At 63.3% G+C, this 453,709-nt stretch carries 399 protein-coding genes, 12 tRNA genes, 2 pseudogenes and 1 riboswitch (1 of these 414 cut by a window edge); of the genes and pseudogenes, 238 read left to right on the forward strand and 175 right to left on the reverse strand.

Annotated features, from left to right (window positions below):
• Window positions 1-26 precede the first annotated feature (26 nt).
• From ACEOAC_RS09015 to ACEOAC_RS09030, 4 genes are all read left to right on the forward strand, one after another.
• A tRNA-Leu gene (locus ACEOAC_RS09015) sits at window positions 27-93 on the forward strand.
• Window positions 94-742: 649 nt separating this feature from the next.
• A complete protein-coding gene (locus ACEOAC_RS09020) occupies window positions 743-991 on the forward strand; it encodes a DUF1272 domain-containing protein (RefSeq protein ID WP_413443808.1) in 249 nt (82 codons plus the stop codon).
• 1,092 nt (window positions 992-2,083) lie between these two features.
• Window positions 2,084-3,070: an acyltransferase family protein gene (locus ACEOAC_RS09025; RefSeq protein ID WP_413443807.1), complete on the forward strand. Its 987-nt coding sequence runs from the start codon at window positions 2,084-2,086 to the stop codon at window positions 3,068-3,070.
• 63 nt (window positions 3,071-3,133) lie between these two features.
• A complete protein-coding gene (locus ACEOAC_RS09030) occupies window positions 3,134-3,376 on the forward strand; it encodes a hypothetical protein (protein WP_006464211.1) in 243 nt (80 codons plus the stop codon).
• A gap of 78 nt (window positions 3,377-3,454) precedes the next feature.
• On the opposite strand, the gene ACEOAC_RS09035 is transcribed toward ACEOAC_RS09030, so the two are convergent.
• On the reverse strand, window positions 3,455-3,925 hold the full coding sequence (locus ACEOAC_RS09035; protein WP_241812724.1) for a response regulator: 471 nt from the start codon (window positions 3,923-3,925) through the stop codon (window positions 3,455-3,457).
• A 483-nt stretch (window positions 3,926-4,408) separates the two neighbouring features.
• On the opposite strand from ACEOAC_RS09035, the gene argE reads away from it, so the two are divergent.
• A complete protein-coding gene (gene argE / locus ACEOAC_RS09040; RefSeq protein ID WP_413443806.1) occupies window positions 4,409-5,611 on the forward strand; it encodes an acetylornithine deacetylase in 1,203 nt (400 codons plus the stop codon).
• A 71-nt stretch (window positions 5,612-5,682) separates the two neighbouring features.
• Here argE and ACEOAC_RS09045 read toward each other — a convergent pair whose 3' ends face one another.
• The gene (locus ACEOAC_RS09045; RefSeq protein ID WP_077236398.1) at window positions 5,683-6,840 is read right to left on the reverse strand and encodes an MFS transporter; all 1,158 of its coding nucleotides are present in this window, start codon (window positions 6,838-6,840) and stop codon (window positions 5,683-5,685) included.
• A 92-nt stretch (window positions 6,841-6,932) separates the two neighbouring features.
• Window positions 6,933-7,589 (reverse strand): 7-cyano-7-deazaguanine/7-aminomethyl-7-deazaguanine transporter, encoded by a 657-nt coding sequence (locus ACEOAC_RS09050; protein WP_182992485.1) that lies wholly within the window; start codon window positions 7,587-7,589, stop codon window positions 6,933-6,935.
• A 179-nt stretch (window positions 7,590-7,768) separates the two neighbouring features.
• On the opposite strand from ACEOAC_RS09050, the gene yddG reads away from it, so the two are divergent.
• Entirely contained in the window at window positions 7,769-8,665 is an 897-nt protein-coding gene (gene yddG, locus ACEOAC_RS09055; RefSeq protein WP_077236400.1) for an aromatic amino acid DMT transporter YddG, read from the forward strand.
• A 7-nt stretch (window positions 8,666-8,672) separates the two neighbouring features.
• Here the strand turns inward: yddG and ACEOAC_RS09060 are convergent, their stop codons facing one another.
• Both ACEOAC_RS09060 and ACEOAC_RS09065 read right to left on the reverse strand, forming a co-directional pair.
• The gene (locus tag ACEOAC_RS09060) at window positions 8,673-9,353 is read right to left on the reverse strand and encodes a hypothetical protein (protein ID WP_233207630.1); all 681 of its coding nucleotides are present in this window, start codon (window positions 9,351-9,353) and stop codon (window positions 8,673-8,675) included.
• Window positions 9,354-9,548: 195 nt separating this feature from the next.
• Entirely contained in the window at window positions 9,549-10,517 is a 969-nt protein-coding gene (locus ACEOAC_RS09065) for an SMP-30/gluconolactonase/LRE family protein (protein WP_413443805.1), read from the reverse strand.
• 268 nt (window positions 10,518-10,785) lie between these two features.
• Between ACEOAC_RS09065 and hemN the strand changes: the two genes are divergently transcribed.
• The 11 genes from hemN (at window position 10,786) to ACEOAC_RS09120 (ending at window position 21,708) form a co-directional block, all read left to right on the forward strand.
• Entirely contained in the window at window positions 10,786-12,237 is a 1,452-nt protein-coding gene (gene hemN, locus ACEOAC_RS09070; RefSeq protein ID WP_006464219.1) for an oxygen-independent coproporphyrinogen III oxidase, read from the forward strand.
• Window positions 12,238-12,248: 11 nt separating this feature from the next.
• On the forward strand, window positions 12,249-13,109 hold the full coding sequence (locus ACEOAC_RS09075) for a sulfite exporter TauE/SafE family protein (RefSeq protein WP_413628797.1): 861 nt from the start codon (window positions 12,249-12,251) through the stop codon (window positions 13,107-13,109).
• A 2-nt stretch (window positions 13,110-13,111) separates the two neighbouring features.
• Window positions 13,112-15,652, forward strand: a complete 2,541-nt coding sequence (locus ACEOAC_RS09080) for a heavy metal translocating P-type ATPase (protein ID WP_413628798.1) — start codon at window positions 13,112-13,114, stop codon at window positions 15,650-15,652.
• On the forward strand, window positions 15,652-15,825 hold the full coding sequence (gene ccoS, locus ACEOAC_RS09085) for a cbb3-type cytochrome oxidase assembly protein CcoS (protein ID WP_006464222.1): 174 nt from the start codon (window positions 15,652-15,654) through the stop codon (window positions 15,823-15,825). Before ACEOAC_RS09080 ends, ccoS begins: the two co-directional genes overlap by 1 nt.
• Window positions 15,826-16,000: 175 nt before the next feature.
• Entirely contained in the window at window positions 16,001-17,428 is a 1,428-nt protein-coding gene (ccoN, locus tag ACEOAC_RS09090; RefSeq protein ID WP_006464223.1) for a cytochrome-c oxidase, cbb3-type subunit I, read from the forward strand.
• Between the two features lie 12 nt (window positions 17,429-17,440).
• Complete coding sequence (gene ccoO, locus ACEOAC_RS09095; RefSeq protein WP_006464224.1) at window positions 17,441-18,055, forward strand: cytochrome-c oxidase, cbb3-type subunit II; 615 nt, start codon at window positions 17,441-17,443, stop codon at window positions 18,053-18,055.
• A 4-nt stretch (window positions 18,056-18,059) separates the two neighbouring features.
• Entirely contained in the window at window positions 18,060-18,254 is a 195-nt protein-coding gene (locus ACEOAC_RS09100; protein WP_006464225.1) for a cbb3-type cytochrome oxidase subunit 3, read from the forward strand.
• Window positions 18,247-19,179 carry a cytochrome-c oxidase, cbb3-type subunit III gene (gene ccoP / locus ACEOAC_RS09105; RefSeq protein ID WP_006464226.1) on the forward strand — a complete coding sequence of 311 codons (933 nt, stop codon included), beginning with the start codon at window positions 18,247-18,249 and terminating at the stop codon, window positions 19,177-19,179. The genes ACEOAC_RS09100 and ccoP overlap by 8 nt, the downstream gene beginning before the upstream one ends.
• A 138-nt stretch (window positions 19,180-19,317) precedes the next feature.
• Window positions 19,318-20,790, forward strand: a complete 1,473-nt coding sequence (gene ccoG / locus ACEOAC_RS09110) for a cytochrome c oxidase accessory protein CcoG (RefSeq protein WP_413445034.1) — start codon at window positions 19,318-19,320, stop codon at window positions 20,788-20,790.
• 43 nt (window positions 20,791-20,833) lie between these two features.
• Entirely contained in the window at window positions 20,834-21,379 is a 546-nt protein-coding gene (locus tag ACEOAC_RS09115; protein ID WP_413445033.1) for a FixH family protein, read from the forward strand.
• A gap of 71 nt (window positions 21,380-21,450) precedes the next feature.
• Window positions 21,451-21,708, forward strand: a complete 258-nt coding sequence (locus ACEOAC_RS09120) for a hypothetical protein (RefSeq protein WP_006464229.1) — start codon at window positions 21,451-21,453, stop codon at window positions 21,706-21,708.
• A gap of 29 nt (window positions 21,709-21,737) precedes the next feature.
• Here ACEOAC_RS09120 and fnr read toward each other — a convergent pair whose 3' ends face one another.
• From fnr to ACEOAC_RS09140, 4 genes are all read right to left on the reverse strand, one after another.
• Window positions 21,738-22,583: a fumarate/nitrate reduction transcriptional regulator Fnr gene (fnr, locus tag ACEOAC_RS09125; protein WP_241812715.1), complete on the reverse strand. Its 846-nt coding sequence runs from the start codon at window positions 22,581-22,583 to the stop codon at window positions 21,738-21,740.
• A 638-nt stretch (window positions 22,584-23,221) separates the two neighbouring features.
• The gene (locus ACEOAC_RS09130) at window positions 23,222-24,340 is read right to left on the reverse strand and encodes a fatty acid desaturase (RefSeq protein ID WP_413444477.1); all 1,119 of its coding nucleotides are present in this window, start codon (window positions 24,338-24,340) and stop codon (window positions 23,222-23,224) included.
• 212 nt (window positions 24,341-24,552) lie between these two features.
• On the reverse strand, window positions 24,553-25,176 hold the full coding sequence (locus tag ACEOAC_RS09135; RefSeq protein WP_006464232.1) for an OmpW/AlkL family protein: 624 nt from the start codon (window positions 25,174-25,176) through the stop codon (window positions 24,553-24,555).
• 268 nt (window positions 25,177-25,444) lie between these two features.
• Window positions 25,445-26,512: a 1-aminocyclopropane-1-carboxylate deaminase gene (locus ACEOAC_RS09140; protein WP_006464234.1), complete on the reverse strand. Its 1,068-nt coding sequence runs from the start codon at window positions 26,510-26,512 to the stop codon at window positions 25,445-25,447.
• 189 nt (window positions 26,513-26,701) lie between these two features.
• Here ACEOAC_RS09140 and ACEOAC_RS09145 point away from each other — a divergent pair, with 189 nt between their 5' ends.
• Together ACEOAC_RS09145 and pip are read left to right on the forward strand one after the other, a co-directional pair.
• The gene (locus tag ACEOAC_RS09145) at window positions 26,702-27,163 is read left to right on the forward strand and encodes an Lrp/AsnC family transcriptional regulator (protein WP_039875916.1); all 462 of its coding nucleotides are present in this window, start codon (window positions 26,702-26,704) and stop codon (window positions 27,161-27,163) included.
• 97 nt (window positions 27,164-27,260) lie between these two features.
• Complete coding sequence (gene pip / locus ACEOAC_RS09150) at window positions 27,261-28,238, forward strand: prolyl aminopeptidase (protein ID WP_413444476.1); 978 nt, start codon at window positions 27,261-27,263, stop codon at window positions 28,236-28,238.
• 82 nt (window positions 28,239-28,320) lie between these two features.
• Here the strand turns inward: pip and ACEOAC_RS09155 are convergent, their stop codons facing one another.
• The gene (locus ACEOAC_RS09155; protein ID WP_241812712.1) at window positions 28,321-28,851 is read right to left on the reverse strand and encodes a MarR family winged helix-turn-helix transcriptional regulator; all 531 of its coding nucleotides are present in this window, start codon (window positions 28,849-28,851) and stop codon (window positions 28,321-28,323) included.
• A gap of 166 nt (window positions 28,852-29,017) precedes the next feature.
• Between ACEOAC_RS09155 and ACEOAC_RS09160 the strand changes: the two genes are divergently transcribed.
• The 4 genes from ACEOAC_RS09160 to ACEOAC_RS09175 all read left to right on the forward strand — a co-directional run bounded on the left by ACEOAC_RS09160 (window position 29,018) and on the right by ACEOAC_RS09175 (window position 37,150).
• Entirely contained in the window at window positions 29,018-30,253 is a 1,236-nt protein-coding gene (locus ACEOAC_RS09160; RefSeq protein WP_413628799.1) for an HlyD family secretion protein, read from the forward strand.
• On the forward strand, window positions 30,250-31,821 hold the full coding sequence (locus tag ACEOAC_RS09165; RefSeq protein ID WP_413628800.1) for an MDR family MFS transporter: 1,572 nt from the start codon (window positions 30,250-30,252) through the stop codon (window positions 31,819-31,821). The genes ACEOAC_RS09160 and ACEOAC_RS09165 overlap by 4 nt, the downstream gene beginning before the upstream one ends.
• On the forward strand, window positions 31,821-33,296 hold the full coding sequence (locus tag ACEOAC_RS09170) for an efflux transporter outer membrane subunit (protein WP_413628801.1): 1,476 nt from the start codon (window positions 31,821-31,823) through the stop codon (window positions 33,294-33,296). The genes ACEOAC_RS09165 and ACEOAC_RS09170 overlap by 1 nt, the downstream gene beginning before the upstream one ends.
• Before the next feature lie 524 nt (window positions 33,297-33,820).
• Window positions 33,821-37,150, forward strand: a complete 3,330-nt coding sequence (locus ACEOAC_RS09175) for a S8 family serine peptidase (protein ID WP_413445409.1) — start codon at window positions 33,821-33,823, stop codon at window positions 37,148-37,150.
• Between the two features lie 435 nt (window positions 37,151-37,585).
• On the opposite strand, the gene ACEOAC_RS09180 is transcribed toward ACEOAC_RS09175, so the two are convergent.
• Window positions 37,586-39,607 carry a hypothetical protein gene (locus tag ACEOAC_RS09180; protein WP_413628802.1) on the reverse strand — a complete coding sequence of 674 codons (2,022 nt, stop codon included), beginning with the start codon at window positions 39,605-39,607 and terminating at the stop codon, window positions 37,586-37,588.
• A 304-nt stretch (window positions 39,608-39,911) separates the two neighbouring features.
• Here ACEOAC_RS09180 and ACEOAC_RS09185 point away from each other — a divergent pair, with 304 nt between their 5' ends.
• On the forward strand, window positions 39,912-40,994 hold the full coding sequence (locus tag ACEOAC_RS09185; protein ID WP_413444354.1) for an autotransporter domain-containing protein: 1,083 nt from the start codon (window positions 39,912-39,914) through the stop codon (window positions 40,992-40,994).
• A gap of 139 nt (window positions 40,995-41,133) precedes the next feature.
• On the opposite strand, the gene ACEOAC_RS09190 is transcribed toward ACEOAC_RS09185, so the two are convergent.
• The gene (locus ACEOAC_RS09190) at window positions 41,134-42,045 is read right to left on the reverse strand and encodes a LysR family transcriptional regulator (RefSeq protein WP_006464243.1); all 912 of its coding nucleotides are present in this window, start codon (window positions 42,043-42,045) and stop codon (window positions 41,134-41,136) included.
• Between the two features lie 361 nt (window positions 42,046-42,406).
• On the opposite strand from ACEOAC_RS09190, the gene ACEOAC_RS09195 reads away from it, so the two are divergent.
• The 9 genes from ACEOAC_RS09195 to ACEOAC_RS09235 all read left to right on the forward strand — a co-directional run bounded on the left by ACEOAC_RS09195 (window position 42,407) and on the right by ACEOAC_RS09235 (window position 52,484).
• Entirely contained in the window at window positions 42,407-43,945 is a 1,539-nt protein-coding gene (locus ACEOAC_RS09195) for an ABC transporter substrate-binding protein (protein ID WP_413444353.1), read from the forward strand.
• A 126-nt stretch (window positions 43,946-44,071) separates the two neighbouring features.
• Window positions 44,072-44,989 (forward strand): ABC transporter permease, encoded by a 918-nt coding sequence (locus ACEOAC_RS09200; protein ID WP_006464245.1) that lies wholly within the window; start codon window positions 44,072-44,074, stop codon window positions 44,987-44,989.
• A gap of 16 nt (window positions 44,990-45,005) precedes the next feature.
• The gene (locus ACEOAC_RS09205; RefSeq protein ID WP_233207626.1) at window positions 45,006-45,950 is read left to right on the forward strand and encodes an ABC transporter permease; all 945 of its coding nucleotides are present in this window, start codon (window positions 45,006-45,008) and stop codon (window positions 45,948-45,950) included.
• A gap of 19 nt (window positions 45,951-45,969) precedes the next feature.
• The gene (locus tag ACEOAC_RS09210; protein ID WP_413444352.1) at window positions 45,970-46,983 is read left to right on the forward strand and encodes an ABC transporter ATP-binding protein; all 1,014 of its coding nucleotides are present in this window, start codon (window positions 45,970-45,972) and stop codon (window positions 46,981-46,983) included.
• Window positions 46,980-47,828, forward strand: coding sequence for an ATP-binding cassette domain-containing protein (locus ACEOAC_RS09215; protein ID WP_413444351.1), 849 nt, complete (start codon window positions 46,980-46,982; stop codon window positions 47,826-47,828). The genes ACEOAC_RS09210 and ACEOAC_RS09215 overlap by 4 nt, the downstream gene beginning before the upstream one ends.
• A gap of 91 nt (window positions 47,829-47,919) precedes the next feature.
• Window positions 47,920-49,341, forward strand: a complete 1,422-nt coding sequence (locus tag ACEOAC_RS09220; RefSeq protein ID WP_413444350.1) for a M20 family metallopeptidase — start codon at window positions 47,920-47,922, stop codon at window positions 49,339-49,341.
• The gene (locus ACEOAC_RS09225; RefSeq protein WP_413444349.1) at window positions 49,338-50,537 is read left to right on the forward strand and encodes a M20 aminoacylase family protein; all 1,200 of its coding nucleotides are present in this window, start codon (window positions 49,338-49,340) and stop codon (window positions 50,535-50,537) included. The genes ACEOAC_RS09220 and ACEOAC_RS09225 overlap by 4 nt, the downstream gene beginning before the upstream one ends.
• A gap of 504 nt (window positions 50,538-51,041) precedes the next feature.
• The gene (locus ACEOAC_RS09230) at window positions 51,042-51,350 is read left to right on the forward strand and encodes a hypothetical protein (protein WP_006464251.1); all 309 of its coding nucleotides are present in this window, start codon (window positions 51,042-51,044) and stop codon (window positions 51,348-51,350) included.
• Between the two features lie 465 nt (window positions 51,351-51,815).
• Window positions 51,816-52,484, forward strand: a complete 669-nt coding sequence (locus ACEOAC_RS09235; RefSeq protein ID WP_006464252.1) for a DUF2026 family protein — start codon at window positions 51,816-51,818, stop codon at window positions 52,482-52,484.
• Between the two features lie 1,487 nt (window positions 52,485-53,971).
• Here ACEOAC_RS09235 and ACEOAC_RS09240 read toward each other — a convergent pair.
• The 4 genes from ACEOAC_RS09240 to ACEOAC_RS09255 form a co-directional block, all read right to left on the reverse strand.
• Window positions 53,972-54,751, reverse strand: a complete 780-nt coding sequence (locus ACEOAC_RS09240; RefSeq protein WP_413628803.1) for a DUF3299 domain-containing protein — start codon at window positions 54,749-54,751, stop codon at window positions 53,972-53,974.
• 15 nt (window positions 54,752-54,766) lie between these two features.
• Window positions 54,767-56,044: an ABC transporter permease gene (locus ACEOAC_RS09245; RefSeq protein ID WP_413628804.1), complete on the reverse strand. Its 1,278-nt coding sequence runs from the start codon at window positions 56,042-56,044 to the stop codon at window positions 54,767-54,769.
• Window positions 56,041-56,775: an ABC transporter ATP-binding protein gene (locus ACEOAC_RS09250; RefSeq protein ID WP_413628805.1), complete on the reverse strand. Its 735-nt coding sequence runs from the start codon at window positions 56,773-56,775 to the stop codon at window positions 56,041-56,043. Before ACEOAC_RS09250 ends, ACEOAC_RS09245 begins: the two co-directional genes overlap by 4 nt.
• Before the next feature lie 126 nt (window positions 56,776-56,901).
• The gene (locus ACEOAC_RS09255; protein WP_413444640.1) at window positions 56,902-57,486 is read right to left on the reverse strand and encodes a DUF2796 domain-containing protein; all 585 of its coding nucleotides are present in this window, start codon (window positions 57,484-57,486) and stop codon (window positions 56,902-56,904) included.
• A 272-nt stretch (window positions 57,487-57,758) separates the two neighbouring features.
• Here ACEOAC_RS09255 and ACEOAC_RS09260 point away from each other — a divergent pair, with 272 nt between their 5' ends.
• From ACEOAC_RS09260 to ACEOAC_RS09280, 5 genes are all read left to right on the forward strand, one after another.
• Entirely contained in the window at window positions 57,759-57,890 is a 132-nt protein-coding gene (locus ACEOAC_RS09260; protein WP_256385243.1) for a hypothetical protein, read from the forward strand.
• A gap of 1 nt (window position 57,891) precedes the next feature.
• Complete coding sequence (locus tag ACEOAC_RS09265; RefSeq protein ID WP_241813352.1) at window positions 57,892-58,743, forward strand: metal ABC transporter ATP-binding protein; 852 nt, start codon at window positions 57,892-57,894, stop codon at window positions 58,741-58,743.
• Window positions 58,740-59,624: a metal ABC transporter permease gene (locus ACEOAC_RS09270; RefSeq protein WP_077236430.1), complete on the forward strand. Its 885-nt coding sequence runs from the start codon at window positions 58,740-58,742 to the stop codon at window positions 59,622-59,624. Before ACEOAC_RS09265 ends, ACEOAC_RS09270 begins: the two co-directional genes overlap by 4 nt.
• 31 nt (window positions 59,625-59,655) lie before the next feature.
• On the forward strand, window positions 59,656-60,588 hold the full coding sequence (locus tag ACEOAC_RS09275) for a metal ABC transporter substrate-binding protein (protein ID WP_077236431.1): 933 nt from the start codon (window positions 59,656-59,658) through the stop codon (window positions 60,586-60,588).
• 127 nt (window positions 60,589-60,715) lie between these two features.
• Window positions 60,716-61,033: a putative quinol monooxygenase gene (locus tag ACEOAC_RS09280; protein WP_006712853.1), complete on the forward strand. Its 318-nt coding sequence runs from the start codon at window positions 60,716-60,718 to the stop codon at window positions 61,031-61,033.
• Between the two features lie 23 nt (window positions 61,034-61,056).
• Here ACEOAC_RS09280 and ACEOAC_RS09285 read toward each other — a convergent pair whose 3' ends face one another.
• Window positions 61,057-61,995, reverse strand: a complete 939-nt coding sequence (locus ACEOAC_RS09285) for a LysR substrate-binding domain-containing protein (protein ID WP_077236433.1) — start codon at window positions 61,993-61,995, stop codon at window positions 61,057-61,059.
• Between the two features lie 103 nt (window positions 61,996-62,098).
• On the opposite strand from ACEOAC_RS09285, the gene ACEOAC_RS09290 reads away from it, so the two are divergent.
• Window positions 62,099-62,353: a hypothetical protein gene (locus ACEOAC_RS09290; protein ID WP_077236434.1), complete on the forward strand. Its 255-nt coding sequence runs from the start codon at window positions 62,099-62,101 to the stop codon at window positions 62,351-62,353.
• Window positions 62,354-62,641: 288 nt separating this feature from the next.
• Here the strand turns inward: ACEOAC_RS09290 and ACEOAC_RS09295 are convergent, their stop codons facing one another.
• Window positions 62,642-63,460, reverse strand: coding sequence for a uracil-DNA glycosylase (locus ACEOAC_RS09295; RefSeq protein WP_413444642.1), 819 nt, complete (start codon window positions 63,458-63,460; stop codon window positions 62,642-62,644).
• Between the two features lie 100 nt (window positions 63,461-63,560).
• Window positions 63,561-65,642 carry an excinuclease ABC subunit UvrB gene (gene uvrB, locus ACEOAC_RS09300; RefSeq protein ID WP_102663550.1) on the reverse strand — a complete coding sequence of 694 codons (2,082 nt, stop codon included), beginning with the start codon at window positions 65,640-65,642 and terminating at the stop codon, window positions 63,561-63,563.
• 421 nt (window positions 65,643-66,063) lie between these two features.
• Between uvrB and ACEOAC_RS09305 the strand changes: the two genes are divergently transcribed.
• From ACEOAC_RS09305 to mnmH, 5 genes are all read left to right on the forward strand, one after another.
• Window positions 66,064-67,281: an aromatic amino acid transaminase gene (locus ACEOAC_RS09305; RefSeq protein WP_413444639.1), complete on the forward strand. Its 1,218-nt coding sequence runs from the start codon at window positions 66,064-66,066 to the stop codon at window positions 67,279-67,281.
• Window positions 67,282-67,406: 125 nt separating this feature from the next.
• Window positions 67,407-67,482 (forward strand) — tRNA-Asn (locus tag ACEOAC_RS09310).
• Window positions 67,483-67,662: 180 nt separating this feature from the next.
• Window positions 67,663-67,738, forward strand: a tRNA-Asn gene (locus ACEOAC_RS09315).
• Window positions 67,739-67,964: 226 nt separating this feature from the next.
• Complete coding sequence (selD, locus tag ACEOAC_RS09320) at window positions 67,965-68,999, forward strand: selenide, water dikinase SelD (protein WP_006712847.1); 1,035 nt, start codon at window positions 67,965-67,967, stop codon at window positions 68,997-68,999.
• The gene (gene mnmH, locus ACEOAC_RS09325) at window positions 68,999-70,120 is read left to right on the forward strand and encodes a tRNA 2-selenouridine(34) synthase MnmH (RefSeq protein WP_413444893.1); all 1,122 of its coding nucleotides are present in this window, start codon (window positions 68,999-69,001) and stop codon (window positions 70,118-70,120) included. The genes selD and mnmH overlap by 1 nt, the downstream gene beginning before the upstream one ends.
• A 7-nt stretch (window positions 70,121-70,127) precedes the next feature.
• Here mnmH and ACEOAC_RS09330 read toward each other — a convergent pair whose 3' ends face one another.
• Window positions 70,128-71,207 (reverse strand): permease, encoded by a 1,080-nt coding sequence (locus ACEOAC_RS09330; protein WP_413444894.1) that lies wholly within the window; start codon window positions 71,205-71,207, stop codon window positions 70,128-70,130.
• Between the two features lie 399 nt (window positions 71,208-71,606).
• Here ACEOAC_RS09330 and ACEOAC_RS09335 point away from each other — a divergent pair, with 399 nt between their 5' ends.
• The 4 genes from ACEOAC_RS09335 (at window position 71,607) to ACEOAC_RS09350 (ending at window position 77,868) form a co-directional block, all read left to right on the forward strand.
• Window positions 71,607-72,950: an MFS transporter gene (locus ACEOAC_RS09335; RefSeq protein ID WP_102663545.1), complete on the forward strand. Its 1,344-nt coding sequence runs from the start codon at window positions 71,607-71,609 to the stop codon at window positions 72,948-72,950.
• 77 nt (window positions 72,951-73,027) lie between these two features.
• Window positions 73,028-74,596 carry a galactarate dehydratase gene (gene garD, locus ACEOAC_RS09340; RefSeq protein ID WP_241813346.1) on the forward strand — a complete coding sequence of 523 codons (1,569 nt, stop codon included), beginning with the start codon at window positions 73,028-73,030 and terminating at the stop codon, window positions 74,594-74,596.
• 82 nt (window positions 74,597-74,678) lie between these two features.
• On the forward strand, window positions 74,679-75,791 hold the full coding sequence (locus ACEOAC_RS09345) for a lactonase family protein (protein ID WP_413444895.1): 1,113 nt from the start codon (window positions 74,679-74,681) through the stop codon (window positions 75,789-75,791).
• Window positions 75,792-76,086: 295 nt separating this feature from the next.
• Window positions 76,087-77,868 carry a methyl-accepting chemotaxis protein gene (locus tag ACEOAC_RS09350; RefSeq protein ID WP_234294108.1) on the forward strand — a complete coding sequence of 594 codons (1,782 nt, stop codon included), beginning with the start codon at window positions 76,087-76,089 and terminating at the stop codon, window positions 77,866-77,868.
• A gap of 184 nt (window positions 77,869-78,052) precedes the next feature.
• Here ACEOAC_RS09350 and kdgD read toward each other — a convergent pair whose 3' ends face one another.
• Window positions 78,053-78,973, reverse strand: coding sequence for a 5-dehydro-4-deoxyglucarate dehydratase (gene kdgD, locus ACEOAC_RS09355; protein WP_077236442.1), 921 nt, complete (start codon window positions 78,971-78,973; stop codon window positions 78,053-78,055).
• Between the two features lie 326 nt (window positions 78,974-79,299).
• Window positions 79,300-80,070 (reverse strand): FadR/GntR family transcriptional regulator, encoded by a 771-nt coding sequence (locus ACEOAC_RS09360; protein WP_006712834.1) that lies wholly within the window; start codon window positions 80,068-80,070, stop codon window positions 79,300-79,302.
• Between the two features lie 340 nt (window positions 80,071-80,410).
• Between ACEOAC_RS09360 and iscR the strand changes: the two genes are divergently transcribed.
• From iscR to iscX, 9 genes are all read left to right on the forward strand, one after another.
• The gene (iscR, locus tag ACEOAC_RS09365; protein ID WP_077236444.1) at window positions 80,411-80,905 is read left to right on the forward strand and encodes a Fe-S cluster assembly transcriptional regulator IscR; all 495 of its coding nucleotides are present in this window, start codon (window positions 80,411-80,413) and stop codon (window positions 80,903-80,905) included.
• A 16-nt stretch (window positions 80,906-80,921) separates the two neighbouring features.
• The gene (locus ACEOAC_RS09370; protein ID WP_006712829.1) at window positions 80,922-82,175 is read left to right on the forward strand and encodes an IscS subfamily cysteine desulfurase; all 1,254 of its coding nucleotides are present in this window, start codon (window positions 80,922-80,924) and stop codon (window positions 82,173-82,175) included.
• Window positions 82,176-82,257: 82 nt separating this feature from the next.
• The gene (gene iscU, locus ACEOAC_RS09375; RefSeq protein WP_006712827.1) at window positions 82,258-82,656 is read left to right on the forward strand and encodes a Fe-S cluster assembly scaffold IscU; all 399 of its coding nucleotides are present in this window, start codon (window positions 82,258-82,260) and stop codon (window positions 82,654-82,656) included.
• Between the two features lie 60 nt (window positions 82,657-82,716).
• Complete coding sequence (gene iscA, locus ACEOAC_RS09380) at window positions 82,717-83,040, forward strand: iron-sulfur cluster assembly protein IscA (RefSeq protein WP_006712826.1); 324 nt, start codon at window positions 82,717-82,719, stop codon at window positions 83,038-83,040.
• A 196-nt stretch (window positions 83,041-83,236) separates the two neighbouring features.
• Entirely contained in the window at window positions 83,237-83,752 is a 516-nt protein-coding gene (gene hscB, locus ACEOAC_RS09385; RefSeq protein WP_182992450.1) for a Fe-S protein assembly co-chaperone HscB, read from the forward strand.
• 16 nt (window positions 83,753-83,768) lie between these two features.
• Complete coding sequence (locus tag ACEOAC_RS09390) at window positions 83,769-84,395, forward strand: LysE family translocator (protein WP_102664283.1); 627 nt, start codon at window positions 83,769-83,771, stop codon at window positions 84,393-84,395.
• A 25-nt stretch (window positions 84,396-84,420) separates the two neighbouring features.
• Complete coding sequence (gene hscA / locus ACEOAC_RS09395) at window positions 84,421-86,286, forward strand: Fe-S protein assembly chaperone HscA (protein WP_241813341.1); 1,866 nt, start codon at window positions 84,421-84,423, stop codon at window positions 86,284-86,286.
• Between the two features lie 44 nt (window positions 86,287-86,330).
• Window positions 86,331-86,669, forward strand: a complete 339-nt coding sequence (gene fdx, locus ACEOAC_RS09400; protein WP_006712821.1) for an ISC system 2Fe-2S type ferredoxin — start codon at window positions 86,331-86,333, stop codon at window positions 86,667-86,669.
• A gap of 34 nt (window positions 86,670-86,703) precedes the next feature.
• Window positions 86,704-86,898 carry a Fe-S cluster assembly protein IscX gene (iscX, locus tag ACEOAC_RS09405; RefSeq protein ID WP_077236448.1) on the forward strand — a complete coding sequence of 65 codons (195 nt, stop codon included), beginning with the start codon at window positions 86,704-86,706 and terminating at the stop codon, window positions 86,896-86,898.
• 220 nt (window positions 86,899-87,118) lie between these two features.
• Here the strand turns inward: iscX and ACEOAC_RS09410 are convergent, their stop codons facing one another.
• From ACEOAC_RS09410 to ACEOAC_RS09425, 4 genes are all read right to left on the reverse strand, one after another.
• Window positions 87,119-87,550: a hypothetical protein gene (locus ACEOAC_RS09410; RefSeq protein WP_241813340.1), complete on the reverse strand. Its 432-nt coding sequence runs from the start codon at window positions 87,548-87,550 to the stop codon at window positions 87,119-87,121.
• Window positions 87,517-88,737, reverse strand: a complete 1,221-nt coding sequence (locus ACEOAC_RS09415) for a DUF6402 family protein (protein WP_413444741.1) — start codon at window positions 88,735-88,737, stop codon at window positions 87,517-87,519. The genes ACEOAC_RS09410 and ACEOAC_RS09415 overlap by 34 nt, the downstream gene beginning before the upstream one ends.
• Window positions 88,738-89,053: 316 nt before the next feature.
• Window positions 89,054-90,373: a DUF1501 domain-containing protein gene (locus ACEOAC_RS09420; RefSeq protein WP_413628806.1), complete on the reverse strand. Its 1,320-nt coding sequence runs from the start codon at window positions 90,371-90,373 to the stop codon at window positions 89,054-89,056.
• Window positions 90,374-90,392: 19 nt separating this feature from the next.
• Window positions 90,393-91,907, reverse strand: a complete 1,515-nt coding sequence (locus ACEOAC_RS09425) for a DUF1800 domain-containing protein (RefSeq protein WP_413628807.1) — start codon at window positions 91,905-91,907, stop codon at window positions 90,393-90,395.
• A 507-nt stretch (window positions 91,908-92,414) separates the two neighbouring features.
• Between ACEOAC_RS09425 and ACEOAC_RS09430 the strand changes: the two genes are divergently transcribed.
• The gene (locus ACEOAC_RS09430) at window positions 92,415-93,137 is read left to right on the forward strand and encodes a response regulator transcription factor (protein WP_039876380.1); all 723 of its coding nucleotides are present in this window, start codon (window positions 92,415-92,417) and stop codon (window positions 93,135-93,137) included.
• Window positions 93,138-93,160: 23 nt separating this feature from the next.
• Complete coding sequence (locus ACEOAC_RS09435) at window positions 93,161-93,865, forward strand: response regulator (RefSeq protein ID WP_241813336.1); 705 nt, start codon at window positions 93,161-93,163, stop codon at window positions 93,863-93,865.
• Window positions 93,866-93,885: 20 nt separating this feature from the next.
• On the opposite strand, the gene ACEOAC_RS09440 is transcribed toward ACEOAC_RS09435, so the two are convergent.
• Complete coding sequence (locus ACEOAC_RS09440) at window positions 93,886-94,347, reverse strand: rhodanese-like domain-containing protein (RefSeq protein WP_413444801.1); 462 nt, start codon at window positions 94,345-94,347, stop codon at window positions 93,886-93,888.
• A 488-nt stretch (window positions 94,348-94,835) separates the two neighbouring features.
• Here ACEOAC_RS09440 and glnA point away from each other — a divergent pair, with 488 nt between their 5' ends.
• The 3 genes from glnA to ntrC all read left to right on the forward strand — a co-directional run bounded on the left by glnA (window position 94,836) and on the right by ntrC (window position 99,126).
• Complete coding sequence (glnA, locus tag ACEOAC_RS09445; protein ID WP_034331334.1) at window positions 94,836-96,251, forward strand: type I glutamate--ammonia ligase; 1,416 nt, start codon at window positions 94,836-94,838, stop codon at window positions 96,249-96,251.
• 165 nt (window positions 96,252-96,416) lie between these two features.
• Entirely contained in the window at window positions 96,417-97,490 is a 1,074-nt protein-coding gene (gene glnL, locus ACEOAC_RS09450) for a nitrogen regulation protein NR(II) (protein ID WP_006712806.1), read from the forward strand.
• A gap of 136 nt (window positions 97,491-97,626) precedes the next feature.
• Complete coding sequence (gene ntrC / locus ACEOAC_RS09455; protein WP_077236454.1) at window positions 97,627-99,126, forward strand: nitrogen regulation protein NR(I); 1,500 nt, start codon at window positions 97,627-97,629, stop codon at window positions 99,124-99,126.
• 205 nt (window positions 99,127-99,331) lie between these two features.
• Here the strand turns inward: ntrC and ACEOAC_RS09460 are convergent, their stop codons facing one another.
• Window positions 99,332-100,615: an MFS transporter gene (locus tag ACEOAC_RS09460; protein WP_006712803.1), complete on the reverse strand. Its 1,284-nt coding sequence runs from the start codon at window positions 100,613-100,615 to the stop codon at window positions 99,332-99,334.
• Window positions 100,616-100,869: 254 nt separating this feature from the next.
• The gene (gene prpR, locus ACEOAC_RS09465; protein ID WP_413628808.1) at window positions 100,870-102,528 is read right to left on the reverse strand and encodes a propionate catabolism operon regulatory protein PrpR; all 1,659 of its coding nucleotides are present in this window, start codon (window positions 102,526-102,528) and stop codon (window positions 100,870-100,872) included.
• Between the two features lie 340 nt (window positions 102,529-102,868).
• Between prpR and prpB the strand changes: the two genes are divergently transcribed.
• From prpB to ACEOAC_RS09495, 6 genes are all read left to right on the forward strand, one after another.
• On the forward strand, window positions 102,869-103,759 hold the full coding sequence (prpB, locus tag ACEOAC_RS09470; RefSeq protein ID WP_006712799.1) for a methylisocitrate lyase: 891 nt from the start codon (window positions 102,869-102,871) through the stop codon (window positions 103,757-103,759).
• Between the two features lie 48 nt (window positions 103,760-103,807).
• Window positions 103,808-104,962, forward strand: a complete 1,155-nt coding sequence (prpC, locus tag ACEOAC_RS09475; RefSeq protein ID WP_180668204.1) for a 2-methylcitrate synthase — start codon at window positions 103,808-103,810, stop codon at window positions 104,960-104,962.
• A 249-nt stretch (window positions 104,963-105,211) separates the two neighbouring features.
• Window positions 105,212-105,640, forward strand: coding sequence for a hypothetical protein (locus ACEOAC_RS09480; RefSeq protein ID WP_241813332.1), 429 nt, complete (start codon window positions 105,212-105,214; stop codon window positions 105,638-105,640).
• A 346-nt stretch (window positions 105,641-105,986) separates the two neighbouring features.
• A complete protein-coding gene (locus tag ACEOAC_RS09485; protein ID WP_413444823.1) occupies window positions 105,987-107,873 on the forward strand; it encodes a propionate--CoA ligase in 1,887 nt (628 codons plus the stop codon).
• A 106-nt stretch (window positions 107,874-107,979) separates the two neighbouring features.
• Window positions 107,980-108,483, forward strand: coding sequence for an arsinothricin resistance N-acetyltransferase ArsN1 family B (locus tag ACEOAC_RS09490; protein ID WP_241813330.1), 504 nt, complete (start codon window positions 107,980-107,982; stop codon window positions 108,481-108,483).
• A complete protein-coding gene (locus ACEOAC_RS09495; RefSeq protein WP_006712789.1) occupies window positions 108,483-108,755 on the forward strand; it encodes a hypothetical protein in 273 nt (90 codons plus the stop codon). The genes ACEOAC_RS09490 and ACEOAC_RS09495 overlap by 1 nt, the downstream gene beginning before the upstream one ends.
• 38 nt (window positions 108,756-108,793) lie before the next feature.
• Here ACEOAC_RS09495 and xth read toward each other — a convergent pair whose 3' ends face one another.
• The 7 genes from xth to ACEOAC_RS09530 form a co-directional block, all read right to left on the reverse strand.
• The gene (gene xth, locus ACEOAC_RS09500; protein ID WP_413444822.1) at window positions 108,794-109,561 is read right to left on the reverse strand and encodes an exodeoxyribonuclease III; all 768 of its coding nucleotides are present in this window, start codon (window positions 109,559-109,561) and stop codon (window positions 108,794-108,796) included.
• A 184-nt stretch (window positions 109,562-109,745) separates the two neighbouring features.
• On the reverse strand, window positions 109,746-110,057 hold the full coding sequence (locus ACEOAC_RS09505; protein ID WP_413444821.1) for a HigA family addiction module antitoxin: 312 nt from the start codon (window positions 110,055-110,057) through the stop codon (window positions 109,746-109,748).
• Window positions 110,058-110,069: 12 nt separating this feature from the next.
• A complete protein-coding gene (locus ACEOAC_RS09510; protein WP_102664297.1) occupies window positions 110,070-110,357 on the reverse strand; it encodes a type II toxin-antitoxin system RelE/ParE family toxin in 288 nt (95 codons plus the stop codon).
• Window positions 110,358-110,613: 256 nt separating this feature from the next.
• Window positions 110,614-111,186, reverse strand: a complete 573-nt coding sequence (locus tag ACEOAC_RS09515; protein ID WP_006712785.1) for an FxDxF family PEP-CTERM protein — start codon at window positions 111,184-111,186, stop codon at window positions 110,614-110,616.
• A 470-nt stretch (window positions 111,187-111,656) separates the two neighbouring features.
• On the reverse strand, window positions 111,657-112,424 hold the full coding sequence (locus tag ACEOAC_RS09520; protein WP_413444820.1) for a MipA/OmpV family protein: 768 nt from the start codon (window positions 112,422-112,424) through the stop codon (window positions 111,657-111,659).
• Window positions 112,425-112,672: 248 nt separating this feature from the next.
• Window positions 112,673-113,791: an alkene reductase gene (locus ACEOAC_RS09525; protein ID WP_413628809.1), complete on the reverse strand. Its 1,119-nt coding sequence runs from the start codon at window positions 113,789-113,791 to the stop codon at window positions 112,673-112,675.
• Between the two features lie 281 nt (window positions 113,792-114,072).
• On the reverse strand, window positions 114,073-115,593 hold the full coding sequence (locus tag ACEOAC_RS09530; RefSeq protein ID WP_413628810.1) for a leucyl aminopeptidase: 1,521 nt from the start codon (window positions 115,591-115,593) through the stop codon (window positions 114,073-114,075).
• A gap of 154 nt (window positions 115,594-115,747) precedes the next feature.
• Here ACEOAC_RS09530 and lptF point away from each other — a divergent pair, with 154 nt between their 5' ends.
• The 3 genes from lptF to ACEOAC_RS09545 are packed head-to-tail and all read left to right on the forward strand — an operon-like array spanning window position 115,748 to window position 118,430.
• Window positions 115,748-116,878 carry an LPS export ABC transporter permease LptF gene (lptF, locus tag ACEOAC_RS09535; RefSeq protein ID WP_006712777.1) on the forward strand — a complete coding sequence of 377 codons (1,131 nt, stop codon included), beginning with the start codon at window positions 115,748-115,750 and terminating at the stop codon, window positions 116,876-116,878.
• Between the two features lies 1 nt (window position 116,879).
• Entirely contained in the window at window positions 116,880-118,010 is a 1,131-nt protein-coding gene (gene lptG / locus ACEOAC_RS09540; protein ID WP_006712775.1) for an LPS export ABC transporter permease LptG, read from the forward strand.
• A 48-nt stretch (window positions 118,011-118,058) separates the two neighbouring features.
• Window positions 118,059-118,430 (forward strand): sirohydrochlorin chelatase, encoded by a 372-nt coding sequence (locus ACEOAC_RS09545; RefSeq protein WP_413445514.1) that lies wholly within the window; start codon window positions 118,059-118,061, stop codon window positions 118,428-118,430.
• A 94-nt stretch (window positions 118,431-118,524) separates the two neighbouring features.
• On the opposite strand, the gene ACEOAC_RS09550 is transcribed toward ACEOAC_RS09545, so the two are convergent.
• The 8 genes from ACEOAC_RS09550 to ACEOAC_RS09585 form a co-directional block, all read right to left on the reverse strand.
• Window positions 118,525-118,896 carry a tRNA-binding protein gene (locus ACEOAC_RS09550; RefSeq protein ID WP_413445513.1) on the reverse strand — a complete coding sequence of 124 codons (372 nt, stop codon included), beginning with the start codon at window positions 118,894-118,896 and terminating at the stop codon, window positions 118,525-118,527.
• A gap of 167 nt (window positions 118,897-119,063) precedes the next feature.
• Window positions 119,064-119,825: a uroporphyrinogen-III C-methyltransferase gene (cobA, locus tag ACEOAC_RS09555; RefSeq protein WP_241813323.1), complete on the reverse strand. Its 762-nt coding sequence runs from the start codon at window positions 119,823-119,825 to the stop codon at window positions 119,064-119,066.
• Between the two features lie 38 nt (window positions 119,826-119,863).
• Window positions 119,864-121,195, reverse strand: a complete 1,332-nt coding sequence (locus ACEOAC_RS09560; RefSeq protein WP_413444924.1) for a sulfate adenylyltransferase subunit 1 — start codon at window positions 121,193-121,195, stop codon at window positions 119,864-119,866.
• Window positions 121,195-122,130, reverse strand: coding sequence for a sulfate adenylyltransferase subunit CysD (gene cysD, locus ACEOAC_RS09565; RefSeq protein WP_077238161.1), 936 nt, complete (start codon window positions 122,128-122,130; stop codon window positions 121,195-121,197). Before cysD ends, ACEOAC_RS09560 begins: the two co-directional genes overlap by 1 nt.
• Window positions 122,131-122,201: 71 nt before the next feature.
• Window positions 122,202-122,933 carry a phosphoadenylyl-sulfate reductase gene (locus ACEOAC_RS09570; RefSeq protein ID WP_241813320.1) on the reverse strand — a complete coding sequence of 244 codons (732 nt, stop codon included), beginning with the start codon at window positions 122,931-122,933 and terminating at the stop codon, window positions 122,202-122,204.
• A 30-nt stretch (window positions 122,934-122,963) separates the two neighbouring features.
• Window positions 122,964-123,491: a DUF934 domain-containing protein gene (locus ACEOAC_RS09575; protein WP_006465660.1), complete on the reverse strand. Its 528-nt coding sequence runs from the start codon at window positions 123,489-123,491 to the stop codon at window positions 122,964-122,966.
• Window positions 123,484-125,181, reverse strand: a complete 1,698-nt coding sequence (locus ACEOAC_RS09580) for a nitrite/sulfite reductase (RefSeq protein WP_413444923.1) — start codon at window positions 125,179-125,181, stop codon at window positions 123,484-123,486. Before ACEOAC_RS09580 ends, ACEOAC_RS09575 begins: the two co-directional genes overlap by 8 nt.
• A gap of 67 nt (window positions 125,182-125,248) precedes the next feature.
• Window positions 125,249-126,022 (reverse strand): sulfite exporter TauE/SafE family protein, encoded by a 774-nt coding sequence (locus tag ACEOAC_RS09585; RefSeq protein ID WP_006465658.1) that lies wholly within the window; start codon window positions 126,020-126,022, stop codon window positions 125,249-125,251.
• Between the two features lie 180 nt (window positions 126,023-126,202).
• On the opposite strand from ACEOAC_RS09585, the gene ACEOAC_RS09590 reads away from it, so the two are divergent.
• Entirely contained in the window at window positions 126,203-127,144 is a 942-nt protein-coding gene (locus ACEOAC_RS09590) for a CysB family HTH-type transcriptional regulator (RefSeq protein WP_077238165.1), read from the forward strand.
• 84 nt (window positions 127,145-127,228) lie between these two features.
• Here the strand turns inward: ACEOAC_RS09590 and ACEOAC_RS09595 are convergent, their stop codons facing one another.
• Together ACEOAC_RS09595 and ACEOAC_RS09600 are read right to left on the reverse strand one after the other, a co-directional pair.
• A complete protein-coding gene (locus ACEOAC_RS09595; protein ID WP_413628811.1) occupies window positions 127,229-129,136 on the reverse strand; it encodes a chemotaxis protein CheA in 1,908 nt (635 codons plus the stop codon).
• The gene (locus ACEOAC_RS09600; protein ID WP_413445693.1) at window positions 129,136-129,891 is read right to left on the reverse strand and encodes a protein phosphatase CheZ; all 756 of its coding nucleotides are present in this window, start codon (window positions 129,889-129,891) and stop codon (window positions 129,136-129,138) included. The genes ACEOAC_RS09595 and ACEOAC_RS09600 overlap by 1 nt, the downstream gene beginning before the upstream one ends.
• Before the next feature lie 541 nt (window positions 129,892-130,432).
• Window positions 130,433-130,752, forward strand: a riboswitch (cobalamin riboswitch).
• A gap of 80 nt (window positions 130,753-130,832) precedes the next feature.
• On the opposite strand from ACEOAC_RS09600, the gene ACEOAC_RS09605 reads away from it, so the two are divergent.
• From ACEOAC_RS09605 to ACEOAC_RS09620, 4 genes are all read left to right on the forward strand, one after another.
• A complete protein-coding gene (locus ACEOAC_RS09605; RefSeq protein ID WP_413628812.1) occupies window positions 130,833-132,827 on the forward strand; it encodes a TonB-dependent receptor family protein in 1,995 nt (664 codons plus the stop codon).
• Window positions 132,828-132,867: 40 nt separating this feature from the next.
• Window positions 132,868-133,851: a FecCD family ABC transporter permease gene (locus ACEOAC_RS09610; protein ID WP_413628813.1), complete on the forward strand. Its 984-nt coding sequence runs from the start codon at window positions 132,868-132,870 to the stop codon at window positions 133,849-133,851.
• Window positions 133,848-134,630 carry an ABC transporter ATP-binding protein gene (locus ACEOAC_RS09615; RefSeq protein WP_413444744.1) on the forward strand — a complete coding sequence of 261 codons (783 nt, stop codon included), beginning with the start codon at window positions 133,848-133,850 and terminating at the stop codon, window positions 134,628-134,630. The genes ACEOAC_RS09610 and ACEOAC_RS09615 overlap by 4 nt, the downstream gene beginning before the upstream one ends.
• A 248-nt stretch (window positions 134,631-134,878) precedes the next feature.
• Complete coding sequence (locus tag ACEOAC_RS09620; protein WP_413444745.1) at window positions 134,879-135,490, forward strand: porin family protein; 612 nt, start codon at window positions 134,879-134,881, stop codon at window positions 135,488-135,490.
• A gap of 45 nt (window positions 135,491-135,535) precedes the next feature.
• Here the strand turns inward: ACEOAC_RS09620 and ACEOAC_RS09625 are convergent, their stop codons facing one another.
• The 4 genes from ACEOAC_RS09625 to ACEOAC_RS09640 all read right to left on the reverse strand — a co-directional run bounded on the left by ACEOAC_RS09625 (window position 135,536) and on the right by ACEOAC_RS09640 (window position 138,454).
• Complete coding sequence (locus ACEOAC_RS09625) at window positions 135,536-136,423, reverse strand: cobalamin-binding protein (RefSeq protein ID WP_413444746.1); 888 nt, start codon at window positions 136,421-136,423, stop codon at window positions 135,536-135,538.
• Window positions 136,424-136,426: 3 nt separating this feature from the next.
• Window positions 136,427-137,266 carry a pantoate--beta-alanine ligase gene (gene panC, locus ACEOAC_RS09630; RefSeq protein WP_077238172.1) on the reverse strand — a complete coding sequence of 280 codons (840 nt, stop codon included), beginning with the start codon at window positions 137,264-137,266 and terminating at the stop codon, window positions 136,427-136,429.
• A gap of 78 nt (window positions 137,267-137,344) precedes the next feature.
• Window positions 137,345-138,241 (reverse strand): segregation and condensation protein A, encoded by an 897-nt coding sequence (locus tag ACEOAC_RS09635; protein WP_077238173.1) that lies wholly within the window; start codon window positions 138,239-138,241, stop codon window positions 137,345-137,347.
• Window positions 138,242-138,250: 9 nt separating this feature from the next.
• Window positions 138,251-138,454: a DUF3460 family protein gene (locus tag ACEOAC_RS09640; RefSeq protein WP_077238174.1), complete on the reverse strand. Its 204-nt coding sequence runs from the start codon at window positions 138,452-138,454 to the stop codon at window positions 138,251-138,253.
• A gap of 71 nt (window positions 138,455-138,525) precedes the next feature.
• Here ACEOAC_RS09640 and bamE point away from each other — a divergent pair, with 71 nt between their 5' ends.
• Window positions 138,526-139,053 carry an outer membrane protein assembly factor BamE gene (gene bamE, locus ACEOAC_RS09645; RefSeq protein ID WP_006465473.1) on the forward strand — a complete coding sequence of 176 codons (528 nt, stop codon included), beginning with the start codon at window positions 138,526-138,528 and terminating at the stop codon, window positions 139,051-139,053.
• A gap of 6 nt (window positions 139,054-139,059) precedes the next feature.
• Here the strand turns inward: bamE and ACEOAC_RS09650 are convergent, their stop codons facing one another.
• The 7 genes from ACEOAC_RS09650 to metG form a co-directional block, all read right to left on the reverse strand.
• Window positions 139,060-139,890 (reverse strand): carbohydrate ABC transporter permease, encoded by an 831-nt coding sequence (locus tag ACEOAC_RS09650; RefSeq protein WP_413444747.1) that lies wholly within the window; start codon window positions 139,888-139,890, stop codon window positions 139,060-139,062.
• Window positions 139,887-140,762, reverse strand: coding sequence for a carbohydrate ABC transporter permease (locus ACEOAC_RS09655; protein ID WP_077238176.1), 876 nt, complete (start codon window positions 140,760-140,762; stop codon window positions 139,887-139,889). Before ACEOAC_RS09655 ends, ACEOAC_RS09650 begins: the two co-directional genes overlap by 4 nt.
• Before the next feature lie 24 nt (window positions 140,763-140,786).
• Window positions 140,787-142,079, reverse strand: coding sequence for an ABC transporter substrate-binding protein (locus ACEOAC_RS09660; protein WP_241813310.1), 1,293 nt, complete (start codon window positions 142,077-142,079; stop codon window positions 140,787-140,789).
• 53 nt (window positions 142,080-142,132) lie between these two features.
• Window positions 142,133-143,173 (reverse strand): ABC transporter ATP-binding protein, encoded by a 1,041-nt coding sequence (locus ACEOAC_RS09665; protein WP_241813309.1) that lies wholly within the window; start codon window positions 143,171-143,173, stop codon window positions 142,133-142,135.
• 41 nt (window positions 143,174-143,214) lie between these two features.
• Entirely contained in the window at window positions 143,215-144,195 is a 981-nt protein-coding gene (locus ACEOAC_RS09670) for a sugar-binding transcriptional regulator (RefSeq protein WP_102664325.1), read from the reverse strand.
• A gap of 280 nt (window positions 144,196-144,475) precedes the next feature.
• A complete protein-coding gene (locus ACEOAC_RS09675) occupies window positions 144,476-144,955 on the reverse strand; it encodes a GNAT family N-acetyltransferase (RefSeq protein WP_006465467.1) in 480 nt (159 codons plus the stop codon).
• Between the two features lie 42 nt (window positions 144,956-144,997).
• Window positions 144,998-147,061 (reverse strand): methionine--tRNA ligase, encoded by a 2,064-nt coding sequence (gene metG / locus ACEOAC_RS09680; protein ID WP_413445115.1) that lies wholly within the window; start codon window positions 147,059-147,061, stop codon window positions 144,998-145,000.
• A 218-nt stretch (window positions 147,062-147,279) separates the two neighbouring features.
• Here metG and apbC point away from each other — a divergent pair, with 218 nt between their 5' ends.
• The 8 genes from apbC (at window position 147,280) to ACEOAC_RS09720 (ending at window position 152,012) form a co-directional block, all read left to right on the forward strand.
• On the forward strand, window positions 147,280-148,368 hold the full coding sequence (apbC, locus tag ACEOAC_RS09685) for an iron-sulfur cluster carrier protein ApbC (protein ID WP_006465465.1): 1,089 nt from the start codon (window positions 147,280-147,282) through the stop codon (window positions 148,366-148,368).
• A 144-nt stretch (window positions 148,369-148,512) separates the two neighbouring features.
• Complete coding sequence (gene gltX / locus ACEOAC_RS09690; RefSeq protein WP_413445116.1) at window positions 148,513-149,913, forward strand: glutamate--tRNA ligase; 1,401 nt, start codon at window positions 148,513-148,515, stop codon at window positions 149,911-149,913.
• 73 nt (window positions 149,914-149,986) lie between these two features.
• A tRNA-Ala gene (locus tag ACEOAC_RS09695) sits at window positions 149,987-150,062 on the forward strand.
• Between the two features lie 73 nt (window positions 150,063-150,135).
• Window positions 150,136-150,211: transfer RNA gene (locus ACEOAC_RS09700), tRNA-Glu, on the forward strand.
• A gap of 56 nt (window positions 150,212-150,267) precedes the next feature.
• Window positions 150,268-150,343: transfer RNA gene (locus ACEOAC_RS09705), tRNA-Glu, on the forward strand.
• A 78-nt stretch (window positions 150,344-150,421) separates the two neighbouring features.
• Window positions 150,422-150,497, forward strand: a tRNA-Ala gene (locus ACEOAC_RS09710).
• Between the two features lie 73 nt (window positions 150,498-150,570).
• Window positions 150,571-150,646 (forward strand) — tRNA-Glu (locus ACEOAC_RS09715).
• A 571-nt stretch (window positions 150,647-151,217) separates the two neighbouring features.
• Window positions 151,218-152,012: an enoyl-CoA hydratase-related protein gene (locus ACEOAC_RS09720; protein WP_413445751.1), complete on the forward strand. Its 795-nt coding sequence runs from the start codon at window positions 151,218-151,220 to the stop codon at window positions 152,010-152,012.
• A gap of 30 nt (window positions 152,013-152,042) precedes the next feature.
• Here the strand turns inward: ACEOAC_RS09720 and ACEOAC_RS09725 are convergent, their stop codons facing one another.
• The 5 genes from ACEOAC_RS09725 to ACEOAC_RS09745 form a co-directional block, all read right to left on the reverse strand.
• Window positions 152,043-152,420, reverse strand: a complete 378-nt coding sequence (locus ACEOAC_RS09725) for a hypothetical protein (protein ID WP_413445752.1) — start codon at window positions 152,418-152,420, stop codon at window positions 152,043-152,045.
• Window positions 152,420-153,007 carry an RNA polymerase sigma factor gene (locus ACEOAC_RS09730; RefSeq protein WP_241812623.1) on the reverse strand — a complete coding sequence of 196 codons (588 nt, stop codon included), beginning with the start codon at window positions 153,005-153,007 and terminating at the stop codon, window positions 152,420-152,422. Before ACEOAC_RS09730 ends, ACEOAC_RS09725 begins: the two co-directional genes overlap by 1 nt.
• A 120-nt stretch (window positions 153,008-153,127) precedes the next feature.
• On the reverse strand, window positions 153,128-154,810 hold the full coding sequence (locus ACEOAC_RS09735; RefSeq protein ID WP_413628814.1) for a methyl-accepting chemotaxis protein: 1,683 nt from the start codon (window positions 154,808-154,810) through the stop codon (window positions 153,128-153,130).
• A gap of 499 nt (window positions 154,811-155,309) precedes the next feature.
• Window positions 155,310-155,891 (reverse strand): DJ-1/PfpI family protein, encoded by a 582-nt coding sequence (locus tag ACEOAC_RS09740; protein ID WP_102664432.1) that lies wholly within the window; start codon window positions 155,889-155,891, stop codon window positions 155,310-155,312.
• A 78-nt stretch (window positions 155,892-155,969) separates the two neighbouring features.
• A complete protein-coding gene (locus ACEOAC_RS09745) occupies window positions 155,970-156,893 on the reverse strand; it encodes a LysR family transcriptional regulator (RefSeq protein ID WP_006464405.1) in 924 nt (307 codons plus the stop codon).
• A gap of 235 nt (window positions 156,894-157,128) precedes the next feature.
• On the opposite strand from ACEOAC_RS09745, the gene ACEOAC_RS09750 reads away from it, so the two are divergent.
• From ACEOAC_RS09750 to mmsB, 3 genes are all read left to right on the forward strand, one after another.
• Entirely contained in the window at window positions 157,129-158,370 is a 1,242-nt protein-coding gene (locus ACEOAC_RS09750) for an ABC transporter substrate-binding protein (RefSeq protein WP_006464406.1), read from the forward strand.
• Window positions 158,371-158,444: 74 nt separating this feature from the next.
• Window positions 158,445-159,953: a CoA-acylating methylmalonate-semialdehyde dehydrogenase gene (locus tag ACEOAC_RS09755; protein WP_077238188.1), complete on the forward strand. Its 1,509-nt coding sequence runs from the start codon at window positions 158,445-158,447 to the stop codon at window positions 159,951-159,953.
• A 10-nt stretch (window positions 159,954-159,963) separates the two neighbouring features.
• Entirely contained in the window at window positions 159,964-160,857 is an 894-nt protein-coding gene (mmsB, locus tag ACEOAC_RS09760; protein WP_413443996.1) for a 3-hydroxyisobutyrate dehydrogenase, read from the forward strand.
• Between the two features lie 111 nt (window positions 160,858-160,968).
• Here mmsB and denD read toward each other — a convergent pair whose 3' ends face one another.
• Window positions 160,969-161,943 carry a D-erythronate dehydrogenase gene (denD, locus tag ACEOAC_RS09765; RefSeq protein ID WP_413443995.1) on the reverse strand — a complete coding sequence of 325 codons (975 nt, stop codon included), beginning with the start codon at window positions 161,941-161,943 and terminating at the stop codon, window positions 160,969-160,971.
• 173 nt (window positions 161,944-162,116) lie between these two features.
• Here denD and ACEOAC_RS09770 point away from each other — a divergent pair, with 173 nt between their 5' ends.
• Window positions 162,117-162,953, forward strand: a complete 837-nt coding sequence (locus ACEOAC_RS09770; protein ID WP_077238191.1) for a FadR/GntR family transcriptional regulator — start codon at window positions 162,117-162,119, stop codon at window positions 162,951-162,953.
• Between the two features lie 84 nt (window positions 162,954-163,037).
• Here ACEOAC_RS09770 and ACEOAC_RS09775 read toward each other — a convergent pair whose 3' ends face one another.
• Together ACEOAC_RS09775 and earP are read right to left on the reverse strand one after the other, a co-directional pair.
• The gene (locus ACEOAC_RS09775; protein WP_006464413.1) at window positions 163,038-163,613 is read right to left on the reverse strand and encodes an elongation factor P; all 576 of its coding nucleotides are present in this window, start codon (window positions 163,611-163,613) and stop codon (window positions 163,038-163,040) included.
• A gap of 112 nt (window positions 163,614-163,725) precedes the next feature.
• Window positions 163,726-164,919 (reverse strand): elongation factor P maturation arginine rhamnosyltransferase EarP, encoded by a 1,194-nt coding sequence (earP, locus tag ACEOAC_RS09780; RefSeq protein ID WP_413443993.1) that lies wholly within the window; start codon window positions 164,917-164,919, stop codon window positions 163,726-163,728.
• Between the two features lie 178 nt (window positions 164,920-165,097).
• On the opposite strand from earP, the gene ACEOAC_RS09785 reads away from it, so the two are divergent.
• Window positions 165,098-165,574 carry a MarR family winged helix-turn-helix transcriptional regulator gene (locus ACEOAC_RS09785; RefSeq protein ID WP_241812616.1) on the forward strand — a complete coding sequence of 159 codons (477 nt, stop codon included), beginning with the start codon at window positions 165,098-165,100 and terminating at the stop codon, window positions 165,572-165,574.
• Window positions 165,575-165,816: 242 nt separating this feature from the next.
• A complete protein-coding gene (locus tag ACEOAC_RS09790) occupies window positions 165,817-166,251 on the forward strand; it encodes an organic hydroperoxide resistance protein (protein WP_006464419.1) in 435 nt (144 codons plus the stop codon).
• Between the two features lie 100 nt (window positions 166,252-166,351).
• On the opposite strand, the gene ACEOAC_RS09795 is transcribed toward ACEOAC_RS09790, so the two are convergent.
• The 7 genes from ACEOAC_RS09795 to ACEOAC_RS09825 all read right to left on the reverse strand — a co-directional run bounded on the left by ACEOAC_RS09795 (window position 166,352) and on the right by ACEOAC_RS09825 (window position 172,222).
• Window positions 166,352-167,347, reverse strand: coding sequence for an SMP-30/gluconolactonase/LRE family protein (locus tag ACEOAC_RS09795; protein ID WP_413443992.1), 996 nt, complete (start codon window positions 167,345-167,347; stop codon window positions 166,352-166,354).
• A 392-nt stretch (window positions 167,348-167,739) separates the two neighbouring features.
• A complete protein-coding gene (locus ACEOAC_RS09800) occupies window positions 167,740-168,291 on the reverse strand; it encodes a DUF2867 domain-containing protein (protein WP_413443991.1) in 552 nt (183 codons plus the stop codon).
• 62 nt (window positions 168,292-168,353) lie between these two features.
• Window positions 168,354-168,524 (reverse strand): cytochrome bd-I oxidase subunit CydX, encoded by a 171-nt coding sequence (cydX, locus tag ACEOAC_RS09805; RefSeq protein ID WP_006464422.1) that lies wholly within the window; start codon window positions 168,522-168,524, stop codon window positions 168,354-168,356.
• Between the two features lie 36 nt (window positions 168,525-168,560).
• Window positions 168,561-169,700 (reverse strand): cytochrome d ubiquinol oxidase subunit II, encoded by a 1,140-nt coding sequence (gene cydB, locus ACEOAC_RS09810; RefSeq protein WP_413443990.1) that lies wholly within the window; start codon window positions 169,698-169,700, stop codon window positions 168,561-168,563.
• Window positions 169,701-169,727: 27 nt separating this feature from the next.
• Window positions 169,728-171,350, reverse strand: coding sequence for a cytochrome ubiquinol oxidase subunit I (locus ACEOAC_RS09815; RefSeq protein WP_413443989.1), 1,623 nt, complete (start codon window positions 171,348-171,350; stop codon window positions 169,728-169,730).
• A gap of 6 nt (window positions 171,351-171,356) precedes the next feature.
• A complete protein-coding gene (locus ACEOAC_RS09820; protein ID WP_413443988.1) occupies window positions 171,357-171,647 on the reverse strand; it encodes a hypothetical protein in 291 nt (96 codons plus the stop codon).
• A gap of 5 nt (window positions 171,648-171,652) precedes the next feature.
• Window positions 171,653-172,222: a GbsR/MarR family transcriptional regulator gene (locus ACEOAC_RS09825; RefSeq protein WP_413443987.1), complete on the reverse strand. Its 570-nt coding sequence runs from the start codon at window positions 172,220-172,222 to the stop codon at window positions 171,653-171,655.
• 469 nt (window positions 172,223-172,691) lie between these two features.
• Between ACEOAC_RS09825 and ACEOAC_RS09830 the strand changes: the two genes are divergently transcribed.
• The gene (locus ACEOAC_RS09830) at window positions 172,692-173,846 is read left to right on the forward strand and encodes an AI-2E family transporter (RefSeq protein ID WP_413443986.1); all 1,155 of its coding nucleotides are present in this window, start codon (window positions 172,692-172,694) and stop codon (window positions 173,844-173,846) included.
• Here ACEOAC_RS09830 and ACEOAC_RS09835 read toward each other — a convergent pair.
• Both ACEOAC_RS09835 and ACEOAC_RS09840 read right to left on the reverse strand, forming a co-directional pair.
• Window positions 173,785-175,266 carry a heavy metal sensor histidine kinase gene (locus tag ACEOAC_RS09835; protein ID WP_413443985.1) on the reverse strand — a complete coding sequence of 494 codons (1,482 nt, stop codon included), beginning with the start codon at window positions 175,264-175,266 and terminating at the stop codon, window positions 173,785-173,787. The genes ACEOAC_RS09830 and ACEOAC_RS09835 overlap by 62 nt on opposite strands.
• Window positions 175,263-175,934 (reverse strand): heavy metal response regulator transcription factor, encoded by a 672-nt coding sequence (locus tag ACEOAC_RS09840; RefSeq protein WP_006464429.1) that lies wholly within the window; start codon window positions 175,932-175,934, stop codon window positions 175,263-175,265. Before ACEOAC_RS09840 ends, ACEOAC_RS09835 begins: the two co-directional genes overlap by 4 nt.
• Window positions 175,935-176,127: 193 nt before the next feature.
• Between ACEOAC_RS09840 and msrP the strand changes: the two genes are divergently transcribed.
• The 12 genes from msrP to ACEOAC_RS09900 all read left to right on the forward strand — a co-directional run bounded on the left by msrP (window position 176,128) and on the right by ACEOAC_RS09900 (window position 188,672).
• Complete coding sequence (gene msrP, locus ACEOAC_RS09845) at window positions 176,128-177,096, forward strand: protein-methionine-sulfoxide reductase catalytic subunit MsrP (RefSeq protein ID WP_413628815.1); 969 nt, start codon at window positions 176,128-176,130, stop codon at window positions 177,094-177,096.
• A 13-nt stretch (window positions 177,097-177,109) separates the two neighbouring features.
• Entirely contained in the window at window positions 177,110-177,769 is a 660-nt protein-coding gene (locus ACEOAC_RS09850; RefSeq protein ID WP_006464431.1) for a sulfite oxidase heme-binding subunit YedZ, read from the forward strand.
• A 71-nt stretch (window positions 177,770-177,840) separates the two neighbouring features.
• Window positions 177,841-178,548 (forward strand): peptide-methionine (S)-S-oxide reductase MsrA, encoded by a 708-nt coding sequence (msrA, locus tag ACEOAC_RS09855; protein ID WP_139347274.1) that lies wholly within the window; start codon window positions 177,841-177,843, stop codon window positions 178,546-178,548.
• A 79-nt stretch (window positions 178,549-178,627) separates the two neighbouring features.
• Window positions 178,628-180,349: a tetratricopeptide repeat protein gene (locus tag ACEOAC_RS09860; RefSeq protein WP_413444501.1), complete on the forward strand. Its 1,722-nt coding sequence runs from the start codon at window positions 178,628-178,630 to the stop codon at window positions 180,347-180,349.
• A gap of 331 nt (window positions 180,350-180,680) precedes the next feature.
• Window positions 180,681-182,003 carry a TolC family protein gene (locus tag ACEOAC_RS09865; RefSeq protein ID WP_413444500.1) on the forward strand — a complete coding sequence of 441 codons (1,323 nt, stop codon included), beginning with the start codon at window positions 180,681-180,683 and terminating at the stop codon, window positions 182,001-182,003.
• A gap of 58 nt (window positions 182,004-182,061) precedes the next feature.
• A complete protein-coding gene (locus tag ACEOAC_RS09870) occupies window positions 182,062-182,970 on the forward strand; it encodes an EAL domain-containing protein (RefSeq protein WP_413444499.1) in 909 nt (302 codons plus the stop codon).
• Between the two features lie 817 nt (window positions 182,971-183,787).
• Window positions 183,788-185,491, forward strand: coding sequence for a peptidase domain-containing ABC transporter (locus ACEOAC_RS09875; RefSeq protein WP_413444498.1), 1,704 nt, complete (start codon window positions 183,788-183,790; stop codon window positions 185,489-185,491).
• Entirely contained in the window at window positions 185,418-186,473 is a 1,056-nt protein-coding gene (locus tag ACEOAC_RS09880; protein WP_413444496.1) for a hypothetical protein, read from the forward strand. Before ACEOAC_RS09875 ends, ACEOAC_RS09880 begins: the two co-directional genes overlap by 74 nt.
• A 139-nt stretch (window positions 186,474-186,612) precedes the next feature.
• Window positions 186,613-187,464 carry a hypothetical protein gene (locus ACEOAC_RS09885; protein ID WP_006464435.1) on the forward strand — a complete coding sequence of 284 codons (852 nt, stop codon included), beginning with the start codon at window positions 186,613-186,615 and terminating at the stop codon, window positions 187,462-187,464.
• Window positions 187,465-187,473: 9 nt separating this feature from the next.
• Window positions 187,474-187,863, forward strand: a complete 390-nt coding sequence (locus ACEOAC_RS09890; RefSeq protein ID WP_006464436.1) for a hypothetical protein — start codon at window positions 187,474-187,476, stop codon at window positions 187,861-187,863.
• Between the two features lie 4 nt (window positions 187,864-187,867).
• Entirely contained in the window at window positions 187,868-188,242 is a 375-nt protein-coding gene (locus tag ACEOAC_RS09895) for a helix-turn-helix domain-containing protein (RefSeq protein ID WP_006464437.1), read from the forward strand.
• Window positions 188,243-188,336: 94 nt separating this feature from the next.
• A complete protein-coding gene (locus tag ACEOAC_RS09900; RefSeq protein ID WP_006464438.1) occupies window positions 188,337-188,672 on the forward strand; it encodes a helix-turn-helix domain-containing protein in 336 nt (111 codons plus the stop codon).
• A gap of 34 nt (window positions 188,673-188,706) precedes the next feature.
• Here the strand turns inward: ACEOAC_RS09900 and ACEOAC_RS09905 are convergent, their stop codons facing one another.
• From ACEOAC_RS09905 to ACEOAC_RS09915, 3 genes are all read right to left on the reverse strand, one after another.
• Window positions 188,707-189,939: an MFS transporter gene (locus ACEOAC_RS09905; protein WP_413444503.1), complete on the reverse strand. Its 1,233-nt coding sequence runs from the start codon at window positions 189,937-189,939 to the stop codon at window positions 188,707-188,709.
• 478 nt (window positions 189,940-190,417) lie between these two features.
• The gene (locus tag ACEOAC_RS09910) at window positions 190,418-191,638 is read right to left on the reverse strand and encodes an ABC transporter substrate-binding protein (protein ID WP_413444298.1); all 1,221 of its coding nucleotides are present in this window, start codon (window positions 191,636-191,638) and stop codon (window positions 190,418-190,420) included.
• A gap of 66 nt (window positions 191,639-191,704) precedes the next feature.
• Window positions 191,705-193,015 carry a hydroxymethylglutaryl-CoA reductase, degradative gene (locus tag ACEOAC_RS09915; RefSeq protein ID WP_413444299.1) on the reverse strand — a complete coding sequence of 437 codons (1,311 nt, stop codon included), beginning with the start codon at window positions 193,013-193,015 and terminating at the stop codon, window positions 191,705-191,707.
• A 220-nt stretch (window positions 193,016-193,235) separates the two neighbouring features.
• On the opposite strand from ACEOAC_RS09915, the gene ACEOAC_RS09920 reads away from it, so the two are divergent.
• A complete protein-coding gene (locus ACEOAC_RS09920; protein ID WP_413444300.1) occupies window positions 193,236-194,642 on the forward strand; it encodes a PLP-dependent aminotransferase family protein in 1,407 nt (468 codons plus the stop codon).
• Between the two features lie 205 nt (window positions 194,643-194,847).
• Window positions 194,848-196,458: a methyl-accepting chemotaxis protein gene (locus tag ACEOAC_RS09925; protein ID WP_241812598.1), complete on the forward strand. Its 1,611-nt coding sequence runs from the start codon at window positions 194,848-194,850 to the stop codon at window positions 196,456-196,458.
• Window positions 196,459-196,993: 535 nt separating this feature from the next.
• Here the strand turns inward: ACEOAC_RS09925 and ACEOAC_RS09930 are convergent.
• The 18 genes from ACEOAC_RS09930 to ACEOAC_RS10015 all read right to left on the reverse strand — a co-directional run bounded on the left by ACEOAC_RS09930 (window position 196,994) and on the right by ACEOAC_RS10015 (window position 217,175).
• On the reverse strand, window positions 196,994-197,887 hold the full coding sequence (locus ACEOAC_RS09930; RefSeq protein ID WP_241812597.1) for a prepilin peptidase: 894 nt from the start codon (window positions 197,885-197,887) through the stop codon (window positions 196,994-196,996).
• 48 nt (window positions 197,888-197,935) lie between these two features.
• Window positions 197,936-198,388 carry a lytic transglycosylase domain-containing protein gene (locus tag ACEOAC_RS09935; RefSeq protein WP_413444301.1) on the reverse strand — a complete coding sequence of 151 codons (453 nt, stop codon included), beginning with the start codon at window positions 198,386-198,388 and terminating at the stop codon, window positions 197,936-197,938.
• On the reverse strand, window positions 198,389-198,712 hold the full coding sequence (locus ACEOAC_RS09940) for a hypothetical protein (protein WP_413444302.1): 324 nt from the start codon (window positions 198,710-198,712) through the stop codon (window positions 198,389-198,391).
• Window positions 198,713-198,715: 3 nt separating this feature from the next.
• On the reverse strand, window positions 198,716-200,881 hold the full coding sequence (locus ACEOAC_RS09945; protein ID WP_413444303.1) for a hypothetical protein: 2,166 nt from the start codon (window positions 200,879-200,881) through the stop codon (window positions 198,716-198,718).
• A 146-nt stretch (window positions 200,882-201,027) separates the two neighbouring features.
• On the reverse strand, window positions 201,028-202,116 hold the full coding sequence (locus ACEOAC_RS09950; RefSeq protein ID WP_413444304.1) for a hypothetical protein: 1,089 nt from the start codon (window positions 202,114-202,116) through the stop codon (window positions 201,028-201,030).
• Window positions 202,113-203,798: a GspE/PulE family protein gene (locus tag ACEOAC_RS09955; protein ID WP_413444305.1), complete on the reverse strand. Its 1,686-nt coding sequence runs from the start codon at window positions 203,796-203,798 to the stop codon at window positions 202,113-202,115. Before ACEOAC_RS09955 ends, ACEOAC_RS09950 begins: the two co-directional genes overlap by 4 nt.
• Window positions 203,799-203,812: 14 nt before the next feature.
• On the reverse strand, window positions 203,813-204,493 hold the full coding sequence (locus ACEOAC_RS09960; RefSeq protein WP_413444306.1) for a hypothetical protein: 681 nt from the start codon (window positions 204,491-204,493) through the stop codon (window positions 203,813-203,815).
• Complete coding sequence (gene pilO2, locus ACEOAC_RS09965; protein WP_413444307.1) at window positions 204,471-205,829, reverse strand: type 4b pilus protein PilO2; 1,359 nt, start codon at window positions 205,827-205,829, stop codon at window positions 204,471-204,473. The genes ACEOAC_RS09960 and pilO2 overlap by 23 nt, the downstream gene beginning before the upstream one ends.
• The gene (locus ACEOAC_RS09970; protein WP_413628816.1) at window positions 205,822-207,546 is read right to left on the reverse strand and encodes a secretin N-terminal domain-containing protein; all 1,725 of its coding nucleotides are present in this window, start codon (window positions 207,544-207,546) and stop codon (window positions 205,822-205,824) included. Before ACEOAC_RS09970 ends, pilO2 begins: the two co-directional genes overlap by 8 nt.
• An 18-nt stretch (window positions 207,547-207,564) precedes the next feature.
• Complete coding sequence (locus ACEOAC_RS09975) at window positions 207,565-208,089, reverse strand: toxin co-regulated pilus biosynthesis Q family protein (protein WP_413445018.1); 525 nt, start codon at window positions 208,087-208,089, stop codon at window positions 207,565-207,567.
• Between the two features lie 15 nt (window positions 208,090-208,104).
• The gene (locus ACEOAC_RS09980) at window positions 208,105-208,830 is read right to left on the reverse strand and encodes a type II secretion system protein (RefSeq protein WP_413445017.1); all 726 of its coding nucleotides are present in this window, start codon (window positions 208,828-208,830) and stop codon (window positions 208,105-208,107) included.
• On the reverse strand, window positions 208,827-209,465 hold the full coding sequence (locus ACEOAC_RS09985) for a type II secretion system protein (protein ID WP_413445016.1): 639 nt from the start codon (window positions 209,463-209,465) through the stop codon (window positions 208,827-208,829). Before ACEOAC_RS09985 ends, ACEOAC_RS09980 begins: the two co-directional genes overlap by 4 nt.
• A 72-nt stretch (window positions 209,466-209,537) precedes the next feature.
• On the reverse strand, window positions 209,538-210,257 hold the full coding sequence (locus ACEOAC_RS09990; RefSeq protein ID WP_413445014.1) for a type 4 pilus major pilin: 720 nt from the start codon (window positions 210,255-210,257) through the stop codon (window positions 209,538-209,540).
• A 195-nt stretch (window positions 210,258-210,452) separates the two neighbouring features.
• Complete coding sequence (locus tag ACEOAC_RS09995; protein WP_413445012.1) at window positions 210,453-212,018, reverse strand: ATP-binding protein; 1,566 nt, start codon at window positions 212,016-212,018, stop codon at window positions 210,453-210,455.
• A gap of 1,248 nt (window positions 212,019-213,266) precedes the next feature.
• The gene (locus ACEOAC_RS10000; RefSeq protein ID WP_413445010.1) at window positions 213,267-214,679 is read right to left on the reverse strand and encodes an ATP-binding protein; all 1,413 of its coding nucleotides are present in this window, start codon (window positions 214,677-214,679) and stop codon (window positions 213,267-213,269) included.
• Window positions 214,666-215,352: a response regulator transcription factor gene (locus ACEOAC_RS10005; protein ID WP_413628910.1), complete on the reverse strand. Its 687-nt coding sequence runs from the start codon at window positions 215,350-215,352 to the stop codon at window positions 214,666-214,668. Before ACEOAC_RS10005 ends, ACEOAC_RS10000 begins: the two co-directional genes overlap by 14 nt.
• 19 nt (window positions 215,353-215,371) lie before the next feature.
• On the reverse strand, window positions 215,372-216,163 hold the full coding sequence (locus ACEOAC_RS10010) for a MipA/OmpV family protein (RefSeq protein WP_413445285.1): 792 nt from the start codon (window positions 216,161-216,163) through the stop codon (window positions 215,372-215,374).
• Between the two features lie 106 nt (window positions 216,164-216,269).
• Window positions 216,270-217,175, reverse strand: coding sequence for a LysR family transcriptional regulator (locus tag ACEOAC_RS10015; protein WP_241812581.1), 906 nt, complete (start codon window positions 217,173-217,175; stop codon window positions 216,270-216,272).
• A gap of 269 nt (window positions 217,176-217,444) precedes the next feature.
• Here ACEOAC_RS10015 and aceB point away from each other — a divergent pair, with 269 nt between their 5' ends.
• Window positions 217,445-219,031 (forward strand): malate synthase A, encoded by a 1,587-nt coding sequence (gene aceB, locus ACEOAC_RS10020; protein ID WP_102664478.1) that lies wholly within the window; start codon window positions 217,445-217,447, stop codon window positions 219,029-219,031.
• A gap of 184 nt (window positions 219,032-219,215) precedes the next feature.
• On the opposite strand, the gene ACEOAC_RS10025 is transcribed toward aceB, so the two are convergent.
• The 3 genes and pseudogenes from ACEOAC_RS10025 to ispD form a co-directional block, all read right to left on the reverse strand.
• Window positions 219,216-219,422 (reverse strand): cold-shock protein, encoded by a 207-nt coding sequence (locus ACEOAC_RS10025; RefSeq protein ID WP_006464465.1) that lies wholly within the window; start codon window positions 219,420-219,422, stop codon window positions 219,216-219,218.
• A 304-nt stretch (window positions 219,423-219,726) separates the two neighbouring features.
• Window positions 219,727-220,236: a 2-C-methyl-D-erythritol 2,4-cyclodiphosphate synthase gene (ispF, locus tag ACEOAC_RS10030; RefSeq protein WP_077238277.1), complete on the reverse strand. Its 510-nt coding sequence runs from the start codon at window positions 220,234-220,236 to the stop codon at window positions 219,727-219,729.
• Window positions 220,233-220,966: pseudogene (gene ispD / locus ACEOAC_RS10035) on the reverse strand (2-C-methyl-D-erythritol 4-phosphate cytidylyltransferase). Before ispD ends, ispF begins: the two are co-directional and overlap by 4 nt.
• Window positions 220,967-221,186: 220 nt before the next feature.
• Here ispD and mfd point away from each other — a divergent pair.
• The 12 genes from mfd (at window position 221,187) to ACEOAC_RS10095 (ending at window position 237,293) form a co-directional block, all read left to right on the forward strand.
• On the forward strand, window positions 221,187-224,624 hold the full coding sequence (gene mfd / locus ACEOAC_RS10040) for a transcription-repair coupling factor (RefSeq protein WP_413444969.1): 3,438 nt from the start codon (window positions 221,187-221,189) through the stop codon (window positions 224,622-224,624).
• Window positions 224,625-224,690: 66 nt separating this feature from the next.
• On the forward strand, window positions 224,691-225,557 hold the full coding sequence (gene serB, locus ACEOAC_RS10045; protein WP_413444970.1) for a phosphoserine phosphatase SerB: 867 nt from the start codon (window positions 224,691-224,693) through the stop codon (window positions 225,555-225,557).
• A gap of 38 nt (window positions 225,558-225,595) precedes the next feature.
• Window positions 225,596-225,958 carry a DUF4870 family protein gene (locus tag ACEOAC_RS10050; protein WP_006464470.1) on the forward strand — a complete coding sequence of 121 codons (363 nt, stop codon included), beginning with the start codon at window positions 225,596-225,598 and terminating at the stop codon, window positions 225,956-225,958.
• Between the two features lie 234 nt (window positions 225,959-226,192).
• Window positions 226,193-227,818 carry a methyl-accepting chemotaxis protein gene (locus ACEOAC_RS10055; protein WP_413444971.1) on the forward strand — a complete coding sequence of 542 codons (1,626 nt, stop codon included), beginning with the start codon at window positions 226,193-226,195 and terminating at the stop codon, window positions 227,816-227,818.
• 23 nt (window positions 227,819-227,841) lie between these two features.
• A complete protein-coding gene (locus tag ACEOAC_RS10060) occupies window positions 227,842-228,309 on the forward strand; it encodes a chemotaxis protein CheW (protein WP_077238281.1) in 468 nt (155 codons plus the stop codon).
• On the forward strand, window positions 228,306-229,586 hold the full coding sequence (locus ACEOAC_RS10065; RefSeq protein ID WP_413628817.1) for a CheR family methyltransferase: 1,281 nt from the start codon (window positions 228,306-228,308) through the stop codon (window positions 229,584-229,586). The genes ACEOAC_RS10060 and ACEOAC_RS10065 overlap by 4 nt, the downstream gene beginning before the upstream one ends.
• Window positions 229,579-230,250 carry a chemotaxis protein CheW gene (locus ACEOAC_RS10070; protein WP_413445875.1) on the forward strand — a complete coding sequence of 224 codons (672 nt, stop codon included), beginning with the start codon at window positions 229,579-229,581 and terminating at the stop codon, window positions 230,248-230,250. The genes ACEOAC_RS10065 and ACEOAC_RS10070 overlap by 8 nt, the downstream gene beginning before the upstream one ends.
• Window positions 230,247-232,607, forward strand: coding sequence for a hybrid sensor histidine kinase/response regulator (locus ACEOAC_RS10075; RefSeq protein ID WP_413628818.1), 2,361 nt, complete (start codon window positions 230,247-230,249; stop codon window positions 232,605-232,607). The genes ACEOAC_RS10070 and ACEOAC_RS10075 overlap by 4 nt, the downstream gene beginning before the upstream one ends.
• Complete coding sequence (locus ACEOAC_RS10080; protein ID WP_077238285.1) at window positions 232,604-233,626, forward strand: chemotaxis response regulator protein-glutamate methylesterase; 1,023 nt, start codon at window positions 232,604-232,606, stop codon at window positions 233,624-233,626. Before ACEOAC_RS10075 ends, ACEOAC_RS10080 begins: the two co-directional genes overlap by 4 nt.
• A gap of 19 nt (window positions 233,627-233,645) precedes the next feature.
• Window positions 233,646-234,674 carry a diguanylate cyclase gene (locus ACEOAC_RS10085; RefSeq protein ID WP_413444859.1) on the forward strand — a complete coding sequence of 343 codons (1,029 nt, stop codon included), beginning with the start codon at window positions 233,646-233,648 and terminating at the stop codon, window positions 234,672-234,674.
• A gap of 49 nt (window positions 234,675-234,723) precedes the next feature.
• Window positions 234,724-235,179 (forward strand): MaoC family dehydratase, encoded by a 456-nt coding sequence (locus tag ACEOAC_RS10090; protein WP_413444858.1) that lies wholly within the window; start codon window positions 234,724-234,726, stop codon window positions 235,177-235,179.
• Between the two features lie 254 nt (window positions 235,180-235,433).
• Window positions 235,434-237,293, forward strand: a complete 1,860-nt coding sequence (locus ACEOAC_RS10095) for a diguanylate cyclase (protein ID WP_413628819.1) — start codon at window positions 235,434-235,436, stop codon at window positions 237,291-237,293.
• 41 nt (window positions 237,294-237,334) lie between these two features.
• Here ACEOAC_RS10095 and ACEOAC_RS10100 read toward each other — a convergent pair whose 3' ends face one another.
• The 5 genes from ACEOAC_RS10100 to ACEOAC_RS10120 all read right to left on the reverse strand — a co-directional run bounded on the left by ACEOAC_RS10100 (window position 237,335) and on the right by ACEOAC_RS10120 (window position 242,178).
• A complete protein-coding gene (locus ACEOAC_RS10100; protein WP_077238287.1) occupies window positions 237,335-238,027 on the reverse strand; it encodes a glutathione binding-like protein in 693 nt (230 codons plus the stop codon).
• Between the two features lie 78 nt (window positions 238,028-238,105).
• Window positions 238,106-239,263, reverse strand: a complete 1,158-nt coding sequence (locus tag ACEOAC_RS10105) for a pyridoxal phosphate-dependent aminotransferase (RefSeq protein WP_006464481.1) — start codon at window positions 239,261-239,263, stop codon at window positions 238,106-238,108.
• Between the two features lie 63 nt (window positions 239,264-239,326).
• Window positions 239,327-239,854: a putative toxin-antitoxin system toxin component, PIN family gene (locus tag ACEOAC_RS10110; RefSeq protein ID WP_413444856.1), complete on the reverse strand. Its 528-nt coding sequence runs from the start codon at window positions 239,852-239,854 to the stop codon at window positions 239,327-239,329.
• A gap of 12 nt (window positions 239,855-239,866) precedes the next feature.
• Complete coding sequence (locus ACEOAC_RS10115) at window positions 239,867-240,151, reverse strand: hypothetical protein (RefSeq protein WP_077238304.1); 285 nt, start codon at window positions 240,149-240,151, stop codon at window positions 239,867-239,869.
• Window positions 240,152-240,390: 239 nt separating this feature from the next.
• Entirely contained in the window at window positions 240,391-242,178 is a 1,788-nt protein-coding gene (locus ACEOAC_RS10120; RefSeq protein ID WP_413628820.1) for a methyl-accepting chemotaxis protein, read from the reverse strand.
• Window positions 242,179-242,425: 247 nt separating this feature from the next.
• On the opposite strand from ACEOAC_RS10120, the gene yaaA reads away from it, so the two are divergent.
• On the forward strand, window positions 242,426-243,202 hold the full coding sequence (gene yaaA, locus ACEOAC_RS10125; RefSeq protein WP_234294004.1) for a peroxide stress protein YaaA: 777 nt from the start codon (window positions 242,426-242,428) through the stop codon (window positions 243,200-243,202).
• Window positions 243,203-243,309: 107 nt separating this feature from the next.
• Here yaaA and ACEOAC_RS10130 read toward each other — a convergent pair whose 3' ends face one another.
• Entirely contained in the window at window positions 243,310-244,110 is an 801-nt protein-coding gene (locus ACEOAC_RS10130) for an outer membrane protein assembly factor BamD (protein ID WP_006465670.1), read from the reverse strand.
• 113 nt (window positions 244,111-244,223) lie between these two features.
• Between ACEOAC_RS10130 and ACEOAC_RS10135 the strand changes: the two genes are divergently transcribed.
• Window positions 244,224-245,351 (forward strand): RluA family pseudouridine synthase, encoded by a 1,128-nt coding sequence (locus tag ACEOAC_RS10135; protein WP_413445406.1) that lies wholly within the window; start codon window positions 244,224-244,226, stop codon window positions 245,349-245,351.
• A 30-nt stretch (window positions 245,352-245,381) separates the two neighbouring features.
• The gene (pgeF, locus tag ACEOAC_RS10140; protein WP_413628821.1) at window positions 245,382-246,128 is read left to right on the forward strand and encodes a peptidoglycan editing factor PgeF; all 747 of its coding nucleotides are present in this window, start codon (window positions 245,382-245,384) and stop codon (window positions 246,126-246,128) included.
• 26 nt (window positions 246,129-246,154) lie between these two features.
• Here pgeF and ACEOAC_RS10145 read toward each other — a convergent pair whose 3' ends face one another.
• Window positions 246,155-247,048, reverse strand: a complete 894-nt coding sequence (locus ACEOAC_RS10145) for a LysR substrate-binding domain-containing protein (protein WP_241812565.1) — start codon at window positions 247,046-247,048, stop codon at window positions 246,155-246,157.
• 195 nt (window positions 247,049-247,243) lie between these two features.
• On the opposite strand from ACEOAC_RS10145, the gene ACEOAC_RS10150 reads away from it, so the two are divergent.
• Together ACEOAC_RS10150 and ACEOAC_RS10155 are read left to right on the forward strand one after the other, a co-directional pair.
• The gene (locus ACEOAC_RS10150) at window positions 247,244-248,023 is read left to right on the forward strand and encodes a sulfite exporter TauE/SafE family protein (RefSeq protein WP_413443374.1); all 780 of its coding nucleotides are present in this window, start codon (window positions 247,244-247,246) and stop codon (window positions 248,021-248,023) included.
• Window positions 248,017-248,274, forward strand: a complete 258-nt coding sequence (locus ACEOAC_RS10155; protein WP_241812563.1) for a hypothetical protein — start codon at window positions 248,017-248,019, stop codon at window positions 248,272-248,274. The genes ACEOAC_RS10150 and ACEOAC_RS10155 overlap by 7 nt, the downstream gene beginning before the upstream one ends.
• A gap of 152 nt (window positions 248,275-248,426) precedes the next feature.
• Here the strand turns inward: ACEOAC_RS10155 and ACEOAC_RS10160 are convergent, their stop codons facing one another.
• A complete protein-coding gene (locus ACEOAC_RS10160) occupies window positions 248,427-248,690 on the reverse strand; it encodes a hypothetical protein (protein ID WP_077238297.1) in 264 nt (87 codons plus the stop codon).
• 57 nt (window positions 248,691-248,747) lie between these two features.
• Between ACEOAC_RS10160 and phaC the strand changes: the two genes are divergently transcribed.
• The 15 genes from phaC to ACEOAC_RS10235 all read left to right on the forward strand — a co-directional run bounded on the left by phaC (window position 248,748) and on the right by ACEOAC_RS10235 (window position 264,382).
• Window positions 248,748-250,574, forward strand: a complete 1,827-nt coding sequence (gene phaC, locus ACEOAC_RS10165) for a class I poly(R)-hydroxyalkanoic acid synthase (protein ID WP_241812561.1) — start codon at window positions 248,748-248,750, stop codon at window positions 250,572-250,574.
• A 253-nt stretch (window positions 250,575-250,827) separates the two neighbouring features.
• The gene (locus ACEOAC_RS10170) at window positions 250,828-251,568 is read left to right on the forward strand and encodes a 3-ketoacyl-ACP reductase (RefSeq protein WP_077238299.1); all 741 of its coding nucleotides are present in this window, start codon (window positions 250,828-250,830) and stop codon (window positions 251,566-251,568) included.
• A gap of 307 nt (window positions 251,569-251,875) precedes the next feature.
• Window positions 251,876-252,442 carry a polyhydroxyalkanoate synthesis repressor PhaR gene (phaR, locus tag ACEOAC_RS10175; RefSeq protein WP_075258843.1) on the forward strand — a complete coding sequence of 189 codons (567 nt, stop codon included), beginning with the start codon at window positions 251,876-251,878 and terminating at the stop codon, window positions 252,440-252,442.
• A 195-nt stretch (window positions 252,443-252,637) separates the two neighbouring features.
• Window positions 252,638-254,014: a 30S ribosomal protein S12 methylthiotransferase RimO gene (gene rimO, locus ACEOAC_RS10180; RefSeq protein WP_413443375.1), complete on the forward strand. Its 1,377-nt coding sequence runs from the start codon at window positions 252,638-252,640 to the stop codon at window positions 254,012-254,014.
• Window positions 254,015-254,031: 17 nt separating this feature from the next.
• Window positions 254,032-254,442 carry a hypothetical protein gene (locus ACEOAC_RS10185; RefSeq protein ID WP_413443385.1) on the forward strand — a complete coding sequence of 137 codons (411 nt, stop codon included), beginning with the start codon at window positions 254,032-254,034 and terminating at the stop codon, window positions 254,440-254,442.
• A 134-nt stretch (window positions 254,443-254,576) separates the two neighbouring features.
• Entirely contained in the window at window positions 254,577-255,755 is a 1,179-nt protein-coding gene (locus tag ACEOAC_RS10190) for a cystathionine beta-lyase (protein WP_241812559.1), read from the forward strand.
• A gap of 668 nt (window positions 255,756-256,423) precedes the next feature.
• Window positions 256,424-256,741, forward strand: a complete 318-nt coding sequence (flhD, locus tag ACEOAC_RS10195; RefSeq protein WP_006463263.1) for a flagellar transcriptional regulator FlhD — start codon at window positions 256,424-256,426, stop codon at window positions 256,739-256,741.
• A 174-nt stretch (window positions 256,742-256,915) separates the two neighbouring features.
• Window positions 256,916-257,527, forward strand: a complete 612-nt coding sequence (gene flhC, locus ACEOAC_RS10200; RefSeq protein ID WP_039875244.1) for a flagellar transcriptional regulator FlhC — start codon at window positions 256,916-256,918, stop codon at window positions 257,525-257,527.
• A 103-nt stretch (window positions 257,528-257,630) separates the two neighbouring features.
• Window positions 257,631-258,425, forward strand: a complete 795-nt coding sequence (locus ACEOAC_RS10205) for a class I SAM-dependent methyltransferase (RefSeq protein ID WP_413443376.1) — start codon at window positions 257,631-257,633, stop codon at window positions 258,423-258,425.
• Between the two features lie 175 nt (window positions 258,426-258,600).
• Window positions 258,601-259,461, forward strand: a complete 861-nt coding sequence (gene motA, locus ACEOAC_RS10210; RefSeq protein ID WP_006463266.1) for a flagellar motor stator protein MotA — start codon at window positions 258,601-258,603, stop codon at window positions 259,459-259,461.
• A gap of 82 nt (window positions 259,462-259,543) precedes the next feature.
• Window positions 259,544-260,482 (forward strand): flagellar motor protein MotB, encoded by a 939-nt coding sequence (gene motB, locus ACEOAC_RS10215; protein WP_077235672.1) that lies wholly within the window; start codon window positions 259,544-259,546, stop codon window positions 260,480-260,482.
• A gap of 72 nt (window positions 260,483-260,554) precedes the next feature.
• On the forward strand, window positions 260,555-261,109 hold the full coding sequence (locus ACEOAC_RS10220; protein ID WP_006463268.1) for a hypothetical protein: 555 nt from the start codon (window positions 260,555-260,557) through the stop codon (window positions 261,107-261,109).
• Window positions 261,110-261,239: 130 nt separating this feature from the next.
• Window positions 261,240-261,605: a response regulator gene (locus tag ACEOAC_RS10225; RefSeq protein ID WP_006463269.1), complete on the forward strand. Its 366-nt coding sequence runs from the start codon at window positions 261,240-261,242 to the stop codon at window positions 261,603-261,605.
• A gap of 53 nt (window positions 261,606-261,658) precedes the next feature.
• Window positions 261,659-263,857 carry a chemotaxis protein CheA gene (gene cheA / locus ACEOAC_RS10230; protein ID WP_413443377.1) on the forward strand — a complete coding sequence of 733 codons (2,199 nt, stop codon included), beginning with the start codon at window positions 261,659-261,661 and terminating at the stop codon, window positions 263,855-263,857.
• A gap of 18 nt (window positions 263,858-263,875) precedes the next feature.
• Window positions 263,876-264,382 carry a chemotaxis protein CheW gene (locus ACEOAC_RS10235; protein WP_006463271.1) on the forward strand — a complete coding sequence of 169 codons (507 nt, stop codon included), beginning with the start codon at window positions 263,876-263,878 and terminating at the stop codon, window positions 264,380-264,382.
• A gap of 236 nt (window positions 264,383-264,618) precedes the next feature.
• Here ACEOAC_RS10235 and ACEOAC_RS10240 read toward each other — a convergent pair whose 3' ends face one another.
• From ACEOAC_RS10240 to ACEOAC_RS10260, 5 genes are all read right to left on the reverse strand, one after another.
• Entirely contained in the window at window positions 264,619-265,866 is a 1,248-nt protein-coding gene (locus ACEOAC_RS10240) for a DUF2863 family protein (protein ID WP_413443378.1), read from the reverse strand.
• A gap of 212 nt (window positions 265,867-266,078) precedes the next feature.
• Window positions 266,079-268,790 carry an aconitate hydratase AcnA gene (gene acnA, locus ACEOAC_RS10245; protein WP_241812556.1) on the reverse strand — a complete coding sequence of 904 codons (2,712 nt, stop codon included), beginning with the start codon at window positions 268,788-268,790 and terminating at the stop codon, window positions 266,079-266,081.
• A gap of 152 nt (window positions 268,791-268,942) precedes the next feature.
• On the reverse strand, window positions 268,943-269,491 hold the full coding sequence (locus tag ACEOAC_RS10250) for a hypothetical protein (RefSeq protein ID WP_077235669.1): 549 nt from the start codon (window positions 269,489-269,491) through the stop codon (window positions 268,943-268,945).
• A 21-nt stretch (window positions 269,492-269,512) separates the two neighbouring features.
• The gene (locus ACEOAC_RS10255; RefSeq protein WP_413443379.1) at window positions 269,513-270,514 is read right to left on the reverse strand and encodes an HpcH/HpaI aldolase/citrate lyase family protein; all 1,002 of its coding nucleotides are present in this window, start codon (window positions 270,512-270,514) and stop codon (window positions 269,513-269,515) included.
• A gap of 137 nt (window positions 270,515-270,651) precedes the next feature.
• Window positions 270,652-271,641, reverse strand: coding sequence for a malate dehydrogenase (locus ACEOAC_RS10260; RefSeq protein ID WP_413443380.1), 990 nt, complete (start codon window positions 271,639-271,641; stop codon window positions 270,652-270,654).
• 464 nt (window positions 271,642-272,105) lie between these two features.
• Here ACEOAC_RS10260 and ACEOAC_RS10265 point away from each other — a divergent pair, with 464 nt between their 5' ends.
• The 20 genes from ACEOAC_RS10265 to rlmD all read left to right on the forward strand — a co-directional run bounded on the left by ACEOAC_RS10265 (window position 272,106) and on the right by rlmD (window position 295,776).
• Entirely contained in the window at window positions 272,106-272,891 is a 786-nt protein-coding gene (locus tag ACEOAC_RS10265; RefSeq protein ID WP_006463277.1) for a GntR family transcriptional regulator, read from the forward strand.
• A 162-nt stretch (window positions 272,892-273,053) separates the two neighbouring features.
• Window positions 273,054-273,464, forward strand: coding sequence for a succinate dehydrogenase, cytochrome b556 subunit (gene sdhC / locus ACEOAC_RS10270; protein WP_039875248.1), 411 nt, complete (start codon window positions 273,054-273,056; stop codon window positions 273,462-273,464).
• 2 nt (window positions 273,465-273,466) lie between these two features.
• On the forward strand, window positions 273,467-273,832 hold the full coding sequence (gene sdhD / locus ACEOAC_RS10275; protein WP_006463279.1) for a succinate dehydrogenase, hydrophobic membrane anchor protein: 366 nt from the start codon (window positions 273,467-273,469) through the stop codon (window positions 273,830-273,832).
• Window positions 273,833-273,834: 2 nt separating this feature from the next.
• Window positions 273,835-275,613, forward strand: a complete 1,779-nt coding sequence (gene sdhA, locus ACEOAC_RS10280) for a succinate dehydrogenase flavoprotein subunit (RefSeq protein WP_077235667.1) — start codon at window positions 273,835-273,837, stop codon at window positions 275,611-275,613.
• An 11-nt stretch (window positions 275,614-275,624) separates the two neighbouring features.
• Entirely contained in the window at window positions 275,625-276,335 is a 711-nt protein-coding gene (locus ACEOAC_RS10285) for a succinate dehydrogenase iron-sulfur subunit (RefSeq protein ID WP_006463281.1), read from the forward strand.
• A 132-nt stretch (window positions 276,336-276,467) separates the two neighbouring features.
• Window positions 276,468-276,752: a succinate dehydrogenase assembly factor 2 gene (locus ACEOAC_RS10290; protein WP_413443381.1), complete on the forward strand. Its 285-nt coding sequence runs from the start codon at window positions 276,468-276,470 to the stop codon at window positions 276,750-276,752.
• A 159-nt stretch (window positions 276,753-276,911) separates the two neighbouring features.
• Window positions 276,912-278,213, forward strand: coding sequence for a citrate synthase (gene gltA / locus ACEOAC_RS10295; RefSeq protein ID WP_413443382.1), 1,302 nt, complete (start codon window positions 276,912-276,914; stop codon window positions 278,211-278,213).
• A 384-nt stretch (window positions 278,214-278,597) separates the two neighbouring features.
• The gene (locus tag ACEOAC_RS10300; RefSeq protein ID WP_241812553.1) at window positions 278,598-281,462 is read left to right on the forward strand and encodes a 2-oxoglutarate dehydrogenase E1 component; all 2,865 of its coding nucleotides are present in this window, start codon (window positions 278,598-278,600) and stop codon (window positions 281,460-281,462) included.
• Between the two features lie 83 nt (window positions 281,463-281,545).
• Window positions 281,546-282,787, forward strand: coding sequence for a 2-oxoglutarate dehydrogenase complex dihydrolipoyllysine-residue succinyltransferase (gene odhB / locus ACEOAC_RS10305; protein ID WP_006463290.1), 1,242 nt, complete (start codon window positions 281,546-281,548; stop codon window positions 282,785-282,787).
• A 212-nt stretch (window positions 282,788-282,999) separates the two neighbouring features.
• Window positions 283,000-284,427, forward strand: a complete 1,428-nt coding sequence (gene lpdA / locus ACEOAC_RS10310) for a dihydrolipoyl dehydrogenase (RefSeq protein ID WP_413443383.1) — start codon at window positions 283,000-283,002, stop codon at window positions 284,425-284,427.
• A gap of 128 nt (window positions 284,428-284,555) precedes the next feature.
• Window positions 284,556-285,653, forward strand: coding sequence for a cell division protein ZapE (zapE, locus tag ACEOAC_RS10315; protein ID WP_006463292.1), 1,098 nt, complete (start codon window positions 284,556-284,558; stop codon window positions 285,651-285,653).
• Window positions 285,654-285,664: 11 nt separating this feature from the next.
• Window positions 285,665-286,585, forward strand: coding sequence for a hypothetical protein (locus ACEOAC_RS10320; protein ID WP_413443384.1), 921 nt, complete (start codon window positions 285,665-285,667; stop codon window positions 286,583-286,585).
• Between the two features lie 101 nt (window positions 286,586-286,686).
• Complete coding sequence (locus tag ACEOAC_RS10325) at window positions 286,687-286,893, forward strand: YdcH family protein (RefSeq protein WP_006463294.1); 207 nt, start codon at window positions 286,687-286,689, stop codon at window positions 286,891-286,893.
• 254 nt (window positions 286,894-287,147) lie between these two features.
• Window positions 287,148-289,274, forward strand: coding sequence for an ATP-dependent DNA helicase (locus tag ACEOAC_RS10330; protein WP_413443386.1), 2,127 nt, complete (start codon window positions 287,148-287,150; stop codon window positions 289,272-289,274).
• A 1-nt stretch (window position 289,275) separates the two neighbouring features.
• Window positions 289,276-290,223 (forward strand): flagellar brake protein, encoded by a 948-nt coding sequence (locus tag ACEOAC_RS10335; protein WP_006463296.1) that lies wholly within the window; start codon window positions 289,276-289,278, stop codon window positions 290,221-290,223.
• 72 nt (window positions 290,224-290,295) lie between these two features.
• Window positions 290,296-291,033 (forward strand): 5'/3'-nucleotidase SurE, encoded by a 738-nt coding sequence (surE, locus tag ACEOAC_RS10340; protein WP_006463297.1) that lies wholly within the window; start codon window positions 290,296-290,298, stop codon window positions 291,031-291,033.
• Window positions 291,030-291,995, forward strand: coding sequence for a protein-L-isoaspartate(D-aspartate) O-methyltransferase (locus tag ACEOAC_RS10345; protein ID WP_413628822.1), 966 nt, complete (start codon window positions 291,030-291,032; stop codon window positions 291,993-291,995). The genes surE and ACEOAC_RS10345 overlap by 4 nt, the downstream gene beginning before the upstream one ends.
• A gap of 229 nt (window positions 291,996-292,224) precedes the next feature.
• Complete coding sequence (locus tag ACEOAC_RS10350; RefSeq protein ID WP_241812550.1) at window positions 292,225-293,211, forward strand: peptidoglycan DD-metalloendopeptidase family protein; 987 nt, start codon at window positions 292,225-292,227, stop codon at window positions 293,209-293,211.
• A 3-nt stretch (window positions 293,212-293,214) separates the two neighbouring features.
• Window positions 293,215-294,237, forward strand: a complete 1,023-nt coding sequence (gene rpoS, locus ACEOAC_RS10355) for an RNA polymerase sigma factor RpoS (protein WP_077235660.1) — start codon at window positions 293,215-293,217, stop codon at window positions 294,235-294,237.
• Between the two features lie 177 nt (window positions 294,238-294,414).
• Complete coding sequence (rlmD, locus tag ACEOAC_RS10360; RefSeq protein ID WP_006463301.1) at window positions 294,415-295,776, forward strand: 23S rRNA (uracil(1939)-C(5))-methyltransferase RlmD; 1,362 nt, start codon at window positions 294,415-294,417, stop codon at window positions 295,774-295,776.
• A gap of 87 nt (window positions 295,777-295,863) precedes the next feature.
• On the opposite strand, the gene ACEOAC_RS10365 is transcribed toward rlmD, so the two are convergent.
• Complete coding sequence (locus tag ACEOAC_RS10365) at window positions 295,864-296,553, reverse strand: Bax inhibitor-1/YccA family protein (RefSeq protein WP_077235658.1); 690 nt, start codon at window positions 296,551-296,553, stop codon at window positions 295,864-295,866.
• Window positions 296,554-296,832: 279 nt separating this feature from the next.
• On the opposite strand from ACEOAC_RS10365, the gene ndk reads away from it, so the two are divergent.
• The 15 genes from ndk (at window position 296,833) to ACEOAC_RS10440 (ending at window position 313,349) form a co-directional block, all read left to right on the forward strand.
• Window positions 296,833-297,258: a nucleoside-diphosphate kinase gene (gene ndk, locus ACEOAC_RS10370; RefSeq protein WP_077235657.1), complete on the forward strand. Its 426-nt coding sequence runs from the start codon at window positions 296,833-296,835 to the stop codon at window positions 297,256-297,258.
• A 96-nt stretch (window positions 297,259-297,354) separates the two neighbouring features.
• Window positions 297,355-298,527 carry a 23S rRNA (adenine(2503)-C(2))-methyltransferase RlmN gene (rlmN, locus tag ACEOAC_RS10375; RefSeq protein WP_039875259.1) on the forward strand — a complete coding sequence of 391 codons (1,173 nt, stop codon included), beginning with the start codon at window positions 297,355-297,357 and terminating at the stop codon, window positions 298,525-298,527.
• 301 nt (window positions 298,528-298,828) lie between these two features.
• A complete protein-coding gene (locus tag ACEOAC_RS10380) occupies window positions 298,829-299,923 on the forward strand; it encodes a helix-turn-helix domain-containing protein (protein ID WP_241812549.1) in 1,095 nt (364 codons plus the stop codon).
• Between the two features lie 14 nt (window positions 299,924-299,937).
• Window positions 299,938-301,200, forward strand: coding sequence for a flavodoxin-dependent (E)-4-hydroxy-3-methylbut-2-enyl-diphosphate synthase (gene ispG / locus ACEOAC_RS10385; RefSeq protein ID WP_241812548.1), 1,263 nt, complete (start codon window positions 299,938-299,940; stop codon window positions 301,198-301,200).
• A gap of 163 nt (window positions 301,201-301,363) precedes the next feature.
• Window positions 301,364-302,719: a histidine--tRNA ligase gene (hisS, locus tag ACEOAC_RS10390; RefSeq protein ID WP_077235655.1), complete on the forward strand. Its 1,356-nt coding sequence runs from the start codon at window positions 301,364-301,366 to the stop codon at window positions 302,717-302,719.
• A 43-nt stretch (window positions 302,720-302,762) separates the two neighbouring features.
• Window positions 302,763-303,407 carry a YfgM family protein gene (locus ACEOAC_RS10395; protein WP_413443864.1) on the forward strand — a complete coding sequence of 215 codons (645 nt, stop codon included), beginning with the start codon at window positions 302,763-302,765 and terminating at the stop codon, window positions 303,405-303,407.
• Between the two features lie 136 nt (window positions 303,408-303,543).
• Entirely contained in the window at window positions 303,544-304,743 is a 1,200-nt protein-coding gene (bamB, locus tag ACEOAC_RS10400) for an outer membrane protein assembly factor BamB (RefSeq protein WP_077235653.1), read from the forward strand.
• A 27-nt stretch (window positions 304,744-304,770) separates the two neighbouring features.
• Window positions 304,771-306,114 (forward strand): ribosome biogenesis GTPase Der, encoded by a 1,344-nt coding sequence (gene der / locus ACEOAC_RS10405; RefSeq protein WP_006463310.1) that lies wholly within the window; start codon window positions 304,771-304,773, stop codon window positions 306,112-306,114.
• A gap of 139 nt (window positions 306,115-306,253) precedes the next feature.
• A complete protein-coding gene (hfq, locus tag ACEOAC_RS10410) occupies window positions 306,254-306,493 on the forward strand; it encodes an RNA chaperone Hfq (RefSeq protein WP_006463311.1) in 240 nt (79 codons plus the stop codon).
• Between the two features lie 39 nt (window positions 306,494-306,532).
• Entirely contained in the window at window positions 306,533-307,657 is a 1,125-nt protein-coding gene (hflX, locus tag ACEOAC_RS10415) for a GTPase HflX (protein ID WP_006463312.1), read from the forward strand.
• Between the two features lie 89 nt (window positions 307,658-307,746).
• Window positions 307,747-309,105, forward strand: a complete 1,359-nt coding sequence (hflK, locus tag ACEOAC_RS10420) for an FtsH protease activity modulator HflK (RefSeq protein WP_413443863.1) — start codon at window positions 307,747-307,749, stop codon at window positions 309,103-309,105.
• Complete coding sequence (gene hflC / locus ACEOAC_RS10425; protein WP_006463314.1) at window positions 309,105-309,998, forward strand: protease modulator HflC; 894 nt, start codon at window positions 309,105-309,107, stop codon at window positions 309,996-309,998. Before hflK ends, hflC begins: the two co-directional genes overlap by 1 nt.
• Before the next feature lie 292 nt (window positions 309,999-310,290).
• Window positions 310,291-311,451 (forward strand): ATP phosphoribosyltransferase regulatory subunit, encoded by a 1,161-nt coding sequence (locus tag ACEOAC_RS10430; protein ID WP_241812547.1) that lies wholly within the window; start codon window positions 310,291-310,293, stop codon window positions 311,449-311,451.
• A 3-nt stretch (window positions 311,452-311,454) separates the two neighbouring features.
• Window positions 311,455-312,768: an adenylosuccinate synthase gene (locus ACEOAC_RS10435; protein ID WP_006463316.1), complete on the forward strand. Its 1,314-nt coding sequence runs from the start codon at window positions 311,455-311,457 to the stop codon at window positions 312,766-312,768.
• Between the two features lie 50 nt (window positions 312,769-312,818).
• Window positions 312,819-313,349 (forward strand): phosphoribosyltransferase, encoded by a 531-nt coding sequence (locus tag ACEOAC_RS10440; protein ID WP_077235649.1) that lies wholly within the window; start codon window positions 312,819-312,821, stop codon window positions 313,347-313,349.
• A 112-nt stretch (window positions 313,350-313,461) separates the two neighbouring features.
• Here the strand turns inward: ACEOAC_RS10440 and ACEOAC_RS10445 are convergent, their stop codons facing one another.
• Entirely contained in the window at window positions 313,462-314,547 is a 1,086-nt protein-coding gene (locus ACEOAC_RS10445) for an SDR family oxidoreductase (RefSeq protein ID WP_413443862.1), read from the reverse strand.
• A gap of 16 nt (window positions 314,548-314,563) precedes the next feature.
• Window positions 314,564-315,745, reverse strand: coding sequence for an MFS transporter (locus tag ACEOAC_RS10450; protein ID WP_413443861.1), 1,182 nt, complete (start codon window positions 315,743-315,745; stop codon window positions 314,564-314,566).
• A gap of 134 nt (window positions 315,746-315,879) precedes the next feature.
• Here ACEOAC_RS10450 and ACEOAC_RS10455 point away from each other — a divergent pair, with 134 nt between their 5' ends.
• The 3 genes from ACEOAC_RS10455 (at window position 315,880) to pbpC (ending at window position 325,011) form a co-directional block, all read left to right on the forward strand.
• Complete coding sequence (locus ACEOAC_RS10455) at window positions 315,880-316,761, forward strand: LysR substrate-binding domain-containing protein (protein WP_413443860.1); 882 nt, start codon at window positions 315,880-315,882, stop codon at window positions 316,759-316,761.
• 103 nt (window positions 316,762-316,864) lie between these two features.
• Window positions 316,865-322,744: an MG2 domain-containing protein gene (locus ACEOAC_RS10460; RefSeq protein WP_413628823.1), complete on the forward strand. Its 5,880-nt coding sequence runs from the start codon at window positions 316,865-316,867 to the stop codon at window positions 322,742-322,744.
• A complete protein-coding gene (gene pbpC / locus ACEOAC_RS10465) occupies window positions 322,741-325,011 on the forward strand; it encodes a penicillin-binding protein 1C (protein ID WP_413628824.1) in 2,271 nt (756 codons plus the stop codon). The genes ACEOAC_RS10460 and pbpC overlap by 4 nt, the downstream gene beginning before the upstream one ends.
• Window positions 325,012-325,248: 237 nt before the next feature.
• Here pbpC and ACEOAC_RS10470 read toward each other — a convergent pair.
• Window positions 325,249-325,333 (reverse strand) — tRNA-Leu (locus ACEOAC_RS10470).
• A gap of 378 nt (window positions 325,334-325,711) precedes the next feature.
• Here ACEOAC_RS10470 and ACEOAC_RS10475 point away from each other — a divergent pair.
• The 9 genes from ACEOAC_RS10475 to ACEOAC_RS10515 all read left to right on the forward strand — a co-directional run bounded on the left by ACEOAC_RS10475 (window position 325,712) and on the right by ACEOAC_RS10515 (window position 334,984).
• Entirely contained in the window at window positions 325,712-326,854 is a 1,143-nt protein-coding gene (locus ACEOAC_RS10475) for a porin (RefSeq protein ID WP_413444341.1), read from the forward strand.
• A gap of 23 nt (window positions 326,855-326,877) precedes the next feature.
• Entirely contained in the window at window positions 326,878-328,191 is a 1,314-nt protein-coding gene (locus tag ACEOAC_RS10480) for an ABC transporter substrate-binding protein (protein WP_413444342.1), read from the forward strand.
• A gap of 98 nt (window positions 328,192-328,289) precedes the next feature.
• Complete coding sequence (locus tag ACEOAC_RS10485) at window positions 328,290-329,165, forward strand: carbohydrate ABC transporter permease (protein ID WP_413444343.1); 876 nt, start codon at window positions 328,290-328,292, stop codon at window positions 329,163-329,165.
• Window positions 329,166-330,008, forward strand: a complete 843-nt coding sequence (locus ACEOAC_RS10490) for a carbohydrate ABC transporter permease (RefSeq protein ID WP_006463326.1) — start codon at window positions 329,166-329,168, stop codon at window positions 330,006-330,008.
• 46 nt (window positions 330,009-330,054) lie between these two features.
• Window positions 330,055-331,113 carry an ABC transporter ATP-binding protein gene (locus ACEOAC_RS10495; RefSeq protein ID WP_241812537.1) on the forward strand — a complete coding sequence of 353 codons (1,059 nt, stop codon included), beginning with the start codon at window positions 330,055-330,057 and terminating at the stop codon, window positions 331,111-331,113.
• A gap of 57 nt (window positions 331,114-331,170) precedes the next feature.
• Window positions 331,171-332,310 carry a hypothetical protein gene (locus tag ACEOAC_RS10500; RefSeq protein WP_241812536.1) on the forward strand — a complete coding sequence of 380 codons (1,140 nt, stop codon included), beginning with the start codon at window positions 331,171-331,173 and terminating at the stop codon, window positions 332,308-332,310.
• A gap of 31 nt (window positions 332,311-332,341) precedes the next feature.
• Window positions 332,342-333,163: an HpcH/HpaI aldolase family protein gene (locus ACEOAC_RS10505; protein WP_413444344.1), complete on the forward strand. Its 822-nt coding sequence runs from the start codon at window positions 332,342-332,344 to the stop codon at window positions 333,161-333,163.
• The gene (locus ACEOAC_RS10510) at window positions 333,153-333,920 is read left to right on the forward strand and encodes an alpha/beta fold hydrolase (RefSeq protein ID WP_241812534.1); all 768 of its coding nucleotides are present in this window, start codon (window positions 333,153-333,155) and stop codon (window positions 333,918-333,920) included. Before ACEOAC_RS10505 ends, ACEOAC_RS10510 begins: the two co-directional genes overlap by 11 nt.
• Window positions 333,917-334,984, forward strand: a complete 1,068-nt coding sequence (locus ACEOAC_RS10515) for a LacI family DNA-binding transcriptional regulator (protein WP_413444345.1) — start codon at window positions 333,917-333,919, stop codon at window positions 334,982-334,984. Before ACEOAC_RS10510 ends, ACEOAC_RS10515 begins: the two co-directional genes overlap by 4 nt.
• 26 nt (window positions 334,985-335,010) lie before the next feature.
• Here ACEOAC_RS10515 and ACEOAC_RS10520 read toward each other — a convergent pair whose 3' ends face one another.
• The 8 genes from ACEOAC_RS10520 to argH form a co-directional block, all read right to left on the reverse strand.
• Entirely contained in the window at window positions 335,011-335,376 is a 366-nt protein-coding gene (locus ACEOAC_RS10520; RefSeq protein ID WP_413628825.1) for a hypothetical protein, read from the reverse strand.
• A 19-nt stretch (window positions 335,377-335,395) separates the two neighbouring features.
• Window positions 335,396-335,480 (reverse strand) — tRNA-Leu (locus tag ACEOAC_RS10525).
• 201 nt (window positions 335,481-335,681) lie between these two features.
• Window positions 335,682-336,413, reverse strand: a complete 732-nt coding sequence (locus tag ACEOAC_RS10530) for an ABC transporter ATP-binding protein (protein WP_006463332.1) — start codon at window positions 336,411-336,413, stop codon at window positions 335,682-335,684.
• The gene (locus tag ACEOAC_RS10535) at window positions 336,410-337,171 is read right to left on the reverse strand and encodes an ABC transporter ATP-binding protein (RefSeq protein ID WP_006463333.1); all 762 of its coding nucleotides are present in this window, start codon (window positions 337,169-337,171) and stop codon (window positions 336,410-336,412) included. Before ACEOAC_RS10535 ends, ACEOAC_RS10530 begins: the two co-directional genes overlap by 4 nt.
• Entirely contained in the window at window positions 337,171-338,046 is an 876-nt protein-coding gene (locus ACEOAC_RS10540; protein WP_006463334.1) for a branched-chain amino acid ABC transporter permease, read from the reverse strand. The genes ACEOAC_RS10535 and ACEOAC_RS10540 overlap by 1 nt, the downstream gene beginning before the upstream one ends.
• A gap of 1 nt (window position 338,047) precedes the next feature.
• Entirely contained in the window at window positions 338,048-338,929 is an 882-nt protein-coding gene (locus ACEOAC_RS10545) for a branched-chain amino acid ABC transporter permease (protein WP_413444346.1), read from the reverse strand.
• 271 nt (window positions 338,930-339,200) lie between these two features.
• The gene (locus ACEOAC_RS10550; RefSeq protein WP_006463336.1) at window positions 339,201-340,358 is read right to left on the reverse strand and encodes an ABC transporter substrate-binding protein; all 1,158 of its coding nucleotides are present in this window, start codon (window positions 340,356-340,358) and stop codon (window positions 339,201-339,203) included.
• 450 nt (window positions 340,359-340,808) lie between these two features.
• The gene (gene argH / locus ACEOAC_RS10555) at window positions 340,809-342,203 is read right to left on the reverse strand and encodes an argininosuccinate lyase (RefSeq protein ID WP_166757955.1); all 1,395 of its coding nucleotides are present in this window, start codon (window positions 342,201-342,203) and stop codon (window positions 340,809-340,811) included.
• A gap of 459 nt (window positions 342,204-342,662) precedes the next feature.
• Here argH and ACEOAC_RS10560 point away from each other — a divergent pair, with 459 nt between their 5' ends.
• Window positions 342,663-343,487: an HDOD domain-containing protein gene (locus tag ACEOAC_RS10560; protein WP_077235139.1), complete on the forward strand. Its 825-nt coding sequence runs from the start codon at window positions 342,663-342,665 to the stop codon at window positions 343,485-343,487.
• 120 nt (window positions 343,488-343,607) lie between these two features.
• Here ACEOAC_RS10560 and ACEOAC_RS10565 read toward each other — a convergent pair whose 3' ends face one another.
• Together ACEOAC_RS10565 and ppc are read right to left on the reverse strand one after the other, a co-directional pair.
• Window positions 343,608-344,546: a dienelactone hydrolase family protein gene (locus ACEOAC_RS10565; RefSeq protein WP_077235140.1), complete on the reverse strand. Its 939-nt coding sequence runs from the start codon at window positions 344,544-344,546 to the stop codon at window positions 343,608-343,610.
• A 403-nt stretch (window positions 344,547-344,949) separates the two neighbouring features.
• The gene (gene ppc, locus ACEOAC_RS10570; protein WP_413628826.1) at window positions 344,950-347,862 is read right to left on the reverse strand and encodes a phosphoenolpyruvate carboxylase; all 2,913 of its coding nucleotides are present in this window, start codon (window positions 347,860-347,862) and stop codon (window positions 344,950-344,952) included.
• Between the two features lie 209 nt (window positions 347,863-348,071).
• Here ppc and hemC point away from each other — a divergent pair, with 209 nt between their 5' ends.
• From hemC to ppa, 5 genes are all read left to right on the forward strand, one after another.
• The gene (hemC, locus tag ACEOAC_RS10575; protein WP_413628827.1) at window positions 348,072-349,028 is read left to right on the forward strand and encodes a hydroxymethylbilane synthase; all 957 of its coding nucleotides are present in this window, start codon (window positions 348,072-348,074) and stop codon (window positions 349,026-349,028) included.
• Window positions 349,012-349,809, forward strand: a complete 798-nt coding sequence (locus ACEOAC_RS10580; RefSeq protein ID WP_413628828.1) for a uroporphyrinogen-III synthase — start codon at window positions 349,012-349,014, stop codon at window positions 349,807-349,809. Before hemC ends, ACEOAC_RS10580 begins: the two co-directional genes overlap by 17 nt.
• Before the next feature lie 35 nt (window positions 349,810-349,844).
• A complete protein-coding gene (locus ACEOAC_RS10585; protein ID WP_102661901.1) occupies window positions 349,845-351,059 on the forward strand; it encodes a uroporphyrinogen-III C-methyltransferase in 1,215 nt (404 codons plus the stop codon).
• Window positions 351,060-351,079: 20 nt separating this feature from the next.
• The gene (locus ACEOAC_RS10590; protein ID WP_006463344.1) at window positions 351,080-352,279 is read left to right on the forward strand and encodes a heme biosynthesis protein HemY; all 1,200 of its coding nucleotides are present in this window, start codon (window positions 351,080-351,082) and stop codon (window positions 352,277-352,279) included.
• A 206-nt stretch (window positions 352,280-352,485) separates the two neighbouring features.
• Window positions 352,486-353,019, forward strand: a complete 534-nt coding sequence (gene ppa / locus ACEOAC_RS10595; protein WP_413444320.1) for an inorganic diphosphatase — start codon at window positions 352,486-352,488, stop codon at window positions 353,017-353,019.
• 240 nt (window positions 353,020-353,259) lie between these two features.
• On the opposite strand, the gene ACEOAC_RS10600 is transcribed toward ppa, so the two are convergent.
• On the reverse strand, window positions 353,260-354,957 hold the full coding sequence (locus tag ACEOAC_RS10600) for a peptide chain release factor 3 (protein WP_413444319.1): 1,698 nt from the start codon (window positions 354,955-354,957) through the stop codon (window positions 353,260-353,262).
• A 145-nt stretch (window positions 354,958-355,102) separates the two neighbouring features.
• Entirely contained in the window at window positions 355,103-356,677 is a 1,575-nt protein-coding gene (locus ACEOAC_RS10605) for a DUF3300 domain-containing protein (RefSeq protein WP_413444318.1), read from the reverse strand.
• 399 nt (window positions 356,678-357,076) lie between these two features.
• On the opposite strand from ACEOAC_RS10605, the gene ACEOAC_RS10610 reads away from it, so the two are divergent.
• Window positions 357,077-357,535: a GNAT family N-acetyltransferase gene (locus ACEOAC_RS10610; RefSeq protein ID WP_006463349.1), complete on the forward strand. Its 459-nt coding sequence runs from the start codon at window positions 357,077-357,079 to the stop codon at window positions 357,533-357,535.
• Window positions 357,536-357,989: 454 nt separating this feature from the next.
• Window positions 357,990-360,065 (forward strand): TonB-dependent siderophore receptor, encoded by a 2,076-nt coding sequence (locus ACEOAC_RS10615; protein WP_413444317.1) that lies wholly within the window; start codon window positions 357,990-357,992, stop codon window positions 360,063-360,065.
• A gap of 54 nt (window positions 360,066-360,119) precedes the next feature.
• On the opposite strand, the gene ACEOAC_RS10620 is transcribed toward ACEOAC_RS10615, so the two are convergent.
• On the reverse strand, window positions 360,120-361,025 hold the full coding sequence (locus ACEOAC_RS10620) for a LysR family transcriptional regulator (RefSeq protein WP_413444316.1): 906 nt from the start codon (window positions 361,023-361,025) through the stop codon (window positions 360,120-360,122).
• Window positions 361,026-361,187: 162 nt separating this feature from the next.
• Between ACEOAC_RS10620 and ACEOAC_RS10625 the strand changes: the two genes are divergently transcribed.
• From ACEOAC_RS10625 to ACEOAC_RS10635, 3 genes are all read left to right on the forward strand, one after another.
• A complete protein-coding gene (locus ACEOAC_RS10625; RefSeq protein WP_006463352.1) occupies window positions 361,188-361,664 on the forward strand; it encodes a PACE efflux transporter in 477 nt (158 codons plus the stop codon).
• Window positions 361,665-361,742: 78 nt separating this feature from the next.
• Entirely contained in the window at window positions 361,743-362,378 is a 636-nt protein-coding gene (locus ACEOAC_RS10630; RefSeq protein ID WP_413444315.1) for an FMN-binding negative transcriptional regulator, read from the forward strand.
• A gap of 179 nt (window positions 362,379-362,557) precedes the next feature.
• Window positions 362,558-363,466, forward strand: a complete 909-nt coding sequence (locus ACEOAC_RS10635) for a helix-turn-helix domain-containing protein (RefSeq protein WP_413444314.1) — start codon at window positions 362,558-362,560, stop codon at window positions 363,464-363,466.
• Window positions 363,467-363,540: 74 nt separating this feature from the next.
• On the opposite strand, the gene ACEOAC_RS10640 is transcribed toward ACEOAC_RS10635, so the two are convergent.
• From ACEOAC_RS10640 to ACEOAC_RS10660, 5 genes are all read right to left on the reverse strand, one after another.
• On the reverse strand, window positions 363,541-365,100 hold the full coding sequence (locus ACEOAC_RS10640) for a sensor histidine kinase (protein WP_413444313.1): 1,560 nt from the start codon (window positions 365,098-365,100) through the stop codon (window positions 363,541-363,543).
• 82 nt (window positions 365,101-365,182) lie between these two features.
• Window positions 365,183-365,581: a response regulator transcription factor gene (locus ACEOAC_RS10645; RefSeq protein WP_413628829.1), complete on the reverse strand. Its 399-nt coding sequence runs from the start codon at window positions 365,579-365,581 to the stop codon at window positions 365,183-365,185.
• A gap of 252 nt (window positions 365,582-365,833) precedes the next feature.
• The gene (locus ACEOAC_RS10650; protein WP_182992313.1) at window positions 365,834-366,076 is read right to left on the reverse strand and encodes a DUF1427 family protein; all 243 of its coding nucleotides are present in this window, start codon (window positions 366,074-366,076) and stop codon (window positions 365,834-365,836) included.
• A gap of 13 nt (window positions 366,077-366,089) precedes the next feature.
• The gene (locus tag ACEOAC_RS10655) at window positions 366,090-366,257 is read right to left on the reverse strand and encodes a DUF1427 family protein (RefSeq protein WP_006463358.1); all 168 of its coding nucleotides are present in this window, start codon (window positions 366,255-366,257) and stop codon (window positions 366,090-366,092) included.
• 87 nt (window positions 366,258-366,344) lie between these two features.
• Window positions 366,345-367,034 carry a hydrolase gene (locus ACEOAC_RS10660; protein ID WP_182992312.1) on the reverse strand — a complete coding sequence of 230 codons (690 nt, stop codon included), beginning with the start codon at window positions 367,032-367,034 and terminating at the stop codon, window positions 366,345-366,347.
• 305 nt (window positions 367,035-367,339) lie between these two features.
• On the opposite strand from ACEOAC_RS10660, the gene ACEOAC_RS10665 reads away from it, so the two are divergent.
• The 5 genes from ACEOAC_RS10665 to ACEOAC_RS10685 all read left to right on the forward strand — a co-directional run bounded on the left by ACEOAC_RS10665 (window position 367,340) and on the right by ACEOAC_RS10685 (window position 372,076).
• Window positions 367,340-369,223, forward strand: a complete 1,884-nt coding sequence (locus ACEOAC_RS10665) for an amidohydrolase (protein WP_077235153.1) — start codon at window positions 367,340-367,342, stop codon at window positions 369,221-369,223.
• A gap of 2 nt (window positions 369,224-369,225) precedes the next feature.
• The gene (locus tag ACEOAC_RS10670; RefSeq protein ID WP_077235154.1) at window positions 369,226-369,648 is read left to right on the forward strand and encodes a DoxX family protein; all 423 of its coding nucleotides are present in this window, start codon (window positions 369,226-369,228) and stop codon (window positions 369,646-369,648) included.
• Between the two features lie 44 nt (window positions 369,649-369,692).
• Window positions 369,693-370,520, forward strand: a complete 828-nt coding sequence (locus ACEOAC_RS10675) for an alpha/beta fold hydrolase (RefSeq protein ID WP_413444506.1) — start codon at window positions 369,693-369,695, stop codon at window positions 370,518-370,520.
• Between the two features lie 5 nt (window positions 370,521-370,525).
• Complete coding sequence (locus ACEOAC_RS10680) at window positions 370,526-371,059, forward strand: Dps family protein (RefSeq protein WP_006463363.1); 534 nt, start codon at window positions 370,526-370,528, stop codon at window positions 371,057-371,059.
• A gap of 144 nt (window positions 371,060-371,203) precedes the next feature.
• The gene (locus ACEOAC_RS10685) at window positions 371,204-372,076 is read left to right on the forward strand and encodes a helix-turn-helix domain-containing protein (RefSeq protein WP_413444505.1); all 873 of its coding nucleotides are present in this window, start codon (window positions 371,204-371,206) and stop codon (window positions 372,074-372,076) included.
• 45 nt (window positions 372,077-372,121) lie between these two features.
• Here ACEOAC_RS10685 and ACEOAC_RS10690 read toward each other — a convergent pair whose 3' ends face one another.
• A complete protein-coding gene (locus ACEOAC_RS10690) occupies window positions 372,122-372,742 on the reverse strand; it encodes a response regulator transcription factor (RefSeq protein ID WP_102661917.1) in 621 nt (206 codons plus the stop codon).
• Between the two features lie 309 nt (window positions 372,743-373,051).
• Between ACEOAC_RS10690 and ACEOAC_RS10695 the strand changes: the two genes are divergently transcribed.
• A complete protein-coding gene (locus ACEOAC_RS10695) occupies window positions 373,052-373,738 on the forward strand; it encodes a YoaK family protein (RefSeq protein WP_006463366.1) in 687 nt (228 codons plus the stop codon).
• A gap of 36 nt (window positions 373,739-373,774) precedes the next feature.
• On the opposite strand, the gene ACEOAC_RS10700 is transcribed toward ACEOAC_RS10695, so the two are convergent.
• Complete coding sequence (locus ACEOAC_RS10700; RefSeq protein ID WP_241811827.1) at window positions 373,775-374,350, reverse strand: TMEM175 family protein; 576 nt, start codon at window positions 374,348-374,350, stop codon at window positions 373,775-373,777.
• An 88-nt stretch (window positions 374,351-374,438) separates the two neighbouring features.
• On the reverse strand, window positions 374,439-375,098 hold the full coding sequence (locus ACEOAC_RS10705; RefSeq protein WP_413444504.1) for an HAD family hydrolase: 660 nt from the start codon (window positions 375,096-375,098) through the stop codon (window positions 374,439-374,441).
• Window positions 375,099-375,335: 237 nt separating this feature from the next.
• On the opposite strand from ACEOAC_RS10705, the gene ACEOAC_RS10710 reads away from it, so the two are divergent.
• Entirely contained in the window at window positions 375,336-376,436 is a 1,101-nt protein-coding gene (locus tag ACEOAC_RS10710) for a hypothetical protein (RefSeq protein WP_241811825.1), read from the forward strand.
• Window positions 376,437-376,659: 223 nt separating this feature from the next.
• On the opposite strand, the gene ACEOAC_RS10715 is transcribed toward ACEOAC_RS10710, so the two are convergent.
• Window positions 376,660-377,340, reverse strand: a complete 681-nt coding sequence (locus ACEOAC_RS10715) for an MgtC/SapB family protein (RefSeq protein WP_241811824.1) — start codon at window positions 377,338-377,340, stop codon at window positions 376,660-376,662.
• Window positions 377,341-377,591: 251 nt separating this feature from the next.
• Window positions 377,592-378,893 (reverse strand): UDP-N-acetylglucosamine 1-carboxyvinyltransferase, encoded by a 1,302-nt coding sequence (locus ACEOAC_RS10720; RefSeq protein ID WP_077235165.1) that lies wholly within the window; start codon window positions 378,891-378,893, stop codon window positions 377,592-377,594.
• Window positions 378,894-379,151: 258 nt separating this feature from the next.
• Between ACEOAC_RS10720 and ACEOAC_RS10725 the strand changes: the two genes are divergently transcribed.
• On the forward strand, window positions 379,152-380,327 hold the full coding sequence (locus ACEOAC_RS10725) for a serine hydrolase (protein ID WP_413628830.1): 1,176 nt from the start codon (window positions 379,152-379,154) through the stop codon (window positions 380,325-380,327).
• Here the strand turns inward: ACEOAC_RS10725 and ACEOAC_RS10730 are convergent.
• The 7 genes from ACEOAC_RS10730 to xylF all read right to left on the reverse strand — a co-directional run bounded on the left by ACEOAC_RS10730 (window position 380,308) and on the right by xylF (window position 389,633).
• Complete coding sequence (locus tag ACEOAC_RS10730; protein ID WP_413444439.1) at window positions 380,308-381,825, reverse strand: diguanylate cyclase; 1,518 nt, start codon at window positions 381,823-381,825, stop codon at window positions 380,308-380,310. The two genes, ACEOAC_RS10725 and ACEOAC_RS10730, sit on opposite strands and share 20 nt — an antisense overlap.
• A gap of 130 nt (window positions 381,826-381,955) precedes the next feature.
• Complete coding sequence (locus ACEOAC_RS10735; protein ID WP_241811820.1) at window positions 381,956-382,882, reverse strand: amidohydrolase family protein; 927 nt, start codon at window positions 382,880-382,882, stop codon at window positions 381,956-381,958.
• 1 nt (window position 382,883) lies between these two features.
• Window positions 382,884-384,668: an IlvD/Edd family dehydratase gene (locus ACEOAC_RS10740; RefSeq protein WP_413444440.1), complete on the reverse strand. Its 1,785-nt coding sequence runs from the start codon at window positions 384,666-384,668 to the stop codon at window positions 382,884-382,886.
• Window positions 384,669-384,701: 33 nt separating this feature from the next.
• Window positions 384,702-385,493 carry an SDR family NAD(P)-dependent oxidoreductase gene (locus tag ACEOAC_RS10745; protein ID WP_413444441.1) on the reverse strand — a complete coding sequence of 264 codons (792 nt, stop codon included), beginning with the start codon at window positions 385,491-385,493 and terminating at the stop codon, window positions 384,702-384,704.
• Between the two features lie 260 nt (window positions 385,494-385,753).
• A complete protein-coding gene (locus ACEOAC_RS10750; RefSeq protein ID WP_199181529.1) occupies window positions 385,754-386,911 on the reverse strand; it encodes a sugar ABC transporter permease in 1,158 nt (385 codons plus the stop codon).
• 22 nt (window positions 386,912-386,933) lie between these two features.
• Window positions 386,934-388,493, reverse strand: a complete 1,560-nt coding sequence (gene xylG, locus ACEOAC_RS10755) for a D-xylose ABC transporter ATP-binding protein (RefSeq protein ID WP_413444442.1) — start codon at window positions 388,491-388,493, stop codon at window positions 386,934-386,936.
• A 123-nt stretch (window positions 388,494-388,616) separates the two neighbouring features.
• Window positions 388,617-389,633, reverse strand: a complete 1,017-nt coding sequence (gene xylF / locus ACEOAC_RS10760; RefSeq protein ID WP_006464779.1) for a D-xylose ABC transporter substrate-binding protein — start codon at window positions 389,631-389,633, stop codon at window positions 388,617-388,619.
• A gap of 292 nt (window positions 389,634-389,925) precedes the next feature.
• On the opposite strand from xylF, the gene ACEOAC_RS10765 reads away from it, so the two are divergent.
• The 7 genes from ACEOAC_RS10765 (at window position 389,926) to ACEOAC_RS10795 (ending at window position 397,900) form a co-directional block, all read left to right on the forward strand.
• Window positions 389,926-391,221, forward strand: coding sequence for a XylR family transcriptional regulator (locus ACEOAC_RS10765; RefSeq protein WP_167331830.1), 1,296 nt, complete (start codon window positions 389,926-389,928; stop codon window positions 391,219-391,221).
• Complete coding sequence (locus tag ACEOAC_RS10770; RefSeq protein WP_241811816.1) at window positions 391,218-392,282, forward strand: aldose epimerase family protein; 1,065 nt, start codon at window positions 391,218-391,220, stop codon at window positions 392,280-392,282. The genes ACEOAC_RS10765 and ACEOAC_RS10770 overlap by 4 nt, the downstream gene beginning before the upstream one ends.
• Window positions 392,283-392,511: 229 nt before the next feature.
• Entirely contained in the window at window positions 392,512-392,937 is a 426-nt protein-coding gene (locus ACEOAC_RS10775) for a DUF4160 domain-containing protein (RefSeq protein ID WP_413444443.1), read from the forward strand.
• Entirely contained in the window at window positions 392,937-393,389 is a 453-nt protein-coding gene (locus ACEOAC_RS10780) for a DUF2442 domain-containing protein (protein WP_413444444.1), read from the forward strand. Before ACEOAC_RS10775 ends, ACEOAC_RS10780 begins: the two co-directional genes overlap by 1 nt.
• 273 nt (window positions 393,390-393,662) lie before the next feature.
• On the forward strand, window positions 393,663-394,274 hold the full coding sequence (locus ACEOAC_RS10785; RefSeq protein ID WP_413628831.1) for a (2Fe-2S)-binding protein: 612 nt from the start codon (window positions 393,663-393,665) through the stop codon (window positions 394,272-394,274).
• Complete coding sequence (locus ACEOAC_RS10790; protein ID WP_413628832.1) at window positions 394,271-396,523, forward strand: molybdopterin cofactor-binding domain-containing protein; 2,253 nt, start codon at window positions 394,271-394,273, stop codon at window positions 396,521-396,523. Before ACEOAC_RS10785 ends, ACEOAC_RS10790 begins: the two co-directional genes overlap by 4 nt.
• Window positions 396,524-396,541: 18 nt before the next feature.
• Window positions 396,542-397,900: a c-type cytochrome gene (locus ACEOAC_RS10795; protein ID WP_006464786.1), complete on the forward strand. Its 1,359-nt coding sequence runs from the start codon at window positions 396,542-396,544 to the stop codon at window positions 397,898-397,900.
• Window positions 397,901-397,957: 57 nt separating this feature from the next.
• Here ACEOAC_RS10795 and ACEOAC_RS10800 read toward each other — a convergent pair whose 3' ends face one another.
• A complete protein-coding gene (locus ACEOAC_RS10800; RefSeq protein WP_241811811.1) occupies window positions 397,958-398,992 on the reverse strand; it encodes an XdhC family protein in 1,035 nt (344 codons plus the stop codon).
• A gap of 364 nt (window positions 398,993-399,356) precedes the next feature.
• Between ACEOAC_RS10800 and ACEOAC_RS10805 the strand changes: the two genes are divergently transcribed.
• Window positions 399,357-400,406 carry an NAD(P)-dependent alcohol dehydrogenase gene (locus ACEOAC_RS10805; RefSeq protein WP_413445048.1) on the forward strand — a complete coding sequence of 350 codons (1,050 nt, stop codon included), beginning with the start codon at window positions 399,357-399,359 and terminating at the stop codon, window positions 400,404-400,406.
• A 185-nt stretch (window positions 400,407-400,591) separates the two neighbouring features.
• Here the strand turns inward: ACEOAC_RS10805 and ACEOAC_RS10810 are convergent, their stop codons facing one another.
• From ACEOAC_RS10810 to ACEOAC_RS10840, 7 genes are all read right to left on the reverse strand, one after another.
• On the reverse strand, window positions 400,592-402,043 hold the full coding sequence (locus ACEOAC_RS10810; protein WP_413445047.1) for a cytochrome c: 1,452 nt from the start codon (window positions 402,041-402,043) through the stop codon (window positions 400,592-400,594).
• A gap of 11 nt (window positions 402,044-402,054) precedes the next feature.
• Window positions 402,055-403,836, reverse strand: coding sequence for a GMC family oxidoreductase (locus ACEOAC_RS10815; protein WP_006464796.1), 1,782 nt, complete (start codon window positions 403,834-403,836; stop codon window positions 402,055-402,057).
• Window positions 403,837-403,905: 69 nt separating this feature from the next.
• The gene (locus tag ACEOAC_RS10820; RefSeq protein ID WP_077235179.1) at window positions 403,906-404,616 is read right to left on the reverse strand and encodes a gluconate 2-dehydrogenase subunit 3 family protein; all 711 of its coding nucleotides are present in this window, start codon (window positions 404,614-404,616) and stop codon (window positions 403,906-403,908) included.
• Between the two features lie 174 nt (window positions 404,617-404,790).
• Window positions 404,791-406,050 carry a nitrate regulatory protein gene (locus ACEOAC_RS10825; protein ID WP_006464798.1) on the reverse strand — a complete coding sequence of 420 codons (1,260 nt, stop codon included), beginning with the start codon at window positions 406,048-406,050 and terminating at the stop codon, window positions 404,791-404,793.
• A gap of 152 nt (window positions 406,051-406,202) precedes the next feature.
• Window positions 406,203-407,543 carry a hypothetical protein gene (locus ACEOAC_RS10830; RefSeq protein ID WP_413445610.1) on the reverse strand — a complete coding sequence of 447 codons (1,341 nt, stop codon included), beginning with the start codon at window positions 407,541-407,543 and terminating at the stop codon, window positions 406,203-406,205.
• Between the two features lie 119 nt (window positions 407,544-407,662).
• Entirely contained in the window at window positions 407,663-408,133 is a 471-nt protein-coding gene (locus ACEOAC_RS10835) for a DUF305 domain-containing protein (protein ID WP_006464800.1), read from the reverse strand.
• Window positions 408,134-408,251: 118 nt separating this feature from the next.
• The gene (locus ACEOAC_RS10840) at window positions 408,252-409,085 is read right to left on the reverse strand and encodes an oxidoreductase (protein WP_413628833.1); all 834 of its coding nucleotides are present in this window, start codon (window positions 409,083-409,085) and stop codon (window positions 408,252-408,254) included.
• A 175-nt stretch (window positions 409,086-409,260) separates the two neighbouring features.
• On the opposite strand from ACEOAC_RS10840, the gene ACEOAC_RS10845 reads away from it, so the two are divergent.
• On the forward strand, window positions 409,261-410,148 hold the full coding sequence (locus ACEOAC_RS10845) for an AraC family transcriptional regulator (protein ID WP_413444071.1): 888 nt from the start codon (window positions 409,261-409,263) through the stop codon (window positions 410,146-410,148).
• Window positions 410,149-410,166: 18 nt separating this feature from the next.
• On the opposite strand, the gene ACEOAC_RS10850 is transcribed toward ACEOAC_RS10845, so the two are convergent.
• Window positions 410,167-410,874 carry a YitT family protein gene (locus tag ACEOAC_RS10850; RefSeq protein ID WP_241811801.1) on the reverse strand — a complete coding sequence of 236 codons (708 nt, stop codon included), beginning with the start codon at window positions 410,872-410,874 and terminating at the stop codon, window positions 410,167-410,169.
• Window positions 410,875-411,138: 264 nt separating this feature from the next.
• Between ACEOAC_RS10850 and ACEOAC_RS10855 the strand changes: the two genes are divergently transcribed.
• Together ACEOAC_RS10855 and ACEOAC_RS10860 are read left to right on the forward strand one after the other, a co-directional pair.
• Window positions 411,139-411,987 (forward strand): AraC family ligand binding domain-containing protein, encoded by an 849-nt coding sequence (locus ACEOAC_RS10855; RefSeq protein WP_413628834.1) that lies wholly within the window; start codon window positions 411,139-411,141, stop codon window positions 411,985-411,987.
• Between the two features lie 53 nt (window positions 411,988-412,040).
• Window positions 412,041-412,448: a DUF2000 family protein gene (locus tag ACEOAC_RS10860; protein ID WP_006464806.1), complete on the forward strand. Its 408-nt coding sequence runs from the start codon at window positions 412,041-412,043 to the stop codon at window positions 412,446-412,448.
• Between the two features lie 71 nt (window positions 412,449-412,519).
• On the opposite strand, the gene ACEOAC_RS10865 is transcribed toward ACEOAC_RS10860, so the two are convergent.
• Window positions 412,520-413,401, reverse strand: a complete 882-nt coding sequence (locus ACEOAC_RS10865; RefSeq protein WP_413445292.1) for a MurR/RpiR family transcriptional regulator — start codon at window positions 413,399-413,401, stop codon at window positions 412,520-412,522.
• A gap of 299 nt (window positions 413,402-413,700) precedes the next feature.
• On the opposite strand from ACEOAC_RS10865, the gene ACEOAC_RS10870 reads away from it, so the two are divergent.
• Genes ACEOAC_RS10870 through ACEOAC_RS10900 form a run of 7 tightly spaced genes read left to right on the forward strand, consistent with a single transcriptional unit; the run spans window position 413,701 to window position 418,725 of the window.
• Window positions 413,701-414,534 (forward strand): transporter substrate-binding domain-containing protein, encoded by an 834-nt coding sequence (locus ACEOAC_RS10870; RefSeq protein ID WP_102661951.1) that lies wholly within the window; start codon window positions 413,701-413,703, stop codon window positions 414,532-414,534.
• A 22-nt stretch (window positions 414,535-414,556) separates the two neighbouring features.
• Window positions 414,557-415,192 (forward strand): DUF1989 domain-containing protein, encoded by a 636-nt coding sequence (locus ACEOAC_RS10875; RefSeq protein WP_241811796.1) that lies wholly within the window; start codon window positions 414,557-414,559, stop codon window positions 415,190-415,192.
• A gap of 5 nt (window positions 415,193-415,197) precedes the next feature.
• Window positions 415,198-415,833 carry an urea carboxylase-associated family protein gene (locus tag ACEOAC_RS10880; protein ID WP_077235188.1) on the forward strand — a complete coding sequence of 212 codons (636 nt, stop codon included), beginning with the start codon at window positions 415,198-415,200 and terminating at the stop codon, window positions 415,831-415,833.
• A gap of 16 nt (window positions 415,834-415,849) precedes the next feature.
• Window positions 415,850-416,548 carry an amino acid ABC transporter permease gene (locus ACEOAC_RS10885; RefSeq protein WP_413445291.1) on the forward strand — a complete coding sequence of 233 codons (699 nt, stop codon included), beginning with the start codon at window positions 415,850-415,852 and terminating at the stop codon, window positions 416,546-416,548.
• A gap of 1 nt (window position 416,549) precedes the next feature.
• Window positions 416,550-417,254, forward strand: a complete 705-nt coding sequence (locus ACEOAC_RS10890) for an amino acid ABC transporter permease (RefSeq protein WP_413445290.1) — start codon at window positions 416,550-416,552, stop codon at window positions 417,252-417,254.
• Entirely contained in the window at window positions 417,251-418,066 is an 816-nt protein-coding gene (locus ACEOAC_RS10895; RefSeq protein ID WP_413628835.1) for an amino acid ABC transporter ATP-binding protein, read from the forward strand. Before ACEOAC_RS10890 ends, ACEOAC_RS10895 begins: the two co-directional genes overlap by 4 nt.
• On the forward strand, window positions 418,063-418,725 hold the full coding sequence (locus ACEOAC_RS10900; protein ID WP_413445335.1) for a DUF1989 domain-containing protein: 663 nt from the start codon (window positions 418,063-418,065) through the stop codon (window positions 418,723-418,725). The genes ACEOAC_RS10895 and ACEOAC_RS10900 overlap by 4 nt, the downstream gene beginning before the upstream one ends.
• A gap of 36 nt (window positions 418,726-418,761) precedes the next feature.
• On the opposite strand, the gene ACEOAC_RS10905 is transcribed toward ACEOAC_RS10900, so the two are convergent.
• Window positions 418,762-419,649, reverse strand: a complete 888-nt coding sequence (locus ACEOAC_RS10905) for a LysR family transcriptional regulator (RefSeq protein ID WP_413445334.1) — start codon at window positions 419,647-419,649, stop codon at window positions 418,762-418,764.
• A gap of 126 nt (window positions 419,650-419,775) precedes the next feature.
• Between ACEOAC_RS10905 and ACEOAC_RS10910 the strand changes: the two genes are divergently transcribed.
• The 6 genes from ACEOAC_RS10910 (at window position 419,776) to ACEOAC_RS10935 (ending at window position 426,069) form a co-directional block, all read left to right on the forward strand.
• Window positions 419,776-420,729, forward strand: coding sequence for an amidohydrolase family protein (locus ACEOAC_RS10910; protein WP_413445337.1), 954 nt, complete (start codon window positions 419,776-419,778; stop codon window positions 420,727-420,729).
• 11 nt (window positions 420,730-420,740) lie between these two features.
• Entirely contained in the window at window positions 420,741-422,093 is a 1,353-nt protein-coding gene (locus tag ACEOAC_RS10915; RefSeq protein WP_413445333.1) for an MFS transporter, read from the forward strand.
• A complete protein-coding gene (locus tag ACEOAC_RS10920) occupies window positions 422,090-423,010 on the forward strand; it encodes an SMP-30/gluconolactonase/LRE family protein (RefSeq protein ID WP_234293893.1) in 921 nt (306 codons plus the stop codon). Before ACEOAC_RS10915 ends, ACEOAC_RS10920 begins: the two co-directional genes overlap by 4 nt.
• A 47-nt stretch (window positions 423,011-423,057) precedes the next feature.
• Entirely contained in the window at window positions 423,058-423,747 is a 690-nt protein-coding gene (locus ACEOAC_RS10925) for a demethylmenaquinone methyltransferase (RefSeq protein WP_006464819.1), read from the forward strand.
• The gene (locus tag ACEOAC_RS10930) at window positions 423,744-424,685 is read left to right on the forward strand and encodes a hydroxyacid dehydrogenase (protein WP_413628836.1); all 942 of its coding nucleotides are present in this window, start codon (window positions 423,744-423,746) and stop codon (window positions 424,683-424,685) included. Before ACEOAC_RS10925 ends, ACEOAC_RS10930 begins: the two co-directional genes overlap by 4 nt.
• A 61-nt stretch (window positions 424,686-424,746) precedes the next feature.
• The gene (locus ACEOAC_RS10935; protein ID WP_077235196.1) at window positions 424,747-426,069 is read left to right on the forward strand and encodes an MFS transporter; all 1,323 of its coding nucleotides are present in this window, start codon (window positions 424,747-424,749) and stop codon (window positions 426,067-426,069) included.
• A gap of 107 nt (window positions 426,070-426,176) precedes the next feature.
• Here ACEOAC_RS10935 and ACEOAC_RS10940 read toward each other — a convergent pair whose 3' ends face one another.
• The gene (locus ACEOAC_RS10940; protein ID WP_413444735.1) at window positions 426,177-427,106 is read right to left on the reverse strand and encodes an amidohydrolase family protein; all 930 of its coding nucleotides are present in this window, start codon (window positions 427,104-427,106) and stop codon (window positions 426,177-426,179) included.
• Between the two features lie 576 nt (window positions 427,107-427,682).
• Between ACEOAC_RS10940 and ACEOAC_RS10945 the strand changes: the two genes are divergently transcribed.
• Complete coding sequence (locus tag ACEOAC_RS10945) at window positions 427,683-427,925, forward strand: hypothetical protein (protein ID WP_006464823.1); 243 nt, start codon at window positions 427,683-427,685, stop codon at window positions 427,923-427,925.
• 148 nt (window positions 427,926-428,073) lie between these two features.
• Here ACEOAC_RS10945 and ACEOAC_RS10950 read toward each other — a convergent pair whose 3' ends face one another.
• The gene (locus ACEOAC_RS10950; protein ID WP_413444736.1) at window positions 428,074-429,318 is read right to left on the reverse strand and encodes an alpha/beta hydrolase family protein; all 1,245 of its coding nucleotides are present in this window, start codon (window positions 429,316-429,318) and stop codon (window positions 428,074-428,076) included.
• Window positions 429,319-429,603: 285 nt separating this feature from the next.
• Between ACEOAC_RS10950 and ACEOAC_RS10955 the strand changes: the two genes are divergently transcribed.
• Window positions 429,604-430,431, forward strand: coding sequence for a DDE-type integrase/transposase/recombinase (locus ACEOAC_RS10955; RefSeq protein ID WP_413444737.1), 828 nt, complete (start codon window positions 429,604-429,606; stop codon window positions 430,429-430,431).
• A gap of 49 nt (window positions 430,432-430,480) precedes the next feature.
• Window positions 430,481-431,568 (forward strand): IS3 family transposase gene (locus ACEOAC_RS10960; RefSeq protein WP_413444738.1). Its coding sequence is split into 2 segments (ribosomal slippage): window positions 430,481-430,733 and window positions 430,733-431,568, totalling 1,089 coding nucleotides; the frame shifts between segments, so codons are not numbered across the junction.
• Between the two features lie 184 nt (window positions 431,569-431,752).
• On the opposite strand, the gene ACEOAC_RS10965 is transcribed toward ACEOAC_RS10960, so the two are convergent.
• The 11 genes and pseudogenes from ACEOAC_RS10965 to ACEOAC_RS11015 all read right to left on the reverse strand — a co-directional run.
• Window positions 431,753-431,829 (reverse strand) — tRNA-Arg (locus ACEOAC_RS10965).
• A gap of 113 nt (window positions 431,830-431,942) precedes the next feature.
• Window positions 431,943-432,019: transfer RNA gene (locus ACEOAC_RS10970), tRNA-Pro, on the reverse strand.
• Window positions 432,020-432,086: 67 nt separating this feature from the next.
• Window positions 432,087-434,867 carry a molybdopterin-dependent oxidoreductase gene (locus ACEOAC_RS10975; RefSeq protein ID WP_413444739.1) on the reverse strand — a complete coding sequence of 927 codons (2,781 nt, stop codon included), beginning with the start codon at window positions 434,865-434,867 and terminating at the stop codon, window positions 432,087-432,089.
• A gap of 16 nt (window positions 434,868-434,883) precedes the next feature.
• Window positions 434,884-436,125, reverse strand: coding sequence for an NAD(P)/FAD-dependent oxidoreductase (locus tag ACEOAC_RS10980; protein ID WP_413628837.1), 1,242 nt, complete (start codon window positions 436,123-436,125; stop codon window positions 434,884-434,886).
• A 1-nt stretch (window position 436,126) separates the two neighbouring features.
• Window positions 436,127-436,489 carry a nitrite reductase small subunit NirD gene (gene nirD / locus ACEOAC_RS10985; protein WP_234293887.1) on the reverse strand — a complete coding sequence of 121 codons (363 nt, stop codon included), beginning with the start codon at window positions 436,487-436,489 and terminating at the stop codon, window positions 436,127-436,129.
• 15 nt (window positions 436,490-436,504) lie between these two features.
• The gene (gene nirB, locus ACEOAC_RS10990) at window positions 436,505-439,078 is read right to left on the reverse strand and encodes a nitrite reductase large subunit NirB (RefSeq protein ID WP_413445172.1); all 2,574 of its coding nucleotides are present in this window, start codon (window positions 439,076-439,078) and stop codon (window positions 436,505-436,507) included.
• A gap of 11 nt (window positions 439,079-439,089) precedes the next feature.
• Entirely contained in the window at window positions 439,090-440,397 is a 1,308-nt protein-coding gene (locus tag ACEOAC_RS10995) for an MFS transporter (RefSeq protein WP_006462975.1), read from the reverse strand.
• Window positions 440,398-440,772: 375 nt separating this feature from the next.
• Window positions 440,773-441,090 carry a YnfA family protein gene (locus tag ACEOAC_RS11000; RefSeq protein ID WP_006462976.1) on the reverse strand — a complete coding sequence of 106 codons (318 nt, stop codon included), beginning with the start codon at window positions 441,088-441,090 and terminating at the stop codon, window positions 440,773-440,775.
• A 12-nt stretch (window positions 441,091-441,102) separates the two neighbouring features.
• On the reverse strand, window positions 441,103-441,594 hold the full coding sequence (locus ACEOAC_RS11005) for an MgtC/SapB family protein (RefSeq protein WP_006462977.1): 492 nt from the start codon (window positions 441,592-441,594) through the stop codon (window positions 441,103-441,105).
• Window positions 441,595-441,852: 258 nt separating this feature from the next.
• Window positions 441,853-442,248, reverse strand: coding sequence for a hypothetical protein (locus ACEOAC_RS11010; protein WP_413628838.1), 396 nt, complete (start codon window positions 442,246-442,248; stop codon window positions 441,853-441,855).
• Between the two features lie 558 nt (window positions 442,249-442,806).
• A pseudogene (locus ACEOAC_RS11015) lies at window positions 442,807-443,133 on the reverse strand (winged helix-turn-helix transcriptional regulator); the annotation flags it as partial.
• Window positions 443,134-443,226: 93 nt separating this feature from the next.
• Here ACEOAC_RS11015 and ACEOAC_RS11020 point away from each other — a divergent pair.
• On the forward strand, window positions 443,227-443,511 hold the full coding sequence (locus ACEOAC_RS11020; protein WP_413445580.1) for a type II CAAX prenyl endopeptidase Rce1 family protein: 285 nt from the start codon (window positions 443,227-443,229) through the stop codon (window positions 443,509-443,511).
• Window positions 443,512-443,645: 134 nt separating this feature from the next.
• On the opposite strand, the gene ACEOAC_RS11025 is transcribed toward ACEOAC_RS11020, so the two are convergent.
• Complete coding sequence (locus ACEOAC_RS11025) at window positions 443,646-444,467, reverse strand: helix-turn-helix transcriptional regulator (RefSeq protein WP_006462980.1); 822 nt, start codon at window positions 444,465-444,467, stop codon at window positions 443,646-443,648.
• 30 nt (window positions 444,468-444,497) lie between these two features.
• Window positions 444,498-445,064: a kinase inhibitor gene (locus tag ACEOAC_RS11030; RefSeq protein ID WP_413445579.1), complete on the reverse strand. Its 567-nt coding sequence runs from the start codon at window positions 445,062-445,064 to the stop codon at window positions 444,498-444,500.
• 235 nt (window positions 445,065-445,299) lie between these two features.
• Between ACEOAC_RS11030 and ACEOAC_RS11035 the strand changes: the two genes are divergently transcribed.
• Together ACEOAC_RS11035 and ACEOAC_RS11040 are read left to right on the forward strand one after the other, a co-directional pair.
• A complete protein-coding gene (locus ACEOAC_RS11035; RefSeq protein ID WP_077235206.1) occupies window positions 445,300-445,713 on the forward strand; it encodes a nuclear transport factor 2 family protein in 414 nt (137 codons plus the stop codon).
• A gap of 49 nt (window positions 445,714-445,762) precedes the next feature.
• Entirely contained in the window at window positions 445,763-447,193 is a 1,431-nt protein-coding gene (locus ACEOAC_RS11040; RefSeq protein ID WP_413628839.1) for an NAD(P)/FAD-dependent oxidoreductase, read from the forward strand.
• 78 nt (window positions 447,194-447,271) lie between these two features.
• Here ACEOAC_RS11040 and ACEOAC_RS11045 read toward each other — a convergent pair whose 3' ends face one another.
• From ACEOAC_RS11045 to tauA, 4 genes are all read right to left on the reverse strand, one after another.
• Window positions 447,272-448,783 (reverse strand): PLP-dependent aminotransferase family protein, encoded by a 1,512-nt coding sequence (locus ACEOAC_RS11045; protein ID WP_006462984.1) that lies wholly within the window; start codon window positions 448,781-448,783, stop codon window positions 447,272-447,274.
• Window positions 448,784-448,851: 68 nt separating this feature from the next.
• Window positions 448,852-449,763 carry an ABC transporter permease subunit gene (locus ACEOAC_RS11050; RefSeq protein ID WP_006462985.1) on the reverse strand — a complete coding sequence of 304 codons (912 nt, stop codon included), beginning with the start codon at window positions 449,761-449,763 and terminating at the stop codon, window positions 448,852-448,854.
• Window positions 449,763-450,548: a taurine ABC transporter ATP-binding protein gene (locus ACEOAC_RS11055; protein ID WP_006462986.1), complete on the reverse strand. Its 786-nt coding sequence runs from the start codon at window positions 450,546-450,548 to the stop codon at window positions 449,763-449,765. The genes ACEOAC_RS11050 and ACEOAC_RS11055 overlap by 1 nt, the downstream gene beginning before the upstream one ends.
• A gap of 48 nt (window positions 450,549-450,596) precedes the next feature.
• Window positions 450,597-451,637 carry a taurine ABC transporter substrate-binding protein gene (tauA, locus tag ACEOAC_RS11060; protein ID WP_413445714.1) on the reverse strand — a complete coding sequence of 347 codons (1,041 nt, stop codon included), beginning with the start codon at window positions 451,635-451,637 and terminating at the stop codon, window positions 450,597-450,599.
• A 439-nt stretch (window positions 451,638-452,076) separates the two neighbouring features.
• Between tauA and ACEOAC_RS11065 the strand changes: the two genes are divergently transcribed.
• The 3 genes from ACEOAC_RS11065 to ACEOAC_RS11075 form a co-directional block, all read left to right on the forward strand.
• Window positions 452,077-452,856, forward strand: a complete 780-nt coding sequence (locus ACEOAC_RS11065) for a TSUP family transporter (RefSeq protein ID WP_413628840.1) — start codon at window positions 452,077-452,079, stop codon at window positions 452,854-452,856.
• Between the two features lie 156 nt (window positions 452,857-453,012).
• Window positions 453,013-453,420, forward strand: coding sequence for a CidA/LrgA family protein (locus ACEOAC_RS11070; RefSeq protein WP_006462989.1), 408 nt, complete (start codon window positions 453,013-453,015; stop codon window positions 453,418-453,420).
• On the forward strand, window positions 453,420-453,709 hold the 5' portion of the coding sequence (locus ACEOAC_RS11075) for an LrgB family protein (protein ID WP_006462990.1). The gene runs 451 nt beyond the window's last position; 290 of the gene's 741 nt are visible here — the first part of the coding sequence; the start codon lies at window positions 453,420-453,422; its stop codon lies off the right edge, out of view. The genes ACEOAC_RS11070 and ACEOAC_RS11075 overlap by 1 nt, the downstream gene beginning before the upstream one ends.

A 453,709-nucleotide genomic window follows, 5' to 3' on the forward strand; every position in this document is an offset into this window, starting at 1 on the left:
GCGTCGCTAAGTCATTGATTTATATATGCGGTGTTCGCATGATTCGGCCTCATAACCCGAAGGTCGTAGGTTCAAATCCTGCCCCCGCAACCAAATACCAGAAAGCCGTTATCAGCGAAAGCCGATAGCGGTTTTTTGCTTTTCGGCGGTTATTTCACCTGCCTGGTGAGCTACCCTGTTAACAATATGCTCAGCGACGTGGCCCATCCTTTCATCCATCTCGCTGGTAGTGCGCACGGTATGCTCGAATATTTCGGACGCAGCTTCGGGGTTCTCTAAGGCTTATCCCGTCAGGCCAAAGCTATGCGTGCCGAAGACGGCCCGCGGTCGGTCCTGGCCATTGCGCAGAGAGCAGTGCCTTGCGCTGACTGCGGCTACGACCGCGATGCGGAGCGCAGACCTTGGGTGCCCTGGATTGCCTCCCCGAAAATTTCGTGGATGCTTTGTGCCGTATAGGCCGGGAGCATGGATCCCGGCGCTGCAGAACCTCCCAATCCCCCTGAGCCTGGGGCTAAATTGGAATACCTGATTTCGACGTTTCCCATTTCCTTCACGCGTAGAACTCGGTGCGTATCCAGCTTTAGTCTTTGTCTCTTCCCTTGCATCTCAGCCCAGAAAACAGACATGGCCAGAATTGACGATTTTTTGTCAGCTTTATCCTGATCGAGTTATGCCGACGGAACCCGTCCTTCGAATAGGATGTTCGCATCCGGCCAAAACTGGTCGCCCCATTGGAGAAAAAATGCTTGAGTTACGACCCGGCTGTGAATGTTGCGACAAGGAGCTCCCGCCAGAATCGACGGATGCTAGGATTTGCTCCTTCGAGTGCACCTTCTGTAATGATTGCGCGACGGACATCTTGAAGGGCAAGTGCCCTAATTGCGGCGGGGAACTGGTTGCACGCCCGCGAAGACCCAGTGAGAAGCTGGCGAATAATCCGGCGACGACGGAGCGCGTGTTCAAGCAAAGCGGTTGCAAACCGGCTGCTTAGCGTTACGGCACAGCCCCCCTGGAAGGTTCCGAATGGCCATGCCTTTGGAGATATTGCCAAGCACCTGAGTTGCTTTCCGAATTTAGATGCCCCTTTGCTCGAACCTCGACGAACTCGCTGCCCCAGGTACTGGAATACGTTTGGCCATGGCCCACGTTGCCTCAAGGATCGCCGGTAGTGCAGGCCACAGCTGTCGAAGCCGTAGTTACACCTTCGGAAGCGGGAAATTCCACACGCTGCTCCACCCGGAAATGGGGACGAGGTCAGAGCGGGAGCTACAACCAGCAAGGCAGCGCCAATCTCTTCCTGGCTTGCGTCGCCCGATGTGCTACCGCCAGGCCTGTCGTTGCTTGGCTCAGTGACCGCAAACCTGCGGCAGGTATCTCCCTATCCTGAGCGCTTAACTGCTTTTTTAGCTACCCTCCGACGTGTTGATTCCCGACATTTCAAATGAAATATGGGCAGCGATATTTGAAATGAATTGGAAGCCTTCTCGCGGCATGATGACTACATGGCCAGACGCAATACAGCGCGGCGCATTCAACCCAACAGGAGAATCTCATGGCAGCCATCGGACCAATCTGCGACGTCCTGGTACGTATCTATCAGACCTGCGCCCCTCATGTCGCTGACCTGCTTCAGCGGGCAATGTAAGATCGTCGGGAGTCAGATCGCAATCACTATCTCGACGCATGTCAGAGGTTTTTGTTGATCTGCTCGCCGATTTGAACCTCCAACATGTGGGTCGGCTTTAAAGACAAATCAACACCTATCAGGAGAGAACCATGGAATACCTACTGCAAACAGCCTTGGGGCTGGTTAATCTGGAAGTCCCGACATTAATGGCCGGCTGGTTCGTCAGGGTCATCTGAGGCCCAATCGACGCGGAAGATATTAAAATTTTGATAACATTCCGGGCCGACCCACCTCGCTGCCTGGGTGCGCCGAGGTTCTGCAAATCGGCGCTATGCCTGGTTTCAGACTGGGCTCGGCGAGTGCACTTTGCCTGTTCCAGTAACGCCTGAAATATACTCTGCCTCTTTGGCGCATATCCGATGCGCATCACAGACACGAAAGTAGCGGGGAATCGAGATGGGCGCGTTGAGGTTGTTGCTTGCAATATTGGTCGCGTTATCGCATATGGGAATATCGGTAGCGGGACACAATCCTGGTGTGGTTGCAGTTTTCTCGTTCCTGGCCATCAGCGGTTATGTCATGACCGCTTTGATCGACAAGAATTACCGGCAGATATCGTCGATTCCTTCTTTTTATCTTGATCGGGCGCTGCGGCTGTACCCGCAATTCCTTTTCTACTTTGTGCTGTCGAGTCTGGTCATCTATTTCTACCTTCCGGCCAGCGCTGCGTTCAACTCGCTGACCTGGGAGAACATCGTTCCAAGTCTGGCCATCGCGCCACTCGGGCTCTACATGTTTGGGATCACCTCGCCGGAGATCGTGCCTCCGGCCTGGTCCCTGGGACTGGAAGCATTCTTTTACCTCATCATTCCATTTCTACTGATATGGAAGCTCCGCGACGTCGCTTTCGTGATTTCCCTGGTGATTTCGCTGATTGCAGCGACAGGCTTGATCAATACGGACGTGTGGGGATACCGGTTGCTCCCAGGTGTGCTGTTCGTCTTCCTGTGCGGCAGCTACGTTTTTCATCAGGAAAAGAAGGGGCGCGTCCTGATCATCTTCGCATGGGGCGTGTATGCAGTTCTCTTCGCTTTCATCAAGTGCGGTTTCGTCAGGGAATCTCCATCGAATGTCGAGATCGCAATGGGGGTGTTGATCGCGATACCCGCCATCTATTTCTTCTCCCAGCTAGGGCAGCACAAGATCGATGAGTTTCTTGGGAATATCAGTTATGGCGTATTTCTCAATCATTTCGTCTTCATCTATCTGTTCCAGGGACTGAAGATGGATGCGCCCTACAGTTCCGTGAGGAGTCTGGCGCTATTGCTGGCTTTGTCGTTTTTCACCAGCTTTCTTTCTTACTTCCTCGTTGAACGCCCGGCGCTTCGACTGCGGCACAAACTCAGAAAAGCCCGCTTTCCGTCCAGTTCATCACCCGCCTGAGGCGCATCGCGTTCGTGTTAGGATTTGACTCCAACCTTCATTCTTCACGAAAGAGAGATGTCCATGTCGGAACAGGATCCCTGGATCACCCGCGCCGAAGAGCTCAAGACGCAGATGGAAGCGCTGCTGGTGGCGCAGCTTGAGGAATATGAACAGATGACGGTCAAGCTCGAACAGTGGAAGCAGAATCCCGGCGGTTCGTGGTTGACCGAGCAGGATTACCAGCCCTGGCAGGAAGCCCTGAAGAAGCTGGAAGCGGCGCAGCGTGACTTCGATGCGCACATCAGTTCGCGTGTGAAGAAATAAGCAGACTCCTGCGCCAAGCGCAGACGGACGCCGTGACCGTACCTCGTCACGGCGTTTTCGTTTCTGCCTTGGTCGGACTCAGGACTTGAGCGCATCATCTTCCCTGGCACTGCAGGTCGGGGTGGAGCGCCGTCGGCGTCGCTTGCTCCAGCGGCGGGCGCGGTCAACCACGACTTCCATGTATTGCTGGCTGGTCTCGGGTTTGAGCAGGTATTCGACGGCGCCGGCTTCGATCAGGTCAGGCATTCCGGGTGGGTAGTCGCTGTCCGGGAAGACCACGATAGGTACGGCGCGGGTCGCCCGCCCCGACTTCATGGCCAGGATGAAATCCAGACCATTGTTTTCCATCATGGCCGGGTCGAGGAAGATCATGCCCGGCAGTACGCGGTCACTTTCCCGTCGGCCGCCCGACAACAGGCGCTCGATGGCGGCGTCGGCCTCGTCATACCATTGCAGCACGCAATGGAAATTGTTGCGCCAGAGCGCAAAGCGCGCCAGCTCTACTGCTTCGCCGTTCGACTCTATCATCAGTATGATCGGCGGTTTCATGATCTCGTCCTTCTCTGCAAGTGACCCTGATCACCGTTGCTGCGCCAAGGAATGATGGTTGCCTCTGCGGGCGTTTCTCCTGGCGTCTAACTTCAACTGCAGTCTGACAAAGATGAAGGGAAACTCATATCATGATTTTCCTGATGAGGCGTCTCTGTCGCTGCGATGACATTGGCCAACCAGTGCCGCGTGGTTCCCGGCTTGTGGGAAAGCGAGGATGTTCGGGTGGCGAGCCAAGGCCGCGATTGCAGTGTAAGCTGTTCGCTTCGAGCAGCGACGCCTCACGATAGAGTCGATCAAGCCAGTCCCATGCTATGGGAGGCGCGGTGTGGCGCAAACGCCCCGGCTCCAGTGAGCAGGGCGCCGGCCCAGTGGCGGCCCGTGGTGGCACGGGGCTTGCTGCATTTCAATGGGACGCCGGAGGCCGCTTGTCCTTCCTGCAGGCAGCCCGGTGTTCCGGATTTGAACAGGCAAAACATCATCATGAACGCAGCATTGAAAACAGCCGCTTCGGAACCGACGAAGCAGACGCTGGATATCCTCAAGACCCTCATCGGTTTCAATACCATCAGCCGTGAATCCAACCTGGGCCTGATCGAATGGGTCCGCGATTACCTCGAACGCCACGGCGCCGTCACCCGCCTGACCTACGACGCCGAACGGCGCAAGGCCAACCTCTTCGCCACCATTGGCGATGCCGGGCCTGGCCGCTTCGGGACCGTCTTTTCCGGGCATACCGATGTGGTGCCGGTGAAGGGGCAGAACTGGGATACCGATCCCTTTGTGGCACACGTCGCGGATGGCAAATTGTTCGGTCGTGGCGCGTGCGACATGAAGGGTTTCATCGCCGTCTGCCTGGCACGCCTGCCCGCCATTGATCAGGGCTGCCTGCAGACGCCCTTGCACTTTTCCTTCTCCTACGATGAAGAGGTGGGCTGCCTGGGGGTGCGCGAACTGCTGGCCGACCTGCAGCAGAATGACATCAAGCCGACCGGCGTGATCATTGGCGAGCCGACCATGATGCAGCCGGTCATCGCGCACAAGGGCAAGCGTTCCTACCGCTGCTGCGTGCATGGGCATGCGGCGCATTCGTCCTGCCCGCATCTGGGCATCAACAGCATCGACTACGCCGCGATGATGCAGTTGAAGATTCGTGAAATCGCCCTGCGGGTGCGCAACTCCGAGGTGCAGGACTACGACTTCGATGTGCCGTATTCCTCCATCGTGACCACCCTGTCCAATGGCGGCAATGCGCCCAACATCATCCCGGACAAGGCCGAGTTTGTCTTCGAGCACCGCTTCCTGCCGGGCATCGATCCCACCGAGGTCTTCGACGAAGTGAAGCGTTATGCCGAGCAGGAAGTGCTTCCGCAGATGCATATCGAAGGCGCGCAGGGGCGTATCGAGTTCGAGACCCTGACCGCCTATCCCGGCATGAGTACGCCGGCCGATGATCCCCTGGTGACCTCGGCGCTGCGCATTCTCGGCAGCGAGCGGGCGCGCAAGGTGGGCTTCGGGACCGAAGGCGGCCTGTTCGGCCAGGCCGGGATGCCGGCGGTGATCTGTGGGCCGGGCGACATCGTCCATGCCCACAAGCCCAATGAATTCGTCACGCTGGAACAACTGGCGCGTTGCGAGAGTTTCTTCGACAACTTCATCGCTTCAGCGCATCTGGCGCCAGTCTGAACCATCCGGCATCGTCGAAAAAAAAGCGCTTGGCCCCGTGGGCAAGCGCTTTTTTTGCGTGGCGAGCGTGCTCAGGTGGCGGTGCGCACGCGCTTGTCCAGCGAGGCGGAGAAGGCCACGGTGGCCAGACCCAGCAAGGCGAAGACCGAGCCGATCAGAGGCAGGTCGGTCAGCGGCAGGCCGGCCGAGATCGCCAGGCCACCCACCCATGCGCCGGTGGCATTGCCCAGGTTGAAGGCGCCCTGGTTCAGGGTCGAAGCCAGATTGGGGGCGCCGCGGGCGGTATCGAGCACCCGGATCTGCGCACCCGGTACTACTGCGAAGGCGAATGCCCCCCAGGCAAACATGGTGACCAGCGTGGGCCACTTGTAATGGCTGGTGAAGGAGAACAGGCCCAGCACGATGGCGATGCAGAGGAACACGGCGCACATGACCGGCATCAGTTTCCAGTCGGCCAGCTTGCCGCCGACCAGGCCGCCGACGGTGATGCCGGCGCCGAACAGCAGCAGCACCCAGCTCTCCTGTTGCGTGGTGAAACCGGTCACGTCCAGCAGGATGTAGGCGATGTAGGTGATCACGCTGAACATGCTGATCGAGGCCAGCGTGGAGGTCAGCAATGACAGCTGTACCCGGGTATCGATGATGGAGCGGAACTCCTGGAAGATATTGCCACCCTGCATGGGGATTTTCCTGGGCAGCATGGTCCAGAGCATGATGGCCGCCAGCACGCCGATGCCGGTCACCACGCCGAAGGTGGAACGCCACCCGGCGGCGTGACCAAACGCTGTTCCCAGCGGTACGCCCAGGATATTGGCCACGGTCAGGCCGGTAAACATCAGCGCCACCGCCTGCGCACGCTTCTGCGGCGAGACCAGCTCGGCTGCCACCACTGAGCCGATGCCAAAGAAGGCCGCGTGGCAGAAGGCCGTGACCACCCGGGCCACCATCAGGAACACATAGTTGGGGGCGACCGCGCACAGCACGTTACCGAGGATGAACAGGCACATCAATCCCACCAGCGCCTGCTTGCGCGGCCATTTTGCCGTGAGGATGGCCAGGATGGGCGCACCGGCCGCCACGCCCAGGGCATAGCCGGACACCAGCATGCCGGCTGCGGGCGCCGATACGCCCAGGTCGCGTGCCACGTCGGGCAGCAGGCCCATGATGACGAATTCGGTGGTGCCGATGCCGAAGGCGGCAACAGCAAGGGCAAACAGGGGCCAGTTCATGCGCATTCCAGGTGGGAGGGGTGAAGAAAGGGCGCGACGTGGAGGTCGCGCAAAGCCGCCAGTTTACCGTCCTATGGGATCGCCTGCAGGACTCAGGCCGGATCGGCCGCCAGCGGGCGGGCGAACCAGTTCTTGAGCACCGACATCAGTGCGCCGTAGGCGGGCAGGAAGAACAACAGGCTGATGGCAATCTTGAAGCCGTAATCGACCAGCGCGATCTCCACCCAGTGCGTGGCCATGAAGGGGTCGCTGCTGCGCCAGAAGGCAATCGAGAAGAAGGCGACGGTATCGCTGGCATTGCCGAAGATCATCGACACCGACGGCGCCAGCCACCAGTGGCGCGAGGCGCGCAGGCGGTTGAAGACCTGTACGTCCAGTACCTGGCCCAGCACGTAGGCCATGAAGCTGGCTGCCGCGATGCGTGCGACGAATACGTTGAAGTGCGCCAGCGCGCCGAAACCCTGCCACTGGCCCATGTAGAACAGCGCGGAGATGCCGTAGGAAATGAACAGCGCCGGCAGCATCACCGCGAAGATGATGCGACGCGCCAGGGCAGCGCCGAAGAAGCGAACCGTCAGGTCGGTGGCCAGGAAGATGAAGGGAAAGCTGAACGCACCCCAGGTGGTGTGCAGCCCGAAAATGGACACCGGCAATTGCACTAGGTAATTGCTGGAAGTGATCACCAGCAGGTGGAACAGCGAAAGCCAGGTCAGCACGGCCGCGTGGCGGCGCAAGTCGAGAGTCGTCATCAGAACCTTTTTGATGGATGGGGGTGAGGGAACCCATGGAACAGGGGCCTGGCCCTAAATTAAAACGGCTGAACCAGACACGGAAGGGGCCAGATTCTAGCATAGTGCCGCCTCTGCCCGCCGGCCTGGCCGCATGGCGGCGCGCTTGAGGTACACTTCTGCGCTTTTGGGCAGGTGCAATGAACAGCAACAAGGCAACCCTGATCGGATTGACCGCCGTCGTTCTCTGGAGCGCCATCGTCGGCCTGATCCGTGGCGTGAGCGAACATCTGGGCGCCACCGGCGGGGCGGCAGCGATCTATACGGTGGCCTCGGTGATCCTGCTGGTGTCTGTGGGTTTTCCGCGCCTGTCCAGCTTTCCACGCAAATACCTGCTGTGGGGTAGCGTGCTGTTCGTGGCCTACGAGTTATGCCTGTCACTGTCGATCGGTTACGCCCATAGCGGGCGCCAGGCCATCGAGGTGGGCATGGTCAATTATCTCTGGCCGACCTTCACCATGATTGCGGCCATCCTGTTCGGTGGGCAGCGGGCCAGCCTGCTGGTGGTGCCGGGCTTTCTTCTTTCCATGCTGGGGATCTGCTGGGTGCTGGGTGGCGACCAGGGGCTGGACGTGGCCGGCATGCTGGTCAACATCCAGGACAATCCGCTCAGTTATGGCCTGGCCTTCGCCGGCGCTGTCATCTGGGCCGCCTACTGCACCGTGACGACCCGCATGGCCGGCGGCCAGAACGGCGTGACGCCGTTTTTCATGCTGGTGGCGCTTGCCTTGTGGGGCAAGTTCCTGCTGGGCGGTCATGGCGGGGAGATGTCATTGAGCCTGCCGGCGCTGGTCTACCTGCTGCTGGCGGCGGCCGCCATGGGACTGGGCTATGCGGCGTGGAACGTCGGCATCCTGCACGGCAAGGTGACGGTGCTGGCGGGCGCGTCCTATTTCATCCCGGTGTTGTCGTCGGCCCTGTCGGCGCTGCTGTTGCAGGCACCGCTGCCGGCCTCGTTCTGGGTCGGCGCGGCGCTGGTGTGTGCCGGTTCCATCCTGTGCTGGCGGGCCACGCGCAGCCAGGCTGGTGTGGCCTAGGTCCGGATCAGAACCTGTAGCTCACGCCGATGCGGACGACCGGATACAGGTTGTAGCCATGCACCTTATCGCTGAGTTCTGCGTTTTCCGCTGCGACGTCGGTGGCCAGCCGGGCGCACAGGGCAGCGGTGGCGTTGCATCCCGAGTTGCTGACCGAGGTCGAGGCATTGCCCTGGAACATGACCCCCAGATCAGCCGTCACGCCCCAGCCGCGGTTGGGCGCTGCGGCATTGCCATAGCCCAGGCCCAGGTAGGGCGCGAACTTCTTGAAATCGATGCGGCCATCCACTTGGCCGGCCTGGGCCGCCGTATAGACATTGCCGTTGATGGTGTAGATGCCGTTGGCCTTGGGCTTGCCGGTGGCGTCGATCTTGTTGCCGTTGTAGATCACACCGCCCGAGAGGCGAAAGCCGTTGTCGAACGGGAACCAGTCCAGCAAGGCATCGAAGGTGCGCAGCTTGGCCCGGGCGTCGTAATTGACGTCATTGGTGCTGGAATTGAACGAGTAATCGAAGTAGTTGACACCGAAGCGCGCATTGAGCTGCTGGGCCAGCGGGACGCTCAGGTGAACGCCCACGCCGGTGGTGCCGACCTCGCCGCTGAGGCCGATGTTGGCGGCATGAACGCTGCCCAGGCTGGCGGCGCCCAGTCCGATGAGGCAAGCACAGGAAAGATGAAGACGGTGCACGAAGAATCCCCCGGGATAATAGAAAAGTGATGGTTCAGGCAGATGCAGACCTGACCATCGCAGCCTATGGTTGAGGGGGAGAGGGTGTAAAGCGCGACAGTGCCGAAAAGCAATGAAAGGGAGGCCCCGGCAAACGGTCGCGTTCCCTTTACGCCACAGTGCGGGCTCGCTTCACCCCGGCTTGATGTCGCTTCGTCAACCCGGCCGGCGGGCGCCATTGACGGCCAGGTAGATCGCATACAGCGAGGTCGTGGCCGTGATGAACAGGCGATTGTGACGCGGCCCGCCGAAGCAGACATTGGAAACCACCTCCGGCACCCGGATCTTGCCCAGCAGGCATCCGTCCGGCGCGTAGCAGTGCACGCCGTCGCCGGCGCTGGTCCAGACATTGCCCAGCGCATCGACCCGGAAGCCGTCGGCCAGGCCGGGCGTGATCGTGGCGAAGACACGGCCGCCGCTGAGCTGACCATCGTCGCCGACGTTGAAGACGCGGATATGGTGCGGCCCGTCGGCGCGATGGGTGCGGCCGGTGTCGGCGATGTAGAGCAGCTTTTCATCCGGCGAGAAGGCCAGCCCGTTGGGGCGCTCGAAATCTTGGCTGACCGGCGTCAGCGCACCGCTCTGGCCGTCGATGCGATAGACGTGGCAGCCACCGATCTCGCTGTCGGCCTTGTGGCCTTCGTAATCGCTGTCGATGCCATAGGCCGGGTCGGTGAACCAGATCGAACCATCCGACCTGACCACCACGTCGTTGGGTGAATTGAGACGCTTGCCCTGCCAGTGCGAAGCCAGCACCGTGCGACGCCCATCGTGCTCGGTGCGCACCACGGCACGCGCGCCATGCAGGCAGCCTACGATGCGGCCCTCGCGGTCCAGGGTATTGCCGTTGTTGTAGTCGGAGGGCTGGCGGAACACGCCGGCCCCTGCGCCTTCCGACCAGCGCAGCAGGCGATTGTTGGGGATATCGCTCCAGATCAGTTCATCGGTGGCCGGCAGATAGACCGGACCCTCGGTCCAGCGACTGCCCCCGTGCAGGCAGTCCAGGCGGGCGCTCGGGACGATCAGGCCGGAAAAGCGGGGATCGCAATGTTCGTAGGGGTTGGCCGGCAGGCTGGAGGGGAAGGGGGAACAGGTAGGCGAAGCGGCGAGCGAAGGGGTGGTCATGGAGTCTCCTTGGTCTGTAGCCTATCGTGATTGCAGGGCGATACTATGCTGGACAGGATGATAACCCGTGGCCATGCCGCGTCAGAAAAGGGACGGGACGGACGGCAGAAGCAGGACCTGGCTAGCCCTTTGATGCATATCAATGTAGTCCGGGTATGAAGTGACTATCCTGCAAGCTCCAGTCAATACCAGCTCGCCCGGTGGGCTCGCGGCCCAGCGCATGTGCGCGCCGCGTCAGTCCGGCGCGGCGGCCGGCCAGGAGCATCGCATGCAAGTCGCCCATCCGTCCACCCTGCATCCTTCCGCCAGTCTCGCCGGCATGAACAAGAGCGTGCTGCGCAAAATGGACCAGCGTGGCCCGCGTTATACGTCCTATCCCACGGCCGATCGTTTTTCCAACGACTTCGCCGTGACTGACTACCTGCATGCGGTCTCCGACCGTCGCAGCATGAGCGCCTGGCGCGCCTTGTCGCTCTATTTGCACATTCCGTTCTGCGACACCATCTGCTACTACTGCGCCTGCAACAAGATCGTCACCAAGAACCGCTCCAAGGCGGCGCTCTACCTGAGCTACCTCAAGCGCGAGATCAGCATGCAGGGCTCGCTGTTCTCGGGCATGAACCAGGTCGAGCAGCTGCATTTCGGCGGCGGTACGCCGACCTATCTCTCGGACGAACAGATGTCGGACCTGATGGACCACATCCGTCATTGCTTCGCTCTGGCACCTGATCACGTGGGGGAATACTCGATCGAAATCGATCCCCGCACCGTGTCGGTGGAACGCATCCACAAGCTGCGCCAGCAGGGCTTCAATCGCGTCAGCCTGGGTGTACAGGATTTCGATCCGGAAGTGCAGCTGGCGGTGAACCGCGTGCAATCAGAGGAACAGACGCTGCAGATCATCCAGGCCGCGCGTGACGCCGGCTTCCGTTCGGTCAGCATCGACCTGATCTATGGCCTGCCCAGGCAGAACGTGATGTCGATGTCGCGCACGCTGTCCAAGGTGATCGCCGCCAGCCCCGACCGCATCGCCGTCTACAACTACGCGCACATGCCGCAGCTGTTCAAGACCCAGCGCCAGATCAAGGAAGACGAGTTGCCCAGCGCCGACAGCAAGCTGGACATGCTGTCCCTGTGCATCCGCCAGCTGACGGCAGCCGGCTATGTCTACATCGGCATGGACCACTTCGCCAAGCCGACCGACGACCTGGCCATCGCCCAGCAGCAGGGGCGTCTGCACCGCAACTTCCAGGGCTATTCCACCCATTCCGAAACCGACCTGGTGGCCTGCGGCGTCTCGGCCATCAGCGCCGTTGGCGGCAGCTACAGCCAGAACGAAAAGACCCTGGACGACTACTACGCTCGTCTGGAAAACTCGACCCTGCCCATCGCCCGCGGCATCCAGTTGGGCATGGACGATGTGCTGCGTCGCCTGATCATCCAGCGCCTGATGTGCAACTTCGAGCTGTCGATCAATTCGCTGGAAATCGCCTATCCCATCGTCTTCCGCGAATACTTCGCTACCGAGATGGAAAAGCTGAAGCAGCTGGAAGAAGACGGTCTGATCAAGATCGAACCCGAGTGGATCACCGTCGAACCCAAGGGCCGCCTGCTGATCCGCAATATCTGCATGGTCTTCGACCGCTACCTGACGCAGGATCGCGAGAAGGCCGCGAGCCAGAACAAGGACGCACCACAGCGCTATTCGCAGACGGTCTGAGTGGAGTCGACGTGAACCTGCTACCGATCTTCCTGGTGGGCCTGATGGGTAGCGTCCATTGCATCGGCATGTGCGGCGGCATCGTCGGTGCGCTCAGTTCGGCAGGTCCGGGCCGGGCCGCGTCGGCGCGTACACCGGTCACGCTGTCGGCCTCCGCACTCGGCGCGGTGGAGCCCGGGGCTCTTCGCCGTGTCATTCCCATCCAAATTGCGGGCGGTAGCACTGGCACCGTCCCGGTCTTCACGCAGGACCTGGTACGTGTGTTGAGCTACAACCTCGGTCGCCTCTCCAGCTATGCGCTGGCAGGTGCCCTGGCTGGTGGCATCGCAGCCGGGCTCTTGCGGGGTGCGGACGTGCTCGGCTGGCTGGCACCGGCGCAGACGGCCGCCTATGTGATGACCAATCTCGTCCTCGTTCTGCTTGGGCTGTACCTGACCCAATGGTGGACGGGCATGACCCGCATCGAACAGCTGGGCAGCGGCCTCTGGGCGCGCCTGCGTCCGCATGCGGCACGCCTGGTGCCGGTCGATACGCCCCAGAAGGCCTTGCTGCTGGGCAGCCTGTGGGGCTGGTTGCCCTGCGGGATGGTCTACAGCGCCTTGCTCACTGCCCTGATGGCCGGTAGCGCCGTGCAGGGTGCGCTGACCATGCTGGCCTTCGGCGCTGGCACACTGCCGGTGTTGCTGGCGGCGGGTTTGTCCGGGGCGCGCCTGCGGCAACTGGCGTCACGGCCGGCAGTCCGCCGCGCGGCCGGCGTGATCGTGCTGGCATTCGGCATACTGGGCTTGCTGCGTGCCGCCGGGAACGGCGGCATGGGCATAGCCCGTGGCTGGATCGATGTGTTCTGCATCACGCCAGGACATGGAGCTTGAGCATGAACGGCAGCGATAAGGGCGACGGGAGCGGGGAGGGGAACCCGTGTTTCCACTGCGGTCAACCGGTACCGGCCGGGGAGACCTGGCCGCTGCAAATCGGTGGCCATACGCGCGCGATGTGCTGCGTGGGTTGCCAGAGCGTGGCCCGTCTGATCGTCGATAGCGGGTGTGAAGATTTCTACCTGCGTCGCACGGTGCCCTCGGCACGCGTCGATCCTGAACAGTTGCTGCCACCGGAACTGGCGCTGGTGGACCTGCCCCTGCAGGCGCAGCATCACGACGCCCCCGCTACCGACGACCAGGCCGCAGAACTGGTGCTCTCCATTGATGGCCTGCGCTGTTCAGCCTGCGTCTGGCTGATCGAAAAATACCTGGCGCGTCTGCCCGGCATCCGTATGGCCGAGATGAACGTCGCCAGCGCCCGTCTGCATATCCGCCGTGATCCGGCGCTGTGCCCCACCTCCGTCATCCTGCGCGGTCTGCGTGGCCTGGGCTACACCGCCTATCCCTTCGACCCCTTGCGCCAGGGCGAGCAGGCCAGGCGCGCCTCGCGTCGCCTGTTCCGGCAATTGTTCATCGCCGGACTGTCGATGATGCAGGTCATGATGTACGCCGTGCCGGTCTACATGACGCATGAAGGCATCGATCCCGACATGATGTCGCTGATGCGCTGGGCCAGCCTGTTCCTGACCATTCCTGCCGTGTTCTATTCGGCCCTGCCTTTCTTCACCGGTGCATGGGCCGGCCTGCGTGCGCGCGCACCGGGCATGGACCTGCCGGTGGCCATCGGCATCGCCGCCGCCTTCGCCGGCAGCGCCATCGCCACCTGGCGCGGCGAGGGAGAGATCTGGTTCGACAGCGTGAGCATGTTCATCTTCCTGCTGCTGGCCAGCCGCTATCTGGAGACGGCGGCGCGGCGTCGCTCGGCTTCGGCGCTGGAACGCATGCAGCAAGCCTTTCCGGCGTCGGCCCTGGTGCTGGGCGGCTATCCGCAACAACGCGACACCACGCTGGTGGCAGCCGCGCAACTGCAGCCCGGCGATGTCATTCTGGCCCGACCAGGCGACACCATCGCGGCCGATGCCAGCCTGATCGAAGGCGAGACCGAACTGGATCTGGCGCTGCTCTCCGGCGAGAGTCGCCCGCAATCTTTCCAGCCTGGCCAGGAGGCCCCCGGTGGCGCCGTCAACCTGAGCCAGCCGGTGTTGCTGCGGGTGGTACGCACCACCCGCGACAGTACCCTGGCCGCCCTCACGCGACTGGCGGAACAGGCCGGGCAGGGCAAGCCGGCATTGGCGCAGTGGGCGGACCTGGTGGCTTCGCGCTTCGTGGTCGCCCTGCTGTTGCTGGCGGCGGCGACCTTCCTTGCCTGGCATCTGATCGATCCCTCGCGCGCCTGGGCCACGGCCATTGCGGTGCTGGTGGTGTCCTGTCCCTGCGCACTGTCGCTGGCCACGCCCTCGGCGCTGGCGGCGGCGACCGACCGGCTGCTGCGCGAAGGCACGCTGGTGGTGCGCGGCAATGTGCTGGAAGCCCTGCAACGCGCCGATACCATCGTCTTCGACAAGACCGGCACCCTGACCCAGGGGCGGCCGCAACTCACCGCCTTCTGGAGTGAAGCGCCGCAGTCGCGGATGCTGGCGATGGCCGCCGCCATGGAGCGTGGCAGCCTGCATCCGCTGGCGCGCGCGCTGGTGCAGGAAGCGATGGAGCAACAGGTCCGGCCGGTCGACGTCACCATGCTGGAATCGGTGACCGGGGCCGGCATGCAGTGCCAGATCGACGGCGTGCTCCACCGCATCGGCGCGCGCCGCTTCGTCGCTGACATCGCGGGTGACGTCCTGCCCGGTGCACTGAACCAGCCGGTGGCAGCCGGTGCCGGCGCGGTGTACCTGGGCAGCAGTGCCGGCTGGCTGGCGCGCTTCGACCTGGCCGATGCACTGCGGTCCGATGCCGTGACCACCGTGGCCGCGTTCCGCCGGCTCGGGTTGCGCACCATTCTTCTCAGTGGCGACCAGCCCGAGGTGTGTGCCGACGTCGCCACCGCAACAGGCATCACCGACGTGGTCGCCGGATGCACGCCGCAAGGCAAGCTGGACTACGTGCGTCAGTTGCAGCAGGGCGGGGCGGTGGTGGCCATCGTCGGCGATGGCATCAACGATGCAGCCATGCTGCGTGCCGGCGATGTCTCCTTTGCCATGGGCAAGGGCGCGGCGCTGGCGCAGATCAGTGCCGATGCCGTGATCATGAGCGACCGCCTGCAGGCTGTGGCCGATTGCGCCGGCATGGCGCAGCGGACCATGCGCATCGTGCGGCAGAACCTGGTGTGGGCCACCCTCTACAATTTCCTGGCCATTCCGGCCGCTGCCTTCGGCCTGCTCGATCCGTGGATGTCGGCGGTGGGCATGTCGCTCAGTTCGCTGCTGGTGGTGGGCAATGCCCTGCGTCTGAGCCGCCGCGCACGCGGCCCCGGGCGCGTTGTCGACGAGGCCTCCAGTGATGTCGCAGCGCCCGCGCCGGCGCTGGCAGGAGGTGTCTGATGGAAGCGCTCTACCTGCTCATTCCCTTGAGCACCCTGCTGGTGTTCGTGGCGATCTGGATCTTCTTCCGCGCCTCCGATAGTGGTCAGTTCGATGACCTGGAAGGTCCGGCCATGCGCATCCTCCATGACGACGATGCCGTCCCCGGCAAGGATGCTCCAGGCGCGCCCTGAGTCCTTCCTTCAAGCCTGTACCTGGGGGCAGATATCGTCTTTTTCCTGCGTTTTTCCTGTTGTTTATCCGTCTTTGTTTTCATGCTTCTCCCCGCTTTGATACACGTCAATGCCCCAGGGGAACTCGCCCCGTAAGCTCGCGTTGATCAGTACTCAACATAGTGGGGAGAGTTTCGTGAGCAAAGAAAATAGCTACAACTACAAGGTTGTGCGCCAGTTCAGCGTGGCGACCATCCTGTGGGGCGTAGTCGGCATGCTGGTCGGCGTGTTCATCGCCGCCCAGCTGGCATGGCCCGAATTGAACATGGGGATTCCCTGGCTGAGCTTCGGCCGGCTACGTCCCTTGCATACCAACGCTGTCATCTTTGCCTTCGGCGGTAGTGCGCTGATGGCAACCTCGTACTACGTCGTGCAGCGTACCTGCCAGGTACGACTGTTCTCCGACTTCCTGGCCGCCTTCACCTTCTGGGGCTGGCAGGTGGTCATCGTCGGCGCGGCGGTCTCGCTGCCGCTGGGCTTCACCCGCGGCAAGGAATACGCCGAACTGGAATGGCCCCTGACCATCCTGATCGCCGTGGTCTGGGTCGCCTACGCGGTGGTGTTCTTCGGCACCATCGTCAAGCGCAAGGTGCAGCACATCTACGTGGCCAACTGGTTCTACGGTGCCTTCATCATCGCCGTGGCCATCCTGCACATCGTCAACGGCATGACCATGCCGGCAACCATGACCAAGTCCTACTCCATGTACAGCGGCGCGCAGGACGCCATGATCCAGTGGTGGTACGGGCACAATGCGGTGGGCTTCTTCCTGACCGCCGGCTTCCTGGGCATGATGTATTACTTCATCCCCAAGCAGGTGAACCGTCCGGTCTATTCCTACCGCCTGTCGATCGTGCACTTCTGGGCGCTGATCTTCACCTACATGTGGGCCGGTCCGCACCATCTGCACTACACCGCACTGCCTGACTGGACCCAGTCGCTGGGCATGGTGTTCTCGCTGATCCTGCTGGCACCGTCCTGGGGCGGCATGATCAACGGCATGATGACCATGTCGGGCGCCTGGAGCCAGCTGCGCACCGATCCCATCCTGAAGTTCCTGGTGGTGTCGCTGTCCTTCTACGGCATGTCGACCTTCGAAGGTCCGATGATGGCCATCAAGACCGTCAATGCCCTGTCCCACTACACCGACTGGACCATCGGCCACGTGCACTCCGGTGCCCTGGGCTGGGTCGGTTTCGTCACCATGGGTGCGATGTACTACCTGATTCCGCGTCTGTCGGGCAAGACCCAGATGTGGAGCAAGGACCTGATCGAGATCCACTTCTGGGTCGCCACCATCGGCATCGTCCTGTACATCGCCGCGATGTGGATCGCCGGTGTCATGCAAGGCCTGATGTGGCGCGCCGTCAATAGCGACGGCACCCTGACCTACACCTTCGTGGAAAGCGTCAAGGCGACCTATCCGTACTACGTCATCCGTCTGATGGGTGGACTGATGTACCTGTCCGGCATGCTGGTGATGGCCTACAACACCTGGCGCACGATGCGCGGCACCGAACTGGCCGTCGCACCGATTCCTGCCGTGACCAACGCTGCGCACTGATTTGGGGGAAATATGAAGTTTTCGCATGAATGGATCGAGAAGAACCCCTGGCTGCTGATCGGCCTGGTGCTGCTGGTGGTGAGCGTCGGCGGCCTGGCCGAGATCGTGCCGCTGTTCTTCCAGAAATCGACCACCGAGCCGATCGCCGGCCTGAAGCCCTACTCGGCGCTGCGCCTGGCGGGCCGCGACGTGTACATCCGCGAGGGTTGCTACAACTGCCACTCGCAGATGATCCGCCCGCTGCGTGCCGAGACCGAGCGCTATGGCCACTATTCCGTGGCGGGCGAATCGGTCTACGACCACCCCTTCCAGTGGGGTTCCAAGCGGACCGGTCCTGACCTGGCCCGCGTCGGCAGCCGCTACAGCGATGAATGGCATCGTGCCCACCTGCACAACCCGCGTGACGTGGTGCCGGAGTCCAACATGCCGGCCTACCCGTGGCTGGAACAGACCAAGCTGGACAACTACGACATCGTCTCGCGCATGAAGGCCTTGAAGCGCATCGGCGACCCGTACACCGAAGAAGACATCAAGAACGCCCCGGCCGAACTGGTCGGCAAGACCGAGCAGGATGCGCTGATCGCCTACCTGCAGGGCCTGGGCATCCTGATCAAGGCGGAGAGATAAGACCATGATTGAAATGATTACCGATCCACGCAGCCTGATCACGCTGATCAGTTTCATCACCTTTGCCGGCATCCTGTGGTGGACCTACGTCGGCCACAAGCCCGCTGATTTCAAGCAAGCCGAGATGATTCCCTTTGCCGACGGCGATATCGGCCAGCCGGCTGCGGAAGGCGTCGACAAGGAGGTGCGCCATGGCTGATTTCACCAATGGTTTCTGGAATATCTGGATCATCGTCCTGACCGTGCTGGGCATTGCCGGTTGCGCGCTGCTGCTCTGGCAGCAGTCCAACTGGAAGGTCAAGAAGGGCGACCAGCCGGTCGCCGGGTCCACCACCGGCCACGTCTGGGACGAAGACCTGAGCGAACTGAACAACCCCCTGCCGCGCTGGTGGATGTGGCTGTTCTACCTGACCATCTTCTTCTCGGTCGGTTACCTGGTCGCCTATCCGGGCCTGGGCAACTTGCCCGGTACCCTGGGCTGGCGCTCGACCGGCGAGCACGATGCCGACGTCAAGGCCGCCGAGGCCAAGTACGGTCCGCTGTTCGAGGGCTTCATGAAGCAGGACCTGAAAGAGGTCGCCGCCAATCCGCAAGCCCATGCCATCGGCGAGCGCCTGTTCCTGACCTACTGCGCGCAGTGCCACGGTTCGGATGCCCGCGGCAACAAGGGCTTCCCCAACCTGACCGACAACGACTGGTTGCATGGCGGTACCCCGGAGATCATCAAGGAAACCATCCTCAAGGGTCGCCATGGCGTGATGCCTCCGATGGGCGCCGCAGTGGGCAGCGACAAGGATGTCGACAACGTGGCCAACTACGTGTTGAGCCTGTCCGATTCGGCACATGACCCGATCAAGGCTGAACTGGGCAAGTCCAAGTTCGCCGCCTGCATGGCCTGCCACGGTCCCGGCGGCAAGGGCAACCAGGCGCTGGGCGCGCCCAACCTGTCGGACAAGATCTGGCTCTACGGTGGCAGCATCGACACCATCAAGGAAACCATCAACAAGGGCCGTGACAACACCATGCCGTCGTTTGGCGAGTTCCTCGGCGAACCCAAGGTGCATGTCCTGGCCGCCTATGTGTGGAGCTTGTCCAACAAGCCCAGCAATGCAGCCGCCAAGTAAGCCGTCTTGACGACGTGACGTCATCCGCCGCCGGGACTGACGCAGACAAAGATCTGCGCGCTCCCGGCGGTTTCGTGAAAGGCGCTTCTCACCACAGTCTGGAAGCGCACAGAGAGTGAAAGCAGATCAGGCAATACCATGGACAAGGCCGTAACGAAACCCGGGCAGGACAAGGAGGGGGACCTGCCACCCCAGAGCGCCGACAGCAAGGATGGCAAGGAGGAATACGCCGTCATACGCATGTATGCCGCGCGTGAACCGATCTACCCGCGCGAGATCCAGGGACGGTTTGCCAGCCTGCGCTGGCTTTGCGTGTTCCTGACGCAGCTGGTGTTCTATGGGCTGCCGTGGATCAACTGGAACGAGCGCCAGGCCGTGCTGTTCGACCTCGCTTCCCGCAAGTTTTACCTGTTCGGCCTGGTGCTCTGGCCGCAGGACTTCATCTGGCTGGCCGCATTACTGATCATCTGTGCATTCAGCCTGTTCCTGTTTACGGCCGTGGCCGGCCGTGTCTGGTGTGGCTATGCCTGCCCGCAGACGGTCTATACCGAAATCTTCCTCTGGATCGAGCGCCGCATCGAAGGCAATCGCAGCGCCCGCATGCGCCTGGACCGCCAGGGCTGGTCGTTCGACAAGCTGTGGCGCAAGTCGGCCAAGCATCTGGCCTGGGGCGCGCTGACCCTGTGGACGGGCATCAGCTTTGTCGGTTATTTCTCGCCCATCCGTGACCTGCTGCCGGAGATCGGCAGCCTGGCCCTGGGACCGTGGGAGATGTTCTGGATCGGCTTCTATGGCTTCGCCACCTATGGCAATGCCGGCTGGATGCGCGAACAGGTCTGCAAGTACATGTGCCCCTATGCACGCTTCCAGAGCGCCATGTTCGACCGCGATTCACTCATCATCACCTACGACGCCGCCCGCGGCGAGCCGCGCATGCCGGCAGCCAGGGCTGCCAAGCTGGAGACTGGCAGCAAGGCCGGCGACTGCATCGATTGCACGATGTGCGTGCAGGTCTGCCCCACCGGCATCGATATCCGGCAGGGCCTGCAGTACATGTGCATCGGTTGCGCCGCCTGCGTCGACGCCTGCGACAGCGTGATGGACAAGATCAGGCGCCCGCGTGGCCTGATCCGCTATTCCACCGAAAACGCCGTCGAGCAGGGCTTCTCGACCTCGGAAATCCGCCGTCGCCTGTTGCGTCCGCGCATCCTGATCTACACCGCCATCCTGGGCGTGGTGATTGCCTTGTTTGCCAGCTCGCTGTGGATACGCACGCCGCTGAAGCTGGATGTGATCCGTGATCGTGGCTCCATGGGGCGTGAGGTGGAAGACGGCATCATCGAGAACGTCTACCGCCTGCAGGTCATCAACACCGATGAACGCGGCCATCGCTACCGCATCAGCGCCAGCGGCATCGATGGATTGACGGTCGATCCGGCTGAACCCATCGAGATGGCCGCCACCCAGACCTTGATGGTACCGATCCGCGTGCGGGCGCCGCATGGCGCGGGTGAAGTCGGCTCCAACAAGATTCGCATCGCCCTGCAGGCGGAAGACCAGCCGTCAGTGCAGGTCAGCGAAAAGGCCGTGTTCCTGGTGCCGCGACGCTGAGCCAAGACCTGTCCCCATCCGTTCAGAGAGTAGAGAGGAAATCATGCAAACCTTATCCCCCAAGCTGGCCCCCGCCACACCCTGGTATCGTCATCGCTGGCCGTGGCTGTTGATGTCCGGTCCGGCCGTGGTCGTGGTCGCCGGCATCTTCACCGCCTGGCTGGCCATCTCGCGCGCCGATGCGCTGGTGGCTGACGACTATTACAAGCAGGGCAAGGCCATCAACAAGGACCTGCGTCGTGACCATGAGGCGCAGCGCCTGGGCGCGGCCATTGGCATCGGCTACGACCCGGCGGCTGCCGTGCTGCGCGGCCGTCTGCAGATGCGCGAAGTGCCGGCGGTCGGCCAGGAAGGGCAGACCCTGATCATCAGCCTGGTGCATCCGACCCAGCCTTCCAAGGACCGGACCCTGATGGTCCGTCCTGCCGCCGACGGAACGTTCTCGGTTCCCCTGGCGGAGCTGGAGCAGGCGCGCTGGCGCCTGGTGGCCGAAGATGGCGGCCATGCCTGGCGGTTGCACGGCAACTGGGTGTGGCCGCAACAGCGCAGCATCGAAATGAATGCAGAGGCCTACGCACCGGCCGAATAATGCGCTAAGCTGCAATCAAACCGGCTGCAAGACCGGTCAGTCTACGGATGAAATAACTGAAGGAGACAGCCATGCGCAAACAGCAACGCAATATCGCCATCGTCCTCTGGGTGGCTTTTCTGATGGCCATCGCGGCCGAAGGCGTGTTCTTTTCCCTGTTCAACCCGGACGAGCTGGCCATGGTCTCAGGCCATGAATGGGAAGCGATGGGCGCCTACACGGTCGGTTTCTTCTGCTTCTGGGGGAGTTTTGCCGTGTGCGGCCTGCTGGCCGTACGGCTGACCCGGGCGCTGCCTCGCGAGCGCCTGCGTCATTTCGTCCAGGGCTGAACGCCCCGGACGAGGTCGGGCCTAGACCCCTAGACCGCTGCGCGTGCGGTCGCGGCAGGTGCGGGGGTGGAAGACTCCACCCCGGCCGCCAGGCGCTTCAGGGCCGGCAGATCGATCACTTCCACGTCACGTTGCTCCACGGCCAGCAAGCCCAGCTTGCGGAACTTGGAGATCAGTCGGCTGATGCTTTCGATGGTCAGGCCGAGATAGTTGCCCACGTCCTGGCGTGTCATGCGCAGCTGGAAACGGGTGGACGAATACCCACGGGCTGCATAGCGCGAAGACAGGTTGACCAGGAAGGCGGCAAAGCGTTGTTCGGCACGCATATTACCGAGCAGCATGATGACGTTCTGTTCACTGGTGATCTCGTGGCTCATCATCCGGTGGAAGTGACGCAGCAGGTGCGGGATCTGGCCGAACAGCTGTTCCAGGCGGGCAAACGGGATCTCGCAGACTTCGCTGTCCTGCAGCGCCACCGCATCGCATTGATGCGTCTCGGTGCTGATCGCATCCATGCCCAGCAGTTCGCCAGGCATCTGGAAGCCGGTGATCTGGCGATCGCCGTCGAGGTTTTCCTGATAGGTCTTGAAGTGGCCCACGCGTACTGCGTACAAGGCCGTGAACTGGTCGCCAATGCGGTAGAGGAAATCATCGCGGGCCACCTTGCGGCGACCGATGATCTTGTCCAGGCGTTTCATGTCGGATTCGTCCAGGCCCATGGGCAGACACAGCTGGTGCATGCCGCATGCGGTGCAGCTACGCAGTGCGGAGCTGGCGGCCGCTTCACGTGCAGCCGTCAACGACGAACACTGGGACAGGGGAGCAGCGGCATTGGCCGATGCGGAAAGTGGAGCGGAGTGACAAGACTGGTTCATACGATGTTCCCGGCGGACATGTGGCAATCGAATGACTCGATTTTAAGTGCGCGGAACAAGATAAGCAGCACAGTATTCCCGAATCAGACGGCATTTCTTGTCCCAGATCAAACATGAATAAAGTAGAACTCATTTCATAAATAGGCGCGAGTGCGAGCGAGTCCCGTTTGGGATGAAGTGCAAGGCGCGAATTTGGGTCAAGACTGGGCGTCTTGACCCAAATTCGTAACGCAGCAATTCGCCAAAAGGGGCCGCTCCCTGCGGGTTCTGCCCAGAAAGGGCGATGGCAATGCGCGCGACGCGTCGTGTGGTGGTGCCACACGCAAGGAGCGCAACGCGGCCAGCGCCCTTTCTGGGCAGAACGCATCTCGCGACTATTTATGAAATGAGTTCTAATCGCCGCATCGGGCTGCAAGGCGGGCATTGCGGGCTGGAACTCCGCTGAAAAGCGACAGTTGTCTGCTTTTGGCGTGAGAAGTGCAAGAAGGGAGGAGCGGCCTTGATGGGGGAAAGTGGGCGGTATCGCGGGGTTACCGGGGACCCGCGAATGCCCTTCCATGCGACCGTCTTGTTATTGAAGCTTCAGCTACATCGTGGCTACCTGAACGGATGGCACAGGCAGTGCCATTGATTGCCGATCACGCCTCTGCCGTGCTCTTGCTCATGTCCGGCAGCGGCAGCGGGGTGCTGGTGGGGCGACCGCGATAGTCGGTCCAGCACAGGCGCTTGAAGTCGTACAGCTTGCAGCGGCGAGCAGTATCGAAGTACCAGCGCCACGAGAAGCGCTGGATCACGATCCGGCCCGGCAGCATGGTTTCCAGCTTCTTCTGGGCTTGCTTCAGGCGGTACAGCGGCACGCTCATGTCCACGTGGTGCGCGGTGTGTTCCATGATGTGATGCAGCAGCGCGCCCCAGTAGCGACCGAAGGTCAGGTGCACGGTGGTGGAGACGAAGGGCTGGGCAGCGGCCCAGGTGACCTTGTCTTCATACCAGGCCACCGAGGTATGCGTATGGTGGACATACACCACGAAGCCGATCATGGCCTTCCAGAACAGCAGGGGAATCGCAAAGCCGGTCACCAGCAGCGTCCAGAACGATTGCTCGGTGGCTTGCGCGGCCCAGGCCAGGCCACCGACCCAGACGGCCGCCACGATGGTCACCAGCACGCCATCCCACATGAATTCGGCGCGACGGGTGGGCATCTGCTTCTTCGAGGGGAAGTACATGCGCTTCCACCACATGTCGATCATGTAGTACAGGCCGGGACCGAAGCCGCTGCGGTAGATGCGCTCCAGGCGCTGGCGCCAGCGCGGCAGGGCGCGGAACTCTTCCAGCGAACGCGGTTGCCAGACAAAATCGAAACCCTTCAGGTTGGTATAGCCGTGGTGCACCACGTTGTGACCGACGGCCCACAGGCTGTAGGGGGTCAGGGAGGGCATGAACAGCATGCGGCCCAGCCAGGTATTGAGCTTGCGGTTGGGCGTGAAGGCCTGGTGGCAGGCATCGTGGCCGAGGATGAACAGGCGCCCGATGATGAAGCCATTGACCACGCCCAGCGCGATCTTGGCCAGCAGCCAGGGGACCCAGATCACGGCCGCCAGGCTGGCGCCGAACAGGCAGAAATCCAGTACCGACAGCGCCAGCGCAATGGCGGTGCTGCGCTGGCTGATCGGGATCACCCACGATCGGATGATCTTGCGATGGGGCATCGGTGCGCCTGGCGCGACCGGTGTGTTGGGGTGCGAAGTCGTCGACATCGAATTTACCTCTTCCTACTTTCAAACGGTGGACGGGGGAGCATGCCGCATGAGACTGCTCCTGCTAACGCTGCAAATGGCGGATGGCGTTTGCAAAGGTGTGGGCGTTCGGCTCGGGACCGATGGCGGGGACGTTAGCGCTGATCCCAAAAAACAACGCGACCGGTCATCAGGGATGACGGATCGCGCCGTTTGGGTGCGGCAAGAATACCTTAGAAACGGTAACCCACGCCAACGCCGATCAGCCACGGGTCGATCTTGACGTTGCTGATCTTGGTGCCGGAGGCGGTCTTCACGTCGCTGGAGATCTGCACCTTCTTGACGTCGAAGTTGAGCACCCAGTTCTTGTCGATCTTGTAGTCCGCGCCCACCTGCAGGGCACCGCCCACGCTGCTGCTGTCCAGACGCAGGCCACCGTCGATGTTGACGCTGGAGATGCGGGTGTAGTTGATACCGGCGCCGACGTAGGGGCTGAAGGCGGCTTCAGGCATGAAGTGGTATTGCAGGGTCAGGGTCGGCGGCAGATGCTTGAAGGTACCGATCTTGGTGCCGGACAGGCGCACGTCCTGCTTTTGCGGATAGGTCAGCACCAGCTCGGCGGCGATGTTCGGGGTGAAGAAATAGCTGATGTCGAATTCGGGGATCACCTTGTTGTTGATGGTGATCAGGTCCGAGGCGCCTTGTCCAAGCACGGGGTCGGACTTGTTTTCCGGACTCAGGTTGACGGCGCGTACGCGCACCAGCCACGGGCTTTGGGCTTCCTGTGCGAAGACGGGGGCGGCAAACGAGGATGCCAGGGCTGCCACGGCGGCAGTGATTGTGACGATTTTTTTCACGGTTTTTACCTGTCGAGTGAGGATGTGCGAAAGGTACGCGTGAAGCGGCTGGCGGGCTTTGATGCCGATCAAGCGGGTCGGCACAAGGTGTGGAAACAGCAGATCTGCGGGCGCAAGAGTGACGAAAGAGTCACGAAAGAGAGACAGAAAGCATGACAGCAAGCATCACAGAAAGCATCACAGAAAGCGCAACAGCCCGGCCTGCATACACAGGTCGGGCTGTTGACGTCCATAGGCATAGCGTACGGCCCGCGGGCCGCGCCCGGGCTTACTCCTTGAAGCGGGCTTCGCGGGCCAGCTTGGTCAGGTTTTCCGGATCTTCGAAGGCCTTGTAATAGGCATTCAGTGCCGGTGCGCCGCCCAGGTGGGCATACAGTACGCGCTGGCCCTTGAAATGACCCTTCTTGGCCATGTCGATCAGGCCGTCGATGGATTTTCCTTCATAGACAGGATCGGTCAGCATTGCTTCCATCTCGGCCGCGGTGCGGATGGCGGCGATGGTCTGCTCGCTCGGCAGGCCATAGGCCGGGCCGCTGTAGTCGGGGATGATCTCGATGTCGGCATCGCGTACCACCACGCGCTGGCCACCCTTGGAGGCGATCAGCTCGCTGGTGTCGTTGGCGATCTTGGTGACGGCGCGGCGGGTCATGGCTTCATCGTCGGCGGTATCGATACCGATCACGCGGCGACGCTTTTCCTGTGCGGCGAAGCCCACCACCATGCCGGCCTGGGTGGAACCGGTGCAGGTGGCCACCACGATGTTGTCGAAGAAGATGCCCAGCTGCTGCTCCTGCATCGCCACTTCGTCGGCGAAGTTGGCATAGCCCAGGCCGCCCAGCGGGTGGTCGGAGGCACCGGCCGGAATTGCGTAGGGCTTGCCGCCCTTGGCGCGCACTTCTTCCAGGGCGCGGGCCCAGGTGTCCTTCTCGGTGGTCGAATAGCCGTAGCCGCCCATGATGGGGTTGCCGCCCATGATGCGGGTCAGCAGGATGTTGCCGACCTTGTCGTAGACCGGGTCATCCCATTCCAGCCAGGTTTCCTGCACCGTATAGGACTTCATGCCGACTGCGGCCGCTGCCGCACAGACCTGACGCGTGTGGTTGGACTGGATGTTGCCGATCGAGACCAGGGTGTCGCAACCCTTGGCCAGGGCATCGGCCACCAGCCATTCCAGCTTGCGGATCTTGTTGCCGCCGAAGGCCAGGCCCGAGGACACGTCATCGCGCTTGGCCCAGACTTCCACGCCCAGCATGGCGGAGAGTCGTTCCAGCTTGTGAATGGGGGAGGGGAAGAAGCCCAGCGTCTTGCGCGGGAAGAGTTTGTCGAGTGCCAGCATGGGGTTGCTCCGGTTCAGGTGGATTCAGGAAAAGTGGTCCGATTCACATCGAATCGCCGGGATCAACTTTACGCCGCCTCATTTAAATGGTGCTTCCGAATTTATGGCATGATTCGGTTGAAAGAAGTGACGTAAATTATTTCGTGAAAATATCCATTCGACTTTGCAGGAATTATCGGAATAATCATCATGACGCTAGATCGCATGGACAAGCGCATCCTCAAGGCGCTGCAGAAGGATGGCCGCATCGGCAATGCCGAGCTGGCCAAGAAGCTGGGCATGAGCGCCACGGCCTGCTGGAACCACACCAAACGCCTGATGGACGAGGGCTATGTGAAGGAAGTGCGCGCCATCCTGGACCCCGAAAAACTGGGCCTGCCGGTGCTGGTGACGGTGGGCGTGGTGCTGGACCGCTCCACGCCGGAGAGTTTTGCCGAATTCGAAAAGGCCGTGCGCGATATCGCCGCCGTGCAGGAGTGCCTGCTGCTGGCAGGTGAATTCGATTACTGGATCAAGTTGCGGGTCAAGGACCTGCAGGCCTTCAACCGGCTGCACGCCAATACGCTGCTGCGCCTGCCGGGTGTGCGGCAATTGCGTTCCTTCTTCGTCCTCAACGAGGTGAAGAACAATCCGGAACTCGTGGTCGAATGAAGGATCTCGATTCCAGTCCTATACTTCACCTTTCTTCACCTTTGCATTTCACGTCTGAACGTTGTTCCCGTCTTGCATTCACCTTCAAGGATTCCCGATGACCTCGACCACTTCCACCTCCAGCACCTCCTTGCGCGGCCTCTATCCCCCGATAGAACCCCATGATCACGGCTTGCTGGATGTCGGCGACGGTCACCAGATCTATTGGGAAGTGTGCGGCAACCCGGCCGGCAAGCCGGTGGTGTTCCTGCATGGCGGCCCCGGCGGCGGTTGCGGCCCGTCGCACCGGCGCCTGTTCAATCCGGAGAAATACCGCATCGTCCTGTTCGACCAGCGCGGTTGCGGCCGCTCGCTGCCGCACGCCAACCTGGACGCCAACACCACCTGGGATCTGGTGGCCGATATCGAACGCCTGCGCGAGATGCTGGGCATTGAGCGCTGGCAGGTCTTCGGCGGTTCCTGGGGCAGCACCCTGGCACTGGCCTATGCCCAGACCCATCCGCAGCGCGTGACCGAAATGGTCTTGCGCGGCATCTTCCTGCTGCGCCAGGCCGAGCTGGACTGGTACTACCAGGAGGGCGCATCGTGGATGGTGCCGGACCGCTGGGACGAGTTCCTAGCGCCGATCCCCGCCGCCGAGCGCGGCAACCTGGTGCATGCCTACCGCAAGCGCCTGACCGGCGACGATGAAGCCGCCAAGCTGCAGGCCGCACGCGCCTGGAGCCGCTGGGAAGCCAGCACCATCACGCTGGTGGCCGATGAACGCCTGATCGATTCCTTCAACGATGCCCAGTTCGCACTGGCCTTCGCCCGCATCGAGAACCACTACTTCTTCCACAAGGGCTTCATGGAAGAGGGCCAGTTGCTGGCCAATGTGTCGCGTCTGGAAGGTATTCCCGCCGTGATCGTGCAAGGGCGCTACGACCTCGCCACGCCGGCCAAGTCGGCCTGGGACCTGCACCAGGCCTGGCCCGGCTCGCAGCTGCACCTGATCGACAGCGCCGGCCACGCCTACAACGAACCCGGCATCCTGGACCAGTTGATCGCCGCCACCGACCGCTTCGCCGGCGGCTGATCGGCGGATCGGCGGACCGGCAGACCCTCCAATCTGCCCGGCGCCAAGCGCTCCCATTCACGGGGAGCGCTTTTTTTACGCCTCAGTCTTTCCTGCGGCCGCGCTTGCCGGCTGGCTCATCCGTGGCGCCGGCCACGGTGGCGGCGCTGGCAGCCTGTGCCGAATAACTTTCCTCCAGTTCCGCCAGCCGCCCGTTGAGCTTGCCCAGCACCCGCGTCAGCGTGGCGATTTCCTCTTCCTCCAGCGCCGCGAACAAGCCATCGATAAAGGTTTTCTTGACCGGCTCCGAGGCGCGCAGCACTTCTTTGCCGGCGGCTGTCAAAGCGATGTGCTTGACCCGCCGGTCACTGATGTCGCCCGTCCGTTGCACCAGCCCGTCGCGCTCCAGCGCATCGATGGCCTCGGTGATGGTGCGCGGCGCGAAGCCGAAGGCCGTGGCCAGGTCGGCCGCCCGCACCGGACTGTTGCGCTCGATGTGGCCGAGCATCTTGTTGCGCGCCAGCGAAGCCCCTTCGCCGGCCATGAGCTTGTCCAGCGTGCGGTGCGAGCGGATGTAGAAGTCGCGCAGCGCCTCGGCGGCCCCGCTGTAATCGTTTGAAAAGCCTGTAGACATGATTTTCCTGGATACCATATCATATGGTACCTCATTAATATTTTCGCTCACAAAAAGTGAAGCGTAGTGTTGCTGATCAGAAATCTTGATGACGCCACATTGAAGTCCCCGGCAATTCCCCAACGTCACTCCACGCCATCATCGCCCCGATATTAGGATAAAAAAGATGACCGACGCCACACCCAGCAGTCAGCAGCCAAACCAGCAGCCCAGTCAGCAGCAAGCGGAGCCATCCACCTCAACCCCCGGCGCAAATGCCAATACGAACACCAACGGCGACAAGAACAACCCTCCCAAGAAGCGCATGAGCCCGCGCGCCCGCTTCATCCTGCGCGCCCTCGGGCTGGTGGTGCTGGTGGTAGTCGTGGCCTGGGTGCTGTACTACCAGTTCCGCGGCAAGTACCTGGAAAGCACCAACGATGCCTTCATCCATGCCGACAGCGTGACCGTCTCCTCCAAGGTCACCGGCTACGTGGACCAGGTACTGGTGGCCGACAACCAGATCGTCAAGGCCGGCCAGCCGCTGGTGCGCATCGACGCCCGCGACTATTCCGCCCAGGCGGCGCAGGCCAAGGCCCAGATCGACGCCGCCAGTGCCAGCGAAGAAGCCGCCAATGCGCAACTGGCCGAACAGCAGGCCGCCATCGCCCAGGCCAAGGCGCAACTGGCCGCCGCCGAAGAGGATGCGCGCTTTGCCTCTTCCGAAGTGGAGCGCTACACCCCGCTGGCCGCCTCCGGCGCCGAAACCCGCGAACGCCTGACCACCCTGCGCAACCAGCAGGCCCAGGCCCGCACCACGGTGGCGGCGCGTCGTGCCGCCCTGGATGCAGCCCAGCTGCGGGTGCGTTCGCTGCAGGCCCAGGTGCGCCAGGCCCAGGCCCAGGGTGAAACCGCCAAGGCCCAGTACGACGCTGCCAGCGTCAACCTCGGCTATACCGAAATCCGCGCCAGCGTCGATGGCCGCATCGGTGACAAGCAGGTGCGCGTCGGCCAGTTCGTCTCGGCCGGCACGCGCATGATGACGGTGGTGCCGACCCGCTTCTACGTCTCCGCCAACTTCAAGGAAACCCAGATCGGCCTGATGCGCATCGGCCAGCCGGCCAGCATCAAGGTCGATGCCTTGCCCGGCGTGGAATTCCACGGTCATGTGGAAAGCCTCTCGCCCGGTACCGGCGCGCAATTCTCGCTGCTGCCGCCGCAAAACGCCACCGGCAACTTCACCAAGATCGTCCAGCGCGTCCCGGTGCGCGTGGCCATCGACGCCACCCCGGAAGAAACCCGCTCCTTCGTGGCCGGCCTGTCGGTGACGGTGGAGGTCAACACCATCGCCGCCAAGGATGAATTGCGCGCGCTGCGCGAGCGCACCAGCGAAGCCAACGCCACCCGCAAGGAGCCGCAGTGAGCAGCGCCGCCTCCACCCCTGCGGTGAAGGCCAATGGTGCCAACCCGGAGAAGGCCGACGCCGGCGCCTGGCTGGCCGTGGCCGCCGGCACCCTGGGCGCGCTCATGGCCACGCTGGACATCTCCATCGTCAACTCCTCGCTGCCCACCATCCAGGGCGAGATCGGCGCCTCCGGGACCGAAGGCACCTGGATCGCCACCGCCTATCTGGTGGCCGAGATCGTCATCATTCCCATGTCGGCCTGGCTGGAACGCCTGCTCGGCCTGCGCGTGCTGCTGTTGACGGCGGCCAGTCTCTTCACCCTGTTCTCGGTGCTGTGCGGCCTGTCCACCACGCTACCGATGATGATCGTCGGGCGGGTAGGGCAGGGCTTCACCGGCGGCGCGCTGATCCCCACCGCCATGACCATCATCGCCACCCGCCTGCCACGCGCGCAGCAGCCGGTGGGCAATGCCATGTTCGGCGCCACCGCCATCCTCGGCCCGGTGCTGGGGCCGGTGATGGGCGGCTGGCTGACCGAGAACGTCAGCTGGCACTACGCCTTCTTCATCAACCTGCCGGTGGGCGCGGCGCTGATCACGCTGCTGCTGGTGGCGATTCCCTATGAGCGTCCCCGTTTCGAGCAATTGGCCGAGGCCGACTGGTTCGGCATCGCCGGCCTGGCGCTGGGCCTGGGTGGCCTGACGGTGGTGCTGGAAGAGGGCGAGCGCGAGCAGTGGTTTTCCTCGCCCGACATCCGCTGGCTGGCGGCCACCTCGCTACTGGGCTTCCTCCTGCTGGCCATCGGCCAGATCCGCTCGCGCCACCCGGTGATCCAGTTGCGTCTGCTGCGGGACCGCCAGTTCGGCTCGGTGGTGATGATGGCCATGATCGTCGGCGTGGCGCTCTACGGCACGGCCTATGTGATTCCGCAGTTCCTCTCCGGGATTGCCGGCTACAACTCGCTGCAGTCGGGCTGGATCGTGCTGCTCTCGGGGGTGCCGATGATCCTGATGATGCCGTTCACGCCGCTGCTGATGCGGCTGGTCGATATCCGCATCGCCGTCGGTACCGGCTTCCTGCTGCTGGCGGCGTCGGCCTTCATCGAGACCGATCTCAGCCCGCTGTCCTATGGCGGTTCCTTCGTGGCCTCGCAACTGATGCGCGGTGTCGGTACCGTGCTGGCCATGCTGTTCCTGAACCAGGCGGCGATCCGCTCGGTGCCGGCCTCGCAGGCCGGCGACGCTTCCGGTCTCTACAGCGCGGCGCGCAACCTGGGCGGCTCGCTGGCGCTGGCCGCCATCGCGGTGATCCAGGACCAGCGCCTGTGGCTGCACAGCCGCCGCCTGGAAGAAAGCCTTTCTGCCAATTCCGACCTGGTGCAATCCGGCATCGGCGCGCAAGCCCAGCTGCTGGGCGGCCAGGATGCCGCCATCCAGTTGCTGGGCTCCACCATCCAGGCCCAGGCGCTGACCATGACCTATGCCGACCTGTTCTGGATGCTGGGCGTGGCCATCCTCTGCGTCACGCCGCTGGTGCTGTTCCTGCGCCCCTTGCCCACCCATGCCGCGCCGGTGGCTTCTCATTGATGATGAACATGGACAAGACTCTCCCTCTCTTTACTCCCGTACGCCTGGTCGCGCTGGCCACTGCCGCCTTGCTGGCCGGCTGCGCCCTCGGGCCGGAATACGCCGGCCCACCCGACGCCGCGCCGCAGGCCCAGCGCAGCGGGCAGTTCGTGCGCGCCGGCGATCTCGCCAATGCCGCCGCACCGCTGAACCGCTGGTGGGAAGCGCTCAACGACGCCCAGCTCAACCGCCTCGTGCAGCAAGCCCTGCAAGCCAATCCCAGCCTCGGTAGCGCCCGCGCCCGGCTGCAGCAATCGCGTGCCAATCTCGACCTGGAACAGGCCAACGCCGCCCCCAGCGTCGGTGCCTCCGCACTGGCCGCGCATGCGCGGCTGCCACCGGCCAACCTGGGGGCGCTGACCGGCGGTTCCAGCTCCGGCGGTTCGTCCGCCTCCAGCGTGAATCTCTACAATCTGGGCGTGGACGCCAGCTGGGAGGCCGACCTCTTCGGCGCCCATCGTCGTGCCATCCAGGCCGCCGGTGCCAGCGCGCAGGCCGCCGAAGCCTCGCTGGCCGATGTGCAGGTCAGCCTCACCGCCGAAGTGGTCAACGCCTACATCAACCTGCGCGACCGCCAGCAGCGCCTGGCCCTGGGCGAACAATCGGTACAGGCCCAGCAAGACATGCTCGCCCTGACCGGCCAGCGCGTGCAGCGCGGCACCGCATCCTCGCTGGACCAGATCCGCGTGCAGAACCAGCTCGACGCCACCCGCGCCGAGCTCTTGCCGCTGCAGGCCGAACGCGAGGCCTACCTCAACCAGCTGGCCACCTTGCTGGGACAGGAGCCCGGCACGCTGGATGCCAAACTGAACGCGCCCTCACCCTTGCCCCTGCCACCGCAACAGGTTGCTGTCGGCGATCCGGTCGCGCTGCTGCGGCGGCGTCCCGACGTGCGCGCTGCCGAACGCACCCTGGCCGCGGACACTGCCAAGATCGGCCAGGCCGAGGCCGCGCGCTATCCCAGCCTGAAGCTCTTCGGCGTGATCGGCCTGGGCGGGACCCATCCCTCCGATCTCACCCGGCTGGATGATTTCGTGGCCCTGGGCGCGCCGATGCTGAGCTGGAATTTCCTCGACTTCGGCCGTGCCAAGGCACGCGTCACGCAAGCCGAACAGGTCCGCGACGAAGCCGAGATGAAGTATCGCCAGGCCGTGCTGGAAGCCCTGCGCGACGCCGAGGATTCCCTCTCGCGCTTCCGCTACGGCCGCATCACGGTCGCCACCCTGGCGCGCAGCAAGGCCTCCGCCGACCGCGCGCTGGAGCTGGCCAGGCAGCGCTACCAGGCTGGCACCGGCACCTTGATCGAGGTGCTCGATACCACGCGCCAGCAGATCAGCGCCCAGCAGAACCTGCTGCAGGCCGAGGCCAACCTGACGCGTAGTTTCGTCGGCATCCAGAAAGCCCTGGGACTGGGCTGGGGAGAGGCCGAAAGCTGATCCCGCGCACTGATCCTGCGCGGTAGGGGGACGGGGCGCGGTGGCCTCGTTCCCTTTCCCTCGCAGTCCCTCGCAGCCCCTCGCAGCCCCTGTCTCCGCTTCTCTTCTCCCTCACCGCGCCGCCGTCCTTTCCATTTCTGCAGAACTTCCGCGCACTTCTTCACCTTCCTTCCTTGTGTGCCGGCGGGCATGTGCGTCCGCTGTTCTTCCTCTGCACAACACTTCACTTTTTATTGTTCTGAGCATCGACCCTGGAAATAGACGCGACGTCATGCATGACAGTCGCGGTGTCGCTCTTCGGCAGCTTTTCAGCGCTGGCGCAAGCCCGGCACATCGGCCGCCCTGCACCATCGGACAATATTAAGAATCGGATCACAACCGGACAATCCCCTCCCAAAAAACCATCGGGCCGCTGTATATCGCGTTCCCGGAAAACCAGAAATCAGGACGTCAGGGAGACTCCATGAGAGAGGGATGCGTCCTATCAAAGGCGCCGCGGCATGTCGCCTGGACCGACAGGCCCGATGCCGTCGGCTGCCCAGCATGCCTATGCCGCCGGTTTCAGCGGACGCGGTATCAAGCTGGGCGCAGTCGATTCGGGCTTGCTGTTGACGCACGAGGAGTTCGCCGGCCGCGCTATCAAGGCCTTGCCGGTCGCCGGTGTGTATGCCAATGACGGTTCGCAGCAGGATGAAAGCAGGCGTGATTGGAAAGCCGGCCAGGCCTTCAACACCACCGGCGCCAAGAGCCTCTTCAATGACAACCACGGCAGCCATGTCTCGGGCACCATCGCTGCGGCCAAAAACGGTGTGGGCATGATGGGCGTGGCCTTCGACAGCGACTACCACATCACCAACAGCAACGGTACCGACGGCTCGCTGTATGGCGTGAACATGGACTACAACTACTTCAAGGCGGCCTACGGCAACCTGGCGGCAGCCGGGGTGCGTGCCATCAACAGCAGCTGGGGCAGCCCGGACCCGCGTGACGATTTCGGGACCCTTGCCGGGGTGGCTGCGGCCTACGATCGCCTGCAGGGCGGCGGCAAGAAATCCTGGCTGGATGCTGCGGTGGACGTGGCCAGGGAAAGCAACGTGCTCCACGTCTGGGCGGCCGGCAATACCGGTCGCGACAACGTCAACATCCGTTCGGCCCTGCCTTACTTCAAGCCGGAAATGGAGCAGAACTGGATCACCGTCACCGCGCTGGCCAGCGATCTGCTCCAGCCGCGTTTCAGCAACCGCTGCGGCCTGGCCAAGTACTGGTGCGTGTCGGCACCGGGTGCGGCGATCAATAGCCTGGAATCGAGTTCGGACAAGGGCTATGAGAAGGAGAGCGGTACCTCGATGGCGGCGCCGCACGTCACCGGCGCACTGGGCTTGCTGATGGAGCGTTACCCGACACTGGACAACCAGGCCATTCGCACCATCCTGCTGACCACCGCCAAGCATCTCGGAACGGGGGCGAGCGACGTTCCCAATACGACGTTCGGTTGGGGTATCCCTGACTTGAACATGGCCCTGAACGGCCCTGGCCAGTTGCTCGGCCGGTTCAATGCACACCTCCCCACGGGGCTGGAGGATACCTGGAGCAACAACATTTCCGAGGCGGCCCTGGTACGGCGCAAGGCTGAGGAAAAACAGGCGCTGGCGGAGTGGCGCGTGAATTCGCTGGCATCCCTCCAGGCCAAGGCGCAAGCGCTCTCGCAGAGCACCACGGCGAAGACGAGAGAGCTGGTGAGCGCATCCTATGACGGGGCGCTGATCCTTGCCCAAGCCCTGCGCAAGGTGGAGGACGCCTTGTCGATGGACGCCTCCGATGCGGAACTGGAGGCCTATGACGCCGCCATGGAAGCCGTCCGTGCGAACAAGACTGCCAATGTCATTTTCAGGGCTTTGAGCAATGGCCAGACCGTCAGCATGGAAGAGATCATCAAGGCGATGGTGGATGCTGACCAGGGCATCGTGCAGGCCAATCAGGCCATCGACAATTACCGGGGGCAAACCGCCTACATGAACCATGTCGCCAACAAGACCGACGCAGATTATGCGGCTGTACTGGTCAAGACCGGCGCCGGCACGCTGACCCTGACGGGCGACAACAGCTATTCCGGCGGCACCCTGCTGCAGGGCGGTACGCTGGGCGTGGGTTCGAATACGGCACTGGGTAGCGGCCCATTGTCCATGTCCGATGGCACCACCCTGCGCGCCGCCGCCAACAAGCTGACGCTGGCCAACGCGGTCAACCTCAGCGGCGTGGGCAATATCGACACCCAGGCCCATACCATGACGCTCTCCGGTGCCGTCACCGATGGCGCTGCGGTGGGCAGTCTCGTCAAGCGCGGCCGCGGCACGCTGATCTTGACCGGTGTTACCAGCTATAGCGGCAATACCAGCATTGCTGACGGCACGCTGGTCGTGAGCAACTATAGCCAGAAGGCCAACCAGATCCTCAGCTTCGGCGCGTCCAGCGAGACCAACTACGGCAAGCTGCAGGTCAGTGGTCGCGCCAGCTTCGTGCCGCAGGCAAAACTGGCGGTGGATGTGGCCAGCGTCAACACCCTGGGCAAGGGGCAGAAGCTGGCCGGTGTCATCAGCGCCGCTACCCTGGAGGCCAGCAGCTTTGCCGTGGCCGACAACTCGCTGCTGTTCGACTTCAATGCCGCCATCAGCGGTAATAGCGTCAATCTGGACATCGTCGACGCAGTGACCATCAGCCAGGTGGTCAAGGAAGATCGCCGCAGCGCCGCTACCAGTGCGGCGGCAGCACTGGATCAACAGATCCAGCAGCCGGGCAAGACGTCATCGGGCGACATGAGCACCGTGGTTTCCGCACTGGGCCGCCTGCCCGATGCCGCCAGCGTCAGCCGTGCCGTCAACCAGAGCCTGCCGCGCAATACCAATGCAGCGGCCATCATGGGTAGCCTGTCCTCGTTGAACCGCATCGTCGCCAGCCGCTTTGCGCCGGCTGCGGTCGCACAGGGTGGGGCGGCCTCGGGGCTGTCCTCCGGTGAATCGGCGGATCGGCAAGCCTGGATCATGCCCTTTGACGCCCGCGTCAATCAGGGTGACCGCGATGGTGCGGCTGGCTTCAGCGCCAATACCTGGGGCCTGGCCGGTGGCATCGAGGGTGATCTGGGAATGGCACGCCTGGGCCTGTCCTATGCCTACGGCAATACCAACGTGAGCGGCAACACTGCACTGTCCGGTACGGGCAGCAAGTCGCGCATCGAGTCCAATGTCGTCGCCCTGTACGCCAGCCTGCCGGTGCAAAGCATGACGCTGGGCTTGCAGGTGGATGTCGGCTGGAACGTCAGCCGCAGCCAGCGCGAGTTGCGCTTCGGCGGCTTGAACCGCAGTGCCAGCGCGGACTACGGCAGCCTGAGCACGCACGCCGGTGCCAGCCTGTCGCAGGTGCTGCCGCTGACGCAGAGCCTGGGTCTGGTGCCGGCCCTGGAGCTGGACTACACCCGCCTGCAAAGCCGTGCGTACACGGAAAGAGGCGCCGATGCCCTGAACCTGCAGGTCGAGGGCAAGACCGCGCAAGCGCTGGTGCTGGGCGTGGAGACCCGCCTCAACTACGCGCTCTCGCCTGAGTCACAGATCAGCACCCACCTCGGTGCCGGCTATGACGCCATCAATGATCGTGACGACATGGTGGTGCGCTATGCCGGCGTGCCTGGCCCTGGCTTCTCGGTCCCGGGCAGCGCGCGTTCGCCCTGGCTGATGAAGGCGGGTATCAGCTACACGGTCAAGGCGGTCTATGGCACCGAGGTGTCCCTGCGTTATGACGCCGATGGACGCAGCGGCATCATCAACCAGTCGGCTGCGATCAAGGCCAGCTGGCGTTTCTGACCTGTGCACGACCGCCGGTCCATCCGTGTCCGCGGATGGACCGGCGGTCGATTGAACCGAACCTCGTCCTGCTTCCTGCTGCAATCAACGATCCGTCCGGCGGCGCATCCCATTCGTCGAACTGACGCAACAAAGTACATATCCGTTCAGCCCAAACGGCACCAAAAGACAATGCCGAGAAAGGCAGCGGGCCTTGACAATGCCGTTCTACAAAAGCCGGTTCTAACTGGCACTCAGGGAGGGGAAACAACAAGGACGGGGGGGCGGGTTTGAGTTCCCGGTGGCCTCGTCCAAGACTGAGGAAAGTAAAATGTTCAAACAAAAGAAGCCGGGCAAGCCCGCCTGCATCCTGCCGCCTGTCGGCCTGCGCATGCACACACTCTGTGCCGCAGTAATGCTGACCCTGGGTCCGGCCTTGAGTATGCCGGCTGTCGCTCAGGTAACAAATGAAGCACAGGTATTAGCATCTGGTACCGATAGCAGTAGCGACACCGGAAGCGCCAGCACCACTGGCGGCACAGGCGGCACCGGGACCGCAGACAGCACCGGCGGTACCGGCACCACCACCGCCAGCGATACCGGCACCACCACCGGCGACACCGGGGCCTCCACTACCGGCGGCACGGGCACCAGCACCACCGGCAGCGCCGGCACCACCACTACCGGCGGCACGGGCACCAGCACCACCGGCAGCACAGGCACCACCACTACCGGCGGCACGGGCACCAGCACCACCGGCAGCACCGGCACCACCACTACCGGCGGTACGGGCACCAGCACCACCGGCAGCACAGGCACCACCACCGGCGGCACAGGAACCACCACCACCGGCAGCACGGGCACCAGCACCACCGGCGGCACAGGCACCACCACCGGCGACACCGGGGCCTCCACTACCGGCGGCACGGGCACCAGCACCACCGGCAGCACCGGCACCACCACCACCGGCAGCACCGGCACCAGCACTACCGGCAGCACCGGCACCACCACTACCGGCGGTACGGGCACCAGCACCACCGGCGGTACGGGCACCACCACCACCACCGGCGATACCGGGGCCTCCACTACTGGCGGTACAGGCACCAGCACCACCGGCGGTACAGGCACCAGCACCACCGGCGGCACGGGCACCAGCACCACCGGCAGCACCGGCACCACCACTACCGGCGGCACGGGCACCAGCACCACCGGCGGCACAGGAACCAGCACCACCGGCGGCACGGGCACCACCAATACCGGCGGCACGGGCACCACCAATACCGGCGGCACGGGCACCACCACCACCGGCGATACCGGGGCCTCCACTACTGGCGGTACGGGCGCCAGCACCACCGGCGGTACAGGCACCAGCACCACCGGCGGTACGGGCACCAGCACCACCGGCAGCACCGGCACCACCACTACCGGCGGCACGGGCACCACCACTACCGGCGGCACGGGCACCAGCACCACCGGCGGCACAGGAACCAGCACCACCGGCGATACCGGGGCCTCCACTACTGGCGGTACGGGCGCCAGCACCACCGGCGGTACAGGCACCAGCACCACCGGCGGCACAGGCACCACCACTACTGGCGGCACAGGAACCACCGCCACCGGCGGCACGGGCACCACCACCACCGGTGGCACCGGAACCACCACCACCGGCGGCACGGGCACCAGCACCACCGGCGGTACGGGCACTACCACCACCACCGGCGATACCGGGGCCTCCACTACTGGCGGTACCGGCACCAGCACCACCGGCGGTACTGGCAACACCACTACAGGCGGCACAGGAACCAGCACCACCGGCGGCACGGGCGCCAGCACCACCGGCGGCACAGGCACCACGACCACCGGCAGCACAGGCACCACCACTACCGGCGGCACCGGCACCAGCACCACCGGCGGCACAGGCACCACCTCTAGCGGCTGCAGTGGCACCAGCACTACCGGCTGCACAGGCACGACCACCACCGGCGGCACGGGCACCAGCACCACCGGCGGCACAGGCACCACCGGCGGCACCGGCACCACCGCAACAGGCGGTACCGGCACCACCACAACCGGCGGCACAGGAACCACCACCACCGGCGGCACGGGCACCACCACTACTGGCGGTACCGGCACCACCACCACTGGCGGCACGGGCACCAGCACCACCGGCGGTACAGGAACCACCACCACAGGCGGCACGGGCAGCACCACTACTGGCGGCACCAGCACCACCACTACTGGCGGCACAGGAACCACCACTACCGGCGGTACGGGCGGGACCACCACCGGCAGTAGCGGCACCACCACTACCGGCGGCACGAGCACCACCACCACCGGCGGCACCGGCACCACCACTACTGGCGGTACCGGCACCACCACCACTGGCGGCACAGGAACCACCACCACCAGCGGTACCGGCACCACTACCACCGGCGGCACTGGCACGACTACCAGCAGCGGTACCGGAACTACCACCAACGGCGGCTCCGGCACAACGGGTACAGCGAGCACGGCGGGCACAGCGGGCAGCACCGGCACCACCGCCAAAACTGGAACCACGGGCAGCACCGGCAATACCGGCACAACGGGTAGCAACGGAGCAGCTGGAACAACGGCAGGAGCCGCAAAGTCTGCAGCTACATCGCCTACGGCACCTGCGGCCCCTGCAGCCCCTGCAGTAGCGACTCCTGCGGCAGCAGCGCCCGTACCCGCAGCGCCCGCTCCTGTCGTCCGTCCCTCACCCATCACGATCGCCGCCACTGCTGCAGCACCAGTTGCACCGGTGCTGGGCCAACAGATCCAGGCGCCGTCCACCAAGGATATGGCTGAGGTTGCCGCTACGATCGCCCGGTTGCCGGATGCTGCCAGCGTGCAACGCGCCGCCAGCCAGACCTTGCCCAGCAATGTCGGCTCCGGTGCCATTCGTGGCTCCATGGCGTCGGTGAATCGCGTCATCGCAGCCCGCGCCGAGATCGGCAGCGTCGGCGGCGCAGGTGTCGGCAGCGGGGTGTCGTCGGGTGAGACTGGCAGTGATCGCCAGGTCTGGCTCATGCCCTTCGAGTCGCGCACCAACCAGGGTGACCGCAACGGTGAATCCGGCTTCAGCGCCAGTACCTGGGGCATGGCGACCGGTGCCGAGATGGGCCTGGGCAACGGACGCATCGGCCTTTCTTACGCCTATGCCAGCACCAAGGCCAACGGCAATACCGCCCTCACCGGTACCGGCAGCCGCAGCCGTCTCGAGTCCAACGTGGTGGCCCTCTACGGTACTGCCCCGCTGGGCGAGCTATCGCTGACCTGGCAGGCGGATCTGGGTCGCAACGGCAACCGGCTGTCGCGCGAGATGCGGTTCGGTAGCCTGCACCGCACTGCCACCAGCCGCTTCCACAGCTGGGATGCGCATCTGGGGACCAGCGCTTCATTCACTCTGCCCTTGACTGAAGTGATGAGTCTGGTGCCTTCCCTGCAGATCGACTACACCCGTCTGCAGAGCCCGTCCTACACCGAGAGGGGAGCCGGGGACCTGAACCTGTCGGTACAGGGCAAGAGCAGCGAAGCGCTGTTGCTCGGCACCGGTGCGCGGCTGAACTACGTGCTGACGCCGTCGTCGCAGATCAGCGGCCACATGGGGGTCAGTTACGATGTCATCAACGGCCGTGACGAACTGGTGGCCACCTATGCGGGTGCACCGGGCCAGGCCTTCACCACGCCAGGACCGTCGCACTCGCCGTGGCTGTTGAAGGCGGGTGTGAGCTATGGCTTCAAGCTGCCGAAGATGACGGACATCGCTTTGCGCTACGATGCCGAAGGCCGCAGCGGCTTTATCAACCAGTCGGCGTCGGTCAAGGCGCGCTGGCGCTTCTGATCCGTCCGTGGATGCGCTGACACGCTGAAACCCTGAAGTCCCCATGCGGCCGCTCTCGTAGCGGCCGCATGGCGTTTACGGGTCGTTGAGCGGCGCCGGGGAGAGGATGTTCGTTGGCCGGGCTACAGGTGGCAGGCGCTCACAGATCCTTGCTCAGCTCGGCCACCAGGTAGTCCAGGAAGATTTCCACACTGCGCGGCAGGGTCCGGCCGGCGAGCGTCTGCACCTCGACGAAGCGCCCATCGGCAGGACAGTCGCGGATGGGGCGCATGGTCAGTTCCCCGCGCGCGATGCGGTAGCGCACGGTGACGTCGCCGGTGATGGAGAGCGCATCGTTGTCCAGCACGTAGTTGTGCAGGGCCTGGATGTAGTTGCTGGTCATCACCGGTTCGATGGCCACCTGTTGCCGGCTGCAGGCGATGTCGAAGAGCTGGCGCAGCGTCGTGGTGGGGTCGGGCAGGGCCATCGGGTAAGGCTTCAGCTGCCCCAGCGAGAGATGACGGAAACGCGCCAGTGGATGGTCGTTGCGCATCACCAGGCCGATCGGTCCCGGCTGCCGGTGCACCACCTTGATTTCCGGCTCGGGCAGGCGCGCAAAGGTCAGCCCGATGTCCGCATTGCCCTCGCGCACCTGGCGCGAGACCACGGCCGGCGCGCCCACGAACAACTGGAACACGAAGCCCGGATACTTCTTCTGGAAGGCGTTGATCACGCGCGGCAGGAAGTCGATGGCGAACCCCTCCGAGGCCGACAGCCGGACCCGCCCGCTGCGCAAGCCCTTCAGGGCTTGCAGGTCGGCCACCACGCGGTCGGCCTCCAGCGCCATCTTGCGCGCATGCGCGGCCAGCATCTCACCGCCGGCCGAGAGCACCATGCCGCGTGGCCGCCGTTCGAACAGCACCGTGTCCAGGATTTCCTCCAGGCTGCTGATCTGTCGGCTGATGGCCGAGCTGGCCACGTTGAGCCGTTGCGACGCCTCGCTGATGGAGCCGCAGCGAACGACTTCCAGGAAGTAACGCAGGGCGGTGTCTTGCAGATGCTGCGATTTCATCATTGACCTCGTTGGATGCGGTCAGCTCGGATCAATCCCGATTCCTGACCAATGCTGACCTTCTTTTCGCGCCGGCTTGCAGCAAGGGAGACTGCTTTATTTGGTGCGCGCCTCACGCCTTTGGTGCAAGGCCTTCGTCCTTCGTCCGCACGCCGATGCTGCACCTGCGCCAAGGGCCCCGGCCCAGTAGCGATGCGGCTTTGGCAGGGGTGTGTACATTGTGGTGCACAAATTATGCGTTGCTGGTTTGCGAACGCAGGCATAGAAATTTGATGATTGTGGCATCGATAAATCCTAGCCTAGTATGCCCTTCGACGTCGCTGTTTTTTCACAATTCTCTTATTCGAATGAAGGGGCTGGAATGAACGCACTACAGAAATCCATGCTGGGCTGGTCACGATGTGCAGTGTTGGTGGCGGGCGCCATGACGGCCTTTGCGGCCCATGCCAACAAGGCCAACGACACCCTGGTCTATGCCTCCGACAGCGAAGTCGAAAACATCAGCCAGTATCACAACAACATGCGTGAAGGCGTGATCCTGGCCCACCTGATCTGGGACACGCTGGTCTATCGCGATCCCAAGACCAACGAATACAAGCCGCAACTGGCCACCGCCTGGAAGTGGGAGTCGCCCACGGCCCTGGTGCTGGACCTGCGCCAGGGCGTGCAATTCCAGAACGGTGACAAGTTCGGCGCCGATGATGTGGTGTTCACCTTCAACTATGCGGTCTCGCCCGAATCCAAGGCCGTCACGCGCCAGAACACCGACTGGATCAAGAGCGTCGACAAGCTGGGCGACTACAAGGTGCGCATCAACCTGAAGGGACCGTTCCCGGCAGCGCTGGAATACCTGGCCGGTCCGCTGCCGATCTATCCCGCCGCCTATTTCAAGAAGGTCGGCCTGGAAGGCTTTTCCAAGGCGCCCATCGGCACCGGCCCCTACAAGGTCACCAGTGTCACTCCGGGGCAGGGCGTGACCCCGGTCAAGAACACCAATTATTTCAAGGACAGTCCGCAGGGCCAGCCTTCGATCGGCAACATCAAGTTCGTGGTGATCCCCGATCCGGAAACCCGCGCCGCCCAACTGATGACCGGCGCCATCGACTGGATCTGGCGCGTGCCGCCGGACCAGGCCGATTCGCTCAAGACCAATCCCAAGCTGGCGGTGCAGAGCGGTGAGACCATGCGGGTCGGTTTCATCACCCTCGACACCACCGGTACCTCGGCCCCCAATTCGCCGTTCAAGGATGTGCGCGTGCGCCAGGCGGTCAACCATGCGATCAATCGCAAGGGCTATGCCGAGAACCTGATGCGCGGCGGCAGCCAGCCGGTCTATACCGCCTGCTTCCGCACCCAGTTCGGTTGCGACAGCAATGCCGCCATCAAGTTTGACTACAACCCCACCAAGGCCAAGGAACTGCTGGCCGCGGCCGGCTACCCGAACGGCTTCGATACCGACATCTATGCCTATCGCGAACGCGAAGTGGCCGAGGCCATCATCGGTGACCTGCGCAAGGTCGGCATCCGCGCCCGCCTGCACTACATGAAGTTTGCCGCCCTGCAGACCGAGTACCGCAGCGGCAAGACGCCAATGAGCTTCTACTCCTGGGGCTCGTTCTCGATGAACGATACCTCGGCCTTCGCCGGTGTCTACTTCAAGGGCGGCGCCGATGACATCACCAAGGACCCGCAACTGCAGCAGTACCTGCAGACGGCCGATACCTCGATCGATCCGGCGGTGCGCAAGGCCAACTACACCAAGGCCCAGGAACTGATTTCCAAGCAGGCCTACGTGGCGCCGATGTTCTCCTATTCGACCTTCTACGCCTACAACGCCCAGCTCAATTTCCAGGGTTACCCGGATGAGCTGCCGCGCTTCTACGAGACTTCCTGGAAGTAAGTCTGGCAGTCGTCCAGGTTACCGTTCGTCCTGAGCGCCTTATACGGCCCCTGGGGCCTGTTCAGTCCGAACGGTAGGTGATGGGTGTTGGATGAATCACGCAATAATCTTCAATGAAGGGTCGCCATGTTGATCTACATCCTGCGCCGCCTGGCCATCGCCCTGTGCGTGGCGCTGACGGTATCCGTCGTCAGTTTTTCCCTGCTGCACATGTCGGGTGACCTGGCGGTCTCCATCGCCGGGCCGGAGGCCACCGCCGCCCAGGTCGAATCGGTACGCACCCAGTTCGGTCTGGACCGTCCGCTCACCACGCAATATGCGGACTGGCTCGGTCGTGCGGTGCAGCTGGACTTCGGCAAGTCCTTCTACTTCCAGGGACAGGTCATGGAGATGATCGCCGAACGCCTGCCGATCACCTTCAAGCTGGGTGGCAGTGCCTTGCTGCTGGCCATTCTCACCGCCATCCCGCTGGGCGTGCTGGCGGCCATCTATCGCGATACCTGGCTGGACCGCGTGGCGCTGATGATTGCCGTGGTCGGGCAGGCCATGCCCAGCTTCTGGTTCGGGCTGACACTGATCCTGATCTTCGCCGTCACGCTGCACTGGCTGCCGGTGGCCGGCAACGAGAGCTGGCAGCACTTCGTCCTGCCGGCGGTGGCGCTGGGTTACTACGCCATGCCGGCCATGATGCGCCTGACGCGCTCGGGCATGCTGGAGGTGCTGGGTTCGGACTACATCCGCACCGCCCGCGCCAAGGGCCTGTCCAAGTCGCGGGTGGTGTTCAAGCATGCGTTGCGCAATGCGGTCATCCCGGTGGTGGCATTGGCGGCGGTAGAACTGGGCTTCATGCTGGGCGGCTCGGTGGTGATCGAGTCGGTCTATTCCATGCAGGGCCTGGGCCAGCTGGCCTGGGACGCCATCTCCCGCAATGACTATCCGGTGGTGCAGGCCGTGGTGCTGATCATCGCCATGTTCTACATCGGCCTGACCTTCCTGGCTGATGTCATCAATGCGCTGCTCGATCCGCGCATCCGTACCCGTTGAGCCCATGGGAGCCGACATGACCGCCACTTCCAGTACCACCGTCACCATGCCTTCCACGCCATCCACCTCGTCCACGCCCCTGCTGCAGGCGGCATTGCCGCCGCTGCCGGCCTGGCGCCGCAAGCTGCGTCGCCTGCTCGGTCATCGTGGCCTGATGCTGGGTACCGCCATCCTGGCCGTGATCGTGCTGGCGGCGATCTTCGCGCCCCTGCTGGCGCCGCACGATCCCTTCGACCAGGATGTGACGGCGCGCCTGATCCCGCCGGTATGGCAGGCCCAGGGTAGCTGGGAACACATCCTCGGTACCGACAAGCTGGGCCGCGACTATCTCTCGCGCCTGATCTACGGCGCCCGCGTGTCGCTGACCATCGGCATCGCCGCCGCCCTGATCTCGGGCCTGATCGGCACCACCCTGGGGGTGCTGGCCGGTTACTTCGGCGGTCGTACCGATGCCTTCATCAGCTACCTCATCACCACCCGTCTGGCCATGCCGGTGGTGTTGGTGGCGCTGGCGATGGCCTCGCTGGTGGGCGGTTCGCTGAAGGTGGTGATCCTGCTGCTGGGGCTGCTGCTGTGGGACCGTTTCGCCGTGGTCACGCGCTCGGCCACGCAGCAACTGCGGGACGCCGAATTCATCGCCGCCGCCAAGGCCATCGGCGCCTCCACGCCCTACATCCTGCTGCGCGAAATCCTGCCCAACATCATGGGCGCGCTGATCGTGGTGGTCACCCTGGAAATGGCCCACGCCATCCTGCTGGAGGCCACGCTGTCCTTCCTCGGCCTGGGTGTGCAACCACCGACGCCGTCCTGGGGCCTGATGGTGGCCGAGGGCAAGACCTACATGTTCTTCAAGCCGTGGGTGATCGTCATCCCAGGCGTGGCGCTGGCACTGCTGGTGCTGGCCATCAACCTGGTCGGCGATGGCATGCGCGATGTCAACGCGCCCGACGGCCGTAACTGAACCCCACCGGGAGCACACCATGAGCGTATTGCTGGACGTGAAGAATCTGAAGGTGGACCTGCCCACCGAGCGCGGTACGCTGCACGCCGTGCGCGGCATCGATTTCCAGGTGCGCCGGAGCGAGATGCTGTGCCTGGTCGGCGAATCGGGCTGTGGCAAGTCCATGACCTCGCTGGCCCTGATGGGGCTGCTGCCGCGCAAGGCGCAGTGCAGCGCCGACCACATCCGCTTCGATGGCATGGACCTCAACGGCATGAGCGAGAAGCAGTTGCGGCAGTTGCGCGGCAAGCGCATGTCCATGATCTTCCAGGAGCCGATGACCTCGCTGAACCCCGCCTACACGCTGGGTAACCAGCTCTGCGAGGCCATGCTGCAGCAGCCCGGCGTCACCCGCGCCGAGGCCCGCGAGCGCGCCCTGTACCTGTTGCATCGCACCGGCATCACCAATGCCGAGGACCGGTTGCGCCAGTACCCGCACCAGCTCTCCGGCGGCCTGCGGCAGCGGGTGATGATCGCCATGTCGCTGATGTGCAATCCCGATCTGATCATCGCCGATGAGCCGACCACGGCGCTGGATGTGACCATCCAGGCGCAGATCCTGCGCATGATCCGCGAGCTGCAGCAGGAGTTCGGCACGGCCGTCATCTTCATCACCCACGACCTGGGCGTGGTCTCGCGCATCGCTGACCGGGTGGCGGTGATGTATGCCGGTCAGGTGGTGGAGACCACCGATGTCGGCTCGCTGTTTGCGCAGCCGCGTCATCCCTACACGCGGGGTCTGCTCAATTGCATCCCGGTGCGCGGCAAGACGCCGCCGGGCAGCCGCCTGCAGGCCATTCCCGGCGTGGTGCCCAGCCTGGTCGGTCAGGTCAGTGGCTGCGCCTTCCGCAATCGCTGCGCGCTGGCCGACAGCGTCTGTGAGACCGATCCGCCCATGGTGCAGCAGGGCAGTGCGGCTGCACCGCACGCGGCGCGCTGTCACAAGCTCGATGTTCCCGTTTCACTCGCGTCCGCCATGGAGGTGGCAGCATGAATGACCATCGTCCCCTGCCGTCGGCCCCGCTGGGCGACATCGCTCTGGAGCTGTGCGCGCTGTCCAAGGTCTATCCTATGAAACGCGGTCTGTTCCAGCCGCCAGGCCAACTGAAAGCGGTCAACGATGTGTCGCTACGGCTGTATCGCGGCGAGACCCTGGGCCTGGTCGGTGAATCCGGCTGCGGCAAGAGCACCCTGGCCAAGATGCTGCTGGGCCTGCTGGCACCGACCTCGGGCAATGTGCTCATCAACGGCCAGGAAGTCGATCCGACCCAGCGCAAGGAACATGCGCGCCATATCCAGCCGATCTTCCAGGACCCGTATTCCTCGCTCAACCCGCGCAAGACCGTGGGCGAGATCGTCGGCCTGCCGCTCAAGCTGCACGGCATCGGCACGGCCGCCGACCGCGCCCGCCAGGTCAAGGACATCCTCGACCTGGTCGGCATGCCCGAGCGCACCCATGCCCAGTATCCGAACCAGCTCTCCGGTGGTCAGCGCCAGCGCGTGGCGATCGCCCGCGCCCTGATCCTGCGGCCCGACATCCTCATCTGCGACGAGCCGACCTCGGCCCTGGATGTGTCGGTACAGGCGCAGATCCTGAACCTGTTGCTGGACCTGAAGGCCGAGTTCGGTCTCACCTATCTCTTCATCAGCCATGACCTGGGCGTGGTGGAGCATCTGGTGGACCGGGTGGCGGTGATGAACCAGGGCTGCATCGTCGAACTGCAGAGCCGCGAGCAGATCTTCAGCGATCCGCAACATCCCTACACCCGCATGCTGCTGGCCTCCGCGCTTACGCCCGAACCAGGACTCGGCATCCCGGCCCTGGCTGCGGCGGCGTGAGGACGTATCCCCCGAATCACAACCATCACAACCATCACAACCATCACAGCGATCACAGCGATCACAACCACACCTACAGAGGAGCAGCAGCATGAGCAGAGCACAAGCCATCGCCGGCGTGGAAGCCTACTTCGACGACGGCCGTTTCATGGACACGCTCAAGCGCCGCGTGGCCATCCGCACCGAGAGCCAGGAACCGGCGAGCCGTCCCATCCTGTACGACTACCTGCAGCAGGAGATCACGCCCTATCTGCAGTCGCTGGGCTTTGGCTGCGAGATCATCGACAACCCGCTGCCCGGCGGCAGCCCCTTCCTGATCGCCGAGCGCATGGAAGAGGGCGCCGCCTTCACCCTGCTGACCTACGGTCATGGCGACGTGGTGCGCGGTTACGACAAGCAGTGGCGCAACGGCCTGTCGCCGTGGGAGATCGTGGTCGAGGGTGAGCGCTGGTATGGGCGCGGCATCGCCGACAACAAGGCCCAGCACACCATCAACTTCGCCGCGCTGGAAGAGGTCATGAAGGTGCGTGGCGGCAAGCTGGGCTACAACGTCAAGCTGATCCTGGAAATGGGCGAGGAAACCGGCTCCCCCGGACTGAACGCGGTCTGCCAGCAATATGCCGAGCGCCTGAAGGCTGACCTCTTCATCGCCTCCGACGGGCCGCGTGTGAATGCACCCACGCCGACCATGTTCCTGGGCTCGCGCGGCGGCTGCAACTTCGACCTGAAGTGCCATTTGCGTGATGGCGGCCACCACTCCGGCAACTGGGGCGGATTGTTGCGCAACCCCGGTGTGCGGCTGGCCAATGCGATTGCCTGCCTGGTCGACGAGCACGGCTGCATCCGCGTGCCGGCGCTGTTGCCGGATTCGCTGCCGCCCAGCGTGCGCAAGGCCCTGGCTGATGTGAAGCTGGGTGGTGGACCGACCGACCCCGAGATCGACGAAGACTGGGGCGAGCCCGACCTGACCCCGGCCGAGCGCGTGTTCGGCTGGAATACGCTGGAAGTGCTGGCCTTCAAGACCGGCAATCCCGAGGCGCCGGTCAATGCCATCCCCGGCCAGGCCAGCGCGCATTGCCAGATCCGCTTCGTGGTCGGCAGCGACGATGCGCACTTCATCGAGCACATCCGCGCCCATCTGGACGAGCATGGCTATGACGACATCGAGGTCACGCTCTCGGGCGTGCAGTTCGCCGCCACCCGGCTCGACCCGGACGACGAATGGGTGCGCTGGGGCCTGGCCTCGATGCAGGAGACCAGTGGCAAGCAGCCCACGCTCCTGCCCAACCTGGGCGGCTCGCTGCCCAATGACGTGTTCTCCGAAACCCTGGGCCTGCCGACCCTGTGGGTGCCGCACTCCTATCCGGCCTGCTCACAGCACGCGCCCAACGAGCATATACTGGCCAGCGTGTCGCGCGAGTCGCTGCAACTGATGGCGGGTCTGTTCTGGGACCTGGCCGAGCAGGGCCGGCAAGTGCTGGCGCGACGCGCCCCATCACCGGAGAAGACATGAATCACCCCCACCCGCACAAGCTGTGCGAGGTCGCCGACCTGCACGACCTCCACGACGAAATCACCGGCCTGCGCCGCCATATCCACCAGCATCCCGAGCTGTCTTTCCAGGAAGTCGATACCGCCGCACTGGTGGCCGAGCGCCTGCAGGAATGGGGCTATGCCGTGACCCGCCATATCGGTGGCAACGGCCTGGTGGCCACCCTGCGCGCAGGCAGCAGCACGCGCAGCATCGGCCTGCGGGCCGACATGGATGCCCTGCCGATCCAGGAAGAGACCGGTCTGGACTGGGCCAGCATCAAGCCCGGCGCCATGCATGCCTGCGGCCATGACGGCCACACCGCCATGCTGCTGGGCGCGGCCAAACACCTGGCGCGTACCCGCCATTTCGACGGCACCCTGAACCTGATCTTCCAGCCGGCGGAAGAAGCCGGCTTCGACAGCGGCGCGCAGAAGATGCTGGCCGACGGTCTGTTCGAACGTTTCCCCTGCGACGCCGTGTTTGGTATCCACAATCATCCGGGCGTGGAGACCGGCACCTTCATGTTCCGCAGCGGCCCCTTCATGGCGGCCTGCGATACGGTCAAGATCCGCATCACCGGCCGGGGCAGCCACGCGGCCCGCCCACACCTGTCGGTCGATCCCGTGGTGGCCGCGGCCAGCCTGGTGATGGCCTTGCAGACCGTCGTCTCGCGCAATGTCGATCCGATGGAAACTGCCGTGGTCACGGTGGGCAGCCTGCATGCGGGCAAGGCATCCAACGTGATTCCCGAATTTGCCACCATGGAGCTGAGCGTGCGCTCCTTCAAGCCGGAAGTGCGCGAGCTGCTGGAGCAACGCATCCGCGCCCTGGTCAGCACCCACGCCGAGAGCTATGGCGCGCAGGCCAGCATCGAGTATCTGCGCGGCTATCCGGTGCTGGTCAACAGCGAGGCCGAGACCGACTTCGCCCGCAGCGTGGCCGAGGAACTGGTGGGGCCGGAGAAGGTGATCGCCCCCTTCGGACCGATTGCCGGCAGCGAAGACTTCGCCTACTTCCTGCAGCAGCGGCCAGGCTGCTTCCTGCGCGTGGGCAATGGCCAGGGCAAGCCCATGCTGCACAATGCCGGCTACGATTTCAACGACGACAACATCCCCGTCGGCGCGGCCTACTGGACCCGGCTGGTGGAGCGCTGGATGCCGGTCAAGCCGGGCTGATGCCACATTGGTGGCACGTTGATGGCGGGCGCTGCTCTGCGGCGCATATTCCGGCAGTGCATAAGCGCATGACGAATGCTTCGTTGCCGCCGCCACGGCGCGCCGTTACAGTGAGTGCGTCTCCTCAGACGTCCTGGACTTGGACAATTCGAGCCTGAACCCGCCACGCGCAAGCCTGGCGGGTTTCTTTTTTGCATGTTTCCCCGAAGCACCTGTCGTTGTCACGACGAGGATTCGCGCGGGAACGTAACTCCGTCGTGACTGCCACGTGATCGCCGCTGCCCCTGCGAGATCCCTCTCGCGACCCGCCAGCCCAGTGCCCGCCTGCTGTTGAGCTGGATCAGGCGGTGTGGCGGGGTCAGGAATTCCCCGATGTTCGACGCCCGGCCGGATGACTACCATGGGAACCAATGAAACGCGGTCTGTGCTTTTGATTCCCGGCATCACAGTGGAGTCGCGATTGGCACGCAAGACCTCGCCGAAGTATCTTGCCAGGAGCCAGTCATGCACTTCATCACCGAATCCGTACCGGGTGAAATCACCCTGATGTTCATCAGTTACCTGGTGTTCTGCACCGTGTTGATGTACCTCTTCGTGAGGACCGACCGCGAGTGGGGCAGCCTGGAAGTATCGCTCGATGAACTGGCCGAGAACCGTCTGCCGCTGGCCAACGCCATGCGCTACGCGGCCGTGGAACGGGATGAACGCTCGATGTTCAACAATGGTCTGACCCGGCCTTCGTTGCAGCATTGCGCCCAGTATCACGATGTGGATTGCACCTGCTTCATGCCGGAGCAGAAGAAGTCTGACTGAATACCTGAGGGGAATCTGGAGGGGAGCGGTAAAGAGGGGAAGTGGCAGGTGGGGGAGTAGTGGAGCAGTAAAGCAGTAAAGCAGTGAAGCAGTAGCGTTGCAGGTTCTAGGGGTAGTGCCTGCAACAAGGTGATACGGCAATACGGCAGTATCGGCAGTTTCCGCAGTAGCAGTGAGCAGCAGGCAGCAGCGAGCATGAGCCAAGGTTGTAACGCGGTTGCAGTTGTCGTAGCAGTTGCAGTGGTCGGTGTCGTCGCAGTCGCAGTTGTTGTAGCAGTTGCAGTGGCAGTAGTAGTAGCAGTAGTAGTACGGCAGTAGCAGCAAATATCTCTTGAGGGTGGAACGGCAAGTCGTGCAGCCGCTTTTGTTCCAAAGCGCGCGTCACGCGACGCAGACGTGCAGTGCGGCGTTTGCGTGAAGCGGCCTAGCGGCTTGCCCGTTCTTTTCCATGAGAAAATAGCGCCCATGCAAAGCTCATCCTCCTCCGCGCAGTCCCTGCGCCCATTGATTCCCCTGGCCGATTACCAACGCATCTTCCGCGTCATCCATTCCGTGCTGCACAGCGTGGAAGCCGATATCCCGGCCGCCAGTTTCTTCTTCAGCGTCACTGCGGCGCAGATCCTCAAGAAGTTCTACAAGCGCAATGCCTTTCCGGTCGCCGGTGCCGCCTTCTATCTGATCCGCGAGGACGGTGGCGGTGCCTTGTCCTTCGGCACGCTGGCCGACGACGGCCAGAGCGTGGCCAGTACCCACGATGCGTTCCACGCCTGGGTGCAGTGCGACGGCTATGCCATCGACTTCATGGCGCCGCTGTTCCAGGAACTGCTGGTGTCGGCCGGCCATCCGCTGCCGGTGCCGCGCCAGATGTTCCAGAAGGACCTCGGGCGCATGCGCGAGAGCGTGCAAGGGCTGGCGCAAGCCGGTGACTTCCACCTGGCCCCCAATCTGGAACTCACGCGCGAACTGCTGCAGCAGTTCATGGCCAAGAAAGCCCTGACCAATCTGTCGCAACTCTGTCTGGAATGGTTCCGCAAGCCGCCCAAGGCGATGCCGGACGATCTGGCCCTGCAGGGCGCCGATGGCGAAGTCTCGCGCATCAAGCTGCAAGCCACGCGTATCGACGGCGTCTGGTAAGGTGCATCGTTGCTTTTTACGGGGACGGCAATGAGGCGAATGCCTCCGAGGGGAGGGTGTGCTGGACAGGCGTCCAACACACCGTACGATCATGCATATCGGTTGCATGTACCGCACTAGGGTTCCTATATTAGGTCGCTGATGTGACGGCTTGATGACAGTGCTTCTTTCTCTCCACCTCGTTCCCACTCCGCGCGTTCCGCCTTTTCCTTCACATTTCTTCCACTGTCATTGCACGGTCATACGGGCTGGCTAGACTGCCGCCTGTCTCCTCTGTACCTGTGCAGATGTTTTGCCTGCGATGCGAGCGCATCGCAGGCTTTTTTCTGCCGGGCAGCCGGATTCCCTTGCTTCAAGCTTCACGCCCATGCCGGACAGTGGCGTCGTAACCCGGCAGTACGCACACGTGTTGGAAGCCGCGGTCCTCCCTTCCCGCCGGGCGCTAGCCTGACGGTGCGCGGCGCGGGGTGCGTCGACCCCTCTTTGGCCGGTTTTGCTGGCGCCCCTGGCCCGTGGCCTCCCTGCCTGATCCTTCCCGCTGCCCACCGCTTGCACTCCCGCTGTTTTCCCTTTGCTTTCAGATACTTGCCTCGCTTGCTAAGCGCTTGTCCACAGGCTTGCCACCAAAACATGTGGATATCCGTCCGGCGCCGGCCAGGTGGTCGATACTGATTTTATTGTGGTCGAAACAAGAAAATCCTTTTGAATCAATGTGTTAAGGCGCTTGTCCAGCCCTTGTCCACAGGCTTGCCACCAAAATGCGGGGATATCTCGCCAAAACCCAGGCCCCATCTGGCCTGGCGCTCGATGCCTGTTCGCTGCCACGGACTGCGTCGAACATGAAAAATCCTTGTAAATCAGGGACTTGATCGTGTTGCCAAGGCATTGTCCACAGGCTTGCTCCCAAAAAATGTGGATATCCGCCAAAGACCGGTGACAAGCAGCGTCCCGATCCTGGGAATGTGCCTCCGGGAGAGGATTCTGGTCCGTTTCCAGGCCTTTGCCGAGCTTTGTTGCATCAACGAAAAGTTGTTTGAAATCAATCGCTTGAATGGCTTGTCAAGACCTTCTCCACAGGCTTGCCACCAGAAAATGTGGACAGCCGCGTGCCGCGCGGCAGGCAAGTGGTCGACAGGCAGCTGCTCATTTTTTGCCACTACCTGCGCCGCCGGGCAAAAGCGCTTTGGAATCAATGGCTTGTCTGGCTTGCCCAGCGTTTCTCCACAGGCTTGCTCCCAAAAAATGTGGATATCCGTCACGGTGGGGCAGCAGCGATGCGTTGGGAAATCCGGGCAGGGTGTTTGCGCATTGCTTGCGCGGTGCGAAGGCGTGGAAAGAAAAGGCTTTGTAATCAAGGGCTTGGGAGGCTTGTCAAAGCCTTGTCCACAAGCTTGCCCCCGGAAAGTGTGGATAAGGGCCTGCCTGGCGCAGGCCCTGACGGGGAAGAGGAGAAGCTGGGGATAAACCCCTCGGGGTAGGGAAAGTGATCAGCCCTTGTCCGGAGCCGTATAGGGTTCGACGCTGACCGCCTTCATGCTGTAGCTGGAGGCGCCCATGGAGGAGTCGGAGCGCTCCACCTTGATCACCCCGCTGATCCAGACGGCATCCATGGTGCGCACGTTCTTGACGGCCTTGGCGCTGCGCACGTGGATGATCTGGTTGGCAGGCGGCGGCGGGACATGGATACAGGCGCCGAAGTAGGGCACCAGCAGGAATTCCTTGAGCGCCTCGCCTTCGCGGTCCAGCGAGACCACGAAGCCGGGCAGCCGCACCGGCTTGCCTTCCATGGAGGCATCCACCGGGGCGTCCTTCCAGTATTTCTTGGCCTTCCACAAGGCCGCGTCGGCGCGTGGATCGTCGTCGGTCAATTGGTCCAGCTTCAGGCCCTTGAACGGCGCCATCGGGTCCCAGTCCTTGGGGATCAGCGCTTCCCAGGCGATTTCCTGGTAACCGTTGACCAGCTTGCCCGAGGCCTGGTAAGGCTGGTCGGTGACGGCGGGGCTCTGCTTGAGCTGTTCGCCGACCTGGTATTGGCCGCTGCTGGCATCCGCCACGCCGCTGACGGTGCTACCGGCGGCGGCACGGGCCGTGACCGCCGGTACCGCGCCGGCCAGCGGGCCGCCTGCGCTGCCGTGGTTGTTGGCGTTGGCGGCAGGCGCCGTTGTCGGCGCAGCTGCCTGGGCGTCGGCATGGCCCAGCAGGCGCACGCCGGTACCGACCAGCAGGCCGGCGGCGACGATGCCGCCTATCCAGTAAAGAGTCTTCATCGTGATGCGTCCAGATCAGATTTTCGGGGCCAGGCCGTCGGACAGGCTCAGGCGGTACGCCCGCAAGCCCGGCAGCAGGCTGGCCACGAGGCCGGCCAGCACGGTCCAGAGCAGCAATTGTAATTCGCCCGGTCCCGGCCATGAGGGCTGCAGCAGGATGCCGAAGTGGTCCGCCAGCAGCGGCCCCAGCGCCCATACCAGCGCGCTCAGCAGCACCAGCCCGGCCAGCACGCCGGCCAGCATCACGCCCAGGCCTTCCACGCACAGCAGCAGGAACACATCCAGCGGGCGCGCCCCGACCGAGCGCAGGATCGCCAGCTCGCGCCGCCGCTCGCCCAGGCTGGCCAGGATCGCCGCCACCAGGCCGGCCAGTCCCACCACCATCACCATGCCGGAGACCACCAGCAAGGCGTTTTCGCCAATGCCCACGACATCCCACAACTGGTCCAGCGCCACGCCCGGGAGGACTGCCATCAAGGGCTCCCTGAAGCCATCGCCATCGGCGATGTCACGCTGCAGGGCGAACACCCGGGCGCGGCTCTTCAGGCCCACCAGCACGGCGGTGATGCTGGTGGGGGTGAGGTCGAATTTCTTGACGAATTCGGCCGGGATGTGCAGCCCCGGCATGGGCGCGCCGCCTTCCCAGTCGAGGTGGATGGCCTGCATGCCGTCCAGCCCGATATGCACCGTGCGGTCCACCGGCGTGCCGGTGTGCGCCAGGATGCCGACCACCTTGAAAGGCTTGTCCGCATGCTGGGTCAGGCTGCGGCCGCCGACACTGCCCATGCCGTGCGAGAGGATGATCACATCGCCCAACTGGTAGTGAAGCTTCTCGGCGACCTCTGCGCCCAGCACGGCATCGAAGACGCCGCTGAAAGGCTGGCCCTGGGCCAGCTTCAGGGGCAAGCCGCTGCCGTAGCGGAAATGCCTGAAGTAGTCGCCATTGGTGGCCAGCACCGGGAAGCCACGGTGCGAGTCCCCCAGCGAGATCGGAATGGTCCAGGCCACGGCCGGATTGCGCGCCAGCGTGAGCGCGCTGTCCCAGCCCATGTTGTTGGTGGCCCCGCCGATGCGGAAGATGGCATACAGCATCAACTGGATGGGGCTGGTGCGGGCACCCACCACCAGGTCGGTGCCGGAAACCGATTGCGAGAACCCGGCCCGCACTTCGTGGCGCACCCGTTCGATGCCCAGCAGCATGGTGGTGGACAGGGCGATGGCCAAGAGCATCAGGCCCAGCGTGAACCGACGGTTCCAGGCGCTGTGGGCGGCCAGGCGCAGCAGCAGCTTCATGCGGCCTCCTCGGGACGGGCGGCGTGATTGATCTGTTCCAGCGCGATGCGCCGGTCGAAGCGCTCGGCCAGGCGCTGGTCGTGGCTGACGAACACCAGTGCCGCACCGCTCTGCGCGCATTCGCGCTGCAGCAGGTCGAGGAAGGCTTGCTGGCGGTCGCTGTCCAGGGCCGAGGTGGGTTCATCGGCGACGATGACCTCGGGCCGTCCGATCAGCGAGCGCGCTGCCGCCACCCGCTGCTGCTGGCCGATGGAGAGCTGGGTCACCGGGCGCTTCCAGAGCGCCGGCGCCAGGTCCAGGGCTGCCAGCAGCGCCTGTGCCACCGTGGCCAGGTCGGCCCCCTGCTGGCGAGCACGCTCCTTGCGGTAGGCCGAGAACTGGCAGGGCAACAGCACGTTGTCGATGATGGAGAGATACGGCAGCAGGTTGAACTGCTGGAAGATGAAACCGATGTGGTCCACCCGGAAACGGTCGCGGCGCGCCGCCGAGAGCGTGTGCAGGGGCTGTCCCAGCACATCGATCTGCCCGGCCTGGGGCACGATGATGCCGCCGATGGCGGCCAATAGGGTGCTCTTGCCGCTGCCGCTGGGACCGCTGACGAAGACATGCTCGCCCGCCGCCACCTGCAGCGATTCCAGCGCCAGGGCAGGGTGATCCTGGCCGGGCCAGGTGAAGCGGAGCGCCCGTATGGCGATGGCGGCGGCCGGGGAAGGGGGAGCGGAAAAATTCATGACCAACCGGAAGGACAGGAAAGGCGACCCGCGCGGGACGGATCGCCAAGGATAGCCGCTGCGGCTGTCAGGGGCCTGACGGCGCCGGGCGGCCCGGATCTCTGCAGTGGACTCAGTTCAGCGGACTCAGTTCAGCGGGATCAATGCAGTGCCCGGCACCAGTTGCGCGGCCCCCTGCTTCTTGGGGGTGGCCAGCTGCACGTCGATGCGCTGGAAACCGGGGAAGGCGGCAAACAGGCCGCTGGCGTCCACCGTGGTCAGCGCGCCGGGGGTGGCGCAGACCAGGGTGAAATCGGCATCCAGGTCGGCATGGCCGTCAGCAGGGGCGGTCGGCGCGCTGGCGGGGGTCTTTTCTCCCAGCAGGGCTGGCGGCAGCACGGCCGATTCCAGCTGGATTTCGGCCGGCTTGCACTGGGCCGCGGCATCGGTGACGAACAGGCGGCCGACGTCGCGCAGGGTCTTGGCGGCGGCGCGTATGGTGTCCTTGTCGCGTGCGCTGTTGGCAGCGTGTTCGAAGCCGACCACGTTGATCAGCGGGGTATCCAGGTGCAGGGTCAGGGTGTTGCCCTCCAGCGCCAGGTCCAGCTTGCCCACGCCATGCACGTGCGCCGGATGGTTGCCATGATGGTCGTGCGCATCGTCGGCCGCCAGCGCAGGCAGGCTGGCCAGGGACAGGAGGAGCAAGGGCAGCAGGGGACGGGAACGGAACATGGGTGGCTTTCGTGTACGTATCTTGGGTGGATGGGATGACGGTAGACCGTCTATGGCTCTCGGAGCACAGCATTGGAGCACCGCAGCTAGCCCGCATTGTGACCCGGCCGGGACCGAAAATTCAGGCTTGTTACATTCTGCAACAGGGTTGCATTATAATGCTTCCTTTCCCTGTTTCTGCAACTCGGTTGCGCAAGGGGCTTCCGCAGGCGCGGCCGCTGGCCGCCGCTGCGATCTGCCCGGGTACCCTTCATTCTTCTCAGGTCTCTGCCGTGTCGGTTTTCTCTCGTTTTCTCTTGAAGCAAGGCGTGCTCGCCAGCCCGTGGTGGCAGCGCGTGCTCGCAGTCCTGCCGGTGCTGCTGCTGTTGTGGCTGGGCGTGCACTGGGCGCTGGGGGAGGGCTGACATGGATGCCGCCATCTCGCTGGACAACCTGACCGTCAGCTATCGCCGCCATCCGGCCTTGCACCACGTCAACGGCAGTTTCGCACGTGGTTCGCTGACCGCCATCGTCGGTCCCAATGGCGCCGGCAAGAGCACCTTGCTCAAGAGCATGCTGGGCCTGGTGCCCTGCAACGACGGCCGGGTCCATACCCATGTCGATGCGCGCCGCATCGCCTACCTGCCGCAGCAGGCCGAGATCGACCGCAGCTTCCCCATCAATGTGCTGGATTGCGTGCTGCTGGGTTACTGGCAGGCCAAGGGCAACTGGGGCGGTATCGATGCCGCCATGCGCGCCCGCGCCATCCAGGCACTGGCCGCGGTCGGGCTGGACGGTTTTGCCGGGCGGGCGGTGTCGAGCCTGTCGGTGGGGCAGTTCCAGCGCGTGCTGTTTGCCCGCATCCTGCTGCAGGATGCCGAGGTGATCCTGCTGGACGAACCCTTCAATGCCATCGATGCCCGTACCACCGGCGACCTGTTGCGCATCATCTCGGCCTGGCATGCGGAACGTCGTACCGTGATCGCGGTGCTGCACGACCACGACCAGGTGCGTCGTGCCTTCCCGCAGACCCTGCTGCTGGCGCGCAATGTGGTGGCCTGGGGGGATACGGCCGAGGTGATGTGCGAAGATAACCTGCAACGTGCCCGTGCCATGGCCGAAGCGGTCGATGAGCATGCCGGCGTGTGTGCAGTCAGCGAGGCCGAGGTGCTGGCGTTGTCCGGCGCATTGCGGCCGGCGCATGAACATGCCCATTCCCATCCGCACGGGCAGGCGCAGCATCCGCATCCCGCCGTCGCCAAGGGAGGCCTGCAATGAGCGTGCTGACGACCGTCCAGCAACTGGCGATTGCGCCGTTCCAGGAATTTTCCTTCATGCGCCGTGCGCTGGTGGCCGCTTTCGCGCTGGCCCTGGGCAGCGCCCCGCTGGGCGTGCTGCTGACCCTGCGCCGCATGAGCCTGTTCGGCGAGGCCCTGAGCCATGCCGTGTTGCCGGGGGTGGCGGTGGGTTTCATCTTCTTCGGCCTGTCGCTGCCGGCCCTGTCGATCGGCGGGTTTGCTGCCGGCGTGCTGGTGGTGGCGGTGGCCGGCTGGATCAGCCGGCACACCGAGCTCAAGGAAGATGCCAGCCTGGCCGCCATCTATGTGGTGGCACTGGCGCTGGGCGTGATCCTGATCTCGCGCCACGGCACCCAGCTCGATCTGCTGCACATCCTCTTCGGCAATGTGCTGGGCGTGGACAGTGAAGGCCTGGTCCTCATCGCCGGCGTGGCCAGCGCCAGCGTGCTGGGCATTGCAGCCCTGTATCGCGGCCTGCTGCTGGAGAGTTTCGATCCCTCGTACATGGCCGTGGGCAGCCGCAGTGGCGGGGCGATCTACCAGCAGGTGTTCCTGATGCTGGTGGTGATGAACCTGGTGGCGTCGTTCCAGACCCTGGGGACCCTGATGGCCGTGGGGCTGATGATGCTGCCGGCGGTGTCGGCCCGGCTGTGGCACGACACGCTGCCGGCACAGCTGTGCAACAGCGTGTTGCAGGCGGCGCTGGCGGGGTATGCCGGGCTGCTCATTTCCTACTACGCCTCGGTGCCGTCCGGGCCGGTCATCATCGTCTGCGCCGGCGTGCTGTATGCCGCCTCGTTGCTGTTTGCACCCCGTGGCTGGCTGCCGCGCCTGCTGCGCCGGCCCCACCTGCAGGCTTGAATACCTTCGTTTTTCCTTCCCCGGAGCTACCATGAAACTGTTTCGCCCCCTCTCTGCGCTGCTGGCCGTGCTGGCCCTGGCGCTAACCCTGCCGGCCGTTGCCGCCGAGCGCATTCCGGTGCTGGCCAGCTTCAGCATCCTGGGCGACATCGTCGCCAACGTCGGCGGGGATCGCATCAGCGTTTCCACCCTGGTGGGACCGGATGAAGACGCCCACGTCTTCCAGCCGGCGCCGGACGACATCAAGGCGGTCGCGCGTGCCCGACTGATCGTGGTCAACGGCCTGGGTTTCGAAGGCTGGATGGAGCGCCTGGCGCAATCGGCCAACTATCGCGGCCCCATCGTGGTGGCCTCGGCCGGGATCAAGGCCCGCGAACGCGTGGGGGAGGACGAGGACGAGCATGATCACGGCGGCGCGCATGCGCACCATGGCAAGGACGATCCGCACGCCTGGCAGGACCCGCAGAACGTGATCGTCTATACCCGCAACATCGTCGCCGCGCTGGCCAAGCTGGACCCGGCCGGCGCCGAGGTCTATCGCAAGAACGGCGAGGCCTACGTCGCCAAGCTGCAGGACCTGGATGCCTGGGCGGCCCGCCAGTTCGGCCAGATTCCCGACGCCAAGCGCAAGGTGATCACCTCGCACGATGCCTTCGAATACTTCGGCGCCCGCTACAAGGTGCGCTTCCTGGCGGCCCAGGGTGTCTCCACCGATAGCGAGCCCAGCGCCCGCGATGTCGCCGCCCTGATCCGCCAGATCCGCAGCGAAAAGATCAAGGCCCTGTTCTTCGAGAACATGAGCAATCCCAAGCTGCTGCAGCAGATCGCCCGCGAATCCGGCACCGCCCCGGGCGGCAAGCTCTACGCCGATGCGCTCTCGCCGGCCGCCGGCCCGGCACCGGACTATCTGACGCTCATGCGCTACAACATCACGCAGTTGCTGGAAAAGATTCGTCTGAACTGAGGTCTGAAGCGGGTGCCGGACACCGTCTCCCTCGCGAAAGGGCAGGCGGCGTCCAAATCGCGTATGCTGATGGCCCGCGCCGCCAGGCTGGCGGCATGTCCATCAACAACATCAGGAGAATCCCCGCATGAGCACCGTTACCGTCGTCGCCATCATCACTGCCAAGCCCGGCAAGCGTGAAGACCTGCTGGCCCTGGCCCGCGCCAACCTGGCCGCCGTGCGCGCCGAAGCCGGCTGCATCGAATACGGTCTGGTGGTGGATGTCGACGGTTTTGGCCCGAACCAGGCGCCGATGGGGCCGGATACCTTCGCCTTCGTCGAGAAGTGGAAGGACGAGGATGCCCTGCGCCTGCACTTCACCCTGCCGCACATGCTGGATTACCGCGACAAGTCCAAGGACCTGATCGCCGACCGCAAGGTGCACGTGCTCAAGTCGGCCGACTGAAGCGATCCTGCCCCGGTGCCGCCTCAGTGCTCGCCGGGGAAGTCCGCCGGCCAGGTGCGCTGGGCATCGAAGGCGGACGCCTGTCCCATCTGCTTCAACCACATGATGAAGGTCTTGAGCGCCGGGTTGGTCTCGGCGCTGCTGCGATACATCATGTGGAAGCCCTCTCCATGCAGCACCACCTCCGGGAACAGCTGGATCAGCCGGCCGTGGGCGAGGTCGTCGTCCACCAGCGCCAAGGTCCCCATGGCCACGCCCAGGTCGGTGGCCGCGGCCTGCAAGCTCAGGAAGAAGTGTTCATAGACGGTGCCCGGCATCTTGCGCCGCACCGCTACTCCGGCCTTGCCCAGCCACTGCGACCAGGCCGCCGAGCGGCTGGAGAGGTGGATCAGCGGCACCTCCACCAGGTCCCGTGGCACCGTGATCTTGTGCGTCTCCAGAAAGTGCGGCGAGGCCAGCGGCACCGATACGTCATCCAGGAAACGCACACATTCATAGCCGCTGCGTTCCAGCGGACTGCGCCAGAGGATCACGTCGAACGGATCCTTCACATCCTCGAAATACTCCGACATGGTCGTGGTCACCCTTACCTCGATGCGCGGGTTGTCGATCTGGAACTGCGACAGGCGCGGGATCAGCCAGCGCATGGCCACCGAGGGCGCGGCGATCAGCCGCACCACGCGGCTCTTGCCGGCCAGTGACAGTTGCTCTGCCGCAAGTGCGATGCGGTCCAGACTGGCCTTGACCTCGGCATAGAAGGCCAGGGCCGCTTCTGTGGGCTCCACGCCACGCGACTGGCGTAAAAACAACGGTTGTTCGAAATACTCTTCCAGTGACTTGATCTGCTGGCTGACCGCGCTATGGGTGATGAAAAGTTCATGTGCCGCCAGCGTCAGACTCCGCGTCCGGACTGCCGCTTCGAACACTTTGAGGGCTTTCAACGGGGGCAGGGAAGACGACATGATGTAAGAAAAACTTATAGTGGTGTCGGAAAATGTTGCTTTGCAAACGCCAGGGGCGACCTTATTCTTCAATCACCCAAACGTTAAACAGAAGGAAGTTGCAATGAACTCCGTGAGTATATTGGCAAAAGATGCCGGTTTTTCTAACAATTTGCGCTCGCTGGTCGAGCTGGTGAAGTTTGCCGTCCAGCAAGTCATCGCCGCCCACGCCCTCAAGCCTGTGCGCAACGATGCTGCCGAGATGCAGGATGCCGCCTATTTCGACGGCGTGACCGATCACTTCGAAATGGAAGTCCGTCTGCGTCAACTGGATCACAGCCACCTGCACGCCGTGTGGAAGCTGCAATCGCAGATCTGATACCGACTTCGACTATCGACGGTAGGTCGGCCGCATTCCGGCGCGACGCGCAAGTTGAAATACCGGTAGATGTCAGCAGTACCTGCAGCACCAGGCCCGATGCGCCTGAAGAAAAAAGAAGAGACCGGTTCCGTATGGTCGGAACCGAAGGCGGCACCAGCCGCAGCCCAGTAGCATCGCACCCCCAGCAGCATCGCAGCCGCGATGCAGGCAGCCCAGCGCCGCAGAACCTTTCCCCGCCATTAGCGGGGATTTGTCGTTTACGGCACCCGGATTGACGTCTGCCTTTTACGGGCGCTTCTCCAGCAGCCGCATGGCACCGAACAGCTGCTGCATGCCGCTGTGTTCGATGAAGCTGAGGTTATAGGGATGCTCGGCCACGGCACGCGGGAAGGACTGCACCAGCGGCAGGCTGTCCAGCTGTTCGGCGATCTTGCCCCACAGGACGAGGGTGGGCAAGGGCGTCGCCTGTTGTGCACCGTGCTCGGCCAGGGCGCGCAGCACGGTATCGAAGAAGGGCTTCCAGGCCCGGGCGTCCTTGACCGGCGCCACGTGGGCGCGGAAGACCAGGCTGGCATTGAGCAGCAGGAAGCCGTGCGCAGTCAGGTTGTCCTGCAGGTCGGCCAGGGTCTGGATGGTGCCGGCAGTATCGGCCTGGGCCTGGGCGGCAATGCCGGCGAGGGCGTCGCCACTGGTCTGGCCGGCCGGCACGCGGCCATCGGCCACCAGCAGCATCTTCATGAAATTGCGCAGCGAGGTGGCGCGATTGACCTGCTTGGACAAGCCCTTGTCCGACCACAGCGACCCCACCGCCCCATCCATGAAGCACACCCCGGTGGCGCTGGCCGCGCGCGGGTAGGGGCCTTCGCCCACCAGCACGTAGCGCACCTGGTCCATAGGCTGGCGGAAGGCGGCGAAGAGCCGGCCTTCGGTGGGCAGGTAGTCATCCTGGGCGAGTGCCCCCAGGTAGGCCGGATCGGCCTGCTGGATCGCCTCCAGCCCGGCGCGCAAGGCCGGGTACCAGGAAGGGTGGGCGCTGCGGATCAGGTCCAGCAGCGCGGTGGGCAGGGCGGGAAAGGGCGTGGCGGCGGGAGTGGCGGTAGACATGGGCGTGAAAGGCAGACGGCCGTAGCGATAAAGTGGCGGCATTGTATACCGCCTGATCGCCAGGCCGACCTTCCCATGGCGCCTACCCTGGCGCCTGCGTTCAAGCGACGGCCGTATCGCTGCCGGGCGCGCCGAAGAGTTGCTGCTTCAGCACGTGCAACTGGTCGCGGGCGGCGGCCGCCTTTTCGAACTCCAGATTCTTGGCGTGTTCCTGCATCTGCTTTTCCAGGCGCTTGATCTCCTTGCTGATCTGCTTCTCGCTCATGGACTCGTAGTTCTTCTTCTCTTCGGCCACCATCAGCTCGCTGCGCGCCTGGGCCGGGTTGAAGACGCCGTCGATCAGTTCGCGGATTTCCTTCTTGATGCCGGTGGGGACGATGCCGTTGGCTTCGTTGAAAGCCATCTGCTTGGCGCGGCGGCGCTCGGTCTCGCCGATGGCCTTGTGCATGGAGTCGGTCACCACATCGCCATAGAGGATGGCCATGCCGTTGAGGTTACGCGCCGCGCGCCCGATGGTCTGGATCAGGCTGCGTTCGGAACGCAGGAAGCCTTCCTTGTCCGCATCCAGGATCGCCACCAGCGAGACTTCGGGAATGTCCAGGCCTTCGCGCAGCAGGTTGATGCCGACCACCACATCGAAGGTGCCCAGGCGCAGGTCGCGGATGATCTCCACGCGCTCCACGGTGTCAATGTCGCTGTGCAGGTAGCGCACCTTGATACCGTTGTCGGAGAGGAATTCAGTCAGCTGCTCGGCCATGCGCTTGGTCAGTGTGGTCACCAGGACCCGTTCGTCGCGGGCGACGCGGTCGTTGATTTCCTGCATGAGGTCATCCACCTGGGTGGTGGCGGGACGCACGGAAATGATCGGGTCCACCAGGCCGGTGGGACGTACCACCTGTTCCACCACCTGGTCGGAATGGGTGTTTTCGTAGTCGGCCGGGGTGGCCGAGACGAAGATGGTCTGGCGCATCTTCTTCTCGAACTCGTCGAACTTCAGCGGCCGGTTGTCCAGCGCCGAGGGCAGGCGGAAGCCGTAGTCCACCAGGTTCACCTTGCGCGCACGGTCACCGTTGTACATGCCGTTCAACTGACCGATCAGGACGTGCGATTCATCCAGGAACATCACCGCATCCGGCGGCAGGTAGTCCACCAGGGTGGGCGGCGGATCGCCCGGCTTGGCGCCGGAGAGATGGCGCGAGTAGTTCTCGATACCCTTGGTGAAACCGATCTCGGTCATCATCTCGATGTCGAAGCGGGTGCGCTGTTCCAGCCGCTGTTCTTCGATGAGCTTGTTTTCCTTGCGGAAGAATTCCAGGCGCTCGGCCAGTTCCTGCTTGATGGTCTCGATGGCGCGCAGCACCGTGGAGCGCGGCGTGACGTAGTGCGAGCCGGGGTAGATGGTGAAGCGTGGAATCTTCTGGCGCACGCGGCCGGTCAGCGGGTCGAACAGTTGCAGGCTGTCGATCTCGTCGTCGAAGGTCTCGATGCGCACCGCCAGTTCAGCGTGCTCGGCGGGGAACACGTCGATGGTGTCGCCGCGTACGCGGAAGGTGCCACGGCCGAAGTCCACTTCGTTGCGGGTGTACTGCATCTGGATCAGGCGGGCGATGACGTCGCGCTGCGAAACCTTGTCCTTGGCGCGCAGGGTCAGGATCATCTGGTGATATTCATTGGGATTACCGATACCGTAGATGGCCGAGACGGTGGCCACGATCACCACGTCGCGCCGTTCCATCAGCGACTTGGTGCAGGACAGGCGCATCTGCTCGATGTGTTCGTTGATCGAGGAATCCTTCTCGATGAACAGGTCGCGCTGGGGGACGTAGGCTTCGGGCTGGTAGTAGTCGTAGTAGCTGACGAAGTATTCCACCGCATTGTGCGGAAAGAATTCGCGGAACTCGCTGTAGAGCTGTGCCGCCAGCGTCTTGTTGGGCGCGAACACGATGGCCGGGCGCCCCAGGCGGGCGATGGTATTGGCCATGGTGTAGGTCTTGCCCGAGCCGGTCACCCCCAGCAGGGTCTGGTAGAACAGACCGTCGTGGACGCCTTCGACCAGCTTGTCGATGGCCGCCGGCTGGTCGCCGGCCGGCGGGAAGACCTGGTAGAGCTTGAAGGGCGAGTCGGGGAAGGTGATGAACTTGCTCTCGTCCAGCTCGGTGCTAATGGGGGTCAGTTCTGCCATGGTGTCGCTCGCCTCTGTCGCTCGTTTGCTCGGTGAGCCGCCGCAGTGCGCAGGATGGCAACAATGCCCGGATTCGGGGCATTGCGCGCAGGCAATGTGGTGGCGTGAATATTCATCAAATGCTGCCGGGATGTGGAAGTTCAAGACGCAAACGGCATGCCGGGATCAGCGCGACCGGACGCAAAGTGGCGTCAGGCGGCAGCTCATCGGTGCCAGACCGCGACACTGCGCGGCGCGGGTTATGTCGGCTCTGCATGGGCTCATGCAGATTCGGCAGGCAATTCACCCCGGCTGTATCTGTGATTGGGCATCCACTTTTGTTAGAATGCAGTGTTGCAAAAAGGTGCATGTCCGGCCGCTTGGACCTGCATCCATTTCCTTCTGCTGCGCTTTGTTGCAGCTAACTTTTCATGTTATCACGATGAACGCACCTGTCTCCGCCTCCCTGTTTTCCGCCATCGAAATGGCGCCGCGCGACCCTATCCTGGGCGTGACCGAAGCCTATAACGCCGACCAGAACCCGGCCAAGACCAATCTGGGCGTGGGTGTCTACTACGACGACAACGGCAAGGTCCCCCTGCTGGAATGCGTGAAGAAAGCCGAGGCGGAACTGGCGGCCAAGCTGGCCCCGCGTACCTACCTGCCCATCGACGGCCTGGCCACCTACGACCGCGCCGTGCAGGAGCTGGTCTTCGGCGCCGGCAGCGCCGTGGTGACCGAAAAGCGTGCGATCACCGTGCAGGCCCTGGGCGGCACCGGTGCCCTGAAGCTGGGCGCCGACTTCCTGAAGCACTTCTCGCCGGCCGGCACCGAAGTCTGGATCAGCGACCCGAGCTGGGAAAACCACCGCGCCCTGTTCGAGATGGCCGGCTTCAAGGTCAACGCCTATCCCTACTATGACCCGTCCACCCGCGGCGTGAACTTCGCCGGCATGCTGGACGCCTTGAAGACCATGAAGGCTGGTTCGGTCGTGCTGCTGCACGCCTGCTGCCACAACCCCACCGGCGCTGATCTGACCGACGACCAGTGGACCCAGGTCATCGAAGTGGTGACCTCGCGCGGCCTGGTCCCGTTCCTGGACATGGCCTACCAGGGCTTTGGCGACGGTATCGCCGAAGACGGTCAGGTGGTGCGCCGCTTCGCCGAAGCCGGCGGCCCGCTGTTCGTGTCGAACTCCTTCTCCAAGTCCTTCTCGCTGTATGGCGAACGCGTGGGCGCACTGTCCATCGCCGCCGCCAGCGCCGAGGAAGCTGCCCGCGTGCTGTCGCAACTGAAGCGCGTGGTCCGCACCAACTACTCCAACCCGCCGATCCACGGTGGCCAGGTGGTCGCCACCGCCCTGGCATCACCCGAACTGCGCAAGCTGTGGGAAGACGAACTGGCCGAGATGCGCGTGCGCATCCGCGAAATGCGTCAGCTGCTGGTCGCCAAGCTGAAGGAAAAGGCGCCCAGCCACGACTTCGACTTCGTCACCCGCCAACGCGGCATGTTCTCCTACTCCGGCCTGACCAAGGCCCAGGTGGAACGCCTGCGCAACGAGTTCTCGATCTACGCCGTCGACACCGGCCGCATCTGCGTGGCCGCGTTGAACAGCAAGAACATCGACGCCGTCGTCAACGCCATCGCCAAGGTGCTGTAATGCGTTTTCCCGCCTTGTCTGCGGATGGGGCGGGAGCGGCATTTCTCCTATGAAGAAATGGCAATTTCCCTGAAAAAAGTTTTGACATGAAGTAAAAATCGGGTCATAATCTTTTTCTCAGCTGTTCCCTGATAGCTCAGTCGGTAGAGCGACGGACTGTTAATCCGCAGGTCCCTGGTTCGAGTCCAGGTCGGGGAGCCAAAGAATGCGAAGGCCTCGCAAGCAATTGCGGGGCCTTTTCAATGTGTGTGAGGCCTGTGATGCAGGTCGTGCGCAAGGGCGGCAGGGCTATGCCGCCACGATGCAGAACGGTGTAAAAAATTTTCGTTTTCCTCTCTGGTCATTCGGAAAAAAATCGTTCATAATCGCGCCCTCAATTGATCCCTGATAGCTCAGTCGGTAGAGCGACGGACTGTTAATCCGCAGGTCCCTGGTTCGAGTCCAGGTCGGGGAGCCAGAATACGAAAGCCTCGCAAGTTTCTTGCGGGGCTTTTTTGTTTTTGGTGCCGCGTCGGCATGGGGCAAAGTCTGTCTGGTGCCATGCGGAATGCGCTGGAAACCAGCGCACTCGAGCCAATTTCTGGCGCATCATCTTACCGCCTGCTGTGCTTGAGCTACCGTGCGTTGAGCCCCCTCAAACGCTGCTAGAATCGGCATCCCCTCCGAACAGCCAGGACATTCCCATGAGCGAACCCATTCGTCTGACCCAGTACAGCCATGGTGCCGGTTGCGGCTGCAAGATTTCACCGCAGGTGCTGGAAGTGATCCTCGCCGGTAGTGGCGCCCAGCATCTGGACCCCAAGCTGTGGGTGGGCAACGCCTCCCGCGACGACGCTGCCGTCTATGCCATCGACGAAGAGCGTGGCGTGGTCTCGACCACCGATTTCTTCATGCCCATCGTCGACGATCCCTTCGACTTCGGACGCATCGCCGCCACCAATGCCATCAGCGACATCTACGCCATGGGCGGCGACCCGCTGATGGCCATCGCCATCCTCGGCTGGCCGGTCAATGTGCTGCCGCCTGAGGTGGCGCGTGAAGTGGTGCGCGGCGGCCGCGCGGCCTGCGATGCGGCCGGCATCCCGCTGGCCGGTGGCCATTCCATCGATGCGCCGGAGCCCATCTTCGGCCTGGCCGTGACGGGCGTGGTCGACAAGCGCAACATGAAGCGCAACGACACCGCCACCGCCGGCTGCCTGCTCTATCTCACCAAACCACTGGGCATCGGCATCCTTACCACCGCCGAGAAAAAGGGCAAGCTGCGTGCCGAAGACGTGGGCAGCGCGCGTGACTGGATGTGCAAGCTCAACCAGCCCGGCAGCCGCTTTGGCAAGCTGGCCGGGGTGACCGCCATGACCGATGTGACCGGCTTCGGCCTGCTGGGTCACCTGGTCGAGATGTGCGACGGCAGTGGCCTGACGGCGCGCATCGAATCGGGTCGCGTACCCAGCCTGCCGGGCGTGCCGTATTACCTCGCTGAAGGCTGCGTGCCGGGTGGTACCTTGCGCAATTTCGAGAGCTATGGCGCCAGGATCAGCCCGCTGAGCGATAGCCAGAAGCACCTGCTGTGCGACCCGCAAACCAGCGGCGGCTTGCTGGTGGCGGTGCGCCCCGAGGCCAATCCCGAATTCCTCGCCACGGCGGCTGCGCTGGGCCTGGAGCTGGCCCCCATCGGCGAACTGGTGGAACGACAGCGATACGCCGTCGAGGTCCTCTGATGGCCGATATCCAGCCCAGTCAGGCGCTGTTTCTGGCCGATACGCCCATGCTGGATGCGCGGGCGCCGGTGGAATTCGGCAAGGGGGCGTTTCCGACGGCAGTGAACCTGCCACTGATGAACGATAGCGAGCGCCATCAGGTCGGCCTGCGCTACAAGGAACAGGGGCAGCAATCGGCCATCGAACTGGGGCAGCAGCTGGTCAGCGGGCCGGTCAAGGAAGCGCGCATTGCCGCCTGGGCGCGATTTGCGCAGGCGCATCCTGACGGCTGCCTGTACTGTTTTCGTGGTGGTCTGCGCTCGCAGATCACCCAGCAATGGTTGAAAAGTGAAGCCGGCATCGCCTATCCCCGCGTGGCTGGCGGCTACAAGGCGCTGCGGCATTTCCTGATGCAGTCCATCGAAGAGGCGCTGGCGCAGTGCCAGTTCGTGGTGGTGGGCGGCATGACCGGCAGCGGCAAGACCGACGTGCTGCTGCAGCTGGACAATGCGCTGGATCTGGAAGCCTATGCCAACCACCGTGGCTCCAGCTTTGGCAAGCGCGCTTCGGCGCAGCCGGCACCCATCGATTTCGAGCACCGGCTGGCGATTGCCATGATCAAGCTGCGTGCGCAGGGCCATCACTGGTTCGCGCTGGAAGACGAGAGCCGCCTGATCGGTGCCTGCGCCTTGCCACTGGCGCTGCACCAGCGCATGCAGAGTCTGCCCATGGTGTGGCTGGAAGACAGCCGGGCAGGGCGCGTGGAGCGCATCCTGCGCGATTATGTCAGTGGCTTGAGCGAGGAGTATCTGGCGCTGGACCCGCGCCACGGTTTCGAACGCTATCGGGCCCATTTGCTGGCCGCGCTGGGCAAGCTGGTCAAGCGCCTGGGCGACCAGCGCTACCGGCAATTGCTGCAGCTGATGGAAACCGCCCTGGCGCGCCAGGAGAAAGATGGCGTGGTCGACCTGCACCGGGCCTGGATCGAGTCCCTGCTGACGGACTACTACGATCCGGTCTATGCCTTCCAGCGCGAAGCCAAACGTTCGCGCCTGCTGTTCGCAGGCAAGCAGGCCGAGGTGGTCGACTTCCTGCGCCAGCATCGGCCGCAGCCCATGTCGATGGCGCAAGCCCCGGCCTGAGCAGGCCCTAGAGCAGGGCCACGGCGGCCAGACCGCTGGCCGCACCGATCAGGATTGTCATGACGGTCACCGTCACCAGCACGCGCGGCGTGAAGGAGCTGCGCAGCATCAGCAGCGAGGGCAGGCTGATGCTGGGCAGTGTCATCAGCAGCGCCACAGCCGGACCGACGCCCATGCCCAGGGACAGCATGGATTGCACGATGGGGATTTCGGCTGCCGTCGGGATCACGAACAGCGTGCCCACCACGGCCAGCGCCACGATCCACAGCAGGCTGTTGCCCATGCTGGCATCCACCTGCGGGAACAGCCACACACGGGCCGCGCCCAGGGCCAGGACCACCACGATGTAGATCGGGATCGTGCTCCAGAACAATTGCCAGAGTTGACGACCCCAGCGAAGCAGGAAGAGACGGGCGCTGTCTGCCTGTTCGCCTTGATCTGCCTGGGCTACGGCATCCAGTGCGGCTTGCGGCAGAGCTGCTGGCTGCGCCTGGGCCCGCGAGACGCGCTGCGCCACCAGCGCCACGCCCACCACCAGCAAGATACCCGCCACCAGCCGCAGCGCAGCCATCTGCCAGCCCAGCACGAAGCCCATGAATACCAGCGTGGCCGGATTGAGTACCGGATTGGCCATCCAGAAGGCCAGCGCCGCCCCGACCGATACCTGCTGGCGGCGCATGCCGGCCACCACGGGCGCGGCGCAGCAACTGCACATCATGCCGGGCAGTGCAAACAGGCCGCCACGCAGCGTGGAGCCCAGACCGGCGCGGCCGAACACGCGCAACAGCCAGTCGCGCGGAACCAGGACCTGTACCAGCGACCCCAGCAATACGCCCAGTACGGCGGCCTTCCAGATCGCTGCGAAGTAGACGCCGGCATATTCCAGCGCCGCCGACCACGGCGCCGTCGGTGCGTTGGACAGGATGGACGCGCCGATGCTGTGTTTGTCGGCGGCCACAAAAGACTTCAGGTAATACGGGGACCATTTGACGTAATACAAGCCGATGGCTGCCACCAGCACGAACAGCAGGGGTTTGAGCCAAGGGACTGCCGGGCGCGATGGTGGCAGGGAGGGAGTGGTATTCATGGTTGAAGCATGGGAATGGACGAATGCGCGCATGATACGCGTGCCGGCGCGCTACGTCAGGTGCGGCCAGCATGTCGTACAACTTCATCTGGTGCGAAGGCGCTTCTAACCCGTTTGCATGGTCCACACGAGCGGCTGCCGGGGCGTGTGGATGTGTCGGGAAATGGCCGCGCGGCCCGCGCCGATGGCGGGATTCAGGCCTCTGCCCGGGGGCAGTCGGCGGCCCGGCCCGGAAAAGCATTCATCGCTTGCGGTTGGCTTTCTTCCTGTTATACTGCGCGTGCTGTTGTATGACGTCTTATAACAATTCAATCGATACCCATCAACAACAATACGTCATAGGATGTCTGCGCCCACCGGGCCGGTCCTGCAAGGCGAGTCGAGACCTGGAGAAAGCAATTGGCGCAAAGCAATGACACCGGCCTGGCCGGCGGGGCGGGCAAGCCCACCCATATCCGTTACCTGATCCTGTTCCTGCTGTTCGTGGTGACCACGGTCAATTATGCCGACCGCGCCACCCTGTCCATCGCCGGCTCGGCGATGAAGACCGAGTTGTCGCTGGACCCGGTGATGATGGGCTACATCTTCTCGGCCTTCAGCTGGGCCTATGTGCTGGCGCAATTGCCGGGCGGCTGGCTGCTGGACCGTTTCGGTTCCAAGAAGATCTACATGTGGAGTATCGGTCTGTGGTCGGTCTTCACTTTCCTGCAAGCGGGTGTGACCTGGATGAGCACCGGGGCGGCCGTGATGTCGCTGTTCCTGCTGCGCTTCATGGTGGGTCTGGCGGAGGCGCCGTCCTTCCCGGCCAACGGCCGTATCGTGGCGGCCTGGTTCCCGACCAAGGAACGCGGCACGGCGTCGGCCATCTTCAACTCGGCGCAGTATTTCGCGGCCGTGCTGTTCACGCCGCTGATGGCCTGGATCGTCCATACCTATAGCTGGCACCATGTGTTCACGGTGATGGGCGTGGTCGGCATCGCGCTGGCGCTGATCTGGGGCAAGATCATCTACAGCCCCAAGGACCATCCGCGCATCAACCAGGCCGAGCTGCAGCACATCGAGTCCGGCGGTGGCCTGGTGGACATGGACAACCGCAAGGTGGCTGCACCCTCCACCAAGGGCAAGGGTTATATCCGCCAGCTGCTGTCCAACCGCATGCTGCTGGGCGTGTATATCGGCCAGTACTGCATCAACGTGATCACCTATTTCTTCCTGACCTGGTTCCCGGTGTATCTGGTGCAGGAGCGCGGCATGTCCATCCTCAAGGCCGGTTTCGTGGCCTCGATCCCGGCGGTGTGCGGCTTCATCGGCGGCGTGGTCGGCGGGCTGATCTCGGACCGCCTGATCAAGAGCGGCATGTCGGTGACCTGGTCACGCAAGATCCCCATCGTGGGCGGCATGCTGCTGTCCATGACCATGATCCTGTGCAACTATGTCGAGGCACAGTGGATGGTGGTGGGCATCATGGCGCTGGCCTTCTTCGGCAAGGGCGTGGGCGCACTGGGCTGGGCCGTGGTGGCCGATACCGCACCCAAGCAGATCGTGGGTTTGTCGGGTGGATTGTTCAACATGTTCGGTAACGTGGCCGGCATTACCACTCCGATCGTCATCGGCTACATCGTCAAGGAAACCGGTTCCTTCTCGGGCGCGCTGGTGTTCGTGGGTGTCAATGCACTGATCACGGTGATCAGCTATCTTGTCATCGTCAAGGAAATCAAGCGCGTCGAACTGAAGGACGCCTGAGGACCTTGCCGGCGGCCGTCGTCCTGACGCGCCGCCGTTTCATTTGATTCGCAGCATTCTGTCGTATGGGACTTAGCATGAGCAACGATATCGCCGCCAGCCAGGCAACCACCCCGCGCTACATCATGATGAACGACACCGACAATGTCGCCATCGTCGTCAACGACGGCGGCCTGCCGGCCGGCACCGTCTTCCCGGATGGTCTGACCCTGGTCGACCGCGTTCCCCAGGGCCACAAGATCGCCTTGCGCGACCTCAAGCAGGGCGAGGCCATCACGCGCTATGACGTGGCCATCGGCTATGCGGTGCGCGATATTCCCAAGGGCAGCTGGATCGAGGAATCGCTGGTGCAGATGCCGCCGGCCCGCGAACTGGACAACCTGCCCATCGCCACCAAGAAGCCGGCGCCGCAGCCGCCGCTGGAAGGCTATACCTTCGAGGGATATCGCAATGCCGATGGTTCGGTCGGTACCCGCAACCTGCTGGCCATCACCACCACCGTGCAATGCGTGGCGGGAGTGGTGGAGCACGCGGTCAAGCGCATCCGCGCCGAACTGTTGCCCAAGTATCCCAATGTGGAAGATGTGGTGGCGCTGGAGCATACCTATGGCTGCGGCGTGGCCATCGATGCGCCCAATGCCGGCATCCCCATCCGCACGCTGCGCAACATCAGCCTGAACCCCAACTTCGGCGGCCAGGCCATGGTGGTCAGCCTGGGTTGCGAAAAGCTTCAGCCCAATCGCCTGCTGCCTGAAAACATGATCCCCATCCACAAGGCCGGCGAGCCCTATGTGGTCTGCCTGCAGGATGCGGAGCACGTGGGCTTCAACTCCATGATCGACTCCATCATGAAGATGGCCGAGGCGCGCCTGACCGAGCTCGACAAGCGCCGTCGCGAGACCTGCCCGGCTTCCGACCTGGTGGTGGGCGTGCAGTGCGGTGGCAGCGATGCCTTCTCCGGCGTGACTGCCAACCCCGCCGTGGGCTTCGCCACCGACCTGCTGGTGCGGGCCGGGGCGGCGGTGATGTTCTCGGAGGTGACCGAGGTCCGTGACGGCATCGACCAGTTGACCTCGCGCGCAGTCAACGAGGACGTGGCGCAGGCCATGATCCGCGAGATGGACTGGTACGACAATTACCTCAAGCAGGGCGGCGTGGACCGCAGCGCCAATACCACCCCCGGCAACAAGAAGGGCGGTCTGGCCAATATCGTCGAGAAGGCCATGGGCTCCATCGTCAAGTCCGGCTCCAGCCCGATCTCGGGCGTGCTTGCGCCGGGCGACAAGCTGCAGCAGAAGGGCTTGATCTATGCCGCCACGCCGGCCTCGGACTTCATCTGCGGCACGCTGCAGCTGGCCGCCGGCATGAACCTGCATATCTTCACCACCGGCCGTGGCACCCCCTATGGCCTGGCAGCGGTGCCGGTGATCAAGGTCGCCACCCGCAACGACCTGGCGCGGCGCTGGCACGACCTGATGGACGTCAATGCCGGTCGCATCGCCAGCGGCGAGGCCAGCATCGAGGACGTGGGCTGGGAACTGTTCCAGCTGATGCTGGACGTGGCCAGCGGCAAGAAGCGCACCTGGGCCGAGCAGTGGAAACTGCATAACGCGCTGACCCTGTTCAATCCGGCGCCAGTGACCTGATCCTTCCTTGGGGCCCGCTTGCGGGTCCATTTTTTTTTTGCTTCAGTTTTTCGAACAACAATATGAATCGACAGGAGACACCATGAGCCACGACAACGCCCGCAACCCTTCCGCCACCCCGTCCCGCCTTGCCACCTTGATCGCCACCTCCGTCCTCAGCCTGGCCGCTGTCCAGGCCGGCGCCGCCACGGTGGCCTATGTCTCCAATGCCGACAGCCAGGACATCTACGTGCTGCGCCTCAATGGCGACGGCAGCGTGAACCTGATCGACCGGGTCGACACCGGCAGTACCGTCATGCCGCTGGCCATCAGCCCCGATCACAAATACCTGTATGCCTCGCTGCGCGGCCAGCCTTACTCGGTGCTCAGCTACGCCATCGACCCCGCCAGCGGCATGCTCAAGGTGCTTTCCAAGACGCCGCTGGCCGACAACATGGCCAACATCGCCACCGACCGCACCGGGCGCTACCTGCTGGCGGCGTCTTACTCCGGCAACAAGATCTCGGTCAATGCCATCGGTGCCGATGGCGTGGTGCAGACCCCGCCGCTGGCCGTGATCCCCACCGGCAAGAACGCCCACTCGGTACAGGTGGACCCCGACAATACGCACGTCTTCGCCAGCAACCTGGGCAGCGATGTGATCCTGCAATACCGCTTCGACGCCGCCACCGGCAAGCTCACTGCCAACACGCCGCCCGCAGTCAGTACCCAGGCCGGGGCGGGGCCGCGTCATTTCGTGTTTTCACGGGACCAGCGTTTCGTCTACTCGACCAATGAGCTTGATGCCACCGTCAGTACCTACGCCTATGACCGTCAGAACGGCACGCTCAGCCTGCTGGGCAGCGACTCGCTCCTGCCGGAGGGCTTCAAGACCAGCGAGCAACTGGCCGCGGCCGATCTGCACCTGACCCCGGACGGCCGTTTCCTTTACGCTTCCGAGCGCACCTCCAATACCCTGACCGGCTTCAAGGTCGATCCCGCCAGCGGCAAGCTCACCCGCATCCTCAACATACCCACCGAAACCCAGCCGCGCGGCTTCAACATCGACCCGCGTGGCCGCTACCTGCTGGCGGTCGGGCAGAAGGCCGGCCTGACCAGCTACGCCATCGACCGCGATACTGGCGCCCTCACGCCGGTCTTGCGCTATACCCTGGGCCGCAACCCCAACTGGGTCGAGATCATCGACCTGCCCTGATCCTTCTACATACAGCCCCGGGCCACCCGGCCCAGCGTCTGATGGGCGACCGGCCTTGTCATGATGTTCATATGACAAGGCCAATTTCTGTCTCTTTTGCACGCAGCTTGATCCAGGACAGGCGGCGCCTCGCGTTGCCATTGCACAATGCCGCCTGACAGCCTGCTGACCGCTCTAACCGGGAAATAGGGTGGTTTTGGTCTGGTTGCCGTCCGATTGCAGAGGGGGCGGCTGCTGTATCGTCAAGTGCTAGTCTCATTTCTAATGTTGTCCAAAAATTAAGCGGAGAGAGGGAATGCGGAATCTTACGGTTCGCTTCAGCCTGATGAGCGCGCTTGCGCTGTTTTCTTGCATGATCGTGGTCGGTGCTGCGGTCGGTATCTTTGCCCTGGGCCGGGCCAATCATGCGACCGAGTATGTGCACGAGATCACCGAGCGCGCCTTGTTGATCAATGATGCCTACAAGGACACCACGCGCACCCGCGCAGCGCAGTCCCGCATCTATTCGACCTTGATGGAAAAGGGCGACCAGGCCGTGATCGACGCGGCCTTCAAGAGCGCCCAGACCACCTACGAACGTAGTCTCAAATACCTGGACGACTACGCCAAACTCCCCGATCTGGAGGGCCAGGATCCTGCCACCAAGACCGAATTGATCGAATCGGCCAAGGCCTTGAACGAGATCCTGAAGAAGGCCACCGAGGTGCTCAGGAGTGGTGATGCCGCTGCCTATTCGCAGCTGAACAACAACTTCATCAGCAAGGGTGGCGCGCGCTTCTCGACCGCGCTGGACGTCTACCAGAAGCGTGCCATGGAGCTTAACGACAAGGCCACCACCGAACGCCAGCGTGAATACAACCTGGTGGTGTGGCTGGTCGTGGCCGGTCTCATCGGTGCCATGTTCCTGGTCATCGGCGTGCACTTCATGCTGCGCAACATCGTGCTCACGCCCCTCAATCGCGCCGTGCACCTGCTGGACCTGGTGGCCAATGGCGACCTGACCACCAAGGTCGACGTCGAGAGCAAGAACGAGATCGGTCGCCTGTTCGCGGCCATCCGCAGCATGCAGCAGGCGCTGCTGACGACGGTGTCCAGCGTGCGCAGCAGTTCCGACAGCATCGACACCAATGCCAAGGAAATCGCGGCCGGCAACATGGACCTGTCCTCGCGCACCGAGCAGCAGGCCAGCTCGCTGGAAGAGACCGCCGCCTCGATGGAGGAATTGACCGGCACCGTCAAGCAGAACGCCGAGAATGCCCTGCAGGCCAACCAGCTGGCGCATTCGGCTTCTTCCACCGCCAGCAAGGGGGGCGAGGTGGTATCGCAGGTGGTGGATACGATGCAGGCCATCAACGAATCCTCGCGCAAGATCGTGGACATCATCAGCGTGATCGACGGCATTGCCTTCCAGACCAACATCCTGGCGCTCAACGCAGCGGTGGAAGCGGCCCGTGCCGGTGAACAGGGACGCGGCTTTGCCGTGGTGGCGTCGGAAGTGCGTTCCCTGGCTCAGCGCTCGGCCGCTGCTGCCAAGGAAATCAAGTCCCTCATCGACGATTCGGTGGACAAGGTCGAGGCTGGCAGCCAACTGGTCGAGCAGGCCGGGGCCACCATGAGCGAGGTGGTCACCAGCGTGCAGCGCGTCACCGACATCGTGGGCGAGATCGCCGAAGCCAGTCGCGAGCAGAGCACCGGGATCGAGCAGGTCAACCGGGCCATCACCCAGATGGACGAGGTGACCCAGCAGAACGCGGCGCTGGTGGAAGAAGCCGCGGCCGCCGCCCAGTCCTTGCAGGCGCAGGCCACCAACCTGGTGGCTGCAGTCAGCATCTTCAAGATCGATGCGCACCAGGTCGCCAGTGCGTCGGTCAAGGCGCGCCCCATGCCCAAGGCAGCACCGGCACCCCAGGCTGCGCCTGCGATGGCGTCGGTCAGCGCGCCGGTTGCGCCCAAGGCCGCTCCTGCTGCCGCGCCCAAGCTGCCCCCGGCCAAACCAGCCAAGCCGGCCGGCGCATCGGCGAGCTCATCGGCCAGCGCCCGGGGCAAGGACGACGCCCAGGATTGGGAAGAGTTCTGAACCCGTCATCAGGATGCCGGCCTGGCCGGACCTGAGTGGAAAGAAACCTCCGTCGCACTGGCGTCGGAGGTTTTTTTTCGTGCACGCACCCCGTCAGCGGGGCGGTCAAGCAAAAGGGCCGCAGATTTCTGCGGCCCTTGGTCTTTCTGATTCTCATGCGAGCCCAAGCGGGCTCATTACATCCTTACTGCGGACCCAGCTTCTTGATCAGCGCAGCCAGCTCTTCATGCTCCTGCGGGGTGCAATCGGTCAGCGGGGTACGCACCGGACCGGCATCGTGACCCACGATCTTGGCACCGGCCTTGACGATGGAGACGGCGTAACCAGCCTTGCGGTTGCGGATTTCCAGGTAGGGCAGGAAGAAGTCGTCGATCAGCTTGCCCACGGTGGCGTGGTCGTCCTTGGCGATGGCTTCGTAGAACTGCACGGCCGTCTTGGGGATGAAGTTGAACACTGCCGAGGAGTAGACCGGCACGCCCAGTGCCTTGTAGGCAGCGGCGTACACTTCGGCCGTCGGCAGGCCACCCAGGTAGGTGAAGCGGTCGCCCAGCTTGCGGCGGATGTGCACCATCGGCTCGATCTCGCCGATACCGTCCTTGAAACCGATCAGGTTCGGGCAGCGGTCGGCCAGCTTTTGCAGGGTCTCGGCGTTGAGCTTGCAGACGGCGCGGTTGTAGATGATCACGCCGAAATTGACCGATTTGCAGACCGCTTCCACGTGGGCGGCGATACCGTCCTGGCTGGCTTCGGTCAGGTAGTGCGGCATCAGCAGGATGCCGTGTGCACCCAGGCGTTCGGCTTCCTGGGCATAGGCGATGGCTGCGCGGGTGGAGCCGCCGGCACCGGCGATGATGGGCACCTTGCCACGGCAGGTATCCACGGCGGTGCGGATGATGTCCGAATACTCGCCCGGCACCAGAGAGAAGAATTCACCCGTGCCGCCAGCGGCGAACAGGGCGCTGGCGCCGTACGGAGCCAGCCATTCCAGGCGCTCGATATAGGTCTTGGGGCGGAAATCGCCCTGCTCGTCGAAGTCGGTCAGCGGGAAGGACAGCAGGCCGGAAGAGAGGATCTGTTTGAGGTCTTGGGGTGTGTACTGGGACATGTTTTCGCTCGACGCCGTTGGAAATCAGTTGGAAATAGGGTGGAAACGGAGGCCCGGGCGCAAGTCAGCGGGACGGACACCGGGTTCCGATCAAAACTGCATATGACATCAGTCATCGTACAACATAAGATTTCAGAAATCCAGCAATTTATTGTGACGTGTTGGACTAAGGAGGGGAGCCAGGGAGGAGGTGCTGCAGGTGAGGTGAGGTGAGGCAGGGGGCGGAAGATGGTGTAGCGGCCGGGGGAGGGCTGGCGGGCGCCGACCGCTGGCAGTGCTTGTCTTGCCAGCGGTGGGGACGTGCAGTGGGATGAACTACACGGGGCTCAGCTGGCGTTGCCGGCTGCGCCCGATTCCGCTTCCTGCTGTGCCCGGCGCAGGCGCTCGCGGCTGTTGGTCAGGTGATTGCGCATGGCGGCGCGGGCGGCCTCGGCGTCGCCACGGGCGATGGCCTCAAAGATGTCTTCATGCTCGCGCTGCACGCGGTCCAGGTAGCTGGCCTGCTGGTCGTGCGCCAGTTCGGCGGTGTTGATGCGCTTGCGCGGGATCACGCCCATGCCCAGGTGGCTGATGATCTCGATGAAATAGCGGTTGCCGGTGGCATTGGCGATGGCGAAGTGGAAGCGGAAGTCCGGGCCTACCGTATCGCCGCCGGCTTGCTGGTTGGCGCGGAACAGGTCCAGCGCCTCGCGGATTTCCTGCAACTGTTCTTCGCTGCGGCGGGCGGCTGCCAGCCCGGCGGTTTCGGTTTCCAGGCTGATGCGCAGCTCCAGCAGCGCCAGCAGGTCGCGCATGGTGGTGATGGTGGCCGGGTCGATATTGATGTTGGAGCCTTTGCGGGCTTCCAGTACGAAGGTACCGATGCCGTGCCGGGTCTCCACCTGGCCGGCCGCCTGCAGGCGTGAGATGGCTTCGCGCACCACGGTGCGGGAGACACCCTGGGTCTGCATGATTTCGGATTCCGTTGGCAGCTTGTCGCCGGGTTTGAGGCTGCCGTTGTCGATCATTGCCGACAACGCTGCCACGACCTCCTGCGACAGGCTCTGGGGCTTGCGGCGCGGGCGCAGCAGCGGATTGGGGGTATCGCTCACATCCATATCGTTCTGTTTCTTGGGAGGGCGGCGCTGGCGGACCCGGCTTGTGTTTTAGTGGGCGGTCCGCATCTGGCCAGAAGAAAATTGTCGCGCCATCTTACCAGATGGATCAAGAGGGTCGACGCCGATGCCAGCCGTAGCCCAGAGAGTAGCCCAATTTTGACAAGAGGTCAGACAAGTTTCCTTCCCAATTGCAGGAAATTTGATCTGGTCGCTTGGATGCTCCGACATTGCGCATGCACGGTACCTGACAGAATTACTCGGGTTTGATATACTTGACTCAAATATTCGGGAATTCAGGGCAACCGGCACCGCCGGTTCATTTGTTTCTGGAGTGAACTCCATGCGTCTTACCACCAAAGGTCGTTTTGCCGTGACGGCGATGATTGATCTGGCCTTGCGCCAGGGCAAGGGCCCCGTCACGTTGTCGGCCATCAGCGAGCGCCAGGAAATTTCTCTATCATATCTGGAGCAGTTGTTCGGCAAGTTGCGACGACACCAGATCGTCGAGTCCGTGAGAGGGCCCGGCGGTGGTTACAACTTGGCACGCAAGGCCGCCGATGTCTCGGTGGCCGACATCATCATCGCGGTGGACGAACCGCTGGATGCGACCCAGTGCGGCGGCAAGGAAAACTGCCACAGCGCTGCGCACCCGGGCGGTACGCGCTGCATGACGCATGACCTCTGGTCTACCCTGAACGAAAAGATGGTCGAGTACCTGGATTCGGTATCGCTCCAGGACCTGGTCGACCAGCAAAAAGAACCCAAGCCGACGGAGCATCGTGCCGCCGACTCGCAGAGCGTGGTGGTGATGCACCGCCCGCAAGCCGCAGCCTGATTTGGAGCAAGGACCTATGAACGCACCCCTGGAAAAAAGCCTGCTGGAGACCATCAAGGCTCCGCACTTCCCGATCTACATGGACTACTCGGCGACCACCCCGGTCGATCCGCGCGTGGCCGACAAGATGATTCCCTATCTGCGCGAGCAGTTCGGTAATCCCGCTTCGCGCAGCCACATGTATGGCTGGACCGCCGAAAAGGCCGTGGAAGAGGCGCGTGAAGAAGTGGCCAAGCTGGTCAATGCCGATTCCCGCGAGATCATCTGGACCTCCGGCGCCACCGAGAGCAACAACCTGGCCATCAAGGGCGCGGCGCAGTTCTACAAGTCCAAGGGCAAGCACATCATCACCGTCAAAACCGAGCACAAGGCGGTGCTGGATACCTTCCGCGAACTGGAACGCGTGGGCTTCGAAGCGACCTACCTGCAGCCGCAGGACAACGGTCTGGTCACCGTCGAGCAGATCGCCGCGGCCGTGCGTCCGGACACCATCCTGGTCTCGGTCATGCTGGTCAACAACGAAATCGGCGTGATTCAGCCGGTGCCGGAAATCGGCGAGTTCTGCCGCTCCAAGGGCATCATCTTCCACAGCGATGCCGCCCAGGCTACCGGCAAGGTCAAGATCGACCTGGAAAACTGGAAGGTCGACCTGATGAGCTTCTCAGCCCACAAGAGCTACGGCCCCAAGGGCATCGGTGCCTTGTACGTGCGCCGCAAGCCGCGTGTGCGCATCGAAGCGCAGATGCATGGCGGCGGTCACGAGCGTGGCCTGCGCTCCGGTACCCTGGCCACCCACCAGATCGTGGGCATGGGCGAAGCCTTCCGCATCGCCCGTGAAGAGATGGACAGCGAACTGGCCCACATCCGCGCCATGCGCGATCGCCTGGCCAAGGGCCTGCAAGAGATCGAAGAGACCTATATCAACGGCGACATGGAACACCGCGTGCCGCACAACCTGAACGTGAGCTTCAACTACGTGGAAGGTGAATCGCTGATCATGGCCATCAAGGATATCGCCGTCTCTTCCGGTTCGGCCTGCACCTCGGCCAGCCTGGAACCGTCCTACGTGCTGCGCGCACTGGGCCGCAGCGATGAACTGGCACACAGCTCGATCCGCTTCACCATCGGTCGCTTCACCACCGAGGAAGACATCGATTTCACCATCGATCTGATCAAGAGCAAGGTCGGCAAGCTGCGCGAACTGTCCCCGCTGTGGGACATGTACAAGGACGGCGTGGACCTGTCCACCATCCAGTGGGCAGCCCACTAAACACGGATTCTGCCAGCCATCGCCAGCAACCACAGCACAGTGCAGGGGCGATGGTCGATACCATCATCTAGGGAGCAAGAACATGTCTTATTCGGAAAAAGTACTCGATCACTATGAAAATCCCCGCAACGTCGGCGCCTTCGAAAAGGGCGACGACACGGTCGGCACCGGCATGGTCGGCGCCCCGGCCTGCGGCGACGTGATGAAGCTGCAGATCAAGGTCGGCGCCGATGGCGTAATCCAGGACGCCAAGTTCAAGACCTACGGCTGCGGTTCGGCCATCGCCTCCTCGTCGCTGGTGACCGAGTGGGTCAAAGGCAAGACCCTGGACGAAGCGCTGTCCATCAAGAACACCCAGATCGCCGAAGAGCTGGCACTGCCGCCGGTGAAGATCCACTGCTCGATCCTGGCCGAGGACGCCATCAAGGCAGCGGTGCAGGACTACAAGGCCAAGCACGGCGCGGAACAGAAGGCCGCCTGATCGGCCTTTTGCGACAGCAGGTACCCGCTCCGCGGTTTTCGATTTCGTAAGGCAAGCATCATGGCAATCACGTTGACAGAGAAGGCAGCAAAACACATCAGCCGGTACATGGAACGTCGTGGCAAGGGCATCGGCCTGCGCCTGGGCGTGCGTACCACCGGCTGCTCCGGCCTGGCGTACAAGCTGGAGTACGTGGATGAGCAATCGTCCGAAGACACCGTCTTCGAGTCGCATGGCGTGCGTGTCTTCGTCGATCCCAAGAGCCTACCCTACATCGACGGTACCGAACTGGACTTCGCGCGCGAAGGCCTGAACGAAGGTTTCAAGTTCCAGAACCCGAACGTGAAGGATGAGTGCGGCTGTGGCGAAAGCTTCCGCATCTGACCCCTGCATCTGATTCTGCTTCTGAACTTCTGATCTTGAACCAAGCCGTCGCGCCGGCCCTGCCGCGAGACGGCCAGTGCTTAGCCGATACCGTGACAGCCTCGTGATCGCTCCCTGCGGAGCTGACCCGGTCACCGTTTGCCGTCCCTGATGTGCCAAGCCTGTTGCAGTCCGACAGGCTTTTTATTTTTCAGCCATGCAAAACCACTACGACCTGTTCCAGTTGCCGCAGCGCTTCGCCATCGACCAGAAGGCGCTGGAGCAGGCTTACCACCAGGTACAGAGCCAGGCCCACCCGGACAAGTTCGCTCACGCCAGCGATGCCGAAAAGCGTGTGGCCATGCAGTGGGCCACCCGCGCCAACGAGGCCTACCAGACGCTGAAGAATCCCTTGAAGCGTGCGCGCTACCTGTGTGAACTGCACGGCGTGGACCTGCAGACCGAATCCAACACCGCCATGGCACCGGCCTTCCTGATGCAGCAGATGGAATGGCGCGAAACCCTGGATGACGCCAAGTCCGGCAAGGACCTCGATGCGCTGGAACAGCTCAACACCGCACTGCTGAGCGAGAAGAAGGCCGAGATCGGCCGCATCGAAGCGCTGCTGGACGCCGGCGACTACGCCGGCGCCGGCCAGCTGGTGCGCCAGCTGATGTTCCTGGACAAGTTCGGCGCCGAGATCGGCGACGCCTTCGCCCTGATCGAAGGCTGATCGCGGAGCCGCCACCATGCCCAACCTGTTCCTCTTCCTGCTGGCCGCGATGACGTTGACCCTGGCCCCCGGCCCGGACAACATCTACGTACTCACGCGCGGCATCGCCCAGGGCCGCAAGGCGGGTCTGGTGGCTGCTGCTGGCTTCAGCTCGGGACTGATCTTCCATACCCTGCTGGCGGTGCTGGGCTTCGCTGCCGTGATCAAGGCCTATCCGCCGGCCTATCACGCCCTGCAATACGCGGGCGCGGCTTATCTCGCTTACCTCGGTTATCGCACCTTGCGCTCGGCCTCGGCCGGTATCGCGCTTGCCGGCGAAGGGCAGGGCGCGGCCGCCGTGCCGCTGCGTCGCATCTACTGGCAAAGCGTCCTGGCCAACATGCTCAATCCCAAGGTGACCCTGTTCTTCATCGCCTTCCTGCCGCAGTTCGTGCAGCGCGAAGCCGGTCACGAAGCCCTGCAGATGCTGGTGCTGGCCCTGGTGTTCATTGCCCAGGCCTTCCTCATCTTCAGCGCCATCGCATTGTTTTCCGGCACGGTCGGCGCCTGGTTCCGTCGCCGCGCCAACGCCTCCGTCCATCTGAACCGCCTTGCAGGTTGTGCCTTCATCGGCCTCGGCATCCGGATGGCCTTACCTGAATAACGCATCACGACGAGTCACAACACCTATGGCTTTACTGCAGATTTCCGAACCGGGCATGTCCACCGCGCCGCACCAGCGTCGCCTGGCCATCGGCATCGACCTGGGCACCACCAATTCGCTGGTGGCCACCGTGCGCAACAGCATCCCCGAAGTGCTGGCCGACGACGACGGCCGCGTGCTGCTGCCCTCGGTGGTGCGCTACCTGCCCAACGGCCACGCCAACATCGGCTACAAGGCACAGGCCGCGCAGACCACCGATCCGCGCAATACCATCATCTCGGTCAAGCGCTTCATGGGCCGTGGCCTGAAGGACATCGCCCACGCCGAGAACATGCCCTATGACTTCCAGGACCAGCCCGGCATGGTGCAGATCAAGACCGTGGCCGGCGTGAAGAGCCCGGTAGAAATCTCGGCCCAGATCCTGGCCACGCTGCGCCAGACCGCCGAAGACGCCTTGGGCGACGACCTGGTGGGTGCCGTCATCACCGTGCCGGCCTACTTCGACGATGCCCAGCGCCAGGCCACCAAGGATGCCGCGCAACTGGCCGGCATCAACGTGCTGCGCTTGCTGAACGAACCGACGGCAGCGGCCATCGCCTACGGCCTGGACAATTCCTCCGAAGGCATCTTCGCGGTCTATGACCTGGGTGGCGGTACCTTTGATATTTCCATCCTCAAGCTCACCCGTGGCGTGTTCGAAGTACTGGCCACCGGTGGCGATTCGGCCCTGGGTGGCGACGACTTCGACCACCGCCTGTTCTGCTGGATCAGCCACGAAGCCCAGCTGCAGCCGCTGTCGGACGAAGACACCCGTCTCCTGATGGTCAAGGCACGCGAGGTCAAGGAACTGCTCTCCACCAAGGACGAAGTGCAGATCGACGCCGTGCTTCGCTCCGGCGAGGAAGTGCATCTCTCCATCACCGCCGCGCAATTCAACGAGATCACCCAGCACCTGGTGGCCAAGACCATGGCGCCGGTGCGCAAGGCCCTGCGCGACGCCAGCCTGACCGTGGAAGATGTGGACGGCGTGGTGCTGGTCGGCGGTGCCACCCGCATGCCGCACATCCGCCGCGCCGTGGGCGAGTTCTTCAAGACCAATCCGCTGTCCAACATCGACCCCGACAAGGTGGTGGCGCTGGGCGCGGCCGTGCAGGCCAACCTGCTGGCCGGCAACCGTGCGCCGGGCGACGACTGGCTGCTGCTGGACGTGATCCCGCTGTCGCTGGGCATCGAAACCATGGGCGGCCTGGCCGAGAAGGTCATTCCGCGCAACTCCACCATTCCCTGTGCGCGTGCCCAGGAATTCACCACCTTCAAGGACGGCCAGACCGCCATGGCCATCCACGTGGTGCAAGGCGAGCGTGAACTGGTGGCCGACTGCCGTTCGCTCGCGCGTTTCGAACTGCGCGGCATTCCCCCCATGGCGGCCGGTGCGGCGCGCATCCGCGTGACCTACCAGGTCGACGCCGACGGCCTGCTGGCCGTGTCGGCCCGCGAGATGACCTCCGGCGTGGAAGCCTCCATCACCGTCAAGCCGTCCTATGGCCTGGCGGACGACGAGATCGCCCGCATGCTGCAAGAGTCCTTCAGTTCTGCCGATGAGGACATGCAACGTCGTGCCTTGCGGGAAGAGCAGGTCGAAGCCGAACGCATCGTCCTGGCCACCCGCTCGGCGCTGCAGGCCGATGCTGCATTGCTGTCCGAACAGGAGCGTGCTGACATCGAAGTGCAGATGGCAGCCGTCACCGCCGCTGCCCAGGGGAGCGACCACCTCGCCATCAAGGCTGCGGTTGACGCCCTGGCCCATGGCACCGAAGAATTCGCCGCCCGCCGCATGGACCGCAGCGTCCATGCCGCACTGGCCGGCAAGAAGCTGGATGAAGTCGCCTGAGCGACGTCCTGACCCGAACACTGTAGAAAGACCCGAGAGCCACCATGCCCCAGATCGTTATCCTCCCCCATCCGGTCCTCTGCCCCGAAGGCTCGGTGATCGACGCCCCGGCCGGCAAGACCCTGTGCGACGCGCTGCTGGACAGCGACATCGACATCGAGCACGCCTGCGAAAAATCCTGCGCCTGTACCACTTGCCATGTGGTCATCCGCGAAGGCTTCAACTCGCTGGACGACCCCACCGACAAGGAAGAAGACCTGCTGGACATGGCCTGGGGCCTGGAGGCCACCTCCCGCCTGTCCTGCCAAGTGGTGCTGGGCGAAGAAGACCTGACCGTCGAAATCCCCAAGTACACCATCAACCACGCCTCCGAAAACCATTGAGCGGGCACGGCATCGGCCGTGCCGGGAGATCGACATGAAATGGACCGACACCCAGCAGATCGCCGAGGAACTCTACGACAAGTTCCCGGACACTGATCCCAAGACCATCCGCTTCACCGACCTGCATCGCTGGGTGATGGAGCTTGATGGATTCGAGGACGATCCCAACCGCTCGGGCGAGCGCATCCTCGAAGCGATCCAGGCGGCCTGGATTGCCGAGGCGGAGTGAGCGGCGGCACCGCGGCACTTGTCACGCAAGGAAAGCGTCCGCCGGCTGATCAAGAAACAAAGCCTTGGCTCGCGCCAAGGCTTTGTCGTTTGTCTAGCGCCTGTTCTTACTAAATCTGCACTCACAGATTTGGTGTGAGCAGGCGCTAGATTGCCCCCGATGATTGTTGGGGTTCTTCTGGGCTATCACTTTTCGCTAGAAAATCTCGCCGAGGCCTGGCTCAGAATAACGGCAGCCTGGCTTGAATCCAGTCCCACTTTGTCGGTGGCATGCTCAGGCGTTTATCGAATTCAGAATTTTCGGTCACATCAATGTACCGAACAGCATCGGCTTCGTAGCGCAATGGCGCGTGAAAGCTTCGCCCTGCATACCAATTGACTGAAAAATAGCGCCTGGCAAGAAGTGTTTCCTTGTCGTTGAAAACCTTCAGTTCAATTTCATCGTCCGTGCCATCTTGATCGTGACCACCGGAGCCGCACATCTGAAACCGGTATGAGACGCCGTTCAACAGCTTGACTCCACCATCCAGCGTATCCGGACTATCGTAGAAATCACAGCGTCCGTAGTGGGGCCGCGATAAATGAACGAGCAAACCGACCCCAAGGAAGATCAGAGAAATTACGCCAAGGAATTTAAGGGTTCTAATCGGCATATCTCACCAAGTTTGAGGTCGATTGCTTTCTTCAATTTGAGGTAAAGGGGCTTCGAGTACACCATAAAGTCCCCGCCTCGCTGGTGTTTCTCTCGCCATCGATTGTAGTCGTCGTTAAATACCGGAAAGTAGACGTCAGGCTCCTTGAATTTCCCGAATAGAGCTCGACGCGTATCTACCGGTTTGTGGAGCGCCTTCACCCAGACGTCTATATCTGAGTCACGTTTTGACGATCTTGAACCGGTAAGCCACGAGCCTGGTGCAATAATGATTCCGTGCTTATTCCAGTGACCTAAATACTGGTTTCCGTTGAACGAGTAATTGTCTTTTACGTAGACATAGATGTGCGTAATTCTTCCTGTGGCATTGAGGCAGTAGCGGGTACTTCCTCTTTCATATCTGAAGTACTTTTCAGTCGCAACCTCAACGTTTCCTATCGCAGCATAGATATTGAAATTCGCCAGCGATCCTGTGAGATCTGTCAGCGTGAGGGCGTCAAACGTGTCCCGGTCACTGATCAGCAATTTCTGAAACTGCCAATCGACGTGGAATTTCCGAAGGTCGACCAGAAACGTAGAGGTATTAAAGCTCAATACTGAATTTCGATCCTCGAAAGCCCTTCGAACGAAGGCCTTCACGGCTTCTGTCGCAGCGCCGATAGCCCGTTCGCTGTAGATATCTTTGGCCAGAAAGCCTTCGTATTTCTTCCTGACACGCCCGAACTTCAATGCCCATTCAAGAGTAACGTCACGATCATTAAGGGGCTGCTCGGACGATGGTCGGTCGTCATAGGTATGAGCCAGACCGGCGAACCACATTCGTGCGAGTTTTGCCGAGACGGGCCAACCCAATTTATCCATCGCGTCCGGCACGTCCTGGAGGTCAAAAATCGGAGGGTTTTCGCAAACCTCAGCGTCAAGCTGCATGAGCAACTGCCGCGTTTTCGTTTGCCCCGATTTCGGTACTTGTTCAGGCCTCGGTCTCTGGGCTGCCTTCTTGACGGTCGCTGCCGCAGCGGGTGGTGTGGGTGACAGTGGTTGCTTCGCGCCGGGGGCAGGTCGTTCCAGGGATACACCTTTAGGCGTATCAAGTGGTATGCACCCTTTGGCTGCTTTGAACTCTCTTAACTCCGAACCGAATAAACTTTTTTGTAGCCGGTAGTACGGCGCCTTTCTGACGTCGGTCATTGAAATTCCGTTTCTGTATTAGCTATGCGTTCCCACTTAGCTGGGAATCGACGGGATTGGATTCGCATCCCGATTTCCACGGATATCGGAATAGGCTGCGTTAACGAGAGCAGAAGGCTAACACTGTGTCGCGGCGTAAATTTTCGAAACTGGCCTGGAAAATCGCCAACGGGCCGACGCTATGACATTCGATCCAGTGTCGCATTTGATGTGGAGCGAGCCCACAGCCGTGGGCGCAGCAACCGATATCGATTCAGTCGATTTCAAGTAAGGGATGCCCGTCCGGGATCCTTGCGCGAGGAATGGCTGCGTCGTTTCAGATGAAGAGCGGCGGCAGGCCTTTGCTGCCGGAAGCATATTGCGGAAAGACCTTGTCCAGCGCCCGATCCGGGATGCGCATATGCCGCTCGGCCAATGCGCACAGCACGGCCCGGTAATCCGTCGTGATGGCCAGGTCGCGTCCTTCGTTCAAGGCCGCCTGGTTCAAGCCCGGCCATTGTCCATAGATCTTGCCGCCGTGCAGGTTGCCGCCCATCAGCCACATCGCATTGCCGTGACCGTGATCGGTGCCGCCATTGCCGTTCTCGCGGAAGGTGCGGCCGAATTCGGACATCACCACGATCACCGTGTCGTTGAAGGCCGGTCCCAGTTCCTGCGCCAGTGTCGCCAGCCCGCTGGCCAGCGGCGAAAGGCGGCCGGCCAATTGTCCGGTGCCATTGCCCTGGTTGATGTGGGTATCCCATCCCCCGACGGCCAGGAAAGCCAGGCGGATGCGCGGGTCGTGGCGCATCAGGCGACCCAGGCGGGCGGTGTCCAGCGACAGGCCGTTGGGCAGCGGCGCGCCGTTGTTGGCCATCTGCTGTTCCTGGCTGTTGATCTCGGCAATGAGTTGCTTGCGCGCTGCCATGCCATCGCGATAGGCCTTGCCCAGGGCATCGTCGGCGCCATAGAGCGGGTCGAAGAGTTGGCTCCAGCGCGGCTGGTCGATCATGCCGGGGCGGGTGGCTTCGCGTCCGCTCTGCAGGTTGGCCACCACATTGCGGCCGCTCAGAATGCGTGGCGTGGCGCTGCCGACGTTGATGGCCTGCAGCGGTGATTCGGCCGGCGGCAGGTAGTCCATGACCCGGTTGAGCCAGCCGTCGCGTGTGTTGTGCTGGCCGGGTGCCCCGGTTTCCATCATGTCCTGCGCCTCGAAGTGTGAGCGCGAGCCGTCGGGCGAACCGGATGCCTGCACGAAGGCCAGCCGGCCACTCTCCCAGTACGGCAGCAGCGGCTGCAACGATGGATGCAGACCGAAGTAGCCGGTCAGGTCCAGCACGCCATTGGCCTGCCCGGGACGCGCTACGGCGATGCTCGGGCGGGCCTGGTAATACAGAGGATCGCCATGGGGCACCACGACGTTCAGACCATCCACCGCGCCGCGCAGGAACACCACCACCATGCGCGGGGCTCCGTCACCGCTGGCACGCGCACGCGGGGCAGGAGCGCCGTAGGCCACCTGGCCCGGCGTGTGGCCGGCGCGGCTGATGCTATGGTCGCCAGCGGGGACGACAGCGCAACCCGACAGTCCGATCGGCACCAGCACGGCGCCACTGCCGGCGGCGCCCAGGTAACGGATGAAATCGCGACGGTTCATGGAAGTCCTCGACGGTGGATCAGCGTTTCATGAAATCGGGGCTGCCCAGGATCAGGGCGGTGCGCTGATTCGCGGGTGCGGTATCGATACGGGCGACGGCCTGGGGTGTGATGGCCGGGCCCAGCGTGCGCAGCAGCTGTTGCGGATCGGGCGGACGGGCCTCGCTATCGGTGGGTTGCGGCGCGCCTTCCAGGCGCGCGATCGGCGACTTGCCACCGGCCAGGCCACCGGCGAAGTTGATCCGTCGCAGCAGGGCGTCCGGATTGAGCCAGGCCGCCTGGGAATACTTGTAGCCTTCTGGTGTGAGCCAGCCATACAGCGGCATGCCGAACTGTGCCAGCGCGCCGCTGACCGGCTTGCCGTTGCGCACCGTCGTATCGCTTGCGCGCAGGGACGAGACCACGAATTGATACGGCGTCTTGAACTGCGTCTGGTAATTGCTGCGCGCCCAGAACTGCGGGCTGTCGAACAAGGTCTTGAGGACGGCGCGGATGTCGCCGCGCGTGGACAGGAAGGTCTGCGCAAGCTTTTGCACCAGCGCCGGATCGGGCTGGTCGGAGACGAAGTACTGCACCAGCTGCGTGGAGATGAAGTGGGCCGTCGAAGGATGGCTGGCCAGGATGTCCAGCGCCGCCTCGCCCTCCTGGTAGCCGCTGGCCGCCAGTGGCTTGCCGAGGAAGACCTTGGGGGCGGCGTCATGACGCTGGGCGTTGAAGCTGAAGGGCGCCGCGCCGGCCTTCATGGCGTCGACGTCGATCGTCCAGCCCGAGAGGATGCGCGCCAGGGTGATGACGTCGGCCTGCTGGTAGCCGCCATCCACGCCGAGGGTGTGCAACTCCATCAGCTCACGCGCGTAGTTTTCGTTGAGTCCCTTGAAGCGGCCCCGCGCACCGGGCGTACCGACACCACTGGAGAGCCAGTTGTCGAGGTAGTACAGCATCGCCGGGTGATGCGCCACTGCGCCCAGCAGGTCGCGGAAGTGGCCCAGGGCATAGGGACGGATGGCGTTCTTTTCGTAGTCGCCCACCCAGTAGCGCACCCAATCCTTGCCCTCGAAGAGATTGAAGTGATTGGCCCAGAATTCGGTCATCACTTCTTCCAGCTGACGCGGACTTTCGGTGGCCTGCAGCAGGCGCGCCATGTGGAATTGCGGGGTCAGTTCGCGTGGTGCGCGCTGGCGGGCGACCTGCTGTTCTTCCTTGCTGGCCTTCGGGTTGAAGGAGGGCGGACCGTAATCGACGAACAGTTGCGAGGTTGTCATCTGCAGTGCCGGCAGGGACGCCAGTCGAGCCTGCAGGTCGGCCGGCAGGGGAATGCGTTCGGGGTGCAGTTGCTGGTCGATGTAGCGCGCAACGCCCATCTGCTCGACCTCTTCCAGCGCACCGGGGCGGGGTCCGTAGCCCAGGCGGTTGAGCACGTGCAGGGCGCGTTCCGAGGGCGACAGCGGGACCTCGTCGACCGGCGTGGCGGCGCGTGCCAGGCTGCAGATCAGCAAGGCCAACAACAACACCGGGGCTGGGCGCAGCGGACGCATGGATGAGCCTCGTGGTCTCGAAATTTGTTGAGAAATTCTTGCCGAGTATGCGCAATGCTTCACTTGATGGCTGTAAAAAAGTGTAATGCAAGCAGCGCCGATCATAGGCCGGTCAGCTGACATCTTGCTGAGCAGCTATTGAGCAGCAGATGAGCAGCAGATGAACAGCCCGTCCATCGGGGCAGGGATGCTTGTCGTTCGCACACGCTTCCTGTGACTGTTTGTCAGTCTCTTGTCGCCCGGGAGCTGGCCGGCCCGGAAACGGCAGAAGTTTTGCGAGACAGCGGTATTTTTCAGACGATTCTTATGCGCCCTGGGCCTGGGCTCCACCACAATAGCGCCTTCGAAAACCGGAGCCGGATTCAAGACCTGTTTAAGCAACAGATACTGGCTTGCCGATGCGGGGCCAGCGCCCCACAATGGCGCCTCGCCGCCGCGCCGGATTCGGGGGAAAAGCGGATATAAAACGGACAAAAATCGAACAACGACAGAGAGCAAAGGGCAAGGATGACATGGACACTGGCTTCGGCGATGCGCATCGCCTTGCTTGACGACCACGCCGTGGTTCGATACGGATTGGCGAAGCGACTGGCCGAGGAGCCGGACTTCGAAGTCGTCGGCGCCTTCGCCACCAGCAAGGAGTTGATGACCGCGCTGCGCGCGTCGCCAGCGGACCTGCTGCTGATCGATTATTCGCTGGGCAGCAATGACATCGATGGTCTGAACCTGATCCGGGCGTTGCGCGTGCGCTTCCCCCGCAGCAAGATCCTGGTCACCTCGGCGCATCACAATGCGGCCACCGTGGCCATGGCCATGAAGGCGGGGGCACGGGGCTTCGTGGGCAAGTCGCAGGAGCTGGGCGAACTGATCCAGGCCATCCGCACCATCGGGTTGGGGCGGGAGTACCACAATGCGGCGCTGACCCGCGAACTGGCGGCCATGCAGGTGGCTGAGCCGGTATCCGGTGGCAAGTCCGAAGCGCGTCCGGCGCGCCGTGCGCGCACGACACCGCCTTCCTCGGATTCGCTGTCGGACATGCCCAACCTGTCGCCACGCGAGCGCGAAGTCTTGCGCTGCTGTCTGGATGGCTTGTCGGTGACTGACATCGCCGACAAGTTTGCCCGCAGCGTCAAGACCATCAGCGGGCAGAAGCAATCGGCCTTCCGCAAGCTGGGCGTGCGCAGCGACAATGAACTGTTCAAGATCGAATACCAGATCAAGGACCTGTAAAGCGCACCACATAGGGAGTTGCAATGATGAAGGACAGTGGGCCGCGGGTGCTGCTCGTTGATGACTCGGCCACCATCCGGTATGCAATGCAAAGCCGGCTGCAGCTGATGGGTTGCGAGGTCGACAGCGTCGCCGACGGCACCGCCGCGCTGGCAGCGATCCAGGCCCGCCCCTATGGGCTGGTGCTGCTGGATTGCTTCCTGCCGGACATCCTGGGCCAGGACGTGGCGCGCCAGGTCCGCCAGCTGGAACAGGCGCAGCCTGAGCGGCCCTACACGCCGCTGATCGGCATCTCGGCCGAGGCCGATCCTGCGCACGTACAGCGCTGCCTGGACAGCGGCATGGATGGGATGCTCGACAAGCCATTGCAGACCCTGGCCATCCGCCGCCTGCTGGCGCTGTGGTGCGATCACGAGCTGGGCGAGGAAGGCGAGGCCGCCAGTCCCGAGGAAGAACACGACCAGGACCTGGCCCGGCTGTTCCTGACGACCTCCCTGCATGATCTGCAGGCACTGCAGCAGGCGCGGGAGGAGGGCGATGCCGCCCGCATGAGCCGGCTCACCCACCGTATGCGGGGCGCGGCGCTGACCATGGGTCGGGCCGAGATCGTGGCCTTGCTGGAATGCGTGGACGAGGCCCTGCTAGGCGGCCCTGGCGCTGCCGATGCGATCAGCCTGCTGCTGCAGTCATTGAGCAATGCACTGCAGGCGCGCAGCCTGCAATCCTGATCAGCGTTGCCGGGTTGGCTTCAGGCGCCCACCCAGGGCAGTCCGCTGAAGCACCAGCCTTCCACCGTCTTGCGATGTCCGGCCGCGTCCTTGTTGCCTTCGAAGCCTTCCAGGATGTCGAAGCAGCGGGTGTAGCCATGTTCCGTGGCCAGCTTGGCTGCGTGCTTGGAACGCACGCCGGAGCGGCACAGGAATAGCAGCACTTCATCGGGCAGGGTGACTTCCTTCAATTGCGGCAGGAATTCCGGATTGGGCTTGCCCTCCGGGTAGAGATTCCATTGCACCGCCAAGTGCTGCGCCGCCGGAATCTGCACGGTCCCGATCCAGTCGCGCTCGGCGCGCGTGCGCACGTCCACCAGCTTCACCTTGGTGTCGGCCTGGATCAGGGCCAGCGCTTCCTGCGGGGTGACTGCGCCGGCATAGGGTAACTGGCCGTCGGTGCCGCGTTGCTGGGCTTTGGAGAGGATGTCGTGGGGGCTCATGGAATTTGATCTCGGGAAGAAGCGGGCGTGGAATTCTCGGAACGGGTCAACATGGGTGCGGCCGACGATGGCAGGATCAGCCGCGCAGCCCGCTGAAAGACTTGATTCTAAACAATATAAACATTTCGGCAATTTCCAAGTCGGTGCATCGCGCAGCCGGAGTTACAGGATGCCCCAGTACGGCGCATGCACCATCAATGTGCAAATCGGGTAGCCCCATCTAAAAATGCAGTAATTTGGTGCAAAAGAAGAAAAATGCACCAAAACAAGGCTTGGTATGCTGATTCCTGCACCGTGGGGAACGGCCCGAAGGCCGCGTCCTCCCTAAAATATTCCATTATCGGGCTACCCCAAAGGTCGATGGCATGGAATCTGCTATCATCCGCGACTGAGTTCGGCGCAAGACCGTTGTATCAAATGCAAAGATCCAGTCGCAGAAAACGGCTCACACCCCAATTTATACTACTTCCTCGTTTTAGGAGATTCGCATGGCAAGGACGGCCGCAGAGGTTTTGAAGATGGTGAAGGACAACGAAGTCAAGTTTGTTGACTTCCGTTTCGCTGACACCCGTGGCAAGGAACAGCACGTTTCCGTGCCTGTTTCGCATTTCGACATCGACAAGTTCGAATCCGGTCACGCCTTCGACGGTTCGTCGATCGCCGGCTGGAAGGGTATCGAAGCCTCCGACATGCTGCTGATCCCGGACCCGAATACCGCCAACATCGACCCGTTCATGGAAGAGACCACCCTCTTCATGCAATGTGACGTGATCGAGCCGTCCGACGGCAAGGGCTACGACCGTGATCCGCGCTCCATCGCCAAGCGCGCTGAAGCCTACCTGAAGTCCTCCGGCCTGGGCGACACCGCCTACTTCGGTCCGGAACCCGAATTCTTCATCTTCGACGGCGTACGTTGGGGTGCTGACATGTCCGGCTCCTTCGTCAAGATCGACTCCGAAGAAGCTTCCTGGAGCACCGGCGCCAAGATCGAAGGCGGCAACTCCGGCCACCGTCCGACCGTCAAGGGCGGCTACTTCCCGGTTCCCCCGGTCGACAGCTTCCAGGACATGCGTTCGGAAATGTCCCTGATCCTGGAATCCCTGGGCATCCCCGTCGAAGTGCACCACCACGAAGTGGCTGGCGCTGGCCAGAACGAACTGGGCACCAAGTTCTCGACCCTGGTCGAGCGCGCTGACTGGACCCAGACCCTGAAGTACGTGATCTGGAACGTCGCCCACACCTACGGCAAGACCGCTACCTTCATGCCCAAGCCCCTGGTCGGCGACAACGGCTCCGGCATGCACGTGCACCAATCCGTCTGGAAGGATGGCAAGAACCTGTTCGCAGGCGACGGCTACGCCGGCCTGTCGGAATTCGCGCTGTACTACATCGGCGGCATCATCAAGCACGCCAAGGCACTCAACGCCATCACCAACCCCGGCACCAACTCGTACAAGCGTCTGGTCCCCGGCTTCGAAGCCCCGGTCAAGCTGGCCTACTCGGCCCGTAACCGCTCGGCCTCGATCCGTATCCCCCACGTCGCCAACCCGAAGGGCCGTCGTATCGAAACCCGCTTCCCGGATCCCCTGGCCAACCCGTACCTGTGCTTCTCGGCTCTGCTGATGGCCGGTCTGGATGGCGTGCAGAACAAGATCCACCCGGGCGAAGCTGCGACCAAGGACCTGTACCACCTGCCGCCGGAAGAAGACAAGCTGATCCCGACCGTCTGCGCCTCGCTGGACGAAGCCCTGGAACACCTGGACAAGGATCGCGAGTTCCTGACCCGTGGTGGCGTGTTCACCGACAGCATGATCGATGCCTACATCGAGCTGAAGATGCAGGAAGTCCAACGCTTCCGCATGACCACGCACCCGATCGAATTCGACATGTACTACTCGCTGTAATCGAATCCGCATCCGGAGAAAAAGGGGAAGCTTGCTTCCCCTTTTTTTATGCGCAGCGGCGCGGCCCATGGTAGGGAAGTGCGCCCGAAAATTGCTAGACAGACTGGTCAATGACTGCACTAGCCCGAGCAAGACGACATGACCCCTGGCATCACGAATCCTCCCATGAAGACACCTCTTCCTTCCCTTGATGGTCTAGACCTGCTGGCCTCGGCCGTCATCATCCTGGACGCTGCCGGTGGCATCGTCTATGCCAACGCTGCCGCCGAGAACCTGCTGGAGAGTTCCTTCAAGGTGCTCTCGCAGCAGAAGCTGTCGGAGCTCTTCCTCAATGGCAAGGAGCTGACCGCGTTGTTCTACCAGGCCATCGAACACCAGTTTGCCGACAAGCGCCTGGACCTGGTGCTGGAACGCGCCAACCGCGAGCCGTTGCAGGTGCACACCATCGTTACGCCCCTGGACAGCACCGACATGCCGGTCCTGCTGGAGCTGCGCGAGAACGTCCAGCAATTGAAGCTGGACCGTGAAGAGCGCATGTTCGACCAGAGCCAGGCCAACAAGGAACTGATCCGCAACCTGGCCCACGAGATCAAGAACCCGCTGGGCGGCATCCGTGGTGCAGCCCAGTTGCTGGAGCTGGAACTGCCCGAGCGCCACCTCAAGGAATTGCGCGAATACACCCAGGTCATCATCAAGGAAGCCGACCGCCTGCAGACCCTGGTCGATCGCCTGCTGGCACCGCACCGCCATCCCCACATCGTGGGCGACGTCAACATCCACGAAGTCTGCGAGCGCGTGCGCAGCCTGGTGATGGCCGAGTTCCCGCAAGGGCTGACCATCAAGCGCGACTATGATCTTTCCATCCCCGAATTCCGGGGCGACAAGGAACAGCTGATCCAGGCGGTATTGAACATCGTCCACAACGCGGCCCAGGCACTGGCCGACCGCATCCGTGCGGGTGACGCCGAGCTGATCCTGCGTACCCGCGTTTCCCGCCAGGTGACGCTATCCAAGGTCAGATACCGGCTGGCACTAGACTTGCATATCATCGATAACGGTCCGGGTATTCCGCCAGACATCCAGGAAAGAATCTTCTATCCCCTGGTGTCGGGTCGGGAGGGTGGTAGCGGACTGGGGCTGACCCTGGCGCAGACCTTCGTGCATCAGCACATGGGCGTGATCGAATGCGACAGCCGGCCGGGTTGTACCGATTTCAGAATACTTATACCGCTGCCGTGAGCCCATGGCCGCAGGCGGCGCGCCAAAGCCGGAATGACGGAAGGCATCCCGTCATCATGGGGGCTGTGGCACGGCGCCAGAAGCGTCGTGGCCGCGGGAGCATTAACAGCATGACCAACGCAGGAAAAAGCTATTTATGAAACCGATCTGGATTGTTGACGACGACGAATCGATACGCTGGGTGCTTGAGAAAGCACTGGCCCGAGAAAATCTCGCCACGCAGAGTTTTTCCAGCGCACGCGATGCCATGGCGGCCCTGCAGAACGGCACGCCGCAAGTGCTGGTTTCCGACATCCGCATGCCCGGCGCCTCCGGGCTGGAACTGCTGCAGACCGTCAAGGCCAAGCACCCCGGGATTCCGGTGATCATCATCACCGCCTTCTCGGACCTGGACTCGGCCGTCTCGGCCTTCCAGGGCGGCGCCTTCGAATACCTGGCCAAGCCCTTCGACGTCGACAAGGCGGTCGAACTGATCCGTCGCGCCCTGGATGAAAGCCTGCGCGAAACCGATATCGAGCAAGGTGCCGCACAGACCCCCGAAATCCTCGGCCAGGCGCCCGCGATGCAGGATGTGTTCCGCGCCATCGGTCGCCTCTCGCAATCGAACGTGACGGTGTTGATCACCGGTGAGTCCGGCTCCGGCAAGGAACTGGTAGCACGCGCCCTGCACAAGCACAGCCCGCGCGCCAGCCAGCCCTTCGTGGCATTGAACACGGCTGCTATCCCGAAGGACCTGCTGGAATCCGAACTCTTCGGCCATGAACGCGGCGCCTTCACCGGCGCGCAAGCCATGCGCCGTGGCCGCTTCGAGCAGGCCGAGGGCGGCACCCTGTTCCTCGATGAAATCGGCGACATGCCGCTGGACCTGCAGACGCGCCTGTTGCGCGTGCTCTCCGACGGCCACTTCTATCGCGTCGGCGGCCATCAATCGCTCAAGGCCAACGTGCGCGTCATCGCCGCTACCCACCAGAACCTGGAACACCGGGTGCGCGAAGGCCTGTTCCGCGAGGACTTGTACCACCGCCTCAACGTCATCCGCCTGCGCCTGCCCAGCCTGCGCGAGCGCAGCGAAGACATTCCCATCCTGGCGCGCTACTTCCTCACCCAGAGCGCCCGCCAGCTGGGCGTGGAAGCCAAGCGCCTGTCACCGCAGGCCATGCAGTTCCTGTCGCAACTGGAATTCCCCGGCAACGTGCGCCAGCTGGAAAACCTGTGCAACTGGATCACCGTCATGGCCCCGGGCCAGACCGTGGAAATCAAGGACCTGCCGCAGGACCTGGTGGAAGAACGCGTGCATGCACCGCAACCGGCGCAGATCGTGTCGGCACCGGCCTCGGCTGCCGGAACGCCTGCACCGCTGGCCCAGCCCGAGCTGTCGGCAGGCGCGGTACCGGCTGAAGCCGTCGCCGGCAACTGGATCTCGCTGCTGGAAACCGAAGCCGCGCAGATGCTGGCCTCGGAGCAGCCGGAGGTGATGGATATCCTCGGTCGCCAGTTCGAAGCCGCGCTGATCAAGATCGCCCTCAAGCACACCCACGGCCGCAAGAACGACGCCGCCGTGCGCCTGGGCATCGGCCGCAACACCATCACCCGCAAGATCCAGGAGCTGGGTATTGGCGGTGCCGAGGACGATTGATCGGCTAGCGCCGGATCACATCTGATCCAACTCGAGTCAAGCAGGGGAGGCCTGCCCGCGTGCCGCCGCGTGGGCAGGAGCAACAAGGGGAAGAGGCGGCGGCAACAAAAAAGGAAATGGCCTGGATCTCGCGATCCAGGCCATTTTTATTTTCTCCCGCCACACTGCCGGGAGAAACGATTTATATCATTTACGCGATCGCTGCTTAGCGCAGCTTCAGCACATAACGCGCCGCCGCCGAAGCGATCAGGCTCAGCACCGCGCCGAAGATGACGAAGTAGCTCACCGACAGCTTGTTGCCGGTGAAGTCGATCAGCCAGGTGATGATCAGGCCAGCGAAGCCGCCGAAGATGGTCACCGCAATGTTATAGGCCAGCGACATGCCGGTGCCGCGCGTGGCCACCGGGAAGATGTCGGCCAGCAGGGCCGGCATGGCGGCGAAGTACATGGTCATGAGCACGCCGATGACGGTCTGCAGCAACAGCAGTTGCAGGAAGCCCGGCGAATTGGTCAGGAACACGAACATCGGATAGGTCAGCACGATGTACAGGGCGCTGCTGACGATCATGAACGGCGTGCGGCCGATCTTGTCGGAGGCTGCGCCCACCAGCGGCGAGCCGATGAACATGATCAGGCCGGCCACCGACATCGCGGCGAACGACGACCATGCCGGCAGGCCCAGCTGCTTGACCGCGTAGGTCGGGATGTACAGCGACAGGTAGACCGAGACGGTGGCCATGATGACGCTGCCCGAACCGATCAGGAGGCGCAGCTTCTGGCTGGTGAAGGTATCGCGCAGGGGCGCATTGGTCTTTTCGCTGGACTCCTTGAATTCCGGTGCTTCATCCAGGTGACGACGGATGTAGATACCCGCTGGTGCGATCAGCAGGCCGAAGAAGAACGGCACGCGCCAGCCCCAGGAAGCCAGTTGCTCGGGCGTGAGCATGTTGTTGAGCACGGCGCCGAAGATCGCCGCCAGCAACAGGCTGATGCCCTGGCTGGCCACCTGCCAGCTGGAGAAATAACCACGGCGATGCGGTGCGTGTTCCACCAGGAAGGCGGTGGAGCTACCGAACTCGCCGCCGGCCGAGAAGCCCTGGATCATCTTGCCCAGCGCGATGCCGGCCGGTGCCAGCAGGCCGATGCTGGCGTAGCTGGGCATGAAGGCGATCATGGCGGTGCCGATGGTCATGAGCATGATCGACAGCATCAGTGCCGCCTTGCGGCCGGCGCGGTCGGAATAGGCGCCCAGCACCACCGCGCCCAGCGGTCGCATGAAGAAGGACACGCCGAAGGTGGCGAAGGTCAGCAGCAGCGAAACGCTGTCGTCCCCGGTGGGGAAGAACTGCTTGGCGATGACCACGGCGAAGGCGCCGTAGATCAGGATGTCGAACCATTCGAGCGCATTGCCGATGGAAGACGAGATGATCGCGCGCCGCGCCTGCGGGTGCGTGGTGGCGGCGCCAGGCGCCGTGGTGTTGCTGGTCATGGAGACTCCCTGATGGATGACTGTGGATGGAGGAGCTGCGCGCCGGTCTCGCCCGGGCGGGGCGGACGACTGCCTGGCTGGTTGAATGATGGTTATGGGCTCCCTGTCGCGCTCACGGGGCAAATGCGATCGGCCGTGGGCGTTACAGCGGGCGAGGATAGGCGCCGCAGTGCGGGGCTGTCAAGGCGCGCTGCGGTGGATTATCAGGACGCAGGAAGCCTGTCGCATCGGGTAAATGATTTACACACGATGGCTCATTGCTGGCCTTCATCGACCTCATCCGCTAGCTGCTTCAGGCGGCGCCACAGGGTGGTCCGGCTCATCCCCAGATGGCGTGCGGCGGCAGCGCGATTGCCGCGATAGCGGCGCAGCACGGCCTGGATCTGCGCATCGTCAGGCGCGGCCGTGACGACATCTGGCTCCTGCGCGGTCGCGCTGGCCATGCCGGCGTGCTGCCCCAGTTCCGGTGCGACCCGCAGGATCAGGGCCGGCGTCAGCGCCTGCAGCGGCTCGGCCGCCAGGAACAGGGCCAGCCGTTCCATCAGGTTGCGCAGTTCACGCACATTGCCCGGCCAGGCGTAGGCGCACAGCAGCGGCGAGCAGCGCAGGATTTCCGCACCCAGGTTGGCATGCGGGCGGGCATCCAGCGCCGCCAGCGCATGCTTGAGATGCCACTCGGCCAGTGCCGGCACGTCGTCGCTGCGCGCACGCAGCGGCGGCAGGGGCAGGCGCAGCACGCTGAGCCGGTAATACAGGTCGGCCCGGAAACGGCCCTCGCGCACCCTGGCCTCCAGGTCGCAATGGGTGGCGCTGATGATGCGCACCTGCACCGGGATCGGCCGCGTGCCACCGACGCGTACCACCTCGCGCTCTTCCAGCACGCGCAGCAGGCGGGTCTGCAGCGGCAGCGGCATCTCGCCGATTTCATCCAATAGCAGCGTGCCGCGATGGGCCGCCTCGAACACGCCGGCACGTCCACCCCGGCGCGAACCGGTGAAGGCACCTTCTTCATAGCCGAACAGTTCGGACTCCAGCAGCGACTCCGCCAGCGCGCCGCAGTTGATGGCCACGAAGGGATGGCTTGCCTGGGTCTTGCCCTGCATCAGCGGATGGGCGCGATGGATGGCTTGCGCCGCCAGCTCCTTGCCGGTGCCGGTCTCACCCTGGATCAGTACGCTGGCCGGTGAACGGGCAAACAGCGTGATCGATTGCCGTACCGCTTCCATGGCAGCCGAGTCGCCCCGCAGGTCCTTCAGGTGATGGCGTGCGCGCAGGCTGTCGGCCACCGGCAGGAGGGGGCCACGCGTGCTCTCCAGTTGCGTCAGGCGCGCCAGTTCCAGTGCATCCTCGAAGGCCTGGCGCACCGTGGCCGAGGAATACAGGAAGATGCCGTGCATGCCGGCCTCTTCAGCCAGGTCGGTGATGAGGCCGGCGCCCACCACGGCCTCGATGCCACCGGCCTTCAGTTCGTTGACCACGGCCCGCGCATCTTCCTCGGTGGCATAGGTGCGCTGGGCGATGTCCAGTCCGAACATCTGCTGGAACTCGGCCAGTGCCGGCATCTCTTCCTGATAGCTGACCAGGCCGATGCGGGTGGTGATCTGGCGCGCCCGTGCCAGCGCCTGCATCACGTCGAAGCCGCTGGCGCGCGCCACCACCACCGGCACCGGCAACCGGCTCTTGAGGTAGGCGCCGATGGAGCCGGCCGAGATGACCACGTCGCAGCGCTGCGTGGCCAGGCGCTCGCGGATCTCGCGCACGGCCTCGTCGAACCCCAGGTGGATGGGCTCGATGTCGGCCAGCGCGTCGAACTCCAGCGTGATGTCGCGGAACAGCTCCGACAGGCGCGATACCGAAGCGGTCCAGATCACGGGTTTGTCGGCGTGGCGGTCGGTGGGGGCAGGGCGTTTCATGGGCGTGGCGCTAGGTGGCTGAGGGTGATGGACGACGACTCAGGGTGGCTGGAAAGGCCTGAAGCCAGCCAGGAAGAAACGTTCACCATGTTTCAGTGAAACGTTAGTGTAACACTGATGAAACGGGGTGGCATGCCTCCGGACCGCCCGTCCGGCCTGCCTGCTGGCGTGGCAGGGGAGCCAGGTTTCGTCCGCAAGTCATTGATCTGGAAGGAAGTTTCATATCGGCCCAAAAGAGGCCCGCCAGGTTTCGCAGGATGTTGCAGTGCGATGGCACGGCCGTTGCAATAAGCCCTCCATAGTCCGCTACCTCCAGCAACCCTTACAGAAGGTGTCCATCATGGCTCTCCACTCCGCAGGCGCAGCGTTCCGCCAGGCCGTCCAGGAAGAATCCCCCTTGCAAGTCATCGGCGCGATCAACGCCAATCACGCCCTGCTGGCCAAGCGCGCCGGCTTCCGTGCCATCTACCTGTCCGGCGGCGGGGTCGCGGCCGGTTCCCTGGGCTTGCCCGACCTCGGCATTTCCAACCTGGACGACGTGCTCACCGACGTGCGCCGCATCACCGACGTGTGCGACCTGCCGCTGCTGGTGGACGTCGATACCGGCTTCGGCGCCTCGGCCTTCAACGTGGCCCGCACCGTGAAGTCGATGATCAAGTTCGGTGCCGCCGCCATGCACATCGAAGACCAGGTCGGCGCCAAGCGCTGCGGCCACCGCCCCGGCAAGGAAATCGTCAGCAAGCAGGAAATGGTGGACCGCATCAAGGCCGCCGTGGATGCCCGTACCGATGAGAATTTCGTCATCATGGCGCGCACCGATGCACTGGCCGTGGAAGGCCTGGAGGCCGCCGTGGAGCGCGCCGTGGCCTGCGTCGAAGCCGGTGCCGACATGATCTTCCCGGAAGCCATCACCGACCTGGGTATGTACAAGCAGTTCGCCAATGCGGTGAAGGTGCCGATCCTGGCCAACATCACCGAATTCGGCTCGACCCCGCTGTTCACCGTGGACGAACTCAAGGGCGCCGACGTCGGCCTGGTGCTCTATCCGCTGTCGGCCTTCCGCGCCATGAACAAGGCGGCCGAAAATGTCTATCAGGCGATCCGCCGCGACGGTACCCAGAAGAACGTGGTCGATACCATGCAGACCCGCATGGAACTGTACGACCGCATCGACTACCACAGCTACGAGCAGCGCCTGGATGCGCTGTTTGCCCAGCAGAAGAACAAGTAATCCCTTCCGACAATTCAGTTTCACCGAACACGCTACGAGGAGAACACGATGAGCGAACAACAAGCCGCAGGTTTCAAGCCCAAGAAGTCCGTTGCCCTCTCCGGCGTCACCGCCGGCAACACCGCCCTGTGTACCGTCGGCAAGACCGGCAATGACCTGCACTATCGCGGCTACGACATCCTGGACGTGGCCGACAGCTGCGAGTTCGAAGAGATCGCCCACCTGCTGGTGCATGGCAAGCTGCCCACCAGCGCCGAACTGCGCGCCTACAAGGCCAAGCTCAAGGCCCTGCGCGGCCTGCCGGCCAACGTCAAGGCGGCGCTGGAATGGCTGCCTGCGGCCTCGCACCCGATGGATGTGATGCGTACCGGCGTCTCGGCCCTGGGTTGCGTGCTGCCGGAGAAGGATGACCACAACACCCCCGGCGCGCGCGACATCGCCGACCGCCTGATGGCCTCGCTGGGTTCCATGCTGCTGTACTGGTACCACTACAGCCACAATGGCAACCGCATCGAAGTGGAAACCGATGATGACTCCATCGGCGCCCACTTCCTGCACCTGCTGCACGGCGAGAAGCCCTCAGAGTCCTGGGAAAAGGCCATGCACACCTCGCTGATCCTGTACGCGGAGCACGAGTTCAACGCCTCCACCTTCACCGGTCGCGTCATCGCCGGTACCGGCTCGGACATGCACTCGGCCATCACCGGCGCCATCGGCGCGCTGCGCGGCCCCAAGCACGGTGGCGCCAACGAGGTGGCCTTCGAGATCCAGAAGCGCTACGACAACCCGGACGAAGCCGAAGCCGACATCCGTCGCCGCGTGGAGAACAAGGAAGTGGTGATCGGTTTCGGTCACCCGGTCTACACCATCTCCGACCCGCGCAACAAGGTCATCAAGGAAGTGGCGCGCAAGCTCTCCAAGGAAGCCGGCTCGACCAAGATGTTCGACATCGCCGAACGCCTGGAAACGGTCATGTGGGACATCAAGAAGATGTTCCCCAACCTGGACTGGTTCTCGGCCGTGTCGTATCACATGATGGGCGTGCCCACCGCGATGTTCACGCCGCTGTTCGTCATCGCCCGCACCTCGGGCTGGGCGGCGCACATCATCGAGCAGCGCATCGACAACAAGATCATCCGCCCGTCGGCCAACTATGTCGGCCCGGAAGATCTGAAGTTCGTGCCCATCGCCAAGCGCAAGTAAGGCAAGCGGGCAGCAGGGTAGGGGAGGGGAGCAAGGGGAGCAGTAGCGCCGCAGTGCAATAGTGGTGAAGCAGTGCAGCGATGGAAGCGACGGCCCGCGGGAGCGGCCGTTGCCTTCCGGATTTGTAACAAGCGTTACATGTGGTCGAGTCCGGTGTAATTACTTGCTAAGATGCGGTCGGGCCGCTTTCGGCTCGTTTTTGGCCCGCTTCCGGCCCATCTCCGCCCCCGACTCTCCATGGATCATCCGATGATTGCTGCCATCGCTTCCCGTCGTTTTTTCAAGCAGGTCTGCCTGTGCGCGGCCGCCAGTTCCGTGCTGGCCGCCTGTTCTTCCAACACCCCGATACCGGTGAGCGACACCAAGCCGGTCTTGCCGCAACTGCTGCAGGCCCCGGCGGCCACCCAGCCCAGCTGGGCGACCCAGCTCAAGACCGGCGCCTTCAGCTGCGAGATGGGCAACAAGGTCGAGATCCGCATGGATGGCCGCGTGACCGATGGTGTGACCCTGGTGTGGAAGGGCAGCAGCTACATGATGAACCCGGTCAGCACCTCGACCGGTGCAGTGCGACTGGAGAACAAGGGCGAAGGCCTGGTGTGGATCCAGATTCCGTCGAAGTCCATGCTGCTCAATTCGAAGATCGGGCAGCAGCTCGCCAACGATTGCCGCACGCGCTGATTGCATCCGCTGTGCAGCGTGCCGTGGCGATGAGCTGACCGCGGCGCGTTTCTCCCTCCTCCTTCGTTTCCTCTTCTTCTGGCATGTCGCCGGTCTCGTACCGGTGACATCGCATCCGCTTTTTTCGTCGTCGCGCTTGATCTGCATCAGCCGCAAAGCGGCGCCGGCTGGGCGAATTCAGCCACCCGTAAGCTTCAGGTGCAAGACTGGATCAAACGTCGCATGAAGGCCGGACAGGGGGTGCTGCAAGCCGGCACCCGGTATCAAGCCGTCGACGATCGACCCGCAGACCACGCATGTCCAGGGCGAACACAGTTTTCCAATACGAAAGACATGAGGAGACGTCATGCAATACGAGGATTTCTATCGCCGCTCCATCGAGCATCCCGACACCTATTGGGCCGAAGAAGCACAGCGCATCCACTGGGAAGAGCCCTTCACCCGCACCCTGGATTATTCGCGCGCGCCCTTTGCGCGCTGGTTCATCGGCGGCAAGACCAATCTGTGCTACAACGCCGTCGATCGTCACCTGGCCGAACGCGCCTCGCAGGCAGCGCTGATCGCCATTTCCACAGAGACCAACAGCGAACGCGTCTACGACTTCGCCGAACTGCATCGCGAAGTGCAGGCCATGGCCGCCACCATGCTGGCCCTGGGCGTGCAGCGCGGCGACCGGGTGCTGATCTACATGCCCATGATCGCCGAGGCGGTGTTCGCCATGCTGGCCTGCGCCCGCATCGGGGCGGTGCATTCGGTGGTGTTCGGCGGCTTTGCCTCCAACAGCCTGGCCTCGCGCATCGATGACGCGCAGCCGCGCCTGATCGTCTCGGCCGATGCCGGCTCGCGCGGCGGCAAGGTGATTCCCTACAAGGGCCTGCTGGACGATGCTATCCAGTTGGCACAGCACAAGCCGCAGCGTGTGCTGCTGGTCGATCGCGGCCTGGCGCCGATGGCGCGCACGCCTGAGCGCGATGTCGACTTTGCCGGCCTGCGCGCACAGTACCTGGACCAGCCGGTGCCGGTGACCTGGCTGGAGTCCAATGAAACCAGCTACGTGCTCTACACCTCCGGCACCACCGGCAAGCCCAAGGGCGTGCAGCGCGACGTGGGCGGCTATGCGGTGGCGCTGGCGTCGTCCATGCAGCACATCTTCTGCGGCAAGCCCGGCGAGACCTATTTCTGCACCTCCGACATCGGCTGGGTGGTGGGTCACTCCTACATCGTCTATGGCCCGCTGATCGCCGGCATGCCTACCGTGCTGTACGAAGGCCTGCCGATCCGGCCTGATGCCGGCATCTGGTGGAGCATCGTCGAGAAGTACAAGGTGACCCGCATGTTCTCCGCACCGACGGCCATCCGCGTGCTCAAGAAACAGCCGGCCGAATGCATGGAGCGTTACGACACCTCTTCGCTCAAGGCGCTCTACCTGGCCGGCGAACCGCTGGACGAGACCACCTCCAACTGGATCTCGGCGGCGCTGAAGGTACCGGTGATCGACAACTACTGGCAGACCGAATCGGGCTGGCCCATCATCTCGATCGCCAAGGGCATCAGCGACAAGCCGACCCGCCTGGGCAGCCCCGGCGTGCCCATGCCGGGCTACCGCCTGGCCATCCTCGATGAGGCCAGCGGCGAGCCCTGCGCGGCCGGCCAGAAGGGTGTGGTCGCCATCGAAGGCCCGCTGCCGCCGGGCTGCATGCAGACCGTGTACGGCGACGATGCGCGCTTCGTCAACACCTACTGGCGCAGCCTGCCACGGGAGGTCTACTCCACCTTCGACTGGGGCATCCAGGACCAGGATGGCTACTACTTCATCCTCGGGCGCACCGACGACGTCATCAACGTCGCCGGCCACCGCCTGGGGACCCGCGAGATCGAGGAGAGCATCTCCAGCCATCCCAACGTCTCCGAAGTGGCCGTGGTCGGCGTGGAAGACAAGTTGAAGGGGCAGGTGGCGATTGCCTTTGCCATCGCCAAACAGGCCGACGCGATTGCCACCCCGGAGCAGAGGAAGGCGCTGGAAGCCGAGATCATGGGTGTGGTCGACAAGCAGATCGGCGCGGTCGGCCGCCCGGCACGGGTGTTCTTCGTCACCGGCCTGCCCAAGACGCGCTCCGGCAAGCTGCTGCGACGGGCCATCCAGTCGATCTGCGAAGGCCGCGATCCGGGCGACCTGCCCACCATCGAGGACCCGGCAGCGCTGGAGCAGGTGAGACTGGCGCTGCGCGACTGATCCCTGCCAGCAAGCGGCGGCCGATACCGGACCTGGCCGCCGCTGATGCCGTAATTTGGTTACACTGGCAGCTTCATCCCATCGTCCCTCTTCAAAGCTTCCGGTCATGCATCCCTCAATCCGCCCGGCCACTGCCGCCGACGCCGCTGCCATCTGTGGCATCTACAACCACTACGTCGACACCACCGTCATCAGCTTCGAGACCGAACCCGTGAGCGTCGAAGGTATGGCCGCCCGCATTGCCGACGTGCAGGCGCAGTTTCCCTGGCTGGTGTTCGAACAGGAGGGCGAGGTGCTGGGCTATGCCTACGCCAGCAAATGGAAGCCGCGCGCGGCCTACCAGCGCTCGGTGGAAAGCTCGGTCTACCTGCGTCACGACGCCGGCGGACGCGGCATCGGCAAGCTGCTGTACGGTGAGCTGTTCGCGCAGTTGAAACCCCTGGGCGTGCATCTGGTCATCGGTGGCATCGCCCAGCCCAATGCGGCCAGCGTGGCCCTGCACGAGAGCCTGGGCTTCGTGAAATGCGGCGTCTTCAGCGAGGTCGGCTACAAGATGGGACGCTGGATCGACGTCGGTTACTGGCAGCTCAAATTGCAAGAGGCCCAATGATGAGATCGACCCGCGCCGCCAGCGCCATCGAGCGCCTGAACAACCGCACCGAATCGCGCGAGTATTCCATGTTGCGCACCTCCGATGAGCGCTTCATCCTGACCCGCCGCGTGGCAGGCCAGCCGCTGGAAAAGCTCAACGAAGCCATGGAACTGGACGACTTCGTCAGCTTCGTCAACGCGCAGGGACCGCAGAAGGCCAAGCGCGTCAGCAAGCTTGATGTGCAGTTCGAAAAGAACATGCGCAACAAGAAAGAACAAACGCCACCCTGAGGTGGCGTTCGTCGATACTGACTTGGCCGTGGGCGGCGTCAGTCGGCCAGGGTCGCAATCACCGGTGCGTGGTCGGAAGGCTGCTCCCACTTGCGCGGCACCTTGTCGATGGCGCAGGCGGTACAACGCGGCACCAGTTCTTCCGACAGCAGGATGTGGTCGATCCGCAGGCCACGATTGAGGCGGAAACCCATCTGCCGGTAGTCCCACCAGCTATACATCTTCTCCGGCTGTTCGAACAGCCGGTAGGAGTCGGTCAGGCCCAGCGCCTGCAGCTTGCGGAAGGCCTCGCGTTCCGGCTCCGACACCAGCACCTGACCTTGCCAGGCCACCGGATCATGCACATCGCGGTCTTCGGGCGCGATGTTGTAGTCGCCCAGCAGCGCCAGCCGCGGGTTCTTCGCCTTCTCCTGTGCCAGCCATTCGTGCAGCGCCGCCAGCCAGTTCAGCTTGTAGGGATATTTTTCGGACTCCAGCGACTGCCCGTTGGGAATATAGGCGCAGACATAGCGCACGCCCTCGATGGTGGCGGCGATGATGCGCTGCTGCTCGTCGGGGAACAAGGGGTTGTTCTTGACCACGTCAGTCATCGGATGGCGCGACAGGATGGCCACGCCGTTATAGGTCTTCTGGCCCGAGAATTCGACCAGATAACCGGCGGCCGCGATCTCGGCGGCGGGAAACTTGTCGTCGGTGAGCTTGGTTTCCTGTAGGCAGAGCACGTCGACCGGATTTTCTTCCAGCCATTTCAGGACCTGCGGCAGGCGGACCTTGAGGGAGTTGACGTTCCAGGTGGCGATTTTCATGGTATGTGCAAAGTCTTTTTGTGGTGCGGCTTTGCGCGGCATGGGTAGCTGCAAGATCTGCCTGGCTACCCACCTGCCTACTCACCCTGGAAGGTTTGGAAGTGCGCGCAAAGTATTGCTGGGGCGCCACTATAGCATCAGCAGCTGGCCCTGTTCTGCGGGTGGAGCGATATCGGGGCGTCCCTCACGCGGCGCGAGCGAATGGCTGCACCTCTTCGGCGATACGTCCCGCAAGCTCAATTTCAGCCATCTTGAGATCGTAAGCCAATTGCAGATTGAGCCAGGACTGGGCATCGCCGCCAAAAAAACGTGCCAGGCGCAATGCCGTATCAATAGTCACAGCGCGTTCTTCCCGCAGGATCGCCGAAATGCGAGGCGCGTCAACGCGCAGTGCCTTGGCCAGCGCGTTGCCGCTCATGTTCAGTTCAGCTAAATATTCTTCCCGCAGTATTTCGCCCGGATGGATGGGGCGCATTCCGTTGGCTGGTGCATTCATGATGTTTCCCTCTCAGTGGTAATCAACAATCTCAACGTTTGCTGCGCCGACAGCCCCTTGGTCGTGCCAGACGAAGCAAATGCGGTATTGGCTGTTGATTCGGATACTGTGCTGGCCGGCGCGGTTGCCGGAGAGCGCTTCCAGGCGGTTTCCCGGGGGCGAGCGCAGGTAATCCAGCGTCGCCGCGGAATCAAGCATCTGGAGCTTGCGTTCTGCGACTTTACGGAAGTTTGAAAACCTTGCGACGGCGCGCCCTTGAAACAGCGCCTCGGTGTCTTGGCATCGGAAGCTAAGTATCATGAAGACACCGTATAGCGTTAGGCGTTATACGTCAAGCGTTACGAAGCTTAGGTGTGGCCGTACGAGAAAAGTTTCGCAGGTGCCTGGGATTAATGCTATCAACTTATGTATATCGATAGATTTATTTAATATTCTGTGCTGGGCAGTCGTCCCAGCAGACAAGTGGCATAGCGTCCCACCGACGATAGATGTGACAAGGGGAACGGCCTCGCGGCCGTTCCCCTTGCACTTTTCAACGATCAGAGTGCGGCGACGATCAAGCCGGCATCATCTGTGCGCTGGTCATCTGCGCGCCGTCGTCACCGGCTTTGCGGCGGCGGCGATAGGCGGCGAAGCCGACCAGGCCCAGGCCGCCGATCATCATGGCGGTGGTGGAGGCTTCCGGTACCGGTGCCACGCTGATGTTGCCGGCGAAGCTGCCGCCAGCCGAACCCAGCACGGTGCCGGCCACCGACAGGGTGTACAGACCGCTGGTCAGGCCGTTGGTGCGCAGGCTGAAGGTCTGCAGGTCACCGCTGGAGAGCTGGGTGCCGGTGTAGGTCTGGCCGTTGCCGCTGAGCGTAAAGCTGCTGATGCCCACGCGGGAGAGGCCATCCAGTGCGATCGAGACCAGTGCCGACGACACCGCAGTGCCAGCACCGCCGACGTTGAAGGTGAAGTTTTCCAGGAAGCTCTGGCCGGTGGTGCCATCGCCATAGCGGGCGCTGAAGGTCGACGTGGCGTCGGTCCAGACCAGTTCGCGCGTGCGTTCCAGATCGGCGGCGCTGGCCGAGGATGCCATGGCGACGAAGGCGGACGCGATCAGGAAACTGCTCAACAGCTTTTTCATTGGGATACCTCTTTCGGGTTCGATTGATTGGTTGATTTTGAAAGCACTGCAAGGGGGATTTTTTACGTCGACGGGTTTTATTGTTGATGTTGGCGAGGTCGACGCGGGGGCGTCCCAGTTTGTGATTTTTGTTCGACGGGACGTGCAGAGAATAATGGAAAATTACTAACTATTACAACTAAATATTACGTTTTACCGGTAACCGGTGTTGCGCTGTAGGATTCCTGGAAGTCGCACTGGTAAAGGGTTTCCGACGATGAGCTTAAGTTTCCGTACGGATTTGTTTGGTTGCGGAAACTAAGTTTTTTCCGAGCGCTCAGGCATTCCCGTGGGCTGGAAATTGATGGTGGAAATGCGTCAGGAAATCTGACTTGTCGATGCGGATGAGCTCGATGAAGCTCATCCGTTGAGGCAAGCTCTGCAGTGCTTGTCGCGATCCTGCAGAGCCAGAGGAGGAGGGATTACTTGAATTACTTGAAGCGGTAGCTCACCGCCACGATGGCGGTGTCGTCGGTGTGGCGGCGTACCAGCGGGCTGTCGCTGACGCTGTTGTCGAGCCACTTGCGACGCCAGTGCAGGTTCAGGTGCCAGTCGCCGGTGAGTGGTACATCGGCTGCCAGTCCCAGGGTGGGACTGGTGGAGGCGCCGGCGCGGTACTGACGCACGCCGCTGGCGGCGGATTCGCTGGCGGAGACGCCGAAGAAGTAATCGTTGTAGCTGGCGCTGCGATATTCGACGCCGAGCTGCGGGTAGAAGCTCACCGGTCCGATATCGAACTGGGCGGCATAGATGGCTTCTGCCAGGGTGCCGTGGGACTTGTTGAAGTCACGGAAGACGTTGAGGAAGAAGGCCCCGAACGGGGTTTCCTGGTAGGTGCCCAGGCCCAGAGGGATGGGATCGGAACGACGTTGCAGGCCGCGGTCGGCATCGAAGCCTTGCAGGTCCACGCGTCCGGCCAGCTCCAGGTAGCCGTAGCCCATGCGCGCGGTCTTGATGCCGAAGGTATCGAGCCGGGCGAAGAAGCGCCCATAGTCGAAGTAGGCGTAGGGCAGGACCGTGTTGCGGGCACTGCGGTCGAGGCCGTTGCGTTCGAGCCGGTAGCCGCCGGCACCGAGGTCACCGGTGATGCGGTCGTGCAGTTGCAGCGGATCGGCGTTGCCGTTGCCGGTATCGGCTTGCTGGGCCAGGGCGGGCAGGGCGCAGCAGGCCAGGGTCAGGGTGGCGAATATTGTTTTCATGATGGGCAGTGGTGATGGGGGCAGATGGCATTGTAGCGGTCGCCAGGGCGCTGCGCCGGCTTGTGTGCCGTGGCGCTGGCTGGATGCGGTCAGTCAGCCACAGCCGGGGCAACGTGGCAATGAACAACGACGAACAACGACGAACAATGGCCTGCCATTGCGGCAGGCCATTGTCGGCGCGTGTTGAGCCTTCTTTAGCCTTTGTCAGCCTTCGTCAGCCTTGATCAGCCTTCGTCGGCGACGAAGCCTCAAGACGCTTGCAAGGTCGGGTAGTCCGTATAACCTTCGGCGCCGCCACCGTACAGCGTGGCCTGGTTGAAGTCGGCCAGTGCGGCCCCGGCCTTGAAGCGTTCCACCAGGTCGGGGTTGGCGATGAAGGGGCGGCCGAAGGCCACCAGGTCGGCCCCGTTGCCTTGGCGCGCCTTGGCGGCCATTTCCAGGTCATAGCCGTTGTTGGCGATGTAGATGCCCTGGAAGAGGTCACGCAGTACCTGCAGGTCGAAGCCGCCGGCCACTTCGCGCGGGCCGCCGGTCGCGCCCTCCACCACGTGCAGGTAGACCAGCTTGTAGCGGTTCAGCTGCTGCACCACGTAGCTGAAGAGGGCCTTGGGATCGCTGTCGGCAATGTCGTTGGCCGGGCTGATCGGGGACAAGCGGATGCCCACGCGTTCGCTGGGCACCACCGAGGTGACGGCGGCCACCACTTCCAGCAGCAGGCGGGCGCGATTTTCGATGCTGCCGCCATAGGCGTCGGTGCGCTGGTTGGTCTTGTCGCGCAGGAACTGGTCCAGCAGGTAGCCGTTGGCCGCGTGGATTTCCACGCCGTCAAAGCCGGCCTGCATGGAGAGCTGGGCGGCGGTCTTGTATTGCTCGACGAGGGCGGGCAATTCAGAGAGTTCCAGCGCGCGCGGTTCGACGAAGGGCTTGAAGCCGGTTTCGGTGAAGGCATTGCCTTCGGGCTTGACGGCCGAGGGGGCCACCGGCAGGGCATGGCCCGGTTGCAGGTCGGGATGGGAGATGCGACCCACGTGCCAGAGCTGCAGGAAGATGCGGCCGCCCTTGGCGTGCACGGCATCGGTGATCTTCTTCCAGCCGGCTACCTGGGCCTGGTCGTAGATGCCAGGGGTCCAGGCGTAGCCCTTGCCCTGCGGCGAGATCTGCGTGGCCTCGGCGATGATCAGGCCGGCGCTGGCGCGCTGGGCGTAGTATTCGGCCGCCAGTGGCGTGGGGACATCGCCAGCCTGGGCGCGGCTGCGTGTGAGCGGGGCCATGACGATGCGGTTCTGTAGTTGCACCGCGCCCAGCTGCATGGGCTTGAAGAGGTCACTGCTGGCGTGGACGTTGGCACTGGTATTGGCGTTGGTCATGCTGTTCCTTTCTTGTTGGCATTGAAGGGGGCGACAGTGGTCGACCCTGTTACCGACCACGGCGGATCGGCAGCGTTCCGGAAATGGATCAACAGTCTAGACGGGAAGCGCTTTGCTTGCTGGCGGTCGGGCATCTGCCTGGATCTTGCTGGGTGGCAATTCGCGGTGCGGGGACGAAAAAAAACCACCGCTTGCGCGGTGGTGGGTACTGCGGTTGCTGCGCGGGCAGGGGCCAGCTCCTGCCTTGGCCCTGCCTGAGCGGTGTGCCTGAGCGGTGTGCCTTAGCCGCGTGCCGAGCGGGCGCGCGCCTGGCCGAGCAGCCAGGTGGTCAGCAGCGGCACCGGGCGGCCGGTGGCACCCTTGGCGGCGCCGCTCTTCCAGGCGGTGCCGGCGATGTCCAGGTGCGCCCAGGTGTACTTGCGGGTGAAGCGCTCCAGGAAGCAGGCGGCGGTGACGCTGCCGGCGGGCTGGCCGCCGATGTTGGCGATATCGGCGAAGTTGGACTTCAACTGCTCCTGGTAGACGTCCTGGATCGGCATGCGCCAGGCGGTGTCGCCGCTGTCGCGGCCGGCGGCCAGCAGGCCGTTGGCCAGCTGGTCGTGGGCCTCGTCTTCACGGGTGAACAGGCCCGTGTTGTGATGGCCCAGGGCGACCACGCAGGCACCGGTCAGGGTGGCGATGTCGATCACGGCGGCCGGCTTGAAGCGTTCCACGTAGGTCAGGGCGTCGCACAGGATCAGGCGGCCTTCGGCGTCGGTGTTGAGCACTTCAATGGTCTGGCCGGACATCGAGGTGACGATGTCGCCCGGCTTGGTAGCGCGGCCGGAGGGCATGTTTTCGCAGGTCGGGATGACGCCGATGACATTGAGCTTCAGGCCCAGTTCGGCGATGGTACGGAAGGTTCCCAGTACGGAGGCGGCGCCGCACATGTCGTACTTCATCTCGTCCATGTTCAGGCCCGGCTTGAGCGAAATGCCGCCGGTGTCGAAGGTGATGCCCTTGCCCACCAGCACCACCGGGGCGTCCTTGGACTTGCCGCCCAGGTGTTTCAATACGATGAACTTGGGCGGCTGGTCGCTGCCGTTGGTGACCGACAGGAAGCTGCCCATCTTGAGGGCTTCCAGCTGCTTGCGGTCCAGCACTTCCACGCCCAGCTTGAATTCCTTGGCCAGCTTCTTGGCGGTATTGGCCAGGTAGGTCGGGGTGCAGACGTTGCCGGGCAGGTTGCCCAGTTCCTTGGTCAGCGCCATGCCGTTGGCCAGGGCCACGGCTTCGCCCAGGGCGGCCTTGGCGGTCACGCCGTCGGCGGCGTTCACCAGCAGGGTGATCTTCCTGACGCCGGTGGGAGCGGGGTCCTTCTTGCTCTTCAGGGTGTCGGAACGATAGATCGCATCGCGGCCGGCCAGTACCACGTTGCGAATGGCCCAGGCCAGGTCGCGGCCCTTGATGCCATCGAAGGGCAGGGCCAGGGCGGCGTCGTCGCAGCCCAGGGTGGCCAGGCAGCGCACCAGGCCGGCGCTGGCAGCGGCAAAGCTCTTGTCGGCGATCTCTTCCTTGGCGCCCAGGCCCAGCAGCACGATGCGTTCGGCGGCGATGCCGGTGACGCCGCGCAGCAGCAGGGTCGAGCCCGGCTTGCCGGAAATGTCGCCCGACTTCAGCGCGGCGCTGATCGCGCCCAGCTTGTCCAGCGCCCCGGCTGCCTTGGACAGCTTGCGGTTTTCATAGATGCCAACGACCAGCGCGCCGGTCTTGACGGCGGTCACGGCGTTTTTTGCGTCCAATGTTTTTGTGCTAAAGTCCATCGTTCGTCCTTTGTATGAATTACCTGGCGATTATAGAGCCCATTTCGACGCCACGCGCGCGTGAGTTCGCGCCAGCCCGGCCAGTGCCGGATGCGTCGCAGGGCCAGGCCACCGATTCATTGACCCCGATACCAGAGACAATTCCAGCATTCCCATGATTTTCCAGCGCGCTCTGCGTCGCGAACTGACCAGCACCGCAGGTGGGGTCTTCACGACGCTGTTTACCATCACGCTGACCGTGATGCTGATCAAGATCCTCGGCCAGGCGGCCGGCGGCCAGGTGGCTTCGCAGGACGTGATCGCCCTGATCGGCTTCCAGTCCCTGAATTACATGCCCATCATCCTCATCCTGACCGGCTTCATCTCGGTCTTGCTGGTGATGACGCGCAGCTACCAGGATTCCGAGATCGTGGTCTGGTTCGCCTGCGGTCTGTCGCTCACGCGCTGGATCGTGCCGATACTGAAATTCGGCTGGCCCATCGTGGCCCTGGTGGCGACGCTGTCCTTCGTGGTCACGCCCTGGGCCAATGAACAGAGCAGCGAATACCGCAGCCGCTTCGAGCAGCGCGAGGACATCGCCCGCGTCTCCCCCGGCAAGTTCCAGGAATCGGCCGCGGCCAACCGCATCTTCTTCGTCGAAGGCATTTCCGGCGACGCCTCCAAGGTGCGCAACATCTTCGTCAACACCATCAATGCCGACGGCAAGAACAGCGTGGTGGTGGCCAAGGAAGGCGAGACCGTCATCGATCCCGATGGCGAGAAGTTCGTGGTCATGAACAAGGGCCGCCGCTATGACGGTTCGCCCAGCCTGCCGGATTTCCAGATCGTCGACTTCGAACGCTATGGCCTGCTGATCGGCAACCAGTCGCAGGCGGCTGCCGGTGAGCGTTCGGCGCGGGCGCTGCAGATGGGGGAACTGGTAGCCAAGAGCGACGGCTATGCGCGCGGCGAACTGCTGTGGCGCATCGCCTTGCCGCTGATGGCACTGGCCCTGATGCTGCTGGCCATTCCGCTGTCCTTCGTGAACCCGCGTGCCGGCCGTTCCCTGGGGCTGCTGGTGGCGTTGCTGCTGTTCGTGGTGTACAGCAATACGGTGAGCGTGTTCCAGGCCTCGGTGGCGCAGCAGCGCACCAGTTTCATGATGGCCTGGTGGCCGGTGCACGTGATCGTGGCGGCACTGATCGTGGGCATGTTCGTGCTGCGACTCAACATCAACCACCCCTATCACCCATCCCGGTTGTGGAGCCGTATACGCCGCGCCATGACGTTCCAGCGCGAGGCCTGAGATGAGAGTCATCCAACGTTACTTCACCTCCGAGATCACCCGCTCGGTGCTGTTTGCCCTGGCGGCCTTCCTGGCGCTGTTCGCCTTCTTCGAAATGATGGGCCAGCTGGAGCAGGTCGGCCGCAATGGCTACAAGCTGCAGGAGGCGGTGTTCTACGTGCTCATGGGCTTGCCCGGCAACGTCTATGAACTGATGCCCACGGCCGTGCTGATCGGCACCATCTATACCTTGTCGCAACTGGCGGCGCGCTCCGAATTCACCATCATGCGGGTCTCCAGCATGTCCACCGGCATGGCGGCCAAGGTGCTGCTGCGCATCGGCGTCGGTTTTGCGGTGCTGACCATCGTCTTCGGCGAGCTGATTGCGCCCAAGGCCAGCGAGTGGGCCGAGAAGCTCAAGTTGCAGGCGCAGGGGGCGTCGATGTCCTCGCAGTTCCGCTCGGGCATGTGGGCCAAGGACGTGATCAAGGACAAGGGCCTGGAAGGCAATGTGACTGGCAGCCGCTTCATCAACATCCAGACCGTGCAGCCGGATGGCCGCATCGAGGGCGTCAAGCTCTACGAGCTCGATACCGACTTCCACATGGCCCGCATGATCACCGCCAAGTCCGGCCTGTACGAGGGCAACCACCAGTGGGTGCTCAATGAGGTGGTGCAATCCGATTTCACCGGCGGCCGTGACCGCAAGATCACCGAGCCGGTCAAGACCGTGAAGACGGCGCAGATGAAGCTGGTCTCGGAGGTGACGCCGGAAATCCTGTCGGTGCTGTTCGCCGACCCGGACCGCATGTCGGCCTATGACCTGCTGGCCTACACCAAGCACCTGGAAGCCAACAACCAGCGCACCGACCGCTATGAAATCGCCTTCTGGAAGAAGATCGTCTACCCGCTGTCCATCTTCGTGATGATGGCGCTGGCGCTGCCCTTCGCCTATCTGCACTTCCGCGCCGGTGGCGTGAGCCTGAAGATCTTCACCGGCATCATGATCGGCGTGTGCTTCCAGTTGATCAACAGCCTCTTTTCCCACCTGGGTTTGCTCAATACCTGGCCAGCCTTCGTCACGGCGGCGCTCCCCAGCCTGCTGTTCATGGCGCTGGCGATCGGCGCCCTGTGGTGGGTGGAACGCACCTGACCCCAGTTGATCTCAGCTGATCCCGTCTCAACCCGATACGACATCCGCATGCAACAAAGTCTGATCCTCTTCGCCCATGGCGCTCGCGACCCGGCCTGGGCCGTACCCTTCGAACGTCTGCGCGCGCTGACCCGCGCCGCCATGCCGGCCGTCGGCGTGGAGCTGGCCTTCCTGGAACTGATGCAGCCCGACCTGCCCAGCGTGGTGGCGCAGCAGGTGGCGGCCGGCAGCCGGCGCGTGACGGTGATTCCGGTATTCCTGGGGCAGGGTGGCCATGTAAGGCGCGACTTGCCGCAATTGCTGGAGCATTTGCGCCAGGCCCACCCGGAGGTGGAGATTCGCACCGTGCCGGCGGTGGGTGAGGATGAGGCCGTGTTGCAGGCGATTGCCGCCTATTGCATCGGGACCTTGCAGAGCTGAGTAGTTCGCCCCCTCGGCAGTACAAAAAGAAGATGGCCCGTCCTGAATGAACGGGCCATTTTCTTTTGGGGCAGCTGACCTGGCGGTGGCCCGATCAGAACAGGCGCGCGCCGTTCGGCACTGCCTGGTCGGGCTTGAAGAGGACGACCTCGCCCTGGGCATCGGGGAAGCCCAGCGTCAATACTTCCGACATGAACTTGCCGATCTGGCGCGGCGGGAAATTGACCACCGCCGCCACCTGCCGGCCCACCAGCTGGTCCAGCGTGTAGTGCGCGGTGATCTGGGCGCTGCTCTGGCGTACGCCGATGCCGGGGCCGAAGTCGATCTTCAGCTTGAAGGCCGGCTTGCGGGCTTCTGGGAAGGCGTCGGCGGCAATGATGGTGCCGATACGGATATCGACCTTCAGGAAGGCGTCGAAATCGATGGTGTCGGCGGCGGGGGCGTTGGTGTCGTGCAGGAGGTGCATAGGACAGTGATCTCAGCAACGGTAGTAAATCAGGCTGATAACCGTTCGGACTGAGTAGGCCCGTCAGGGCCGTATCGAAGGCGCAGAGGCGGAGCGCCTTCGATACGCGGCGTTGCCGCTACTCAGGTCGAACGGTCAGTGGTGAGCCCATAAATGGGGGCAGTTCCTTACTCCCTGTCTGCCAATGCCGGACCGATCATCACCAGCACCGGTCCGCTGCAGGCTTGCAGCCCGGCTTCCAGGCCGGCCAGTTGCAGGTGGTAGATGTGCTGGTCGGGGCGGCTGCAGTTTTCCACTACCACCACCGGGGTATCGGGCGCATGACCCAGTGCCAGCAGGCGCTGTGCAGTGGCCGTGGCTTCGCGCCCGCCCATGTATTGCACCAGCGTATCGCCGTTGGGCATACGCACTTCGTCCGGTTCATCCACGCCGGTGCTGGAGGTGAACAGCGACACGCTGCGCGCGATGCCGCGCCGGGTCAGCGGGCGCTTGGCGGCCGAAGCGGCGGCCAGGGCGGCGGTGATGCCGGGGACGATCTCGTAGGGGATATGGTGTTCTTCCAGGGCCCGCATTTCCTCGTCGGCGCGGCCGAAGAGCATGGGGTCCCCACCCTTGAGACGCACCACGCGGCGGTATTGCTGGGCGGCTTCCACCAGTTTCTGGTTGATGACCGGCTGGGCGGTGGAGCGCTGGCCACTGCGCTTGCCCACCGACACCTGCACCGCCTGCGGGCACAGGGCCAGGATTTCTTCGGTGACCAGGGCGTCGTGCAGCACGATGTCGGCCTGCGCCAGCAGGCGCGCGGCGCGCACCGTCAAGAGGTCAGCCGCGCCGGGGCCGGAGCCGATCAGCCACACCTGGCCCGGATGGTCCGGGCTGGGTGCGGGTGAGTCGGAAGAGGATGGGTTTGCTGCCTGTTCGGTGGCCATGGCCTTGGTACAAGGTACGATTGCGGATCGAAGGAAAATCAGTCGATCCGAATCATACCAGCGGCGACCGTCTGGTGGCTCACTTCGTCGATCAGGATGAAGGCGCCGGTGGCGCGGATATCCTGGTAGGCATCGGCGGCGATGGGCTGCTGCACGTTGACGCTGATGCGGGCGATGTCGTTGAGCTTCAAGGTGTCGGCCGGGCGGCGTTCCTGGGTGTTGATGTCCAGCAGCGTATCGACCTTGGCCACCCGTGCCGCCACCTGCTTGGTGGTGTGCTTGAGCCAGTACTTGCGGCGCAGGTCCAGCGGTTCCTCGGAGAGCCAGCAGACGTCGGCGTTGACGGTCTTGAGGATGGTCGAGGGCTGGGCAGCGGCGGCCAGCAGGTCGCCGCGCGAGATGTCCAGGTATTCGTCCAGCAGGATGGTCACCGACTGGCCGGCCGTGGCCGATTCCAGGGAACCATCCAGGGTCTGGATGTCCTTGACGGTCGCGCTCTGGCCGCTGGGCAGCACCACCAGCTTGTCACCCTTGGCGACCTTGCCGGCTTCGATGCGGCCCATGTAGCCACGGAAATCGTTGGCTTCATGACCGTTGTGGCGCGCCACCAGCTGCACCGGGAAGCGGAAGGCTTCTTCGTGCGCATCTTCGTAGACCGAGAGCGACTCCAGCAGGGTGATCAGGGTCGGACCCTGGTACCAGGACAGGCGCTCGCTGGCGGTGACCACGTTGTCGCCGGCCAGGGCCGACAGCGGAATGGCATGCACATCCTTCAGGCCCAGCTGCTGGGCGAACTGCTGGTAGGCGCCGACGATGCGGTCGTAGACGGTCTGGTCGTAGTCCACCAGGTCCATCTTGTTGACGGCCACGATCACGTGCTGGATCTGCAGCAGGTGGGCGATGGTGGAGTGGCGCTTGGTCTGGGTCAGCAGTTCCACGCTGCCATCGTCGCCCAGCTTCACCTTGGACACGTCCACCAGGATGATCACCGCGTCGGCCGTGGAGGCGCCGGTGACCATGTTGCGGGTGTACTGCTCGTGGCCCGGGGTATCGGCGATGATGAACTTGCGCTTGGGCGTGGCGAAGTAGCGGTAGGCCACGTCGATGGTGATGCCCTGTTCGCGCTCGGCTTCCAGGCCATCGGTGAGCAGCGACAGGTCCACCGTGTCACCCACGGTGCGCTTGTGCTTGGCGCGCGAGATGGCGTCGAGCTGGTCGGCGAAGATGCCCTTGCTGTCGAACAGCAGGCGGCCGATCAGGGTGCTCTTGCCATCGTCCACGGAGCCGGCGGTGATGAAGCGCAGCAGGCCGCGTTCGTGCGCGGGCGCGGCGGCGTTGGCCAGTTGTTCTTGGGTTGCGGCGGCGTTCATCAGAAATATCCTTCCTTCTTGCGTTTTTCCATCGAGGCTTCGGACGTCTGGTCGTCCATGCGGGTGGCGCCGCGCTCGGTAATCTGGGTCACTGCGGTCTCGGCGATGATGGCTTCCACGGAAGCGGCGTCAGAGGAGACCGGGCAGGTGCAGGAGATGTCGCCCACGGTACGGAAGCGCACCACCTGTTTTTCCACGGTCTCGCCGTCGCGCGCCGGGGTCAGGTCAGTCAGTGGCACCAGCAGGCCATTGCGCGGGATCACTTCCCGCTCGTGGGCGAAGTAGATCGAGGGCAGGGCCAGCTTCTCGCGGGCGATGTATTGCCACACGTCCAGCTCGGTCCAGTTGGAGATGGGGAAGACGCGCATGTTCTCGCCCGGATGCACGCGGGTGTTATACAGGTCCCACAGTTCGGGGCGCTGGGCCTTGGGGTTCCATTGGCCGAATTCGTCGCGGAAGGAGAAGATGCGTTCCTTGGCACGGGCCTTTTCCTCGTCGCGGCGCGCACCGCCGATACAGGCGTCGAACTTGAATTCCTCAATGGTTTCCAGCAGCGTCACCGCCTGGGCCGCATTGCGCGAATCGGTCAGCGGATTGCGCAGGCGCACGGTGCCGCGCTTGATCGAATCTTCCACCGAACGCACCACCAGGCGCTCGCCCAGTTCAGCAGCACGGCGGTCACGGAACTCGATGACCTCCGGGAAGTTATGGCCGGTATCGATGTGGACCAGCGGGAAGGGGAACTTGCCCGGGCGGAAGGCCTTCTCGGCGATGCGCAGCAGCACCACCGAGTCTTTGCCTCCCGAGAACAGCAGCGCCGGGTTGCTGCACTCGGCCGCGACCTCGCGCATGATGTGGATGGCTTCCGATTCCAGCCAGTCGAGGTGACGGTTGCTGGCGTTGTCCAAAAAGAGTTTGTCTACCGCAGTGTTCATGCCGGGCCTTCCGATGCTTTGCTTGTTGTGGCTTTGATTGTTTCTGTTTGTGGCTCTGCTTGAATTCTGGTTCAGCCCGCCGCGTGCGCCTTGATGCGCACCAGCTTGCCATCGACCACGTGCAGGCCGCATTCCTTGGAGTCCGGGTTCTCCCACCACCAGCGGCCGGCGCGGATGTCCTCGCCGGGCTGGATGGCGCGGGTACAGGGCTCGCAGCCGATGGACGGGTAACCCTGGTCGTGCAGCGGGTTGTAGGGCACGTCGTTGGCGCGGATGTAGTCCCAGACGTCCTGTTCCGACCAGTCCGCCAGGGGATTGAATTTCTCCATGCCGTGGGCGTCATCGCGTTCCTGCACGTGCAGTTCGGCACGAGTGACCGACTGTGCACGACGCTGTCCGGTCACCCAGGAGGCCTTGCCGGTGAGGGCGCGGTTCAGCGGCTCCATCTTGCGGATGTGGCAGCATTCCTTGCGCAGTTCCACGCTGTCGTAGAAGGCATTGGCGCCGTTCTTCTGCACATAGGCGTCGACCGCCTCGGGCTGAGGACGGTAGGGTGCGACCTGGTAATCGTAGGTCTCGCGGATGCGGTCCAGCATGCCCACGGTTTCCTTGTGCAGGCGACCGGTTTCCAGGGTGAAGATGCTGATCTTGTCCTGCAGCTTGCCGCGCAGGATCAGGTCGGTCAGCACCATGTCTTCGGCCGCCAGGCTGGAGGCCAGCGCCGCCGGAGCGTACTCGGCGGCGATGCGTTCCAGCGTGGCCTGGGTCTTGGCGATCAGTTCTTGCAAGCCTGGGTTAGCCATGGGCTGTCCTTCCTTGTCCAATAGGGCCGTTCAGTCGGCGGCTTGCACCGCTTCGCGCTTGACGCGGCGGAACAGCGGGTTCTTCTCGTCCCAGGAGGTCTGGTACTTCTCGGAGAAGTCGGTCAGGCCCTTGACGGCGTCATGGATGTTCTTGTCGGCGCGCACGGCAAAGGCATCGAAGCCCACGCGCTGCATGTAGAACAGCTGGTCGCGCAGCACGTCGCCGATGGCGCGCAGCTCGCCGGCATAGCCCAGGCGGGCGCGCAGGTTGTAGGCGATGGAATAGCCACGGCCGTCAGCAAACTTGGGGAAGTCCACGGCGACCACCCGGAAATTCTCCAGCTGGCCCTTCAGCTCTTCGGCACGCTCGTCGCTGGCCAGCCAGACGCCGATCTCGGGGCGCGACTTGAGTGCCTCGCCCTGTGCCTGCCAGACCTTCAGCGGCACGATCACGCGGCCTTCGGGGATGGTCACGCTCTCTGCGCTCTCGCCTTCAGCCAGGCGCAGCACGCTCCAGTCGTCACTGACGACGGTCTTGTTCTTGATGATTTCAGGCATTGGCGTCTTCTCCTGCGACATAGTCGGCCGAACGGATCGGCGTTGCGTATACGAATTCCTTGAACGGGGTCACACCGATGCGGCGCACCGTATCGATGAAGCGTTCTTCCTCATTGCGCTGCTGCACGTAGACCTGCAGCAGGCGGTCGATGACGGTGGGCATCTGGGTGGCCGAGAACGATGGGCCGATGATCTTGCCGATCGAGGACTCGTTGCCCTGGGCACCGCCCAGCGAGACCTGGTACCACTCGGAACCGTCCTTGTCCACGCCCAGGATGCCGATGTTGCCCACGTGGTGGTGACCGCAGGCGTTGATGCAGCCGGAGATGTTGAGTTCGATGTCGCCGATGTCGTGCTGGAAATCGATGTTCTCGAACTTCTCGGCGATGGCCTGGGCGATCGGGATCGACTTGGCATTGGCCAGCGAGCAGAAATCGCCACCGGGGCAGCAGATGATGTCGGTCAACAGGCCGATGTTGGGCGTGGCCAGGCCGTGCGACTTGGCGGCCTTCCACAGCGCGTACAGTTCGGACTGCTTGACGTCGGCCAGCACCAGGTTCTGTTCGTGGGTCACGCGCAGTTCGCCGAAGCTGTACTGGTCGGCCAGGTCGGCGGCGAAGTTCATCTGGTCAGCCGTGATGTCGCCCGGGGGTACGCCCGGCTTCTTCAGCGACAGCAGCACGGCGGCATAACCGGGCTTCTTGTGCGCCTTGACGTTGCGCTTGATCCAGTTGGCAAAGCCACGGTCTTCTGCCTTCAGACGTTCATATTCCGCGTCCACGGCAGGAAGGTTTTCGTAGGCCGGGTCGGTGAAGAACTTGGCCACGCGCTGCAGTTCTTCCTCGGTCAGGGTGGAGGGACCGTCCTTGATGTCGGCCCATTCGGCCTCGACCTGGCGCGCAAATTCCTCGGGGCCGATGGCCTTGACCAGGATCTTGATGCGGGCCTTGTACATGTTGTCGCGGCGGCCATGCTGGTTGTAGACGCGCAGGATGGCTTCCAGGTAGGACATGGCGTGCTTCCAGGGCAGGAAGTCGCGGATGACGCTGCCCAGGATGGGGGTGCGGCCCATGCCGCCGCCGACCAGCACGCGGAAGCCCACTTCGCCGGCCTCGTTCTTGATCACGTGCAGGCCGATGTCGTGCACGGCGGTGGCGGCACGGTCTTCGGCCGCGCCGCTGATGGCGATCTTGAACTTGCGCGGCAGGTAGGCGAACTCGGGGTGGAAGGTGCTCCACTCGCGGATCAGTTCGGCATACGGGCGCGGATCGACGATCTCGTCGGCGGCCACGCCGGCCAGCTCGTCCGAGGTGGTGTTGCGGATGCAGTTGCCGGAGGTCTGGATGGCATGCATTTCCACGCTGGCCAGCTGCTCCAGGATTTCCGGGGATTCTTCCAGCTTGATCCAGTTGAACTGGATGTTCTGGCGGGTAGTGAAGTGGCCATAGCCGCGGTCGTACTTGACGGCGATCTCGGCGAACTTGCGCAGTTGGTTGGAAGCCAGCATGCCGTAGGGGATGGCGATGCGCAGCATGTAGGCATGGCGTTGCAGGTACAGGCCATTTTGCAGGCGCAGGATGCGGAATTCGTCTTCGGCCAGCTCATCCGACAGGCGCCGACGCACCTGGTCCCGGTATTGTGCGACTCGCTCTTTGACGATCAGGTGATCGTATTGGTCATAGCGGTACATCTTGTTTTCCCTGTTAACGTCTTGATGGGCGACCCGTGAAGCAAGGTGCGCCCGATTGAAAATCAGCCTACCAAATCAGCTTGACTGCAACGCTCGTCAGCGTAATGGCCAGCAGGCCACGCAAGAATTTCTCCGGCACCGCCCGCGCCGCGAGCGAACCGATGGTGATGCCCGGTACCGACCCCAGCAGCAGGGTGGCCAGCAATTCCCAGTTGATCGACCCCAGCCACCAGTGACCCAGTGCGGCAATGGCGGTCAGCGGGACGGCATAGGCGATGTCGGTGCCGGCGATCTCGGCCGGCGTCAGGCGAGGATACAGCAAGACCAGCAAGGTCGCGCCCACCGCACCGGCGCCGATGGAGGAGATGGTCACCAGCGTGCCCAGCAGGACGCCGGCGGCAATGGTGGCGTTGGACAGGGTAGCGCCTTGCAGCTGGCGTTGCGGGTTGGCATTGAGCCAGGCCTGCATGCGCGAACGGAACAGCAGCGCGATCACGGTCAGGAACACCGAGATGGCGATCGAATAACGGATGGTCAGGGCGATGCCCTCGCTGACGGCGCCGAAATGCTTCAGCAGCAGCGTAGTCACCAGCGCAGCGGGCAGGGCGCCATAGGAGAGGCGACGTACCACGTCCCAGCGCACTGTCCCCTTGAAACGGTGGGCCAGGGTGCCGGCGGTCTTGGTGGCCGAGGCAAAGGCCAGGTCGGTACCGACCGCCACGGAAGGGTGGATGCCGAACAGCAAGGTCAGCAGGGGCGTCATGAGCGAGCCGCCGCCGACCCCGGTCAGGCCGACCAGCAGTCCTACGGCAAATCCGCTTACTACATAAGAAACAGTCATAACACCTCGCCCATTAGTCTGCGAATCGTAATAAACTTATGTTTCAAACCAAACTACATAGTATTTATTTGCTTATATACGCCTTTGGCATATGGAAATGCGGCAAATGAATCAGGCGGACGTCGCAGACATCAACGTACATGCAGACGCCGTCCCAGGTAGAAGCGAAGGAATTCCCGCATGAATCTTCATCAGTTCCGTTTCGTACGCGAAGCGGTAAGGCAGAACTTCAACCTCACCGAGGCCGCCAAGGCGCTCTACACCTCGCAGCCGGGCGTCTCCAAGGCCATCATCGAGCTGGAAGAAGAGTTGGGTGTGGATATCTTCACCCGCCACGGCAAGCGCATCCGTGGCCTGACCGAGCCGGGCCGGGCAGTGCTGCGCTCGGTGGAGCTGATCATGCAGGAGGTGGATGGCCTGAAACGCATCGGCAAGGAGTTCGCCGCGCATGACAGCGGCAGCTTTACCATCGCCACCACCCATACCCAGGCGCGTTACGCCTTGCCCAAGGTGGTGCAGGCCTTCACCCAGAAGTATCCGAAAGTGCATCTTTCATTGCTGCAGGGCAATCCCAAGCAGATTACCGAGATGGTCCGCAACGACCAGGCCGACATCGCCATCGCCACCGAAGCCCTGGCCTCCGGCGAGGGTCTGGTGTCACTGCCCTGCTATCAATGGGAGCACGTGGTGGTGGTGCCACCCGAGCACCCGCTGCTGCAGTCCAGGAGCCTGACGCTGGAAGAGATCGCGGGCAATCCGCTGATCACCTATGACTCGGCCTTCAGTGGCCGCAGCAAGATCGATCACGCCTTCTCGCTGCGCCAGTTGAAGCCCGACGTGGTGCTGGAAGCCATCGATGCCGACGTCATCAAGACCTATGTGGAACTGGGCATGGGCGTGGGCATCATCGCCGGCATCGCCTTCGATGCCGAGCGCGACCGTGGCCTGCGGGCGATTCCTGCGGGCCACCTGTTCGGTACCAATGTCTCGCGCGTGGCCTTGAAGCAGGGTGCCTACCTGCGCGGCTATGTCTATACCTTCATCGAATTGCTGGCACCGACCCTGAACCGCAAGCTGATCGCCCAGGTGATGGAGGGAGAGAAGGACATGTACGAGCTCTGAGCCCGCCAAGGGGGTGATGACAAGACAAAACGGCCGGATCGATGACGATCCGGCCGTTTTGCCTTGTCCGTACTGCAGTGCTGCTTATGCCACGGCAGTGCGTTCCATGTCGCGGCAGCCGTCCAGCAGGAAGGACAGGCCCACCACCAGCACCAGTTCGCCCTCGGCCGAGCGAGCCGTACCGGTGATGCCGGCGGTGTGGATCGCGGTCAGCGGCTTGATCACCAGGTCGGCCGTGCCTTCCACCGATTCCACCCCCAGGATGTAGGGATGCGGTACCGCCATGACGATGCCCACGCGCTCATTGCCCGGCTCGTAGCCCAGGACCCCGGCCAGCGAATTGACCGGCAGCGGACGACCCTGGTCGCGCAGCACCGGGGCACCGCCGACCTCGTCGAAGGTCTCCGGCAGTTCCACCACGCGTTCGACCACCGCCATCGGCAGGGCCAGCGGGGCGCCGGCGCAGCGCACCAGCATGGTCGGGATGATCGACAGTTCGATCGGCAGGCGGATCGAGAACTTGGTGCCCTTGCCAATGGTGGAGTCGATGCGGATGGTGCCGCGATGCTTTTCCACGGCGGTCTTGACCACGTCCATGCCCACGCCGCGTCCGGAGACGCTGGAGGCCACTTCCTTGGTCGAGAAACCGGGCAGGAACACCAGTTGCAGCGCCTCGTCCGAGGTCAGCGCCTGGTGTTCGGTGATCAGGCCCTTGGCCAGCGCCTTGTTGCGCAGCATGTCCGGGTCCATGCCCTTGCCGTCGTCGAACACTTCGATCATGACGCTGCTGCCGGCCTGCCAGGCGTGCAGCGAGATGGTCGCCTTGTTGGACTTGCCGGCGGCGGCGCGATCCACTTCGATGCCGTGGTCCAGCGAGTTGCGCAGCATGTGCACCAGCGGGTCGTAGAGGCTGTCCACCACCACGCGGTCGACTTCAGTATCGGCACCGGTGATGACCAGGTCCACGTCCTTGCCCAGGTCCTTGGCCAGTTCGCGCACCAGTCGCGGGAATTTCTGGAACAGTCGGCCCACCGGCTGCATGCGGGTGGACAGGGTGGCACGTTGCAGTTCGCTGGAATAACGCGAGGCGCGGCCCAGCGTTTCGGCCAGGGTCGACATCAGCGCGGCAGCCGTGCCTTCGAACTTGAACTGTTGCAGCTTTTCCAGCAGCACGGCGGCCTGGTTGGCGGCCTGCACCGATTCGCCGGCCACTTCCAGCAAGGCGTCGAGCTTGCCGGCATCGATACGGATGCTTTCTTCCTTGGCGCCGCCGCCCGTGTCACTGGCACGACGGTTGTGCTGGGCGGGTGCTGCAGCCTTCGGTTCGCCATCGGCAGCCGGGGTGGCGGCCGGAGCAGCCGCTGCTGCGGCGGCCACAGGGGCTGCTGCCGGCGCGGCGTCGGCTGCAGCCACAGGTGCGGCCACTGCGGCGCCTGGCACCAGGGCCTGGTACAGCGCGGGCCAGTCCAGCTCGCCATTCTTCATTACGCTGGCGCTGCCATCGACGCTGGCCGCCGGGGCGCTGGCGGCGGCCGCAGCCACCGGCGCGACCGCGGCCGCAACCGGTGCCGCAGCAGGAGGGGCGGCGGCCGGGGCCGCATCGCTCTTGCCTTCGATAGCCTGGGTCAGGATGTCCTTCAGTTCGGCCGGCATCGAAGCCAGGCTGTCGGGCGCGGCGCCATTGGACAGTTCGTTCAACTGGTCGGCCACGAAGCCGCTGGCCTGCAGCGCCGCTTCGATCGCCAGCGGCGTCACCGGCGCCTTGCCGGTACGCAGGGCGTCGAACAGGTTTTCGGTCAGGTGGCAGGCCGACACCATGGCCGGCAGGTTCACGAACCCGGCGCCGCCCTTGATGGTGTGGAAGGCGCGGAAGACCGCATTGAGGATTTCAAGGTCATCAGGATGTCGTTCGAGCGTCAGCAGATGCTCTTCCACGTTGGTCGCCAGCTCCAACGCTTCAACGACAAAATCCTTGAGCATTTCGTCATCCATTAGAACCCCAGGCTGTCGAGTAAGTCGTCCACATCGGTCTGGCCCATGGCGGTACCCGGCGAGGCGGGGCCGTTCATCAGGGTAACCGGCTTTTCTGCCTCGATCTGGGCGCGCACTTCAGCCGGCGCATTGTCGCGCAGCAATTGCGCCAGTTCGCGTTCGGCGGTGGTGGTGATGCCCACGATCTTCTTGATCAGCTGGCCGGTGATGTCCTGGAAGTCCTGGGCCATCATGATTTCCAGCATGCGGGCCTTTTCCGCTTCGGTCGATTCGATCACCGAGGACGAGAACTTCTGCGAGTCGCCCGCCAGTTTCTTGAATTCTTCGATGTTCAGCTGACCGGCATAGAGCTTGTTCCAGCGGTCGTTGATGTCCTTGGCCTGCTCCTGCAGGCGGTCCTGCGCGGGCATGCCGGAGTCCAGCGCATTGAGCACTTTGTTGGCGGCCTGCTCGGTCAGGGTGGCGATGTGCTCCAGGCGGCTCTGGGCGTCGCCGATCTGCTCGGCCACGTCGGTCAGGGAGCGGTCGTAGCCCAGTTCGCGCATTGAATCATGCAGCAGACGGACGATGCCGCCCAGGCGTTCATACATGGGCTTGTCGCTCTGATCTTCCTGCGCCTGCTGGGCATCGTCGCCCGCACCGGCTGCCCCACCAGCGGCATCGGCAGCCGCGCCAGCCTCGCCGGCGGTCATGCCCGGTAAGGTCTGCGAGGAAATTTCGTCAAACAATGCTTCCAGATCAACGTCGTCGCTCATGATTACTGATTCTCCCAACAAATGTGGTGCGCTCGGCGGCGCACTGCTATGCAAAGTTGCCCGTAGGCGGATCAAATGCGTCGTTCCGGGAGGCACAGCAACCGTCCCATCCGGGATATCCAATAGATATCGGCAGGCAAGGGCGGAGTCTGAAGGCTCGCAGACCACGACAACGATTCAGGGATGACAGGTGAGGCCAGCGGACCAGACGGTCAGCGGGTCGACGATGCCATGGCGCCGAGTATAGGGCCGGGTACAGCCATCTCATCGGCCAAACAGCGAGTGAAATCCCCCCATTTGTTTCGTTTTTTCGCCCCTTGTGGCAAGCCGGCTCGGGGCGTCTCTCCGAAATAAATTCGTAAAAAATCGAATTTTTTCGATATAAGTTCGAATTCTATCTGGCTTTTTCTTTAAAGCAATACGCATGCCGGGCTTGTGCTGATTTACATCAGGATGGCCTGTGGTCTTTAATTTGGCCGATTTTTGCCTTGTATTTGGCAGGCACCGGCCTGTAGCGACTTGTGATGCCCGCCTGGCACGCCTACAATGGCGCCGTTTTGGTGCCCGCCGGCGCGTTCTTGCCGGCAGTTAAACGGGAAACACGCACCAGTTCGGTTCGCGGCACGCGGGCGGGGCTGGTCAAGGTGTGCTGCCCCCGCAACGGTAACCAGGCGCCGGCGATACAGTGACACCATGACGAGACGTCACGTGTTGCCGGCAACACCATCCCCCATGCCACTGTGCAGGTTCCGTGTCCGGTTCAATTGGCCAGCGCTGGCCGGCTGACGTAAACGGCGCTGCATGGGAAGGCCGATGGTCATGCCTGCAGCCCGGAGACCGGCCAGAACGGGAGGAAACTGCGCGTGGCGATGCCGGTGCGGCTTCCGTTGATTCCGGCCCGCGGGGAAGCAGGCCGGACCACTTCACCGAGTCTCTTTTCCATGCATAACGTCAATTCCCCGGCCAGCCACGGCGGCCAGCGTCCCCTTTTTGCCCTCAGCCTGGGCAGCACCCTGATCCTGTCGGCCCTGGCGCAGGCATCCCTGGCCGCGACCGGCACCCCGGCTATCGACCCGGCGGCGGCACTCGCGCCGGTGGTGGTGTCGGCCTCGCGTTTTCCCAATGACCCGACCTTCCCGCCGGTGGCGGCCACCGTCATCACTGCCGAGCAGATCCGCGAAGCCGGCATCGACAATGCCAATGAAGCCATCCGCAAGCTGGGTGGGGTGTATGGCCGCCAGAGCCTGGCCGGGCCCAAGGACTTCCCGCTGGACCTGCGCGGCTTCGGCACCAATGGCGACCAGAACATGGTGGTGCTGCTGGACGGCGTGCGCATTTCCGAAAACGAACTGAGCACACCGCTGCTGTCCTCCATCCCCATCGAGAACATCGAGCGCATCGAGATCGTGCGTGGCGGCAGCAGCGTGCTGTACGGCAGCGGCGCCACCGGTGGCACCATCCAGATCATCACGCGCCGACCGCAGGCCAACAGCGGCCACGGCACCGTGGTGGGCGAGGTCGGCAGCCAGGGGCTGCGCGGCGGACGGGCACTGGTCTCGCGCGGCTGGGACAACTTTTCCATCGACGCCAGCTATGCCAAGTCGCGCAGCGACAACTGGCGCGACAACGCCCAGTCCAGCCAGGAAAACCTCAGCTCCACCGTGCAGTGGTTCGCCAGCGACTGGCGCTTCGGCCTGCGTGCCACCCTGTCGCGTGCCGATTACGGCCTGCCCGGCAGCCTGACCCAGGCGCAATACCAATCCAATGCCCGCCAGACCAGCAAGCCGCTGGACCGCGGCTCCTACGACAACGACAGCGTGACGGCCTTCCTGGAACGCCGCTTCGGCGCCTTCGATGTCGCCGCCGAGCTGGCCCACCGCGAAAAGATCTCCCGCTCCAGCTATGTCAGCAGCGGGTCAACTACCCAGGTCAATATCCGCGGCACGCAATTCTCGCCGCGCCTGCGTCATGTGATCGACCAGGGGGCGTGGAAGAACGAAGCCATCGCCGGCATCGACCTGGCCGAATGGACGGCCTATAACAACGCCAGCTACGGCAACAGCGATGCCGCCCAGCGCTCCAAGGCACTCTACCTGCGCGACGAAATCGAATTCGCCCGCAATGCCCGCCTGGCCGCAGGTGTAAGGCGCGAAGTGTTCAACCAGCAGAGCGATTCCGGCCTGTACGACCGCAATAGCGCTGTCAATGCCTGGGACCTGCAGGCCAGCTATGCGCCGCTGCCACTGCTGCGTGCCTTTGCCAAGACCGGCCAGAGCTATCGCCTGGCCACGCCGGACGAAAACGGCTACACCGCGCTGCCCACCGGTGCCGTGCTCAAGCCCCAGGTGTCGCACGACCTGGAGCTGGGGGCCACCCTGGGCAAGACCGGGCAGCAGCTGACGCTGCGCTGGTTCCGCCACCGTCTGCGTGACGAGCTCTATTACGATCCCACCGCCAATGGCGGCTTCGGTGCCAACAGCAATCTGGCGCCCACCCGCCACCAGGGCGTGGAAGTGGAGGGGCGCCTGCAGCTGACCGAAACCCTGGGCGTGAACGCCACGTACCAGCACATCGACGCCCGCTTCGAGGAGGGGGCCAACAGCGGCAAGCAACTGGCGCTGGTGCCGGCCAATACCTTCACCACCCGGCTCAACTGGAAGTCCGGCCAGCACAGTGCCGATGTCGGTGCGCGCTGGGTGGACCGCCAGCGCATGGGCAACGATTTCGCCAACACCTGCGCCAAGATGCCTTCCTTCACCACCTTCGACGCCCGCTACGCCCTGCGCGTGAGCGCCTGGGAATTTGCCCTGACCGGAACCAACCTGGCCGACCGCAAGTATTACTCCCAGGCCTATGACTGCAGTGGCGGTTCGGTCTCGGGCATCTACCCGGAAGACGGCCGGGCGGTAAAATTCACGGCCCGCTATGACTTCTGATGCGGACTTCATGAATTTTCCTTCCTGATCCTAGCCGCCGATGCGACGCTTCCTCCCCGTGCTGTGCACCTTGCTGCTGCTGTCCCTGCTTTCGCTGACGGCAGCGGCCTTGTGCGGCAGCACGGGTTGCCTGCGTCCCTCGGCCTCGGCCGACTCGGTCTCGCTGCTGCTGTCCCTGCGCGTGCCGCGCGCGCTCACGGCCTTTGCGGTAGGCGCGGCACTGGCCTTGTCGGGCGCATTGATGCAGGTGCTGTTGCGCAATCCTCTGGCTGACCCTTATGTATTGGGCCTCTCCGGTGGTTCGGCGGCGGGCGCATTGCTGGCCATGTTGGCGGCGCTGCATCTGGGCTGGCCGGTGCAGTTGGCGACCGCCCCGGGGGCGCTGCTGGGCGCGGCCGTGGCCATGCTGCTGTTGTTCGGCCTGGTGCGCCAGTCGCTGCGGCATCTGGCCATTTCGCCCCTGCTGTCCAGCCAGCGCCTGTTGCTGACCGGGGTGATGCTGGCGGCGGGATTTGGCGCGCTGATTTCGCTGGCCTTGTCGGTGGCCCCTGACGCGCAATTGCGTGGCATGGTGTTCTGGCTGATCGGCGATCTTGACGATGCTCGCTTGCTGCCGGTGACGGCAGCGGTATTGATACTGGCCTTGCTGTGGGCCTTGCGCTACGCACCGGCGCTGAACCTGCTGGCGCGAGGCGATGCCTTTGCCCAGTTGCTGGGCGTACCGGTGCTGCGGCTGCGGGTGATGGTGCTGTGCACGGCAGCGGCCTGTACCGCCATGGCGGTGGCCATGGCCGGCACCATCGGTTTTGTCGGACTGGTGGTGCCGCATGGCCTGCGCCTGTTGATCGGCAACGACCAGCGACTGCTGTTGCCCGGTGCCATGCTGGGCGGCGGCGCGGCGCTGACCCTGGACGACCTGCTGGCGCGCACCGTGGTCGCCCCGGTGCAGTTGCCGGTGGGCGTGATCACGGCGCTGATCGGGGTACCTTGCTTCTTGTGGTTGCTGGCGCGGGGGCGTTCATGAGCGCGCCAGCTTCTTTCATACTGCAGGCACAGCAGGTGTCGCTGCAGGTGGGCTTCCGTATCCTGCTGGAAGGTTTGGACTGGCAGGTGCGACCCGGGGAATTCTGGTGTGTGCTGGGGCGCAACGGCATCGGCAAGAGCACATTGCTGCACGCCGCTGCCGGCTTGCAGCCGACCCATGCCGGGCAGTGGCAACTGCTGGGGCAGCCACTGCAAGGCCTGTCGCCGGCGGAGATGGCGCGCCATCGTGGCCTGCTGCTGCAACAGCAGCACGACGCCTTTTCCATGCCGGTGATCGAGGCGGTGCTGGCCGGACGCTTCGTGCATCACGGCGGCTGGCAGGCGATCGCCGAGGATGAGGACCTGTCGCTGGAGGCGCTGGAGCGCGTGGGTCTGTCGTCGCTGGCTGCGGCGGACCTGCTGCAGCTCTCCGGTGGCGAGCGCCAGCGTGTCGGACTGGCGACCTTGCTGGCACAGGACCCCGACCTGTATCTGCTGGATGAACCGACCTCGCACCAGGACGTCGCCGCGCAACTGCAGCTCATGACCCTGCTGTGCGAACTCGCCGCAGGGGGCAAGGGCGTGGTGGCAAGCTGCCACGATATCAACCTTGCCAGCCGTTTTGCGACGCATGTGCTGTTGCTGGCCGAAGGGCTGCGCTGGGCGGGGCCGGCACAAGAGATATGCCGGCCTGCGGCGCTGGAGGCAGCCTTTGGCTGCCGCTTCGTGCAGGTTGAGATAGACGGGATGCTGCAGTTCCTGCCCCTGCCGCCCGGCTGAATACCACGTCGCTTGCGCGCTACATCCAAGTCACGAAATTCACTTCAATCTCAAGATCTAACGATTTTGATGTCGTGAAACCGCGAGATTTTGGTCGCCATTTTTCTTTGCGCGTTTCCCTGCATTGCCTCACTTCTATCATCGCTGCCGGCTATCGGGTCCACGTACTTCGTGTTTCCGGTAGTCGCGCCCGGCCAGTTCATCCAGTCTGCCGGGAAGTTTCTTTCACATCATCACAAGAGGAACAGATGAAGAAAATGCACCTAATGGCCGCCGGCTTGCTGTCGGTCGCCTGTGCCACCGTGGCGGCACAGGCCGTGAAGTCCGGGCCAGGCTTTTATGTCGGTCTAGAAGGCGGCGCAGCACACTACGATATTGATGTCGAGCATTCGCCAGGCACCATCGAGAAAAACGATGCTGGCATGTTTCGTTTTGGGGGCGGGTATCAGTTCACGCCCAATTTCTCTGTCGAGATGGGCTACTTCCGCGCCGGCGCAACCAGTTTGGAAAAGACGGACCGCTTCTCGCGAGACAGTGCCAAGGCACGCGTGAGCGGCTTCGATCTGACGGCCGCCTACAAATTCTCCAACGTCCTGCCGGGCGTCTATTTCAAAGGGGGGATCACCCAGGCCAAGTTCACCGAAGATGTTCGCTATGAGTATAGTGGTTTTGGATTTTCCGGCAGCGTCAGCGAGCGGGCGTCCAAGTCGGGGACCGGTTACCTGCTGGGTCTGGGCTATGAACACGATCTCAGCGAGATCGTCAGCATCAACGCTGGCTACACCCGTTATGAAGGTCTGGCCGGCCACTCCAATGCCGATGTGAACTTTTTCGCAGCCGGCCTGAAATACCGCTTCTGAAGATCACTCCCTGGTCCTCGACATCCCTCCTGGCGAGGGATGTTTTTATTGTGCAGGCGCCATTCGGCGTGCCTGCTCCAGCTTCCCGCAGACCTCTTCGGCGGCCTCCAGCACTCTCGGCCCGGCCCGGTTCATCCAGTCCGCATTGATCGTGTAAAGCTGCCCGTCGCGCACTGCGCGCAGGCGCGGGAACTGCTTCCAGCGTTCCAGCGGCTGGTCACGAGCGTCACCGGGGGTGAGGATGACCTGCGGATCGGCCGCCAGCACGGCTTCCACGCTGATGGTGGGTGCCAGTTGCGGCAGATCGGCGAAGAGATTGCGACCACCGCACAGGCGCAGCACTGCCGAGGCCATGTGCTGGCCGTTGAGCGTCATCAACGGCTGGCTCCAGATCTGGTAGAACACGCTCACCGGCGCACGGCCCTGGTAGCGCGTGGCCAGTTCTTGCCAACGGGCGCGGAAGCCCGCAGCCGCAGCTTGTGCGGCGGTATCGCTGCCCGCCAGGTGACCCAGCTTTTCCAGAGAGCTTGCCACCATGCCGAAGTCGGCCGGCTGGCTCTCATAGACGGGGATGCCGAAGCTGCGCAGGCGCGCCAGCTGGAGCGGCTTGTTGCCGCTGTGCCAGGCCACGATCAGGTCCGGCTTCAGGCTGAGGATGCGCTCCATGTCGAGCGCGTTGTAGCCGCCCAGGGTGGGCAGGCTGGCCGCTGGCGGGGGGTAGTCGCTATGGTTGCTCACGCCAACCAGTCTGGCGCCGGCACCGGCCGCATAAAGCAGTTCGGTTACGTGCGCCGCCAGGCTGACGATGCGCTGTGCAGGTTGCGCCAGGGTCACGCTCTGGCCCATGTCGTCCTGCACGGTGATCGCCGCATGGGCGGCAGCGCCGGTGAGCAGGGTCAGGACGGCCAGTCCGAAGGGCGCGGCCAGCCGCATAGGTCAGACTTCGAGGTTGTCGATCAGACGGGTCGCGCCCAGCTTGGCAGCCGACAGCACCACCAGCGGCGTACCCTGTTCCATGTCGGCAGCGGTCGGCGGTTGCAGGTCGATGCGCTTGCGCACGGCCACGTAGTCGGGCTGCCAGCCGCGACCGGCCAGGCGTTCCATGGCCAGTTGCTCCACCAGCGCCACATTGTGCTGACCACCGCGCACTTCATTGGCGACGTCGTTCAAGACCTTGTAGAGCAGGGGCGCCTCGGCGCGTTCGGCCGGCGACAGGTAGCCATTGCGCGACGACAGCGCCAGGCCGTCCTCGGCACGATAGGTTTCGGCACCGACGATCTCGGTGGGCAGGGCGAACTGGCGCGCCATGTTGCGCACGATCATCAGCTGCTGGTAATCCTTCTTGCCGAACACCGCCACGCGTGGCTGCACACAGGAGAACAGCTTCATCACTACGGTCGATACGCCGGTGAAGAAACCGGGACGGAACTCGCCCTCCAGGATGTTGCCCAGGTCGTTGGGCGGCTGCACGCGGTATTCCTGCGGCTCCGGATACATGTCCTTTTCGGTCGGCGCGAAGAGCACGTAGACGCCTTCCTTCTCCAGCTTCTCGACGTCGGCCTGGAAGGTGCGCGGATACTTGTCGAAGTCCTCGTTGGGGCCGAACTGCAGGCGATTGACGAAGATCGATGCCACCACCGGGTCGCCATGGGTGCGCGCCAGGCGCATCAGCGAGAGGTGGCCTTCGTGCAGGTTGCCCATGGTCGCCACGAAGGCGGTGCGCAACTGGCCGCGCAGGTGGTCACGGAGTTCTTCGATGGAGGAAATGATTTTCATGCGGAGTCTCTGGTTGCGGGGCGGACGGCGCGGCTGCCATGTGCGCGCTGCCCGGGGATGTCAGTGATCCTCGCCGGCCTAGCTGGGCGAGTACGACAGTCTGACATAGATGGGGGCGAAGGCTTCGGCCTGGGTGATTTCGATCAGCGTCTCCTTGGCCAGCTCAAGCAGGGCGATGAAGTTGACCACCACCACCGGCACGCCGCGCGAAGGATCGAACAGGTCCGAGAACTCGACGAAGCGCGCCGTCTGCAGGCGGCGCAGGATGCCGGTCATGTGCTCGCGCACCGACAGTTCCTCGCGGCTGATGTGGTGGTGCTGGGTCAGCTTGGCGCGCTTGAGGATATCGGCCCAGACGGCCTTGAGGTCGTCCATGTTGACCTCGGGCCAGCGGGTGACCACGGTCTGCTCGATATGCACCTGGGTGCGCACATAATCGCGGCCGACCTGCGGCAACTGGTCCAGTTCCTGGGCGGCCAGCTTGATCTGCTCGTATTCCAGCAGGCGGCGCACCAGCTCGGCGCGCGGGTCTTCGGGTTCCTCGCCGGGCTCGGCCTTCTTGGCCGGCAGCAGCATGCGCGACTTGATTTCGATCAGCATGGCCGCCATCAGCAGGTATTCGGCGGCCAGTTCCAGGTTCTGCTTGCGGATCTGTTCGACGTATTCCAGGTACTGGGCGGTGACCTGCGCCAGCGGGATGTCGAGGATGTTGAAATTCTGCTTGCGGATCAGGTACAGCAGCAGGTCCAGCGGCCCCTGGAAGGCTTCCAGGAATACCTCTAGCGCATCCGGCGGGATGTAGAGGTCATTGGGCAGCTGGAACAGCGGTTCGCCATACAGACGTGCCAATGCCACGCCGTCGATCACATCGGGCGTGCTGTCCTGTTGTCCTGCGGGGGTGATGTCGATGGCGTCGGCGCTGGGTTCCGCGCCGGCCTGGCCGGCGGATTCGGCGCCACCTGCTTGAGCCGTCATGCGAAAAGCTTAGTGGCTCTGATAGACGTAGGGCTGTTGCGCCACGCGCGAGGCCTTCTCACGGGCGGACTTGTCCAGGTCCAGCGGTTCCTTGTCCCACAGCAGGGCGCGGCCGTCGCGCTGCGATTCTTCCAGCTTCGGGTTCTTCGTCTTCAGTTCGTCGATGAACTGGGTGATCTCAGATACGTAGGTGGTCTTTTTTCCGAAGAGCATGATATTTTCAGGCCAAATGTTACACAGAGGCCGTATTTTACCTTGTCTTCATCAGGGATAATCAAATACCTATGCGTGAACCCTTATTCATACGCTTGCGTCGCCATGCCGGCAAATTTGGTGCTTTTCTTGCTGCTTTGGCAATGTTTGGCTGCGACCGCAACGGCAATCCCATCCAGGAGTTCGGTTTGGACAAGCTGCAGAAGGGCATTTCCAGCGAGGCCGACGTGCGCGGCGTCATGGGCCAGCCCGATACCATCTGGGACGACGGCAACGGCGCCCGCACGCTGGAATATCCCAAGGGGCCGGAAGGCATCCGCACCTGGATGTTCGCCATCGGCGCCTCCGGCACCCTGGTCGATTACACCCAGGTCTTGACCCAGGAACATTTCGACACCATCCGCCCGGGCATGAGCGCCGAGCAGATCCGCCGCCAGTTCGGCCGCCCGCGCAGCGTGGTGCAGTTTGCCCGCAAGAATGAGGAAGTGTGGGACTGGAAATACCACTACGTCCACGAGGATCGCCTCTTCAACGTCCATTTCGACATGACCACCCGGAAGGTGGTGCGGATGTCGATTTCGGAGATATCGGGCCACTGAAACCGATCAGCGTATCCCCGCCCGCATGAACGACTGCACGAACTGCCGCTGGAACAGCAGGAAGGCCAGCAGCAGCGGTGCCGAGGTCATCAGCGTGGCGGCGGTGATGATGGACCAGTCCACCCCCTGGTCGGTGGAGGAAAACACCTGCAGGCCCACCGTCAGCGGCCGCGACTGCACCGAGTTGGTCACGATCAGCGGCCACAGGAAGTTGTTCCAGTGCGTGCTCACCGATACCAGCCCGAAGGCGATGTAGATCGGCCGCGCCAGCGGTACATAGACCTGCATCAGGATCTGCCAGGCCGAGGCCCCTTCCACGGTGGCGGCTTCATCCAGTTCGCGGGGCACCGTCTTGAAGGTCTGGCGCAGCAGGAAGATGCCGAAGGCCGAGGCGAAGTAGGGCAGGCCGATGGAAAGGATGGTGTCGCGCAGGCCCAGCAGGTTCATGGTCTGGTAGTTCTCCACGATGAGGATGTCGGGCATCACCATCAATTGCAGCAAGACCAGCATGAACATCACATTACTGCCACGGAAAGTGAAGCGCGCGAAGGCATAGGCGGCCAGCGTGGCCAATACTACCTGGGCTGCCAGGATCATCGTCACCAGCAGGAAGGTATTGATGAAATAGCGCAGGAACGGTGCTGATTGCCAGGCATTGACGAAGTTCTGCAAGGTCAGCGGCGCATCCGGCACGAAGCGGGTGGCGTAGGCAGCCGGGTGGAAGGCGGTCCACAGCGCATACAGCAGCGGCAACAGCCACAGCAGCGCCAGCACCCAGGCGGACAGGGTTTCCAGCACGCGGTGGTGCTGGCCGAAGGGGGAGCCGGGCGCGTTCATTGGTAGTGGGTCCTGCGGTCGAGAATGCGGAATTTCACCAGCGCGATGAGGCCCAGCAAGGCCAGCAACACCACCGTCAGGGCCGCCGCGTAGGACGAGTCCCAGAAGGCGAAGCCGACTTCATAGATGTAGTACAGCAGCAGCGAACTGGCGTTGTCGGGGCCGCCGCGGGTCATGACCACGATGTGGTCCACCAGGCGGAAGGCATTGATCAGCGCGTTGATCAGCACGAACAGGGTGGTCGGCATCAGCAGCGGGAATTGCACCCGCCAGAAGTATTGCCAGCGCGATGCCCCCTCCAGCGCGGCCGCCTCGGCCAGCACCGGCGAAATCTGTTGCAGCGCGGCCAGGTAGAAGATCATGAAGAAGCCGGCTTCCTTCCAGATCGCCACCACCATCAGCGCAGCCAGCACGCTATGCGGATTGCCCAGCCAGTTGTGCGAGGGCAGGCCGAGCGCGCCGGTGATCTGCTCCAGCAGGCCGTACTGCGGCGTGTAGAAGAACAGCCAGATATTGGCCACGGCGATCATCGGCAACACCGTGGGGGTGAAATAGGCCAGGCGCAGCACGCCGCGCCCGGCCAGTTTCTCGTTGACCCACAGCGCCATCAGGATGGCCAGGGCGATCGCCACCGGGATGGTCCCCAGGGCGAACCAGAGGTTGTTGCACAAGGCCTGCCAGAACACCGGGTCCTCGACCATGAGCCGGTAATTGTCCAGGCCGACGAAGACCGACGGCCTTGCTCCCTTGGGCGTGGAAAAGAAGCTGTGCCAGAGGGTCGCCAGCGCCGGATAGTGCGTGAAGGCGATCAGCAGCACCATCGCCGGCGACAGCAGCAGCCAGGGCAGCACGGAGGAGGGCAGGCGTTTCATCGGCAGGCCTTGTGCAGGCGGCGCTTAGCGACCGTAGGCGCGCAGGATGCGCTCGGCTTCGCGCTGGGCGTCCTTCAGGGCGGCGTCCGGGGTCTTGGTGCCGGACAGCGCGGCCTGCAGGTTGTCGTTCAGGGCCTTGGTCACGCGCTGGTTGTCGTGGGTGGAGAGTTCGGCCACGCCATATTTCATCTGCTCGCGGGCGACATCGGCGGCCGGGACGTCCTGCAGGTACTTCTTCATTTCCGGCGTATCCCAGGCGTCCTGGCGCGGTGCCACGTAGCCGGTGGCGATCGACCACTGGGCTGCGCGCGCCGGTTCGGTGGCGAAGCGGATGAACTTCATCGCCGCCTGCTGCTCGGCCGGGGAGGTCTTGTTGAAGACATAGAAGTTGCCGCCGCCGGTGGGGCTGCCCGGATGCTTGATGCCCGGCAGCATCGCCACGCCGAAGGGGAAGCTGGCGTTGGTGCGGATATTGGTCAGGTTGCCGGTGGTGGTCCAGACCATGGCGGCCTTCTGTTCCAGGAAGTCCTTGGGTGTGGTGCCCCATTCGATGGCGCCTGCCGGCATCACCTTGTCGCGGGCGGCCAGATCAACCCAGTGCTGCAGGGCCTGCACCGCGCCGGGCTTGTCGAAATAGGTCTTGGTGCCGGCACTGTTCATGAGGATGGTGTCGTTGGAGGCCGTCATGGCCTGGAACATCCAGTAGCCGAAACCGGTGGAAGGAATCTTCACACCCCACTGGCTGACGTTGCCGGCGGCGTCGCGCTTGGTCAGTTTCTTGGCGGCGTCCACCATCTCATTCCAGGTGGCGGGTGCCTTCTCGGGGTTCAGGCCGGCTTCCTTGAACAGGGTCTTGTTGTAGTACATCACGATGGTCGAGCGCTGGAAGGGAATGCCCCAGGTCTTGCCTTCGGTCTGGCTGTTTTCCATGAAGCCCTTGTAGAAGCCGTCGATCCACTTCTTGTCTTCGGCGCTGTTGGCCAGGCTGTCGATGGGAACGATGGCGTTCTCGTCGATCAGGGTGAACAGGTCGGTGGAGAGCAGCACGGCCAGGGTCGGCGGGGTGCCGCCCTTGAAGGCGGTCAGCGCCTTGACGATGCTTTCCTGGTAGGTGCCGGCATAGATGGCCTTGACCTTGACGTCGGGGTTGGCCTTTTCGAAGTCGGCCACCATGCTGTCGATGGTCTTGGTCACCGCGCCGCCGACGGCGACCGGGTAATAGAAGCTGATCTCGACCGGGTTGGCGGCCAGGACCGGGGCGCTGAAGGCGGCGCTGACGGCCAATGCGGCCAGGAACTTGAGGAAGGTTCTACGCATGATGCATCTCCATGAGGTGGAAGGTTGGCTTGCTGCGGAAATCGGTCGTTGGTTCAGGGGCGGCGTCGGCCGCTGTCGCCTTCGAAGAAGGTCTGGTCACGTTCATCCCAGGCCAGGTGTACGGTCTCGCCGATGGCCAGCCGGTGCTGGCCGGGGGCGCGCACCAGCAGGGCGGCCGCGCCGATGCGCGCACCCACGATGGTGTCGGCACCGAAATACTCGACCGTCTCCACCTGCGCCGGCACGCCCTGGTCGGCCAGGCGGATGTGCTCGGGACGCAGACCCAGCTGCAGCGGCAACTGGCCGGCGGCGGGGATGAGCACCGTGCTGCCGCTGATGGCCATGCCCTGGGGATGCGGCGCCAGCGCCAGCAGATTCATCGGCGGCGTGCCGATGAAGCGGGCGGCGAAGGCGGTCGCGGGCCGGGCATACAGCTCGGCCGGGGGCGCGTCCTGTTCGATGTGGCCTTCGCGCAGCAGGATCACCTGGTCGGCCATGCTCATGGCTTCGGTCTGGTCGTGGGTGACGTAGATCATGGTCATCTGCAGTTGCTGCTGCAGGGCGCGGATTTCGCGCCGCATTTCCTGGCGTAACTGGGCGTCGAGGTTGGAGAGCGGCTCGTCCATCAGGCAGACCGGGGCATCGGCGATGATGGCCCGCCCCAGTGCCACGCGCTGTTGCTGGCCGCCGGACAGCTGTGCCGGGCGGCGTTCCAGCAGGTGGCTCAGGCCGAGCAGGTCGGCCACGCGCTGCAGGCGCGCCGCATGGCTGCTGCGCGGCTCCTTGCGCACGCGCACGCCGAACAGGATGTTGTCGCGCACCGTCAGGTGCGGGAATAGCGCATAGGACTGGAACACCATGGAAATCTTGCGTTGCGCCGGTGCCAGTTGCGTCACATCCTGGCCGTCGATATGAATGCTGCCGCTGCTGGGTTTGTCCAGCCCGGCGATCAGGCGCAGGGTGGTGGACTTGCCGCAACCGGACGGCCCCAGCAGGACCGTGAAGTCGCCCGACTTCACCTCGAAATCGATGTCCTTGACTGCCTGGGCCTGGCCCCAGTGTTTTCCGACGCCGCGCAGGGAAATCGCTGCCATGTGCTGTTCCTGGTAATGGACTGAGGATGCGGGCCGGACGTTCAGGCCGCCGCGCCGCTGCGGATCTGCTCGACCAGCAGGCGTGCGCTGGTTTCGTCGATGATCAGCTCGTTGATGAAGCCGCCCCGCAGTGCCGCCTTCAGGCCGGGCAGCTTGCCGGTGCCGGAGACCACGCACAGCGCGTGGGCGGCGCGGGCGAAGCAGTCCATGTCCGGCCCGCTGTTGCGGCCGTTGAAGGCGACGTCGCGCCAGCTGCCGTCGGCGCGGAAGAAGACCGTGGCGATGTCGCCCACCAGACCGTCTTCACGCAGGATGCGGCGCTCGTCCGCGCCCAGGTAGCCGGCGGTGTGGATGTAGCTGCCGGTGGCTTCGGCACCGATGGAAAAGAGCAGGATGGAGGCGCGTTCCTGCAGGTCGCGGATGGCCTTGATGCTCTTTTCGCGCCACAGCGCGCTGCGCGTCTCGGGATAGTCGAAGAAGGCCGGTACCGGCAGGTGATGGGCGCGTGCGCCGTAGTTCTGGGCAAAGCGGGAGACGATGGATTCGCTGAAGCTGTTGATGAAGCTGGCGCCGCTGCCGGAGCCATTGAGCGCCACCACATCCACATCATGCACATGGCGCGGCAGCAACTGGTCGGCGATCTGCGCCACCGTGGTGCCCCAGGCCAGGCCGATGACGGTGCCCGGCGTCACCAGCGAATTGACGTAGGCGGCGGCGTGGCAGGTCACGCGCTGCAGGGTCTCCTTCTCGGTGGCGGCGGCGGCCACCGGTACCACCTGGATGGAGCGCAGGCGGTAGTGGTGGGCGAGGGCGGCTTCCAGGCTGCCCGAGACCTGCTGCGGGTCGTGCACGCGGATTTCCACCAGGCCCCGGTCCAGCGCATAGGACAGCAGGCGCGAGACGGTCGCGCGCGAGGTGCCGATCTCGTCGGCAATGGCCGCCGTGGTCATGTTCTGGAAATAGTAGAGGCGCGCCACGCGCACCGCCATGTAGGCGGTTTCCTGTCGATCCGCTTGGGCCATTGTTCTTTTCTGGAGAGCGAAAATGCGAAAAAGTGAAGAAACGGACCATGCACCCGACCCACCCCCGGCAGGCCAGGCGGGACGGCCGCCTGACAACGTTTTCACGATGGTAGCGAGCGATTGTTACGGCTTGATGAACATCTGTTCCGGGCTGGGTTTGGTGGAGCGGAGCCGGGGGAAGGGATAAGGGAGGGGCAGTGCAAAAGAAAAGCGACGCACCAGTGCGTCGCTTGTTCGGGAGGAGAGGGCGGGAGTGCTTCGGTGAGGCCCGGGTGAGGCCCTAGTGCCGCATCACCCGGCGCATCACGATCGGCGCTGCCTCGTGCGGATTGGCGCGGGTGTACTCCAGTTCGGGTGCGATCTCGAAACCGAAGGCCGCATACAGGTCCACCAGTTGCGCCTGGTCGGTGCGCACCGCCAGGCGCAGCTCGCGCACGTCGGCCGACTGGGCGCGGTGGATCAGGGCTTCCATCAGATGCTGTGACAGGCGCTCGCCGCGGAAGGCCGGGGCGATGCCCATGCGGCGGATTTCCCAGACGTCGCTCTCGGTATCGAGCGGCAGCCAGCGCACCGAACCGGCCGGCGTTTCGCCGCGCAGCAGGATGAAGGCGCCGCCGTGCTGCAGGTCTTCCACCACATGGTCGGCCGCCTCGCGGTGGCCGGAGGAAGTGGGCGCCACCTTGTTGGCCCAGCTATGCCGGGTCAGGTCGGCGATCAGGGTGGCGTCTTCCGATGTGGCTTCACGTATCAGGAAATCCATAGGCTGTCTCCTCCAGTGCAGGCGATGCGGTGCGATTGATGCTCAGCGCACCCGCATGCCCGGCTCGGCGCCCGGCCACGGGTTGAGCACGTAGATGCCCGGCTTGGCCTTTTCATCCTTGGCCGAGGCCGCCAGCACCATGCCTTCGGAAATGCCGAACTTCATCTTGCGCGGCGCCAGGTTGGCCACCATCACGGTCAGCTTGCCGACCAGTTCTTCCGGCTTGTAGGCCGAGGCGATACCGGAGAAGACATTGCGGGTGCGGCCTTCGCCGGCATCCAGGGTCAGGCGCAGCAGCTTGGTGGAGCCTTCCACGGCTTCGCAGTTGACGATCCTGGCGATGCGCAGATCGATCTTGGCGAAGTCGTCGATGGAGATTTCCGGGGCCAGTTCTTCGATGGCGCTCTCTTCGACTGCAGGCACTGCCGCAGCGGCTTCCGGCGCCTCGAACAGGGCATCGAGCATCTTGGGATCGACGCGCTGCATCAGGTGCGAGTAGGCATTGATGACATGGCCGTCGGCCAGCGGCGTGGTCACGTCGCTCCACTGGAAGGGCTGCACCTTGAAGAAGGCTTCCACCTGGGCGGCCAGTTGCGGCAGCACCGGCTTGAGGTAGATGGTCAGGATGCGGAAGGCTTCCAGCAGGCGGCTGCAGACTTCGTGCAGTTGCGCGTCCTTGCTGCTGTCCTTGGCCAGTTCCCAGGGTTTGTTGGCGTCCACATAGGCGTTGATGGCGTCGGCCTGTTCCATCACCAGGCGCAGGGCCTTGCCGTATTCGCGCTGTTCGTAGAGGCTGCGGATTTCATCGGCCACGCCGCGCAGCTTGCCCAGGAAGGCGTCGTCGGCGGTCGCCCATTGCGTGGAGACGCGACCTTCGAAGCGCTTGGCGATGAAGCCCGCAGCACGGCTGGCGATGTTGACGTACTTGCCGATCAGGTCGGCATTGACGCGGGCGACGAAGTCATCCGGGTTGAAATCCACGTCCTCGACCTTGGCGTTCAGCTTGGCGGCGATGTAGTAGCGCAGCCATTCCGGATTCATGCCGATGTCCAGGTAGCGCAGTGGCGAAATGCCGGTGCCGCGCGACTTCGACATCTTCTCGCCGCTGACCGTGATGAAGCCGTGCGCGAAGACGTTGTTGGGCGTCTTGCGGCCGGCGAACTTGAGCATGGCGGGCCAGAACAGGGTGTGGAAGTAGGTGATGTCCTTGCCGATGAAGTGGTATTGCTCGGTCTTGTCATCGGCCATGAAGGCGTCGAAATCACGACCGGTCTTGACGAAGTAGTTCTTCAGCGAGGCCAGGTAGCCGATGGGCGCATCCAGCCAGACGTAGAAATACTTGCCCGGTGCATCGGGAATCTCGATGCCGAAGTAGGGCGCATCGCGGCTGATGTCCCAGTCGCCCAGGCCGCCTTCGCCGTCCAGCCACTCGCGGGCCTTGTTGGCCACTTCCGGTTGCAGACGGTTGCTGTCGAGCGCCCATTCGCGCAGGAATTCCACGCATTTCGGGTCGGACAGCCTGAAGAAGAAGTGTTCCGAGGACTTCATCACCGGGGTCGCGCCGGACAGCGTCGAGTACGGGTTCTTCAGGTCGGTCGGCGCATAGACGGCGCTGCAGTTCTCGCAGGAGTCGCCGTACTGGTCCTTGGTGCCGCACTTGGGGCATTCGCCCTTGATGTAGCGGTCCGGCAGGAACATGTTCTTGACCGGGTCATAGAACTGGTCGATGGTCTTGGTCGAGATCAGCTGGGCTTGGTCGCGCAGGGCGCGGTAGATCTCCTGCGACAGCTCGTGGTTCTCCGGGCTATCGGTGGAGCTCCAGTTGTCGAAGGCGATGTGGAAGCCGTCCAGATACTGCTTGCGACCGGCAGCGATGTTGGCCACGAACTGCTGCGGCGTGATGCCGGCCTTCTCGGCGGCGATCATGATGGGCGCGCCGTGGGCATCGTCGGCGCCGACGAAGTGCACCTCATTGCCCTGCATTCGCTGGAACCGGACCCAGATGTCGGCCTGGATGTATTCCATGATGTGGCCGATGTGGAAAGCGCCGTTGGCGTAGGGGAGTGCGGTCGTGACGAAGAGTTGGCGAGGTGCTGAAGTGCTCATTGGCGATACGGACGATGCAAGAGGGTTGATTGAGGCAGCCGGAAACTGCCATGAAAGAGGGGCATTCTATCAGCCAGCGGCCCTTGGGCGCAGTAGTTGCTCCATTGCAATGGCTTGGGCTTGCCTGGGGGCGGTGGTGCGGCCCCCGGTTTGATCCCGCTCCGGGGCGGCACGGGCCCGATTGGTTTAGACTTGCGGGTTCTGAGCAAGGAGAAACAATGAGCATTACCGTGGAAGAGATCAAGGCGGCCCTGTTGCAGGTGATCGACCCCAATACCGGCCGAGACCTGATCCGGGGCAAGGAAGCCCGCAACATCCGCGTCGAGGGCGGCCGCGTGCTGCTGGACGTGGAACTGGGTTACCCGGCGGCCAGCCAGGTCGCACCGATGCGCCAGAGGGTCGAAGAGGCGCTGGGCAAGCTGCCCGGCGTGACCGGCGTGGAAGCCAACGTCTATTTCAAGATCGTGGCCCATGCGGTGCAGCGCGGCATCAAGCTCAAGAGCAACGTCAAGAACATCATTGCAGTGGCTTCCGGCAAGGGCGGCGTGGGCAAGTCCACCACGGCGGTCAACCTGGCGCTGGCGCTGTCGGCCGAGGGCGCGCGCGTAGGCATCCTGGATGCCGATATCTACGGCCCCTCCCAGCCCATGATGATGGGCATCTCCGGCCAGCCCGAAACCAAGGATGGCAAGACCATGGAGCCGCTGGAGAACCACGGCCTGCAGGTTTCCTCCATCGGTTTCATGATCGACCCCGACGAACCCATGGTCTGGCGCGGCCCCATCGTCACCCAGGCCCTGCAGCAACTGCTGGACCAGACCAACTGGCGCGACCTCGACTACCTGATCGTCGACATGCCCCCCGGCACCGGCGACGTGCAGCTGACGCTGTCGCAGAAGGTGCCGGTCACCGGCGCCGTGATCGTGACCACACCCCAGGACATCGCCCTGCTGGATGCGCGCAAGGGCTTGCGCATGTTCGAGAAGGTCGGCATTCCCATCCTGGGCATCGTGGAAAACATGAGCATGCACGTCTGCTCCAACTGCGGCCATGCCGAGCCCATCTTTGGCGTGGGTGGCGGCGAGAAGATGTGCGCCGATTTCGGCGTGGACTTCCTGGGCGCCTTGCCGCTGACCATGGAAATCCGCCAGCAGACCGACTCCGGCACCCCCACCGTGGTGGCCGATCCGCAGGGCAAGGTGGCCGAGATCTACAAGGCCATCGCCCGCAAGGTAGCCGTGAAGGTGGCCGAGAAGGCGCGCGACATGTCCAGCAAGTTCCCCAGCATCGTGGTGCAGAACGACTGAGCGTTGCCGGTTGAGCCTCCCGGGCGGGCCGCCGGCATGGCGTGCCCGCCTGCAAAGGCGTTAAAATGACGCCTTTCCGATTCCATTCCTGACCGTTGTACGGCTTTGGCGTGCCAAGGCCGTTTTGGTTTTTCATTCCCGATCATGACTGCCACTCAAGTACGTACCCGTTTCGCTCCCAGTCCCACCGGCTATCTGCACCTGGGCGGTGCCCGCACGGCGCTGTTCTCCTGGGCCTATGCCCGTCGCTTCGGCGGCACCTTCGTGTTGCGCATCGAGGATACCGACGTCGAGCGTTCCACCCCGGAAGCGGTGCAGGCCATCATCGAGGGCATGCAATGGCTGGGCCTGGAGCATGACGAGGGTCCGTTCTACCAGATGAAGCGCATGGATCGCTATCGCGAAGTGATCGGCCAGATGCTGGCACAGGGCACGGCCTACCACTGCTATTGCACCCCCGAGGAAGTGGAAGCCATGCGCGAACGCCAGCGCGCCGCCGGCGAAAAACCGCGTTACGACGGCACCTGGCGCCCGGAGCCGGGCAAGACCCTGCCGGCCATCCCCGCAGAGCGCAAGCCGGTGGTGCGCTTCAGGAACCCGCAGGACGGCGAGGTCAGCTGGAACGACGTGGTCAAGGGCCCCATCACCATCTCCAACCGCGAGCTGGACGACCTGGTGATCGCCCGCCCGGATGGCACCCCGACCTACAACTTCTGCGTCGTGGTGGACGACTGGGACATGAAGATCACCCACGTCATCCGTGGCGACGACCATGTCAACAACACCCCGCGCCAGATCAACATCCTCAAGGCCCTGGGTGGCACGCTGCCTGAATACGGCCATGTCCCCATGATCCTGGGCGCCGATGGTGAGAAGCTGTCCAAGCGCCACGGCGCGGTCAGCGTGATGGACTACCCGGCCCAGGGCTACCTGCCCGAAGCCATGCTGAACTACCTGGCCCGCCTGGGCTGGAGCCACGGCGACGACGAGATTTTCTCGATGCAGCAGTTCTGCGAATGGTTCGACCTGGACCACCTGACCAAGGCCCCGGCGCAATTCAACCCGGAAAAGCTGAACTGGCTCAACAACCATTACATCAAGCTGGCAGACAACACCCGCCTGGCCGGCCTGGTGCGCCCGCTGCTGGAAGCGCAGGGCGCCGTCTTCGAAGGCGCCCCGGACCTGGCGGCCGTGATCGGCTTGCTGAAGGATCGCGCCAATACGGTCAACGAAATTGCCGCTGCGGCCCTGATGTTCTACCGCCAGCCGGCCCCCGACGCAGCGCTGGTGGCCCAGCACATCACCGATGCCATCAAGCCGGCCCTGGCCGACTTCGCCCAGCGCGTGGCCACGGTGGAATGGGCCAAGGAAGCCATCGCCCCGATGATCAAGGAAGTCCTGGCGGCGCATGGCATCAAGATGCCGCAGCTGGCCATGCCCTTGCGCCTGATCGTCGCCGGTCAATTGCAGACCCCGGCCATTGACGCCGTGCTGCAATTGTTCGGTCGTGAGGCTGTTCAGGCACGTTTGGCGGCATATGTTTGAGAAAAGGAAATAATTCTTCAAAAAGATGTTGTCTTTTGAAAATAGGTATTGCATAATCTCGCTTCTTCGCAACGGGGGTATAGCTCAGCTGGGAGAGCGCTTGCATGGCATGCAAGAGGTCAGCGGTTCGATCCCGCTTACCTCCACCAGCGACCCGCAGATGTTTGGCGGTGATATTTCAGGCGAAGCTTGAGATGTAGAAGTGAATTGAAGTACCTGCTTGTCCCCTTCGTCTAGAGGCCTAGGACATCACCCTTTCACGGTGAGTACGGGGGTTCGAATCCCCCAGGGGACGCCAGATTCTGATATCTGTGCTGTCACCCAGCAAGCAGCACAGGTATGAAGCAGTACGTTGTCCCCTTCGTCTAGAGGCCTAGGACATCACCCTTTCACGGTGAGTACGGGGGTTCGAATCCCCCAGGGGACGCCAGGTAGTAAGTAGTCTGATCTGACCGATCAGTCTACCTTGAGGTTGGATAGTCCGGAGTTTGGGACTTTTCCTTTCGCAGGGGGTATAGCTCAGCTGGGAGAGCGCTTGCATGGCATGCAAGAGGTCAGCGGTTCGATCCCGCTTACCTCCACCAGCGACTCACATGGATATGTGGGGTGAATTAGTGGAAGAGCTGATTCGAGGAATTTTGCAGTTGTAACCGTTTTGTCCCCTTCGTCTAGAGGCCTAGGACATCACCCTTTCACGGTGAGTACGGGGGTTCGAATCCCCCAGGGGACGCCAGATAAAAAAGCCCGCGCAAGCGGGCTTTTTTGTTTGGAGTCACCTAGCGATGTGCTTGAGCACATCGCGGGGGGATTCGAAGGGTTTCGCTTGCAAGCGAAACCGGGCCCGCGGCACGTGGGCGAATCCCTCGCTCGCGCAGCGAGCGTTAGCCGACGACTGAACGCGCACCGAAAGCAATCCAGGCCAACCCAGTCAACTAAAGCCCGCGCAAGCGGGCTTTTTTGTTTGGCGTCACCTAGCGATGTGCTTGAGCACATCGCGGGGGGGATTCGAAGGGTTTCGCTTGCAAGCGAAACCGGGCCCGCGGCACGTGGGCGAATCCCTCGCTCGCGCAGCGAGCGTTAGCCGACGATTGAACGCGTACCGAAAGCAATCCAGGCCAACCCAGTCAACCAAAGCCCGCGCAAGCGGGCTTTTTTGTTTGGCGGCCGAATCCCTCCTCACCCCCACAGCGCCGCCCGCGCGCATTTGTCTCCGCCATAACATTCACTCTCCCTTTTTTGCGCTATCCTCCCCGCACCCTGACCTTCGTCACCAATGCAAGGTCAGACAGATCACAGGAGCCCCCATGAGCAGCGCAGCCCATCTCGACATCGATTCCCGTGGCCTGGCCACGCTCACGCTGAACCGGCCGGACGTGCACAACGCCTTCGACGACCAGTTGATCGCGCTGCTGATCGACCTGATCACCCAGGCCCGTGATGATCCACGCACCCGACTGCTGTTGCTGAGCTCGACCGGCAAATCCTTCTCGGCCGGTGCCGACCTGGCCTGGATGCGGCGCATGGCCGATGCTTCGCGCGAGGACAACCTGCGCGACGCCCGCAAGCTGGCGCTGTTGATGGAAACCCTCAACGGCTTCCCGGCGCCGACGCTGGCCAAGGTGCAGGGCGCGGTCATGGGCGGGGGCGTGGGGCTGGTGTCGTGCTGCGATATCGTGGTGGCGTCGGAAGCGGCCTTCTTCGCGCTCTCGGAGGTCAAGCTGGGCCTGGCGCCAGCGGCCATCAGCCCCTATGTGATCGCCAAGATGGGGGTGTCACAGGCCAGGCGCTTCTTCGTCTCGGGCGAGCGTTTTTCCGCCGTGCGCGCCGCTGCCATCGGCCTGGTCCACGAAGTGACGCTGGCCTCCGAGCTCGACGGCAAGGTGCTGCAATTGATCGATACCTTGCTGGCCAACGGGCCGCAGGCCATGCGCGCGGCCAAGCAACTGGTGCAGGTGGCCAGTCCCCTGCAGGTCACGCCGGCGCTGTCGGAATACACCGCCGGGGTCATCGCCGACCTGCGCGCATCGGACGAGGGACGGGAGGGTTTGCGGGCCTTCCTGGAGAAGGGGACGCCTTCGTGGGTCGCTGGTAATCGCTAGCGTTACCTGACGGCTCGTTGACGGCCGGAGTCAGCGTTCGTCGCGACCACGGCAGAACATGCGTCCGCGACGTCCGCAGCGTTCACGTTCTTCGGGTGTCATGGCTTCCCAGCGTGCGCGCATGAAGCGGCGCTTCTCCTGCCAGCCGCCGTGGCGGCCCCGGAAACCACCGAACAGTATCCGGCACAAGGCCAGCAGGCCCAGCGCGCGCCAGAAGCCGATCGGGTTGACCCCGGGGAAAATCGGCGGCATCACCCAGTTCCAGAGCAGCATTACCACCCCGCCCAGCAGCGGCAGGATCAGCACGCAGAGCGCCAGCTTGCCCAGCCACCAGCCACGACCGCCACGGTGACGCAGGGGTTGGTGATCCGGTCCTTGATCGGTTTGCTTGTCTTCCATGTGTTCCATTACATCTCCAATTCGTCATAGACCGCCTGCAGGCGTTCACGCAGGTGCAGGACGGCGTAGCGCTTGCGCGCCAGCAGGGTATTGAGGCTGGTGCCACTGTCGGCCGCCATTTCCTTGAAACTCTTGCCATCGAGTTCGTGCGCGATGAAGACCTCGCGCTGTGCCTCGGGCAATTCCTCCAGCGCTTCCTGCAGGGCAGTGATCAGGGCGGCGCGGGCATAGGCCGCCTCCGGTCCGTCTTCGCTGGCCGGCAGCAGCAGGTCCAGTCGCCAGGCCTGGTCGGCGCCGTCGATGTCCTCGGCATCGCGGGACTCGGGCAGCGGTTCTTCCTTCTTCTTGCGGAAGCGGTCGATGATGCGGTTGCGCGCCACCCTGAACAGCCAGGCGCTGACCTGTTCGATAGGCTCCGGCAGGCGGTAGGCCTGGACGAACTCATAGAACACTTCCTGCAGGATGTCTTCGGCTTCGCCCGCGTCGGCCACCCGGCGGCGGATGAAGCCGCCCAGCCGGCTGCGCTCGCGCATGACGGTGGCGGTGATCTCGCGGTCCTGGTCGCTCATCGGGGAGAGTAGGGAAGTGGGCTGCATGCCCTGAAGACGGGCCAGCGCCGCCGATATTGTGCCATCGGCGAAAAACGCAGCGGAACCGCGATTCTAGCGGTTCCGCCGTCAGCCCGGGGGAGGGCTGCAGAGGGGGTGGGAGGGGCGTCAGTCGTGCTCGAACACCTTGATCGCCTGGCGCAAGGTGGCCATGCGTTCCTGCATGGCGGCCACGGCGGCGGCGGAGTGCTCGACCATGTCGGCGTTCTGCTGGGTCATGCGGTCCAGCATCAGGGCCGATTCGCTGACCTGGGCCACACCCTGGCTTTGTTCGATCGCGCTGCTGGAGATATCGCCGATCAGGCTGCGCATTCCATCCACCTCGCTGACGATGCCGTCGATGGCGGCGCCTGCCTGTTCGGCTCGGGTGGCGCCGGCCTGGCTCTTGGCCACGCTCTGGCTGATCAGGGCCTTGATCTCATGCGCGGCGTTGGCGCTGCGCTGGGCCAGGGTGCGCACTTCGGCTGCCACCACGGCAAAGCCGCGTCCGGCCTCACCGGCGCGGGCGGCTTCGACGGCCGCATTCAGGGCCAGGATGTTGGTCTGGAAGGCGATGCTGTCGATGAGGCCATTGATCTCGCCGATCTGGGTCGAGGACTGGGCGATTTCGTGCATGGTCTGCACCACCTGCATCACGATCTCGCGCCCCTGCGCGGCCGCCTCGCTGGTCTGTTGCGCCTGGGCATGGGCGGCCTGAGCCGTATCGGCGCTATGCCGCACTGCCACCGACATCTGCTCGGCCGCCGCGGCGGTCTGCTGCAGATGGGCATGGGTGGCGGCGGTGCGCTGGCGCAGGTCGGCGTTGTCGTCGGCGATCTGGTGATTGGCTTGATCGAGTCCAGCGAGCTGGGCGGAAACATCGTCGATCAGGGCGCGCAGGTTCAGCCCGGCCTGGTTGACCGCACGCAGCAGCTGTCCGATCTCGTCGATGCGATCCAGGCCCTGGGTCTGGGCTGGCTGGCCGCAGGCGACCGCCTTGGCCTGTTGCAGTACCAGCGCCAGCGGCGCAGCCAGGCGTCGTTCCAGCCACCAGCCGGCCACGCCCAGTGCCGGCAGCAGGCTCACGGTCAGCGGCAGCAGCGGTGCATTCAGCAGCGCCTGGGCCCCGATGGTCGTCACGGCAACGGCACCCAGAGCCAGTCGGAGGCGCCAGCGTACCGGCATGAGCTGGCCCAGCCGCGTCCACGACCATAATCCCCGGCGGACCACCAGGCCCTGACAGAAGTGCAACCCCTGAGCGCGGCCCTCGCGGAAGCGGCGATAGAGCGCCGCCGCCGCGCTGATTTCGGCAGTCGAGGGACGGGTGCGCACCGACAGGAAGCCGCGGATCTGGCCGCCCCGGCGGATCGGCGCGACGTTGGCGCGGACCCAGTAATGATGGCCGTCGGCGCGGCGGTTCTTGACCACGGCGGTCCAGGCCTGTCCCTGCCGCAGGGTGGCCCACATGTCGGCGAAAGCTTCACGCGGCATGTCGGGATGGCGAACGATATTGTGTGGCTGGCCGATCAGCTGGTCGCGGGAAAAGCCGCTGATGTCGACGAAGCTGGAGTTGGCATAGGTCAGCACGCTGCTGGTGTCGGTGCTGGACATGAGCGTGGCCTGGGCCGGGAAGGGGTACCCGGCTTCGTCATCGGCCGGCGTGCCGATGAGGCCGGCCTTTGGATGGAGCAGGACGGGCGGCTTGGCCTGGCTGATGCGGTGGTGGGGCAGATCGTGGGACGGATCGAGGGATGGGGAGGCACCTTGGTCGACACGAGGGACTAGGTCCTGGGGCAAGTCGTTGATCTTCATAGGCGTAAGACGATGGCAATGGCGATGGCAATGGCAAAACGATGCCCGGTCCGCGGGCCGGATGGGCCTGTGGACGGCGTGGGTGTGAATGGGAATGAGTGGTCCGGTGCTTCGGCGATCCGTCGGGTCGGATCAGGCAGGGACACGCCTGGTGGGTGGCCGGGTCAGCCGTCCAGGATGTGCACGACGATCATCTGATTTGTTCTCCAGCTGCGTGGGTGTCGCCTGCCGAACTTGCAGACGCGTTTCCGGTTGCACGCCGTGCAACGAGAAAGGCTAGCTTTATAACGCGAACGCGACACCCACCGCCTGGGACTGATTGCGATATGTCAAAACGTGAGCAAAATTCATTCTGGCAATCTTTCCCTGTGGAATGAAGCCTTGTTCATCAACGATCTTCTTCCTCACAATTGCTCATATGAAAATGCGAATGATCTTTCGTTGGACATGAAAAAAGCGCAGCCCGCGGGATGCGCTTTCGTCATGGCTACAGCTGTCTTCAGAGTTCGATACGCGTCCCCAGTACCTGCAGGAATTGTGCGAGCCAGGCCGGATGGGCGGGCCAGGCCGGGGCGGTGACCAGCTTGCCATCCGTGATGGCGGCATCTACGGCGATGTCGGCGAACTGTCCACCGGCCAGTTTCACCTCCGGTGCGCAGGCCGGGTAGGCCGAGACCTTCTTGCCTTCCAGCACGCCGGCGGCAGCCAGCACCTGCGGACCGTGGCAGACGGCGGCGATGGGCTTGTCGGCCTTGGCGAAGGCCTGCACCAGTTCGATCACCTTGGGATTCAGGCGCAGGTATTCCGGGGCGCGGCCACCGGCCACCACCAGGGCGTCGTAGCCGGCCGCGCTGACCTCGTCGAAGCTGGCGTTGAGGGCGAACTGGTGGCCGGGTTTCTCGGTATAGGTCTGGTCGCCTTCGAAGTCGTGGATGGCGGTCTTGACCTTGTCGCCGGCCTTCTTGCCGGGGCAGACCGCGTGTACGGTGTGGCCCACCATCTGCAGCGCCTGGAAGGGCACCATGGTTTCGTAGTCTTCGGCGAAATCACCGGTCAACAGCAGGATCTTCTTTGCAGCCATCATCATCTCCTTGGGGGAAGGACCGCCGGGCGCGGGGAGGGCGCGCAGCGGCCGGGTTGGAACGGATGTCTTGTCGATCTACGGCGAGTCCAGCCAGCGCATCTGCCGCGACTGGCCCATCAGGAAGTCGCGGTTGAGCTCCACGCATTCGCGCAGATAACTCCACAGCGCCGAGACCCGCGCCACATGCCGCTGCTCGCTGGAGGCCACCAGCCAGAAGGTGCGCGTGATGGCGATCTCATCGGGCAGCACCGGCACCAGTTGCTCGGATTGCTGGGCCAGGAAGCAGGGCAGGATCGCCAGCGCGCGCCCGGCGCAGGCCGCCGTGTACTGCGCCACCACGCTGGTGCTGCGGAAGGCGCGGAAGGCGTCCGGCGCCACCGTATCCTTGTAGCGCAATTCTTCACTGAAGACCAGATCGTCGATGTAGCCGATGAAGTTATGTTGCGCCAGATCAGACACGGTGTGAATGGTCGGGTGCTGGGCCAGGTACTCACGTGAAGCATAAAGCTTCAGGACATAGTCGGACAGTTTTGTGACCACGTAATTACCCGACAAGGGACGCTCGATGGAGACGCTGATGTCGGCCTCGTGCTTGGACAGGTTCACGAAGCGCGGCATGGGCAGCATGTCCACCGTGATATGCGGATTGCGGGCGCAGAAGTGGGCAATGTGCGGCGCCAGGACGTAGGTGCCGAAACCTTCGGTGGCACCCAGGCGGACCTGGCCGGAGAGCTTGCTGTTGTGGCCGCCCAGTTCCTCGGTGGCAGCGTAGAGGGTACTTTCCACCTGTTCGGCGTATTGCACCAGCCGATAGCCGTCGGCGGTCAGCTTGTAGCCGTGGTTGTTGCGGTCGAACAGCTGGCTGCCGACCTGTTCCTCGAAGCGCTTCATCCGGCGCGAGACGGTGGAGTGGTCGATGCCCAATTTCTTGGCCGCATCCACCAGCCCCTGGCTGCGCGTGAGTTCGAGGAAGACCCTCAGATTGTCCCAGTCCAGCATCTCGTCTCCATGGCTTTTCCTGATCTTGGATTTGCATTTATGCAAAAGCGTTTTGTATTTGTGGTTATTGTATCGATAAATACGCACATGCAGAATAGCGGGGCCGCAATGGCACCCAAGTGGTGCAGAGGTCGCCAGGCGGCAGGAGGATCACGGCAAGGTCCGGCATCGGGATATCGAGCGCATCGATACCCACCGGGCAGGCCGACAACAATCACAAGATCAAGGAGACAAGATGCGCAAGAACGCTTTCGGCCGTTCCCTCTCGGCCGCTGCGGTGGCCTGTACCGTTTCGCTGGTGGCCAGCGTGGCGCCCGTCACCAATGCGATGGCGCAGGATGCCAACACGGTCAAGATCGGTGTGCTGACCGACATGTCCGGCCCGTATTCGGCCATGGGCGGCCAGGGCTCGGTGGTGGCGGCCAAGATGGCCGTGGAGGATTGCCTCAAGAATGAATGCAAGGGCATGAAGATAGAGGTGCTCTCGGCTGACAACCAGAACAAGCCCGACGTGGGCGTGACCCGTGCCCGCGAATGGCTGGATCGCGACAAGGTCGAGGCCATCGCCGACCTGACCAATTCCTCGGTCGCGCTGGCAGTGCAGAAGCTGATCAAGGACAAGGGCGGCATCGCCATGTACAGCGGCCCGGCCACCGGTGCGCTGACCACCGCCGAATGTGCGCCCAACGGCTTCCACTGGATGTTCGATACCTACTCCCAGGCCGCTGGTGCAGCGGCGGCGCTGACCAAGCTGGGCAACAAGTCCTGGTACTTCGTGACGGTGGACTATGCCTTCGGTCATTCGCTGGAGAAGGATGCCTCCGATGTGGTCAAGGCCAATGGCGGCACGGTGGTGGGTTCGGTGCGCCACCCGCTGAACGCCTCGGACTTCTCGTCCTTCCTGCTGCAGGCGCAGGCGTCCAAGGCACAGGTGATCGGCCTGGCCGATGGTGGCACCGACGTGGTCAACGCCATCAAGCAGGCGCGCTCGTTCGCCATCGGCGGCAAGGACCAGCGTCTGGTGGCGCTGCTGGTGTTCCTGTCGGATGTGCATGCGCTGGGTCTGGAGGCGGCACAGGGGCTGGTCTATACCGATGGGTTCTACTGGGATTACGACGAGCAGACGCGCGCCTTCTCCAAGCGCTTCGAATCGCAGTTCAAGAACATCAAGCCGACCATGGTGCAGGCCGGTGTCTATTCCAGCGTCTATCAGTTCCTGAAGGCGCGCTCTGCCGCCAAGACCTCCGACTGGAAGGTGGTTTCGCAGAAGATGCGCGAGATTCCGATCTCCGACGCCGTCATGCGCAATGCCTCCATCCGTCCCGATGGCCGCGTGATCCACGACATGTACCTGTACCAGGTCAAGACCCCGGCCGAATCCAAGGGCGCCTGGGATTACCTGAAACTGCTGTCGGTGATCCCGGCGCAGCAGGCCTTCCGTCCGATGGATGCGGCCTGCCCGCTGGTCAAGCAGTAATCGTTCATGCCGGGAGCGCTGCTCCCGGCCGTGCTCTCCCGACCTCTCATCACCTCTTCACACTGGAAACTGCAATGAGCCAAGCCAATATCCCCAACGTTCCCCTCTACCTCAACGGTGAAAAGGTGCAGTCCACTTCCAAGGAGTGGCGCGACGTGCTGAACCCGGCCACCCAGGAAGTGGTGGCCCGCGTTCCCTTCGCCACCAAGGAAGAAGTCGATCGCGCCGTCGCCAACGCCAAGGAAACCTTCAAGACCTGGCGCAATACCTCGCTGGCGCAGCGCATGCGCATCATGCTCAAGTTCCAGCAACTGCTGCGCGAGAACATCGCCCCGCTGGCCGAACTGATCACCCGTGAACACGGCAAGACCCTGCCGGACGCCGAAGGCGAAGTCATGCGCGGCCTGGAAGTGGTGGAGCACGCCTGCTCGATCACCTCCCTGCAACTGGGCGAGCTGGCCGAGAACGTGGCCGGCGGGGTGGACGTCTACACCCTGTACCAGCCGCTGGGCGTGGGGGCGGGCATCACCGCCTTCAACTTCCCGGTGATGCTGCCTTGCTTCATGTTCCCCATCGCCGTGGCCTGCGGCAATACCTTCGTGTTGAAGCCCTCCGAACAGGACCCCACCTCATCGCTGTTCCTGGTCGAACTGGCCAACCAGGCCGGCCTGCCGCCGGGCGTGCTCAACGTGGTGCATGGGGGCCCGGACGTGGCCAACATGATCTGCGACCATCCGGATATCAAGGCGGTCTCCTTCATCGGTTCCACCCATGTCGGCACCCATATCTACCGTCGCGCCAGCGAAGCCGGCAAGCGCGCCCAGTGCATGATGGGCGCCAAGAACCACTGCATCGTGCTGCCCGATGCGCCCAAGGACCAGGCCATCAACAACCTGCTGGGCGCGGCCTTCGGTGCGGCCGGCCAGCGCTGCATGGCCAACTCGGTGGTGGTGCTGGTGGGCCAGACCCGCGAGTGGATTCCCGAGATCGTCGAACGCTCCAAGGCCATGAAGGTCGGCCCGGGTACCGACCGCAAGGCCGATGTCGGCCCGCTGGTCTCGCAGGCGGCCAAGCAACGCGTGGAGCGCCTGATCGCCAGCGGTGTGGAGCAGGGTGCCAAGCTGCTGCTGGATGGCCGCAATTGCACCGTGGCCGGCAACGAGAAGGGCAACTTCGTCGGCCCCACCGTCTTCACCGGCGTCAAGCCCGAGATGGACATCTACACCCAGGAAATCTTCGGCCCGGCCATGTGCATCGTGGAACTGGAAACGCTGGACGAGGCGATTGCCTTCATCAACGCCAATCCGAACGGCAACGGCACCTCCATCTTCACCAGCTCCGGTTATGCGGCGCGCAAGTTCCAGAACGAGATCGACGTCGGCCAGGTCGGCATCAACGTGCCCATCCCGGTGCCGGTGGCCTACTTCAGCTTCACCGGTTCGCGTGCTTCCAAGCTGGGCGACCTCGGTCCCAACGGCAAGCAGGCGGTCACCTTCTGGACCCAGACCAAGACCGTCACCGCGCGCTGGTATGCGCCCGATGAAGAGGCTGGCCAGGTCAACACCACCATCACCCTGAAGTGAGGAGAGCAGCATGAGCGCCAACATCGTCTTCATCGGCCTGGGCAACATGGGGTTGCCGATGGCGCAGAACCTGGTCAAGGCCGGCTTCTCGGTCAGCGGTCATGACCTGGTCAAGGCCAGCGTGGACAAGCTGGTCCAGACCGGCGGCAAGACCGAAGCCGATTCCATGGCGGCGGTGGCCAAGGCCGACGTGGTCATCACCATGCTGCCGGCCAGCCGGCACGTGGAGTCGCTCTACCTGGGCGAGGCTGGCGTGCTGGCTTCGGCCAAGCCCGGCACCCTGCTGATCGACTGCTCCACCATCGCGCCGGAAGCGGCACGCAAGGTGGCCGCAGCGGCCCGGGAGCGCGGGTTCGAGATGCTGGATGCGCCGGTCTCCGGTGGCACCAATGGCGCCACCGCCGGCACCCTGACTTTCATGGTAGGCGGCAGCCTGCAAGCCTTCGAGGCGGCCCAGCCCTATCTGCAGAAGATGGGAAAGGCCATCTACCATGCCGGCGAAAGTGGCAGCGGCCAGACCGTCAAGGTCTGCAACAACATGCTGCTGGGCATCCTGATGATCGGGACCTCGGAAGCCATCCGCCTGGGCATTGCCAATGGCATGGACCCCAAGGTGTTGTCGGAGATCATGTCCAAGAGCTCCGGGCGCAACTGGACGCTGGAAGTCTATAACCCTTGCCCCGGCGTGATGGATACCGCGCCGGCTTCCAAGGGCTATGCCGGCGGCTTCGGTGTGGACCTGATGCTGAAGGACCTGGGCCTGGCCGTGGAAAACGCGCTGGCGACCAACTGCGCCATCCCGCTGGGGGCGGCGGCCCGCAATCTGTACGACATCCACAGCATGAATGGCGCCGGCAAGCTGGACTTCTCCAGCATCTTCAACATGCTGGGCAAGGCGCAGTAAGCCACCCGGAGAGGCTGCAAACGAAAAGGGACGACCTGTTGCTGGTCGTCCCTTTCTTCATGTTGCTGCGTGGAGAGCAGCAGCTAGTCACTTCACTTGCTGCTCATTTCCTCACTTCTTTACTTCATCCTCGATATGGGCGCGGATGATGTCGGCGAAGCTGGCATCTGCGGTGAAGCCCAGCGCTTTGGCGCGCTTGGCTTCGAACTGGCCGGGCCAGGAGTTGACGATGCGCTTGATGGCTTCGTCTTCCTTCCATTCGATCAGCTTGACCACGTCCGCACCGGCCACCTGTTCCAGGGCATCGACCATGTCCTTGACGGTGACGCACAGGCCGTCGATGGACAGGAAGCGTGCCAGGCCCAGGTCGGCGCCATTGATTTCATGGCCGTGGATCAGGTTGGCGATGGCCTGGCGCGGCGACATCAGCCACATGCGGGTTTCCGGCGTGACCGGGCAGACTGAGGGCTGGCCGTTGAGCGGTTCGCGGATGATGCCGGAGGCAAAGCTGGAGGCCGCCTTGTTGGGCGCGCCCGGGCGCACCGAGATGGTGGGCATGCGCAGGGCGCGACCGTCGATGAAACCCTTGCGTGAATAATCCTGCACCAGCAGTTCGCCCATCACCTTTTGCGCACCGTAGGAACTTTGCGGCATCAGCAGGGTGTTGTCCGGCACCACAGCCGGCAGTTCGCCACCGAACACCGCCACCGAGCTGGTGAACACCACGCGCGGCTTGCTGCCGACGGCGCGGGCGCGTTCCAGGATGACGCGGGTGGCGTCGAAGTTGATCTTCATGCCCAGGTCGAAGTCGGCCTCGGCGTGACCGCTGACGATGGCGGCCAGGTGGAAGATGGATTGCGTCTCGGCGGTGATGACGCGCTCGATCACGGCGGCGTCGGCGATGTCGCCGGTGACCGCTTCGATGCGCGGATCATCGAAGCCCTGGGCCGGCACCACGTCCAGCAGGGTGATGCGCTTGATCTCCTGCTGCTGGCCGTCGCGGCCGGTGAGGGTGCCGCGCTGCAGCAGCTGGCGTGCCAGTCGGCTGCCCAGGAAGCCGGCGCCGCCGGTGATGACGATATGCATGTGTTCTCCTCGTGGTCTGTGGTCGCTGGTCTGGGTCGGGGGACCTGGCACCAGGCGCATGGTTGCAGTATCTGGGCTGTCTGCCCGTTGTTCGACAGCGATTATAGCAAAGTTGTAATACAACTTTGCGCACGTTTGAAAGAAGTCGCAAAAGCCAAAGATGGCGCGGTATCATGCGCGCCATGAAGACATCCTCCTCCTCCAGGCCGCAGGGATCGGCCCTCGCAACGATGGCGGCGAACGTGCGCGGCAAGACCACGCTGGCTGACCATGTCACCAGCGTTCTGGCGCAGCAGATCCGGGGCGGCGAGTTTGCACCTGATGCGCGCCTGCCTTCGGAGATGGAGCTGACCGAACGCTTTGCGGTGAGCCGCACGGTGATCCGCGAGGCGATTTCGCGGCTGAAGTCGGAAGGCCTGGTCGGTTCGCGGCGGGGCAGCGGGACGGTCGTGTTGCCGGTGACACAGACCACGCCGTTCCGGCTCGATCTGGGTGGGGATGATGGCCGCGATTCCATCCAGGCCGTGCTGCGGGTGATCGAGTTGCGGCGTGGGGTCGAGGGTGAGATGGCGGCGCTGGCCGCGCAGCGCCGCAGCAAGGCGCAGAACCAGGCCATCCAGCTGGCCTTGCAGGCCATCGATGCCGCTGCCGCAGCTGGCCGCGATGGCGTGCAGGAAGACTTCGCCTTCCATGCGGCCATTTCCAATGCTTCGCATAATCCGCTCTATACCTCGCTGGTGCAGTTCCTGAGCCAGTTCCTGCATGCCGCCATCCGCGTGGCACGGATGAACGAGGCGCGCAGCAGCGAGTTCGTGCAACAGGTGCGCGCCGAGCATGCGGCGCTGGCTGCGGCCATCAGCGCGGGCGATGCCGACGCGGCGCGCACGGCGGCCTTGCTGCATATGGAAAATTCGGCCAAGCGCATCCAGGCGGCGGACAAGGCGTTCTGGGCCAGTGCCGAAGGACAGGCGGCGGCACGGGACCTGGCGCGGGTAAAGAGCGGGAATTGAATGCGGAAGGCCGCCGGGAGGGCGGCTGAAAGGGCATAAAAAAACGCTGCACAAGGCAGCGTTTTTTATTGGCATCGGCAAGGATCAGCCGCGCACGACCTTCTTGTATTCGTTGGTGCGGGTGTCGATTTCGATGTCGTCATCCTGGCTCACGAACAGCGGCACCATCACGACGATCTGGTTGGCTTCGATGGCGTTTTCGATCTTGGCTTCCTTCAGGACGTTGCCCGAGGTGTTGCCCTTGACGGCCGGTTCCGAGTAGGCAACCTTGCGCACGATGGTGGTGGGCATTTCGACCGAGATGGCCTTGCCGTCATAGAACACGGCTTCGCACTGCATGCCGTCCTTCAGGTAGCCGATGGCGTCGCCCATGTTCTCGCCTTCGATTTCGTACTGGTTGTACTCTTCGTCCATGAAGACGTACAGCGGGTCAGCGAAGTACGAGTAGGTCACCGGCTTCTTGTCCAGCACCACGACGTCGAACTTGTCGTCGCCACGGAAGACGCTTTCCTGGGGGCTGTTGGTCAGCAGGTTCTTCATCTTCCACTTGTAGGTGAAGCCGGTACGGGAAGAACCGTTGACGTCCGAGCGCAGGACGATCATGGGCTTGCTGTCGACCATAATGATGTTGCCGACGCGGATTTCTTTTGCAAATTTCATAGCGATGTGTCGTGAAAAGTAGGTTTTTTCAAACTGTCAGTAGCCCACTGGTAAAACTTCACCGCAAGCCCACGTACGATTGAATGCCAAACTGCGTTAAAACTGTAGCCCGCTATTTTAACCCATTTTCAGCGCTGTTCCACTCTTGCTCGACCAGCTGACGGGCGAAGCGGAGCAAATTGTCCATCCAGTCGCCATTTGCCAACATCTCCTGCAGCCACTGCCCTGCAGCCTCGGTCACGACCGGCAGCTCGGTCTGCAGCGTGCGCCAGTTGGCGTGCCAGTCGAGTTCGCCGGGATAGGCGCCGTTCCAGGCCCGGTTCAGGTCGGCAACGGCAGCCGTGGCAGGGTGGTAGATCTTCAGGAAGGCGTTGAGCTTGGTATGGTGAAGGTTCTTGTCCTGGTGATAGATATTCCAGATGAAGGGCTTGCCGGCCCACTGGGCGCGTACGAAGGAATCTTCACCCCGGACAAAATTGAGGTCACAGCTCCAGAGCAGGCGGTCGTAGTCGGTCTGGGCCACGAAGGGCAGCACCCGCACGCTCAGGGCGCCGCGCGTGGCGCCTGCGCCAGGAATCATGGGGGCAGCCAGGAAATCCTCGACCACGGCGCGACCCACGCCTTCGGGGACGAGGCAAGTGACCGGCACCGGTGAATCTTGCCAGCTTGCAAACAGTTCGCGGATGGGCGCGTAGTCATAGCAGAACAGCGAGACCTTGCAGGCTTGCGCCTCCTGGGCTGTCACGCCCAGGCGCGCCAGCAGGGCGGGACCTGCGTTGCTGGCCAGGAAAGCCTGCCGTTGCGCTTCCAGTCCGGCCTCGACCGTGAGGCCGCCGGTACGCTGGTTGAAGCCGGGGAAAAAGAAATACTTGGTCAGCTTCAGCGAACGATGCGGGGAGGGCAGGGTGTGGCACCCCTCGACCCAGGTTTCGGCCGACAAGCCTTCCAGGTTGAACCAGACCGGCTTGACCGGACGCTGTGCCATGGCCTCTACGTAGCCAGGCGGGATCTCGCAGCCGAAGAACTCGATGACGATATCGGCCACGTCGGCCGGCCCATAGTGGCCGTCCTGCCCGCGCCAATGTTGCACGGTCACGCCGGCCAGCTCCTGGGTGGCGGCATCGGTCTGCACTTCCGGCCAGATGCGGCGGAAGCTGACCAGATCATCGACCCACAGGCGCACCGCCAGGCCATGTTCATGCGCCAGTTGCCGCGCCAGCCGCCAGCAGATGCCGATATCCCCATAGTTGTCGACGACCTTGCAGAACAGGTCCAGGGAGTGCAGGGGATTGCGGGCGGCAGGCATAGGGCGGGTCAGGGAACGGAGAGATAGGCGGTAAGCAGATAAACAGCAGCAGGGCTGCATGATACCCATTTGTGGAGACGGAAGTTGCACGGCAGTTGTATGGCCTTGAACAACAGATTCAATATATTTCAAATTAAATCGCTTGCAATTTAATTTTGAGCGGTTTAATATTCGATCCATGGACAAGACGCACACAACGACGCTACCGGATGCCTTGATCGACGAAGCCCTGCTTCTCGACAACCAGCTCTGTTTCGCGATGTACTCTGCGTCGTTGGCAATGACCAAGGCCTACAAGAAGATCCTGGCGCCGCTGGATATCACCTACCCGCAATACCTGGTGATGATGGTCTTGTGGGAAAAGGATCAGGTGACCGTATCGGAGCTGGGCAGCCGCCTGTTCCTGGATTCTGGTACGCTCACCCCGCTGCTCAAGCGCATGGAAACGATGGGTTTGTTGCATCGTAACCGCGACGCCGGTGACGAGCGCAGGGTGGTGGTGAGCCTGAGCGATGCCGGCCGCTCCCTGCGCGAAAAAGCCAAGGCCGTGCCGCTGCAGATGAGCTGCATGTTGCCCTCGCTGGATCAGGTCAGGCAGCTTGTGGTGGAGCTGAAGGAAGTCCGCAAGGGTTTGTATGGCGCCGAAGAGCAGTGATCGCACCTGTTACACTGGCTTTTATATTGTGCGCAATAATATAGTGAATTATTTATAGCATTATCGCAGCAGGCAGCAAAACGAAAGCATCACACGTCATACACGTATCACGCAGTAGCAGAAGTCGCTGAAGTAGCAGGATGATTTAGCAAGTCGATGGTGATCGAAAGCGAATCTTTCGACGCCATGCCCCTCAAACGGAACCCGCTAGGGTTTTAACCTGAACATTGAAAGGAAAGACCATGCCCTCGAACAAGATCGAAAAAGCCCTGTACACCGCCACCGCTACCGCTACCGGCGGCCGTGAAGGTTCTGCCAAGTCCTCCGACGGCGTCCTGGACGTCAAGCTGTCGACCCCCAAGGAACTGGGCGGCGCCGGCGGTAACGGCACCAACCCGGAACAACTGTTTGCCGCCGGTTATTCGGCCTGCTTCCTGGGCGCGCTGAAGTTCGTCGCCGGCCAGGCCAAGGTTGCCCTGCCGGCTGACGCCAGCATCACCGGCAAGGTCGGCATCGGCCAGATCCCGGGCGGCTTCGGCATCGAAGCCGAGCTCAACATCTCGCTGCCGGGCGTGGACAAGGCCGTGGCGCAAGACCTGGTGAACAAGGCTCACCAAGTCTGCCCGTACTCCAACGCTACCCGCGACAACATCAACGTGACCCTGAACCTGGTCTGATCCGTTGATGCAAGCGCTTCCCTTTACGGGAAGCGCGGATGAAAAAATCGCCGCTGCGACTTCGGTCCCAGCGGCGATTGTTCATTCGTGGCGCGCGAAATCAGACGGCGCCGCGGGTTTCCACATACAAGGCATACAGCGAGTGGCTGCTGGCCATGAAGAGCCGGTTCTTCTTGGCGCCACCAAAGACCAGATTGGGGCAGCGTTCTGGCAGGTGGATGTGGGCCAGCGGCTTGCCCTGTGGGTTGAAGACCCGTACCCCGTCCAGTTCCTCTGCCTTGGCGTCCAGCGAGCCGTTGCTGCCCCAGCCGCACCAGAGATTGCCGTCGACGTCGATCTTGAAGCCATCGATCCCGCCCGGACCGTTCGCATCCACGGCCAACCGGCGATTGCCGATACGGGTGCCGTCGCTGCTCATGTCGTAGGCCCAGATCACGCGATTGGGGGTAGCGCGCGATTCGTTGATGTAGAGGATCTTTTCGTCCGGAGAAAAGGCCAGTCCGTTGGGGCCAGCCAACTGATCGGTCACCAGCGAGAGCTTGCCGGTGCGACCATCGATGCGATACACCGAGTGCGGCAGCTCGGACGCCTGCTTGTCGCCCTCCCATTCACCAGCGATACCGAAGGGCGGATCGGTAAACCAGATCGAGCCGTCGGACTTGCAGATGATATCGTTGGGCGAGTTAAAGCGTTTGCCGTTGTAATTATCGGCCAGCACAGTGATGCTGCCGTCGTATTCGGTGCGGGTGACGCGGCGGGTCAGGTGTTCGCAGGCCAGCAGGCGACCCTGGCGATCCCGCGCCAGGCCATTGCTGTTGTTGGAGGGCTGGCGGAAGACCGAGGTGGCGCCGGTGGTTTCGTCCCAACGCATGATGCGGTTGTTGGGGATATCCGAGAACAGCAGGTAACGGCCGTCACCAAACCAGACCGGACCTTCGACCCAGCGGAAGCCGGTAGCCAGTTGCTCCACACCGGAGCTGAACAGGCGGTATTTGAGGAAGCTCTTGTCCAGAACTTCGACGCTGGGGTCGGGGTAACGTTGGCTGGGTTTGAAATCGACGCCCTGGGCGCGGGCGCTCAAGGCAGTGGCTGCCATGCCTAGGCCGGCCATCAGTGTTGTACGACGAGTTGGATTGAAATTGGCTGAAGTGTTCTTGTTTTGCTGCGACATCGAAGTCTCCATGGTCAGGGTAGACGTTATCCCGGTAAACCGGTGAAACGTCCAGAAAGGCCAAACGGCGGGGTTCTAGGAAGACAGGACAGCCTTGAGCTGGCGGCTGACCCTGGTGGACATCTCCCTGATGGCGGGCTCGACGCGAGGCCGGTCCGCTCTTGTGGTAAGACATCGTACGTCATGGATTGTTGTTTGGCAATCTATTCGAGATCAGGCTTGCTCCGATGTTTGGGCAAATCCCGGAGCCGGTGGCGGGGTGGAAGGGATTACGGCCGGTTCACATTCAATCCGCGGAGATTGAAGGTGAGCAGGCTCTAGTTGCGCTGAGCGGACGCCCGCAGCAACCCTTGCAGCAGGGTGCGGGCCACGCAACGGTGGAAGGGCATGATTGCGGCCAGATAAAACTCGCCCAGCCAGCGCTTGGTGCGTACGACGGTGGTGACGGTCAGCCACTGGTCGCCGACATCGTCGAAATCGCCGACATTGCCGACATCATTGGTCGCCTCCACAGCATGGCCGGACGACTTTTCCACACAGAGACGGAAGTCGAGATGGCTGTCATCGAGCCCCATCACCACCCGGCGTGGCTCGGCCATCAACAGCGGGAAACCCGCCGGTGCGCCGTTGTCCGACGCGCGCTTCAAGCCCAGCGGTGCCACCAGTCGGTCGCGCAGCGCCAGCAGGGCGCTGATCCAGGCCGGTTGCGCGGCCATCATCCTGGCGGTGATCTCGGTGGTGTTCAACTGTGCCAGTTGCGGCGTAAGCCGGATGCGGAAGCTGTCGGCGAAACCGGCGCCGGGCAGCAGGGCCCAGTGGCGTGGGGCAGGAGCGATCTCTTCGGTGTGCTGGAAGCGCGATGCAGGCATGATGACCTCGAAGCGGGTTGAAAAAAAGCCGGTAGCAGGGCTACCGGCTTGCTCCTCCGAGCCTACTTGCCGTTGCGCCGCTGCTTTTCCGCCGCGCGGGCGCTGGCGAAGCGCTCGTGGGTTTCCTCAGCCTTGCGGCGCCCGAAGGCGTAGTTGGCTTCCAGCCACATGACATTGATGATGCCGAAGGCCAGCGCCAGGCCGATGCCGAGTATCCAGGCGAAATACCACATGATGTTCTCCTTGTTCCAGTTTGCGATTGCGCGTAATCAATACGCCGTATGTTCGTTGTCGTGAATGTCCTTGGCCGTGACCTTGCCCTTGACCACGCGATACACCCAGCCGGTGTAGAGAATGATCAGCGGCAGGAAGATCAGCACCATCCAGAACATCAGGCCCAGGGTCTTGTGGCTGGATACCGAATCCCACAGGGTCAGGCTGCTCTTCGCATCCAGCGAGGAAGGCATGACGAAGGGGAACAGCGACATGCCGGCGGTCAGGATGATGCCGGTCACCGACAGGCCGCTGGCAACGAAGGCCAGGCGGGCCCTGCGCACCATGGCCAACAGCGCTGCCAGCACCGCACCGGCCACGCCCAGCGCCGGGAACAGTTTGGTCGCGGGCCACTTGGCGTAGTTGTCGAACCAGGCTCCGGCGACCACTTCCACGGTCTTGGCCAGGGGTGTGAAGGCGCTGTTGGCGTCGGGCATGGAGGTGATGCGATAACCCGGCATCTGGGCTACCCAGAAGCCGCCGGCCACGAACAGCAGGACCGTCGCCAGGGCAGCGCCCATGATGGTCTTGCGCGAACGTTCGGCCACCACGGCATCGGTCTTGACGAAGGCGAAGGCCGCACCATGCATCAGCAGCATGGCCACCGACAACAGGCCGGCCAGCAGGCCGAAGGGGTTCAACAGGGCGAAGAAGCTGCCGGTATATTCGACCCGCATGGTGTCGTCATAGTGGAAGGGCACACCCAGCAGCAGGTTGCCGAAGGCCACGCCGCAGATCAGGGGCGGCACGAAGCCACCGATGAACAGGCCCCAGTCCCAGGCATTGCGCCAGCGCGGATCGGCCACCTTGCTGCGGTAGTCGAAACCGACCGGGCGGAAGAACAGCGAGAACAGTAACACCATCAGGGCGATGTAGAAGCCCGAGAAGGCGGTGGCATACACCAGCGGCCAGGCGGCGAAGGTGGCGCCGCCGGCGGTGATGAACCAGGTCTGGTTGCCTTCCCAGGTGGGGCCGATGGAGTTGATCAGGATGCGCCGTTCGGTATCGGTGCGGCCGGCAAAGGGCAACATCATGCCCACGCCGAAGTCGAAGCCGTCGGTGAGCGCAAAGCCGATGATGAGTACGCCGACGAAGGCCCACCAGATCAGCTTGAGTGTTTCGTAATCGAAGATCATTCTGCTTTCCTCATTTCTTCTGGTGGCTTAGTGGCTGCCGGCATTGGCCGACGGATTCAGGGGCGGCGGCAGGACATCGTCGGGGCCGTTTTCGCGGCCCTTGGTTTCCCAGTGATATTGGCCGGTATGCAGGCTGCTGGGGCCAAGGCGGGCATACTTCACCATCAGGATCATTTCCACCACCAGCAGGAAGGTATAGAACAGGATGAAGCCGGCCAGGCTGAAGTAGAGGCTGCCCGGCTGCAGCGAGGAGGCCGACAGGTGGGTCGGCAGGATGCCGGCAATGGTCCAGGGCTGGCGGCCGTATTCGGCTACGATCCAGCCCAGTTCGGCGGCGATCCAGGGCAGCGGGATCGAGATCACGGCCAGGCGCAGCAGCCAGCGTTGCGGAGCCAGCTGCTTCTTGGCCAGGAACCAGAACGAGGCGGCGAAGATGAACAGGAACAGGAAGCCCAGCGCCACCATGCCGCGGAAGGCCCAGAACAGCGGCGCGACCTTGGGGATGGTGTCGTTCACAGCCATGCTGATCTGCTCCGGCGTGGCATCGACCACGTTGTTGGTGTACTTCTTCAACAGCAGGCCGTAGCCCAGGTCCTTCTTGAGCTTGTCGAACTCGGCGCGGGCTTCGGGCGACTTGTCGCCGGACTTCAGCCGGGTCAGCGCGGCATAGGCCAGCATGCCGTTGCGGATACGGGCTTCGTGTTCCTTCTTGAGGTCCTTGATGCCCAGCACCTGGGTATCGGCCGAGCGGGTTGCGATCAGGCCCAGCACGTAGGGAATCTTGACGGCGTAGTCGGTGCGTTCTTCCTTGTCATTGGGCAGGCCGAACAGGGTCAGGCCGGCCGGGGCGGGGTGGGTGTCCCACTCGGCTTCGATGGCGGCCAGCTTGACCTTGTTGACTTCACCGGCGGTGTAGCCCGATTCATCCCCCAGCACGATCACCGAGAGCGTGGCGGCCAGGCCGAAGCCGGCAGCGACCGCAAAGGAGCGCAGCGCGAAGGCGGTGTCGCGGGCCTTGAGCAAGTACCAGGCGGAGACGCCCAGCACGAACATCGATGCCGTCACGTAACCGGCGGCCACGGTGTGCACGAACTTGACCTGCGCCACCGGGTTGAAGATCACCTCGCTCATGCTGACCAGTTCCATGCGCATGGTCTCGAAGTTGAATTCCGCGCCCACCGGATTGTTCATCCAGCCGTTGGCGATCAGGATCCACAGCGCCGACAGGTTCGAGCCCAGCGCCACCAGCACGGTGACGATCAGGTGCTGCTTGCGGGAGAGCTTGTCCCAGCCGAAGAAGAACAGGCCGACGAAGGTCGATTCGAGGAAGAAGGCCATCAACCCTTCGATGGCCAGTGGCGTGCCGAAGATGTCACCGACGTAGTGCGAATAGTAGGACCAGTTGGTGCCGAACTGGAATTCCAGGGTGATGCCGGTGGCCACGCCCATGGCGAAGTTGATGCCGAACAGCTTGCCCCAGAAGCGGGTCATGTCCTTGTAGATCTGGTTGCCGGTCATGACGTAGACCGACTCCATGATGACCAGGATCCAGGACAGGCCTAGCGTGAGGGGAACGAACAGGAAGTGATAGAGCGCCGTGACGGCAAACTGCAGCCGTGACAGCGAGACGACTTCATCGATGGGGACCATGTTGGGTTACTCCGGTTGTTTTGTGGCTTCAGGTAATGCGGAATTGACTGAACTTGAGGAACTGGCGGGAATGGGGAGAGCGCCCGGCGTGACGGCCGGCGACGGCGCCAGCATGCGCTGCTCCACGCTTTGCAGCGGCATGCGCATGTGCTTGGCTTCGGGATGGGCGAAGAAGGTCTTGGCCAGGACCGTGATCAGGCCGATCTTGATGATCAGCAGGAGGGTGATCTCGACGCCCAGCGGCAGCTGGGTCAGGCGTGGCCATTGCCATTTGCGGGGTGTTTGCGTGACTTGCATGACGCTTATTCCTTCTCGTTGGCGCCGCCGACGCGGAACTTGTCGCGTACATCGAGCAGCTTCTTGACCTTGGAGCCCATCTTCATCAGTGATACCAGTGTTTCGGGCGACAGGCGCTGGACGTCGTCGAACCAGGAACTGGACAGTTCGATCAGTTCATACATCTCGCGCATGCGCTTCTGGACTTCCTTGTCGTCGCGTCCGCCGGGCGGCTCCAGCAGGGCGTCGCGCAGCATGGACAGGGTGGGTTCGATCTCGCGGCGGCGGCGTTCTTCCAGCAGCACCTTGAAGATGTCCCAGATATCGCCGGGCGGTTCGAAGTATTCACGCCGGTCGCCCGGCTTGTGCAGCAACTTCACCAGGCGCCAGGACTGCAGCTCCTTGAGGCCCATGCTGACGTTGGAGCGCGAAAAACTGAGGTACTCGGCAATCTCGTCGGCATTGAGTGCCCGCCCGCAGATGTAGAGCAGGGCGTAGATCTGGCCGACCGTGCGATTGATGCCCCAGCGGCTGCCCATTTCGCCGAAATGGCTGATGAAGCGCTGCATGAGCGGGCTGAGTACGTTGTTTTCCATGTTCGTATATATCGAAATTTCAGTAATTACTGAAATTTAAAACAATTGCTTGTCCCATCGCAATGTCAGGCAGTTGCGTATTTCCTGATAACAGTCATCACGGATGAGAATGACCCGCTCCCGGCGCGGTTATGCGGGGAGGTGGTGGTCTGCGGTGCTCGACAGGGGTGTGAACGAAACGTCACGAAAGCTTCGCGTCATGTGGACTTCCCGGTTCCTCAAGACGCGGCCCAGTGTTGCGCTGCATGAAGTTATTTTCACGCTTTCCTACAGCTACTGAAGAATTTGGCTGATACGAAACCTGATGCGGATCAAATAAGGTGCATTTGCAGCTCATCCGTAGGACCGATGAGTCGTGCCGTGGCTGGCGCATTCATGACGGCCAGAGGCGCAGCATGTCGGCCGGGAGGGGTTCCATGCTGCACGGCTGTACGGCTGCATGGCCTTTCCATTTCCGAGGATGAATTTTATGCTGGGTTTCGATTTCCGCGTGGCCAGGATCGTCTGGACCGTCTTCCTGGTGGCGTTGTTGCTCTACATCACCTACACCATTTCGGCCACCGTGCTGGTGCTGGTGTTCGCCGTCTTCTTCAGTTATCTGGTCTATCCGTTGGTGGAGCAGATCGAACGGGTGCGTCCGCCCAGGGTGCCGCGCACGGTGTCCATTGCCGTGGTGTTCGTGCTGGCCATCGGCATCGTGGCGGCGGTGGCGACCATTTTCGGCGCGCGTATCCAGGAGGAGGCGCTGCGCCTGTCCGAGCAGTTGCCGGCACTGCTGCGCTCCAATGACGCAGTGGCCAAGCTGCCCTTGCCGGGCTTCGCCGAGCCCTTGCGCGCCCGCATCCTGGGCTTCGTGCGCGACCAGTTGGCCAATGGGACCGACCAGGCCATGCCGCTGGCCAAGCAGTTCGGTGTGGGCGTCATGCACGCGGCCAGCAACCTGATCTATCTGGTGCTGGTGCCGGTGATCAGCTTCCTGTTGATCAAGGAGGCGCCGGCCATGCGCGACGAGATGCTGTCCTGGATGAATCGCTCCAACCGCAAGCTGTGGGACGGCATCATCAAGGACCTCGACGTGCTGCTCTCGCGCTACGTGCGGGCCTTGCTGTTCCTCTCCATTGCCACCTTCGTGGCCTATAGCATCGCCTTTTCGTTGATGGGTGTACCGTACGCGATGTTGCTGGCAGGCCTGGCGGCGGTGCTGGAATTCATCCCCTTCGCCGGGCCGCTGGCGGCCAGTGCGGCGGCGCTGGTGGTGGCCGGTTTCAGCGGTTATGACCACCTGCTGTGGTTGGTCGGCTTCATCGTGGCGTATCGGGTGTTCCAGGACTACGTGCTCAATCCCTACCTGATGAGCGAGGGGGTGGAAGTGAGTCCGCTGATGGTGATCCTGGGCCTGCTTGCCGGTGACCAGCTGGGTGGGGTGGCCGGTATCTTCCTGTCGGTGCCGGTGATGGCCGCGCTCAAGATCATCTTCACCCGTGCCTCGGCGGCGCAAAAGCTGCGACGTGCGGCCGAAGCCCGTGAGGCCGAACTGGCGGCGCAGGCTGCGCAGGAGGCGCTCAGCTCGCCACAGGCTGAAGAGGTGGTTGCAGTGGTGCCTGCGCCGCCGGCGCGAAGCTGAGGTTGAGGCGTATCCAGCCCGGTTGCGGGCTGGTCACGGTGGCCGTGCCTCTGTGCAGGGCCATGATGGCCTTGACGATGGCCAGGCCCAGGCCGTTGGATTCGGTAAAGGCGCTGCGTGAGCGGTCGCCACGGTAGAAACGGTCGAACATGCGCGCCATCACCTGCGCAGTGACCGCATCGCTGCGGTTGTCCACCAGGATGCGGCTGCCGTTGGCATCGCTCTCGGCGGCGATGCGGATGACGCTGTCGGCCTCGCCATAGCGCACCGCATTGATGACCAGATTGCTCACGGCGCGGCGCCACATGACCAGATTGGCATGGCATGTGCCCTGTGCCTGCAGTTCGAAGCGCATGCCGCGTTCATCGGCAATCCCTTCGAAGTAGTCCGTGATCTTGCCCAGTTCTTCCTGCAGGTCGAAGCTGGTGCAGTCCACCGCCAGGGTGGCGTGGTCGGCCTGGGCCAGGAACAGGATGTTTTCGACGATGCGCGCCAGGCGCTGCAATTCTTCCACGTTCGATTCCAGCAGCTGCTCATACTCTTCCGGCGTGCGGCGCTGACCCAGGGCAACCTGGCTCTGGCCCATCAACACATTGATGGGGGTGCGGATTTCATGGGCCAGGTCGCCGGAGAACTGGGCCAGGTGGTCGTAGCCGGCTTCCAGCCGGTCCAGCATGGCATTGAAGGACAGGGCCACGCGACGTAGTTCGGCCGGCATGCCGTGCTGCTCCAGCCGCGCCGACAGGTGGTCCGGGGTGATCTGGGCGGCGCGCTGGCTCATGGCTTCCAGTGGTTGCAGGCCGCGCCGCAGCAGCAGGAAGCCCAGCAGTGCGGTCAGCACGATCGCCCCGGTGGCGGCGCCGGCGATGCGCCAGCGGTAGCTGCGCATCATCTGGTCTTCCTGCACCATCACATAGGCGGCGACGATCTCGACCACTTCTCCATCCTTGCCATCCTTGCCGCCCTTGCCGACATCGGCCAGGGCCGAGACCCAGCGCACGCGCACGCCATCGGCGCGTTCACTGGTCAGCAGGCTGGCCGAGGTGACGGGCGTGCGCACCGGTAGCGGCGTCATGGTGGGCGGCGTGAGATGGTCGGGGTTGCTCTGGATGAAGGGGGCTTCACCCAGGCGCCGGAAGATGCGTACGTCCTGCTCATTGCCCATCATGCTTTCGAAGAGGGCGGGCCGTTGTTCCATCTGCTCGACGTTGTAGAGGTCGTGCATCAGGTTGCGGAAGTGTTCGACGCGACCGATCAGCGCCTGGTCGGCCCGCAGTGACAGGGCGTCGCTGGCAGCGCGGTCGAGGTAGAAACCCAGGCCGGTGACGACCAGGCTGGTCATCAGCGCGAACAAGGCGGTGACGCGGGCGGTCAGGGTCCAGCCGCGGACCGGCGGCGAGACCGGAGCGGCGGCGTTCATGGCTCCTCGGAGAACATGTAGCCGACGCTGCGCACGGTGTGGATCAGTTTCTTTTCGAAGGGCGCATCGATCTTGGCGCGCAGGCGCTTGATGGCGACGTCCACCACATTGGTATCGCTGTCGAAGTTCATGTCCCAGATCTGGGATGCGATCACGCTGCGCGACAAGGCTTCGCCCTGGCGCTTGATGAGCAGGTGCAGCAGCATGAATTCCTTGTTGGTGAGCGCGATGTGGATGCCCTGGCGCGTGACCTTGTGGCGGATGTGATCGAGTTGCAGGTCGGCGATCTCGTAGACTTCGGCTTCGCGGGTGACGCCACGTCGAAGCAGGGTACGGATGCGCAGCACCAGTTCGGTGAAGGAGAAGGGTTTGACCAGGTAGTCGTCGGCGCCCAGTTGCAGGCCGCGGATACGGTCGTCGACATGGTCCTTGGCGGTCAGGAAGAGGACCGGCAGGTCGCGCTTGCTGCGCAGTGCGCTCATTACCTGCCAGCCGTCCAGGCCGGGCAGCATCACGTCCAGCACCACCAGGTCGTAATCCTGTTCCAGCGCCAGGTGCAGGCCGTCGGTGCCGGTGCGGGCCAGGTCGACGACATAGCCGGATTCGCGCAGGCCCTTGCGCAGGTAGTCTCCGGTCTTGGGGTCGTCTTCGATTACCAGAATGGCCATAGGGGGAATGGTGTGCCGCTGCAAAGGCGGGCAAGATGCAGGAAAATGCTGTTGATTCTAGCAATGGCAGACTTTTTCTTCATGACAAAATTGTCATGAAATTGCCACCTGACTGTCACCGCCTGACTTTTACCATGGCTTCACATCGGCAAGGCCCAGACCTTGCCTCCACCCTTTTTTGCCGGAGCGCACCATGCTGATCAAGATTCGTCCCGACCAGATCGAGATTCCGACCGCATCCGAGATCACGCCGCAGGATGTCTATCTGTCGCGCCGCAGCTTCATGGCCCGCGTGGCGGCCGGTGCGGCGCTGGCCGGCGGCATGGGCGCGCTGCCGCAGGCTTTTGCCCAGCAGGGGCGCAAGCTGCCGGCCAGGCTCAATAACGCCTACGCGGTGATGGACAAGCAGACCGCCTACAAGGACGCCACCAGCTACAACAACTTCTACGAGTTCGGGACCGACAAGGCCGACCCGGCCAAGAACGCCGGGACCCTGAAGACGGCGCCCTGGACCATCGACATCGAAGGCGAGGTGAAGAAACCCTTCACCTTGGACCTTGATGCACTGACCAAACTGGCACCGCTGGAAGAACGTATCTATCGCCTACGCTGCGTCGAAGGCTGGTCGATGGTGATCCCCTGGATCGGCTATTCGCTCTCGGCCCTGATCAAGAAGGCCGAGCCGACCGGCAATGCCAAGTACGTCGAATTCGTCACCCTGGCCGACAAGAAGCAGATGCCCGGCATCAGCGATCCCATCCTGAACTGGCCCTACCGCGAAGGCCTGCGCATGGATGAAGCCAATCACCCGCTGACCCTGCTGACGCTGGGCATGTACGGGGAAGTGCTGCCCAACCAGAACGGTGCGCCGGTGCGCATCATCGTGCCCTGGAAGTATGGCTTCAAGTCGGCCAAGTCCATCGTCAAGATCCGTTTCGTCAAGGACGAGCCCAAGACCGCCTGGAACATGTATGCGCCCCAGGAATACGGCTTCTATTCCAACGTCAATCCTGGCGTCGACCATCCGCGCTGGTCGCAGGCCACCGAGCGCCGCATCGGCGAGGACGGCTTCTTCGCGCCCAAGCGCAAGACCCTGATGTTCAACGGCTATAACGACGTGGCCAGCCTCTACAGCGGCATGGACTTGCGCAAGTTCTTCTGATCCTGGACCGCCCATGCCGCTCGCTCCCGCCGTTCTCCGCAATCTGAAGCCACGCAGCGTCACGCTGCTGTGGTGGGTATTCCTGGCGCTGACCCTGGTACCGCTGGCGCGGCTGGTGGTGTTCGGCTTTACCGGCGGGCTCGGGGCCAATCCGCTGGAATTCATCACCCATAGCACCGGCGACTGGACGCTATATCTGTTCTGCATCACCCTGGCCGTGACACCCCTGCGCAAGATCACCGGCCTGAACTGGCTGGTGCGCATGCGGCGCATGCTAGGGCTGATGGCCTTTTTCTACCTGTGCCTGCATTTCACGACCTTCGTCTGGTTCGATCACTTTTTCGACCTGGGCGAGATCTGGAAGGACATCGTCAAGCGGCCTTTCATTACCGTCGGCGTGCTGGCGCTGGTGTTGACGATTCCGCTGGCCATCACCAGCACCAATGGCATGGTGCGCCGCCTGGGCGGCAAGCGCTGGCAGGCGCTGCACCGGCTGGTGTACGTGATCGTGCCGCTGGGCGTGCTGCATTACTGGTGGGACAAGGCCGGCAAGAACCTGATCGCCCAGCCGCTGCTGTTTGCCGTGCTGGTCGCGCTGATGCTGGCCCTGCGTCTGTTCTGGCGCAAGGGCAGGGCGCCGGCCGGGCAGGCTTCTGCAAGTTCGCGTCCCTGAGCCGGCCTGGCTTGGGCGGCGCGGCTGCCTACAATTCTTTCTTGTCTGATCGACCGTACCGGAGATTCACCATGACCATCCTGAAACCTGCCGCCCTGGCTTCGGCCGCCTTGTGCCTGGCGCTGGCCTCGTTTGCTTGCCTTTCCAAAGCCCATGCCGCGGAGGCTGCCGTGGCGGTGCCAGCCCCGGCTGGCAAGGCCGTGCTGGGCTCGACCGCCAGCAGTGAGACCGTGGTGCTGGCCGGTGGATGCTTCTGGGGCGTGCAGGGGGTGTTCCAGCATACCCAGGGCGTATTGAAGGCAGTTTCCGGCTATGCCGGCGGCAAGTCCGATACCGCCAGCTATTCCATGGTCAGCTCTGGCACCACCGGCCATGCGGAGGCGGTGCAGGTGACCTATGATCCGCGCAAGATTTCCTTCGGTCAGCTGCTGCAGATCTATTTCTCGGTGGCGCACGATCCTACCCAGCTCAATCGCCAGGGCCCGGATCAGGGCACGCAATATCGCTCGGCCATCTTCACCGCCAGTGACGAGCAGAAGCAGGCGGCCCAGGCCTACATTGCGCAGCTCAACGCGGCCAAGGTGTTTTCCGCACCGATCGTGACCCAGGTGGCGCCGCTGCAGGGCTTCTACCGCGCCGAGGATTACCATCAGGATTACGCCACCCTGCATCCCAACCAGCCCTACATCGCCTACAACGACCTGCCCAAGATCGGCAACCTGCAGAAGATGTATCCGGCCATCTACCGCGCCGATCCGGTGCTGGTGTTCAAACGCTGACATTGCCCCGCCAGCTGGCGTTCGCCCTCGTGGCGGGCAGGGATGAGACAATACGCCCGTTTGTCTCCCTTGCCCCGTCATGAATTCACACGCCACTCTCCAGCTCGCCCTCGACCATTTCGACCTGCAGGACTACGCTGCTGCCGAGCAATCGCTGTTTGCCCTGCTTGAACAGCATCCGCAGCACAAGGATGCGCTGCACCTGCTGGGTAGCGTGGCGGCCGCGCAGGGACGGTTCGAGGAGGCTGCGCTAGCCTGGCAGCAGGCGCTGCGGCTGGTCGAGCCGGACAGCGAGGAAGCGCTGGCCCTGCGTTATCGCCTGGGCCGCGCCTTTTATGAACAGGGGCGCTTTGAAGATGCCTTCCTGCTCTATCGTGATCTGATCGAGGCGGGCCATCAGCAGGCCGAATTCTTCGTCGCCGCAGCGGCCGCCCTGCAGGCATTGTCACCTTCCGGCAAGAATGACCGGCAGGCGCTGGCCTTGCTGGAGGAGGCCCTCCAGCGCAATCCCGAACAAGCCGACACCTGGCATCGCAAGGCATTGCTACATGAGCGCGCCGCTCAATGGGAGCTGGCGCGCGACTGCATCCACCAGGCGCTGCGCCTGAACGATCAGTCTGCGCAGCTCTGGCTGGCTGCCGGACTGATTGAGCACGCCCTGGGCGCCTATGAGGAAGCGCTGCGCTACTACGATCAGGCCCTGATTCTCTCGCCCGAGCTGGTGGACGCCCACGTCAGCCGCGGGACCACGTTGGCCCGCCTGCGCGACCATGAGGAGGCCATCGACAGCTATCGCCGTGCCCTGCGCATCGATGCGGGAGATGCCGACGCCCACGTCAACCTGGCGCTCTCCCTGCTTGCCCTGGGCCGGCTGGAAGAGGCGCTGCCCTTGTACGAATGGCGCTGGGAAGGACGTGATGCCGACCCCTACCGGCATGCGGCGATTCCGGCCTGGAACGGTGGCAGCAGCTTGCAAGGCAAGCGTCTCCTGCTGTGGGCCGAGCAGGGGCAGGGCGATACCATCCAGTTCAGCCGCTATGTGCTGCAGATGGTCGGGGCCGGTGCCGAAGTCGTGCTGGAGCTGCCGGCCAGTCTGCTGAGGCTGATGCACGGCTTGCCCTGCGCCGCAAGCATCCGCCTGGTGGCGATGGGACAGGCCTTGCCGGAGGTCGACTTCCAGTTGCCCTTGATGAGCCTGCCGCTGGTGTGCAATACCTCCCTGGCTTCTATCCCGGAAAGCTTTCCGGGTTCGTCCTACCTGGCGCCGGAGGCCGGCTTGTGCAGTCAGTGGGAGACCCGCATCGCAGCGCTCGCTCCCCGTGCAGCCGGACGGGTACGCGTCGGCGTGGTGTGTTCCGGCAACCCCGGCAACGTCAACGATGCACGTCGCTCTATCGCCCTCGAACGCTTTGCCACGCTGGAGCAGGCGCGTGGCGGACTGGATTTCTTCGTGCTCCAGCCTGACCTGCGCGACGCCGATGCCCAATGGCTGCGGCAGGCTGGTCCCTGCTGGCATGACCTTGGTGCCGACATCGGTGATTTCGCCGATACTGCCGCCGCCTTATCCTGCATGGATCTGCTGATCAGCGTCGATACTGCCGCCGCCCACCTGGCCGGTGCGCTCGGCCGGCCGGTGTGGGTCGCCTTGCCGCATGCGCCCGACTGGCGCTGGTTCCTGCAGCGACATGATTCCCCCTGGTATCCAACAGCCCGCCTGTTCCGTCAGCAGCAGCCCGGCGCCTGGGATGACGTGATCCGCATGCTGCGTGCTGCACTGGCGATCGAACAATTCAAGGCCTGACATCGGCCTGTGCCGGGCAGGGCAGGCGTCCTAGACCCGGACATTCTTCGTGTGATCTGAAATTTATCTGCATTTCTCGAAAAAATTCGAGAGTGCGAGAACATTTCTGCCCCAATAGACAATTCGTCACTCCGCGCATTTCCGCGATCATCCAAAGCCCATTCTTGTCCTTGTCGTTGCCTGCTGCCGACCGACTGCGGTAATCCTCCGAGCGCGTTGTCGGAACCCGCTGGCCGGTCGCAATGTCCGCTTTACCCAGCGCCCGAAGTGCGCCGCGGAAGCGAACTGCGCGACATCCTGTGTGGACAAGACCAACAGGAAATGATCGCACATGAACGACCACACCAAGCAACACGCCCCCCGCTCCCTGCAGACCGGCCTGACCACCCCGCGCAGCCGCATCACCCGACTGGCGGCCACAATCGCGCTGGCCTTTGCCGGCTGGACCAGCCAGGCCGACGCCACCACCCTGGGCGACCTGGTCAGGCAGGCAGCCTTCAACAATCCGTCCGCACTGGCACGCCAGCGGGCCGCCGAAGCGGCGGCTGACGCCGTCTCGTCAGCTCGCTGGCAATTCTTCCCTACACCTTCGCTCTCTGTGGAACGTGCCGGGATGACCAGTTCCCGTGATATCTCCTATAACGGCGACGACACCGTCGTCACGATGCGCCTGCAGCAGACCTTGTGGTCCGGTGGTCGCCTGTCCGGTCAGCTGGAGCAGGCCGGCCACAATCAGCAGTCGGCCGAAGAAGCCTTGCGCGAGCAGCGTTTCCGCCTGGCCGAGCAGGTCATTTCGCAATACAGCCTATGGGTGCGCTCCGACCTGGCTGCGGCCGCCAACCAGAAGAACCTGAAAGCGCTGGAAGATTTTCTCGCACAAAGCCTGCGCCGGGAGAAGGAAGGAGCTGCCGCCCAGGTCGACGTCACGCTGGTCCGTGGTCGCCGCGACCAGGCCATCACCGATCTGCTGGGAGCCAAGTCCAGCCGCGTGTCGGCACGCCTGCAACTGGAGCAATTGGTCGGGCTACCCCTGAGCGACGAAGAACTGCGGGCCGACGTGGACAAGCAGATGATCAGTGAGGACCTGCCCCTGCTGACCGAAGCCATGCTCGACAGCAGCCCTGTGCTCAAGCGCCTGCGCGCCGATGCCAAGGTGCAGGAGGCCGCAATCAAGATCCGTAGCGCCTCCTACTGGCCGGAAGTCTATGCCCGCGTGGAACATCAGCGCGGCAATTTCAGCGTGCGCAATCAGCCAAGCAACAATCGCGCGTTTGTCGGCATGCAGATGCAACTGGGTGCCGGCTTGTCGCTCGGGTCCGAAGTCGCAGCTGCCCAGGGGCGCTACCAGTCTGCCATACTGGCGGTGGACGCAGCGCGGCTGGAGCTGATCGCGCAGATGGCTGCCATCTACACTGAATACCAGCAGGCCGTGGCACGGTCCAATAATCTGGATGACGTGGGATTGTCTGCCGAGGATGTCCTGGCTTCATATACCCGGCAATATCTCTCGGGCAGGCGTTCCTGGCTGGATGTGATGAATGCTGTGCGCGAGGTGGTTCAGACGGACCTGCAAAAGGCCGATGTGACCGCGCTGATCATCGCTGATGGTCGCAAGCTGCAACTCTGGGCGCACGGCCTGGAAGAGGTGCGCTGATCCTCGTTGACGCGCTCTGTCCAGGGCGCGTCGCAGGTTGTCGGCCGCCGGGGGAGACATGATCAATAAATCACAGCTGAAAAACGCGATCCGGCGCAAGGAATTCATCGTCGTCTATCAGCCCATCGTGGCCTTGGCGAGTGGCCGCTGCGCTGGTGCCGAAGTGCTGGTGCGATGGCAGCGTGAGGACGGCATGCTGCTCGCGCCAGACAGCTTCCTGCTCGCCGCGCAGCGACATGGCTGCCTGGATGCCATTACCGACCTGGTCGTCGATCAGGTGATCACCCAGACCGGTGCTTTGCTACGTGGCCATCCTGATCTGCATCTGGCCGTCAACATCCCGGCGCATGACATCAACAGCGGCAGGATACTGGACGTCATCGGACGAAAACTGGCCGGTACCGGCATTTCGCCAGCGCAGTTGTGGCTGGAGGTCACAGAGGGGCGCAGTATGGAATTGCCGTCCTGCCTGGCTAACCTGGCGCGCGCCCGAAGCGACGGCTACGTGATTGCGCTGGATGATTTCGGTACCGGTTATTCCTGCCTGCGCTACCTGCATGAATTGCCTTGTGATGTACTCAAGCTGGACCGCTCCTTTGTTGCCAGCATTGGCGGCGACGCCACGCCGCATCCGGTGACAGCCTGCATCATCGAGATGGCCAGGCAACTCAAACTCAGGATCGTCGCAGAAGGCGTGGAGACGGCGGCACAGGCTCGCTATCTCAGACAGGCCGGCGTCCAGTATGCACAGGGATGGCTCTACGCTCGTGCCATGCTGGCGTCGGATTTTTTGGTGCATTGTGCATTTCCGGGGCCACTAATGCACGCGTCGCCAACGGAATCATGTTCACCGCTGGTTAAGCATGAATCAATCCCAGTGATGGGGAGCGACGGATCTTCATTGTCGCGTGATCTGTCTGGGCCGGGCGTCAGAGTCACAGAGCGATTGGCTGAGATTAAACATTAACGGATTGTCGCTGCAAAGCAGCACTTGTTCTGCCCTAAGGAACAATTTCACAAAAAGCTATCAATCTATAAAGTTCGCTTTGCGCTGCTGTTCATGGTCATTCAGCAATGCTGTCACCAGCACCGACTCATTGTCAGTTCCACAGGTGACGAAGAGCGTCAGGCTCCCCTCGATTTCGGCAGAATTCGCGGGGAGTTTTTTTTGGGCGCATTGAAGGAGAGAGATAGCGTCCTGATCCCTAGCCTTGGGAATGCTCTCAACAATATATTTTTTCCGTTATTTGTCTCGCTCAGCGACGGGGAAAAGAATGCTTCTTCGATAGTGAAAATTCGAACAAATAGAAGCGTCATTTTTTAAGTAAATAGTGGTGAGTAAAAATATTTAATGCACTAAAAGACAATTAAATATTTATATATTTTCAAACATCATAGCCCTCAATTGACGAGCTGCCGCAGCGCAATGAAGGATGCGCTTTCATTCGGCAGTTGCCTGCATCCGCCGGCACGGCGATGCGCTATCGATAACCGGGAATCCTGATTTTTTGAGTCATCGCGGAATGCATCGTCGGAGGGACTTTCTTCCTGCTTCTGCTCTCTCTTCGATCAAACCGAGCTTGTCCTGATGACGCGTTGCGTTCCGCTCATTCCAATTAGTAAGCGGATCGTCGCGCCCGATACCACACCTAACGAATCGCCATGAGAAAGAACGCCCTTCGTCATCCTCGCCGCCGACAGCTTATGTCGCCCAGGCTGACTACACCGTCGCACGACATGTGTCGTCGAAATGTCCGCGACCCGCGAGTGCAGGGAGCCACGCAATGAGTGAACTTGCCTCCTCCCTGTCATGGGCACTGATGACCGTTGCGCGACGCCAGGGTGTCGTGATTGACAGTGTGCGACTCAATGCCGCCATCGCTGCGGCGATGAAGAAATCTGGCGGCACTGCCATTGACATCAACTCCCTATGTGGCGCGCTGAGTCTACCTAAGGCACAGCTTCTCAAAGCACCAGATCGCAGTCAGTTGCCCGTGCTGGGCGTTGTGCAGGAGCGTGGTTGGGGCATCATCGTCGATCAGCGTCCCGACGGTCGCTGGATCTTCATTAGCGAGGAAGGCCATGCACTGATCAGTGATGGCGATTTCGCTGAAGGTGTTTGCAAGATCGATTTTTCCGTTCTTGCTGCCAAAGGCGGGCAGAATGGATTCGAACGCGTCTTCAAGGAAGCCCTTGCCGAATTCCGGCCTGTTTTCCTTGAGGTCGTTCTCGCATCGGTCGTGATGAGCATCATCGCCCTGGGTGCTTCGATCTTTTCCATGCAGGTATATGACCGCGTCATTCCCACCCATGGTGTTGCCACTCTGATCGTGCTGGCCATTGGCGTCGGACTGGCCATTCTCTTCGAGCTGGGTATGAAGTTCGCCCGCTCGCACATCATGGATACGGTCGTTTCCGGTCTGGATGCAAAGCTCTCGCAGGCACTTTTTGAGAGACTCTTATCGGTTCGGGTGGATCAGCTGCCTGGCTCGGTTGGTAGTCTCGCTGGCCAGTTGCGTGGCTATGAACAGATCCGCTCCTTCTACACCTCCCAGACCCTGTTCACCCTCGTCGATCTGCCATTGGGCCTGCTGTTCGTTCTGGTGATCGCCTTCATCGCCAGCCCCTGGATGGCGGCGGTACCGACGCTCTTCGGCTTGGCCGCCATTGCCATCGGTTACCTCTCCAATCGCAAGGTCGTACGTCTGGCAGACAAGAGCGCTGCAGCTTCCAATCTCAAAACGGGGCTGCTGGTGGAGACGGTCGAGGGTGTCGAGACCATCAAGTCCGGTTCCGGCGGCTGGAAATTTCTTTCACGCTGGATCGACGTCAGCGCCGAATCGATCCGTAGCGACATGGCCATGCGCGCCATCGGCGATCACGCCGGCTACATCGCGGCCACGTTGCAGCAGCTGAGCTATTCGACCACCGTCATTGTTGGCTCTTTCCTGGTCATCAATGGTCAGATCACGATGGGCGCGCTGATTGCCTGCTCCATCCTTGGTGGTCGCATCCTGGCACCGGTCGCCATGATCCCGGGCCTGATGGTGCAGCGCGCGCACACCAAGGCGACTCTGGCTGGCCTCGAAAAAATCTACGCCCTCCAGACCGATCAGGGCGACGAAAGGCAGTTGACGCCAGATAGCCTGCGCGGCGAGTTCCGCGTAGAGGATGCCAAGTTCACATACGCTGGCAGCCTGCTCAACGCCATGACCATAGACCAGCTCTCCATCAAGGCTGGCGAACGTATCGCCATCCTGGGGCCGATCGGGGCTGGCAAGTCGACCATCCTGCGCCTGCTGTCGGGTCTGTATCGCCCGCAGCAGGGTCGCATCCTGGTTGACGGTCTTGACATCGCCAACATCAATCGTCTGACCTTGAACCAGCACATCGGCTATCCGCCTGTTCTATCAGGTGACGACCAACATCGAAAGTTCGGCGCCGACGATCAACGTGACCTACGACGGCACGAAGGCCAGCGAGGGTGACGCCATCGCGCTCTACGAGGGCGAAAAGCTGTTGGTTCGCACAACGTTGGGCAGAGGCGACGTCGGCAGAGCCGGGATCACGTTAGGGCTGACCGTCGAGAACAACCTGTCGCCCGGCAAGCACGTGATCACGGCCAAGTTCATCGATCTGGCCGGCAATACGGTCAGCTCGAACGATGTGCCGGTCACGATTGCGGAGGGGCTGGCCGCGCCGGTGGTGAGCAATCTGCGGATCACCGGTGAATCCGGAGTTTCCCAGGCCCTCAATGACTCCCTGACCAAGTACGCAATGATCACTGAGCTACCGAGCACTTCCACCGGGAAAATCGCGCCGGAGCAGAATGTGATCTTCTCCGGCACGGTGGGCACGCCCGGAAGCAGCGGCGAAGAGTATGAGATTCAGGCCATCATGGGGAACAGGATCATGGCGTTCGGTAAGTTCAAGGCGGGTGATTTTTCGCTGAAGGCTCCTGCCAATATCCTCGAGCCGGGCCTTTACAAGGACGTGAGGTTCGTCGTCACCAATATTACGGACGGCGTCAACAATGGGCAGACGCTTTGGATCAAGAACCATACCGTGGCCTGGTACTGGATCCCGCAAAGCCTAAGGGATTTGACCGGTGGGGCCGGCGATGACGTCATTCCGCTGGGTACCACCGAGAAGGGCCAGGGTACCAACATCCAGACAGGCGCCGGCAAGGACACCTTGATAGTCGGGGATTACCGTAATGCCACCGATAAGAGCAAGCTGGCCGCCACCATCACGGACTTCTACCTGGGCCAGGACAAGGTATCCATCTTCGGGCAGACGGTGACCAAGGCCAACCTCGACAGCTTCGTCAAGGCATCGTCGTTTGGAGGTCTTTCCACCAAGCTGGCGATCGATCTGGATGGCGCCGGTCCCGGCACGACCATCTACAACCTGTACCTGCAGAACGTGGCGTACAACCCCAACAGCATCGCGACCATCTTTGGAGTGTGAATGTAGCAAGTATCGATAACAGGCAACCTCGCCAGCGCATCGGATCGACCGGCGCGCTGGCCACACCACGGGACGGCCGCGACAGGGCAGCCGTCCACGGATTTCAATCAAGAACGTCAATCAAGACTTAGGAGAAAAAATGGCAGGCCATTCCACCGATGCAGATGATCAAAATTTCTGGCCCGGGTTCGTCGACTCGATGGTCAACATGGTCATGTACCTGCTCTTGCTGATCGCCATCCTCGCCATGGCGGTGATGTACTTCTCGATGAAGGCGCGCGACGAGGCCTACGAGAGCAAGACCGCCAAGATCGAGGCACAGGGCCAGGCTTCGGAGAAGCCGCATGCGGGTGACAAGGAAGAAAAACCGGTGGTGCCCAGCCCCGATGACCTGCATGCCCAGATCGAACGCTTGCGGCAGACACTCAACGAGAACGAAATCCGCTACAAGGCCGATGTCGCCGAACTGAAGGAAAAGCTGCGCGAGAGTGACATGCGCTTCAAGGCCAATGGCCTGTCCAAGGTCGAAAAGCCCAACCAGAAGGAACGTGGCAACAATCTCAAGTCCACCACCGAGGCCGACCTGGCCAAGGAAGGCGCCTCCGAGCGCATACTCGACGCCAGCGGTGCGGCGGGCAGCCTGGACAAGGGCGTGGAAGCGCTGGCCTTGCGTCCGAGCGTGCTGATCGTGCGTTTCCGCCCCGGTACCGTGGACCTGAACCCGCCGGAAGCCAAGCGCATGACCGATACCTTCCTCAGCCACTTCGACTGGAATGCACGTCCCGACCAGACCTTCGTCATCTCCTCCACCGCCGTGGAAGGCCTGTCGGAGTCCAACCGGATGGCCTTCTACCGGGTGGTCGCCGTGCGTAACCACCTGCTCTCCGTGGGTGTCCCGGCGGCCCGTATCCGCCAACGCATCGAGCCGGTCCCGGCGGCGCGCCAGAGCGGCACAGAGGCGCTGGAAATCCGTATTCAGAAGGTTGAATGAGGATAGCCGATGTCAGATGCAGCAAGTTCCATCGAGGAAGCCCTGGTGGGCAAGACCACCTATACGATCGATGTGAGACAGGCCGGCACTGCGTTGCGCAAGATTCCGATCGAATCGATCAAGGATGTGCGCAGCCTCGGTATCGACCTGCTGCTGGTGCTGCGTGGCGGTGGCCAGATCCTGTTGCGGGAGGGGGCGCTGGATGCACTGGTGAACCCCAATCGCCGCATCGAATTCAGTGATGGGGTGTTGACCTTGCAGCAGATTTTCATGCAGAGCGAACACTTCGACTTTTTCAATTCGGGGTCCAGCATCGACGGCCACCTGCACTTCGTCGATGCCCACAACATGCATGCGCCCGATGCGGTGCATGCAATGTTCTACCCTTTCGGAGGATAAGAAGATGAAGCGAGAGATCGATATCGCACCCACCAAGTCCGTGACCGAAACCAAGGAAGCCATCGGTGAACGGCTCAAGGCGATCCGGTTGACCAGCGGCTTGAACCAGCGTGACTTCGCCAGTCGCCTGGGGACGTCCGGTGCGTATATCAGTTGTGTGGAGCTGGGACACAGCATGCCGGGTGGGCGCTTCCTGCGTACTTTGCATCGTGAGTTCGACGTCAACATCAACTGGCTGCTCAGTGGCATGGAAGCAGAATTGCCGCCGCGCCACGGCTTTCACGTCAAGGGTCTCATCAAGGACTATGTCCGCGCTACAGAACGCGGCAAGTCGCTGGTGATGATGGTGGCGAGTTTTCTGGTCGTCAAGCGCGGCTGAAATTAATGCCTGTGGTCTTGCCGGCGGCGTTGTCAGGCAGGCCCGGCGAGGGATACGGGCAGCGCGCATGGCCTGCCCGTATTGAGGAGAGGACATGTTCAGTGAAGAAATCGGCGGCCGCATCAAGGAGATCCGGCTCGCCAACGGCCTGAGCCAGCGCGAGCTGGGTCAGCGCCTCAATACATCCACCGGACACATCAGCTGGCTGGAAGCCGGCAAGGCCATGCCCGGTGGCGAGTTGTTATTGCAGTTGCATCGTGAACTGGCGGTGGACCTCAACTGGCTGCTGACCGGCAGCGAGCCCGAGGTACTACCGCAGGAGGGAGACAAGGACGTACGGCTGCTGGTCGATCACTACTGCCGTTCAGACCTCCAGGGGCGGGAAATCATCCGCATCCTGGCAGGTTATGCGGGGCGGGACTGCGGCTGAAGCGTGCGGCCAGCCCCGCCGGGCGCGGTGGCGCTCAGCCACCTGCGCCCGGGGCCGCGGTCGTTGCCGTAGCCGCTGCGCTTGTAGCGGCTGTGCGCAACTGCACATCGCGGTTCAATCGCCACACCAGCAAGGAGGCCAGCAAGGTCGTGCCGACGATCACGAAACCGACCACATCGAAGTGGCGCAACTGCCCCTCAGGACCGAGCGTGACGATATGCCCGGCCACCACCGAGGCCAGACCGCCGGAGAGTTGCTGGATCGAAGCACTCACCGCATTGAACGAACCCCGCTGGGTGGGCGAAGGGATGGACGAGACCAGCGCCTGGAACGGAATCATGCGCGAGAAGATCCCCAGGAACAGCACCGCGTTGATCAGCACGATCATCGGCACCGTCACCGGCCCCAGGTGGGTATAGATCAACACCATGATGATGGACAGCACCGCTCCGAAACAGAACACCCGGAACTTGCCGACCTTGTCGGCGGCGCGCCCGATCAGCGGACCGAAAGCAATGGTGCACAGCCCGGTGACCAGATAGACCGTCGGCAGGTGGTGCAGATCGATGCCCAGGTTGCCGACCAGATAGGCACTGCTGAAGGGCATGAGCATGAAGCCACCGGTCATCAGCAAGGCCGTCGTGGCGAAGGCAATCAGGTAGCGCGGCTCGGTAATGGTGTGATACAGGTGCATCCATGCGCTGTGCTCCTGCTTGAGCTTCAGGTGACCGTCCACCGGTTGCATCTTCATGCTCACCACCAATCCCCCGATCGCGCCCAGCGCCGCCATGGCCAGGAAGGGGATATGCCAGTTCCAGGTATTGGACAGGTACAGCCCGATCGGGATGCCCAACACCTGGCTGGCCGCAAACGAGGTCTGGATGATCCCCATGACACGCCCGCGCAGATGCGGGGCGAACAGATCGGTGGCAATCGCCAGCGTGATGGAGCCGATCACACCGCCGAAGAGGCCCGTCACGATGCGGGCCAGCAGCAGGCTCTCGAAGCTTTGCGCCAGGCCGCACCAGACTGTGCCGAGCACGAAGCCACCATAGAAGAACAGCAGCAGCCGCTTGCGGTCGAAGCGGTCCGCAAAGCCTGCCGTGAGCAGGCCCGAGGCCCCGGCGCTGAAGGCATAGGCTGACACCACCAGGCCGAACTGCTGCGGCGTGATCTGCATGGCCGGCATGATCACCGCGCCCAGCGGCGACATCAGCATGAAGTCGAGGATGACCGCAAATTGCAGGAAGGCCAGCAGGCCGGTCACGGTCTTCTGGTAGCGGGTGAAGCCCGCCGGGCTGGACGGAGTCGGTGGCGTGGGGGGCGTAGGTGGCGTAGGTGGGCGGGCAGGGCGGTTGGCTTGGGGCTGACTCAAAAGGGGCTCCTTGGCGTATCGGTAGGGCAGTTCTGCCGTGTCTTCGCGTCCTGGCCGGCGTGAACGTGGCCTGACGCTGTGTCGTCGCTGACGGATGAGCGTGCGCGATATTGTCCCGCCGTGTCATGAACGGCGCCCATGGCAGGGGTATTGGTCGTGAGGCGGGCTTGCAAGAGTAGGCGCAAGCGGGAGCTTAGGCAAGCCTGGACCGGCCTTCTCTGCAAAGTTCGCACGATTGGTCAGGCTTTCGTCACATTTCGTATGGGAAATGTGAAGATAAAAAAGCGGAGAGGCCCGTCCTGCGGGCCTCTCCGTCCTTTTGTGCTTACAACACCGGCTAACCCTGACTCAGGGGCCGATTTCCGTCACCTCATTGCTTGAGCAGGTTGCATTTGGATTCCGCCACGGTGGTGAAGGCCTGCTCGCCCGGGATGGTCTCCAGCAGTTTCAGGTAATCCCAGGGCTTCTTCGATTCGGCCGGCGACTTCACCTGGTACAGGTACATGTCATGGATGTTGCGGCCGTCGGCGCGGATGTAGCCCTTGTTGTAGAAGTCATCGATGCGGGTCTTCTTCAACTGTGCCATCACCTTGGTCGAATCATCGGTGCCAATCGCTTCCACCGCCTTCAGGTAGGTCATGGTGGCCGAATAGGCAGCCGCCTGGTGGGTGCTGGGCATCTTCTTCATCTTCTGGAAGAAGCGCTCGGAGAACTTGCGCGAGGGCTCGTCCTTGTCCCAGTACCAGCTGTCGGTCATCATCAGGCCCTCGGCGTTGGCCAGGCCCAGGGCGTGGATGTCGTTGATCACCATCAGCAGTCCCACCAGCTTCATGGTCTTGGTGACGCCGAATTCCTTGGCGGCCTTGATCGAATTGACGGTGTCCTCGCCGGCATTGGCCAGGCCCAGGATCTGCGCCTTGGAGGCCTGGGCCTGCAGCAGGAAGGACGACAGGTCCGAGGATTGCGGCGGGTGCTTGATCGAGCCCACCACCGTGCCGCCACTGGCCTTGACCACGGCACTGGTGTCGTTGGCCAGCGAATGGCCGAAGGCATAGTCGGCCACCAGGAAGAACCAGGACTTGCCGCCCTGCTTGATCACCGCGCTGGCCGTACCCTTGGCCAGGGCCACGGTGTCGTATTCGTAATGGACGGTATAGGGCGTGCATTCCTCATTGGTCAGGCGCGCGGTACCGGCTCCGATGTTGATGTAGACCCGCTTCTTCTCGGCCATCACCTTGTTCATGGACAGGGCCGTGGCCGAGTTCACGCCGCCGATCAACATGTCCAGCCCGCGCTCGTCGGCCCATTCGCGGGCGCGGGTGGCGGCGATGTCGGCCTTGTTCTGGTGGTCTGCGGAGATCACTTCAATGGGTTTGCCCAGCACCTTGCCGCCGTAGTCGGCCACCGCCATGCGGATCGCCTCCAGGCCGCCCAGGCCATCGGTATCGGCATAGGGGCCGGACATGTCGGTGATGAAGCCGATGCGCACGGCGTCATTGGATACCTGGGCCTCCGCCGGGCCGGCCAGGCCGAAGGCGCCCGCAACGGCGCAGGTCGCGGCCAGCAGGCGCAGCTTGGTCGATGTAGTCATATTTGTCTCCTCGTTTTTATCGGCCGCCTGGTGGCGGCTCGTGGTTCGTAATTACCGTACTGCCCGTCAGCCCTGGCTACGTTGCGCCAGCAACTGGCGGGCATAGTCCACCCGCACGTCATGGCTGGCGACCATCTGCTGCACCAGCCAGTCCATTTCCGCCGGTTCGGCACCGGCCGCCAGTGCGATGTTGCGGGCATGCAGCGCCATGTGGCCGCGCTGTATGCCTTCGGTGGCCAGCGCGCGCAGGGCCGCCATGTTCTGCGCCAGGCCCACGGCCACGGCGACCTCGGCCAGTTCCTGGGCGCTTTGCACGCGCAGGATCTTCAACGCTGCGCGGGCCGCTGGATGGGTCTTGGTGGCTCCCCCCACCAGGCCCACCGGCATGGGTATTTCCAGCGTGCCCACCAGGTCGCCGTCGGCAGCGATTTCCCAATGGGTCAGCGAAGTGTAGCGTCCCTGGCGGCAGGCATAGGCATGGGCGCCGGCTTCCACCGCCCGCCAGTCGTTGCCGGTGGCCACGATCACCGGGTCGATGCCGTTCATGATGCCCTTGTTGTGGGTAGCCGCCCGGTAAGGATCGACGGCTGCGAATTCATAGGCATCGACGATGCCGTTGATGACTTCCTCGCCACTGTATTGGTCGGTGGCCAGCACCTTGGCCGAGACCTTCACCCGCGCCCGCGCCAGGCGCAGGTCGGCCAGGTTGGAGAGGATGCGCAGCCGCACGCGGCCGCCGGTGATCTGCTCGATGTGGCCGGCCACTGCCTCGGCCATGGTATTGACGGTATTGGCGCCCATGGCGTCGCGCACATCCACGATCAGGTGGGTTACCACCATGGCGCCGCGGCGGGTATCCGGGAAGACATGCACCTCGATGTCACGGCAACCGCCCCCCAGCTGGTTGAGCAACTGGTCGCGGCTGTTGGCGATGTCGATGATGGCCTGGCGTTCCTTGAGGATGGCCAGCCGCGCTCCGTGCGGGTCGCTCACGCCGATCAGCTGGATCTGCGCCCGCATCAGTGGCGTGCTGCTGGAGGTCTGGAAGCCGCCACAGGCGCGTACCAGTTTGGCCATGAAGGAGGCGGCGGCCACCACCGACGGTTCTTCCACGGCCATGGGCACCAGCACGTCGCGGCCGTTCAGCTGGAAGTAGCCGGCCACGCCCAGCGGCAGCTGGAAGGTGCCGACCACGTTTTCGATCATGCCGTTGGCAGTCGTCAGTGGCAGGCCGCCGGGCTGCCCCAGCAGGGCTTGCTCGGCTTCATCCAGATGGGCCAGCCGGCTCACCTCGGCCAGGCGCTCGGTGGGAGCAAGGGAACGGAAGCCGGGCAGGCGGGAATCCGGGGCCGCACCCGGGAGGGTGTCATTGCGCATGCGTTTGTCTCACTGGTTGTCGTTGGTATCGTCAGCCCGGGCAGGGAAGCCTTGTCCGGGCAGCGCAGGCAGGATAGCAAGCGTGTACCATTGCGCATGGGTACAGTTGTGGCCAACAGCAAGTGAACTGTACCCAAGACAATCCCTTTGCATTGCAGCAAGAATCTTCATATTTTTCCATCCACGGGCCCGCCAGAGGCCTCGCCGGAGACCCATTGCCATGGCTGACGCACCCACCCTCACCAGCACGCTGGTCCAGTTGATCCGCCGCCAGATTGCCGAAGGCCTGCACCCACCCGGCAGCCGGCTACCGTCGATTCGCGAGATGGCGGCGCGGCACGGCTGCGCCAAGAACACCATCGTCAACGTCTTCGATGAACTGACGGCCCAGGGCGTGGTGGAGCCCAGGCGCGGTTCCGGTTTCTTCGTCTGCGTGACGCCGCCGCGCCCCAAGGAAGAAGAGGAGGGCAGCCTGAGCCGCGCCATGGACGTGGTCTGGCTCATGCGCGAACAGTTGAAGCACGACCCCGGCCATCTGCGCCTGGGCGACGGTTTTCCACCGGTGGAATGGCTGCACGATGTGCGGCTGGACAAGTTCCACCAGAAAGTGGTGCGCACCGGCATGGGTGCGCTGTTCGGCTATGGCAGCCGTTTCGGCTACCTGCCGTTGCGCCAGCATCTGGTACAGAAACTGGCCCAGCACGGCATCGATGCCGGCACAGGGCAGATCGTCCTGACCCACGGTGCCAACCAGGCGCTGGACATCGTGATCCGCAACTTCGTGCGCCCCGGTGACCGGGTGCTGGTCGACGAGCCGGGCTACTACATGCTCTATGGCAAGCTCAAGCTCTCGGGGGCGCGCATCGTCGGCATTCCGCGCCTGGCGGATGGGCCGGACGTGGATGCACTGGAGCGCGAACTGAAGCTGCCGGGCAAGCCGCCGCTGTTCTTCACGCAGTCGCTGGCGCACAATCCGACTGCCTCCGACACCTCGCCCCACAAGGCCCACAAGATCCTGCAACTGGCTGACCGCTACGATGCCCTGATCGTCGAGAACGATGCCTTCGCCGACTTCAAGCCGGCCACCGCGCCCCGTATCGCGACACTGGACCAGTTGCGCCGCACGCTCTACATCGGCAGCTTTTCCAAGTCGGTCTCGGCGGCCTTGCGGGTGGGCTTCATTGCCTGCCATCGTGACTTGGCCAGCGATCTGGCCGACATCAAGATGCTGGTCCACATGAGCAGTTCAGAATATTGCGAGCGGACCCTGGACGTGATCCTCTCCGACGGCCACTTCAGCCGCCACACTGCGCGTCTGCGCGATCGCCTGACCCAGGCCACCGAAGCCGCCTGCCACCAGTTGCAGCAACTGGGTGCGCAATTGTTCTGCGCGCCGCAGCAATCCATGTACCTGTGGGCGAGGTTTCCGGCATTCCCGGATGCCAGGCAGCTGGCCCAGGGCCTGATGGCGCGCCATATCGTGTTGGCGCCGGGCAGCATTTTCCATGTGGATCCAGAGCAGGACGTACCCTGGTCGCGCTTCAATGTCGGCTTGTTGTCTGATCCCCGGTTCACGTCGGCGATGGCGGAAATGATGACGACTTCCGGCGCCATTCCCGGCGGTTGAGGCGTTTTTGATCCTCCTAGCCCGCCCGTGGGAAGTGAGGCCGCATTGTCCATGTGTTCTGCCCTTTGCTTTCTTGTCCAGCCTGATCCCCCGTGCCATAGTGCAAGGCAGCGGCAATCGGGGTTGCCGTGGTCAAAAGAATAATGAAAGCATGCTAACTAATGGGGGAGTACCTGTCGGGTGCTTCACTCGGGACGGATCTCAAATGAACATCTTAGGCAATATGAATATTGGCAAACGCCTCACGCTCGGCTTTGCCGTCATCCTGGCTTTTTCCGTGGTGGTGGCGGGGATGAGCCTGTGGCGACTGGAGCAGGTCTCCTCTGCGACCCGTGAAATGATGAGCGATCCACTCAAGACCGAGCGGATCATGGGGGACTGGTACACCAATCTCTCGTCCGGCATTCGCCGCACGCTGGCCATTGCCAAGAGCAGCGACCCGTCGTTGGGGCCCTATTTCGCCGCCGAGGCGGCCGAATCCACCCGTAGTTCCACCGAATACCAGAAGGCGGTAGAGAAGCTGCTGGTGACCCCTCGCGAAAAGGAGCTGTTCCAGAAGATCGGCGAGCAACGCAAGATCTACCTGTCCTCGCGCGACCAGATCGTCAAGCTCAAGGCCGAGGGCAAGGTGGATGAGGCCATGCAGTTGCTGGACAAGACCTTCGTGCCGGCCGCTGCCCTGTATCAGCAATTGATGCGCGACATGGTCGATCTGCAGCGCAAGGATATCGATGACACCGCCAAGGAAATCGACGATATCGCCGCCCAGAGCCGGGTACTGATCCTGGTGCTGGAAGGCCTGATCCTGTTGCTGGGCATCGTACTGGCACGCTACCTGACGCTGGGCATCACCAAGCCGCTGCATACGGCCGTGACCGTCTCGCGTAAGGTGGCCGAAGGCGACCTCTCGGCCCAGGTTCAGGTCAGTACGCGTGACGAAACCGGCCAGTTGCTGCAATCCCTGCGGGACATGAACGACAGCCTGCGCGGCATCGTCACCAACGTACGCACCGGTACCGACACCATCAGCACCGCCTCTTCCGAGATCGCTGCCGGCAACCTGGACCTGTCTTCTCGCACCGAACAGCAGGCCAGTTCGCTCGAAGAAACCGCCTCGGCCATGGAAGAACTCATTTCCACCGTGCGCCAGAACGCCGACAACGCCCGCCAGGCCAGCCAGCTGGCGCATTCCGCCTCGGCCGTGGCCGAGCAGGGCGGGGGCGTGGTCAACCAGGTGGTCGACACCATGGGCGCCATCAACGCCTCCTCGCGCAAGATCGTGGAAATCATCAGCGTGATTGATGGCATCGCCTTCCAGACCAACATCCTGGCCCTGAACGCGGCTGTGGAAGCGGCCCGTGCCGGCGAGCAGGGTCGCGGCTTTGCGGTGGTGGCGTCCGAAGTGCGTTCCCTGGCCCAGCGTTCGGCCTCGGCCGCCAAGGAAATCAAGGAACTGATCAACGACTCGGTGGAGAAGGTCGACGACGGCAGCCGTCTGGTTGAACAGGCCGGTAATACCATGCAGGAAGTGGTCAGCAGCGTGCGCCGCGTGACCGATATCGTGGCTGAGATCAGTGCCGCCAGCGCCGAGCAGACCAGCGGCATCGAGCAGATCAACCTGGCCATCACCCAGATGGATCAGGTCACCCAGCAGAACGCCGCGCTGGTGGAAGAAGCGGCCGCTGCCGCTGCGTCGATGCAGAACCAGGCCGGTCAGTTGATGCAGATGGTCAGCGTGTTCCGCCTCAGCGAGGGCGAACCGGTGGTGCGACGCGAGATCGACGTCACGCCGACCGGGCCTACGCTGCCGGGTTGAATCGCACTTCGAAGACGGCCCCGCGTGGGCCGTTGCCAGCCGTGGTTTGCTATCGAAACGCCTCGGCGATCATGGCGCAAATGGGGAAAATGAAGAATCTCATGGAGGCGAAACCTAGTGCGTACCCAAGCGCTTGCGACAAGTAACGACGAGGGTAGGACGAATCAATGATCATGTGGTAGCGCGCAATCTCTTGGAAAAGGCATGCCACCACAAATGGTCCAAGAAACAAGCTGATAGTGAGAAATTTGGTGGACGAAATAGATAGCTGTTCCACTAGTAAGAGTGTGAAACCGGAGGTAATGCAGCCTCCGATAAACGATACAAGACATCTTGTGATGAAGTGTTCTGCATTGTTTAGCCACATGAGCTGACGTGGCCACGCGAATGCGCGCGTAAAGACAAGGCATGCGACTTCAACAATCGATCGAAGAAAATGAAGGAATAGTTCTTCCATGTGGTCCTAATGCTGGCAAGCGAGGCCACTAACGAGTTTTTCTGAGTCGTTCATTGCTCAGGCAGGCGGGCAACAGGCTCAGATCAACATCAAATCCCCCACCCACCGCCCCATTTCCCAAAACAGCGCCACCGCGCCCGCGACTGCAAGGTAGGGGCCGAAGGCGATGGTCTGTTCACGGCCGGTGTCGCACAGGCGCATCTGCCACAACCCGACCACCGCCGCACCGGTCGACGCCAGCACGATGATCGGCAGCAGCGATGCCCATCCCAGCCAGGCACCAAGTGCGGCGAGCAGTTTGAAGTCGCCGTAGCCCATGCCGTCCTTCCCGGTGAAAAGGCGGAAGATCCAGAAAATACTCCACAGTGCCGCATACCCGGCGACCGCACCCCAGACGGCATCGCGCAGGGGGACGAAGGTTGCAAACGAATTGAGCAGGAGACCCAACCAGAGCAGCGGCAAGGTAAGGCAGTCGGGCAAGATCTGGTGATCGAGGTCGATGAAGAAGAGGGCGGTCAGCGTCCACAGCAGCAGTAATGCGCCCGCCAGTTGTAGCGTCGGGCCAAAGTGCCAGGCGGCGCCGGCAGCGAGCAGGGCGCTGCCCAATTCGATCAAGGGATAGCGCAGCGGAATGCGGGCCTGACAGCCGGCACAGCGGCCGCGCAGGAACAGGTAACTGAGGACCGGAATGTTTTCGATGGGGCGTACCGGACGCTTGCAGGCAGGGCAATGCGAGCGGGGCGTGGCCAGTGTCAGTGGCGCTACTGGTGTCGCCAGTGTCACTGGTGTCGAGGGCAGCTGTCCTGCACCCAGTGATTCCTGCTCGTGTGGGTAAGCGTAGGCCGCTTCCAGCATCAATGGCAGGCGATAGATCAGTACATTCAGAAAGCTGCCAATGAAGAGTCCGCCCAGCGCCGCAGCGCTGATGACGAACCTGGTGTCGGCGAAAAGTGCGTGGGCCAATCCAAACATGCAGTGTTCCTTGAGGGGAGGGGAGAAGCGGTGCCGACGCACCGCTGACTACCTGGCTTCTCTGAGCAGATGGCGCAGGCGGGCGATCACCTGGGTGGCGTAGCGGGCGCGCTTGTCCGGGCTGACGGCGTTGTAGGCGCCGAGGGCTTCCCAGCTCACACCCATGCGCTGGAAATTGGAACCGAGTATCCAGGCGCCGACATGGATGTTGGTACAAGCATCAAGCAGGTCAGATTCACTGATGCGGTAGCGCGCCAGAAATCCCAGCCAGCTGGAATTGATCTGCATGATGCCGATGTCGCGCGTGCCGTTGCGGTTGCGGTTCAGCGCTTTGGGGTTCATGCCCGACTCTTGCTGGGCAATGGCCTGCAAAATCAGCGGAGATACACCGTAGCGCGTCCCCGCTTGTTCGAAGCACAGGTTGGACGCCCGCACCGGCGTGCCGTACAAGGCGCTCGCCAGTGTAGCGCCCAGTATCAGGGCTTTATAGGGACGGTACATTCAGCGTTCATCCTCCGGTGTGGAAGGTCTGGCCTTGACTAGCGGTGCGGCACTGAGGAAGAACACCGGCGCTCCCAGTACCATCGACAGCATGATGGCGCCGGGGTAGCTCAGTACCCGGAAGTGACCGAGCCCAAAGGCCAGCAACAAGGTCGCCACGCAGAGCAGAGGTAGCGCGGCAGAGCGCGTCCGGCCGGAGGGAGCGACCGGTACGTGACCCCTGCGTGCACGCCGCAGGCGGAAGTACAGGTAGCCCAGCAAGAACGGGCCGCCATAGGCTAGGAGCAGGAACAGCAGGATCAACATCATTTTGGCAGCGTGCATCGCTTATTCCGTGATCAAGTAGGTCCGTACGCGAATTTTCTTGAACATGATGAGCTGGTAGTAGTGGATTGCACCATAGTTGGTGCCACCTTTGTTATAGAAGTTAAATTCGAGGTATCCACTATCGAAGAAGATCTTTCGTCTGTCCGGGCCACTGGGATCCTTCGGGTTTCCGACCCTTCCATCATCATCGAGATAGCAATTTTCACAGGTGCCGGCCGGCCTTCTAAACTTCGGTGCGGTCCATTCCGACGTGTTTATGGGAGTGTCGTTGAACTCGAACCGCACGCGGCTGTAGTTTTCATCCGGGTAGGTCCCCCCCGCATTTCTATTCGGGTGAAAATACAGCCCATTGTCGGGGCCGTGCGGCACTTGTATGTTTTCCCAGCGCTTGATGATGACGCCATCTTTCCAGTGATTCAGGGTGACCGGTCCCCGGATGGTCTGGCCCCAATACGATCCGGGGTTAATGTACCAGTCCTTCCAGCTAAAGTCGGCGGCCAGATATTCGTTGGTATCGATGGCCCATTCCGTGTATTTCTTGAAAGGCATCTTCCACTGTACGCCGCCGCTGCCATTGGCGGTACACCTCAGAATGCCCGACTCATCACCATTGCTGTTACTTGCCAAGGCATTGATCTGATCGGTGTTGCATCTGTCACCTTCTTTGGCGACTTCTGCCTTGGGGCGCGCATAGATGCTGGCCGACCACACCAAGCTGCTGCCGCTGCCCGCCTTGCAGACCAGCAGATTGGCCACGCCTTGCGCCGTGATTTCAGCAGCCATCATGCCCTTCGTGGTGCAGGACTGTCCCGATACCTGACTACCCATGGCTGCGGGTTGCCATTTATGTTCCCTGCAGATGGCCATCAGGCCGTTGGGCAGATAGGCGGCTGAACCGTCCGGGCTGCAACTATCCCCGGAATTGACTTGGCTCAGGCCATAGTTGTTGTTGGCGCTCTGCCAGCTGCCGGCGGCGCACATCATCAGGCGTCCAGTGGTGTCCTGTGCCAGCGCTAGATTCTGTGCGCATTTCGTACCCAACGTGACGAAGTCGCCATTCACCAATAGACGGGCGCCGTCGCTGGTAAGCTGGGTGCCGTTCTCGATGTTCAGATGGGCGGTGCTAACACCACCCTTGGCGTTCAACTGGCCTGCCACATCCAGCGACTTCTCCATCTTCACAGGGGCCTTGAAGGTGGCCTCACCATTGACCACCAGCGACTGGATATCGGTAGCACCCTGGACCACCATCTTGCCCAGCGCCGTCAGGGTACCAGTGACATCCAGCGTGCTGTTGAGTTTGGCGGAACCATTGGCCGTCAGGGTGCTGGTGGTTATGTGCTGCGCCTCTAATTCTTTGAGATTGGTGATGGAGTGATTGGCAAAATCCCAGTCCGCCGTCGGCTTGAGCGAGCCGTCGCGGCGGATCAGTTCCAGCGCGACGGCGGCTGCATAGCCATTGCGCCAGGCCAGGATGCCTGGTAGGCCCGTGGTGACGTTTTTCACCCGCTGCTGCACCGGATTGGGAACGCTCCAGGCACCGGCGTAGGCTTTCAGGTCGAACTTGGGATTGATGCTGCTGGTGGCGGCGTCACGATCGGGCAACCCCGAACTTGCACCTGCACCGTTGGACATGCGCAGCAGCGCCGACATGTCGGCATGCACCAGCGCATAGGGCTGTACGTTGAAGACCAGCGAATCCAGATTGATGTCGGTCCCAGCCGGCGTGCGTTTGATGACGATGCCGTAGACGTTGTCATTCTTTGTGGCCGCGCTGCCGGTGGCGCCGCCCGTGACCACCGTGGCATGCACCGGCAACAAGGGGGCGGCAGGAATCTCCCGGGCCACCAGGCCGAGGGTCTGCAGGTCGGTCAGCGTTGGCTGCAGGATGTTGGTGACCTGATGTGTCTTGCTCGCGCCGGCAGCATCTGTGTAGCTGGCCGCGAAATAGCATGATTTGTCAGGGCTGCCTGAGGCTGGATAGCTGACCTTGGCACAGCTGTCGGGGTAGGTGCTACGGTCGATGATGTGCGGATAGTACAGTGTCATGTACGCGCCTATGCCATTGTTGATGCGCGCATAGGCAGCGTTCTGCGCTTCCAGCACGGCGGTCTGGCGTTGCTGCGAAGCCCAGTCGGTGCCAACCGCGCCGGCTGTGCCCAGCATGGCCGTGGTCACCAGTGCCTGGCCTAGTGCGAAACCGCGTTGTCGGCGGTAGGGGTGGCGCCGTGGGTGCCGATGGGGGGCAAGGAGAAGACTGCACCGGGGGAAGCACAGCAGCTGCTGCGCGATGCGATGAAGTAGGGAAGTCATCAGTTCCTCTGCGAGGTTTGTTGGGTTTTCTTTTGCACGGCACTCTGCAGTTGTTGCGTGGTCGCCATGAAGCCCAGCAGCATGGAGGCCAGCGCGACACCGCAGAGCAGGAGCATCACGCTGTTGAGACGGGCAGACGATTTTTCGATGGAGGTGGCGATGCGGTCGATGGAGCCGGTGCCGATCTTGACGAAGGCTTCCACCGGATCGCGGCGTTCGGAGGCGTCCATGATGCGGTCTTCCAGGTCCTGGTTGAGCACGCCGGTGCCGAAGGCGGCACCGAAGTTTTCAGCGTTGGCAGAGCTGATGCCGCGCAGGATGCTGCGGACGTGCCAGCGCATCCATGGGGTCGAGTAGCGCACCGCCTGCTCCAGCGAAGAACGCAGGGAAATTCCCGAGCGCATCAGCGAGGCCAGCGAGACGATCAGCATGGCACCCGAATAGTCGCGGTAGACGCTATAAGGCAGGCGCTTATCGAACGGCCGTCGGCTTGGGCCGGCCCAGTGGGCCAACGAATACATGAAGGCGATGAAGAGGATGACATTGGTCCCGATCATCAGCAGCCCGTAATGCCGCACGCCGTTGGCAACGGCGGCCAGGGCCTTGCCCGAGGCTGGCCACTCGCTCACGGGCATGATCGATTCCAGCACCGGAATGGCGTAGAACGAAAAGCCCAGCAGGATGGCGTAGAACAGCGCGATCAGGAACAGTGGATACATCACCGCGCCCTTGATGGCAGCCGTCATGCGCTCGGTCTTTTCCACCGTGCCGGAGAGGAAGCGCAGGCCCTCGGCCACGCTGGCGTCGCCAGCGGTCTGGGCGGCATCGAGCATCATCAGTTCCGAGGTGGGCGCCACGCCCTCCAGCGCCGTGGCCAGGGAGCCGTTGATGGCATTCCTGAGGATGTGGCGGTACAGCAGGGCCATGCCGCGGTCGCGCTTGCGGGCGCGCTTCTCATACTTCTTGAAGGTGGAGAACAGCGGCACCCGGTCTTCCAGCGACATGGCCAGGTCGAAGTAGAACTCGGCCCGGCGTGCGCGCAGCTGGCGCTTGGCCATGCTAAGTTGCAGGTGTTCGAATACGTTCATGACATTCTCTTGTGCACGATCTGGCGGAATCCTTTGGGATGACCAAAGGTGGTCTTGAAGTAATAGGGGTCGATCTGCCCCTGGGTCAGGCTGTAGAGGGCATGGCCCCAGGCGGCTTTGCCGCGCATGTCGGGGGCGTCGAAGGGAGCTGAGCGGGCGGCATGGTAGTGGTCACGCGCATCCAGATCGCGTCCGGCCAGCAAGAGCCGCAGCAGGTCGTTGTCGGGCGTGATCACCTCGGCCGCCACGCATACGCCGCGGGTACCGGCGTGCGACAGCTGGCTGTAATCCACGCCGGGGATGCGGCAATGGACGCAGCCGCTGTCGCTGGCGCACATCATCTGGTCGATGTCGAGACCGAACACGGTTTCGTAGGCGTTCAACTCCTCAGCCGGCAGGCGCTCCCTCGCGGGCAGCTTGCAATGCGGGCAGTTCCTGGGCAGCAGCGCCTGATAGACCAGGATGGACAGGAATTCCGGATTGCAGACGGCATGCCGGTCCAGTCCTACCATTTTGGAGGTCAGGCGCGAGACGATGCCTAGGGCCGAGGTGGCATGCACGGTGGTAAAGATCTTGTGGCCGGTTTCGATGGCGGCCTGGGCGATTTCGCCGGAGAGCGGATCGCGCACCTCGCCGAACATGCCGATATCGGGGTCCAGCCGCAGAAAGGCCCGCATGGCGTTGAGGAAAGGGTTTTCCGCGCCGATGGCATTGGTCCGCTGCACCGAGAGATGGGTCACGCCCGGCACGATGTACTCGACCGGGTCTTCGATGGAAATGATCTTGCGTTCGCCACCGGCCGCCAGCATCGACAGCATGGAATTGAGCGTGGTGGTCTTGCCCGAGCCGGTCACGCCAGCCACGAACACACCGCCCCAGGCCGACTGCATGGCCAGGTCCAGTTGCTCCACCTGGCTGGGCAGGTAGCCCAGTTCCGGCAGGGTCTTGACCTTGCTGGAGGAACTGGCGCTGGAATGCAGGATTCGCAGCACCACATCGAAGCCCCCCACCGAGGGGTGGCTCTGGTAGCGCAGGGTGAAATCGCGGTCCTTGTTGCGGATCGGGATCATGGCCTGCTGCGGCAGGCGGGCATTGAAGGCGGCGTCCGAGCGCGATAATTCCTCGGCCTGCACGGTAAAGGCGGCGCTGACGGCATCAATGACGATCTGCGCCGGATAGCTGCCGATGCGGCGTATCACGCCATCCACGCGGGCATTGAGCACGGCATAGTCGCCGCGCACCTCGAGATGGGCATCGCTGGCGCCGATCTCGATGGCGCGCCCGACCATGTCGGCGAAGTAGTTCAAGGGCTTGGACTCGGCGATGATCAGGTCAATCCCCGATACCGCCCTGGTCGCCGCCGCCTCATGGTTGGCGGCGACCTGATAGTCGAGGACCTCGAAGACGATAGGCTCGGCGGTGAAGAACATGCGTGGCGTCTTGCCGTCGCGCTTGAGGCGGTCAAGGATGTGGAACCACTCCGAGGACAGGTTCACGCCCCGGGTGGCAACCATGGCAATCACGCCCGCTTCCATGTTGAGCACGGCGATGCGCTCCTGGTTGAAAGTGCGGTATTTTTCGGCCGGCCACATCTCCAGCACGCTACGGAACTGCGGCAGTTCCTCGGCGCGCCGGAGATGGGCCATTTCCAGGTTCGGTGATGACTTTTTTTCGGGAAGCATGTGGATGCCGCTTATCAACGCAAGGCCGGTGCCGTATTACCCATATTGACGCGATCGCCCGGGCTCTGGGGCTTGCCGCCGAATTCCAGGGGCGGTAGTCGGCCTTTTCCCGGTAACTGGCTTGCCAGATGGCGTGCCTGGGTATCCGCTGTGACAAACGCGCGCGAATCGTCGCCGCCCTTGGGCACGGAAAGGAACAGGCAGGTCTCCTGTTGCTGGCAGGCCTGCACCGCCGCACCGCGTTTTTCCCTGCCCGCCTTGATGCTGTCCTGGGGGCTCTTGGTCAAGAGCACACCTTCCTCCATGAGGATGATGTATTTCCACGGCCCCATCTTGCGCAGCGGCCCAGGCACAGGCACTACGCGTGACTGGCCGTTGACATCAAGTTCGGCCTTGTAATTGCGGTCGATTCCGTACAGGCCCAGCAGCACCGGATTTCTTTCCACCACGGGTTCAGCAGGAATGTCGTTGGAGGGATTCTTGCTGGCTGGATTGAGGCGGGCAGCGAATTCCCGTTCTCCGACTTGTTTGGCGAGCTTGATCATGTCGCCTAGAGTGGCGCCCTGGTCGATACGGCTGGCGCTCGCATCGGACGGTGCTGCTGCGTCCTTGGCATGGCAGGGTAGCGCCGCGCCTAGCAGCAAGGCGGTGAGTGCGACCATCGGCGGCAAGTTAGAAGTCTTTACCTTTTGCATAATATTTTCCAGATAGCTTGTAGCGGGTCTTTTCAATGGGCGCGACGGTCTTATCCGTGTCGAGTTCGACCGTGATGCTATCGATAGCCACGTAGTCTTCCAGCACGATGTCCTCCATGGTCCACAGTGGTCCTTCTATGGCCCAGACCGCGTTGACTACTGGGCGTACCAGTTGGTTGACGTCTCCTTGTCCGGCGAACAGTTGTGCCGGCTCCACCTTGACTTTGATGTCCATCATGGATAGGTCTTGCAGGGTGCTGAAGAACTTCGATGACACTGTGCTGCGCAGCGGCAGTGCCGCGCGCGTCAGCTTCGGTGGTGGAGGTACGACCGCCGCAGCGTTGTCCAGGCGGTGCTGCGTCACCAACTGGGCACTGGTGAGATCGTCGGGACTGAAGACGTCGTATTGCGGCTGGCCCATCGCCGAGGGTGGCAGCGCATGTCCGAACTCGGCAAAGTTGCCGTAGCTGCGGATCCAGGAGGCATTACACAGGGCCGGGGTACATTCCACCTTGCTCAGTCTCCAGCCCTTGATCTGAAGCGGAATTTGCTTCAGACCGCCCACCATGCGCTGAAGGCTGATCTGGCCGAGGCCGGTAACAGCTCCCAGATCAACGTCAATCTTGTTTTCGTAGACAATGTTGGGATCGCTGGCGATGCGTGCTTGCTCGTCGGCGAGCTTCTTGTCCCGGGCCAGCTTGTAGGTGACCGCGCCGAAGCCCACCACGAAAACGACCGCCGATGCCGCCAGCAAAACAAGCATTTTCCTGATGTCGGGAATCTTCTTCAGGCGCACCTTGGCCGTGACTTCGTCCAACACCAGGTCCCAGTCGATCTCTTCCACATTGCCCAGTAGATCGACTGCACCGACCCGCCGTACCGAGCCCGAGTCGGTGAGCTGCAGGAAGGTGTTGATGCGCTCGCTCACTACCTCGGTGTTGCCGATGACATCAAATCCCGGCACCGGCTGTCCGTCGCGCAGCACGACCACGCAGCTGCGCTTGGTATCGACATGGAAGGCGAAGATCTCTTCGCCGCCGTGCGAATAGTTCTGGCCCAGCAGCAGTGCCAGCGAGACCAGTGCGCCCCGCCCCTTTCCATGACCACCCGGGTTGGAAGAGAAGAAGCCGATCTGGGTGCCATCGGGTGTGATGCAATAGCTGTGCTCGTCCTCGGCCCGGGCAGCGCTGAAGAGTTTGCTCCGTTCGCCCTTGGTCAATGGCACCCAGTGCAGGCCAGCCACCAGGGCCACCTTCTCTTTCGGGAAGATACGGCTGTGGTCTACGACCGGTCGGGTTCTGCGGACCGGCTTCTTGTTGAGTAGAGTCTTAAACATCGGTCAGTCGTGGGGTGATCAGGATCACGAAGGATTGCCGGACGTTGGAAGCGGTCTTGCTGGCGGCGAGGCCATCGACGCTGCCGCTGTTGCTGGAATTGGTCTGGGCCTGGTCATACCCCAGCATGACCAGCGTTTCCCCCGAAGGCACCACCATGCGTTGGCCTACGGTGAAGGCACTCACGTTGGGCAGTTGAATGGTTTGCCCGGATGAACTGAATGAGGGCAGGCCCTTCAAGCTGGAGATGTTGATATAGGTCTGCAACAGCACCTGGTTGGAATCCAGCACCACCGGCAAGAAGGCCAGGGACATGCCCGTGCTGATCTGCCCCGGCGTCAGGCTGGGGCCGGTGGTAGTGACGCTGCCCACCTGTCCGCCGGCAACGACTGCCGCCTGGGTCTGCTTCAGGTAGGCCTGCTGGTTGACCACCATCAGCGGTACCGAGACTCGGTTGGAGGTCACGGCCACCCCCGAATAGGTGGTCGAGACCCGCCCAAATGTCTTGAGCAACTTGATCATCGCGTTAGTGCCGTTGCCGTTCTGGTAGCCGATGGTGAAGGGGCTGCCGGACTGGCTGGGCAACAGCGCCGCGGGGGTGGTTGACGAGAAGCCGTTGCGCACCACGTTCCAGTCAATGCCGGCCGAGAACTCGTCGTTCAACTGTACTGACAGGACCTGGATTTCCAGGCTGACTTGACGCATCAAGGATTTGTTGACTTGCTCGATATAGTTTTCCACGGCCTTCATCGGTTCGGCGGCATCGGTCACCGTGATCACGCCTGATTTGCCGTCGACCGAGAATTTGCCGCCGCCGGAGATGAGCGAACCCAAGGTCTTTTCGATACCCCCCCAGAAGTCGGATTCGAAATCCATGCTGGCCGAACTGCCGCCTCCGCCGCCTCCACCACCTCCACCACCTCCACCCCCGCCGTTGCCTCCACTGCCTCCACCATCGCCGCCAGTCGAGGCTGACAGCGAAGCGGAGTATTTGAAGGAAGTACTCAGGGTCTTGACGAAGAAGGTACGGGTGCTGAGGCGATAGAAGAGGATGCGGTCATCCTCGTACTTCCACTGTAATCCTGCGCGCACGGCCACGTAATCCAGCAGACCCGCAAACGAGCCGGCGTAGTTGAGCTCATAGGTATTGCCATACGTCTGGTTGCTGAAGTTGAGATCGCTCAGATTCTTTTCGCCGAAGGCGCTTTTCTCGCTCGCGCTGCCCTGCGCACCCGGAAGCGGCAGGGCGGCTGCGGCGAGTGCCGCGCCGGCTGTGGCTCCGACTGTGAAGCGCGAGGCCGGCATGAGCGCGTCGGGCGTGAGCAGCATCGGTACGCCGGTCTCGCTGGCGATACGCTCGACGATGGTGGCCACGGAATAACGTCCCGGGAAGCGGAAGGCCACCTGGCGCATCGCATCCGGTAGTGCTGCCTCGCGTGACAGAGGTATGGAGCGTGTTGCGATGATCAGGCGAGTATCTTTGATCGCATAAGCCGGGCGCGGTTGGGGCGTGGTCAGTTCGGCGCGTGAGCTGTCCGTGCGGGTGATGACCTTGTCCAGGGTCCGATCGGCTCGGCGCCAGGTGCTGCACGCGGTGCACAAGACACTGATGCCAATGATCAGGATAAGCATGTGAGCACAACGGCGGCCTTGCCGCAGACGCTGTACCGCCGGCAGATGGAACTGGTTCAGGGGGACGATGATCTGTTCGATGGTCATAAGTTACCTTGATGGGCCTCAGCGAGCCTTACCTTCCAGATAGCCGCCGATGCGGATGATGCGCAACTCGCTGTTGATGCGTGCCTGCACCGGGTAGTCGGTGGTGGCCAGTGACTCCACTACGGCGCTGACCACCTGCTCGATACGACCGGATAATTGCAGCTCGGTCTCGATGGGGAAATCGCGCGGTGCATCCCACACCAGTTGCCAGCCGGCTTCTTGCCCCCACCGCTGCAACATGCGGCGCACCGAGACATCGGCACGTCGTACCTGCCACTGCTGCACGCCCGGGTCGGGATGATGGTCTATTGCGGAAACGCCAATGCCGTTGGTCAGTTCGGGCTCAATCGCGGCGCCCTTGGGCAGCCAGGCGGAGGCGCGCCCAGTGGCGGCAAGTGCCTCTGCATTGGTCGGATCATGCCCCCCCACTTGCTGGGCATGGACGGGAATGCAGACCGCCAGGAGGGCAAAGGTACGTAGCCACCGACGGGGCAGGCCGCAAGGGCGGGTGCGATGAATGAGGTGAACCGTGACTTTGTTCATAAGTAGATGTCATGCCTAGAGAGCGTGGTTATTGCTCGTGAGGAAGAGGGTGAAGTAAGGTAGGGCGGTTTCGCACAGGAGGCTCAGCGTGGCGGGATTGAGGGGGGTATAGGGGTCACTCTTGATCACAAACACGTTGGCCAGCGGCGTGGTCAGCGCACGGTTTGCATTCAGCGCGACCGAACGCAGGGCCGGTTTGGTGACATCTTCACCGGTAGTGGCCGCGCCGGCCAGCGCGTGCCGTAGTCCAGCAGTATTCAGGGTCGATTCCAGGTTCTGCACGATGTCCGGACACAGGCGCGCAGGCAGACCTGATACATGCAATACCCAACTGCTCCTGCCGCCGCCGATCAATGGCTCCAAGAACAACCGCCCGCCCCAGGTATTGTTGATTTGGGTCTTGTCACCGACGCCAGCCCCTACATATTGCCGGGCCACGGTGGCACCGCTGGCTAGTGTGCCGGTATCGATTGGGGCGGAACCGTCATCGTTCACCAAGAAATTCTGCAGTGACAGCATCGTCTGTTGCAAAAAGCGGGATGACGAGCTTACCTCGGCCTGATCAAGCTGCTGACGCAATACCTCCAGCGAGGCCACCACCAGAATGGCGGAAATGGCCATTGAGACGGATAACTCAATCAGCGTGAAACCACATTGGCGCAGCCGTTGCAAAGGGGCATAGGTGGCTCTGCCAGGGATGTGTCTGGTGTCGCCGCGCTGGGATAGGGTGAAAGGGGTCATCGTAGTTTGGATCTCACTAGCAGTACACCGAAGTTGTTGCCAGCGTCTCGACAGGCCGCAGCCAGCGCAGTGGGTGCAAGATCCTGGCCCAGATTTCTGACGATGCGCGGGACGGCGACGTTAAGGCCAGCGCTGATGGTGATCGCAGGCAGGTTTGCGTCAAGGCCGACAATGAGGGCCCAGCCAACTGGGTCGGCCATTCCGTCGGGAAAGACCACAAGTGCATCAGCTATCGGCGCGAACTGGAACAAGAGGTCGGTGCAGTGCTCTGTCGGGATGGCATTCAGGTATAAGCCCCAAGCCCGAGACGCAACTCCGATCGGTGCTACGCCGACGGCACCTCCGAATGGATGGGTCACGGTGACGTTGTTCCCGGCGCGCCGGGTGATGAGGAAGTGGTTGAACGCGCCGAAGGACACCGCCTGCCGCAAGGTCAAACCGCCATAGTTGGGCAATTGGTCATAGGCATCGTTGATGCGCCTGATCGCGTTACCATTCTCGGCGGAGAGTTCATTGATTCTCTGTTGTGCGAGCAGCCATGTCGTGCCGGTAATACCGGTCAGCACGATCATGCCGGCCAGGGCCAGGGCCACGGAGAGCTCAACCAATGTGTAGCCGGAGTGGTGTTTTCTCATAGGAATGCGGATATTTTCTTTAATGCCGCCCCTCGGACAGAGGCGGCATCGAAAAGAGCTATCCGAAGCGCATTACTTCCAGTTGATCAGGCCGATGCTCACGGAGGCGTTGCCGGTGCCGCAGGCACGCGCATGGGTCATCGCCGCGATATCGAGTGCGCCGTTCGGCAGATGTCCTTGGACTACCGCAGCGCCGCCTGTGGTAGGGACTGGGGCACCACCACCAGCGTTAATTGCACGCATGCCGGCCAAAGTCAACGTGGCAATGCCCGCAGGGGTAATAGAGCGGGTCCCAACCACGGCCTCGGGTTGAACAAGAATGCCGCGTACGCCGCTAGCAGAAGCGGAAGAGACAATGTCGGCACACGAGGCAGTAGGAATGCCAGCCAAAGTGACTACAAAGCCAGTGTTGCTTGCCGCGCCGGTGAACACGGTTGCGACATCAACGGTGGTGGGGAAGCCAAAGCGGTTATTGGCGGTGCGGAGGGGGGCGACACCGAAAATATCGAAGGCTGCGTCAAAGGCGCCGAAGCCAATGGCTACTTCTGTTCCCAAGCCGACGTAAGAGTTGGCCCGGGCATAGATCTTGTCGATCTGGGCCATCATGCGGGGTATGCCGCTGACCACATCATTAGCTCGCGCTTGCCGCAGCACCACCTGCACCAGCGCAATGGCCGAGACCAGCAGCACGCCGGCAATGGCAACAGCCACTGACAGTTCGACAATGGTGAAACCACTTTGCGTACGTGGAAGGATGCGCGCCTTGTGTATTGCGTGAGGGGAGTAAAGCATTTTTAGTATTCCTTGAACTTCGTTAACGCCGTCTGAAGGGACGGCTCTGGTGATAAAACATGGGATGACCAATACAGGCGGGCGATGTGCTCGGGCCAGGCAAGCAGGGCGCCGACGCAGTTTCGCGGACTTGTCCGTCTTGATCTGTGTTGCATGGTCGTTATCGTCGGACCGGCGATTTATTTCCTCACGGGTCTATCTCCTTTCTCGTGGATCGAAACGCTTCGCCTGGATCGGCAGGACGAAGCGACGGGAATAGCTCAATACCCGCATGAAGCCGGGCAGGCGGAATTGCAGGATGTCGTCCTTGACGGCAGCAAACAGGTTTTGCACCGAGGCCAGGGCATCGACATCGATGTCGCTGGAGAGGTGGCCGATGAAGAAATTTTCGGTCTGCGTCAGCAGGGAGTAGCTGACCGAAGTCGGCGACTGGGTGGAATAGACAATGCCGATGCCGAACTTTGCGCCTTCCTTGGCAAAGCGGGCATAGATGTCGGTGGTGTTCTTGCCGGCGGCCTCGACCGGGAAGATCATGTGCGCTTCTTCGAAGTAGATCTGCACGAAGCGCTCGGCCAGGGTGTTGGTGATGAACTTGTGTTCCTGCTGCTGGAACACGGCGGTGGAGATGACGCGCGAGAAGTAGCGCGCGATGCGTTCATTGGCCGCGCCCAGGTCGATGATGACGGTCTTGCCGGTGTCGATGGCGCGCAGGGTGTCATGCAGAAAATCGCTGGCGTTGGCGGAGTGGAACTGCAGGCATTCGCGCAGGAAGTAGGAACCCACGCCGTTGGTCTGGCAAAGCAGTTCTTGCACCACGCGGTCTTCCTCGTCGAACAGTTCGGTGCGGCCCACGCGCAGGTTGGGGTCGTTTGAATACTTGAGTGCGAAGGCCGAGAGCACGCGGATCTCCTCGGTCATCTCGAGGAAGCTGGTGGGCATCGGCGGCGGCACTTTCGATTTGATCGCCTGCCAGGCGGCCATGCGCAGCGCTTGCGTGAAGCCCACATTGATCAGTCCGCGTGTAGCGATTTCGGCGCAGACCGCCTCGCCCGGATCGAATCCTGCATCCTGCAGCAGCGTCCAGAACAGGCATAGCTTGCGGAAGGCGACGGCGCTGTCATGGGTGCGCCCGCCTTTCAGCGCCGATAGTGCGGGGAAACGGATCATCAGGAAGTTGCGCACCTCAGGGATATCCAATACCGAGGGTGTGAGCAATTCGGAGAAGATCGTCAGGGCGGCTTCCGGGATGTCGTAGAAGTTATAGCGAAGGAACTCGCCGTTGCCGCGTGGCTGGGTTGAGAGGTAGTACACCTGGACGCGCTCGGGGTAGGCCGAGGCGATGGAAAAATTGCCGTCCTGGGGATTGTCGTTGGCGTATTCGCCATTGACGTCGAACACCAGCTGGCCGACTTGACCACTCTCGCGGGTGGCATTGAGCACGCCTTGCATGAGCAGCTTGACGACGTTGGATTTGCCCAGCCGGGTCTTGCCGAACATGGCGGTGCGCTTGCCCACCACTTCATTGATGCTCATGGCCACCGGCATCGGGTGCGTAGCTTTGCTGGTATGTTCGCCCCAGCGCACATGGCCCAGTTCGAAGGTTTCGCCGACGTCATCCGACAGTGCCAGCAGGGCGCGCAGGATGGGCTCGGGCAGGACGTAGCATGCGCAGGAGGGCGAGAGCATCAGCGCACCATAGGCCGGTAGTCCGGCATAGTAGGACAGCCTGCCGCTGCGCTGGTCGACGCGGCAGCTGCCCATGACACGGCAGTGCAATTTGCACGTGGTGGTGTGGTCATCACGACGTGCCGTAACTTGCAGGAATCGCGCGAGGACAAATTCCTGAGTGCCGTTGGTGGACCAGTCAGGCGAGGCGATGGCGAGGAACTGCCCAGGGACGATACCTGCATGACTCAGCCGTTCGTAAGACGAACCGGCGGTGACTTTCAGGCCGTCCTGAGTTTCGAGCAGACCAAGGCTATCTTCTCGCGCAAAAAACATATCGTCGTATCAAAAATGAGGTGGGTGATCGGGTTCCAGAAATAGCTGAAACCTGTTTCACATCGTTCCAACCATGAAGCCGATTTGCCGACCTATGGATTGAATTTCTTCCTTGCTTGCCATTCTGTTCCCGAGCTAATTCGATCAGTCCCGCAACGCAGAGCGGTTCTGTCTTGCGGATTCGCGGCGACGGCAGTGTTTGAGGTGGGTGGCTTCGCATCCGATTTGTGCTCTCGACGGATGTGGACGGAACACTGGGGCTGACACCCGATGACGTCGACGATGAGAGAGGAAGGCGAGAGCGTTGCTCATGGCTTTATTGGTGGAGCGACTGCGAGATGCTCCACGGCGGTAGCGCTGCAAATCATTTATTCGGAGCGCTAATTTATTCCAAAATTTTTCGCCAGGACATTCACAACGGACGAGATTTGTTCATAAAAAATCAGCACCCGTGCAAAACAATTTCATATTTTCTCTATGCGGATGTGTCGTTGCATGTCACTGGCGGCTGCCGGCTTCTCTGATTGGGAGATACGGTGCGATGTCAGTTCGGTTCCCCGCCGGCGCCAGCCTGCTCGCGGAATTTGCATGACGACGCTAGCCGTTGGAATTTCACTTTGAAGGGGAGGGGGCGGGTCGCTGCCAGAAGTGATCTCCTGGTTATTTCCCTGCGCGCTCGCGGCGCTGGTGGGCGATCTACGTTCACGCCCTGGCCGCGCCGATGTGGCAGGTCGAAAAGTGTTTGATCAGATGGGGCAGGTCATGCGTGTCAACGCGGGACCCGTTCTCGCGGACGGAGAGGTGAATAGCACTAGCGTGCAGTGAAAAAGAGGGGGCGCCGCACACTGATTGGCACAACGGGTGATGCCTTAGACGTCGCATCCCCCCTCAGTGCGGCCTGGTAGCACCACCACTGGCTTTCTCGGCTGATGCAGATGGTCAGCGTATTCCGGCTCAGCGAGGGCGAACCGTTGGTCCGACGCGACATTGACGTCACGCCGACCGGGCCTACGCTGCCGGGTTGAATCGCACTTCGAAGACGGCCCCGCGTGGGCCGTTGCCTGCCGTGATTTCCCAGCCATGCGCCTGGGCGATCTCGGCGCAGATGGATAACCCCAGCCCCGCTCCCTGGTCGCGTCGATGCGGCCCGCGCCAGAAGCGCTCGAACAGGTGGGGCAGGGCGTCCTCCGCAATGCCTGGTCCCTCGTCGCGCACCGACAGCCGTCGGGCATTGGCATGCAGCGTCACGGTCCCGCCCGGCGGGCTGTGATGCAGGGCATTCTCCAGCAGGTTCTTGCACAGCACCCCCAGCGCACCCGGATCAGCCAGGATCATGGACGGCGGCGCACTGTCGGCCGGCCCGATCACCACCTTCACCGCCATCTGCTGCGCCAGCCGCTCCAGCTGGCTGGCGGCCTGCGCCCAGGCAGCCTGCGGTGCGGTCTGCTGCATGCTGTAGTTGTGGCGCTCGCTGGCTTCGGCCAGGGTCAGCAGTTGCTGCACCTGGCGTGCCATGCGGTCGATATCCTGCAGCAGTATCTCGCCATCGGCGACGTCGCCCAGTTCGACCTGGCCGCGCATGAGGGTCAGTGGCGTCTTCAGTTCATGGGCCGCGGTGGCCAGGAAATCCCGCTGCTGGCGGTAGCCCTGTTCCAGCCGGTCCAGTGCCAGGTTCACCGAGTGGAACAGCGGCGTGATCTCGCGGGGCACGTCCTGCACCGACAGGCGCGCCGACAGATTGTCGATGTCGATGGTGGCCGCCGCATTGGCGGCCCGGCGCAAGGGCTTGAGCAGATGATGCAGGGTCACCGCCACGACGATGGAAAACAGCAGCGCGCAGACAATGGCGCCGATGATGATCATCCAGGTCAGGCGCTGCCCCTTGTCATCCTGGATGATGCGTAGCAGGCGCTCGCTGCGCATGACCTGGACGTAGTAGTTGCGGCCGCCATGTTCGAACTGCCGGGTGAGTACATGCAGGGTGCGACCATCGACACGCAGTTTCAGTCGCGCTGGCTCGGGTGTGAAGGGATTGCCCATCTCGGCATAGGGCTGGGTGATGCCATCCGAGGCCAGCAGAACGTGGCCCTGCTCATCCAGGATGCGATAGACGCTATCGGCCTTGAGGATTTCGTAGGCGGCGTCGTCCTTGTCGTTGATGGCGGTGCGGTAGGGGCGGTCGTTCTGGTCGAACTGCAGGCCCTTGATGACCTGGCTGGCATTGTTCTTCAGCGACAGGTCGGTCAGCAGGTCCGGCCCCCAGCGCAGCATCAGCGTGATGACACCGATGATCACGGCACCGGTAACCGCGAGCACCAGCGCGGTGACGAGCTGCAGGTGCAGGGCCAGGCTGCGATGGCAGCAAGCCCGGGAGGGAGCGACGGTGGCGCTGGCCAGGTCGGCGGTTTCAGGTGTCTTCATGGGGCAATTTCAGGGCGTAGCCCAATCCGCGCTGGTTGACGATCTGCACGACGGAATCGATCCCGGCCAACTTGCGCCGCAGGCGATGCAAGGCCACGTCCAGCGCATTGGGCGTGACCGGCTCGGCAATACCCCAGGCGGCAGCCTCCAGCGCGGTGCGGCGCGCCGTGGCGCCGGCTGCGCGCACCAGCACCAGCATCAGCTGCAGCTCGGCCGAGGACAGGGAAATTGACTCCGCTGCGCAGACCATGCGGCTTTCCATCGGATCGATGCGCAGGTCGCCGTGTTCCGGCGCCAGGCTCTGCTGCTGCGGTGCGCGTCGCATCAGGGCGCGCACGCGGGCCACCAGCTCTTCCATCGAGAAGGGTTTGGGGAGGTAATCGTCGGCGCCCGCTTCCAGCCCGTCGATACGGTCGTGCAGGGCGTCGCGCGCGGTCAGCATGAGGCAGGGGGTATCGATGCGGCGGGCGCGCAACTGGCGTACCAGTTGCAGGCCGTCGCCATCGGGCAGGTTGCGATCCAGCACCAGGGCCGGATAGCGGATCTGTGCCAGGCCGGTGGTGGCCTGAGACAGCGTGCCGTAGACATCGGTCTCGATGCCTGCCGTCGCCAGCGCCCGGCTGACCAGCGCGGCCATGCGTTCATGGTCTTCCAGCAGGGCGATGCGATTCATCATGAAGGAATGGACCCCGTCAGAAGTGGTAGAGATAACCGGCGCGCACCCCGGCAGCGCTGTTGCGATCGACCAGCGGGCTATCGGTGATGCCGCTGCCGAAGCGGGTCACGCGCAGATCCAGAAACAGCGACTGCGAGGATGTCATCTGCCAGTCGGTGCGCAGGCCACCCACCAGGTTGGCGGTCGAGCTGCCCTGGTAGAAGGCGCGACCGGCCCGGACCTCGTTGCTGCGTACGCCGAAGTAATAGTCCACATAGTCGCTGCTCATCCAGTTCACTCCCAGGTAGGGTACCAGCGTAAAGCGGCCGCTCTTGAAACGGTGCTCTGCGCGCAGCTTGACGGTCTGCCCATGGCTGTTGCCGGATGCATCGGCCAGCCATTCCAGGGACAGGTCGGCATACGGGTTGCGCCACAGGGCGGCACCGCCCAGCCAGAAACCACCCTTGCGCTTTTCCATGCCATTCAGGATGGGCGCATCGCTGCCTTCATAGCCTTCATCGGCATACTGCGCCCGCAGCGAGAAGCCGACCGGACCAACGGCGCCCAGCTTCAGGTCGGCCGTGGTGCCGAGCAAGCGGAACCGGGGGCCATTGTACATAAGCAGGGGCAGCGCCCGGGTGCGATTGCCGTAGCCGGCATAGGGACTGCGTTCTACGCCCACGCCGGCACCCAGCGCCCATTGGCTGGTGTTGGAGCTGCTGTCGGCAACGGGCTCGGTGGTAGCGGATTGCTGGCCATGGGCCAGGAGGGGCAACATCAGTAGCGCGGCGCAGGCCAGGGGCGTGCGTGGAGAGAAGCGGATCGACATGTGGACTCCAGGGGAGGGGAAAGACGTCAAGGGGGATGCGACGCCGGCATCATCCCGTGAGCTGTCTTACCGCATCCTTACCTGCGGCACATGTCAACAGTGATCATCAGGCCTGTTTCCAGTAATCCGGCTGGGCATATGCATGCCGCAGGAAATCCACGAAAGCGCGGATACGCAAGGGCAGGTGGCGTCGCTGTGCGAACACGGCGTAGATGGAGGGGGCCGGAGCGGCAAACTTGTCCAGCACCGTGACCAGTTCCCCGGCCTCGATGGCGGCGCCGACTTCCCACATCGAACGCCAGGCCAGTCCGCGACCGGCCAGCGCCCAGTTGTGTAACACCTCACCGTCATTGCAGACCATGTTGCCGCCGACCTTGTAGATGCTGACCTTGCCCGATTGCTTCAGGGTCCAGCCGCGCTGGCTGCCTTCGCTGCTCATGGCCAGGCAATTGTGACGCACCAGCTCATCGGGAGTCTGCGGCGTGCCATGGCGACGCAGGTAGGAGGGGGCAGCGACGATGACGCGGTGGTTTTCCGCCAGCTTCACGCTCACTAGGTTGGAGTCGGTCAGGGTGGCGATGCGGATGGCGACGTCTATTCCTTCACCGATGACGTCGGCAATGCGATCGTTCAGGTTCAGCGTGAGCGTGACGTCGCGGTGCTCGGCCAGGAAGGAGGGGACCAGAGGCGCCACGTGCTGGCGTCCAAATCCGGCCGGGGCCGAGATCAGCAATTGCCCGCTGGCGCGGGCGCTGCGTTCGGAGACGGCCGATTCGGCATCTTCCAGGTCGGCCAGGATGCGCTGGCAGTCTTCCAGGAAGGCGGCACCTTCATTGGTGAGGACGATCTTGCGGGTGGTCCGCTGCAGCAGTTTCACGCCCAGGCGCTCTTCCAGCGCGTCCAGCCGGCGACCTATCATGGCCGGGGCGATGCCCTCGGCGCGGGCGGCGGCCGAGAGGCTGCCACGGGTGGCGACCTCGGCAAAGGTCGAAATCTGCTTGAACTGGTCCATGCGGGTCCCTGGGAAGAGGCTGGAATCGGGGCAAAGCCGCGCCGGGAGTGGCACAGGCCGCATCATCACTACCTGCGGATTATCTGCTCACTTATGACTAAAACGCAAAGATAAAGTGATAAAAGCTTCCACTCATAAGCATTTTGTTTAAATATACTGCGTACATAAAGTGCGTGATGCGATGCAAAAAGCGACAGCGCATCAGGCACAATCATGAAAACAAGATAAACAAGCTCACCTAGTCCATTTTTCTTTTTGAGGAGTCCAGCATGACGCAATTGAAGCTGCCCACCGGCATGGAAATCTCCGGCGAGATCAAGCCGGGTTACGAAAACGTCCTGACCTTCGAGGCCCTGTCGCTGGTCGCCAAGCTCTCGCGAGCCTTCGAAGGCCGTCGCCAGGAACTGCTGGCCGCCCGCGCCGAGCGCGTCAAGCGCCTGGATGCCGGCGAGCGCCCCGACTTCCTGAAGGAAACCGAATCCATCCGCACCGGCGACTGGAAGATCGCGCCCATCCCCGAGGCCCTGAAGTGCCGTCGCGTGGAAATCACCGGTCCGGTGGAACGCAAGATGGTCATCAACGCCTTCAACTCGGGCGCCGACAGCTACATGACCGACTTCGAGGATTCCAACTCGCCGGTCTGGGATAACCAGATCAGCGGCCAGATCAACCTGTCCGACGCGATCCGTCGCACCATCTCGCTGGAATCCAACGGCAAGAGCTACAAGCTCAACGACAAGATCGCCACCCTGGTGGTGCGTCCGCGTGGCTGGCACCTGGATGAAAAGCACGTCACCCTGGATGGCAAGCGCATTTCCGGCGGCATCTTCGACTTCGCCCTGTTCCTGTTCCACAACGCCAAGGAGCAGCTGGCCCGTGGCGCCGGCCCGTACTTCTACCTGCCCAAGATGGAGTCGCATCTGGAGGCGCGTCTGTGGAACGACATCTTCGTCATGGCGCAGAACGAGATCGGTCTGCCGCAAGGCACCATCAAGGCCACCGTGCTGATCGAGACCATCACCGCCGCCTTCGAGATGGAAGAAATCCTCTATGAGCTGCGCGAGCACAGCGCCGGCCTGAACGCCGGTCGTTGGGACTACATCTTCTCCTGCATCAAGAAGTTCAAGAACGACAAGGACTTCTGCCTGGCCGATCGCGCCAAGGTCACCATGACGTCGCCCTTCATGCGCGCCTATGCATTGCTGCTGCTGAAGACCTGCCACAAGCGCGGCGCCCCGGCCATCGGCGGCATGAGCGCGCTGATCCCGATCAAGAACGATCCGGAAAAGAACGCCGTCGCCATGCAGGGCATCATCAACGACAAGCGTCGTGACGCCACCGACGGCTACGACGGCGGCTGGGTTGCGCACCCGGGCCTGGTCGAGGCATCGATGAAGGAATTCGTGGCCGTGCTGGGCGACAAGCCCAACCAGTTCGAAAAGCAGCGTCCTGATGTGGACGTGAAGGCGGCCGACCTGCTGAACTTCCAGCCGGAGACCCCGATCACCGAAGCCGGTCTGCGCTACAACATCAACGTCGGCATCCACTATCTGGGTGCCTGGCTGGCCGGCAACGGTTGCGTGCCCATCCACAATCTGATGGAAGATGCGGCCACCGCCGAGATCAGCCGTGCCCAGGTGTGGCAGTGGATCCGCAGCGCCAAGGGCAATCTGGAAGATGGGCGCAAGGTCACGGCCGACATGGTGCGCGCCATGATCCCGGAAGAGCTGGCCAAGGTGAAGCAGGTGGCTGGCGACGGTCCTACCTATGACCGTGCCGCCAAGATCTTCGAAGAGATGTCCACCTCCGAGACCTTCGCCGAGTTCCTGACGCTGCCGCTGTACGAAGAAATCTGATTCAGATTCGCTTCAGGCAGAATGAACATCCCCGCCACTCGCAAGAGTGGTGGGGATTTTTCATGGGCCGGGGTGCTGTCGAGGTAATGTGCAGCTCGTCCGTACGACATATCCCGGACAGATGCAAAAGCGACAGACGAAAAAAATCCCCGACGAGTCGGGGATTTTTTTTAGCTTGAAAAGCTTAAGCAGCCGGAACGATGTTCGAAGCTTGCTTGCCCTTCGGGCCGGTGGTCACTTCGAAGGAAACGCGTTGGTTTTCCTTCAGCGACTTGAAGCCATTCGATTGAATAGCCGAGAAGTGAGCGAACAGATCTTCGCCGCCTTCGTCCGGGGTGATGAAGCCAAAACCTTTTGCATCGTTGAACCACTTGACGGTACCAGTTGCCATTACGGACTCCTAAATTTAATTGATTGGGGCTTGCGCCCGGCTCTTTATCGTTACTCGGGAGGAATGACAGCGAAGAACCGCACTACCAGCTCGAATCCTAACGACGCGACGATTATACTCATTAAATCGAGAATGCAAGCCATTTTCGGCTCGAAAGTTCAATTAAAAGTTTTAATGGTTTTTTTCGGTGCTTTAGATTTCTCTACATGCTGGCAAATGGTGCAGGATGTCGCCCTGTATCCCTTGTCTGGTGCGGCTTTCCGGTTGTCGGACAATGTCTGACATTGTCCTGTCGGGCAGTTTCCTACAGCGCTTTTTCGGCGTTTTGGCGGTAGATCAGCACAACGGCATCCGTGGCAATCCCTTCTTCACGACCCAAAAAACCCATTTTTTCGTTGGTTTTCGCCTTGATGTTCACTTGCTGCTCAGAAATCCCCAGATCGGCCGCGACATTGACCACCATGGCCGGAATATGCGGTGCCATCTTGGGGGCTTGGGCGATGATGGTGGCATCCACGTTACCCACGACATAGCCAGCCGCTGCCAGGCGTTTGCCGGCTTCGCGCAGCAGCACGCGTGAGTCGGCGCCCTTGAATTGCGGGTCGGTATCGGGGAAGTGGCGACCGATGTCGCCCAGCGCGGCCGCGCCGAAGAGAGCGTCGGTGATGGCGTGCAGCAGGGCGTCAGCGTCGGAGTGGCCCAAGAGGCCCTTCTTGTGCGGGATGGTGACGCCGCCCAGGATCAGCGGGCGGCCTTCGACCAGGGCGTGACAGTCATAACCCTGGCCGATGCGGAAGGGGAAGGCAGTGCTCATGCGTGCGGACCTTTCAGGAAGAATTCGGCCAGCGCGGCGTCCTGCGCCAGCGTGACCTTGAGATTACGGGGGCTGCCTTCGACCAGGCGCGGGCGCAGGCCCAGCATTTCGATCGCGCTGGCGTCATCCGTGATGGCGGCCAGACGGTCCTGCTGGCGCGCCTGTTCCAGGGCGTGCTGCAGCAGGGCGTAGCGGAACATCTGCGGTGTCTGCGCCGCCCACAGGCCGGCGCGCGGCACGGTGTCCTGCGAGCGGGACTGGTCATCGCCGCGTTTGAGGGTATCCACCACCGGCAGTGCCAGCAGGCCGCCAACCTCATCATTGGCCAGCGCATCGAGCAGACGGTCGATCAGCACGCCGTCCAGGCCGGGGCGGGCGGCGTCGTGGACCAGCACCCAGTCGCCATCGGCGGCCTGGGCGCGGATGGCCTGCAAGCCATTGAAGACACTGTCCTGCCGCGTTGCGCCACCCACGCGCAGCACCGTGGTGTGCGGCAGCAGGGCGGGGGGAGCAGGGCGTCGATCCAGCCATCCTCCGGGCTGACCACCACGAAACTGTGGTCAATGCGCGGATGCGCGGCAAAGGTCTCCAATGCATGCAGCAGCATGGGCTTGCCGGCCAGTGTCATGTATTGCTTGGGAATTTGCGCGCCCATGCGGGCGCCCACGCCGGCGGCCGGGATCAGCGCGTAATGTTGCGAGGTAGCGGGGGAAGACGACGGAGCGTTCATGCGGGCCAGACCGGCCCCGCTCACGGCCCGCCTGGCGGCGGCCTGGGATGGGACCATCGTTTATAATGAGAGGCTGAATTCTAATGCCAATCCCTTGCAAACGGCCGGCATTTTGCGGCGCCGCACGCGCGGTGGCCGCTGCTGATGCACCTGTCCAATGAACCGAATGAGGCCGCACCAGGCCGAACCCAGTCGAGTTAAGCCGATCCCCCGATCCTGAATGTCCTTCGATCCGAAAAAATCCCTGCCCAAGACGGGTGTCCGTTTCCAGCCGCCGGCCGTACACGGTTCGGCCGATGCCTACCTGCTGGCCCAGGCCGCCCTGGCGCTCAAGGCCGAAGGCCGCATGCTGGCCGTGGTGGTGGCCGGGGCTACCGACGCCCAGCGCCTGCTTTCCGAAATCCCCTGGTTCCAGCCCAAGGAAGGGCAGCGCCTGCGCTGCCACCTGCTGCCGGACTGGGAAACGCTGCCCTACGACGCCTTCTCGCCGCACCAGGACCTGGTCTCAGAACGCCTGGCCACGCTCTATGAAGTGCAGTCCGGCCAGTGCGACCTGCTGATCGTGCCGGCCACCACGGCGCTGCTGCGCATGGCGCCGCCGCAGTTCCTGGCGGCCTATACCTTCTTCTTCAAGCAGGGGGAGAAACTCGACGAGGCCAAGCTCAAGTCCCAGCTCACCCTGGCCGGCTATACCCACGTCGGGCAGGTGATGTCGCCGGGCGAATATTCGGTGCGCGGCGGCCTGATCGACATCTTCCCCATGGGTTCGGTGCTGCCGTACCGGCTGGACCTGTTCGGCGACACCATCGAAACCATCCGCACCTTCGATGCTGACACCCAGCGCTCGCTCTATCCGGTACCGGAAGTGCGTCTGCTGCCGGGCCGCGAGTTCCCCATGGACGAGGCGGCGCGCCTGGCCTTCCGCAACCGTTGGCGCGAAGTGTTCGAGGGCGATCCCACGCGCTCGGCCATCTACAAGGATATCGGCAACGGCATCGCCTCGGCCGGCATCGAATATTACCTGCCGCTGTTCTTCGACGAGACGGCCACGCTGTTCCAGTACCTGCCCGCCAACGCCATGTTCGCCACCGTGGGCGACATCGAGCAGTCCATCAAGCGCTTCTGGAGCGATACCCGCTCGCGCTGGACCTTCCTCAATGCCGACCGTGAACGTCCGGTGCTGGAGCCCAAGGCCATCTATCTGGATGATGAAGATTTCTTCACCCTCCTGAAACCGCATGCCCGTTGGGTGCTCAAGACCGACGATGCCCCCTCGGCGATATCCGCGCCGCTGCCCAATATCGCCGTCAACCGCCGCGCTGATGATCCGCTGGTGAATCTGCGCAGCTTCTTGCTCAAGGGCGCCGAACGCGTGCTGATCTGTGCCGAGACCAATGGCCGGCGCGAAACCCTGCAGCAATACTTCGCCGAATACGACCTGCACCCGGTGCTGTGCGAGGACTGGGAGGCTTTCCTGGCCAGCGACGAACCGCTGATGCTGGGCGTAGCGCCCCTGCAGGCCGGCTTCATCACCGCCGACGGCCTGGCACTGCTGACCGAGACCGAACTGTATGCCGGCAGCGGCCGCCGCGTGGGCAGCCGCAAGCAGCAGGCCGCCACCGATGTCGAATACATGGTGCGCGACCTGTCGGAACTGAAGATCGGTGACCCGGTGGTCCACAGCAGTCACGGCATCGGCCGCTACATGGGCCTGGTCAGCATGGACCTGGGCGAGGGCGAGACCGAATTCCTGCATCTGGAATACGCCAAGGAGACCAAGCTCTACGTGCCGGTCTCGCAGTTGCACGTCATTTCGCGCTATTCCGGCGCCTCGCCGGAAGATGCGCCGCTGCATGCGCTGGGCTCCGGCCAGTGGGAAAAGGCCAAGCGCAAGGCCGCCCAGCAGGTGCGCGATACCGCCGCCGAATTGCTGAACCTGTACGCCCGCCGGGCGTTGCGGCAGGGTCATGCATTCCAGTATTCGGCGCATGACTATGAAGCCTTTGCCGACAGTTTCGGCTTCGAGGAAACGGCCGACCAGGCCGCCGCCATCAACGCCGTCATCAAGGACATGACCGGCGGCAAGCCCATGGATCGCCTGATCTGTGGCGACGTTGGCTTCGGCAAGACCGAGGTCGCCCTGCGGGCCGCCTTCGTGGCAGTGATGGGCGGCAAGCAGGTGGCCATCCTGGCGCCGACCACGCTGCTGGCCGAACAGCATGCGACCACCTTCGCCGACCGCTTCGCCAACTGGCCGGTCAAGATCGCCGAACTGTCGCGCTTCCGTACTGGCAAGGAAGTCACGCAAGCCATCAAGGGCCTGGCCGATGGCACCATCGACATCGTCATCGGCACCCACAAGCTGCTCTCGGATGAAGTGAAGTTCTCGCGCCTGGGCCTGGTCATCATCGACGAGGAACACCGCTTCGGCGTGCGCCAGAAGGAAACGCTCAAATCCCTGCGCGCCGAGGTCGATGTATTGACGCTCACCGCCACCCCCATCCCGCGTACGCTGGGCATGGCGCTGGAAGGGCTGCGTGATTTTTCGGTCATCGCCACGGCGCCGCAGAAGCGCCTGGCCATCAAGACCTTCGTGCGGGGCGAGAGCGAATCCACGATCCGCGAAGCCTGCCTGCGCGAATTGAAACGGGGCGGCCAGGTCTATTTCCTGCACAACGAAGTGGAGACCATCGCCAACCGCAAGGCGGCGCTGGAAGCCTTGCTGCCCGAAGCCCGCATCGCCGTGGCCCATGGCCAGATGCACGAGCGTGACCTGGAAAAGGTGATGCGCGACTTCGTGGCGCAGCGTTTCAACATCCTCTTGTGCACCACCATCATCGAAACCGGCATCGACGTGCCCACCGCCAACACCATCATCATGCACCGCGCCGACAAGTTCGGCCTGGCGCAGTTGCACCAGTTGCGCGGCCGGGTCGGCCGTTCGCACCACCAGGCGTATGCCTACCTGTTGGTGCAAGACGTGCAGGGGCTGACCAAGCAGGCGCAGCGGCGCCTGGAAGCGATCCAGCAGATGGAGGAACTGGGCAGCGGCTTCTACCTGGCCATGCACGACCTGGAAATCCGTGGTGCCGGGGAAGTGCTGGGCGACCACCAGTCGGGCGAGATCCACGAGATCGGTTTCCAGATGTATTCCGACATGTTGAACGAAGCCGTGCGCGCCCTGAAGGATGGTCGCGAGCCCGACCTGGCCGCGCCGCTCTCGACCACCACCGAGATCAACCTGCACGCGCCGGCCTTGCTGCCCAATGATTATTGCGGCGACGTGCACGAGCGTCTGTCGCTCTACAAGCGCTTCGCCAACTGCGAAAAGTCCGACGCCATCGACGCCCTGCAGGAAGAACTGATCGACCGCTTCGGCAAGCTGCCCGACCCGGCCAAGGCGCTGATCGAAACGCATCGCCTGCGCATCGCCGCCAAGCCGCTGGGGATCATCAAGATCGATGCCCATTCCGAGGCGGCCTTGCTGCAGTTCGTCCCCAATCCGCCGATCGATGCCATGCGCATCATCGAACTGGTGCAGAAGAACCGCCAGGTCAAGCTCAACGGCCCGGACAAGCTGCGCATCACCGCCAGCATGCCCGACCTGGCGGCGCGGGTGCAGCAGGTCAAGACCACCATGAAGGCGCTGACCGGCTGATCGGCTGAGCCCGGCTCACCAGCGCTTTTACAACGAATCACGCATCAACGACATCACCCCAAGAACATGAACCTGATCCTGCAAGCCCCCAAGCAACACGCTGTCTCTCCAGCCGACATTGACGCCATTGCCGCCCTGGCCGGTGGTGGCGCCGAACGCATGGCCCCCAGCCGCGTGGCCGACGCCGACGCCTGGCGCGTGGCCGGCGTGAGCCTGAGCGATACGCTCAAGGCCAGCATCGATGCCGCCTGCCTGACAGCCCGCCTGGACTACGCCTTCATCGAGGAAGGTCGCAAGCTGGCCGATTTCCGCCTGGTCGCCATGGACATGGATTCGACCCTCATCACCATCGAATGCATCGACGAGATCGCCGACATGCAGGGCCTGAAGCCCCAGGTCGCCGAGATCACCGAGGCCGCCATGCGCGGCGAGATCGAATTCAACGAAAGCCTGACCCGCCGCGTGGCGCTGTTGAAGGGCCTGGATGCCGGCGCCCTGCAACGCGTCTATGACGAGCGCCTGCAACTGTCGCCCGGGGCGGAAAACATGCTGAAGGCCGTGCAGGCGGCCGGCCTGAAGACCTTGCTGGTCTCAGGAGGCTTCACTTTCTTCACCGACCGCATGAAGCAACGCCTGGGCCTGGATTACACCCACGCCAATACCCTGGAAGTGGCCGACGGCAAGTTGACCGGCAAGGTGGTCGGCGGCATCGTCAATGCGGATGAAAAGCGTGCCACGGTCGAACGCATCTGCCGCGAGATCGGCGCCGAGCCGTCCCAGGCCATCGTCATGGGCGACGGCGCCAATGACCTGCGCATGATGGGCATCTCGGGCCTCTCGGTCGCCTTCCGTGCCAAGCCGGTGGTGCGCGCCCAGGCCAGCGTGGGCTTGAATTTCGTCGGGCTGGATGGCATCTTGAACTTGCTGGCCTGAATCCAGGACCAGCCAACCGACCCACTTCAGGAGACACGATGAACCAGGAACTGGTATTGGATTCGCAAACGCAGTCGGGCCGCGACCTGGTGTGGTGGCTTTATCTGGCCCATGCAGCCTGCCTGGTGTTTTCGTTGGGCATGCTGTCTTGCCTGCCGCTGATCGTCAATTACCTCAAGCGCGGCGATGTCCGCGATACCTTCCTTTATACCCATCATCGCTGGCAGATCCGCTCGTTCTGGTGGTACCTGTTCTGGCTCATCGCCGGTGGCGTGCTGTGGGCGACCGTGATCGGCATCCCGCTGGCGGTGCTGGTGTTCGCCCTGGCCTGGATATGGAAGGCCTACCGGCTCATCAAGGGTTTCCTTGATCTGCAGGACAACAAGCCCATGCCGGTGTGATCCGGCCGGCCGCTCCGGCTGATCTCATCACTGCCACGGCGCCCGCGATGGGCGCCGTTTTCATTGCAGTGAAGCAAAACTGTCGGCTGCAAGGGATAATAGTGATATTGAAACGTTTCAATGATAATCTCGAATTATTACTAGACAGCATGATGCGGTTTTCCTGCCTTTCGTCCGGCACTGGCCCGAGCGAGTAGGGAGGAAAGCCGTTTCCATCCAAAGGAAAGCCTGCGCATGAAGAACTGGACGATCAAGCAACGCATACTGGGTAGCTTTGGGCTCATCCTGCTGCTGATGGCCTTGATGGCGGGCATTTCCGCGGTCAATCTGGGCCGCATCGAGAAGAGTGCCACGGCGCTGCGCCAGGATTCGACCCCCGGCCTGTACTACAGCACCATGATCAATGCCGCCTGGTACGAAAACCTGCTGATGACCCAGCAGATCGCCCAGATCGATACCAGCGAGGCCGAACGCCAGGCCAATCTGGCCCTCTTGCGCCGCAACGGCGAGCGGCTGGACCGTCTGCAGGAAGACTACGAAAAGACCATCTTCGCCGACGGCGATCGCAAGCTCTTCGAGCAATTCAAGGAAACCCGCCAGAAATACCGCGCCCTCGTCACCGAGGTGCTGAAGATGGACTTCAGCCAGCGTCCGTCCATCGACAAGCTGTTCAACGAGCAGATCCGTCCGCAGTGGCGCTTGGGTTATCAGTTCACCCAGCGCATGGTGGAAGTGAACAAGGGTATCGCCGATGACGCCGCCAGCCGCATCAACGATGCGGTCACCTCGGCCCAGTTCGCCATGCTCACTTCGCTCATGGCGGCCTTGCTGGTGGCGCTGGTATGCGGCTTCTTCCTGATGCGCGCCATCAATGAGCCCTTGCAGAAACTCATGCGCATCCTCGACGTGATGCGCTCGGGTGACTTTTCAAGCCGTGTGGCGCTGGATCGCAAGGATGAGTTCGGCGTCTTGGGGAGTGGCTTCGACCGCATGACCGATGAACTGACGGCACTGGTCTCGCAGGCCCAGAAATCCTCGGCGCGGGTGGCCACCTCGGTCACCGAGATCGCCGCCACCGCCCGCCAGCAACAGGCCACGGCCGCCGAGACGGCTGCCACCACCACCGAGATCGGCGCCACCTCGCGTGAAATCTACGCCACCTCGCGCGACCTGGTGCGCACCATGAACGAAGTCTCGGTGGTATCGGACCAGACCTCGTCGCTGGCCGGCAATGGCCAGGCCGGCCTGACCCGCATGGAAGACACCATGCAGAACGTGATGGACGCGGCCGGTTCGGTCAGCGCCAAGCTGGCCATCCTCAACGAAAAGGCGGGCAACATCAATCAGGTCGTCACCACCATCACCAAAGTGGCAGACCAGACCAACCTGCTGTCGCTGAACGCCGCCATCGAAGCCGAGAAGGCCGGCGAACACGGACGCGGTTTCTCGGTCGTGGCCACTGAAATCCGCCGCCTGGCCGACCAGACTGCCGTGGCGACCTACGACATCGAAGTCATGGTCAAGGAAATCCAGTCCGCCGTGGCGGCCGGTGTGATGGGCATGGACAAGTTCTCCGACCAGGTGCGACGCGGTATGCAGGACGTGCAGACCGCCGGTAGCCAGTTGTCGCAGATCATCGCCCAGGTGCAGGCGCTGGCGCCGCGCTTCCAGACCGTCAATGAAGGCATGCAGGCCCAGGCCAACAGCGCCGAGCAGATCAACCAGGCCCTGGTGCAATTGTCCGAGGCGGCGCAGCAGACCGTGGAGTCGCTGCAGCAGTCGGGCCAGGCCATCGAGGAACTGAACGTGGTCTCCAACGAATTGCGCAATGGGGTCTCGCGCTTCAAGGTGATGGACTGAGCCGCAAGGCGGATCGCCTGACCATGAGCGAGTCTTTGTTCCTGCTGTTTTCGCTGGGCGCCGAGCGCTATGCACTGTCTACCGCCGAGGTGGCGTCGGTGCTGCCGCTCTCGCCTTGCAAGGCCCTGCCCGGGGCACCCCCCTGGGTGGCCGGTCTGCTGCCCCACGGTGATGGCCACGTGCCGGTGATCGACCTGTCGCATCTGGCGCTGGGCCGTGCTGCCGCGGCACGCGTGAGTACCCGCCTGGTGCTGCTGCACTACCACGCTGGCCTGCCCGCGCCGCAGTTGCTGGGCCTGATCCTGGAGCAGGCCACCGAGACCTTGCGCTGTGATCCTGCCGGGTTTGTCCCGGCGGCCGTGCGTAATGAGGGCGCGCCTTATCTGGGCCCGGTGCGGCCCTATCAGGGTGGATTGCTGCAGCGGGTGCAGGTCGAGGACCTGCTGGACCCGGCCACCCGCGCACTGCTCTTTCCGCAGGAGCCGGCATGAAGGCCCTGCCGCACATCGCCGACAAGCTCAAGCTTGCGATGGGCCTGGACATGGCCACGGTGGGTGCCAGCCTGATCGAACGCGTGGTGCGCGAGCGCATGACAGCCTTGGAAATCAGCGATGACAGCCTCTACCTCGCGCTGCTGCAGACCTCGGCCGCGGAGTTGCAATCCCTGATCGAACTGGCGGTAGTGCCGGAGACCTGGTTCTTCCGCGATCGCGAAGCCATACTCGCGGCTGCCCGCCTGGCCCGCGAGCGCCTGGCCGCACAGCCTGCGCTCCCGATACGCATCCTCAGCCTGCCGTGCTCCACCGGCGAAGAACCGTATTCCCTGGCCATGGCCCTGCTCGATGCCGGCCTGCTGCCAGGCCAGTTCGTGATCGACGCCTACGATATCCGCACCCGCTCGCTGGAGATCGCCGCTGCCGGCATCTATGGGCGCAACTCCTTCCGGGGGCGCGACCTGGGCTTTCGTGACCGCTATTTCACTGCGCATGACGGCCAATGGCACCTGCAGCCACACATCCGCGAGCAGGTGCGCTTTGCCCCCGGTAACCTGCTGGCACCGGATTTCCTGCGGCATGCCGCCCCTTACGATTTCATTTTCTGCCGCAACGTGCTGATCTACTTCGAACGCGACGTGCAGCACGCCGTGGTGAACCTGCTGGAAGGCCTGATGAAGCCGGATGCCGTCATCTTCGTCGGTCCGGCCGAGGGCGGCATCCTGTTGAGTCCGCGCCTGGAGTCGGCTGGCATCGCCCTGGCTTTCGGGTTTCGCAAGCGCCCTGTACAGCGGGCCGGCGGCCATGTGCCGGCCTGGGCCGCGCCAGCCAAAACCGCGGCGGTGCCACCGCCCGTATCTGCCATCCCGATGGGCGCGCCTGCTGTCGCGGCTAAGCGCCGGCCAGCCGTGCCGGCGCCGTCTGCGATGGCTTCGCCGCCAGTCGCGCCGCCATCCGGTCAGTTGGAGCGCGCGCGGCTGCTGGCCGACCAGGGCCAGCTCGAACAGGCCCAGGCCTTGTGCCAGGAGGCCATCCAGGAGCAGGGGCCGAGTGCGGCTGCCTTCTATCTGCAGGGCCTGATCCTCGATGCCGGGGGCGACCACGAGCAGGCACAACGCTGCTATCGCAAGGCGCTCTATCTGGAGCCCGAGCACCAGCCGGCACTCTTGCATCTGGCTGCGCTGCTGCAGGCGCAGGGCGATATCGCCGGCGCCGAGCGCATGCGTCAGCGTGCCGCCCGCCTGAGCCCGTCACGGGAGGACGCACATGGCTGAAGTGATGCCGACCGATGCCGTGATCGATGACTGCTGGAACCGCATCGGCACCAAGGGCGATGGCACTTGCCCCGAGCTGCAGCAGCACCTGCGCTGCCTGAATTGCCCGACCTTCGCCCGCGCGGCCCTGCAGCAGCTCGATCGCATTCCCGCCTCGGCCGAGGTGGCGCAGCAGTGGATGCATTCCGCCGCAGGGACCGAGCCACAGCCGCAGGGGGCAGACGCTTCCGCGCTGGTGGTGCGTATCGGCGGCGAGTGGCTGGCCATTGCCACCACGGTGGTGCAGGAAGTGGCCGAGACCCGCCCTGTACACAGCCTGCCGCACCAGCGCAATCCGGCCATCAGCGGCGTGCTCAACATCCGGGGCGCATTGCGCATCTGTGTCTCGCTGGCGCAGTTGCTGCAATTGCAGACGGAGTCAGCGGCGGGGCAGGGCGCTTCCCATCTGCTGGTGACCGCCTACGAAGGCCAGACGCTGGTCTTCCCGGTGGAGCAGGTGGTGGGTGTGCACCGCTATGCCCCTGATGCACTGGCGCCGGTACCGACTACGCTGGCCCACGCCACGATCCAGTACACGCGGGGCATGGTGGAGTGGCGTGGCCGACAGATCGGCCTGCTGGACCATGAATTGCTGTTCTACGTACTCAACCGGAGCATGACATGAGTACGCCCGACCTGAGCCAGATGTCCATGCTGGACCTGTTCCGTTTCGAGGCGGAAAGCCAGATTGCCCAACTCAACGCCAGCCTGCTGGCGCTGGAGTTGCAGCCAACGGCGGCCGAACACCTGGAAGCCTGCATGCGTGCCGGTCATTCGCTCAAGGGCGCAGCCCGTATCGTCGGGCTGGAAACGGCGGTCAAGGTCGCCCACGTGCTGGAGGACTGCTTCGTGCTGGCCCAGCAGGGCAAGCTGCTGCTGGAGAAAAAGCACATCGATGTGCTGTTGCGCGGGGCCGACCTGCTGGGACGCATCGCTTCTCCGCCCGATGGCGACGAAGCCTGGGCCGATCACGCCGGTAGCGCAGAGGTGCAAGCCTTCCTGCTGGCCCTGCCCGCGGTGATGAGTGGTGGCGACGCGGCTCCGTGGCCACACACTGCTGCGCCAGCTGCCGCTGCGCCCTCTGCGCCTTCCGCACCTTCCACTGCTGCCCAGGCCGAACCCACCGAGACCGTGGCGTCGCCCGCCCCTCTGGTGGCTGCCGTCGCTGCCGAGTCCGCGCCGGCATTGTCCGCGCCTGCCTCCACGCCCGCGCCGGTAGCGGCCCCTGCCGGTACACGTTCCGTGCGGGTCAGCGCCGAGAGCCTGGATCATCTGCTGAGCCTGACCGGGGAATCCCTGGTCGAATCGCGCCGTCTCAAGCCCTTCGCGGCCAGCATGCTGCGCATGAAGCGCGTGCAGCGCGAAGCCATGCTGGCACTGGACCTGCTGCAGCAAAAGCTGTCCACCACCCAGCTGGATGAATTCACCCAGGCCACCTTGTCCGAATTGCGTACGCTGATGCAGCAGAACCAGCATCTGCTGGGCGACCAGGTCAATGAACTGGAGGCCTTCGACCGCCGCTCGGTGAACCTGTCGCAGCGTCTCTACGACGAAGCGCTGGCATGCCGCATGCGGCCCTTCGCCGATGGCACCGGCGGTTTTGCCCGCATGGTCCGCGACGTCGGCCATACCCTGGGCAAGTCGGTGCGGCTGGACATCAGCGGCAGCGTCACCCAGATCGACCGCGACATCCTGGAAAAGCTGGAAGCCCCCATCGGTCACCTGCTGCGCAATGCCGTGGACCACGGCATCGAAGACGGCGCCATCCGCCGGGCGGCTGGCAAGCCGGAGCAGGGCGTGGTGCGGCTGGAGGCCCGGCATAGCGCCGGCATGCTGCTCATCGAAGTGAGCGACGATGGTGCCGGCATCGATATCGAACAATTGCGGCGCGCCGTGGTGGCGCGCGGACTGTCCAACGAAGAGACGGCGGCCCGTCTGTCCGAGGCGGAGTTGCTGGAATTCCTGCTGCTGCCCAGCTTCACGCTGCGCGACACCGTGACCGAGATTTCCGGGCGCGGCGTGGGGCTGGACGTGGTGGCCGACATGCTCAAGCAGGTGCGTGGCACGATCCGCATCACCACCCGGCCGGGGCAGGGCAGCCGTTTCCTGATGCAATTGCCGCTGACCCTGTCGGTGATCCGCAGCCTGCTGGTGGAGATTGCCGGCGAACCCTATGCATTCCCGCTGGCCTACGTCAACAGCACGCTGCGCCTGCCAGCCGAAGCCTTGCAGACGCTGGAAGGCTACCAGCACTTCAGCCACGAGGGCCGCCAGATCGGCCTGGTCAGTGCTCATCAGGTCTTGCAGAAGGGCCAGTGGCGCGCCCGTGACGGCAGCGTCTGCGTGGTGGTCATCGGCGAACAGGAGCACAGCTATGGCGTAGCGGTGGATGCATTCCTCGGCGAGCGCATGCTGGTGGTGCAGCCGCTGGATCCGCGCCTGGGCAAGATCCCCGATGTGCAGGCCGGTGCCCTGATGGAAGATGGTGCGCCGCTGCTGATCCTGGATGTGGCCGACATGCTGCGCACGGTGCAGAAGCTGACCTCGTCCGGGCGCCTGCAGACGGTGGACCAGGACGGCGCTGCGCAGGCCGCCGTGGCCGCCCGCAAGAAGGTGCTGGTGGTCGACGATTCGCTGACCGTGCGCGAGCTGGAACGCAAGATGCTTGCCAATCGCGGCTATCAGGTCACGGTGGCAGTGGATGGCATGGATGGCTGGAATGCGGTGCGCGCCGAGCACTTCGACCTGGTCATCACCGATATCGACATGCCGCGCATGGACGGCATCGAACTGGTCAGCCTGATTCGCGGCGCACCGCAGCTGCAGTCGCTACCGGTGATGATCGTGTCCTACAAGGATCGTGAGGAAGACCGGCAGCGCGGCCTGGAGGCCGGCGCCGATCACTATTTCACCAAGAGCAGTTTCCATGACGAAAGCCTGTTGCAGGCCGTCACGGATTTGATTGGAGAGGCGACATCGTGAAGATCGGGATCGTCAACGACACGCCCATGATGGTGGAGGTATTGCGCCGCGTCGTCGCCGAGAGCGGCCGGCACGAGCTGATCTGGATTGCCCGCGACGGTGAACAGGCAGTACAGATGTGCGCCTGGCAGTTGCCGGACGTGGTGCTGATGGATCTGCTCATGCCCAAGGTCGATGGCGTGGAAGCCACCCGCCGGATCATGCAGGAGACACCCTGCCCGATCCTGGTGGTGACCTCGGACATGGATACCAGTGCCGCCAAGATCTACGAGGCGCTGGGCTATGGTGCGCTGGATGCCACCCAGACCCCGGCGCTGATCGGCGCGGCCGGCAAGCGTGACGCCGCAGCGCTGATCGAAAAGATCGACAACCTCGGCCGGCTCGGTCCGGAAGTGGTGACCGCGCCGGTGCGGCCCGGCGTGCGACCACTACCCTCGGTGTCCTCGGAAGACTTGGCACCCCTGGTGGCGGTAGGAGCGTCGGCCGGCGGTCCGGCGGCGCTGGCCACCTTGCTCAAGCAGTTGCCACGCGAGTTCGGCGGCAGCATCGTGATCGTGCAGCATATCGATGCCGGCTTCGCGCCCGGCATGGCGCAATGGCTGCAGCAGCAGTCGCTGCTGCGGGTGCGCCTGGCCGGCGAGGGGGATCTGCCACGCCGTGGCGAAGTCCTGCTGGCCGGCAGCAACCATCATCTGGTCTTCAAGGAAAACAGCCGGCTGGCCTATGTCGAAGGTGCTGCCGCCGACGTCTACCGACCGTCGGTGGATACCTTTTTCCACAGCGTCGTCCGGCATTGGCAAGGCAAGGCCACCGGCGTATTGCTCACTGGCATGGGGCGCGATGGCGCAGCCGGCCTGAAGGCCTTGCGTGAGAACGGCTACCACACCATCGCCCAGGACCAGAAAAGCTGCGCGGTCTATGGCATGCCCAAGGCGGCGGTGGCCCTGAACGCCGCCGTCGAGGTGCTGTCCGTGACGGCCATCGCCGCGCGGTTGCAGGCCATCGTGGCGTCAACATGAAGAATAGAAGGAAGAAACAATGAGCTCGGTGCAACCTACCGACATCCAGACCGGTGGCCCCGTGCCACCGAGCGACGAATACAAGATCATGGTGTTGCTGGTGGATGACCAGGCCATGGTGGGTGAGGCGATCCGCCGCGCCCTGCTCAACGAAGAGCACATCGATTTCCATTTCTGCACCCGCGCCGAGGAGGCGCTGGCGGTGGCGGAGAAGACCCGGCCCACCGTGATCCTGCAGGATCTGGTGATGCCGGGCGTGGATGGCATGACCCTGGTGCGTCAGTATCGCGCCAGCGCCGCCCTGGCCAATGTGCCGATCATCGTGCTGTCCTCGCGAGACGATCCGGAGATCAAGCGCGATGCCTTTGCCGGGGGGGCCAATGACTACATGGTCAAGCTGCCGGATGTGATCGAACTGGTGGCGCGCCTGCGCTACCACTCGCGCTCCTACATCAACCTGCTGCAGCGGGACGCCGCCTATCGTGCACTGCGCGAGAGTCAGCAGCAGTTGCAGAAGACCAATTTCGAACTGCAGCGCCTGACCAATACCGATGGCCTGACCGGCATCGCCAACCGCCGCTATTTCGATGATTATCTGGGCGCCGAATGGCGGCGTGCGCGGCGCGACGGTCTGGACTTGTCGCTGCTGTTGATCGACGTGGATTTCTTCAAGCTCTTCAACGATACCTACGGTCACGTGGCCGGGGATGCCGTCCTGCGCCGGGTGGCGCACACGCTGGACAACAGCATCCAGCGGCCGGCCGATCTGTCGGCCCGTTTTGGTGGCGAGGAATTCGCCATGATCCTGCCGCGCACGCCGCTGGCAGGCGCGCAGACCATCGCCCATAAGGTGTGTCAGCTGATCGAGGCGAACCAGATCGCGCATGAACGCTCCAATGTCAGCTCCTGGCTCACCGTCAGTGTGGGTGCGGCCTGCGTGGTCCCGGGCCAGGCGCAGGACATCAGTGAACTGATCGAGATGGCCGATCGCCGCCTGTACCTGGCCAAGCAGCAGGGGCGCAACCGGGTGGTCTGGCAGGATGGCTGAGCGAGCGCCGACGTAGTGCCCCGATGACGACAACAAGGAGAAGACCAGCATGCGCAGCATCGCCAGCCTGGAAGAACTGAAATCGCTGGCCGGCCAGGAAGTGGCCACCAGCGCGTGGATCACCATCACCCAGGAGCAGGTCGACCGGTTCGCCGACGCCACCGGTGACCACCAATGGATTCACGTCGACGCGGCGCGCGCGGCGCGGGAATTGCCCTCTGGCGGCACGGTCGCGCATGGTTTCCTGACGTTGGCCTTGTTGCCGCGGATGCTGTCTGAATCCATCAGCATGGGCCCCGAGGTGCGCATGCTGCTCAACTATGGCCTGAACCGGGTACGTTTCCCGGCACCGCTGCCGGTGGGACGCCAGGTGCGCGGCCTCATCACGCTGCAGGCGGTGGAGGAAGTCCCGGGTGGCCTGCAGCTCACCTGGCAAATCACGGTGCAGTGCGAGGGGCTGGAAAAGCCGGTGTGCGTGGCTGAATTTCTCGTGCGCTGCTACTGAGCGCAGGGTCAACGATCCGCTCTGGCTCGCTTTCCACGGGGCGGGCCATCTGCTTTCTCGCAGAAGCTCACCTACTTTGTCGCCTGGACGCATCGCAGGGTCCGGGCAGGATTGATTTGCGTGCAATGTGCTCGCGTATGGTGCTAAGGTAAAGGCCCGATAAGGCGGCCTTCCACGGTGGCCAGCGCGGCCCTTGCTCGAACCGCCAAGTCATAGCCGAACATGCTTTCATGATGTCAGAACAAGCGCCAAAAATGGACGCGGCCCCCTTGGCCGCTGTTGCCGCCGAGCATAACCGCGATTGCGACTTCGCGCGCAAGGCACTCGCTTTCAATAACCTCACGCTCTCCTATATCGCTCGCGGCGCTCCGCTGGATCAGTTGCTTGATCGTATCGCCAGCGGTTTTTCTTGCGCCACCCCACAGCGCATGTTGGCGATCTTCCTGTTCGACGCCCAGGCGCGCCGCATGCGCATAGGCGCCGCACCACGCATGGCGCCGGCCTTCCTGGCCGAGGTGACGGCACTGGAGGTAGATGATCCTGACACCCCCGGTTTCTGGAGTGGATTGTCTGCGCTGGGCGCAGCATACGGCCTGCGCCTGCGGGAGATGCTGCCGCTGCGCTCCTTCGCCGGGGAAGTGGCGGGGGTGCTGGTGGTATGCGCCGACGGGCAGGCGGCGATCGATGACAGTGTGGAGCGCGATCAGGGCTACCGCGGCAGTGTCGGGGCGGCAGTATCGATGGCCATGCTGGCCATCGAGCGCTCGCTGGTACCGGTCCATGTGAGGGTCAAGGGCGAGCCGCCCGGGGTGGCTGACGAGCGCATGGCGCTGGCCATCGAAGGCAGCGGTACCGGCATCTGGGACCGCAATGCCGTCACTGGCGAGATGTATTATTCGCGCGGCTGGAAAGCCATCCTCGGATACGAGGACTGGGAGCTCTCCAGTCACCTGGAGGACGCCTACCAGCGCATCCACCCGGATGACCTGGCCTATGTCCAGGAGACCGTGCGCCAGCACTTCGAGTCGCGCTCCGACAGTTACCAGGTCGAGCATCGCATCCGCTGCCGCGATGGCAGCTACAAGTGGATCTGCAGTCGCGGCAAGGTGGTGGCACGCGATGCCGAGGGCAATGCACTACGCATGATCGGTACCACTACCGACATCACCGAGATCAAGCGGCTCACCGAAAAGCTGACCAAGAGCAGCCGCATGCTGGACTACCTGACCCACGAGATTCCGGGGATGGTGTTCCAGTTCAAGGTGCCACCGGACGGGCGCGGGTACTTCACCTATGTCAGCGAAGGTGCGCGCGAGACTTATGGCCTGGCGCCCCAGCAGTTGCTGGAGTCGCCGGCGGTGATCAAGAGCGTGATCCATCCGGAAGACATGCCGCTCTACGAAGCGGCGCGCCAGGCGGTGCTGGCCGGTGCCTCTCACTGGATACTGGAGTTCCGGGTCATGCCACCGGGCCAGTGCGTGCGCTGGCTGCGCGGTGAGGCCCGGCCACGGCGGCTGGCCGATGGCACCATCCTGTGGCATGGCTTCATCAGCGACATCAGCCAGAGCAAGGCCATCGAGCTCGAACTGCAGGAATTCGCCCTGACCGACTACCTCACGCAGTTGCCCAACCGTCGTCACTTCATGCAGCGGCTACAGGAAGAGTACAACCGCATCCAGCGCGGCATTGCCGGCACGGCGGCGGTGCTGATGTGCGATCTGGATCATTTCAAGCGCATCAATGACAGCCTGGGGCATGCCGTGGGGGATCAGGTGCTCAAGCACTTTGCCGACGTGCTCATGAGCCAGTTGCGCAAGACCGATGCCGCCGGGCGGCTGGGTGGGGAAGAGTTTGCCGTGATCCTGTCCGGGGTGGACCTGCAGGCGGCAGCCGAATTCGCGACGCGTCTGCAAAACTGCTTTGCCGGCCAGCCGCTATGGCATGACGGGCATAAGGTGGAGGTGACGCTGTCCATCGGGATCGCCCTGATGCAGGCAGACAGCGCCGGCCAGGAGCAGGTCTTGCGGGCCAGTGACGATGCTCTCTATCGCGCCAAGGAAAAAGGGCGCAACCGCTTCGAATTCGCGCCCCTGGCCAGCGTACCACGGGGCTGAGCGCAACAGCTCCGTGGTGCTGAGGGCCCAGTGCCCGGTGTTCAGCGTTTCTGGTACTGGCTGGCGCCGAAGAGCAGTTCCCGGGCCTTGTCATCCTGCAGCGGCTTGCGCTTGTCGGCCAGCACGGTCACGCCGCGTTGCACGGCCGGACGGGCGCTGATGGCATCGAACCAGCGCTTGACGTTGGGGAAGTCCGCCAGATCGATGCCCTGGTTCTTGTGCGAACGGGTCCAGGGGAAGCAGGCGATATCGGCAATGGTGTACTGCTCGCCAGCCAGGTAGGCGTGCTGGCCCAGTTGCTTTTCCATCACCTGGTACAGGCGACGCGCTTCATTGGTGTAGCGATTGACGGCGTATTCGATCTGTTCGGGCGCATAGAGGCGGAAGTGGTGCGCCTGTCCCAGCATCGGCCCCAGGCCACCCATCTGGAACATCACCCATTGCAGCACTTCATACTTTTCGCGATCGGTTTCGCCGAGGAAGCGACCGGTCTTGCCGGCCAGGTAGATCAGGATGGCGCCCGATTCGAACAGCGAGATCGGCTGGCCGTCCGGACCATCGGGATCGACGATGGCGGGGATCTTGTTGTTGGGCGAAATCTTCAGGAATTGCGGTGTGAACTGGTCGCCGGCGCCGATATCGATGGCGTGCGCGGTGTAGGGCAGGCCGCATTCTTCCAGCATGATGTGGACCTTGTGGCCGTTGGGGGTGGCCCAGCTGTATACGTCGATCATGGATGTCCTCTGTAGGTGTCGGGGTGGAGTCCGGGCAATGCCAGGCGATGCGCTAACGCTATAAGAGAGATAAAGGATTTACAGACTGGCCAGGCGATCCAGTGCCAGTTGCAGGGTCTCGTCCTTCTTGGCGAAGCAGAAGCGCACGATGCCTGATTCGCGTGGCGTGTTGTAGAAGGCCGAGACCGGGATGGCGGCTACGCCGATCTCGGTGGTGAGCCACTTGCAGAACTCGGCTTCGGGCAGGTCCGAAATGGCGCCGTACTTCACGCACTGGAAATAGGTGCCCTGCGAGGGCAGCAGTTCGAAACGGGTCGCGGCCAGGCCGGCGCGGAACAGGTCGCGCTTCTTCTGGTAGAAGGCCGGCAGGTCCAGGTAGGGGGCCGGGTCCTTCATGTAGGCCGCCAGCCCGTATTGCACCGGGGTATTGACGGTGAACACGTTGAACTGGTGCACCTTGCGGAATTCGGCCGTGAGGGCGGCGGGTGCGGCCACATAGCCGACCTTCCAGCCGGTGACGTGGTAGGTCTTGCCAAAGCTGGAATTGATGAAGCTGCGCTCGGCCAGTTCGGGGTGACGCGCCAGGGACTCATGGGGCTGGCCGTCGTAGACCATGTGCTCGTAGACTTCGTCGGAGAGGATCAGGATGTCGGTGCCGCGCACGATATCGGCCAGGGCCGCCACGTCGGCGGCGCGCATGACGCTGCCGGTCGGGTTGTGGGGCGTGTTGACCATGATCATGCGGGTCTTGGGGGTGACTGCGGCCTTGACCTTGTCCCAGGGGATGCTGTAGCCAGCCGCGCCCACTTCCATCTGCACGAACACCGGCACGCCGCCGGCCAGTTCGATGGCCGGTACATAGCAGTCGTAGACCGGTTCGATGACGATGACTTCATCGCCGGCATGTACCGCGCACAGTACCGAGGTCAGGATGCCCTGGGTGGCACCGGCGGTGACGGTGATCTCTGAGACCGGATCGTAGCGATGCCCGTAGAGCTGCTCGACCTTGTCGGCAATGGCTTCGCGCAGCGGCAGTACACCGGCCATGGGCGGGTACTGGTTCAGGCCTTCCTGCATGGCCTGGGTGACCGCGTTGACCAGCGTCGGGTCGCAATGGAAGTCGGGGAAGCCTTGTCCCAGGTTGACTGCGCCCTTTTCGGAGGCCAGTGCGGACATGACGGTGAAGATGGTGGTGCCGACCTTGGGCAGCTTGGTGACGATAGTGGGGGTGCTCATTGCAGCGGGCTCGTTCTTGTGATGATCGCAAGCCCGTTATTCTAGCCGCATTCGCCGGCCGGTTCAGGCAGGCATCGCAAGGAAGGCATCCGGCCGCCAGTGCTGGGGCTGCACGATGGCGAACATGCCACGCTTGAGGGTGCGCTTGCCCAGCTTGAGCACGGCCTTGTCCTTGCTCACCAGCACGTGGGCGCGGCACTGCAGGGCCAGTTCCAGGAATTTCTGGTCGTCGCGGTCGGTGCAGACAGGCAAGCCGAAGGTATTGACCTCGGCCAGCGGCAGGCACTGCAGCAGCCGGTCGAATTGGGCGCAGATGGCCGGCTTGTTCTCGGGCGTGACCGGCAGGTGGGGATAGTCCAGCACCGCCAGCCATTCGTTGCGGCAGTCCTCGCGGGTGTAGGCCTCCACGCTGCCGTCTTCGAGTGCCTGCAGCAGGGGCGCCCAGCGCGGGTCGCGGAACACGAACAGGTCCAGGCAGACATTGGTGTCCAGCACCAGCCGCTGGCGCCCGTCGGGGGAGGCGGTAGCCAGGGCGGCAGCGGGTTCGGAAGAAAGCGGAGAAGGGAGAGGGTGTGTTGCCGGATTGCTCATTGAATGGAAAAGCTAGTTGTCGATGCCACGCTGGCCGGGGAGCGGCGCTTCCTGCTTGCTGAAGAGCTCGCCGCCAGATTCGAGCGCATCATACCCCTGATCGGTGACGCGCCAGAAATTATGCATGTCCACCGCTGCCAGCCCGCGGTCATAGAGCAGGCGCAGATGATGCAGGATGACCTCGGGCGCCACCTGGCCGGGGAGGGCGCTCTGTATCTTCTCGACGTCGCCGTAGAGGGTGCCGAAGGATGCCAGCTGCTTCAGGATTTCGCCCATCAGGGCTTTGTCTCGTTTCATGTCGTCCTCCTTGCCGGTGATCAATGCGTAGTGGCCTACAGTGCTGGCCTGCAGTGCCGGCCAGCAGCGCATGCGCAGGCCGCCGCCACTGTCAACATGGACAGCGATTCGCTGCCGAAGTGCCGGCGTAATGCACCTTGCTGGTCCTTGCCGCCGTTACCTGCTGCGGCGACTCCATTGATCTACGGCAAGAATGTTGCAGAACTTGAATGGCGGCCCGGCCGCCATCGTGCTGCCACTCAGAACTGTTCCCAATCTGAATCGTTGCCGGTCTCCACCTTGTTGCTGCGCGAGGCGGCAGCTTCGCTCTTGCGCGCCGGCAGGGTCGGTGCAGTAGCGGACGCGGGGGCAGGCGCGCGCGCGATTGCCGGGGAGGGGGCAGGGCGGGCGGCTGGCGGCGATTTTGCCGTGACAGGTGCAGCCGCACGGCTGACCGCGCCGGCTGCACGGGTGGGGCGAGGCGCATGACCGGAGAGGTCGGGCTTGAGCTTGAACACGCTGACCAGTTCGGTCAGGCGGACGGCCTGTTCCTGCAGCGAGCCGGCCGCGGCGGCGGCTTGTTCGACCAGCGCGGCGTTCTGCTGGGTCACTTCGTCCATCTGGGTGATGGCGATGTTGACCTGTTCAATGCCATACCTCAGCAACGAACTGGCGGCAGTGATCTCCCCCACGATGTCGGTGACACGGCGCACGCTGGCCACCACTTCGGTCATGGTGCTGCCGGCGGTTTCGACCAGCTTGCTGCCGGTATCGACCTTGGCCACCGAATCGTCGATGAGCATCTTGATTTCCTTGGCTGCGGCGGCCGATCGCTGCGCCAGGGAGCGCACTTCCGAGGCCACCACGGCGAAGCCGCGCCCTTGCTCACCGGCACGGGCCGCTTCCACGGCGGCGTTCAGGGCCAGGATATTGGTCTGGAAGGCGATGCCGTCGATCACGCTGATGATTTCCACGATCTTACGCGAGGAATCGTTGATGGCGCCCATGGTATCGACCACCTGCGACACCACGCTGCCACCCTGGGTGGCCACGTCGGACGCCGAGTGCGCCAGCTGGTTGGCCTGGCGGGCGTTGTCGGCGTTCTGCTTGACGGTCGAGGTCAGCTCTTCCATGGCCGAGGCGGTTTCTTCCAGCGAACTGGCCTGCTGCTCGGTACGGGTGGACAGGTCCAGGTTGCCGGTGGCGATCTCGCGGGAGGCGGTGTTGATGGTGTCGGTGCCTTCGCGGACCTGGGTGACGATGCGCAGCAGGCTGTCGTTCATGGCCTTGAGCGAGCGCATCAGGTGGCCGGTCTCGTCGGCTCCGGCGGGTTTGATTTCGACCGTCAGGTCGCCCTCGGCCACGCGTTCGGCCACGTGCATGGCATCCTGCAGCGGACGCGAGACGATGCGTGCCACCCAGGTCGCCAGCAACATTCCCAGGCCGATGCAGGCGGCCAGCAGGGCGCCGATCATGATGCGCGAGCTTTCATAGCGGTCCTGGGCTTCCTGATCAGTCTCCTCGCTGCCTTTGACATTGATGTTGACCGCGTTGTCCAGGGCGGCAAACAGGCGCAGGTAGACCGGGGTCGCTTGCTTGATCAGCAGTTCACGGGCGTCGTCGATCTTTTGTGCGCGCACCTGGGTGGCGATCTCCTGGTGCATCTTGGTGAAGATGGCCTGATCGGCCTTGATCGCATCGAAGTTGGTTTTCTCTTCGGGCGAATTGACCAGGGGCGCGTACTTGTCCAGGATCCTGGACAGGTCGGTGAAGAGGCCGCCGATGGTTTTTTCATTGCTCTCCACGTTGCCTTCGTTACCCGGCAGCATGTGTTGCAACTGTATCGTGCGGATGCGCGCCAGGGCGACCTTGGCCTCCAGCGGGTAACGCACGCTGGGCAGGGAATTGGTGGCGATTTCGGTGGAGGCGTCGTTGACCCGCGAGAGCTGCACGATGGAAAACACCCCCAGCACGGCGGTCAGGAGCAGGATGGCGGCAAAGGTCAGCATCAGCTTGCGGGCGATGCGCAGATCGTAGAACCATTTCATGGCGTGTCCTTGGTCTTGGAATGGCGGTGGTGGAGCACCGGATGCGGGTGACGGATCGACCCTTGCCTGCAGGGTTGGCTCATGCAGTTTAGGAGCCCGCCTTGTCAGATCAAAGCGGCAATAACCAGTCTTTTGCGGCGCATATTGCCGCTTCGGCGGAACTTGGAGGAGGGTGCGGGCGCAAGGGCCGCGCTTTCGGTATCATGGCGGCCATCTTGTCCCAACCTGATCATTGGATAACCGCCTCATGCTGATTGTTTTGTCTCCCGCCAAGTCGCTGGACTACGACACGCCTCCGACCACCGATGTGCATACCACGCCGGCTTTTGTGCCGCGCTCGGCCGAGCTGATCGAATTGCTCAAGAAGCTCTCGCCGGCTGAGATCGGCAGCCTGATGGGAATTTCCGATCAGTTGTCCGTGCTCAATGTGAACCGCTATGCAAGCTGGTCGCGCAAGTTCACCACGAAGAATGCCAAGCAGGCCGTGCTGGCCTTCAATGGTGACGTCTACGAGGGCCTGGATGCGGCATCGCTCAATGGCAAGCAGCTGGATTACCTGCAGAACCATGTGCGCATTCTCTCGGGCCTGTACGGGATGCTGCGTCCGCTGGACCTGATGCAGCCGTATCGCCTGGAAATGGGGACCAGGCTGGCCAATCCCAACGGCAAGGACCTCTACGCCTTCTGGGGCAGCGAGATCACCGATGCCCTCAACGAGGAACTGGCCGCGCAGAAGACGCCGGTGCTGGTGAACCTGGCTTCGGACGAATACTTCAAGTCGGTCAAGCCCAAGCTGCTCAAGGCACAGGTGATCGCGCCGGTGTTCGAGGACTGGAAGGGCGGCAAGTACAAGATCATTTCCTTCTATGCCAAGCGCGCACGCGGGCTCATGGCGCGCTATGCGGCGCAGAAGAATATCAACCAGCCGGAGAAGCTCAAGGCCTTCGACCTGGAAGGCTATGCCTTCGCGCCCGAGGCTTCCAATGAGAAGAACTGGGTCTTCCGCCGTCGCCTGGAGGGCTGAACTGCAGCCGGGCGGGGCTCAGCGCCTTGCCTGATGGAAACGTCAAGCAAACAAAAAACCCTCGCCATCTGCATGGCGAGGGTTTTTTTATATGGGGTGAAGCTGGCTTACCAGACCTTCCACCAGGGCTTGGCCTTCTGCTTGGGGCCACCGGTGTACCAGGGGCTATTGGGGTAGGTCGCCTGGATGATGCGTTCGGTATCTTCCTTCAGCTTGGTCTGCCCCAGGGCTTCGTAGGAGCGCATCAGGATGAACAGCGCCTCTTCGTTGGCAGGCGAGTCCGGATACTGCTTGATGGCGGCCTGCGCGCGGTTGGCCGCCGATACGTAGGCGCCACGGCGGTAGTAGTAGTTGGCCACGTGGACGTCGTATTGCGACATGGCATTGACCAGGTATTTCATGCGTGCAATGGCGTCCGGGGTGTACTTGCTGTCCGGGAAACGTTCTGCCAGCAGCTTGAACGAGTCGAAGGCGTCACGCATGGCCTTGGGATCGCGCTCGGTGTTGTCCTGGTCGGTGAAGGTGTCGAAGATGCTGGTGCGATCATTGAAATTGATCAGGCCACGCAGGTAGTACATGTAGTCGACGTTGGGATGGTTGGGGTGCAGCTTGATGAAGCGGTCCACCGCCGCCAGGCCCTGGGCCTGCTCGTTCTGGCGGTAGTAGGCGTAGGCGATGTCCATCTGTGCCTGCTGCGCATAGGTACCGAAGGGGTAGCGCGATTCCAGCTTCTCGAAGTACTTGATGGCCTTCTCGTAGCCACCGGCATTCAGTTCGTCCTTGGCTTCCGAGTATAATTTCGAGGCAGACCAGCCGACCGTCTCATCCTTTTGCTCCGGCAAGAGGCCGCAGGCGGTGAGCGAGAGGGCAAAACCGATGATGAAGAACTTCAATAAGATTTTGTGCATGACTCTTGTGTGCTTGTCTGGGACTTATCAGTTGTGCATGGCGCTGTGCGCCTACCCGAGCCGGCTGCATCGATACCCGAAATACAATCAACCCGATCCGGCGATTATAGCTGATGTCACGTAAGAAACCCCTTCCGATTACAAATGGCGATACGCCAATGACCCCCGACCTCCCTGCCGAGGAGGCTTTCGACGACGACAACGGCCAGGCCGCTGCCGACGACGATGGCAGCTCTGGCCTGGAGCCCCTGAGCCTGCGCCTGGGCGATGAAGTCATCGGCCAGCGGCTGGACAAGGTCCTGTCCGGCCTCATGCCCGAATTTTCCCGCAACCGCATCCAGCAATGGATTGAAGACGGTCACGTCACCGTCGATGGTGCCCCCGCCAAGGCCAAGATGACCATGCTGGGCGATGAGCTGGTCGAGGTGGCGCCGCAGTCGGCCCCGGCCGATCAGCCCTATGCTCCCGAAGCCATGGCGCTGGATATCCTGCATGAAGACAAGTACATCATCGTGCTCAACAAACCGGCTGGTCTGGTGGTGCACCCGGCTGCCGGCAACTGGAGCGGCACGCTCCTGAATGGTCTGTTACACCATTGCCCGGCGCTGGCCAAGGTGCCGCGTGCCGGCATCGTGCACCGGCTGGACAAGGAGACCAGCGGCCTGATGGTGGTGGCCAAGACGCTGGCGGCGCAGACCGATCTGGTGCGACAGCTACAGGCGCGCAGCATGAAGCGTCAGTATCTGGCGCTGGTGTGGGGCTTGCCGCAGCTGTCCGGCACCATCAATGCGCCGATGGCGCGCCATCCGCGTGACCGCATCAAGATGGCGGTATCGCAGAGCATGCGCGCCAAGCCGGCGGTGACCCATTACCGTCGCCTGGCCACCGGCGAGATCGATCGCAAGCCGGTGAGCCTGGTGCATTGCCGCCTGGAAACCGGGCGCACCCACCAGATCCGCGTGCACCTGCAGTCGCTGGGCTTTGCCCTGGTTGGTGATGCGCTGTATGGCAAGCATCACCTGATCCCGGTGTTCCCGCGTCAGGCGCTGCTGGCCGGTCGCCTCGGTCTGGTCCATCCGGGTAGCGGCAAGTTCCGCCAGTGGGCCGCACCGCTGCCGGAGGACATCGTGGCGCTGCTGCAGCGCGCCGGCATCGATCCGGCTCTGGCGGTGATTCCCGAAATGGATGACCAGCCCGATCCGGTGGCCGGCGACTATGACGACGAAGATGATGACTATTGAGCGGCCCCGGCGGGCCGGGGAGGGCGCTCCATGGAGCTGCTGATCCCCGACTGGCCGGCGCCTGCTGGCGTGGGCGCCATGACCACCTTGCGCGCCGGCGGCTACAGCCCGGCCCCTTACGACGATGGTCATGGTGGCCCTGGCCTGAACCTGGGCCTGCATGTGGCCGATGATCCCTTGCTGGTGGCACGTAATCGTGCGCTGCTGCGGCGCCTGCTGCCGCAGGAGCCGGCCGGGCTGAGCCAGGTGGATGGGGTGGTGGTGCTGGATGCGGCCGACTTGCCGGCGCAGCCGCAGGCCGACGGCTGCATCAGCACGACGCCCGGCGCGGTGTGCGTGATGATGACCGCCGATTGTCTGCCGGTGCTGTTCTGCGACCGCGCCGGCAGCGTGGTCGGCGCAGCCCATGCAGGCTGGCGCGGGCTGGCGGCCGGCGTGCTGGAGCGCACCGTGGCCGCCATGCGCGCGCGCGGCGCGGTCGATGTCATGGCCTGGCTGGGACCAGCCATCGGGCCGGACAACTTCGAAGTCGGGGCCGAGGTACGGGAAGCCTTCCTGGCCCGGCAGCCAGAGGCTGAAGCCGCCTTTCGCGACTATCCCGGTCGCCCCGGCAAGTACCTGGCCGACATCTACCAACTGGCGCGCCAGCGCCTGGCCGCAGTCGGGGTACACGACGTTAGCGGCGGTGGCCTGTGCACGGTCGCCGATCAACGCTTCTACTCCTACCGGCGTGACAAGACCACGGGCCGCATGGCCTCGCTGATCTGGCTGAAATAATTCCGGTCCTCGTGCTTTGCACGCCGTCAGGGATGGCGTTGCAGGGCCTGGATCAGCTCCCGCGTATGCCCCGGCATGCCTTCCAGTCCGCGTACGCAGATCAGCAATTGGCGGCGACTCCAGCCGTCGCTGAGCGGGATGGCACGGATATCCATGTGGCCGGCGCTGGCCAGGGCCGCTGTTTCCGGTATCACCGCCACGCCCACCTGATGCTCGACCATGCGGCAGATGCCGTCAAAGCTGCGCAGCCGGACCCGGTATTGCAGCCGTCGGCCGGCCCGTGTGGCGTGGCCCGAGAGATGCTGTTGCAAGGCGCTGTCGCCGGACAGGCCGATGAAATCCTCGCCCAGCAGCTCGCTGAAGGCCAGCGACTTGCGGCGGGCCAGCGGATGCTTTTTCGATAGCACGGCCACCAGGTGATCCTGGCGAAACGGATAGGTCTGCAGCGGGCCACTGTCGGTGGAGTCGGCGATGATGCCGACATCGGCCACCCCGTCCACCACGGCTTGTACTACCTCGTAGCTCAGTTTTTCTTCCAGTTCGATATCGGTATGCGGATGCCGCGCCAGGAAGCGTGCCAGCACTTCCGGCAGGAATTCGGTCATGGCCGAGGTGTTGCACAGCAGCCGGATATGCCCCTTCAGGCCCTGCGCGTACTGGCCCAGTTCATCACGCAACTGTTCCATCTGCTGCGCCATCATGCGTGCGTGGTGGGCCAGCGCGCGCCCGGCATCGGTGGTCTGTACGCCGCGTCGGCCGCGCTCCAGCAGGGGCGTGCCCAGGGCGTCCTCCATATTGCGGATGCGGGCGCTGGCCGATGCCAGTGCCATATGGGCGCGGGTGGCGCCGGCGGTGATGCTGCCACTCTCGACCACATACAGGAACAGGCGCAGGTCGGATAGTTCGAATCGGTTGCTCATGGTGTGTAGGGTGTGGTGTGAAGTGTGGAGTGTGGGGAGGGGCGCAGGTCCACAACAGGCAAAATGGGGCAGGCAAGCCGGATTGTGCCTTCGGCCAGGCCGAAGGCTGCCTAAGTGTATTCCACATTTGCAGAGCCGACCGAGGCTGGCAGACTGAACGCCTTGTAGCAAGCACCTTCGACTTCTCCTTTCGCCATGCCCAGCCTGTTTTCCTTCCTCGATATGAATGCCACCGTCCTGGCCGCGAGCCTGGCGGTGTTCCTGCTGGCCGGCTTCGTCAAGGGCGTGATCGGCCTGGGCTTGCCGACGGTGGCGATCGGTTTGCTGAGCCTGGTGATGTCGCCGGTACAGGCGGCGGCCTTGCTGATCCTACCGTCGATGGTCACCAATGGCTGGCAGCTGGCCACCGGTGGCGCCTTCCTGGCGCTGGCGCGGCGCCTGTGGGGCATGCTGGTCGGCATCGTGGTGGGTACGCTGGCCGGCAGCGGCCTGATGGGAGTGGACGGTGGCCGCCATGCCATTGTCATCCTGGGCCTGGCACTGATGCTGTATGCCATCGCCGGCCTGGCGGCGTGGACGCCGAGCGTACGGCCCGGGCGGGAGCGCTGGTGGTCGCCCGTCATCGGGCTATTGACCGGGCTGGTGACGGCGGCCACCGGCGTGTTCGTGATTCCTGCTGTCCCGTATCTGCAGGCGCTGGGCTTGCAGCGCGACCAGTTGATCCAGGCGCTGGGCTTGTCCTTCACGGTCTCCACCCTGGCGCTGGCCGTCAACCTGGGGCAGGGTGGAGCCTTCAGCGGTGGCGTAGGCTGGGCCTCGCTGGTGGTGCTGGTGCCGGCTTTGCTGGGAATGGCCATCGGCACCCGGGTGCGCGGCATGGTCCGTGCAGCCAGCTTCCGGCGCGCCTTTTTCATCGGCTTGCTGCTGCTGGGTCTCCATCTGGCCTGGCACATCACCGAGCTGGCGCCATGGTGACGATGACCTCGCCAACCTGGCGGATCGAGGGGCCGAAGCAGAAGTTGCCCGGCGAAGTGCATGTCTATGCCTGGCTGGATGGCTGCATGATTGCCATGCTTGATTGTGAGTTACGTGACAGTCAAGGATTGAAGTTACGTATGGCCTATGTCTCGCCACCGTGGCGAGGCTCGGCCGTCCTGCGTGACATGCTGGCCGTGCTCAAGCCGTGTTACCGACCGATTGCCCTGCGTCGTTCCCGCAGGCGCTGAGTTCAAGCACTGAAGTTTTCGGTGCAGTCCGCTCCCATGATGCACTGCGCAAACCTGTGTGCCGTATAGCGCGTGGGTTCACGATGATGGTGCGTGCGGTCTGCCGTTTCTAAGTTTTCCTGTTCACCGGATGGAGTAGCCGTCAAGTCTCTTCAGGAAGGGTGACGGTCCTCAGGCTCGGACGGCGACTCGCGTTTCACGGAACTGTCATGTTCCAAGTCTTCCTTGCGGGCCGCTGCCAATTTCTTCATATTTTGACGATTCCGCTTGCGTTGCGGCGTACCCATCAGGTATAAAACGATGGTCAGGGGAATTATCCCGTACAGCAGGAAAGTGGCGATGCCGGCAATCGCTGACTGTTCGGTGATCGACATCATGAAGACGACGTAGAGCCATGCGATAGCGACGATATACATGGTGAGATGGCGCTTCGAGACAAACCGTAAAGATACGCGAAAATTGCAGATCCGAGCATGAACAAGCAGAATCCGCAGCAACCCTCTCCCGATGTATCCGCGTGGCTGGCACAGATGTCCGATCCGAAGTTCTGGACCTCGCTGCAGTCCCAATTCCAATCCCAGTTCGAGCAATTCAGGTCGCATCTGCCGCCCATGCCCAATATGGCTGGCATGGCAGGCATGCCGCCCGGTGCAGGTCAGATCGATCCGACACTGCTGGCCAGGCAGCTGGGCGACATGGGCGCCACGCTCGACCCCGCCGATGCGGTTCGCCTGCAGCAGGAGTACACCCGCGAGTTCGGCGAACTGTGGCAGTCGATGCTGTCGGCCAAGGCGCCGACCATCACCGATCGCCGCCTGTCGGCACCGGCCTGGCAGGAGCATCCCTACTTCGCGTTCCAGGCGGCGGCCTACCAGCTCAATTCGCGCTTCCTGCTGGCCATGGCCGATGCGGTCAAGGGCACCGATAAGGTGCGGCACAAATTACGTTTTGCAGTGCAGCAGATGATTGATGCGATGTCACCGGCCAACTTCCTGGCGACCAATCCGGTGGCCCAGCAAAAGATCATCGAGACCCGCGGCGAGAGTCTCACCAAGGGCATCGCGCAATTGCTGGCCGACCTGCAGAAGGGCCATGTCTCGCAGACCGACGAGACCGCCTTCGAAGTGGGGCGTGACGTCGGCGCCAGCGAGGGGTCGGTGGTCTTCGAGAACGAGCTGTTCCAGCTGATCCAGTACAAGCCGCTGACCAAGACCGTGCATGCGGTGCCGCTACTGATCGTGCCGCCCTGCATCAACAAGTTCTACATCCTCGACCTGCAGCCGCAGAATTCGCTGGTGCGCTACACAGTGGAGCAGGGGCACACCGTGTTCCTCATTTCCTGGCGCAATGCCGACGAGACGGTGGAGGCAGCGACCTGGGACAACTACGTCGATGATGCCGTGGCACGTTCCATCCACATCGTCCAGGAAATCAGCAAGCAGCCGCAGATCAATGCCCTCGGGTTCTGTGTGGGCGGCACGCTGCTGTCCTGCGCGCTGGCGCTCTTGGCCGCCCGTGGCGAAGACCCGGTGGCCAGCCTGACGCTGTTGACCACCTTCCTTGATTTCTCCGACACCGGTGCCATCGACGTCTATATCGACGAGATGCAACTGGCCCTGCGCGAGCAGATGATCGGCCAGCGCGGCCTGATGGCCGGGCGCGATTTTGCCAGCGCCTTCTCCAGCCTGCGTCCCAACGACCTGCTGTGGAACTACGTCGAATCCAATTACCTCAAGGGCGAAAAGCCCAGCGCCTTCGACCTGCTGTACTGGAATGCGGACAGCACCAACCTGCCCGGACCGATGTTCTGCTATTACCTGCGGCATATGTACCTGGAGAATGCGCTCAAGGAACCGGGCCGCCTGACGGTGGGCGGCGAGAAGATCGACCTGCGCAAGATCAGCGCCCCGGCCTTCATCTATGCCTCGCGTGATGATCACATCGTGCCCTGGAAATCCGCCTATGCCTCGCTGGACCTGGTCAACGCCGGCAAACGCAGCAACAACCGTTTCGTGCTGGGCGCGTCGGGACACATTGCCGGCGTGATCAATCCTGCCTCCAAGAACAAGCGCAATTACTGGACCAACGACAAGGCCCGTGCCGGCGCCGATGCCGATACCTGGCTGGCCGGCGCCACCGAGCATCCCGGCAGCTGGTGGGGCGAGTGGGCGGCCTTCCTGGCCAAGCATGGCGGACGCAAGGTGGCCGCGCCCAAGTCGCCGGGTTCGACCCGCTACAAGCACATCGAGCCGGCCCCGGGCCGCTATGTCAAGGTCAAGGCCGACCAGCTGGTGGCCTGAAGGATCAGCCAGCCGGCCAGGGGAGGCCCAGAAGTCGGCGGCAATGATGAAAAGAGGGCGGTGATCCGGCAGACCGGAGCCGCCGACAGAGAGAGACGACCGGCGTCGCATCCGCGGCGGCATCGGCCAGACCAATACAGGGAAGCCAGGCAAGACCCGGCCTCCCGACCAATGCGGCGCAAAGCAGACCCGAAACAGGGGTAACAGGCAGCAGTTGGAACCCCAATAATCACCATCCAATAGGAGGCAGCAAATGAGCAAGCGTATCGCATATGTGACCGGTGGCATGGGCGGCATCGGGACCGCCATCTGCACCCGTCTGTGCAAGGACGGCTATACCGTGGTGGCCGGCTGCGGCCCCAATTCCACCCGCAAGGACTCCTGGCTGGCCACCATGCGCGGCCACGGCTTCGACATCCATGCCTCTGAAGGCAACGTCTCTGACTGGGAATCCACCAAGGCGGCGTTCGAAAAGGTGCGCGCCGAGATCGGTGAAGTGGACGTGCTGGTCAACAACGCCGGCATCACCCGCGACGGCCAGTTCCGCAAGATGAGCAAGGCCGACTGGGATGCGGTCATCGACACCAACCTCAATTCGCTCTTCAACGTCACCAAACAGGTCATCGAAGGCATGTGCGAGCGCGGTTTCGGTCGTATCGTCAATATCTCGTCGGTGAACGGCCAGAAGGGCCAGTTCGGCCAGACCAACTATTCCACCGCCAAGGCCGGCATCCACGGCTTCACCATGGCGCTGGCGCAGGAAGTGGCGACCAAGGGCGTGACTGTCAACACCGTCTCGCCGGGCTATGTCGGTACCGACATGGTGCGCGCCATCCGCCCGGAAGTGCTGGAGAAGATCGTCTCCGGCATCCCCGTCAAGCGTCTGGGCGAGCCGGAGGAAATCGCCTCCATCGTGGCCTGGATCGCCTCTTCCGAGGGCGGCTATGCGACCGGTTCGGACTTCTCCCTCAACGGCGGCCTGTACATGGGCTGATGTCCTTTGCCGCAGCAGGCAGGTTGTCCGCCTGCCTCTGCTGCGGCCATCGGCGGAGAATTTCTCCGCACTGCACGATCGGGCTCCCCATTGTGCGTCTTCCCCCCTATAATGGCTTGCGTTGCTGCCCTGCAAAAGGATTGCGACCGCGTCGCGAGGACGACGCAAGCTGCATCACAGTAGAAGAAGCAAGGAGAGGACAGCATCAATGTCCCGGACGCCCGCGGGTCGGGAGCGCATCGAAACGGCCCGCACCGCTGCAAACCAAGGCCGGCCAACGGCTGCAATGAGAGAGACTGGACTTCAGATGACTACTGCAAAAAATTCGGCAGACCGCTTGATCAAGAAGTACCCCAACCGCCGTCTTTACGACACCCAGACCAGTTCCTACATCACCTTGACCGACGTCAAGCAACTGGTGCTGGACAATGAGGAATTCACCGTGGTCGACGCCAAGAGCGGCGACGACCTCACCCGCAGCATCCTGCTGCAGATCATCCTGGAAGAAGAGTCGCACGGTGTCCCGATGTTCTCCAGCGGTGCCCTGTCGCAGATCATCCGCTACTACGGCCATGCCATGCAGGGCATGATGGGCAACTATCTGGAAAAGAACATCCAGACCTTCATCGATATCCAGAACAAGCTGGCCGAAAATTCCAAGGGCTTCTACGAAGGCAAGCCCTTCAGCCCGGAGATGTGGACCCAGTTCATGAACGTGCAGGGGCCGATGATGCAGGGCATGATGAGCAACTACATCGAGCAGAGCAAGAACCTGTTCATCCAGATGCAGGAGCAGATGCAGAGCCAGACCAAGAACATGTTCGGAACCTTCCCCTTCGGCGCCACCGGTACCCCGCCGGATCAAAAGAAGTAAGCGGCCCGAACGAAAGCTGCCCGACCGACGGCCCCGCGTGGGCCGTTTCGCTTTTCTGGCCTGCCAGGGCGGTCATGACCCGAAAACAGGCGCAAATGAGCGGACGATGTACAATAGCGCCCTGATTTTTAAAGCATTTTTCGCTTTTTCCCGTATTTTCGGCCGCTTGCGGCCCGTCTCACTGAGCCATCTGCCATGTCCAACCCATCTTCTCCCGCCAGCCCGGCCCTGCCCAAGGTCGGTTTCGTCTCCCTCGGCTGCCCGAAGGCACTGGTCGATTCCGAACAGATCCTGACCCAGTTGCGGGCCGAAGGCTATGACACCGCCAAGTCCTACGACGGCGCCGATCTGGTGATCGTCAATACCTGCGGTTTCATCGATGCTGCCGTGCAGGAGTCGCTGGATGCCATCGGCGAGGCATTGAGCGAAAACGGCAAGGTGATCGTCACCGGCTGCCTGGGCGCCAAGAAGGACGCCGAGGGCGACGACATCATCCAGAAGATTCACCCCAAGGTCTTGGAAGTGACCGGTCCGCACGCGGTGGGCGAGGTGATGCAGGCGGTACACAAGCACCTGCCCAAGCCCCATGCCCCCTTCATCGACCTGGTGCCGCCGCAGGGCGTCAAGCTCACGCCCAAGCATTTCGCCTACCTGAAGATTTCCGAAGGCTGCAACCATCGCTGCAGCTTCTGCATCATTCCTTCCATGCGCGGCGACCTGGTCTCGCGTCCCATCGCCGACGTGATGCTGGAGGCCGAGAACCTGTTCAAGGCCGGCGTCAAGGAATTGCTGGTGATCTCGCAAGACACCAGTGCCTATGGTGTGGATGTGAAGTTCCGTACCGGCTTCTGGAACGGCAAGCCGATCAAGACCCACATGACCCAGCTGGTCGGTGCGCTGGGTGAACTGGCCCAGCAGTACGGTGCCTGGGTGCGCCTGCACTATGTCTATCCGTATCCGCACGTTGACCACATCATCCCGCTGATGGCCGAAGGCAAGATCCTGCCTTACCTGGACGTGCCGCTGCAGCATGCCCATCCGGATGTGCTCAAGCGCATGAAGCGCCCGGCCAACGGCGAAAAGAACATCGAACGCATCCAGGCCTGGCGCGCCATGTGCCCGGATATCACGATCCGTTCCACCTTCATCGCCGGGTTCCCTGGCGAGACCGAAGCGGAGTTCGAATACCTGCTGGACTTCCTCAAGGAAGCCGAGATCGATCGCCTGGGCTGCTTTGCCTATTCGCCGGTGGAAGGCGCGACCGCCAACGAGCTCGCCAATCCGGTCCCGGAAGAGGTGCGCGAAGAACGTCGCGGCCGCGTCATGCAATTGCAGGAAGAGATTTCCAAGAAGCGCCTGCAGGCCAAGGTCGGCAAGACCCTGCGCGTGCTGATCGACGAGGTGGACCGCAACGGCGGTACCGGCCGCACCTATTCCGATGCGCCGGAAATCGACGGCGTGGTCTATGTGAAGCCACCTTTCGAGCCGCATCGCAAGCTGGAAGTGGGCCAGTTCGTGGACGTGCGCATTACCGCCGCCGATGCTCACGACCTGTGGGGCGCGGCCGAGTGAAGGCGCAGCGTTTGCTGATGCGCAGCCTGCTGGTGGCGGCGCTGTCCTGCTCGGTCCTCATGCCGGCATCGACCTGGGCCGCCAGGCCAGGACCGGCCGCCAGCGCTCCGGAGGGTTCGCTGCAACAGCTGCTGATGACCCATGCGCTGGTGCTGCGTGGTCAGATCGACGGGCGCGACATCCAGCTTTCGCTGCAACCGAAGAAGAACGAGGACGGCCTGGAAGGGCGTTACTTCTTCTTTGGCGGATCGCCTGAGATCCTGGTTGCCGGTGAGGTCGATGGCGATGATTTCATCATGGAAGAATCAGTCAATGGCAAGGATGTGTCGGGCCAGTGGGAAGGGCATCGGCAGGGCCAGTCCATCACCGGTACCTGGTCCAGTGCCGATGGTGCCGTCATCAAGCCATTCGCGTTGCAACTGCCCTGAGGCCGGGCTGATCGTCTCCGAACCCTTGATCGCGTGATTTGCTGACGCCGGCTTTCGGTGTCGGCAGGCTGCGCGTATAGTGATGCCTTTGCGCGCAGCCTTTCGCTGCGCGTCTCGTTTTCAGAGGCAGAATCGTGTCCGACCCCAAAGAGACTTCTCTCACGCCGCAAACTTCCCTGATCCACAGCAGCTATCGCGCCCCTGACGGTTTCGAGGCCTTCCCGGTGGGCATCCATCACGCTTCCACGGTGGTATTCCCCAACGTCGAGGCGATGCGCTCGCGCGACTGGCGCGAAAAGCTGGGCTATACCTATGGCCTGCACGGCACGCCCACCAGTTTCGTGCTGGAGGCCCGGCTGGCCGAGATCGAGGGCGGCAATTACTGTCGTGTTACGCCCAGCGGGCTGGCCGCCATCGCCATGGTCAACTTTGCCTTCCTCAAGAGTGGCGACGATGTGCTCCTGCCGGACAACGTCTACGGGCCCAGCAAGGACCTGGGCCAGTGGCTGGAGCGTGATTTCCAGATCACGGCGCGATTCTATGACCCGATGATCGGTGAGGGTCTGGCCGACCTGATCATGCCCAATACCCGTCTGGTGTGGACCGAGGCACCGGGTTCGGTATCGATGGAAGTGCCGGATATTCCGGCGCTGTGCCGGGCGGCCCACGCCAGGGGCGTGCTGGTGGCGATCGACAATACCTGGTCCGCCGGCCTGGCCTTCAAGGCCTTCGAGCATGGCGTGGACATCGTCATGCAAGCCGTCACCAAGTACCAGTCCGGGGGTTCTGATGTGCTGATGGGCGCGGTGGTGGTGCGCGACCAGGCCCTCAATGAAAAGCTGGAGCTGGCGCACATGCGCCTGGGGTTCGGCGTGGGCATGGACGACGTCTATCTGGTGCTGCGCAGCCTGTCCTCGATGCGCCTGCGCTTCGAGGCACACGATGCGGCCGCGCGCAAGGTGGCGACGTGGTTGAAGCAGCGCCCGGAGATCGTCTCGGTGCTGCACCCGGCCTTCGAGGATTGCCCCGGCCATGCGCACTGGAAGCGAGACTTCACCGGCGCAGGCGGCCTGTTCTCGGTGATCTTCGATCCGCGCTACGTGGAAGAGCAGACCGACCGCTTTGTCGACAGCCTGCGCCTGTTCAAGATCGGCTACAGCTGGGGCGGTGCACACAGCCTGTGCGTGCCATACCGGATGCGGGGCATGCGTCGGGACTGGATGCGAGAAGGGCAGCTGGTGCGCTTCAACATCGGCCTGGAGGCGCCGGAAGATCTCATCGCCGATATCGAACAGGCCCTGGCACGCATGTAAGCGTCGAGCCAACCCGGCGCGGGGTGTCTGCACCGGGTTTGCCGTCCAGAAATTGAATAAAGGTAAATGTTGCCTCTGTTTCTCGTTTTGGTGCGAAGGAGGCGGTCATAAAATGCTAGTCATTCTTGATACGGCATCCTCATACCGCTGGGCCGCTTCGCATTTTCTCGTCCAGTGGCGCAAAAGATGTCAGACCGCGTAAAACATTGCAATTTTTCTGCGGCCCCGTGTTGAAGGAAACTACAGTTTAGCTCGGCAGTCGAAGAAGAAATGCGGCTGAGCTAGTCGTTACACAGCAACATGGCACAAGAAAACCGCCAAAATTTACAATTTATTTTGTTGCTTTGGTGTCAATTTTGTTGAGCCATTTCGGTCAAGAAACCTTTTGATCAGGAAATTCCTGATTGTCGCTGGAAGTCGCAAGGACTCTGGCTGTTCATTTCCCTGGCATCAAAACTGCAGGGGAAATAGGTCTTCTTGTAAGACAAAGTCTGACAAGCCTGCTGGTTTTGTTTCGGACGAAAAATACCGATCAAGTCTAATTTCCCGCCTGTCCGCCCCCCCTCAGAATTGGCTTGCAGTCAAGTAAATGTAAGCGATTGTAAGCAGCTCAATGCAGCCGAGAGCAGCACAGAGCAGTATGGAGTTCTTACCGAGGTGGGGTGCAAATGAATACCAACGACATGATGGCGGAGATCCGCGATGCCAACCTGAGCTATCTGATGCTGGCACAGCAGATGATCCGTCAGGACAAGCCGACCGCAATCTTCCGGCTGGGTATCAGCGCAGAGATCGCCGATCTGATCGAGGGTTTGTCCAATGCCCAGATCATGAAACTGGCCGCGACCAACATGATGTTGACGCGCTTCCGTTTCGACGATGGTGCCATCCTCGGCATGCTCACCAATTACAACAAGGACAAAAGCCTGGCCCAGTCGCATGCGGCCATCCTGATGGCCTGTCAGCCCAGCGAACAAATTTCGTAAAACAACAAGACAAGAGCAGGACCGGCGCGGGCAGGGGTCAATGCGCCGGAGGGGAAGACGTACCGTAGCAGTTAATGAGTTTGTGTCTTGGATTTGCAGCCTGATGTCCATCTGCCTTGTGCACATGGAGAGGGGTCAGGCAGTGTCACTACGAAATCACCGGGGGGTAGCACCATGGCTAAAAAGAGCGTTGTCACAGAGGCGCAGGAAATTCAGTTGGCCATTGAACTGATCAACCTGGGGGCGCGCCTCCAGTTGCTGGAATCGGAAACTTCGCTGTCGCGCGAGCGCCTGCTGAAGCTGTACAAGGAATTGAAGGGCGTCTCGCCGCCCAAGGGCATGCTGCCGTTCTCGACGGACTGGTTCATCACCTGGCAGCCCAATATCCATTCGTCGCTGTTCATCAACGTGCACCGCTATCTGGTGGAGCATGCCCGCATCAGCGGCATCGAAGCCGTGATGAAGGCCTACAAGCTCTATCTGGAACAGGTCGGTCAGAGCGATGCCGGCGAGCCGGTGCTCTCGCTCACGCGGGCCTGGACGCTGGTGCGCTTCTTCGAAAGCAAGATGCTCATGACCACGCCCTGCTGCAAGTGCGGCGGCCACTTCGTGGTGCATCGACTGGACCTGCATCAGGACTATCTGTGCGGCCTGTGCCACATGCCTTCGCGTGCTGGCAAGACCAAGAAGGCCAAGGATGCGGTGGTCATGGGTCTGGTGGAAGCCCTGCCGGTGGCAGCCTCCGCCCCGATGGTCGCCGAGCCGGTGCTGGCGGCCGTTGCCTGATCCGCAGTGCTGCGCCATCGCTGTCGATGCGGTCGCGGTTCGGCCGCTTGACCGTGACAGTGGCGCCGCTACTCTGCCAGGAAGAATGAGGCCGATTGTCTAGATGTCTGACCTAGAGAACCACCCCGGCGCCCGCCGCAGGCCACTGCTGCAGGCGCCGGCGATCCAGGCCTTGCTGCTGTTCGTGTTGGGCCTGGTGGGCGCCAACGTGATCGACGTGCTGTGCCAGCGCGCCGGTCTTTCTCCCTTTTCTCCCTTGCAAACCTCCGTGCTGCACGGTGCGATTGCCGCGCTGCTGGCACGTCTGCGCCGCATGGCCGTGTGGTGGTGGCTGATCCTGCTGGTGTTCCCGCTGGCGGCGCTGCTGGTAGGGCGGCTGCAATTGCCGCCCTGGCTGTTCCTGGCGGTATTCCTGTTCATGCTGGTGCTGTTCTGGTCCACCTTCCGCAGCCAGGTGCCGTTCTATCCCTCCGGCCGCAATGCCTGGGATGCGGTGGCCGCCTTGTTGCCCCAGGGACGGGCGATCCGCTTCATGGATATCGGCAGCGGCCTGGGTGGCGCGGTGCTGGATCTTTCGCATCGTCGGCCAGAAAGTGAATTCACCGGCATCGAGATCGCGCCCTTGCCCTGGCTGGTGAGCCGCCTGCGCGCGGCGCTGGCGGGCAATCGCTGCCGCTTCGTGCGGGGCGACTATCTGTTGCTCGATTTCGCAGAGTACGACGTGGTGTTCGCCTATCTTTCGCCGGCCGCCATGCTGGCCCTGTGGCACAAGGCCCGGGCCGAAATGCGGCCGGGGACGCTGTTGCTGAGTTACGAATTCCATATTCCGGGGACCACGCCGGACCTGGTGATCCAGCCCGAGGGGCGCGGGCCGGTGCTGCATGGCTGGCGCATGTGAGTGCATAAAGTGACGCAATGCGAGACGCGACGTATCAAGTTTGCCCGGATTGAGCCGTAAATCGAAAAGGAAGGGCGTTTTTCGGATATGTATTCCCTCATTTGCTTGATTGGAATACCTGTAATCTGACGAACGTGAAAATACATGCAACGCCACTGGGACGGGAGCAGGCACTTTGTTAGTCATTATCGGATATGTCATTGTCATGGGCTCCGTCTTCGGCGGCTTTGCCCTGTCCGGCGGCCATCTGGGGGCGCTGTTTCAGCCACTTGAACTGCTGATGATCGGCGGCGCCGCGGGTGGCGCGTTCCTGGTGGGTAACAACGGCAAGGCGATCAAGGCCACGATGAAGGCCTTGCCGACTGTCCTCAAGGGCTCGACCTACACCAAAGCGCTGTACATGGAGCTGATGGCGCTGCTGTTCGAGATCCTGACCAAGTCTCGCAAGGAAGGCCTGATGTCCATCGAAGGTGACATCGAAGAGCCGGAAAGCAGCCCCATCTTCAGCAAGTACCCCGGCGTGCTGGCCGACCATCACCTGATCGAGTTCATGACCGACTACCTGCGCCTGATGGTGTCGGGCAACATGGATGCGTTCCAGATCGAAAACCTGATGGACAACGAAATCGAGACCCACCACCACGAGGGTGAGATTCCGGTGCACTGCATCGCCAAGCTGGGTGACGGCATGCCGGCCTTCGGTATCGTGGCCGCGGTGATGGGGGTGGTGCACACCATGGAATCGGTGGGTATTCCGCCGTCCGAGCTGGGCATGCTCATTGCGCACGCGCTGGTGGGTACCTTCCTCGGTATTCTGCTGGCCTACGGTTTCGTGGGCCCGCTGTCCAGCCTGCTGGAACAGAAGCTGCACGAATCGACCAAGATCTACCAGTGCGTGAAGGTGACGCTGCTGGCCAGCCTGAATGGCTACGCGCCGGCGCTGTCGATCGAATTCGGCCGCAAGGTCCTGTTCTCGACCGAACGTCCGACCTTCCTGGAACTGGAAGAGCACGTCAAGCAGGCCAAGAGCAAGTAATCCTGCCGTTGGCGGATTGGCGGATTGGCGGATGGTACGCGCATCGATTCACACAGACATCAGCATTGAGCAGGAGTAAGGCATGGCCGACGAAGGGCTACGTCCCATAATCGTTAAGCGGATCAAGAAGGGCGGCGGTGGTCACCACGGCGGCGCCTGGAAGATCGCGTACGCCGACTTCGTGACTGCGATGATGGCGTTCTTCCTGCTGATGTGGCTGCTGGGTTCGACTGCCAAGGGCGACCTGAACGGCATCGCCGAATATTTCAAGACCCCGCTGAAGGTCGCCATGGCCGGCGGCTCCGGTAGCGGCGACGCCAATACGGTGCTGCCAGGCGGCGGCAAGGACCTGACCCGCCAGGACGGCCAGTTGCGCAAGGGCGAGAACGATGTGGTCACCCGCAAGCAGACCCTCAAGCAGGCCCAGCAGGAACTGGAGCGTGCCGAGCGTTCGCGCCTGGAGCAACTGAAGTCGCGCCTGGAAAAGGCCATCGATTCCAATCCGACGCTGAAGCAGTTCAAGAACCAGCTGTTGATCGACATCACCTCTGAAGGCCTGCGCATCCAGATCGTGGACGAGAAGAACCGTCCCATGTTCGCCCTGGCCAGCGCCCAGTTGCAGCCCTATACCAAGGAAATCCTGCACGAGATCGGACGCACCCTGAACGATGTCCCCAACAAGATCAGCCTGTCCGGGCATACCGATGCCACGCCGTATTCCCGTGGCGAGAAGGGCTACAGCAACTGGGAACTGTCGGCCGACCGCGCCAATGCATCGCGCCGCGAGCTGATCACCGGTGGCATGGACGAATCCAAGGTGCTGCGGGTGGTGGGCCTGTCCTCGGCGGTGCTGCTGGACAAGGAAGATCCGTTCAACCCCATCAACCGTCGCATCAGCATCATCGTCATGAACAAGAAGGCCGAGGAACTGGTCGAGAAGGATAGTGGCTCGCTGAACGTGCCCACCGACGCCAGCGATGACGACATTCAGCAGGGTTTGACCGCGCCGCCCAAGAACTGAGGCAGGCGTGTCGGGCAGGGATTTGCCATTGAAGCAGAAGTGTTCCAACTGAACAGGGGAAGAGAGCTGGATATGCCGACCAAGACCATGCTGCAGGAGCTCAAGCGCTTGTTGCTCGATACTGCCAGCGGCGGCAGCCGCCAATTGACGGAAGTGGAGTCGGACCTGGTCCAGACCAACATCCTTCTGGGCGAAGCCATCGGCAAGCTGGGTACCAGTTTCATGGAGCTGCACCGTTCTGTGCAGACCCAGCAGACCATCCTCGAGGGACTGATGAATGGCACGGGCGAGTTCGACAGCGAGAGTATCGAACAGCTCAAGGCGACCCAGGCGCAGGTCAGCCACCATGTGAACGCGGCGGTCACCGGTCTGCAGTTCCAGGACATGACCAGCCAGCTGCTGGAGCGTATCGTGCGGCGCGTGATCGGCCTGCGTGAAGCGCTGGGGGTGTTGAGCGCCAACAGTTTCGAGATCGTACCGGAGCAGGGGCAGACCGACGAGGAACTCAGGGAGCTGCTGGCCAGCACCGTGCAGGCGATGGAGGAGCGGCTGACCGTGCTCGATACCGGGCTGTGGAAAGCGGTGCGCCAGACACGCATGGAAAGCGGCGATATCGAGTTGTTCTAAGCCTTTGCGGGCTGAGTGGGTCAAGATTGAACTAGGTCATTCCGGCCGGGCGCAGGGCAATAGGTCGGCGGCCGGAGCTGCGGCATAATGCACATGCGCATGAGCCTTATTGAAGAAACAGGGAGTAACGATGTCCAAAACGATTCTCGCAGTAGATGATTCCGGGTCACTGCGCCAGATGGTGGTATTCAGTCTGAAGGCTGCGGGTTACAACGTGACCGAAGCGGTTGACGGCGTGGACGCGCTGGAAAAGGCCAAGACGCATACCTTCGACCTGGTCCTGACCGACCAGAACATGCCACGCATGGATGGCCTGACCCTGATCCGCTCACTGCGCGAGCTGACCAGCTATGCGCGGGTGCCGATCCTGATGCTGACCACCGAGTTCAGTGACGAGATGAAGGCCAAGGGCAAGGCGGCCGGCGCCAATGGCTGGCTGGTCAAGCCCTTTGACCCGCAGCGCCTGACCGAGGTAGTGCGCAAGGTGATCGGCTGATCTTGCCGGGATAACAAGAACGACACGAACCGCATCCAGCATGGAGCCCAGGCATGAGCATTGATATGAGCCAGTTTTTCCAGGTCTTTTTCGACGAGGCCGAGGAAGGGCTCGCGGAAATGGAAAAGCTGTTGTTGGCCGTCAATGTGGCCTCGCCCGATCCGGAGGACCTCAATGCCGTGTTCCGTGCCGCGCATTCCATCAAGGGCGGCTCGTCGACCTTCGGTCTGACCGACATCGCCGAGGTCACGCACGTACTGGAGTCGCTGCTGGACCGTATCCGCCAGGGCCAGATGGCCCTGACCGCGGAACATGTGGACGCCTTCCTGGCGGCCAAGGATGTATTGAAGTCCATGCTCGATGGCCACAAGCATGGCGCCGAGGTGGATCAGGATGCCGTGGGTGATGTACGCATGCTGCTCGAAGCCCTGTCGCAGGGCAAAAGCTCCAGCACGAGCACTCCCAGGGCTGCTGCTGCAGGACCGGCTGCGGCCGCGGCCGCAGCCATGGTGGGCCCCGACGGCGCCCGTCGCTATCGGCTGGAGATGCCGGTCATCGCCGACAAGGACGCCGAGGCGCTGGCCGACGAGCTGTCCATGCTGGGCAAGATTGAAAAGACCAAGTCTGCCGAAGGAAACTGGGTCTTCATTCTCGATACGGCCGAACCGATCGATGACGTGGTCGCCATCTGCGCCTTCATCGTCAATGTGGCCGATCTGAAGATTTCGCAGGCTGTGGATCCCGGCAAGACCGCCGATGAAGAGCGCGGCTATGGTTTCTTCGATAACTTCGTGACCCAGGAAGAGCGCGAACGCGCCCAGGGCTACGGTTTCTTCGACAACCAGACCACCGTGGAAGACAAGGAGCGCGAGCAGGGCTACGGCTTCTTCGCTCCCTTCGTGCCGCTGGACATCAGCGCCAAGAAGCCTGAGCCGGAGAGCGCCCACGCTGCCGCCGCCCATGGCACCAATGGTGCCAACGGCCATCACGACGACGCCCATCTGCATGGCGAGCATGCCTCCTCGGAAAAGAAATCCGCCAAGGGGGGCGCCGCCCAGGGACCGGAATCCTCGTCGATCCGTGTGAGCATCGAAAAGGTCGACCAACTGATCAATCTGGTTGGCGAACTGGTGATCACCCAGGCCATGATCGAGCAGCGTGTCGGCAAGCTGGATCCGATGCAGCATGAGCACCTGCTCAACAGCGTCAGCCAGTTGAGCCGCAATACCCGGGATCTGCAGGAATCGGTGATGTCGATCCGCATGATGCCCATGGACTACGTGTTTTCGCGCTTCCCGCGCATGGTGCGCGATCTGGCGCACAAGCTTGGCAAGCAGGTCGAATTCGTCACCCATGGCGCCGCGACCGAACTGGACAAGGGCCTGATCGAACGTATCGTCGATCCGCTCACGCACCTGGTGCGCAACAGCATCGACCACGGTATCGAACTGCCGGATGCCCGTCGCAGCGCCGGCAAGAGTGAGGCAGGGGTGCTATCCCTGTCTGCCGAACATCAGGGCGGCAACATCATCATCGAGGTCACCGACGACGGTGGTGGCCTGAACCGCGACAAGATCCTGGCCAAGGCCAAGCAGCAGGGCATGCCAGTGACCGACAACCTGTCGGACGCCGAGGTCTGGCAGCTGATCTTCGAGCCCGGTTTCTCTACCGCCGAGCAGGTGACCGACGTGTCGGGACGTGGCGTGGGCATGGATGTGGTCAAGCGCAACATCCTGGCCATGGGTGGGGCGGTGGATATCCGCTCCAGCAAGGGCTTTGGCACCACCATCTCGATCTCGCTGCCGCTGACGCTGGCCATCCTGGACGGCATGTCGATCCGGATTGGTGAAGAAGTCTACATATTGCCGCTGGGATATGTGGTTGAATCTTTGCAGCCATTGGCGCAAGATATCAAAGAGATTTCCGGTCAGGGCCAGGTGCTGCGCGTACGCGGCGAATACCTGCCCCTGATCCCGCTTTATCAGATTTTCAACATCGAACCCTCCTTCACCGATCCCTCGCAAGGATTGGTGGTCATTTTGGAGTCAGACGGAAAGAAGGCAGCACTTTTCGTGGATGACCTGATCGGACAACAGCAGATCGTTGTCAAGAATCTGGAATCCAACTATCGGAAGGTCGCCGGCATTTCCGGAGCAACCATTCTGGGCGACGGCGGCGTCGCCCTGATTGTCGATGTGGCAGCCTTGCTGCGATCCAGCCGCCAACTGAACGACGAATCTGTATTTTCCTGATATTTAAAGGGCCACAACATGTCTGACACTGCAACCAAGAATCTTTCCGGCTTCGGCGAAAAAACCGACAGCAATGGAAACGAGTTTCTTGCCTTCACCCTGGGTAAGGAAGAATACGGCATCGATATTCTGAAGGTTCAGGAAATTCGCGGCTACGAAGCCGTGACCCGTATCGCCAACTCGCCTGATTTCATCAAGGGCGTGGTCAACCTGCGCGGCATCATCGTCCCCATCGTCGACATGCGCATCAAGTTCCAGCTGGGCGAGCCGACCTACGACCAGTTCACCGTGGTGATCATCCTCAATATCGGTGGTCGCGTGGTGGGTATGGTGGTCGACAGCGTGTCCGACGTGATCACCCTGACCCAGGAACAGATCAAGCCGGCCCCGGAAATGGGCACCACCTTCGACTCCGACTACCTGATCGGTCTGGGCACCCTGGAGCAGCGCATGCTGATCCTGGTGGATATCGACAAGCTGATGTCCAGCGCCGAAATGGGCCTGATCGAGAAACTGGCTGCCTGATCGCCCTCAGGTCTGTCAGGAAGCTAAGGGATCCGGAGGAGACGCAGTCCGGATCTGACGTTTTTCGTCATTCGGTACCGCAGGAAAAGCGGGCAGGCTAGCCCGATACAGAAGAGAAAAAGGCATCCGCCGCGTGGTGGATGCCTTTTTTATTGCCCGCTCCCAATGCCGTCAGGCAAGGTACGGCGTGGCGCCTCCCGCCGACTATGCGGCAGCCCGCGCAGCCCGATGGTGCGTCAATGGAAGTGTTCGACCGGAGGCGGGGTATCTTCCGGCATCTCGGCATGCACCAGTTCACCCTCGCGATCGGGGAACAGGGGCGCACCGCAGTCATCGCAGAATTCCATCGTGAAACGTTCGCTGTGATGCTTGATCTGGACGATGCCGCATTCGCGCAGGGTGGCCAGGATCTGCTGCAGCGGACTAGCCGGGAGTCCTTCCAGCAGGCCGGCACCGCCGGGGATCATCATGGGCAGGTCTTCGCCACTTTCCTGCTCGTACAACGGCCACACGGTGCCGTAGACCACGGTGGGGTCGTTGCCGATGGAAAAGCCGATGCGGTATTCGTCGATCTGGCCGTTGATGTCTTCGGAAAAGCCGCCGATGCTGGCATGCAGCTCGGAGGACGCGATATCCAGCGTCTGCGTGAGGAAGTAGTCGGCGGCACGGATCGACGCCGGCCGGATATGCTTGTCGGCCTCGCGGCAGCCGAAGAAATAGGCTTGCGGCAGCAGCAGCTCGACATTGCAGCCGGGCAGCAGGCGCGTGAAGATCGGCGTGACCTGCTGCTTCCAGGCGTCGAAGGCAGCGGTCTTGTTGGCCGAGAAGTGGCTCTGCTGTTCGCTTTCCTGCCAGTGGAACAGGGCGCCACCGGCGGGCACCACCACGGCGGCGATGGCATAGCGGGTATCAGCCAGGAAGGCGGCGGTCGGCGGCTGTTCGCCGCGCAGCTGCACCGGGGTGTTCTTGAGTGCGCTCTGGCCCATCTGGCGGGTCAGGGCGAACACGTCGGCGTGCATGCGCGGCAGCTGCTCGATCGAGAACAGGCTGGGTGCCAGCGCCAGGCGCGCGTCCTTGGCCAGGATGTGGGCGTGCAGGTGGGCCGCGATGGCGTTCTGCAGGTCGCCGGCAATGGGGCCCGAGGCGATGGCGAAGCGGGTCCAGGCCAGCACCGGCAGGACCAGCAGCTGGACGTCGTAGTCCTGGCCGTCGTGTTCCAGCGTGGTGGCTTCGCTGCCGGCCTCGACGGCCTCGATCAGGACATCGTAGGCGTCCAGGTCGGCCTTGAAGAGGTGGTCCAGCGCGGTGTCGATCAGGCCCTGGTTGCTGGCGCGCAGGAGCTTGTTGAGCAGGGCGTCCAGGGGTTTCAGCCAGGCGCGCTCTTCGAGCCGGCTGGACGCCTGCGCGATGGCTTGCGCAAAGGTGACCAGGTGCTGGCTGTCGGCAGAGAGCTTGGAGGAGGAACGTTTGGCAGGACGACGCATGTAGGCTATCTGTAATCTGTGGAAACGAAACCGTCTATTGTAGATGATTTGGCAGCGGTACCCGTCTTCAGACTGCTGACCTGATTCCAAAGGGCAGCCTGCGGCAGCGGAAAAATAAAAAACGCCGGACGAATCCGGCGTTTCTCGTTTCTGCAAACGTGCAGACTGCATGGCAGCATCGGCACCGGGGGGCGCCGCGCTGCCCGCCCTGCTTAGGCTGCCAGCAGTTGACGCAGCACGAACGGCAGGATGCCGCCATGCTTGTAGTAGTCCACTTCGATCGGGGTATCGATGCGCAGCAGCAGCTTGACTTCCTTGGTCTCGCCGTTCTTGCGGTGGATCACCAGGGTGGCTTCCTGTTGCGGCTTGATCTCGCCGTCCAGGCCCTTCAGGTCGAAGGTTTCGTCACCAGTGATGCCCAGCGTCTGCACGCTGTCGCTACCCAGGAACTGCAGCGGCAGCACGCCCATGCCGACCAGGTTGGAACGGTGGATACGTTCGAAGGAACGTGCGATCACGGCCTTCACGCCCAGCAGCTGGGTGCCCTTGGCGGCCCAGTCACGGGAGGAGCCGGTACCGTACTCTTCGCCACCGAACACCATGGTCGGGGTGCCTTCGGCCACGTACTTCATGGCGGCGTCATAGATCGACATCTGTTCGCCGGTCGGCTGGTGCAGGGTGATGCCACCTTCGACGCGGGAGCCGTCTTCCTTGGCCGGGATCATCAGGTTCTTGATGCGCACGTTGGCGAAGGTGCCGCGCATCATGATCTCGTGGTTGCCGCGGCGCGAGCCGTAGGAGTTGAAGTCAGCCTTGAGCACGCCGTTGGCTTGCAGCCACTTGCCGGCCGGGCTGGATTCCTTGATCGAACCGGCCGGGGAGATGTGGTCGGTGGTGATCGAGTCGCCGAACACGCCCAGGGCGCGTGCACCGGAGATACCGGCGGCAGCGATCTTGGGCTCTTCGCTGAAGTTCTCGAAGAACGGCGGCTCGGCGATGTAGGTCGAGGTCGGCCAGTTGTAGACTTCGCCCTTGGCGACGCCCTTGATGGCTTCCCACAGCTTGCCCGGGGCACCCTTCACGTCGGCGTAGTTTTCCTTGAAGGTCTTGGCGTTCATGGCGAACTTGAGCAGCTTTTCGATCTCTTGCGAGGTCGGCCAGATGTCGCCCAGGTAGATGTCCTTGCCACCCTTGCCCTTGCCGACCGGTTCGGTCATCAGGTCGCGGGTGACATTGCCGGCGATCGCGTAGGCCACCACCAGCGGCGGCGAAGCCAGGAAGTTGGCGCGGATGTTCGGGTGGATACGGGCTTCGAAGTTGCGGTTGCCCGACAGCACGGCGGCAGCCACGACGTCGTTCTTGACGATGGCTTCGTTCATGGCCGCAGTCAGGTCACCGGCGTTGCCGATGCAAGTGGTGCAACCGTAGGCGGTCACGCCAAAGCCCAGCTTTTCCAGGTAGGGCAACAGGCCAGCCGCTTCCAGGTACTTGGTCACCACGCGCGAGCCAGGGGCCAGCGAGGTCTTGATGTGCGGTGCGACCTTCAGGCCGGCTTCGACCGCCTTCTTGGCCAGGAGGCCGGCAGCCAGCAGCACGCTCGGGTTGGAGGTGTTGGTGCAGGAGGTGATGGCGGCGATCAGCACGTCACCGTTGTGCACATCCACGCCGTCGGCGTTCTTGTAGGTGGCGGTGAGGTCTTCCGCCTTCTTGTTGAAGCCGTTCTCGGAAGTCGGCTTGGTGAACAGGTCGGCGAAGGTGGACTTGACGTTGCCGATCTCGATGCGGTCTTGCGGACGCTTCGGACCTGCCAGCGAGGGAGCGACGGTACCCAGGTCCAGCGAGACTTCCTGGGTGTAGTCGATCTGGCCGGCCTTGGGCACGCCATACAGGCCCTGGGCCTTGAAGTAGGCTTCGAAGGCGTCGATCTCGGCCTTGGTGCGGCCGGTACCCTTGAAGTAGTCGATGGTGGCATCGTCAACCGGGAAGAAGCCCATGGTGGCGCCGTATTCCGGAGCCATGTTGGCGATGGTGGCGCGGTCGGTCAGCGACAGCGATTCGGTGCCTTCACCGAAGAATTCGACGAACTTGCCCACGACCTTGGTCTGGCGCAGCAGTTCGGTGATGGTCAGCACCAGGTCGGTGGCGGTGACGCCTTCGCGCAGGGCGCCGGTCAGGTTCACGCCGACCACGTCCGGGGTCAGGAAATAGACCGGCTGGCCCAGCATGCCGGCTTCGGCTTCGATGCCGCCCACGCCCCAGCCGACCACGCCGATGCCGTTGATCATGGTTGTGTGGGAGTCGGTGCCGACCAGGGTGTCAGGGTAGTAGACGCCGGTCTTGTTGTGCACGCCGCGTGCCAGGTACTCCAGGTTGACCTGGTGGACGATGCCGAAGCCCGGGGGCACCACGCCGAAGGTATCGAAGGCTTGCATGCCCCACTTCATGAACTGGTAGCGCTCGTTGTTGCGCGAGAATTCCAGCTTCATGTTCAGGTCCAGCGCCTTCTTCTCGCGGAAGTGGTCGATCTGCACAGAGTGGTCCACCACCAGGTCCACCGGGACCAGCGGTTCGATGTTCTTGGGGTTCTTGCCCAGCTTGCTGGCGACATTGCGCATGGCGGCCAGATCGGCCAGCAGCGGCACGCCGGTGAAGTCCTGCAGCACCACGCGGGCGACCACGAAGGGGATCTCATCCACGCGGGCAGCCTTGGCACCCCAGTTGGCCAGTTGCTTGACGTGTTCTTCGGTGACCTTCTGGCCATCGCAGTTACGCAGCACCGATTCCAGCACGATACGGATGGACACCGGCAGGCGCGAGATATTCACGCCCAGCGACTTTTGCAGGGCGGGCAGGGAGTAGAACTTGCCCTTCTTGGAATCGGAAATCTTGAATTCCTTCAGGGTGTTCAATGTGTTGCGAGACATGGCCTCTTCTCCTTAATTTGGCAATTTAGTGATGCTAGCTAGTCGAATCCGGTTTGCGCTGCAATGGTGAACTGCGGGGTGCTGCCTGATTCTGTGATTCTTTGTTTCTCTGGTACGGCTGGGGTCTGGTCCGGGAAGCGCGGCTTCCCGTGTCAGTTCTGCTGCGGCGCTGCGGCAACGGTCGGGTTCGCTGCCGGTGCGGCGGCGGCCTTCATCTGCTCGGCGTTCTTGCATTCGTTGGCCAGCTGCTGACCCTTCTTGGAGTCCAGCAACAGGCCCTTGGCGGGGATACCGATCCAGACCAGGCCCATCTTGCGGTTTTCGAAGCGGTTGGCGCCGGTGGTGGTTTCCACACGGGTCAGGCGGTGGATGCGCTTGTCCCAGCGGATGGCGATGTGCTTGTCGTCGGTCTCGTTCTTCCAGATGGTCAGCTTGTGGCCCATTTCGCACTGGAAGTCGGCCGACAGGGTGCCGCCCAGTTCGGGTTCGCTGTCGTCATCCTCGGCGTCCGACGAGAAGGGCATCTTGGAAGCCGGAGCGGCGGCGGCAGCGGCTGCGGCCTTCTTGGCCGGCGCCTTCTTGACCACCTTCTTCTTGGCAGCGGGCTTGGCGGCGGTGGCGGTCTCGGCCTGTGCCGGGCTGATGCCGGCGGTGGCGAACAGGGCGCCCAGCAGGGCGATCAGGGTCAGGTGCTTTTTCATGTGCGGTGATCGAAACGGTCTTTACTGCGTGGTTGAGGGGGAGTCGCCGGCGGCGAACCAGACTAGGGTTTCCGGCGGCAGCGCCACGCCAGTGGCGTGGGCGCGTTGCAGGATACTCCAGTAATAGCGATAACTGGCCCGATCGTGCAGGTTGCCCAGGTGCTGGATCGGACCCCATTGCACCGACTGCGCCTTGAGCAAGATCTGTGCCGCCAGTTCGGCCTCCTCGGTGGAGGGCGACATGGCCTGCACGATGGGACGGATCTGGTCCGGATGGATGCTCCACATCCGGGTGTAGCCAAATTCCTGTGCCGCGCGGCGCGCATCATCGGCCACGGCGGCGGGATTCTTGATGTCGGTGGTCACGTTATGCGACGGCACCTTGCCGTGCGCATGGCAGGCGGCGGCAATCTCCAGCTTGGCGCGGCGCACCAGCGGGTGGTCGAACTGCCCGGGGGAGCGCATGGCGCTGCCGGGGATGGCACCGTAGTGCGCCGAGACGAAATCCATGACTCCGAACGACAACGACTGGACCTGGGGCAGGGCGGCGATGCGTGCGGCATCGGCCAGCGCGCCGTGGGTCTCGATCAACACCTGCACCGGCAGTTGCGCACGGCCGGCGCCAGCGGCCACGCGATTGATGCTCTCCAGTGCGCGCAGCACGTCGGCAATGCCTTCCGGCTTGGGCAACATCACGTAGGCCAGCTCGCGCGCAGCGGCGCCGCAGATGATGGCCACGTCCTGCTCGAAATGCGCATGGCCCACGTCATGCAGGCGCGCGCCGATACGGCGGTGGACATTGTCGGGGCCGGCGATGAGCGAGGCGACCAGCTCGGCGTGCGCGGCTTCATTGCCGGCGGCGGCGCCGTCTTCGCAGTCGAAGGTGATGTCGAACAGGGGACCGAGTTCCTGCTGCAGGGCCATCGACTTGCGCATCAGCTTTTCGGAGCCGGCGTAGTGATCGCACACCGGGAGCGAAACCGGCTGCTGGGCACCTGGGAACAAGACCTGGGAAGGATGCATTGCTGCGAATGGGACTGGGGTAAGGTTGTCGGATCGATCGGTATTGCGATATTGCGATATTGCGGGTACTGCTGGTACTGCCGGTATTGCAGGAAGACGACGGGCGCGGCGATTGAAGACCGCCGCGCCCTGGTCAATTAGCCGACCAGATGCTTCACGCCTTCACGCTCTTCCAACAGCTCCTTGAGGGTGATGTTGATGCGCTCTTGCGAGAACTCGTCGATCTCCAGGCCCTGGACGATCTTGTACTCGCCGTTTTCGGTGGTCACCGGGAAGCCGAACATGGTGCCTTCGGGGATGCCGTAGGAACCGTCCGAGGGGATGCCCATGGTGGTCCACTTGCCGTTGGTGCCCAGCACCCAGTCACGCACGTGGTCGATGGCCGCGTTGGCTGCCGATGCTGCCGAGGACAGGCCGCGGGCTTCGATGATGGCCGCGCCGCGCTTGCCGACGGTGGGCAGGAACACGTTCTTGTTCCATTCCTGGTCGTTGATGGTGTCCTTGATGGAGGCGCCATCGGCGGTGGCGAAGCGGTAGTCAGCGTACATGGTCGGCGAGTGGTTGCCCCAGACGCACAGCTTTTCGATGGCCGAGACTGGCTTGCCGATCTTGGCTGCCACTTGCGACAGCGCACGGTTGTGGTCCAGGCGCAGCATGGCGGTGAAGTTCTTGGCCGGCAGGTTCGGTGCCGACTTCATGGCGATGTAGGCGTTGGTGTTGGCCGGGTTGCCGACCACCAGGACCTTGACGTTGCGCGAGGCGACGGCGTCCAGCGCCTTGCCCTGCACGGTGAAGATCTGGGCGTTGGCTTCCAGCAGGTCCTTGCGCTCCATGCCGGGGCCGCGGGGACGGGCACCCACCAGCAGGGCGATGTCGGCATCCTTGAAGGCGGTCATCGGATCGCTGTGGGCGGTCACGCCAGCCAGCAGCGGGAAGGCACAGTCATCGATTTCCATGATGACGCCCTTCAACGCCTTCTGTGCCTTCTCATCGGGGATTTCCAGCAGTTGCAGGATGACCGGCTGGTCTTTGCCCAGCAGGTCGCCGTTGGCGATGCGGAACAGCAGGGAGTAACCGATCTGACCGGCGGCGCCGGTGATGGCAACACGCATGGGGGCTTTAGCCATGTTGAATCTCCAAAAGAGGTGATGAAAAAAAGCGTTCAGACTGCATGAAGCGCACGTTGCGGTCGCGTCGCGGAGAGCGCGGCAGGGCCGTCTGCGGTTGCTTCTGGTTTGCGCAGGAAATTGCGCGACTTCCTCGAATTCTTGTTAGGCCGCCATGATACCGTCGAAAACGCAGCGAGTCAGTTGCTTTCGGTTCGGGCTCTGCCGACAAATCAAAAACCTGTCAAACTTGTGCTCTGCCTGCATGAAAACGCCGCGTTCGATAGGTCTGGATGAGAGCGATTCTCGTTAGCGCCCTCCGGCCTGTAAATCGCACCCGGTCTGCCTTGCAGGTCTTCAGGTTGCTCGCGAGTGTAGGCCTGCGAAAGAGCGCTGTCAATCAATATCTTATGTCTTATATAAGACATATTATTGCCTAGTTTTTGCTGGACGCCGGAAGGGATTTTGTGGTGAAATTCGAGGTTATGAGCTCGATCCTGCCTAATTCGAACAACGCCGACGCGCATGCCGCGGGGGCGGGTGCTGCCAGTCCTGCGCCCACCTTCAGTCCGTTGTACCAGCAGATCAAGGCGCTCATCATGCAGCGCCTGGAGGCCGGTGAGTGGAAGCCCGGCGAGCTCATTCCCAGTGAAGTGGAGCTGGGCAATCGATTCAAGGTCAGTCAGGGCACGGTGCGCAAGGCAATCGATGAACTGGCGGCCGAAAACCTGGTGGTGCGCCGCCAGGGCAAGGGGACCTTCGTTGCCACCCATCATGAGACCCAGGCGCAGTTCCGCTTCCTGCGGTTGATGGCCGACAGCGACGAGCCGCAGCGTCCCGAGAACAAGATCATCGAAGTCAAGCGCGTGCGCGCGTCGGCCGAAGTGGCCCGTCAGCTCGACATGAAGTCGGGCGACTCCGTCATTTTCATTCGCCGGGTAAAATCGTTCAATGGCGTTCCCATCATCCTCGAAGACATCTGGCTGCCCGGCGCCATCTTCAAGGGGCTGACGGCCGAACGCCTGGTGGAATACCGCGGGCCGCTGTATGGCCTGTTCGAGTCGGAGTTCGGCACGCGCATGATCCGTGCCGAAGAGCGCATCCGTGCCGTCGGGGCGGATATGGATGCGGCAGAGTTTCTGGGCGTGGCGCCCCAAACGCCGTTGCTGAGTGTGGAGCGGGCTTCATTTACCTATGGCGACAAGCCGGTGGAAATGCGGCGCGGACTGTACCTGACGACGAATCATCATTACCAAAGCGAGTTGAGCTGAGCGGACGACGCTGTTTTGTCCCGGGTCGGTGGCAACCGCCCGTGCAGCGGGAGGGGCCGGGCGCTAAGCCCTGCTGGCATGCTGCGAAGCGCAATAAAAGTTGATGGTGATTTCGAAAATCGGCGAAAATTGCATATTGTTTTAAACTGAGGAGAACCTTGTATGTCTGAAGCCGCTAAACCACAACGGCCGCAATTTCGTAACATACACCTAACCCAAATTGCCGGCTATCGCATGCCCCTGGCCGCTCTGGTCTCGATCATGCACCGCATCAGCGGTCTGTTCCTGTTCCTGATGCTGCCTTTCATTCTGTTCCTTCTGGACAGCAGCCTGCTCTCGGAAGGTACCTTCGCCTATCTCAAGGGCTTCACCTCCGGCTGGTTCGTCAAGCTGGTCATCCTGGCTCTGTCCTGGGCCTACCTGCATCACTTCTGCGCCGGCATCCGCCACCTGATCATGGACAACCACATCGGTCTGGACAAGGACAGCGCACGCAAGTCCTCGGCAACTGTCCTGGTGATCAGCATCGCGCTGATGATCCTGGTCGCATTGAAACTGTTCGGAGCTTTCTGAAAATGGCTGATAACAACATCGGACCCAAGCGCCTGGTCGTCGGCGCCCACTATGGCCTGCGTGACTGGCTGGCGCAACGTGCCACCGCCGTCGTGATGGCTGTCTACACCGTGATCCTGCTGGTGTGCTTCTTCACCTCGACCAACTTCAGCTACCAGGGCTGGGCGGCGCTGTTCTCGCATCAATGGTTCAAGGTTGCCACTTTTGCCGTGTTCATGGCGCTGTTCTTCCACGCCTGGATCGGCGTGCGTGATGCGCTCATGGACTACGTCAAGCCGGTCGGCATTCGCCTGGTCCTGCAAGTTGCCACCATCCTGTGGCTGATCGGTTGCGCTGGCTATGCTGCGCAGATTCTCTGGAGAAACTAATCGTGGCTGCAATCAAATCCGCCATCACTACCCGCCGCTTTGACGCGGTCATCGTCGGCGCCGGTGGCTCCGGCATGCGCGCCTCGCTGCAACTGGCCGAAGCCGGCCTGAACGTCGCTGTCCTGTCCAAGGTCTTCCCGACCCGCTCGCACACCGTGGCTGCCCAAGGCGGCATCGGCGCTTCGCTGGGCAACATGTCGGAAGACAACTGGTACTGGCACATGTTCGACACCGTCAAGGGTTCGGACTACCTGGGTGACCAGGACGCCATCGAATTCATGTGCCGCGAAGCACCGAAGGCCGTCTACGAGCTGGAACACTTCGGCATGCCCTTCGACCGCAACCCGGATGGCACCATCTATCAGCGTCCGTTCGGCGGCCACACTGCCAACCTGGGTGAAAAGCCGGTGCAGCGCGCCTGTGCTGCTGCCGACCGTACCGGTCACGCACTGCTGCACACCCTGTACCAGCGCAACGTGCGCGCCAAGACCCACTTCTTCGTCGAGTGGATGGCGCTGGACGTGATCCGCAACGAAGAGGGCGACGTCCTCGGCGTGGTGGCACTGGAAATGGAAACCGGCGAAATCATGATGCTGCACGCCAAGACCACCCTGTTCGCCACTGGCGGTGCAGGTCGTATCTGGGCCGCATCCACCAACGCCTTCATCAACACCGGCGACGGCATGGGCATGGCGGCACGCGCCGGCCTGCCGCTGCAGGACATGGAATTCTGGCAGTTCCACCCGACCGGCGTGGCCGGCGCGGGCGTGCTGATCACCGAGGGTGTGCGCGGCGAAGGCGGCATCCTGATCAACAGCAACGGCGAACGCTTCATGGAGCGCTATGCGCCGACCCTGAAGGACCTGGCACCGCGTGACTTCGTCTCGCGTTCGATGGACCAGGAAATCAAGGAAGGTCGCGGCGTGGGTCCCCACAAGGACCACGTGCTGCTGGATCTGCGTCACATCGGCGCCGATACCATCAAGAAGCGTCTGCCCTCGATCCTGGAAATCGCCCACAAGTTCGCCAACGTCGATGCGACCAAGGAACCGATTCCCGTCGTGCCGACCATCCACTACCAGATGGGTGGCATCCCCACCAACATCCACGGCCAGGTGGTCGCGCCCAAGGGCGGTTCCATGAAGGAAGTGGTGCAGGGCATGTACGCCATCGGCGAATGCGCCTGCGTGTCGGTGCACGGCGCCAACCGCCTGGGTACCAACTCGCTGCTGGACCTGGTGGTCTTCGGTCGCGCCGCCGGTAACCACATTGTCGGCAGCCGCCTGCAGGACCAGAGCCACAAGCCGATTCCGGCCGGCGCCCTGGACCGTTCGCTGGAACGCATTGCCCATCTGGAAAACAGCACCGGTTCCGAACGTGTGCAGGACGTCGCCAACGACATCCGCGCCACCATGCAGAAGTACTGCGGCGTGTTCCGTACCGATGCCCTGTTGAAGGAAGGCTATCAGAAGATCATGGAACTGGATGAGCGTCGCAAGCACGTCTCCTTCAAGGACAAGTCCAAGGTCTTCAACACCGCCCGCGTGGAAGCGCTGGAGCTGGACAACCTGATCGAAACCGCCAAGGCCACCATCACCTCGGCCGAAGCCCGCAAGGAGTCGCGCGGCGCCCACGCGCAAAGCGACTACGAGCAGCGCGACGACGTGAACTGGCTCAAGCACACGCTGTGGTTCTCCGAGGGGAATCGTCTCGACTACAAGCCGGTCAACCTGCAGCCGCTGACCGTCGAGACCTTCAAACCTAAAGCACGTACTTTCTAAGAGGTCGCAACATGACTCGCACCCTGAAATTCAAGATCTATCGTTACGATCCGGACAAGGACGACAAGCCGTACATGCAAGACCTGACGGTGGAACTCAAGCCCACCGACAAGATGCTGCTGGATGCCCTGCAACGCATCAAGTCCGACGTCGACGATTCGCTGGCGCTGCGTCGCTCCTGCCGCGAAGGCGTGTGCGGCTCCGACGCCATGAACATCAACGGCAAGAATGGTCTGGCCTGCATCACCAACCTGAACGAGCTGACCGAGCCCATCGTTCTGAAGCCGCTGCCCGGCCTGCCGGTGATCCGCGACCTGATCGTGGACATGACCAACTTCTTCAAGCAGTACGATTCGATCAAGCCCTACCTGATCAACGACAGCATCCCGCCCGAGAAGGAGCGCCTGCAGTCGCCCGAGCAGCGTGAAGAGCTGGATGGCGTGTACGAGTGCATCCTGTGCGCCTGCTGCTCGACCTCCTGCCCGTCGTTCTGGTGGAATCCGGACAAGTTCGTCGGCCCGGCCGGTCTGCTGCAAGCCTACCGCTTCATCGCCGACAGCCGCGACGAAGCCACCGGCGCGCGTCTGGACAACCTGGAAGACCCGTACCGTCTGTTCCGTTGCCGTTCGATCATGAACTGCGTCGATGTCTGCCCCAAGGGTCTGAACCCCAACAAGGCCATCGGCAAGATCAAGGAATTGATGGTCCGTCGCTCGGTGTAAGCCGAATGAGTGTGATGCCTGCCAGAGCCGCCGTGCATGGCGGGCTGCAGCGAGGGGAAGCAGGGCTGGAAGCGGCTTCCCCGACCGGTTCCTTCAGGTTTGGTCCGGTTGAAGTGAATGGAAAGACAAGAAATGAGCGAGTTCATGACTGAACAGCGTCATCAGGATGATCCGGCCAAGCGAGCAAGACTGCGCTGGCGCGCGCGCCGCGGGCTGCTGGAGAATGACCTGATCCTGATGCGCTATCTGGATGCCAACGAGGCACAGATGAGCGACGACGAGGTCGATGCCTTCTCGCGCCTGATGGACCTGACCGACAACGACCTGATGGACCTGCTGCTGGCCCGCAAGGAGCCGGAAGCGGCGGTTGATCTGCCCCAAGTGCATGCGTTGCTGAAGAAACTGCGTACTGCCTGACTGTTGCACGAATATTGCGCCTGGCCACAAGCCAGACCGATTTTGCTCGATCGCGGCCTGTTCCAACTCGCCACCCGGCGCATCCGAACCATGATGCCGCCCGGCTTGCGGTCGCGGCTTTTGATTAACGGTTTCACCATCCCAGCAAAAGGAAAAGCTATGTCCAATACCGATATCAAAGCTACCCTGTCGTTCTCCGACGGGTCTCCGTCCGTAGATTTTCCTATCTACAAGGGCAGCATCGGTCCTGATGTGATCGATATCCGCAAGCTGTACGGCGCCACCGGCAAGTTCACCTACGACCCCGGCTTCATGTCGACGGCTTCCTGCAACTCCTCCATCACCTACATCGATGGCGACAAGGGCGAGCTGCTGTACCGTGGCTATCCCATCGAACAGCTGGCGGTGAACTGCGACTTCCTGGAATCCTGCTACCTGCTGCTGCACGGCGAGCTGCCCAGTGCCGACCAGAAGGCTGAATTCGTCACCACCGTGACCCAGCACACCATGGTCCACGAGCAGATGAACTTCTTCTTCCGTGGTTTCCGTCGCGATGCTCACCCGATGGCCGTACTGACCGGCTCGGTTGGCGCGCTGTCGGCCTTCTACCACGACTCGCTGGACATCTCCAATCCGAATCACCGCGAAGTGTCGGCCATCCGTATGATCGCCAAGCTGCCAACCCTGGTGGCCATGGCCTACAAGTACAGCATCGGCCAGCCCTTCGTGTATCCGCGCAATGACCTGTCGTACACCGCCAACTTCATGCGCATGATGTTCGCCAACCCGTGCGAAGAGTACAAGGTCAATGAAGTGCTGGTCCGCGCGCTGGACCGCATCCTGATCCTGCACGCCGACCACGAACAGAACGCCTCGACCTCGACCGTGCGTCTGGCCGGCTCCTCCGGTGCCAACCCGTTCGCATGTATCGCCGCCGGCATCGCCTGCCTGTGGGGCCCTGCCCACGGCGGTGCCAACGAAGCCGCACTCAACATGTTGGAACAGATCGGCTCGGTCGAAAACATCCCCGAGTTCATCAAGCAGGTGAAGGACAAGAACTCCGGCGTGAAGCTGATGGGCTTCGGTCACCGCGTCTACAAGAACTACGACCCGCGTGCCAAGCTGATGCGCGAAACCTGCTACGAAGTCCTGAACGAACTGGGCCTGCACGATGACCCGCTGTTCAAGCTGGCCATGGAGCTGGAAAAGATCGCTCTGGAAGACGACTACTTCGTTTCCCGCAAGCTGTATCCGAACGTCGACTTCTACTCGGGCATCGTGCAGCGCGCTCTGGGTATCCCGACCTCGATGTTCACCTGCATCTTCGCCATGGCCCGTACCATCGGCTGGATCGCCCAGTGGAACGAAATGATCTCGGACCCGGAACAGAAGATCGGCCGTCCCCGTCAGCTGTTCGTTGGCTCGCCGCGTCGCGACGTGCCGCCGATCGACAAGCGCTGATCGGTCTGCCAGCTGTCGCTTGTTGTCTGCTTGTTGTCTGCTCGTTGTCGGGCAGACAACAGGTGGTGCAAGAGGCATCATCCCGTCCCCCGGGAGTCGATGGGGGAGGGTGGGAAGCCCGTGCGACAAGGCTTTGCGGTCCGGCGTTGGTTGCCGGAAACGCCCGTTGCTTCTGGTTTCAAATAAAAAAGCGAATCCCTTAGGATTCGCTTTTTTATTTGATATTAGGAGATATAATTCCGATGCGCTGACTGGATGACGTACAGAAGTTCAGGTAGACAAGGTCCTTCCCCACAACTTGATGCAATCCGCTAACCGGTCAGGCCGTGTCGCGGAAGGTGTAGAAACCCGCTAATCTCGCGAAGCGCGAAGAAAGGTGAGCAAATGACAAAGCTCTACGAGCAATACAACATCAACTCCTACCTGTTCGGTGGGAATGCTCCGTACATCGAAGAACTGTACGAAGCCTACCTGAACAATCCTGGCTCTGTCCCCGATAACTGGCGTGCTTATTTCGACGCCGTGCAACACGTCCCCGCCACCGACGGCTCCACCCGTCCCGATGTGGCCCACGCTCCGGTGATCGCATCCTTCGCCGAACGTGCCAAGCAAGGCCCCATCCGCACCGTCATCGCATCCGCCGACTCCGACATGGGTCGCAAGCGCGTCGCTGTCACCCAGCTGATCGCCGGCTACCGTGACCTCGGCTCCCGTTTCGCCAACCTGGACCCGCTGCAACGCCAGGAACGCCCCAACATCCCCGAACTCGATCCCTCCTTCTACGGCTTCACCGATGCCGACATGGACATCGTGTTCAACATCAACAACACTTACTTCGGCCCGGAAACCGCGTCCCTGCGTGACCTGCTGCAGATGCTGCGCGACACCTATACGCGCTCCATCGGCGCCGAGTTCACCTACATCTCGGACATGGCCGAAGTGCGCTGGCTGGAAGAGCGCCTGGAGCCGACCCGTGCCGTGCCCAGCTTCTCTTCGGACAAGAAGAAGCACATCCTGGAGCGCCTGACCGCTGCCGAAGGCCTGGAACGTTACCTCCACACCAAGTACGTCGGCCAGAAGCGCTTCTCGCTGGAAGGCGGCGAATCCTTCATCGCCTCCCTGGATGAAACCATCCAGCGCGCCGGTGAAAAGGGCGTGCAGGAAATCGTGATCGGCATGGCCCACCGTGGTCGTCTGAACGTGTTGGTCAACATCCTGGGCAAGACCCCGCAGGAACTGTTCTCCGAGTTCGAAGGCCGTCACGCCGACGACCTGCCGGCCGGTGACGTCAAGTACCACCAGGGCTTCTCCTCGGACGTGTCCACCCCGGGCGGCCCGGTCCACCTGTCGCTGGCCTTCAACCCCTCCCACCTGGAAATCGTCAACCCGGTGGTCGAAGGTTCGGTCAAGGCCCGTATGGATCGCCGCGGCGACAAGGATGGCTCGCAAGTGCTGCCGATCCTGGTGCACGGTGATGCCGCCTTCGCCGGCCAGGGCGTGGTGATGGAAACCCTGAACCTGGCCCAGACCCGTGGCTACGGCACCGGTGGTACCGTCCACATCGTCATCAACAACCAGATCGGCTTCACCACTTCCGACCCGCGCGACTCCCGTTCGACGCTGTACTGCTCGGACGTGGTCAAGATGATCGAAGCCCCGGTGCTGCACGTCAACGGCGATGATCCGGAAGCCGTCGTGTTCGCCACCCAGATCGCTGTCGACTACCGCATGAAGTTCAAGAAGGACATCGTGGTCGACATCATCTGCTTCCGCAAGCTGGGCCACAACGAGCAAGATACGCCTGCTCTGACCCAGCCGCTGATGTACAAGAAGATCGCCCAGCACCCTGGTACCCGCAAGCTGTACGCCGACAAGCTGGTCACCCAGCAGACCATCCCCGCCGATGGTGGCGAAGAGCTGGTCAAGGCCTATCGCGCCGCGATGGACGCCGGCAAGCACGCCATCGACCCGGTGCTGACCAACTTCAAGAGCAAGTACGCCGTCGACTGGCTGCCGTTCCTGAACCGCAAGTGGACCGACGCTGCCGAGACCGCCGTGCCGATGGCCGAGCTGAAGCGCCTGGCCGCCAAGATCACCACCGTGCCGGAAGGCTTCAAGGTCCACTCGCTGGTCGAGAAGGTCCTGAACGACCGCGCCACCATGGGTCGTGGCGAGATGAACCTGGACTGGGGCATGGGTGAACACCTGGCCTACGCCAGCCTGGTTTCGTCCGGCTATGCCGTGCGCCTGACCGGTCAGGATGCCGGCCGTGGCACCTTCACTCACCGTCACGCCGTGCTGCACGACCAGAACCGCGAGCGTTGGGATGCCGGTACCTTCATCCCGCTACAGAACGTGGCTGAAAACCAATCCACCTTCACCGTGATCGACTCGGTGCTGTCCGAAGAGGCCGTGCTGGCCTTCGAATACGGTTACTCGACCGCTGAACCGAACACCCTGACCATCTGGGAAGCCCAGTTCGGCGACTTCGCCAACGGCGCCCAGGTCGTCATGGACCAGTTCATCAGCTCCGGCGAAGTGAAGTGGGGCCGTGCCTCGGGTCTGGTGCAGATGCTGCCCCACGGCTACGAAGGCCAGGGTCCGGAACACTCCTCGGCACGTATCGAGCGTTACCTCCAGCTGTGCGCCGACAACAACATGCAGGTCGTGCAGCCCACCACCGCTGCGCAGATCTTCCACCTGCTGCGTCGCCAGATGATCCGCCTGTTCCGCAAGCCGCTGATCATCATGACGCCGAAGTCGCTGCTGCGTAACAAGGATGCCGGTTCGCCCCTGTCCGACCTGGCCAAGGGTTCGTTCCAGACCGTGATCCCGGAAGTCGATGAAACCATCGACGCCAAGAAGGTCAAGCGCATCGTCGCCTGCTCGGGCAAGGTGTACTACGACCTGGTCAACGCCCGCAAGGAACGTGGTCAGACCGATACCGCCATCATCCGCGTCGAACAGCTGTATCCGTTCCCGCACAAGGCGTTCGCGGCTGCACTGAAGCAGTTCCCGAACTTCAACGAACTGGTGTGGGCGCAGGACGAGCCGCAGAACCAGGGCGCATGGCTGCAGATCCAGCACAACATCTTCGAGAATCTCTCCGAAGGTCAGAAGCTGGCCTATGCAGGCCGCCCGGCCAGCGCCTCGCCGGCCGTCGGTTACTACGACAAGCACTACGCACAGCAAAAGGCGCTGATCGAAACCGCCTTCGCCAAGCTCAAGGGCTTTGTCCTGACCAAGTAAGCATTGTTGCGAACGGGGCGTACTGCGAGGGCAGTACGTCCCTGTTTTCATAAAACGAATCACCCGAAAATCGGAGAACCCTAATGGCTCAAATCGAAGTAAAAGTCCCGCAGTTGTCGGAATCCGTCGCAGAAGCGACCCTGTTGCAATGGCACAAGAAGGTCGGCGAACCTGTCGCCCGTGACGAAAACCTGATCGACATCGAGACCGACAAGGTCGTCCTGGAACTGCCCTCGCCGGACGCCGGCGTCATCACCCAGATCATCAAGGCTGACGGCGCTACCGTCGTGGCCGGCGAAGTCATCGCCATCCTCGACACCGACGCCTCCGCTCAGGTCGCCCCGACCGAAGTCAAGGCTGCTCCTGCTCCGCAATCGACCAACGAACCGACCCCGGTGGCTGCTCCCGAGCTGGCTTCCAAGGGCGATGTCGCCATGCCCGCCGCCGCCAAGCTGCTGGCCGACAACAACCTGTCGACCTCGCAAGTCACCGGTACCGGCAAGGATGGCCGCGTGACCAAGGGCGACGTCCTGGGCGCACTGTCGGCTCCTGCTGCTGCTCCCGCCGCTGCCGCCAAGCCGGCCCTGGCTGCTGTTGCCGCACCGGTCAAGGCTGGTCTGGAAAGCCGTCCGGAACAACGCGTGCCGATGAGCCGCCTGCGTGCCCGCGTGGCAGAGCGTCTGGTGCAGTCGCAATCGACCAACGCCATCCTGACCACCTTCAACGAAATCAACATGCAGCCGGTCATCGACCTGCGCAACAAGTACAAGGACAAGTTCGAGAAGGAACACGGCGTCAAGCTGGGCTTCATGTCCTTCTTCGTCAAGGCTGTCGTGCACGCCCTGAAGAAGTACCCGATCGTCAACGCCTCGGTCGACGGTAACGACATCGTCTACCACGGCTACTTCGACATCGGCGTGGCCGTCGGTTCGCCGCGCGGCCTGGTAGTGCCCATCCTGCGTGATGCGGACCAGATGTCGATCGCCGACATCGAGAAGAAGATCGGTGAATTCGGCCAGAAGGCCAAGGACGGCAAGCTGTCCATCGAAGAACTGTCGGGCGGTACCTTCACCGTCTCCAACGGCGGTACCTTCGGTTCCATGCTGTCGACCCCGATCATCAACCCGCCGCAATCGGCGATCCTGGGCATCCACGCCACCAAGGAACGTGCAGTGGTCGAAAACGGCCAGGTCGTGGTGCGTCCGATCAACTTCTTCGCCCTGTCCTATGACCACCGCATCATCGACGGCCGCGAAGCCGTCCTGTCGCTGGTGGCCATCAAGGAAGCCCTGGAAGATCCCGCTCGCCTGCTGCTGGACCTGTAATGACCGCTGGATGGGCTACTGCGCAACCCGATCTCGCTGCTGCGATGCTCGCCGTACGACAGTACGGCTGCGCTTTTCGCAGCGACCTCGGGCTGCTCGCTACGCCCCTCCGACGGCCCACAGAGTTGCCTAGGCGCTGAAAAGCTCAAAGCGTTCAGCGCTTTTTTGTATCCGCGGATAGATTGTCCGCGACAAACAGAATTGGAAATGACATGAGCAAGAATTTTGACGTCGTCGTCATCGGTGGCGGCCCCGGCGGCTACATTGCCGCCATCCGTGCAGCGCAGCTGGGCTTCAATACCGCCTGCATCGACGAATGGAAGAACGAGAAGGGCGGCCCCGCACCGGGCGGTACCTGCACCAACGTCGGTTGCATCCCCTCCAAGGCGCTGCTGCAATCGTCCGAGCACTACGAACATGCCAACCACGGCTTCGCCGAGCATGGCATCGAAGTCAAGGGCCTGGGTCTGAACCTGGAAAAGATGCTGGGTCGCAAGAACACCGTGGTCAAGCAGAACAACGACGGCATCCTGTACCTGTTCAAGAAGAACAAGGTGTCCTTCTTCCACGGCCGCGGCTCCTTCGCCAAGGGTGATGCCAACGGCTACGAGATCAAGGTTGCCGGCGCTGCCGAAGAAACCATCATCGCCAAGCACGTCATCGTCGCTACCGGCTCCAACGCCCGCGCACTGCCGGGCGCCGAGTTCGACGAAAAGCTGATCCTCTCCAACACTGGTGCACTGGCCATCTCCGAAGTGCCCAAGAAGCTGGGCGTGATCGGTGCCGGCGTGATCGGCCTGGAAATGGGTTCGGTCTGGCGTCGCCTGGGCGCGGAAGTGACCGTGCTGGAAGCGCTGCCGACCTTCCTGGGTGCCGTCGATGAACAGATCGCCAAGGAAGCCCAGAAGCTGCTGACCAAACAGGGCCTGGCCGTGAACCTGGGTGTGAAGATCGGTACCATCAAGGCCGGCAAGAACAGCGTCTCCGTGGAATACACCGATGCCAAGGGTGAAGCCCACACCGGCGAATTCGACAAGCTGATCGTCTCCATCGGCCGTACCCCCAACACCATCGGCCTGAACGCCGAAGGCGTGGGCCTGAAGCTGGACGAGCGCGGCTTCATCGCCGTGGACGGCGATTGCAAGACCAACCTGCCCAATGTGTGGGCGGTGGGTGACGTGGTGCGCGGCCCGATGCTGGCCCACAAGGCCGAAGAAGAAGGCGTTGCCGTAGCCGAGCGTATCGCCGGTCAGCATGGTCACGTCAACTTCAACACGATTCCCTGGGTCATCTACACCTCGCCGGAAATTGCCTGGGTCGGCAAGACCGAGCAGCAACTGAAGGCCGACGGCGTGCAGTACAAGGCCGGTACCTTCCCGTTCCTGGCCAATGGTCGCGCCCGCGCGCTGGGCGATACCTCGGGTATGGTCAAGTTCCTGGCCGATGCCAAGACCGACGAAATCCTGGGCGTGCACATTGTTGGCCCGATGGCTTCCGAGCTGATTTCCGAAGCCGTGGTGGCCATGGAATTCCGCGCTTCGTCGGAAGACATCGCCCGCATCTGCCACGCTCACCCGTCGCTGTCCGAAGCGACCAAGGAAGCGGCCCTGGCCGTCGACAAGCGCGCATTGAACTTCTGATGCGCGATCAATGCGACAATACGCGTCGCCCGCACCTGCCACGCTCGTGTTGCACGCGTATTGAGCATTGAGATGCCAACCCAATGGGCGAGCCTGGCTCGCCCATTGTCGTTTTACAAGACCACACCATGGATGTCCGTCAATTCTACGAACAGTCGCTGTCCCAGCGCGGTTATCAATCCGACGAGGCGCAATTGCGCGCCATCGAGCGCCTGCAGCGCGCCTATGAGGAATGGGTCGCCTACAAGGCCCAGCGTGCCTCGACCTTCAAGCGTCTGATCAGCCGGCCGGCCGTGCCGCGCGGCGTCTACATGTGGGGCGGGGTGGGGCGTGGCAAATCCTTCCTGATGGACAGCTTCTATTCGGTGGTGCCAGTGGTGCGCAAGACGCGCCTGCACTTCCACGAATTCATGCGCGATGTGCATCGTCAGCTGGATGAGCTCAAGGGCATCGCCGATCCGCTGGACGAGGTCGCCAAGCGCATCGCCAAGAAATACCGCCTGATCTGCTTCGACGAATTCCATGTCTCCGACATCGCCGATGCGATGATCCTCTACAACCTGCTCAAGGGCTTGTTCGATCATGGCGTCTCCTTCGTCATGACCTCCAATTACGAGCCCAGCACGCTCTATCCGGACGGCCTGCACCGCGACCGCATGCTGCCCACCATCGCACTGCTGAAGGAAAAGCTGGACGTCATGAACATCGACGCCGGCATCGATTACCGCAAGCGCGTGCTGGAACAGGTCAAGGTCTATCACACGCCCTTGAACGCCAAGACCGATGAGGAGTTGCGCAGTGCCTTCGCCGCCGTGGCCGAGGCGGCCGATGAAGATCCTCGGGTGCACATCGAGGCGCGCGAGATCCGCGCCCTGCGCCGCGCCGGCAGCGCCATCTGGTTCGATTTCGCGACCCTGTGCGGCGGCCCGCGTTCGCAGAACGACTACCTGGAGCTGGCCAGCCGTTTCCAGACCGTGATCCTCTCGGGCATTCCGCGCATGTCGGCGGCCATGTCCTCCGAGGCGCGCCGCTTCACCTGGCTGATCGACGTGTTCTACGACCACAAGGTCAAGCTGATCATGTCGGCGGCCGTAGAGCCGGACGAGCTTTATACGGTGGGGACCCTGTCCAACGAGTTCCACCGTACCGTTTCACGTATCATTGAGATGCAATCGAAGGAATACCTGGACGCGGACCGGCGCTCGATTGCCGACAGCCTCTCCTGAACATTTACCTGATGGACAAGAACCACATGCAAGGTCTTTTCGCCGATGCCAAGGGCGTCACCTCTTCCCTGTGCGGCCTGATGCTGGCGCTGGCCAGTGCCACCTGCGTGGCGCAGGCACAGGGGGCGACTGCCGCCAGCCCTGAAGCGGCTTCTCGGTCGCTGCCGGTGCCGGCAGCCACGGCACCGATGGCCGCGACACCTTCGACATCCTCGGCCACACCGGCAACCTCGGCCGCGCCCATGAGCCGCGAGCGGTTTGATGAGCTGGAAGCCCGCGCACCGATTACCACGCGTTTCCCGGCCGGCAGCATCAAGTCCGACGAGCAGGCACAGAAGGCACTGGACGAAGCTGCCGAAGACCGGCAGGCAATGGACCTGCGTTACATCCTGGACCAGCGCGCCTGCTACCCCAAGTTCCTGGTGGCGGATTGCCTGGAAGCAGCACGCGACCGCAAGCGTCTGGCTGAAAAGCGCATCAAGCAGGTCGAGTACGAGGCCAAGGTCTTCCAGCGCCAGGCGACGGTGGACGACCGTGACCGTTCCCTGGCCGATCAACGCGCCAAGGATGAGCAGGACGCCGCCCGCCGCCAGCAGGAACAGAAGGACAAGGAAGCCAGTTCCGCACGCAAGGTGGAGGAAAGCAACGCCAAGAACCGCGAGGTTCAGCAACGTATCGACCAGAACAAGGATGTACCGGCCGATTACCGCGTACGTCAGCATGAAGCCGAAGTGCGTCGTCAGCAGGCCGAGGAGGCCGCCCGCGCACCTGAGCGCGCAGCCAATGCCGCGCAGCGCCAGCGGCGTATCCAGGAGGCGGAAGAGCACCGTCTGGAAGTGGAGCGCAAGAAGGCCGAGAACGAGCGCGAACGTGCCGAACGCAAGAAGAAGCAGCAACAGGATTCGTCGACCACTGCTCCGGCAGCCAAATAGCTGCTCAAGCAGGGTGGCGACCCAGCGGTACGCGCGCGTCGATTGGCGCGCGCGTGCCACTGGATTACACTAGCAAGCACATCCGCAACCAGCCAGCCATCATGACCAGTACGCATCGCGAAGATATCCAGCGCCGCATCATCGAACTTGAAGTCGAGCACCGTGATCTCGACAGCGTGATCGACATGCTCATCCGCGATGCCCGTTCCGAGGATCTGCAATTGCGACGCCTCAAGAAGCGCAAGCTGCAATTGAAGGATCACATCGCCCTGCTGAAGATGCAGCTGGTTCCCGACATCCCTGCCTGAGCGCCTGTTGCTGGCGCTGCCACCGCTGCGTGCGCCCACCGATGAGGCTCTTCCTCGAATTGCCGCGAGTGCGGCGCTACCGCTTTCTCACCACTTCGAAGTGACCGGCCGAGTCCGCGTAGAATAGCGGCTTCTTCCATTGACGTGCTGAAGCCGCAGGTAGCTGATCAAGCCTGCCTTCCCGTTTTTTCTACAGGTTTGCCGCAGTGACTGCTCCAGAAACTCCCACCGATATCGTCGATAGCAGCGCCAGCATGGTTCCCGCGGGTGACGAGGATGCGTCTCCTGGCGTACACGATGCCGAGATCGATCGCCTCTTCGGTGCCGGCGGTCCGCTGGGTGGTGCCGTGGGCAGCTACCGGCCACGCCATGCCCAGACCGAGATGGCCAAGGCCATTGCCACGGCCATTGCCGAGCAGGGAACGCTGATCGCCGAGGCCGGTACCGGGACCGGCAAGACCTTCGCCTACCTGGTCCCCGCCTTGCTGTGGGGCGGCAAGACCATCGTCTCCACCGGGACCAAGACCCTGCAGGACCAACTGTTCAACCGCGACATTCCTACCGTGCGCAAGGCGCTGCATGCGCCGGTGTCGGTAGCGCTGCTGAAGGGCCGCAGCAATTACGTGTGCCATTTCCACCTGGAGCGCACGCTGCAGAATGGCCGCCTGACCGCGCGCGAGGATGTCGGCTATCTGCGCGAGATCTCCCGCTTCGTCAAATCCACCTCGTCGGGGGACAAGGCCGAACTGACCAAGGTCCCCGAGACCGCCTCCGTGTGGAACCTAGTGACCTCGACCCGCGATACCTGCTTCGGCGCCGAATGCCAGTATTACCAGGATTGCTTCGTCATGAAGGCGCGCAAGGAAGCGCAGCAGGCCGACGTGGTGGTGGTGAACCATCACCTGTTCTTCGCCGACGTCGCCCTGAAGGACAGCGGTATCGCCGAGCTGCTGCCCTCGGCCAATACGGTGATTTTCGACGAGGCGCACCAGTTGCCGGATACGGCCACGCTGTTCTTCGGCGAGACCATCTCCACCTCGCAGATCCTGGAGCTGTGCCGCGATGTGCTGGCTGAGGGCCTGAGTCATGCCCGCGACGGCGCCGACTGGGCGCGCCTGGTGGCACCGGTGGAGCGCGCTGCGCGTGATCTGCGCCTGGCGTTCCCGGAGGATTCGATCCGCCTGGCGCTGAACCAGATCGCCCCGTCCAGCGCTTTCTTCCCGGCCCTCGACACGCTCAAGGATTGCATGGACGATATGATCGCCGTGCTGGACAAGCAGGCAGAGCGTGCCGAGACCATCGAACAATGCCGCGACCGCGCCAATGAGTTGCTGCGTCAGCTGGAAAACTGGGGCACGCCCGACGAAATCGCCAAGGCACAGGCGGAGGCGGCCGCCAAGGCGAGCGCTGCCGCCAAGTCTGAAGGTGAGCCTGGCGAGCCTGGCGAAGCCGGCACCGAGCCTGCCCAGAAGCCTTTCTATGTGCTGTGGATCGAGGCCTTCCAGTCGTCGCTGCAGTTGCATCGCACACCCCTGTCGATTGCGCCTATCTTCAACAAGCAGCGGGAAGGCACCCCGCGCTCATGGATCTTCACTTCGGCCACTTTGGCGGTGAAGAAGGATTTCAATCACTATGCGGCCCAGATGGGGCTGTGGAACGCGCCGGCGCAGTCCTGGCCCAGTCCCTTCAACTATGGCGAGCAGGGTCTTCTGTATGTGCCGCAGAACCTGCCGCAACCCAATTCCTACGAATACACCGACGCCGTCATCGACGCCGCTCTGCCCACCATCGAAGCTGCGGGTGGGCGCTGCTTCTTCCTGTGCACCACGCTGCGCGCCGTCAACCGTGCCGCCGAACGCTTGCGGGCGGAGTTCGAGGCGCGCGGGCACGCGTTTCCCCTGTTCGTGCAGGGCGAGGCCGGTCGGACCGAGCTGCTGGACCGTTTCCGCGCCGCTGGCAATGGCGTGCTGATCGGCAGCCAGAGTTTCTGGGAAGGCGTGGATGTACGTGGTGACGCGCTGTCGCTGGTGATCATCGACAAGCTGCCGTTCTCGCCGCCGGACGATCCGGTGCTGGCAGCGCGGATCAGCGAGATGGAAAAGCAGGGCTTGAACGGTTTCGTGCATCATCAGTTGCCGGCGGCCATCATCAATCTCAAGCAAGGTGCCGGACGCCTGATCCGGGACGAGGGGGATCGCGGGGTGCTGATGATCTGCGATCCGCGCCTGATCACCAAGAACTACGGCCGTCGCATCTGGCAGAGCCTGCCGCCGTTCAAGCGTACCCGCGAGCTGGAGGTGGTACAGGCCTTCTTCCGCGAGCAGGATGAGCGCCGGGCGGCCGCTGCAGCGGGCGAGGGCAACGGCCCGGAAGCCGGCTGAGATGGCCGACCTCACCTCCCTGGTGCCGGTACGGGCCTCCGCGCTGATGGTAGGCAAGCCGGCGCCCTGGCCGATCTACAACGAAGCCGGCAAATTGTTGCTGGCGCGCGGTACCTTGATCGACACTGCCGATCAGTTGGCTGGGCTGATCGAAAACGGTCTCTATCGCAATGCCCGCTGGATCGCCGAGCCTGATACCGAGTCGGTGCCGCTGCCGCAGGCGCGTGACGTACTGCGCCGCAAGCAAGGTGGCAAAAAGGCGGTCAAGCCCACGGCAAACGTGCGTGGCCAGGAAAGTGTGATCACGCTGGACGAGGTGCGCTGGAATATCGGTGACACCCTGTGGCTGCAGTTTGCCGACGATGCGACCCAGCGCTATGCAGTCTCGCTGGTGGGCTGCCTGCCCAATCGGAGCATCCTGGTCACCGCGCCACAGAAGGAGGGCAAGCAGCTCTTCGTGCGCGATGGCCAGCCCTTTGTGGTGCGTGCCCTGACGGGGCGTCGCGCCTATGCCTTTGCAGCCCAGTTGCTGAAGTACCAGCAGACACCGTTCGTCTACCTGCATCTTTCACTGCCCAAGGAAATACGCTCCACCGTGATCCGCCAGGCCACGCGGGTGGCGGTGGGTGCCGAAGGCTATCTGGCGCTGGACGGTGCCAATCCGCTGCCGGCCAGCGTGATCGATCTCAGCCTGGGCGGGGCCTCGCTGGTGGCGACCTCGCTGTCGGGCAAGGTGGCGGCGCAGAAGGGCGTGGTGGGGCAATTGCGCTTCGTGGCGGCCGTGGCCGACCAGCAACTGAGCCTGGACCTGCGGGTGGTGCTGCGCGCCGTCGAGGCGCTGGGCGAGGCTGATTTCCATCAGTACGGCGTGGAGTTCTCCGGCCTGAGCGTGCGCGACAAGCTGGTGCTTGCGGCCTATGTCTACCAGGAACTGAGCCAGCAGGAGTAGGGCCGCAGCAGGGTGCCAAGAATGTCGCTGGCGGGGGCTGCCCAACGCCCGGCTTCGGTTAAAATTCAGGCCATGAAAATCCTCATCAGCAACGACGACGGCTACCTCGCCCCGGGCATCAACGCCCTGGCGGAGGCACTTGCCCCCATCGCCGACATTACCGTCGTCGCGCCGGACAGCAACCGTTCCGGCAGCTCCAATTCCCTGACCCTGGATCGTCCGCTGTGGGTGGAGCAGGCCGCCAACGGCTTCTACTACCTCAATGGCACGCCATCCGATTGCGTCCACGTGGCGTTGACCGGCCTGCTCAAGGAGCGTCCGGACCTGATCGTCTCCGGCATCAACCAGGGCCAGAACATGGGCGACGATACGCTGTATTCGGGCACCGTCGCGGCGGCCACCGAGGGTTTCCTGTTCGGGATTCCATCGATCGCGTTTTCGCAATTGCACAAGGGCTGGGCCGAGCTGGATGCGGCGGCGCGCATCGCCCGCGAGATCGTGGAGCGTCGCTTCGACGCCCTGCCGCAGCCGTATCTGCTCAATGTCAATATTCCCAACCTGCCGTATGCGCAGATCAAGGGCAGCCTGGCCACGCGCCTGGGCAAGCGGCACATGTCCGAGCCGGTGCACAAGCTGACCGATCCGCATGGTCGCGACCTGTACTGGATCGGTCCGGCCGGGGCCGCTCGCGATGGCGGTGAGGGAACCGATTTCCACGCCACCGCCAATGGCTATGTCTCGATCACGCCGCTGCAGATCGACCTGACCCACGCCACCCAGCTGGACAACCTCAAGAAAGCGCTTGCATGAGCGACAAGTCCAGCCGCTTCCCGCTGAGCCTGTCCTCGGTGGTGGACAAGAAAAAGACCTCTGGCGGCGGCCGGGATGCGGCAGGCCGGCCCCAGGCGACGACCCAGACTGCGGCCAAGAATGCCGCCCAGTCATCCCAGCGGGCCGCGCTCAAGCCGGTTCAGCAGGGGCTGGCACAGGCCCTGCGCGCGCCGCCGGTGCCACCACGGGCTCCGGTGGTTCCCGCCCAGCGTCTGCTCAGTGCCGCACCGGCGCCGCGTACGGCGATCAAGAACGTCATGACGGTGACCCAGACCAACGATTCCCACCATGCCTCGCCGCTGGCCTCGGAAGCCGTGCGCAAGGCCATGGTGGCGCGCGTGGCCAAGCAGGGCGTGGCCGATGCCAAGGTGCTGGCAGCGATGGAGGCGGTGCCGCGGCACATGTTCGTGGAGCCGGGCCTGGCCAGCCAGGCCTATATCGACGCTTCGTTGCCGATCGGCCATCACCAGACCATTTCCCAGCCCTACATCGTGGCACGGATGATCGAGATCATGCGCCAGAACCGCCACGGCGGACGCCTGGACCGCGTGCTCGAAATCGGCACCGGCTGCGGTTACCAAGCCGCAGTGCTATCGCGGGTGGCCGGCGAAGTCTATTCGATCGAGCGCATCAAGCCCCTGCATGAACTGGCCAAGACCAATCTGCGTCCATTGCGGATAGCAAATATCCGCTTGCATTACGGAGATGGTATGCTTGGCCTGCCGCAAGTGGCGCCTTTCGACGGCATCATCCTTGCCGCAGCCGGACTGGAAGTGCCGCAGGCCCTGCTGGAGCAGTTGGCCATCGGTGGCCGGCTGGTCGCCCCGGTGGGCGAACGTCAGCAAGTGCTGGAATTGATAGAACGCGTCGGCCAGCGTGATTGGCGGCGCAGTACCCTGGAACAATGCCATTTCGTGCCGTTACGGCCGGGTACGGTGTGATGCGGTCGCCCCGGCAAGGGGCGATGGTCACAGGTGGCAGGCAGCATCGGCGGATATCAGGATCCGCCAGGCATCATCGAAACAGGGAACGGGCGGCAACAAGCACAAGCATCCAAGCCGCGGATCGATGAAGAGAGCGGATGGGCAGGCAAGGGGGCCGCATTTCCCTGATGAACTTCTGGCGCTGGCTGCGTGTCAACTAGCGTCGTACAAAATCTTACGTAAGAGCATGAAGAAAATTCGTTTGGCTGTATTGGGCAGTGTCGTCAGTTTGCTGGCCGCCTGCGGCTCGACACCGAATCAGCAGCCGGCGCCCGTCGTCGACCGCACCACCAGCACCGTCAAGCCAGTGGACAATGCCGTCGTGCCACCGGCTCCGGTTCCTTCTGGGCGTGGCTATTACACGGTCAAGAAGGGCGATACCCTGTATCGCATCGCGCTGGATGTCGGGCAGAACTGGCGTGATATCGTGGCCTGGAACAACCTGACCAACCCGAACGACATCAAGGTCGACCAGGTGTTGCGGGTGGCGCCGCCTGATCGCGTCGGCGGTGCGCCGCAGACCGCTGCCGTGGTCGCGGCACCGGGCGCTGGTCTGGATGTGAGGCCGCTGGGCGCGCCGGGAGCAGCGGCGCCCGCAACGTCAGCGCCGATGGCGTCGGGCGGCAACAAGACCGGGCCGCGTGGTGACAAGCGTGCCTATTCGGACAGCGCCCTGGCCGAGCTGGAAAAGCCGGATGCAGCCCCGGCGGCGGCTCCGGTGCCTCCGGCAGTGGCCACGGCCAAGCCGGAGGCTCCGCATGCCGCCGACAAGCCGGCAGCAGCAAGCCAGCCGGCAGCCGGTGACGATGAGGGTGTGTCCTGGATGTGGCCGGCCGACGGCAAGGTGGTCGGGACCTTCGAAGGCGGCAAGAAGGGGGTCGATATTGCGGGCAAGGACGGTCAGTCGGTGCTGGCGGCCGCCGGTGGCAAGGTCATGTATGCCGGTAGCGGTATTCGTGGCTATGGCAACCTGGTGATCATCAAGCATACCAACAACCTGTTGTCGGCCTATGCCCACAACAAGACCATCCTGGTGAAGGAAGGCCAGAGCGTGACCAAGGGTCAAAAGATCGCTGAGATGGGTAAATCCGACAGCGACAGCGTCAAGTTGCACTTCGAGATCCGCCAACAGGGCAAACCTGTTGATCCCTCCAAATACTTACCGCCACGTTAGCGTATGACAAGCAATCGCCGCGATCACTTGCCAGACCAGGACCCTCGCGAAGAGGACATCGACGATCCCATTGATGAGATCGATGAACCGGAAGTGATCGATGGCGATGCCGATGCGGCCGCCGAGCAGCCCCAGGAAGCGGCACCCGCCGAGGGAGTGGACGAGCTCAAGAAGGTGCTGGCCGCCGAACTCTCCACCGACACCACCCAGCACTACCTCAACAAGATCGGCGCCAAGCCCTTGCTGACGGCCGCCGAGGAGCTGCATTTCGCCACCCTGGCCAAGCAAGGCCAGTTCGAGGCGCGCCAGAAGATGATCGAGCACAACCTGCGACTGGTGGTGTCGATCGCCAAGCACTACATCAATCGTGGCGTGGCCCTGCTGGATCTGATCGAGGAGGGCAACCTGGGCCTCATGCGCGCCATCGACAAGTTCGAACCCGAACGCGGTTTCCGTTTTTCCACCTACGCCACCTGGTGGATACGCCAGAGCATCGAGCGCGCCATCATGAACCAGGCGCGCACGGTGCGCCTCCCAGTCCACATGGTGCGCGAGCTGAACCAGATCCTGCGCGCCAAGTACCACCTGGAAGCACAGCATCGAGATGGTCGCGATGCCGGGGCGGAAGATATCGCCCATCTGGTGGGGCGGCCGGTGGAAGAGGTGCAAGACGTGCTGGCCTTGTCCGAACATGCGGCCTCGCTGGACACGCCGTTGGACAACGATCCCCAGGCCAGTCTGATGGACCTCTTGCCCAGCGCGGTGGAGGAGCATCCCGATACCCGTGCCGAAAGCCAGGAAACCGCTTTGCTGATCCGGGAGTGGCTGAAGAGCCTGTCGGAAAAGCAGCGGGTGGTCGTGGCCCGTCGTTTCGGCCTGGATAACGACGATCCCTCGACCCTGGAACAGCTCGCCGGCGAGATGGGCATCACCCGTGAGCGGGTGCGCCAGGTGCAGCAGGAGGCACTGGTCAAGCTCAAGCGGCTGCTGACTTCGCGTGGAGTGGGTCGGGACGCCCTGTTCTGAGTCGACCTGCGGGGCGTGGCCCATCTGCGCTCCTGCTGAATTTTCGCTGATTTCTTTCGATTTCCTTCATCCAGCCGCGTCCGGATGTGCGACGCGCTTCCCTCCCGGTCCCGGATCGCGGACAATACCGCTTTTGTTTTCGGCCGCGGACTTCGGTCCCACCCAGTGGTTTCCCTCATGCAACAAGACATCATCATTGAAATCAAGTCGCTCGATATGGACGGGCGCGGCGTTGGTCATCTCGAAAACGAGGATGGCACGCAAGGCAAGGTCATCTTCGTCGAAGGTGCGCTGCCCGGCGAGCGGGTCAGTTTCCAGTCCTATCGCAAGAAACCGAAGTGGGAAGCCGGCGAGATGACCGCGCTGCACCGTGAGTCCTCGCTGCGGGTCAAGCCGCGCTGCGACTATTTCGGCACGTGCGGTGGCTGCGCCATGCAGCATCTGGAGCCTTCGGCCCAGGTTGCCATGAAGCAGCGCGTGCTGGAAGACAATCTCTGGCATCTGGGCAAGACCAAGGCAGAGGTCATGTTGCGGCCCATCTATGGTCCGACCTGGGGTTACCGTTACCGCGCCCGTATTTCGGTGCGCCATGTGGCCAAGAAGGGCGGGGTGCTGGTGGGCTTCCACGAAAAGCGCTCTTCCTTCATCGCCGATATGAAGACCTGCGAGATCCTGCCCCCGAATGTCTCGGCCATGCTGGTGCCGCTGCGTGAGCTGGTGGCCGCGCTGACCATCCGCGACCGGATGCCGCAGATCGAACTGGCGGTGGGCGAGGGTGATGATGGCAACAAGGTTACCGTACTGGTGTTGCGCATCATGGAGGCCCTGGCCCCGGCCGACGAGGTCTTGCTGAAGGCCTTCGCCGACCAGTACCGGATCGAATGGTGGTTGCAGACCAAGGGGCCGGACACGGCCGCGCCGTATTACCCGGCCCAGTCGAAGTTGCAGTACACCTTGCCTGAATTCGGCATCCGCATGCCTTTCAAGCCCACCGATTTCACTCAGGTCAATCATCAGATCAATCGCGTGCTGGTGGCGCGTGCACTGCGCCTGCTGGATGTGCAGCCGCAAGACCGCGTAGCTGACCTGTTCTGCGGTCTGGGCAACTTCACGCTGCCCATCGCCACGCTGGCGCGTGAGGTGGTGGGTATCGAGGGCAGCACGGCCTTGACCGAGCGCGCCCTGGACAATGCCAAGGTCAATGGTGTGGATGCCAAGACCAGCTTCTACTGCCGCAATCTCTTCGAGGCCAAGCCCGAGGATTTCGTGGCCCTGGGCAAGTTCGACCGCATGCTGATCGACCCGCCGCGCGAAGGTGCCATGGAAGTCTGCAAGGCCCTGGTGGAGTTGCCACCGGAGCAACAGCACCTCAAGCCCAAGCGTATCGTCTACGTCTCCTGCAATCCCGCTACCCTTGCGCGCGATGCCGGAATGCTGGTCCATCTGGGCGGTTATTCACTCAAGTATGCGGGCGTGGTGAACATGTTCCCGCACACCGCCCACGTCGAGTCGATCGCGGTGTTCGACCTGCCGGAGTAAGGCCGGGGTCGGTTGATCCGGCGTACCAATGAAAAAGCCGGCTTGCGCCGGCTTTTTTGTTGCTCAGAATGCAAGAGGCAACGTTTGTCAGTCGCGGTTGCCGCCCACGATACCCAGGATCGACAGCAGGTTGGCGAAGACGTTGTACACGTCCAGGTAGATCGCCAGCGTGGCGGAGATGTAGTTGGTTTCGCCGCCGTTGACCACCTGTTGCACGTCAAACAGGATGTAGGCCGAGAAGATGGCGATGGCCACCACCGAAATGGTCAGTTGCAGCGCCGGCAGGTGCAGGAACATGTTGGCCAGCGAGGCGACCAGGATCACCAGCACGCCCGCGAACAGGAATTTCCCCAGGCCCGAGAAATCACGCTTGGAGACGGTGGCGATGGTGGCCATGCCGCAGAAGATGATCGCGGTGCCGCCGAAGGCGGTCATGATCAGCCCGGCGCCGTTGGAAAAGCCCAGCGTGAACTCGATCAGGCGCGACAGCATCAGGCCCATGAAGAAGGTGAAGCCCAGCAGGAAGGCCACGCCCCAGCCGGAATTCTTGGTCTTCTCGATGGCGTAGAAGAAGCCGAAGGCGATCGCCAGGAACAGCACGAAGCCGATCATCGGGCTGGCGGCAAAGAGGTTCAGGTGCATCTGCACGCCCAGCCAGGCGCCCAGCACGGTCGGGATCATCGACAGCGCCAGCAGCCAGTAGGTGTTGCGCAGCACGCGGTTGCGGGTGGCCAGACTCGTGGTCGAGTGGCCGAAGGTCGTGTCCAGTTGGTTCATGTGTCCTCCGAAGCGTTGAATGCGAGCCAGAGAATAACACGGCGGCTCGTTGTTAAGACAAGTCTTCCCTCCTCATGGTTCGCGCCCACTTTGCTGACTTGTTCTGCCACTTGAACCGACAAGCAATGCCCCACTGCAGTGCACGCCGCGAAAGATGTGTGCCAGACATCTCAAAGGAGGTGAATTGACATGATATCTGATGGTTTCATGCTAAAATACAAGGTTCATTGAATTATCAATTCTTGGCTTTAAGCCATTATTTTTATTGGAGTTTTTCTCATGGCAATTGAACGCACCCTGTCGATTATCAAGCCCGACGCCGTCGCCAAGAACGTGATCGGCCAGATCTACACCCGTTTCGAAAACGCTGGCCTGAAGGTCATCGCTGCCCGTATGGCACAACTGTCGCGCGCCGAGGCGGAAGGCTTCTACGCCGTGCACCGCGAGCGTCCTTTCTTCAAGGATCTGGTGGACTTCATGGTTTCCGGTCCGGTCATGATCCAGGTGCTGGAAGGCGAAGGCGCGATCCTGAAGAACCGCGACCTGATGGGCGCTACCGATCCGAAGAAGGCTGACAAGGGCACCATCCGCGCCGACTTCGCCGACTCCATCGATGCCAACGCCGTGCACGGTTCGGACGCTGAAGAAACCGCCAAGGGCGAAATCGCCTATTTCTTCCCGGCGCTGAACGTCTATTCGCGTTAATCTGTTCCTGTTTTCCATCGGTCTTCCGGATCGGAGCGGAAACCGGCGCTGCAATTCCTGTCGCGTCTTTCCGTCCTGGTCCCGACCGCAAGCATCATGACTACAGCTCTCACCAATCTGCTGGATATGGATCCCGCGCAACTCGTCGCGTACTGCGGCGAGTTGGGTGAGAAGCCGTTTCGTGCCAAGCAGTTGCAGCGTTGGATACACCAGTTCGGGGTGTCTGATTTCGATCAGATGACCGATCTGGCCAAATCGCTGCGCGACAAATTGAAGACCCGCGCCGAAGTGCGTGCGCCGGCCATCATCAGTGACCATACTTCCACCGACGGTACACGCAAGTGGCTGGTCGACGTGGGCCAGGGCAATGCGGTGGAAACCGTGTTCATTCCTGAAGAAAATCGCGGCACGCTGTGCGTTTCCACGCAGGCGGGCTGTGCCGTGAATTGCCGATTCTGCTCGACCGGCAAGCAGGGCTTCAACCGCAATCTGACCGTTGCCGAGATCATCGGCCAGCTGTGGATGGCGGAATTCGAATTGCGCAAGACCAAGGGTATCGAGGGCGGTCCCAAGGGCGAGCGCCAGATTACCAACGTGGTGATGATGGGCATGGGCGAGCCGCTGCTCAACTTCGAGCCGACCGTGACCGCCTTGCGCCTGATGCTGGACGACAATGCCTATGGCCTGTCGCGCCGTCGCGTGACCTTGTCCACCAGCGGCGTGGTGCCGATGATCGACAAGCTGTCCCAGGAGTGCCCGGTGGCGCTGGCGGTGTCGCTGCATGCCTCCAACGATGCGCTGCGCGATTCGCTGATCCCGCTGAACCGCAAGCACCCCCTGCGCGAGCTGATGCTGGCATGCAAGCGCTATCTCGAATTCGCGCCGCGTGACTTCATCACCTTCGAGTATTGCATGCTTGATGGCGTCAATGACACCGACACCCATGCCCGCGAACTGGTCGCGCTGGTGAAGGAAGGCGAGACGGCCATCCCGTGCAAGTTCAACCTGATCCCCTTCAATCCCTTCCCCGAGTCGGGCCTGAAGCGTTCCCACAATCCCCGCATCAAGGCGTTCGCGCAAATCCTGATGGATGCCGGTATCGTGACCACCATCCGCAAGACGCGTGGTGACGACATCGACGCTGCCTGCGGGCAGTTGGCCGGTGAGGTCAAGGACCGCACCCGGGTGCAGGAGCGTATGCAGAAGATGGCGGAGTATCAGGACAAGTACGGCCGTGATTTCGGCCGCATCGTGGAGATCTCCGGGTGACGGCAAGGGGCCTGGATACCCTGGCTGGTTGCGCATCACCAGCCCTTGCCGTGGTGGCGAGGGCAGATGCACCTCTTTTTTTCGAATCCGTTGCAGGGGCGTCGATGTTGCGCTGGGGCGCAAGCATCGCACGTCCTTTTTGTGTTCTTGTTGAAATGATTGCGTGTGCTGCCGCTGAGCGGCAGGGCATGCTGAAGTGGTCGAAATTCCCGGGAGGGGCGCGACGCGGGTCGCGCAGGGGCGCTCCAGAAGAATCCGGCCAGGGCCGGTTAAAAAAAAGCTTTTCCATGTGGAGCATTTGATGAGTGATCAACAAATGAACGAAATGTCGTCGCAACAACCGCAGGATGCAGGTCAATCGTCCCAGGCCGTCCTCTTGCCGGGTGCCATGCTGGCCGCAGCACGCCAGAAGAAGGGCTGGTCGGTGGAGCAGGTGGCCAGCCTGGTCAAGCTGGCGCCGCGCCAGATCCAGGCCATCGAGGCCGACAATTACGCCGCCCTGCCTGGCCTGGCCGTGGCGCGGGGCTTCGTGCGCAGCTATGCCAAGGTGCTGGGGCTGGACGCCAATGCCTTGACCGCTGCCATGCCGCAGGAGTCGGCCGTGGCGCAGCGCGATCACATCGTGCCGCAGCATTCGCTGTCCACGCCTTTCTCGGAAGGACCGTTGCCGGCCATGATGATGAGCACCCGCGGCAATAGCTCGGCCTTGCCCATCCTGGCGGGCGTGATCGTAGTCGCCTTGCTGGCCGGTGCGGCTGCGGTGCGCTGGACCGATCTGGGGGCAGCCGTGCCGCAACTGGCCTGGTTGAAGTCGCACAAGAGCGAAGCGTCGGCCCCGGAAGCGGCGCAGAACGCTGAAGCCGTCTCTTCCGATACACCGGTCAATGCCCGTGTCGATACGATTGTCGAGCCGACCGGAAATGAGGCGGCCAAGGAATCATCGGCTGCTGCCACCGCAACGCCCGCGCCCGCTCCGGTAGCGTCCGTCGCTGCTCCTGTGGAGGCGGCGACTCCGGCCGCTGCGCAACCGGCTTCGACCGTGACGGCGGCGCCTGCTTCGGCCACATCGTCCTCATCGTCTTCATCGTCTTCATCGCCCTCGTCGTCTGCCCAGATGGCCGCGACCACTGTTCCCAGTGGCCTGAACATCGTCAACAGCAAGGACCTGCTGCGTCTGACCTTCCGCGAGGACTCCTGGGTCGAGATCCGTCGTGCCGACAAGAGCACCGTGATTTCGCGCCTGCTCAAGGCTGGCACCACCGAAACCTTCGACGTCTCCGACGCCACGACCCTGATCATCGGCAATGCCTCCGGCGTCGACGCCACCTTGCGCGGCCAGCCGCTGAACCTGAAATCCCCGGGCGGCAGCAACGTCGCACGGCTGAACCTGAACTGAACCGTCTGCCTATCATGTCTTCCTCCCCGATCGCTTCCGGGCCGCTGGCCCGCCGCAACAGCCGCCGCGTGATCATCAGCCACGGTGCGCGGGAGATCGTTGTCGGCGGTGGTGCGCCGGTGATGGTGCAATCCATGACCAACACCGATACCGCCGACGCCATCGGGACGGCGATCCAGATCAAGGACCTGGCCCGCGCCGGTTCCGAAATAGTCCGGCTGACCGTCAATACGCCCGAAGCGGCGGCAGCGGTGCCGGCCATTCGCGAGCAACTCGACCGCATGGGCGTGGATGTGCCGCTGGTGGGCGATTTCCACTACAACGGCCACACCCTGTTGACCGACTATCCCGAGTGTGCCCAGGCGCTCTCCAAGTACCGCATCAATCCCGGCAACGTCGGCAAGGGTGCCAAGCGCGACACCCAGTTCGCCCAGATGATCGAAGTGGCCTGCAAGTATGGCAAGCCGGTGCGCATCGGCGTCAACTGGGGCAGCCTGGACCAGGCGCTGCTGGCGCGCATCATGGATGAGAACGCCGGGCGTGCCGAACCCTGGTCGGCGCAGGCGGTGATGTACGAAGCACTGGTCACCTCGGCCATCGAAAACGCCCAGCGTGCAGAAGAGCTGGGCATGGCCGGCGACAAGATCATCCTGTCCTGCAAGGTCTCCGGTGTGCAGGACCTGATCGCGGTCTATCGCGAACTGGCACGCCGTTGCGACTATCCCTTGCACCTGGGTCTGACCGAGGCCGGCATGGGCAGCAAGGGCATCGTGGCCTCCACTGCCGCGCTGTCGGTGCTGCTGCAGGAAGGTATCGGCGACACCATCCGTATTTCGCTCACCCCCGAACCGGGCGGCGATCGTACCAAGGAAGTGGTGGTCGGCCAGGAAATCCTGCAGACCATGGGCCTGCGCAAGTTCACCCCCATGGTGATCGCCTGCCCAGGTTGCGGTCGCACCACCTCCACCGTGTTCCAGGACCTGGCAGACAAGATCCAGACCTTCCTGCGCGAGCAGATGCCGGTATGGAAGGGCAAGTACCCTGGTGTGGAGGCCATGAATGTGGCCGTGATGGGTTGCATCGTCAACGGCCCGGGTGAGTCCAAGCACGCCAATATCGGCATCAGCCTGCCCGGCACCGGCGAATCCCCGGCGGCACCGGTGTTCATCGATGGGGAAAAGAAGATGACCCTGCGCGGCGAACGCATCGCCGAGGAATTCCAGAACGTGGTGCTGCAATACGTCGAATCACACTATGGCCAGGGCAGCCATGCCTGATTGAGCTGCAGGATTGGGCTGCAGCTTGGGCCGCCCAGCGTGGCTGGAGGCGGCAGGCCATGCGTTACACTTGCCCACTTGCGCTGGACCGCTCGCATGAATGATGCGACAGGTGACAGCTTCCAGAATTGAAGTTTCAAGACAACACTCTCCGGTATTCGGTATGTCAGAACAAAAGAAAGTCGAAAAAATCGTTGGCGTCAAAGGGATGAACGACATCCTGCCCGCCGATGCGCCCTTGTGGGAGCTGTTCGAGAACACCGTGCAATCGGTGCTCAAGAGCTATGGTTTCCAGCAGATCCGCACCCCTATCGTCGAACCGACCGCGCTGTTCGCACGCGGCCTGGGCGAGGTGACCGATATCGTCGAGAAGGAAATGTATTCCTTCACCGACTCCATGAACGGCGACAACCTGACCCTGCGTCCGGAAAACACCGCCGGCGTGGTGCGTGCCGCCCTTGAGCACAACCTGACCTATGACGGCCCAAAGCGCCTGTGGTACGTCGGCCCCATGTTCCGCCACGAGCGTCCGCAGCGCGGTCGTTATCGCCAGTTCCACCAGGTCGGAGCGGAGGCGGTCGGCTTCAGCGGCCCGGATATCGATGCCGAACTGATCATGATGTGCCAGCGCCTGTGGGATGACCTCGGCCTGTCCGACATCCGCCTGGAGCTGAACTCGATCGGCAACGCCGAAGAGCGCAACAAGCACCGTGCCGACCTGATCGCCTATTTCGAGCAGCACAAGGACCTGCTGGACACCGACGCCCAGCGCCGCCTGCACGCCAATCCGCTGCGCATCCTCGACACCAAGAATCCGACCATGCAGGAAATGGTCAACGCCGCCCCCAAGCTGCTCGACTACCTGGGCGAGGAGTCCCGCGCGCACTTCGAAGGCGTACAGAAGATCCTGCGCCACAACAACATTCCGTTCACCATCAATCCGCGCCTGGTGCGCGGCATGGACTACTACAACCGTACCGTGTTCGAGTGGGTCACCGACCAGCTGGGCTCGCAAGGCACGGTCTGTGGCGGCGGCCGCTACGACCCGCTGATCGAAATGTTCGGCGGCAAGCCGACGCCGGCCTGCGGTTTTGCCATGGGCGTGGAGCGCCTGCTGGAGCTGATGAAGGCCAACGGCGAGCAATATGCGCCCAACCAGTGCGATGTCTATCTGGTTCACCAGGGTGATGATGCCCAGCTGCAATCTTTCGTCCTGGCGGAACGTTTGCGGACTGCCGGGCTCGATGTTGTGCTACATTGCGCATCGTCCAATGGTGGTGGTTCGTTCAAGGCGCAGATGAAGCGCGCCGACGCCAGCGGCGCCGCCTTCGCCATCATCATCGGCGAGGACGAGCTCAAGGCAGGCACTGCCACCGTCAAGCACATGCGCGAAGGCAACGCCGAGGAAGGGCGCGCCAACCAGAGCAACATGGCATTCGATGCCGTGGTCGACTACATCGTGGAGCAGATCGTCGGCGACCACGACCACGATCATGATCACGTGCACTACCACCCCTGAGCAAGCGTCATCCGTCAACACAGTTTTCTAATCGCAGAGTTACATGGCATACGATCTCGAAGAACAAGAACAGCTTGATTCCATCAAGGCCTGGTGGGCGAAGTACGGCAACCTGGTGACCTGGGCGCTGATCATCGCGCTGGCCGCCTATGCAGCCTGGACGGGCTGGAACACCTACCAGGCCCGCCAGTCCGGACAGGCCTCGGTGTTGTACGAAGAGCAGCAGAAGTCGTTCGCCGCCAAGGACAATGCCAAGGTGCAGCGCGCTGCCAGCGACATCCAGGACAAGTTCAGCGGCACGGCCTACGCCGAGATGAGCGCCCTGGTGGCTGCCCGTTCGGCCTTCGATGCCAATGACATCGAGACCGCCAAGAAGCAGTTGCAATGGGTGATCGATCACGGTCGCGGCAAGGAATACAAGGTCATCGCCGCAGTGCGCCTGGCTGGCGTGCTGCTGGATGCGAAGTCCTATGATGAAGCCTTGAAGCTGCTCTCCGCCGACTATCCGGCCCAGTTTGCCGGTGCCATCGCCGACCGCAAGGGTGATGTGCTGCTGGCCCAGGGCAAGCGCGATGAAGCGCGCGCCGCCTACAAGCTGGCCCTGGAAAAGAGCGACGCCAAGGACCCCGGTCGCCAGCTCATCCAGATCAAGCTGGACGCCATCGGCGGCGAAGCGCCCAAGGCCTGATCGGCTGACTGATATCGCGCCGGCATGATCTCCGCCACGGCGGGCGTCGTGCCTGCCGCCCGGGTTGCGGAGAGCAGCCCGGGAATTGAACCGCAATCCCACCGCGAATCCATTCATCGCTTAGAGGAAACAGAATATGCGTAGTGTGACAGCCACCGCTGCCCAGGCAACATCCTTTGCTCGTTCCCCTCGCACCGGTAAGCTGGTGCTGAAGCTGGCTGCGGTTGCAGCCGTGGTTACCTTGTCCGGCTGCTCGCTGTTTTCCAGCAAGAAGGATCCGAATCCGCCGGCACCGCTGGTCGAATTCACGCAGAAACTGCGCGTACAGACCGCCTGGTCGGTCTCGGTGGGCAAATCCGGCAGCTTCCAGTTCAGCCCGGCCTACGCCGCCGGCAGCATCTTTGCCGCTGCCAATGATGGCAGCGTGGTCCGCATCAACGCCCAGAACGGCCAGACCCTGTGGCGCAGCCGTACCGACATGGACCTGACCGCCGGTGTCGGCACCGATGGCAGCACCGTGGTGGTGGTGGGCCAGAAGGGCCGTATCCAGGCTTTCGATGCTGCTTCCGGCAAGCCTACCTGGAACGCCCAGGCGCCCAGCGAGGTGCTATCCTCGCCGGCAGTGGGTGAAGGTCTGGTGGTCATCCGCAGCATCGACAACCGCGTGACGGCGTATGATGCCGACAATGGCAGCCAGCGCTGGATGGTCCAGCGCAACGTGCCCTCGCTGACGCTGCGCAATGCGCCGGGCATCGCGATCGGTTCGCAGACTGCCTTCGTGGCGCTGCCAGGTGGCCGTCTGTCGGCCCTGGCTCTGAATAACGGCGGTCCGCGCTGGGAAGTGCCGGTCGGCGATCCGCGCGGCACCACCGAGCTTGAGCGTATTTCCGATGTGTCCGGTGTGCCGGCGCTGGGTTCGCGTGATATCTGCGCCGCGTCCTACCAGGGCCGTATCGGTTGCTTCGACTTGTTGAATGGCAATGTGCGCTGGATCAAGGAATTCTCCAGTGACGTCGGCGTCAATCTGGACGATGCCTATGTCTATGCCGCCGATATCGGCGGTGCCGTCACCGAATTCGCCCGCGATACCGGTGCCGTCATCTGGCGCAACGATCGTCTGAAGAATCGCATGCTGTCGGCCCCGATCGCCGTGGGCAAGGCGGTGGCAGTGGCTGACTACCAGGGCTATATTCACTTCCTGTCGCGTGAAGATGGTGCCTTCGTGGCGCGTCTGTCCACCGACGGTAGCGCAATCCAGGCGCCTCCGGTCTCGACCGGGTCGTCTGTCGTTTTCCAAACCAAATCAGGAACAGTGGTCTCCGTCGTCGCTGAATAAGTGACGAACGACCCTTAAAGAAAAGAAATGAAACCGGTAATTGCACTTGTAGGCCGTCCCAACGTCGGCAAATCGACGTTGTTCAACAGGCTCACCCGCAGCCGCGATGCGCTGGTGGCGGACCTGCCCGGCCTGACGCGCGATCGTCACTACGGCGAAGGCCGGGTCGGCGAACGTCCGTTCCTGGTGATCGATACCGGTGGCTTCGAACCCGTCGCCAAGGACGGGATCATGTATGAAATGGCCAAGCAGACCAAGCAGGCCGTGGTCGAGGCCGATGTCGTGGTCTTCATCGTCGACGGCCGCCAGGGGCTTACGCCGCACGACAAGACCATCACCGACTTCCTGCGCAAATGCGGACGCTCGGTGATGCTGGTGGTCAACAAGTCCGAAGGCATGAAGTACACCTCGGTCACGGCCGATTTCTACGAACTGGGCATGGGCGATCCTTACGTGATCTCTGCTGCCCATGGTGATGGCGTGGCCGATCTGGTGGAGGAAGCACTGGACCAGATCGAAGCCCAGCGCGCCCAGGAGCCGGAGCCGGAAGAGGCTGCCGTGCGCGGCACCAAGATCGCCATCGTCGGCCGCCCCAACGTCGGCAAGTCGACCCTGGTCAATACCTTGCTGGGCGAAGAGCGTGTGATCGCCTTCGACATGCCCGGCACCACCCGTGACTCGATCGAGATCCCATTCGAGCGCGAAGGCCGTCACTACACCCTGATCGACACCGCAGGCATCCGCCGCCGCGGCAAGGTGTTCGAAGCCATCGAGAAGTTTTCGGTGGTCAAGACCCTGAAATCGATTTCAGACGCCAACGTCGTGCTGCTGCTGCTGGACGCCCAGCAGGACATCTCCGAACAGGACGCCCACATTGCCGGCTTCGTGCTGGAGTCGGGCAGGGCGCTGGTGGTCGGGGTGAACAAATGGGATGGCATGCAGAGTGACCAGCGCGACCAGATCAAGATGGATCTGGAGCGCAAGCTCAATTTCCTGTCCTTCGCCAAATTCCACTTCATCTCGGCGCTGAAGTCGACCGGCATCGGCCCGCTGATGAAATCCATCGATTCGGCCTACGCCGCCGCCATGGCCAAGCTGAGCACGCCGCGCCTGACCCGTGCGCTGGAAGAGGCGCTGGAGCACCAGCAGCCGCGTCGCAAGGGTTCGATCCGTCCCAAGCTGCGCTATGCGCACCAGGGTGGTCAGAACCCGCCGGTGGTGGTGATCCACGGCAATGCCCTGGAAGCCATCGACGACAACTATAAGAGATATCTGGAAAAGCACTTCCGGGAAACTTTCTCTCTGGTGGGCACTCCACTGCGTATCGAGTTCAAGTCGGGCAAGAATCCTTTCATCCGGCAGGAAAAATAAATCGTAAACCTGCTATTCGATCAATGTTTTTGGCGTTGGAGCGAAAATCGTTTAAATTGAATAGCATAAAGTTGGTAAAGCACTTGATATTCTTTGAAGTGCCTCCAAGTCCTAATCACAACAACACCGTGGAGCTGCCATGAGCAACAAAGGGCAATTGTTACAAGACCCATTCCTGAACGCATTGAGAAAAGAGCACGTTCCCGTCTCTATCTATCTGGTCAACGGCATCAAGCTGCAAGGCCATGTGGAGTCTTTCGATCAATACGTGGTCCTGCTGCGCAACACCGTTACGCAAATGGTTTACAAACACGCCATCTCCACCGTCGTGCCTGCACGTGCGGTCAACCTCAGTCTCGAATCCTCGTCCGACGAATAATGGTCTACCTGGCCGGCTTGACGCCGTGGGCATTCTGACATGCGTGCCGCGTTAGTCGGCCTGGACTTCGGCAAGAACGACTTCGCCGCAAGTCTGGATGAGCTCTTCCTTTTGGCAAAATCGGCTGGTGCAGAACCGGTGATCACCATCACCGGTCGTCGCGCCAGCCCGGATGCCGCTCTCTTCGTTGGTACCGGCAAGGCACAGGAAATCGCCGACGCCGTCGCCGACCTCCAGCTCGAACTGGTCATCTTCAACCATGCCCTGTCACCGGCCCAGCAACGCAACCTGGAGCGGGTGCTCAAGGTCCGTGTGCTCGACCGTACCAGCCTGATCCTTGATATCTTTGCGCAGCGCGCCAAGAGCCACGAGGGCAAGGTGCAGGTCGAACTGGCCCAGCTACAGCATCTCTCGACCCGTCTCATTCGCGGCTGGACCCACCTGGAACGGCAAAAGGGCGGTATCGGCCTGCGCGGTCCCGGTGAAACCCAGCTGGAAACCGACCGCCGCCTCCTGGGCGAGCGCGTCAAGGCGCTGCGCGCCGTGCTGGCCAAGCTGCGTCGGCAGCATGCCACCCAGCGTCGTGCGCGTGGGCGCAGCGAAACCTTCTCGGTCTCGCTGGTGGGTTATACCAACGCCGGCAAGTCGACCATCTTCAATGCCATGGCCAAGGCGGGCGTGTATGCCGCCAACCAGCTTTTTGCCACGCTGGACACGACCTCACGTCGCGTCTACCTGGGCGAGGTGGGACACGTGGTCATTTCCGACACCGTCGGCTTCATCCGCGAACTGCCGCACCAACTGGTGGAAGCCTTCCGTGCCACGCTGGAAGAAACCATCCATGCCGACCTGCTGCTGCACGTGGTGGATGCCGCCAGCCCGGTGCGGATGGAGCAGATCGACGAGGTCAACCTGGTCTTGAAGGAAATCGGCGCTGACCACGTGCCCCAGATCCTGGTCTGGAACAAGATCGACGCTGCCGGCCTGGAACCGGCGGTCGAGTATGACGAGTATGGTAAAATCCAGCGGGTTTTCGTCAGTGCCAAGTCTGGTGCTGGCCTGGATCTGCTGCGCGAAGCGATCGCCGCTTCGCTCAAGGCCGCCTTGGAGGCCAGGGGTCGCAGCCGTTCCACGCCAGTCGATTCCGTAGACATGCACGCCTGAGCCGTTCGAGGGGACGGCCTTTCGCACGTTCCCGGCGCGCATTCCTCCTTGATTCTCTTAATCCATCACTTCAGACGGATCGCAAACGCATGCTTGTGTCTTTATTCAGGAAAATCGGTGTCAAGTTTTCGTTGAACGACCCCCAATGGGGACGTGGTTCGCAAAACGACAACCGCGAGAATCAGAATAACGGAAGTAACGGCGACAAACGGCCCGAAAAACCGTCCGGCAACAACGACGGTCCGCCCGACCTCGACCAGCTCTGGCGCGACTTCAACCAGCGCGTCGCCGGCCTGCTCGGCCGCAAGGGTGGTGGTGGCTCCGATGGCGGTAACGGTGGCGGCGGCTTCAATCGCGGCGACGTCAAGGGCGCCGGCATCGGTGTGGGCGTCATCGCCGTCATCGTCGCCTTCCTCTGGCTGGCCAGTGGCTTCTTCATCGTGCAGGAAGGCCAGACCGCCGTGGTCACCACCTTCGGCCGCTACAGCCACACCACGCTGCCGGGCTTCAACTGGCGCTGGCCTTACCCCATCCAGGGCCACGAAATCGTCAACATGTCCCAGGTGCGTACCGCCGAGATCGGCTACCGCGGCAGCGTGCGCAACAAGCAGCTGAAAGAATCCCTGATGCTCACCGATGATGAAAACATCATCGACATCCAGTTCGCCGTCCAGTACAAGCTCAAGAATGCCGCCGAATGGCTGTTCAACAACCGCGATCCGGACGATTCCGTGCGCCAGGTCGCTGAAACCGCCATCCGCGAAATCGTCGGTCGCAGCAAGATGGATTTCGTCCTCTACGAAGGCCGTGAAAAGGTCGCGCTGGACGTGAGCCAGCGCATGCAGCAGATCCTGGATCGCTACAAGTCCGGTGTGCAGATCACCAACGTCACCATGCAAGGCGTGCAACCGCCCGAACAGGTACAGGCTGCCTTCGACGACGCCGTCAAGGCCGGTCAGGACCGTGAGCGCCTCAAGAACGAAGGCCAGGCCTATGCCAACGACGTGATCCCGCGCGCCTCCGGTGCCGCCTCGCGTCTGCTGGAAGAAGCTGAAGCCTACCGCTCCCGCGTGGTGGCCAATGCCGAAGGTGATGCCTCGCGCTTCACCCAGGTGCAGGAAGCCTATGCCAAGGCCCCGGCCGTCACCCGCGACCGCATGTACATCGAGACCATGCAGCAGATCTTCGCCAATACCACCAAGGTCATGGTCGATGCCAAATCAGGCAGCAACCTTCTGTACCTGCCGCTGGACAAGCTGATCCAGCAAAGCGGCAGCGACGCGGCTCCGGCCGCCGGCAAGCAGCAGGCGCCCGCGGCCACTCAACCGTCGCTGGGCGCAGCGTCCTCCAATTCGACTGCAGGAAACGACACTGTGTATTCTTCCGAGCTGATGCGTGATACCAGAAACCGCGATCCCCGTGAGTCGCGTGAAAGGGAGGTGCGCTGATGGGCCGCCTCGTCACTTCCGTCATCGTCGCCGTCGTCGCGATCTGGCTGGCCTCTTCCACCATCTTCGTGGTGGACCAGCGTTCTTCGGCCATCGTCTTCGCCCTGGGCGAAGTCAAGCAGGTCATCAACGAGCCTGGCCTGCACTTCAAGCTGCCGCCGCCGTTCCAGAACGTGATGTACCTGGACAAGCGCATCCAGACCCTGGATACCCCGGACGCCGACCGTTTCATCACGGCTGAAAAGATGAACGTGCTGGTCGATGCCTACGTCAAGTGGCGCATCGTCGATCCGCGCCTGTACTTCGTCAGCTTCGGCGCTGACGAGCGCCGTACCCAGGACCGCCTGTCGCAGATCGTCAAGGCCGCGCTGAACGATGAAATCACCAAGCGTACCGTGCGCGAAGTCATCTCCAGCCAGCGCAACAACGTCATGGATGCCATCCAGGCCCGCGTGGCCAACGAGGCCAAGCAGATCGGCGTGGAAGTCATCGATGTGCGTCTGCGTCGCGTGGACTACGTGGACCAGATCAACGCCTCGGTGTTCGAGCGCATGAAGTCCGAACGCGTGCGCGTGGCCAACGAACTGCGTTCCACCGGTGCAGCCGAATCGGAAAAGATCCGCGCCGATGCCGACCGCCAGCGCGTGGTGATCCTGGCCGAAGCCTATCGTGAATCCGAAAAGATTCGCGGTGCCGGCGACGCCAAGGCCTCCCAGATCTATGCCCAGGCTTTCAGCCAGAATGCCGATTTCTACAAGTTCTATCGCAGCCTGGAGGCTTACCGCGCCAGCTTCAAGAACCGTCACGATCTGATGGTGGTAGACCCGAGCTCGGAGTTCTTCAAATACTTCAAGGGTGTGGGTGGCAACACCACCAGCGCTGCAAAGAAGTAAAAATCCGCCGAACAGGCGATAATGTGAAGCTTCCTGCGCCGCCTCCGAGTGAAGCGGGCAGGGCGAACAGGATGGATGCCGCTGGTAGAGGGCATCTTTCCTTTTTTGGTCGGACACAATGTTCCGGGATGCAATTTTCCCGGGATGCAAGAAGAGGGGCGGCAGCTTTTCCTGTACCGCCCCGGTTTTTCGTCTGGCCGCTTGTTATTGCCGTGGTGGCCATTGCCATGATGGCCGTCGCAATGCACATCGCCGGTCCACGTATCCGTTTTTTTAGCTTTGACTTTTGTTTATGCCTAACTGGCTTCTTCCCGAAAACATCGCCGATGTCTTGCCCTCCGAAGCGCGCAAGATCGAGGAACTGCGTCGCCGCCTGCTCGACAATTTCCGCCTCTATGGCTACGAAATGGTCATGCCGCCGCTGCTGGAGTACCTTGAATCCCTGCTCACCGGGGCCGGCCAGGACACCGACCTGCGCACCTTCAAGCTGGTCGACCAGCTCTCCGGTCGTACCCTCGGCGTGCGCGCCGACATGACTACCCAGGTGGCGCGTATCGACGCCCACCTGCTCAATCGCGCTTCCGTGACCCGCCTGTGCTATGCCGGCAGCGTCCTGCATACCCGCCCGACCGGCCTGCATGCTACGCGCGAACCGATCCAGATCGGCGCCGAGATTTACGGTCATGCCGGCATCGAAGCCGATGCCGAAATCCAGGAACTGGCCTTGAATTCGCTGGCCCTGGCCGGCATGCGCACCATCCGCCTGGACCTGTGCCACGTGGGCGTATTGCGCGCCATCATCGCCAATGACCCCGCCGCCAAGCGTCAGGAAGCCAACCTGTTCGGCCTGCTGCAGGCCAAGGACGTGCCTGGCCTGCAGGAAATCACCGCCGGCTTCCAGGAAGGCACCCGTGCCGCGTTGCTGGCCCTGCCCAACCTGTACGGCGACATCTCCGTCATCGCCCGCGCCCGCATCACCCTGCCGGCGCTGCCCGGCATCGGCCAGGCGCTGGACGAGCTGCAGGCCCTGGTGGAACTGGCTGCCGGCCATGAAGGTGCGGCCGTTACCATCGATCTGGCCGACCTGCGCGGTTATCATTACCACAGCGGCGTGATGTTCTCCGCCTATGTGCCGGGCCTGCCCAATGCGGTGGTGCGCGGCGGCCGCTACGACCATGTGGGTGAAGCCTTCGGCCGTGCGCGGCCGGCTACCGGCTTCTCCCTGGACCTGCGTGAACTGGCACGACTGATGCCAGGCGCAGAACGAAAACGCGCCATCCTTGCCCCTTGGGGTAGGGACGCCGGTCTGCGTGAGAAAATAGCGCAATTGCGGCAAGCGGGAGAGATCGTGATCCAAAGCCTTCCCGGCCACGAACACGATCAGGACGAATTCGATTGCGACCGTGCACTCGAATTCAGCAATGGAAACTGGATTATCAAAAACTTGGGTTGAGTCATGTTACAGAACAGCAATGCAAAGAATGTCGTCGTCATCGGTACGCAATGGGGCGACGAAGGTAAGGGCAAGATCGTCGATTGGCTGACCGATCACGCGCAAGGCGTGGTGCGTTTCCAGGGCGGCCACAATGCCGGCCACACGCTGGTCATCGGTGGCAAGAAGACTGCGCTGCAACTGATTCCCTCGGGCATCATGCGCGAAGGCGTGGCCTGCTACATCGGCAATGGCGTGGTGCTGTCGGTGCCCGACCTGCTGCGCGAGATCGACAAGCTCGAAGCCGCCGGCGTGGAAGTGTGCTCGCGCCTGAAGGTGTCGGACGCCTGTCCCCTGATCCTGCCCTATCACGTGGCCCTCGACGTGGCCCGCGAAGCCGCCCGTGGCGATGCCAAGATCGGCACCACCGGCAAGGGCATCGGCCCGGCCTATGAAGACAAGGTGGCCCGTCGCGCCATCCGCGTGGCCGACCTGCTCAACGAAAAGCGCTTTGCCGAGAAGCTGCTGGCCAACCTGGACTACCACAACTTCGTCCTGACCCACTACCTGAAGACCCAGCCGGTGGACTTCCAGAAGACCCTGGACGAAGCCCTGGCCAACGTGCCGCGTATCAAGCCCATGGTCACCGACGTCTCCAGCGACCTGTACGCCATCCATCAGGCCGGCGGCAAGATCCTGTTCGAAGGCGCGCAAGGCAGCCTGCTGGACGTGGACCACGGCACCTACCCGTTCGTCACCTCCAGCAACTGCGTGGCCGGCAATGCCGCCGCCGGTGCGGGCGTGGGCCCGGGCATGCTGCACTACATCATGGGCATCACCAAGGCCTACACCACCCGTGTCGGTTCCGGCCCGTTCCCGGCCGAACTGCCCACTGATGTCGGCACCGGCAAGCACCTGGCCTCGGTCGGCCATGAATTCGGTACCGTTACTGGCCGTGCCCGCCGTTGCGGCTGGTTCGATGCCGCGCTGCTGAAGCGCTCGGTACAGATCAACGGTGTCTCCGGCATGTGCCTGACCAAGCTGGACGTGCTGGACGGCCTGGAATCGCTGAAGCTGTGCACCGGCTACAAGTTGAACGGCAAGACCGTCGACATCTTCCCGGTCGGCGCCGAAGAAGCCGCAGCCTGCGAACCGATCTACGAAGAGATGCCGGGCTGGTCCGAGACCACCGTCGGCGCCAAGTCGCTGGATGCACTGCCGGCCAATGCCCGTGCCTACATCAAGCGCATCGAGGAACTGGTGGGCGTGCCCATCGACATGATCTCCACCGGTCCCGACCGCGAAGAGACCATCGTCCTGCGTCACCCGTTCAAGTAATCAGGCCATCGCCGTAACACGTAACAAAGCAACACGAAGCAATCAATAATATGAAGATCTCTGACGATAAAGACCTCTGGGTCTCCTGGGATGACTACAACCGCCTGATCGAACGACTGGCGCTGAAGGTCTATGAATCCGGCTACCAGTTTGACCAGGTGCTGTGCCTGGCGCGCGGCGGCCTGCGCCCGGGTGATGTGATGTCCCGCATTTTCGATGTCCCGCTGGCCATCCTCTCGACCAGCTCCTACCGCGAAGCTGCCGGCACCATCCGCAGCTCGCTGGACATCGCCAAGTACATCACCATCACCAAGGGAACTCTGGGTGGCCGCATCCTGCTGGTGGACGACCTGGTCGATTCCGGCGTCACCCTGCAAAAGGTGATGCTGCACCTGAAGGAGCACTACCCGGCCGTCACCGAGATCAAGAGTGCCGTGTTGTGGTGGAAGGCCTGCTCGGTCGTGGAACCCGATTTCCACATCGACTACCTGCCCACCAATCCGTGGATCCACCAGCCCTTCGAAGAGTACGACGGTCTGGGCCCGCACCAGCTGGCGGCCTGGATCAAGAAGGGTGCCTGAGCATCGTCTTCACCAACGATGCTTCAGATGTGAAAAGAGCTTGCCGCGGCAAGCTCTTTTTTTGTCCGTCGTATGGATCCGTCGTACTTGTCTGATGCGCGGATCGGGACCATCAGGACCAGGGAATGACCTTCTGCTCCTTGAAGGTATCGAAGAGCCGGTAGAACATCTGCTCCGTCTCCACGTATTCATGGAAACCAAGCCGGCGCGCCTTGCTGCCATCGCCGAACATGTCGTAATCCCAGGAGAACACGAAATCGGCAAATTCCCAGGCCGACAGTGAAGCATAAGGATGCGTCTTCAGTCCATGCGCGGTGACGATACGTTCCCACAAGGGCGCCTTGTCCGCCATCACCTCGGCCAGTTTCAGCGGCAGCGGCGGCCCCACTTCCATGCCGAAATACTGCGCGATCCTGGGCCACATCTCGCTCCAGCGGAACAGGTCGCCATTTCCGATATTGAAGGCCTGGTTGGCCGCCGCCTCGTGGGTGGCCGCCCAGACCGTGCCCTTGGCCAGCAGGCCGGCATCGGTCATCTCCAGCAGCCTGTCATAGGCTCCGGGCTTGCCGGGAAATCGCAGCGGCAAGCCCATCGCCTTGGACATGCAGGCATACAGCGCAATGGCCAGCGCCAGGTTCATGGGATTGCCCAGCGCGGCGCCACCCACCACCGCCGGGCGTGGCGCCGACCAGCTCCAGCAGCGGCCGGAATCGATGCGCCGCTGTTCCAGCCAGCGCTGCTGGTCGAACATGAATTCGGGCGGCATGAACTGTGCATCAGTTTCGCGTGCCGGTGTCTTGAAGGGACCCAGATGGCCGCCATACACCTTGTAGCCCTGCATCAGGCTCACGTGCTGCAGCCCTGGCGCGTGCTTCTCCACCGCCTCCACCGTGTTCTGCAGCATGGCCAGGTTGGGCGCCACCAGCTCGGCCCAGCTGGGACGATGCTGGTAGGCGGCGTAGAACACATGGCTGACCTGTTCCAGCGGCGCCAGCTGGCGCTCGGTTTGACCGGCATCGAGCAGATCGACGGCGACGTGGCGCAGGCGATCCTGCTTGCGGTTTTCGCCGCCACGACGCGACAGGCCGATCACCTCCCATTGCGGCAGGGACAGCAGGTGGGTCATCAACTGACTGCCGATCACGCCGTGGGCACCGACCACCAGGGCGGTCTTGCGCGGGGTTGCGTTCGGGGACATGTGAGCCTCCCCCGGTTCAGCAGGTTTCGGTACGCTGGCCGGCGGGGGCGCGCACCGGCTTGCCATCCATTTTCCAGCTCAGCAGGGCCACCGCGATGCCTGCCAGCGGCAGCAGGGCGGCTACATAGGGAACGGCATGCAGGCCCGGGCCGTGGTCGATGGTCACGCCGCCCAGCCAGGCCCCGGCCGCATTGCCCAGGTTGAAGGCCGCGATATTGGCCGAGGACGCCAGGTTGGGCGCGCCGGTCGCCTTTTCCAGCACCCGCATCTGCAGCGGCGGCACGGTAGCGAAGGCCGCCACGCCCATCAGCCCGACGCCGACGATGGCTGCGATCTTGTTGCCGTTGGTCAGGCCGAACAGCACCAGCACTACCGCCAGCAGCACCAGGCTGCCCAGCAGCGTGGCCATCAGGCGCTTGTCGGCCAGCTTGCCACCGGCCAGGTTGCCGATCACCAGCCCCAGGCCGAACAGCAGCAGGATGGGCGACACGGCAGACGCCGGGAAGCCGCTGATATCGGTCAAGATCGGGGCGATATAGGTGAAGGCCGCGAACACGCCACCGAAGCCCAGCACCGTCATCAGCAGGCCCAGCATCACCTGCGGGCGCATCAGTACGCGCACTTCCTTGCCGAAGTCAGCCTCTTCACCGCCTTGCGAACGCGGCACCAGCACGGCGGTGGCGGCCAGGGCGATCACCCCGATCACGGTCACTGCCCAGAAGGTGGCGCGCCAGCCGTAGCTCTGGCCCAGCCAGGTGCCGAAAGGCACGCCCAGCACATTGGCCACCGTCAGGCCGGTGAACATCAGCGCGATGGCAGAGGCCTGCTTTTCCTTGGGGACCAGGCTGGTGGCCACCACCGAGCCGACCCCGAAGAACGCGCCGTGGGCAAAGGATGCCACCACCCGGCCCAGCATCAGCGTGGCGTAACCCGGCGCAATGGCACAGGCCAGGTTGCCGATGACGAAGACCACCATCAGGGCAATCAGCAGCGTCTTGCGCGGCAGGCGGCCGGTGGTGGCAGTCACCAGCGGTGCGCCCACGAACACGCCCAGCGCGTAGCCGGTCACCAGCAGACCGGCCGAGGACAGGCTCACGCCCAGGTTGGAGGCCACTTCCGGCAGCAGCCCCATGATGACGAACTCGGTAGTCCCGATGGCGAATGCGCTGATGGTCAGCGCCCAAAGTGCAATTGGCATGGCAATCCTCTTGTTGTGGTGTGGAGTAGGCCGGCTTCTCCAGTTGGATTGCCAGCGATGTGAAGGATTGTGCGCGCAGTCTTTGTTGAGAAAAATGCCGTTACAATCAAAGAATATTTGATCCGGAGTCAACAATGAATATCCAGTCCGAGGAATTGCGCACCTTCGTCGCCGTGGTCGAGGCCGGCACCCTGTCGGCGGCGGCCGAAGTGCTGGAGCAGACCACCTCCGGCGTGAGCCGCGCGCTATCGCGGCTGGAAGAAAAACTGGGCGCCAGCCTGCTGACCCGCACTACCCGCCGCATGGAGCTGACCGAAGAGGGCGGGGCCTTCCTGGAACAGGCCCGGGCCATCCTCGCAGCCATGGAGCAGGCTGAAGAAACGGTGCGCATGCGCACCCGCAAGCCGGTCGGCAAGCTGCGCGTGGACGCCGCCGTGCCCTTCATGCTGCACTGTATCGTCCCGCATGTCGGTGCCTTTCGCGAGGCCTATCCAGACATCGAACTGGAGCTCACCACCAATGACCGCTTCATCGACCTGGTGGAGCAGCGTGCCGACATCGCCATCCGCATCGGCGAACTGCAGGATTCGACCTTGCACGCACGTTCCCTCAGTTCGGCCCGGCTCAACATCGTCGCCAGCCCCGGCTATCTGGCCCGTCACGGCGCCCCGGATTCGGTGGAGGCACTGGAGCAGCACCAGCTGATCGGCTTTTCCCAACCGGACATCCTCAATCATTGGCCCCTGCGCCACAGCGCCGGCGACCGCTACCAGACCCGGCCGGCCTTGCGCGCTTCCAGCGGTGAGACCATCCGCCAGCTGGCGCTGACGGGGCAGGGCATCGCCTGCCTCTCCAGTTTCATGACCGACGACGATATCGCGGCAGGACGGCTGGTGCGCCTGTTGGCGCAGAACGATAGTGGCTTCCGCCAGAAGATTTCAGCGGTCTACTATCACAACACCCAGCTGTCGCGCCGCATCAGCTGCTTCCTCGATTTTTTGCAGTGCAAGCTTTAAATCGGAAACGTTTTGCCTTAAACCAAGTCTGAGCGCCAACATTGCCGCAAGGGGGAAACGACCTGTGGCCGCCATCACACGAACTTGATCCGGAGAGAACAAGATGAAGCAAATACCCACCGGTAGGGCTGCAGGTCGCCCATGGATCACCCACTGGCCACGGCAGGTCCGTCGCCTGCTGCCGGCTGCGCTCGCCCTGGGGGCCGCGCTGCTGCCGCTGGCGCCGTCCGCCAGCGCCGCCGCTGCCAGTGTCCAGACCTTCTCGCCCCAGGGCGAGGTCCAGCGCATCCGCCAGGTAAGGGCGCGCTTCTCCGAAGCCATGATCAAGTTCGGCGACCCCAAGGCCGCCTCGCCCTTCGATGCGGATTGCGCCGTGGCCGGCACCGCCCGCTGGGCCGATGAGAAGAACTGGGTCTATGACTTCGAACGCGACCTGCCGCCCGGTACCCGCTGCAGCTTCACTCTGCGCAGCGATGCCCGCTCGGCGGCGGGCAATGCGGTGGCCGGCAAGACCCGCTTCCAGTTCAGTACCGGCGGACCGGCCGTGAGCCGTGTACAGCCTTATGACGATGCGCGCATCACCGAAGACCAGGCCTTCATCCTCTACCAGAATGGCCCGGCCACCGAAGCCTCGGTACGTCAACACCTGTACTGCGAAGCCGAGGGTATCAACGAGCGCATCCCTACCAAGGCAGTCGGTGAGGCCGACCGCAAGGCCTTGCTGCAGCAGTTCGCCAAGGGCGTCGATCCGGCCTCGGTGACCATCGTCCAGTGCCAGCAGCGCCTGCCCAATGAAGCGCACGTCAAGCTGGTCTGGGATCGCGGTATTGCCGCCGCGGCCGCACCGGCCATCGTTACCAGCAAGCCGCAGGTCTTCAGCTTCCAGGTGCGTAGCGAATTCACGGCCAGCCTTTCCTGCCAGCGCGAAAACGCCAATGCCGCCTGCTCGCCCATCCTGCCGGTAACCCTGTCGTTCTCGGCCCCGGTGCCGCGCAAGCTGGCCGAGCAGATCGTCATGAACGCCAGCACCGGCAAGATCAAGCCCGCCCTGGACGGCGACAAGGATGCCGCCGTGCGCGAACTGCGCTTCAAGCCGCCATTCCCGGAAAAATCCGAGTTCAGCATCAGCCTGCCTTCCGGTTTCAAGGACGAGGATGGCCGCACGCTCTCCAACCCCGCCGCCTTCCCGCTGAAATCAGCCCTGGCCGATTTCCCCCCACTGGCCAAATTCCCGGCCGCGCCCTTCGGCATCATCGAACTCAACGCCGATCCCACGCTGCCGGTGACCCTGCGCCGCGTCGAAGCCGGCTTGCAGCTGCGCGGCAAGGATGGTCGCGCCATGCCCGGCAAGGTGGCCGATCTCAAGGTCGATGGCGACCAGGCGGTGATCGCCTGGCTCACGCGCCTGAACAAGTATCACGAGAAATGGGGCGACCCCAAGAAGGTGGATTCGCGCAGTGTCAGCCTGCTGGCCAAGGAACCGGGCGCGAAGAAGCTCGACCTGCCCGCGCAGAAGGAGGCCAAGGACGGCGAGTGGCCCTTCGAAGTGATCGGCATCCCCTTGAAGGACCCCGGCTTCTACGTGGTCGAACTGGAATCGCAGAAACTGGGTGCCTCCCTGCTGGGCAAGCCGCAGCCCATGTATGTGCGCACCAGCGCGCTGGTGACCAACATGGCCGTCCACGTCAAGCTGGGCCGCGCCAACGGCGCCGTTTGGGTGACCCGGCTGGACGACGCCAGACCGGTGGCCGACGCCGAGATCCGCGTCGCCAATTGCGAAGGCACGTCGCTCTGGCAGGGCAAGACCAATGCCAATGGCGTGGCGATGATGCCAGCACTGGAGGACGCCTGCGCCCATCGTCCCTACAGCGAGGACAATGCCGACAGCATCAATGGCCTTTTCGTCAGCGCCCGCAAGACCGACGAACGCGGCCGTCAGGACATGGCCTTCGCCCTGACCTCCTGGAACGACGGTATCGAGTCCTGGCGCTTCAACCTGCCCACCGACATGGACCGCGCCGCCACCGTGCGCGCCACCACCATCTTCGACCGCAGCCTGTTCCGTGCCGGCGAAACGGTCTCGATGAAGCACGTCATCCGCACCGAGACCCTGCAAGGCTTCGGCCTGCTGCGCAAGGAAGACCTGCCCACCCGCGTGCGCATCAGCCATCTGGGCAGTGGCCAGCAATACCAGTTTCCCCTGACCTGGCGCGGCAACAAGAGCGCCGAGACCAGCTTCGTCCTGCCGCGCGAAGCCAAGCTGGGGACCTATGAAGTGGTGCTGGACCAGGGCGAGGTCGATACCAGCGCCAGCGCAAACGAGGGCGAGGCTGAAGACGGCTACGGACGCGGCAGCTATGTCACCGGCAGCTTCCGCGTGGAAGAATTCCGCCTGCCGCTGATGCAGGGCCGCATCACGCCGCCCAAGGGCGCCCAGGTCGCCATCAAGGAATTGCCGCTGGACCTGCAACTGAACTACATCAACGGCGGTGGCGCGGCCAACCAGGCCGTGCGTGTATCGTCGCTGCTGCGTTCGCGCGGGGTGAACATCGCGGGTTACGACGGTTTCTCCTTCTACCCTCCGCGCAGCGATGACGACAGCAATGCCGACGACCAGAAGATCGTCGCCGACAAGCTCGCCGTCACCCTCGACAAGAACGGCAGCGGTCGCGCCGTCATCGGCAAGCTGCCGGTGCTGCAACGCCCGCAGGAACTGCTCACCGAGATGACCTACAGCGACCCCAACGGTGAAGTGCAGACCATCTCCAGCGTCACGCCGCTGTGGCCATCAGCGGTGGTGGTGGGCCTGCGCACGGGCAACTGGGTGTCGGTCAAGAAAAAACTGACACTGACCGCCGTCACCCTCAATACCGCCGGTCAGCCGCAGGCCGGTGTGCCGGTGGAAATCCGTGGCCTGGCGCGCAAGACCAATTCGCACCGCAAGCGCATGGTGGGCGGCTTCTACGCCTACGAAAACGACGAGAGCAAGCAAGACCTCGGCAAGCTTTGCGCCGGCAAGAGCGACCAGCACGGCATGTTCACCTGCGACACCGAACTTTCCGAGGCCGGCAATGTGGAACTGATCGCCAGCGCCAGGGATGGCAATGGCAATGCGGCTGCCGCCCGTTCCTCGGTGTGGGTCACCGGGCGTGGCGAAGTCTGGTTCGATGGCGAGAACCAGGACCGCATCGACATCCTGCCCGAGAAAAAGAACTACCAGCCCGGCGAGACCGCCACCTTCCAGGTGCGCATGCCGTTCCGTCACGCGACTGCGCTGGTTGCCGTGGAGCGTGAAGGCGTCATCGATACCCGCGTGGTGCAACTGTCCGGCCAGGACCCCACCATCAGCGTGCCGATGAAAGCCGAGTATGGTCCCAACGTCTATGTCTCGGTGCTGGCCGTGCGCGGTCGCATGCGCGAGGTGCCGTGGTATTCCTTCTTCGTCTGGGGCTGGAAGGAGCCGCTCAACTGGTGGCATGAATTCCGCACCTATCAGGGACCCGGCCCCATCGTCGATCTCTCCAAGCCGGCATGGAAGTTCGGCATCGCCGAAGTCAACATCGGCGATGCCGGCCATCGCCTGCAGGTGGCGGTGACGACCGACAAGCCCACCTATCCCATCCGCGCCATCGCCAAGGTGCAAGTGCAGGTGAAGCTGCCCAACGGCAAACCGGCCGCCGGGGGCGAATTCGCCCTGGCCGCCGTCGATGAAGCCCTGCTGGAACTGCAGCCCAATGGCAGCTGGGATGTCTTGCGCGCCATGCTGCAACGACGCAGCTATGGCGTGGAAACCTCCACCGCGCAGATGCAGGTGGTCGGCAAGCGCCACTACGGCAAGAAGGCCACCCCGGCCGGTGGCGGCGGTGGTCGCGCCCCCACGCGTGAACTGTTCGACACCCTGCTGGCATGGAAGCCCAAGGTCACCCTGGATGCCGAGGGCAGGGCGCAACTGGAGGTGCCGTTGAACGATGCGCTGACTTCCTTCCGCATCGTGGCCATCGCCGAGAATGGCGTCAGCGATTTCGGGACCGGCAGTATCAGTATCCGCTCCACCCAGGATGTGCAGGTCATCTCCGGCCTGCCGCCCCTGGTGCGTGAAGGCGACAGCTTCAACGGCAGCGTCACCGTGCGTAATACCACCACCCATGACATGACCCTCAAGGTCAGCGCACGCGCCCAGGGCGGCACGCCCGCCAGCACCCTGACGCTGCCCGAGCGCGACATCAAGATCGCGGCCGGGCAGTCGGCCGAAGTGATGTGGCCGGTGCAGACGCCGGAAGGCATCAGCCAGCTGGCCTGGGAAATCAGCGCCCAGGAGCAGGGCGGCCAGAAGGCCAAGGACGCCATGAAGTTCAGCCAGCGCGTGGTACCGGCGGTCCCGGTGACGGTGCAGCAGGCGACCCTGTTCCAGCTGGACAAGAGCGCCGCCCTCAGCGTTGCCCGCCCGGCCGACAGCCTCCCCGGACGCGGTGGCCTGGCCATCTCGCTCAAGCCCAGCCTGGCCGGTGGCAGTGATGCGCTGACCCGCTACTTCGTCAACTACCCCTTTGCCTGCCTGGAGCAGAAGACCTCCAAGGCCATCGGCCTGCGCGATGAAGCGGCGTGGCAGAAGATCGTGGCCGACCTGCCGACCTATCTCGACGGCGACGGCCTGGCCTACTACTTCCCGCCCAGCGACAGCGGCGCGCGGCGTGGCAGCGACACGCTCACCGCCTACCTGCTGGCGGCCACCAACGAGGCCGGCTATGCCATCCCGCCCGCCAGCCGCGACAAGATGCTGGACGGCCTGGCCGGCTTCGTGGAGGGCAAGGTGATGCGCGAATTCTGGTCGCCGCAGAAGGACCTGGACGTGCGCAAGCTGGCCGCGCTGGAAGCTCTGTCGCGCTACAACCGCGTGCAGCCTGCCATGCTGGGATCGATCCAGATCAACCCCAACCAGTGGCCCACCTCCGGCCTGCTGGACTGGATCGCCATCCTGCAGCGGGTCACCGCCATCCCCGAGCGCCAGAAGAAGCTCGACGAAGCCGACCAGATCCTGCGCGCCCGCCTGAACTTCCAGGGCACGCGCATGGGCTTCTCCAATGAAGAGGGCGACTACTGGTGGTGGCTCATGAGCAGCGGCGACGCCAATGCCAACCGCCTGATCCTGCTGGAACTGAACAACCCGGCCTGGCGCGACGACCTGCCGCGTCTGGTGGCCGGCGCCATCGGCCGCCAGCAGCGCGGCCACTGGAGCACCACCACCGCCAACGTCTGGGGCAGCCTGGCCCTGGAGAAATTCGCCCGCAAGTTCGAATCCGAACCGGTCACCGGCAGCACCCGCGCCACGCTGGAGCAGGGTGGAGGCAACAGTGCCACCAGTGCCGCCGGTACCACCCAGAGCCTGGCCTGGAGCAGCGCCGCCAGCGGCGGCAAGCTGCAACTGCCCTGGCCGGATGGCAATGTGCAAGGCGGCAATGTGCGCTTCACGCAAGAGGGCAATGGCAAGCCCTGGGTCACGCTGCAAAGCCTGGCCGCCGTCCCCCTGAAACAAGCGTTCGCGGCCGGCTACCGTATCAGCCGCAAGGTCGAGGCCATCGAGCAGAAGCAGGCCGGCGTCTATACCCGTGGCGATGTGCTGCGGGTGACGCTGGACATCGATGCCCAGAGCGAGATGACCTGGGTCGTGGTCAGCGATCCGGTACCGGGCGGCGCGACCCTGCTGGGTTCCGGCCTGGGGCGTGATTCCGCCATCGCCCAGGGCAAGCAGGACAGCCCGCGTGATCGCGGCATGGGCTGGCTGGCCTACGAGGAACGCAGCTTCGAAGCCTATCGCGCCTACTACGAATCCATGCCCAAGGGCCGCACCAGCATCAGCTACACCGTGCGCCTGAACAATGCCGGCGAATTCAACCTGCCGCCCACGCGGGTGGAGGCCATGTATGCACCGGAAATGTTTGGCGAAGTGCCGAACGCCAAACTGGTCGTCAAGGCGGCACCGTGATCGCCAGCGGCACGCCCTGGTCCCGCGCCGGCGCAGGCTGCGCGCTGGTGCTGGCCCTGCTGCTGCCGGTCAGCGCGAGCGCGCTGCCTTCGTTTGCCGAGGTACAGCGCGACTTCCTCCCCTCCGAGGCCAGCCTGCTGGACCGCAACGGCGAGCTGCTGCAGCGCCTGCGTGTGAACATGGACGAACGCAAGCTCGCCTGGGTGAAGCTGGAAGATGTTTCGCCCGCCCTGCGCCAGGCCCTGATCGCCTCCGAAGACCGGCGTTTCTACCAGCACAGCGGCATCGACTGGAATGCCGTCGCGGCCTCGGCCTGGGGCAATCTCTGGAATACCCGGACCCGCGGCGCCTCCACCATCACCATGCAACTGGCGGGTTTGCTCCATGACGACCTGCGTCGCAAATCCGGCGCACGCACGCTGACGCAGAAGGTCTCGCAGGCGTGGATCGCGCAATCGCTGGAACGCAGCTGGCGCAAGGACCAGATCCTGGAGGCCTACCTCAACCTGGTCTCCTTCCGGGGCGAGCTGGTGGGTGTGCATGCCTTGTCGCGCGTCATGTTCGGCAAGCATCCCAGTGGACTGGACCAGGGGGAAGCCGCCATTGCGGTCGCCCTGATCCGCGCCCCCAACGCCACCCCGCGCCGCGTGGCCGAGCGCGCCTGCGCCATCCTGAAGGAACAGGGCGCTGCCGAACAATGCAATGGCATGGATGGCCGCACCGAACTGGTCTTGGCCCGTGCCGCCGCCAAACGCGACCTGCCGGGTGCCAGCGATGCACCGCAGCTGGCCCCCCACCTGGCGCGCAAGCTCTTGAACACACCCGGCCAGCAAGTGCGCTCCACGCTGGACGCGCCCCTTCAGCGCTTCGCCTCGCAAGCCCTGCGCCATCAACTGGCCGGTCTGGCCGAACGCAACATCGAGGATGGCGCCATCATCGTCATCGACAACGCCACCGGTGAGGTCCTGGCCTGGGTCGGCTCCAGTGGCAGCTTGTCGGCGGCCGCCAATGTCGATGGCGTGGTCGCGCAGCGCCAGGCCGGCTCGACGCTCAAGCCTTTCCTCTACGAACTGGCGATCGAAAAAAGGTGGCTCACGGCGGCCTCGCTGCTGGACGATTCCCCCGTCAACCTCGCCACCAGCGCCGGACTCTACATCCCGCAGAACTACGACAAGCAATACAAGGGGCTGGTCAGCCTGCGTACCTCGCTGGGTTCTTCCCTGAACATCCCCGCTGTGCGCACGCTGGTGATGGTCACGCCGGAACGCTTCTTCCGCCGCCTGCAGGCACTGGGCTTCAACCTGCGCGAGAGCGGCGACTACTACGGCTACAGCCTGGCCCTGGGTAGTGCCGACGTGACCCTGGCCAACCTTGCCAATGCCTATCGCGTATTGGCCAACCAGGGCCGCTATTCCCCCTTGCGCACCCGGCTGGATGACGCCCGCACCGCGCCGCGTCCGGTACCGGTGATGGACGCCGATGCCGCCTACATCATCGGCGACATCCTCTCCGACCGCAGCGCCCGCGCCCGTACCTTCGGCCTGGAGAATGCGCTGTCCACCCGCATCTGGACCGCCGTCAAGACCGGCACCTCCAAGGACATGCGCGACAACTGGTGCGTCGGCTATTCCTCGCGTTACACCGTCGGCGTGTGGGTCGGCAATGCCTCCGGTGCCCCGATGTGGGATGTCTCCGGCGTGACCGGCGCCGCACCGGTGTGGCAGGAGGTGATGCAGTACCTGCATGAGCGCGGCCGCGGCAGCAGTCGGGATGCCCGCAATAGCCCGCCGCAGAAGCCGGCCGGCGTACAGGCCCAGACGATACGTTATGAACAGAATGTGGAGGCCGCGCGCACCGAATACTTCCTGCCCGGCACGGCGCAGTCCGAGATCCGCATCGCGCACGCGCGCGAAATCCGTCCCGCCATCACCTATCCGACCGCCGGCATGCTGGTAGCGCTGGACCCGGATATCCCGCCGGCACGCCAGCGCATCCGCTTCCGCGCCCAGGGTGCGCCGGCAGGAAGCCGCTGGGTGCTGGACGGCAAACGCATGCCGGAGTCGGTCATGCAGGCAGGGCGGGTCAAGGCGCAGAAGGTGGCTGCTTCATCGCAGCAGAGCGATGTGGAAGAACTCGGTTTCGACTGGATGCCCTGGCCGGGCCGACATGTGCTGGCCTTGCAGGATGCGTCGGGCAAGGAGCTCGATAGTCTGCGATTTGAGGTGAGGGGGGCGGTGGAACGGCCCGCTTTGCCACAAAAGAAATAGGCGCTTTGCTCGTGTTCCCTAAAACGCAAAAGGCCGAATGATTTTCATCATTCGCCCTTTTATGTTTTGCTGCGCACTGAGGCACTCGGTCACGTCCCGCGACCCCGTCTGGCCTTGCAGGGCCAGACCTTCTCGTCCCTCCCGCAAAGCGCGCAGGCGCTTTGCTCGTGGTCCCCAAAAAGAATGGCCCCAAAACGCAAAAGGCCGATTGATTTTCATCAATCGACCTTTTTTGTTTGGTGCCCACGGAGGGACTCGAACCCCCACACCTCGCGGCACATGGACCTGAACCATGCGCGTCTACCAATTCCGCCACGTGGGCCTTTTCGCAGCAGCAATCAATCCGCCGTGCTTGAAAGAGGCTGCATTCTAATGGCATTTTTCTTCGGCGTCACTACCTAATTTCAATTTTTTCCATCCCCGCTTGTCCCAGCCGGCGCAGGGGTGCCGCGGCGCCCGTTTGTGTGCCGTCCAAGCTCCCGGAGACGTCCATCAGTCGGATGCAACTCAGGCGAGACGCCCACCTTCCCACGCCCATTTCCCTACCGAATTTTCAGGCTGCGGTTCTTGCGCAGCCTCAATCCTTCACTAAATAGTTTACACAAGGTAATTCTTTGGCTATATTGCATACGTATGCAAAACAGCTCAAGTCAGCTTTGCATACTCCCTCTCAAAACCACAACATCAACAGGAGACCACCTTGAGGATCCATGCTGCTCTCGGCATGGCTGCGCTTTCGCTCGGCCATTTCGCTACTTTCGTCCAGCCCGTCCAGGCCCATGAAACGTCCAATATCGTCATCTATGGCCTGGTCGATTCCGGGCTGAGCTACTACAGCAACAGCGTCGCGCTCAATGGCGGCCAGATTGCAGCATCCGGTTCGGCGCTGCGGCTGGATAACGGCATCGCGGCCGGCAATCGCGTCGGCTTCTCCGGCAGCGAAGACCTGGGCGGCGGCATGTCGGCCGTCTTCAAGCTGGAAAACGGCTTCGACGCGGCCAAGGGCAGCATGGGGCAGGGCGGTCTGCTGTTCGGACGCCAGTCCTACGTGGGACTGAACACGGCCGCCGGCTTGTGGGCCATCGGACGCCAGTACGACTTCATGTTCGATTACCTCAACCTGATGGGGTATACCAACGCCGGTCACAACAACATCGGCGCCAGCGGACAGGGCCTGGATGGCATGAGTGCCATCGCTGCGACGGCACAGCTGGGCAATCACACCTACGGCGCGCGGGTCAACAATGCGCTCAAGTTTTCCAGCAACAGCTTTTCGGGTTTCCGTTTCGGGGCCTTGCTGGGATTGGGTGAGCAGGCCGGTTCGCAGTCGCGCGGCAGCAGCGCGCAGGCAGGCCTGAACTATGGGCAGGGCAACTTCCTCATCGGCGCGGTGGCGGGCGTCTCCAGCGTGCCGGGCAGCGACAGCCAGTACGCCACCAAGCGACTGGCCGGCGCGGGTGCCAAGCTGACGTTGGACAAGCTGGCCCTCTACGGTTCCTACACCCAGGTGCATTTCGACGGTCTGGTCAGTTACGCGGCACGCGGGATCAGCTGGAAGGGCGCGCGGGTGGACACGCTCGATATCGGCGCCGATTACCAGTTCACGCCGGTGGTCAATGGCGGTCTGTCCTGGCAGCACCAGACCCGCAACAGCGATCTGGGTGCGGCCGATCAGGTCACGGCTTCGCTTTCCTATTCGCTGTCCAAGCGCACTTCGCTCTATTCCACCGTGGCTTACCAGCATGATCGCGCCTTCGGTGCATTGAACGTGTTCGGCGCCGGCACACCGTCGTCCAATGGGGTGCAGGTGGTCTCGCGCGTGGCCATGCGCACGGCCTTCTGAATGGCCCAGGGGAGGAGTCGAACATGAAACAAGATCGTCGAGGTTTCCTGCTGTCGTCCGCAGCCATGCTGGGGGCAGGTGCAAGTGGCAGCCTGCCGTTGCTGGCGCGGGCACAACCGCAAGCGAACGGGGTGACGCCGGGCAAGCCCTTCAAGGGTGTCGAGCTGAATGTGCTGACCGTGGTGGCGCCGCAGTTCCGCGCCCATGAGGCGCGCCTGGCGGCCTTCGAGGAGTTGACCGGCATCCGCGTCAAGTACCAGTACGTGCCCTTCACCAGCATCCGCGACAAGCTCACCGCCGAGATGGTGGCCGAGAACGGCGACTACGATGTGGTCTCCGTCATGGATGTCTGGGCGCCCTCGCTGAAGAACCTGCTGCATCCGCTCAATGACGGCATTCGCGACAAGGGCATCGACATGACGCGCTATCCCGATGCCTACCTGCGCGCCAGCCGCAACGAGTCCGGCTATATCGGCCTGCCCATTCGCGGTCACGTGCAATTGCTGTTCTATCGCAAGGATGTGCTGGCCGATCTCAAGCTGCCCGTCCCCAAGACCTGGGCCGAGGTGGTGAAGGTGTCGCAGGCTATCCAGGCCGGTGCCGGCATGCCGGGCATTGCCATGTACTACGGGAAGAACTCGGGACAGAACCTGATGGTCTGGTTCGATTTCCTGTGGGGACGCGGGGGTGAACTGCTGGATGCGCGCAACCAGCCCGCCTTCCATTCGCCGGCCGGCATCGCGGCCACCCAGGATTACCTGGACCTGATGTTGAAGCACAAGGTCACCCCGGCCGGTTCGGTCAGCTTCAACGAGACTGATGCCGTCAATTCCATGGCCCAGGGCAAGTGCGCCATGTTGCCCACCTGGTGGTGGCGTTACCAGGGCCTGACGGATGCCAAGTCCTCCACGCTGTCGCCGGAGAAGGTGGGGTTTGCGCCCATGCCGGGCTACCCCGGCGTGGCCACGCCGTCCCACACCAACCTGTGGCTTTACGGTATCGACCGTCATTCGAAGAAGAAGGCGGCAGCCATGGAATTCCTGGCCTGGCTGACCCAGCCTGCCATCGAGAAATCCCTGCTGCTGGACCCGGCCCAGCACGAGATCGTCAGCGTGCAGAGTGCCAACCTGGCCGACCCCGCCGTCAATGCGATCTCGCAGGGCATGCACAAGATGGCTGGCGAGGTCTTGAAGAACGCCCGCGTACTGCCGCTCATCCCGCAGTGGCCGGTGATCTCCGACATCCTCGATACGGCGATCTCGAAGATGGCGCTGGGCACCGTCCCGGTCAAGGAGGGACTTGACGACGCTGCCAGAAAGGTCCGCAAGCTGGTCTGACCCAGTCTGACCTGGCCTGCCTGTCCTCCACCCGGAGGGCAGGCAGCCCTGCCGTGGCGGCCAGGCCGGCCGTCCCAACCTGATTCCAACCCCGTTCCATGAAAAACAATCGTCTGGCGTACTTGCTGATGCTGCCGGCGCTGCTGGTCATCGCCGTCACTACCGTATTCCCCTTGCTGTATTCCCTGGCGCTGTCGTTCCGCAGCTGGAAGCTGTCGTACTCGTCGGCGCCTGGCCCCTTCGTCGGCCTGGACAACTATGCCGAGCTGCTGGCCGGTGATTCCGAATTCGTCGCCTCCATTGCGACCACGCTGTCCTTCGTCGGTATCGATGTGCTGGCGACCTGCCTCATTGCGCTGGCTTGCGCCTTGCTGTTGCGTCGCGCCGGCCGGGTGACCTCGGTGGCGCGGGCGCTGCTGATGCTGCCCTTCGTGATGAGCCCGGCGCTGATCGGCATTTCATTGCGCTTCTTCCTCAACCCGGAATACGGCGTCATCGCCGCATTGCTGGGCAAGCTCTTTCCCGGGCTGGCCAGCCTGATCTGGCTGGCGCATCCGGCCTGGGCCATGGTGGCGCTGGTGATCAGCGATGTCTGGCACTGGGCGCCCTACATGACGCTGATCCTGCTGGGCGGTCTGGCTTCGGTCCCCAAGGAGACCGAGGAAGCGGCCGCCGTCGATGGCGCCTCGCCCCTGCGCATCTTCGTCGATATCACGCTGCCGCAGCTCAAGCCGGTGGTGGCGGTGGTGATCCTGTTGAAGACCGTGTTCGCACTCAAGGCCTTCGACGCCGTCTTCGCCCTCACCGATGGCGGGCCGGGCAATGCCACCACCACGCTGGCCTACCTGGTCTACCAGATCGGTTTCAAGTACTACGACATGGGCTATGCGGCGGCGGCCGGCTATGTCCTCACGGCGGTGATGCTGGTGCTGGCCGGCTTCTACATGCGCCTCGCTTTCAAGAAAGGAATCTGAATGAGCAAGCCCTGCAACCCCGGCGTCATGACATCGCGGCTGGCGCGGATCGGCGGCTTGATCGGCGTCTACGCCATCATCGGCTGCATCCTGCTGCCCATCCTCTGGATCGTGCTGACGTCCTTCAAGACCCCGCGCGATGTCTACACCCTGCAGCTCTGGTTCAGCCCCACCTGGGACAATTTCAGGACCGTCTTCGCCGCCCCCTGGCATCTCGGCGACAAGCTCGCCAACAGTCTCTGGGTGGCGCTGGGGACGGTGCTGGTGGCGATCCCGCTGGCGGTGGCGGCGGCCTATGCGTTCTCGCGCTTCCGTTTCCCCGGCCGGCAGGCACTGTTCGTGGGCATCGTAGCCTCGCAGTTCATCCCGGCGGCCATCGTGGTGCTGCCTTACTTCCTGATGTTCAAGCAGCTGGGGCTGCTCGACACCCGCAGCGCATTGGTGATCGTCAACCTCTCCATCGTGTTGCCGTATTCGATCTGGATGATCAAGGGCTTCATCGATGCCGTGCCAGTGGATATCGAAGAATCCGCCATGATCGACGGCGCATCGCTGGGCCGCATCATCGCCACCATCGTCGTTCCCACGGCGCTGCCGGGCATCATCACCTCGGCTGTCTTCAGCTTCACGCTGACCTGGAACGAGTTCATCTTCGCCCTCATCACCTCCAAGCAGAACGCGGTCACCTTGCCCATCGCCCTGGTGGCTCTCAGGACCGAACGCGGCGACCTGTGGGAGCTGATGGCGGCGGCCGGCATGATCATCGCGCTGCCCATGTTCCTGCTGTCGATGACGGTGCAAAAACAATTCATCAAGAGCCTGACCCAGGGTTCGGTGCGATAGCGCACCCCCTATCAGCCCAGCCAATATCAAGAATGGAGAAGACAGAATGACCACGCTGCGCCTGCAAGGCATAGACAAGAAATGGGACGGCTTCCATGCCGTCAAGAATCTCGATCTGCAGATCGAGGACCGCGAATTCCTGGTCCTCCTGGGGCCCTCCGGATGCGGCAAGACCACCACCATGCGCATGATCGCCGGGCTGGAAGAGCCGACCTCCGGTGACCTGTATTTCGACGCGCAACGCGTCAACGGCATCGCGCCGCGCCTGCGCGACGTGTCCATGGTGTTCCAGAACTACGGGCTCTATCCGCACATGACGGTACGCGACAACATCGCCTATCCGCTCAAGCTGCGCCGCCAGCCGATGGCCGAGATCGAAGCCGCCGTGCAGCGCGCCGCCGGTCGGGTGGAACTGCAGCACCTGCTGCAGCGCCGGCCGGCTGAACTCAGCGGTGGCCAGCGCCAGCGCGTGGCCCTGGCACGTTCCATTGTGCGCAAGCCACGCGTGTTCCTGATGGACGAGCCCTTGTCCAACCTCGACGCCAAGTTGCGCGGCACCATGCGCGCCGAGCTGCGCCACCTGGCACGCGAGCTGGAGGTGACCACCGTCTATGTCACCCACGACCAGGTCGAGGCCATGACCCTGGCCACGCGGGTGGCCATCATGAAGGAGGGCGTGCTGCAGCAGATCGATACGCCCGAAAACATCTACAACCGTCCCGCCAACGCCTTCGTGGCTGGCTTTATCGGCTCGCCGGCGATGAACCTGTTGCACGGCGACGGCGACCAGGACCGCTTCCTGGTCGGCGGTGGCCATGTGGTGGCGGTGAAGCCACCGCGCGCGGGCAAGCTGATCCTGGGCGTGCGTCCCGAGGACGTGCAACTGGCCAGGGAACCCGGCACAGCCAACCTGCTGGGCGAGGTCTATGCCTTCGAACTGCTGGGCGACAACACGCTGGTGACGGTCAAGCTGGAGGGCCAGTATTTCGTGGCCAAGCTGGAGAAGGGCGAACGCGTGAAGGAAGGCGACCCCATCGCCTTCTGCATCCGCCCGGAACGTCTCTACTGGTTCGACGCCGAAAGCGGCGACCGCATCGATCAATGAGGCAAGACCAACGACACAGGATCACAGACACAGGATCAACGACACAGGAACAATGAGATGAGCATCTATCTGACCCAAGAACAAGCCGAGGCACGCCATATCCGGAAGACACAATACGTCTCCTGCGACGAGGCCTTCCTGGATTGCCGCCTGCCGGGCTCCATGCCCAAGGAAAACTATTCCATCATCGGCCCCGGCGTGACCCAAAGCGCCAGCCAGGTGGTGAACCTGAAGGAGCCGCACGGTTTCAACATCGGCGCGGCCGCCATGCCTCACGGTGTGACCAACAACCTGCACATCCACTTCACCAGCGAAGTATTCATCTGCACCCGTGGCGAGTGGTTGCTGCGCTGGGGACCGCGAGGCGAGGAGGGCGAGTATGTGCTCAAGGCCGGCGATATCGTCTGCCTGCCGACCTGGATCTTCCGCGGCTTCACCAATGTCGGGCCGGATGACGGCTGGCTGTTTTCCTGCCTGGGCGGGGACGACACCGGCGGGGTCATCTGGAGTCCGGATATCATGGGCCAGGCCAACGAGACCGGCCTCTATCTGGCCGAAGACAACCAGCTCATCGACCGCCGCGCCGGTCAGACCCTGCCCCTGGGTTTGAAGTGGATGGCGCCGTTCCCGGCGGAGGAAGTGGCGCGCCTGCGCAAGGTCTCGCCGGAAGAAATGCGAGGCCGTGTCACCACCGCCGAGGACCGCGCCTTCAGCAGTCACGCGCTGCTTGATGCCTGCCTGCCCGGCCATGCCAGCCAGCTGGCGCCGGTGATCGGCTATGGCATCACCCAGGACCGCAACCAGCGCCCCCGGGTGCAGGACCCGCAGGGCTTCTCCATCGAATGGATGCGCTTGCCACCCGGGCAGGAGGCCGGCCCCTTCCTGATCAGCCAGAAGATGGTGGTCATCTGCATCCGGGGCAGCGTGCGCGTGGCCTTCAATGAAGATGCCTCCAGCGTGGTGGAGCTACAGGAGCAGGACACCCTGTCCATCCCGGGTGAGGTCTGGCGCTGCTTTGCCAATGCCTCCGGCAGCGATGTCGAACTCTTGCTCATCTGCGCCGGTGACGAGCGCAAGCGCCCGCGCTTCACCGAAACCATCCAGGTGGCCGTCGGCGCCCGTGGCGTGGCGCTGGATGCCAGCGACTACCTGTGCCGCACCGAACTGATGCCCAGCACCAGTCACTGGCTCAAGTGATGTCCCTTATCCCGATACGAAAGGAAACCGCATGCGCCCCAACGACTTGAGGAGCAAATCGGAGAACGGCCTGCCACTGGTCAACGCCTGGCTCTCCATTCCCAGCGCCTATGCCGCCGAGGTGGTGGCAGCCCAGGGCTTTGATTCGGTCACGGTCGATCTGCAGCACGGCATGATGGACTTCGCGCAGGCGGTCGCCATGCTGCAGGCCATCAGTACCACCCAGGCGGTGCCCCTGGTGCGCAGTAGCAGCGCCGAGCCCAGCCACCTGATGCGCCTGCTGGACGCCGGTGCCTATGGCGTCATCTGCCCGCAGGTCGACACGCCGGAGATCGCGCGCCAGTTCGTGGCGGCGTGCCGTTACCCACCCATGGGCAATCGTTCCTTCGGGCCGGCCCGGGGTCTGCTGTATGGCGGCCCTGATTATTTCGACCACGCCAATCACACCGTGCTGACGCTGGCCATGATCGAATCGGTGGAGGGCATGCGCAACATGGAAAGCATCATGGAGACCGATGGGCTCGATGGCATCTATGTCGGCCCCAATGACCTCGCGCTGTCACTGGGCGAGCGACCGGGCGCTAGCTTCGCGCCCCGGGTAGAGGAGGCCATCGCTGTCATTCTGGAAGCGGCACGCAAACGCAATCTGATGACCGGTATCTTCTGCGCCGATGGCGACAGCGCGCAGGCGCGGCTGCAGCAGGGTTTCTCGCTGGTCACCCCGGGCAATGACGTGGGTAGCCTGGGTAGCGAATTGCGACGGCGTCTGGAACGCAGTCGCGGTGGACGCAGTCTCTCCGGGCATGCTCTCCAGCCGGCTGCGCGGGAGGGCGGAGGAGCCGGTGGCTATTGAAGCAAGGCACGGCGGCGCGGCGGGTGCCTTGCCGCTGGTGCTGCTGCCCGGCACGCTGTGCGACAGCCGCATCTGGCTCGCGCATGTGGCTGCGCTGTCTCGACAGCGCGAGGTCATCGTGCCGCAGATCGGGCTGGAAGTCAGCTTGAGCAGCGAAGCCAGCCGTTTGCTGGCAATGCTGCCCCGGCGTTTCGCGCTCGGCGGTTTTTCGCTGGGTGCGATCCTGGCCTTCGAACTGGTGCGCCAGGCCAGGCAACGGGTGGCAGGCCTGTGCATCGTGTCATCCACCGCCCGTGCCGATGCGCCGCGCAACCTGACGCTGCGGCGCCTGCAGCTGGAACGCTTCGAGGCTGGCGAGGTGCAGGCACTGATGGAGCAGGAGATGTTGCCCGGCTATTTCCATCCGGGTGCTGATGCCGAGAGCCGACAGCGCTGGAGCGAACGGGTGCTGACCATGGCGCGGGAGACGCCGGCAGCGGTCTTCCGCAACCAGGTCCGCTACGCCATCAGCCGGCCCGATTCCATGTCCACCCTGGCCGCCATGCAGGTGCCGGTACAGGTGCAGTGCGGCCAGAACGACCAGCTCTGCCCGCCGCAGCGGCAGGCCGAAATGGTGTTCGTACGCAGTGGATGTTCGCTGGTCAGGGTCCCGGACTGCGGTCACTTTCTCCCCATCGAGGCAGAGCGTTCCAGTATCATCTCGATGGAAAAATGGCTGGATTGCGTACGCAACGGGATACCTGAACAGGCGGCATGAACAACGAAGCAAAGAAAATCGACAGCGCGGCCGACGGTGGCAAGAAGCTCGACATCGCCCGCGCTGTGCCCACCTCCAAGGACGTGGCCAGGCTGGCGGGGGTCTCGCAGTCGGCTGTCTCGCGGGTGTTCACACCGGGCGCATCGGTCTCGGACGCCACGCGTGAGCGGGTGCAGGCCGCGGCCCGTCAACTGGGCTACAAGCCCAATGCCTTTGCGCGTGGCCTGATCACCCGTCACTCGCGCCTGATCGGCCTGGTCTTCCCGCAGCAGGCCACACCGATCTATTCACTGGCGCTGGCGGAGTTTTGCCAGCGACTGCACCAGGCTGGCTACCAGACCCTGATCGTCACGGCCGAGAATTTCAGCAATGCCGATGAAGCCGTGCGCACCTTCTTCGATTACCAGATCGAAGGCCTGGTGGTGGCCTCCGCGACCTTGTCCTCCAGCCTCGCGCGCGAATGCGCGGAGCAGGGGCTGCCGGTGATCCAGTTCGCCCGCCGCGAGCGCGATCCCAGCATCAGCGCGGTGCTGAGCGACAACCAGCATGGCGGAGAGCTGGCTGCCAGCACGCTGGTCGCCGCCGGTTGCACCTCGCCGGCCTACATCGCCGGCAACCCGGGTACCTCCACCAATGAAGAACGCTTCCGGGGATTTGCCGCGCATCTGAAGAAAACGCAGGGGCAGGTGCCGCTGGTTATCGAAGCCGCATTTTCCTACCAGGACGGCTGCGCCGCCGCGCATCGTCTGATGCAGGAAGCACCGCGCACCGATGGCGTCTTCTGCGCCAGCGACATGATTGCCCTGGGCTTCATGGATACCTTGCGCAGCGTCTATCGGGTGCGCATTCCTGAAGATATCTCGGTCATCGGATTCGACGATGCGCCGGAGGCAAGCTGGGCGTCCTATCAACTGACCACCATCCGCCAGGATATTCCGCGACTGGTGCAGGAAACCTGCGACCTGTTGATGGCGCAGATGGAGCAGGGTGGTGGTGCACCGGTGATTCGCGAGCTTGCGGTGGAACTGGTGATGCGGGGGACGGTGAGGGCGGGCACGGCATAGAAGGAATTGGCTAGGGCGCAGGCGCTTTACTCGTGTGCCCAAAGAAATCCCCAAAACGCAAAAGGTCGATTGATTTTCATCAATCGACCTTTTATGTTTTGCTGCGCACTGAGGCACTCGGTCACGTCCCGCGACCCCGTCTGGCCTTGCAAGGCCAGACTTTCTCGTCCCTCCCGCAAAGCGCGCAGGCGCTTTGCTCGTGTGCCCCAAAACGCAAAAGGCTGGCCGATTTTCATCGACCAGCCTTTTATGTTTTGCTGCGCACTGAGGCACTCGGTCACGTCTCGCGACCCCGTCTGGCCTTGCAAGGCCAGACCTTCTCGTCCCTCTCGCAAAGCGCGCAGGCGCTTTGCTCGTGTGCCCCAAAACGCAAAAGGCTGGCCGATTTTCATCGACCAGCCTTTTATGTTTTGGTGCCCACGGAGGGACTCGAACCCCCACACCTCGCGGCACATGGACCTGAACCATGCGCGTCTACCAATTCCGCCACGTGGGCCTTCTGGCATCAGCGGTAAGCTGCTGTGCTTGAAAGAGGCTGCATATTAAGGCCTATCAGGAAGGCGGTCAACACTTAATTGAAAAATCTTTTATTATTTTTCGCCTGCCTGTCTCCACCTGCAACAGGTCCCGAAAAACTAACAAAAACGGCGACCCTCGGGCCGCCGTTTTGAAGTGCCGCATCAGAGGCCGATGAAGCTCATCCGCCCAGGTAGGCTTCCACCACCTTGGGATTGCCCAGCAGGTTGGCGCCGCTGTCCTGCAGCACGATCTTGCCGGTCTCCAGCACATATCCGCGCTGCGCGATGCGCAGTGCCTGGCGCACGTTCTGCTCCACCAGCAGGACCGTCATGCCGGTCTTGTTGATCTCCTGCACGATGCGGAAGATTTCCTGGATGATCAGCGGTGCCAGGCCCATCGAGGGTTCGTCCAGCAGCAACACCTTGGGTTTGGCCATCAGGGCGCGGCCGATCGCCAGCATCTGCTGCTCGCCGCCGGAGAGATTGCCGGCCAGGCCGGCGGCACGGTTTTTCAGCACCGGGAAGAGCGAGTACACCCACTCCAGGTCACGGGCCACGCCGTCCTTGTCGCGACGGGTATAGGCGCCCAAGGACAGGTTCTCTTCCACGGTCAGCGTGGTCAGGGTGGCACGGCCCTCAGCCACCTGCACCACGCCGGATTCGACGATGCGGTGCGGCGACATCTGCAGCAGGTCCTGGCCATTGAGGAGCACGCGGCCGCGCTGCGCCTTCACCAGACCCGAGATGGCCAGCAGCGAGGTGCTCTTGCCGGCGCCATTGGCACCGACCAGGGCAGTGATCTCGCCTTCGTTCAGCGACAGGCTGATGCCCTTGACGGCTTCGATGTGGCCATAGGCCACGGCCAGGTCTTCCACCTGGAGGATGGGTTGCTTGTTACCGCTGGCGCTCATGCTTCTTCCTTGCCGAGATAGGCCTCGATCACTTCCTGGTTGTTCTTGATCTGGTCCGGGGTGCCTTCGGCGATGATCTTGCCGAAGTTGAGCACGGCAATGCGTTCGCACAGGCCCATGACGAAGCGCATGTCGTGCTCGATCATGAAGATGGTGAAACCGCGTTGCTTGATGTTGACGATCTCGCTCATCAACTCGGTCTTCTCGGCCGGATTCATGCCGGCCACCGGTTCGTCCAGCAGCAACAGCTTGGGCTTGGTGGCCAGCGCCCGGGCGAACTCCAGCTTGCGCTGCTCGCCATAGGACAGACTATCGGCCAGCATGTGCGCCTTGTGGTCCAGGCGCACCCAGGACAGCAGTTCCAGCGCACGTTCACGGGCTTCCTTCTCTGCTTTGCGGAAACCGCCCAGGTTGAACAGCATGCTGGCCACGCCATAGTTCAGGTGCTCGTGCATGCCGACCACGACGTTTTCCAGCAGCGTCATTTCCTTGAACACGCGAATGTTCTGGAAGGTGCGGGCGATGCCGCGCTCGGTGATCTTGTGCGGGGCGACGGCGCCGATGTCGTCGTCGTTGAAGCGGATGCTGCCCGATGAGGCGCGCAACAGGCCCGTGATGAGGTTGAAGACGGTGGTCTTGCCGGCGCCGTTGGGGCCGATCAGGCCGAAGATCTCGCCTTCCTTGACGTTGAAGTTCACGCCCTGCAGCACCTGCAGGCCACCGAAGTTCTTGCTGATGTCGTTCAGTTGTAAAAGCATTACTTCACCTTCTTCTCAGCGTTGCGACCCAGGAAGGCGCGGATGCGGCGCGGGTCCCAGATGCCCTTGGGCAGGTACAGCACCACCAGGATCAGGATCAGGCCGTTGATGGCCAGGCGGAAGTCCTTGAAGTGACGCAGCACTTCCGGCAGCAGCGACAGGATGGTCGAACCGATCATCGGGCCGATCAGGTTGCTGGTGCCACCGAAGACGGCCATGGTCAGGATGTCCACCGCATTCTCGAAGCCATAGTTGTTGGGGCCGATGGTGAAGGTGTAGTGGGCGTTCAGGCCACCGGCTACGCCGGCGATGGCGGCACCGATGACGAAGGCCAAGAGCTTGTAGCCGGCCACGTTCACGCCCATCAGGCGGGCCGCCACTTCATCTTCCTTGATGGCCTCGAAGGCACGCCCGGTCTTGGAGCGGCGCAGGCGCGCCAGCGCGTAGATGGTCACGCCCAGGATCAGCACGATGTGCCACCACTCGGTGATGGGCGGCACACCGTTCAGGCCCATGGGGCCGCCGGTGATGTCCAGGTTCAGCACGATCACGCGTACCACCTCGCCAAAGCCCAGTGTGGCCATGGCCAGGTAGACGCCGGACAGGCGCAGCGTGGGGATGCCGATCACCAGCGCCACCAGCGAGGGCAGCACGCCGCCTGCGGCCAGGGCGATGGGGAAGGGCAGATCGAACTGCATCGTCAGCAGCGACGCGGTGTAGGCGCCGATGCCCATGAAGGCGGCATTGGCCAGCGACAGCAGGCCGCAGGACAGGGTGACGTAGATCGAGAGTGCCAGCATGGCATTGACGCCGATGCTGAAAATGACGGTGTTGTAGGTGGCCCAGAAGCCATCCCACCATTCCATGAAGCCCATCTTATGCCTTCCTTTCCAGCACTTTGCCAAACATGCCGGAGGGTTTTACCAGCAGGATCAGGAACAGGAGGCCGAAGGCCACCGCGTCGCGGAAGTCGCTCGAAATATAGGCGACCGTCAGCACCTCGGCAAAGCCCAGGAACAGGCCACCGATCATGGCGCCGCGGATATCGCCCATGCCGCCCAGGATGATGACGGCGATGCCCTTGTGCAGCATCGGCTGGCCCATGAAGGGCGAAATCGCGTTGAAGGACACCCCCACCAGCACGCCGGCAGCACCGCCCAGGGCGGCGGCGGCAAACGAGGTCAGCAGGAACAGGCCTTCGACGTTGATGCCCAGCAGGTAGGCCGCCTTGGGGGATTCGGCGATGGCGCGCAGCGCCCGGCCCAGTTGCGTTTTGCGCATCACGCCCAGCAGCACCACCATCAGCACGAAGGCGATGACGATGATGGCCACTTGCACGGCGGTGATGTGCAGGTTGCCCAGGCTGACGCTCTCTTCAGGGATGGTGCCCTGGGGGAAGCGCTTGTTCTCGGCGCCGAACAGGCCCTGGGAGATGTTGGTGATCATGATGGCCACGCCGATGGTGGCGATCATGGGGATCAGGTGAGGCGCATTGCGCTTACGCAAGGGCTTCAGGACCAGCACGTCGATGATGAGGCCCAGCAGGCCCGTGGCCACCATGGCCAGCAGCAGGGCCGCCCACAGGGGCAGAGCCATCTGTTCGACCAGCAGCAGGGCGGCATAGCTGCCCAGCATGAAGATCGCGCCGTGCGAAAGATTGATCACGCCCAGTACGCCAAAGACCAGCGTGAAGCCGAGCGCGAAGAGCGCATACACGCTGCCCAGCGAAAGGGCATTGATGAGCTGTTGTTCTAACATTGGAACCTGCGATAGGTGATGGGGCGCGGCGCCAGCTGCCTGCACTGCATGCATGGCGCGGACGAAGTCCCTCGTTACGTCGTATTGCCGGAATCAGCGGCCTGTCATCCCGACTGGCTGCCTGTGGTTCCCCGTTCCGGCCTGGCAGTGTCTTGCGCATCCCGCGCCAGGATCGCCGCAGGGGCAAGGCAATGCCCCTGCGGCGGAACTGCGGGAGAGTATCGTTGCGGCGGCCGGTGTACCGGCAGCCTTGCCTGCTGGCGTCGTGTGCTTACTTCAGCAGCACGAACTTGCCGCCCTTGGCGATGTTGACGATGGCTTCCTGGTCCGCATCGAAGCCGACCTGCTTGCCGGCCACGGCCGGGGCTGCGCGGAAGGCGAACTTGCCGGTGGCGCCATCGATCTTCACGGCCGGCAGAGCGGCGCGCAGGGCGTCACGATCCTTGGCCAGGTTGCCCGACAGCTTCACGTTCTTCAGGGCATCGGCCACGATGTACATGGCGTCATAGGCTTGCGCGGCGAACTGGTCAGGATCGGAACCGAACTTGGCCTTGTAGGCCGCGATGAAGGCCTTGTTGGCCGGGGTCTGGTTCTCGGCCGACCACGGGCTACCCATCAGGGTGTTGTCGCCGGCATCCTTGGCGATCTCGAACAGCTTCGGCGAGTTCAGGCCATTGCCGCCGATGAAGGGCTGCTTCATGCCCAGTGCGCGGGTCTGCAGGATGATGTTGGCGGCTTCTTCGGCCAGGCAGGAGCAGACGATGGCGTCCGGGTTGCCGGCCTTGATCTTGGTCAGCTGGGCCTTGAAGTCGACGTCACCCTTGGCATAGGCCTCGGTGGTGGTGACGGGGATCTTCTGCTGTTCAAGGGTGGCCTTGAAGACGTCGTAGCCGGACTTGGTGAAGGCGTCGTCGTTACCGTAGATCACGGCGACCTTCTTGATGCCGAAGTGCTTCACGGCGGCCTTCACGGTCACGGGCAGCACGTCGGCTTCCATGACGGAGTTGCGGAAGGTGAAGGGGCCCATGGCCGTGATGCCGTCAGCGGTGTTGCTGGTACCGAAGACCACCACCTTGGAGGCGTTGGCGATCGGGTCGGCAGCGAAGGCCGAGTTGGACAGGGTGGGGCCGAACACCGCCAGCACCTTGTCCTGGAAGATCAGCTTCTTGAAGACGTTGATGGCTTCTTCCTTCTTGCCTTGTTCGTCTTCGATCACCAGGGCCAGCTTGTCGCCATTGACGCCGCCCTTGGCGTTGATTTCTTCGGAAGCCAGGGTGAAGCCGTTCTTGATGGCTACGCCGTACTTGGCGGCCGGGCCGGTCAGGGCTTCAGCGACGCCCAGCTTGATGTCGGCGGCCAGTGCGGCCGAAGACAGGGTGGCACCGATCAGCAGGGCCGGAATGGTCTTGAGCATGGTATTGAATTGCATCGAGTTCTCTCCTCAGTTAGATATTGTAGAAACCGTCCCCGTCAGGCAGCGCAGACCAGCGCCACGTCACAAGGCGATTCCTTCATCGAGGATGATGCAAAAGACGCCCGGGATGGCCGGGACTTGTGCTCCATCCTCTGAAGACCGTTTTGCGGCCTCTTTCGATACAGCCGGCACAGCATACCCGAAAAAGCAGGCTGCGCCAGCAATTACAACCCGCCGCCACGCACCCGGGTAGGGTGCGCCGCAGCGGCATGCGAAACCGTCCGGCCAGCGGACGGGGTGGTGCTGTTGCCTGGTGCCGTGGCGAAATCCATCTATTTCCGTTCGGACTGAGTAGGCCCGTCAGGGCCGTATCGAAGGCGCAGCAATGATGCGCCTTCGATACGCGGCTACGCCGCTACTCAGTCCGAACGGGTATTGAAAGAAAAACGGGTTCGCCACCTGTGTTTAGTTCAGTTCCTTGCGGATATGGGCGATGGCCGCGCGCACCTGGTTGGGTGCGGTGCCGCCGATATGGTCGCGTGCGGCCACCGAGCCCTCCAGCGTGAGGACCGCGAAGACGTCTTCGCCGATCAGCTCCGAGAAGGCGCGCAGTTCGTCCAGCGACAGGTCGGCCAGGTCACAACCCTTGTCCACACAGGTACGCACGGCGTGGGCGACGGCTTCGTGGGCGTCGCGGAAGGGCAGGCCCTTCTTGACCAGGTAGTCGGCCAGGTCGGTGGCGGTGGCGTAGCCCTGCAGGGCGGCGGCGCGCATGGCATCGGGCTTGACGCTGATGCCGCGGGCCATGTCGGCAAAGATGCGCAGGGTGTCGGTGAGCGTGTCGACGGTGTCGAACAGCGGTTCCTTGTCTTCCTGGTTGTCCTTGTTGTAGGCCAGGGGCTGGCCCTTCATCAGGGTCAGCAGGGCGATCAGGTGGCCGTTGACGCGACCGGTCTTGCCGCGTGCCAGTTCGGGAACGTCCGGGTTCTTCTTCTGCGGCATGATCGAGGAGCCGGTGCAGAAGCGGTCGGCGATGTCGATGAAGCCCACGCGCGGGCTCATCCAGATCACCAGCTCTTCGGACATGCGCGAGATGTGGGTCATCACCAGCGCGGCGGCGGCGCAGAATTCGATGGCGAAGTCACGGTCCGAGACGGCATCCAGCGAGTTGCGGCAGACGTCGTCGAAGCCCAGGGTCCTGGCCACGCGCAGGCGGTCGATCGGGAAGGTGGTGCCGGCCAGGGCGGCGGCGCCCAGCGGCAGGCGGTTGATGCGCTTGCGGGCGTCCAGCATGCGTTCGGCGTCGCGGCCGAACATCTCGACATAGGCCAGCACGTGGTGACCGAAGGTGATCGGTTGCGCGACCTGCATGTGGGTGAAGCCCGGCAGGATCACGTCGGCGTGTTGCTCGGCCAGGTCCAGCAGGGCCAGGCGCAGTTCGCGCAGCAGGCCCACGATGTCGTCCACGGCGCCGCGCATGTAGAGGCGGATGTCGGTGGCGACCTGGTCATTGCGCGAGCGGCCGGTATGCAGGCGCTTGCCGGCATCGCCGACCAGCTCTGTCAGGCGCTTTTCGATGTTCAGGTGGACGTCTTCCAGGTCCAGCAGCCATTCGAACTTGCCGGCGTCGATCTCGCCCTTGATCTGGGCCATGCCGCGCTGGATTTCGGCGTGGTCGGCCGCGCTGATGATGCCCTGGTGGGCCAGCATCTCGGCGTGCGCCAGCGAGCCCTGGATATCGACTTGGGCCAGGCGGTTGTCGAAGAACACCGATGCGGTATAGCGCTTGACGAGATCGGAGACGGGTTCAGAAAAGCGAGCCGACCAGGCTTCGCCCTTTTTAGCAAATTGGTCTGTCATATTGGGAATTCCGGAGAATGGGCGATTATAGCAAGCACAACTGCGCCAGGCCACGCCAATGCAGCCGGAAATGCTGCGAGGCGCGGATTTTTCGCATTTGCCAGCGGTCAGCCTGCACGCTTTTTTCGTCCCTTCTCGCCCGATGGTGTTGGAGAGCTTCCGTTGGCCTGGATGAAATGTGATTATTTCCGCATGGCATCATTTTTGCTTGTTGTTTTTGCGCAAGTCTTCCTGCAGCGCAAAAAACCCTTGTACTGATGACAAAAGCTAAGGCTATACTCGATTGGCGATGACTGATCCGGGGAGCGGGAATCCCGGTGAGGAAAGGGCTACCTCTTCCGGCCAGGCCGGCATGAACCGATGCAAAATCGGGACGACGGCGGGTCGCAGTTGCCACGGGGGTGGTCCTGTTAGCGCTCATGAGCAAGATGTTTGGGGGTCGTCTTACAGGAGAGAAGCATGAATCTGGAAGCACTGTTTCAGCAGCAAACTGCATTGCCGAGCATTCCCAAGGTAGTGCAGGAAGTCATCGAAAGTTTCAACAACGAGTCAGTCTCGATCGAAGAGATCGCCAAGAAACTGGCCGCCGACCAAGTCCTCAGCGCCAAGATCCTGCGCCTGGCCAATTCCTCCTATTACCACGTCTCGCGCACCATCGGCACGGTGGAGGACGCGGTCCTGATGCTGGGCTTCATGACCGTGCGTACGCTGGTGGTCAGCACCGGCATGGCGGGCAGCTTCAAGAAGCTGCCGGGCGTGGACCTGAAGCTGTTCTGGCGTTACAGCCTGGATACGGCCGTGGTGTCCAAGTGGCTGGCCAAGCAGGCCAAGCTCAATTCCGATTTCGCCTTCACCGTGGGTCTGATGCATGCCATCGGCCAGCTGGTGATGCATGCGGCCATGCCGGAACAGGCGCTGCAGGTGGACAAGGTGGCCGGTCCCCTGGACGCCCGTCGCCTGGATGTGGAGCGCAAGTCCTTCGGTTACGACTTTGCCGACGTGGGCGCCGAACTGGCCCGCCGCTGGCGCTTCCCGGACGAGTTCAGCCAGGTCATCAAGGCCTTCCCGCAGCCGCTGGAAGGAAAGTTCGATCCCTTCGCGGCCATCGTGCACCTGGCCACCTGGCGTGCCCGGGCCGAAGAAAACAAATACTCCGCCGATGAAATGGAATCGACCTTCCCCAGCGAGGTGGCCGCCAAGCTGGGCCTGACGCTGGCGACCTTCACCGAAGAGATGCCGCCGCTGCCGGAACTGAGCGAGGGCATGCAGGAACTGGTGGCCTGATCGCTTTTTGCCTGCCTTTTGCCTGCTTCTGGCAGGCCACAAATGACAAATGCCGGCACCCGCAAGGGGCCGGCATTTTGTCTTGGTGCTTCCGCAGTACGGTCAGTGTGGCCGCTGCGCTCAGTAGTTCAGCTTGGCGTCCAGGAAGTTGAGCATGGAGCGGTAGGCCTGGCTGCGCGCATCCGGGTTGCCGCCACTGGTGACGCCTTCGCCCCGCTTGCCCACGCCGGCCACGTCCATGCGCACATGCACCGGCAGGCCGGGCGCGTCGAAGTCGTGGTAGGTGTCGGGGTAGAGGCGCAGGGCGATTTCAGTATCGCTGCCCTGCATCTTCTGTTCGATCGCTTCGCAGGCCTGGGGTGGGGTCCAGTCGTCGTTTTCACCCATCAGGATCAAGAGCGGCGCGGCCGGCTTGAAGGCTTCGCCGGTCTTGGCATAGGGGCGGCAGTCGGGATAGAAGGCCACGGCTGCGCGCGGCTGGATCTTGCGCACGGCCACATCGGTTTCTGCCAGATTGATCGAGGCCAGCAGGGTCGAGGCGCCGTGCGACCAGCCCAGCAGGGCGACGCGCTTGACGTCCACGTCCGGCTGGGAGGTGACCCAGTGCATGGCCGCCTGCACATCGAAGCGCCGGTTCATGGCACTGATCTCGCGCTGGGCCACGGTGTCCTGGCAGGTGGAACGGCGGCCACGCGGGGTAAAGCTGTCGGGGAACAGGACGTTGTAGCCGGCGTCGGTCAGTACCCGCGCCATGGCCAGGTGGCGTGGCGTGAATTCGCCCTTGCCATCACGCACCATGCTGTAGAGACCGCCACAACCATGCAGGGCGATCACGGTGGGATAAGGTCCCTTGCTGTTGAGCGACTTGCGCGCCTTGATCCACACGCCATAGAGCGCGGTCGCCTTGCCACCCTTGCTGTCCACGCTGGTCAGCGAGACGCGGCGGGCTTCCAGTGGCGGCGGCGGTGCCGAATTGGGCGCAGCCTGCACGCGTGCGCCGATCAAGGCCAGCGTTGCTGCAATGCAGAACGCAGCTACCGGTTTTCCCCAGTGTTGCATAGTGTGTGATTCCCCGTATCGATGCCGCACCGTCTGTTTCCAGGCCCGCCCCATGGCCCGGGAAAATGGTCTCTGAAGCAATATCCTTCAGGGTTTGCGACGGTGACGTGTTCTAAATTCGTTCAGCCTTTATTTTACAAAAGTGAAGAGCTCGTCGGCGTGGCAAATCGGTTTTTTGCGCTGCAAAAACCTGATCCTGCACAAACCTCGGGCGTGGCTGTCCATCCTTCGCAACAGCTTGCCGTCTTGCCAAATGACACTTCATCCATCTGTTATCGGCATGTAAAGCCTGAACTTGAGACGGGGCGTCTCCCGGCGATGATCGCTCTTCTCATGGCAGGGCGAAAAAAAGCTGCCCGGTCATCCCGGGCAGCTTGCGGTGAAACATCTGATGCAGCGACGCTCAACCGGTATTGCGCAAGCCGGCGGCCACCCCGTTGATGGTGAGGTGGATGCCGCGCTGCACGCGTTCTTCCGGCGTGCGCTTGGCCGCCGCGGTGGCGCGGTGGCGCTTGATCAGTTCGACCTGCAGGTGGTTCAGCGGGTCGAGGTAGGCGAAGCGGTTCTTGATCGAGCGTGCCAGCAGCGGGTTGGCGGCCAGCCGTTCCTTGCTGCCGGTGATGGTGGAGAGTACGGCGCTGGTGCGTTCATGTTCGTCGGTGATACGGCCGAAGATGGTGTTGCGCAGCTTGCGGTCGGCCACCAGCCCGGCGTAGCGCGAGGCCACGGCGAGGTCGGTCTTGGACAACACCATGTCCATGTTCGACAGCAGGGCGGCGAAGAATGGCCATTCCTTGCACATGGCGCGCAGGGTCGCCAGGCGCCTGGACGTCTCCTTGGCGTTGCCGGCCTCGCCCAGCCAGCCCGAGACCGCGCTGCCAAAGCCATACCAGCCCGGCAGCAGCAGGCGGCACTGGCCCCACGAGAAGCCCCAGGGAATGGCGCGCAGGTCTTCGATGCGCTGGCTGGCCTTGCGTGAGGCCGGGCGCGAGCCGATGTTCAGTTGCGCGATTTCGGCGATCGGCGTGGCGGCAAAGAAGTAGTCGGTGAAGCCCGGGGTTTCATAGACCAGGTTGCGGTAGGCCTGATAGGCGCGTTCCGACAATTCCTCCATCACCCGCTCGAACTCGGCCAGCTTCCTGGCTTCTTTGCTGTCGGTGTTGGTCGGCATCAGGCTGGCCTCCAGGGTAGCGGCAACCAGCAGTTCCAGGTTGCGGCGACCGATCTCCGGGTTGGAGAACTTGGAGGCGATGATCTCGCCCTGTTCGGTCAGGCGGATCTGGCCGTTCACGGTACCCGGCGGCTGCGCCAGGATGGCCTGATAGCTGGGGCCGCCGCCACGGCCGACGGTGCCGCCGCGACCATGGAACAGGCGCAGCTTGACGCCGGCCTCGTTGAACAGCTCCACCAGCTGGTTCTCGGCCTTGTAGAGCTCCCAGTTGGAGGTCAGGAAACCACCGTCCTTGTTGGAGTCCGAGTAGCCCAGCATCACTTCCTGCAGCTTGCCGTGCTTGGCGATGAGGCCCTTGACCTGGGGTTGGGTCAGCCAGCCGCGCATGATCTCGGCGGCGCAGCGCAGGTCGGGGATGGTCTCGAACAGCGGGATCACCATCAGCTCCAGCGCCTGCAGCTGGTTGCCTTCGATATGCAGCAGGCCGGTCTCCTTCTGCAGCAGCAGCACTTCCAGCAGGTCCGACAGGGTTTCGGTATGCGAAATGATGTAGTTGCGGATGGCGCGCTCGCCATAGCGGCGGCGGATCTCGCGGGCCGCGCGCAGGATGGTCAGTTCGGAGTCGGTCTCGTCGGCATACTGCACGTAGGGCGAGTACAGCAGTCGTGGTCGCGACAGTTCACCCAGCAGCAGCGCGATCTTGCGCTCTTCGCTCAGGGCCGCGTAATCGGCCTCGACCTGAGCCTTGGCGAACAGGTCGGCCAGCACGCGTTCGTGCACGTCCGAGCTCTGGCGCATGTCCAGCGTGGCCAGGTGGAAGCCGAAGATTTCCACGGCGCGCTTGAGGCCGGCCAGACGCGGCTTGACCAGTGCGGCGCCGTGATGGGCCTGCAGCGACGTCACCAGCACGTCCAGTTCGGCCACGCAGTCGGCCGGGTTGGCGTAGGGGGAGGCACTGCCGATTTCCTGGCGCAGGATGTTGACCACGCCCAGCGAGCGGGCGGTGGCGGCCAGGCGCGCATAGATGCCGATCAGGGCGCGCCGGTAGGGCTCGTCGGCGCGATGTTCGGAGTGATCCGGCGAGGTATCTGCCAGGGCCAGCAGTTCCGGGCTGGCATCGACCATCAGGGTCGAGATGGACAGCTCGGCACCCAGCGTATGCACTTCATCGAGGTAGTAATCGAAGATGGTGGTGGACTGGCGCTTGAGGGCATGCTGCATGGTGGCAGCATTGACGTTGGGATTGCCGTCGCGGTCGCCACCGATCCAGCTGCCCATCTGCAGGTAGGGCGGCAGCTCGGCCACGCGCGCCTTGGCACGCGAGGGGAACTGGCTGTCGATCTCGGCTTCGATGTCGTCGTACAGCGCCGGCAGCTCGCGCAGGAAGGTGATGCGGTAGTAGGAGAGGGCGTTCTCGATCTCGTCGGCCACCGTCAGCTTGGTGTAGCGCAGCATGCGGGTCTGCCACAGGGTGGCGATGCGCGCGCGCAGCAGTTCGGTGTTGTGGCGCAGTTCGCGGGGCGGCAGCGGCAGGTCGCGCTCGGCCACCAGGCGGGCGATTTCGCGCTCGGCGTCGAGGATGGACTTGCGTTGCACTTCGGTCGGGTGGGCGGTCAGCACCGGCGACACCAGCGCTTCCTTGAGGAAGCTGCGCACCTGGGCGCCGGAAACACCGGCGTCATCCAGGCGCGACAGCGCATAGGCCACGCTGCCCGGTTGCGCTTCGGAACCGGCCAGCAGGTGGGCGCGGCGGCGCCGGTTGTGGTGCTGGTCCTCGGCGATGTTGGCCAGGTGCGAGAAGTAGGAGAAGGCGCGCACCACCGAGTTGGTCTGGTCGCGGGTCAGCTTCTTCAGGAGCTTGTCGAGCTCGGCACCGGCTTTGGCATCGGACTCGCGGCGAAAGCGCACGGCGGTCTGGCGGATGGTCTCCACCACCTCGAAGACGTCATCGCCTTCCTGTTCGCGGACCACCTCGCCCAGCAGGCGGCCCAGCAGGCGGATATCTTCCTTGAGCGGGGCATCCTTGTCGGTGCCGCGTGCGGGTTTGCCGGGTGCAATGGCAGGCTTGGCAGTCTTGGCGCCAGCCGGACGGGAGTTGGAAGAAGCGGAGCGGGCACTGCGTGTAGTTGGATTTGTAGTCGCCATGATCAACGGTTGCTGCGGTTTTCGGGGAGGAAAGTCGTGCTTGTGGATCGGTTTGCCAGTGGTGTGCGTGCTAGAATTTGCCTCGTTTTTTATGGTTGCGTTTCGCTTCTGAACTGCGTTTTTGATCGTTTTACAGTCTGGATTCGCCGGTCTCCTGCTTTCCTTGTCTCCTCTGCCGCGGGTGCCACGACTGAATCGGAAAGCCCGTCTTGAAAGAATTTCCTCCTTCCAACATCGTCATCGTTTCGCGTGAAAGTCGCCTTGCCATGTGGCAGGCCGAATACGTGCGAGACCGTCTGGCGGCATTATATCCGCAGTGCAGCATCAATATCCTCGGCACCACCACGCGTGGCGACCAGATCCTGGATCGCACGCTCTCCAAGGTCGGCGGCAAGGGTCTGTTCGTCAAGGAACTGGAAGTGGCGATGGCCGAAGGCCGCGCCGACCTGGCCGTGCACTGCCTGAAGGACATGCCGATGGATCTGCCCGAAGGCTTCGAGCTGGCCGCCGTGCTGGAGCGCGAAGACCCGCGCGATGCCTTCGTCTCCAACGACTACGCCTCGCTGGACGAGCTGCCCGACGGCGCCGTGGTCGGCACCAGCAGCCTGCGTCGCCAGGCCATGATCGCCGCCCGTTATCCGGAGCTGGTGGTCAAGCCGCTGCGCGGTAACCTCGATACCCGCCTGGGCAAGCTGGATCGCGGCGACTATGCCGCCATCATCCTGGCCGTGGCCGGCCTGAATCGCCTGGGCCTGAAGGCGCGCATCCGTGCCTTCCTGGAGCCCGAGCAGAGCCTGCCTTCGCCGGGGCAGGGGACGCTGGCCATCGAAATCCCGGAGGGCCGCGACGACATCAAGCGCCTGCTGGCGCCGCTGCACGACGAAGCCGCCGCCGTGGTCTCGACGGCCGAACGTTCGGTCTCGCGCATCTTCGGTGCCAGCTGCCAGATTCCACTGGCGGCCTATGCCACGCTGGACGGCGATCGCCTGCACCTGCGCGCCATGATCGCCACGCCCGACGGCGAACAGGCCGCTGCCGCCGAAGCCGAAGGCACGGCAGCCGCGCCGGAAGCGCTGGGCGCCCAGGTTGCCGATCTGCTCAAGGCCCGTGGCGCCGACGCCATCCTGGCCGCCTGCAAGGCCCAGGCCGATGCCGCTGCCAGCTGAGTCGGCAGGCGGCTTGCCGGTGGTGGTCACGCGACCACTGCAGCAGGCGCAGGCCTTTGCCGACGCCGTGCGGCAGCTGGGGCGGGCAGCGGTGGTGTTCCCGCTGCTGCAGATCGCGCCGGTCGAGGATGTCGGCACCCTGCTGGCCACACTGTCGCGCTTGCAGGAGTTTGCGCTGGTGGTCTTCGTCAGTCCCAATGCCATCGATGCCGCATTCGCTCACCTGGATGGCTGGCCAAGTGAACTGCCGATAGGCATCGTCGGCGAGGGCAGCCGGCTGGCCCTGTGCGCGCATGGCATACAGGCTTCCAATGCCACTCTCTACGGCCCGCAGCGGGCCGACAAGATGGATTCGGAAGAATTGCTCAAATCCCTCCCCTTGGAACAATTGCGCGGTCGTCGTGCTCTGATCGTGCGCGGCCAGAGCGGCCGTGACTTCCTGAGTGAAGCATTGCAACAACACGGCGTGATGGTCGAACACCTGACCGCCTATCGCCGCCTGGCCCCGGTGCTGGATGCGCAAACTCGCCCGCAGCTGCTGGATTTGCTGGACGGTGGAGCCGATTGGGTGATCACCAGTTCGGAGGCCTTGCGCAATTTGCTGGAGTTGGCAAGACTAGCCGGGGGCGAGGAACGTGTGGTAAAACTGCAACGACAGCGTATCTTCGTCTCGCACCACAGGATCGCCGAGAACGCACGGGAGCAGGGCTTCGTGCAGGTGATCCAGACCGGTTCGGGCGATGAGCGCCTGCTTGCTGCCCTTGCTGCCTCTGCTACTTGAGTGGCCGCGTAATTTGCCGCGTTACAATCCAGCCCATGAACGAACAGCAATCCACTCCCCAATTGCCGGAGCCCCAGCCGCAAGCCAGCCAGAGCGCTGGTGCGGCCGCCTCGCAGGCGTCCTATACCTTCACCACGCCGGACGGCACCGCCGTGATCCGCCGTCGCCAGCGGGCACAGACCGTCGTGCTGCTGCTGGTCATCGCCGGCCTGGGCGCACAGTGGTGGGTCTCGCATTCCGAACTGCGCGACCTGCGCAGCGAAGTGGCGCAGCGCCTGCAGAGCGGCGACAACAGCAGCAATGAGCTCAAGGGCGTGTTGAAGAGCGTGCAGGAAAGCACCAAGGAACTGCAATCCAAGGTCAGCGTGCTCGACAGCAAGCAGGCCGAATCCCAGAGCCAGCAACTGGCCCTGGAACAGATGTACCAGGACCTCAACAAGAACCGCGACGACTGGGCCCTCTCCGAGATCGAGGAAGTGCTCTCCACCGCCGACCAGCAGCTGGAGCTGGCCGGCAACGTCCAGGGCGCCCTGATCGCCCTGCAGAATGCCGACAAGAGCCTGTCGCGCTCGGACAAGGCGCAGTTCATCGTCATCCGCCGCGCCATCGCGCGCGACATCGAACGTCTGAAGGCACTGCCGACGGTGGACATCGCCGGCATCGCCGTGCGCCTGGACAGCGCCATCGGCCAGATCGACAACATGCCGTTGCTGGTGGACGAGCGTCCGGTGGAATCGGCCACCGAACCCCGGCCACAGCGCGTGAGCCCGGCGCCCGCTGCGGCCCCGGTCAGCAAGGCCAATGCCGCGCATCCCAAGACCAACACCAAGGCCGAAGCCGCACCGGCCGAAGCCTCCGCCTGGTCGCAATGGCTGGCCGGCGCCCGTGAAACCTGGCAGAGCATGAGCACCGAGATGTGGTCCGAGCTGCGCCAGCTGGTGCGCATCCGCGAAGTGCAGACGCCCGAGGCGATCCTGCTCTCGCCCGGTCAGGCCTATTTCGTGCGCGAAAACCTCAAGCTGCGCCTCTTGAATGCCCGCCTGGCGCTGCTGTCTCGCAACGAATTCGCCTTCCGCAACGATCTGGCCTCGGCCCAGGACACCATCGCCAAGTATTTCGATACCCGTGCCAAGCAGGTCCAGACCACCCAGTCGCTGTTGAAGCAGGTGCAGGGCAGCAACCTGTCCATCCAGTTGCCCACGCTGGCGGAAAGCCTCAACGCGGTGCGCAACTACAAGGCCCGTCCCTGAGCCGCTGACGCATACCTGATATGAAAATACTGCTCTGGCTCCTGACCCTCTTCGCGTCCGCCATCGGCCTGGCCGTGCTGGCACGCTTCAACCCGGGCAATGTGGTGCTGTTCTACCCGCCGTACCGCATCGACCTGTCCCTGAACTTCTTCATCTTCGCCGTGCTGGCGGTGTTCCTGGCGATCTACGTGGTCATCCGCGCCGTGCGCCTGACCCAGAAGCTGCCTGGCCGCGTGATCGCCTATCGCCGTGCCAAGCGCGAGAACGAAAGCAACAAGGCCCTGCGCGATGCGCTCAAGGCCTATTTCGAAGGTCGCTTCGGCCAGGCTGAAAAGTCGGCCACCCGTGCCTCCGACCTGGCCGACAATGCCGGCATCGCGGCCCTGATCGCCGCCCGCGCCGCGCATCGCATGCGCCAGGGCGAACGCCGCGACATCTGGCTGGCCAGCACCGAGGTCGACCCCACCCTGAAGGCGGCGCGCCTGATGACCGCGCTCGAACTGCAGGTGGATGAACACCACTTCAAGCAGGCGCTGGAAACGGTGGAAGAACTCAACGCCAACGGCACGCGCCACATCCAGGCGCTGCAGTGGGCGCTCAAGGCCAACCAGCAAGCCAAGAACTGGCCCGAGGTATTGCGTCTGCTGCAGACCCTGGACAAGCGCAATGCCCTGCATCCGGCGCTGTCCAACCGTCTGCGCGAGATGTCCTACGACGCCTTGCTGTCGGACAGGGCGCACGATGCCGAATCGATCCGCCTGCTCTGGAACGGTGTTCCCGGCACCGACAAGCTCAAGCCCTACATCGCCGTGCGCGCGGCCCAGGCCTTCTCCAGCCGTGGCCTGCATGACGAAGCGCGCAGCCTGCTGGAACGCGCCCTGGCGGCCGACTGGGATATCCGCCTCTTGCGTGCCTACCGCGAATCGACGGCCGAGGCAGGCTCGCCGGCGCTGCTGTCGCAGATCGAGCATTGCGAATCCTGGCTCTCCCGCAATCCCACCGACGCCGAACTGGCCCTGACCCTGGGCATGTTCTGCCTGCGCCAGAAGTTGTGGGGCAAGGCCCAGCGCCATCTGGAGCAAGCCCTGTCGGACGCCATCGAGCCGCGCACCGTGCGCGAATCGCATCTGGCGCTGGCGCAGCTGCATGAAGCGCTGGACCAGCCGGACCAGGCCGCCGCCCACTACAAGCAATGCGCCCTGGCCACGGCCATCCGTTGAACTTGTTGCAGGCAGGAATGACCAAGGCGGAAGCGGTGCAAGCCCTTCCGCCTTTTTTGCAGGCGACTGTCATGTTGGCGTAAGTTGCAGCCGCCAAGATGCAGACCCAAGTCCGATTGCCGCTATAATTGCGGCTTTCCGCGATCAGGCCCGCCGTACGGCCTGCGCGAAAAAGCTTTCTGTTTTCTTTCCCTAGTGAGAATCCCATGAGCCTGAACAACGTCCCCGCCGGCCGCGACCTGCCCAATGACTTCAACGTGATCATCGAGATCCCGATGAACGCCGATCCGATCAAGTACGAAGTGGACAAGGACACCGGCGCCATCTTCGTCGACCGCTTCATGGGCACCGCCATGCACTACCCGTGCAACTACGGCTACATTCCCCAGACCCTGTCGCAGGACGGTGACCCGGTGGACGTGCTGGTGATCACCCCGTTCCCGCTGATCCCGGGCGTGGTGGTGCGCTGCCGCCCGATCGGCGTGCTGAAGATGACCGACGAATCCGGTATCGATGCCAAGCTGCTGGCCGTGCCGGTCGACAAGATCCTGCCGATCTACACCCACTGGCAAAAGCCGGAAGACCTGAACGAACTGCGCCTGAACCAGATCAAGCACTTCTTCGAACACTACAAGGACCTGGAAAAGGGCAAGTGGGTCAAGGTCGAAGGCTGGGAAGGCCCGGACGCTGCCCGCGCCGAAATCCTGGCCGGTGTGGAAGCGTTCAAGAACGCCAAGTAATCCCGACGCCATACCCAGAAAAATCGCCCGACAGGTTTGCGCCTGTCGGGCGATTTTTTTTGATACTTCGCTTACCTACCTCCGTTCGGACTGAGTAGGCCCGGATGGGCCATATCGAAGCCTGTCCTGAGCCTGGCGAAGGGGCGCTCCGTCAGCGCCTTGTCTGCGGCCGCTGCGTCTTCGATACGACGCTGCGCGTCTACTCAGTCCGAACGGTCTGGAGAGGGGCTCAGGCTAGTCTTAATCCAGCTTGGCGGCGTGCTCGCGGGTGGCGTGGAAGGTCACTTCCGGCCAGCGTTCCTGGGTCAGGCGCAGGTTCACGCCCGAGCTGGCCAGGTAGGCCAGGTTGCCGGCCGCATCCACAGCCAGGTTGGCACCGGCCGAGGAGCGTTCGAAATCGGCCAGCTTCTTCTTGTCCTCGCAGGTGATCCAGCGGGCGCTGCTGATGCTGGTCCCTTCGAAGACGGCATCCACGCCATATTCGTTCAACAGACGGCTGGCCACCACTTCGAACTGCAGCACGCCCACCGCACCCAGGATCAGGTCGCTGCCGGTCACCGGCTTGAAGACCTGCACCGCGCCTTCTTCGCCCAACTGCTGCAGGCCCTTGTGCAACTGCTTGATCTTGAGCGGATTGCGGATGCGCGCCACCCGGAAGAAGTCCGGCGCGAAGTAGGGGATGCCGGTGAACTGCAGCATCTCGCCTTCGGAGAAGCTGTCGCCGATCTGCATGTTGCCGTGGTTGGGCAGGCCGATGATGTCGCCGGCATAGGCCTCTTCCACCTGCTCGCGGCTGGAGGCCATGAAGGTCACCACCGAGGACACCTTGATGTCACGGTTCAGGCGCAGGTGCTTCAACTTCATGCCGCGTTCGAAGCGGCCCGAGCACACGCGCAGGAAGGCGATGCGATCGCGGTGCGCCGGGTCCATGTTGGCCTGGATCTTGAAGACGAAGCCGGAGAAGGGCTCCTCGGTCGGCTTGACCTCGCGCACGGTGGCGTCGCGGCCGCCCGGACCGGGCGCCCAGTCCAGCAGCGCGTCGAGGATCTCGCGCACGCCGAAGTTGTTGATGGCCGAACCGAAGAAGACCGGCGTCTGCACGCCGGCCAGGAAGTCTTCCAGGTTGAAGGGGTGGGAGGCGCCATGCACCAGCTCCACCTCCATCTTCAGTTGTTCGATCTCCAGCGGGAACATCTCTGCCAGCTTGGGGTTGTCGATGCCTTTGATGATTTCCACGTTGCCGTTGGCGCGTTCTTCGCCGGCCTTGAAGAGCATGATCTCGTCGCGCAGCAGGTGATACACGCCACGGAAGTTCTTGCCCATGCCGATGGGCCAGGTCACCGGTGCACACTGGATCTTGAGCACCGACTCCAGCTCATCGAGCAGCTCCAGCGAATCGCGGGTTTCGCGGTCCAGCTTGTTCATGAAGGTGATGATGGGCGTATTGCGCATGCGGCAGACGTTCAACAGCTTGATGGTCTGCTCTTCCACGCCCTTGGCGGCGTCGATCACCATCAGTGCCGAGTCCACGGCGGTGAGCACGCGGTAGGTATCTTCGGAGAAGTCCTGGTGGCCCGGGGTGTCAAGCAGGTTGACCACGTGGTCGCGGTACTCGAACTGCATCACCGAGCTGGCCACCGAGATGCCGCGCTGCTTTTCGATCTCCATCCAGTCCGAGGTTGCATGACGGCCGCTCTTGCGCGCCTTCACGGTACCGGCCAGCTGGATCGCACCCGAGAACAGCAGCAGCTTTTCGGTCAGCGTGGTCTTGCCGGCGTCAGGGTGGGAAATGATGCCGAAGGTACGGCGGCGCTTCACTTCGCGCGCGATCAGGTCGGACGAGACCTTGCGGCCACCGCTGGAGACGTCCGAAGCGTCGGAGGCGTCGTCGGCAGCGCTGCTGGCGACGTCGGGGAGTGCGTTGCTGGGTTCTTGCATGGCGGGTCGCCTGTTTGGAAAGCTCTGGAGAACCCGAGATTATAACTGAAGCGGCCCGCGCTCCCGCATGTTTGCCGGATGGCAAGCTCTGCCGGGGCGGGCCGTTGCGAAGAGTGCTTTGTAACGGTGCTCAGGAACGTTCTCCTCAGGAACGTTCGTCACGGCGCTCTTCGCGCCGAGGATGCTGGTCGCGTTGCTGCTCCCTCTGCTGTTGCTGGCGTGCCTGCTGCTGGACCTGCTGGCGTTGCGCCTGTTCCTGGTGCTGGCGGGCCTGTTCCCGCGCCTGTTCCATCTGGCGCTGCTGATCATGCTGCTGGTTCTGCAGCTGCTGCTGGCGCATCTGCTGTTCACGCTGTTGCTGTTGTAATTGCCGTTGCTGCATCTGTTGCTGGTGCTGCAGTTGCTGTTGCGTCTCCTGCTGGCGCATCTGCTGTTCACGCTGTTGCTGCTGCAATTGCCGTTGCTGCGTCTGTTGCTGATGTTGCAGTTGCTGTTGCGTCTCCTGCTGGCGCTGCTGCCATTGCCGCTCCTGCGCCTGTTGCTGCTGGCGTTGTTCCCGGCCTTGCTGCTCGCGCTGATCCTGCTGCTGGCGAATCATCTGTTCGCGCTGGCGTTGCTGCTCATTGGCCTGCTGCTCCCGCTGGTGTTGCTGCTCCACCGCCTGGCGCTGACGCAACTGATCCTGCTGGGCCACACGCTGCTGGACATTGTCCGCCACCGGGAGCGGCCGCGGCTGGGCGCCCGGCATCGGGTGATCGCGCCACGATGGTGCGGCCTGGGCCTGAGCTTGCCCCGGACCGGGCGGCGGAGTCAGGGCGGGTGCCGGTTGCCGGGCGTAACGGCCACCACCGCCATAGCGCGCATCGTGATGCCAGACCACCGGCCGCTGGTTGACCGTGACGTTATTGACCACCCGGGTGTTGTTGATGTTGTTCACGTTGGTGACATTGGTGACGTTATTGATGCGGGTCTGGCTCACCATCACCTGCCGCTGCCGCCAGTCGGGACGGGCATCGCCGAACACCGCGTTCATCACGCCGATCCCGGCGCCAAAGCTGATGCTGGCCGAGAAGCCGGGCGCATAGCTGGGCGGGCGGTAGCGCGGCGGCGGCGCCCACACCACGGGCGGTGCCGACGGCCACCACCAGTCGCCATACACCACCACCGGGTTGTAGTAGGGCACATAGACCACCTGCGGGTTGACCGGCACGATCTCGATCATTTCATCCTGCACCACTACGCGCTGCTGCGGGCTGGATTCCAGCGTACCGGCAATGCGCGCACGCTCGCGCAGGTTCTGCACCGTGTCCATCACCGATGCCTGCTGGCCCAGGAAGGCCTGGCCCATCTGCTGGGTCCAGTCCAGGCGGTCATTGAGCATGGCCAATACCGAGGGGAATTGCACCAGCGCCTTCACGCTCGGGTCCCAGGGCATGGACGCCACCGCCCGCGCCAGGCCATCGCCTTGCAGGCCGGGGCGGGCTTCCACGAAGCGCTGCGCCTGCACCACTTCCAGCGGATAGGTCGAGGCCATCAGCACCTGTGCCAGCAGCGAATCGGGATACAAGGCCACCGGCGCCAGCATCTGGTCCAGTTGTTGCTGGGTGTAGACGGGCGGGGCGGCCGGTACCGCGGGGTAGGCACTTTGCGCCTGCGCGGGCAGGCCCGAGACCAGTGAAAACAGCAGGCAGGCGGCCCAGGCCAGGGATTTCTTGTTCACGTCATTCTCCTTGCCGAGTTGCGCGGGAAGGAAGGGACTGAAGAAGTATTCGGCTTCCAACGCATTGAAGTGAACCTATAGTCCGTCAACCGGCAAGAGGGAGGTGTAACGGAAGTGCAAGCGATGTTTCAGTGGCCGGATGGGGGCGCAACCTGGTGGCAACTTGGTCGTGTAGGCCGCTTGCCCGGTGGAAAGCCTTGCGCAAGGCGGGGGCGGGTGTGGCATCATGAACGGCCACGGAACAAATCTCATCAATGGAATCGATCAATCGGGCGGCTTATCGCCCGTGCGCAGATGAATCACTGACACGACCGAAGAGGGGAAACGTTCCAAACTGTTTTCGCAGCACCGCATCAGGCAATCTTTTTACGACAACAAGCCATCAAGCAAGGAACGACCATGAGCCATCACCTGATCTGGCGGCGCGATGATTTCCTCATCGACACCGATCCCGACCGGCTGGACATCCCCCTCATCCACGACGTATTGACCCAATCGAGCTGGTCCCCCGGTATCGACCTGAACACTGTACGCACCGCCATTGCCAACAGCCTGTGCTTCGGCCTCTATCGCGGCAAGGAGCAGATCGGCTTCGCCCGCGTGGTGACCGACCACGCCACCTTCGGCTACCTGTGCGACGTCTTCGTCATCAGCGACCTGCGCCGCCAGGGCCTGGGCCGCTGGATGATCGAGTCGGTGAACCAGCATCCCACCCTGCAGAAGCTGCGCCGGGTCATGCTGACCACCTCGACGGCCCCCTGGCTGTATGCCAGCTGTGGATTCGAAGCCATCAATCGCGGCGATTTCGTCTGGCACATCTCCCGGCCGGACATCTACCGGCAGGCCAGTCCGCAGTAAATGCATAGACGGCGGAGCGCAGCGCGTCGCTCCGTCGTGGTCTTTACCTTCGCTCTCTTTTTTCTCCGCCTTCTCTACCTTCCCCGCACTGCGCTGCCGTTGGTCGAATGGCTGTCGCCGCACCCTCCGCGCCTTCTCCGTACTTTTTCCTGTATTTCCCACTGTCGTCTTTGTCTGCTTACGTGTCCACATCGCTCGGCAAGCTGCTTCGCCGTCCAGGACAAATGTAAAGACGCGTCGAAATGAACGAAATTCCCTGACGAAATCTACGATACAGCATAAAATTTGTCACAAATACGAACCATTATCATTCGTATTTATATAAATGAAACTGACAAATTTTTCTTCGATCAGGATAACTTTGATGTCACCCTCCCTATTTGCATCTGCCGTTCCCGCATCAAACTCCCATCCCTCCCTGCGTCCTCTGTGCCGTGCGATGCTGATGGCCGGCATGGCCGGGTTCACCCTGTGTGCGCAGGCACAGCAAGCAGTCGCCGACCAGAGTGGCGCCTTGCCTGAGGTCACCGTCTCGGCCCCGCAGGTCGAGCAGCCGCCCACCGAAGGCAGCGACAGCTATACCGTCAAGCGCAGCCGCTCGGCGACCAAGTTCTCGCTCTCGCCGCGCCAGACGCCGCAGTCGGTGTCGGTGGTCACGCGTGCCAGGATGGAAGACTTCCATCTCACCAGCATCAACGATGTCTTCGCCACCACGCCCGGAGTGACGGTGGACCGCGTGGAAACCGACCGTACCTACTACACCTCACGCGGTTTCGACATCACCAACTTCATGTTCGATGGCATCGGTATCCCCATGACCTACGGCCTGATGTACGGCGATACCGAAATGGCCATGTTCGACCGCGTGGAGATTGTGCGCGGCGCCAACGGGCTCACCACCTCCACGGGCGACCCGTCGGCCACGATCAACTTCATCCGCAAGCGGCCGACCACGGATTTCCAGGCTTCGGCGGCGCTCAGCTATGGCTCGTGGAATACCCGCCGGCTGGAAGCCGACATCTCCGGTGCCGTCAACGAGGCCGGCACTGTTGCGGCGCGAGTGGTGGCAAGCCATCAGGAGGGCAATTCCTACCTCGACCGCTATCGCCCTACGCGCGACCTGTTCTACGGCGTGGTGGAGGCCAACCTCAGCAGCAGCACCCTGCTGACCCTGGGCTACAGCTATCAGAAAGTGCATGGCAAGGGCGCCATGTGGGGAGCCTTGCCCCTGAGCTATACCGATGGCACGGCCACGCATTACGGTAGCAATACCAGCACATCTGCGGACTGGTCGCGAATGGATACCGAACAGCAGCGGGTCTTTGCCGAACTGAGTCAGGACCTCAGCGCAGGCTGGCAATGGAAGAGCACGGTGGGCTATAACGAGATGCGTACCGATTCCGCCCTGTTCTATGTCTATGGCACACCCGACAAGAGCACCGGCGGCGGGCTGTATGCCTATCCCAGTCTCTATGCCGGCGTGAACCGCCAGGCCTACCTGGACAGCAACCTCAGCGGCAAATACAACTTGCTGGGGCGCGAGCATGAATTCAACCTGGGCGTGAATCTCTCCAACTCCCGTGTAGTCGATGTCAGCAACTACGGCCGTGGCATTGGCACCGAGCTGTTCGGGCAGCAGGCCTTCGATGGCAGCTTTGCGCTGCCGGTCTTCGATGACGGGACCGATGGCAGTCGCTACACCGACCGCCGCAAGAGCGTCTATGGGGCCACCCGCCTGAACCTGTCGGACCGGGCGAAACTGATGCTGGGGGCCAACTACACCCAGGCCGACGCCTCCGGCTACGCCTATGGCGAACCGCATGCGCTGGCGCAGTCGGCGCTGTCGCCCTATGTCGGCCTGACGGTGGACCTGGATGAGCATTTCTCGGTGTACGGCAACTACACCAAGATCTTCAATCCCCAGACCCGAACCGATGCTGCCGGCGCCGTGCTGGCCGCCGCCCGCGGTCGTTCGTATGAACTGGGCGTGAAGGGGGAGTTTGCCGACGGCAAGCTCAATACCTCGCTGGCCGTGTTCCAGGTCGACCAGAGCAATGTGGCCGAACAGGCCGGTACCATCGGCGCCCGCGCCTATTACCGTGGCATCAATGCGCGCTCCGAAGGGATCGAATATGAGGTGTCGGGTGAGCTCACCCGCGACTGGCAGGTCGGTGCCGGCGTGGTCTGGCAACGCATCACCGGTGACGAGGGCGAGCAGGTACGCCTGTACGTCCCGCGCCGCCAGCTGCGCCTGTCGACCACCTATCGCCTGCCGCAGCTGGAAAAGGCCAAGATCGGCGCCAGCCTGAACTACCAGAGCAAGAGCAGCTACGACAGCAGCAATACCGCCTACCAGGGCGGTTACTCGGTGTTGAACCTGATGGCCAGCTATGACATCAGCAAGAACCTGACCCTGTCGGCCAGCCTGAACAACGTGCTCAACAAGCAGTACCTGACCACCGTCTACTGGAGCCAGTCCTACTATGCGGCACCGATCAACGGCACGGTGAGCCTGCGCTGGAAGTATTGAGCGGCGCGTCGCATTGCCATTGCCAGCGCCGGCCCGGATGCCGGCGCTGGCCGCTCATTTGCGCTTGCGCCGGCTCGGTGCCATCTCCCGCATGAGGGCCACGAAGCGCTGCGCGCCCAGGCCCAGCGGGCGGTCCTTGCTCCAGACCACGTCCACCCACATGCGCTGCTGGTTGCTGATGTTGTCGAAGTCGATTACCACCAGCGCGCCAGCCTCGATCTGGGTCTGCACCAGGCTGTGTGGCAGGTAGGCCCAGCCCAGGCCCTCGCGCACCAGCGACAGCGTGGCCAGGTGATTGTCGGTGCGCCAGATCTGCCGCGCCAGGAAGAAGCGCGGGTCGGAGATGCGGGCATCGCGGCTGGCCACGGCGATCTGGCGGATGTCGTACAGGTCCTCGTAGCGCAGCTTGCGCTTCTTGCGCAGCCGCGCCGGATGATCCGGCGCGATCACGGCCACCATCATCTCGCTGCTGAATTCCTGGAAGGCCTCACGGTCGTTGCCGGCATGGCGCTCGAAGACCAGTGCCAGTTGCGCCGTATTGCCGTAGAGCATGCGCATGGCGTCGGCCTGCGGCGAGGACAGCACCTCCACTTCCAGCGAGGGGAATTCCGTGGCCAGGACTGCCAGCGGCCGGGCCCAGGGAATGGACAGCAGTTCCGGCGCCACGGCCAGCGTCAACTTGCGCTCCAGCCCGCGATGCATGGCCAGGGCGTGGGTGTCGAGCTGGCGCAGGGTGCTGGCCAGCAGGCGGGCATCCGGCTCCAGTGCCCGCGCCAGTTCGGTGGGACGGGCGTCGCGGGCGGTGCGGTCGAACAGCACCAGGTCCAGTTCCGCTTCGAGCTGGCTGATGGTCATGCTCACCGAGGAGGGCACGCGCCCCAGCGCGCGTGCTGCCGCAGAGAAGGAGCCGCTGTCGAGGACGGCCAGGAAGACCTTGACGTTGTCGCTGGAGAAAGCCATGGCAGGGAAGGGTGGCGAAGCGGCCAGCGATCTATCAGAAAAACTGAAAGAAGCCGACTTCTTCTATCAAAAACATCATCATAGAATGCTTTCCATTGCAAGACCAGCCGTGTTGCTTCATCCACAGCCTGTGGCCGGCCAGGGCTTGCAACAGGAGAACTCATGCAAGGTTTCAAACGCAAGCTGGTCTACGCCAGCCTTTTCGAGGCGCTGGCCATCGTCTTCACCACGGTGGGCCTGACGGTATTTGCCGGCCACGACAGCAGCCATTCCTGGGCGGCAGCGGTGGCTTCCTCCACCATCGCCTTCCTGTGGAACTTCGTGTTCAATGGTCTTTTCGAGCGCTGGGAAGCACGCCAACCGCGTCGCGGCCGCAGCTTCGGCCGTCGCGCTGTCCACGCCATCGGTTTCGAGGGCGGGCTGGTGATGATGCTGGTGCCGCTGTTCGCCTGGTGGCTGGATATCAGCCTGTGGGACGCGCTGGTGCTGGACTTCGGGCTGATCGTCTTCTTCATGATCTATACCTACCTGTTCAACCTGCTGTTCGACCGCATCTTCGGCCTGCCCAGTTCAGCCTTGCCGCTCGAGTCGCAGCCTGTCCAGGCGAAGCCGGCGGCACCGATCGCAGGCACCCGCTAATCCCGGCGCGGGTGGCGCCACTGTCTGATTGTCTTATTGTTTTAAAATAGCGCGCTACCCATCCCGCCAGGAACCGCCATGTACATCCCTGCCCATTTCGCCCAGACCGATACTGCCGAGCTGCATCAGCTGATCACCGCGCATCCCTTCGGCGTGCTGGTCTCGCACACCGCTGGCGGGCTCGATGCCAACCACCTGCCGTGTCACCTCGATCCCGCGCAGGGCGCGTTGGGGACCTTGCACCTGCACGTGGCACGCGCCAACCCGCTGTGGCGCGAACTGGCCGACGGCGATGCGGTGCTGGTGGTGTTCTCGGCCGGCGACGCCTATATCTCGCCCAGCTGGTACCCCAGCAAGCATGAAGCCCATCGCCAGGTGCCGAGCTGGAACTACATGGTGGCGCACGCCCATGGCCGGGTCACCATCCGCGACGACGAGCGCTACGTGCGCGGCGTGGTGGCCCGCTTGACGCGCACCCATGAAGCCGCCGAAGAAAAGCCGTGGAAGATGTCGGATGCGCCCGCCGAATTCACCGATACCCTGCTGCAGGCCATCGTCGGCATCGAGATCGAGATCACACGTCTGGAAGGCAAGCGCAAGCTGAGCCAGAACAAGGAAGTGCGTGACATCGTCGGCGCGGGTGAGGCCCTGCTGGCACGTGGCCACGAGGCCGTCGGCCAGGCCATGCTGGAGGCTGCAACGAAAAAGTCATAAGGCCACGGTGCAGCTTGTTCGGTTACTGGCTGTATATTGGCAGTATAGTGCCGCTTACTGGTAACTTATTGCACGATTCCAGCGAAGTTACGTACACCCGTGCTCCCTGGGCCTGTGTAGAATCCTCCGCATTGGTGCCTGGACACCTTTTCGTTTTCCCGAATGCAACGAGGGTGCCCATGTCTTCCTTGACCCCTTTGTCCTCCATTGCCGCCCGCAGCGATTCGCTTGGCTGCTCCACGCGGAGCCTGGGCCAGAGCCAGGAACTGCAGGGCAGCGAGTTCAGTTTCTATCGCAAGCGGGTCGACGGCCAGGAATTGTCCCAGGTGCATACGCCGCCCTCGGATCGCGGTTTCCTGGTCGGCATCTCGATGGCACCGCAGCACCGGCGCAGCATCTTCCGGGGCAGTCAGGCGGCCCGCTTTGATTTCGGAGCGGGTGCCGTCTATACGCGCGATTTTTCCGAGGAATATCGGGCCGATCTGCAGGGACCGTTTGATTTCCTGCTGATGGAGCTACCGCTGTCCTGGTTTCATACTGCCAGCGATGAGCTGCGCGCCGGGCAGCGGCGCGTGACCGGCCTGGCGACCGTGACCGGCCAGTCCGACCTGATCCTGGCCCATCTGGCGTGTGCGCTGGCGCCGGCGCTGGCACAGCCTCGGCCTGACAGCCTCCTGTTCGTAGACCAGCTAGGCGTGGCCATCGGTACCCACCTGTTGCGGCGTTATGGCGGAGCGTCGGCACCTTCTGCTCAGACCGTGCGCCTCTCGCGCCTGCATGAGGAGCGCGCCAAGCAGATGCTGTTGCAAAAGGGGCGGGGCAACGTTTCCATTCCCGAGATCGCGCGCGAGTGCAATATGTCGGCCAGTTATTTCCTGCGCGCCTTCAAGGCCAGTACCGGCCACACGCCCCACCAGTGGCTGCTGGTGCAGCGCGTGGAAATGGCACGCCACTACCTGCGCCAGACCGAACTGTCGCTGGCGGAGATCGCGCTGGCCTGCGATTTCTGTGACCAGAGTCATTTCAGCCGTGTGTTCACGCAGGTGGCAGGGACCACGCCGGGCGCCTGGCGTCGTAGTCAGCGCTGAGGTGCGCTCGGCTGAAAAGGGAAGAAGGTCGGATGGTCGGATACCAATCCGGCCCCTGCCTCCGTGCGGGCTGCTTAGGGCACCCGCGGCAGGTCGAAGCTGAAGATGCTTCCGCCGGAGGGCGCGGCGCTCGCGTGCAGACGCCCCCGATGGCTTTCAATGATGGAGCGGCAGATGGCCAGCCCCATTCCCATGCCATCGTCCTTGGTGGTGTAGAAGGCATCGAAGATGCGTGACATCGCCTCCTCGGCAATGCCCACCCCGTTATCCTGCACCCTGACCTCGACCCGCTGCTCGTTGCAGCAGCTGGCGCTGATGCTGAGCGTAGCGGGCTTCTCCGGTGCCGCATCCATGGCATCGAGGGCATTGACCACCAGGTTCAACATCACCTGCTGCAGCTGCACCAGATCCCCCAGTACATAGACGTCCACCGGATTGAGCGCCAGGTTCAGCGCCACCTCGCGCCGCTCCAGTTCGCTGCGCGAGAGCATCAGGATGTGCCGGATCAGCGCATGCAGATTGACCCGCGTGAAGGCAGGCGCTGCGTTGCGCGTCAGGTTCTGCAGCCCCTGGATGATGCCGGCGGCGCGCTTTCCCTCGGTGATGATGTCGCGCAGTCCGGCGCGCGCATGCACCAGTTCGGGTGTGGGACGGTCCAGCCAGCGCAGGCTGGCGCCGGCGTTGGAGACGATGGACATCAGCGGCTGGTTGATCTCGTGGGCAATGGAGGCCGTCAGTTGTCCCACGGTATTGGCGCGCGAAACGCGCTCCATGTCGATCTGGGCGGCGCGGATCGCATATTCGGCCTGGCGTCGCACGGTGATGTCGGTGGCGGTGCCCATGTATTCGACGAAGGTGCCGTCCACCCACACCGGCTTGCCGATGCCGGAGAGATAGCGCACCTCCCCGGTGTCCTGGCGGCAGATGCGGTGCTCCACGCGGATGGTGCCACCCATGGCGACAGCGGCGTTGACGGTATCGATCACTTCCTGCCGGTCATCCGGATGCATGATGGCGGCGAACTCGTCATAGGTGATGCAGTTGCGGCCCGGTGCCAGCCCGTAGATGCGGCACAGCTCGTCGGAGCAGAACATCAGGTCCTCGCGTACCAGGTAACGCATGCTGCCGGTATGGTTGAAGCGCTCGCCCTGCTTGAGCAGTTCGCGACTGGTGCGTAGTTCGCGTTCGATGCAGAGCAGTTGCGCATTTTCCTGCAGCAACTGCGCATGGGCAGTGGCATTGGCCAGTGACACCGCTGCATGGGCAGCCAGTTGGCCCGCCAGATGGGCGAGCTCTGGCGCCGGAGCCGACGCATAGTAGAGATACAGCCAACCCTGTTGCACGCCTTGGTGCAGCAGGGAGAGAGACAGCGTTGCGCCTGCCAGTTCCTCGGTGCTGGCGATGCGGTCGCTCGTGGGGACGTCGTCGGGGTCGTCGGCCCGACGCGTCTCGGCCTCGATCAGCGGCACTCCGGCCTGCTGTCTTACCAGCAGGCAGCGTCGGGCGCCGGCCAGCAGGCAGACGGTATGGGTGATGGCGGCCTTGAGGCGATCCGGGTCGCGTATGGCACTGAGGTCGCGCAGGGCTTGCAGCAGGGCATCGTGGTCGGCGGGAGACGATGGGGCGGACGGCAAGGGGTTCTCCTGGCGAGTGGGGCAAGATGGGACAGGTCCGTATTGTGCCGTATCCGATGGCGTCGCGGCGCCCGGGAGGGTGTCAGAAGCGGCCATACAGCAGGGTCGCGGTCAGCAGTACCAGCAGGGTATCGGCATCGACCGGCTTGGCCAGCAGCGGAAAACCCAGCGAACTGGCACGCATGCGCTGCGGCGGGGTGACCTGGGCCGAGATGAACAGGATTGGCAGGTCCGGCCGCAGACGGGCCAACTGTTCGGCCAGTTCGAAGCCGCTCATCTGCTTCAAGCCGACGTCGACGATGGCGCAGCAAGCCTGGGCCAGACAGGTGCTGTCCAGAAAATCCTCGGCGGTATCGAAGCTGCAGCTGCGGTGCCCGGCCGAATCCAGCAGGTTGCACAAGGCAGCGCGTACCCAGAGGTCGTCATCAATGACCGCGACAGGGCGGTACTGTGACAGTGGCGTGTTCTCCCCTTCGCTCATCATCGTCGGCCAAGGTCGGCTCCTGCGCAGGTTCATCCGCGCGGCGCCGGGGTTGCCCGCACCGGCCATTGGCGCGGGCCGGCGCAGCTGTGCGCTGCCAGACGGGCGGCGCACTGGAAAAAGGTCGCTGTGTGGGCAGCGTGGCAGGTGATGCGGCGGTGTTATGCACCCTCGCGGGTGACGGCTCTATGGCCTGGTCAATCTGTGATGCCAGGCTTTCCTGGCCGATGCGTCCGGCCGGAAAGCCGGCATTCATTTCTGTTCCGGCGGCGGGTTGCCCGTGATCTTGGGAATGCACTCACGGTGGAACCAGGAAGCCGTCAGGGGTTCTCCAGCCAGCTTGCGGCGTACGATAGGCACCAGCTGCTCGCCGATCAACATGCCCAGCAAGCCCAGCAGGGCGATGATGGGCGGGGCTGGCGACTGCACTTGCAGGGCGGCATAGATCAGGCCGGCCAGGATGCCCATCAACAGGGAAATCAGATAGGGTTTCATGGGGACTCCCGGATCAGCCGCCAAACAGGTGGCCGACCCCAGTGATCAGACGTTCGCCCAGCACCATGCCGAGCAGGCCGATCAGGGCGATGCCCGGCGGCGCCGGAGAACGCACCTTGAACAGGGCATAAAAGACGCCGATCAGGATGCCGGCGCCCAGTGAAATCAGATAAGCGGACATGGCCCGGCTCCTCGTTAAGATAGTGCACTGCCACCTGGGTTGCGGCCCGTGGAGGAGCCGCGACGCAGGTGGCGAGGGCAGACCGTATTACTTGGCCGGGACCGGTGCCAGGGTCTTCTGGTTGCCGTGCGGACGTTGCTCGGCCTTGTGCACCATGGTGTAGGCGTAGTCCACGCCCATGCCGTAGGCGCCGGAGTGCTCGCGCACGATGTCCATGACGGCGGTGTAGGTTTCCTTGCGGGCCCAGTCGCGCTGCCATTCCAGCATGACTTGCTGCCAGGTCACCGGGATCACGCCGGCCTGGATCATGCGCTGCATGGCGTAGTCGTGGGCTTCCTTGGAGGTGCCGCCGGAGGCGTCGGCCACCATATAGATTTCATAGTCACCTTCGGCCATGGCGCACAGGGCGAAGCTGTTGTTGCAGACTTCGGTCCACAGGCCTGCCACGACCACCTTCTTCTTGCCGTTGGCCTTGAGGGCGTCGCGCACCTTCTGGTCATCCCAGGAGTTCATGGAAGTACGTTCCAGGACGTCGTTCTCGGGGAACACCGACAGCAGTTCCGGGTAGGTATAGCCGGAGAAGCCCTGGGTTTCCACGGTGGTGAAGATGGTGGGGATGTTGAACACCTTGGCCGACTTGGCCAGGGCGACGACATTGTTCTTGAGCACCTGACGGTCGATCGATTGCACGCCGAAAGCCATCTGCGGCTGATGGTCGATGATGATGAGCTGGCAGTTGTGCGGGGTCAGCACGTCGAGTTTGGTATTGGTGGTCATGATGATTCCCTAGATGGGTAGTGTATGGAGGAGTGTGGGCGACCCGGTGACGGGGAGACGCGGCCAGGGCCGACCCGGCAGACGGGAGTGAGGCTGCCGGAGGCGATCATAGGCAAGAGGGCAGGGCGCTGCCATTATCTGTTCGTATAGCTAGACGCTGGCACGGCGTTTTTGCACACTGCCAACACCAATAAAAGCACATGGGATGACTGGCACGTGAAGTTTTGATGACCTCCGCGCCGGCATCGACATGTGCGATCCGCCACCCTCGTTCTCCATCGTCCCTGTCTATGTCCGGAGCCTCCATGACGACCGCAACCAGCGTTACCCCCGATCTGATCCTGCTCAACGGCAAGATCCACACCGTCGACAAGCAGAACCCCATTGCCGAGGCCGTTGCCATCGGCGGCGGCAAATTCCTCGAAGTCGGCAGCGCCGCCGACGTCATGCGTCTGAAGCAGGCCCAGACCAAGGTCATCGACCTGGGCGGCCGCACCGTCATCCCCGGCCTGAACGACTCGCACCTGCATTTGATCCGCGGCGGTCTGAACTACAACCTGGAACTGCGCTGGGAAGGCGTGCCCTCGCTGGCCGATGCGCTGCGCATGCTCAAGGACCAGGCGGCCCGCACCCCGCACCCGCAATGGGTGCGCGTGGTCGGCGGCTGGACCGAATTCCAGTTCGCCGAAAAGCGCATGCCCACGCTGGAAGAACTGAACGCCGCTGCACCCGATACCCCGGTCTTCGTGTTGCATCTGTATGACCGTGCCTTGCTCAACCGCGCCGCCCTGCAGGCGGTCGGCTATACCAAGGACACGCCCAACCCGCCGGGTGGCGAGATCGTGCGCGATGCCTCGGGCAATCCGACCGGCATGCTCATCGCCCGACCCAATGCCATGATCCTGTACGCCACCCTGGCCAAGGGACCGACCCTGCCGCAGGAATACCAGGTCAATTCCACCCGCCAGTTCATGCGCGAACTGAACCGCCTGGGCGTGACCAGCGCCATCGACGCCGGTGGTGGTTTCCAGAACTACCCCGATGATTATCAGATCATCAACAAGCTGGCCGCCGATGGACAGTTGACCATCCGCATCGCCTACAACCTCTTTACCCAGAGCAAGGGCGCCGAGCTGGCGGACTTCCAGAAATGGACCGGCATGGTCAAGCCGGGCGATGGCGATGATTTCCTGCGCCATAACGGTGCCGGCGAAATGCTGGTGTTCTCGGCGGCCGACTTCGAGGACTTCCTGGAGCCGCGCCCTGACCTGGCCGATGGCATGGAAGACGAACTGGAGCGGGTGGTGCGCCATCTGGTCTCGAACCGCTGGCCGTTCCGCCTGCACGCCACCTATGACGAGTCGATCTCGCGCATGCTGGACGTGTTCGAGAAGGTCAACCGCGACATCCCCTTCGACGGCCTGCACTGGATGTTCGACCACGCCGAGACCATCACCGAGCGCAACATCGAGCGTGTCAAGGCGCTGGGCGGCGGCATTGCCATCCAGCACCGCATGGCCTTCCAGGGCGAATACTTCATCGACCGCTACGGCGTGGAGGCGGCCGAGCACACCCCGCCGATCGCCAAGATGCTGGAAATGGGCGTGCCAGTCGGTGCCGGTACCGATGCCACCCGCGTGGCCAGCTACAACCCCTGGACCGCGCTGTACTGGCTGGTGTCCGGCCGCACGGTCGGTGGTGCCAAGCTGTATGGGGCCGCCGGTCGCCTGCCACGCGAGACCGCGCTGGAACTGTGGACTGCAGGCAGCGCCTGGTTCTCCAGCGAACAGGCCAAGAAGGGCCGCATCCAGGCAGGTCAGCTGGCTGACCTGGCGGTGCTGTCGGCCGACTTCTTCAGCGTCCATGAAGACGAGATCAAGAGCATCGAATCGGTGATGACCGTGGTCGATGGCAAGGTGGTCTATGGGACCGGTGCGTTTTCCTCGCATGGTCCGGGCGAGATTCCCGTGCTGCCCGAGTGGTCGCCGGTGGCCAAGGTCCCTGGGCACTATCGTGCCGTGGCAAAGACCGATGCTGCCCGCCAGAAGAAGGCGACCCTGCCGCACGCCTGCGTCGGTTCCTGCGGCGTGCATGGTCACTCCCACGACGTGGCGCGCAAGTCCAGCGTCCCGGTCTCCAACTTCGCCGGCTTCTGGGGCGCGTTGGGTTGCAGCTGCTTCGCGTTCTGATCATGCAGGCGCGCCAACTCCCCCGCCGGCAGGGTCTGCCGGTCCCGCCCCTGGATCTGGGCCTGCTGTTCCTGCGCCTGGCGGGCAGTTTCATGCTGTTCTACGTGCATGGCCTGCCCAAGCTGCTGCATTACGCGCATGAACTGACCGTGATCGAAGACCCCTTCGGCATGGGGCCGACCGTCTCGCTGTGGGCGGCCATCTTCGCCGAAGCGCTCTGTCCCATCCTGATCGTGCTGGGCATCTTCACCCGCCTGGCCTGTCTGCCCATCATCGGCGTGCTGCTGGTGGCAATGCTGGCGGTGCATCCCGGCTGGAGCATTGCCGAGGGCCAGTTCGGCTGGCTGCTGCTGGTGATCTTCACCTCCATCGCGCTGTGCGGCCCCGGCCAGTGGCGCCTGGGACGCGGTAGTGCCCAATCGTAGGCAGCGTCTTTTCTCCACCTCACACTCACCCAAGGAGCATATCCATGAGCACCATCACCACCCGCGACGGCACCGAGATCTATTACAAGGACTGGGGCAGCGGCCAACCGGTCGTCTTCGGCCATGGCTGGCCGCTGGACGGCGACATGTGGGAATACCAGATGAATTTCCTGGCCGAGCGCGGTTTCCGCGTGATCGCCTATGATCGCCGCGGCTTCGGTCGTTCCAGCCAGCCCTGGAACGGCTACAACTACGACACCTTCGCCGACGACCTGGCCGAGCTGATGGACAAGCTGGACCTGCAGGGCGCCACACTGGTCGGCTTCTCCATGGGTGGCGGCGATGTGGCCCGCTATGTCGGTCGCCACGGCACCAAGCGCGTGGCCAAGGCGGCCCTGCTGGGCGCGGTGACCCCGATCTTCGGCCAGGCGCCGGACTTCCCGCAGGGTGTGCCGGCCGAGGTGTTCGCCGGCATCCAGGGTGGTCTGTTGAAGGACCGCGCGCAATTCATCAGCGACTTTGCCGCCGTCTTCTTCGGCACCAATCGTCCGGGCAAGGCTGACGCCGTCAGCCCGGGCGTGCTGGCACAGACCTTCAACATCGCCATGCTGGCTTCGCTCAAGGGCACGCTGGACTGCGTGACGGCCTTCTCCGGCACCGATTTCCGCGAGGACATCAAGAAGTTCAACTTCCCGACCCTGGTGATCCACGGTGACGACGACCAGGTCGTCCCCTTCGCTACCACCGGCAAGCTGGTGGCCGACATGGTGCCGGGTGCGCAGCTGAAGGTCTATAGCGGCGCTCCGCACGCCCTGTGCGCCACCCACAAGGACCAGATCAACGAAGACCTGCTGGCCTTCCTGAAGGCGTAAGCATCATGAGTCTCGATGCCAACCAACGCCAGCAACTGGAAAAGCGCCGCCTGGCGCCGCTGGCCACGCCTGGCCTGCTCTCCGGGCAGGCCAGCCAGGAAATCGGCGGCGCCTTGACCATGCTGCTGGCCGATATCTTCGCCCTGTACCTGAAGACGAAGAACTTCCATTGGCACATGTCCGGGCCGCACTTCCGCGACTACCACCTGCTGCTGGACGACCAGTCCCAGCAGATCATCGCCATCACCGATGCAGTGGCCGAGCGGGTGCGCAAGATCGGCGGTACCACCCTGCGTTCCACCGGGCATATCGGCAAGCTGCAGCGGCTGGCCGACAATGATGCCGACTTCGTCACCCCCTCCGACATGCTGGCCGAACTGCGCGAGGACAACCTGCGCCTGGTCGGCTTCATGATGGCCACCCACGAACTGTGCGACGAGCATGGCGACGTGGCCAGTGCCAGCCTGCTGGAGAACTGGATCGACGAGGCCGAGCAGCGTGCCTGGTTCCTGTTCGAATCGGGGCGTACTTCGGTCTGAGTCCGCCCGGATTCAACTGAACGAAGCCTTGATCGGAAGCTGAGCAATGGGCAGGGCCTGCGGGTCCTGCCCATTTGCGTTTTTTGTTAAAGTCGGCTTTCTGCCTTCCTGTTCTCCTGTTGAATCAGTCTTTGGAAATCGATGATGGCAAGTTCCTCCGTCTCCCGTCTCGTGAAGCACATCCGCATGCAGGATGATGTCGCCCTGGTGCGCGCTACCCAGAACCACGCGGCGGCGTCGGTCCTGCCCCCACCGCCGGTACTGGATATTCCCAGTGATGACGCCTTTTCGGTCATCGTGCAGTTGCAGGATTTTCGCCAACACAAGCTATGGCGTGGTCAGCGGCTGGTGCATGCCGGTGGCCACCGGCTGGGCGACATGGCCATCACCGACCTGCGCGAGCAGTGGCGCTGCCAGCATCTCTCGGACTATGACAATGTGCGCCTGCATCTGCCGCGCGCCTCCCTCGAGCGGGTGAGCGAGGAAGGCGGGCGTCGTATCGGCGCCTTGCAGCAGGTCCAGGCGATCCGCGATCCGGTGGTCTGGCATCTGCTGCATGCCATGCTGCCTGCGCTCACGGGGGCGGCCAATGACAGCGATACCGTCTACCTCGATAGCGTCACCCTGGCCCTGCATACCCACCTGGCGCAACGTTATGGAGGGCAGCCGGTGGGTCGTGGCGGGGGGGCTGGTCTGGCCGGCTGGCAGCAGGTGCGGGCGCGCGAATACATGCTCTCGCACCTGGCGCGACGTCTGACCCTGGCCGAGATTGCGGCCGACTGCGGCATCTCGCGGGCGCATTTCGCACGTGCCTTCAAGCACAGCTTCGGTGTGCCGCCGCATGCCTGGCTGCAGCGCCAGCGCGTGGAGCTGGCTTGTCGCCTGCTACGCGAGAGCGACAAGGGCATGACGGCCATCGCCCTGGAATGCGGCTTTTCCGACCAGAGTCATTTCAGCCGGGTGTTCAAGCAGATTCAGGGAGTGGGGCCGGCGGCCTGGCTGCGGGCGCAGGGCTAGACCGGCTACAGCGGTGACCGGTGCACGGCGCCCGAATCGCTGGCCTTAGCGCTGACGCGCGGAGTGGATCTGCAGCCGCTCGGCGGCCCGCACGAGGTCGGCCAGGGTCTTGGTCTGCATCTTGTCCATCACGCGACGCTTATGGACCTTGACGGTGATTTCGCTGATGCCCAGTTCGGTGGCGATCTGCTTGTTGAGCAGGCCACCGATGGCCAGTTCCAGCACCTCACGTTCGCGCGGGGTCAGTGTTTCCAGGCGCGATGTGCTGGCGGCATGCTCGGTGCGCATGCCTAGTTGCCGATCGGCAATGGCCAGGGCGTCGCGGACCGCGCCCAGCAGCCGTTCATCCTCGATCGGCTTGGTCAGGAATTCATGGGCGCCCGCCTTCATCGCCAGCACCGTCGTCGGTATGGTGCCGTATCCGGAGATGAAGATGACGGGAATGGCATCGCCCCGCTGTTCCAGCCGGCGCACCACCTCGAAACCGTCGGACCCGGGCATCTTCATGTCCAGCAGGAGGCAGCAGGGTTGGGCTGGAAGAGGCTCGCGCAGGAACGCATCGGCCGAGGCGAAGCCACGTGCATTCAGGTTGGCCGAGGCCAGCAGTCGTAGCAGTGCTGTCCTGACCATGCCATCGTCGTCGACGACAAATACCGTACTTTCCATGGTTCCTTCCGTGCTGCCTGGTTGCGAAAATCTGTGCGACAGAGCAGGGCAGATCATCGGGCGGTCAGGGACCCTAGCGCCAAGCTGTGCAGTGTTGCCTATCATCTGCATTCGCGCCGGATTTGGATTGTACAAATGTGCTGTTTTTTGTAAAAAATGCCTTTGTTGCATTTTCTTGCCGATAGATGTGATTCTTTTGGCAAGCCTTTAGGGTGCCCCTGCTATCCCCAGAGATAATGGGCGCAGGCGGCGGGCGATGCTATGGTGTGCGGCCTCTTCAATATTTCCCCACCCTCTGCGAGACGCTCCATGAATGCCGCACAACGCAACCGCCTGCAGTCCTCCGGACTGGCTTTTCTCGCCGCCTATGTCGATACACTGGGCTTCATCGCCCTGTTCGGTCTGTTCACGGCCCACGTCACGGGCAACTTCATCCTGATCGGTTCGGCCCTGGCCGACACGTCGCAGATGTCCATCCTGCTGAAATTCCTGGCCTTCCCGGCTTTCATCATCGGGGTGGCGGTGGGGCGCCTGCTGATTGCCGCCATCCAGCGCCGCAATGGCCGTGCACTGGGCTGGTCGCTGGTGCTGCAACTGGTGCTACTGATCGGTTTCATGGTCTGTGGCATGGCCGCAGCGCCCGTACAGTCGCCCACGGCCGGCTGGGTGATGGCGTCGGGCCTGCTGGGTACCGCCTCGATGGGCGTGCATAGTGCCATCAGCCGCCTGTTGCTGGCGCACCTGGCGCCGACTTCCCTGATGACCGGCAACGTCACCCAGGTGGTGATCGACGTGGTGGACATGCTGCGCGGCGCTTCCGACGCCGGCACCACCGAGCGCTGCATCAAGTTCGTCTGGCCGGTCTTGTCCTTCGGTGTGGGTGCGATTGCGGCGGCGTTTGCCTATCACGCCATCGGCTTTGCCGCCCTGGTCGTGCCGGTGCTGATCCTGGTGGCCTTGATCGGATGGGAATTCACCCAGCAGCCCGCCAGCTGAGTGAATCGAGCGGGTTGCTGCCCGTCCGGACGAGCCTCAGGGGCGGGACGCAGCCGTGGCGGCCCGCGTCGGCAGCAGCCAGACGATGGCCAGCGCCGCGTAGATCGCCGAGGCCATCAGCGGTGCCCATTGCGAGAGCAGGATCGCCAGGGCGTAGAGCAGGATGGAGGTATTGTTCTTGCGACCCTGCCCGAGGATGCGTGCGGCTTCCGGATGATTGCTTTCGGAGGCGCGCAGCGTGCGCTTGAGCACCAGGAAGGACACCGAGCACATCAGCAGGATTAGCCCATAGGCCGCCACCGGCGCCATGTCGCGGTGATGGCCGGCGATCCAGGCGGTGGCGAAGGGTAGCAGCGAGAGCCAGAACAACAGATGCAGGTTGGCCCACAGCACCCGCAGATTGACGCGATCGGCGAGCTGGAACAGGTGATGGTGGTTGGTCCAGTAGATACCCACGTACAGAAAGCTGAGTGCATAGCTCAGCAGTGCCGGAGCCAGTGCCAGCAGGGCGCTCGGCTCGGCTGAGGCGGGCGCGTGCAGTTCCAGGACCATGATGGTGAGGACGATGGCGAAGACGCCATCGCTGAAGGCTTCAAGCCGGGATTTGTTCACGGAGGCAGGGGGCTAGGGATGATCCCGCGCACCTTAGCACCCCGTTGCACAGGCCGACATTATCCCTTCGGATAGGGCGCTGCCGGGCTCAGCCTTGTGGCGCGATCTTGTCCCACAGGTCGGCGCCGTTGAAATCACGGATCACCGCATGGGCACCGGCCGCGCGCAGCCGGGCCTCGTCCAGGCCGCCCAGCATGCCGAAGGTCCAGATGCCGGCACTGCTGGCCGCCTTGACACCCGAGCTGGAATCCTCGAAGGCGACCGCCTGTGCCGCCGTGCCACCGAGTAACTGCAGCCCGGTCAGGTAGGGCAGGGGATCGGGTTTGGCACGTTCCAGCTCGTCGCCGATGACCAGGGCATCGAAGCGGCCAGCCAGTCCGGTGGCCTTCAACATCAATTCGGCATTGGCCCGGGGGGCATTGGTGACGACGGCGCTACGCCCGCCGATACGGGCGATATGCTCCAGCAGACGCTCGATGCCGGGGGTAGGCGCGACGTGCTGGTCCAGCTGCGAGCGGAACAGGCTTTCCTTTTCTTCAGCCAGCGGGATGTACTGCTCAGCCGGCATGCCGGGGAAGAGGTGACCGAAGATCATGGCGTTGGAGGCGCCCATGATGTGGGTCTTGTAGTAATCGACATCGATATGCCGGTCCCAGCGCGCCAGGATGGTGTTGAACGCGGCGTGATGCAGGGCGTCGCTGTCCATGAGCGTGCCGTCGAGATCGAACAGGAAAGTGGTGGTGGCCATGATGGTCCGTGCAAGAGGGAGGCGGCCATTCTACCCAAGAGTGAGGGGGTGTGGGCTGCAGCGACCCTCATCGTCCCTTCGCGCATGCCTGCATGCGTTTTTCCAACTCTCCTACGATAGCTGCCGAAGTCCGCCGATGGCGCCTGCGCTAGCGCAGCCCTACAGTCTCTTCGTGGCAATGCCCCCGGCCCTGCGCTCCCGCAGGGGATCAATCCATCAAGAAACACGAGGAGACTCATGACCACCTCAACCATCCACTCCCTTCCTGCGGCCAGCGTCGAGGCCGTCAACAGCAACGGCTCAGGCGTCTCGTGGGGCGCCATCCTGGCGGGTGCCTTTGCGGCCGCCGCGCTGTCGTTCATCCTGGTGATGCTGGGCTTTGGCCTGGGCTTCTCGTCCATCTCGCCGTGGTCCGGCGAAGGGCTGTCGGCCAAGACCATCGGCTATTCCACGGCCGGCTGGCTGTTGTTCACCCAGATCGCGGCATCGGCCATCGGCGGTTTCCTGGCCGGGCGCCTGCGTGTGAAATGGGCCGGGCTGCATACCCGTGAAGTCTATTTCCGCGATACCGCGCACGGGCTGCTGGCCTGGGCCGTGGCCTCGCTGGCTACTGCTGCGCTGCTGGGCTCTGCCGTGGGCAGCGTCATCTCCGGTGGCGCCAAGACACTGGGTGCTGCCGGTGGCGCCCTGGGTACCGGTGCTGCTGCGGCCACCATGGCAGTGGGCCAGGACGGTGCACGTCCGACTGGCGGCGCTGGCGACATGGCCGATCGCTTCTCCGGTTACTTCATCGATTCGATGTTCCGTAGTGGTAACACCGCTAATGCAGGTAATGCAGGCGCTGCATCGTCCGCAAACCAGCCCGCGGTGCCGGCCGCAACCGACGGTGCTGCTGCTGCGCCGGTGGCCCCCTTGGCAGCTCCGACGGCCGCTGATGGTCGCGATCTAACGCAGGCCCAGCGCATGGAAGTGGTGCGTGTATTTGGCTATTCGCTGGCGAGCGGCAAGCTGGCCGATAACGACCGCCGTTACCTGGGCCAACTGGTGGCGCGCCATACCGGCGTATCCCAGGCCGATGGTGAAAAGCGTGTCACCGATACCTTCGCGGCCTACCAGGGCGCTATCGCTGACGCCGGCACCAAGGCCAAGGAAGCCGCCGACGCTGCCCGCAAGGCTGCTGCCTACGCCTCGCTGTGGATGTTCCTGGCCCTGCTGTGCGGTGCTTTCGTGGCCAGCCTGCTGGCGACCTATGGTGGCCGCCTGCGTGACCGCAATGAGCTCTACGCAGAGGCAGTGGTCCGTCGCGACGGCCGCCTGGGCGAACCCGAACTGCACTGAAACCTGACGACATCGACCTGAACCCCAACCTTGAGAGGAGACTGACATGGGCGCAATTCTGCTCTGGCTACTGGGTATCCCCATCCCCATCATCCTGCTGCTGATCCTGTTGTTCTGAGGACGCAGGAGACGCAGTAGAAATACTCGCAGTAGATTCAGCAAGGGCGGCCAGATGGCCGCCCTTGTTCATTGTATGGGTGACCGGGCTTCCCGGGGCCTCGCGTCAGAGATCCGTGTAATCGAAGGACTTGATGCCATCGAGCTTGAGAAAGCCCTGAACGATGCGATGGAATTCCTTCTCCGAGGTATGCGAGAGCACGATGGACACTTCGTCGAAAGCGCCGCCGTCGGCTTCGCGCCTGACCACGAACTTGCTCACCCGCGCCGCCGAGGCACCCATCAGTTGGTGCAGATGGCCGATATTGAAAGTATCGGCCTGGATCAGGAAGGTAATGCCACGCTTGTGCTTGTCGGCGAAATAGCGCCGCTCCAGGGGTTTCATCCCGGCCAGGATCAGCAGCACGATGGAGGTCCCGGCCACGGCGGCGACATACATCCCGCCACCGACGGCCAGGCCGATGGCGGCCACTGTCCAGAGGCTGGCGGCGGTGGTCAGGCCACGGATGATTTCTCCGCGCAGCAGGATCGACCCGGCGCCCAGGAAGCCGATGCCCGAGACCACCTGCGCTGCCATCCGCGATGGGTCAAGGACCACCTTGTCGGACTGCAGGATCCCGGAAAAACCATAGGCCGAGACCAGCATGATGAGCGAAGAGCCGACACAGACCAGCATGTGGGTACGCAGACCGGCTGCCCAGGAAAGGCGTTCACGTTCGATGCCGATCAGGCTGCCGAGAACGGCAGCTGCGGCCAGGCGGAGGATGACGTCCGTTGCGGGAAGCATGGATTCTCCTTCTGAAGGGATGGGAGGCAGCTTACGCAATGCTCAGCCTGGAAGGCATGGATGAGCTTGCGTAAGCGTGTGGAGCGATGTCTGATCGTTAAAAGTATATATTATTTATATTGTTTGATCTTTATCGCTGCCATTCGGGGATCCCATTGCCGATAGGTGATAGCCCTTGAGCCTGGCGTGCGAGCGGTGCCTTGGTCATTGATGTCAATGACGCCGCATGCACCGGACACGTCCTTGCCGCTTCAGTCTTCCTCGACCCAATCCACCACCGCGCCCAGCGAGCGCAGGTTTTCCACGAATTTGGGATGGGCGCGCCGGATCGGCAGGGCATTGCGGATTTCCGAGCGACCTTCGATGCTGGCCGCCACCATGAACAGCGCGATGGCCACCCGGATGATGTACGGACTTTCCACCGAGGCCGGCGTCAGCGGCAGGCCGCCGAAGGTGATCAGCCGATGCGGGTCGCCCAGGAAGACGTGGGCGCCGAACTTGGACAGTTCACTGCTCCAGCCCATGGCGCCGTCATAGATCTTGTTCCAGAACATGGTGTTGCCATCGGCCTTGACCCCCAGCGCGATGAAGATCGGCAGCAGGTCCACTGGCAGGTAGGGCCAGGGCGCGGCCTCCACCTTGGTGAGGATGTTGCTAGTGAAAGGCTTGACGACTTTGAGCGGACCGTTCTGGCGGGTGTGCGACCAGCCGTTTTCGTGCACCACTTCCACGCCGAACTTGGCGAAGGTGCGATCGATCAGCGGGAACTGCTCCGGCGCGCTGTTGCGCACCCGCACCTGACCGCCGGTGATGGCGCCCATGGCCAGGAAGGTCGCGATCTCGTGGAAATCCTCGTCGAAGCGGAATTCGCCGCCCCCCAGTTTTTCACCGCCACGCACCGTCACGCGCGAGGTGCCGATACCCTCGATCTGCACGCCCATCATCGCCATGAACCGGCAGAACTCCTGCACGTGCGGCTCGGAGGCGGCATTGGTCAGCACCGACTCGCCGCCGGCCGAGGCTGCGCAGAGCACGAAGTTTTCAGTGGTGGTCACCGAGGCATAGTCCAGCCAGTGATGGTTGGCCTGCATGCGGCCGCTGGTGCGGATGATGAGCGAATCGGGACTGCTTTCCACCCGTGCGCCGAAACGCTGGAACACCTCCACGTGCGGATCGATTTCCCTCACGCCCAGGGTGCAGCCCTTGACGTCGTTTTCCAGCCGCGCCACACCGAAGCGCGCCAGCAGGGGCGGTACCAGCATGATGGAGGAACGCATTTCCTCCGGCAGATGGTGAATTTTTGGGTCGAAGCAGGTATCGCGGTGATGCAGTTCCAGGATGCCGCTGGCATAGTCCACCGATACCTCGCTGCCCAGCACGCGGAAGATCTCCAGGATCTTCTTGACGTCGGTGATCTCGGGGATGCCGATCAGACGTAGCGGCTGGTCCGTCAGCAGGGTGGCGCAGAGGATGGGGAGGACGGCATTCTTGTTGGCGGAAGGAATGATGTCGCCGCGCAGCGGGCGGCCACCGTGTACGATGAGATTGGACATGAAGGTATGTTGAATCGGGCTGACAAAATCGACCGGAGAGGGCAATGCCTGGGTCCGGCCTGGAATGGACAGATTATGCGCCGGCCGGTTGCAGGCAGGGAAGCAAATTTGCGGCGGCGCGGCGTCTTGTCTTATTGTCACTAGAACGCATTTTTAAGCTTCACTTTATCGATGCAAAGCTGAACGTTGCTGCATCATCGGCCAAGTTTCCGTATCATGGCCGGTCTTGAATGAATGCTCCGACTGAGGTTTTCGACGATGTTTTGTACGCAGCAGCCCCGTTCCGACGATAGTTTCCCTTTGTTTCTGCAGATTTTGCGCCGCGCTGGCGTGTTGGCCAGGCTCCTGATGTGCAGCGTCCTGCTGCTGATGTTGACAGTCATCTCGGGCAAGGTGAGCGAGGCGCAGGCGGCCGGTTCCAGCGCCGGCAAGCACAGGCCGGCCGCGAGCGGCGCCAAGGGACGCAAGCGGGTAGTGCGCAAGAAGGCGGCCCCGGCCGCTGCGCGTGCACCGGCGCGGCCCCGCCGACGTGGGCGGGCGGCTGCCGTGGGTGTGGCTGCCGGCGCTGCGACTGCAGCCACGGCGGGTGCTGCCGTCGCCGCCAACGCGTCGTCAAACGCAGCGGCGCTGCCGCCGGTCAATACCAAACCCGAACTGCTCCCCCGTTGCGGCTTCACCGCCGCGTCGAAGCAGCACATCTTCTCGCGTGGGGTCTATGTGCTTGACGAGCAGACCAATACGCCACTCTTTGAACGCAATGCCGATACGGTGGCACCGATCGCTTCGGTTACCAAGCTGATGACGGCCATCGTCTGGCTGGACCAGAAGTCGCTGCCCATGAGCAACCGGCTGGAAGTCACCGAGGACGATCTCGATACCCTCAAGTTCACCCACTCGCGCCTGAACGTCGGCGCCAGCCTGTCGCGTGCAGACATGCTGCACATTGCTTTGATGTCTTCCGAGAACCGTGCTGCCGCGGCCATGAGCCGTGACTATCCGGGTGGCCGTCCAGCCTTCATCGCGGCCATGAATGCGCGGGCACAGGCGCTGGGCATGAAGCAGACCCGCTTCGAGAATGCAACCGGACTGTCGCCGGACAATGTCTCTACCCCGCGCGAACTGGCCGAGCTGGTCAAGGCCGCCAACCGCTACCAGCTGATCCGTAACGATTCTCTGGACAAGCAGAAGATCATCAACATCGGTCACGGCCAGCTGCAGTACATCAATTCCAATCGCCTGATCCGTTATGGCCAGGTCAATGCCACGGTGCAGAAGACCGGTTTCATCAACGAGTCCGGTCACAACATGGTGCTGCGCCTGCTGGTGCATGACCGCCGCCCGGTGATCGTCACCATGCTGGGCAGCGGCAGCGCCGACGGTTCCCGCCTGGATGGCGTGCGTATCGCCAAGTGGCTCAACTGCTCGTTGAACTAACGGGCGCTCCACCCTGCACCGGGGCCGGATCGGACTGCGCCATCTGGACCCGGTTGCGCCCCATGCGCTTGGCCTGGTAGAGCGCCTGGTCGGCGGCCTTGATCACTTCCTCGATGCTGTGATGCACCTGCCGGTCCAGGCAGGCCGCACCTATGCTCACCGAGAGCCGGCCGAAGGGGCTGCGCTCATGCGGAATCTTCATCGCCTGCAGTGCCGACATGATGTTGCCGGCCACGTGCAGCGTGCCGGCGGCATCGGCCTCGTCAAGCAGGATCACGAATTCCTCCCCGCCATAGCGGCCGGGCTTGTCACACTGCCGTGCCACAGCGCCGGTGATGCAACGTGCTACCGATACCAGCGCATAGTCGCCCGCCTTGTGGCCGTAGGTGTCGTTGTAGAGTTTGAAGAAATCGACATCGACGAACAGGATCGCAAAGCGCGCCGAGGTATTGCGCTGGCTCTTGTGCCAGGCGTCTTGCAGGCAATCGTCCAGTGCCCGGCGGTTGAGCAAGCCGGTCAGCTTGTCGGTGCGGGCCTGCTCTTGCAGTTGCTGGTCCAATTTGCTGCGGCGGAAGAACTCCTCGCGTAACCGTCGGATCAGACAGGCGCAGATGGCGCTGAAGGCGGCCGCAAGAAACAGGACTGCATAGAGCATCCGCTCCCATTCGCGGAACAGTTCGGCATGGGTCCGGCCCACGAAGACCAGCCAGGGTGTATCGGGGATGCGCACGTAGGCGTACAGGCGCTTGACGTCGTCCTGCTGGGATCGCGCGGTATAGCTGCCCTGCAGGCTTTCCGGCGCTGACGAGGGCAGGGCCATGATGCGTCTGAAATTGGGCGTGTAACTCAAGCGAGAACCGATGAAGGCTTCATCGTAGGGCAGGCGCATGTAGGCCACGCCGTCCAGGGCGTAAAGCGACATGACGGCCTGTTTCTCCAGCGACAGGCTTTCGAACAGATGCCGGAAGTAGTCCAGGTACAGCACCATGAAGGCCACGCCGCCGAAGGACCCATCGGCGTTTGCCAACCGCTTGGACAGTACGATGACCTGCATTCTCCGTTCCAGGCGGATGCTCAGTGGTCGTGAGACAAACAGTTTTACCGTTGGATCGTCGCGATGCCTGGCGAAGAAATCCCGGTGTCCGTAATTGCCCGGCATGATCTCGGCCAAAGTGGGAGAACCAACCAGCAGTTGGCCATCGCGGCCGACGATGCCCATGGCGGCGATATAGGTGGCTTCAGCCTTTTCACCCAGAAGGAAGTCGCGTCGCTGCTGCTCCGGCATGAGCTGCAGGCTGGCATGCCGATGGCGCCAGACCAGGCTGTCCAGATCCAGTGACAGCAATTCCATGTTGCGCGAAATCGAACGTTGGGCAATGCGCGCCACGTTGAGGGCATGCTCGATCGCGCTGCGCTCGGTCTGCACATAACTCTGGTAGAGCACCACGCCCGTGATGACAGTCGCCATCAGCGCGAGCGCACTGATGGTCAAGGTCATGTTGCGTTTGAGGCTTTTGATGTTCGTCTCCCCGTATCCCAGGTTGTTTGCCGCCATCGGGGGTGACCCCTGCGGCGCAATATCGCACCGGGCTTGACGGTTGGCAACGAAAAGGAATCGGGGGAAAACCTTATGACATCAGTCCATAAATCCTGGCCGAGGATTCGCCCCACAAGGCGTCCTGGTCGGTAGGAGAGAGGCGCTTGGCAGCCCATTCGCGCACCACGGCCACCACGCGCGCGTAGGACGCGGCGAGCAGGCATACCGGCCAGTCGGAGCCGAACATGAGCCGCTGCGGACCGAACAGGTCCAGCGCGGTATCCAGACATTGCACGATATGTTCGAAGTCGCGTGTGCACAGGCCGCGCAGCCAGTCCGCCTCGGTCAGCAGGCCGGAAATCTTGCAGGCCACATGGGGCATGGCGGTCAGCTCGCGCATCTCCTGGCGCCAGCGTTCGAAGGCGGCGCGGCCCTTGCGGAATTCCTTGAGGGCCGGCTTGCCCAGATGGTTCAGCACGATCCAGTGCTGGTCGTGATGGGCGCACAGCTGGCGCAACTGCGGCAGGTGGCGTTCATGGGCCAGCAGGTCCAGGACATAGTCCCGCTCCTGCAGCCAGCGCACTCCCTGGTTGAACTGTGGCAGGGCCAGCAGCAGTTCGGCGTCGTCGTCTTCCTGCATGGGATGGCGCAGCCCCAGCAGCTTGCTGCCACCCCAGTGCTCCATGCGCTCGGCCAGCATGGGCGAGCCGATGTCTTCCCAGCCGATGATGCCGGCGATGCGTTGGTCGCGTCGTGCCATCTCCAGCAGGAATGCCGTCTCGTCGTGGCCGGGACGTGCCTGCACCGTAATCGACGCATGCAGGCCCTGTGCATCCAGCAGGGGCTGGAACTGGTAGGGCAGGCGGTCTTGCGCCAGCAGGTCCATGCCGGTACCGATCCACGGATAGTCCTCGCAGCGGTAGCGCCAGAAATGCTGGTGCGCGTCGATGCGCATCGGCCCCTTGAGCTTTCTCACCGGGACCGGTGGCATGCGCAGTTCACGATGCAGGGTCAGCATGTCAGTGGTTGTGCCGGGGCATGGTCTGCGCCACACCCTGGTACTTCAAGGCCAGTTCCATGCAGGCACCGGTTTCCAGTTGACCCACGGTGCTTCGGTAGATCTCCTGCCAGGGCGTCTGGCTGGGTGGCACGGGCGGAATACCCTCGCTCTTGCGGCGGGCCAGTTCTTCTTCGCTGATGAGCATATTGCACTCCCCGGTGTTGAGGTCGATGCGCACGCGGTCGCCGTCGCGCAGCCAGGCCAGACCACCACCGACCGCGCTCTCGGGCGAGGCGTTGAGGATGGAGGGACTGTCGGAGGTACCCGACTGGCGCCCATCACCCAGCGTGGGCAGGGTAGAGACGCCGCGTTTGATCAGCGCATCGGGCGGTTGCATGTTGACCACCTCGGCCGAACCCGGCCAGCCCACCGGACCGGCGCCACGGATGGCCAGCAGGGTGTTGTCGTCGATGTTGAGTGCCGGGTCGTTGATACGGGCGTGGTAGTCGTCCGAACCATCGAAGACCACGGCGCGGCATTCGAAGATGTTTTCCTGGCCGGGTGTGCTGAGGTAGCGCTGGCGGAAGGTCTCCGAGATGACACTGGTCTTCATGATGGCGAAGTCGAACAGGTTGCCCTTCAAGACCAGGAAGCCGGCCCGTTCACGCAGCGGCGCGCTGAAGGGGTAGATCACTTCGCGGTCGTTCGACTGGCGGCCCTGCAGGTTCTCGGCCATGCTCTTGCCGGTGGAGGTGATGCGGTCGGCGCGCAGCTTGCCGGCCTGCTGCAGCTCCCACATGATGGCCGGCACGCCGCCGGCACGATGGAAGCGCTCGCCCAGGTACTTGCCGGCCGGCTGCATGTTCAGCAGCAGCGGTACGTCGTAGCCGAATTTCATCCAGTCTTCCGACTGCAGATCCACGCCGGCATGGCGCGCCATGGCCATGATGTGCGGCTGGGCGTTGGTGGAGCCGCCGATGGCAGCATTGACCACGATGGCGTCGAGGAAGGCTTCGCGGGTCAGGATGGCCGAAGGGCGCAGGTCTTCGTAGGCCATGCCGACGATGCGGCGTCCCGTCTCGTAGGCCATCTGGCCGCGCTCGCGATAGGGGGCGGGAATGGCCGAGCAGCCGGTCAGCGACATGCCCAGCGCCTCGGCCATGGCGTTCATGGTGGAGGCCGTGCCCATGGTGTTGCAGTGGCCGGAGGAGGGTGCCGAAGCGGCAGCGATCTCCAGGAATTTCTCATTGTCGATGGCGCCGGCCGAGAGTTGCTTGCGGCCCTTCCAGATGGCCGCGCCCGAGCCGACCAGCTCACCATCGAGCCAGCCATCCAGCATCGGGCCGCCGGACAGCACGATGGCCGGGATGTCCACCGTGGCCGCGGCCATGATCTGCGACGGTGTGGTCTTGTCGCAGCCGGTGGTCAGTACCACGGCATCGATGGGATAGCCGTGCAGGATTTCCACCAGGCCCAGGTAGGCCAGGTTGCGGTCGATGGCAGCAGTAGGGCGGCGGCAGTTCTCGAAGACGGGGTGCAGCGGGAATTCCATGGGAATGCCGCCGGCATCGCGGATGCCATCGCGCACCCGCTTGGCCAGTTCCAGGTGGATGCGGTTGCAGGGGCTGATGTCGCTGCCGCTCTGGGCGATGCCGATGATGGGGCGCCCCGAGCGCAGTTCCTCGGCGGTGATGCCGTAGTTCATGAAGCGCTCCAGATAGAGCGCGGTCATGTCGATGTGGTCGGGATTGTCGAACCAGTCCTGGGAGCGGAAGCGACGGGGTGTGGCAGATGGCTTGTTCATGGATTCCTCTTGGCCCGTGGGCGATTGGGTGGGTTACGCGCCCAGCCAGCCCGCATCGACGTAGTATTCGCGGCCGGTGCACTTGGCTGCGCTGTCGGAGGACAGGAACAGCGCCAGTGCAGCGACATCATGCGGATCGACGCGGGTGGGCAGGCATTGCGCAGCCAGGATTTTCGCCTCTTCTTCGGGGGTGTGCCACAACAGTGTCTGACGCGGGGTGCGGATGGCACCGGGGATGATGGCGTTGACCCGGACGCCATCACGCCCGAAATCACGCGCCATGCCGTGCGTCATGCCCTCGATACCGGCCTTGGCGGTCATGTACAGGGTCAGGTCGGGCAGGCCCAGATGCCAGGAAATGGAGCCGAAATTGAGGATCACGCCCGATTGCTGCGCGCGCATGCCCGGCAACACTGCCTGGGCGCAGAAGAACTGGTGGCGCAGGTTGACGGCGATGCGCTCGTCCCAGTAGGCCGGGGTGACCTCGGCGGTCTTGTGGCGATCATCGTTGGCGGCGTTGTTGATGAGGATGTCCACGGTGCCGGCGGCGGCGATGACTTCGGCGAAGGTGGAGCGCAGGGCATCCAGGTCCATCAGGTTGCAGCGGAAGAAGCGCGGCGGTACAGGTGCCTGCTGCAAGGAGGCCACCAGCGCCTCGGAAGGTTCGCTGGCGATATCCAGGAAGAACACCTGCGCACCCTGGGCGGCGAAGGCTTCCACCAGCGCCGCGCCGATGCCGCTGCCGCCGCCGGTGATGACGACCCGCTTGCCGGCGAGGCTGCGGTAGAGCGCGTGTTCGAAAATGGGGGCGGTGGCTGCGGTCATGCTTGATAACTCCAGTAGGTAGGACGGGCCGCTGATGCGGCGCGTAAAAAATTTAGTCTGATTTAGTCTGAATATGCGAAAGGCTGCATCGCTCCATCTCTTCCCGTTCGGACTGAGTAGGTCCGCGAGGGCCGTATCGAAGGCGCTGGGAACGCTGCGCTCCTTCCTCAAGCCGGGGAGCGCCTTCGATACGCGGCTGCGCCGCTACTCAGTCCGAACGGTAGTCGTAGTGTGCTGCCGTCCTTTGTTGCCTTCGTTGATCAGCGGCCCGAACGGGTGCTCACGTCCACCCACACGGCCAGCACCAGGATGCTGCCCTTGACGATCATCTGCCAGTAGGTGCCCACGTCCAGCATGGACATGCCGTTGTCCAGGCTGGCCATCACCAGTGCGCCGATCAGGGCGCCATAGATGGTGCCGGAGCCGCCGCGCATGGAGGTGCCGCCAATGAAGCAGGCGGCGATGGCGTCCAGCTCACCCATGTTGCCGGCCGAGGGCGAACCGGCAGCCAGGCGGGCGGTATTGACCAGGCCGGCCAATGCGCACATCACCCCCATGATGCCGAACACCCACAGCTTGACGGCCTGCACGTTCACACCCGACAGCCGGGTGGCTTCCATGTTGCTGCCCACCGAATAGATGCGGCGGCCGAACACGGTCTGCGTGCTCACATAGCTGAACAGGCCCAGCAGCGCCAGCAACAGCAGCACCGGCACCGGGATGCCGTCATAGCTGTTGAGCGTACGCACGAAGGCCAGCAGCACGGCACCGATGACCACCACCTTCAGGCCGTCGCGCCACAGTGCCGTCAGGGGCAGGCCATGACGGCTGCGGTTGACCCGGCTCATCCAGGTCAGCGCCAGCGCCAGCACGAACAGCGCCACACCCAGCGCCACGCCCATCTGCGGCGGCAGGTAGCCCTGGCCGAGGTAGACCATGTTGTCCGAGACCGGGGCGATGGTCAGGCCACCGGTGATGCCCAGCAGGATGCCGCGGAAGGCCAGCATGCCGCCCAGGCCGACGATGAAGGAGGGGATGCCCAGGTAGGCCGTCAGGTAGCCGTTCAGCAGCCCCAGCGCCAGGCCGAAGCCCAGCGCCAGTACCAGGTTCAGCGCCAGCGGCAGGTGGTGGCTCACGTCCAGCAGCGCCGCCAGGCCGCCCAGCAGGCCCAGCAGCGACCCCACCGAGAGGTCGATCTCGCCGGCGATGATCACCAGCACCATGCCGCAGGCAAGGATGCCGGTCACCGACATCTGGCGCAGCAGGTTGGACAGGTTGCGCGGTGTCAGGAAGCCACCCTCGGTCATGAAGCTGAAGAAGCCCCAGATGATGGCGATGGCGATCAGCAGCGCAATGATCTTGTAGCGCCGGAATACCTGCTTGAGGTCGGCCATGTTGGCCAGATTGCTTGAAGTCATACCGAATTCACCTTGTGATTTTTTATCCTGCCGCCGCAGAGCGCGCGGGCGCCTGCGCTACGGGTTGGTTGATCGCCGCGGCCAGCACGGTTTCCTGGCTCAGCTTGTCGTTGACGAAGTCGCCACGCAGGCGGCCTTCGCCGATCACCAGTACGCGGTCCGACACGCCCAGCACCTCCGCCAGTTCGGAGGAGACCATGATGATGGCCAGGCCCAGCTTGGCCAGTTCCGAAATGAGGCGGTAGATCTCGGCCTTGGCGCCGACATCCACGCCGCGGGTCGGCTCGTCCAGGATCAATACCTTGGGCTGGGCCAGCAGCATCTTGGAAAGCACCGCCTTCTGCTGATTGCCGCCCGAGAGGCTGGTAATGGGCAGGAAGGGCGTGGCCGTCTTGACCCGCATGCGGCTGATTTCGTCCTGGATGGTCTTCAGTTCGGCGCTGCCATCGATGCGGCTGCCACGGGAGAAGCGCTTGAGCACCGTCAGGGTGATGTTCTGGCCGACATCGAGGTCGGGCACGATGCCGTGGTGCTTGCGGTCTTCCGGCACCATGCACAGGCCGCGCCGGATCGACTTGAGCGGCGAACCGGTATCGGCCAGCTTGCCTTCCAGCAGTACCTGGCCTTCGTGACGGCCGCGATAGGCGCCGAAGATGGCCGACACCAGTTCCGTGCGGCCGGCGCCCACCAGGCCGGCAATGCCCAGGATTTCGCCACGACGCACCGAGAACGACACATCGTCGACACGCTTGCGGCGCGGGTTGTCGATGTCGTAGCAGGTGATGTGGCGCGCCTCCAGGACCACTTCGCCGATGGAATGATTACGTTCGGGATACATGGCCGTGATTTCGCGACCGACCATCTGGGTGATGATCTTGTCCACGTCCATTTCCTGCATGGGCGTGGTAGCGATGTGTCTGCCATCGCGGATCACCGAGATGGTGTCGCAGATCTCGGCCACCTCGTCCAGCTTGTGCGAGATGTAGACGCAGGCCACGCCACGCGCCTTCAGGTCCTTGATGATCTTGAGCAGCACCGCGATCTCGGAGGCGGTCAGCGAGGATGAGGGTTCATCCAGGATCAGCAGCCGCGCATCCTTGTTGAGTGCCTTGGCGATTTCCACCAGCTGCTGGTGGCCGCCGCCATATTGCGAGACCGGCAGGGCCACATTGATGTCGGGCATGTTCAGCTCGCGCATGAGCTCTTCGGCGCGGCGATACATGGCGGGGTAGTTCATGCGGCCACCGGGCAGGGTGATCTCGTGGCCCATGAAGATGTTTTCGGCCACCGACAGTTCCGGCACCAGCATCAGTTCCTGGTGGATGATGACGATGCCGGCCGCTTCGGTATCGCGCACCGAGTGCGCCTGCAGCGGCTTGCCGTCCCACAGGATTTCCCCGTCCCAGGTGCCGTGGGGGTAGACGCCGGAGAGAATCTTCATCAGCGTCGACTTGCCTGCGCCGTTCTCGCCGCACAGGCCAACACACTCGCCCGGACGGATCTTGATGTCGATGCCGTCGAGCGCGCGCACACCGCCAAAGCTCTTGACGATGCCTTTCATTTCTAACAGATACTCGGACATGCCTGTTCTTTCCAAGAAGCCTCTGGAATCCCTACCGGCGGGTGTCCGGCCGGTAGGGACGGCATTGCCGGCGACCGCGGGGGGCGGCCGGCAACGCCTCATGCATTACGCCTCATGCAGGAATCAACGGCCGTCGATCTGGGCCTGGGTGTAGAAGCCGTCGTCGACCAGCACCTTGACGTTCTCCTTGGTCAGCAGGATGGGCTTCAACAGCAGGCTGTCGACCTTCTTGAAGCCGTTGTCATACTGGGCGTTGTAGGTCGGCTTTTCGTTGCGCGCCAGTTGCACGGACAGGTTGGCGGCCTCGGTGGCGATCTGCTTCAGGGGCTTGTAGACGGTCATGGTCTGGGTACCGGCCACGACACGCTTGACGGCGGCCAGGTCGGCATCCTGGCCCGAGACCGGCACTTTGCCTGCCAGCTTCTGCGCGGCCAGTGCCTGGATCGCACCACCGGCGGTACCGTCATTGGAAGCGACGATCGCGTCGATCTTGTTGTTGTTGGCGGTCAGCGCATTCTCGACGATGGAGAGGGCTTCGGTCGGGTTCCATTCCTTGACCCATTGCTGGCCGACGATCTTGATGTCGCCCTTGTCGATGTAGGGCTTCAGGGCCTTCATCTGGCCTTCGCGGAACATCTTGGCGTTGTTGTCGGTGGGCGAGCCGCCCAGCAGGAAGAAGTTGCCCTTGTTCTTGACCTTCAGGATGCCCTCGGCCTGCATTTCACCGACCTTCTCGTTGTCGAAGGAGATGTAGGCATCCACGTCGGCGTTGAGGATCAGGCGGTCATAGGACAGCACCTTGATGCCGGCCTTCTTGGCTTCCTTGATGGTGTTGGTCAGCACGGTGGCATTGAAGGGCACGATCACGATCACGTCCACGCCACGCGAGATCAGGTTTTCGATCTGGGAAATCTGGCGCTGTTCGCTGGCATCGGCCGATTGCACGAACACCTTGGCACCCAGCTTCTCGGCAGCGGCAGTGAAGAAATCGCGGTCACGCGCCCAGCGCTCCACGCGCAGGTCATCGATGGAAAAGCCGATCTTGGGGTTCTTGGCGTCGGCCATGGCGCTACCGGCCACCATGGACAGGGTGGTCACGGTCATCAGCGCCAATACGGTCTTCTTCAGCATTGCCTTCATAGTCCAGTCTCCGATTTGAATTAAATTTGATTATGATTTTTGAAGCGGCGCTGTCCGGTGGATGTGGAGGCCTGATCTGGTGCAAAAGCTTCCAAAGCCGCATGGGGCCGGGTAGGGCAGGGGACGAATGCGCCGCATGATGGTGCGAGGGGGATACTAGCCCCGGGCCAATCCCCTCTACAATTACGAAATTGACCAAACGGCTTAGTGATTCTTTTTGTTGCAGGAGCACATATCGGTCATTTCGACCACGGCTCGCTACAATTCGACACCAGAGCCCATCCAGACAAAAATGGCGCGCGCCAGCGACGCCACCCCAAGGAGACACAGCGTGGCAAAAGTACCCACGGTGCACAGGATTGCGTTGCTCTTCAATGGCAACAAGATATTCGACCGGGAAATCATTTCCGGCATCGGCGAATACATCAGCAGTACCCGCGCTTCCTGGGACCTCTACCTGGAAGAGGACTTCCGCTGCCGCCCGCAAGGCATAGAGCGCTGGGCCGGACACGGCATCATTGCCGACTTCGACGACCCGGTCACCACCGCCGCGCTGGAAGGGGTGCAACTGCCGGTGGTGGCCATTGGCGGCTCCTACGCCGATCCTTCCCAATATCCGGCCAACCGCCCTTATGTGGCGACTGACAATGTGAAGATGGTCAAGCTGGCCTACGACCACCTGATCGAGGCCGGCCTGCAGCATTTCGCCCTGTTCAGCCTGCCCGAGTCCGACTGCAACCGCTGGGCGCAGGAGCGCGAGCGCATCTTCACTGGCCTGACAGCCGCCGACGGCATCGAAGGGCATATCTACCGGGGCGTGGGCACCAGCGCGCAATCCTGGGATACCGCCGTGGAACAGCAGATCGCCTGGGTGCGCAGCCTGCCCAAGCCGGTGGGCATCATCGCCGTCACCGATGCCCGTGCGCGCCAGCTGCTGCAGGCTTGCCTGTTTGCCGGCATCGCCGTGCCCGAACAGGTGGCGCTGATCGGTATCGACAACGATCCCCTGGCCCGCGTGCTGACGCGCATCCCGCTCAGTTCAGTCATCCAGGGCAGCGTCGAAATGGGCCGCACCGCTGCTCACCTGCTGCACCAGATGCTGCATGGAGCGCGCTTTCCGGACACCCGCATCATGGTGCCGCCGGTGGGCATCAATGTCCTGGCCTCCAGTCGCCACGAGGTACGCAATCACCCGCATGTGATGCAGGCGCTGCATTTCATCCGGCAATACGCCTGCCAGGGCATCAAGACCGATCAGGTGGCCGATTACGTGGGCATCTCGCGGTCCTCGCTGGAATGGTATTTCCGGCGCGAACTGGGGCGCAGCGTCCATGATGAAATCCTGCGCTTCAAGCTGGAAGCCGCCAAGCGCATGCTGGAGCAGGCCGGCAGCCATGCCGCCGAGATCGCCGTGAGCTGCGGCTTCACCACCGTGCAATACATGCACGCCGTCTTCAAGCGCGAACTGGGCTGTACGCCCAGGGAATACCAGGAACAATTCGTCGCCGGGCTGGAGCATTCCGCCGCTCCTGCACCACGGCAGAAAAAGAAAACCGCAGGGAACGCCCTCCTCACCTCCACAAAATGACCCATTTCACCCTTTCCCACACCACCGCCGCCGACGGCATCCAGCTCTATACCCTGCGCAACCATACCGGCATGCGCGTGACCATCAGCGACCTCGGTGCCACCATGGTCAACTGGTGGGCGCCCGACCGCTATGGCCGCGAAGCCGACATCCTGCTGGGCTTCGACCGGGTGGAGCAATACCAGCGCAACCCGGCCTATTTCGGGGCCATCGTCGGCCGCTGGGGTAACCGCATCGCCGGTGGCCGTTTCACCCTGGACGGCACGCCGCGACAGGTCGATTGCAACGAAGGCGAAAACCATCTGCATGGCGGCCGCGACGGTTTCCATGCCCAGCGTTGGCAGGTCCAGCCCGACCCGGAAGGCCTGCGCCTGATGCTGGTGTCGCCCGACGGCCAGGCGGGCTTTCCCGGCACGGTGATGGCATCGGTACTCTATCGCCTGGATGACGACGGCCAGTTGCGCATCGACTACACCGCCACCAGCAATGCTCCCACCCCCATCAACCTGACCTCCCACGCCTACTTCAATCTCAATGGCGGGGCCAGCGATATCCGTGACCACATCATCGCCATCGATGCCGACGCCTATCTGCAGGTCGATGCCAGCCTGATCCCGGAAGCACGCGCCGAGGTCGCCGGCAGTCCCTTTGACTTCCGCCAGCCGGCCCCCATTGGCCCGCGCCTGGACTGGCCCGATCCGCAGCTGAAACTGGCCGGTGGCTTCGATCACTGTTATTGCCTGCGCAGCGAGCACGAACCTGTGCCCGGCGAGAGCCGCGTGGCGCAGACACTGCGTGAGGTCGCCACCGTCTACGAACCGGGTTCGGGACGCGAATTGCGCGTGTCCACCACCGAAATCGGCCTGCAGTTCTACAGTGGCAATTTCCTCTCCGGTGTACAGGGGCGGGGCGAACAGCCGTATGCCATCCATGACGGCTTCTGCCTGGAAGCGCAGTCCTACCCGGACCAGGTCAACACACCCCTGAGCGAAGCGGTGATCCTCCGACCGGGTCAGGTCTATCGGCAGACCACGGTATATCGCCTGGGCGTGCGCGACTGAAAGATTGAAATTTTTGAATAAAGCAGTCCTACATCCGCGTTACTGCTGACTTGCCCTTCCTCTCTCTTTAGCCTCCTCCGATCGCGGTGCCGCTGAACGTGGCATCGCGTCCGCTCCCCGTACGCATCCATTTGTTGTTTTGGTGCTTCAGGTAACTCATCTGGGTGAACCTGTTTGCGTCCATGACTTGCGTTGGGGCTTACAATCCAATAACCTAACGGTTAGGTTTATGAAAATCTGCAGCTACAAGGGTCTGGTCGTTTCCGTCTTCACCCGAGACGAGCACTGCCCGCCGCATGTCCATGTAGGTCACGAGCGTTGGGACGCGCGTTACCAGTTCAGTTTCTGGCATGACGGCGTGGCCTTGTGGGATGTGAGGCCCATGTGGTCTGCCCCCGGCATCGCGCTGCTGGAGGAGTTGAGGCAGGTGATCGAACAGCCGGACCATCTGCGGCGAGCCCGCCAGCGATGGTGGCAGAGCCGGGCTTCGGTCTGCCTCGATCACCAGCAGTGGGACCCGCGCCGGGAAGAAGTCGTCAGTCCCAGCGTTTTCCGGCGGCATGCCGTCGATATTGTGTGGGCGCGTTACGCACCTGAACGTGACAGCACCTTGATTCAACTCGCGGGGCAAGCCAGTCCCCTGGAGATACAGTAATGACCATCATCAAAGCGAAGAAACGCGACAATCCGCCCGTCACCGAAGAGCTGCTCGCACAGGCCCTGGCCCGCGGCAGCAAACGCGCTGGCGCCGCCCTGCAGGCTACGGAGGTGGAGTATCTTCCCGCCTTCGCAGCCATCGCCATCGGTTTTGCCGACAAGACTGCCGTCCTGCTGCCCATCGACAACTACCCCGAGCTGGCCGAACTCAGTGCCGCCGAACTGGGGCGCATCGAACTGGGGTACGCTGGCAGTGCCTTGTGCCTGGAAGAGCGCGACCTGCATGTCTCCATCGCCGGGCTGGTGGCCGTCAGCCCGGCCTTGATGAAACTGGCGTCGACGGTGGTGGCAACGCGCAACGGCAGCCGCAGCAGCGAGGCCAAGGTCCTGGCCGTGCGAGAAAATGGCAAGAAGGGCGGCCGGCCCCGCAAGCTGCCGCAGGACGTCTAGCCCCTCTTGGCAATACCCTGGTTCAACGGGGCCTCCCACTGTCGCCACCGCCACCATCGCCACCGCCACCACCGCATATCCGTCCGCTCTGCGACGGAATTCATTAGTTCGTCTAATATCCCCATTAAGCCCAGGTCAGCTAATCGCCTCCCGCGTGATGCGTCATCATGCGGGAGCTAATGCTCATGCATGGGCTCGCCTTGCTGCGTCCGTTTGCTCCCCCAGGGTTGCGTCCCGCCCTGGTTTGCGTTCTCAACCCCGATGGCAGGAACCATGGAACTCCAGATAAACGACAAGACTTACCAGATCACTTCCGACGCCGATACACCCCTGCTCTGGGTGATCCGCGACGAACTGGGCATGACCGGTACCAAATACGGCTGCGGCCTGGCCCAGTGCGGGGCCTGCTCGGTCCTGGTCGATGGCGAGGTGCTGCGCTCCTGCGTCATGCCGGTGGGCGCCATGGCCGGCCGCAAGGTCAGCACCATCGAGGCGGTGAGCGCCGATCCGGTAGGCAAGCAGGTGGTCGACGCCTGGGTCAAGCACCAGGTCCCGCAGTGCGGCTACTGCCAGTCCGGCCAGGTGATGGCCGCAACCGCGCTGTTGAAGCAGGTCGCCCAGCCCAGCGACGAGCAGATCGCTGCCGCCATGGTCAACCTGTGCCGCTGCGGCACCTACAACGCCATCAAGGCCGCCATGCACGACATCTCCGGCAGCAAGGGTGCTCCTGCAGCAGCCGCATCGACGCTGCCGGCAGCCCCCGCCGGGCCGGCCGGGATCAACCAGACCGCCGTCACTGCCGCTGCCGTGGCGGGTATCGGCGCCGTGGCCGTCATCCAGTGGAGCCGCAGCCAGAAGGCCAAGGCCGGAAAGGAGCAGGCATGAACCCCTCGCACGATCTTCCCGCCCAGGACCTGCCAGCCGATGGCGAGCCGGTCAATGTCTCGCGCCGCCACTTTCTCCTGACCTCCGCCGGCACCGCTGCCGGTTCGCTGGTGCTGGGCTTTGCGCTACCGGCCGGCAACGCCCGGGCACAGGGCAGCGCGGCACCCCCTGCCGCCGGTACGCGGGTGCCGGCCTTCCTTGAGATCCGCCCGGACAACAGCATCCACCTGCAAAGCCCCTTCGTCGAAGGCGGCCAGGGCATCTTCACCGCCATGGCCCAGATCGTGGGCGAGGAGCTCGATGCCGATCCAGCCGGCTTCGTCGTGCACAACGCCCCCGCCAACGACCAGTACAAGGTCATGGACATCGGTATTCGCATCACCGGCGGCAGCATGTCGGTGCGTACCAGCTATCCCACCATGCGCCGCGTGGGCGCGCTGGCGCGCCATTTGCTGATGCAGGCGGCCGCTACGCAATGGAAGGTGCCGCTGGAGAGCCTGTCCACCGAGCCAGGCCGCGTGGTGCATGCCGCCAGTGGCCGCGCGCTGAGCTATGGCGAACTTGCTCCCAAGGCGCTGGACCTGCCCAATCCGCCGCTGGACACCATCAAGCTCAAGCAGGACAGCCAGTTCCGCTGGATCGGCAAGCCCCTGGCGCGCCTGGACGTGCTGGACAAGTCCACCGGTCGCGCCCTCTATGGCATCGATACCCAGGTGGAGAACATGCTCCAGGCCGCAGTACAGCACGCGCCGCGCCTGGGCCTGGAAGTGGGCGGCATCCGCAACGAGGCCGAGGTGCGCAAGATGAATGGCGTGCATTCAGTGCACCGCCTGCCCGGTGCGGTGGCCGTGGTGGCCGAGCGCTGGTGGAACGCCAAACGCGCCGTCGAAGCCCTGCAGGTGGACTGGAGCGACCCTGGCCCGGCGCCAGACCGCCGCTATGTGCCGGCGGACTTTTCCACCGAGCAGTTCGCCGCGCAACTGGCCAGCTCCACCGCTGCCGTCGATGAGGCCGAGAGCGAAGGCGATGTGAACAAGGCCATCGCCGGTGCCAAGACCGTGGTGCAGGCCAGCTACCGCAGCCAGTACCTGAATCACGCGCAGCTTGAGCCGCCTTCGGCCACCGCCCGTTTCAATCCCGATGGCACGCTTGAAATGTGGATCCCCAACCAGGCGCCCGAGATGTTCCAGGGCGCCATCGCCAAGCAGACCGGCTTGCCACCGGAGAAGATCCAGATCCACTCGCCGCTGCTGGGCGGCTTCTTCGGCCGCCATTTCCTCTACGAGAGCGCCATGGTATTCCCGCAGGCGATCCAGCTGGCCAAGGCCGTGGGTCGTCCGGTCAAGGTGATCTGGAGCCGCGAGGAAGAATTCGCCCGCGACACCATGCGGCCCATGGCGGTCGTGCAGTTCCGCGCTGGCCTGGATGAAAAGGGCTTCCCCATCGCCATCGAAGCCATCAGCGCCACCGAAGGTCCCACCGAATCGATTGCCAACAAGCGCAACAAGATCGATCCGACCGCCCTCGAAGGCCTGGCCGGCAAGTCCTACCAGTTCGCCCACAAGCGCATCGGCCAGCGTTTCGTCAAGAACCCGCCAGTACTGGGTTACTGGCGTTCGGTGGGCAATTCGATGAACGACTTCTTCTATGAAGCCTTCCTCGACGAGATCGCCGACAAGGGCGGCCAGGACCCCTATGAAATGCGCCTGCGCCTGCTGCAGGGCAACGAGCGCCTGACCACGCTGCTGCGGGCGGCGGTCGATCTGTCGGGCGGCTGGAAGCGCGGCCCCTTCACCGCGCCCGACGGCACCCGTCGCGCCCGTGGCGTGGCCATGGCCAAGGCCTTCGGCACCGAGACTGCGGCCATCGCCGAAGTCTCCATCGAGAACGGCCAGGTCCGCGTGCACGACATCTGGGAAGCCATCGACCCCGGCCGCATCGTCAACCCGGCCATCGTCGAAGCCCAGGTCAATAGCGCCGTTTCACTGGGCCTGTCGCAGGTCTTGCTGGAAGAAGTGGTCTACAAGGAAGGGGCCAGGGTGGCGCGCAACTACGACCTCTATCCCATCCTGCCGCCCCAACGCATGGCCCGCGTGCATGTGAAAGTCATCGAGAGCGGCGCCAAGATGGGCGGCATCGGCGAGCCCCCATTGCCGGCCGTGCCACCGGCGGTGGCCAATGCGGTCGCACACCTGACCGGCCAGCGCATCCGCAGCATGCCGCTGTCCCATTACACCTTCAAGGCCTGATGGCGGACTGACGCATCCATGACCACTCCAAAAACTGGGAAGCTGCGCATCTTCCTGCTGATCCTTGTCGCGCTCATCATCGGCGCCGCCTGGGTCGCCCTGCGCACGCCGGCCTCGCCCTTCGACGGCAGCGCACCGCCCCCGGCGCCTTCGGCCGAACTGCTCCAGCGCGGTGAATATGTGGCGCGCCTGGCCGATTGCGTGGCCTGTCACAGCACGCCCAACAGCAAGCCCTTCGCCGGTGGCCTTGAGATGGCCACCCCGCTGGGCGCCATCTACGCCACCAACATCACGCCGGATCGCGCCAGCGGCATCGGCGAATACAGCCTGGCCGACTTCGACCGCGCCCTGCGACATGGCGTGGCCCGTGACGGCCACCGGCTCTACCCGGCCATGCCCTATCCTTCCTACGCCAAGATGGCCGATGAAGATGTCAGCGCGCTCTATGCCTGGTTCATGCATGGCGTCAAACCGGTGGTGCAGGCCAACCGCGAGAGCGATATCCCCTGGCCGCTGGACATGCGCTGGCCGCTGGCGTTCTGGAACCTGGCCTTCACCCGTCCGCAACCGTATCAGCCCCAGCCAGGCAAGGATGCCCTCTGGAACCGGGGCGCCTATATCGTCCAGGGTGCCGGCCACTGCGGCAGTTGCCACACACCGCGTGGTGTCGCCATGAACGAAAAGGGACTGGATGATGGCCAGCCGCTCTATCTGTCTGGTGCGCTGCTCGATGGCTGGTATGCGCCCAGTCTGCGTGGCGACGTCAATATCGGCATCGGACGCTGGAGCGAAGAGGAAGTGGTGCAATTCCTCAAGACCGGCCGCAACCAGCACGCCGTGGTCTTCGGCTCCATGGCCGACGCCTTCAACAACTCCACCCAGTTCATGAGTGATGACGACCTGAAGGCCGTCGCGCATTACCTGAAATCCTTGCCGGGCGACCCCGGTCGCGATGGCACCCCCTGGAAGTACGACGCCAGTACCACCGCCGCCCTGGCACCGCAACGCCTGGAGGGGAGCGGGGCGCGCACCTTCATGGCCAAGTGCGCCGCCTGCCATGCGGTCGACGGGCGCGGCAGGGCGCCCTGGATTCCTCCGCTGGCCGGCGCAGTGTCATCGCTGGCCAGGGAAGATGCCTCGGCCATCAATGTCACCCTCAATGGCTCGGCGCGGGTGGTGGCCGACGGCGTACCCGATGCCTATCGCATGCCGCCGTTCCGCAGCCAGTTGTCGGACGCTGAAATCGCCGACGTACTGAGCTTCATCCGCACTTCCTGGGGCAACCATGGTGGCGCCGTCAAGGTGGACGATGTCAGCAAACTGCGCGAACGGACCAATCCGGCCAGCAGCAATCCCATCGTCCTGCAGATGCGCTGAAGCGCTTTTCGCGGAAGTCGTACCGGAACCGCCGCCTGCACAGGCGGCGGTTTTTTTTCAGGTCGGGGAGGGGGATGATTCAGCCGTCACGCGTGCCTGCTTCATGGCCGCCACCGACATGGCCGCAGGCACGGCCACGCCATTCTTGACGGCCAGCACTTCAGCCATGACGCTGACCGCGATCTCGGAAGGCGTCTTGCTGCCGATATAAAGACCGATAGGGCCACGCAGGCGCGCCAGGCTTTCTTCGGTCTGGCCGAAGTGGGTCATCATGCGATCCTTGCGGGCGGCACTGTTGCGGCGTGAGCCGATGGCACCCACATAGAAGGCCGGACTGGCAACCGCTTCCATCAACGCCAGGTCGTCCAGCTTGGGATCGTGCGTCAGGGCGATCACGCAACTGCGCTGATCGGGGCGGAAGGCCTGCACGGCGTCGTCGGGCATGTCGGTGACGATGCGCACTCCCGGTACCGCCCAGCCGCCCAGGTATTCCGAACGCGGATCGCACAGCGTCACCGAAAAACCGTTGAAGAGCGCCATCGTCGCCAGGTATTCGGCCAGCATGCCGGCGCCGATCAGGAGCATGCGATAGTCCGGCCCCATCGTATGGCGCAGGGTCTGGCCATCGAACACCAGGTCGGCCGGCGACGGGCTGACGTCCATGCGGCTCTGGCCGGTAAGGCAGTCGACGCTGCGGCAGACCAGTTGCCCGCTTTCCAGCGCCAGTACCAGTTCCTGCAAGGGCGCGGCCGGTGGATCGAATTCCAGCAGCAGCTCCAGCGTGCCGCCGCAGGGCAGACCGAAGCGATGCGCCTCGTCGGCGTCGATGCCATAGCGCACCAGCTGCGGCGCCTCGGGGCGGCCCCAGGCAGTGGGGGCGTCCTTGATGTATTGGAACAGCAGGTCATCCTCGATACAGCCCCCCGACACCGAACCGATGAGCCGGCCGTCGTCACGGATTGCCAGTTGGGAGCCCACCGGGCGGGGCGACGAGCCCCAGGTGGAGACAACAGTGGCCAGCAGTGCCCTACGGCCGGCCTGGCGCCACTCATGCAGGGCGCGCAATACCTTCAGATCAGTGGTGTCGTTCATGATGCGTTAGAAATACGGTGATGGAGCAAGTCTGCCACGACATCGTGGCCGGAACTAATTGCGCTGACCAATAGACCAAGCAAGCCCCGGACCAGCGAATCCCGGCCCACATGATGAGGCAGAATCGGCTGGTCTGCTTGCTTGCCCTTCGGAAAGCCGCTGCCCGCCGTCAGGCCCCGTTTGCCCGCTTGCCGTGCATGCAGTCATCCGGCTTCGTGCGGACCGGTGGAATTTCAGGCAATAATCGTAGCGGAATAGGTCTGTCTTCACTCCGCCCGCCACGTCACAATGCCCTGTTCCGCGACAGGTTCCCCGCCCGTCTGCACGTCCGTTTTCAATTCCCGTCTGACTCAAGGAGATTCCCATGCAAGTACATGCCTACGGCGCCCATGCAGCCGACAAGCCGCTGGAACCCCTGCAGATCAACCGCCGCGCCACCGGTGCGCATGATGTGCAGATCGACATCGCCTACTGCGGCATCTGCCACTCCGACCTGCACCAGGTCCGTTCCGAATGGGCCGGCACCCAATACCCCTGCGTTCCCGGCCACGAGATCGTCGGCCGCGTCACCGCCGTAGGCGACCACGTCAGCAAGTTCAAGGTCGGCGACCTGGTCGGCGTAGGCTGTATGGTCGACAGCTGCCAGACCTGTCCCGACTGCGAAGAAGGCCTGGAAAACTATTGCGACAACATGGTCGGTACCTACAACGGCAAGACCGACGACGCTCCCGGCTGGACCATGGGCGGCTATTCGCAGCAGATCGTGGTGCATGAACGCTTTGTGTTGAACATCCGCCATCCGGAAGCCGACCTGGCTGCCGTGGCACCCTTGCTGTGCGCCGGCATCACCACCTATTCGCCGCTGCGCCACTGGGGCGCCGGCCCTGGCAAGAAGGTCGGCGTGGTCGGCATCGGCGGCCTCGGCCACATGGGCATCAAGATCGCCCATGCCATGGGCGCGCACGTGGTGGCCTTCACCACTTCCGACTCCAAGCGTGCCGATGCCAAGGCACTGGGCGCGGATGAAGTCGTGGTCTCGCGCAATGCCGATGAGATGGCCGCCCATGCCAAGAGCTTCGACCTGATCCTCAACACCGTGGCCGCCCCGCACGATCTGGATGCCTTCCTTGGCCTCCTGAAGCGCGACGGCACCATGACCCTGGTGGGCATCCCGGCCGAGCCACACCCATCGCCCAGCGTGGTCGAGCTGATCATGAAGCGCCGCTCCCTGGCCGGCTCGCTCATCGGTGGCATTCCCGAGACCCAGGAGATGCTGGACTTCTGCGCCCAGCACGGCATCGTCGCCGACATCGAGCTCATCCGCGCCGAGGACATCAACACCGCCTATGAGCGCATGCTCAAGGGCGACATCAAGTATCGCTTCGTGATCGACAACGCGAGCATGGCGGCCTGATCCCCTTGCCAACCTCTGTGGAACGGTCCTGAGCGCAGGATCGTTCCACTTGTCTATCGCTCCCCGGCGTCATGGGAAAGATCACCCGTGCGAGCTTGCGCGCTTGATCAAGGCAAGTTCGCCTTATCCGCAGCTGTTTGGTGAGTACCTTGGCCGGTGTAGTGCCAGGCCATTTGCTCCCGCCCTCACGGCGCCCGATCCTCCACCGGCTTCGCCGTCTTCCTGATCTTCGCCACATCGGCCGCCGACACCGTCCCACCGCGATTGCCCCAGGCGGTCTGGATATACGAGGTCACTTCCGCCACCTGCTGGTCATTGAGCAACTGCGCGTAGGGCGCCATCACCAGTCCGCCCTTGATCGAATCGGTCGCCGGCTGGCGTCCGCCCTGCAGGATGATGCGGATGGCCGAGGTGGCATCGCCCGTCTGCAGCACCGGATTGCCCGCCAGTGCCGGGAAGGCCTTGCCGTAACCCGTGCCGTTGCTGCGGTGGCAGGCGGCACAGCGATCCACGTAGAGCGCCGCGCCCGGCGTCTGCGGGCGGCCCTCGTAGGCGGCCGTGGCGCTCACCTCGTCATAGCGATAGGGCGCCGCATCGTTGCGCGGCGACAGACTCAACAGGTAGCGCGAGATGGCATTGAGATCGGCCTCGCTCAGGTATTGCATGGAATGCTCGACCACGTCATTCATGGCCCCGAAGGAGGCTGTGAACTGGTTGCGTCCGGTGCGCAGGAACTCCACCAGATCGGCCTGGCTCCAGCCAGCGATGCCGCCACCATGCTCGTTGCGCAGCGACGGCACGCTCCAGCCATCCACCACCTGGCCACCGGAGAGGTAGAGACGGCTGCTGTCGTCACGCAGCGATTTTTCCTGCAGCGTGGTCGAGCGCGGCGTATGGCAGCTGCCGCAATGTCCCAGTCCCTCCACCAGATAGGCACCCCGTGCCAGTTCCTGGTCGCCGCCGGCCGGTGCTGCATAAGGCGTCGGCGTCGGCGCGAACAGCTTGCGCCAGATCGCCAGCGGCCAGCGCATCGACAGCGGCCACGGGATGTCATTGGCGCGATTGGCCTGGGCAGACGGCGGCACGGCCTTGGTGAAGTAGGCATAGAGCGCCTGCATGTCCTCCTCGCTCAGCCGCGAATAGGACGGGTAGGGCATGGCTGGGTAGACCGTATAGCCAGCCCGGGTGACGCCGGTACGCATCAGACGCGCAAAGTCCTCGTAGCTCCAGTCGCCGATGCCGTGTTCCTTGTCCGGCGTGATGTTGGTCGAGTAGATCGCGCCCAGCGGGGACGCCAGCGCCAGTCCGCCCGCAAAGGGTGCGCCACCCTTGCTGGTATGGCAGGCCACGCAATCGCCGGCCCGCGCCAGGTAGGCACCCCGCAGCAGCAACTGGTCGTCCGCACTGGGGCTGCCCTTGGCGGCAATGCGTTGCGACAGCGCGGCATCGGCCGGCGGTACCGCGAAGGGCTGCAAGGGCGCCGTTTCGCGATTCAACAGCCGCCCGCCCATCGGCGGCTTGGGCGGCGCCGCAACGGTCAGCGAATCATCGGCATACGCCAGGTTGTAAGCGGCTGCCGCGGCCAGCATGGCCGCGCCCAGTGCCAGGGAGGAGGTCAGGATCAGTCGTTTCATCATCACTCCCGTGCTCACGCGCTGACCAGCGGACGCGGGTCCTTGAGGTATTGCTCGCGGATGGCGCGGGCCGACCAGTAGGTCAGCGCCACCGCCGCCCCGGTCGGGTTGTAGCCGATGCCCTGGGCGAATACGCCCGAGCCCACCGCAAACACGTTGTGTACGTCCCAGCTCTGCAGGTAGCGGTTCACCACGCTGGTGGACGGGTCATTGCCCATGGCCACGCCACCGGCCCAGTGCGTGGTCTGGTAGCTGCGCAGGTCCGGCGCCGCGCCGAAATCCTTGACCGTGACCTTGATCTCGCGCGCCTTCAGTTCATGCGCGATCTTGACCGCCTGATCAGTGACATAGCGGCTCATGCGGATGTCGTTGTCCTTCCAGTCGAAGGTGAAACGCAGCAGCGGCTGGCCGAAGGCGTCCTTGTAGTTCGGATCGAGATCGACATAGACGTCCCGATACACCATGTTGGCGCCATGCACGTCGAAGGACATGGTGTTCAGATAGCTGTCCTTGACCGCCTGCTTCCAGGCGCGCCCCCACTTGGGTGTGCCGGGCGGCACGGCAATCCCCGAGATTGGCTTGGCCCCGGCCGGATTGCTCCAGATCGGGGAACCGCCCACGAAGCCCAGCGGCCCGTGGTCCATGTGGTCGCCATTGAAGTCATCCACCGCCACCCCGTTGCCACCGGCACCGATGAAGCCATTGATGTTCTTGCCCGGCGCGAAGAAGGCATTGATGGTGGACATCATCTGGAAGGCGATATTGCGGCCCACCACACCGGTATTGGAAACCGGGTCATACGGCTTGCCGATGCCCGAGAGCAGGAACAGCCGCGCATTGTTGTAGGCGAAGGTACTGGCCACGACGATATTGGCTGGCTGGAACACGGTGTCGCCGTTGGCATCGATGTAGGTCACGCCGGTGGCCTTCTTGCGGGTGCTGTCGAGTTCGATGCGCAACACATTGCACTGGCTGCGCAGTTCGAACAGCTTGCTCTGGCGCAGCGCCGGCATGATGTTGACGTTGGGCGAGGCCTTCGAATAGTTGTAGCAGGCATAGCCCGAGCAATAGCCGCAGAAGGTGCAGGGCCCCATCTGGCAACCATACTGGTTCACATAGGGTGCCGAGGCATTGGCCGAGGGCAGCGTAAAGGGATGGAAGCCCGCCTGCTGCGCCGCCTTGCGAAACAGCGCCGCCTGGTATTGCTCCTTCTGCGCCGGCAGCGGGAAGGCGTCGGAGCGGTCGGCCTCGAAGGGGTTGCCACCATTGTCCACTACGCGACCCTTGACCCGATAGGCGGTGCCGGAAGTCCCCATCATCTTTTCGGCGAAGTCGAAATACGGTTCCAGTTCTTCGTAGCTCACCCCCCAGTCCTGCAGGTTCATATCCTTGGGGATAAAGTTCTTGCCGTAGCGTTCTTCGTAATGGCTGCGCATGCGCAGTTCTTCCGGCAGGATGCGCCAGTGGCAGCCCGACCAGTGCAAGCCAGCACCGCCCACACCTTCGCCCGGCTTGAACATGGCGATCTGGCGATAGGGGATGGCGCTGTCGCCCATCTTACGGCGGAAGGTGAAGGAGGATTTGTTGAGGTTCTGGAACAGCTTGAAGCGCTGCTGGTAGTCCAGCTCATTGATGGTCTTGGGATAGGCGCCATCGGGATAGGTATCGCGATAGACACCACGTTCCAGCGCCACCACGCTTTGACCGGCCTCGGTCATTTCCTTGGCCATGATGGCCCCGGTCCAGCCGAAGCCGACGATGACGACGTCGACTGCTTTCATGTTCTTGTTGGCCATGTGCTTGTGCTTCCTGGGGAAGGGGAAGAGGGAAAGAAGTAATGGGCAGGGGCAGGGAAGCCCGGGCCATCAGCCGCGCGAGACCGGCGGCAGCGGATAGGTGCGACCGTACTGGTCCACCCAGTCGTAGTAGTCGGCGCGGGCACCGGGGAAGCCGATCATCTTCCATGCGGCCATGCCCTTGTTGCCGCCATCGACGGGGTCGCAGAAATAGCCTTCGTGCACGTTCTGCAGCAACTGGTTGAACAAGGCCGCAGGGGGAATGCTGGCCATCTTCACATTGCCCTTCTCGAACTCGCCCATCATCTTTTCGCGCTGCTGCTGGTTCAGCCCGACGTAGCCCTGGCCGTACTGCTGCTTGATGGCGGCGTCGAACTCGGCCAGGCCCTTCTTGTACAGTTCACGCGGCGGGTAGGGCAGCTGGTAACCGAACTCCGCTGGTGCATCCGGCGTGAACGGCCCCTGCATGTACCACAGCTGTCCCTGGCCGTAGGGCGTGTTCATCTGGGCATCGATGAATTCGGGCACGCCTGCCTCCAGCGCACCCGGGCCGTTTTCATCGGCCGGGATGAGCACCTCGGCCAGGGCACTGAGCAGGGCGAATTCATCCTGATTGAAGAAGCTGGGTTTGTAGGGCGTGTTGTCGCCGGGCTTGGCCGACTGGCCCTGGGCAGCCACGGTGAGGCTGCCGGTGGTCACCGCCAGCGCGGCAGCCGGCGCGGCAGTCAGGGCGCCGCGCAGGAAGTGGCGGCGATTGGCGGAGATGCTTATTTTTTTCATGGCGCGTTTCCGTGTGGGAAATCGGGGCCGCAGCAAGGCAGACGCCTTCCGTACGGATGAGCCATGATGCGCGCTTGTGCAGCGTGAAGGGATCAGTGAATCTGAGGTTTTGGTGTCGGAAACGTCTGACATCGCAACGCTGTACCAGCACCGCGATGTCCGCATGTCCGCTGCTCAGGCGTCCGGCAGGATCTCGGTCAGCGAGAGGATGGCCTGGGCCACTTCGGCGATGCGCCGGTTCTGGTTCATCGCATGCTTGCGCAGCAGGCGATAGGCGTTTTCTTCGTTGAGCCCCTGCTTCATCATCAGCACGCCCTTGGCGCGTTCGATGAGCTTGCGTTCTTCCAGGCTCTCGCGCACGGTGGCCAGTTCCTGGGTCAGGTTCTGCAGCCGTTCGGATTGCGCCCGCAGCAGATCGACGATGGATTGTGTCAGGTGCGGCCCGACCCCGGCATCCATGGGGCCGCCGCTCAGGTGCCCGCCATCCAGGCTGGAGGAGAAGGTCGCCAGGGGTGCCAGCGGATCGAGCGCCTCTTCCTGGCTGAACCACTGGCCCTGATCGTCCAGCTCCTTCTGCAGTTCGATGATCTTGGCGCGGCATTGCGCCTGCACGTATTGCGCCAGGTGAATCTCGACCTGATGCAGACCGTCAATGCGGGTGGAGCAGCACTGGTACCAGGCATCGGCCATATCGGAATCCAGCGGCCGCTCGTGCGAGGTCAGCAGCTTGCGGCGCAGTCGCTCGAGCTCCGCCAGCGGCAGCGTGGCCTGCATCGCCGTCCACTCATTGCGGAAACCCTCGGCGAAAGACTCGAAACGGCGCAGCGCCTGCTCCTGCATCTCGATCTGGTATTCGATGCTCTGTTCCTGCTCGCGCGTGATCTTGCCCATGGCAAAGGCCGCGGCGCCGCCGGCGCGTTCGCGGCCGGCGAATTCCTTGCCCTGCATCAGGTTGAACAGCGCCACCAGCAGGCGAGAGATCTGCGGATCGACTGCCACATCGGCGGCCTCGAACACCAGCGCCAGCAGCGCCCCCACCAGCGTCTTGAAACGTTCGTAGCTGGCAGCCGGCGAGCAGGCCAGGGCCGCCACGTCGGCGCGCAGGCGCGGCAGGCCGTCCAGGGCGTGCAAGGCGAAGGCGATGCGGGTGTAGAGGCGGGCACCGTTGGAAAGTGCGTTGTCATGTTCGGTTGCCTCCAGCCAGGAGGCAAATTCCTGCTGCGCCACCTCGCTGGCGGCCACGCGCTCGCGCCACACCAGGGCATCACGCTCACCGCGCGAGCCCAGGTAGATATTGGAAATGCCACGTTCCTGCTGCAGGCAGTGGATCAGTTTGCCCACCGTCAGCACCAGCTGGCAGGTGCGGGCGAGGCGTTGCAGTTCTTCCACTTCGCAGCGGCGGGCAGTGATCAGGTAGTTGAGGACGTTGCTCATGGGCGCAGGAAAGGGAGGGAGCGGGCAGCCGCCAGGGCATGCAATATTCGTGCAATGCCCGGCGCTGCCGCGATTGTAAAGGATCGCTCCCCTGCCCGAAACCCCGGGGCGGGCCGGCGACCTTGCACCCTGGTCCGCCCCGCCGTACCTGATTACATGTCGCTGACCAGCACGGCACGGCTGGCGTCGGCTGGTGCCGTGCCTTCCATCACGATCAGTTTCAGCGGGCCGGACTGGGAAGATTGCGCACCCGGTTCGGCCAGGCGGCGCGCCGGACCGATGGCCGTGCCGTTGGACATGCCCTTGGCATCGGTCACGAAGCTGGCCACCGGCGCACTCTGGCCACTCAGGTAGACGTTGTAGTTGGTCTGCGGCTTGAGCTTGAAGAGCGACACCTCCAGGGCATCGACCACGCCCAGGTTGCGCGACACCACGAAGCCCTTGGCTTCCGGCGTCGTCACGGGTTTCAGGCGGATATTGAGCGGTTCTGCATTGGCCAGCGGCGCCAGGTTCTGCTTGCCATCGCCGTCGCCGACCACGTTGGAAAGGAAGATCAGGGCCTGCGGCGCCTGGCCACCGGCGACGTGGGCGATCACCTTGTTCTGCGCCGGGTCGATCACTTCCATGCCGTCACCGTTTTCCAGGCCCACATAGACCCGGCTGCTGTCGTCGGAACTCCAGATGCCATGCGGCAGCGCGCCGGTCGGGATGGTCGCCAGCAACTGCGCCTGGGCATCGGTGCTGTAGACCTTGACCACGTTCTCGCCACCCACCGTGACATAGGCCAGCACCTGCCCGTTGACCGTGGCAAAGGCCAGGTGGTTGGTGATGAAGCCGGTATCGATCACGCCGGTCACCTTCAGGGTGCGGGTGTCGATGCGGGTCACCTTGCCCACGTCCTTGTGGGTCATCCACAGTTCCTTGTGGTCGGGCGTGAATTGCAGGAAGGGCGAGAAGGGGCTCACCACGTCGATCTTCTTGATCACCGTATGCGACTTCACGTCGATCACATCCACCTGCGGCGTAAAGCTCGATACCGAGAAGGCCAGCTTGTTGTCCGGCAGGAACTGCACCATGCCGGGACCCACGGCGGTCTGGATGCGACGGGTTTCCTTGAAGGTCTGCGGGTCGATGACGGAGATGTAGTCCTCGCCGCGCACCACCACCCAGACTTCCTTGCCGTCGGCACTGAAGAAGCCCTCGTGCGGCGAGCGGCCGACATAGGTCACGCCCTTGACGGCATTGGTGGCGGTATCGATGAAGGTGACCGAGTTGGACCCGTTGGAGATCACCACCAGGGTCTTGTGGTCCGGCGAGAAGCCCATGCCGTGCACGTTGATCTGGCCGCGATACAGGGGCGAGAGCACGTCCGGACGCGGATTGCCCAGGCGGATCTGGCCCACCAGCGTATTGTCGGCAGGATTGAAGACCGACACTGTATTGCTGTTCTGGTCGGCCGTGTACACCCGGTCATGGGCGGTGGGCAGGGCCATGGCTGAGCAGGACAGCAAGGACAGCAGCGAGATGGTGAGGGTGGAAAGTGCGAGTCTGGATGATTTCATGGCGTTGGCGCGGTGGTTGGAAAAGCGGGGGAGGTACAGTGATGGCGGGCTCAGGGCGCGCTGGAGGGGTAGCCGTGGCGCTTGAGCCAGGCCTGCATCACCTGGATCTCGTTCTGCTGTTCGGCCACGATGCCCAGTGCCAGATTGCGTATCTCCGGGTCCTGGCTGTACAACAGCACGGCACGCGCCATGTCGACGGCACCCTGGTGATGGGGCAGCATCATGCTCACGAAATCGTGGTCAGGTTGACCGTTCATGGGCGCGTGCTGCATGCCGTAGTCCATCACGGCCATGGCATCGTCATTCAGTGTGGAAAAGGGTTTGGCGCTGCTGGCCACGAAGACGGGGGGCGTTGCCGTGGTGAGTGGTGCCGGGCTGTCATGAGCCATACCATGCATGGCCCCCATGTCATGGGCCGGTGCGGTGGCCGCGAACGCAGCCAGGGAACATGCCAGCGAAGCCGCCAGCATCAGGCGCCAGCCCCGGGCCGACCGGCCGTGCGTTGTCGATACTGCCTTCATGCTATCTCCTGGAGGTGATGAGTACGGGCAGTCTAGGCAGTGCACGGCGTCGTCGGCATGACAATCGAATGACAAATCTGTCACCCGCTCATGCCCAACGACGGCAAGGAGGATAGGCTCAACCGTCGGTGGAACGGCTCAGCGCTTCATGGGTCTGGATTTCCTGCTCCAGCGCGACCAGGCCGGCGCGCACCAGTTGCAGCGCATCGCTGCCCAGCAGCAGATGGGCCGGTGGCTGCGGCATGGCGATCAGGGCCAGCATCGCCTGTGCTGCCTTCGCCGGGTCCCCCAATTGCTTGCCGTGCTTGTCTTCGCGGGCCTTGCGGACCGGATCGAAGAGGGCGTCATAGTCGCTGATGGTGCGCGGCGAGCGCGCCATCGACCGACCCGCCCAATCGGTGCGGAACGAGCCCGGCGCCACCGCCGTGACGGCGATGCCCAGCGCCTTGAGCTCCTGGCCCAGAGAGGCCGAGATACCTTCCAGCGCGAACTTGCTGCCGCAGTAATAGCTGATCCCCGGCATGGTGATATGCCCGCCCATGGAGGTGATATTGATCAGGTGGCCGCGGCGGCGGGGGCGCATGAAGGGTAGCACCGCCTTCATCATCGCCACTGCGCCGAAGACATTGACCTCGAACTGGCGGCGCATGTCCGCCAGCGGCGATTCTTCCATCACGCCTTCATGCCCATAGCCGGCATTGTTGACCAGCACGTCGATGCCACCGGTCTGCGCTTCGGCTGCGCTGACCATGGGCGCGATGGCGTCGGTATCAGTGACGTCCAAAATGTGGCCCCAGGCCCGGCCCGGCGCCAGGGCCTCGAAGTCGGCCACCGCCTGTGCGTGGCGTGCGGTACCGACCACGCGGTGGCCGGCGTCCAGGGCGGCCTCGGCCAGCGCCCGGCCGAAGCCGCTGCTGATGCCGGTGATGAGCAAGGTTTTCTGCAAGGACATCATGCTTCTCCAGTTCAAGTAGGGGAGTGCATAATAGTCAGCTATCATCGAATCATTAAGCCGTAATCACCTGTTTTTATTGCCTGAAACTATGAAACGCGAGATTGCCGTGCGTACCGCCAAGCCCACCCTGCAAGCCCCTGTACAGCAGCGCATCATCCAATTGCTGCAGGACATGGCGCCCACCGAGGGCTATCACCTCACGCCCATGGAGAGCGTGCGTGTACTGCGCGCCGATGGCCCGCTGGCGCGCACGCCGGTGCTCTACGACCCGGGCATCGTGATCGTCTGCCAGGGGCGCAAGCGGGGTTATTTCGGCGGGGAGCTGTATCTCTACGACGAGCAGCACTACCTGGCCGTCTCGGTGCCGGTGCCCTTCACCATGGAGACCGATGCCACGCCGCGACGGCCCTTGCTGGCCCTGTACCTGCACCTGGACTTCACGCTGGCTGCCGAGCTGGCGCTGCAGATCGACCGCCAGGGTGCCCCCGCCGTGCAGGCGGCGCGCAGCATGATGTCCTCGCCCATGGAGCCAGCCTTGCAGGGCAGCCTGCTGCGTTTTCTGGAAGCGATGGCGCAACCGCAGGAGGCCGCCATCCTCGGTACCGCGCTGCTGCGCGAAATCTACTACCGGGTGCTTACCGGCGCCCAGGGCGAGGCGCTACGCAATGCCCTGGCCATGCGCGGTCATTTCGGCAAGATCGGGCGGGTGCTGCGGCGTATCCACACCGACTATGCGCAGGACCTGGACGTGATGCAGCTGGCAGCCGAGGCCGGCATGAGCGCGCCCAGTTTCTACGTGCATTTCAAGGACATCACCCAGGCCTCGCCGATGCAGTACCTGAAGTCGATCCGCCTGCATCAGGCGCGTCTGCTGATGGTGCGCGAAGAGATGACGGCCGAGGCGGCCGCCCATGCGGTGGGTTATGTCAGCACCAGCCAGTTCAGCCGCGAGTTCAAGCGCCTCTTCGGCGCCACCCCGGTGGCCGAATGCCGGCGCCTGCGCGAGAGCTTTGCCCTGCCGCCCGGCTTTGCGGATGCGCAGTTCGTGTCCTCACATTGAGCCCTCCGGCCGCAGCGTTCAGCGGGCGATATACCACTCGTAACGGTGGTTCCAGGCCACGAACAGGTTCATGACGATGGCCCCCACCAGCGAATAGAGCACGCGGTCGGCCGGCATGAAGCAGGCCGCCGTGGCGAACAGCACCAGGTCGAAGCCCATCAGCAGCCAGCCGGCCTTGAAACCGGTGCGCTCCTGCAGGTAGCTGGCCAGGATGCTCATGCCACCGCAACTGGCCTGGTGGCGGAACAGGCCGATCAGCCCGATGCCCACGCACAGGCCCGCCAGCACGGCACCCACCAGCGGATCGAGGTGGCTGTAGCTGATGTAGTTGCCGGCGATATTGGTCAGCACCGACACGGCGGTCACCGCCGCCAGCGTGCGCCAGGTGAAGGCCGCACCCATGCGCAGGGCCGCCAGCAGGTAGAAGGGCAGGTTGATCAGCGCAAAGGCCGTACCGAAGCTGACCCCGGTGGCATAGCTGACCAGGAAGGCCACACCGGCTACCTGGCCGATGATGAGACCGAGACTATGCAGCATGGACATGCCGAAGGCGATCATCACCACCCCGAACAGCTGGCCCTGCAGGTTGTCGATCCAGTTGTGGCGCACCTGGGGAAGCGCTGCAGCGCGCTCGCGCGGGCGGGGTAGGGACGAGGAAGACGAGGAAGAAGCGGGTGCCACGGAGGCAGGGGAGGCAGACGAAGAGCCGGCAGTAGAGGTCGTCATGGCAATACCAATCATCAATCGTGGATAACGAACGCGTTACGGCAATGGACAGGCCAGCGGGTAAGCCGGCACCACCATTGCATTTGCGACTGCCTTCTGTCGTCGACAGTCGCCGCAGGGGCGCATGGTAATTGATTTGTTGCGACGCAGCGACTACTGGATGCGGCCGCGCTGCGTCCTCGCAACATTTCCCATCTAGCAGGAAATATGCCAGGGGGTCCGAGGGATGAGCACCGGAATGTCGCCTCCGGCTAGAATCCCGTCATGGACATTCTTTCTCCCACGCCCGCCCAGGAATGGATCAGGCTGCAGCGCGACGAGGACAGCGGCATCGAGAGCATCGGCGCCCATTTCTCCGGCCATGCCTACGATCCGCACGACCATGACGAGATGCTGGTCGGCGTGACCCTGCAGGGCGTGCAGCGCTTCCGCTGCGGCACCGCCTTGCACGTCAGCACCCCCGGCAAGTCCATCCTGATCGAACCCGGTGCCCTGCACGACGGTCACGCGCCCCATGAGAGCGGTTTTACCTACGCCATGCTCTACCTGCCTACGCCCTGGCTGGACAGGATGACCGACCACCTGCGCCTGCCCGCGATGACCCGCTTCGCTACCTTCCGCCAGACCCTGCACGACGACGCCCAGCTCGCCGGGGCCATCCACCGGGCCTTCCTGGCCTTGCACCAGCGCGAGGGCAAACTGGCCCGCGACCTGGCCCTGGACCGCATGCTGGTCTTGCTCTCCGGCCAGTTCGACGACAGTGTCGCGGGAAGGAACGAGCCACCTTCCCCGGCCCTGCAACGGGTACGCGATCTGATGCATGCACGTTTTTCCGAGGATCTGGGCCTGGAAGACCTGGTCGCCTGTTCCGGCATGGACCGGTTCCGCCTGAGTCGCCAGTTCAGCCGGGCCTTCGGGCGTACCCCGCATGCCTATCTGGTGCAATTGCGCCTCCGCCTGGCGCGCAGCCTGCTGGCGGCCGGCCATGATCCGGCCCAGGTCGCGGCAGACGCCGGCTTTGCCGACCAGAGCCATCTGGGCCGCTGGTTCCGGCGCGCCTACCGCATCACCCCGGCTGCCTACCGGCGCGTCTGCACAAATGTTCTAGAGTGAAGCGCGGCGGCTTCCTAAGATGGAATGCTCTGAATTCTGATCGGGAAGACCGCATGTTCGATACCAAAATCGCCATCCTGGTGCGCAATGACCTGCCCATGTGGCAACGCCTGAACGTCACCGCATTCCTTGCCACCGGCATCGTCGCCGCCGCGCCGCAAGCCCTGGGCACGCCCTATGTCGATGCCGCCGGGAAAAGCTACACCGCCCTGTGCGGCCAACCCATCCTGATCTTCGAGGCCGACCTGCAGGGGCTGCAGGCGGCCCATCGCATCGGCCTGGAACGTGAACTGATCGTCGCCCCCTATGTGCAGGCGATGTTCTCGACCGGCCATGACGACGCCAATCGCCAGGTCTTTCTGGCCGAAGACCCGGCATCCATGAACCTGGTGGGACTGGCCCTGCGCGGCGGCAAGAAGGCGGTGGACAAGGCCACCAAGGGACTGGCGCTGCATCCCTGAAGGAAGGACAGAGCGGGGGAGGGGACAGGCCCGGGCAGGCTGGATGGCGACGGCCGCTCAGGCCGGTCGCGTCATTCCAGTTCCCTCAGCTTCTGGTGTAGCACCTCCACCCGCTGCAGGTGGCCATTGCCGCGTTCGCGCAGCCGTTCGGCCGTCAGCGAACAGATCAGGTTGACCATCGCGGAGACGGCCACCACGCTGTCGAACAGCATCATGCCGTCGGTATGGCAGCGGATCACCCAGTCGGCGCGCCGGGCCGGCTTGCCGGCGATCACATCGGACACGTACAGGGTCTTCACGCCGGCCTCGGCCAAGGCTTCCATCGCCAGGGAGATCGCCGGCACCCGGCGTCGCAGACCGATCACGATCGCCATGTCGCGCTCGCCCAGGTCACCCAGGTACTCGGCCAGCGTATCTCCTGGCGCCGGCAGTACCAGCACATTGCTGCGCACCTGGATCAGCTCGCGCCGGATCATCTGCGCAATCGTATGGCTGTGACGATAGCCGATGATCGCCACGCGCTGCGCATTGGCAATGCCATTGACCGCATCGGTCAGGACCTGCGGGTCCAGCGAGCGGTAGGTATTGGCCAGATTGGCGACCTCATGGTTCAGGTGCGCCTCGATGGTGGCGCCGAGCCCGCTTCGGGCTTCCTTCTCTCCGCGCTTCTGCAGATACAGGGGCGACCCGCCCATCAACGCCGCCCGCGCGTCTTCCCGGGCATCGTCGTAGGATGCATAGCCGAGTTTCTGGAAAAAGCGGGTGGCCGTGGCCTTGGACACCTGCGCGCTTTCGGCCAGCTCCGTGGCCGTCTGCATGGCCAACTGACCCGGTGCGCTGAGGATGATGTCGGCCAGCCGCTGGTCAATTCCCGAAAGCTGTTCGTACTGCGCCGCGATGCGGCTTTCGATGGAGGCCGAAGCCTTGTTCTTCTTGGTCGGAATGCTTGCCATGGTTGTCTGGACGGCCTGGTCTGGGATGCTGCGCGATGGTGCAAGAATCATTCCAGTGCAGCGCGGCGCACCTGTCTTGTGCGGGGCGGCGCTGCCCTGGATCGAGAGGCATTGTACGTCGTCGGCGTGGTCGTGAAACAGATATTTCAGCTTTGACCTGATTGTATCTGGTGTTTTACGGCATTCCTCGCAGGAAACTGGTGTTTCAGGGTGGATTGGCATGAAACATGCATTGCACGATCGTGCTTGCCCGGATCGCTTGTGCGATCCCATCGTCCCTCAACCTCCAGGAGCCGCCCATGTCCGCACCACGTCTGTCCCGCTATCTGCTTTCCGCACTGCTGTTCTGCAGCGTCGCCGCCCATGCCGACACGCTGGACGACATCAAGAGCCGCGGCAAGATGATCGTCGCCATCGATCCGACCTTCGCGCCCTATGAATACACCGATGCCTCCAACGCCATCGTGGGCTACCACCCGGCCGTGCTGGCGGCGGTGGCCAAGAGCCTGGGCGTGAAGATCGAATACCAGCGCATGGCCTTCAGCGGCATCATTCCCGGCCTGTTGTCGGGTTCCTTCGACATGGAAGGCTCGGCACTGAACGTGACGGCCGAACGCGCCAAGCGCATCGCCTACGTGGTGCCGACCGGCAAGACCGTCAACGGCCCCCTGGTGCGCGATGACTTCACCAGGATTCCCGCCAACCCCACCCCCGAATCGCTGGCCGGCCTGACCGGCGCGGTCAAGACCGGCAGCGCGCCCGAGGGCATCCTCAAGCAGTTCAACGACACGCTCAAGGCCAAGGGGCTGGCGCCGATTACCCTGCTCAGCGTCGATAGCGTGGACCAGACCGTGGCCGCCCTCATGACCCGCCGCGCCGACTTCGTCTTCGATGACCTGACCGTGCTGGCCGACGTCATCAAGCAGCACCCCGGCAAGATGAAGATCACCGGCGAACTGGGCCCCTCGCAGTGGATCGCCCTGGCCACCCGTCCCGAAGACAAGCGGCTGAACAAGGCCGTCAGCGACCAGATCCTGGCCATGAAGAAAAGTGGCGAACTGGCCCGCCTGCAGCAGCAATACCTGGGCGTCACCTTCGCCACGCCCGATGCCGATTTCATTCCCGCCAAATAAGCGCCCAATACGACCTGCCAGCATGTGTAACCACACCCACTCCCTGACCGTCCCCGCCGGTCACGGCCGGACCTTTGAAGTCAAGGCCGGCCAGTTTCTCACCATCACCGATGTTGAGGGTCAGCAGGCGGCCGATTTCGTGGCCGTCGTCGCCGGCGACAAGAGCGAGAAACTCTCGCCCACGCATACCCGCCGCAGGCTGCAGTCGATCTTCTTCGACGTCGGCGACCACCTGTATTCCTCGCTGGACCGGCCGCTGCTGCGCGTGGTGGCCGACACCGTCGGCGTGCATGATGCCAATGTCCCGGCCTGCGACGACACCCGCTTCACGGTCGACTTCAACGTGATCGGTCACCGCAATTGCCTGGACAACATGCACGAAGGCCTGGCGCTGCACGGCCTGTCCAAGTTCGACGTGCCGGAGCCCTTCAATCTGTTCCAGAACGGCCCGGTTACCCCGGACCGCCGCATGCAGGTCACCGACCCGACCAGCAAACCGGGGGATCACATCACCTTCGAGGTGCTGGAAGACCTGCTCTGCGCCGTCTCGTCCTGCCCGCAGGACATCATTCCCGGCAACGGCCTGCGGGTCACCGATATCGCCATCTCCATCCATGACGCCGATCCGCACCGCCGTGCTGTGGCGTCCACCGACTGACCATCATGCTGCTGCTCAAAGAAACCCCGCCCCGTCAGCCCTTGCCACCCACGCGCCTGGTGGTGCCGGCCGGCGAAAGCCGCGCCATCGACGTCAAGGCCGGCCAGATCCTGCGCATCGAAGCGCGCGAGGACGGCGCCACCGCCATGCTGTTCGCCTTCGACCGCGCCCAGCCTGACATCTTCATGTCGGTGCACCATACCCGCGTCTTCAGCAATTCCTATGTCCTGCAGGCGGGCATGCGCATCGTCAGCAACCGACGCCGCGCGCTGATGGTGCTGGGCAAGGATAGCGTCGGCACGCACGACCTGCTCATGCCGGCTTCCACCACCGCCTGGCTGGCCGCTAACGGCTATGCCGGCCAGACCGGCTGCGTGGAGTCGGTCTCGGCCGTCATCCGGGAGCAGGGTTTGACGCCGCCGCGCCTGCCGGACCCGATCAATCTCTTCATGCATGTCGACCTGGACCAGCAGGGCCGTATCATTCCCTTGCCCAGTCGCACCCGGGCCGGCGACTTCATCGCCTGCCGGGTGGTGGCCGACATGGTCTTCGTGGTCTCGGCCTGTTGCACCGGCGTGCCCGGCAACGACCGACCGGGGGCGCTGGAAGTGGCCACCGCCGAAGAACTGAACGCCCTGTAGGCAACGGAGAGCGCGCATGTGGTTTAGCCCCCAGGTGATCCAGAGTTTTCCCGCGCTGCTCGACGGCTGGATGATGACGGTCTCGCTCACCGTGCTGGGCGCCATCGGCAGTCTGGCCTGGGGCCACCTGGCACTGGCCCTGCAACTGGCGCCGCTGGCCCCGCTGCGCTGGCTGGTGCGGCTCTACATCAGTTTCATGCGCGGCACGCCCGCGCTGGTGCAGTTGTTCCTGGTGTTCTTTTCGCTGCCGCTGATCGGGCTGGGCGGTCATCCGCTGCTGGCGGCGGCATTGACGCTGGGCCTCAACAGTGGCGCCTACACCGCTGAAATCCTGCGCGGCAACCTGCGTATCGTCCCCCGTGGCCAGATCGAGGCCGCCACCGCGCTGGGCATGGCGCCCTGGCGCATCGCCACGCGCATCGTGATGCCGCAGGTGCTCAAGGCAAGCATCCCGGCGCTGGTCAATGAATTCACGATCCTGCTCAAGACCACGCCGCTGGCCTCGGTGGTGGCGGTGACCGAACTGACCTACGCCGGGCAGATGGTGATTGCGCGCACCTATACCTCGTCCCAGATCATGCTGATCGTGAGCATCGGCTATCTCGCCGTCGTGCTGCCGGTCCTGGCGCTGGGCAAGCACCTGAGCCGGGTGCCGCGGACCGGTCAGACCCGACTGACCAGCCCGGCCACCCCGGCCACTCCGGGGAGAAGCTGACATGGCCTTCGATCCCGGTATCCTGCGCCCGCACGTCCCGGCTCTGCTGGCAGGTCTGGTGGACACTTTCTGGCTGTGCGCAAGCAGTGCCGTGCTGGCCTGCCTGCTGGGCATGGTGCTGGTGGTATTGCGACGCATGGGGCCGCGGCCGCTGGCCGTGCTCATCGATGCCTATATCGCCGTCACCCTGGCCTTGCCCCTGCTGGTGCTGCTCTATGTGAGCTTCTACGTACTGCCCGATTTCGGCCTGCTGCTGCCGGCGCCGCTGGTGGGGGTGCTGACGCTGGCCATCTATTACGCGCCCTATATCGCCCAGGTGATCCAGGCCGCCATCGACGGCCTGCCCCGGGGCACGGTGGAAGCGGCGGTCGCCATCGGCATGCCGCCGCTGGCCATCGCACGCCGGATCGTGGCACCCCAGGCCTTGCCCCTGCTACTACCCACCATGACCGGGCTAGGTATCGGCCTGTTCAAGGATTCCGCATTGCTGTCGGTGATCTCGGTGCATGAATTCATGTTCGCCGCCAAGAGCGTGGTGGCCGAGACCTATGCGCCACTGGAAGTCTATTGCATGGTGGCGCTGGTCTACTGGGCCGCCACCGGCTTGCTGCATGCACTGACGCGACGCTGGGAGCAGCGCATCGCCATCGCCCATGGCGTCCAGTCCCATGGCATTTCATCTTCTTCAAACGCTAGCACGCCATGAACCCGACAGAACCGAATTCCCCCGCCGACGGCGCGATCGCCCTGCGCGTTCGCGACATCGTCAAGTCCTTCGGCCCGCAGCGCATCCTCGACGGCGTCAGCCTCGATATCGAACGCGGCAAGGTGTTCTGCATCCTCGGCCCCTCGGGGTCGGGGAAGTCGACCCTGCTGCGCTGCCTGAACTGGCTGGCACCGCCCGACGCCGGTGAGGTCTGGATCGGCGATGAGCGCGTGGGCGTGCGGGAAGGGCCGCACCAGCGCCTGCAGCCCCGTCCCGCGCGCGAGATCCGTGCCCAGCGCAGCCGCATCGGCATGGTGTTCCAGAACTTCAACCTGTGGCCGCACATGAGCGTGATCGACAACGTCATGGAAGGCCTGATCTCGGTCAAGGGCATTCCGCGCCTGGAGGCCAGCGACATCGCCGCCGAAGCATTGCGCAAGGTCGGCCTGGCCGGCAAGCACACAGCGATGCCAGCCGCGCTGTCGGGCGGGCAGCAGCAGCGGGTGGGCATCGCCCGCATGCTGGCCATGGCGCCGGAAGTGATCCTTTTCGACGAACCCACCTCGGCCCTCGACCCCGAGCTGGTCGGCGAGGTGCTGGCCGTGATGCGCGCCCTGGCGGCCGCCCAGACCACCATGATCGTCGTCACGCACGAGGTGGCCTTTGCGCGCGACGTGGCCGATGTGGTGGTCTTCATGGACGGCGGCAAGATCGTCGAGATGGGGCCGCCTGAGCAGGTGATCGACCAACCCTCTTCGGCGCGGCTGCGCCAGTTTCTTCAACGTTTCAACCCAGGAACCCCGACATCATGACTTCTCCCGCTTCCATTACCGTTCCCGCCGGCCACGGCAAGGCCGTGCGACTGCAGGCCGGGCAGGCCGTGCGCGTCATCAATACGCACGGCACCCAGGTGGTCGATTGCTGGGCATGGAACGCCTACGACCTGGCCGAATACATGTGCATGGAGACCACCCGCGTCTGGAACCAGCGGCTCAACCCGGTGCTCGGCGACAGCTTCGTGACCAACCAGCGCCATCCCATCCTCACCGTGGTGGAGGACGCCACACCAGGCGTACATGACACCTTCATGGCCGCCTGCGACCGCCGCCGTTACGAATTGCTCGGCGTGCAGCATTACCATCGCAATTGCTGCGACAACATGTTCGAGGGCATGTTTGAACTGGGCGTGACCCCGCCACGGGCCAACCTGGCCTCGTTCAACATCTTCATGAACATCCGCGTCCAGTCCGACGGCATCACCCTCAAGACCCTGCCCACGGTGACCAAGCCGGGCGACTTCATCACCCTGCGTGCGGAGATGGATTGCTTCGTCGCTTTCTCGGCCTGTCCGCAGGACATCGTGAAGATCCAGGGGCAGGGCGACAATACCCCCAAGCCGGTCGAGATCAGGGTGCTGGAGCAGTTCCAGTCCGACCTGCCTGGCACGCGCACCTGGGTGCCGCAGGGTTGAGCGGGCAGGGCCGCGCGGTCAGCAGGCGGGTACCGGTCACGGCTGGCCGGCCGCCTTTTCGCGAATGATGCGGATCAGCCGCAGCGCCGCCGGTGACAGGTACATGTCGCGCCGATGGGTCAGGCCCATGCGGCGCAGCATGGTGGTTTCCTTCAGGGCCACCTCACGCAGGTGGCCCCGGCCGCCCTGCAGATTCAGCTTGGACGCAAAGCCCAGCAGATTGCTGCGCTCGATGAGCGGCAGGATCATGTTCAGCACCGTGGGCGTGATCTGCACGCCGGGCCGGGGCAGGTGATGGCGGTCGAAGACATTGTCCAGCCACTGCCGGCTCAATACCGATTGCGCCGGCAAGACCCACTGGTATTCCAGCAGGTCGCGCAGCCTGACCTTCCTGTCGAAGATGGGGTGATGCGGGCTGGCCATCACCACCATCTGGTCCTGCATGATTTCCTCGGTATGGAATAGCTCGTCATCCTGGATCATCGGCCCCAGTACGATATCCAGTTCTCCCGCCTTCAATCCCGTCAGCAGGACATCGTTCATCGACACCTTGAGGTCGATGGTCACCTTGGGCGCCTCCGCCAGCAACTGCTGGCAGATGCCCGGCAGCACGTGCTCGGCCAGCGTGGGGACGCAGCCCAGGCGGATGTTGCCGTCCCGCCCATTGGCATAGTCGCCGATCTCGCGTGCGGTCTCGTCCATCATCAGGCTGATCTGGCGCGCCCGGGTCAGCAGCGCCTGGCCCACGGCGGTCAGGCGGATGCCGCGCCCGGCCCGTTCAAACAGCGGCGCCCCCAGTTGTTCTTCCAGACGATCGATGCACTTGGTCAGTGCCGGCTGGGTCTTGTAGAGCCGCTCGGCGGCCCGCCCCACGTGGCCTTCCTCGGCGATGACGGCGAAATACTTGAGGTCGCGGAAGTCCATAAATCATTCCTGGAAGTTATCGAACGTAAAATAAAAGCAAATATACATTAAATATTCGCCCGCGTAGACTGCCCTCCAAACAAGAACCCCGCCCACCGTGGCGGCGACAACATGGAGACCAGCACGATGCACGTCCAGCCTTCCCGGCGCCACTTCCTGCGGCGCAGCGCCCAATGGGCCATCAGCCTTGGTGCCGGCAGTTATCTGCCGTCAGCGCTGGCCCAGCCCCAGCCTGTCAGCTACCCCCATTCTTCCGGCAGCGAACCTGCGTCGGCCAGACTGCCGGCCGATGCCTGCGACTGCCACATGCATGTCTACGACCCGCGCTTCCCCTGGGCACCCGGCGCCAAGCTGCTGCATCCGGCGGCCACCGTGGCGATGTACCGCCAGCTGCAACAACGGCTGGGGACCACCCGCAACGTGGTGGTCACGCCCTCGGCCTATGGCGTGGACAACCGCTGCACGCTGGACGCCCTGGCCCAACTGGGCCCCCGCGCACGCGGCGTGGCCGTGGTGAACGACCAGGTCAGCGACGACCAATTGCAGGCCCTGCATCAGGCAGGTGTGCGCGGCCTGCGTTTCAACCTGGCCCTGGGTTCGGTCACCACCGTGGAGATGATGGAGCCGTTGGCGCGCCGCGTCGCCCCGCTGGGCTGGCACCTGCAGGTCAACATGCCCAACGAGGTCTTGCTGGCCAATCGCGCAGTGCTGGCCCGCCTGCCGGTGCCGCTGGTGTTCGACCACTTCGCCCGCATCCCGCTGCAGGCCGATGCAACGCATCCGGTATTCGATTTCGTGACCGGCCTGATGCGCGAGCAGCGCGCCAGCGTCAAGCTTTCCGGCGCCTATCTGTACAGCAAGCGGGGCGCGCCCGACTACGACGACGTCGCACCGCTGGCCCGCACGCTGGTGCAGCTTGCGCCTTCGCAAGTGGTCTGGGGCAGCGACTGGCCGCACCCGACCGAACAGCACAAGCCCGATGACGCCCGACTGCTCGATGTGATGACCACCTGGCTGGGCTCGGACGCGCTCATGCGCACCGTGCTGGTCGACAACCCGACCCGCCTCTACCACTTCTGACGGAGCCCCACATGTCCCAGGCATCGATCAATCCGCTGGCGCAGCCGGCTGTCACCGAAGTGGTCGTCAGCGAGCAGGCCACCATGAAGAAGGTGATGCGTCGCCTCATTCCCTTCATCCTGCTGTGCTACGTGGTCAGCTATCTGGACCGCATCAACGTCGGCTTCGCCGCCTTGACCATGAACAAGGACCTGGGCCTGACGCCCTCGCAGTTCGGGCTGGGTGCGGGTCTGTTCTTCATCGGTTACTTCTTCTTCGAGATTCCCAGCAACCTGGCGCTGCACCGTTTCGGCGCCCGCATGTGGATTTCGCGCATCATGATTTCCTGGGGTCTGATCTCGATGGCCACCGCCTTCGTGGTCGGTCCCAAGAGCTTTGCGCTGGCGCGCTTCCTGCTGGGCATGGCCGAGGCCGGCTTCACCCCGGGCATCTACCTGTACTTCACGCAGTGGTTCCCCGGCGCCTGGCGCGGCAAGGCCACGGCCTTCTTCCTGATCGGCATCCCGGTGGCCAACATCATTGGCTCGCCCTTGTCGGGCGCGCTCATGGAGTTGCACGGCATGTGGGGCTTCCAGGGCTGGCAGGTGCTGTTGCTGCTGGAGGCTGTACCGGCCGTGTTGCTGGGTGTGCTGTGCCTGTTCCTGCTGCCGGACCGTCCGTCCAAGGCCGCCTGGCTCAGCAGTGATGAAAAGCGCTGGCTGGAAAACGAACTCTCGACCGAACAGAACGTGCTGGCCGCCCGTCATGGCAACAAGCTCAAGGACGCCTTCACCAACTGGCGCGTGTTCGCCCTGGCCGCGGCCAACTTCTGCGGCATCATCGGCTCGCTCAGCATCGGCCTGTGGCTGCCGCAGATCATCCGCGAATTCGGCCTGCCCTCGCACCAGGTCGGCCTGGTGGCGGCCATCCCCTATCTGGTCGGCGCCATCGCCATGACGCTCTGGGCGCGCCTGGCCAACCGCAGCCAGCGCCGGCTGGTCTATGTGGCCGGTGCCATCGTCCTGGCCGCGCTGTCGCTGGCGATCTCGGCCTTCCTGCATACGCCGCTGCTAAAGATGCTGGCCATCACGGTGGCGGTGGCGTCCATCCTGTCCTTCCAGGCTACCTTCTGGGCCATCCCGTCGGGCTTCCTGACTGGCCGCGCCGCAGCCGGCGGACTGGCCCTGATCGTCTCCATCGGCAACCTGGGCGGCTTTGTCGGACCGTCGGTGATCGGCTTCATCCGCGAATCGACCCAGGGCTTTACCTATCCCCTGATCTTCGTGGCCGCCGCCTTGCTGCTGGGCGCCGTGATCACGCTGGCCCTGGGCGATCCTTCCCGCAGCCATTCCCGCACGACGTCTTCTTCCAAGGAACCCGCATGAGCTTCTTTGCCCCGCCTCCGGTGGTCGAGGCCACCGTCTTCACCCGCCTGCCGGACCATTTCCGTACCCCCCGCAAGAACGCGTGGGGCGATGCCAACCGTGGCGGCCAGCCCATCGATTCCTTCCTCGAAGGCCCGTCCTTCGACCGCCAGGGCCGGCTCTACGTGACCGACATTCCCTACGGCCGCATCTTCCGCATTTCGATGCAAGGCGAGTGGGAACTGGTCACCGAATACGACGGCTGGCCCAATGGCCTCAAGATCGACAAGACCGGTCGCATCGTCATCACCGACTACAAGCGCGGCCTGGTACAACTGGACCCGGATACCGGCACCGTCACACCGCTCCTGGAGACGGTCGGCTCGGAAGGCTTCAAGGGCGTCAACGACCTGGTCTTCGGCCCCAAGGGCGAGATCTATTTCACCGACCAGGGCCAGACCGGCCTGCAGGACGCCACCGGCCGCGTCTACCGGCTGGCGCCGGACGGCCAGCTGACCTGCCTGATCAATACCATTCCCAGCCCCAATGGCATCGTCTACGACCCGGCCCTGAACCATCTGCTGGTGGCCGTGACCCGCGCCCAGCAGATCTGGCGCATTCCCCTGCATCACAACGGCGTGGTCGGCAAGGTCGGCGTCTTCGCCAACCTGCATGGCGGCATGGCCGGCCCGGACGGACTGGCCCTGGATGCGGAGAGCTGCCTGTACATCGCCCACACCGGATTCGGCTCCATCTGGCGGCTTTCCAAGTTTGCCGAGCCGCTGCTGCGCATCCGCTCCACGGCCGGCATCTCCACCACCAATCTCGCCTTCGGCGGGCCGGAGGGCAAGAGCCTCTTCATCACTGAATCCCAGACCGGCAGCATCCTGCGCGCCGACGTGCCGGTGGCCGGTCTGCCCATGTATTCCCATGCCTGAGGCTGAACCCTCGGCCCTGACTTCACTTCCAGCAAAGGACCCACACCATGAGCCAGCAACCTGATTTCATCCGTGACTTCGACCGTGTCGACGCCGCCATCGTCGCCAAGGCCGCCGAATTCCCCGCCTCCATCCTGGCCGACGTCGCCGGCCGTCGCGGCACCCTGTGCAGCCGCGTCGCGCCGCTGTCGCCCACCATGCGCGTGGCAGGCCCCGCGCTGACCGTGGAAGTGCGCCCCGGCGACAACCTGATGATCCACGCCGCCATGGCCATCGCCAAGCCGGGCGACGTGCTGGTCATCGATGGCAAGGGTGACGAGACCAGCGCACTGATGGGCGAGATCATGGTCTCGCAATGCAAGGCGAGCGGCCTGGCCGGCATCATCATCTACGGTTCCGTGCGCGACACCGAGGCCCTGCGCGAGATCGGTTTCCCCGTCTATGCCGTCGGCGCCAACCCCAACGGCCCCACCAAGAACATCGCCGGCCGCGTGAACTGGCCCATCTCGGTGGGCGGCACCGCCGTGCAGCCCGGTGACCTGATCGTCGGTGACGCCGACGGCGTGGTGGTGGTCGAGCGCGAGAAGGCCGCCTCCCTGCTGGAGGCCGCCGCCAAGAAGGTGGCCGACGAAACCAAGCGCCTGACCGAGATCCGTGGCGGTGGCCCGCTGCGTCCGGGCTGGCTGGAAGGCGCGCTGCGCAAGGGCGGCGTGCTGGCCGAAGGAGAAACACTGTGAGCGGCGCCCACAAGGACGTGGTGATTGTCACCGGTATCGACCTGGCCCCGGCCGCCGTCGATATCCTGCGCGACTACCAGCTGGTCTACACCAGCGCCAAACCGACCGAGGACGACCTCATCAAGCTGGCGCAACAGCACCAGCCGGTGGCCATCATCGTGCGCTACGGCGGCGTGAGCGCGCGCGTGATGGATGCCAGCCCGGCGCTGCGCGTGATCTCCAAGCACGGCACCGGCATCGACACCATCGACAGCCAGGCCGCGCAGCAACGCGGCATCGCCGTCAAGGCCGCCGTCGGCGCCAATGCCCCGGCCGTGGCCGAACATACCTGGGCACTGATCATGGCTTGCGCCAAGAACGTGGTCGGCCTGGACCGCCGCATGCGCGAAGGTCACTGGGACAAGTCCACCCACAAGAGCCTGGAGCTTCAGGGACGCACCCTGGGCCTGGTCGGCTTTGGCGCCATCGGCCGTCGCGTGGCCGCCGTGGCGGCCGCGCTGGGCATGCCGGTGCTGGCCTACGACCCGTATGCCAAGGAAGCGGCACCGGGCGTGCAACTGGTCGATCTGGACACGCTCTATGCCCGCTCCGACGTGGTCTCGCTGCATTGCCCGCTGACCGCCGAGAACAAGCACATGATCAACGCCCAGTCGCTGGCCCGCATGAAGGATGGCACCATCCTGGTCAACACCGCACGCGGTGGCCTGATCGACGAAGCGGCCCTGATCGCCGCCCTCAACAGCGGCAAGCTGCGCGCCGCCGGGCTGGACAGTTTCGAGAAGGAGCCCTTCGCCGCGCCTCATCCCTTGCAGGACGTTGGCAACGCCATCCTGAGCCCGCACATCGGCGGCGTGACATCCGACGCCTACATCGCCATGGGCACCGGCGCTGCCCGCAACATCCTGGCAGTGCTCAACGAGCAGGCCATTGCCGGCTGATCCATAATCACCCCCGGGCCAGCCGCCGACACAGGCGGCGCCCGCCTTCCGAGAGAGACACATGGAGACCATCCAAGACGACAAGCAGCTGGAGCAGGAGACCGTAAAAAAGGTCACCTGGCGGCTGCTGCCATTCCTGATGCTGTGCTACCTGTTTGCCTTCATCGACCGTGGCAACATCGGCATGGCCGCGCTGCAGATGAACCACGACCTCGGGCTCTCGCCCAAGATGTTCGGCTTTGCCAGCAGCCTGTTCTTCATCGCCTATTTCATCTTCGAGGTGCCCAGCAACCTGGCGCTGCAGAAGTTCGGCGCCCGCAAATGGCTGGCGCGCATCATGATCAGCTGGGGCCTGATCTCGGCCTGTACCGCCCTGGTGCAAGGGCCGAACTCCCTGTACGTGGTGCGCTTCATCCTGGGTGCAGCCGAAGCCGGCTTCTTCCCCGGCGTGGTGCTGTACCTGACCTACTGGGTGCCCTCGGCCTATCGCGCCCGTATCGTGGCGCTGTTCATGGTGGCCATCCCGGCAGCCAGCTTCATTGCCTCGCCGATCTCGGCATTGCTGCTGCAGATGGATGGCATCGGCGGCCTGCGTGGCTGGCACTGGCTGTTCATGCTGGAAGGCCTGCCCACGGTGCTGCTGGGCGTGGTCTGTCTGCGCTTCCTGACCGACCGCCCTGAACAGGCCCGCTGGCTCGACGAGCGCCAGCGCAACTGGCTGACCGCCACCATGAACAAGGAGGCCGCCGGCCGCGCCGCCAAGCAGCATGTGCCGCTGTGGAAGCTGTTCAGCCAGCCGCACGTCTGGGGCATGGCGCTGGTCTGCGCCTGCGCCTCGGCAGCCGGCTCGGTGCTCAACGTCTGGCAGCCGCAGTTGCTGAAGTCCTTCGGCCTGACGGTGATGCAGACCGGTCTGGTGAACTCCATTCCCTACCTGATCGCCTCGGTGCTGATGGTGTGGTGGGGCCGTCATTCCGACCGTAGCGGCGAACGTCGCTGGCATACCGCCATCCCGCTGATTCTGATCGGCGGCGGCCTGGCCATGGCCACCCTGGCCAATTCGCTGGTGCCGGTGGTGTTGCTGCTGACCATGGTGTTGATCGGCGCCTATTCCTTCAAGGGACCGTTCTGGGCCATGGCCTCCAGCTGGCTGGCCACCGGTTCGGCAGCGGCCGGGCTGGCGGGCATCAACGCCGTCTCCAACCTGATCGGCGGCGGCCTGATGGTCAACGTCTACGGCTGGGTCAAGGACGCCACGGGCAGCTACGCCATGGCCCTGCTGCCGATGGTGGGCCTGTCGGTGGTGAGCGTGGGGATCCTGCTGTTCCTGTCGCGCAAGGCGCGCTCGCAGGGCAGCGGCGTGATGAAGGAGGCGGTGCGCTGAGCAGGACCCGCTCACAACGCAATCCGCATCACCCATACAAAAACGCCTTGCGTTCAATCGAATGCAAGGCGTTTTTTTACTGGCGCCTGAGGCGCCAGCCAGGCAGATCAGCGGAAGCCGAACAGCGCCGCCGGGTTGCTCACCAGCACCTGTTCGCGCAGCGCCGGGTCCGGTGCCCAGTCGGCCAGCAGGTCGAACAGCACGGCATCGTCCGGCTTGATCTTCTCGGTCGGATGCGGCCAGTCGCTGCCCCACAGCGTGCGCTGCGGCGCCGCCTGCAGATAGGCGCGGGCCAGCAGGCTGGTATCCGGATAATCCGGCGCCCCGCGCAAGGTATCGGCATACGGCTCGGACAGCTTGATCCAGACATGGCCCTTCTCCAGCAAGCGCAGGATCGCCCTGGCACCCGGATGGTCCAGGCCGTCCGGCTGCGGGACGCGGCCCAGATGGTCGATCACCACTGGTGTGGGCAGCCCGGCCAGCACCGCCTCATGCTGCGCGATCTGTGGTCCCGACATCAGCACCTGCACATGCCAGCCCAGCGGCGCGATACGTTCCGCCGTGCGACGCAGGCGGTCCACCGTGGTCACGCCCCAGCTCTGCGCCGACAGGAAATTGACCCGCACTCCACGTACGCCCAGCCGGTCCATCTCCTGCAACCGGGCCAGATCAACATCGTCGTCGATCACCACGATGCCGCGTGCCTGCGGGCCAAACTGCGCCAGTGCATCCAGCAGGCAGCGATTGTCACTGCCATAGGTGGAAGGCTGCACCACCACATGCCGCGCGATGCCCAGCTTGGCCATCAGCAGCCGGTAGTCGGCCACGGTAGCGCCATCCGGACGCCCGCCGCGCCAGTGCGGCGACACCGGAAAGCGCGCGTCATAGATGTGGTGATGGCTGTCGCACGCCAGCGCCGGCGCCTTCAGGCGCGGGGCCTCGGTGCCGGCCGAGTTGGGAACGGATTGTGCCAGCGCAGCGCGCAAGCCGGTGCACGCGAGCAGGCTGCCCGCGATGAAGCGTCTTCTGTTGACCATGGGTCTCCCTGGTGGTTGTTGTTGTCGGCATGAGCGGCACAGGCGCAGGATGTGAGCGCGCGTAGCCTGCCTGTGCGGGAGTCTAGCGAGGGGGAGGAAGCAGGACTATTTCCTTTTATTTTCCCAACGATAAATGGCGGGAATGGGTGCGTCCGGCGCGTCCTGTCTGCGTTCAGCCTGCAGGGCGACATGCTGTCAGACACGCCGCCGATCACTTTGCTATTCTGCCGGCCGGCCTGCACCGGGCAGGGGGCAGGGCGCTGAATCCGGGCATCGGGGCCGGATCGCGATCTTGTATGGATCTTGTCTTCTGGATGTATGGACGCTAGCTGGTTAGAATGGCTAAAAACAAGTGTTACCGGGACAGTGACACACCTGTGCTGGGGCCTGTTCCCACAAAATAAGGATCTCGCAGATTTAGTGGGAACAGGCCCGACTTCGGATTCAAGGCTGGCGCCGCAGTGGAGGGCGCCCACATCAACAAGGGTTTTGACTGTGGTGGTATCCGATAGCGCTCAGGCAACTGCAGCGCTATCGGCTTTTTTCGTCACTGCCCGCAACTGGAAAACACGCATCATGGATTGGGTCCCTATCGTCTTCGTCATCTTCAAGCTCGGCGTGCTCTGCACGGGCATGTTCTACGCCATCAAATGGCACTACGACCAAGGAAAGAAGGAAAAGGAAAAAGGCAAGGAGAGGCGCGCCGTGCTGCGGGGAGCGGCGACGGTGATCGTGATCTTCTTGATCTTGCTGGTGGGGTTGGGGGTGGTGACGTATGACGTCGCGAAGATGTTGGGGTTGGAGTTGACGTTTCCCTGATGGGTACGACGCATTGCTGTCGCCGGACTGAATGCCTTGCCCCAGCCGTAGTCTTTAGCTGACCGGGCGCCGAACAACACGGCTGCCGCAGTCGCATCAGCAAAAGTCTGTCGTTGAGTGGCCCGGCATGCGCCGCCAGGCCGACTCCTTACTTGCCCGCCACCTTGTCATCGAACCAGCGTTTCCATGAGGGCACGGCCGTGGCAAAGGTCCCGCGATGCGTGGTCGGTCCGGTGGATACCGCCTGCACATGCGGATTGCCGGCACCCATGGCCTGCGCATACGTCATCGCCATGCGACCCACGCCGGGGGTGATGGCTTCATCCGATTCACCATAGTAATTGCGCACGTCAGAACGGATCACCCAGCGATAGGCCTGGGTGGTCGCGATCAGCCGACCATAGGCGGACCGGGCGAAGTATTGCGGATCGAAATATTCCGGCCGCATCAGCTTGTGCAGGTCGGTCGGAATGTCGGCCACATTGAAGGGTTGGCGATTGTAGGCTTTCTGGGCGACCTCGTAGGAGGCGTCGTTGAGCACCGAGCGTGCCAGGCCAGGTACGCCGTAATAATTTTCGAAGGCGAAGGCCGACAGGATCACGATGCTGTTGAGCCAGTCCGCATCATTGGAACGCGGATAGGTGAGAAAACCTTCGAGCAGCGCGAAGACATCCAGCGGTGCACTGGCGGTGGTCGCTGCATCGACCTTGATGCCGGCCGCTTCCAGCTTTTCCAGGAAGGCCATGGTCACGAAACCGCCCTGGGACCAGCCCGAAAGAAACAGCTTGTCCTCGCGCACGCCCATGCTGGCCAGCACGCTGCGCGCGGCCAGCAGCATGTCATAGGTGGCTTGCTGATGGCTGCCCTTGACCATGTAGCCCTCCGGTTCGCCGGAAATGCCCATGCCGAAATAATCAGCGCCGATGAGTGCATAGCCCTGGCCGGCAAACTGGGCAATCATCAATTGCGTTTCAGGCGATTGGTCGGGGAAGGACGGCACCTGCTGGCGCCCATACACCGTGCCATGCTGGTAGGAGACCAGCGGGTAGGACTTGGCCGGGGTATCAGGCAGGGCCAGCAGGCCGGAAGCCAGGATGGGCTGGTTGCCGCGCTCCGGGATGACCGAGGGATAGGTCACCCGATACAGCAGCACGGCGTTGCGTGCGGGCGAGTAGGTGACAGGAACGCCGGAGAAGGCCGGTGTGTCCTTTTGCAGAATGGTATTGAGCTTGTCAACATCCCAGCGGCCAATCAGCTGGACGCGCACGCCTGAGGCCACCGCCTGCACGGTCGTGGTGGCCGGACTCTGTGCCCCCGCCGGCGCAGGCAGGACGGACAACACGGCGCTCAGTATTCCCAGCACCATGCTGGTACGCATCAGGCATGACTTCATCGCTACCCCTTATGTTTGTATTGGAAATGCATTGCTGCAATCATTTGTACCGGCGCTGTGCGGCAGGTCTGAGACGCGTACGACGCATGCCCAGCCTGGCGCATTATGACGAGCCGGGGCACAGCACAAAGCGGGAAAAGCGGGAGCTTTACCTTGCAAGCGCCAGTTTGGAGGTGCCCTGTTGATTTGCATTGAAAACTGACCCACTTTCCCAGGAAATTTGCATCCAAAGTTGACCCATGTTTAGACCACAATCCTGCTCATGACAGCGAGCGGGAGAACGGAGTGATAGACGTGGCCCTACTTGGAATTATTCGACGCTGGTACATCAGAGACCGCATCTCAATTCGGGAAATCGCTCGCAGGCTCGACATTTCCCGCAACACAGTTCGCCGCTACATCCGATCCGATGTCAGCGAACCCGCTTATCCAGCAAGGCGTTCGCCAAGCTCGCTCGATGAATTCACCGCCAGGCTCTCTGCTTGGCTCAGCGCAGAGGCGGTCAAATCTCGGAAGCAAAGAAGGACCCTGAAACAGATGTTCCTGGACTTAAGAGAACTGGGATACGAGGGGTCGTATGACCGGGTGGCTGCCTTCAGCAGGCAATGGAAGGTGGGTCAAATGGAGAGGGTCAAATCTGCGAGCAAATCAACAAGTAAGATCTGCGCGTGGTTTGGGATTGCCAGGCGCAGCGCTTACTACAAGCCGGTGAAGGCTGAGCCCAAGGTGCAGGAGCGCTTTGCCGAACCGATTCGCAAGATGATCCTGGAAGAGCCGTCCTTCGGCTATCGCACGGTGGCGGGCCTGCTCGGATTCAACAAGAACACGGTGCAGAGGATCTTCCAGATCAAAGGTTGGCAGGTCAAGAAGCGTCCTATTGGTTTCCGTCCCAGGGTGAAGGCCTTGCCGTCGGTAGCCACAGGACCAGACCAGCGCTGGGCAACCGATCTGTGTCGGATCTGGACAGGACGTGATGGCTGGGCGATGTTGGCCCTGGTAATTGATTGCCACACGCGGGAATTACTGGGCTGGCATCTGTCGCGTTCGGGCAAGTCGAAGACGGCTGAGTCGGCGTTGGAGCAAGCGCTGATCGGTAATCCCCCCGGAAATTAAGCGGCTTTGAAAGTAGAATTTTCTCAATATTGAATCGAGGAAGTTTTACATGAAGAAGTCACGTTTTTCGGAAAGCCAAATCATCGCCATCCTTAAGCAGGCAGACGCCGGTGCACCGGTTCCTGAGCTGCGCCGAGAGCACGGCATGAGCTCTGCCCTGTTTTACCGTTGGCGAAGCAGGTACGGCGGCATGGACGCCTCGATGATGGCGCGGCTGAAGGAACTCGAAGAAGAGAACCGTCGCCTGAAGAAGATGTATGCCGAAGAGCGCCTGAAGGCCGAGATCGTCGCTGAGGCGCTTCAAAAAAAATGGTAGCGCCATCTCGCCGACGTGAGATGGCGCAACGGGCAGTCCAGCACAAGTCTGTCAGCATTCGAGTGGCATGCCAGGCGTTTGGCATTAGCCAGACCTGCTATCGGTATCAAACAAAGCTATCTTCAGAGAACTGCGAGATTGCGGACTGGCTGATTCGTCTGACGGCGAACCAGCGCAACTGGGGCTTCGGCCTGTGCTTCCTATACCTGCGCAACGTGAAAGGCTACGGCTGGAACCACAAGCGTGTCTACCGGATTTACCGGGCGCTGGAACTGAACCTGCGCATCAAGCCGAAGAAGCGTCTGGTGCGCGAGAAACCAGCGCCGCTGTCCGAACCGACGGCACTCAACCAGGTATGGTCAATGGACTTCATGCATGATCAACTGTCGGACGGCCGCAGCATCCGGCTGTTCAACGTGATCGACGACTTCAACCGTGAGGGCCTGGATATTGAAGTGGATTTCTCTCTTCCATCCGAGCGCGTGATACGTTCGCTGGAGCGCATCATCGAATGGCGCGGCCGGCCGGATCGGATACGTTGCGACAATGGCCCGGAATACGTCAGCGCAGCACTAATGGCATGGGCAAGTCGGTGTGGCATTCATGTCGAGTTCATTCAACCTGGCAAGCCGCAGCAGAACGCCTACATCGAGCGCTACAACCGGACCGTGCGTTACGACTGGCTGGCGCACTACCTGTTCGACAGCGTCGAGGAGGTCCAGGAATTCGCTACCCGTTGGCTATGGACCTATAATCATGAACGCCCCAACATGGCCATCGGCGGCATCACGCCAAAACAGAAACTGGCCTCGGCCGCATAGTTTCTACTTTCAGGCCGCTTCAAAAATGGGGGGATTACCAGCTTGAGGTGAGCAGGTTTGGCTGGGTCATTACAATTGGGGGGGGGGGCACATTTTGAGCGCACTGATGCTGTAAAATCGCCTGCCTCGGAGAGTGATCGCCATCTACTCTCATTTGGTAAGTGCTTGATTTAGATAGGAAATTTGGCCTGCCCTGAGGGACTCGAACCCCCGACCTATGGCTTAGAAGGCCATTGCTCTATCCAGTTGAGCTAAGGGCAGTTCGGCGTGGCTGGCGGGAAGGGCGGGGTGCGACTGCATCAGTGCGTCACCGCAATTCCACCAGCGAGCCAGAAAAGGAAAACGGGCTGTAAAAACAGCCCGTTTTTCAAGTGTGGTCGGAGTACAAGGATTCGAACCTTGGACCCCCTGGTCCCAAACCAGGTGCGCTACCGGGCTGCGCTACACTCCGAGAAGCGAGATAATAGCAGCATCTCTTGCGAATGGTCAACAAGGTTTGCAAGCGAGTTCAACAATCCTCAGGAAACCGCCTCTCCCTCGCGGGCTTCAGCCACTTTCTGCAGCTTGATTTCCACCAGCAGTTTCTTGATCTCCGGTACGCAGGAGCCGCAGTTGCCGCCCGCCTTCAGGCAGGCCGTGACCTGGCTGACTTCTTCCAGATCCCGCTTCCTGATGGCGTCGCAGATCGTGTTGCGGCCCACGCCAAAGCAGGAGCAGACGGTCGGTCCGGTGTCAGCGCCTTTTTCGATGGGCTGGCCCACCAGCAGGCCGACGCGGTCGGCTTCTTCCAGCTTGTCCTTGGCGAACAGGCCGGCCAGCCAGGAGCGCGAGGGCAGGTCGGGGCGGGCCGACATGAACAGGCACATGTCGATGCGGTCATCCACCACATGCACGGCACGATAGCTGCCGTCGCTCAGGTCTTCATATTCCAGCCAGTCGGCGTCGTCGTCGCGCACGCCTAGCAGGGCGCGCGCCCAGGCGGTGTGGTCGCTGATCTGGTTGCGGCCGGCCAGCTCATAGCGCAGGAAGTCGCGGCCCTGCACGCGGGTCCAGTGGGTGATGTCGTCCAGTGCCAGCGCATGGCGGGTAAGGATGAAGCCGTGCCAGCCGACCCGGAATTCTTCGATGGCCACCGGCGTGTGCTTGAACTCGGGCTCGCCCGAGACCGGGTCGACTACCGGATTGACCACCGCGCCCACGCGGGCGTCCGAGGCCGACTGGCTGTTCCAGTGGATAGGTACGAAGACCGCCCCACGCGGGATGCCGCCGCCGTGCTGCACCCGCGCCACCATGGCGCCCCAGCGGCTGCTGATGCGCGCCAGGCCGCCTTCGCGCAGACCGTAGAGCAGGGCGTCCTGGGGATGGATGTCGATGAAGGATTCAGCGATGTGGCTGCCCAGGGTGGCCGATTTGCCGGTACGCGTCATGGTGTGCCAGTGGTCGCGCACGCGGCCGGTATTGAGGATCAGCGGGTAGTCTTCGCAGGCGGCATGCAGCGGGCTGCGCGGTGGGGTCGGCACAAAACGCGCACGGCCGTCGGCGGTGCTGAAACGGTAGTCCTGCAGCACCCGTGCCGTGCCGGCCACGCTGCCATCGGACAGGCGCTGCACCGGCCACTGGATCGGTGCCAGGGTGTCGTAACTGCTGCGGTCCAGGCCGGTCAGGCCGGCCAGGTTGAAGACGCGGCGCACTTTGCCCGGTTCGGTCTCAGCATGGGCCTCGCCATTGCGATAGGCCGACAGGCGGGCATGTTCGTCGAAGATGGCGTGCGGGCCGTCGAAGTCGAAACCCTCGAAGCCCATGCGCTGCGCCACGTCGCACAGGGTGCGCCAGTCGCCGCGTGCTTCGCCGGGGGCGCTCAGGAAAGCGCGCTGGCGCGAGATGCGGCGTTCGGAATTGGTGACTGTGCCATCCTTCTCGCCCCAGGCCAGGGCCGGCAGTAGCAGGTGGGCGTAGGCATTGGTATCGGTCTGGGTGACCACGTCCGAGGCCACCACCAGTTCGCATTTTTGCAGGGCGCGTTGCACCAGGTCGGCGTCGGGCAGGCTGACCATGGGGTTGGTGGCCATGATCCACACCGCCTTGATGCGGCCGTCCTCGATGGCGCGGAACATGTCCACCGCTTTCAGGCCGGGTTTGTCGGCGATGCGCGGGGATTGCCAGAAGTCTTGCACGATCTCGCGGTGCAGCGGCTGCTCCAGATCCATGTGGGCCGCCAGCATGTTGGCCAGGCCGCCGACTTCGCGGCCGCCCATGGCGTTGGGCTGGCCGGTGATGGAAAACGGTCCCATGCCGGGCTTGCCGATGCGGCCGGTGGCGAGGTGGCAGTTGATGATGCTGTTGACCTTGTCGGTACCGGCGGAGGACTGGTTCACGCCCATCGAGAAACCGGTGACCACTTTTTCAGTGTCGGCAAAGGCCTGGTAGAAGGCCAGCAGGTCCTGCAGGTCCACCTTGCAGATACGCGCTACCGTGGCGGGATCGGCGCAGTCGGCGTCGGCCACCGCCAGGGCGTCATCGAAACCGTTGGTGTGGGCGCTGATGAAGGTGTTGTCGCGCAGGCCGCGATGGGCCAGGTAGCTCATCAGGCCGTTGAACAGCCAGACATCGGTGCCGGCCTTGATCGGCAGGTGCAGGTCGGCCAGTTCGCAGGTGGCGGTGCGGCGTGGATCGATGACGATCAGGCGCATCGCCGGGCGAGTTTCCTTCAGGCGGGCGATGCGCTGGAACAGGATGGGGTGGCACCAGGCGGCGTTCGATCCCACCAGCACCACCAGGTCCGCCAGTTCCAGGTCTTCGTAGCATATCGGCACCAGGTCTTCGCCGAAGGCGCGCTTGTGTCCGGCCACGGCCGAAGACATGCACAGGCGCGAATTGGTGTCGATGTTGGCGCTGCCGATGTAGCCCTTCATGAGCTTGTTGGCAATGTAGTAGTCCTCGGTCAGCAACTGCCCGGAGACATACAGGGCCACTGCATCCGGCCCGTGTTCGGCGACGATGGCGGAGAACTTGCCGGCGACTTCGTCCAGGGCATCGTCCCAGGACACCTGCTCCAGTTCGCCCTGGGCGTTGCGGCGCTGCGGGTGCAACAGGCGGCCATCGAGATCGACGGTCTCGCCCAGGGCCGAGCCCTTCACGCACAGGCGGCCCAGGTTGGCGGGGTGCTGCTCGTCGCCCTTGATGGCCAGGCTGCCGTCCTCTTTCAGCGATGCCGTTACGCCGCAGCCCACGCCGCAATAGGGGCAGGTGGTGCGGGTGGTCGTCACGGCCAGGGCGAGCGGGGTCTGGGAGAGATTCATGAAGTTTCCTTTGGAGCTAGGCGGCTTGCTGGCACATGGCCTGGCCGAAGGGCAGTTCGCGGCGGAAGGCGCTGATGTCGCGGCCGCTCTGGATCAGGTCGAAGTACCACGGCCCGTCCTTGACGTCGCCATACAGCACCGCGCCCACCAGGCGCGTACCGCGCAACACCAGCCGCTTGTAGATGCCGCGACGCGGGTCGCGCACCACCAGGTCTTCGGTATCCTCGCCGCCGATGAAATCACCGGCCGAATACAGGTCCAACCCGGTCACCTTGAGCTTGGTGGCGGTGGCCTGCTGCACGTAGCGGCGATGGCCGGCGCCGGCCAGGTGCGCACCGCAGACGCGGGCCTGGTCCCAGATCGGCGCCACCAGGCCGAAGGTGGCCTTGCGGTGCTGCACGCATTCGCCCACGGCATAGACGCGCGGGTCGTAGGTCTGCAGGGTGTCGTCGACGATGATGGCGCGTTCGCAGTGCAAGCCGGCGGCCTTGGCCAGGGCGATATTGGGGCGCACGCCGGCGGTCATCACCACCAGGTCGGCCGGGATGCTGCTGCCATCCTTGAAGCGCAGCGCGGTCACGCGGTCCGGCCCGACGATTTCCTCGGTATGGGCATTGAGCAGGAAGCGCAGGCCACGGTCTTCCAGCGCCTTCTTGAGCAGGGCAGCGGCGGGCTTGTCCAGTTGCTGGTTCATCAGGGCGTCGGTGACGTGCACCACGGTCACCTCCATGCCCTGGCGCATCAAGCCATTGGCCGCTTCCAGCCCCAGCAGGCCACCCCCGATGACCACCGCATGCCGGTGGGTGCGCGCCGCTTCCAGCATGGTATCGACGTCCTGGATGTCGCGGAAGGCGATCACGCCCGGCAATTGATGGCCCGGCACCGGGATGATGAAGGGCGTGGAGCCGGTGGCCAGCAGCAGGCGGTCGTACTTCACTGCCAGGCCGGAGCGTGCATACACGGTGCGTTGGCGGCGGTCGATGTGGATCACCGGGTCGCCCGCGTGCAGGGTGATGCCGTTGTCGTCGTACCAGGCGCGGGGGTTGAGCATGATGTCATCGATGCTCTTGTCTCCAGCCAGCACCGGCGAGAGCATGATGCGGTTGTAGTTGCCGTGTGGTTCGGCGCCGAAGACGGTGATGTCGTACAGGTCCGGCGCCAGCTTGAGCAGTTCTTCCACGGTGCGCATGCCGGCCATGCCATTGCCGATCACCACCAGCGATGGTCTGGCGGCGCGCTTGTCGGCCCCGGTCTCCATCTCAGGCCCCGATCCAGACCTTGCCCTGCTCGATGCGCGCCGGCCAGGCGGGTACCGAGTGGGCGGGTTCTTCCAGGCATTCGCCGGTGGTCAGGTCGAAGTGATGCTTGTAGATCGGCGAGGCCACTACGATGCGTTCGCCCAGGTTGCCCACCAGGCCGCGCGAGAGCACGGCGGCATCGGCGTTGGGGTCGTAGTTGCCGATGGCGAAGACGCGTGCCTGCGCCTGGCCCGCGCTATGGTCGATGACGTGGAAGATCGCCACCTGCTGGTCGCCGATCAGGGCGGCCACGCCGGTGTTGGGAACGATCTCGCCCAGGTCGCAGATCGGGGTCCAGTGCTGGATTTGCTGGTCGCTGTGCATGCTTGGCTCCTTGGTTCAGACCGTTTCGACGACGACGGGGATGTCGAGCAACTTCTTTTCCGCCACGGTGGCCGGACGGATCTGGCCGCGTTCCTCGACAAACCTGATATTGCCATCGGCGGCCTTGCTGTTGACGAAGTGGCGGAAGCGCTTGCGGGTTTCCGGATCGGTGACGGCCTTCTTCCATTCGCATTCGTAGGTGTCGACCACGTGCTGCATCTCGCTTTCCAGCTCCGCGGCGATGCCCAGCTTGTCGTCGATGACCACGCTCTTGAGGTAGTCCAGGCCGCCTTCCAGGTTTTCGCGCCAGGTGCTGGTGCGTTGCAGGCGGTCGGCGGTGCGCACGTAGAACATCAGGAAGCGGTCCACATAACGGACCAGGGTCGCTTCGTCCAGATCGGAGGCGATCAGTTCGGCATGGCGCGGCTTCATGCCGCCATTGCCGCAGACGTAGAGGTTCCAGCCCTTGTCGGTGGCGATGATGCCCACGTCCTTGCCCTGCGCCTCGGCGCATTCGCGGGTGCAGCCGGAGACGCCGAACTTGATCTTGTGCGGCGAGCGCAGGCCCTTGTAGCGGTTTTCCAGGCGCACCGCGAAGCCCACGCTGTCGCCCACGCCATAGCGGCACCAGGTCGAGCCCACGCAGGATTTGACGGTGCGCAGCGACTTGCCGTAGGCGTGGCCGGTCTCGAAGCCGGCGGCGATCAGTTCTTCCCAGATATCGGGCAACTGGTCCACGCGGGCGCCGAACAGGTCCACCCGCTGGCCGCCGGTGATCTTGGTGTAGAGGCCGTATTTCTTGGCGATCTGGCCGACCGCGATCAGGCCGTCGGGGGTGACTTCGCCACCGGCCATGCGCGGCACCACCGAGTAGGTGCCATCCTTCTGGATGTTGCCCAGGAAGTAGTCGTTGGAATCCTGCAGGCTGGCATGCTCCTTCTTGAGCACGAAGTCGTTCCACAGCGAGGCCAGCACATTGGCCACCATCGGCTTGCAGACGTCGCAACCGAGGCCGCGACCGTGCTTGGCCAGCAGTTCGTCGAAGCTCCTGATCTGGCCCACGCGCACCAGATGGTGGATTTCCTGGCGCGAATAGGGGAAGTGCTCGCAGACGTGGTTACTGACCGCCATCCCCTGTTTCTTCATTTCCGCCTTCATGACCTGGGTCACCAATGGCACGCAACCGCCGCAGGCCGTGCCTGCCTTGGTGCAAGCCTTCAGATCACCGATATTGGTCACGCCAGAAGCGACAGCGGCGCACAGCTGGCCCTTGGAGACATTGTTGCAGGAGCAGATCTGCGCCGAATCCGGCAGCGCATCCACGCCCAGGCCGGGCTTGGCCTTGCCATCGGACTGCGGCAGGATCAGGAATTCCGGCGCCTCCGGCAGTTCGATCTTGTTCAGCATCATCTGCAACAGCGTGCCGTATTCGGCAGCGTCGCCCACCATCACCGCACCCAGCAGGTGCTTGCCGGATTCGGAGACCACGATCTTCTTGTAGATCTGGCGGCGCTCATCGGTGAACTGGTAGGAGCGGCTGCCGGCTTCCTTGCCGTGGGCGTCGCCGATGCTGGCCACGTCCACGCCCATGAGCTTGAGCTTGGTGCTCATGTCGGCGCCGTTGAATTGCGGCACTTCGATGGCGTCGTCGCGGTGCGACAGCAGATGCTTGGCGGCGGTGCGGGCCATGTCGTAGCCCGGCGCGACCAGGCCGAAGATCTTGCCGTTCCACAGCGCGCATTCGCCGATGGCGTAGACCGCCGGGTCCGAGGTCAGGCAGCAGTTGTCGATCACGATGCCGCCCCGGTCGCCCACCTTCAGGCCGGCACTGCGCGCCAGTTCGTCACGCGGGCGGATGCCGGCGGAGAAGACGATCATGTCGGTTTCCAGGTGCGAGCCATCTTCGAAGTTCATGCGATGGGTGTGCTGCTTGCCATCGACGATTTCCACGGTGTTCTTTTGCGTATGGGCGGTCACGCCCAGTTCCTCGATCTTCTGGCGCAGCACGCGGCCGCCGCTTTCGTCCACCTGCACCGCCATCAGGCGCGGGGCGAACTCGACCACATGGGTCTCCAGCTTGAGGTCGCGCAGGGCCTTGGCACATTCCAGGCCCAGCAGGCCGCCGCCGATGACCACGCCGGAGGTGGAACGGCTGCCGCATTCCAGCATCGCTTCCAGATCTTCGATGGTGCGGTAGACGAAGCAGTCCTTGCGCTGGTTGCCGGCCACCGTCGGCACGAAGGGATAGGAGCCGGTGGCCAGCACCAGCTTGTCATAGGACAGGGTTTCTTCCACGCCGGCCACGTTGACCAGCACCTGCTTGCGTTCCAGGTCGATCTGCTGGGCCTTGGCGTTGAGCTTGAGGTCGAACTGCACGGCGCTACGGCCGGCATCGAAGAAGCCCGGCGCCACCAGCGACAGGTCCTCTGCGCTCTTGCCGGCGAAGAATTCGGAGAGGTGCACGCGGTCGTAGGCCGGGCGCGGTTCTTCGCACAGGATGGTGACCTGCAGTTCGCCGGCGCCGCTCTCGGCCAGGCTTTCCAGGAACTTGTGGCCGACCATGCCGTGGCCGATGACGATGATCTTCATGGGTTGTCTCCTCAGGCTGCAACTTTGCTGTCGGCCAGGACGGCTTCGCCGTTCTTGTCCGAGGCAGTGAAACGGATGGCCACGGCGCACAGTGCCGAGACGGTCACCAGCACGCCCAGCGCCGACAGGGTCTGCTGGGTATTGCCCAGGCCCTTCATCAGGAAGCCCGCCAGCACCGCGCCCACGTTGCCGCCGGCGCCGATGATGCCGGCCACGCCGCCCAGGGCCTTGCGGTCGATGAAGGGCACCAGCGCGTAGGTGGCGCCGCAGGCCATGTGGGTGAACAGGCCGAAGCACAGCATGGCGAAGATGGCCGCCGCAACGCTACCGGCATGGGCGAACCACAGCAGGCCCAGGCCTTCGCCCAGCATCATCACGAACAGCAGGGTGGCGCGGCGGTTCAGGCCGCCCGCGAGGGCTACCTTGTCCGAGATGAAGCCACCCAGGGCGCGGGCGAACAGCGCCAGCAGGCCGAAGCTGGCGGCGGCGATGCCGGCCGACTCCAGCGACAGCTGGAAGTGCTCCACGTAATAGATCGCAGCGATGTTGTGGATGAAGATTTCCACGCCGAAGCAGGCGCCGTAGGTGATGAAGAGCATCCACACGCGGTAGTTGGCGGCGGCGGCGCGGAAGCTCGCCCAGCCACCGCGCTTGCCGCTTTCGATGGTCACGCCGGCGGCGCGCAGGTCGTCATAGTTGCCCTCCGGGCAGTCTTGCGTAAAGCGCCAGTAGAGCGCCGCCATGATCAGCATCAGCACGCCCGGTACCAGCAGTGCCACGCGCCAGCCCCAGGCCTGGGACACGCCCAGCATCAGCACGGCCGCCATCAGCAGCGGCATCACACCCTGTGCCACGCCACCGCCGGCATTGCCCCAGCCGGCCGTGGCCGCGTTGGCGGTACCGACCACATTGGGGGCGAACATCACCGAGGTGTGGTACTGGGTGATCACGAAGCTGGCACCGACCGCACCGATCAGCAGGCGGAAGAACAGGAAGCTCTCGTAGCTCTGCGCAAAGGCCACGCCGATCACCGGCACGGCGCCGGCCAGCAGCAGGCCGGTATAGGTCTTGCGCGGGCCGAAACGGTCACACATGGGGCCGATGACCAGGCGCACCAGGATGGTCACGGCCACGGCGGCGATATTGATGTTGGCGATCTGGCCGGGCGTGAGATGGAATTCACCCTTGATCACCGGCATCAGCGGCGCGCAGGCGAACCAGGCGAAGAAGCAGACGAAGAAAGCCATCCAGGTCAGATGGAAGGCGCGCATCTGCGGCGTGCGCAGGGAGAACAGCTCGATACGATTGGATTTGCTCATCTCGGGTCCTGTAAAAACAAAAAGGCGCCCGCTGGAACCAAGCGCAGGGCTCGGTTCTAGCGGACGCCATTGTCCGTGTGTCTTGCAGATCCATCGTTAGATCGGCATCGAATTGGGAGATCATCCTTGATCCTGGCTCCTTATGAGCAAAGGTCGTGCCAGGCGGCGGGAATCGGGTGGGGCGCCCGTGCGATGCGGGTTTGCGGCGGGAAGAGGGAGAGCAGGGCGCCACTGCAGAGCTGACGGGTGGCCCCGATATATATCATTGTGTGATGTATTGCAGTGCAAGCTGCGCGTTCGTGGTGCAGTGCATCGTGAGGGTGCAGGGCATCAAAGCGGTGCGCCGGGAGCTTGCCGCCCGGCCATGGCCGGTGTTCAGCGCGGCTGGAAGGCGATGATGCCCATGCCGGCCAGCGCTACCGCCACGCCCGCGCAATCCCAGGCCGAGGGCCGGATGCCGTCCACCGCCCACAGCCAGGCCATGGCCACGGCGATGTAGACCCCGCCATAGGCCGCATACACCCGCCCCGAGGCGGCGTCGTGCAGGGTCAGCAGCCAGGCGAACAGCGCCAGGCTCAGCGCGGCCGGCAGCAGCAGCCAGGCCGAGCGGTCCTGCTTGAGCCAGAGATAGGGGAGGTAGCAGCCGACGATTTCGGCCACGGCGGTGCAGAGGTAGAGCAGCAGGGTCTTCATGGCCGACCGGGCTCAGTCTTCTTCACGGGCGGTGATGTCGGCCCGTTCATCGTCGCTCTTGCGCAGCCATTGGCGGTGCATGAACTGCTCCAGCGGCCGGCCCACCACGAACAGCAGCAGGATCAGCGCCGTCGCCATCAGGGCCACGCGCCACCAGCCACCGCCGCAGACGATGCCCACCGCCGCCGTCACCCAGATTGAGGCCGCCGTGGTCAGCCCCCGGACTTTCTCGGTCCGCTGTTCATGGATGATGACGCCGGCGCCCAGGAAGCCGATGCCGGTGATCACGCCCTGGATGGCGCGGCTGACGGCGTCACGATAATGGTCGTCGGCACTGAAGGAGAAATCCATCGCCGCCATCGTCACCAGCGCCGAGCCCAGGGCCACCAGACCTAGCGTCTTCATGCCGGTGGGCTTGCCACGCAGGTTGCGGTCGATGCCAATGATGCAGCCGATCAGCATGGCAAAGCAGAGACGGTAGAAGACTTCGAAATGGTCGGTCATGGCACGGTCGGGGCGGCTAGGGAAGCTTGCAGGACGTAGGGAATCAGCCCGCCATTGTACCCTCGCACTCTGTCATTTCCTGCAGACGGCGCCGGACGAACGTGCATAAAAAAGCCCCGTCAGGATCGACGGGGCAAATCAGGCATGGCGGGAAGGAACGGAGGCTACGCCATGCCGCGCTCAAACGTGCAAGCCGGTCAAGCCCTGCTGACCGACTTTCGTAAGTCGGCTCATGTCAGGAAAGACTGTCGCGACAGATCAGGAACCGGAGCCGCCAGCGCCCGCACCGCCGGCACCGCCCGCGCCGGAACCGCCACCCGTGCCGCCATTACCGCCGGGGGAAGTGCCCATGGGACCATCCTTCATCTCGGTGGCATTCGGGTTGTTACCCGAACGGGACTTGGTGCTGCTCTTGTCGGACTTGTTGTGGTTGCGCATGGTCTTGCTCTTGCTGGAGGAACTGCCCGCATCGGAGGCGCCGCTGCTGCCGCTACCCGGGGTGGTCTGCGCGCCGGTGGCACCGGTGGCGCCGGAGCCGGCCGAACCGGAACCCGAGCCGGCAGCGCCGCCCGAGGTCTGCGCCATGGCGCCCGTGCTGAAGGCGGCAACGATCAGGGCAGTGCCGAGGAATTTCAGAGTCGGTTTGGATGACATGCGTATCTCCTTGAGTTTTGGGGGCGTCCCGCTGTCGCGAGCCGTTGAAGCCATACTAGGCTTCGCTCCCGTTTCCCACAGTCGGACGTCACTTCATACGCTTGTCGGTGCTTTCGTACCGGGATGACGGTGACTGTTGTTGAGTTGGTCAGGTCTGCGCTACCTGTACGCAGCTCCTTCTGCCTCTACTGCCGCGCTGTGTCGTGCGGGCAGCGATCAGTTCTTGCGCGGCCCAACATCGTCTTCGGACAGTGCGTCCGGAGGAGAATTTTGCGGCGCATCGCCTCGACCCTGATAGCTTCCCGGCAGCACTGCACCTGGGAGTGCTGAACCACGCACGGACCTTGCTCACTGCGACATCCAAACCGCCTGGCTTGAGTCTCAGGCGGACTATCGCGATTATTGGCATCCCTTGCATAACAGGTACGCCACTTTTATGCAGCGCACAGATCCAGCATGACTTCTCCATAGGCTTCCGCTAGCTCCTTGAGTTGCTATTCGTGCGGCTCTCTTACATGTTGATTTGCTCGCAGATTTGACCCTCTCCATTTGACCCACCTTCCATTGCCTGCTGAAGGCAGCCACCCGGTCATACGACCCCTCGTATCCCAGTTCTCTTAAGTCCAGGAACATCTGTTTCAGGGTCCTTCTTTGCTTCCGAGATTTGACCGCCTCTGCGCTGAGCCAAGCAGAGAGCCTGGCGGTGAATTCATCGAGCGAGCTTGGCGAACGCCTTGCTGGATAAGCGGGTTCGCTGACATCGGATCGGATGTAGCGGCGAACTGTGTTGCGGGAAATGTCGAGCCTGCGAGCGATTTCCCGAATTGAGATGCGGTCTCTGATGTACCAGCGTCGAATAATTCCAAGTAGGGCCACGTCTATCACTCCGTTCTCCCGCTCGCTGTCATGAGCAGGATTGTGGTCTAAACATGGGTCAACTTTGGATGCAAATTTCCTGGGAAAGTGGGTCAGTTTTCAATGCAAATCAACATAGAAACCATCATTTTCCAATGGATCTGTATAGAGATATTGCGAAGATTGAAATTGGACTTGTGCTTTGCAGCTTTGATCTCGGCAGTTCTATTCGCAGTGTCACATGGATGGGAGGGGCGTTGGCCTATCGAAATTTTCGTCGCGGGAGTCGTGCTTGCATATGTATTTATGGTCGAAAAATATAGAGAAAATGGTCGCCCAATTTTTTTGACATTTGCCGTCCACGCTGTGTTTAATTTCATGGTGTTTGTTATTTCAATATGGGGATGAGAAAGTCAGTTATTGACTTTCGGATATGTCGTCACTCCCGTTTCCCACAGTCGGACGTCACTTCATACGCTTGTCGGTGCTTTCGTACCGGGATGACGGTGCATGTTGTTGAGCTGGGTGGCGCCAGCTCACCGTCACGGCAGGGTCTGCCGCAGTTCGCTAGGGCTCAGCCCGTAATGCTGGCGAAAGCGGATCGCAAAGCGCGAGGCGGAATCGTAGCCGCAGGAGGCGGCGATGTCGGCAATCGGCAGGGATGAGGCCTGCAGTTGTTCCAGCGCCTGGCCCAGCTGCACCTTGTCCAGCAGTTCGCGAAAACCGGTCTGCTCGCGTGCCAGGCGGCGCCGCAGGGTCGACACGCTGCAGTGGAAGGCATCGGCCACCCGTTCCAGGCTGCGCTGCTCCGGGGCCAGCATCAGCAGATGCTGTTCGATGCGCTGGCTGATCGCGTCGCCCCGTTCACGCAAGAGACCACCCACCACCCCACGCAGACTGAGCGCCAGCAACAGGCCTTCGGCGGCCTGGCACTGCAGGTCAGCGGCCGCGTCATCGCGGATGCAGTCGAGCAGGTAGCGCCAGGCGCGCAGGATGTCCGCATCCTGCTGCACGCTGACCAAGGCCGTGGCTTCGCTGCTGCGTACGCCCTGGCCGGGATAATGCAGGCGGAAGCGCTCCAGCAGCGATGACGGCAGCGAGACCATGTCGGCCGCATATTCGCCAGCCCGGGGCAGGTTGGCCACGTTCATCTGCATGCCGGGGGCGATCAGCAGCAATACATCCTGACCGCATTGCAGTTGACGGCTGCCCCATTCGACCCGCTTGCGTCCCTGCCGCACGTGGCAGATGCTGGCCAGTCCGATGAAGACCTGGCGCAGCTTCTGCTCCTGGCGGGCGCGGATGCGGGTCAGGGTCGGTGCGGGACCATGCGCGAAGGGCAGGATGGCGAGATCGTTTTGCATGCGGGGATGGGGGGGAAATCAGCGGCGGAGTCAGCGTCCGTAGTGGGCGGTCAGTCGGGCCTGGCCGAGCACCGAGGCATTGAGCATGAAGCCGAGCATAGCACCGCTGGCTTGTGCGTCCAGTGGCAACTTGTCGGTTTTCAAGGCCCAGACCACGAATTGGTAACGGTGCGGCTTGTCGCCTTCCGGCGGGCAGGCGCCGCCGAAGCTGCTGCTGCCGAAGTCGGTGCGGCCCTGGATGGCGCCGGCCGGCAAGCCCTTGCCTTCGGCGGTGATCCCGCCCGGCAGGCTGGTCACCGAGGCAGGGATGTTGAATACCGTCCAGTGCCACCAGCCACTGCCCGTTGGTGCATCGGGATCGTAGACCGTGACGGCAAAGCTCCTGGTGCCGGCTGGCGCGCCCGACCAGGACAATTGCGGCGAACGGTTCAGGCCGCTGCAGCCGAAGCCCTGGAAGACCTGGGCGTTGCTCAGGGTCTGGCCTTCCTGGATGTCCTTGCTGGTCACGCTGAAGTCGGCCGCCTGGGCCGACAGTGCGGAAAGCGTCAGGGCAGCGCTGGTGGCCAGGGTAGCGGCCAGGTGTTTGGGATGGTTCATGCATGTGCTCCACAGGGGTTGAAGAGCGCTCATCGTAGAGGCCACGCCTGCCGCCCATGGTGCAGAAAACGTCAGGCGCGGTGCAGAAGGCGTCATCCTGCCCGCCGCACATCGACTGGCTCCATCGCCGGCCGCCCTGGCCTGATCAAAAGCCTCCGCTGGCTCTATGGCCTTCAGGCCAGGCTCCAGTAGGCTGTGCCGTATTCGCCTGTATCAGGTATCCCATGGAGTTCGCATGTCCTCGCCATCCCATTCGCTCAGCACCGCACCGGCCGTGACGGTGGAAACCCTGCAGGCCTTCTCCGATGCCTGGAACCGCCACGACATCGCTGCCCTCATGAGCTACATGCACCCCGACTGTGAATTCCTCACTGCCGCCGGGCACGATGCCCACGGCACCCGCCATGCTGGCCAGGAGGCGGTCGCCAAGGCCTTTGCCTCGGCCTGGATCGCCGTGCCCGATGCGCAGTGGCGCAATGGTCGCCATTGGGTGTCCGGCGAGCGTGGCGTGTCCGAATGGACCTTTACCGGCACCGCCGCCGATGGCTCGCCCATCGAGGCCGACGGTGTCGATCTGTTCATCTTCCGCGATGGCAAGATCCTGCAGAAGAACGTCTTCCGCAAGAACCGCACGGTCAGGCCGGCCTGATCCGCAGCAAACACCGCGCCGCCCGCTCACTGCTACCAAGGCCACTGCCATGAACAGCCTGTCCCGCGCCGAAGTCGGCGCTGCCTTCACCGATTCCCGCGCTCCTGCCACTCCCTACGATCCGGCCTTCGATCCGCTGGTCTCGCGCTCGCCCGGTCATAACATGCAGTACGCGCCGACCTACTGGGTCGCCAGCGCCGGTGATCCGCCGCCGGACGATGGCCCCATCACGGGTGACACCGATGCCGACGTGGTCATCATCGGCTCCGGCTTCACCGGCCTGGCCACGGCCTTGTTCCTGGCACGCGAGCACGGTATCCGCGCCACCGTGCTGGAAGCCAACCAGGTCGCCTGGGGCTGCACCAGCCGCAATGGCGGCCAGGGGCAGAACGCCAGCGGTCGCCTGTACCGCTCGCAGTGGATTGACCGCTGGGGCTTGCCGACCGCGCTGAAGCTGGACGAGGAAATCCGCAACGGCTTCGAGACCTTCCGTCAGCTCACCGAGGAAATCGATTGCGATCCCCAGCCTGGCGGCCATCTCTACATCGCCCATCGGCCCAAGAAGATGGACTTCCTGCGCAACGAAGCCGAGGTCATGCGCAGCCGCTTCGGTTACGACACCCGCATCCTCACCGGCGAGGAAGTACGGCGTGACTGGTGCGGCGACCAGGAGGCCGCCGGCGCCATGCACGAACCGGTGGGCATCTGCGTGCATCCGCTGAAACTGGCCTTCGGCTACATGAAGATGGCCCGCGCACTGGGCGCCCGCGTGCATCCCTCCAGCCCGGTGACGGGCTGGGAAACGCGCAATGGCGTGCATCACCTGCGTACCCCCGGCGGGGTGGTGCGGGCGCGCGCGGTGGCGGTGGCCACCGGGGCCTACGGCCTGCAGGGCTTGACGCCGCTGCTGAAGAATCGCGTGTTCCCGGTATTGTCCAATTCCATCGTCACGCGCCCGCTCACCGACGAAGAACTGCAGGCCACCAACTTCTTGACCCATCAGGCCATCACCGATACCCGCACGCTGCGCTTCTACTACCGCCTGCTGCCGGACCGCCGGGTGCAGATCGGCAGTCGCAGCGCCATCAGTGGCGCCGCTGCCCATCAGGAGCATCACTACCGCCTGCTGGTCGACGGGCTGGCCCGCAAGTTTCCCGCCCTCAAGGGCATCCGCATCGATCATTCCTGGTGGGGCTGGGTCGATGTCAGCCACGACATGATGCCGCGCGTAGTGCAGCCTGATCCGGCGCAGAGCATCTACTACGCCCTGGGCTATGGCGGCAATGGCGTCTCCTTCTCGGCCCATGCCGGGCGCCGTATGGCCGAGCGCGTGGCCGGCCTGCGTGGGCCGGAAATCGAGCTGCCCATCTACGACAGCGCCTTGCCCTTCCCGCGCCAGGGTGAGTGGACCGCACCCTTCCGCCGCCTGGGGCAGAGCATGCTCTATCGCTGGTACTGGCTGCGTGACGAAATCCTGTAGACAGGGGGAGGGAAGAGACAAGGGCCGTGCGGGGCGTGCGCCCTGCACGGCTGCAAGACGCTGAAGGAGAGTGTCTCCTCAGCGCAGGCGACAGCGCGGCACCAGGGCCGCCAGCGCCGCAATCCCGGGTTCGATGCGTTCGGCCTGGATTGATGAAAACCCCAGCCGCAGTCCATTGACCTTGCCCGGCTCGGCCAGCCAGAAGGCCTCGCCCGATTCCACCAGGATGCCTTGCTCGAAGGCCGCCTGCCGCAGCAGCCGGGTATCGATCTCCGGCGCAAAGCGACCCCACAAGGCAGAGCCACCATCCGGTGGCGTGAAATCCATCATCGGCAGATGCGTGCGCACGGCGTCGATCAGGAGACCCGCCCGGCGCGCCAGTTCATCGCGCATCAGGTGCAGGAAACGGTCGTAATGGCCGTGCGAGATGAACAGCGCCGCCGCCAGCTGGTTGTTGGTGGCCGGATGGCGGATCATCAGCCGCCGCAAGGCGCGCAGCCGCACCACCACCTCCGCCGGTGCCACGATATAGCCGATGCGCAGGCCCGGCGAAAGCGTCTTGGACAGGCTGCCGATGTAGATCACCCGGCGCTCATGGTCGATGGCCTTCAGGGCCGGGGAGGGCTTGCCGACGTACTGCATCTCGGCGTCGTAGTCGTCTTCGATGATCACACCATCATGGGTGCGCGCCCATTCCAGCAAGGCCAGCCGCCGCTCGGTGGAGAGCGTGATACCGGTCGGGCACTGGTGGCTGGGCGTGCAATACAGCATGCTGGCCTGGGCCAGCACCGCCGGATCGGGCAGCACGCCATCGCGGTCCACCTCCAGCCCCACCAGTTGCGCGCCCCGGCGCAGGAAGATGTTGCGGGCATCCATGTAGCCCGGGTCTTCCACCGCCACGGTGGAGCCAGGCGGTGTCAGCAGTTCGCTCACCAGGTACAGGGCCTGTTGCGCCCCCACCGTCAGCAGGACCTCGTCCCGGCGCGCCGCGATCCCGCGTCGGGGCAGCACGCGCTTGATCAACTGGTCCACCAGGGAGGCATTGTCATGGTCGATGGCATCCGGCGCCCAGCCCCGGATCGAGCTCACGTCCAGCGCCTGGCGGCTGCACTCGCGCCAGTCGGCGATGGGGAACAGGCTGGGATCGAACTGGCCGTACAGGAAGGGATAGCGATGGCGCTGCCAGTCTTCCGGCTTGTCCAGCCATTTGATGCCGGCAGGCTCAGCCTGCATGCGCGCCTGCCAGTCCACCCCCTGCGGTGCCTCGCGACGGGGATGGTCGGGCGCGGTCTGCGCCGGCCGGTGGTGGTGCAGGTAGCGCTCGCTGACGTAATAGCCGTTGCGCGGACGGTTTTCCAGGTAACCGTCCTCGGCCAGCTTTTCATAGACCAGCACCACGGTATTGCGTGAAATGGCCAGCATGTCGGCCAGCTCGCGGCTGGAGGGCAGGCGCATGCCGGGCGCCAGTCGCCCGTCCAGCACGGCATCGACGAAGCACACCCGCAGCTGGCTCTGCAGGGTACTGCCCTGGCGCTCCGGCTCGGGAAAGATCTGTCGCCACATCACCTGATGGGCCTGGTGGTCACGCACGCCTTTGCTCCGCTGTCCCAAAGCCTGCGTTGTCGCAGGAAGCGTGCCAGCAGCCGGCTGTGCGGGTTTCACATCTTGCCCTTCCACGGAATCAGCTTTTCTTCCATCTTGCGCATGAGCAGGTCGATCAGGTAGGCCAGCACGCCGATGACGATGATGCCCATGATCACGATGTCGGTACGCAGGAAGTTGGAGGCATTGAGCACCATCTGCCCGATGCCGGCGGTGGCCGCCACCATCTCGGCCGCCACCAGGGTGGTCCAGCCGAAGCCCACGGCGATGCGCATGCCGGTCAGGATTTCCGGCAGTGCCGCCGGAAACACCACCATGCGGATCACCTGCCAGTTGCTCGCACCCAGCGAGCGCGCCGCATTGATCTGTTCGATCGCCACCGAGCGCACGCCGGCCTTGGAAGCCATCGCCAGCGGGGCGAAGCAGGCCAGATAGATCAACGTGACCTTGGCGCTTTCATCGATGCCCAGCCAGATCACGATCAGCGGCAGGTAGGCCAGCGGCGGCAGCGGCCGATAGAACTCGATGATCGGGTCGGCGATGCCGCGCACCAGGCGCGAGGTGCCCATGGCCAGGCCCACCGGCACGGCCGTGACGACTGCCAGCAGGAAGGCCGCCATCACCCGGCTCAGGCTGATGAGCACGTGTTGCGCCAACGGCGTGTCGCCCTGGGTCTGGCCGTGCAGGGCGCCAATCAGCGCATCCAGGGTGGCCTGCGGGGTGGGCAGGAACAACGGCTTGATCCAGTGCAGGCCGGTGGCGATCCACCACAGCAGCAGCAAGGCCACCAGGGTGATGGTGCTGATCAGCCAGGTGCTGCCCTGGCCCGGGGCGCCATAGTTGCGCGGGCGCCGGCGACGGCGCGGGGCAGTGGCCTGGGCGGATGCGGTGGCCGCAGGGCGGGTAGTGGGGGGCATGGTGGTCTCCTGCGCCGGCTTGGTGACGGCGGTGGCGGTGGTGCTGTTCATCAGTGCATCCCGGTCGACGAGGTTTGGTGGACCAGCGCCAGCACGCGTTCGCGGGCGGCGATGAATTCAGGATCGGCCTTGGTGCCGCGGGCATCGCGGGTGGCCAGGTAGCGGCGGGCAAAGGGCATGCTCAGGTCATGCACCACGCGGCCCGGGCTGGGCGCCATCACGATCAGCCGGGTGGCCAGGAACAGGGCTTCCTCCACATCGTGGGTGATGAAGAAGAACACCCCCTGAGATTCGTTCCAGAGGTCCAGCAGCAGTTCCTGGATGGCTTCGCGGGTGAAGGCGTCGAGCGCGCCCAGCGGTTCGTCCAGCAACATCACCGAGGGCGAGGAGGCGATGGCGCGCGCCACCCCCACGCGCTGCTGCATGCCGCCCGACAGTTCATAGACCTGCTTGTGGGCCGAGGACAGCAGACCCACCTTGTTGAGACATTCGAGGGCGATGCGGCGCCGCTCGTGCAGCGGCATCTTGCGCAGCTTGAGGCCGAATTCGACGTTTTCCACCACATTCATCCAGGGCATCAGCGCGTGCTTCTGGAACACCACGCCCCGGTCCGAACCGGGACCGTCCACCGCCTCGCCGGCCAGCCGGATTTCGCCCCGCGTGGGCGGGATGAAGCCGGCAATGGTGTTGAGCAGGGTGGTCTTGCCGCAGCCGGAGGCCCCCAGCGCCACCACGAACTCGCCAGCCGGGATGGACAGCGAGACCTGGTCCAGCGCCAGGCTGGGCGGCCCCTTGCGGGCCGGGTATTCGATCGAGACCTGGTCGATTTCAAGCATGCTCGCGCTCCAAGGATGAATGGGTGAAAAAGGGAAGGGACGACGACCTTACTTGCCGGCCGCGATGGCCTTGACGTACTGGTCGGTCACGCCCACCGAGTAATCCGGCAGGATGGCCTGCAGGGTCTTCTGTTCCTTCAGGAACTCGGCCGTGGCCTGCAGCGACTTGACGGCACCGGCCTCCTTGCCGCCCGAGAGCCACTTGGTGGAAGCCTGTTCGGCCGGCGTCGGGAACTGGTAGAGCTTCAGTGCTGCCGCCACCTCGCCCGGCTCGCCACCGGAGATGGCCGCCACCGCCTTGCCCTGCGCGGTGTCGCCGGTCCATTGACCCGGGTTGGCGCGATACATGGCGTCATACTTGGCCAGCATGCGGGTGAAGCTGAGCATGAACTTCTCATGCTCCTTGGCCCAGTCGCGGTTGACCACGAAGCCGTCGAAGGTGGCGATGCCGGTCTGGGCGGCGATCTTGCCGGAGCTGGTCACCACCGTGCCACTGGCGCTGATCTTGGCCAGCACCGGGTTCCAGACGAAGGCGGCATCGATGTCGCCGCGCTCCCAGGCCGCGGCGATCTCGGGCGGGCGCATGTTGAGCACCTTCACATCGGCCGCCGACAGGCCGGCCTGCTTGATCGCCATGAGCGCATGGAAGTGGCTGGTGGAGACGAAGGGCACACCCAGGCGCTTGCCCTTGAGCTGCGTCACCGAGCTGATGCCGGACCCGTTGCGGGCCACCATGGCCTCCGCGTCGTTGATGTTGTCCAGGATCCAGAACAGCTGGATCGGCAGGCCCTGCGACAGCCCGGCCGCCACCGGGCTGGAACCGGCTTCACCGATCTGCACGTTGCCCGAGGCCATGGCGCGGATGACGTCGCCGCCACCGCCGAACTTGCGGTAGTTGACCTTGTAGCCGGTTTCCTTGGCGGCTTCGTCAAGCTGCTGGGCGTAGCGCCAGGGGACCATCATGTCCTGGTAGGCGATGGTGACTTCCTTGTCGGCGGCCAGGGCCAGGGAACTGACGCTGACGGCGGAGAGCAGGCAGACGCCGGCCAGCAGGCCGGTCAGGGTAGGACGCAGTGCGAATGCTTTCATGGAGAACCCCTCGTTATCGTGATGTGGCGATGTGAGCAAGGAACGCGGCCCGTGGCTGGCACGCGGTTGCCCGTTTCGGTGTTGGCAACACGCCTACTCTGACGCAGAAACTGCGCCAGCCGATGGAGCCACAGCGGCCTTTCGATTGGACCAGCGCAGCCATGCCTGGTCCGCCGCGTTCTGGCAATGCCGATATCGCTGCGCTCCGCGCCTCCGCCGGCTTCCCGGCGTGGATGCTGTACAGCGGGCAGGGCGCGGCACTGCTTTCGTGCTGTCTTCGTACCATTGTTGTGCGCCTTGCCCACCTGCGGTGCTGTCGTGGCTGGCTCCATGGAAAGGTCTCGCTGGTCTTATGGTCCAGCCGGTGCCGATGCAATGATTGCGCCATGTCCCGACTTATCCCTTCTTCTTGCCGCGTGTGCCATCCCGAGGTGGCCGCATGAGCGCCTCCCTGTCGCTGGTCGCCGGCCTCATGGCGGTCAGCCTGCTGGCCGGTCTCACCAAGGGCGTGACCGGCTTTGGCGGGGCGCTGGTCACGGCGCCGCTGTTCGGCCTGGCGCTGCCGTCCTCAGAGGCGGCGGCCCTGATCGTGCTGGTCAACTGCGCGGCGTCGCTGCAGGGCTGGCGCGGCTGGGTCCGGCAGGCTCACTGGCCGACGGTGTTGCCACTGGCGGCCATCGCACTGGCCTGCACTGCGGTGGGGGTGCGCCTGATCGCCAGCGGCAGCCTGCCCGACATGCATCGCCTGATCGGCCTGTGCGTGCTGGCGGTGACCGCCCTGCACGTGCTGGGCTGGCGCTGGCGCCATGGGGGCGGCGCCACGCCGACGCTGGCGGCCGGTGCGGTATCGGGACTGATGACAGCGCTGTGCGGGATCGGCGGGGTGGCGGCGGTGTACTACTTCAATGGCATCCGGCGCGCTGAGGCAGGAGCGATACCGCAAGCGGCCGATCACGGGCAGGCACATGAGCAGGCCGCACACCTGCGCGCCAACCTGCTGGCTTACTTCATGGTGCTGTTCTTCGGCGCGGCCATGATCCTGGCCTGGGACGGGCAGGTGGGTCTGCCGCAACTGGCGCTGACGGCCTGGCTGGTGCCGGCCTTCGCGGCCGGTGTGCTGGTGGGGGAACGGCTCTATGGCCTGCTGTCACCGTCATGGTTCCAGCGCATCGTGTCGGCGCTGCTGTTCTGTGCGGGGCTGGTGGCGCTGGCGGGATGAGCGGGATGCTGCGCTGATAGCAAGCAGCAGGCAGCAGGCAGCAGGTACAGCAGACGGGCTTGCATCAAATGGCCCGCCTGATGGCACAATCACGGCTTGCCCCTGATGTCGCCCTTTCCTGATCGCGCAGGCCACGTCCCTGCCCAAGAGCCCGCCATGAACCTGACTTCGCTCGCACTCCTTCTCGTCTTCCAGTGCCTGGGAGAAGGCGTCGCCCAGCTGCTGGGCCTGCCTATCCCCGGCCCGGTGATCGGCATGCTGCTGTTGCTGCTGGCCTTCCTGTCATCACCGCGCCTGGCTGAGCTGATGGAGCCCACTTCCTGGGGCATCCTGCAGCACCTGTCATTGCTGTTCGTGCCGGCCGGGGTGGGCGTGATCGCCGCCGCCGGCCAGCTCAAGGCCGACCTGCCGGCCATCGTGGTGGCGCTGGTGGCCAGCACGGTACTGGCCATCGCCGTGGGTGCGCTGGTGACGCAGGCGGCCATGAAGTGGCTTGGCAAGTCCGGTCCGCCTGCCCCGTCAGATCAGCCGACAACGCCCGACGCCGGCCAGGAGTCGCACTGATGCACGGCCTGGCACGTCTGACCGACATTTGGGTCTATCTCGCCGCCTCGCCGCTGCTGGGGCTGACCACCACGCTGGTGGCCTATCTGGTGGCGCTATGGGTGTATCGCCGGCTTGGTTTCAATCCGCTGGCCAATCCGGTGCTGATCGCCATTGCCATCGTGGTGAGCATCCTGACCGTGACCGGCACCCCCTACAAGACCTACTTCGAAGGCGCGCAGTTCGTGCACTTCATGCTCGGCCCGGCCACGGTGGCGCTGGCCATGCCGCTGTACAAGCAATGGAACAA

The sequence above is a fragment of the Herbaspirillum frisingense genome (assembly GCF_047325095.1).
In the GTDB taxonomy this organism is placed as follows: Bacteria; Pseudomonadota; Gammaproteobacteria; order Burkholderiales; family Burkholderiaceae_D; genus Herbaspirillum; species Herbaspirillum frisingense.

What these genes read in the sequence shown, in the direction of transcription:
- ACEOAC_RS09945 (WP_413444303.1), bottom strand. Translation starts at nt 200,881, where the DNA reads ATGCTGGGCACAGCCGGCGCGGTTGGCACCGACTGGGCTTCGCAGCAA.
- ACEOAC_RS09130 (WP_413444477.1), bottom strand. Translation starts at nt 24,340, where the DNA reads ATGTCGACGACTTCGCACCCCAACACACCGGTCGCGCCAGGCGCACCG.
- ACEOAC_RS10995 (WP_006462975.1), bottom strand. Translation starts at nt 440,397, where the DNA reads ATGAGCAAATCCAATCGTATCGAGCTGTTCTCCCTGCGCACGCCGCAG.
- ACEOAC_RS10335 (WP_006463296.1), top strand. Translation starts at nt 289,276, where the DNA reads ATGGCCGACCTCACCTCCCTGGTGCCGGTACGGGCCTCCGCGCTGATG.
- ACEOAC_RS09510 (WP_102664297.1), bottom strand. Translation starts at nt 110,357, where the DNA reads ATGATACTTAGCTTCCGATGCCAAGACACCGAGGCGCTGTTTCAAGGG.
- ACEOAC_RS10670 (WP_077235154.1), top strand. Translation starts at nt 369,226, where the DNA reads ATGCAGGCGCGCCAACTCCCCCGCCGGCAGGGTCTGCCGGTCCCGCCC.
- ACEOAC_RS09035 (WP_241812724.1), bottom strand. Translation starts at nt 3,925, where the DNA reads ATGAAACCGCCGATCATACTGATGATAGAGTCGAACGGCGAAGCAGTA.
- ACEOAC_RS09275 (WP_077236431.1), top strand. Translation starts at nt 59,656, where the DNA reads ATGAAACTGTTTCGCCCCCTCTCTGCGCTGCTGGCCGTGCTGGCCCTG.
- ACEOAC_RS09640 (WP_077238174.1), bottom strand. Translation starts at nt 138,454, where the DNA reads ATGCTCTTCGGAAAAAAGACCACCTACGTATCTGAGATCACCCAGTTC.
- ACEOAC_RS09840 (WP_006464429.1), bottom strand. Translation starts at nt 175,934, where the DNA reads ATGGCCATTCTGGTAATCGAAGACGACCCCAAGACCGGAGACTACCTG.
- iscX (WP_077236448.1), top strand. Translation starts at nt 86,704, where the DNA reads ATGAAATGGACCGACACCCAGCAGATCGCCGAGGAACTCTACGACAAG.
- ACEOAC_RS10835 (WP_006464800.1), bottom strand. Translation starts at nt 408,133, where the DNA reads ATGAAGGCAGTATCGACAACGCACGGCCGGTCGGCCCGGGGCTGGCGC.
- kdgD (WP_077236442.1), bottom strand. Translation starts at nt 78,973, where the DNA reads ATGTCCCAGTACACACCCCAAGACCTCAAACAGATCCTCTCTTCCGGC.
- ACEOAC_RS09670 (WP_102664325.1), bottom strand. Translation starts at nt 144,195, where the DNA reads ATGGCCCAAGCGGATCGACAGGAAACCGCCTACATGGCGGTGCGCGTG.
- ACEOAC_RS09585 (WP_006465658.1), bottom strand. Translation starts at nt 126,022, where the DNA reads ATGACTGTTTCTTATGTAGTAAGCGGATTTGCCGTAGGACTGCTGGTC.
- ACEOAC_RS09520 (WP_413444820.1), bottom strand. Translation starts at nt 112,424, where the DNA reads ATGAAAACAATATTCGCCACCCTGACCCTGGCCTGCTGCGCCCTGCCC.
- fdx (WP_006712821.1), top strand. Translation starts at nt 86,331, where the DNA reads ATGCCCCAGATCGTTATCCTCCCCCATCCGGTCCTCTGCCCCGAAGGC.
- uvrB (WP_102663550.1), bottom strand. Translation starts at nt 65,642, where the DNA reads ATGGCAGAACTGACCCCCATTAGCACCGAGCTGGACGAGAGCAAGTTC.
- ACEOAC_RS09955 (WP_413444305.1), bottom strand. Translation starts at nt 203,798, where the DNA reads ATGCTTCCCGAAAAAAAGTCATCACCGAACCTGGAAATGGCCCATCTC.
- ACEOAC_RS10000 (WP_413445010.1), bottom strand. Translation starts at nt 214,679, where the DNA reads ATGAAGACACCTGAAACCGCCGACCTGGCCAGCGCCACCGTCGCTCCC.
- nirD (WP_234293887.1), bottom strand. Translation starts at nt 436,489, where the DNA reads ATGCACAGCGACCAGCAAATCCAGCACTGGACCCCGATCTGCGACCTG.
- ACEOAC_RS09170 (WP_413628801.1), top strand. Translation starts at nt 31,821, where the DNA reads ATGATGAACATGGACAAGACTCTCCCTCTCTTTACTCCCGTACGCCTG.
- ACEOAC_RS10435 (WP_006463316.1), top strand. Translation starts at nt 311,455, where the DNA reads ATGTTACAGAACAGCAATGCAAAGAATGTCGTCGTCATCGGTACGCAA.
- ACEOAC_RS10855 (WP_413628834.1), top strand. Translation starts at nt 411,139, where the DNA reads ATGGACATTCTTTCTCCCACGCCCGCCCAGGAATGGATCAGGCTGCAG.
- ACEOAC_RS10850 (WP_241811801.1), bottom strand. Translation starts at nt 410,874, where the DNA reads ATGACGACCTCTACTGCCGGCTCTTCGTCTGCCTCCCCTGCCTCCGTG.
- argH (WP_166757955.1), bottom strand. Translation starts at nt 342,203, where the DNA reads ATGACAGACCAATTTGCTAAAAAGGGCGAAGCCTGGTCGGCTCGCTTT.
- ACEOAC_RS10105 (WP_006464481.1), bottom strand. Translation starts at nt 239,263, where the DNA reads ATGAGCACCCCCACTATCGTCACCAAGCTGCCCAAGGTCGGCACCACC.
- ACEOAC_RS09895 (WP_006464437.1), top strand. Translation starts at nt 187,868, where the DNA reads ATGAAGCGAGAGATCGATATCGCACCCACCAAGTCCGTGACCGAAACC.
- ACEOAC_RS10825 (WP_006464798.1), bottom strand. Translation starts at nt 406,050, where the DNA reads ATGAGCAACGTCCTCAACTACCTGATCACTGCCCGCCGCTGCGAAGTG.
- ACEOAC_RS09415 (WP_413444741.1), bottom strand. Translation starts at nt 88,737, where the DNA reads ATGACCGACGTCAGAAAGGCGCCGTACTACCGGCTACAAAAAAGTTTA.
- ACEOAC_RS10935 (WP_077235196.1), top strand. Translation starts at nt 424,747, where the DNA reads ATGGAGACCATCCAAGACGACAAGCAGCTGGAGCAGGAGACCGTAAAA.
- ACEOAC_RS09045 (WP_077236398.1), bottom strand. Translation starts at nt 6,840, where the DNA reads ATGAACTGGCCCCTGTTTGCCCTTGCTGTTGCCGCCTTCGGCATCGGC.
- ACEOAC_RS09850 (WP_006464431.1), top strand. Translation starts at nt 177,110, where the DNA reads ATGCCGCTCGCTCCCGCCGTTCTCCGCAATCTGAAGCCACGCAGCGTC.
- ACEOAC_RS09280 (WP_006712853.1), top strand. Translation starts at nt 60,716, where the DNA reads ATGAGCACCGTTACCGTCGTCGCCATCATCACTGCCAAGCCCGGCAAG.
- ACEOAC_RS10590 (WP_006463344.1), top strand. Translation starts at nt 351,080, where the DNA reads ATGAAAATACTGCTCTGGCTCCTGACCCTCTTCGCGTCCGCCATCGGC.
- ACEOAC_RS09525 (WP_413628809.1), bottom strand. Translation starts at nt 113,791, where the DNA reads ATGACCAACGCCAATACCAGTGCCAACGTCCACGCCAGCAGTGACCTC.
- ACEOAC_RS10710 (WP_241811825.1), top strand. Translation starts at nt 375,336, where the DNA reads ATGACCACCTCAACCATCCACTCCCTTCCTGCGGCCAGCGTCGAGGCC.
- ACEOAC_RS09205 (WP_233207626.1), top strand. Translation starts at nt 45,006, where the DNA reads ATGACCGCCACTTCCAGTACCACCGTCACCATGCCTTCCACGCCATCC.
- ACEOAC_RS09245 (WP_413628804.1), bottom strand. Translation starts at nt 56,044, where the DNA reads ATGAAGCTGCTGCTGCGCCTGGCCGCCCACAGCGCCTGGAACCGTCGG.
- ACEOAC_RS09200 (WP_006464245.1), top strand. Translation starts at nt 44,072, where the DNA reads ATGTTGATCTACATCCTGCGCCGCCTGGCCATCGCCCTGTGCGTGGCG.
- mnmH (WP_413444893.1), top strand. Translation starts at nt 68,999, where the DNA reads ATGGCCGATATCCAGCCCAGTCAGGCGCTGTTTCTGGCCGATACGCCC.
- ACEOAC_RS09980 (WP_413445017.1), bottom strand. Translation starts at nt 208,830, where the DNA reads ATGACCCCTTTCACCCTATCCCAGCGCGGCGACACCAGACACATCCCT.
- ACEOAC_RS09910 (WP_413444298.1), bottom strand. Translation starts at nt 191,638, where the DNA reads ATGACTACATCGACCAAGCTGCGCCTGCTGGCCGCGACCTGCGCCGTT.
- ACEOAC_RS09545 (WP_413445514.1), top strand. Translation starts at nt 118,059, where the DNA reads ATGCAACAAAGTCTGATCCTCTTCGCCCATGGCGCTCGCGACCCGGCC.
- ACEOAC_RS10840 (WP_413628833.1), bottom strand. Translation starts at nt 409,085, where the DNA reads ATGTCCTTGCAGAAAACCTTGCTCATCACCGGCATCAGCAGCGGCTTC.
- tauA (WP_413445714.1), bottom strand. Translation starts at nt 451,637, where the DNA reads ATGAAAGCATTCGCACTGCGTCCTACCCTGACCGGCCTGCTGGCCGGC.
- xylG (WP_413444442.1), bottom strand. Translation starts at nt 388,493, where the DNA reads ATGTCCGAGTATCTGTTAGAAATGAAAGGCATCGTCAAGAGCTTTGGC.
- ccoP (WP_006464226.1), top strand. Translation starts at nt 18,247, where the DNA reads ATGGCTGATTTCACCAATGGTTTCTGGAATATCTGGATCATCGTCCTG.
- ACEOAC_RS10100 (WP_077238287.1), bottom strand. Translation starts at nt 238,027, where the DNA reads ATGATCGACGTATACAGCTGGGCCACCCCCAACGGCCACAAGGTCCAC.
- ACEOAC_RS10725 (WP_413628830.1), top strand. Translation starts at nt 379,152, where the DNA reads ATGTTTTGTACGCAGCAGCCCCGTTCCGACGATAGTTTCCCTTTGTTT.
- ACEOAC_RS10005 (WP_413628910.1), bottom strand. Translation starts at nt 215,352, where the DNA reads ATGAATCGCATCGCCCTGCTGGAAGACCATGAACGCATGGCCGCGCTG.
- serB (WP_413444970.1), top strand. Translation starts at nt 224,691, where the DNA reads ATGAACCTGATCCTGCAAGCCCCCAAGCAACACGCTGTCTCTCCAGCC.
- ACEOAC_RS09305 (WP_413444639.1), top strand. Translation starts at nt 66,064, where the DNA reads ATGAACGCACCTGTCTCCGCCTCCCTGTTTTCCGCCATCGAAATGGCG.
- ACEOAC_RS09240 (WP_413628803.1), bottom strand. Translation starts at nt 54,751, where the DNA reads ATGAAGACTCTTTACTGGATAGGCGGCATCGTCGCCGCCGGCCTGCTG.
- ACEOAC_RS10250 (WP_077235669.1), bottom strand. Translation starts at nt 269,491, where the DNA reads ATGAAAAAGCACCTGACCCTGATCGCCCTGCTGGGCGCCCTGTTCGCC.
- ACEOAC_RS10795 (WP_006464786.1), top strand. Translation starts at nt 396,542, where the DNA reads ATGACCACTCCAAAAACTGGGAAGCTGCGCATCTTCCTGCTGATCCTT.
- ACEOAC_RS10495 (WP_241812537.1), top strand. Translation starts at nt 330,055, where the DNA reads ATGACCACGCTGCGCCTGCAAGGCATAGACAAGAAATGGGACGGCTTC.
- ACEOAC_RS09065 (WP_413443805.1), bottom strand. Translation starts at nt 10,517, where the DNA reads ATGACCACCCCTTCGCTCGCCGCTTCGCCTACCTGTTCCCCCTTCCCC.
- xylF (WP_006464779.1), bottom strand. Translation starts at nt 389,633, where the DNA reads ATGAAGGCAATGCTGAAGAAGACCGTATTGGCGCTGATGACCGTGACC.
- ACEOAC_RS10015 (WP_241812581.1), bottom strand. Translation starts at nt 217,175, where the DNA reads ATGGACCAGTTCAAGCAGATTTCGACCTTTGCCGAGGTCGCCACCCGT.
- ACEOAC_RS09030 (WP_006464211.1), top strand. Translation starts at nt 3,134, where the DNA reads ATGTCGGAACAGGATCCCTGGATCACCCGCGCCGAAGAGCTCAAGACG.
- ACEOAC_RS09870 (WP_413444499.1), top strand. Translation starts at nt 182,062, where the DNA reads ATGATCAATAAATCACAGCTGAAAAACGCGATCCGGCGCAAGGAATTC.
- ACEOAC_RS09530 (WP_413628810.1), bottom strand. Translation starts at nt 115,593, where the DNA reads ATGGACTTTAGCACAAAAACATTGGACGCAAAAAACGCCGTGACCGCC.
- ACEOAC_RS10430 (WP_241812547.1), top strand. Translation starts at nt 310,291, where the DNA reads ATGCCTAACTGGCTTCTTCCCGAAAACATCGCCGATGTCTTGCCCTCC.
- xth (WP_413444822.1), bottom strand. Translation starts at nt 109,561, where the DNA reads ATGAAAATCGCCACCTGGAACGTCAACTCCCTCAAGGTCCGCCTGCCG.
- ACEOAC_RS11040 (WP_413628839.1), top strand. Translation starts at nt 445,763, where the DNA reads ATGAACAGCCTGTCCCGCGCCGAAGTCGGCGCTGCCTTCACCGATTCC.
- ACEOAC_RS09430 (WP_039876380.1), top strand. Translation starts at nt 92,415, where the DNA reads ATGACATGGACACTGGCTTCGGCGATGCGCATCGCCTTGCTTGACGAC.
- ACEOAC_RS09935 (WP_413444301.1), bottom strand. Translation starts at nt 198,388, where the DNA reads ATGTACCGTCCCTATAAAGCCCTGATACTGGGCGCTACACTGGCGAGC.
- ACEOAC_RS10560 (WP_077235139.1), top strand. Translation starts at nt 342,663, where the DNA reads ATGAATCTGGAAGCACTGTTTCAGCAGCAAACTGCATTGCCGAGCATT.
- gltX (WP_413445116.1), top strand. Translation starts at nt 148,513, where the DNA reads ATGACTGCCACTCAAGTACGTACCCGTTTCGCTCCCAGTCCCACCGGC.
- pip (WP_413444476.1), top strand. Translation starts at nt 27,261, where the DNA reads ATGACCTCGACCACTTCCACCTCCAGCACCTCCTTGCGCGGCCTCTAT.
- ACEOAC_RS09250 (WP_413628805.1), bottom strand. Translation starts at nt 56,775, where the DNA reads ATGAATTTTTCCGCTCCCCCTTCCCCGGCCGCCGCCATCGCCATACGG.
- ACEOAC_RS10455 (WP_413443860.1), top strand. Translation starts at nt 315,880, where the DNA reads ATGAATATCCAGTCCGAGGAATTGCGCACCTTCGTCGCCGTGGTCGAG.
- ACEOAC_RS10630 (WP_413444315.1), top strand. Translation starts at nt 361,743, where the DNA reads ATGTACATCCCTGCCCATTTCGCCCAGACCGATACTGCCGAGCTGCAT.
- ACEOAC_RS10155 (WP_241812563.1), top strand. Translation starts at nt 248,017, where the DNA reads ATGGTGACGATGACCTCGCCAACCTGGCGGATCGAGGGGCCGAAGCAG.
- ACEOAC_RS09235 (WP_006464252.1), top strand. Translation starts at nt 51,816, where the DNA reads ATGCAAAGCTCATCCTCCTCCGCGCAGTCCCTGCGCCCATTGATTCCC.
- ACEOAC_RS10645 (WP_413628829.1), bottom strand. Translation starts at nt 365,581, where the DNA reads ATGAGCGAAGGGGAGAACACGCCACTGTCACAGTACCGCCCTGTCGCG.
- ACEOAC_RS10090 (WP_413444858.1), top strand. Translation starts at nt 234,724, where the DNA reads ATGCGCAGCATCGCCAGCCTGGAAGAACTGAAATCGCTGGCCGGCCAG.
- lptF (WP_006712777.1), top strand. Translation starts at nt 115,748, where the DNA reads ATGATTTTCCAGCGCGCTCTGCGTCGCGAACTGACCAGCACCGCAGGT.
- ACEOAC_RS09735 (WP_413628814.1), bottom strand. Translation starts at nt 154,810, where the DNA reads ATGAAGATCAACGACTTGCCCCAGGACCTAGTCCCTCGTGTCGACCAA.
- ACEOAC_RS10145 (WP_241812565.1), bottom strand. Translation starts at nt 247,048, where the DNA reads ATGAGCAACCGATTCGAACTATCCGACCTGCGCCTGTTCCTGTATGTG.
- lptG (WP_006712775.1), top strand. Translation starts at nt 116,880, where the DNA reads ATGAGAGTCATCCAACGTTACTTCACCTCCGAGATCACCCGCTCGGTG.
- ACEOAC_RS10900 (WP_413445335.1), top strand. Translation starts at nt 418,063, where the DNA reads ATGACTTCTCCCGCTTCCATTACCGTTCCCGCCGGCCACGGCAAGGCC.
- garD (WP_241813346.1), top strand. Translation starts at nt 73,028, where the DNA reads ATGAGCAACGATATCGCCGCCAGCCAGGCAACCACCCCGCGCTACATC.
- ACEOAC_RS10365 (WP_077235658.1), bottom strand. Translation starts at nt 296,553, where the DNA reads ATGAACCAACTGGACACGACCTTCGGCCACTCGACCACGAGTCTGGCC.
- ACEOAC_RS09915 (WP_413444299.1), bottom strand. Translation starts at nt 193,015, where the DNA reads ATGCGCAATGACACCCTCCCGGGTGCGGCCCCGGATTCCCGCCTGCCC.
- ACEOAC_RS10615 (WP_413444317.1), top strand. Translation starts at nt 357,990, where the DNA reads ATGGCCGGGTTCACCCTGTGTGCGCAGGCACAGCAAGCAGTCGCCGAC.
- cysD (WP_077238161.1), bottom strand. Translation starts at nt 122,130, where the DNA reads ATGAACACTGCGGTAGACAAACTCTTTTTGGACAACGCCAGCAACCGT.
- ACEOAC_RS11065 (WP_413628840.1), top strand. Translation starts at nt 452,077, where the DNA reads ATGAGCGCCTCCCTGTCGCTGGTCGCCGGCCTCATGGCGGTCAGCCTG.
- ACEOAC_RS09620 (WP_413444745.1), top strand. Translation starts at nt 134,879, where the DNA reads ATGAAGAAAATGCACCTAATGGCCGCCGGCTTGCTGTCGGTCGCCTGT.
- ACEOAC_RS10135 (WP_413445406.1), top strand. Translation starts at nt 244,224, where the DNA reads ATGTCACGTAAGAAACCCCTTCCGATTACAAATGGCGATACGCCAATG.
- ACEOAC_RS09885 (WP_006464435.1), top strand. Translation starts at nt 186,613, where the DNA reads ATGGCAGGCCATTCCACCGATGCAGATGATCAAAATTTCTGGCCCGGG.
- ACEOAC_RS10535 (WP_006463333.1), bottom strand. Translation starts at nt 337,171, where the DNA reads ATGCTTTTACAACTGAACGACATCAGCAAGAACTTCGGTGGCCTGCAG.
- glnA (WP_034331334.1), top strand. Translation starts at nt 94,836, where the DNA reads ATGGCAAGGACGGCCGCAGAGGTTTTGAAGATGGTGAAGGACAACGAA.
- ACEOAC_RS10650 (WP_182992313.1), bottom strand. Translation starts at nt 366,076, where the DNA reads ATGAAACCCTATCTGATTTCCCTGTTGATGGGCATCCTGGCCGGCCTG.
- ACEOAC_RS10780 (WP_413444444.1), top strand. Translation starts at nt 392,937, where the DNA reads ATGACCATCATCAAAGCGAAGAAACGCGACAATCCGCCCGTCACCGAA.
- ACEOAC_RS09050 (WP_182992485.1), bottom strand. Translation starts at nt 7,589, where the DNA reads ATGACGACTCTCGACTTGCGCCGCCACGCGGCCGTGCTGACCTGGCTT.
- cheA (WP_413443377.1), top strand. Translation starts at nt 261,659, where the DNA reads ATGAGCATTGATATGAGCCAGTTTTTCCAGGTCTTTTTCGACGAGGCC.
- ACEOAC_RS09875 (WP_413444498.1), top strand. Translation starts at nt 183,788, where the DNA reads ATGAGTGAACTTGCCTCCTCCCTGTCATGGGCACTGATGACCGTTGCG.
- ACEOAC_RS10920 (WP_234293893.1), top strand. Translation starts at nt 422,090, where the DNA reads ATGAGCTTCTTTGCCCCGCCTCCGGTGGTCGAGGCCACCGTCTTCACC.
- ACEOAC_RS09785 (WP_241812616.1), top strand. Translation starts at nt 165,098, where the DNA reads ATGGACAAGACGCACACAACGACGCTACCGGATGCCTTGATCGACGAA.
- ACEOAC_RS10085 (WP_413444859.1), top strand. Translation starts at nt 233,646, where the DNA reads ATGAGCTCGGTGCAACCTACCGACATCCAGACCGGTGGCCCCGTGCCA.
- ccoO (WP_006464224.1), top strand. Translation starts at nt 17,441, where the DNA reads ATGAAGTTTTCGCATGAATGGATCGAGAAGAACCCCTGGCTGCTGATC.
- ACEOAC_RS09460 (WP_006712803.1), bottom strand. Translation starts at nt 100,615, where the DNA reads ATGACCAGCAACACCACGGCGCCTGGCGCCGCCACCACGCACCCGCAG.
- ACEOAC_RS10790 (WP_413628832.1), top strand. Translation starts at nt 394,271, where the DNA reads ATGAACCCCTCGCACGATCTTCCCGCCCAGGACCTGCCAGCCGATGGC.
- hisS (WP_077235655.1), top strand. Translation starts at nt 301,364, where the DNA reads ATGTCAGAACAAAAGAAAGTCGAAAAAATCGTTGGCGTCAAAGGGATG.
- ACEOAC_RS09115 (WP_413445033.1), top strand. Translation starts at nt 20,834, where the DNA reads ATGCAAACCTTATCCCCCAAGCTGGCCCCCGCCACACCCTGGTATCGT.
- mfd (WP_413444969.1), top strand. Translation starts at nt 221,187, where the DNA reads ATGTCCTTCGATCCGAAAAAATCCCTGCCCAAGACGGGTGTCCGTTTC.
- ACEOAC_RS10350 (WP_241812550.1), top strand. Translation starts at nt 292,225, where the DNA reads ATGAAGAAAATTCGTTTGGCTGTATTGGGCAGTGTCGTCAGTTTGCTG.
- nirB (WP_413445172.1), bottom strand. Translation starts at nt 439,078, where the DNA reads ATGAAGATCATCGTCATCGGCCACGGCATGGTCGGCCACAAGTTCCTG.
- ACEOAC_RS10150 (WP_413443374.1), top strand. Translation starts at nt 247,244, where the DNA reads ATGCCCAGCCTGTTTTCCTTCCTCGATATGAATGCCACCGTCCTGGCC.
- ACEOAC_RS09295 (WP_413444642.1), bottom strand. Translation starts at nt 63,460, where the DNA reads ATGTCTACCGCCACTCCCGCCGCCACGCCCTTTCCCGCCCTGCCCACC.
- ppa (WP_413444320.1), top strand. Translation starts at nt 352,486, where the DNA reads ATGAGCCTGAACAACGTCCCCGCCGGCCGCGACCTGCCCAATGACTTC.
- ACEOAC_RS10680 (WP_006463363.1), top strand. Translation starts at nt 370,526, where the DNA reads ATGAGTCTCGATGCCAACCAACGCCAGCAACTGGAAAAGCGCCGCCTG.
- ACEOAC_RS09265 (WP_241813352.1), top strand. Translation starts at nt 57,892, where the DNA reads ATGGATGCCGCCATCTCGCTGGACAACCTGACCGTCAGCTATCGCCGC.
- ACEOAC_RS09665 (WP_241813309.1), bottom strand. Translation starts at nt 143,173, where the DNA reads ATGGCAGCGATTTCCCTGCGCGGCGTCGGAAAACACTGGGGCCAGGCC.
- ccoS (WP_006464222.1), top strand. Translation starts at nt 15,652, where the DNA reads ATGGAAGCGCTCTACCTGCTCATTCCCTTGAGCACCCTGCTGGTGTTC.
- ACEOAC_RS09370 (WP_006712829.1), top strand. Translation starts at nt 80,922, where the DNA reads ATGAACGCACCCCTGGAAAAAAGCCTGCTGGAGACCATCAAGGCTCCG.
- ACEOAC_RS10870 (WP_102661951.1), top strand. Translation starts at nt 413,701, where the DNA reads ATGTCCGCACCACGTCTGTCCCGCTATCTGCTTTCCGCACTGCTGTTC.
- ppc (WP_413628826.1), bottom strand. Translation starts at nt 347,862, where the DNA reads ATGGCGACTACAAATCCAACTACACGCAGTGCCCGCTCCGCTTCTTCC.
- ACEOAC_RS09595 (WP_413628811.1), bottom strand. Translation starts at nt 129,136, where the DNA reads ATGGATGACGAAATGCTCAAGGATTTTGTCGTTGAAGCGTTGGAGCTG.
- ACEOAC_RS10220 (WP_006463268.1), top strand. Translation starts at nt 260,555, where the DNA reads ATGCCGACCAAGACCATGCTGCAGGAGCTCAAGCGCTTGTTGCTCGAT.
- rlmD (WP_006463301.1), top strand. Translation starts at nt 294,415, where the DNA reads ATGCAACAAGACATCATCATTGAAATCAAGTCGCTCGATATGGACGGG.
- ACEOAC_RS10050 (WP_006464470.1), top strand. Translation starts at nt 225,596, where the DNA reads ATGAACCAGGAACTGGTATTGGATTCGCAAACGCAGTCGGGCCGCGAC.
- ACEOAC_RS10565 (WP_077235140.1), bottom strand. Translation starts at nt 344,546, where the DNA reads ATGCAACACTGGGGAAAACCGGTAGCTGCGTTCTGCATTGCAGCAACG.
- ACEOAC_RS11050 (WP_006462985.1), bottom strand. Translation starts at nt 449,763, where the DNA reads ATGAACAGCACCACCGCCACCGCCGTCACCAAGCCGGCGCAGGAGACC.
- denD (WP_413443995.1), bottom strand. Translation starts at nt 161,943, where the DNA reads ATGCATATCGTCATCACCGGCGGCGCCGGCTTCCTGGGCAGCCGACTG.
- ACEOAC_RS11000 (WP_006462976.1), bottom strand. Translation starts at nt 441,090, where the DNA reads ATGAAGACCCTGCTGCTCTACCTCTGCACCGCCGTGGCCGAAATCGTC.
- ACEOAC_RS09610 (WP_413628813.1), top strand. Translation starts at nt 132,868, where the DNA reads ATGCGACGCTTCCTCCCCGTGCTGTGCACCTTGCTGCTGCTGTCCCTG.
- ACEOAC_RS10610 (WP_006463349.1), top strand. Translation starts at nt 357,077, where the DNA reads ATGAGCCATCACCTGATCTGGCGGCGCGATGATTTCCTCATCGACACC.
- ACEOAC_RS09575 (WP_006465660.1), bottom strand. Translation starts at nt 123,491, where the DNA reads ATGCCTGAAATCATCAAGAACAAGACCGTCGTCAGTGACGACTGGAGC.
- ACEOAC_RS09425 (WP_413628807.1), bottom strand. Translation starts at nt 91,907, where the DNA reads ATGCGTCCGCTGCGCCCAGCCCCGGTGTTGTTGTTGGCCTTGCTGATC.
- sdhD (WP_006463279.1), top strand. Translation starts at nt 273,467, where the DNA reads ATGGCTGATAACAACATCGGACCCAAGCGCCTGGTCGTCGGCGCCCAC.
- ACEOAC_RS09650 (WP_413444747.1), bottom strand. Translation starts at nt 139,890, where the DNA reads ATGAACGCGCCCGGCTCCCCCTTCGGCCAGCACCACCGCGTGCTGGAA.
- ACEOAC_RS09820 (WP_413443988.1), bottom strand. Translation starts at nt 171,647, where the DNA reads ATGCAAGTCACGCAAACACCCCGCAAATGGCAATGGCCACGCCTGACC.
- ACEOAC_RS10635 (WP_413444314.1), top strand. Translation starts at nt 362,558, where the DNA reads ATGTCTTCCTTGACCCCTTTGTCCTCCATTGCCGCCCGCAGCGATTCG.
- ACEOAC_RS09655 (WP_077238176.1), bottom strand. Translation starts at nt 140,762, where the DNA reads ATGAAACGCCTGCCCTCCTCCGTGCTGCCCTGGCTGCTGCTGTCGCCG.
- ACEOAC_RS10070 (WP_413445875.1), top strand. Translation starts at nt 229,579, where the DNA reads ATGGCTGAAGTGATGCCGACCGATGCCGTGATCGATGACTGCTGGAAC.
- ACEOAC_RS09210 (WP_413444352.1), top strand. Translation starts at nt 45,970, where the DNA reads ATGAGCGTATTGCTGGACGTGAAGAATCTGAAGGTGGACCTGCCCACC.
- ACEOAC_RS10705 (WP_413444504.1), bottom strand. Translation starts at nt 375,098, where the DNA reads ATGGCCACCACCACTTTCCTGTTCGATCTCGACGGCACGCTCATGGAC.
- ACEOAC_RS09795 (WP_413443992.1), bottom strand. Translation starts at nt 167,347, where the DNA reads ATGGCAGCCACTGCCTTGAGCGCCCGCGCCCAGGGCGTCGATTTCAAA.
- ACEOAC_RS09550 (WP_413445513.1), bottom strand. Translation starts at nt 118,896, where the DNA reads ATGCACCTCCTGCACGACACCAACGCCCCCGCCGCCGACACCATCGAT.
- ACEOAC_RS10765 (WP_167331830.1), top strand. Translation starts at nt 389,926, where the DNA reads ATGGCGCGCGCCAGCGACGCCACCCCAAGGAGACACAGCGTGGCAAAA.
- motB (WP_077235672.1), top strand. Translation starts at nt 259,544, where the DNA reads ATGGCCGACGAAGGGCTACGTCCCATAATCGTTAAGCGGATCAAGAAG.
- ACEOAC_RS10265 (WP_006463277.1), top strand. Translation starts at nt 272,106, where the DNA reads ATGAGCTCGATCCTGCCTAATTCGAACAACGCCGACGCGCATGCCGCG.
- ACEOAC_RS10480 (WP_413444342.1), top strand. Translation starts at nt 326,878, where the DNA reads ATGAAACAAGATCGTCGAGGTTTCCTGCTGTCGTCCGCAGCCATGCTG.
- ACEOAC_RS10715 (WP_241811824.1), bottom strand. Translation starts at nt 377,340, where the DNA reads ATGCTTCCCGCAACGGACGTCATCCTCCGCCTGGCCGCAGCTGCCGTT.
- ACEOAC_RS10830 (WP_413445610.1), bottom strand. Translation starts at nt 407,543, where the DNA reads ATGGCCCTGCCCACCGCCCATGACCGGGTGTACACGGCCGACCAGAAC.
- ACEOAC_RS09725 (WP_413445752.1), bottom strand. Translation starts at nt 152,420, where the DNA reads ATGGAACACATGGAAGACAAGCAAACCGATCAAGGACCGGATCACCAA.
- ACEOAC_RS09480 (WP_241813332.1), top strand. Translation starts at nt 105,212, where the DNA reads ATGATTGCTGCCATCGCTTCCCGTCGTTTTTTCAAGCAGGTCTGCCTG.
- ACEOAC_RS09625 (WP_413444746.1), bottom strand. Translation starts at nt 136,423, where the DNA reads ATGCGGCTGGCCGCGCCCTTCGGACTGGCCGTCCTGACCCTGCTCACC.
- ACEOAC_RS10255 (WP_413443379.1), bottom strand. Translation starts at nt 270,514, where the DNA reads ATGCATCCTTCCCAGGTCTTGTTCCCAGGTGCCCAGCAGCCGGTTTCG.
- ACEOAC_RS09930 (WP_241812597.1), bottom strand. Translation starts at nt 197,887, where the DNA reads ATGTTTGGATTGGCCCACGCACTTTTCGCCGACACCAGGTTCGTCATC.
- ACEOAC_RS10320 (WP_413443384.1), top strand. Translation starts at nt 285,665, where the DNA reads ATGGACAAGAACCACATGCAAGGTCTTTTCGCCGATGCCAAGGGCGTC.
- ACEOAC_RS10860 (WP_006464806.1), top strand. Translation starts at nt 412,041, where the DNA reads ATGTTCGATACCAAAATCGCCATCCTGGTGCGCAATGACCTGCCCATG.
- ACEOAC_RS10625 (WP_006463352.1), top strand. Translation starts at nt 361,188, where the DNA reads ATGCAAGGTTTCAAACGCAAGCTGGTCTACGCCAGCCTTTTCGAGGCG.
- prpC (WP_180668204.1), top strand. Translation starts at nt 103,808, where the DNA reads ATGAGCGAACAACAAGCCGCAGGTTTCAAGCCCAAGAAGTCCGTTGCC.
- ACEOAC_RS10160 (WP_077238297.1), bottom strand. Translation starts at nt 248,690, where the DNA reads ATGTATATCGTCGCTATCGCATGGCTCTACGTCGTCTTCATGATGTCG.
- ACEOAC_RS09775 (WP_006464413.1), bottom strand. Translation starts at nt 163,613, where the DNA reads ATGAAATTTGCAAAAGAAATCCGCGTCGGCAACATCATTATGGTCGAC.
- ACEOAC_RS09865 (WP_413444500.1), top strand. Translation starts at nt 180,681, where the DNA reads ATGAACGACCACACCAAGCAACACGCCCCCCGCTCCCTGCAGACCGGC.
- ACEOAC_RS10730 (WP_413444439.1), bottom strand. Translation starts at nt 381,825, where the DNA reads ATGACCTTGACCATCAGTGCGCTCGCGCTGATGGCGACTGTCATCACG.
- ACEOAC_RS10815 (WP_006464796.1), bottom strand. Translation starts at nt 403,836, where the DNA reads ATGGCCAACAAGAACATGAAAGCAGTCGACGTCGTCATCGTCGGCTTC.
- ACEOAC_RS10240 (WP_413443378.1), bottom strand. Translation starts at nt 265,866, where the DNA reads ATGCGTCGTCCTGCCAAACGTTCCTCCTCCAAGCTCTCTGCCGACAGC.
- ACEOAC_RS09995 (WP_413445012.1), bottom strand. Translation starts at nt 212,018, where the DNA reads ATGGGCAGCTGCCGCGTCGACCAGCGCAGCGGCAGGCTGTCCTACTAT.
- ACEOAC_RS10540 (WP_006463334.1), bottom strand. Translation starts at nt 338,046, where the DNA reads ATGGGCTTCATGGAATGGTGGGATGGCTTCTGGGCCACCTACAACACC.
- ACEOAC_RS09560 (WP_413444924.1), bottom strand. Translation starts at nt 121,195, where the DNA reads ATGAACGCCGCCGCAACCCAAGAACAACTGGCCAACGCCGCCGCGCCC.
- ACEOAC_RS09220 (WP_413444350.1), top strand. Translation starts at nt 47,920, where the DNA reads ATGAGCAGAGCACAAGCCATCGCCGGCGTGGAAGCCTACTTCGACGAC.
- ACEOAC_RS09920 (WP_413444300.1), top strand. Translation starts at nt 193,236, where the DNA reads ATGGCTGACGCACCCACCCTCACCAGCACGCTGGTCCAGTTGATCCGC.
- ACEOAC_RS10750 (WP_199181529.1), bottom strand. Translation starts at nt 386,911, where the DNA reads ATGACTTCAAGCAATCTGGCCAACATGGCCGACCTCAAGCAGGTATTC.
- ACEOAC_RS10925 (WP_006464819.1), top strand. Translation starts at nt 423,058, where the DNA reads ATGAGCCAGCAACCTGATTTCATCCGTGACTTCGACCGTGTCGACGCC.
- ACEOAC_RS10940 (WP_413444735.1), bottom strand. Translation starts at nt 427,106, where the DNA reads ATGGTCAACAGAAGACGCTTCATCGCGGGCAGCCTGCTCGCGTGCACC.
- ACEOAC_RS09495 (WP_006712789.1), top strand. Translation starts at nt 108,483, where the DNA reads ATGAGATCGACCCGCGCCGCCAGCGCCATCGAGCGCCTGAACAACCGC.
- ACEOAC_RS10800 (WP_241811811.1), bottom strand. Translation starts at nt 398,992, where the DNA reads ATGAACGACACCACTGATCTGAAGGTATTGCGCGCCCTGCATGAGTGG.
- yddG (WP_077236400.1), top strand. Translation starts at nt 7,769, where the DNA reads ATGAACAGCAACAAGGCAACCCTGATCGGATTGACCGCCGTCGTTCTC.
- ACEOAC_RS10805 (WP_413445048.1), top strand. Translation starts at nt 399,357, where the DNA reads ATGCAAGTACATGCCTACGGCGCCCATGCAGCCGACAAGCCGCTGGAA.
- ACEOAC_RS09860 (WP_413444501.1), top strand. Translation starts at nt 178,628, where the DNA reads ATGAATTCACACGCCACTCTCCAGCTCGCCCTCGACCATTTCGACCTG.
- ACEOAC_RS09970 (WP_413628816.1), bottom strand. Translation starts at nt 207,546, where the DNA reads ATGACCATCGAACAGATCATCGTCCCCCTGAACCAGTTCCATCTGCCG.
- ACEOAC_RS10675 (WP_413444506.1), top strand. Translation starts at nt 369,693, where the DNA reads ATGAGCACCATCACCACCCGCGACGGCACCGAGATCTATTACAAGGAC.
- flhC (WP_039875244.1), top strand. Translation starts at nt 256,916, where the DNA reads ATGGCTAAAAAGAGCGTTGTCACAGAGGCGCAGGAAATTCAGTTGGCC.
- prpB (WP_006712799.1), top strand. Translation starts at nt 102,869, where the DNA reads ATGGCTCTCCACTCCGCAGGCGCAGCGTTCCGCCAGGCCGTCCAGGAA.
- hfq (WP_006463311.1), top strand. Translation starts at nt 306,254, where the DNA reads ATGAGCAACAAAGGGCAATTGTTACAAGACCCATTCCTGAACGCATTG.
- ACEOAC_RS10490 (WP_006463326.1), top strand. Translation starts at nt 329,166, where the DNA reads ATGAGCAAGCCCTGCAACCCCGGCGTCATGACATCGCGGCTGGCGCGG.
- ACEOAC_RS09440 (WP_413444801.1), bottom strand. Translation starts at nt 94,347, where the DNA reads ATGAGCCCCCACGACATCCTCTCCAAAGCCCAGCAACGCGGCACCGAC.
- ACEOAC_RS09990 (WP_413445014.1), bottom strand. Translation starts at nt 210,257, where the DNA reads ATGCTTTACTCCCCTCACGCAATACACAAGGCGCGCATCCTTCCACGT.
- ACEOAC_RS09615 (WP_413444744.1), top strand. Translation starts at nt 133,848, where the DNA reads ATGAGCGCGCCAGCTTCTTTCATACTGCAGGCACAGCAGGTGTCGCTG.
- bamE (WP_006465473.1), top strand. Translation starts at nt 138,526, where the DNA reads ATGCGTGAACCCTTATTCATACGCTTGCGTCGCCATGCCGGCAAATTT.
- ACEOAC_RS10170 (WP_077238299.1), top strand. Translation starts at nt 250,828, where the DNA reads ATGAGCAAGCGTATCGCATATGTGACCGGTGGCATGGGCGGCATCGGG.
- ACEOAC_RS10550 (WP_006463336.1), bottom strand. Translation starts at nt 340,358, where the DNA reads ATGCAATTCAATACCATGCTCAAGACCATTCCGGCCCTGCTGATCGGT.
- ACEOAC_RS09580 (WP_413444923.1), bottom strand. Translation starts at nt 125,181, where the DNA reads ATGTACCGCTATGACCAATACGATCACCTGATCGTCAAAGAGCGAGTC.
- ACEOAC_RS09390 (WP_102664283.1), top strand. Translation starts at nt 83,769, where the DNA reads ATGCCCAACCTGTTCCTCTTCCTGCTGGCCGCGATGACGTTGACCCTG.
- ACEOAC_RS09025 (WP_413443807.1), top strand. Translation starts at nt 2,084, where the DNA reads ATGGGCGCGTTGAGGTTGTTGCTTGCAATATTGGTCGCGTTATCGCAT.
- fnr (WP_241812715.1), bottom strand. Translation starts at nt 22,583, where the DNA reads ATGAACCAGTCTTGTCACTCCGCTCCACTTTCCGCATCGGCCAATGCC.
- ACEOAC_RS10530 (WP_006463332.1), bottom strand. Translation starts at nt 336,413, where the DNA reads ATGAGCGCCAGCGGTAACAAGCAACCCATCCTCCAGGTGGAAGACCTG.
- ACEOAC_RS10845 (WP_413444071.1), top strand. Translation starts at nt 409,261, where the DNA reads ATGGCGCCCACCGAGGGCTATCACCTCACGCCCATGGAGAGCGTGCGT.
- ccoG (WP_413445034.1), top strand. Translation starts at nt 19,318, where the DNA reads ATGGACAAGGCCGTAACGAAACCCGGGCAGGACAAGGAGGGGGACCTG.
- ACEOAC_RS10580 (WP_413628828.1), top strand. Translation starts at nt 349,012, where the DNA reads ATGCCGCTGCCAGCTGAGTCGGCAGGCGGCTTGCCGGTGGTGGTCACG.
- ACEOAC_RS11030 (WP_413445579.1), bottom strand. Translation starts at nt 445,064, where the DNA reads ATGAACCATCCCAAACACCTGGCCGCTACCCTGGCCACCAGCGCTGCC.
- ntrC (WP_077236454.1), top strand. Translation starts at nt 97,627, where the DNA reads ATGAAACCGATCTGGATTGTTGACGACGACGAATCGATACGCTGGGTG.
- ACEOAC_RS10505 (WP_413444344.1), top strand. Translation starts at nt 332,342, where the DNA reads ATGCGCCCCAACGACTTGAGGAGCAAATCGGAGAACGGCCTGCCACTG.
- ispG (WP_241812548.1), top strand. Translation starts at nt 299,938, where the DNA reads ATGTCTTCCTCCCCGATCGCTTCCGGGCCGCTGGCCCGCCGCAACAGC.
- ACEOAC_RS11020 (WP_413445580.1), top strand. Translation starts at nt 443,227, where the DNA reads ATGCAAATCAACATAGAAACCATCATTTTCCAATGGATCTGTATAGAG.
- ACEOAC_RS10325 (WP_006463294.1), top strand. Translation starts at nt 286,687, where the DNA reads ATGACCAGTACGCATCGCGAAGATATCCAGCGCCGCATCATCGAACTT.
- ACEOAC_RS09830 (WP_413443986.1), top strand. Translation starts at nt 172,692, where the DNA reads ATGCTGGGTTTCGATTTCCGCGTGGCCAGGATCGTCTGGACCGTCTTC.
- ACEOAC_RS10010 (WP_413445285.1), bottom strand. Translation starts at nt 216,163, where the DNA reads ATGTCGATCCGCTTCTCTCCACGCACGCCCCTGGCCTGCGCCGCGCTA.
- ACEOAC_RS09515 (WP_006712785.1), bottom strand. Translation starts at nt 111,186, where the DNA reads ATGAAAAAGCTGTTGAGCAGTTTCCTGATCGCGTCCGCCTTCGTCGCC.
- ACEOAC_RS09120 (WP_006464229.1), top strand. Translation starts at nt 21,451, where the DNA reads ATGCGCAAACAGCAACGCAATATCGCCATCGTCCTCTGGGTGGCTTTT.
- ACEOAC_RS11005 (WP_006462977.1), bottom strand. Translation starts at nt 441,594, where the DNA reads ATGACCGACCATTTCGAAGTCTTCTACCGTCTCTGCTTTGCCATGCTG.
- ACEOAC_RS10695 (WP_006463366.1), top strand. Translation starts at nt 373,052, where the DNA reads ATGAATGCCGCACAACGCAACCGCCTGCAGTCCTCCGGACTGGCTTTT.
- ACEOAC_RS10075 (WP_413628818.1), top strand. Translation starts at nt 230,247, where the DNA reads ATGAGTACGCCCGACCTGAGCCAGATGTCCATGCTGGACCTGTTCCGT.
- acnA (WP_241812556.1), bottom strand. Translation starts at nt 268,790, where the DNA reads ATGTCTCGCAACACATTGAACACCCTGAAGGAATTCAAGATTTCCGAT.
- ACEOAC_RS09815 (WP_413443989.1), bottom strand. Translation starts at nt 171,350, where the DNA reads ATGGTCCCCATCGATGAAGTCGTCTCGCTGTCACGGCTGCAGTTTGCC.
- flhD (WP_006463263.1), top strand. Translation starts at nt 256,424, where the DNA reads ATGAATACCAACGACATGATGGCGGAGATCCGCGATGCCAACCTGAGC.
- rimO (WP_413443375.1), top strand. Translation starts at nt 252,638, where the DNA reads ATGTCCAACCCATCTTCTCCCGCCAGCCCGGCCCTGCCCAAGGTCGGT.
- ACEOAC_RS09975 (WP_413445018.1), bottom strand. Translation starts at nt 208,089, where the DNA reads ATGAACAAAGTCACGGTTCACCTCATTCATCGCACCCGCCCTTGCGGC.
- ACEOAC_RS10060 (WP_077238281.1), top strand. Translation starts at nt 227,842, where the DNA reads ATGAGCGAGTCTTTGTTCCTGCTGTTTTCGCTGGGCGCCGAGCGCTAT.
- ACEOAC_RS11025 (WP_006462980.1), bottom strand. Translation starts at nt 444,467, where the DNA reads ATGCAAAACGATCTCGCCATCCTGCCCTTCGCGCATGGTCCCGCACCG.
- ACEOAC_RS09745 (WP_006464405.1), bottom strand. Translation starts at nt 156,893, where the DNA reads ATGCTGGACTGGGACAATCTGAGGGTCTTCCTCGAACTCACGCGCAGC.
- ACEOAC_RS09435 (WP_241813336.1), top strand. Translation starts at nt 93,161, where the DNA reads ATGATGAAGGACAGTGGGCCGCGGGTGCTGCTCGTTGATGACTCGGCC.
- hscB (WP_182992450.1), top strand. Translation starts at nt 83,237, where the DNA reads ATGCAAAACCACTACGACCTGTTCCAGTTGCCGCAGCGCTTCGCCATC.
- ACEOAC_RS10545 (WP_413444346.1), bottom strand. Translation starts at nt 338,929, where the DNA reads ATGTTAGAACAACAGCTCATCAATGCCCTTTCGCTGGGCAGCGTGTAT.
- ACEOAC_RS09900 (WP_006464438.1), top strand. Translation starts at nt 188,337, where the DNA reads ATGTTCAGTGAAGAAATCGGCGGCCGCATCAAGGAGATCCGGCTCGCC.
- ndk (WP_077235657.1), top strand. Translation starts at nt 296,833, where the DNA reads ATGGCAATTGAACGCACCCTGTCGATTATCAAGCCCGACGCCGTCGCC.
- ACEOAC_RS10950 (WP_413444736.1), bottom strand. Translation starts at nt 429,318, where the DNA reads ATGAAGTCATGCCTGATGCGTACCAGCATGGTGCTGGGAATACTGAGC.
- ACEOAC_RS09635 (WP_077238173.1), bottom strand. Translation starts at nt 138,241, where the DNA reads ATGACGGCTCAAGCAGGTGGCGCCGAATCCGCCGGCCAGGCCGGCGCG.
- ACEOAC_RS10445 (WP_413443862.1), bottom strand. Translation starts at nt 314,547, where the DNA reads ATGTCCCCGAACGCAACCCCGCGCAAGACCGCCCTGGTGGTCGGTGCC.
- hflX (WP_006463312.1), top strand. Translation starts at nt 306,533, where the DNA reads ATGCGTGCCGCGTTAGTCGGCCTGGACTTCGGCAAGAACGACTTCGCC.
- prpR (WP_413628808.1), bottom strand. Translation starts at nt 102,528, where the DNA reads ATGAAACGCCCTGCCCCCACCGACCGCCACGCCGACAAACCCGTGATC.
- ACEOAC_RS09790 (WP_006464419.1), top strand. Translation starts at nt 165,817, where the DNA reads ATGCCCTCGAACAAGATCGAAAAAGCCCTGTACACCGCCACCGCTACC.
- phaC (WP_241812561.1), top strand. Translation starts at nt 248,748, where the DNA reads ATGAACAAGCAGAATCCGCAGCAACCCTCTCCCGATGTATCCGCGTGG.
- odhB (WP_006463290.1), top strand. Translation starts at nt 281,546, where the DNA reads ATGGCTCAAATCGAAGTAAAAGTCCCGCAGTTGTCGGAATCCGTCGCA.
- ACEOAC_RS10235 (WP_006463271.1), top strand. Translation starts at nt 263,876, where the DNA reads ATGTCTGACACTGCAACCAAGAATCTTTCCGGCTTCGGCGAAAAAACC.
- cobA (WP_241813323.1), bottom strand. Translation starts at nt 119,825, where the DNA reads ATGGCCACCGAACAGGCAGCAAACCCATCCTCTTCCGACTCACCCGCA.
- ACEOAC_RS10740 (WP_413444440.1), bottom strand. Translation starts at nt 384,668, where the DNA reads ATGAACAAGCCATCTGCCACACCCCGTCGCTTCCGCTCCCAGGACTGG.
- ACEOAC_RS09350 (WP_234294108.1), top strand. Translation starts at nt 76,087, where the DNA reads ATGCGGAATCTTACGGTTCGCTTCAGCCTGATGAGCGCGCTTGCGCTG.
- ACEOAC_RS10655 (WP_006463358.1), bottom strand. Translation starts at nt 366,257, where the DNA reads ATGTCCGCTTATCTGATTTCACTGGGCGCCGGCATCCTGATCGGCGTC.
- ACEOAC_RS09490 (WP_241813330.1), top strand. Translation starts at nt 107,980, where the DNA reads ATGCATCCCTCAATCCGCCCGGCCACTGCCGCCGACGCCGCTGCCATC.
- ACEOAC_RS11055 (WP_006462986.1), bottom strand. Translation starts at nt 450,548, where the DNA reads ATGCTTGAAATCGACCAGGTCTCGATCGAATACCCGGCCCGCAAGGGG.
- ACEOAC_RS09590 (WP_077238165.1), top strand. Translation starts at nt 126,203, where the DNA reads ATGAATCTTCATCAGTTCCGTTTCGTACGCGAAGCGGTAAGGCAGAAC.
- ACEOAC_RS10440 (WP_077235649.1), top strand. Translation starts at nt 312,819, where the DNA reads ATGAAGATCTCTGACGATAAAGACCTCTGGGTCTCCTGGGATGACTAC.
- ACEOAC_RS09410 (WP_241813340.1), bottom strand. Translation starts at nt 87,550, where the DNA reads ATGCCGATTAGAACCCTTAAATTCCTTGGCGTAATTTCTCTGATCTTC.
- ACEOAC_RS09730 (WP_241812623.1), bottom strand. Translation starts at nt 153,007, where the DNA reads ATGCAGCCCACTTCCCTACTCTCCCCGATGAGCGACCAGGACCGCGAG.
- metG (WP_413445115.1), bottom strand. Translation starts at nt 147,061, where the DNA reads ATGAGCACTTCAGCACCTCGCCAACTCTTCGTCACGACCGCACTCCCC.
- iscA (WP_006712826.1), top strand. Translation starts at nt 82,717, where the DNA reads ATGGCAATCACGTTGACAGAGAAGGCAGCAAAACACATCAGCCGGTAC.
- ACEOAC_RS10685 (WP_413444505.1), top strand. Translation starts at nt 371,204, where the DNA reads ATGGCAAGTTCCTCCGTCTCCCGTCTCGTGAAGCACATCCGCATGCAG.
- gltA (WP_413443382.1), top strand. Translation starts at nt 276,912, where the DNA reads ATGTCCAATACCGATATCAAAGCTACCCTGTCGTTCTCCGACGGGTCT.
- cydB (WP_413443990.1), bottom strand. Translation starts at nt 169,700, where the DNA reads ATGATCTTCGATTACGAAACACTCAAGCTGATCTGGTGGGCCTTCGTC.
- ACEOAC_RS10260 (WP_413443380.1), bottom strand. Translation starts at nt 271,641, where the DNA reads ATGGCTAAAGCCCCCATGCGTGTTGCCATCACCGGCGCCGCCGGTCAG.
- ACEOAC_RS09020 (WP_413443808.1), top strand. Translation starts at nt 743, where the DNA reads ATGCTTGAGTTACGACCCGGCTGTGAATGTTGCGACAAGGAGCTCCCG.
- ACEOAC_RS10910 (WP_413445337.1), top strand. Translation starts at nt 419,776, where the DNA reads ATGCACGTCCAGCCTTCCCGGCGCCACTTCCTGCGGCGCAGCGCCCAA.
- msrP (WP_413628815.1), top strand. Translation starts at nt 176,128, where the DNA reads ATGCTGATCAAGATTCGTCCCGACCAGATCGAGATTCCGACCGCATCC.
- ACEOAC_RS10880 (WP_077235188.1), top strand. Translation starts at nt 415,198, where the DNA reads ATGCTGCTGCTCAAAGAAACCCCGCCCCGTCAGCCCTTGCCACCCACG.
- ACEOAC_RS09225 (WP_413444349.1), top strand. Translation starts at nt 49,338, where the DNA reads ATGAATCACCCCCACCCGCACAAGCTGTGCGAGGTCGCCGACCTGCAC.
- ACEOAC_RS11010 (WP_413628838.1), bottom strand. Translation starts at nt 442,248, where the DNA reads ATGTCATCCAAACCGACTCTGAAATTCCTCGGCACTGCCCTGATCGTT.
- ACEOAC_RS09290 (WP_077236434.1), top strand. Translation starts at nt 62,099, where the DNA reads ATGAACTCCGTGAGTATATTGGCAAAAGATGCCGGTTTTTCTAACAAT.
- ACEOAC_RS09285 (WP_077236433.1), bottom strand. Translation starts at nt 61,995, where the DNA reads ATGTCGTCTTCCCTGCCCCCGTTGAAAGCCCTCAAAGTGTTCGAAGCG.
- ACEOAC_RS09720 (WP_413445751.1), top strand. Translation starts at nt 151,218, where the DNA reads ATGAGCAGCGCAGCCCATCTCGACATCGATTCCCGTGGCCTGGCCACG.
- ACEOAC_RS09890 (WP_006464436.1), top strand. Translation starts at nt 187,474, where the DNA reads ATGTCAGATGCAGCAAGTTCCATCGAGGAAGCCCTGGTGGGCAAGACC.
- ACEOAC_RS09660 (WP_241813310.1), bottom strand. Translation starts at nt 142,079, where the DNA reads ATGCGTAGAACCTTCCTCAAGTTCCTGGCCGCATTGGCCGTCAGCGCC.
- ACEOAC_RS09925 (WP_241812598.1), top strand. Translation starts at nt 194,848, where the DNA reads ATGAACATCTTAGGCAATATGAATATTGGCAAACGCCTCACGCTCGGC.
- selD (WP_006712847.1), top strand. Translation starts at nt 67,965, where the DNA reads ATGAGCGAACCCATTCGTCTGACCCAGTACAGCCATGGTGCCGGTTGC.
- ACEOAC_RS10975 (WP_413444739.1), bottom strand. Translation starts at nt 434,867, where the DNA reads ATGAATCTCTCCCAGACCCCGCTCGCCCTGGCCGTGACGACCACCCGC.
- der (WP_006463310.1), top strand. Translation starts at nt 304,771, where the DNA reads ATGAAACCGGTAATTGCACTTGTAGGCCGTCCCAACGTCGGCAAATCG.
- ACEOAC_RS09825 (WP_413443987.1), bottom strand. Translation starts at nt 172,222, where the DNA reads ATGGAAAACAACGTACTCAGCCCGCTCATGCAGCGCTTCATCAGCCAT.
- ACEOAC_RS10115 (WP_077238304.1), bottom strand. Translation starts at nt 240,151, where the DNA reads ATGAAACGAGACAAAGCCCTGATGGGCGAAATCCTGAAGCAGCTGGCA.
- ACEOAC_RS10380 (WP_241812549.1), top strand. Translation starts at nt 298,829, where the DNA reads ATGAGTGATCAACAAATGAACGAAATGTCGTCGCAACAACCGCAGGAT.
- ACEOAC_RS10290 (WP_413443381.1), top strand. Translation starts at nt 276,468, where the DNA reads ATGAGCGAGTTCATGACTGAACAGCGTCATCAGGATGATCCGGCCAAG.
- ACEOAC_RS09835 (WP_413443985.1), bottom strand. Translation starts at nt 175,266, where the DNA reads ATGAACGCCGCCGCTCCGGTCTCGCCGCCGGTCCGCGGCTGGACCCTG.
- ACEOAC_RS09985 (WP_413445016.1), bottom strand. Translation starts at nt 209,465, where the DNA reads ATGAGAAAACACCACTCCGGCTACACATTGGTTGAGCTCTCCGTGGCC.
- ACEOAC_RS09155 (WP_241812712.1), bottom strand. Translation starts at nt 28,851, where the DNA reads ATGTCTACAGGCTTTTCAAACGATTACAGCGGGGCCGCCGAGGCGCTG.
- ACEOAC_RS10330 (WP_413443386.1), top strand. Translation starts at nt 287,148, where the DNA reads ATGGTTCCCGCGGGTGACGAGGATGCGTCTCCTGGCGTACACGATGCC.
- ACEOAC_RS09675 (WP_006465467.1), bottom strand. Translation starts at nt 144,955, where the DNA reads ATGGATTTCCTGATACGTGAAGCCACATCGGAAGACGCCACCCTGATC.
- lpdA (WP_413443383.1), top strand. Translation starts at nt 283,000, where the DNA reads ATGAGCAAGAATTTTGACGTCGTCGTCATCGGTGGCGGCCCCGGCGGC.
- ACEOAC_RS09215 (WP_413444351.1), top strand. Translation starts at nt 46,980, where the DNA reads ATGAATGACCATCGTCCCCTGCCGTCGGCCCCGCTGGGCGACATCGCT.
- ACEOAC_RS09140 (WP_006464234.1), bottom strand. Translation starts at nt 26,512, where the DNA reads ATGCTGGCACTCGACAAACTCTTCCCGCGCAAGACGCTGGGCTTCTTC.
- ACEOAC_RS10485 (WP_413444343.1), top strand. Translation starts at nt 328,290, where the DNA reads ATGAAAAACAATCGTCTGGCGTACTTGCTGATGCTGCCGGCGCTGCTG.
- ACEOAC_RS10110 (WP_413444856.1), bottom strand. Translation starts at nt 239,854, where the DNA reads ATGAGCAATCCGGCAACACACCCTCTCCCTTCTCCGCTTTCTTCCGAA.
- yaaA (WP_234294004.1), top strand. Translation starts at nt 242,426, where the DNA reads ATGCTGATTGTTTTGTCTCCCGCCAAGTCGCTGGACTACGACACGCCT.
- ACEOAC_RS10025 (WP_006464465.1), bottom strand. Translation starts at nt 219,422, where the DNA reads ATGGCAACTGGTACCGTCAAGTGGTTCAACGATGCAAAAGGTTTTGGC.
- sdhC (WP_039875248.1), top strand. Translation starts at nt 273,054, where the DNA reads ATGTCTGAAGCCGCTAAACCACAACGGCCGCAATTTCGTAACATACAC.
- mmsB (WP_413443996.1), top strand. Translation starts at nt 159,964, where the DNA reads ATGAGCGCCAACATCGTCTTCATCGGCCTGGGCAACATGGGGTTGCCG.
- cydX (WP_006464422.1), bottom strand. Translation starts at nt 168,524, where the DNA reads ATGTGGTATTTCGCCTGGATACTCGGCATCGGCCTGGCGCTGGCCTTC.
- ACEOAC_RS10515 (WP_413444345.1), top strand. Translation starts at nt 333,917, where the DNA reads ATGAACAACGAAGCAAAGAAAATCGACAGCGCGGCCGACGGTGGCAAG.
- ACEOAC_RS09960 (WP_413444306.1), bottom strand. Translation starts at nt 204,493, where the DNA reads ATGCAAAAGGTAAAGACTTCTAACTTGCCGCCGATGGTCGCACTCACC.
- ACEOAC_RS10665 (WP_077235153.1), top strand. Translation starts at nt 367,340, where the DNA reads ATGACGACCGCAACCAGCGTTACCCCCGATCTGATCCTGCTCAACGGC.
- pilO2 (WP_413444307.1), bottom strand. Translation starts at nt 205,829, where the DNA reads ATGTTTAAGACTCTACTCAACAAGAAGCCGGTCCGCAGAACCCGACCG.
- argE (WP_413443806.1), top strand. Translation starts at nt 4,409, where the DNA reads ATGAACGCAGCATTGAAAACAGCCGCTTCGGAACCGACGAAGCAGACG.
- surE (WP_006463297.1), top strand. Translation starts at nt 290,296, where the DNA reads ATGAAAATCCTCATCAGCAACGACGACGGCTACCTCGCCCCGGGCATC.
- hflK (WP_413443863.1), top strand. Translation starts at nt 307,747, where the DNA reads ATGCTTGTGTCTTTATTCAGGAAAATCGGTGTCAAGTTTTCGTTGAAC.
- ACEOAC_RS10095 (WP_413628819.1), top strand. Translation starts at nt 235,434, where the DNA reads ATGGACGCGGCCCCCTTGGCCGCTGTTGCCGCCGAGCATAACCGCGAT.
- ACEOAC_RS10810 (WP_413445047.1), bottom strand. Translation starts at nt 402,043, where the DNA reads ATGATGAAACGACTGATCCTGACCTCCTCCCTGGCACTGGGCGCGGCC.
- ACEOAC_RS10130 (WP_006465670.1), bottom strand. Translation starts at nt 244,110, where the DNA reads ATGCACAAAATCTTATTGAAGTTCTTCATCATCGGTTTTGCCCTCTCG.
- hflC (WP_006463314.1), top strand. Translation starts at nt 309,105, where the DNA reads ATGGGCCGCCTCGTCACTTCCGTCATCGTCGCCGTCGTCGCGATCTGG.
- ACEOAC_RS10460 (WP_413628823.1), top strand. Translation starts at nt 316,865, where the DNA reads ATGAAGCAAATACCCACCGGTAGGGCTGCAGGTCGCCCATGGATCACC.
- ACEOAC_RS10820 (WP_077235179.1), bottom strand. Translation starts at nt 404,616, where the DNA reads ATGAAAAAAATAAGCATCTCCGCCAATCGCCGCCACTTCCTGCGCGGC.
- ACEOAC_RS11070 (WP_006462989.1), top strand. Translation starts at nt 453,013, where the DNA reads ATGAACCTGACTTCGCTCGCACTCCTTCTCGTCTTCCAGTGCCTGGGA.
- hscA (WP_241813341.1), top strand. Translation starts at nt 84,421, where the DNA reads ATGGCTTTACTGCAGATTTCCGAACCGGGCATGTCCACCGCGCCGCAC.
- rpoS (WP_077235660.1), top strand. Translation starts at nt 293,215, where the DNA reads ATGACAAGCAATCGCCGCGATCACTTGCCAGACCAGGACCCTCGCGAA.
- ACEOAC_RS11035 (WP_077235206.1), top strand. Translation starts at nt 445,300, where the DNA reads ATGTCCTCGCCATCCCATTCGCTCAGCACCGCACCGGCCGTGACGGTG.
- ACEOAC_RS09420 (WP_413628806.1), bottom strand. Translation starts at nt 90,373, where the DNA reads ATGAACCGTCGCGATTTCATCCGTTACCTGGGCGCCGCCGGCAGTGGC.
- pgeF (WP_413628821.1), top strand. Translation starts at nt 245,382, where the DNA reads ATGGAGCTGCTGATCCCCGACTGGCCGGCGCCTGCTGGCGTGGGCGCC.
- ACEOAC_RS09145 (WP_039875916.1), top strand. Translation starts at nt 26,702, where the DNA reads ATGACGCTAGATCGCATGGACAAGCGCATCCTCAAGGCGCTGCAGAAG.
- ACEOAC_RS10450 (WP_413443861.1), bottom strand. Translation starts at nt 315,745, where the DNA reads ATGCCAATTGCACTTTGGGCGCTGACCATCAGCGCATTCGCCATCGGG.
- ACEOAC_RS09345 (WP_413444895.1), top strand. Translation starts at nt 74,679, where the DNA reads ATGAGCCACGACAACGCCCGCAACCCTTCCGCCACCCCGTCCCGCCTT.
- ACEOAC_RS10395 (WP_413443864.1), top strand. Translation starts at nt 302,763, where the DNA reads ATGGCATACGATCTCGAAGAACAAGAACAGCTTGATTCCATCAAGGCC.
- ACEOAC_RS09750 (WP_006464406.1), top strand. Translation starts at nt 157,129, where the DNA reads ATGCGCAAGAACGCTTTCGGCCGTTCCCTCTCGGCCGCTGCGGTGGCC.
- ACEOAC_RS09195 (WP_413444353.1), top strand. Translation starts at nt 42,407, where the DNA reads ATGAACGCACTACAGAAATCCATGCTGGGCTGGTCACGATGTGCAGTG.
- ispF (WP_077238277.1), bottom strand. Translation starts at nt 220,236, where the DNA reads ATGAGCACTGCCTTCCCCTTCCGCATCGGCCAGGGTTATGACTGTCAC.
- ACEOAC_RS10895 (WP_413628835.1), top strand. Translation starts at nt 417,251, where the DNA reads ATGAACCCGACAGAACCGAATTCCCCCGCCGACGGCGCGATCGCCCTG.
- glnL (WP_006712806.1), top strand. Translation starts at nt 96,417, where the DNA reads ATGAAGACACCTCTTCCTTCCCTTGATGGTCTAGACCTGCTGGCCTCG.
- bamB (WP_077235653.1), top strand. Translation starts at nt 303,544, where the DNA reads ATGCGTAGTGTGACAGCCACCGCTGCCCAGGCAACATCCTTTGCTCGT.
- ACEOAC_RS10720 (WP_077235165.1), bottom strand. Translation starts at nt 378,893, where the DNA reads ATGTCCAATCTCATCGTACACGGTGGCCGCCCGCTGCGCGGCGACATC.
- ACEOAC_RS10865 (WP_413445292.1), bottom strand. Translation starts at nt 413,401, where the DNA reads ATGGCAAGCATTCCGACCAAGAAGAACAAGGCTTCGGCCTCCATCGAA.
- ACEOAC_RS10065 (WP_413628817.1), top strand. Translation starts at nt 228,306, where the DNA reads ATGAAGGCCCTGCCGCACATCGCCGACAAGCTCAAGCTTGCGATGGGC.
- ACEOAC_RS09160 (WP_413628799.1), top strand. Translation starts at nt 29,018, where the DNA reads ATGACCGACGCCACACCCAGCAGTCAGCAGCCAAACCAGCAGCCCAGT.
- ACEOAC_RS09485 (WP_413444823.1), top strand. Translation starts at nt 105,987, where the DNA reads ATGCAATACGAGGATTTCTATCGCCGCTCCATCGAGCATCCCGACACC.
- ACEOAC_RS10890 (WP_413445290.1), top strand. Translation starts at nt 416,550, where the DNA reads ATGGCCTTCGATCCCGGTATCCTGCGCCCGCACGTCCCGGCTCTGCTG.
- panC (WP_077238172.1), bottom strand. Translation starts at nt 137,266, where the DNA reads ATGAAAATCATTTCCTCCATCGAAGAACTCCGTGACCACCTGCGCGGC.
- ACEOAC_RS09800 (WP_413443991.1), bottom strand. Translation starts at nt 168,291, where the DNA reads ATGCCTGCATCGCGCTTCCAGCACACCGAAGAGATCGCTCCTGCCCCA.
- ACEOAC_RS10185 (WP_413443385.1), top strand. Translation starts at nt 254,032, where the DNA reads ATGCGCAGCCTGCTGGTGGCGGCGCTGTCCTGCTCGGTCCTCATGCCG.
- ACEOAC_RS10745 (WP_413444441.1), bottom strand. Translation starts at nt 385,493, where the DNA reads ATGACCGCAGCCACCGCCCCCATTTTCGAACACGCGCTCTACCGCAGC.
- ACEOAC_RS09230 (WP_006464251.1), top strand. Translation starts at nt 51,042, where the DNA reads ATGCACTTCATCACCGAATCCGTACCGGGTGAAATCACCCTGATGTTC.
- earP (WP_413443993.1), bottom strand. Translation starts at nt 164,919, where the DNA reads ATGCCTGCCGCCCGCAATCCCCTGCACTCCCTGGACCTGTTCTGCAAG.
- ACEOAC_RS09600 (WP_413445693.1), bottom strand. Translation starts at nt 129,891, where the DNA reads ATGAGCGACGACGTTGATCTGGAAGCATTGTTTGACGAAATTTCCTCG.
- ACEOAC_RS10905 (WP_413445334.1), bottom strand. Translation starts at nt 419,649, where the DNA reads ATGGACTTCCGCGACCTCAAGTATTTCGCCGTCATCGCCGAGGAAGGC.
- ACEOAC_RS09505 (WP_413444821.1), bottom strand. Translation starts at nt 110,057, where the DNA reads ATGAATGCACCAGCCAACGGAATGCGCCCCATCCATCCGGGCGAAATA.
- ACEOAC_RS10120 (WP_413628820.1), bottom strand. Translation starts at nt 242,178, where the DNA reads ATGAAATGGTTCTACGATCTGCGCATCGCCCGCAAGCTGATGCTGACC.
- ACEOAC_RS10875 (WP_241811796.1), top strand. Translation starts at nt 414,557, where the DNA reads ATGTGTAACCACACCCACTCCCTGACCGTCCCCGCCGGTCACGGCCGG.
- zapE (WP_006463292.1), top strand. Translation starts at nt 284,556, where the DNA reads ATGGATGTCCGTCAATTCTACGAACAGTCGCTGTCCCAGCGCGGTTAT.
- ACEOAC_RS10660 (WP_182992312.1), bottom strand. Translation starts at nt 367,034, where the DNA reads ATGACCACCAATACCAAACTCGACGTGCTGACCCCGCACAACTGCCAG.
- aceB (WP_102664478.1), top strand. Translation starts at nt 217,445, where the DNA reads ATGACGCAATTGAAGCTGCCCACCGGCATGGAAATCTCCGGCGAGATC.
- ACEOAC_RS10345 (WP_413628822.1), top strand. Translation starts at nt 291,030, where the DNA reads ATGAGCGACAAGTCCAGCCGCTTCCCGCTGAGCCTGTCCTCGGTGGTG.
- ACEOAC_RS10690 (WP_102661917.1), bottom strand. Translation starts at nt 372,742, where the DNA reads ATGGAAAGTACGGTATTTGTCGTCGACGACGATGGCATGGTCAGGACA.
- ACEOAC_RS09950 (WP_413444304.1), bottom strand. Translation starts at nt 202,116, where the DNA reads ATGAACGTATTCGAACACCTGCAACTTAGCATGGCCAAGCGCCAGCTG.
- ACEOAC_RS10735 (WP_241811820.1), bottom strand. Translation starts at nt 382,882, where the DNA reads ATGCTGACCCTGCATCGTGAACTGCGCATGCCACCGGTCCCGGTGAGA.
- ACEOAC_RS10775 (WP_413444443.1), top strand. Translation starts at nt 392,512, where the DNA reads ATGAAAATCTGCAGCTACAAGGGTCTGGTCGTTTCCGTCTTCACCCGA.
- ACEOAC_RS09605 (WP_413628812.1), top strand. Translation starts at nt 130,833, where the DNA reads ATGCATAACGTCAATTCCCCGGCCAGCCACGGCGGCCAGCGTCCCCTT.
- ACEOAC_RS09100 (WP_006464225.1), top strand. Translation starts at nt 18,060, where the DNA reads ATGATTGAAATGATTACCGATCCACGCAGCCTGATCACGCTGATCAGT.
- ACEOAC_RS10885 (WP_413445291.1), top strand. Translation starts at nt 415,850, where the DNA reads ATGTGGTTTAGCCCCCAGGTGATCCAGAGTTTTCCCGCGCTGCTCGAC.
- ACEOAC_RS10500 (WP_241812536.1), top strand. Translation starts at nt 331,171, where the DNA reads ATGAGCATCTATCTGACCCAAGAACAAGCCGAGGCACGCCATATCCGG.
- apbC (WP_006465465.1), top strand. Translation starts at nt 147,280, where the DNA reads ATGAGCATTACCGTGGAAGAGATCAAGGCGGCCCTGTTGCAGGTGATC.
- ACEOAC_RS10225 (WP_006463269.1), top strand. Translation starts at nt 261,240, where the DNA reads ATGTCCAAAACGATTCTCGCAGTAGATGATTCCGGGTCACTGCGCCAG.
- ACEOAC_RS10300 (WP_241812553.1), top strand. Translation starts at nt 278,598, where the DNA reads ATGACAAAGCTCTACGAGCAATACAACATCAACTCCTACCTGTTCGGT.
- ACEOAC_RS10770 (WP_241811816.1), top strand. Translation starts at nt 391,218, where the DNA reads ATGACCCATTTCACCCTTTCCCACACCACCGCCGCCGACGGCATCCAG.
- ACEOAC_RS09270 (WP_077236430.1), top strand. Translation starts at nt 58,740, where the DNA reads ATGAGCGTGCTGACGACCGTCCAGCAACTGGCGATTGCGCCGTTCCAG.
- ACEOAC_RS09360 (WP_006712834.1), bottom strand. Translation starts at nt 80,070, where the DNA reads ATGGATGTGAGCGATACCCCCAATCCGCTGCTGCGCCCGCGCCGCAAG.
- ACEOAC_RS09175 (WP_413445409.1), top strand. Translation starts at nt 33,821, where the DNA reads ATGCCGTCGGCTGCCCAGCATGCCTATGCCGCCGGTTTCAGCGGACGC.
- ACEOAC_RS10055 (WP_413444971.1), top strand. Translation starts at nt 226,193, where the DNA reads ATGAAGAACTGGACGATCAAGCAACGCATACTGGGTAGCTTTGGGCTC.
- msrA (WP_139347274.1), top strand. Translation starts at nt 177,841, where the DNA reads ATGACCATCCTGAAACCTGCCGCCCTGGCTTCGGCCGCCTTGTGCCTG.
- ACEOAC_RS10980 (WP_413628837.1), bottom strand. Translation starts at nt 436,125, where the DNA reads ATGGAGACCGGGGCCGACAAGCGCGCCGCCAGACCATCGCTGGTGGTG.
- ACEOAC_RS10785 (WP_413628831.1), top strand. Translation starts at nt 393,663, where the DNA reads ATGGAACTCCAGATAAACGACAAGACTTACCAGATCACTTCCGACGCC.
- hemN (WP_006464219.1), top strand. Translation starts at nt 10,786, where the DNA reads ATGCAAGTCGCCCATCCGTCCACCCTGCATCCTTCCGCCAGTCTCGCC.
- ACEOAC_RS10285 (WP_006463281.1), top strand. Translation starts at nt 275,625, where the DNA reads ATGACTCGCACCCTGAAATTCAAGATCTATCGTTACGATCCGGACAAG.
- ACEOAC_RS09770 (WP_077238191.1), top strand. Translation starts at nt 162,117, where the DNA reads ATGCGCGCCATGAAGACATCCTCCTCCTCCAGGCCGCAGGGATCGGCC.
- ACEOAC_RS09255 (WP_413444640.1), bottom strand. Translation starts at nt 57,486, where the DNA reads ATGTTCCGTTCCCGTCCCCTGCTGCCCTTGCTCCTCCTGTCCCTGGCC.
- ACEOAC_RS09940 (WP_413444302.1), bottom strand. Translation starts at nt 198,712, where the DNA reads ATGCACGCTGCCAAAATGATGTTGATCCTGCTGTTCCTGCTCCTAGCC.
- phaR (WP_075258843.1), top strand. Translation starts at nt 251,876, where the DNA reads ATGACTACTGCAAAAAATTCGGCAGACCGCTTGATCAAGAAGTACCCC.
- ACEOAC_RS10520 (WP_413628825.1), bottom strand. Translation starts at nt 335,376, where the DNA reads ATGAAAATCGGCCAGCCTTTTGCGTTTTGGGGCACACGAGCAAAGCGC.
- ACEOAC_RS09080 (WP_413628798.1), top strand. Translation starts at nt 13,112, where the DNA reads ATGAACGGCAGCGATAAGGGCGACGGGAGCGGGGAGGGGAACCCGTGT.
- ACEOAC_RS10620 (WP_413444316.1), bottom strand. Translation starts at nt 361,025, where the DNA reads ATGGCTTTCTCCAGCGACAACGTCAAGGTCTTCCTGGCCGTCCTCGAC.
- ACEOAC_RS09755 (WP_077238188.1), top strand. Translation starts at nt 158,445, where the DNA reads ATGAGCCAAGCCAATATCCCCAACGTTCCCCTCTACCTCAACGGTGAA.
- iscR (WP_077236444.1), top strand. Translation starts at nt 80,411, where the DNA reads ATGCGTCTTACCACCAAAGGTCGTTTTGCCGTGACGGCGATGATTGAT.
- ACEOAC_RS09330 (WP_413444894.1), bottom strand. Translation starts at nt 71,207, where the DNA reads ATGAATACCACTCCCTCCCTGCCACCATCGCGCCCGGCAGTCCCTTGG.
- ACEOAC_RS10585 (WP_102661901.1), top strand. Translation starts at nt 349,845, where the DNA reads ATGAACGAACAGCAATCCACTCCCCAATTGCCGGAGCCCCAGCCGCAA.
- iscU (WP_006712827.1), top strand. Translation starts at nt 82,258, where the DNA reads ATGTCTTATTCGGAAAAAGTACTCGATCACTATGAAAATCCCCGCAAC.
- ACEOAC_RS10945 (WP_006464823.1), top strand. Translation starts at nt 427,683, where the DNA reads ATGGATTGGGTCCCTATCGTCTTCGTCATCTTCAAGCTCGGCGTGCTC.
- ACEOAC_RS10205 (WP_413443376.1), top strand. Translation starts at nt 257,631, where the DNA reads ATGTCTGACCTAGAGAACCACCCCGGCGCCCGCCGCAGGCCACTGCTG.
- ACEOAC_RS10600 (WP_413444319.1), bottom strand. Translation starts at nt 354,957, where the DNA reads ATGCAAGAACCCAGCAACGCACTCCCCGACGTCGCCAGCAGCGCTGCC.
- rlmN (WP_039875259.1), top strand. Translation starts at nt 297,355, where the DNA reads ATGACTACAGCTCTCACCAATCTGCTGGATATGGATCCCGCGCAACTC.
- ACEOAC_RS10915 (WP_413445333.1), top strand. Translation starts at nt 420,741, where the DNA reads ATGTCCCAGGCATCGATCAATCCGCTGGCGCAGCCGGCTGTCACCGAA.
- ACEOAC_RS09740 (WP_102664432.1), bottom strand. Translation starts at nt 155,891, where the DNA reads ATGGCTGCAAAGAAGATCCTGCTGTTGACCGGTGATTTCGCCGAAGAC.
- ACEOAC_RS09570 (WP_241813320.1), bottom strand. Translation starts at nt 122,933, where the DNA reads ATGGCTAACCCAGGCTTGCAAGAACTGATCGCCAAGACCCAGGCCACG.
- ACEOAC_RS09190 (WP_006464243.1), bottom strand. Translation starts at nt 42,045, where the DNA reads ATGAAATCGCAGCATCTGCAAGACACCGCCCTGCGTTACTTCCTGGAA.